This window comes from Mesorhizobium sp. WSM4906 (assembly GCF_029674625.1).
In the GTDB taxonomy this organism is placed as follows: domain Bacteria; phylum Pseudomonadota; class Alphaproteobacteria; order Rhizobiales; family Rhizobiaceae; genus Mesorhizobium.
On the sequence record NZ_CP121355.1, the window covers coordinates 1,294,585 to 1,755,957 of the forward strand.

The following is a 461,373-nucleotide window of genomic DNA, read 5'->3' on the forward strand; positions in this document are numbered from 1 at the left end:
AGATTCTCATCAATGCGATGAAAGGCGGGACGCTTTCTTATCAGGGCCGCCACTTTGAGTTGAAAGATGTTCCGCTGACGTTGAGACCTCACCAATATCCCCGTCCGCCGACATGGATCGCCACCAATCGACCCGAGCCGGCTAGCTGGGCCGCTGCGAATGGGGCAAACATCGCCTGCGTCGGACCTTCCACTTCTGTTCGCAGCGTTACCGACGCGTTCCGCGCCGCCCGAATTCACGATGCTGACATTGGCCAGCAAGCGCCATTTCTTGGATTGCTCCGAATGGTGGTGATAGGGCGTTCTGAAACAGATGCGTATTTGCTCGCAGCACCTGCCTATGAACGATGGCTCAATAGCTTCAAATTTCTATACGAACTAAATGCCATTTCCACTCCACCAAACTTGCCTTTGAACTTCGATGCAGCAATTGAAAGTGAATTGTGCGTCGTGGGAACGGCAGATTCTGTCCGAAAAGCTCTCCTTGATCAGCTGGAAGAGGCAGGTGCTAATTATCTTCTGTGTCAACTGGCATTTGGGGATTTGCCGCTGGATGCCTCACTATACACCGCATCGGCCATTGGATCCGAAATCATGGCTCGAGTTGCCGCATCGTGAATCCGTCGTGTGATTGGAGGAGCAGCGGCAGCGCTGCTCCTCATTGCGAAACGGTTGTGGGGGCCGGACTCCTGTGTCAGGTGTAAACCATTGGAGCACGTCCTATCTGATCCAGGTCATATCCTGCGGCTTTGAAGTAGTTGGCACATTCGGCTGGGGTGAAGAGGTCGACGACCGCGCCGAGGCGTCCTGACCTTGCCCCTCTGATCTAATCCGGTTTGAAGTTCGTTCTGGCCCATCCAGAGGACCAGGACATGAAACGCAGCCGCTTCTCTGAAGAGCAGATCATCGGAATTTTGAAGAAACACGAGGCCGGGGTATCGGTTGGCGATCTGTGCCGCAAGCACGGGGTCAGCGACGCCTCGATCTACAATTGGAAGGCCCGCTTCGGCGGGATGGATGTCACCGAGGCTCGGCGACCTGAAGGCGCTGGAGGACGAGAACACGCGCCTGAAGCGGCTTTTGGCCGACGCCATGCTCGACAATGCCGCGTTGAAGGACCTTGTGGGAAAGAAATGGTGACGCCCGCCGCCAAGCGGAAAGCTGTCGCTCGCCTGAAGGAAGGCTTCGGGATGAGCGAACGGCGGGCGTGTAAAGCCATCGGCTGTTGCCGCATGACGGTTCGCTACCAGACCAGCAGGCCGGACGACCGCGAGGTTCGCGAGCGGATGAAGGCCGATCGCGCAGGAGCGTCGCCGGTTCGGCTACCGGCGTCTTCTCGTGATGCTGAGGCGGGAGGGCCTGGTCGTGAACCACAAGAAGCTGTTCCGGCTCTATCGGGAGGAGAAGCTCGCCGTCGCCGCCGTGGCGGCCGCAAGCGGGCGATCGGGACCAGGGCGCCGATGCTGGTGCCGCTGAGGCCCGACGAGCGCTGGTCGCTCGACTTCGTATCGGACCAGCTCACCGACGGGCGCCGCTTCCGCATCCTGGCCGTCGTCGACGACTGCACGAGAGAGTGCCTCGCACTCATCGTTGATACGTCTCTCTCGGGCATGCGGGTTGCCCGCGAATTGGACGGCTCATCACCGAGCGGGGCCGGCCCAGGATGATCGTCAGCGACAATGGCAGCGAGTTCACCTCGAACGCCATCCTCTCCTGGGCGGATCAGAACCGCGTCGAATGGCATTACATTGCGCCCGGCAAGCCGATGCAGAATGGCTTCATCGAGAGCTTCAACGGCCGACTGCGCGATGAACTGCTCAACGAGACGCTGTTCACCTCGCTGGCTCAGGCGCGCGTAGCCATCGCCCTGTGGCACGCCGACTACAACACCGCGCGGCCGCACTCCCCCCTGGCAGACCCCGGCCAAGTTCGCCAGCACCTTCAATCCGCGACGGTCGCTCGCGCTGCGCTATGCCAAAGGCTCCGCGCCAGCGCCCGTCGCTTCACCCGCCCAGCAGGGCACAACCCACGCCGGAAACGAACTCAAAACTGCTGGGGCAACGTCAGTCCCATAGAGCCTTGATGGTTATCTCGGCCTTTGCTCGCAGCAGCGCCTTAGGTTGGGCGAAGGCGTTCTCAATCGGATTGAAGTCGGGACTGTAGGGCGGCAGTTAGAGCAGGCTCGCCTGCGGCCTCAATCGCGCCGCGCAGGGTTCTCCAGGCGGATGTCGCCAATGTCAAATTTGCTGGCATCCATGTCGCCCTCGCCAACCGCACAAGCGAAGGCCAGAAAGCCAACATGTGTTCTGCGGCTTAATTAAGAGTCAGCCGATGTCGGCCGAACATCACCTTGTCTCGAAGTCGACGATCGGACAGCAGGTTGCGAAAGTTGGCGCGATGCGAAACAAACTGCTGAAGCGCTCAACTTTTATTGATCACGCGTGTTGGACGCGACGCACTCCCGTTCCAATCGGGCTGAGCGCAAATTCTCCCGGTTCACAAAACTGAGTCGCTGGAGTAGTGGGGGCGCAGAGAAATCTCCGGTCGCAGCCTTACCCGGTCAAAACAAGGATACCAATGATGAAGACTCTCGCCGTCTGCTCTGGCGGATTGGACTCCGTTTCCCTTGCTCACATGGTGGCAGCGGAGCACGAACTCACCGGCCTTCTATCTTTCGACTATGGCCAACGGCACAGGAAGGAATTGGGCTTCGCCGCTCTTTGCGCGCAGCGACTGAAGGTCCCGCACCAGATCATCGACATCGGCGAAATTGGCCGTGGCCTTTCCGGCTCAGCGCTGACTAGCAGTATCGACGTGCCGGACGGCCACTACGCCGAAGACACGATGAAGATTACGGTGGTGCCGAACCGCAATGCCATCATGTTGGCAATCGCCTTCGGTCTCGCCGCCGCCCACAGCGCCGAAGCGGTGGCGGCGGCCGTGCATGGTGGGGACCATTTCATCTATCCCGATTGCCGTCCGGCCTTCATTGAAGCTTTCCAGACAATGCAAGACCGCGCGCTCGACGGCTATGCGCAGATACGCCTCTATGCACCGTATGTGAATCTCGGAAAAGCTGACATTGTTGCGGATGGCGCAAGATACGGCACCCCGTTTGCTGAGACCTGGTCCTGTTACAAGGGCGGCGTGCGTCACTGCGGACGATGCGGGACCTGCGTCGAGCGGCGCGAAGCGTTCCATCTCGCCGGGCACGCTGATCCCACCGACTACGAGGACGCCGATTTCTGGCTTGAGGCGCTGCGCAGGAGGCGCGCGTAATGTTCCACATCAGCAAGGAATTCCACTTCTCGGCCTCGCATCAGCTCACCTCCTTGCCTCCCAACCATCAATGCGCGCGCCTGCACGGGCATAACTATGTCGTCGTAGTGGAGCTGTCGGCCAAGGAACTGGACGCCCACGGCTTCGTGCGCGACTATCACGATCTGGCGCCGCTCAAACGCTACATTGACGAGAGCTTCGACCATCGGCACCTCAACGACGTGCTGGGACATGAGAAGGTCACGGCGGAATGCCTGGCCAGACATTTCTATGAATGGTGCAAGGCACGTCTGCCGCAGACCGCGGCCGTGCGCGTTAGCGAAACACCGAAAACTTGGGCGGAATACCGTCCGTGACCGACATGCATCCCGCAATCCGTGTGAGCGAGATATTCGGGCCGACTATCCAGGGCGAGGGCGTGCTCATCGGCTTGCCGACGGTGTTCATCAGAACCGGCGGATGTGATTATCGCTGTTCATGGTGCGACAGCCTTCACGCGGTGGACAATCAGTATCGCCATGAATGGCTACCGATGCCGATCGATGCCGTGTGGCAAACCGTCCATGCGCTTTCCGGCGGCAGGCCGGTTATGGTCTCCTTGTCAGGCGGCAACCCGGCCATTCAGCCGTTCGGTCCCCTCATAGAACGAGGCCATCGCGAGGGCTATCGTTTTGCACTGGAAACGCAGGGTTCCGTGGTGAGGGAGTGGTTTGCGGATCTTGACGTGCTGACCCTTAGCCCAAAGCCGCCGTCCAGCGAGATGACGACCCGTTGGGCTGCGTTTGATGCATGCCTCGAAGCGGCGCAAGAGAAGCCGCAAATCGTGCTCAAGCTCGTCGTTTTCGACGAGAGTGACTATGCCTACGCCAAAGAAGTCGCGGCGAGATATCCGCACCTTCCGATCTATCTGCAACCCGGCAATCACACGCCGCCGCTCCCTGGCAGTGAAGACGCCTCTGTCGACTTGGACGGAATAATGATGCGAATGGAATGGCTTGTCGAAAGGGTGACTAGCGACAGGTGGTTCGAAGCCCGCGTGTTGCCGCAGCTGCACGTTCTGCTTTGGGGTAACAAGAGGGCGGTCTAGTCTGTGGCTTGCGTCGCACCGGAAGGCCGGGCTCCAACGGCTTGGCAGGCTCTCTTCGCGTGCCGAGTACAGCCGAGCTTTGTTCGCGTCAGCGGTCTCGCGATTGTGCGGCTGGAAACCGCCCGGACACCCCGCTGCCGGCGTGTGTCACCTTGACTCCGATGAGCTGTCGTCACGCAAAGTTGAAATCCGCAAGAACTGGCCTTCTCGCCCCACCTGCTCCGTCGCAAGCACGTCATCCCCTCATCCTTGTCCAGCTCTTATCGATGTATCTCATTGTCCGGCCTGACGCACGACTGTCAGCATGGGAATGCATCCATTGCGCAAATGCCTTCCATAAAGAAGATCGATTTCCTCATTGGCCCAACGTGAAATATAGCAACGTTTTCGTGGCGTGGGTCGGCTGCGTCGGGAGTAGCGATGAAAACGTATTGGGGTCGCCTGCGTCTCCTTGGGCAGCGAGTGTAAAGTATAGCGATGCGGCCTCCGGCGCGAACGGCAGCCGCGCAGTGATCACCTTCGCCTGTGCCTTTGCGGCGGGGGTCAAGCGCTGGTCTGCTAAAATTTTTTATCGTTTAGCTGGTTGAAACTGCCCCCGTTGCGGGCTGCAGAAGCCGGCCAGCCGAGAAACGGCAGCCGCACTTATGAAAGCACGCCAAGGCGTGCGGGCATCTATCAGTTGCAAAGGACAATACTGGCCGCGCCGATTGGCCATCACGCGTCCATTAGGGCAGCCACCAACATCAGTTCGCAAGAGGAGCAAAAGTAATATGTATCGTCGTCACCTGATCAAAGGGTTGGTTGCGCTCGGCGCATGCCGGATTTGCGTTCAAGCCGCCCAAGCGACCAGTGCCCATTGGGGGTACACCGGTCCGGTCGGACCGGAGCACTGGGCTGATCTGGATAAGGAAAATTTCGTATGCTCTGCCGGCACGCAGCAATCGCCGATCAATATCAACAGCGCGGTCAAGGCGGATATCCCGCATATCGCCATCGGCTGGCACAAGGGCGGCGGCAATATGGTGAACAACGGCCACACCATTCAAATCAATATGCCACAAGGCAGCACGCTGACCCGCGGCGATCGTGTCTACGAACTGGTACAGTTCCATTTCCATGCGCCAAGCGAACATCACGTGGCGGGCAAGAGCTTCCCGATGGAGGTGCATTTCGTTCACAAGGACACGCAAAGTGGTACTCTGGGCGTGCTGGGCGTCTTTTTAACGCCCGGCGCGACAAATGCCAGCTTTGCTGCCCTTGCTGCGGCCTTTCCCGAACTGCCGAATGGGGAGGTGACGATCGACGAGGTGAATCCCAACTGGCTTCTGCCAGCCTCGCTTGGCTATTGGACTTATGAGGGCTCACTGACGACGCCGCCGTGCACCGAAAACGTCGAGTGGATGGTGGCGATGGAACCGGTTGACGTTGATCCGGCAGACATCCAGCGATTTGCCTCACTCTACCCGTCGAACGCGCGCCCTATTCATTCACCCAATCGACGCTTCATCCTGCGCCAGAGTTGAGCGCCGCCCCAGCGGTTCCGCACGGTCCAACATTCTTGGCACAAGTTGGCGCGAAGCCTCCTCTTCCGGTCTGGCGGTCTGACGGCGCTCCCCAAGCTGGCTAGTCTAAATGATAGGGATTCGGTGCCGACACCACTCGTCCCAAATACGTCGCGGCGAGGTTTGTCTGCAACCCGGCAATCACACGCCGCCCCGCCGTGGTAATGAAGACGTCTCTGTCGAGTCCGACGGAATATGATGCGCATGGAACCGCTGGTAGAAAAGGTGACCAGCGACAGGTGGTTCGAAGCCCGCGTCTTGCCGCAGCTGCACGTTCTACTCTGGGGTAACAAGAGGGTAGTGTATACCTTCTCCTAGCTTCGCCGCCAACTACTCGGTTTTCCGAATTGCTCTCTATATTCTTGAAGACGATGCGTTCGTTAAAGACATGTGCTGCGCACCTGGTGTAAAAGCTGCTCTCATCATGCAGAGGTCAAGCCAGTCGGGCTCATCCGAGGCTATGGCCGTGAGCACTGTTCAGTTCGGCAGAGAGGGCGCTTTTGTACACACTTTGCGATCGTGGCGGCCCCGTGGGCAGATCTGCAAGCTGCCGCGACACTAACCTCTCGAAGCCCGCCCGCCCGCCTTTCGTGCAGCTTCCTCTGAACAAAACCACCGCTCGCCCTTCAATAGGTTGATGCGTGTCTCCCAGTAAGATTCCTGTCCAAGAACGTGATAATCTTCTTGCCAGTGTTGTAGCTGATGTTGCCCTTGATGCCGCAGCCTACCGCGGCGGGACCAAACTCAATGGCAAGCAGGCCGGCTAGGATCGTGCAGCCAGTCGCGAGCCTCGCCCACAACGGGGTCTCACGCGCATGAGGGCGCCGACCATGGGTTCGGCGGTTCATACGCGTATAACACGTATCTTTCTGAAAAAATCAATGCTCTCGGCTAAGCTACTGAATTATTTGGCTTCCATATAGCGCGTCGGCGGAACCAACTTGTAGACGGGCTATGAAAGGTTAAGCGCGGATGTCTATCGGCCGCCGGCGTTCCCGCTCTGTAAGCCTGCCTGAACTACCCGCGCCGCGGTCAAGCCCCAGGCTCCTGCTCATCCAGCGACCGCCCGATCAATGGCAGGCTGGAAAGACAAGAGCCGATGTCTTCCGATGGTCTCGCCATCAGCTTTGGGCTAACTTCCCCATTCTCCCGCTTCGAGCTCGACACACGGCGGTTTGGATGGCGCACGACAATCTGTGTCGGCTTTGTCGTGTCCGTGACAGACGCCTGAAAGGCCCGTTCGCGCGTTTTGCCGCCGTCTAAGCGGCTGGAATTTAATGACAAAGTTTCTTCTGGGATCGGCCGATCACGCTGGTACGCTTTTTGCGATGCTTGGTGTGAGGCGGCACGAGCTGCCTATCGGCACTTGTGTCGCGGGCAGTCGCGATAATTAGAACGAAGGAAGGAAAGCTATTATGTCAGGTCTGCGTCAGATCGCCTTTTACGGAAAAGGCGGCATCGGCAAGTCCACCACGTCCCAAAATACGCTCGCTGCCCTTGTCGACCTCGGGCAGAGAATCCTCATCGTAGGATGCGACCCCAAAGCCGATTCCACACGCTTGATCCTGAATTCGAAAGCTCAGGATACCGTCCTGGATCTCGCCGCACAGGAAGGCTCGGTGGAAGACCTCGAACTCCAGGACGTGCTCAAGGTGGGCTACAGAGGCATCAAGTGCGTGGAGTCCGGCGGCCCCGAGCCGGGTGTCGGTTGCGCCGGCCGCGGCGTCATCACCTCGATCAATTTCCTCGAGGAGAATGGCGCTTATGACGATGTCGATTATGTCTCCTATGACGTCCTCGGCGACGTGGTATGCGGCGGCTTCGCCATGCCGATCCGCGAAGGCAAGGCCCAGGAGATCTATATCGTCATGTCCGGCGAGATGATGGCGCTCTATGCCGCCAACAACATCGCCAAGGGCATCCTCAAATATGCCCATTCGGGCGGTGTGCGGCTGGGCGGGCTGATCTGCAATGAACGTCAAACCGACCGCGAACTCGATCTGGCCGAAGCACTGGCTGGCCGATTGAATTCCAAGCTCATCCACTTCGTGCCCCGCGACAACATCGTCCAACATGCCGAACTCAGGAAGATGTCGGTGATCCAGTACGCGCCGGACTCAAAGCAGGCAGGGGAATACCGCGCTCTGGCCGAGAAGATCCACGCCAATTCGGGCCAGGGTACGATCCCGACGCCGATCACCATGGAGGAGCTGGAGGAGATGCTGCTCGACTTCGGCATCATGAAGACCGACGAGCAGATGCTTGCCGAGCTTCACTCCAAGGAAGCGGCGAAGGCGGCGGCCCAGTAGTGACATTAGCGCTGCCATGAATCGGCGCGCCTTGCAGAGAACGGCGCCTATTCTTTGAGGCGTCACCCAACCTTGAAAGGGGGACTCATGAGCCGGGAATACGAGAATGACGGTGCTCTTCATGCGAAGCTTATCGAAGAGGTGCTGTCGCATTATCCCGACAAGGCGGCGAAGCGCCGCAAGAAGCACCTCAACGTCGCAAAGAGCGGCAACGAGGCTGGCGGGGAAAGCGAGGTCCTTTCCGAATGCGACGTCAAATCGAACATCAAGTCCATTCCCGGGGTGATGACGATTCGCGGCTGTGCATATGCTGGTTCGAAAGGCGTGGTGTGGGGGCCAGTCAAGGATATGGTCCATATCTCGCACGGCCCGGTCGGCTGCGGCCAATATTCTTGGTCGCAGCGCCGCAACTACTACGTCGGTACAACGGGCGTCGACACGTTCGGGACAATGCAGTTCACCTCCGATTTCCAGGAGAAGGACATCGTCTTCGGCGGCGACAAGAAGCTGGAACAGATCATTGACGAGATTGAAGTCTTGTTTCCGCTCAACAACGGCATCACCGTGCAGTCCGAATGCCCTATCGGCCTGATTGGCGATGACACCGAGGCCGTTTCTCGCAAAAAGACCAAGGAGTATGACAAGACGATCGTGCCGGTACGCTGCGAGGGCTTCCGCGGCGTCTCGCAGTCGCTTGGCCACCACATCGCCAATGATGCAATCCGGGATTGGGTCTTCGACAAAAAGGATGTCAAGTTCGAGGCCGGCCCCTACGACGTCAACGTCATCGGCGACTACAATATCGGCGGCGATGCCTGGGCCTCGCGCATACTGCTTGAGGAGATAGGGCTGCGCGTGGTTGGCAACTGGTCGGGTGACGCCACACTCGCAGAGATCGAGCGCGCCCCGAAGGCTAAGCTCAATCTTATCCACTGCTACCGGTCGATGAATTACATCTGTCGGCATATGGAGGAAAAGTATGGCGTCGCCTGGATGGAGTACAATTTCTTCGGTCCCTCCCAGATCGAAGCCTCTCTGCGCAACATAGCCAAGCATTTTGGGCCGGAAATCGAGGAGAAGACCGAAAAGGTCATTGCCAAGTACAGGCCGCTTGTTGATGCGGTCATCGCCAAGTACCTGTCGCGCCTGGAAGGAAATACCGTGATGCTCTATGTCGGCGGCCTGCGCCCCCGCCACGTCGTCACGGCCTACGAGGACCTCGGCATGGTCATCGTGGGCACCGGCTATGAATTCGCCCACAGCGACGACTATCAGCGCACCGGCCACTACGTGAAGAACGGCACGCTGATCTACGATGACGTGACCGGCTATGAGTTGGAGAAATTCATCGAAGGGATTCGCCCAAATCTGGTCGGCTCGGGAATCAAAGAAAAATACCCGGTGCAGAAGATGGGCATACCGTTCCGCCAGATGCATTCCTGGGATTATTCAGGCCCGTATCACGGCTACGACGGCTTTGCCATTTTCGCACGTGATGTGGATCTCGCCATTAACAACCCGGTCTGGGACCTATTCCACGCGCCTTGGAAAAGAAGCCGGGGCGATGAGCGGGCGATGGCTGCCGAATAAACATTTGCTTCAGCCCCAGTCTCCCACTGAGACGGTGAACTCCCGCGGCCTCTGATCCGCCGGAGCCTGGAACGTCTTGACGTCCTGAGCTGCCGTCCCGCGCAGCCAGATGCAAAAGAGGTAATCATCATGCCGCAGTCGGCTGAAAAAATTCTCGATCACGCTCCCCTGTTCCGCGAGCCGGAATACAGAAAGATGCTCGCTGAGAAGAAGCTAAACTTCGAATGTCCGCACCCCGATGAAATCGTTTCCGATCAGCGCGATTTCACCCAGACGTGGGAATACCGCGAAAAGAACCTCGCCCGCAAAGCGCTTGTCGTGAACCCGGCCAAGGCCTGCCAGCCGCTGGGTGCGGTATTCGCTGCCGCCGGCTTCGAGCGAACCATGTCCTTCGTCCACGGCAGCCAAGGTTGCGTCGCCTATTACCGCTCGCACCTGTCGCGCCATTTCAAGGAGCCTGCCGCGGCGGTCTCCTCCTCAATGACCGAGGATGCGGCGGTGTTTGGCGGCCTGAAGAACATGGTCGACGGGCTCGCCAACACCTACCAGCTCTACGACCCCAAGATGATTGCCGTGTCGACGACCTGTATGGCAGAGGTCATTGGCGACGACCTGCACAGCTTCATCCAGAACGCCAAGGACGAAGATTCAGTCCCGCGCGACTTCGACGTGCCCTTTGCCCACACCCCGGCCTTCGTTGGCAGTCATGTCGACGGCTATGACAACATGGTCAAAGGCATTTTGGAGCACTTCTGGAAAGGTCAGGAGCGTACGCAAATCGAAGGAACCATCAACATCATTCCGGGCTTCGACGGCTTCTGCGTCGGCAACAACCGGGAGCTCAAGCGCCTGCTCGATGTAATGGGCGTGTCCTATACATTGATCCAGGATGCCTCTGACCAGTTCGATACGCCTTCGGACGGTGAATACCGCATGTATGACGGGGGCACGAAGATCAACGAGGTGAAGAAGGCCCTCAACGCCGAGGCAACGCTTTCGCTGCAGCATCACAACACCCGAAAGACACTGGGCTATTGCGAGGAGGTCGGGCAGGCGACGGCCTCGTTCCACTATCCGCTCGGCGTTCAGGCGACGGACGAATTCCTGATGGAGGTCGCGGCGATTTCCGGCAAGGAGATTCCCGAGGCAATTCGCCTCGAGCGCGGCCGACTGGTAGACGCCATGGCGGACAGCCAATCCTGGCTGCATGGTAAGAAATACGCCATCTACGGTGATCCCGACTTCGTTCACGCAATGGCCCGCTTTGTCATGGAGACCGGCGGCGAGCCAACCCATTGCCTCGCCACCAATGGCACCTCGGCATGGGAAGCCGATTTGAAGAAGCTGCTAGCATCCTCGCCTTTCGGCAAGGCTGCCCAGGTTTGGGCGGGCAAGGACCTGTGGGCGCTGCGCTCGCTGCTCTTTACCGAGCCGGTGGACCTTTTGATCGGCAATTCCTACGGCAAGTACCTGGAGCGCGACACCGGAACGCCGCTGATCCGGCTGATGTTTCCGATCTTCGATCGGCACCATCATCACCGCTTTGCGCTCTTTGGCTACCAGGGCGCGTTGCGCGTGCTGACGACGATCCTCGACAAGATCTTCGACAAACTCGATCGCGAGACGAGCGAGACGGGTGTGACGGATTATTCCTATGACCTCACGCGCTAAGAGCCGTGGCCGGCTTTTCGCCGAGGCCATTCCTTGCCCAATGGACTGGGGAGGCTGAGCGATGTCCTCCCTCAGCGCCAAAATCAAGGACGCCTTCGATGAGCCCGCCTGCGATAAGAACCGTGGCAAAGATGCCAAGGCGCGCAAGGAGGGCTGCTCGAAGTCGCTGACACCAGGGGCGGCAGCCGGCGGCTGCGCCTTTGACGGAGCCAAGATCGTCCTGCAGCCGATCACCGACGTTGCGCATCTGGTCCATGCGCCGCTCGCCTGCGAGGGCAATTCTTGGGACAACCGTGGTGCGGTTTCGTCAGGGCCGACCTTGTGGCGGACAAGCTTCACGACCGACCTCACCGAACTCGACCTGGTGATGGGGCAGGGCGAGCGGAAACTCTTCAAGGCGATCCGCGAGATCAAGCACACATACGCGCCGCCGGCGATCTTCGTCTACTCAACTTGCGTAACGGCGCTGATCGGTGACGACATCGAGGCCGTGTGCAAACGCGCCACGGAAAAGTTCGGTTTGGCCGTGGTGCCGATCAATGCGCCTGGCCTGGCAGGCTCCAAGAACCTCGGCAACAAGCTCGCCGCCGAGGCGTTGCTCGATCATGTCATCGGCACGGTCGAACCCGACGACCCCGGGCCCTACGACATCAACATCCTTGGCGAATTCAACCTCTCGGGCGAATTCTGGCTTGTAAAGCCGCTCCTCGATCGGCTCGGCATCCGGGTGCGCGCCTGCATTCCCGGCGATGCGCGTTACCGCGACATTGCTTCCGCGCACCGCGCCCGGGCGGCAATGATCGTGTGCTCGACCGCGCTGATCAGTCTTGCCCGCAAGATGGAGGAGCGCTGGGACATCCCGTTCTTCGAGGGCTCCTTCTATGGCATCTCCGACACATCGCAAGCTCTTCGCAACCTTGTCAGGCTGCTGGTGAGGAAGGGCGCCGATCCGGAGATCCTCGAGCGCACGGAGACGCTGATCGCGCAGCAGGAGGCGATCGCGTGGAAGAAACTCGAATCCTACCGGCAAAGGCTCCAAGGCAAGCGCGTGCTGCTCAACACAGGCGGTGTGAAGTCCTGGTCGGTTGTCCGTGCGCTGATGGAGATCGGAATCGAGATCGTCGGCACCTCGGTCAAGAAATCTACGGTGCAGGACAAGGAGCGCATCAAACAAGTTCTCAAGCACGACAAGCATATGTTCGAATACATGGCTGCGCGCGAGCTGTACGCCATGCTCTCTGAACACAGGGCCGATATCATGCTGTCGGGCGGTCGCACGCAATTCATTGCGCTCAAGGCCAAGACGCCCTGGCTCGATATCAACCAGGAGCGCCAGCACCCTTATGCCGGCTATGCCGGCATGGTGGAACTCGTACGCCAGATCGACCTCGCCATTCACAATCCGGTCTGGTCTCAGGTGCGCCAGCCGGCCCCGTGGGATTGCCAGCCTGATCTAAAAGACGAACTGCCATGCACGAAGAAGGAGTCCGGGCACCTGTTCGATGAATTCGCCGGCGCGACGGCACACGAGTTCAGCGAGTGTTGAGGCGACCGATGGCCCGCATCCTTCCCCAGACCAAATCCGCGGCGGTGAACCCGCTGAAGTCGTCGCAGCCGCTGGGTGCCGCCTTTGCCTTTCTTGGGGTCGACGGCGCGATGCCGCTGTTCCACGGCAGCCAGGGATGCACAAGCTTCGCGCTCGTGCTCTTCGTACGGCACTTCAAAGAAACGATTCCATTGCAGACAACAGCGATGGATGAGGTGGCGACCATCCTCGGCGCTGCCGACCATCTTGAAGAAGCCATCCTCAACCTCAAGAACCGCACGAAGCCAAAGCTGATCGGGGTGTGCACGACCGCGCTGGTGGAGACGCGTGGCGAAGATTGCGCGAGTGATATTGCGAACATCAAGCTGAAGCACACGCAAGAGCTTGCGGGTACGGAGGTCGTGCTGGCCAACACGCCGGATTTTGACGGCGCGATCGAAGAGGGCTGGGCCAAGGCAGTCACCGCAATGATCAAAGGGATTACAGGCTCGGGCGAACGTGCGCGGCAGCCGAAGAAGATCGCGATCCTGCCCGGATGCAACCTCACTGTCGCCGACATCGAGCATATGCGTGACATGGTTGAAAGCTTTGGGCTCAAGCCGGTTATTCTGCCCGACATTTCAGGCTCGCTCGACGGTACGGTTCCTGACCGCTGGGTAGCGACCACATACGGCGGCACCAGCGTCGAAGACATTCGCGAGTTGGGCACGGCCATGCAATGCATCGCCATCGGTGAGCACATGCGCCGCCCGGCGAAAGCGCTGCACGGGTTGACCGGCGTGCCTTACGTGTTGTTCCAGTCACTGACTGGGCTGCAGGACACGGACCGCTTCGTGTCGCTGCTGTCTGCGATTTCGGGCGCGGCGGTACCGGCCCGCGTGCGCCGGCGCCGGGCGCAATTGCAGGACGCGATGCTCGACGGACATTTCCATTTCGGCGGCAAGAAAATTGCCATCGCTGCCGAACCAGACCAGCTGTTCCAACTTGCGACCTTCTTTGCTGGCCTCGGCTCCGAGATAGCCGCGGCCGTCACAACGACCGACAGGTCTAAAATTCTCGAGAAAGTCCCGGCGGTTTCGGTTCAGATCGGCGATCTCGGCGATCTGGAAAGTCTTGCCGTCGGTGCTGACCTGCTTGTCACGCATTCGCACGGGCGCCAAGCATCGGAGCGGCTCCGAATTCCGCTCATGCGCATCGGGTTCCCGGTCTTCGATCGACTAGGCAGCCAGCACAAGCTCGCAATTCTCTATCAGGGCACCCGCGACATGATCTTCGAGGTCGCCAGCATCTTCCAGGCCAACCAACACGCGCCCACTCCTGAGGCGCTTGATCCACTCCGTAATCGAGAAATATCACGATGAACGCTGTTCGCCGCCTCTCGCTGGTCAGTAGTGAGGTTTTCGCCCCGATGCCTGAACGACGTAAGGGCGCATTGCGCGTTGCGATCGCCACTCAGGACATGCAGGACCTCAACGCCCATTTCGGGTCGGCCAGGCGCTTTGCTGTCTACGACGTGACGCGCGAGGAATGGAATCTCGTAGAAGCCGTGGCCTTCGATGACGTGTCCGATGAAAGCGGGGAGCATCGGGCCGAGCGCGATGATCGCATCACGCCAAAGGTGGATGCGCTCAAGGGCTGTCAGATCCTGTTTTGTCTGGCAATTGGCGGCCCTTCGGCAGCCAAGCTTGTCGCGGCAAAAATCCACCCGATCAAAGTGGCGGAGCCCCAATCGATCCCACAGGTGCTCTTGCGCACGCAGATGATGCTCAGGACGTGTCCTCCGCCTTGGCTGCGCAAGGTGCTGGCGCGAGCGGGCATTGCCGAAAAGAAACCGTCCTTCGAGGACGAGGACTGAAAAGAGGAGGACGCCAATGCCTGACCCCGCAATCCCCCCAGCTGTCGCCGAAGACGAGGCGGCTCTTTGCACCCCGTTCGTCAAATGCCTCGTGCGGCTGATCCGTTCTCAGGATTCCTATGGCTCGTGGGAACGCAAAGCGGACGCTGAGCTGCTGGGCGACTTCATCATTACCAAGGAACAGCGCCGAGGGATCCCAATCATCGGAGATCCCGATCCCGACGTGCTGTGGAGGCTCGACAAGTACTACGCCGCCATCGGGCTTGCGATCGAGGAGCGCTGCGGCCTTATGGCATCGCCGATGATCCAGGTGAGCCATGAGGGTTTTGGTCGGGTGCTTTTCACGACCGGACGGCTGGTCGTTTTGTCCAAAACGCTGCGCGATGTCCACCGGTTTGGCTTCGAGACGCTCCTGAAGCTCGCCACGGCCGGTACGAAGCTGGTCGACGATGCGATTTCAGTCATCGAAACCTTTCCCCACGTGGCGCTGGCATGATGGGCGCGATTTTCGAGAAAGGCCATCATGACGGACCCGAGAAACTATGTTGGCCAGTCCCCTCGATCCAGGGACTCGAGGCCGACCAGGTTGTTGGGGTATCGCCGATGAAGAAGCCGCTGGTCCTGATCTGCTCGCAAGATGCCGAGTTCTATCTGCTCTACAGCCACATACTGGAGGTTGACGGTTTCAGCAGTGAGACGGCAGACGGCGCGAAGGCTGCGCTGGCCTTGGCCGAACAACGGGAGCTTCAGGCCGTAGTGCTGGATTGCGACCCAGCCAGCATAAACGGGTCCGCAATTTGCGCCCACCTCAAGCGGGAACCGCGCACCACCGACCTGCCTATCATCGCCCTGATCGCGCCTGGCGCCGAGCACCAGCACCTCGATCTCTTGAAGGCAGGCGTTGAGAGCTTTGTGCGGCCGGTGGCTCCGGCCAAGCTGCTCGACTGCCTGCGGGCGAGGCTCGGGCTGACCAAGCGTGGTCCGAACGGGGTTGAAAACGACAGTTGGATTTGTTGTGGAGGCCTGGAGATGAAGCTCGATGCCCATCGGGTTCGCGGTAATGGCCACGACATCCATCTCGGACGGATCGATTTCAACGTGCTGCGGCTTATGATTGAGGCCCCCGGCAAGGTCTTCAGCCGGGACGAGCTTATCGGGGCGGCCTGGCTGCCCAACATTCATGTCGGTGCACGCACCGTCGATGTCCATATCAGCCGAATCAGGAGGGCGCTGAAAACGGCCTTGCCCGGCAGCGTCATTCGCACCGTCAGGTCGGCCGGCTACTCGCTCGAGAAGCCGGACGACTGAAATCGGTGATCGAACGTGGTGCCGCTCTCTCTTCCTCCTGAGAGCGGTGTTGCCGCTTTGAGGCGCTCCTAACGAAGACCAGGAGAAGCAGGCAAATGGAATTTAAAAGCATATTCAGTGTGACGGGTGCTGATCATTCTGATGAGGACCTCACAACAGCTGCCGGACTGTGTGCCGAGGTCGGCGCGCACCTATCGGTACTCATTATACCGCCTCCATTGCTCTTGATGTCGTCTCCGCCCCCCGAATGGAATACAGGACGTGCACAGGCAATTGCAGTACCGAACTATCGATTTCAGCAAATCGAGAAATTTTCACAGGACGTGACCAGAATGGAAAGACGGTCCGCGGATATCCTCAAAAGGCTGAAAGCTATGTCGCTTTCCTGTGACGTTGACACCGACTATTGCGATCCGGCTAGCCTCGGTGAAGTGGCACGACAGCGGGCGCTCTGCGCTGACCTGACGATCGTTGGAGGAGACCTCCTCAACGATGAGACTCTCGGACCTCCTGTTGTCAACGGCTGCTTGTTCGATAGCGGAAAGCCGGTGCTCATCGTGCCGAAGGGCGTTAAGGCGACGCTGTCGCCTCGACGCGTGCTGGTCGGCTGGGATTCGCGTGTAGAGGCCTCGCGTGCGGTTCGGGAAGCTCTTAGTATCCTATCCGCTGCCAAGGAAGTCTGTGTCGCTATGGTCGATCCAAAGGCGCAAAACAACGGGAAAGGCGCGCAGTCTGGAGCTGACATCGCTGCCTATCTTACTCGGCACGGTGCTCGGGTCTCCGTTGACCTGCTTAAGAGCGCCGGCAAATCGGCGGGCACAGTGCTGACCCAGCACGCGAACGACATCTGTGCTGACATGATGGTTATGGGTGCTTATGGCAGCCGTGGGCTGCGTGAGCGGATTTTCGGCGGTCCGCCGAGCTGGAGCTTTGGGAAGACCACATTGCCGCTGTTTTTGGCTCGCTGATCAGCTCCGTAGGAACACCGATCAGGTCGTAGGACCGCCAACCAGTCCGAAGTCGTCGTCGGTTACCGGTCGGATTGCGGAGACATGGCTGGATCCGCGAACATCTTGCGACGCTTGTCAGAGCCAAACCGGACGCCTCGACTGCTTCACGACGCTCTCGTGAACCAACTCGTGCGAGATCGTCCGCAACGGGCAGTAAAGACGAACGGCTGCAGCAGACCGCAGCCAAGCCACAGGGCGGGTGTACCAGGAGACCCCGCCTCGTGCGCGAACCCTGTTGGAAGGCCCCTTATCAGTACCCGGACGCGCGTCAAATCGGCGGCTGTCCCTGTCAGCCTGCGGTGTGCAAGGGCCGCTGCCGCGGAGCTTCCCCTGCCCGATCGTCGGGCGTGCGACAATGTCGGATTCCAGACGAGCTGGAACTGCGCGAACTCGTTGGTTTGACAGGTCTTTATCCGGCACGCCGCATGCATGGGAGTCTCCGAAAGCATTAAGAGCCGTTATCCATGGTTACGCCCCTCGAAAGAAAGAGCCGCTTCCGTCGTGGCAGGGAAACAGCCACTCCTGGGGTGGAGGCCGGCGCTAGAAGCCGCCGTAAGATCCGGAAGAGCCGCGCGACAGCATCACACACTTTCCTTCTGCTCTTGGGTTCGGATCACGCCGCGCCGCTGTCGATGCCGCCGACATTGAGCCCAAGACCTGGAAGGCGGCACACGCTTTTGCTGTCCTCTCAGTCGGGACCGCGGCTCAAGCATGCCTGTGAGGTTCGCATTGCTCAATGCCCGGCAATCGACGTCAACATGCCGCTGAGTTGGAAAACACTCCTAGAGGAGTAAGGATAAGTGGACCTCTTTTGTATTGGTGTGGGTGCTGGACCATCTAATTTGAGCCTTGCGTGTCAGATACAGGAAGAGATTGCGCAAGGGGCACTGTTCCTGGACCGGGAGGTCGATTTCCGAGGACATCCAGGCAGCGCTTTCGATTGCGCGGAGCTCCAGGTCGGCCACTTCCAGGATCTGGTTACTCTGGTCAATCCGCGATCAGCCTACACATTCGTAAACTACCTCCACGAGAACGGGCGTCTTTACAATTTCCTCAATGCGCAATTTCACGGGGTGCTTAGAGCCGAGTTCGCCCAATATCTCAACTGGGCGTTCCAGAAGAATCCGCTTGTCCGTGGCGGCGAGGCCGTTCGCGAAATCCGCTTTGACGGCGAGTTTCGCGTGCGGACGGACAACGCGGTCCTTGATGCAAGAAACCTCGTCATCGACATAGGCAAGCAGGCGCAAATTCCGCCTCAGTTTCATGGCTGGACTGGACCCAACCTGTTCCACTCATCTGAGTTGGCCCACATCAATCCTGAGGTGCAAAAAAAGCATGTCTGCGTTGTTGGCGGCGGACAGTCGGGAGCCGAGCTGCTACTGCACCTTGTCGGCCGGCCGAAAGAACGGCGGCCCGCGGCGATCACATGGGTCTTGACGCGCGAGATGCCTTTCGACGACCACGCGTTCACAAACGGGCTGTTCACGCCATGCTTCTCGGATCGTTTTGCTGCGATGAGCGAGGTGCATCGACAGCTGTTCCTGCGGCGTTTCGCGCTTGCCTCCGAGGGCATTTCAGAAAGCAAGTTGCGCGCGGTCTATCAGGCGCTCTACCACCACGCCTTTCTCGAGCCACACCAATGCGAGATCACATTGCGGCCAAGTTGCAACGTGTCGCGCTGCATCAATGCCGGAGCAGGGCACAGGCTCACGCTGCAACGCGGCTTGGACAACATCGGAGAAGTAACCGCCGATATCGTCATCCTGGCCACCGGGTACGAGAAACCGCTGCCGGGTTTCCTAGAACCGATCGCAGATCGCCTCGAACAGATCGGCAATGAGCTCGCCATCGGCGAGGATTTTTCGGTGTACTGGGACGGACCGCGAGACCGACGCCTTTTCGTTCAGAACGCCTGCCTTGGACAGCGCGGGCTGGCTGATCCGAACTTTGGGCTGCTGGCCTGGCGAGCGCGCCGCATCCTTGACAGCCTTCTGCGGCGCGCGCCATGCGCCAATCCCGAGCATCTAGGGTTCATCAACCGTCCCTTGACGGAGTGCTGGCCCGACCTCGGAGTCGAACAAATGGGCAGCGGGATATGATTCGTCGATATTGATGATCGGCGGTGGCATTCAGGAAAGATTTCCGCCTCTGGCGGCAAAAGCGGGACGAGCAATATTCCTACGGCGTCAGATCGCTCTGCTCGCGCTTGAGCAAGGTAGCGTCGCGCGACTCCTGCTTGGCGTGAAACAGCAAAGGGCATTCAATCACGATGCAGCTTTACGTGCTGTCGGGCTCAACGCCACGTGGATCGAGCCCAACGCCGCCGTTGGCAACCGCGACGCGAATTATGACGCCGGGCCACATGCGGCGGTGGCTGCAAGGGTACCGAGCCTCTCCCGCACTTTCGACCCCATCGCCGAAGTGCGACTACTCCAGGACGCCGAAGCCGGTCTTATCGCCAGCGGGCCAGCCAAACTCTCACCTTCCTAAACGGCAGCCGCTAAGGTGAGCCGTCGAAAGCCGACATTCAGGTTAACGTCAGCTGGCCGTGTTAGGGCTCGCTTATTCAAGGCGGTACCGGCGCTTGCCGAAGCTAAGAAGGGTTGGCATGCCCTTTGCCGTGCTTGATGTGCGGCAACACGGTGAGAGCTCCGCTGAAGCAAGCGAGAGGGAGCAATGCCCTCGAGACCGTGTCCGATTTTGACTGGAAAATATTCCGCGACAAAAGAGACGAAAGGTGTGGAATGACTTTGGACACCAAGATGGAACTGCGTATGGGGTCCCCGGCTCCTGCGCTGAAAGTGGAGAACTGGCTGCGTGGCGAGCCCCTCACGAGCCTTCGGCCCGGCAAGGTCTACCTCGTTGAATTTTGGGCGACTTGGTGCCGACCATGTGTCCACGCCATGCCCCATTTGATCGAACTGCAGGAGAAATATAAAGACAGCGGATTTGAGATTATCGGAGTCGCAGCTTGCGAAAAGGCTGCAACCGCGGACGAAGCGCGGACCAACGTGGATGCCTGGCTGACCGAGAAGTTCCCGAATCTGAATTATCGGACAGCGTTCGATTGCACTGGCGAAATGAAAAAGCTCTGGCTGGAACCCAGCTCTTCGTTCGGGATTCCCACCTCGTTCGTGGTCGACCGCGACGGCCACATCGCTTATATCGGCCACCCGGCACCTCTCGATGACGTTTTGCCGAAAGTCCTTAACGGCAGCTGGCGCAGCAGCTATGAAGCGAAAGCCGTCGATGCAAAGCGAATCTCGCGTGTGCGCGAATCGTCGCTGAGTCAGCCGATATACGCCAAACTTGGGCCGGCGATGCAGGACGAGGATTGGGCAGCGGCACTATTGGCCATCGAAGAAGGCCTCGCCGTGATGCCAGACTCTTTTGATTTTCGGCGGGTTCATGCGGATATTCTGCTTCACAAGCTGCGCGACATCAAAACCGGCTTGCCGCTTATGCGCGAATTGGTCGAGGACGCGATCAACAAAAAGTTCGAAGCGATGTCTTGGGTGGTGATGGCGCTGAACCAACTCTTCCATCCCACGATCGACAACTCCCATCTTCCGCATGATGATCGCTTTGCGATGGGCAAGGAGCTCTCCGAACAGATCCTGGAACTTAATCCTCCGCAAGGCGATGGAGACTTTAAATTCGGGTGTTACTTTCCGGTCGCTCAGTATTATTACGAGAGCGGCAACAAGGACCGGGCGATCGAGTTGATCGAGGTGGCAATCAAATCGCTGGACCATTCGGAGCCAGTGCCGGACCAAACCAAACAGCGCTACCTCACCTCGTTGCTCCAAGCCCTGGCCAACTACACGGGTGAGCCTGCCTGTCACGCGGGTCTCTGTGTGGCTCCGCAAAACAAGACTTCCGAAACTCAAAACGCTGTCACTTCCTGAGCAAGGATCGCGAAGGGCATGACAATTGGAATTGAACACCGGCAAATCCGCCCGCCCAGGCGCACTTCGCAGCAATAACGTCGATGCCGCAAAAGTGCGCGGCTTGCGGCAGGTGGAATTTCCATTGCGTTTACCTCGGGTCGAACCGCGGCGCAGGCGTTCGCGCCGCGGTGAAAGGTCTCGCATTGGTGGACGTGCTCGAGGTCGGCCACGGGACACTGTTGCGTGGGATCGGCTCGCCCAAGCCATTCCCCGCCCACGCAAGCGCCCGAACCACACATCGCAGAAAAAGAGATCGTCCTTCAAGAGGAGTACTGAAATTGGGGAAAAGCGAAATTCCTCATGAACCGGTTGGCCCTGCTGTCCACGGGGACGACGAGGCCCTTGCTTCCCCGTTCGTCAAATGCCTCCTGCGGCTCATTCGTACTCAGGATTCCTTCGGCTTATGGGAAGGCCATTCGGATGCCGAGCTGCTGGCCGAGTTCATCATCACCAAGCAACAGCAACGTGCGGTACCCTTTGGCGGCGATCCCGATCCTGACGCGCTGTGGAGGCTCGACATGTTTTACACCGCCGTAGCGCTTGCGATCGAGGAGCGCTCCGGCGTGTCGACGTCGCCGACAATAGAAATGAAACCCGTGGGGGCTTCCGGCGGTTGGGCGTTCTGTCGAGACGTCCACCGGTTCGGCTTCGAGACTTTCCGCAAACTTGCTGAGGCCGGTACGAAACTGGTCGACGATGCGACTGCAGCCATTGAAGCCTAGCCCGAGATGGAGCGCATCAAGAAACCATTGTTCCAGGAAGGATCTATGTCAGACCTAGATAGGATGAGGAAAAAAGTCTGAAAGCTCCAGTTGCGTGCAGCTATTGCCAAGATGGCATTGCAGGACCTCGTCGAGGGTCTGCCGGGCAAGTGGGCCGACATACAGGAAGTCGCCGAGAAAACCCAAGCCGTTTATGCCGAGTTGGATGTTGCCAAGAGAGAACTCGCTTCAATGAAGAATTTAGGATGATGCGCACATTCACCACCCGTGACGGCTCCATTTGGATGCCGCCGTACCTGACCTCCATCGATAGCAAATCTGCATCGGCTGCTGCCGTTGTTTCAAGGTCTGCTCGCGCGATGTCATGCATCTTCACGGCGTTGATGATGCGGGTGAAATCCTCGCCCCTGCGATGACGAGGACGACGATTTCGACGGCAAGCTCAATCGCATGATCATGGTTGTCGATGATGCCGGCCGCTGCATAGGCTGCGGAGCCTGCGGCCGCGTCTGCCCCAAGAACTGCCAGACGCATGTTCCGGCCGACGAGCTCGCAACATGATCTGGCGAAAACCAGGGGAGCGGCGTGCACTTCATCTTTTTGTCGGCTCGTGGGGCTGGTCCTGTGCAGCAATGCGTCGATGGTTTACTTCGCTTTGGATTCGCTCCGTGTGGCAGTCGTCACGACGCTGGCCTGTTCGCTGCTGCTTCAGGCCGGCTACTTCGGCCGCGTGCTCTTTCTGATCTGGCAGTCCTCTAGCCGCGCTCGTGGAACTCGCCACAGGGGCCAGCATGCCGATGGTTACAGGAAAGCTCGGGTACCAGTCGTCTGACTCTGATCAACTGCGGAATGCAATTTTCAGCTGTGTCCCGGCTTGGTCGAATGCCCAGCATGTGCTGCTGCTTTGATGCGCGGATGACAGGATCAGTGCTCAGACCCACACCAATTTTGGTCACCCTCTGATGACTGAGCTGATCGTATAGGGAATCTGTGTTCGGCTAACACGCGACCATACCCCTGGGCTGACCGGTGCGTAGCAGGTTCAGGTACTTTTTTGCTGGAGATAGCATGCTGGAAAAATTCGAACGTTATCCGCTCACCTTTGGACCCACGCCGATCGAGAGGCTCGACCGCCTCGGCAAGCATCTGGGCGACAAGGTGGAAATCTACGTCAAACGCGAGGACTGCAACTCCGGTCTCGCGTTCGGCGGAAACAAGCTGCGCAAGCTCGAATACATTGTGCCCGACGCGATCGCGTCAGATGCCGATACGCTCGTCACAATCGGTGGCGTGCAGTCCAACCATACGCGCATGGTCGCTGCGGTCGCCGCCAAGATCGGCATGAAATGCCTCCTGGTCCAGGAGAGCTGGGTCCCACATGATGATGCTGTCTACGACCGGGTCGGCAATATCCTCTTGAGCCGCATCATGGGGGCAGAGGTGCGCCTGGTTGACGAGGGCTTTGACATCGGCATCCGCCGCAGCTGGGAAAAGGCACTTTATGAAGTCAAGGCAAGGGGCGGCAGGCCATATGCGATACCTGCCGGCGCCTCTGTCCACAAATACGGCGGCCTGGGCTATGTGGGGTTCGCTGAGGAGGTGCGTGCCCAGGAAGAGCAGCTTGGGTTTGCCTTCGACTATATCGTCGTCTGTACGGTGACTGGTTCAACCCACGGCGGCATGCTCGTCGGGTTCGCCAAGGATGGTCGACAGCGCAACGTGATCGGTATCGATGCCTCCGCCATGCCCGCCAAGACCAAGGCGCAGGTGCTTGGCATCGCCCAAAATACAGCGAAGCTCGTCCACCTCGGAGCGGAAATTGTCGAGGCAGACGTGGTGTTGTTCATGGACTACGCGTACCCGGGTTATGGCGTTCCATCGGAGGAAACCAAAGAGGCAATCCGTTTGTGCGCGCGGCTCGAGGGCATGATTACGGACCCCGTTTACGAGGGCAAATCGATGCAAGGGATGATCGACCTCGTCCAGAGGGGCTTCTTTCCACAGGGATCGAGGGTCCTCTACGCACATCTAGGCGGCGCACCGGCGATCAACGGGTACGGCTACACCTTTCGCAACGGCTGACGTTCGGCAGTCTGCGATTCCGCGGTCGCGCTCGAACGTGGGTAGGTAGCGTCGTTCGAGCGCTTGGCTGGAGAAGTGGAGGCAGCGACGGGCATCCACTAATTGGTACCATTACGTGCTGTCGGTGCTCAACGCCACGCGCATTGAGCGCATGCCGCCGTTGGCAACCGCGAGGCGAATTTTGACTCCGGGGCAAGAATCCACACGCGGCGGTGGCGGCACGAGGACCAAGCCGGCGAGTTCGCGCTTTCGAACTGGCGCCAAACTGCCACTGCTCGAGGGCCGAGGCCAGTCTAATCACAGGCGAGCCGTCCAAGCTCTCAAGAGTGATAGGGCGAAACCCGACAGCGGCAGAAGACATGTCGGGTTCACGACAATCGGCCGCATTTGGCCTCGTGGAGAATTTCAAAGCATTTCCCGCCGCTTACCGGAGCTGAGGGAATTGGCACCTCCGTTGCAGCTTGATGTGCGGCAACACGGTGAGAGCTTCGCTGAAGCAAGCCAGAGGGAGCGATGCCCTCGAGACCGTGTCCGATTTTGACTGGAAAATATTCCGCGACAAAAGAGACGAAAGGTGTGGAATGACTTTGGACACCAAGATGGAACTGCGTATGGGGTCCCCGGCTCCTGCGATCAAAGTGGAGAACTGGCTGCGTGGCGAGCCCCTCACGAACTTTCGGCCCGGCAAGGTCTACCTCGTTGAGTTTTGGGCGACTTGGTGCGGACCATGTGTCGACGCCATGCCCCATTTGATCGAACTGCAGGAGAAATATGAAGGCAGCGGATTTGAGGCGGTCGGAGTTGCCGCCTGCGAACAGGGTCCTACCGCAGACGAGGCGCGGACCAACGTGGATGCCTGGCTGACCGAGGAGTTCCCGAATCTGAATTATCGTATCGGGTTCGATTACATTGGCGAAATGAACAAGCTCTGGATGGATCCCAGCTCTTCGATTGGGATTCCCACCTCGTTCGTGGTCGACCGCGACGGCCACATCGCTTTTATCGGCCACCCGGCGGAACTCGATGACGTTTTGCCGAAAGTCCTTAACGGCAGCTGGCGCAGCAGCTATGAAGCGAAAGCCGCCGATGCAAAGCGCATCGCGCATAACCAACTTGCAGCGCGCGAAATGTCGCTTACCGGGCCGATATACGCCAAACTTGAGCCGGCGATGCAGGCCGAGGATTGGACGGCGGCGCTCTTGGCCATCGAAGAAGGCCTCGCCTTGATGCCAGACTCTTGTGAGTTCCGGCAGATTCATGCGGATCTTCTGCTTCACAAGCTGCGCGACATCAAGACCGGCATGCCGGTCATGCGAGAATTGGTCGAGGACGCGATCGACAAAACGTCCGACGCGGTGTCGTGGATGGCCTTGGCCCTCAACCAACTCTTCGATCCCACGATGGACAATTCCCATCTTCCGCGCGCGGAGCGCTTTGCGATGGGCAACGAGCTCTCGGAACAGATACTGGCACTCAATCCCCCGAACGGCGATGGCCCGTTTAAATACCTCCGGTACCTCCCGGTAGCTCAGTATTATTACGAGAGCGGCAACAAAGATCGCGCAATCGAGTTGATCGAGGTGGCACTGAAATCGGTGGACCGGCTGGGGCCAATTCCGGACCACACCAAACAGTACTATCTTACCCCATTGCTCGAAGCACTGGCCAACTACACGGGTGAGCCTGCCTGTCACGCGGATCTTTGTGTGGCTCCGCAAAAGAAGGCACCCGAAACTCAAAACGAAGTCACTTCCTGAGCAAGAATCGCGAAGGGACTGACAATTGGAATTGAACACTGGCCAATCCGCCCATCGAAGCTCTCTTCGCAGCAAGTATGTCGATGCAGCAGGGCGGCGGCTTGCGGAAGGTTGGATTTCAATTGCGTTGACCACCGGTCGGATCGCGGCGCAGACGATGTGCGCCGCGAATTCGCGCCGCAGGTCTCGCACTCGTGGACATGTCGAGGTCGGCCACGGGGCACTCTTGGGGTTGGCCCGCCCAAGCCATTCGTCGGCCACGCAAGCGGACCCGGAGTGGGCATCGCAGGAAAAGGAAATCGTACCTCGAAGACGAAGACTGAAATGACGAACAACGAAATTCCTCCGGTTGGCCCTGCTGTCAACAATGACGACGAGGCCCTTGCTTCCCCGTTCGTCAAATGCCTCCTGCGGCTCATTCGTACTCAGGATTCCTTCGGCTTATGGGAAGGCCATTCGGATGCCGAGCTGCTGGCCGAGTTCATCATCACCAAGCAACAGCAACGTGCGGTACCCTTTGGCGGCGATCCCGATCCTGACGCGCTGTGGAGGCTCGACATGTTTACACCGCCGTAGCGCTTGCGATCGAGGAGCGCTCCGGCGTGTCGACGTCGCCAATAATTGGAATGAAGCCCCTGCGGGCTTCCAGCGGTTGGGCGTTCTGTCGAGACGTCCACCGGTTCGGCTTCGAGACTTTCCGCAAACTTGCTGAGGCCGGTACGAAACTGGTCGACGATGCGACTGCAGCCATTGAAGCCTAGCCCGAGATGGAGCGCATCAACAAAACCATTGTTCCAGGAAGGATCTATGTCAGACCTAGATAAGATGAGGAAGAAAGTCCGAAAGCTCCAGTTGCGTGCAGCTATTGCCAAGATGGCATTGCAGGACCTTGTCGAGGGTCTGCCGGGCAAGTGGGCCGACATACAGGAAGTCGCCGAGAAAACCCAAGCCGTTTATGCCGAGTTGGATGTTGCCAAGAGAGAACTCGCTTCAATGAAGAATTTAGGATGATGCGCACATTCACCACCCGTGACGGCTCCATTTGGATGCCGTCGTACCTGACCTCCATCGATAGCAAGACCTGCATCGGCTGCTGCCGTTGTTTCAAGGTCTGCTCGCGCGATGTCATGCATCTTCACGGCGTTGATGATGCGGGTGAAATCCTCGGCCCCTGCGATGACGAGGACGACGATTTCGACGGCAAGCTCAATCGCATGATCATGGTTGTCGATGATGCCGGCCGCTGCATAGGCTGCGGAGCCTGCGGCCGCGTCTGCCCCAAGAACTGCCAGACGCATGTTGCGGCCGACGAGCTCGCAACATGATCTGGCGAAAACCAGGAGAACGGCGTTGCACTTCATCTTTTTGTCGGCTCGTGGGGCTGGTCCTGTGCAGCAATGCGTCGATGGTTTACTTCGCTTTGGATTCGATCCGTGTGGCAGTCGTCACGACGCTGGCCTGTTCGCTGCTGCTTCAGGCCTGCTATTTCGGCTGCGTGCTCTTTTTCGCGGACGTCGATGATCTGTAGAACTGTTCATTCGCTCCGCAGAGGGCCGGCGAATCCAATCTCTTCCTAAGCCCGTTGGCCGTAATCGAAAGACACGGGGCCGGCGAGTTCGTGCTCAGCTGCCACTGTGCTAGCAAGGGAACGGAATCCAATCCCGGAGCAGATGGCCAGAGTTGAGCGAAGACTGCGGTCGGAGCTCCTGCGCTTCCGGGTCTCCAAGGGGACGACTTTGCGAACCGAAGGGACTTTGAACCGTTGACGTGGCCAGCGTGCGGTAGGTTGGGCCAGCGACAGGGATCCCGGCCGGCCGGGAAGCACCGCCCTCTCAATGTGCGTTGACTTCGCTTCCTTTGGCGAAATGTGGGTAACGGCGAGGGCCGCACTCTTCCCGGGCCGTCGACATTCCCGCCCTTTTGGTGCGTGCGCCGTTAGGCGCGACAATTCGGTGCCCGCGTGTAACTGCGCGCATTCGCCGAAGCTTAGACGTGGTGCATTCCCGCTCGCCCGTTTGGCGGACAGTTCCGGCCGTGCTGGTTTTGCCGCCTAACGCCCGCCGCTCGTCACTGCCACACCCCTCTCCGGCAACGGCTCGGCGCATCGCGCAAGCCGGTTTAGCGATCAGGCCAGGCCCTTCGCGAGTTCCAACGCCTGCCGTTCGAAGAGGCGGCGGTAAATGCCACCATCGAGATTGATCAGGGCGGCATGATCGCCGTCCTCCATGATGCGGCCACGGTCGAAGACGAGCAGCCGATCGAGCGAGCGGACCGTCGACAGCCGGTGTGCGATGACGAGTGTGGTTCGGCCCACCATCAACCGATCCACCGCTTGTTGAATGAGCACCTCGGATTCCGAATCGAGGCTCGATGTGGCCTCGTCCAGAATAAGGATCGGCGCGTTCGCGAGGAAGGCGCGCGCGATCGCCACGCGCTGGCGCTCGCCGCCGGAGAGCTTCAAACCCCTTTCGCCGACCAATGTCCCATAGCCCTTCGGCAGGGGCGCGATGAATTCGTGGGCACTTGCCAGTCGTGCCGCTTGCTCGATCTCGGCCTGGCTCGCGCCAGGCCGGCCATAGGCGATGTTCTCGGCAAGCGACCTGTGAAACAGGATCGGCTCCTGCTGCACGATCGCGATCTGCGAACGAAGGGACTCTTGGGTCACCTCCGAGACGTCCTGACCGTCTATCAGGATCCGGCCGCCGCTCAGGTCGTAGAGTCTCTGGATCAGCTTCACGAATGTTGTCTTGCCGGAACCGGAGGGTCCAACCAACCCAACCCTTTCGCCAGCTTCAATCGACAGCGAACATTCGCTATAGAGCGGCAGGGGATGGTTGGCGTAGCGGAAGTGGACGTTCTCGAAATCGATACGGCCGTTCGTGATCCGGATCGGCTTGGCCTCTGGACGATCGGCAACATCCACCTGCTGATTGTGGATGGCCACCAGTTCTTCCATATCATTAACCGAGTGCTGCACGTTGCGGACATGCATGCCGGCATCACGCAGATAGCCCTGCAGGACGATGAAGGACGTGAGAACATATGCTATCTCGCCCGGCGTTGCCTGTCCATGCGACCACAGAAGCAGGGCATATCCGACCACCGCCACCCTGAGCGCAACCAAAGTTACGCCTTGGGTTGAGCCGATGATCGTTCCGCGCACCCAGCTCCGGCGCGCGCGGTGCCGCCATTTCGTCATGATATTTGCAAGCCGCTCGTCTTCGCGAACCTCTGCGCCGAAGCCCTTGACCACAGCGTTGCAACTGACCGCGTCCGCAAGCGCGCCGCTGAGCCTTGTGTCCCATCGGTTGGCAAGGCTCGCCGCTGGCGCGACATAGCCGAGCGACAGCGAAATCGAAAACGCAAGGTAGACGAGAGAGCCGCAAGCAAAGATCACGCCCATGACCGGCCAGTGCCAGCCGAGCAGCACCGTCGAGCCGATCAAGATGACAAACGACGGGAGCAGCGTGACGAGTATCGTGCTGTTGAGGAGGTCGAGCGCCCACATGCCGCGCGTTATCTTGCGCACTGTCGAGCCGGCGAAGCTGTTTGCATGCCAGTCTGTCGAAAAGCGCTGCACATGATGGAACGCTTCGGTCGCGACGTCGGAAATCATTTTCAACACCAGGTCGCTCAGGCCAATGAAGGCGACGTGGCGCATGGCAATGCCACCGAGTGCCAATGCAATCGGTACAGAGAATGCTGCAACAGCTGAATCCGAAGCTGGTGCTGCCGCATTAGCAGCACGAGAAACAGCGTCGATGAGTCGGCCAGAATAGAGCGGCATCAACACGTCAGCCAGCGTGGAGGCGAGCATCGCGGTCATGATGATCGCGAGCCGGGCCGGCTGCCTGTTCCAGAGGCGAACAGTGAAGGCGAAAACGTCGCGACAAGTGGCGCCGCGCCCATGGACGGGGAAACGTCTCATAGTTTCCAAGCGGGCGCATCAACACGCTCGGTCCCAAAGACGATAAAAGACAAAACTGGAATTTCGACCTCCCCCATAACAGCATCAATTTTGGCGGGCAGCTCTTGCCGCCTCACGACGGTGAGTTCAAAAGTCGTGCCAACTGAGCGGGAACATCCGAAGGACAAATTCAGCAGGTTACCGAGCCTGGAGAAAGTCAGCCGCCATCCAGTCGATACGATTGCTACGGCTGCTCAACTCGGGAGATTGGAAAAGAAGGTCGATGTATCGATTGAATTTTGAGCTTGTTCTTGCCTCGATCAAATAAGTACAGTTGCAATGCAGCTTTCTCAGGCCCGGCACTTAGGTGCTGATTTCAAAAGCGCGCCGCGAATACTTTCCTGCCCATATTCCGTCAATCGAATGCTCGACTGTCGGATTGTGCGCTCCCCGACACAGTGCTGTCGGTTCGCCTCCTGGGTACCTCCCCCGTCGATTGACGACCTGAAGGAGAAGCTTCGCTCGCAAGCTGGCACGACTCTTGAGGGTACTCCAGGTGGCGGAAGGAACTCCGGCTCGAGTCCCGTTGACTTCGGATGTTGCGAGGCTGGGTTGGAGCAAACTGTGCACCAATGAGAACGCAATGAAGGAGACATCATGGAACTCCGGCGGATTGCGGTGGAGTTAGACCTATTCCTCAAGATGACTGATGATGTCGCTCAATCCGAACAGTTGTTCGAACTGTTGTCTGCGTTTGCGCTGAATTTCGATTGCCCGTGGATTGCCTATGGGCCGCTCGCATCAGAGAGGGCTTTCAAGCCGAACCGGGAGGGTTCTGTGGTGATGTGGAATTATCCTGCTGAATGGCAGGAGCGCTACTCGAGAATGGGCTATGCCAAAATAGACCCCCTCATCAAGAAAGGTCGAAAGGAGGCGGGACCCTTTCGATGGAGCGAGGTGTATACTGATGAAAACATAACTGAAGATGGACGCCGCGTCTTGGACGAAGCAGCAACATTCGGCTTGAGGTCAGGCGTTACCGTCCCATTACATGGCCCTGGTGGCAGCTTTAGGTTTGTGAGTTTTGCTCAATCCTCGGACTGCGAATTGCAGAATAGAGCGATCACCTACCTGCAAATGGCCGCGCTGCGGTTTCATCGGATGGTTACGAAGTTCGACACTACGACTGCGTCGGAACGAGCTCATAACCTGTCTCCGAGAGAAATAGAGTGCATTGATTTGGTGTCACAAGGAAAATCATCTTGGGAAATAGGAACTATTTTAGGCAGATCACGAAATACGATAGATTTCCATTTAAAAAATGTAATGCGGAAGTTGGATGCGACCAGCAGAACGGTAGCTGTTGTAAAAGCTTTGAACCTTGGGATTATCCAACCGCCGTAGGTGCGCAGCTAGTTCTCCGCCCGTAGTAGCGCGCGTGATAGCCGAGACGCTCCGGCGTGCGCTCGCTCTTCGAAGCACCCAGCGCCTCGTCCATCTCGGCCTCGAGCACCTCCTGCATCACGGCGCGAATCACCTCGTGCAATCCATCCGGCTTCGAAAGCAAAATGTCGTTGACGCTGCTACGGCGGATTTATCTTCAGGCTTGGTCCTGGTGGCGATGCTGAGTTCGCTTCGCTGAGATTGGGCGGTCATGACAGGGTGGTGTTCAATGTCACCGATTCCTGGAAGAAATTACCATCCGTATTAAGCGACTGACGATGAGTGATGTGTGTCCAAAATCTGACAGCTGTCAGAAAACATTTCGGGTTCAATACAGCGGAGCGTCTTAGCCCTGTCGGGCTTTTCGAAGCCTATCTCGCAGTAACTGCGCGCCAGGCGCACTAGCTCGGCCTTTGCTGGTCGATGTGCGGCAATATAGTGTGAGGGCTGACCCGCATGAGAACACGGAACTCGCTCGATGAAGGATGATCGACGGCATCCAGAAAGCTTCTCTCCGGCGGGTTCGAGGGTGCTGCGCGCGCATCTCGGCGACGGGCCAGCGACCAACGGTTGAGGCTACATCTCCGGAGCGAGTGATGCCTCGAAAGATGCAATGCTGTCTCTGGTCCGACGCGCTGGAAGTTTGTGAAGGGTCGGCCCGGCAAATCGGTGAACCGGGCGGCTTAGGCTGCCAAAAAGGGTAGATGTCTGCGTTGCCTCGGTAGATCAGCAGGCGGTATCAGAAAGCCAAAGGCACACGCACACCATCGTGGCGCTTCGCAGGAAGTAGATGGGAGTAATCACCAGTGATTTTACCGGAACTTCGCTCAGCAAACACAGCCGGCAGGGTTTTGGAGATAACGACGACCACGGGATGCGTCGTAGGATGTTCATATTGTCCCCAGGACAAGTTCGCGGTCCGGCAAAGAAAAGTGTCTCATGCGAGTCATCTGGATCTTGAAGATTTCAAGCGGTGTCTGGCCCGCGTACCGACTTCCGTCGACATTGGTTTTGCGGGATACTCCGAACCTTGGCTCAATCCGGACTGTACCGAAATGGTGGAGCACGCCTTCGCCAAAGGCCATGGCATCAGGATTTTTACGACGCTGGTGGGAATGAACGGGCAGGACCTGCAGCGATTGCAAGCCTTGCGCTTGGGCGTATTCGTGGTCCATGTTTTCGATGACGGCACCTACATGAACAGCCGCCTGGTCGGAGACAAGTATCGCGATCTGGTTCGTCAACTCGTCGACGCGGACATCCCCTTGATCCGATTCGTGGCCTTGGGCGAGCCCCACCCAGATATAGCCGACATTATTCCTACCGAAGCCCTGATAAAAGCGCGGCCGGTGAGCAGTAGGGGTGGAAGCGTCGACCCTAAGATCGTTGCACCACGTCAGCCAGTGGTCGGAGCCCTAACCTGCGTGGACGCACGACAGTATCGGAATGTTCTTCTTCCAAACGGCGACGTTACCCTGTGCTCTATGGATTTTGAACGGCGTCACGTATTGGGCAACCTTCTATATGAGGGTTACTCCGCTCTGTTTGAAAAGCCAGTTTTTCGCGAAATCGTCGACCGCATGAATGGAGCAGATGGTTTTCTGCTTTGCAGGATGTGTGAATTCGCCGACCCAAACGACCGGACCTGAGTGCATGCCGGCCGAGAGGGCGTGCCTGGCAGTGCGGATGGCCCCACGACAGATGCACCTGCCCGCGACGCCATCGTGTTTTCACGTTACGCCAGTATGTTCCTGTAGGCGCGGCAGTGGGCCTCGAGCATTTCGGAGACGAGCTCATCGAAAGGTCTTCGCCTTCCAACCGAGCTTGTCGGCCTGCCTAGCTTGAGGTAACGCCGATCACAGGTCAACCATCGGTCGGATGGAAACAGTGTTAGTCGATCCCGATCAGAGCTTGATTGCTTACTCACGGCTCACCTCGTCAACGCCTTCACCCTCCCGGACGATCTCCTTTTCGACTCGCCTGAAGGCAGCAGCCCAGCTGCGGCCGGGGATGGTTGCCGTCGCGGTAGTGGACGTTCTCGAAACCGATGCGGCCCTTCGCCAGCGCGTCTCCCGGTTGCTTCCGCCTGGCCTACGAACGGGCTTTCCGTCAAGGGGGTCCACGGCGGCCCCGCCCTCTTGATCCGGCGGCTCGGGCCAGTCATCGCGCAAGAGATCGGAATCCGCATTCTTCTCAAAGAGAGCGTGGCTTTCGCTGTGTCATCGGTCATCAAATAGTTTCTTGAATCAGGTTGGTGTCCGCAGCCCGAGGTTGAACGGCGAATATTGATGACCGCCGCGAAGCCGCTCGCTCGCTACGGCGCTATTGAGGAGCGCGCTCGCGAGCGGCTTCGCTACCGCCGAGCGACACAACCTCTGGCGACGCGACCCTGCTGATCTCCTTGGACTCATTCATTTGTCCGGAGCGCTATGGGCAGCGAAGGGTGGGTACGTCAACTACCTGATGCCATAGTAGCGATGCTTTCGCGGAAGCTTTAGAAGCCATCCTGTTGCAGCACATTCGAAAGCATCCGAATGGAGGGCAACGCAACCCAACAATATTTGATGAGGATGCCGGCATCACCAGACCAAACCCAGACCAAACAAAGCTGCCTCCGGCATTCTGCTTCAACGTTAAGCGACGAACATCTGCCGCAAACCACTAGCCATTAAACAGCTCTCTTCTTTGAAAGACTATGTGCAGAGGACTTGATATGGACACCGACGCTTTCACGGCTCATGAATCTAACGTTCGTCGTTATTGCCGGGCGTTCCCCACCGTCTTTACGAAGGCCCTTGGGGCGACGATCTGGGACGAGACGGGTAAGCCCTTTATCGATTTCCTGGTGGGTTCCGGCGCACTCAACTACGGGCACAACAATCCGGATATTATGGCGCCAGCGATTGAATATCTCGTCGGTGAGAACATTCTTCTGTCGCTTGATATGCATACGGCGGCAAAGCGTGACTTCATTGAAGGGTTCGTCGATTGGATCCTGAAACCCAGAGGCCTTTCGTACAAGATTCAGTTTCCCGGGCCGACCGGCACGAACGCCAACGAAGCGGCGCTGGCGCTGGCGCGAAAATACACCGGCCGCTCGAGCGTCATGGCCTTTACGAATGCGTTCCACGGCATGTCGCTCGGCTCTCTAGCGGTGTCGGGCTCGGCCTCAACCAGGGAACTGGGAGGCGTCGCTCGCCACGATGTGATCCGTGTTCCCTATGACGGCTATCCGAGCCAAGCTTTCGATTCCGCCAGTTACATCGACAGCGTTTTGAGCGACCCGGGGAGCGGCATAGAAAAGCCTGCCGCAATCATTCTGGAGACCATCCAGGCCGAAGGCGGCATGAACGCCGCATCCGCAGCTTGGCTCACGGAAATTCAGCGCATTTGCCGTACGCACGGCATTGTTTTTATCGTCGACGATATTCAGGCGGGTGCGGGCCGAACTGGCGATTTCTTCTCATTCGAGTCCGCGAAAATCGAACCGGATATTGTGTGTCTTTCCAAGTCCCTAAGCGGTTCAGGTAGTCCGTTGTCCATCGTTCTGATTCGACCCGACTTGGACATATGGAAGCCCGGAGAACATAGCGGGACCTTCAGAGGCAACAATTTCGCCTTCGTGACGGCAGGAGCCATGTGCAAGATGTGGTCGGATAGGAAATTTACTGCAGGTGTCGAGCGGACAGCCGTCAGGCTGCAAACGCACCTCGATCGCCTGGTTGCGAAATTTCCAAGATACATCGAACAGAAGCGCGGCCGCGGTCTGATGGCCGGCCTGAAATGCCGTTCACCGGCAGTTGTCGGCCGCGTGCACGATGTCGCATTCGAAAATGGCCTTCTTATCGAATCCTCGGGGCCAAATCGCGACGTTATCAAAGTCCTCCCACCGATAACCATCACCGATGCCGAACTCGATCGTGGCATCACCATCCTTGAACACGCACTACAGGAGCAAGACAATGCCTAGTCAGATATCTCAAGTGCCAGCCATCTCGCCGGTTTCGATCAAAGAACGGACCGGGTCGATCAACACGGCGGAGATCATCTCGGTCCTGAAAGGTGAGCTCACCGCTCTGCACATCAAGCAAGCTTTCAGCACCGAAGTAGCCGAGGAGATCACTACGAACTTTATTGGAAGCTCTGGTCTCAGAGAGCGTAAAGATGGTGTGCCCGGACAATATGTCGGCGCATCTCACTACAGGAAGGATGCAGCCACCTATTTCGCAGACGCCGAAAACGCGCGGCCGTACGTCGATGCCCTTTTTAAGAATTTGGTTGACCCGGTTCGAGCAGTATTCAGGGCGTTGAAGCGAGAGCTTCACAACCAGGGAATCGAATTGCGGCTAGCCCGTTCCGAACACGGCCAGGCCAATGTTTGTCGCGGCCTCAGTTGGTCGGGCACAGGCACATTTTCCTTGGATCCCCACGACGACGTCGCTCAAGTCTTACGTGCTGGCGATGATTACGAGCTTTCTGCGGTGGCGCACAATACGGTCGCAGCGCTCAACCTCTATCCCAGCATGCCTGAGGAAGGCGGCAATCTGAAGCTCTGGAGCCACAAGCCGACGGTTGCGGACCGGATATCGCAAGGTGTGGAGACCACTGGATATCCCTATTCGGCAGCCTATCTGGAAGCCGTCCCTTGCCGCGAGTTCGAGCTCAAAACCGGGGATATCGCCCTAATCGATGGCGGCTTCGTTCACGGGGTTACCGGTCAATTAGGCGACGGAAAGCGTCGCCTAGTGCTGAATTGCTTTTTCGGATTTGCGCGGCCTGATCTTGTTCTCTGGTGGACGTGACGTTGGACCTCGCAGCGATCGACTGGCTTGGGCCGTGAGTTGGCGTGGCCAGGCGTGTGACTGCTCATGCTGCCGTCATACAAGCCGAACCTCGAACCGATTGAAATGGCCTTCGCCAGACAGTTTGGGCTGATGCCTTTGCAGGCTACAATTCAGGACTCGCCCTATGAAGAAGCAGTTTACTCCTACAAACGATGTAAGCCTCGCGATCTTTGATCGTCTTGAGTCTGAGGTGCGGAGCTACGTCCGTGCGTTCCCAGTTCTGTTCGATCGAGGCGTCGGCACTGCCCTCATAGCTACAGACGGTCGGGAATACATCGACTTCTTGGGAGGCGCGGGAGCCTTGAATTACGGGCACAACAACCCAGCCTTCACGCGGGCGTTGTTGGACTACATTGCGCGCGACGGAATTGTGCACGGGCTCGACCTTGCTACGACCGCCAAGAAGGCCTTCATCGAAGCTTTTGAGCAGTTTATTTTGAAGCCCCGCGGTCTGTCTTATAAATTGCAATTTACTGGCCCCACAGGTACGAACGCGGTCGAGGCGGCTCTGAAGCTAGCTCGCCAAGTGACCGGCAGGTCAAACATCGTTTCGTTTACGAACTCGTTTCACGGAGTCAGCGCTGGGGCGTTGGCGGCAACCGGAAACACGAAGTTCCGAGATGCTGTCGGCTTTCCCCTCGCGCACGTGACATCGTTGCCGTACGAGGGCTATCTCGGCGCTTCAGACACGATCGAGTATTTCGAGAAGCTTCTCGATGATCCTAGCAGTGGTCTCGGCAAACCCGCTGCGGTGATCCTAGAAGCAGTGCAGGGCGAAGGCGGTGTCAATGCTGCTACCGTTGAATGGCTGCAACGGCTGCGTGATCTGACCTCTCGGCACGAGATCCTGATGATCCTCGATGATATTCAGGCTGGTGTCGGTCGCACAGGGAAATTCTTCAGTTTCGAGGCGGCTGAGATCGTGCCGGACATCGTTACCCTGTCAAAGTCGTTGTCTGCAATTGGAACGCCTATGGCCCTTGTCCTCATGAAGCCTGAACTTGATGTCTGGACGCCGGGTGCGCACACCGGCACGTTCAGGGGCAACAACTATGCTTTCGTCACTGCTCGTGCGGCCCTTGAGACTTACTGGTCCGACTCCAAGTTTGAAGATGAGATTGCTCGCAAATCAGCCATCTTGGCTCAAGAACTCAAGTCGATCGCAGACGACTTCCCCAGCCTTGCTCTGAATGTCCGAGGCCGCGGCTTGATGTATGGACTCGTATCACCAAAGCACCACTCATTGCCGGGGCTCATTTCCCGGGAAGCTTTTCGTCGCGGCTTGGTGATCGAGATCGCTGGCTCGTATGGTGAGGTGCTCAAGTTCATGACAGCCCTTACCATAACCGAGGCTGAACTGCGCCGTGGTCTGTCGATCGTACGCGACAGCATTGGCGCGGTGCAGGACAGCATTTCAGCGGAGTAGGCATTCACTCAGTCCCCCCTACCCAGTCTGGGCTTATCAAGCAAAGGAAATTCCGCTTTAGACGTATGCGATTGTATGGAGACGGACAGCAAAAATGGACACTCGGAGAGCTCAAACAATGGACACCGACCGCTTGACGTGATCGAACGACAGTACGGCATGTGCAAATCAATACACACTTCTTGCTCGTTGCAAGATGAAGGACGACGTCCAGGGCCGGTGAAACCGGTATTCTAATATATTATATAAGTAAGATGGTAATATTGCTGGTTTATCACGAGCGAAGACGAACGGTACACAACACATTAGAAATTAACTTGTATAAGAGGTCCGGTATTTCTTATCCTTTCTGATGAAAAATAGAACGGATTTTGTGCGACGTCGAAGTTTGGCGAGACGAGTGTAAGGCGCGTTCGCGAACCTTACACCGTTACGTTCTGAAGGAGTTGAGATCGTGAGTGATATGACAGCCCGAGACGATGAGATAAGCCTAGCCGAACGCGTAACGCAGCATTTGAAACCGCATTTATGGGCAAAGGCCAACCGGCTCCTTATCCGTAAAGCAATCAGCGAATTTGCACACGAGTTGCTAATTGCTCCTCGACTCCAGCGAATGGAAGGCGACTGGGGGAAGTATGTGCTGGAAAGCGAGACCCCTGGGTTGGAGTATTGGTTCCAGGCTCGGCGCCTCCTGCTAGATCACTGGCAAGTGGACGCCGGCTCTCTGGAGAAAAGGATTGAGGGCAGGCCGGCCCCCCTGGATGCGCTTGATTTTGTTATTGAGTTCAGCCGCCATCTTGGCATAAAGGAAGAGATGATGCCGGTTTACCTGCAGGAGATCAGCAGCACGCTGTATGGCAGCGCGTACAAGCAGGCCAAAACAGAGATATCCGCCGCAGAACTGGCTTTTGCCGATTACCAGATCGTTGAGGCTGGCATGACGGAGGGCCACCCGACCTTTATCGCGAATAACGGTCGCATTGGCTTTGACGCGCTCGACTATAGTCGCTATGCGCCGGAGGTGGGCAGTTCGATAAGACTCATATGGCTGGCCGTCCATAAAGAAATGGCAACGTTTAAGTCCATTTCAACGCTCGACTACGACCTTCTCATGCACGAGGAACTCGGTCGACAGGCGCTGGAACAGTTCGACGCAGCGTTGCGTCAAAAGGGACTAAACTCGACCGATTACATCTATATGCCAGCGCATCCTTGGCAATGGTTCAATCGGCTCTCAACTATCTTCGCGGCGGATATCGCCAACCGGCACATTGTCTGCCTAGGCCAGGGGAAGGACATATATCATGCCCAGCAATCGATCCGCACACTTTTCAATATAAGCGATCCGCATAAACGGTACGTGAAAACGGCGCTGTCGATACTTAACATGGGGTTTATGCGCGGCTTGTCACCGACACACATGCTGGCGACGCCCGCCATCAACGAATGGTTGAAGAATTTGCTCGACAGTGACTCCTATTTAGCCGCCAACGGCTTCAGCATCCTTCGCGAGGTCGCGACGATTGGCTATCGCAATCGTTGTTTCAACACCGCCCTCAAGAAGGACTCCCCTTACAAGCAGATGCTTTCTGCGCTGTGGAGGGAAAGCCCCCTTCGGCAGTTGAAAGAAGGGGAACGTCTGATGACAATGGCGTCGCTGCTTCATGTCGATTACAATGGTGAAGCACTCGTGACAGCCCTCATCAATGCCTCGGGGTTAGACGCCGCCGCTTGGCTACGCCGCTATTTTGAATCTTATCTGGCGCCGCTTCTCCACTGCTTTTATGCTTACGATCTAGCGTTTATGGCACATGGAGAAAATATAATTCTAGTTATGAAAGATCACGCTCCGACGCGAGTTATCATGAAAGACATTGGCGAGGAGCTTCGTATTCTAGGCGGAGATCTCAACGTGCCGGAGGAGATTAAGAGGATCTGCATTCAAGTAAATCGCGACATGAAGCACGACTTCATTTTCACCGACGTTTTCGACTGCTTCTTTCGTTACTTGGCTGTAACACTCGAAGAACATCTTGATTTTCCGTCGACACACTTCTGGCAGCTCGTAAGCGAGTCCATCCTTGGCTACCAGACGAAACATCCGGAATATGACGAAAAATACAGGCAGCATGACCTATTCGCTCCAGAATTTCTGCGACGATGTATGAATCGACTGCAGATACAAAAAAACCAGCAAATGGTGGACTTCGGTGATCCGGGAGAATACCTGCACACCGTCGGCACGCTGAAGAACCCACTGGCGGGCATTCGCAAAGTGACCAGTGCAGGTTAAGCTTGAAGGAGGCGCGTATTTTAAATGAACAATGTAGTTAGCCGGTTTTGGGCCAATACCATACCCCCCCCTTGGGGTAAGCAACCCCTTGCGTAAACGCCGCCGCAGCATGTTGCGCGTATCAGGCGCCCGCTCACCAGCGCGTCGCCTGCTTCCATTCTGAAAGGAGGCGCCTAATTTTTTTATCGCCTTCGGGCCGGCTTTCCAGGTGCCGTCAACACTGACACGGTTAGGCGCCCAAAGCTTGATTTGTGTAGACCTCGCTACCTTAAGCATAAACCTCGTCGAACGCCTTCAATCAAGCACTGCGGCCTTGACGCTCATGCTAGGAGATCATGGCCGCGTTGGAGGTAAGTGCGGCTCTAACTTATGGCTAGAAGGGAGCTTCTCATGTACATTCTAGAAACGCCGCGCCTAATCCTAAGGCCACCGTCGCATAGCGACGAGCTTCTTCTACATGAGCTTCATAGCGATCCATTTGTGGTAAATGCCATGTGGGATGGAGTCTATCCGACCCGAGAGCAATCGAAAGCTAAACTACAACAGTTCATCCATCATTGGCAGAGCAATGGTTTCGGCTTATGGATGGTGTTCGTAAAAGGCGAAGGCCAAGTCGGAAAATTCGCAGGCTACTGTGGATTGATGTACAGTGGCCCGTATCTGCCCGAAGATCCCACTAATGTGGAAACCGTATCGTGCCTCCACCTTGCGTCTTCCGGTAAGGGGATCGCCGCAGAGGCCGGCAGGGCAGCGATCCAGTTTGCTTTCGAGAACCTAACGCTCGAGAAGGTCACTTCATTCATTCGCCCAACGAACACGCGTTCGCTTCGGAAAGCACCGAAAGTAGGCCTTCGCTATGTAAGAGACCGGGTCTACAATAACGTAGTTATGCGATATTTTGAAGTGACAGTCTTGACTGCTGTAAAAATCGAAAAAGTCGTCGTTATCTCTTGTTAGTATCATTGTTTCTCGGAAGACGGTGATGCAAGAAACCGTAGGCGAGCGCTGCTCTCGCCCTACGAACTTGCAATCATTCACACCGACGCACCGGCGTGTCCGGAGATGCATGTGCCCTGGAATTGAGAGCTTGTCGGTTCAGAGATAGTTCAGATGGGTCGCTCGGTCTCGCTTCGGGCATGCCCTCGACCGATTTGGCGATCAAATCGCTCCGTTACAGACGGCATGATGTGGAGCTGCCGCGCCGTAAGTGACCATATCTCAGGCGGTAGGAGGAGCGCTTTGCTGAAGAAGCCCATCACACTTGGTACCTTGATGGGGAGTTGCGTGGTTTTCGATTATATCGTCGTGGGTGGTGGCTCCTCTGGATGCGTGATGGCGAGCAGGCTCTCCGCCTATGGCGCTCGCGTGCTGCTCATTGAAGCTGGCCCTGATACGCCGCCGAATGCCATTCCTGACGACATCCAGGATGGCGACCCAACGCGTGCTTACCTTAATCCCGGTTATCGATGGCAGTCACTCCACGCGACAACGGTGCGAGGTGGCCGCAAGCCTGTCCATTACGAACAGGCGCGCGTCATGGGTGGCGGCTCCAGCATCAATGCCCAAGTCGCCAACCGCGGCGGGCCCGGAGATTACGATGAGTGGGCCTCAAGCGGTGCAACGGGCTGGGGTTGGGAAGACGTGCTGCCCTACTTCCGTCGTCTAGAATGCGATTTGGATTTCGGCGGGGAATTTCATGGCACGAACGGCCCCTTGCCAATCAAACGTGTGCGCCAATCAGACTGGTCGGGCTTCATCCGGGCAATCTCCGATGCTTACGATGCTTTGGGGCTTCATTTCAGGCCAGACTTCAATGGTGCATTCGGTGATGGCTATTCAGTTGTCCCATTGACCAACCGCAATGGTCATCGGGTCTCCTCCGCGATGGCGTACTTACCCGAAACCGTCCGCTCTCGCCGCAATCTAACGATTTTATCCGAAACGACAGTTGCGCGGCTGACCTTTTTGGGAACAACGGTAACGGGGGTCGAGACGGAGAACAAATCGGGCGTGCAATCGTATAGCGCTTCTTGCGTTATCCTGTGCGCAGGAGCACTCCATTCACCCGCCATATTGATGCGCTCCGGGATCGGCCCCGCGAAGGAATTAGTACAATTCGGAATCCCTATCGTTGCAGATTTGAAAGGTGTGGGCCAGAATCTTCAGGAACACCCCACGATTTGCGTTTCGGCCTATTTGAAGCCGGCCGATCGCTTGTCACCCGGCGTGAGCGAATATATTCAGATGCACGCCCGCTACTCGTCGGGTTACGAAGGCTGCCCGTCGACCGATATGGCAATATCGACTGTTGCCAAATCATCCTGGCACCCGCTGGGGAGGCGCCTCGGCACTCTCGCCGTGTGGGTCAATCGCAGCTACTCGACGGGAACTGTGGCGCTCAAGGGTAGTTCGCATAAAATAGAGCCGGAGGTCGATTTCAACTGGTTGAGCGACAAGCGGGACGCCGAGCGCCTCAAGCAGGGCTTTCGCTTCATAGTCCGCCTGCTGCAGCAAGATTCGCTGTCCTCTGTGGCGCTGGACCCGTTTCCGTCAGCGTTGAATGCGCGAGCGAAGCTGGTGAGCAAGGTCACAAGCACAAACTATGCACTCACGTCATTTCTGGCGCTGCTCATGGACGCGTCGCCGCGGCTGCGCCGTGGGCTGATTAGGCGCGTCATAACGGATGGGGATAGCATTTCCGATCTCGTCAACGACGAGAAACATCTGGATCGGTATATTCGCCAGAACGTCATCCCAAGTTGGCATCCGACGTCGACCTGCAGGATGGGGGCAGCCGCGGATCCTGGCGCTGTGACCGATCCGTCGGGACGCGTTCATGGTATTTTGGGTTTGAGGATCGCCGACGCTTCCGTCATGCCATTTTGCCCTCGGGCGAACACAAACATTCCGACGATTATGGTGGCTGAGAAATTGGCCGACACAACCTTGAGAGACGGCAGACGGAGCTAAATCGCTGCCTGCTTTGCTGCTCGGCTAGTCGTCTCGTCGAGACGGCGGATAACGTCGACAAGCGCTTCCTCAGCTCATGTGCTCCTTGGTGCCGCCAGGCAGAACGCCGAACCCGATGTAGATGGCTTTTTTGCGAACGAAGTCTTCGTCCCTGAGCTTGACCGCTCGACCCGGATAGCGTCGAAAAAGACTATGGGATAGGAAAATTTCGAGCGGTCGGTTTCTGCCATTCGGCCATCGTCCGGGACGGCGTGTGTGATGGACGAGCTCAGGTAGCTGGCGATACCTCGCGTCATAGAGCTCTTCGAGATGGCCGATCCTGCCATGAAACCCGGAGGTCGGCGCTGGTCTGGATTGAGCCTGGAAGTCATAAAGCAATTCAGAATTGTAAATCGCTCTTAGTATCTTGGCCGTGATAATGTTAAACTAACCGCGACGGATGTAACAATATATACAACTATATTAACATACAAATCGTTGTTATCTTCACCAGGAAGCGCTAGAGATCAATTGCTAAGACGGAATCACCGCCCAGCCATCGGCTTAGCCTTAGAATGGGACATCATGTCGACTTTCGTTATTATTGGAAGAGACGGCGCGTTGCCCACATCCAAGGAACTGTCGACTTTGAGAGCCGCGGCAAACACTAATCAACTTAAGCGCCCAAAAAGGGGATTGACTATGACCACGCTGCCGAAAATTTCACTTTCGAAATTGAGAGACGATGCAACGCGACGTGACGAGCGCCAGCGCCTGCAAATGGCATGCCAGGAATACGGGTTCTTCTACCTTGTCGAGCACGGCATCCCCGGGGAACAGATCGCGCAAGCCATTGAGGCTTCCCGGCGATTCTTCGCATTGCCACAGTCGGTTAAGGAACGCTACGGGCACGCCTTTCAGGACGTGTACCCCACTGCCGCCCGTGGATACAGTCCTTTACACGGCGAAATGCTACATCCTGAGGCCGGCTTCGATCCAAAGGAGGTATTCGACCTCGGAATTGAGAACGAAGGCGACCGGCGTCCGTTCTCCGGCCGCACGCGCCTTCCGGATGAAGCCTTGGCTCCTGGCTTCGCAAGAAACCTGCTTGCTTTGCAGGCTACCGTGCTCGCCGGGATTGTCCCCCAGATCGGGGATGCGCTGGCGGACCTGATAGGTATGGAAGAGGCATGGTTCCAACGCCATTTCAGCACGCCGACGCTTGGGCAACGCGTGATACGGTATCCAGCTCGCGGCGGCACTTGCGCAAAGCACACGGATCATGGCTTCTTCACGCTGCTGCTGCAAGAGGAACTCCCCCTGCGTTCCTTGCAGGTGTGGTTCCGCGGTCGATGGATGCCGGTGCCGAGCCTGCCCGATAGTCTCGTAGTCAATCTGGGCGACCTCCTTCAGGTCTTGAGCGACGGCCGCTTCAAGAGTACGCCCCACCAGGTCGTGCATAGTGGTCCGACTGATCGAATTTCGCTGCCCTTCTTTATTTATCCCGAGATCGACGCTCGCCTGACTTCGCGACAAGGGCAGCAAGTTAGTGTTGTAGAAATGATGCTGCGCAACGTTGAGTCAATATGGGTGACTGGGAATGGCGCCGGACGCGCGCGCGAACTGCAATGATTGTCTGCTTTTCTAAAGCATGCGCAATTATGGCGCCGACGCGGTGCAGATCTCCGTGGTAAGCTGGAAGAACTCTCGCATCCGCTAGATTGTCCCGCCGTCGCGCGTGTAGCGCGGCGGTCGGAAGCCCGCTTCGGGATGAATGCACCTATGGTGTCAGATTGTTTGCATCGTGTGGTCGCAGGGAAAGATCGCACTAGATCTGCACCGCTGTCGCAAACGTGCTGCGGGAAAACCTGAGGGAACTTGATCCCATGATAACGCTCGCCCAACTCGCGCTTGACGTATCGCGAACCGAGCTCCCGGGAACCAGTTCCAGCGCGACCACGACGCCGTCACAGGCGGAAAGATCTTATAACACCCGGCGGTCGCGTGCTGCACGTCTTGCGGGCCGGTGGCAGTTATCGCAAGCCGTCAACCTTTCAGGCCGAACACCTCGCGCCCTGGAGCCCATTCTCAGCCGGAGCCCGCCCCTCATGGAGATTCGTCTCGCAGGCACTGCCGACCGCGATGCATGGCGGTCCCTTTGGTACGCATATTGCGCCGACCAAGGTCTCAATTCATCAGAACAGGCGACAGATAGGATCTGGCGGCGCATCGAGCGCCCAGACGAACCGATTAACGCGCTGATCGCGGTCTCAGCAACTGGCGTTACCATAGGTTTTGCTACCTTTGTCATTCACCCGTATACTCTTAGCGATCGTCCGGTCTGTTTTCTCGCAGATCTCTATGTCGACGAGTCTTCGCGGCGCCAGGGGATTGGCCAAGCCATGCTCACGAATCTGGCCTCCTACGGTCGCGACCAAGGCTGGCTGAGAATCTATTGGAATACGGACAGATCAAATTATCATGCGCGGGCGCTCTATGACAAGATCGGTAAATTGAGTCCATACCTTACCTACTACTATGACCTGTAGACTTGCTCTGAGGTCGTAACGAAAGCGCATTGACCTGCCCCAGTCTTTTAAACAGTGGCGAGTAGACTAGAGGTGCAGCCATTTATGTTGCGCACATGGGCTTGCAGCGGAATGTATTTTCGGCGCGATGATCCATTGATCAGGCAAGGACCGTGTTCGAGGTAAACTCCGTGCGGTGGTCTGCGACGATCATGCCGGGCTTGCCGCGCTGGGCGATCAGGTCGTCAGTTCGCGAGCAACGCGGCGACCAGAGATCTGTGTCCGGAATCGCGTAAGGCATTCGCGCGTCACGTCGTCGACGAGTTGATCGGCCGCAGGAGAACTGGTCGTACAGCGACCAGCGTGCGTTCGGCTTCGCCTCGACACGGATCGGCCCCGCATGCCGACCGCCGCTCGCCGTCCGCACTTCAACAAGGTAGGCGACATCTCGTCGACCGGCAAGATCTATTCCGGACGTCCGCGCTGTCGTTATGACAAGCCATATTCTAATTTAGATCTCAAAAATCTTCCGGGGAGCAGTGGTCAGTACCTCGACGCCGGAGTCTGTGACACGGAACGTTTCGCTGATGACGTATCCAAAATCCTCCTCGATCCAATTACCTAACATCAGGTGAAAGGTCATGTTTGGTAGCAACTCTGTCATATCGCCATCCTTAAGGCTTGCGGTCGGCTCCAACCAACCAATGCCGTGTGCATAGCCGCAACGCGTCTCCTTTTTGAGGCCCCGCTTCTCGATGCTGCGATTGAAGGCGTTGGCAACATCGCTGCAAGTCGCTCCTGGCCGTATCGCATCAAGAGCGACCTCAAGGCCGGCGACTTGGATCTCATGCACGCGACGTAGACGATCGGAGGGTGAGCCGATCGTGTAAGTGCGCATAAGCCCAGCACAGTAACCATATCGCGCACCGCCGATTTCGAGATTCACCTGCGATCCATAGCGAAAAACGTCCTCGCTCCACGGAATGTGGCACGTTCCCGTTCGCGGTGATGAACACAAACTTATTCCCTCGATCCCGCTTCCTGGCTTACCGTTTGCGCCGCGCACCAACGTTGCCACAATTTCCGCGCACGCGTCTGCTTCACGCACCCCGGGGCGTATTACCTCAGCAGCGCGTCGAATCGCGGCGTCTGAGATTGCCGCCGCCTCCCGCATTACAGCTATCTCGAGATCTGACTTGATGAGCCTTTTCCAAGTGACCGCCTTAGTAGCATCGACGATCGTGGCACCAGGCAGGCGCATCCTAAACTTTTTCGCCGATTGCGATGGAAGGCAGCATAGCTCGATTCCTATGCCTCGACTCGCGAGGCCGACGTCCTCCAAGTAATCGACTACCGCGTCATAGCCATCCTTGTCAGGATTTCCAATATACGCTTCGGGGTATGCGACGATTTTGTCGCGCTCCATAAAACATTGATGAATGGCTGCCGGCGCATCACAGCGGCGCAGAATGAACGTCGGTTCCTCTTCTCGTATCGAAACCACAACGGCCTGAGGAACATAGGCTGATAGCGCGGTGTACCCCGTGAGATAGGTAATGTTATGTTGGTCGGAAACGACGAGCGCGTCGATATCGCACCGACCCATTTCGAACTTCACCGAGCCGAGCCGGCGAAGGTATTCACTTCTAGGGAATGCCTGGGGTCCCTTGGATATATTCATAAGTTTGAACTCCAGCTATGCTTTTGACAACAAGGCGAGCTATTGCGGGTAAGAGTTCTTATGCTGGCGACGGATCACCTCTCAGTTGGGGGGGAGTCGTGGGGCTGCAGATCGCTCCTGTTCGCCCGACGGCGGTGTGATAGACCAAGCGATTAAGTCGACAGCTCGTTGGAGTATCGCTTCGGTCTGAGCAAGGCTGGGTGAAACGGCGACGACATGTCCTATCCAGTCTCGAAAATCGCCTTTCCTGAAGATCGGCGCGTTGGGTTCAACATACAATTTGATTTCAGCGACACCTGGTACCGCGATCGCCTGACTGCCGCCATCGATCCAATCGAGGGTGCCGTCGCAATCAGCAACTAGGAACCGCGCGGCTGCGGTCTGCAAATGCCTTCTGCGCAAATCCCATTCCTCGCCGACGACAAGCTTGATGTGCTCGGTGACCAGATCGACACCGCTCGCCAGTTGGACCAGTTCAGGCTCAAGCGCACCAGCAAGACGCGGATTCACTTCGATTACAACCGGGCCATGATTAGTCAACCGGAGCTCGATGTTCGTTGGCCCCCAATTAAGGCCAAGAGCTTGCAAGCACCTCAGCGAAACATCAACGATACGGTCATGATCGTCTTCCGCAAGCGGGGCCGGGAAGGTCGTTTCACGGAAGACGAAATGCGGTGGGGGGCCGAAATCAACGGCGACAATCCCAATAACCTCATTGCCCATTATCTCCACGCTATAAAAAGGGCCGCGCGCGAATTCCTCAACCAATATCCTCGGCGAAGACGGCCAGATGTGCTTCCCACCCAACAGATAGGTCGTGTGGTCAGCTAACTCATCGGCGTTGCGGCACAATCGGACACCGATGCTACCGCTGCCGATTGCCGGCTTAACAATTACGGGAAAGCCGATCTCCGCGACAGCGCTTTCTACTTCTGCCACATTCAGCGCCATGCGATAAGCGGGTATCGGAACTCCGGCTTCCGCAAGTAGCTGGCGCTGAGAGAATTTGTCACAGCATCGTTCAATCAATTCGGGGTTGGGTCCCGGTAAGTCGAAATGCCGACATAGTTTGCCAACGGTTGCATAGACCGACTCGTCGATGCCCGAGAAGCCCGTGATACCAGCGATGTCATTGGTCTCACGCAGCCTGGAACATTCGCGAATCAAGGTATCAAGATTGGTTGTATCGACACGGATTGCCTCGCTTCTTTCCGCCGCAAGATACTCGTACTGTGTTGGATCAACTGATAGTGTAATTGGATGAAAGCCAAGACGCCGGGCCGCGTGGATGTATCGTATTCCATTACCTCTTGCATGGCCTTCAACCAGGATGAGAGCTTTCCTTGACATTGGCTGTTCTCCACTCTGCGTTTTTGTCGATAGGTCGTTTTGCCATCGTGGACCTCAGACTTAAAGACAACGATCCAAGGCCAAACATTCCGTGAAATTGGTCGCCTCTACCCGCAGCCGCTGGCTGAAGCTGAAGTTGCCTTTGGCGCAGCAAAATCGTCTTCCCAGATCTGGGCAGAACCGATTGGGCTTGATGGCAACTGACCGAATAGTGGCCGAGTGGGATAATGCACTGTATCGCGTACCAGAGTACTGGGGACGAGTACGCCCTTGACCGGGACCCGGCGCCACGAGCTGTCACCGAAAGGCCCTACTAGGGAGTGAGTTTTAGCGCGTTATCGCCGGGAGAGCCCTCGCGAATCGAGAACGTTATCCTTCCATCGTCGTCTATTGCACCCTCGTAGAACATGTGGTCGCAGATAGAATTATCCCGGTGGAAAGTCAGCACTCGCGGCTTGATCTCCACCATCTGATGCTCCTCGATGTATGCGGAGGAGCAAACGATTATTTCGTCCCCGACCTGACAGGTGCGAGCAGCGGCTCCGTTCAGCACGCAGCAACGAGAACCCCGCTCTCCATAAATCACGTAAGTGCTGATTCGAGCGCCCGATGATTTATTCCAGATTTCAACGAATTCCATTGGAAGGATGCCGGCTTCGTCGCAGTGATCTGGATCCAAAGTTATTGAGCCCCGGTAGTTCAAATTCGCGTCGGTCACAGTTATTCCATGAAGCTTGGCGGCAACAAATTTTCTCATCTACATTTCCTCTCGGCGGTGGGACACTGCGTCGACAAGCGATTGCTGTGTCTTGGTTTCAGGATGGATGGATGGACGTTCTGCGATTTGTCGTATTGTGGTTCTTAGGACAAAATTGATTACTCTGGCGTGGCCAGCACGAGACAGTCAGGCGAAGGCTGGTTGTGGTGGGCGGAGGCATTGCCGGCCGGCTGTCCCCCATTGGTAATGCCATCCGATACAGTTCCGACATGTTCCGTTCCTTTAATTAGTTGTGATTTCAGGTGACTGTGCCAATCGGCCCGTTCAACTGGATCGCACACAAAGTTGCAAACCTCGTGCCAAACTGGCTAATCAGGCCGGAAACAGAAATGCGTGATCTCTTTCAGCTATTTAGGTGAGCAGACCACGGATCGGATCAAGAAGGCACGTCGCGGACGCGACAAAATGTTGAGTGTAGGACGGGTTGAGGTGGCGCCCTTCTGCTGGTGGTCGTGCGGCCGATCTGGGCATCGTTGACTTCTGGCGGCGGGGATGTCGAGGACGCTCGGGTATTGGCTGTTCGGATCTTAGACGCGTGCAGCCTCATGCCTCGAATGCGGCCGTTTTACTTGTCCCAGTCGAGGCCTGCCTAAATGTTTGATCTCAGGTTTTGATGGGGCATCCTTATCTTCCGAATCAAAGGATGCACTATGGGCCAGGTTCTTCATGGGAGCGCCACGACGACAGAGGCGGTCCGTCGGGCGCCCGCTGATCAAGGGTTTGTTTTCAGCGATGGGATGGTCGCGGGGCTTACGCTCCTAAGGACGACCTTAAGAGCCCAGCCTCGCTACCGTGCCATGATCGCGCAAGGCGGCCCTCGCCGGAGGCGTACCCGAGGATCGCCCCTGACCAACAAGGAAAAGCCGGATCGACGCGGTCATGTATCCTCTAAGAGTTGTCATGACGCTTACCTCCTTCAGGTTGTGTGCGTCAAGTTCTGCAAAATGGGGCGGCCACGATGCTGGTCATGCGGCTTGGCGTAGAGCGAGCTTCTTGTGCTCGCGCAGATCGTCCATGTTGATGTAGCGGTTGGCCTCCATCCAGTTCTCGTTGGTCTCGCAGCCAGCGCCCTGACGAGGCGCAGGCAGCTTTCATTGGGGAAGATGCGCATGACATTGGTGCGCCGGCGGATTTCCTCATTGTGCCGTTCAAGCATGTTGGTGCTCTTGAGATGCTTGTGATGCTGGCGCGGCAGGCAAAAGAAGGTCAGCGTGCGCTCGATGGTCTCCTCCACCCAACTCGTCAGTCGCGGATAGCGGCCCGACCATTTGGACAGCCATGCGGCGAGATCGGCCTTGGCCTCGGCGAGATCGCGCCGGTCATTAGAGCCAGCGCAAGTCCTGCAGGCAGTCGGCGCCGTGCTTTCTCGGCAGGTGATCGAGCGCGTTCCTGAGGAAGTGGACGTAGCAGCGCTGCCAGGCGGCTTCGGGGATCACCTCGCCGATCGCCGCGACCAGGCCGGCATGATTGGCGGAGACAACCAGCTCGACGCCCTTGGGGCTGCGCGCCTTCAGCGCGACGAGGAAATCCCTCCAGGCCGAGCGGCTTTCGCGATTGGCCATCTCGACGGCCAGGATCTGGCGCCGGCCGTCCCAGTCGATGCCGACAGCGATCAGCACCGCCTGGCTCATGACGACGCCGGCCTCACGCACCTTCTCTTAGCGCGCATCGAGGATGAGGTAAGGAAACGGCTCTTGAAGGGGGCGCCTGGCAAAGGCAGCGAGGCTCTCGTCCAGCCGCTTGTTGATGGCCGAGATCGACGAGGCCGAGAACGCATGGCCGCACAGCTCTTCCGTGATCGCCTTGACCTTGCGGGTCGACACGCCCTGCACATACATCTCCGCAAGCGTCGCCACCAAGGCCCGCTCCGAACGCTGGTAACGCTCGAGAAGCTCGGTCGAGAAGCGGCCGGCCCGGTCCTGCGGAACCCGCAGCTCAAGCTTGCCGACCCGCGTGACAAGGGTGCGGCCGTAATAACCCGAGCGGTAGCCGAGCCGCTCAGGTGTGCGCTCGCTCTTCGAAGCCCCCAGCGCCTCGTCCATCTCGGCCTCGAGTACCTCCTGCATCACCGCACGGATCACTTCGTGAAGTCCGTCCGGGTCCGAAAGCAGAATGTCTTTGATGGCAGCGCTGCCGGTCTTACTTTCAATCTTGGTCATGGTGGCGTTCCTTCGCGGGAATCGGTGACGTGAACAATCACCAGCCTGCCATGACCGCCCTCTCTCAGCGAATTTGCAGAACTGTCAGCACACACCCTCCTTCATCACAAACCCAACCGAACAACTGGGCAGGTGTTCCAAAAAACGCCGAGTTCCAATAAGGACTCAGGTCCTGGTCCGCTATTGTCACCCCTTCCAAGTCGATGTGTTCGTCACAAATCTTGCGCAATTGAGAAAGGTCGCCCGGGCGTACAACTCTGATTTCCACAGTATTCTCCTGCTTCTCGTTCCGGCACACGTCAGGGGATTTGCTTGCGCAGTTGCCTGATGTGGCAGGTGAGCCAGCCCGCATATTGGCCGTCGTATTGTGGGCCGCGACGCTCACATGTGCGCACCCGATGAAGTGTAGATGTGTTTGTTTCAGGCAATGAGGCGCGTCTTGTGAGCACCGCCACGGTGGACCTGAAATCGCCTCACAGACGCTTGCCCACTGAACACGTCCCCGCCATGACCGGGGACGTGTTAAGGCACATTGCCTTCAGCCTCTGCAGAGGTCAGCGGTCTTGCTGCCGTCCGCAGGTTGTCTTTGCCGTAGCCGTATTTGCCGAATACTGCCATCATTTCGCCAGAGCCAACATAGTCCTGCATACGGCATTGAACGCGTCGACCGCAGCCTGCTCGTTGAGCTCGAAGGCGATAGCAGGATAGTTGGCTGGCGCGATGAACGAATCGGCCAGCTCAAGGCTGTGGTCCTTCTTAACAAGTCCAGTCGCTGTAAAGTAGTCGAGGGCACCGGCGGCGGCGCGACAGCCTGTCCGCCGGCGGTCCGGCGACCTGCATGATTTTGTCGTCGGCGATGCCTGACTTTTTCGCGTCCTGGACCGCGGTGTAGCCTGTATCACTGACGAAGGTGAGTCCCTTGTCACGCACATCCTCATAAGAATGCAGCCCTTCCGGGTTGCCCTTAGGCACCAGCAGTGCGCCTCTCTCCGTAGCGATCGGTTCGCTGAACAGCACGTTGCGGCAGCGCTCCGGCTTGATCCACATGCCGGCCGTGATGAAGTCGAAGCGGCTAGCCTGCAGGCCGGGGACAAGTGAGCCCCATTCGGTTACGACCGGCTCGATTCTATTCTCGTGTTTTTGCGCGACGCACGCAAATGCCAGACAATCCGATCCCCAAATTAATTCCCAGCACCGCAGGTTATTTGGTGTCCGCTTTTTCAACGAGACGCTCCATGAGCGTGCTGTAGGCGACAAAACCGGTGTGAGACCAGAAGGTCTTGCGGCCAGGATTGGTCTCCAGCACGTCGAGGAAAATCCTTGATTTGTTGTGGAAACGAGACCGAATAAGCAGCTCAAGGGTCCTGCAGCCAATCTCCGAACGTCGGTGTTGGCAGCTGACGTAGAATTGCCTCAAAAAGACGCGTTGCCCACTCGGCTCCGCATTGTCTGGCTCCAAACGATGAGTGGCGAGGCCCACAATCTCGCCGTTCTGGCTGAAGAGGTCGACCATCCAAATTTCGCGATTCACCAACTGAATAAACCGCTCCTTGAGTTCTGAAACCGTCATCGGGGTTTCGATGCTTCTCGGCCTCGATCAACTCGCGGTTCAACATTGCCAACTTGTCGAAATCTTCGGCGGCAGCTCTGCGAATCTCAATTGTCTCTGAAGCACTGTGATCCTCTCCTGACCCATGCGACCCACGCAGCGGGCTAGGCAATGCGCTCCTACATGTCCGTGGTGGGTAAAGCCCGTCCGCAGCCAAAAATCCTATGATTAGAGTTGTTCTCGATGACCTCCGATACGGATTCTCTCGCCGGGCTTATTTCGATTTGGTCGAGGTCATTGAATCCTGCATCGCCCGACAGCCGCGCCGTCGGTAGGGATCAGCAAGCGTTCAATTTCCAGATGGTGGCTGCGAGAGGCGGATACCAACGTTTCTCGTCTGAACGTAGCCGTCCAGCGCTTCCTGACCCTTCTCCCTGCCGTAGCCGGACTGGTTTATCCCACCGAACGGTGTTTCCACCCCGCCCACATACCACCCATTCACGTACACTTGACCGGCCCAAAGGCGGTCGGCGGTCCAGAGGGCCCGGTCAATATCCCGCGTGAACACGCCCGCTGCCAGACCGTGAACGGTGTCGTTCGCGAGATTGACGGCCATTCCCGGATTATCGAACGTGGTAACGGCAAGAACAGGACCGAATACTTCTTGCTGGAAGAGATTGCTGTCTCGCGCGACATCGGCAAACACCGTGGCCGCCATAAAGTAACCGCTCCGCTCCGAAAGCGCAGTCCCGCCGGTTACGAGTCGCGCGCCCTGCGAGAGGGCCGTCTGGCAGGCCCGCTCAACTCCTTGTCGTTGGTTTCGGGAGATCAACGGGGTGATGTCGCAGTTTTCGCGTCCTGGACCGACCGACAGTCCTTCGACGCAGACCCTCACTCTTTCCACCAGTTTGTCTGCAATAGAACGTTCCACAATAAGACGTGTAAGGTTGTTGCAATTCTGGCCTGCATTCAGAAAGGTCCCGACGCGTACCGCTTCCACAACGCAGTCGAGGTCGGCATCGGAATACACAACTGCAGCCGACTTTCCGCCCAGTTCCATTATGCAGGGCACGATCCGATCCGCTGCCGTCTTGAGCACCGTCCGCCCAGTAGTAATCGAGCCCGTGAAGACGATGTGGCGAACGTCGGGATGTTCGATCAGCGCCTGGCCTGCCGTTTGGCCGTATCCAGTGAGCACGTTGACCGCTCCGGCAGGCAGCCCCGCTGTCTCACAGGCACGCGCAAGTTCAACTCCGGAAAGGGGAGCTAGTTCCGGCGACTTCACCACGACTGAGTTGCCGGTTGCGATGGCGCAGGCCAGCGAGCGGGCCGTCAGTTCAAGTGGACCATTCCACGGAACGATCTGGGCGGACACGCCGAAGGGACTTCTGACTGTGTAGTTGACCAGGTTGGCCCCGCGCGGGATCGAGCGCCCTTCAAGTTTGTCGGCCAAGCCACCATAGTATCGCAGGTATCTGATGGCGGTCTGAACCTCGCCATCGGCAAGTTCCAATGCCTTCCCCGTCTCCGCGCAGTTAATGGCTGCGATCTCGTCGAAACGCGCTTCAAGGGCGTCGGCAACGCGAAACAACATGCGACCGCGATCATACGGATGCATGTCTATCAGCACGCGGTCGCGAAAAACGCGGTGAGCAGCAGTAACGGCAAGCTCGATGTCTTGGGGTCCTGCTTCAGCTACGACAGCAATCGTTTCGGCGCTCGCCGGGTCATCGACCTCGATGCGTGTGCCGGACACAGAATCCCGCCACTCGCCATCGATATAATTTTTGACTACGTCGTTGCTGGCCATCCAGTCCTCTTTCTTATCGCTCGATTTTCTTCGAATTGGCGCAGCGACAGTGGTCGGCGCCGCAGGAAGAACGGCAACCGTGGTATCGGTCCGGCAGTGAAAGCCCTAGTCTGCCGTTCAGCCGCTCCGAGTTCGCCCACTGCCACATGCCACGGAACGGCCTTCCCGTTCCGTGACTGCGAGCGGCCCGATTTTGGACCTGCTAGTGGCCCGGTGCTTTGTCGGCTAGCGAGCCGCGCCTCCACCGTCGAGGGTAGTCGCTACTGCGCCAATGCTGTCGCGAATGATGGACAGACCACGCCGAAGGTCAGCCTCGGCGATGGTGAGGGCAGTCATGAACTTAAGCACCTCACCGTATGAGCCGGCGATCTCGATCACCAAGCCCCGACGAAAAGCCTCCTGGGAGACCAGACCTGGCAAGGAGTGGTGCTTCGGTGAAACGAGTCCGTACATCAGACCGCGGCCTCGCACGCTCAGGCCGAGGGTGGGGAATTCCTCGGTAATCGCGTTGAGTTCTTGGACCAAGATCGCAGACTTGCGAGCGATCTCATCCTCGAACTTGGAGTCGGACCAGTAAGCTTCGAGGGCCGCACGAGCAGTGACGAAAGCATAGTTGTTGCCTCTGAAGGTCCCGGTGTGTGCGCCCGGGGCCCAGACATCAAGTTCAGGCTTGATGAGAATAAGGGCCATTGGGGTTCCGATCGCCGACAAAGATTTGGACAGGGTAACGATGTCCGGCACAATTGCAGCCGCTTCGAAACTGAAGAAACTGCCCGCGCGACCGACCCCGGCCTGGATGTCATCGAGGATCATCAAGATTCCGTGCCGCGACGTTAGCTCGCGCAGCCGTTGCAGCCAAGTAACGCTCGCAGCATTGATGCCGCCTTCACCTTGGATCCCTTCCAGGATCACCGCGGCAGGTTTGTCGAGGCCACTGTTGGGGTCATTGAGAAGCTTTTCGAAGTAATCGATTGTGTCAACTGACGCCCCCAGGTAGCCTTCGTATGGCAACGATGTCACATGGGCGAGGGGAAACCCGGCAGCGGCCCGGTGCTCCTTGTTTCCCATCGCTGCCAATGCTCCAGCGCTTTCCCCATGGAACGAGTTGGTAAACGAGACGATGTTCGATCTCCCGGTCACCTGGCGAGCCAGTTTTAGACTCGCTTCGACCGCGTTCGTACCTGTGGGGCCGGGAAACTGTAATTTGTATGTCAGACCACGAGGCTTGAGAATGTATCGCTCGAAAGCTTCGATGAAGGCTTTCTTGGCCGTCGTGGCAAGGTCCAGCCCATGCACAATTCCGTCGCGCTCGATATAATCCAGCAGCGCCTTCTTGATGACGGGGTTGTTGTGCCCATAATTCAAAACGCCTGCACCGGCGAAAAAGTCGAGATATTCCCGACCGTCTGCAGCGATGAGAGTGGTCCCGACTCCGCGATCGAATAGGGCGGGGAAGGCGCGGACGTAGCTGCGCACCTCAGACTCCAGGCGATTGAAAACCGCGAGACCTGCATCCATTTCAGGTGCGAATTGCTTGCTCATAGGCGAACTCCTCAATCTGAAGCCTGCAAAGCCAGGCCTCTTCTGCTTTATGAAGTGGCGTGTAGGTGCCGTTGTGAGACAATAGCGCGCTACATTGGGCGCCTTGCGCAAATTCTGAGCGGCGGGATGCAGTAATTATGCGAAATTGCCGGCAGGTTGCATAAGGCCGGCGGTTTGTGTGGCTGCGGTGACGATTTTTCCCAACCACCTCAAGACGGCTGCATTTGATGCAGCAACCGGGGCAGGCGAACCTAGCGCTCGATTCCCTATACACAGATGAGACTCTTGGCAGCGTGAGCCAACGAATGGAAGCCGAAGCGCGGAAATAGAGGTCCCCCCTATCATCATCGTCCAGTCGGCTTAGCGTTTAAGTTCCGAGACGTTTCCTCGGCCGAACTGGGCGCAAGGCCTCGGCTTTTGACCGTCGGCTGCCATTGTCAGTTGGGCGATGGTGGACAGCACTCTTCGGCCAATGGCTATAACTGACGTCGAGGACGATAGCCGACTTTGGTCCCATGCCTGGCCTGATCGTTTGGGCTTCCGTCTGCGCGGGGTTGAGGCTACAGTCGAGTGCATATCGCAGTTTTTCTGCGCAAATTGCAGCTATTCCGGAGAATGACCATGGAATTGGATCGGATAGATCTGAAAATCTTAAGCGCTGTTCAGCGCAACAATCGCCAAACAACGGAAGAATTGGGCCAACTGGCCGGTATATCGCCCACGGCCTGTCAGCGGCGATTGAAGCAGTTGCGACAAATTGGCGTAATTGAGGCTGATGTTGCAATCGTGTCGCCTGAGGCGGTGGGCAGGTCCCTGATGATGCTGGTCTTGGTCGACATTGAGCGCTATCGTTCCGACGTCATCGATCGCTTCAAGCAGTCTCTACAGAAGGCGCCTGAAGTAATGAGCGCGTATGCGGTCACCGGTAACGCCGATTTCGTTCTCCTTCTCTCCGTGCGTGACTTGGCAGAGTACGACGCATTCTCGAGGCGTTTCTTCTTTGATAGCCCGGCTGTTAGAAATTACAGCACGATGATTGTGATGGATCGCACGAAGGTAACCTTGGCGGTGCCAATCGATGTATAGAACGCGCAATCTTACGCGCATTCAACAACTGGTTGATCCGATTCACCGATGACTGGCGCAAGGGTCAGCCGCCTTGCCCGCCGGCCATGATTGGGACGGGAGTTTTCGTACCGCTAAAGCGGCGATGGAGCGCAAGGCGAAGCATCATTCTGCTCCTTACAACGGCCTCGTCAGCGCGATGCTGCAAAAGCACTTCTGGACCTACCGGGCTGCATTCTGATGTATCTCGCGATAGGTTTGTCCCCTTCAGTCGCGATGCGCTTTGTCCACTTAAGTCACGACGCTCCGGCATCGCCTTCAGCCCTGATGGACTGCTGGCAAGGTCATGTTTAAACGTTCCGCCCCGTTGGGAGGCCGCCATAATGCGAATCTCTTAAGAATGCGCTGATTTCCTGCGTCCTGCAAGATAATTGCGCGTTTTTGCTTGCTCGCCGTCTGCTAGATTTTTGCCCGACTCAGACATTTGCGAGTTTGCGTGGTTTTCGATTATATCGTCGTGGGTGGTGGCTCCTCTGGATGCGTGATGGCGAGCAGGCTCTCCGCCTATGGCGCTCGCGTGCTGCTCATTGAAGCTGGCCCTGATACGCCGCCGAATGCCATTCCTGACGACATCCAGGATGGCGACCCAACGCGTGCTTACCTTAATCCCGGTTATCGATGGCAGTCACTCCACGCGACAACGGTGCGAGGTGGCCGCAAGCCTGTCCATTACGAACAGGCGCGCGTCATGGGTGGCGGCTCCAGCATCAATGCCCAAGTCGCCAACCGCGGCGGGCCCGGAGATTACGATGAGTGGGCCTCAAGCGGTGCAACGGGCTGGGGTTGGGAAGACGTGCTGCCCTACTTCCGTCGTCTAGAATGCGATTTGGATTTCGGCGGGGAATTTCATGGCACGAACGGCCCCTTGCCAATCAAACGTGTGCGCCAATCAGACTGGTCGGGCTTCATCCGGGCAATCTCCGATGCTTACGATGCTTTGGGGCTTCATTTCAGGCCAGACTTCAATGGTGCATTCGGTGATGGCTATTCAGTTGTCCCATTGACCAACCGCAATGGTCATCGGGTCTCCTCCGCGATGGCGTACTTACCCGAAACCGTCCGCTCTCGCCGCAATCTAACGATTTTATCCGAAACGACAGTTGCGCGGCTGACCTTTTTGGGAACAACGGTAACGGGGGTCGAGACGGAGAACAAATCGGGCGTGCAATCGTATAGCGCTTCTTGCGTTATCCTGTGCGCAGGAGCACTCCATTCACCCGCCATATTGATGCGCTCCGGGATCGGCCCCGCGAAGGAATTAGTACAATTCGGAATCCCTATCGTTGCAGATTTGAAAGGTGTGGGCCAGAATCTTCAGGAACACCCCACGATTTGCGTTTCGGCCTATTTGAAGCCGGCCGATCGCTTGTCACCCGGCGTGAGCGAATATATTCAGATGCACGCCCGCTACTCGTCGGGTTACGAAGGCTGCCCGTCGACCGATATGGCAATATCGACTGTTGCCAAATCATCCTGGCACCCGCTGGGGAGGCGCCTCGGCACTCTCGCCGTGTGGGTCAATCGCAGCTACTCGACGGGAACTGTGGCGCTCAAGGGTAGTTCGCATAAAATAGAGCCGGAGGTCGATTTCAACTGGTTGAGCGACAAGCGGGACGCCGAGCGCCTCAAGCAGGGCTTTCGCTTCATAGTCCGCCTGCTGCAGCAAGATTCGCTGTCCTCTGTGGCGCTGGACCCGTTTCCGTCAGCGTTGAATGCGCGAGCGAAGCTGGTGAGCAAGGTCACAAGCACAAACTATGCACTCACGTCATTTCTGGCGCTGCTCATGGACGCGTCGCCGCGGCTGCGCCGTGGGCTGATTAGGCGCGTCATAACGGATGGGGATAGCATTTCCGATCTCGTCAACGACGAGAAACATCTGGATCGGTATATTCGCCAGAACGTCATCCCAAGTTGGCATCCGACGTCGACCTGCAGGATGGGGGCAGCCGCGGATCCTGGCGCTGTGACCGATCCGTCGGGACGCGTTCATGGTATTTTGGGTTTGAGGATCGCCGACGCTTCCGTCATGCCATTTTGCCCTCGGGCGAACACAAACATTCCGACGATTATGGTGGCTGAGAAATTGGCCGACACAACCTTGAGAGACGGCAGACGGAGCTAGGCCAGGCGGCATGTACATTCTGCCGGAGCGCTGCCGCAATGTGGTGTTCACCGAGCCGCTTGCTAAGTTCACCGAAGCCCTGCTCATGCCGAATGGCAATCCCAAAAGACCAGCACTCCTTTGACGATATTCGTGATAAGGGCCTAACGCTGGTCACCACCGCCGGTTCCGACACGGTCACGACCGCCAAAGACGCGGGCATTCCGGAGGATCGTGTCATGCAGGTCGCCGGCCAGGCCGAATTCTTGCAGGCAGTGAAGGTCGGCCGCGCGGCGGCGGGGTCGCTAAACTACTTCACGGTAAGGAGCTCGCTGACAAGGTCGACAGCGTTGAAATGGCAGATCCGTTCACCCCGCCGGCTGGGAAGGCCGGCTACCCAAGTCTCGCCTTCCTGCCCAATCAGCAGGCGGTCGATGCCTTCAACGAGGTATTGAATACTTATATCGGCTCCGACCAAATGATGCAGTCGGTCAAAATACGGCTACACCAAAATCAATCTGCCGGACGGCACCAAGACCGGCGACCTGTGCAAGGGTTGAAATCTTGCGGGGAATGCCACCCATGCACCTAAAAGGCTCCCGGCCGCAGTGGCTGGGCGACGACAGAGCAAAGTGACAAGACGCGAGGCTCCGGGGTGCCGATTTCCGGTATTCAGACGAGATAGTTCGGCAACGTGGCATGTGAGGCTGCTACGCTCAGGAGTGAGCAATGGCAGTCCATCTCGCATGTCGCAATGCCGACCTGATGCCCCTCCTTTTGCCGAGGAACCGATGATCACCAAGCATCGCGTATCGGTTGATGGTGTCGAGACATCGTACTGCGAGAACGGAGCTGGTAGGCCGATTGTTTTCCTGCAGGGGGCGGGCTTCCGTGCAGAGGCTAAGAGTTCCTTTGTTCGGCAGCTGAACGGGCTATCCGATCAATTTACGGTAGTAGCGATTGATCAACTCCATTTTGGGGGAACGGATTATCCTGCTGACTGCAAATACATTAACCGGCTCGGTCGTGTGAATCATGTAATTAGCTTCCTCCAACAACTGGGTTTGAAGCAGATCACGCTAGTCGGCCATTCAGAAGGATCATTCGTCGACGCGCGGGTCGCGATCGTGCGTCCCGATCTTGTTTCTAAGCTTGTCCTGCTGACCGCTAACTCCGTGTCGCCGGCGTTCGGAGATGACCGTGACGAAGCTTGGCTGGAGGCCTGCCGGCAGGCTTACGGCTGTTCCGGCCCGATGCCGAGCGAAGAGGAATACATCACCGCACGGCGGAAAAGCTGCCGCGCCCACGGGCAGGATGTGGAATGCGCCGAGCGAGAAGCCTATCGGCGGGCCGCGGCTCGGGGACAATGGGAGATCTGGCAGAGATTGCCGGAAGACGAGACAAACCTGCATCGTTATCCACTGCTGCAGCAGAAGTATATCTTCCCCTACCTTGATCAGCTTCAGGCCCAGACGTTGATCATCTGGTCCAAGAACGACCCTACCGCGACGCCGGAGCAAGGGATCAACCTGGCGAAGCTGATCAGGAATTCAGATTTCCATCTGCTCAATAATGCCGGCGATTCCGTCCAGGTTGATCCGGAGCGAAGCCGTGAACAGACTCATCCGTCAATGGCACGAATGATCAACTGTGACGGGAACAATGCTCGGGCCAGCGTCTCCGAGGCGAATCTCTCAGCGGCGTGTCGCATACGACGAACTTGTGCCCTGCCATGGCAACAAGGGCATAGCCCAGGCGGTGGCGCCCATCCAACCGGGCAGGGCAGGAGTCATGCAAGACGTGGTGTGCCTCAGTTGGCCATACCACAGCTCGCGATTGTTCACTTCCAACGAACCACGGGGATGACGGAAATGTGCGTATGCACCCAAAAATCACCGAATTTCTGCGAATAACTTGCATTTCTCGCACAAAGCACCACAGCTGCGCTGCTACGCTCACGAAGCATGCACAAGTGGCGTAGCAAAGGATCGACTGGAGGAATCTATACCTAAGTGGGGACCCTGCAGCTCACACGATGATGGGAACCGCCGGACTACAAGCTCAACAAATGATGCAATGGTCTTTTCCCGAGGCATATCGGGAGACCATCGGCGATGCGAAAACGGAGGACTAACCAGTGGTCAAGTGGAAACTCGACGAATGCTTTAAGGCTGCAATCTTGAAGAGGATTGCCGCGCTCGGCCTGGCGGCGATGACAATCTCGTCCTTTGCCGGTTCGGCCTCGGCGGAGTCGCTGCTCGATAAGATTAAGAACGGAGAAACGATCCGTCTTGGCTTCACCAATGAGCCTCCCAGTGCCTATCCTGGTGCGAACAACGAGCCGCTTGGCCTGGTCAATGTGATGACACTGGACGTTCTGAGAAAGATGGGAACGACCAAAATCGAGCCGGTCGTAACCGATTGGGGTTCCCTTGTCCCGGGCCTCCAGGCTGGTCGCTTTGACATCATCACGGGCGGCATGTGGATTAAGCCGGAGCGGTGCCGCAACGTCCTGTTCAGCGAACCGATCGCATCGAGCAATGATTCGATGATCGTGCCGAAGGGCAATCCGGAAGCGCTGCATTCCCTCCATGACGCTCAGAAGAAGGGGCTTACCCTGGCCATCATGACGGGTACCACCGCAGTCGAGCAGGCGAAGAAATTAGGTTTCCCTGACGACAAGGTTATGCAGGTCGCCGGACCGCCCGAGGTCGTACAGGCTGTAAAGGCCGGCCGCGCCGCTGCCGGCTCGCTCTATAGTCTGAACGCGACGACTCTTGCCGAGCAGGATCCCAGCATTGAGGTGGCTGACCCGTATACCCCGCCGGGACCGAATGAACATCCCGCCATAGCCTTCCCGCTCAGCGAACAGGCTGCGGTAGACGCGTTCAATGCTGTGTTGAAAGACTATATTGGCTCTGACGAAATGATGGCCGCGGTCGGCAAATATGGTTACACCAAACGCGATCTCCCGGATGGCAGCAAGACCGCTGATCTTTGCAAGGGCTGAAGCTATGCGTCTGACCGCTCCCCGGCCCTTGGCCGGTAGGCGGTCAGTGGGGAGGGCATATGAGTAAGGTCGATCTCAGCTTTATCTTTGCCGTGCTCACCAAGGGCGTCATGACTACGGTCATCGTCACTCTTGGCGCCTGCGTCGTAGCGATCGTCCTTGGGCTTTTCGTGGGCCTGACCCGAGTCTCTCCCCGTCGGCAGTTGCGCTGGTTCAGTATCGCCTACATCGAATTCTTCCGCGGGACGTCCATGCTGGTTCAGCTCTACTGGTGGTTCTTTGTATTGCCGATTTTCGGTATTTTCCTGTCGCCGTGGACTGTCGGAATTTTGGGGATCGGAATGAATGCCTCTGGCTACGCAGCCGAGTATGTCCGCGCCGCCATTCAGGCCGTTGATAGGGGCCAGTATGAGGCATCTACAGCGCTCAATTTTTCGCGGCTCACCATGATGCGGCGTATTATCCTCCCACAGGCAATGCGCGCCATGCTGCCGACCTGGGGTAACATGCTCATCGATGTGCTTAAGGGTAGCTCGCTCGTCTTCTTCATCACCATTCCCGAATTTACTAGCGCCGCCAAGCAGGCGGCCGACGCAACTGGCGATTATATGCTGTTCTTTGCGGTTGCACTATTCGGTTATTACATCATCGCGCGCGCCCTCATCACTCCTTTCGTGCGCTGGCTGGAACGCCGCGTCTCGCGCGGTTTCGTTCGGGAGCAGGTGGCTTGAAGATCTGGGATTGGTCTTACGTATGGGAGGCTTTCCCATATCTCTATCAGGGAGCGATCGTCACCATTGAGGCTACGCTGCTCGGGTTTGCGATCGCGCTGATATTGGGTCTTGTCTTCGCGATGATTCGCCAGTCGCCAAACCGCTACGTCTCGACCACCATGGCGGAGATCGTGGAGTTTATCCGTTCAACGCCCTTGCTGCTGCAGTTGTTCTTTGTCTATTTCGTTGGTCCGCAGATCGGAATCTTCATTCCTGCCTGGACGGCGGGAGTTGGCGTGCTGGGGATCCACTATGCAGCCTATTGTTCCGAAGTCTTCCGCGGCGGCATCGAGAATGTGGATGGCGGCCAGTGGGAGGCCTGTACGGCACTAAACCTTTCGCGAACGCGGACCTGGCGAACAATCATTCTGCCGCAGGCGATCCCGCCCATGGTGCCAGCTCTGGGCAATTACTTCATCGGCATGTTCAAGGACACGCCGGTCCTGGCGGCAATCTCGATCTTCGAGATGCTGCAGCAGGCGAAAAATTTCGGGGGCAATAACTATCGATACATAGAAGCGATCACTATGTGCGGCTTCTTCTACTACGTGTTCAGCTTGGTTGCTTCCGCTATCGTGCAGTCGGTCCGCGTCTGGCTCAACCGCCGCTACCATCTGCAATAGGGAGGCCTTATACTATGAGCGAATTTGTGCTTCGCTTCGAGGACGATCTCACGAAGCGCCCTAGGGCATCAGCCAGGCGGGACGAGCTTGACCTCGATATCAGGCGCAGCGAAAAAGTCATGAACGAACCCATAGTTCGCTTCGAGAACGTCACAAAGCGCTACGGCGCGTTGACGGTGCTGGACGAACTCAATCTCGAGATCGCACGCAACGAGAAGGTGTCCATCATTGGTCCGTCCGGCTCGGGCAAGACCACCGTTCTGCGCATGCTGATGACGCTTGAGCACATCAACGGGGGGGTGATATGGGTCGACGGTGAACCGTTGACGCATACGCAGAAGAACGGCCAAATAGTGCCGGCGAGCGAGCGTCATCTCCGTCGCGTGCGTGCCAAGATCGGTATGGTGTTCCAGCACTTTAACCTGTTCCCGCATATGACTGCTCTGCAGAACTGCATGGAGGCGCCGATCTCCGTCCTTGGGCTCTCGAAGAAGGAGGCGGAGGCCCGAGCGGCAGAGCTGCTCGACTTGGTGGGCCTCGGCGACAAGAAGAACCATTTCCCGATCCAGCTTTCCGGGGGCCAGAAGCAACGCGTGGCGATCGCTCGGGCGTTGGCCATGCGGCCCAAGGTGATGCTGTTTGACGAGGTGACATCAGCGCTTGACCCGGAACTGGTTGGAGAGGTGCTCAACGTCATCCGCAAGCTCAGCGCCGAACATGACCTCACAATGCTGATGGTCACGCACCAGATGGGCTTTGCCAAGGAGTTCTCCGATCGCGTGTGCTTCTTTTCTGGCGGTAAGATTGTCGAGCAAGGCCCGCCCAGCCAGCTTTTAGGCAATCCGCAAAACGAGCGAACGCAGCAGTTTCTCAATGCGGTGCTGGAGACGAGGTGAGTTGCGGGTTGTGCCGCTAGTTGAGTTATCCCGTGGGTGGCTTCCGGGCAGGAACTGGTCCGTTCGGAGCAGGCTGCCCTGCGACGAACCTACGCGCGGTTTTTCAGGGCCGGGTTGATGTCGAGGTTACTGCCCCAGTTCATTCAGGACTGCATAACTAGGATCGTCCGGTCCAAGCCCCAGATTGGTCGAGTTAGGTAAATAGCGCTGCCCGTTCGGCAGTTGCGAGCTTGAAGATCTGATGTGCGTTCAATCTGCCATTCAGGGCATCTGGGCTCTGGAAAGTGCCCTAACACGATTGTCTGACGGCGGACGCAAACCCGGTATCCTACAGGCCCGGGGAGGGTCGCACAAGCGTTCTGCGGTTTCCCAGTTTTTACGGCTTTCATGCGAATGCACCAAAACAATGCCGACTTACTGCGCCTGGAAAGGCATGTTTCTCTGAAACAGCCGTTTCGACGCTGTTAAATTCGTGCATTCAGAGAGAACCTGTATCGCGCAGGTGATGGGCATTTGCTGCCGAAATCACCATCTTAGCTGCTTCCAGAAGAAGGATGCTTCCGTGACAACTCAACAAAGGGCCCTCGGAATTATTGGGCTGGAGATCGGACTTCCGCCTCGTGAATTTCCGCCACCGCAACCGGAGTCGGTCTTCAACCCGGCAACTTTCGACTTCCCAATTATAATAGAGACCGCGGCCGGGGCTTTGGAGGAGAGGGTCATTCCCGGTGATGCTTCTCTCGAGCCGGCCTACATTGCAGCTGCCAGGCGGTTGGTCGAGCGCGGAGCAGTCGCGATAACCGGGGACTGCGGGTTCAGTATCCGGTACCAGGCTGCAGTGGCCGCGTCTGTCGAAGTCCCGGTGGCCATGTCGAGCCTGCTACTGGCGCCCACGCTACTCCGGCAGCTTCCAGCTGACGCAAAGCTCGCCGTTGTGGCCGCAGACTCAAGACACTGCGGCAAAGAGCTGCTGGGCATAGATTCATCCGCAGAGGCAAGAGTAGTCATCGGCGGCATTGAAGGTGACGCGTGGCCGGCTGGTGTTGTTGAAATGGAGTCGGAGGTTGCAGCCTGTGTCGCGCGACTTGGCGCCGCACATCCGGGGATTGCCGCCCTCCTATTTGAATGTACATTGTTCCCGATGGTGACGTCAGCAATCCGTCGTAGGACAGGACTGCCCATCTATGACGCCGCGACCCTTTATCGGATGACATTCGCGTCCGTGGCTTGACCGCTTGGAGGCCACTATCCCAAAATATGAGCTCATGTCTGGTATGAGTTGCGGCTCGTTATTGTAACACACGTCCGCATCTTGTCGAATACTCTGTCGAGACTGGATCCTCGATTTCCGAGGTCAGGACGCGGTGCCTGAGATGCAGGTTGGATTTTTGGAACTCGTGCTGGTCGACCGTGATCCAGACGCTAAGCGGCGACCGACTTCGGCCGGAGTTGAAGCAGGGCGATCAAGGGCCACAAAAATCACTTCAGCCACCTGAGCAGGAGGGAGAAGTTGTATCCGGCGGCGGCCAGGACGGCGTTGAGGGCGTCGCCCTGCTGGCCGGCGAGGTAGTTGCGGCCCATGCGGTGTTCGTTCTTGATGTGGCCGATATGACGCTTGCCAGCGTGTGGCCGTCATAGGGATTGCCGGGCAGCGCTTTTGCATGCAGGGCGAACTGGCCGCCCTTGGAGCGCTTCAGCGTGGTGGCCACCGACACCTTCACACCGAACTCGTAGGGCATATGCGCCTTGCCCTTGCCAATGCATTCCACCTCGTGCGCGTGCAGGCTGTAGATCTTGCGGCCGCGCTGGCGCTGGCGTTGCTAGAGAACGGTGGCGGCCTGGTAGAACGGCCATTTGAAGAGCGCGTCCAGCCCCGCATCGCCGGCGATCTGGCGAGAAATGTCGCGAATGGTCCGGCCGAGATAGGTCTTGAGCCTGCGCAGCGCCTTGTTGGCCCGCTTGAACTGCTTGGCGTGGGCATAGCGCTGGTGGCTGATCAGCGCCAGCTGATAGCTCTGGCGCAAATGGAGCTCCTTCCCTCTTGGCCAGCCGCACCAGCCGTTCGCGCGCCCGGTTGATGAGCTTGGCGTCGGTCGGGAACATGACGTTCTTCGGCTGCACGGTTGTGTCGACGATCACCTGGCGCGTGTCGGCCGGCTTCATCGCCCCGGTCTTGACCGCAAGGCTGAGGCTCTCCTGCAACAGCGCCACGATCCGCTCCTCGCCCATGCGGCTGCGCCAGCGCGTCATCGACGAGAGGTCGAACGGCAGCGTATGGCAAAAGAACGTCTCGCCGGTGAGATACTGGAAGTAAGGGTTCTCCACCCAGCGCTCGCACAGCACCTCATCCGACAGGTTGAAGGTGTGCTTGAGGATCGCCAGCCCCGCCATCAGCCGGGTCGGCAGCGGCGGCATGCCGGGGCCGTCCGAATAGACGGCGCCGAAACGCTCCTCCAGCACCGGCCGGTCGATCGCCTGCTTCATGTTGATGATCTGATCGAGCCTGGAGCGGAACAGGTCCTGCTCTCCCGTCTCGCGTGGCTTGGACATTCGCCGTCCCCTCGATTCGCCGCCGCCGAACCGAGTGAATCACGCTCCGCAGCACAAGGGAATCGCAAAACCGAATTGCAGGAAAACAGCGTCCAAATACCGCTAATCCTGCAATTCAAAAGACGCTATCCGCCTCAATCAAAAGGCCAGATCAATGGCTTGCGGATAGTTCACGGTCGACGAGCTGGCGGCCACGCATCAGGCTGGAGATCCATCAGCGTTTACATCGTTTTTCAACGGGCGGCTCAAGCTCCGTGTTGTTGCGCGGCGCGCAGCTTGTCGAACGCCTCTTAGACCGTCGTGTGCCGGAAGAGGATATCCTCTGGAATTTCGGCATCGACATTCCGACATCACACATCCGTGATAAAGGCGTTTGCGGCTCGACGGGACCCTCCAACCCGAGGTCGCGAACAGAACCTGAATGACTGCCTCGTTTGCTATATGCGAATTGTCCGTGGGCGCCGCCAGGAGCTGGAACCGGCCAATCGACTTTAATTCTGGCTAGCTGTGCCCAGAATCGAGAAAAACGCCGGATTCATGCAGGCACAGCGGCCAATTTGCAGGAACCACCCCCCTGGGCACTGCTACTTATCTGGAATGAGGGGACTGTGGAGCTTCCGTCAAAAGGAAGCCAGATGTTCCGGGTTGAGGCCGTAGATCATCGTGGTCGTGTGAACATGAAGTGATGATAAAGCCGGCAAACAGGGAGGATAAAATGAGCCAATACTCATATAATCGTCGTGCGCTTATGAAGGCAATGCTGGCGATTTCGGCGACCCCTTGGGGGATTAACTCGAGGGCGTTCGCCTCGTCGTGCGACGATCGCATCCTGCGAATCGGCGGACTGGGTGGAGGCCCTGATTCGATGAACCCCTTCGCCACTTGGGGCTCCTTTTGGCCCTTGGCTATTTGCTATGATTTCTTGGTCTGCATAGACGCCCAGCGATACGACGATCGAAAGGGCTTTGCCCAATCTTGGTCCGTCGCCGACGACAACCTCACTTGGACCTTCAAGATCTGGCCCGGCATGAAGTGGTCGGACGGCCAGCCTGCTACCGCTAGGGACGCGGCGTTCACTTATAGTTATTTGCACGATTCCATAGGCAAGCCCGACGAGCTAAACGTCGGGTGGAACAGCACCAGCGGTCTTGAGAACGTCGAGTCCATCAAAGCGTTCGACGACGAGACTTTGCAGATCGTGACCAAGTTCCCCGCGACCTGGCCAATAGACAATATCATAATGATCGTTCCCGAGCACATTTGGAAGGACATCAGCTATGCTGACGCACGCGTAACCTTCCGCAACGATCCGCCTTTGGTGGGTACGGGACCTATGATCGTTTCGGAGTTTCACCAGGGCCAGTTTACACGCCTGACGCCGAACCCCTATTTCCGTACGGGGAAGCCCCAAATCGCGGGGGTGATCCTGCGGTCCTTCGATGCCGCCGATCCGATTGCGCAAGGTCTTAAGAGCGGGGAACTCGATTATGGCAACTACCTGACGTCCGCCCAGTGGGCTGATCTCTCGAAGGATCCCGACATTGTAGTCGGTGAATCCCGCATAGCTCAGAAAACCTATCTCGCCTTCAACACCGCTTCGGGAGATGGCGCAGGTAGCACCAAGGCTCTGCAGGATCCGGCGTTTCGCGATGCGCTCGGCTACGCGATCGATCAGAAGGCCATCGTCGATCGAGCCATGCGCGGACACGCCGACCCTGGTGTCGGACTCGCAATGCCGGTGGCGGCCGATTACTATTCAGATCTGAACGACATCAGGCGCCACTTCGATCTCGCCGAAGCCAACCGCCGGCTTGACGCCGCAGGGTACCGGGACACGAACGGCGATGGCATTCGGGAGGACAAGGACGGGAAGAGTTTCCAGCTAGAGCTGGTGTCTGGACCTTCAGCAAATATAGAGATGCCGGTCGCGGCAGTGCAGTTTATCGCTGGCTGGTTGGAGCAAATCGGTATCCCTGTATCGGTGACTCGGCTCGACTCCGGTGCGCTGAGCGCCCGCGCCGCAGCTCCGGCGAAAGGCGGCGGAGGGTGGGATCTGCTCATTTCCGATACCTGGCAAGGCCCAACACCTAAAGACCTGCTCATCTTCGGCAGCAGCAATTCCATCGGCATCAAGAACAAGGCGTACTGGACGAATGCGGAGTTCGACAAACTGTTCGCGGAGGTGCAGGTCACCGTTGACCTCAAGAAAAACCAAAAGCTGGTCGACCAGGCAGCGCGACTAATTTATACTGAAGCGCCTTACATCGTACTATGTTACCCCACCCTGCTCGAAGCCCACCGGAGGGATTGCTTCGAGGGTTGGGGAAAGCAAGGCATCATGTCGATGGACAGCTACTTCCCATTCGATCGCTTGAAGCCGGTGCCCGCGCCGTGAACGGAGGGGGAGGGAGCCGTCACATCCTGCGCATCATCGTCAGGGCCTCTATAACCCTCCTGATGGTGGCAGTCCTGAACTTCATCCTATTCCGAGTTATTCCAGGTGACCCTGCATCTCTTTTGCTTGGCGGGGCGCGCGTCAGCGTCACCGCCGAGCAGATTGAGGCGCAGAACCAACGTTGGGGCCTTGACCGGCCGCTGTTCCCGGACCAGGCGGTCGACTACCTGTCGGCAACACTCCGCGGCGATTTCGGCTACAGCTTCAAGTTCAGGGGCAGGCATGTCGCAGACCTGATAGCGGAACGCCTGCCGGACACCATAGTCCTAGTCGGGGTTGCTCAGATAATGGCAATCGTTATTGGGGTGATGCTTGGGATCTACGCAGGCTGGCGCCGGGGAGGAGCCGGCGACCGTATCGCAACCGGAGCCTCTCTGGCGCTCTATTCTACGCCGGCTTTCTGGCTCGGCATGATCCTGGTGGTAATCTTCAGCACGGCATTGGGTTGGCTCCCGGGCTATGGTGCATACTCGCCCGGCCTGATCACGGGCTCTCTTGGTTCGTTCCTCGACTACCTGCAACATCTCACGCTTCCCGCCACTGCGGTGGCGCTTGGGCTAATCGGCCAGTACGTCGTCGTCGCTCGTGCCGCAATGAGTGACGTACTCACCGAGGATTACATGGTAACCGCACGGGCGAAAGGGCTGACCAACGGTCAAATGCTGATGCGTCATGCATTTCGCAATGCAATGCTACCGGTCGTGACCTTGATCACCCTCAATATTGGCTATGTGGTCGCCGGGGCCATCACTGTCGAAGCCGTTTTCGCCTGGCCGGGTATCGGCGGGCTGACGGTGGAAGCACTCAACGCACGGGACTACCCAGTCCTTCAAGGCATATTCCTGTTGCTTGGCGTTTCAATTGTTCTCGCAAACCTCGTAGCCGATCTTGCCTACAGCCTTCTAGATCCGAGGGTCCGACAATGAGCGACAATATTGTTCGATATTGCCCGCGAGGCCGGGCGCGCGCAATAAAAGGCTTTCTGCGTCAATTTCTCAGCTATGGCGGTGCTCAGGTGGGCCTCGTATGTCTGGTATTCTTTCTTGTTGTGGGAGCGGTCCCCAATATTCTGGCGGGACCGCTCCAGACTGCGATCAATGCAACTGGCGATTTCCTCGCACCCCCATCAGGCGAGCATCTGCTCGGCACGGACGAAATCGGGCGGGACGTGCTCAATCTGGTCCTCCATGGTGCCCGGATCTCGCTTACGATTGCGCTACTCGCGACTGTGATCAGCCTCGTCGTTGGGACTACAATCGGTACGACCGCTGGCTACTATGGTGGCAGGGTCGACGTCTGGCTGATGCGCTTGACAGACTTCTTTTTTGTCATGCCGTCCTTCGTGCTGGCGCTGGTCATTACACCCGTGGTTCTCGAGGTGATGGGGCGCGGTGGAGAAATCCTGGGCTTCCGTCCTTCTCTTTTCGTGATCATTGTCGTTATAGGCATGACAAGCTGGTCCTTTGTTGCACGTATCGTCCGGAGTCAGACACTGTCGCTTAAGGAGCGACCATTCATTGATCGTGCGCGCGTTGCGGGTAGCAGTAATTTCGGCATCATGGTGCGGCACATCCTCCCCAATCTCGTGCCGCAAATCGCAGCCAATGGTGCGCTGGTGGTCGCCAGCGCAATCTATGTCGAGACATCGCTCTCATTCCTTGGACTCGGGGACCCGTTGCAGCCTTCATGGGGCACTTTGCTTTCGCTCGCTCAGCGCGCCGGCGCGGCCAGTGCTGGAGCCTGGTGGTACCTCGGCGCCCCAGGACTGTGCGTACTCACGGTTTCGCTTAGCTTCGTCCTGATTGGCAGTGCCCTTGACGACACGTTCAATCCACGGCGGAGGGTGATCCCATGACCAGCTCCTCCCAGGACAAAACACCGCTTCTGGAAATAGACCGGCTCTCTGTCGATTATGGGCTCAAGGGCGTTTCATTGCGAGCAATCGACGGCGTAAGCTTCGCGCTCCGAGCCGGAGAGGCCGTGGGCCTCGTCGGAGAATCGGGCAGTGGCAAGACCACGACCGCGATGGCGATCGCTGGTCTACTATCACCCAACGCGCGGGTCAGCGGCGGCCAAGTGCGCTATCGTGGCAACCGACTGCCGATCGACGATGATGCGGCGATGCGGCCACATCGCTGGAGCGAAACGTCCGTTGTCTTCCAGGGCGCGATGAACGCACTTAATCCTGTTCACCGCATTATCAAGCAGATCGCCGAGCCATGCATGCTGAAGCTCGGCATGTCGCGGGGCGAGGCGACCAAGCGGGGAAGTGAGTTGCTTCAACTGGTCGGCATCCCGGCGGATCGTGGTTCCGCCTACCCTCACGAGTTGTCGGGCGGAATGCGACAAAGGGTGATGATTGCCATGGCGCTCGCGTGTCGACCTTCGATTATCATTGGTGACGAGCCCACCACAGCGCTCGACGTCATCACTCAGGCTCAGATCCTTAACCTGCTAGGCGACTTGCGATCGCAGTTGAGCCTCGCCCTGATTTTGATCACCCACGACCTTTCTGTGGTGGCTAAGTGTTGTGATCGCGTAATGATCATGTACGCGGGCCGCATCGTCGAGGATGGCACTGTCGCCGAGATTTTCGCCCAGCCCAAACATCCCTACACCCGACAGCTGATCGAATCGATCCCGAACCCAGCGAGCGGCAAAAAGATGATCCGGCCAATACCGGGTGATCCTCCCAACTTGGTGAATCGACCCTCGGGCTGCGCTTTCCATCCGCGTTGCCCGTCGGTCATGGGGGGGTGCGCGACCGAAGTCCCCAGCCTCAATAAGTTCGGGCGGGGACGTGTCGCCTGTCACCTTCACCGGTCCTTGACGCAAGAAGACAAGGTCGCTGTTCATGCCTGACACTGCCGGCATCCTGCGTCTCGAGAGCCTGCAAGTTCATTTTCCTATCCAGGGCGGTCTGTTCGACCGTGTCCTGGGCCGATCTGTCGGCGCCATGCGCGCGGTAGACGGGATCGACCTCAACGTCGGGCGGGGCGAGATCGTCGCCCTGGTCGGCGAATCGGGAAGCGGCAAGACCACTGTGGGCCGCGTCATCACCAAGCTTGCCAAGCCGACTGGCGGCAGAATGCTGTTCGAAGGCCGCGACATGAGGTCGGTAGAGGGCTTCTCGGCTCTACGTCCGTACCGGCGTCGCGTGCAAATGATCTTCCAGGACGCTTATCAGGCCCTCAATCCGCGACACACCGTGTTCGACATCGTGGCGGAGCCGTTGCAGTCCCTGCGGCTGGTCGGTAACGCCACTCAACTCGCCGACCGGGTGAGTGAAGCGCTTGCGGCCGCTGGGCTCAATCCTCCCGGCGATTTCTTCGCCCGCTTCCCGCACGAGCTATCCGGCGGGCAGCGCCAGCGCGTCGTGATTGCAGGAGCGCTTGCCGTCCGGCCGGAACTCATCGTTGCTGATGAACCTGTATCGATGCTCGATGTCTCGATACGCGCTCAGATTCTTCAGGTCCTGGTTGACTTGCGCGACAGGCACAACATGGCGCTGCTGTTCATCACCCACGATTTGCCCCTTGCCTGGCTGATCGCCGACCGGATTGCGGTCTTGTATCTTGGAAAATTGGTCGAGATTGGTAGCGCCGACGAGATCACATTCAACCCTCGCCATCCGTATACCGTCGCCTTGCGCAACGCCACACCGCAGATTGGCGGCAACGCAGGTCGCGCCGAGTTGCCGGCCCTGCAGGGCGAGGTTCCAAGTGCCGCGCGCGTGCCGAAGGGCTGCCGTTTCCATCCTCGTTGCCCGCTTGCCTTCGACCGTTGCAAAGCTGAGGAGCCGCCGGCGATCGAAGTTGGACCACAGCACCTGTCAGCCTGCTGGCTCGCTAAGTGAAAGGCATGCAATCAGCGCCACCCCAATGAGCGTATTCCATCTGGTATTGCACAGGCAGGTGGGCTGGAACACCACCATGCAGATAGAATGCTGAGACCCGTCGAAATTGGCCACTCCATCTTGAATCAGTCTCAATGTCTGGGAGGCACTCTGAAGTGTGTAATGAACTAGGCCCGATTAAACCGCCAACGCCGCGATACGAAGTGGTTTTGCAGACCGGCTTGCGCGTTCCAATGCGGGACGGCGTTGAGCTCGCCACGGACCTGTATCGGCCTATTGGTTACACTGGGGAACTCGGGTCAATCCTTATCCGAACTCCATACGGTAAGACGCCCTATCGCTGTCCGGTTGAGCCTCGCCACAAAGTGGCAAGAATGTTTGCTGGACAAGGGTTCGCTGTACTTGTGCAGGAGCGTCGTGGCGTCTTCGATTCCGGCGGCGTATACGCTAGGGAACATATAGGGGACGACGGTTATGACACGCTGTCCTGGATTTCGCAGCAGCCATGGTCGAATGGACGCGTGGGCACATATGGGTGCTCGGCGCTTGGTATCGCGCAGGTTTTGCTGGCGCAGTTGTGCCATCCAGCCCACCGATGCGCAATTGCGCAGGGATCGGGCGGCGCGAACGGCTCTGCCGGAGGGCGATATCGCAACGGGGATCTCCGTCTCGGCGGTGCGGTGGAGGTTGCCGCGTTTGTCCCCTGGTTCCACCAAACCGCAGCGAAGGACCGGTCCCGAGTGCAACCGAAAAGCGATGAGGAGTATCAGCGGGCTTTCGCGTCGCTGCCGCTCGTCAACATGCTTAAGAGCCTTGGGGGACCGCCGACTGACTGGGAGGACTGGGTCTCGCGTGACCCAGGCGATCCCTGGGGGGATCGGAATGGGATGCTTAGCGAGGACTCGACCATCGACGTCCCAGCCCTGTTCGTGAACTCGTGGTACGACGTGGGGGCTGCCGACGCGCTTCACCAGCAGCGCGTTTTTAGTGCTCGCGGATTGAGCCCGGCGGCACGCGATCACCAACATATCATTCTGTCGCCAGCCACGCATTGTGGCACCGAGAGTCTCAAAGCCCCGACGGTTATCGGCGAGCGCGAGCTGGGCGACGCGCGCCTGGATTGCTGGCAGATCTACCTGGACTGGTTCGACTGCTGGCTGAACGACAAGCCCGACCGGATCGAGGGAATGCCCCGCGTCCAGTACTACGTGATGGGTCGCAACGAGTGGCGTGCCGCGTCAGAATGGCCCCCTCTTGGTGTGGAACTGCAGCACTGGTTCCTCCGCAGCGGCGGGAATGCCGCGACCCGTCTAGGCGACGGGACTCTTGATGTAGAGCCTCCGAGTGCCGACGAGCCGGCTGACACGTTTACCTACGACCCTGGGGATCCGGCGCCGTTCTTGGGGATGGACGGCGGGAAGTCAAGTGGAACTACTATAGGACCCCGCGATTACCAGGACGTCCAGCTTCGTCCAGACGTCCTCTGCTTCACTTCACCGCCCCTCACAGAGGGCATGGAGGTTACCGGATTTGTCCGGGCGGTCCTCTTCGTCTCTTCTTCGGCCCCGGACACGGACTTCGTGGCCAGACTGTTGGACGTACATCCCGATGGCCGTGCGATTGACGTGGTGGACGGGATACTGCGCGTCCGCTATCGCGAGGGCTTTGATCGGGCTGTTTTCATGGAACCGAGCGTTATATGCAAAATCGAGATTGATCTCGACGCCACAAGTAATTGGTTTCCGGCCGGCCATCAAATTCGCCTGGAAATCACTAGTTCGGCCTTCCCGCGGTTCGACCGCAACCTGAATACGGGAGGTAACAACTGGGACGAAACTGAATGGGTAGTGGCTCGGAACACGATTCATCACTGCGAGCAGTTCCCCTCCCACGTACTGCTTCCTGTGATGACAGCGATGGGGTCCCATGCCGGCAAGGCGAATTTGAACAGCTTGCCGCCTGGCTAGCCTACCTCCACTATTTCAAACAAACGGTGATAACAAGCTGCGATCGGTCGGGGAGCCCGTCGCTTCTCACATCAAGCAGCTTGCCCCATCGGCCCGCGTCAATCAGCATGGAATGGGGGTCCATGGATCGGCACATAATGGCGGTGAGACTCACAATTGATGTTTTGCACAGCGGCGTAGGCGCGCTGTCACATTGATTTAAGCAATAGGGAAATTGGGGTGGCAACGCGCCATCATTGAGTGCCGGACCTGCTAGAGAAGCACGGTTGAGTTTCTTTTCAAACAACTTAGCAACGGCACAGAGTTCATCGTTGTACTGTGAATGCGACGAACACACCACCGTGCAGATAGAATGCTGAGACCCGTCGAAATTGGCCACTCCATCTTGAATCAGTCTCAATGTCTGGGAGGCACTCTGAAGTGTGTAATGAACTAGGCCCGATTAAACCGCCAACGCCGCGATACGAAGTGGTTTTGCAGACCGGCTTGCGCGTTCCAATGCGGGACGGCGTTGAGCTCGCCACGGACCTGTATCGGCCTATTGGTTACACTGGGGAACTCGGGTCAATCCTTATCCGAACTCAATACGGTAAGACGCCCTATCGCTGTCCGGTTGAGCCTCGCCACAAAGTGGCAAGAATGTTTGCTGGACAAGGCTTCGCCGTACTTGTGCAGGAGCTTCGTGGAGTCTTCGATTCCGGCGGCGTATTCACCCTCATGGAGAATGAAAGGGACGACGGTTATGACACGCTGTCCTGGATTTCGCAGCAGCCATGGTCGAATGGACGCGTGGGCACATATGGGTGCTCGGCGCTTGGTATCGCGCAGGTTTTGCTGGCGCAGTTGTGCCATCCAGCCCACCGATGCGCAATTGCGCAGGGATCGGGCGGCGCGAACGGCTCTGCCGGAGGGCGATATCGCAACGGGGATCTCCGTCTCGGCGGTGCGGTGGAGGTTGCCGCGTTTGTCCCCTGGTTCCACCAAACCGCAGCGAAGGACCGGTCCCGAGTGCAACCGAAAAGCGATGAGGAGTATCAGCGGGCTTTCGCGTCGCTGCCGCTCGTCAACATGCTTAAGAGCCTTGGGGGACCGCCGACTGACTGGGAGGACTGGGTCTCGCGTGACCCAGGCGATCCCTGGGGGGATCGGAATGGGATGCTTAGCGAGGACTCGACCATCGACGTCCCAGCCCTGTTCGTGAACTCGTGGTACGACGTGGGGGCTGCCGACGCGCTTCACCAGCAGCGCGTTTTTAGTGCTCGCGGATTGAGCCCGGCGGCACGCGATCACCAACATATCATTCTGTCGCCAGCCACGCATTGTGGCACCGAGAGTCTCAAAGCCCCGACGGTTATCGGCGAGCGCGAGCTGGGCGACGCGCGCCTGGATTGCTGGCAGATCTACCTGGACTGGTTCGACTGCTGGCTGAACGACAAGCCCGACCGGATCGAGGGAATGCCCCGCGTCCAGTACTACGTGATGGGTCGCAACGAGTGGCGTGCCGCGTCAGAATGGCCCCCTCTTGGTGTGGAACTGCAGCACTGGTTCCTCCGCAGCGGCGGGAATGCCGCGACCCGTCTAGGCGACGGGACTCTTGATGTAGAGCCTCCGAGTGCCGACGAGCCGGCTGACACGTTTACCTACGACCCTGGGGATCCGGCGCCGTTCTTGGGGATGGACGGCGGGAAGTCAAGTGGAACTACTATAGGACCCCGCGATTACCAGGACGTCCAGCTTCGTCCAGACGTCCTCTGCTTCACTTCACCGCCCCTCACAGAGGGCATGGAGGTTACCGGATTTGTCCGGGCGGTCCTCTTCGTCTCTTCTTCGGCCCCGGACACGGACTTCGTGGCCAGACTGTTGGACGTACATCCCGATGGCCGTGCGATTGACGTGGTGGACGGGATACTGCGCGTCCGCTATCGCGAGGGCTTTGATCGGGCTGTTTTCATGGAACCGAGCGTTATATGCAAAATCGAGATTGATCTCGACGCCACAAGTAATTGGTTTCCGGCCGGCCATCAAATTCGCCTGGAAATCACTAGTTCGGCCTTCCCGCGGTTCGACCGCAACCTGAATACGGGAGGTAACAACTGGGACGAAACTGAATGGGTAGTGGCTCGGAACACGATTCATCACTGCGAGCAGTTCCCCTCCCACGTACTGCTTCCTGTGATGACAGCGATGGGGTCCCATGCCGGCAAGGCGAATTTGAACAGCATCGCTAGGTGTTTAGATTGTGGTATTCGGCTTTGCCCCCCGCCTTGAACGGGTTGTTTTGAAGTGCTGCGCTTCGAGATGATGACAAAACGTGGTCTGTGTGAACAGCCACAAGCATCAGGAAAGGAAGCGCAGCATGAAAAATTATGCCGGACTGGACGTCTCCGTGAAAGAGACCACCGTTTGCATCGTGAGAAGGGCGCCGAATTTGCCGAGAGATGAAGGTTGCTAGTCATCCGGACGATCTTGCTGACGCATTGAAGAACCCCGCATGGAATCTCGCCCGGATCAGGCTTGAAGCCGGCCCCTTATCCCAATGGTTGGTCTGGCGGCAGCCGGACTACGTGACCTGTATCGAGCCCCGTCATTCCAAGGCGTTCTCAAGGCACAGGTCAACAAGACCGACCGCAACCATGCTCGCGGCATCGCGCAGATATGCGGGTTAACCTGTTCCGGCCCGTGCATGTCAAGAGTAAGCGGTATTCTCGGGCCACGGCCTTGAGCTCGAGCTTGTTGATGTAGACCCAAGGCAGGAGATCGTCGATCTGGCTGTTGGGGTGGCCGTTGACGATCCTGGTGAGGACATCGGCGAGATAAGCCGAGCGGTTCGACACCATTGAGCTTGCAGGTTTCGATCAGCGAGGCGATGACTGCCCAGTGTTCGGCGCCGCCGTCAGAGCCTGCGAAGAGCGCGTTCTTGCGGTTGAGCGCGAAGACTGATTCATTATGCACCCCCTCTTCAAATGGCGGGAAACAGCGATTTCTGATTATCGTCGTTGATGATACGCGGAGATTTGCGCGCCAAATCGGCCTTGATCCGTTCATCTTCAAGGTCGCTGGCGCGGATCTGGTAGGGCGCGCCGCGCATGACCTGCTCGGCTGGTAATATGCCGTCCCTGACGAACCGGCGGATTTTGACGTGCGACACGCCAAGCTTCGCGGCCGCGTCCGACATGGTAAGCCACTCGCCGTTCTTGTCGGAAGACCGATAGCCGCTGATCTTGTGCACCGTGCGCAGGGATTGGACGCGTCGCGCCGTCCAGGTCTTTCCCTGACCCGTCTTCATGCCCATGCGGTTGAGTGTGGCGGCGATTTCGGCATCCGACCATCGCGTTGCCATGGATCGCATGACCGCCAGAGCCTCCTCAGGCGTACTCTGGCCATGCTCTCCGGATTTGGACTTGCGAACCCTTACCTGGGAATGCTGGCCCCCATGCCAATGGATGGTCAGGATCACATCGCGCGCGTCGTCATCGACGTCCGCCACAATGTCCTTGATGAGCGCGCGCAGCAGTTGCTGACGGAACCGCATATCGACACCCGGCGCATTCCAGGCGGCTTCGAGATCCTGGGCGAGGCCGGTGAAGTCAGGGATCGCGTCGACAGGCTCCATACGCTGGACTTCACTGAGCCGGGCCTCGCAGGTCTCCACGCGCCTGAGCCTAGCTTCCCAGTTCCTCTCGAGCTGGGCCGCTATAAGCCGGTTCTCCGGGTCGCAGGCGGCGTAGCGGCGCTCGGCGAGCGATGCCTCATAGCGTGCCTGCTGCAGGTCCATCTCGATCATCTGCCGCCGCCTGGCTTCGCTCTCCAGCTGCATCTGTTCAGCCTCCAACGCCGCCTCGATCGCCATCGGCGCAACCGCCTCCAAGGCTTCGCGGGCCACCGCCGCATCGGTGCGAAAGCCGTTGAACGACATGCATCGCGCCTGCGCCATCATGGTGTTCTCGCAACGATAGACCGGGTAACCTTGGCCACGTCCGGCATACGTGACAACCAGTCTTCGCCCGCATCGACCACAGGAGAGAAGACCCGGGAGCAACGCGCGACCGCCGCGGCCCGACTTGACGCCGCCGGCTTTGCCATAGGCGTTGGCGGCGAGAAGTTCCTGGTTCCGTTCGTACTCGCTCCATCCGATATAGCCTTCGTGATGCTCCTTGAGCACCACCGCCCAATCGCTGGCCGGCTTGTAATGACCATAGCTCTTGCGGACGCGGCCATCCACGATCTCGGTGCGCTTCTCGCTCTTACCATAGACATAAGCGCCGGCGTAGAACGGGTTCTTCAGGACGGAGATCACGTTGCGGTAGCGGACCGGAACCCAGGCGAAGGACACCATCTTCTTGCCGTCGGAGGGTCTGGGGAAATGCACGCCATCGTCGATCATCGAGATCAGGACCTGGCGGGCACTGCCGAGTTCGCGGAAACGCGCGAATATCAGGCGAATGGTCTCCTGCAGGCGTATATCGGGATCGAACCCGAGACCGTAATCCCGGTGCCAGACGTAGCCGAAGGGCACAGAGATGCGCAGTTCGCCGCGCTGTGCCTTGGCGCGGTCAGCTTCGTACATGCGAGCACGCAGCACCCCGAGTTCGAACTCGCTTATGCTCCCCTTCATGCCGAGCAGCAGGCGATCGTTCGGCAGTCCCGGATCGTAGACTCCGTCCAGATCGATCACCCGTGCATCGACTTCGCCGCACAACTCGAGCAGCCGATGCCAGTCCGGTCCGTTGCGAGACAGGCGGGACGCCTCCAGGCAAAGCACAGCGCCCACATGACCGGTGCACAGATCGTCGACCAGGCGTTCGAAACCGGGACGTTCCACAGCTCCACTTGCGGTGCGTCCCAAGTCCTCGTCGATCACCTCAACCTTGCGGAATCCCCAGCGCCGCGCGACGTCGACCAGCTCATATTGCCGACGCTGGCTCTCAAGATTGAGCTGCACTTGCGCCTGCGTGGACTGACGTACATAGACAACGGCCTTGCGCTTGAGGATGGTGGCCGGAATCAGATTACGGCTCGTCATCGCGGCTCTCCTCCGTCACGATACCGGCGGCGGCCATCAGCACATTGGCGAGCCGGGCGATCACGATCGTTCGTTGCGCTGCGCTCAGCCCGACTAGCTTGTGCGAGTCGAGCGCATGCTGAGCTGGCGAACGATCACGAGAGATCGTGTCGGTGGCGGCAAGGTTCTCATTTTGAGTCTCCCCGATGATGAAACCATCCGGAGAGCCTCGCCGGAAACGGCGCTGGATCAAGAGCTTGTTCAGTTCAAGCAGTGCAGCAAGCGACGCGCGCGGGGAGCCCAGATCCATTGCTGCGCACGGGACTTCGACCTCCTGCCCAACATGGGCAGAATGACCCCGAGATTGCGATCGGACGGATCGAGCGTTCGACGGTGTTGCTGTCGATCTCGATGCGGCCGTCGTCAAGGAAGTGCGAGAGGCCTTCCCAGCGTGAGAGCGTGTAGCGGATTGCCTCTGCGAGCTTGGTCTTCTGACTGATCAGGCCGAGCTTCTCACGCAGCCAGGGTTCGAGATCGGCGACGATGGCGCGGCTTTTGTCCTGACGCATCGCGCGGCGCTCGTTGGCCGATCGGCCACGGATGTCATCCTCGATCTTGTAGAGTTCGGCGATCCGTCTCAGCGCGTCACTGGCGATCGGCGCGGGACCGGCTGCTGCCAGTTCATAAAAGCGCCGACGGACATGCGCCCAGCAGAAGGCGAGCGTGACGCCGCTTTTGTCGGCCAGCACGCGATAGCCGCCATAGCCGTCGACCTGCAAGATTCCGGTGAAGCCTGCGAGATGAGCGATCGGACGCTCGGCCTTTCGGTCCGGCGCATAGACATAGGCGACGCCCGGCGGGTCGCTCCCCTCCCATCGTCGGTCATCGCGGGCATAGGCCCAGAGTTGACCTGTCTTAGTCTTGCCGCGGCCGGGATCGAGCACCGGCGCGGTCGTCTCGTCGGCGAAGAGTTTTGCCGAGGACTTCAGCTTGCCAAGCAGCCGCTCATGCACCGGACGCAGGTGCCAGGCGGCGCGGCCGACCCAGTCGGCGAGCGTAGAGCGATCGAGATTGATACCCTGCCGGGCGTAGATTTGCGCCTGACGATAGAGCGGAAGGTGATCGGCATATTTTGAGACCAGCACCTGGGCGACCGTTGCCTCGGTCGGAAGACCACCCTCGATCAGCCGGGCCGGCGCCGGAAGCCTGAACCACGACGTCCTCGCAGGCGCGGCAGGCATATTTGGGCCGGCGCACGACGATTACACGCAGCTGCGCCGGAACGATGTCGAGCCGCTCGCTCACGTCCTCGCCGATCCGATGCAAGCCATTGCGGCAGCATGGGCAGGCATGGTCCTCGATGTCGACGACCATCTCCACGCGCGGCAGATGGGGTGGCAGCGCGCCCCGGTTGGCCCGGCGCCTCGTGGCCTTTGCTTGCCGCTCGGCGGGAGCAGATTGCTCCTTCTCTTCCTCACCGGCGGCCTCGATCTGCTCCGCCTCTTCGAGCCCCAGCAGCAATTGATCCTCGGGGAGCGTCTCGGCACGCCGGCCGAAGCGGTGACGCTGCAATTCCTTGATGATCTGAATCAGACGGGCATTCTCGACGTCGTGCGCCAGGACCATCGCCTTCAGCGCGTCCGGATCGTCGGGAAGCTGGTCAGCCGTCATCGCCATGAACGGATCAGACCATATTCGCCGACAGCCCGCGACAGCGGAATCTAGGCTGATTCACTTCGTCGCGGGTCAGCCCGCCTGGGCTGGCACGCGGGTCCGGCGCGCCTCATGGACTCGCCGCCAGTCGAGACCTTCGAGTAGCGCCGAGAGCTGCGCGGCCGTCAGCCGCATCATGCCGTCATGCACTTTCGGCCAGCGGAACTCCCCATCCTCCAAACGCTTAGCAGGCAAACCCCGGTGCCATCCCAGAAGATCAGCTTGATCCGGTCAGTCCGCTTCGCCCGGAAGACGTAGACGGCCCCGCTGAACGGATCGGCCCCCATTGTCTCTCGCACCAGCGCCGCCAATCCCTCCGCACCCTTGCGGAAGTCGACGGGCTTCGTCGCCACCATGACCTTGACCGCACCCGTCGGCCCGATCACGACGTCGCCTTCAGCGCGCGGATCACTGCGGCCACCGTCTTGGTATCGGCGCCCCGGCCGACGCGCATCGCGATGCCGTCGATCTCAAGCTCGATCATGCCGGCATCTCGGGTGGCTTGCCGTTTCCGCTGCTTCGGTGAACGGCTGGCTGCAGGTTCCGCCGCCGCCACAACCGCCGGCACAAAGGCAGGAGAATCTTGCTGCACCGAAGCGGCCTGTTTGCGCGCTTCGCGGCGCCAGGCGAAGACCTGCTGCGGCCTGAGACCATAACGGCGGGCGACCTCGGAAATGATCGCATTCGGCTCCAGCGTCTCTGCGATGATCCGCGCCTTGTCATCCACCGACCAGTGACGCCGACCGCCGGCACCGTTGATCACCTCGAAACGCCGAAGCTGCCGCTCCGGGTCAAGCGTAAGGTCAAGTCCAGACACAAGCCGATCTCCGATCCCAATACAGGATCGGCAACCTCACAGATCGCGACCACTCCCGAAAGGTGGTCCGGAAACACCGCTCTGATGTCCGCTGTCAAGGTTTGGAACGCATGAGGTCGCCCGATCCGAGGAACGGCTGCTCATTCTGATGATCGCGCATGGGTGGGGAGGCGGAACTGAAGGACGTCGGTGATCAAGCTCTGATGCGCGGGTTGGCTACCGCATTCCCGATTGTGCGTCCGGGGCTGTTCCTATCTTACTGCGGGCGTCGGTCGATTTGCCGGCCACAAAGCGTCTGACGGGCATTCCCCTGCCGTGGTCCCGCCTCCGCCCATGCGCGATATGTGCGCCATCGCGGCGAGCGATCAGGTGACGCGCGCCTCCCTTGCGACTGCCCACATAAAGCCGACCAGTTCACGGGCGATCGCGGTGCAGACGACCGTTGTCCGTTTGCCCCGAGCGCTCAGCATGCGGTAGCGGGCTGTCAGGCGGGACTGCGCCTTCCAGGCGATCTCACGCACCTTCGGTGACGCCTGCTCCAACCGGTATAGCTTCGCCTTCCCGACCTTGGGCGGATGTCGATAGGTCCAGGCGCTCTCGACCAACATGTGGCGAACCCGACCGTTGCCTGCCTTTGTGATGCCGCCGCGCCGGACTGTCTCCCCGGTTGAGCGCTCGCCGGGGACCCGACCGAGATATCCCATGAGCTGGCGTGGGCTTTCGAACCGGCTGGCGTCGCCGACTTCGGTGACGAACGTCACGGCGACAATTAGGTCTACCCCACGCAATGTCTGAAGCGCCCACACGATCGGTGCCAGCGACCAGGCCGGGACGAACTCTTCGATCACACGCTCCAGCCGCTCGACCCGCTCTTTCGAGACGCGCACCGCCTCGACCATCTCCTGGAGTGCGATCTGATGCGCGGGATGATCGAACCTTGTTCCTGAAGCCAGCGTAGATAGCGCATCGTCCAGCTCTTCTTTCGCGGATAGCTACGGCCGTGCTTGAGCATGAATGCGCTCACCTGCTGGCGATGGACCCGCAGCGTCTCGACCGCGCCCGCCCGCGCGCGAACAAGATCCCGTATGGACTCGTGCCCTTCATCGGGAACCCACACCGCGGTCAGCTCGCCGGCGCGCAATAGTCGGGCAAGGGAAATGGCGTCTCGACGGTTCGTCTTCACCCGATCGCCGGGCTTCCTTGGTATCAATGATGGTGCAACCACGGTGCACTCGTGCCCGAGCGACCGGATCAGGCGATAAAGGCCGTACCCGGTCGGCCCAGCCTCATAGCAGAAATGCACGTAATCAAAGCGGCTGGCGATCCGGCCTATGACCCGCCGCATGCTGGTCGCCGACGCGTCGACCTCACCGAAGAACCGAACCTCTCCTTCCCGGCCTGCCTCCGCAATCGCAATAGCGTTCTTAAGCTTCGCAACATCGATTCCGACAAATGCTTCTCTATAATCCGCCACGGCTCGTCCTCCTGTGGTGAGGATCGGCTCGGCCCGTCCGAGCAACCCTCGGACGCGCAGTGTAGGGCGAGCCACCTCATCGGCAGAGGCGGACATACGGTCTTACTGTCAAGACGCTGACGACCCAGAATCGCCGGGCGCTGCTGACGGCCCTCAAGTCGCTTCAGGAAAAGGCCATCGCCATCGAGAACGACATCCGTGGCCTGTTTCGTAACTTCGGTCTCAAAGTTGGCATTGTCGACGGCCGGCAAATTCGCGGATCGCATCCGGGACCCTTCCGGTGACATTCCGGAACTCGAGACATCATGGAGACGTTGCTCACCGCCCGTCGGAAACTTTGCGAGCAGTTCACGGTGCTACACGAAAGACTGTTGTCGATCGTGAGGGGTGACACGGTTTGCAGGCGGTTGATGACCGTGCTGGGCGTCGGCCCTATCGTTGCACTGGGTTTCAACGCCACGGTCGATATTCCTGCCCCCTTCAGGAATTCGAAGGACGTGGGGCCGTATCTCGGTTTGACGCCGCGGTTACATCAATCAGGCTAGGATAATCGCGTCGGCAGGTCAGCCTAGGAAGCTTGAATGGGATTGACTTCAACACGCCGAATAGACAAGTCCAGGCATTTGGTGGAGCGGATTGAGAGTGAAGCGCTCGGGCTGGGAAGCCCATGCCTTGCAGATGAACTCGTAGGGTGAGACCTTTGAGGGCCTTCAGCCTGCGGCCGAAATTTGTAGGCCGCAACAAAGTCGGCAAGATGCCGACGCAGTTGGTCATGATCGTCGTAGTGGAAACGCTTGCCCGTCGCGTCCTTGATGGTGCGGTTCATTCGCTCGACCTAGCCGGTGGTCCAAGTATGCTTTGGCTTCGTGGTTCGAAGCACAGCGCGACGATGCGGCCCCCGAACGTGCTTGCGGGCTTCCTGGCGCCGCGACGAGCGCTTGCAGGCGCTGACGGTCGCTGGCCAAAACGGTGAAGGGGGATGCTATTGCGCATGCATCTAACTCGCACGCCAAACCGCAAAACGGAATCCCGAAATCGGACTCTTTTGATCCGATCAATCCACTATGAGACGCCGATTCCGAAATAGCGGGTGTGGGCGACATTGAGGATGCGATTGATCAAGCTTACGAAGCTGTGTCCGCCGGCCGTTGCAGCTGTGCCATAACTGGAGTGTATACCAAGGGCCGGCACCGAGTTCATCTCTAGGACAAACGGTTGGCCTGAGCGATCGATCCGGAAATCGACGCGGGCATAGTCCCGGCAGTGGCAGGCACGGAAGGTCGCAACCGAAATATCCCGTAACATCGTCTCAAGCCCGCTCTCGATTTTCGCCGGGCAAATCTTGGGCACCGCTGCGGCCGCCACGTACTTCGCATCCCAATTCATAACACGCGTTTCGCGGTCACCGAAGTCCTGCTCCACTAGAGGCAAAACTTCGGGCTCCCCGTTTCCGAGCAACGCAACGCAGATTTCCCGCCCCTCGATGTATTCCTCCACTAGCGCATCCTGAGCATGCTGCGTGACGATCACTTCGACGGCCTGCCGCAACTTAGAGTGTTCATGTATGATCTGCAATCCGAAGCTGCAGTCCTCCTCCCGCGGCTTCACTACCACTGGGAATCTCAGGTCGCCGGTGTTCTCGGTGCCGCGACGCATCACGCGAAAGTTCGGAGTCGGCACGCCCTGATCGCGGATGAGCATTTTGGTAATGACTTTGTCTCCCGTCAGCCCAATCCCGAAGGGGCTACATCCAGTGTATGGAACACCGGCCATCTCAAGCATGGCAGGAACATGAGTGTAACGCTTTTCGCCCTGAATTCCCTCCGCCAAGTTGAAGACCATTCCCGAGGGGCGACCTTGCGGATCAGGTGGCATGAACCGCTCGAGACTGGCGAGCAGTCCTTTATCGCCTTCACACACTACCGTCTCGTGGCCGCCCTCTTGAAGTGCCGCCACCACATCTTCCAACGTGCCGCTATGCGGCCAAGGCTGCGGCGGCTGCGGACAAGGCTGACCGAACCGGTTAATCACACCGTTGAAATCACTGTTCGTTACGATGGCTACTCGCATGAGCTATCTCCTTTGACGTTTGTCTGCTGTCACGAAACCAATGAAAACTGGATGGAGGCCAACCGCTATATCAACATTGACGACCTGCACGAGTACAAGAGGCTCGAAGCACCATGGCTGACCCTTTTCACAACCCCCTCCACAAACATAGGTCCACCACCCGGTTCCCTCTCCGGTTCCCGACCCTTTCCGCTGGCGGTGCTCTTTTTGCCCAAGTAGCTCGAAAGACGGCGAGTTGGGTTGCGGTACCATCAATAAAGCCTTATGCAGGGTTTATGCCAAAACAGATGATAACCGGCGGATGAGAGCGCTCCGACGCGAAATGATCGCTTCAAAAACCGTGCCAACCTCGCAAAATGCACGTCGGCCAGTGCTTTGAGTTTGATATCAAACTTACGGTCATATCAGGTACTAAACTGGCCCGCACAACCACTATGTCGCAGGCGCGACAAAATCCGACAGAGATCGTATCCCAGGGGACGAGCGGCGACCCATCCGCAGTCTTTTGACGCTCGCCGGTCCCTTACATCGAGCCCTGGCGTCCAGAATTGAAGTTGGGCGAAGGCGATCCGCATAATCGTATGCCCGGCCTGGCCGGCTTCAACGTGCGAGCGCTGCAGCAGTTTCAACAATGATGGCGAGTCGGCATAAATCTTCTTGAGAGGCTGGCGCTTAATCCCGGAACAAACGCGGCAATCAGCACTTCGCCTTGCTCATTTCGATGACGGCCATAGTGTTATTGCGCGCTTCAAAAGCTGGACAGCGATTCCGCTAATTCCCGGACAGCGTTTTCACAAAAGTCCGACAGTTCGTCGAGGTTGGTCCTCGGCAGCCTGGTTGCTGTAGGGCTGATTGATTTCGGTGTTCTCGGAGTCGGTCAAGAGGGCCGAGGCTTTTTTCTTCGGATGCTCTCGCCCTGAAGGGCGATGCGGTGTGCATTGTGCACGAGCGGTCGTGTATAGCGTCGGCGACCGTGCTGTCGTTAATAAGGTCGTGCCAGCTTGCCACGGGGACCTGGGCGGTGATCAGGGTGGATTTTCTCTGATAGCGCTCCTCGACGATTTTCGAAGAGGTGGAAGCGCTGCTGATCGGAGAGAGCATGGTTGCCGAAGTCGTCGTGGATGAGCCAAGTGGACACGGGTGAGCTTGTCGATGAGGCGGGGAAAGGAACCATCGATGCGTCGCTCTCGAACAGGATAACAGTGCGGCTTCGGAAAAGTCCGGACAGGCTTTCCGGTAATCTCAATGATGAGATCCGCGCCCGCCGTTCCAAAAAAAGGTTCGGCACGAAGCCCGCATTTTTTGCACTGGGCTTACGGCGTGCTGATCCACTGTTTCGTCATTACTATTCCCGAGCCTTGCAACCGAGCCGGAAGCGTCAGGCGAATGCAGGATTCCTGCGCTCGTAGAGCGTCCCAGCTTGGTCAGCACAACCTGACGATACGCGCCATCTTGGCGGCAAAGGCATTTGACGCAGCTGAATTGTCACGATCAGACGGCAGTTGGATCCTCATTGGATGGCCAGTGTTGCAAAAATCACAGGCTGGAGATCGGACTTGCGCCCTGGTGAATTTCCGCCACCGCATCGGGGTCGGTCTTCAACCCGGCAACTTCGACTTCCCAATTATAATAGAGACCGCGGCCGGGGCTTTGGCGGAGAGGGTCAGTCCTGGCGATGCCTCTCTCGAGCCGGCCTACATTGCAGCTGCCAGGCGGTTGGTTGAGCGCGGAGCCGTCGCGATAACCAGGGACTGCGGCTTCAGTATCTGGTGCCAGGCTGCACTGGCCACGTCTGTCAAACTTCCCGTGGCCATGTCGAGCCTGCTACTGGCGCCCACGCTCCTCCGGCAGCTTCCGGCCGGCGCAAAGCTCGCCGTCTGGCCGCAGACTCAAGACACTGCGGCGAAGAGCTGCTGGGCATGGATTCATCCGCAGGGGCAAGAGTAGCCATCGGCGGCATCGAAGGTAATACGCGGCCGGCTAGTGTTACCGAAATGGAGTCCCCGGGTTGCAGTCTGTGTCGCGACTTCGCGCCGCACATCCCAAGATTGACGCACTCCTATTTGAATGTACATTGTCCCCGATGGTGACGTCAGCAATCCGTCGTAGGACAGGACTGCCCATCTATGACGCCGCGCCCCTTTATCGAATGACATTCGCGTCCGTGGCTTGACCGCTTGGAGGCCGTCAGGTGCTTGAGCGCGGCAGTCTCAAGTTTTAAGGGGTGGCAGCGTGGAATCTGCTCCTCGCGAAAGAAGGAAGCCCCAGGCGACTTTCGATCGTATATGCCGCGGCTAGGACGGAGGTGTCGGAATAGCGCGCGCCGACCAGTTGTAGCCCGACGGGCAGCCCTTGATCATCCAGGCCCGATGGAATCGATGCTGCTGGTTGCTGGGTCAAGTTGAAAGGGTAGGTGAAGGGCGTCCAGTCCACCCACCCCTTGTAACTATCATCCGGCACATTTCGCCCGACGGGGAACGGCGCGATAGGCATCGTCGGTGTGACCAAGAGATCGTAATTTTCGTGGAACTTCGCCATCAGAGCGGAGAGCTCGAACCGCATCGCCTCAGCTTCCTGAAATTCGGTAAGGGTGATCTTCAGCCCGCGTTCGGCACCTTCCAGAAAGCCAGGATCTAGTAATTGTCTTTGCTGTTTGTTCATTCGTGACACAATACGGGCGGCGCCAGCGAACCAGAATGTAGAAAACACCTCCACCGGATCCGCAAATCCCGGATTGACTTCGGCCACCTCGGCCCCAAGAGCTCGAAGCTGGTCGATCGCATTATCGGTAACGTTTTGGATATCTCGCGCCACCTTGACATAGCCGAGGTTCCGACTGTAGCCGATCCGCAGGCCCCTGATGGTGGTCTTTGCTGGATCGGGGTCGAGACCTAGGTACGCCGGACCCGCATAGCCATCGCGAGCGTCCTTTCGTGCAATCACATTCATCATCAGGATCGCATCCGCAACGGTGCGGGTCACCGGCCCCAAATGAGACAGCGTTGTCATGGCGCTAGCTGGCCATTGCGGAACGATGCCGAAGGTTGGCTTGAAGCCGAAGGTCCCCGTGAAGCTCGCCGGTATCCGGATTGATCCCCCGCCGTCGCTACCCTGATGAAGAAAGCCAAGGTTGAGCGCAGCCGCAACTGCCGCCCCTCCCGACGACCCGCCTGGTGTCAGGTCAGGATTCCAGGGATTGCGGGTGATCCCGTAGACCGGGCTGTCTGTTACCCCTTTCCAGCCAAATTCTGGAGTGGTTGTCTTGCCCAGGATAACGCCACCGGTCTCACGGATACGGGCTGGAACAGGGGCGTCTTCAGTCCAGGGTCCCTCGGTGCTGCCGGACAATGAGCCACGTCTTGTCGGCCAGCCTCGTGTCAAGGTGAGGTCTTTGATGGTGGCCGGAATGCCATCTAGTACTCCGGCTGGTTCCCCCTTCATCCATCGACCCTCCGAGGCCCGGGCAGCAGACCTGGCCCCTTCGTGGTCGACGAGGCAAAATGCGTTCAGCGCCGGGTTGTTGGCGTCGATGCGGCTGAGACAGTCATCGACGACTTCAACAGGCGAGAGCTGCCGCCTTCGGTAGAGTTCCAGGCATTCGCACGCCGACAGACCCTCAAGAGATGTTGGCACGGATGAACGAGTTTTCATTTTACGAGGTCCGCTACATTCAAGCCTGGCATAAGACGGCAGTTATTCATTCGTTCTGCGGCCCTTGTCAGACCGATCATCAAGACGTCGGACGGGATCCCAACGTGTTCTCTACGAGCTTGATCCAGTACGATGTTCCATAAGGAATCGCCTCGTCGTTGAAATTGTAGGCAGGGTGATGCAGGCCGGCGCTGTCACCGTTCCCGCACCAGACGAAAGCACCCGGCCGCGCCTGCGCCAGGAAGGAGAAATCTTCCCCCCCCATTACCGGTGGCGTCTCGAGCACATTGTTTTCACCGGCCACGCCCTTGGCCGCGCTTCTCGCAAGGTCGGTCTGCTGGACCTCATTGAAGAGAATTGCGTCGAAGCTCTGAAATTTAATATCTATCTTCGCGCCGGTTATCTGGGCGATGCCGGCGACCACTTCGCCCACCCGCTCCTTCACGAACTTGCGCACCTCCGGCTTTAGCGTCCGCATGGTGCCCACCAACTCCGCTGTTTGCGGAACGACGGGGACTAGTCTCTGCCCGGACTGGAACTGGTGGAACGAAATTCCTGCCGAGTCGACAGGGTCAATGTTCTGAGCCAGGATATGCTGCAGGGCCGTCACAAGCTGAGCGCCGACCAGAATCGGATCGATGCATTCATGAGGCCTTCCAGGGTGCCCCCCTCGCCCTTCAATGCTAATTTCTATGCTATCAGTTGCCGCCATCACTGGACCTTGCCGGATTCCGAAGACACCTACCGGCAAGCCCGGACGATTGTGCATTCCGTAGATGTGCTCGATGCCGAACCGCTCCATCAAACCGTCATCTAGCATGGCAACGGCGCCGGTACCGATCTCCTCGGCAGGTTGGAAGATCATGACCGCCGTTCCAGCGAAATTCCGAGTATCGGCAAGATAGCGCGCGGCACCCAACAGCATCGCGGTGTGGCCGTCATGCCCACACGCATGCATCAAGCCCTTGTTCTTGGACGCATAGGGCAGATCGGTCGCTTCGTTGATCGGCAGCGCATCCATGTCAGCGCGCAATCCGATAACCTTTGGGTTACCGTCGCTCACGACGCCGTTGCCCTTGATGACGCCAACGACGCCGGTTTTGCCGATGCCGGTCGCGACGGCGTCGCAGCCGAATTCGCGCAGGCGCTCGGCGACAAATGCCGAAGTACGGGGGATGTCGAAGCCCAGTTCGGGATGTGCATGGATGTCCCGGCGCCAAGCCACTATCTCGGGGAGAAACTCTGCGACGCTATTGAGAATTGCCACGGGGACTTTCCTTTCTTGCCGGTTGCAGGCGAATTTCACGCTTTGTCCTTGCGAGAGCCGGGAGACCCGTTTCCGCGCTGCCGGGAGCACAGCATCCTCTGTGCGACGTAGGCACCCCAGCTATTCCGCCGACTGAAGCCGCTCCAATTAGCCGGGGACCGACAATCCTGAATTCCGCTCCGCCCAGAATGTAGCAAGTGCCAAAGAGCTTGGTTGCGCGAAGGGCGCCTTGGTCCCGCAGAATATCATCGTTTTTTGGTCATTGGCGCATAACACCTGCAGGCTGAGAGGAGGTGCCCTGGTATATATGCGGGACCATTCAAAATAGGACAGCCGACATTCAGAAGTGCGGGACAACTGCGACCCGCGGAAGGCGCGTGGTGGTTGCCTGGGCGGGCTCTTTTGAAGGCTACTCTTCAGCAATTGGCAGAGCAAACGACGCCTTGATCCGATCCATTACAACGATTGTCTTGAACCCCTTTACTTCAAGATGTTCGTAAAAAAAACGACGGGTAAACGCCTCGTACTCGGCCATGTCCTGAGCAGAGACCGTAATAATAAAATCCGCTTCACCCGTAACGTAGTAAGCGTTCATGATCTCAGGCGTCCGCCGAATTGCCTGCTTGAAACGATCGATGATATCGGCGCGATCGCGCTCGAGAGTGATGGATACCAGCAGGAGCAGGGGCCGACCGACGGCTTCCGGTGAAACTATGGCAACGTCCGCTTCGATGACGCCAGCGTCTCGAAGTCGCTTTAATCTCCGCTGACAAGCGGTAGCCGATAGTCCGGCAAGTTCGCCCAATTCCTCTGTCGTAAGGCGATTGTTGCGCTGCACGACGTTGAGAATCTTCCGGTCAATTCGATCCAGATCCATTCACAATCTCTGCTCATGATGATATCGGCCAATGCCAAGGCCGCCAGTCCGTACGTCCAAAATGTAGCAAGTGCCAAACGCCCTCTCGGCGCTAAAGTCGGTCCAAGTCGCAGAAAATCGGCGTTTCTTTCGCCATCTGCGCACAATACCGGCATAGTATAACTATCTGAGGGGTGCCGCTGAATCGATGGGCGTTGCTGGTGAGCAGTTGCGGGCCAGCGCAAGAACGGCAGATTCGATCGGGTGGGGGCGATCCCCGGTCGAAAAGATCCTACCGATCTCGTTGCTCAGGCGCAGAAAACATGAGTTGCAGCACGCTCGCATCAGTTCGAGGCAAGCGTGTTAGGGAGCGACATCACCAAGGGTGTCGGCGTTGCAGCATAAATCGGAGACCATGAGAGTCAGGCTATGAACCGGCCCCGGCTTTCGGATGCCTTACGGCCCTCGCGCGTCGGCCGCGAGTGAACTATGATCCGCATGGGTGTGGGGCTGGAGGAGAAGGTCGTCGGCTCAGTCAGGCTAACGTCGCTCCAAGCACTGGTAAGAAGCCCTATCCGCGGTCTGAGAATTACCCAAATTGATCTCTCGTGAGGCAGTTGTTGCAGCTGCATTCCGTCGAGACGCTTCAGTGATCCGCGAGAATGGCTCGCGATCTCTGCGTGAATCGCGGTTTGGCGCAGGAATGCGGCGTGGGAGACCGAATGTTAGACCAAAGTCGGCACGAGCACCGTGTAAAATGGGCAGGTCAGCGCAGACCAGTCTGGCGGCATTCTTACCCTTGCCGGAACGATCGCCTGAACAAGGTAGCTCAACCGCCGTCCGCACTCCCAGGAGAGAAAGCCATATGCTTCCCTTGGACATCCTCCGAAAGGAGTTTCCAGCCACAGCAAACGCCATCTACATGGATGTCGCGAACCAGGGCCTCATATCAAGCACAACATTGGCTTCAATCGAGCCTCATTTGAACAATCGGCTGCATGGCCTAAACGACGAAGAAAGAATGCTCGAACACGTCGAGCGTACTCGCGCTAGGTTCGCACAATTTATCAATTCAGATCACGATGAAATTGCAATTACCAAGAATGCATCGGAAGGCATCAACATCATCGCTAATGCGATCGATTGGAGAGATGGAGACAACGTCGTTCTATGCCCAAAATTGGAACACGCAAATAATATCTTGCCATGGATTCAGATCAGAGACCGCTACAATGTCGAGTTGCGAGTCGTAGAGCCGGATAACGGCTCAATTCCCCCTGATGCATTCGTAAAGGCGATTGATTCTCATACCCGCGTTGTTGCCTTGGCGACGGTGACGATGGTTCCGGGGTTTCGGACCGTCATGGAGCAGATATCCGAAGCCTGTAGGCACTACGGTGCATTTCTTTTGGCGGACGCGACGCAATCTGTTGGGATACTCCACACCGACGTCAATCGACTTGGCGTAGACGGTGTAGCAGTGTCCACTGTGAAGGGTTTGATGGGTCTTTATGGATCGGGTTTTTTATATTGCCGTAAAGAATGGGCCGATCGGCTGAGCCCGGCCTATCTTGCGCGCTTCAGCGTAGATTTCGGAAACGCGCCAGAATCAGCTCCGGTACCTAGTTTTGTAAAGTTGCGCTCTGGCGCGCCCCGCTTTGATATCGGGCATTACAACTTCCCTGGCATGTTGGCTGCATATGCATCAATGGGCCAGCTACTTGATATCGGAACCGAGGCGATCGACCAGAGCGTTACCTCACTCGCAAAACGTATGGCCACTGGTCTCTTAGATATCGGGCTTCCGGTCTGCGGCGGGCCACCAGGCGCTCACACTGGAAGTATCGTAGCCGTTGGCGATTCCAGCGATCTTGTTGAAGGGCGCCCAGTCGACGCCCGCATTCGGTCGCTTCACGAGCATTTCACGAAGAACGGGGTAATCGTCTCAATACGCAGAGGCATGCTCCGGTTTTCCCTGCATCTTTACAACACCGCCGATGAAGTCGATCGCGTAATCAATCTGGCCAAGAGCTGGTCGAAGTAAGAGCGACACGGCTAGTTCATGCACACAGGAGAGTACATGTCGACCCAGAGCGCCGAGACTATCGGACTTCTCCAAGATCTTATAAAGATCGAGAGCATCAATCCATCGCTGTCGCCAAAAGGTAGTGGAGAGCAAGGTGTAGCCAAGTTCCTCGAGGGTTTTTGCAAGGAGCGGAAGCTGGCTTACGGGATACAGGAGGTGGCCGATGGTCGCTCGAATTTCCTGACCTGGGTACCTGGGAAAGAACCCGATAGGCGTATTCTATTCATTGCTCATATGGATACCGTTCCTATCGATAGGTGGGAATCAGATCCATTCTCGGGTGAGCAACGGGACGGGCGAATATATGGGCGAGGTAGCTGCGACACAAAAGGCTCACTTGCAGCTATGTTGATTGCGCTTAGCTCACTTGGTGAACGGCAGCCCCGGGCCACGGTTGTTGTGGCAGCCAGCATTGACGAAGAGTACCGCAAACTTGGCGCCCGCGCTATAGCCGATTCCGGTGTCGCTTATGAGGGTGCGGTAGTCGGTGAACCCACCGAATTAGAGCTCGTTGTAGCTCACATGGGTTCTGTCCGCTGGCAAATCGAGGTTCAGGGTGTACCGGCTCATACGTCGAAGCCTCATCTCGGAGTGAACGCGATCACGGGCATGGCCAAGGTGGTATTGGCACTTGATGAGCACCATCGATCCCTTGTGTCTCGGGCGCAGCACCCATTGGTAGGGTCATCACAGCTGACCGTGAGCCTCATCGAAGGAGGTTTGGAACTTACCACTGTACCGCCGGTATGCCGTATCTGGGTCGATCGGCGTCTCATACCCGGGGAGCGGCCGCAGGACGCGTTGGCGGAGGTAGAAAGCATACTGGAAGGCCTTCGCCAGGGCGAAGACAAGATCAATGTTCGGTCATTGCTTCCCGCATTGGAAGACCCGCCTCCAATCAGTTCCGGGTCGAGCAAAATTGCAGCAGTCGCAGGAGCGGCTTGTGCCCACGTCGCGGGGACCGGAGAGCAGAAGGGAGCCACCGGCGGCTCGGATGCAAATCAGCTGTCATTGGCTGGGATCCCGTGTGTGATTATCGGACCCGGGCGTACTGCCCAAGCCCATACGAACAACGAGTTCGTTGAAATCGATCAACTGACCAAGGCTGCTGATTTGTACCAGAGAATCATGCTCACATATTAGGAGTGGCCGGCCTGATGGGGGTGCTCAAACCCCGTCCATTGGGCCGCGGACGCCCCGGATGCTGCATGAGCGTGGCGGCCGCAACGTCCCGATCTTCGCTGGTCTCGTCGGCGCTTCCCACGTAGATCTTGCCGCCCGTGCTTGAAATTCTGTTGCGACAGGCAGAGTGCGTCTTCACCATAGGGAGGGCATGATCTTCCACCGGAGACGCAGAGCCACCGAAAATTTGGCGCTCATATGCGGATAACGTACGGCAAGTGCCTAGGAAATGCAGATTTTCCGCGACAAGAAGAAATCCTCGGGGAAAACAGCCTCTTGTGACGTGATACGAAGAGAAAGTATGCGGACAGGACGAATGCCTGATCCGTTCGAGGAATGCCTGTTTTGAAGGACTCGACGAGATGAAATATGAGAAGCCATTTCCGCCCGAGGAGTTTCGGCGTCGTGTTCATGACGTGAAGCAGCGGATGGAGCGAGCGGGGCTGGACTTGCTGATCTGCCAGGATCCCGCGAATATGTATTGGCTTACCGGCTTTGACGGCTATTCGTTCTACGTGCCTCAGGTGGTCTTAGTGCATCTCCAGTCGGACATGCCCCTCTGGTTCGGACGTTTCGTCGATGTAAATTCCGCTTATATAACGACGGATCTGCCTAGAGAAAATATAAGCTCATTTTCCGATCATAGACTTCAACATCCAGAATTACATCCATTTGACGATCTTTGCGAGCTTATCAATTCGCGCGGCTGGGGATCTGATCGAATCGGTGTCGAGCTTAACGCCCACTTCTATACTGCCCGAGCACATCAACATCTCGTCAAAGGCCTTCCGAATGCAAAATTCTCTGATAGCCGCGAATTAGTCAATTGGGCACGGCTTATAAAATCTGACCTTGAACTAGTCTACATGAGAGAAGCGGGCCACCTTGCAACGCATACGATGCAGACGGCAATCGCTAACCTAAGGCCTGGAGTGCCGCAACATGAGGTCGTCGCGGAGGTGTACCGGGCCCAGACACGAGGGGTGGACGGTAAATATGGCGACTCTAGCGGTCCTCCTCTTATCCAGACTAGCGAACAAACGAACGCTCCGCACCTCAGTTGGACCGAGGAGCCCTTGCCGACCTCTGGCCTGGTTCTCATGGAGTTCGGCGCCACCCGACGCCGCTACTGTGCGCCGCTGTGCCGCACCGTCCACATCGGAAAGCCACCCGCAGAGGTCTCGCGTCTTGCTGAGGTTATAGTGGAAGGCGGGGATGCTGTGCTCGAGATGGCAAAGCCTGGTACCGTCGTTGAGGAGCTTAATGCGGTGTGGCAAGATATCCTCAAGCGGAACGGGTATATCAAGATAGGCCGCTCCGGCTATTCAATCGGACTCAACTTCCCGCCGGAATGGGGCGAACGCACGGTTAGTATTCGCGCGGGCGACAAGACCATCCTACAACCAGGAATGTGCTTCCATTTTCAGTCGGGGGTTAGGCTCGAAGGGTTCGGCGCCGCCATCTCTGAATCATTTATTGTAACCGAAAGGGGCGGTGAGCGATTGGCAGATGTTGATCGCCGCTTGATCGTCGTGGACTAGGTGATTTGGATGTGACCCAAATCGTTTTGCGATCTCACTGGGTCCGTTCGAAGCCGGTTGAAATTTGTTTCTGCGGCGAGCGGATGAACGGATCTAGCTTAAGGACGGCGCTGTCTGAGAGGTGCGGCATGCCCAACCTCTGGGACAGGAGAATCTCGCCTAGCACATGAGTTCTCTGCATCAGCGGAGATTAAGATCCGTAGGCCGAAATGAGCCACCTGTGACGCGAGCGCGGCGTGAACGTTGCCCCATTCTACAAATGCGCGGATGACGCAAGAGGACTTAGCTTTTGAGGAGCATTGAGGACGAGTTTACGCGCGCCTGAAGCGGGCTCTTGCCAACCCTGCGCGCCGGTGGGAACGCGAGTATGGTCCGCCCCGTCCGTGCAACACGTCGCGACATCAGCACACGTTGTTCCCGATAGATGGCTCGGCAGCGAAGCTCGCCTTTTGCCCGGGGCTCGCTTCATCCTTTTCTGCTGTTTCGTGCGACTTCACCACTTCACCAAGTGAATGTCTGGGTTATCGCGGGGACCTCAATTTCGGGACCCCAAGACCTCCTTCCGAATGAAGTCGTCCGCGATGCCATCGTGTCTGAAGCGGTCGCGGTCACCCTGCACAGTGCCGGACGAAAGTAGCCTTGCGGCGAGTTCCGTCTAAGATTCGAGGCGGTTGCGCCTGCGTCAGTGCGCCTGATCGGTGTCGGTCGAGAACTTAATGCCACGAGGCCAGATCGGGAACTCGGGATCGGGAGATCGGCGCTGGAACCAACTACTTTCCGCGCCGCCGGCGACCAGCGCGACCTTCGCTCGCGGTCGCTAAGCCTCCTGGCAAGTGAAGTTGTGAGCCGTGTCCAATTCTACGCGAATTGGCTGCTGTTTGCAGGAATGCAGCTAAAGGGGCATCAACTGCGCTGCCGATCGGCGCTGTGGCAGCAATAACCTAAAGGCATCAGCATACCATTGGAGTCTTAGATGAGGGGTACGTCAATCACGGCATTACGCAGGCTCAAACGGCCAGACCTTTTGCGTGGTGATGCGTATCTGAACGGCGCCTGGCTCTCCAAATCAGATACTCTTGCCGTGTTTGATCCTGCCAGCGGTGACGAGATCGCTCAAGTTGCGGCTTGCGCAGACGCCGACGTTGACGACGCGGTCCATTGCGCAAGAGCAGCGTTCCTCAAGTGGCGCGACATGCTTCCGTTACAGCGTGGTGCATATCTGCGGAAATGGGCGGCAGGCATGCGGGAGAGCGCCGAAGACCTGGCTGTCATCATAACGGCCGAGCAAGGAAAACCGATTGCTGAAGCCCGCGGCGAAGTTTCATACGCTGCCGGCTTTTTAGATTGGTTTGCAGGGGAAGGGGAGCGGGCTTACGGCGAAACGATTCCCAGCCATCTCCCCGCAAGCAGGCTGGCCGTGCATTTGCAGCCGATCGGGGTGACTGTCGCCATTACGCCATGGAACTTCCCAGCGGCAATGATCACCAGAAAGGCTGGAGCTGCACTGGCCGCTGGCTGCACAATGATTGTAAAGCCGGCACCCGAAACGCCACTGTCGGCCCTCGCGCTTGCCCGCCTTGCCGGGGATGCTGGCATTCCGCCCGGCGTGTTTCAGGTGATCACGGGCGAAGCTCCGCCACTTGCCAAACGGCTGTTGTTGCATACCCACGTGCGTGCGTTCTCTTTTACGGGCTCCACCGAGGTCGGCAGAATCCTTCTCGAGCAATCCGCGAAGACAGTGAAGAAAGTCTCGCTCGAACTTGGCGGCAATGCTCCTTTCATCCTTTTCGGCGATGCGCCGATCAACGCTGCGGTCGCCGGTTGCATGGCAGCCAAGTTCGCGACATCCGGTCAGGACTGTCTCGCGGCAAACCGGATTTATGTGCAGCGAGAGATTTACGAGCATTTTACGGAAAAATTTGCCGAGGCCACCAGTAAACTAAAGGTCGGGCACGGATTGGAGCCAGGTGTCGACATCGGTCCGATGACAAAGACGTCTGGTGCTGACAAATGCAGGCACCAGGTTTCTGAGGCTCTAGCAGCCGGGGCTCGAATGGTAGCAGGCGCACAGCACAATTCGCTTGGCGGGAACTTCGTCACGCCGGCCGTGCTTGCTAATGTGACCGATGACATGGTGATTGCGAAGGACGAAACGTTTGGACCTGTCGCTGCAATCCTGCCCTTCGACGACGAACGGGAGGTGGTCGCGCGAGCCAACAATTCCGAGATGGGACTTGCGGCCTACGTCTATACCCAAGATCTCAACCGAGCCATGCGGCTCTCCGACCGGCTCGAATATGGCATGGTTGCCGTGAATACTCCAAAATTTACGGGGCCGGGCATTCCGTTCGGCGGCTGGAAACAATCCGGCCTTGGTCGCGAGGGCTCAAGGCACGGTCTTATCGAATATCTCGAACCCAAATACCTCTGCATCGGCAACATCGCGGCCTGAAAGGAAGCATTCAATGACCATCAACATCAAAGAGATCACCGAAAAGGACCGCAACTCGGTCTTGCATCCTTTCACTCAGCTTAAAGATTTCGCCACTGGCAAGCTCGGCGACCCAACGATCGTGGTGACAGGGAAGGGGATCCGCATCCAGGACGCGCATGGCAACCAATTTATCGATGGCTTTGCCGGCCTATACTGCGTCAATGTCGGGTATGGCCGCACGGAAGTCGCCGATGCGATCTCGCGTCAGGCCTATCGCTTGGCGTATTACCACTCCTATGCGGCGCACACGACCGACGAGCTTGCGATCCTCTCCGATCGCCTTGTGAAGATGGCGCCGGGCAAGATGAGCAAGGTGTTCTATGGCATGTCCGGCTCGGATGCGAACGAGACCCAGGCCAAGCTTGTTTGGTACTACAACAACCTGCGTGGCAAGCCGACCAAAAAGAAGATCATCTCCCGTGAACGCGGCTATCACGGCTGCAGCGTCGTGTCGGGCTCGATGACGGGCATGAGCTTTTATCACGACCACATGGACCTGCCACTTCCGCAGATTGTTCACACGGGTGTTCCACATCATTACTGGGGCGCAACCCCGGGCGAAACCGAGCGCGAATTCTCCGCTCGCCGCGCCGCCGAGCTTGATCAGTTGATCGAGCGGCTCGGCCCGGACAACGTCGGCGCCTTCATTGGCGAGCCCGTCCTCGGCACAGGTGGTATCACGCCTCCGCCGGAAGGCTATTGGGAAGCGGTACAGACGGTCCTCAAAAAACATGATGTGCTGCTGATTGCCGATGAAGTGATCACAGGGTTCGGCCGCACCGGTTCCATGTTCGGCTCACAGCACTATGGCATCGAGCCAGACCTCATCACGATCGCTAAAGGTTTGACGTCGGCCTACTTCCCGCTTTCAGCGGCAATCGTCGGTGAGAAGGTGTATAAAGTCCTGGAGGATGGAGCCGACAAGGTCGGGGCATTCTCGCACGGCTACACCTACTCTGGTCATCCGATCGGCGCCGCCGCGGCCAACGCGGTCCTCGATATTGTCGAGAAAGAAGACCTCCCCGGCAATGCGCGTGACGTCGGCGCGTTTTTCCAGGCGCAGTTGCAGGAGAGGTTCGCGCAGTTGCCGATCGTCGGCGAAGTGCGGGGCGTCGGTCTTATGGGCGCAATCGAGTTCGTTGCCGATCGCGACAATCGGAAGCGTTTCGATCCGGCGCTCAAGGTAGGTGCGCGAATCTCGAAGGCCGCCCGTGACCGTGGTCTTATCGCTCGGGCCATGCCGCACGGGGACATTTTGGGCTTTGCTCCGCCGCTGGTTACAACCAAAGCTGAGGCGGAGGAGATTGTTGCAATCGCAGAAAGCGCCGTGCGCTCGGTTATGGATGAGCTTGTTCGCGAGAGTGAGAAAATCTGAATGAGTTGGGCCATCTTGTCGTAATCAAGGCGCAAACTCAAGCGACGGCCTGATCGGCTTGCGGGGCTGCCAGCTGAGCTGGTGCCGCGTTCCGCTCATTGAGTTTTCGGCGGAATTCAATGCAGACACTGCTCAGGAGGAACTGGTGGCCAATTCGACCGCACTCAATCCCTGGGAATGGCCTGAAAGCCATTGGCGGCGGCGCATCAACAAAGTCAGAGCGGGCAAGGCACTAAGACCAATGTGGCCCGGCGGTAAACGCTGTGCCTTCGCCATCTCGTTCGACGTCGATCATGAGTCGAACGAATTGCGCAGGGGAGGGCGATCGCTAAGCAGATTATCCTGGGGTCAGTACGGGAGCCGACGAGGGATGCCTCGGGCTTTGGAACTCTTGAGAAAGTACGACGTTCCGGCGAGTTTTTTCGTTCCCGCTGTGATCGCTCAGTTGTATCCAGACGAGCAACGCGCAGTTGTCGATGAAGGCCATGAAATTGGCATGCACGGCTGGATACACGAGCTAAACTCGGAACTGAGCGCAGAGAGCGAGCGCTCTTTAATGATGAGGAGTGCCGACACTCTTGAAAAAATCACTTCCAAACGCCCGACGGGAATTCGAACGCCTTCCTGGGATTTTTCCGACGCAACTCTACGGATCATACGTGAAACCGGATTGACATACGACTCATCCCTTATGGCCGATGATAGTTGCTATGAGCTGCTGGAAGACGAGGAACCCACGGGAGTGATTGAAATACCGGTCGAATGGATTCGAGACGATGCCACTTATCTTTGGATGAGTCCCGATGGGTCTTCACGGCCAGATTTATCAGTCGACGACGTGCTTTCTGTATTTATTCGGGAGTTCGAAGGGGCCTATCAAGATGCCGATTTATTTCAGCTGACTCTGCATCCACACGTCATTGGATATCGCTCACGGATCTGGATCGTAGAAGAATTAATTCGACGCGCCAAAGCAAAGGGTGACGTTTGGTTCGCCACACATCATCAGGTCGCCGAGCGTGCGTCCTCATGTCTCTGAAAACTCTCAGACAGGAACGCCGGTAGAGTGCGGTGTTCTTGGGGCGGCGCAAGCCGTCCTGCGCCTCGACCGTTGCGGCGGTCACCAATGGATTTGGAATGACGCGGATCATCCGCTGTCCGGTATTCGCTTTCAGAGCGGGTACAGTGGGAGTTCTTATCTTGGAGGAGGACTACAATCTTGATTGACACGACCTTTGCCGGAAAAACGGTGCTGATTACCGGCGGGTGGCGCGCTTGGCCCGGCCAGTGCCAAACTGCTGGCGGCGGGTGGAGCGGATTTGGTGTTGGCTGACCTGTCGCAAGAGGCTCTGGACCAAACTCTGGCCGCCTGTCCTGGTGCCCGTTGAGTTGTCTGCGACGTGACCGATCCGGCGATGCTGGAAGGGCTGGTCGACCTCGCCCGCGAGAGCTTTGGCCGGCCGGTTGAGGGCTTGGTCGCGGCCGCTGGCATTACGGTGCGATGAAGCGGCTGATAGACGTGAAGGGTACGAAGCCATGTTCAGCTTCAACGTCGGGGCCATTTGGCGAATCTGCAAGCTGCATCCCGCAGATGCGCGAGCTTGGCCGCGGATCGGTGGTGCTCTTCAGCTCGACTGCTGGTCTGCAGGCCTCGAAGGACGTGCCGATCTATTCGGTGACCAAGGCGGCGGTTGTGATGATGACTCGCACGCTGGCGCTGAACCACGCGGCAGAAATATCCGCGCAAACTGTGTCTGCCCCGGAACCATCGCCAGCCGTTGGCCGAGGCCGGCGTCGCCTTCGCCCGGGGAGAAGCGGCACAGGTCGAGCGCCGGACGAAGATCATCGCTGCGCATCCGATGGGCCGAATGGGGTTGCCGTCCGAGGTGGCGACAGCTGTCGGCTATCTGCTGGACGATGCGGCGGGCTTCACCATCGGCGCCGCGCTTACGGTCGACGGAGGCAGCCTTGCCTAAGCTCCGGTCAGAAACACTGTCGTCGTCACCGGCGCGGCGCGCGGGATCGGTGCCGCAACAGCGGCGTGGCTTGGCTCGGAAGAGGCGTGGGTGTTGCTAGTGGATGTTCTGGATAAAGTGCACGACACAGCTGCGGGCCTTGGCCAGACGGCGCTCGTCTGCGATCTGGCCATGCCCGACGCCGCAGGGCGGGTTCTGGCCGCCTTGGATGCCGCAAGGATCGAGACGCTCGACGTCCTCGTGAACAATGCCGGCATTGGCGGTTCGAAGTCGCTCGCCGATACTGACGATGCCTTTTGTTCCCGCTGATCGATATCAACTTGCGTGCAGTCATCAGCCTGACCCGCGAGTTGCGGCCGCGGATGCGCCAGCCGGGCGGGCGGATCATTAATGTCAGCTCGATCCTCGGGCTTACGGGCTATCCCGGAACGGTAGGCTATTCGGTGGCCAAGGCCGGGATCGCGTATCTCACGCTCCAGCAGGCCGGCGAGCAGGGCCTGTAGGGTATAACCGTGAATGCGGTGGCGCCCGGCGTGGTCCCCACCGACATGACTCGAGCGCTGCACGTACGCAGCTACCAACGCCTGATGGTCGCGCCAATCCGCTCGAGCGCGTCTCCTCGCCGGAGGAGCAGGCGGCGGTGATCGCCTTCCTGCTTCGGACGACGCGTTCTACGTCTCGGGCGCAGTGATCCCCGTCGACGGCGGCTCCCGCCTGTCACAGTAGAGAAGAATAGCGCAATTTAAGCCTATACACAGGATGGCCCTGCAATTCCCGGATGCAGACCGACTCTGCCGGTAACCGGTTCCGGTGGTCGATCCTGTTAGCGGCGCCATTACCCGGCGCACATTTGATCGCGGTGGTGGGCAAGTTGAATTTACCCTTCGCGCGCTTCCCAGCGATCAATATGGCAGTGTCGTACTGCTCGGTCATTGTCGCAACGGTCGCGTTCAGCGTCGGCGCGAACCACAGCGCCTTGGCCACACCAGGTTGTAGCAGACGGATCGCCTCAGTGACCCGCCGAAGAAGCTGAGGCCGTCAATCCAGTCGGGCAGCTTTTGAGTCAGAGTTGGCAAAGGCTGCTCGAACTGAACGACTGTTGAGGAAAGCCTTTGCAGGCGCGGCGGGCGCGAGCACCGCGGGGAGCCGCAAAAAGGCACGCGGAGAGCTCTGCTGAGGCTGCAGTCAACTCAGCGTCCTTGGGAGCATATTGAAGTAGTATTTGCCCATCTCTCCCTGTTATGGCGATTTGAGAAGCAAAAAGCCCGTTCAGCGTTTAGCTTGGAGAATGTGCCCACTGCACTGCTCGCCCGCGAATCACCGATATTATGCAGATTTAGGAGCTCGACGCCGATCTCCTGCATTTGTTGGCGAGGATTGCTGGAAGAGTACCCATTCAATGCACTAAAATCCTGGAGTGGTCTGATCCTCATATTGTAAGTGTAGGCTGGCCTGATGCGGCTGGTTCCAAGTCTTCACAAAGGTTCCAACTACGCCTCCTCCCAAGGCGCATCGGCCCGGCAGCGAGTTCAATCTCCTGCCGGGCGTTGTAACTATTTGCGCACATTGGCCGATTCGGACCTTCAACGGGTTGGGCGGCTGCTGGCTGTCGGAGCAATGTAAAACTGGCTCATAGGCAAGAGTTAGATTGATGAGCAGTCTTGCGGACCAAGTCGCCGATCCAAATTCGCCAGGAGCATTTGCGCCCCTCAGAAATCCGAGCTTTCGTTCAATCTGGTTCGCCACGCAGGTCAGCTCGCTCGGCTGGTTGATGCAGACTGTTGCCATCAGCTGGCTGATGGCTACGATTTCGACTTCCGATCTGATGGTCGCGCTGGTTCAGGCTTCTTCAAACCTGCCAGCGTTCATCTTATCCGTCTTCGCCGGGGCCTTGGCTGATAATTTCAGCCGGCGCCGGGTCATGTTCGCCGGCCGGTGCCTTATGGTATTGGCATCTGCGATGCTGACGGCTTTTGTGGTGCTGGGCTTTGTCGATCCGTGGATGATCCTCGGCTTCAGCTTCTTGATCGCATGCGGCGGCGCTCTCCACGATCCAGCCTGGCAGGCCTCGGTTGGCGATATGGTGAACCGACGCGACGTTCCCGCCGCCGTCACGCTCCTCTCCGTTGGCTTCAACACTGTTCGGACCGTAGGCCCGGCGCTCGGTGGCATAGTAGTTGCCTCTTTTGGGCTGATGACGGCTTTCGCCGTAACCAGTCTTACCTATCTGGTCCCTTTGGTAACCATATGGCGCTGCAAGTGGATGGTTCGCTCATCACCTCTCCCACGTGAGTCGATGAGGACGGCGATCTATGACGGGCTACGCTTCACGGCGATGTCGTCGGAGATTAAGACGGCGATCACTCGCGGAACCCTCTTTGGTCTGGCGAGCATCGCCATTCTCGCGCTGCTGCCGCTGGTTGTCCGCGACCAGCTGGGAGGCGGACCGCTCGCCTATGGCACGCTCATGGCCGGATTCGGGACAGGCGCCGTCTTCGCCGGCATCTCGAACAGCGTGTTCAGACGGAGCTTGTCACAAGAGCGGCTGATGACGCTCGCATGCGTCGCCTGCGCGGCATGCTCCCTTTCGCTTGCGCTGACTTCTTCGATTGCAGTGGCGGCAATTGCACTCGCCATGGGTGGCGCGGGCTGGGTCACCGCCTGGTCCGGGGTCGGCGTGACCGTGCAACTGGCAAGCCCGCGCTGGGTCGTGGGGCGCACCATCTCGATTTACTATGCATTGATCGATGGCGGCATCGCAGCGGGCAGTTGGGTGTGGGGCACGGTGGCCCAGAACCATTCACTGACCTTGGCACTGGAGGGCTCCGCTGGAGCCCTTCTGCTGGTCGCCGCCACGGGCCTCCTGTTTCCCCTTCGCGAGCGCCGCGAATCCGATCCAGATGCTTTGGAGGACTTCGACGCACCGGCAGTCGCCCTCAATCTCAAGCCAAGAAGCGGTCCCATCGTGGTCAAAGTCGAGTACCTAGTGCCCGAGGAAAATCGCGAAGCATTCCTGGAACTCATGCGGGCGCGCCGGCATGTGCACAGTCGCGTCGGCGCTCGTCATTGGACTCTCCAGCGCAACCTTCAGGAGCCTATGCAATGGATAGAGACATTCCGCACGCCGACCTGGACCGACTACCTTCGCCTGAACCATCGTCTCACGGAAGCAGACAAGGAATTGGGTAAACAAGTGCTGAAATTGCATGCAGGACAGCTTCCGCCTAAAATCATGCTTTTTATCGAGCGACCAACAAGCTCGGCCCTAAAGTCCGATGAATCAGCACGTTATTTTCTCCGACACTGACTCTTCGAGGTTAACCCCTTGTATCTGCACGCAGAGGACTTTGTGCGATGGAAGCGACTGAGCCTCGAACCGGATGGCCATCCGGTTCGAAGCAAGGCGAAGTCGCCCGACACCCTCCGGCCACAACCGTGGGTGAGCCTGGGATCTTCGCCTTCGTCACGTACGACCGAATAGTCGCTTGGCTCCAATCGCACGCACAAGGCAGGTTACCGTGAACAAGACTATCTGTGGAGTGGATGTTTCGAAAGACTGGCTCGATACCCATGTCGTGCCGAGCGGAGCGGCGGGCCGCTTTCGCAACGATGCGGCAGGCATAGCCGAGCTTGCTGCCTGGTGTTAGGTCAATGGTGTCGAGCTCGTCGTCATGGAGGCCAGTGGCGGCTACGAACGGCTTCCCTTCCTGCTGTCGTGGGAGTTGGGAGTAGCCTGCGGCATGGCCAATGCGAGGAGCGTACGCTGATTCGCCGAGGCGATGGGCTTCCTGGAGAAGACCGACAGGATCGACGCCGCCGTCATCGCCCGCTATAGCGAGGTCAAACGGCTGCAGCCGACGCTGCCGCCGAGCGCGGCCCAGCAGCGGCTCAAGGCGCTGGTCGCCCGGCTTTCCCAGGTAACCGCCGATCTCACCGTCCAGAAGCAGCGCAAGAGCGCTGCCACTGATGCCGATACCATTGCCTGCGTATTCCGATGAAGCCGGCCACCGATTCCGATTTGAAGCCGGCCAGTCATTCCGATTTCATTCCGGCCAGCATTCCGATTTGAAGGCGGCCATTTTTCGGTCTGATCCTGGGTCTCGTTGATGTTTGGGTTGGGTTTTGTTTCAGGTCAAGCTGACGGATAAGCCCGAAAGCGGCACCATGCAAGAATACAATAGGTCCACCGGTTCCATTCTCGCAATACAAAGTCGCGACGGCCCCAATCAATATGCAATGTTCGGTGATCATTGTTTCCTCAGCAAAAGCGAGCCAGATCGGTCTGCATTATGCATATGGGAAGCGAGGCTTCTGGTATTTACTTCATAAGCGTAGCAGCGTCTACAGGCCTTTTGCGCCAATTGCCCCCTAGCCGAACGCAGGAATTCGGCGTAGGCGCCCCAGTTCTTCAACCGCGAATTTGCAGGAAATTCCTAAACAAGCGCGGTGACCGTCTAGTGCATCAAGTTACGCGCGGAGCATCCTCCCCAATGCCTGCATCTGCGGCCTTCTAATCCGATCAATGTGGTCGCAAGCGGGGTGCGACCCGAAGCGCGCAATCACCATCTCCGCCTTTGGCGCTATGTACAGGTTCTGGCCGTAAAGGCCCCGACCTTCAATAGCATCAAGCTCGTCGTGTGATACCCACCATTGGCTTCGGTATGTATAGCCGAATGGGAGGTCCGGCTTGGCGGGGTGGTCGAGATCTTGAAGGTCGTAGACAACACTCGCGGGAACCAGTTGCTTGCCATTACACGAGCCTTCACATCGCATCAGCTCGCCGAAACGCGCCAAGTCGCGCAACGTCACATTGAGTCCGCTATGCGCCCTCGGCATACCGTTTGTCGGGTCGATCTCGACATAGGCGTCTTCTTCGCAGCCCAGTGGCAACCATAAGCGCTCCTCCAACAGTTGTGCGAACGACCGGCCCGTTGCGCGCGACATAACCCAAGCCATAACATTGGTATCGACGCCTTTGTAGACAAATTTGCCGTGCGCCCCTTCCTTTCGTATGGTACGCAGGTATTCGCATCTATATGACTTGTCTACACTTGTGTAATCTTCAGTAAAAGCAACGTTAGTTTGCATGTCCATGACTTGGCGGAGCGTTGCATCTTCCCACCCTGTACCTCGTAATTCCGGCACAAACTGCGATATTGTCTTCCTGTCGTCGAGAATGCCCTCATGCACCAACGCCGCGGCTAGGGTGCCCGCATACGATTTGGTGATTGACTGACACGAATGTTGTACGTGCGGCGCGAGTGCGCCGAAGTATCGTTCGTATATGATCCGCCCCCGATGCAGGACCAAAATGCCGTCGGTGTAGGTGTCGAATAGCGCCTCCTCGAACCGGTTGGTGCGGTCGTCCATGTCGACGAACGTGAGCCCATCGATTTCGGTAGACCTGTTGCTGCACTCAAGCTGCGACGGTCCGCCCCGCCCTCGCCACACTTGGACTGTGGGCCGCAGCTCACGCATATGCGATAGCGACCAGCGAAGCTGAGGAAAGGTCCAAACAGTTTCATTCTCGAATGTTACACGCTTGTCTGGCGGCGGCGGCGCACCGCGCATCCAGCCAAATTCGCGAGGATCCGATGCACGGCCGTCCAGGTATTGCTGTCCGTCGAATTCGAGTACGCTCTCCGACGCGTTACCGACGGTTTGCCGTTGTTTGAATTCTGTCATACATGGGATCCAATTTCATGCCTAGGCGCCCCCGGCGCCAGCTGGCTATCGAGAGTTGCGACCCAACCTCGGGAGTTCGGACTGGACTAAATCACAACATGTTATGATCATAGCAGCGGCAGGCGCGCATTCTATGCGAAATGTCCTCGACAACGCAGCAAATCAGCGTTGTATTGCGGCCGGCGCATACTTGCGGCCCCGCTCTCGCGTGGCAAGTAGGACCTAACTTGCCGAACGCTTCCAGCTACAAGAGGCATGAGCCATCATGCGCAGTATGCCGAGTACATCTCGATTAAACCGGGTCCGAACGGGTTGACAATTGTAACGCGTCTCCGCTGTCCGAGCTACGATGAGTCAAAAATTCTCTGGTCTATCAACGATGTTGACCCAGAGGGATACGTGCGAACTCGCAAGGCAAGAAATCGCGAAATGGCATGGGCGACTCTGCATGTTGGCGACGCGATAGTGGATAACGCCGTCGCCTTCGTAGGTGGGCTCGGCTTGAGTCGTCGCATGCGACGTCTCGAAGCAACCGCCCTGGTCAATAGCGACGTCGACCAGCTCCGAGCCCTTCTTCATGCCGGACATCATTTCGCGGGTGACGAGCTTTGGCGCGGCAGCACCGGCGATCAGCACGGCCCCGACCACGATGTCGGCAGAGAAGCATTCTTCCTCGAGCGCCCCGACGGTTGAGTAGCGGGTGCGCACACGGCCGGCGAAGAGGTCGTCGAGATTAGGGAGGTCGAGATTAGGGAGGTCGAGATTAGGGAGAGAGAGGGGCTTGGACCGCAGTTCCCACGTGACCAGAGTCAGCCCTGCAAGGTGTAATTCAACGCGCCAGTCCAGTTTAGATCCTTCCAAACAAGACGTCTTGTGGCGATGCAATCTGCAGCCTTCGGAGTCCAGCGAGTTGGCGAGTTCGCCGACCTCTCTGAGGCCAGGGTATCCGTGCTTTGTGAAATCGCCAGAGCGATCCGGCGAAAGCCAAGGGTAGTTCGCAGGAAACCTGCATCATCGAACTCGATTTCGCTGAATGCCAACAATGCAGAGCGATAAGGTGTCGTTCGTTAAATGACGGACCGGGATGGGTCCAATCAGCAGGGAGCAATGGCGCACCGCTAAGACACTCCTCTCGGTGGCGACGAAGGTAGCTTTCAAGAAAATAAGAACGAGAAAAAAGGGAACTATAGATGAACAATCATGTAACGACGGTCGTAGTTGCAGTCTCCATGGCGGTTGCGTCGATGTCTTTGTCAGCCAAGGCTTGCGCCGGCGAAGTCCTTGATCGTGTGCTCGCGGCACAGACATTGACGGTAGCGGTCGGGTCCGACTGGGGAGCCTTGTCTCACTTGAACGACCAACATGAACTCGACGGTGATGATGTAGAGGTCGCGAAGGGCATTGCGGACTACTTGGGCGTGAAGATCAAATTCGTGACCCCGGGCTGGGATATCATTCAGGCAGGCCAGTGGGGGGGGCGTTGGGACATGGCCATGGGTCAAATGACGCCGACCAACGATCGCGCCAAAAAATTCGCCTTCCCGGCCATGTACTTCTACGAAGGCGAAGTCGCTGTCGTTCACAAGGATAGCAAAGCGACGAAGCCTTCCGACCTGGAGGGCAAGATCGTCGGCGTCCGAGCGGGAACTCTTGGCGATTTGTATGCCAATCACAAGCTCACACCGGCATGGATCGGCGCTAAGCCAATACAATATCAATTTACAGCGGGCCAAGTGAAGGCTTATCCAAGTGCTAACTCTCTTACGCTTGACGACCTGCGCCTCGGCGATGGTGTTCGTCTCGATGGCGTCATTACTGAAGGAACGACGGCGGCTGCGGCAATCAAATCTGGCTATCCATTGAAGGTTATTGGCGATCCCTTATTCTACGCCCCGGGCGCTGTCACAATCGAGCGTGGCGATAAGGAGTTTATCGACAAGGTCGCTGCCGCGGTCAAGAAGATGAAGGATGACGGCACTCTTGCTAAACTCTCGGTCAAGTGGTTCGGGGGGGATTTCAGCGTCGATAAATAACATGACACAATCGTGGGCGTCCCCTTCCCGGGGGCGCCTCTTCTTAGGAAGAAAATGCTTATGCTTTACCACGATACAGTTGAATCTGAGGTGCTCGTCCACAAGCCATGGTTTATCGGCTGCATATTTGCAATTGTGCTCGCGGTTTTTCTTATCTTCAACGTAGCGGGCACCACGATGGGCGAACTCCTACGGCCCGTGATTGGCGATCACGCACAAGTGAAGTTTTACAGTCGCATTGCGATCGCTTTTGTAATTGCCGCAATGTTCTGCCTCAACCTCGTGCTGATTGGTTTTGTCCCGCTCAAAATCCAAATCGGGATCGTATGGTTTGAGTTGGTGCTACTGTTCCTTTCGCTCTTCGCGGCATTTGACTTAAGCATGCCATTTATTTGGGCAAACCTGCCATTTCTAATTACGCAGGGGGTAGTTACTACAGTTTACGTATCAGCGATGTCACTGCTATTTGCGTCGGCTATCGCAATAATCGGCGCGATTGCGAAACTGTCAAGCAACGGCATGGCTTACGCGATAGTCAGCTTCTACACTTCATGCTTCCGGGGTCTGCCGCTTCTCATGCAGGTTTATCTGATCTACATGGGCTTGCCCCAGGTAGGTTACGTTATTAATGCCGTGCCTGCAGGCGTGTTGGCGCTTTCGCTATGCAGTGGTGCCTACATGACGGAGATCTTCCGTTCGGGCATAGCCAGCATCGATCGCGGCCAGTGGGAGGCATCCCGGTCATTAGGTTTCGGCTTTGCGCTCACAATGCGCAGAATCATTCTGCCGCAAGCGCTTCCGGTTATCATTCCCCCGATGGGAAACACGTTCATCTCAATGCTCAAAGACAGCTCTCTCGTTTCGGTTCTTGGCGTTTGGGAGCTGACGTATCTAGCTCACTCACTCGGCCAGCCAACCTTCCATACTATGGAGATGCTAGTAACAGCGGCAATGATTTATTGGATTTTATCCGCCTGCCTGGAACTGGTCCAATCCCGGATCGAGGACCATTTTGCCAGAAGTAAGAAGCGATGATCGTGAATTCATTGGTCAAGCTAAAAAAGACGTCTAAGTTGGTTCGGCCATTTTCAAGGCACTTACAGATGCGCCAATGAACAAGAGAGATGCAATATTGAGCGACGAAGTCATCGAAGCTAAGAATGTATCCAAATGGTATGGTGCCTTCAGAGCACTAACTGACATCAACCTAACCGTCCGCAAGGGCGAACGTATCGTCATCTGTGGGCCCTCAGGCTCGGGAAAGTCGACGCTGATCCGTTGCGTCAATCGGCTCGAAGCGCACCAGGATGGCGAGATTACCGTCACTGGGATTAGGTTACATAACAAAATGCGCAACGTAGCTGAAGTTCGCAAAAGCGTCGGCATGGTTTTTCAGCACTTTAATCTTTTCCCGCACATGACCGTGCTGATGAACTGTATGGCGGCGCCGATGTGGATAAAGGGCGTTCCAGAGGGTGAGGCTAGAAAGATCGCGCTTAAATTCCTAGAGCGCGTGCGCATTCCCGAACAGGCGAACAAATATCCGGCTCAGCTCTCCGGGGGACAGCAGCAGCGCGTCGCAATTGCCCGGTCCCTCTGTATGGAGCCTGCAGTCATGCTCTTCGATGAGCCGACCTCCTCGCTCGATCCAGAGATGGTCGCTGAAGTGCTCGAGACTGTGACCGGACTCGCACGCGACGGCATGACCATGGTATGCGTCACCCACGAGATGGGCTTTGCGCGCGCCGTGGCCGATCGAGTAATCTTCATGGATCGAGGTGAGATCGTCGAAGAGGGTACACCGCACGACTTCTTCAGAAACCCGCAGCACGAAAGAACGAAATTGTTTCTCAGCCAGATCTTGTCGCATTGAGGGAGCCATCCTTCAACGAGGCCGTTCGACCGAGTTACTGTGTATCGAATGCGTTGCCTCAGGCCAGCGAGACAACATGTGCGGATATTGTATTCGTACGTATTGGCTGACATACATCAGAGCGTTCTCGGCAAGCGCCTCGTTCCCGGAAGCGCGAGAGTAGGATCCCGCTGAGCTTGTGCGCAGCCCACCGTGCCAGTTCGCGTCCAGGCGCGCTGAGGATTGGCTCGCCACACATGATCAGGTTGCAAGAGTGCGGCCTCAACCCTCTGCCCGCAACCGACCACAATCTGCAGACGTCGTCCTCTGGCAGATTCCCGACCATCTTTGGGTGAACCAAACGGATCAACACATGTTAAAGAACATAACCTTCGACCGCCACAGCTCCGACAAGCTTAAGAGTGAGGTCACGATCGACATTGATAAATGGGGGGTTCCTCATATCAAGGCTCAGAACTTGCACGACCTATTTTTCGCGCAGGGTTGGAATGCAGCTCGAGACCGCCTCTGGCAAATTGATATTGCGCGCAAACGAGGTCTCGGTCTCCTGTCACGAGACTTTGGCCCCGGATATTTGGAGCAGGATCGGGCGGCGCGTCTCTTTTTATTTCGCGGAGCCATGAGTGCAGAATGGCAGGCGTACGGCCCGGATTCCGAAGAGATATGCTCAGCGTTTGCCGAGGGGATCAATTCCTACGTAGACAGTTGCCATGACGGTTTGATTGCCTTGCCACCCGAGTTTGGCCTCCTCGGTCACACTCCCGACTATTGGAAACCCGAAGACGTCGTTCGCGTGCGAACGCACTCACTAACCCGAAATGCGATTTCGGAGCTTCTGCGCTGCAGGGTGATGGCATTGGCAGGTGTGGAACGAGGTACCCGCCTCGACAGGTTGAGACAAGAATTGTCACCTCCGATAGCGCCACGACCAGCGGAGGGCCTTGACCTCGCCTTTATGACAGATCGAGTACTGCAGGATTTTCGCTTGGCAATCTGTCCCGTCTCATTCTCGAGGGAAAGACTTGCAGCAAGTCTTCAGGAAGCTGACCGTTGGACCCGCGTAACACCGAGTGATGAGATCATGCAGACGGTGTTCCAAGAGGGCTCAAACAACTGGGCCATATCCGCAACAAAAACCACAACGGAGCGACCAATCCTTGCTCTAGACCCGCATCGCAAGCACGTCCTTCCGTCCATCAGGTATCTTGTACACCTGAGTATGCCCGGGCTCGATGTAATTGGCGCTGGAGAGCCTATGATCCCAGGAATCTCCATGGGTCACAACGGGACAGCCGCCTTTGGTCTGACTATTTTCGGCGCTGACCAAGAAGATATTTATGTTTACGAAACCAAGAGTGAGGGAAATAAATACTTATATAAAGGGGCCTGGGAGCAGGTGAAGACTATACACGAGAAAATTCCAGTTCGCGCCCACACCGACCAGGAGGTAAAGCTTCAGTTCACACGCCATGGACCCATTTTAAACCAAAATGCTGAAAAAGACCGCGCCTTCGCACTGAGAACCGTATGGATGGATCCCGGCATGGCACCTTACATGGCCAGCTTGGCCGTAATGCGCTCTAAGACATTTTCAGAATACACCTCCAGTCTAGCAAACTGGGGTTGTCCTTCAGTTAATCACATCTATGCGGACACGTCGAATGTAATTGCGTGGAAACCGTCAGGTGCGGCTCCGGTCCGAAGAAATTGGGACGGCCTGCTTCCGGTTCCAGGAGACGGTCGGTTCGAATGGGAAGGGTATTTGTCACCGGACGATGGGCCGTTCGAGATGAACCCCGCCAAAGGTTTTGTCGCCACTGCCAACGCAATGAATGTTCCGGAGGAATGGAGTAGATCGCATCCTGCTTTTGGCTACGAGTGGTCTGACAGCAGCAGACATGATACCCTTCATACAACTCTCTCACGATCAGAGAAGATCTCGTTGCGGGACTGCATGTCGCTGCAATGTTCGGTGTATTCGCCGATAGCAGTTCGTATTCTTGCGAAACTAGACACTCTTCTCGGTTCGGTTGCAAACATGCCTGCGTTGCACTTATTTTCTAACTGGGACCGGCATTTGGATGCGAGTTCGCCAGCCGCCGCGTTCTTTGAGATTTGGCTTAGCAAACACCTTGGCCCGACAGTAGCTCGCTTAGAAAGCGCTGACGATGAAGTGTTGGCACTGCTCGTGCCTTTACAGCCTTCGGCCATAGCCTCTTGGCTCGAACAGGCAGAGCCTAGTGAAAAGTTGAAGCATTCCATAATGGAATCCCTAACTTCTGCCTGGAGTGAATGCATATGTCGATTTGGCGACGATTCTGCCTCATGGGCATGGGGCAGTATACATAAGCTTGATTTGCGCCACCCTCTGCAGGCACTGACGTCTGAACAATGGTCGTTGGGCGCCATAGCCCTCGGCGGAAGTAGCTCAACGCTCAATTTTTCGAGTTACCGAAGCGGCCAATTCTCTGTTTCAGAAGGACCGTCAGTGCGGATAATCATGGACGTTGGGTCATGGGATGACAGTCTCTTTATTAACAATCCAGGTCAGTCGGGTGTTCCGATCTCAAGTCATTATCGTGACCTCAATCACGATTGGCAACGGGGCGAATACAAGCCCTTGTTATATTCAGAGGAGTCCATACGGAGGGAGCTCGAACATAGGGTCGTCCTGTCTCCCGCTGACTGTTGAGGATGCGACAGTATAGGCCGCTTACCATTGTAGCAGGAACATATCGGTCGAACTCACCTGGCGGCAAGGTGAGGATCGACACTTTAGCGCCCGCCGGCCGACTTTGATATTGACAGCGGAACGCCCGGCCGGAATCTGGATGCGCTTGTGGGGCAATGATCCCGCTGGTGTGCGGCGACCACCCCTGATCGTCACGAGCAGGGCCGTCGCGGCCTCCAATAATGTTGCAGGAGACTTAGAAGCGGGATGTCCCGCATTGGCAATTGCTCTGCCTTGGGGCCATAGGGAAGAGGGGTAAGGTGCTGGCCCGACCACCGGAGAGCGCGTCTGTTACTACAAGGCTCGATCGCGGCCGCATCACGGCCCTCGGCGGCTGCCGATAACGCGCGCTTCGGGCGCTACCAGTACGCATTGGCGATAATCGCATCTGCTGTAGGAGAGCACTTGATTCGAGACTGACAGTGCGACGGTCAACAGGGTTCGCTATCATTGTCGAGCCGAGTTCAAGAATGGACACATACCTCAGGGAGGACCTTTCAGGGGGCAGACCATTGTCTGTCTCCTCATCCGAGAAACAAGCTAACCTCGCAGAGAGTGGCATCAGGGCAACACGTCATTGTCCTTCGATGCGACTGAATATCGACGACTTCAACGCGGCTTGCCGCCTTCGCGTATAGCCGCAGGACCTTGAATGCCGGGAACCAGCCGAGAAATGTTGGCGGTGGGTGAGCGCCTTTCATTTTTCAAGTCCGCTACATTCTGTCTGTCATATACCCGAAGGCGGCGATGCTTGTTGCCCGCCCGATGTGGTTAGCAGTTGACGTGCCTTCTTATGTATCTTCATTCAGCCTGCGGTGGCACGCTGGCCGTTTCGTTGAATGGCGGGGGAAAAAAGGCGTTGATGACTCAGGCTTGCGTGGAGCACTCGTGGGGCGCTCGATTGACAATGTTATTCGTGGAGAATGCTTTCCTTTGTGGAGGAGGATGATTCTCTCGTCCAGTTCCTTGTCGGCCTCGGTAAGGCGATGATTCAGGCGAAGGTAGTCGGTCCAGGTCGGCGTACGGAATGTCTCCGTCCATAGCACAGGCTCCTGAAGGTTGCGCTGGAGAGTCCAGTGCCGAGCACCAACGCGACTCTGTACATGCCGGCACCCGCGCATGGCGAGGAATTCTTCTAGATTTTCCACGAGTATGAGGTACTCGACTTTGACCACGATGGGGCCGCTTCTCGGCTTGAGACTGAGGGCGACTGCCGGCGCGTCGAATTCCTCCAAAGGGTCGGGCTCGGCCTCGCGACCCTCGCGAAGGGGAAACAGGACGCCGCTCGCAATGGAAGAGGCAGTGCCAGAAAAAGGGAGCACGCCGCACAGGCGACGCATGCCAGCGTCATTAGTTGCTCTTCTGACAAGCTCCGTCTTAATAGGCTGTTGGCGACGCCAGCCATGACGGCGCCTGTGCCGAAGCCGGCGATGATGGTGCCATAGGCGAGCGGTCCTTCGCCCAGCTGATCGCGGACAACCAATGGCAGCAGTGCGAGTATGGCGATGCCCGACAGGCCAAAGAAGGTTCCGCGGGCGATCGCCGTCTTGATTTCCGATGACATCGCTGTGAAGCGCAGCCTGTCATAGATGGCCGTCCTCATTGACTCACGTGGGAGAAGTGAGGAGCGAACCTTCCATTTGCATCGCCATATGGTGACCAAAGGGATCATATAGGTGAGTGTAAACATAGCGAAAGCCGTCATAAGTCCGAACGACGCAATCATGATGCCGCGAGCGCCGGTCCCACGGTCCGTGCAGTGTTGAAGCCAATGGAGAGGAGGGTGACGGCAGCGGGAACTTCGCGTCGGTCCACAATATCGCCAACAGAAGCCTGCCAGGCGGTATCGTTGAGCGCGGCACCACTTGCGATCAAGAAGCTGAAGCCGAAGATCATCCACGGGGCGATAAAGCCCAGCACCACTGAAGCCGTAGCATCGCGGATGCTATTACCATTAGGCATCGGCCGGCGAACATGACTCTTCGACGGCTGAAGTTGTCGGCGAGAACCCCTAGCGAAAATGGACAAAATGAAAGCGGGCAGGTTAGACGAAGCCTGCTCGAGCGCAACCATCAGATCGGAGGTCGGAACCGTTGCCATTAGCCAGCTGATAGCAACGGTCTGCATCAGCCAGCCAAGGGAAGAGACTTGAGAGGCTAAACCAGATTGAGCGAAATGTCGTATTCCTGAGCGGCGCAAACGTCTTCGGCGAAACTACATCCGCATCTGCGCCCGCCGCTTTGCTCATTGCTCCGACCGATTCGGTTCCGCCAAGCTTAACCACTTCGCGCGACACGATCCTCTTACACGTCGGATGCGCCAAATGCAGTCTTTGTATTAGTGTCATCTGGTAGCGAGATGCGGAGGTGGCGGCGGAGAGCCGTCGCTGGTGTCGCAGCGGCCTTACATCAGTGCAAACATGCTGTTGCGTGGCGCCGGCACAGTTCCCCCGGCGTCGGCGGCTTCGCCGGCAAGAATGCGAAGGCGCGCCGACTCGCTGCCAAGCTCAAGGTCGTCAGCATGGTTCTTCTGGCCGAGGCTGACGAGCTTGCCGAGCAACTCGGCGCCTTTGTCGGCGATCCTCTGGCGAGAACAAAGCTGTCGGAGACCAGCGTTGCCTGCATTGAGCGGCCGATGAAGGCACTATGCGCATCTCGCTGCGAGATGCAGCCGATATAAAAACAGCATTTGACGCTAGCCGCCAGGAAAGGGGATTGTCACCCCGCATGAGCCGGCGAAGCTTTTGTTCAATTTCGAACATGGACGCGATCGCGCGTTTTGCGCAACCAAACCACGACACACTGATTGAGGTGAGATATGGCGACGACACGCTCCGCAATTCCTCTGACTGGTGTACCGTTTCCGATATCAGAGTATGAGCGCCGGCAAAACAATGTGCTGGATGCGGTTGCTACGGCAGGCTTGGACGCAATCGTAGTAACGGCGCACGGCCACTTGAAGTATCTCAGCGGCTACGATGGGAGCGGTGGATATTTCGCGCCTTTCCCTCTTATTCTGATGCCGGGTCGGGTCCCGATATTTGTTGTCCGAGAATATGACGAGCAGGCAGTACGTTCATATAGCTGCATCGAGGAAATTGAAACCTATACACATCAGCCTGATTTTGGCAGGGTCTGCGCCGATGTATTGCGTCGACTCGGACTGGACAATAAGCGAGTCGGTTTCGAGCTTGGCTGCTGGAATCTCGCGCCCGCCGACGTGCGCGCAGTCCAAGACCAGCTCCCGGATCTGAAGATTACTGACGTCACCCGACTGGTCTCGTCAGTGTCAGCAGTGAAAGGAGAACTTGAGTTGGCGTGTATGCGCGATGCTGTTCGACTCACTGACGTGGCAATTCGAACCTTTCAGCAATCGCTTCGTCCCGGCATTACGGAGATCGAAATGGCAGCGGCCCTAGCTGCGGCGGTAACAAACGACCCCAGCAACGCCGCTGGGGATATCGGGCTTGCGCCGGGTACCATTTTGTTTGGAGAGCGAGTGAAGTTGCCCCATGCGCCAGCGACCCATCATCCTCTCAGCAACAACGAACCTGCCTTTCTGGAGATAGGGGCTTCGAAACACGGGTATACAGTGGGAATGGTTCGATGCGCAGTCCTTGGCAAACATCCCGAAACCGAATCTTTGCACGGCTTGGCTGAAGAGGTCATTGCGGCCCTTGTCTCCTCGATTCGACCAGGTGCTACGCCGGCGGACGTTCACGCTGCTGGGGGCGAGGTGTTGAAGCGATCTGGACGCAAGGGCGTCTTCCGCCAACGAACAGGATACCAAACTGGCATCAATTGGACTGAGCGCGGCGACCTAAGCCTGGAGCCCGATGTAAATGAACCACTCCGAGCTGGCATGACCCTGCACATGCCAAACATTTTGTGCAGCGAAAGTGGCTACCTATTTGGTGCCGGCGCACACGTGCTCGTGACAGAGCGCGGCGCGGAACTCCTGAGCGAAATCCCGCCAACACTTTATCGGGCGTGATGCTAGGCGGCGTGGACAAATTTGAGCCAGTATCTGGCGGTGGCTAGGTAGACCATTCCGAGGAAGCTATTGGCCAATTGATCGTAGCGGGTGGCAATGGCCCGGTTGATTTTGAGGTGGCCGAACATGCGCTCGATTCGGTTCCGCTGCTTGTAGAGCGCCCGGTCATACTCGATCTTCACGCGGCGGTTTGATCGGCCGGGTATGACGGGTTTAATCTTCCGCTCGGCGAGATCGGCGCGAATGGTATCGGCATCGTAGCCCTTGTCCGCAAGGAAGGCGTCCGGTGCACGAGTCCCCCTTTTCCGCCCGCTGCCGAGACATGGGCGCGAACTGTGGTGCTGTCGATGCTGTAGTGGCCGCTGTCCGCCATGACCTCGGCGAGCATTACCGCCACGGTCTCCCAGACCCCGGCCTCGCTCCAGCGTCGGAACCGACGATAGATGGTGTTCCAACTGCCGTATTTGGGCGGGACATCCCGCCATGGAGCGCCGCAGCGGAGCCGCCAGAGAATGCCGTTGATGATCGAACGATTCTGCTTGGGAGGTCTACCTCGGCCGCGTTTGTCAGGGTCGATGGGCAGCAAGCCCTTGAGAACACGCCATTCTGCTTCGGTGAGATCGCCCCTGCTCAAACCTGCCTCCAAAAAGCAGCCTTGAATCAATCCTCTTGGGCTACGTCAATCGCATCGACGTCCGAAATTCCGTAAGGCGGATATACTATTCCGCCAAGGTGATGGACAGTTCGAGAGGGCTGTCGCTATCCGCGAAAAATCGGCTGCCATCCTCAAACTCGATCACCACCTCTCCATCGCGGTGGCGCATGACACGGCGAACAACCTTGCCAATCAGCATCGACGTAGCTCGTTCGCTCTCTTCTTCCAGTGTCATTCCCAATGCTAACAACCCGATCGCAGGAAAGCGACCCTGCTAACATCGAATTTGTCCACGCCGCCTAGGGTCTGCGGTTTGCGGATTGAGTGGCAAAGCGCATGCAGTCCTGGAAAGTAGGTCGTGGGAGGGGGAGGAGTGTCGCGATGGTGACAGCTCTTCCTACTCAGACCTTTGCCATTGGCCGTTGCCAGCAGAGCCAGAGTTTATGATTGCCAGCACTTCGCAGCTGGTCCTCTAAGGCCGAAGCTTATCCATTTGAGGGCAAACGGCTTGTTATCGGGTCGCAGTCGCCGGCGCCAACACCGAGGCCTGAACGCGGGGCTATCTCGGTTCTAGATGGTTACGATATCCAAACTGCATTTGACGAAAACACCGGTGGCATCGATCATTAATTACGCACCGGCGCCTGATCCAAATTACTCAAATGCGGGAACGTGCCTATGGTTGGCGTTGACAGGTTCAAGGAGATCGAGATCGAAGCGATGACTTGGCGCCGGTACCTGCACGAGAATCCGGAGCTTGACTATCGGGTGAATGACACAGCGGCATTTGTGGCGGAAAAGCTGGCTTCCTTCGGGATTAACCACATCGAGTGCAGGATAGCTGAAACCGGCGTGGTTGCGTTGATCCAAGGTCAACTCGGAGATGGGCCCACTATCGGGTTGCGGGCCGACATGGACGCTCTGCCTATACTCGAAGCTTCAGGCAAACCTTGGACGTCGAAAAGGTCCGGACAGATGCACGCGTGTGGTCACGACGGGCATACTGCAATGCTCCTTGGCGCCGCGAAATACCTCGCCGCGACCCGGAACTTCAAAGGGTCCGTTGCCCTGATCTTCCAACCTGCCGAGGAAGATGGCCGCGGCGGCCAAAGAATGGTCCAGGAGGGGATCATGGACCGTTTCGGGATATCTCAGGTCTTTGGCATGCACAATTGGCCAGGCATGGAGGTTGGTGCGTTCGGCATTTGCGAAGGTTCGATTTTTGCCGCGCTCGACGAGTTCGATATTGTGGTCAAAGGCAGAGGGGGTCACGCGGCCGCTCCCCATCTGACAATTGACCCCGTCGTTGTTGCAGCTCAGATCATTTTAGGCTTGCAGACACTAGTCTCACGCAACACGGACCCCACCGAGTCCCTGGTGATCTCCGTCACAAAGCTGAACGCCGGACAAGCTTACAACATCATTCCCGAACGCGCGGAGATTGCCGGAACAGTCAGGACACTGTCACCGATTTTGCGCGACTTCGCTGAAAAACAGATTGAGGCGTGCGCGGAAAATATTGCACGCGCTTCCGGGGCGAAGGTCGAGTTTCAGCATCGCCGCCTGGAGCCCCTCACTGTCAATCATCCCGATCAAACGCGTCGGGCAACAGAGGTGGCGCGTGCTCTGGTCGGCCATTCATCGGTGAACCCCAAAGTCAAACCTAGTTTGGGGTCAGAGGACTTCGCGTACATGCTAGAGGCGCGGCCGGGGGCATGTATACTGCTTGGAAATGGATCGACTGCTGCTCTCCATAATCCAACCTACGACTTTAACGATGAAGCACTGCCATACGGCATTGGATACTGGGTCAACTTGGCCGAGGCTGCTCTAGCACCATGACATTGTCCAAGCAAAACAACCTTGGCTAATCAAGGCTGAGATCACAAGAAGAGGGTAACGACATGAAATACGAAATAAATCGCCGACGATTGCTGCAGGCGACATCGACCGCCATGGCGGCTGGCGCTCTGTCTTCAATTGCGGGCCGCGTTGCGGCCCAAACACCCAACCAGATCAACGTAGTGCTAGGCGGCGGCGATTGGGGAAAGGCTAACATTGAGGCTTACGCTAAGCCATTTGAAGCTGAGACCGGTATCAAGGTCAACCCAATCACCGACGACATGGGTATGGGACAGGTCGAGTTGATGGTAAAATCGGGCAATGTCACGGTAGATGTCGGGGCGCTTACGCAAGGGTCCGGCTTGGTCGCAGCTAAGAAAGGAATTCTTGAAGAAATTGATTACTCCTTGTTCAGGAAAGAAGAGCTAGACGGAATTTATGAATTTGCCAAGCAACCGTTTGGCGTGGCAAATTTGATTTACTCATATAATATGGTATATAGCACAGACGTATTCCCAGCTGATAAACCCCGGCCGACAAACTGGGCTGAATTCTGGGATGCTGATAAGTTTCCCGGCGTTCGCACCTTGGTGTCCGGCCAGTTTGGTTCAGAAGGACCCTGGGAAGAGGCCCTGTTAGCGGACGGTGTATCTCCCGATAAGCTCTACCCGATGGATATCGACCGGGTGTTTGCCAGTTTGGACAAAATAAAGCCGCACATCCGTAAGTGGTGGAGCAGCGGATCAGAGATTCAACAGATGTTGCATGATAAGGTCGTTGACATCGCTCAATCGTATGACGGAAGAGCTCTACTGTTGATCGATCAGGGCGCCGCGACGGAGATCAATCGAAACCAGGCGAAGCTGCAGTGGGATTATTGGGTCATTCCAAAGGGTTCACCCAACGCGAAGGCTGCGCAGAAGTTTATCGAATTCGCCACTCGCGCGGAACGTCAGGCAGCATTTTGCCAATTGTTTCCTGAGGGACCAAGCAACGGCAATGCGTTCAAACTTCTTCCCGAGAAAGTTGCGCGCAAGCTCCCTACCCACCCAGATTACATCAAGAGCAGCGTTTCCATCAACGGCAAATGGTACAATGAGGTAGGCCCCAGCGGTGTTTCCAACACTGAGATGCTTATCCAGCGGTGGAATGAGTGGATCCTGCAGTAGGGTTGGTTGAAGTGCGAAAGTCCGGTCGGGGTAACTCCATACCGGGCTAAAGTCGAAACTGATGCTGAAAATGTGACGGGGAGCGGGGTAGCCCACTAGCCTCTCCGCTCACGGCATCGGGTACGACGGCAGAAGGTACGGCAAATGCCTGCTAATGCACGCCAGCGATGGTGGAGGAGCCACAGTGAACATGCACGCAATGAATACCGCCCCCCGTTCGGAAGTTGACGCTGCAGATGTGAACCAATCGGTGCCACAAATTCAGTTCAGCAGTGTTACCAAGATGTACGGGAGTGTTCCGGCGGTCAGGGATCTGTCGCTGACCGTGCGTCGCGGCGAGTTCTTGACGATTCTCGGCCCGAGCGGCTCGGGTAAGACCACTACCCTGATGCTCTTGGCCGGCTTTGAGGCCCCGAGTTCGGGTGATATTATGATCGCCGGCCATTCAGTGGCTTCGGTCCCGTCCTACCGGCGCGATCAAGGAATTGTGTTCCAGAGCTATGCGCTGTTCCCGCATCTCACAGTGGCTCGAAACCTGGAATTCCCTCTCGAAATGCGGGGCATGGCTCCCGATCAGAGGAAGGTTCGGGTAGCCCGTATGCTTGAGCGCGTGCATCTAGGGGAATTCGGCGGTCGCATGCCATCCCAATTGAGTGGCGGTCAGCAGCAGCGCGTGGCGCTAGCCCGCGCGCTGATTGCCGATCCACCCTTCCTATTACTTGATGAACCGCTTGGCGCACTCGACCGTAACCTGCGTGAGCAGATGCAGATCGAGATGAAGAGCTTGCACAAGGAGTTCGGTATCACGACGGTGTGCGTTACGCATGACCAGGAGGAGGCGCTTACTCTGTCAGACCGGATTGTTGTAATGCGCGCAGGACGTGTCGAGCAAATCGATACACCAGAGGCCCTCTATGATCGGCCATCATCGTGCTTTGTCGCTAAATTTCTGGGTGAGGCGAACATTCTCGAGGATGCCTTGTTGCTGGCCAGAGGGGGCAACGCGCCGCAAATCGGCACCGTTGCGATGATAAGGCCAGAGCGCATCAGTGTACTTCCGAAGACTGCGGAGTGGGCTCAAACGGACCAGCGGCAATATGTTGCCGGTGCGGTCGACGATATGATTTTTGCCGGCCCTCTGCGAAAATACCATGTTCGCGTTGGCAACAATGTTCTCATCGTCCGGGAACATGTCGCGGCAGACCAACCTGTTTTCCAGCCAGGCGAGGAGGTTTGCCTCACGTGGCTGCGGTCAGACATTCGCTTCGTTTCGCCATAAGCGATTGATAAGGGATATCCATGAAGCTTTTGCGCAGAATGGCCAAGGTGCCACTTGGGTTAACCGCGCCCGCGTTCGCGCTTTTGCTTGTGGTTTTCGGTGCCCCTATAACCTTGCTTTTCCTAAGCAGTGTCAATGCCCCCGATTTCTCGTTCCAATACTACGGAGCGTTTTTCGCCCAGCCAGCTAATGTGCGGGTGCTCTTTCAAACGATAGAAATAAGTCTGGTCGCAACTGCCATCTGCTTAATCGTAGGCTATCCAACCGCGTATCTGATCGTCACGGCATCCAAGACTCTGCGCATGACGCTCATCGCTCTCGTGATCATCCCCTATTTGACCAGTGGGCTGGCGCGTACCTACGCATGGATTGTTATTCTTGGGGATCGCGGGGTCATCAACAACATCTTGCTGGACGTCGGATTGATCGATCGACCTCTGCAACTCATCTATAACCGAACCGCGGTCTATATTGGCATGGTCCACATCATGCTGCCGATGATGATACTTCCCTTGGTTAGTGCGATGATGGGGATCGATCGGTCCTTGATGGCTGCTGCACGCAGTATGGGAGCGGGACCTTTCACCGCTTTCAGGCGTGTATTTCTCCCCCTTAGCATTCCAGGCGCACGGAGTGGCTCGCTCCTAGTTTTTGTGTTCTGCCTAGGATTCTATATCACGCCGGCGGCACTTGGGGGATTGCGCGATGCCATGCTTTCAACCTTCATTGCGGCCGAGGTGAATAGCTCGTTCGATATTCCGCGCATTGCCGCTGCGTCCTTCATCCTTCTCGGGTTTGCCATTGTGGTGCTTTCCATGGTCGGGCTTGACCTCTCCGGCAAACAAGAGCAAAGCCAAACTCGAGCTCCGAAGGGCTCGATGTCCCGACTACCCATTGTTCTTGTTATCAAACGAAACTTCAGCGAAATTCTGCGTCCCTATCGTGTCAAACGGTGGACGGGACGGCGCTACGTGCCTGGGGCGGAAAGGCGATGGCCTAAAGTCGTCGCGATCGTTTTTATCGTTTTGGTGATGGCCTTTCTTTTATTCCCAGGGATAATCGTTGTCATCATGTCGTTCAGTTCCGGGGCATTTTTGCAATTTCCGCCTTCGGGCCTGTCGCTTCAATGGTATCGCTCGTTTTTCGGCGATGCATCTTGGAGCGGAGCAGCTTGGACCAGCGTCGAGATTGGTGTCGAGGTAGCTGTTATTTCTACTCTATTGGGAACACTTGCTGCTTTCGGATTGAGCCGAATAAGCGCAAGACTTCGCGGCGTGCTGACAATGATCATAATCACGCCTATCACCTTTCCAGTTATCGTGGTCGGTATCGCGACTTATCTGGGTCTCATCCAGATTGGTCTAATCGGCACAAAGGGTGGTATCGCCCTCGCTCACAGTATCGGCGCTGTTGGAATTGTGGTGGTGATCGTTTCTGCGACGTTGGCCAACTTCGATCGGACGTTAGAGCAGGCGGCCAAGAGTATGCGTGCCGGACCACTGCAAACGTTTTTTCGCGTAACACTGCCGTTAATCAGGCCGGGAGTGATCGGCGGCGCCATGTTCGCATTCCTCCAGTCATTCGATGAAGCGGTCATAACGTCTTTGGTCGGCGGTCTGTCGGTGCGGACGTTGCCCTTGAAGATGCTGGAGAATATCCGCCACCAAATCGACCCGACGATTGCTGCAGTCGCTTCTCTTTTGATGCTTCTGCCTTTAATCTGGATGCTTGTCCTCTATGCCGTCTGGTGGCGTTCTCGACCGAGCATGCAGCGAACATTACAGGAAGCCGCTGCCTAACTGGCGTGGCAGATCCACTTCCTGATGATGCGTCCGACCTATTCCTACGGACTGGCGACAAGCATCTGTTCGGGGCTTCAACGGGCGGATAAAATGGCCACCTGGTCCAAAACGGAAACCAGTAAAGCTCTTGCAATTATCATCTGGCACATGCGGATCAAGGATTCGGACTATGTCTGGGATCGGCCGGCCTTGCTCGCCAGCAAGCTCAGACCTGCCGATCCTCTTGCTGCGCGCCAGGATGGAATTCGAGGTCAACGGCGCTGACCGGATCGCACAGATCCTTCGCCCGTCTGAACAACGAACAGCTAGCCAACGTCAACCGGCTGATCGCGCGATTTCTGAAATCGGCTACCCACCGCGACTTTGACCTTCCTCCTCCCTTAGTGCACCGGGATCAAGGTGACGAACCAAGGGACAGGTCAGCAGAGCGAGCCCTGGTCATCTGAAAACGCGATGGTGCCGTCTCGGACATTATATTGGCGAAGTGGTGACCGCGTGTGCATAGTTCCAGGCGAAAAAAATAGCCGTGTACAAGACCATATGCCCGGTCAAAGTCGCCAGATCACCCGCAATAGGTTAAGCAATGAACGAAGCACCACATCTTACGTTTGATCTCGATGCGCATGGCGTGAGCAGAGGACACCTCGTTGTGCCGGGAGGCGCCGACCATGAAGAGTTCTCGCTTCCGGTTTTTAGTCTTAATAAGGGCGATGGACCGCGCCTTCTTATCACCGGTGGGAATCATGGCAATGAAATGGAGGGGCCATTAGTCGCGCGGCGGCTTATCGAGTGGCTGCCACAAGCGCAAACCAGTGGTAGGATCATCGTGCTGCCAGTGCTTAATCCATTGGCAGTTCAAGCATGGAGCCGCAATACTCCGCTTGATGGTTTGAATCTGAACCGCGTGTTTCCGGGCCGTGCCGACGGGTCTGTTACGGAACGAATCGCGGATGCGGTTTCACGCGTATTGTTGCCAAATGCCGACATCGTTTTCGATCTGCACAGCTTCGGCCCAACGTGGGATTTTCCCCCGGCGGTCATCACGCATCCAATTGCTGATGCGGATCTCATGGCTAAGACGCTCGCAATGGCAGCGGCATTTAAGCTGCCCGTAACATTGCTCTGGCAACATGACGACACGGCTGGGATGTTCGACAGTTGGGCACATAGCCTAGGGAAGGTATTCGTTTGCGCGGAATTCGGCGGTGGTACGGTTAGCGCAGAAGCTCTAGCGATTTATGAAGCTGGAGTTCGCAACGCGCTCGTTATGCTTGGACTCGTCGAAGGAAAAGTCGAGGACGTGTCTTTCCGTAACAAAAGGTCCAGTCAGACCCTTGAGACGCTGATATCAGACGAGTTGAAATCGCCCGCGCAGGGTATCTTCGAACCTCGCTGCTCTGTGTTGGATGAAGTGAGGTCGGGAGATCTTATAGGTATCCTACACTCTATGGATTCTGTTTCCGCTCCGTCCATTGACATCCGAGCGCCTGGGCCATCAATCGTCCTAGCCATAGGATCGGGCGCGCATGTCGACCGCAATGAAGGGGTAGCCATCCTTGCGCGGCCGCTGCATAACTAGAGGTACAGATTAGCCGCGCCTTGGCCAGCTGTAGTAACTCCGGTATGAAGGCACTGGCCTCGACTGGAGCTTATAGGCCAGCTCCTCGGATCGATCAGCGGCTGATCCTGTCTTCCAAAATCATGCCAAAAAGATTGCTTGATCCTTGATCGCTTGGTTTATACTAACCATGGTTGAAAGTGGCGGTCCGAGATGGGAGCTGGCCGGACGGATTGATCGCCTAGCTTCTGTTATGGAAGCAGGGGCGACGATCCGGCGCACCGCGACCAAGAGGGGAGGCGGACGGTGCCGTCCCCGCTGACGCCCGTAAAACAACTTTATCGTATCTTAAAACGAGATGGGCACGTTCGGGGCTTTATATTGGCAAAACCGATTCCGAACGGGGCATAACTTAGGACAGAGCGCGCAAATCCGGCCGCAGCTCATAGCTTGGCCAAACTCGAGTATAATTCAGTGCAGATCAAAGACGTCATTCTCACGCCCGGCAACGGCGCCTTCTTTTATGACGATCAAGCTGCCATTAGGGCAGGGGTTGGCCAGGACGGTTTTGTTTACGTCGGCGAGCCATTGACGCCCGGCTTCCGTGATATCCGTGTTCCGGCAGCTTGCTTAAGCGTCGGGCTTGTCCTGGAAGACGATATGGTCGCCTGGGGCGATATGATGGGAGTGCAATACTCAGGGGCTGGCGGGCGTGACCCCCTGTTTGACGTCGGAGCCATCATGGATCTCACGTCACGTGTTGTTGTCCCGCGGCTCTTAAACATTGATGCGTCCAGCTTTTTGACAGCCTGCTCCAGTGTCTTCGATCTCCATACTGGGAAACGACTCCCACTATGCATCGAATATGGGGTCAGCCAAGCCCTTTTAAGCGCTGCTGCCCATGCTGCGCGTCGTACCATGGCGGAGGTGGTTTGTTCGGAATTTTGCCTATCCATGCCGCATCGTCGTGTCCCAATTTATTGCCAGAGCGGTGATGCGCGCGAAATCAATGTCGATAAAATGATCCTGAAGGGGGTGGATGTGATCCCGCATGGCCTCATCAACTCGCGTAGCAAATTCGGCGTTGGGGGAGAAACCTTTCTGGATTTCGTCAAATGGGTGGCGCACCGCGTCAAGCAAATCGGCCAACCAGACTATTCTCCGGTGCTGCATTTCGATGTGTACGGCTGGATCGGTATGGAGATCGGGCTCGACGTCCAGCGCATCGCCGACTTCATCAGTAAGGTTGCTGACGCGGTTCCGGAGTTCACGGTGAATATCGAATCGCCAGCCGACTTCGGGTCTACGCCGGCGCAGGTCGAAAATTACGGGCAGATCGTCGGCATTCTGAATGCGCGCGCGTCACGTGCGCGCATCGTTGTCGATGAACGCTGCAACACCTTAGAGGATGTGCGTCTGTTTGCGGAGGCTAAGGCGACCCATCTCGTGCAGATCAAGACGCCGGACGTGGGCTCGATCGCCGACAGCGCCCGTGCGGTGCTTCTGTGCAAAGAGAACAACGTGGACGCCTATGTGGGAGGCAGCTGCAGCGAGACGGATCTCTCCGCGCGAGCGACGGTTCACATTTCGGTGGCAACACAGGCGGACATGATGCTCGCGAAGCCTGGCATGGGCATCGACGAAGGTCTTTCCATTGTAGGCAACGAACAAAATCGGTTGCTCGCCATGCTTGATCGGCGTCGGGCACAAAACCTGAAAGCCGCGTAGGAAGCGCCCTGATGCTAAACAGTCTCAAGGACATCACGGTTGTGGCGGTCGAACAGGCCGTTGCAGCTCCCTACGCATCGTCTCGCCTTGCTGACGCAGGCGCCCGGGTGATCAAGGTCGAAAGGCCCGAAGGGGACTTTGCCCGAAACTACGACAAGCTGGTGCGGGGGCAGAGCGCGTACTTCGTCTGGCTCAACCGGGGTAAGGAGTCGGTCTGTCTAGACCTGAGGTTGGAGGCGGATCGCGCCGTCCTCGACACGCTCATTGCCAGTGCTGATGTCTTCATCCAGAATCTAAAGCCGGGCAGCATAGAAAAACTGGGGTTCGCGTCCGCTGATCTGCGTCGACGATATCCGCGGCTGATCACCTGCGACATTTCTGGTTTCGGGGAGTCAGGGCCGTATTCCCATTTGAAGGCCTACGATCTGATCGTCCAGGCCGAAACAGGTCTATGCGCTATCACCGGCAACCAACAGGGGCCTGCGCGTGTAGGGGTCTCGGTTTGCGATATCTCGGCGGGCATGACAGCGCACAGCGCCATTCTTCAGGCACTGTACCACCGCGAGGTCACCGGCGAAGGGACCAGCATCCAGGTGTCACTGTTTGATGCCGTCGCCGACTGGATGAACGTGCCGGTTTTGCAAAATGATTACAGCGGCTACCAGACGGTACGCGCAGGCGTGAAACACCCGTCGCTCGCGCCGTATGGTGCCTATCGCTGTGCCGACGGCAAAGAGGTCATCTTTTCGGTTCAGAATGACCGCGAATGGGTGAATTTCTGCGAGAAATTCCTGAAGCAGTCCGGGCTCACACGCGCACCTGGTTTTGCTGACAATATGGAGCGCCTCGCTCATCGTGCGCAACTTGATGAGATCATTGAACAGCGGTTTTTTGAACTATCCTGCCACGATGCGATGCAGGAGCTCGAGGCGGCCGGCCTGGCATATGGCCGACTGAACGAAGTGGTGGATGTTTCAAAGCATCCACACATTCGCAGGGTGCAGGTTGGAACACCCGATGGAGCCGTCGAGACGATAGCGCCGGCGGCGATTTTCAACTCGGAGCTCCCCTCGCTTCGCCCAGTCCCGGCTCTTGGCTCTCATACCGAGGCTGTCCGCGAGGAGGTGCGGGCGCTTTTGCGCGAAAGAGCCGCGTCAGCGTGAGCGCGCGTTTCAGTAAGGTGAGACTGCTCGCGGTTTACAAAATGCCTGTGTACCTCGGATCATTTCAGCGCACCGGCCGCCTAGAAAGCTCACTGGCAGCGCCCGCGCTAAAATCGGCCGCAAAGGCGTCTCCATGATCAAGGACACCTTTGCGGCCGTTGAAGGCGCGATGTCTGTACCGCGCTGGAGATCCCTGCTCTTCGTTCCTGTTCACGTTCCGCGCTTTGTAGAGACGGCCCATGAGCGGGGCGCAGATGGCGTCATTCTCGACCTGGAGGATTCCGTGCCCCAGGATCGGAAAGGAGAGTCACGGCAGCAGCTTCCTGAATGCGTGGCAGAGGTGGGCCGGAAAGGCGCATCTGTTTTGGTCCGCGTGAATCATGGTCTGCGCGCCTTGGCGGCCGATCTCGATGCAGCCGTGATGGCGGGTGTTGACGCACTGGTTCTTCCGAAGACGGATTCGGCAGAGTGGGTTATAGAGATCGCGAATGCGGTTTCGGAACTAGAACGTGAAAGAAATCTTCCGCAGGGAGGCATCCGGTTCCTTGCCCAGATTGAGACCCCGGGCGCCTTGCAAAGGCTTGCGGCCATTGCGTCGGCGCATCCAAGGATGGTCGCAATGGCGCTTGGCCCTGAAGACTTCAGCGCCGCTGTTGGCGGCGCCCCAGGATTCGACCTTCTTTTGACGCCGAACCTTTCTGTTCTGTTTGCCGCCCGCGCGGCCGGCTTGCTCCCGCTGGGCTTCATAGGAAGCATCGGCGAGTTCTCGGACACGCATAAACTTCGTGAGGCCGCGGTGCGGGCGCGGCGGCTTGGCTTTGCCGGAGCTTTGGCGATCCATCCGACACAGGTGGCCATATTCAATGAGGCTTTCTCGCCAAGCGCCCAGGAGCTCGAGTGGGCCCATAAAGTTGTCGCGGCGGCAAATGATGCCGCCACGCGTGGACTGTCCGCATTCTCGTTGAATGGCAAAATGATAGATCCGCCAGTGGTGCGGCGCGCCCACGAGATCCTGATTCTTGTGGGCAACAACTGACTGGCCTGTTATCAGCGGCTGAACAGGAGCGAATGGCACTACACCGCGCCGGGCAAGCCGATGCAAAATGGCTACGCGATTCCCTCAACGGCCGAATGCGAGACGAGCTGTTGAACGATGGCCTGTTCTTCGGCCTCGACCACGCCCGCAGTGCCACTGCCGAATGGAGGCAGGACCTAAATCCTGTTCATAACACTCATCTGTCTATGTCATTTGAGTGAATAGGTTTTGCTGATCTGGATGCGATCCCATGGGGTATTTTGGGTTTTGCCGCGCGCGATGAACGATGCGCTGAGCCGCCGGTTCGTCAAGCGTTGATCGGCTGAAGACCCATGGACCGTCCGGCAGAGGATGAACGCCTTCGATCGACGCGAGTCCACCGAAGGCGATGCAACGCGGCTCGCCATTGTCAAGCAGACCACGCCAGCAGGAATAGCGCGGAATGTTGTGCTTGGTTCCCGTGTAGCGGACCGTCAGCTCGCGGCCGCAGCGCCGGCAGCGGACAAGGTCGGCGAGCAGAGCGTCGCCATGCTTGGGCGCCCCGTGATGCCGGCTCGTGGGCACGTGGTCGCTCACCATCTTGCGGATCGCTTCCGCCTTTCCCAGCCGACGTAGCCTTCGTGTGCACCCGGAATCAGCGCCAGCATCTCGCGCCTTACGGCGGCTGCGCGAGCGAATGGCGGCATCTGCGCGGTCTGCGCGTCGTGCGGGTTGGAGAAGATCGAACTGATATGTCGTAGGCTGGCGCGGTATGGACCTCTCCCCGGTTCGCTTCGTGAGGACCCGATGCTGCGCCCGAATCCTCCAATTGCGATGGGGTGTGGGAATTGGCCGTCGGGTCCTGCAGCAGTGTCACCAAGACGCCAAGCGTTCTGGGATCGATATGTGGGGCAGGGCAATGCGCCACGCGGTGCAGACCGCGATCAAACATCCAGGCCGGAACTTCCAGCCACCGATCGGAGGCGTGGCGGGAGAGACTGCAGCGGAAAACCTCCCGGTCGGCGTTCTCGATCACCTCATGAACGTGAACACAACGCCCGGCCCAAGGATGCCACGGATAAAGAAACTTGCGTTCCTCGGTCCTGTGGGTGTTCTTTCCTGGTGTTGTTCAACACCGTGAGGCCGCATTCCTCGCTCGCTATTTGACCCCGGCGGTCTTCGCCGGAACCCTCGCCGCAACCGGCTCCGACGCTGCACTCAATGAAGGCTTCGCGCCTCCGCCCGTTGCTCAAACCGCGCCATAACAGAAACGGCCGAGGCTAATCGCCACTGGTTGAAAGTTCAGTGGCAGGTCAGAGGGTCTGGCTCGACGGCCTTAGCTTCAGGCTATCCGGCCAATCCCGGCGATCACCCAGCGACACGATGACTGACCAGTGCTCAGCGCCACCGCCGGAGCTGCAAAAAGAGTTGCGTATGATTGAGCGTTCGACCACGTTGCTGTCGATCTTGATATGGCCTCGTCCAGGATGCGCGAGAGGCGCTTCCCAGCGCGAGAGCGTGTAGGGGATCGCCGCTGTGAGCTTGGTCTTCTGACTGATTTGGCCGAGCTTCTCTAGCCGCCCTGGGTCCAGTGCCGTGATGGTTGAGCACTTTTTGCCTGCGTGCAGCAAGGCCTCGTTGGCCTCGGCTACGGATGTCATCCTCGATCTTTTAGAGTTCGCGGATCCTTCTTAGCGCCTCGATCGGGCGCGGCATGGCAGAAGGCGAGCGTGAAGCCGCTTTTCGTCGGCCAGCAAGCGATGGCCCGCTATAGCCGTCGACCTGCAAGTTCCGGTAGAGAGCCTGCGAGATGAGCGATCGCACGCTGGGCCTTTTCGGTCCGGCGCATAGACATAAGACGCCCGGCGGTCCGCTCCCTCCCTAATCAGTCATCGCGGGCATAAATCCAGAGTAGGCCTGTCTTCGTCTTGCCGACCCCGGAACGAGCACCGGCGCGGTCGTCGCACGTCGGCGAAGAGTTTTGGCGAGGACTTCGGTTTTGCTAAAGCAACCGTTCATGGACCAGACGTAGGTGCCAGTCCGGCGCGGCCGACTACCGGCGCTGCCAGCAGCCTGGGCAAGCGAACCAAATTGTAGCCCGCCAAGTTATGCCGCGCCCGCGGTGGCACATCCTCGCAGCTTGACCTTGGCCATGCCGTCTGAGGTCTTGACTGACCGAACCCTCCTCTGACCCCTTAGGGCAGTGCTGACTGAGATCATAGCCCGGATGGCGCTTCGTGCGGTCATCGATCGCTATACGCGAGGCTTGTTGCTTTCTGCTCAAATGGGCGTTGAAGGCAACGCGCGGCGTGATCTTGCTCTTTGCAGGTCCTTGACTGGCGCGTCCTAGGCTTCGCCAGCGCCAGTCGATGCGCCGTCGCGGCGTCTGCGGTCCAACATAGCGAGAGCGGCATCACGCTCGCCTGTGCCAGGCCTGGGTATGAAACTTTCCAGTCAAGCCGGATTGGCCAGCACCTGGGTGCATAACCAACCTGTTGTCGCGGCTTCATTAGCATGAGGTGCCCGGAAACGAAGATACGTATGGACCCCGCCCCGCTTTCCAATTGAGCCTAGGGGCTGCTGATTCCTTCTTCGCCAAGGGTCGTGAACGGCGTGATCGACCAATGGATTAGGTTGATGGGACGATGAGTGTCGCCTCGGTCGAGCAATGGTGGATGAAACTGCGATGACATGTCCGATAGGATCTCTGTAATCGCCCTGCCTGACGCCCTGCCTTCAGGTTTTCGACATAAAATTTCACCTCGGTCACACCTGATCTTAATGTCGCCAGCGATCTAATCCAGTGTGCCAGGAATGAGGTACCGTACGGCCGCACTGCGAGAATGCCTTCTTCGCAAATCCCAGTCCTCGCCGTGACTGCTAGGTGCAATACTGCAAGCCAGCTGAACCAATTGAGGATCTGTCCCCTCATCGAGGCGCGGATTGACTTGGATGACGACGGGTCCAGGCTTCGTCCACGGAGTTCAATGTTCGTTGGCCCAGCTGAGGCCGTGAGCTTGCAAGCAATTCTGTGACACGTTGACGATACGATCATGCTCGTCATTAGTCAGCAGGGTTGGTTGGACAATTCACCTCTCGGAAGAGGAAATGGGGTGGCCGGCCGAAGTCCGCCAGCGGCAATAGCAATGACCTCCTTTCCCATCTTGTTAGCGCCGCTGGTTGCAATGGCGCTTGGTACTGAAGACTTCAGTGCAGCTGTTGGCGGTGCCCCAGAACTCGACCTGCTTTTGACGCCGAACCTTTCCGTTCTGTTCCCCATGCGGCAGTCTCGGCTCGATAGGAAGCATCGGCGATTCTTAGACAATGATAACTTCGTGGGGCCGCAGGCGATCCATTTAAACATCGATGGGGCTTTTCACCAAGCGCACAAGAACTCGAGGGACCCGTCGTGTCCTCGCGGCGAAAAAGATGCGACGGCGCAAGGCAAAGGCGCGTTCACATTGGACGGGAAGATGGTCGATCTACCGGTTATTCGAAGGGTCCGAGAAATCATCTCCATGGATCAGGGCGCCGAGTTGGCCGGTTGAAGCCTCGGCGGGTTGGGTCCATTCTGGACACATAGGTTACGGTTTTGGTCAAACCACACTGAGATGACACGACAGTTAGGCGTCATGTCGCTCTGCAATTATTGCTGTCGCGCCATCACATTTCGAGATAGATTACATCATTGCAGTCCGCCCTCGGAAGAGTACCCGTGGAAATCAGGCAGTTAAGATACTTTGTTGGCGTGGTCGAAGCAGGCAGTTTCACGAAGGCCGCTGGCTTTCTGAATGTCGCCCAGAGTGCGCTGAGTCTGCATGTGCGCCAATTGGAGGAAGGCTTCGGCACTCAGCTGCTGATACGCGACAGGACCGGCGTGAGCGTGACGGCGTCAGGAGCCAAACTCCTGGAGCGGGCGCGGGCGATTCTCAAAGAAATTCGAATTACCGAGGTGGAATTGACCAACACAGCCGCTTCCCCCGCCGGGGAGGTGACTATTGGCATTCCGTCTGGAGCTGCTCGCGTCCTGAGCGGTCCGCTGCTTGAGACGGTAAGACACGAACTGCCCAAGGTGTCCCTCAAGATGGTCGAGGGTATGACGGGACCGCTAGAGGAATGGATGGCGGCTGGACGCTTCAATCTGGCGGTTCTGTACCGCACTGCGGACAGTGTGGGGCGAATGACTGTGCTAGCGCGCGAAGACCTTTGTCTGGTGGTTCCGTCCGGCGAGCCACCGTTTGAAGATGCGATATCTCTGGCCGACCTGCATGCATTCCCCCTGGCGGTTCCCATGCGCAACAACAATGTCAGGCGTTCGGTGGCTGATGTCGTCGCACAACACGGTTGCGCGATGGACGTCAAGTTTGAAGTGGACTCGCTCTCAACGATCATCAACATGGTCGTAGAGGGAAAAGCGCATTCTATTCTCGCCCCGTCTGCCGTTCAGAAAGAAGCCTCTCAAGGGCTGGTCCGGACGGTCAAGATAGTCGATCCGGTAATTACCCGCTCCGTGGTGCTTGCTGTAAATCCCAAAGATGAGCGTTCTGCGGCCGTTTCTGCGGTCCGCAAGCTCATTCCGAAGGTCGCCAGAGAATTGATTGAGAGCCGGGGCTGGGTAGCATCGGCTCCTGACGCGACCTGAGAACCATCGATCTGTAAACAACGGCATGACTTCCTTCCTGTCGGAACAGATCGATCTGGATTCCAGATGGATTTAGGCACTAATCGATATTTGACCCGCTGCGACCATCGCGATGAAACTGGCTCAAGCGAGCTCAGCGGCTTCGAAAATTGAAACGGCGCTCGCATGGCCAGAATCACAAGTGGAGCCCGCGATGTCCCACGCCAGGAGCTACGAGCTCTTCATTAATGGCAAATGGCGAGCCGGTGGTAGCCGAGCCACTTTGCCGGTGATCAACCCGGCGACGGAGAAGGTATTTGCCTCAGTGGCCTCGGCTACGGTTCCAGACTTGGATGAAGCTCTTGCTTCGGCAGAACGCAGCCGCAAGGCGTGGTCCTCACGCCCCGCCAAAGAGCGTGGCGAGATCCTCGTCTCTGCCGCCAGCAATCTGGCTGAGAAAGCTGGCGCCGCAGCCAGGGACCTGTCGTCCGAACAGGGAAAGACGATTGCCGAAGCAACAGGAGAGTACGCGCGCGCAGTCGAAACGCTGGAATGGAATGGCCGGCATGCCGATGAGTTGTCGACCCCGATTCCGTTGGGTCCGAACAGGATGATCGTCCCGGAGGCCCTCGGTGTCGTCGCTGCCTTTACGCCGTGGAACTATCCAGCCGTTCTCATCGCCCGCAAGCTCGCCCCCGCGCTGGCGGCAGGCTGCCCGGTGATCCTCAAAGGGGCCGAAGAGACGCCAAGCGTGGCTGTCCATGTCGTGGAATCTTTGCGTCAAGCAGGGATACCGGAAGGCGTGGTCAACCTGGTGTTCGGTGTTCCTGTGCATATATCACGGCATCTGCTCAGTTCGCCAATTGTCAAAGTCTTGACGTTCACGGGGTCGACCGCTGTTGGGAAACAGCTGGCCACACTGGCCGCGAATAATCTGCAGCGCTGCATCCTTGAGCTCGGTGGACATTCCCCGGTTATTGTGTGCGAAGATGCCGACCTGGCAACGGCGATACCGGCTATTTCGGAATACAAATTCGAGTGCGCGGGCCAGAGTTGTAATGCGCCCAGCAGGATTCTTGTCGCCCGATCCCGCTATGAGGAATTCCTGTTCCGGATGACGGAGGCGGTCCGAAAAATCAGGATCGGTCCACCGGATGACCCTGCAACGCAGATGGGTCCCATGGCAAACGCGCGGCGAATCGAGGCCATGCAACGCCTGACCAAAGATGCGGTAGAGGGCGGCGCCCAAATCGAGACCGGTGGCATCCCCCTTGACCGACCGGGGTTTTACTGGCCGCCAACCATCCTGACTGGCGTACCGAAGGAAGCGAGAGTGCTTCATGAAGAGCCGTTCGGACCAATTCTCACCGTGGCTCCTTTCGATACGATCGAAGAGGCGATCGATGAAGCCAACGCCACGGAGTACGGTCTGGCCGCCTACTTGTTTACTGGCGCGGCCGATACGCAACAGAGGCTTGTGGGCGGTCTTTCTGCGGGCGCTGTTAGTGTGAATTACCTGAAAGGGGTTTCCGCTGATGCCCCTTATGGAGGAGTCAAACAAAGCGGCTATGGATATGAAGGCGGCGAGCAGGGGGTGCGAAGCTTCCAGATTCTGAAAATGGTCAATGGCCTCGGTTCATTTGGATAAAATCCGGTGGGAAACAGAACACGGACCATGGCCGGTAGCGACATCACAAGGAGCGTCGCCGACGCCCTTCAGTACATCTCGTACTATCATCCTCCAGATTATATCCGGTCTCTTTCTCACGCATACACGCGAGAACAGAGCCCGTCGGCGAAGAATGCCATAGGTCAGATTCTGCTGAACTCCCGCATGGCGGCCTTTGGGCGGCGCCCGATTTGTCAGGACACCGGACTTGTGGTTGTCTTCGCAAAGGTCGGCATGGATGCCCGCATTAAGTCAACAGCCAGTTTCGCGGATCTTGTGAATGAGGGCGTACGTCAAGCCTATCTCGATCCGGACAATCCCCTTCGGGCATCGATCGTTGCGGATCCCCTCGCTAGACGGGTCAACACCCGCGACAACACACCGGCAGTTGTCCATGTCGACCTGGTGCAAGGTAACCAGATTGAGATCACCATCGCCGCGAAAGGCGGCGGGTCGGAGAACAAGGCACGTTTTACCACCCTCAATCCCACCGCCTCCGTTTCCGACTGGGTGGTCAATACCGTTTCGACCCTTGGCAGCGGGTGGTGTCCACCTGGACTGATCTCTGTCGGCATCGGTGGTAGCGCTGAAAAGGCGATGCTGCTGGCCAAGGAGGCCATGAACGAGCCCATAGATATGGCGGAACTGATCGCAAGGGGGGCGTCAAGCGCAGAAGAGGGGCTGCGGATTGAGCTTTATGAGCGGATCAACGCGCTTGGTATCGGCGCCCAAGGCCTTGGTGGTCTGACGACAGTCGTTGACGTCAAGGTTGCGACCTATCCTACTCATGCAGCGTCCAAGCCTGTGGCGCTCATCCCGCAATGCGCCGCCAACCGGCACCTGAAGTTTACTTTGGACGGCTCTGGACCCATCAGCCTCCAGCCGCCCGATTTGCGCGAATGGCCCGACATCGGAGCCGACGAATTGAACCCAGCCGGCGTCCGGCGGGTCAATTTAGATACGCTTACGAAGGAAGAGACGGCATCGTGGCGCTGCGGTGAAACGCTCCTGCTTTCTGGAAAGATGCTGACGGGCCGTGACGCTGCCCACAAACGAATGGTCGAACTGATTGATGCCGGCAAGCCGCTCCCAGTCGATCTGAGGGGCCGCGTGATCTACTACGTCGGTCCCGTCCGGGCAGTGAGGAATGAAGTCGTTGGACCCGCCGGTCCAACAACCTCCAGCCGCTTGGACGATTTTACGGACAAGGTGCTCGCCGAAACCGGCCTTTTCGCGATGGTGGGCAAAGCGGAGAGGGGACCGGCGGCCATCGCGTCGATTGTAAGACACAGAACGCCATACCTTGCTGCAGTGGGTGGCGCTGCGTACCTGATTTCAAAGTCGATTAAGGCGGCGCGGATTGTCGCCTTTGAAGACCTGGGCATGGAAGCCATCTATGAATTCGATGTGCAGGACATGCCCGTCGTCATGGCTGTCGATGTTGAGGGAAACTCCATTCACAATTCCGGGCCTCTTGAGTGGCGTAAGCGTATGGCAGCCGACAGCATCGCACGCAACATCGGTGTTTGAGTCTTTCCGGTTGGGCGATTTCGGCCAGACCCGAGCGCCAAATTATCGGGCAAGCCATAAGACGAGCGGCATTTGCGGTGCCCTGCGCCTCGGCGAGCCGGCCAAGCAAGGCCTTCAATTCACCCTAATAGTTGAATGTGCGAGTGAATACTGCATTGAGTATGCCGTCCATGCGATCGAGGGTCGAATGCAGTCGCGCGTCTATCAAGTACGGCAGCGAGATTCAAGAAAATCGGTTATCTATTTATCATGGTCTCCGCCGCCGCCGACTATTCTCTCCAGCTGCACCATTGCCCCGTTGGGCGTTGGGGCGATAGCCAAATTACTTCTGCAGCTTTTCTCAGCGGATCGCTCACCCTCAGCTGATTTTCGTACCCCATTCTGGCACATCTCGGGCCTGGAACGGATGCCTTCCACTGCTACATTCGCTCGTTTCAATTGATGATAGAATTGATCGGCACACAACGCGATGTCATCGCTGAGAGCATAGGTTATGAAGTCGAAACCCGATCCCGTGCAACTCGACAGTTGGGACCTGCGGATCCTCTCCGAAATTCAGGCAGACGGTCGGATTTCAAAAAGTGAGCTTGCAAAACGAGTTCATCTTTCGGCGTCCGCCTGTTCGGAGCGGCTCCGAGCACTCAAGGCCGCGGGGATTATTGAGGGATTTTATGCGCGGCTGAGTCCTGCCCTCATCGGCGGCATGATCTTTGTGATGGTGGAGGTCGTGCTGGATCGTCATCGTCTTGAGGACCAACGACACTTCGAAACTGCTATCCAAGACATTCCGGAAATCCTGGACTGCTGGGCAATTGGGGGGCGCGTGGATTATCTGATGCGGGTCGCATCTCGTTCTATGGCCGCCTATCAGGATTTCATGGAGGGACTGCTGCAGGCAGGCTTGGGGATTGATCAATACTATAGCCTTGTCGTCACGAAACCAGTGAAGTCCAATTCACCGATACCTTTGTCCGCCCTGAGGCAACGGTAACCCAAAAGCTAAGTTTCAACGGCGTTTGGCACGGATCCCGTAGATTCGTCGGCAAAAGGCACCCATTCCGACGAAACTCAAGGGACATTTGCGGTATACTAATTGCTGGAAAAAGGTGGCCGAGCGCTATCCGCCAGTTGATCGCGAGCAAGGACGATGCGCTTGAGCAATCTGGAACCGATCTATTCCAGGAGAGGATCGAAGCAGCCATCGGACGCACTTGCCCAGCACGGTTACGGCGAGAAGCCAAACCGGATCGTGCCTGGTTGAGGAGGCGTCCATATCTAAGATGCGAAGTGCCGAAAAATGCCTCTACCGCTACTTCAAGGGGGGAACTTTCGCCCTGGATTGGCGATCAGTGGCGATTGAGCTTAGTCGCGGTCAGCGCATCCGTGTAGGGGGCGAAATCTACAGCGAGGGTTTGGCAAGCCGACGGGTAGCGGGAGTGCAAGCTGGCCCGCTCGGCCTTGGCGACCAACCCGGCCCTCGACGCCTGCGGACATTCGGAGATCGCGTTTTTACGTCCTAAGTTCGTTGCTGTTCGAGATTAGGAGATCGTCTGTCCTGTTTGACATTGCTGGTCTCCGCAGCCTTCTAAGCGAGGAGCATGGCTGTGCCGGGATCGCGTAGGTGGGTGACAAGGCCGGTCACTCCTGCCACCCGACGTGGTCTTTGAGAAGGTGGAGGTTGCGCTACCGGCTGGAGAGCATGGTGCCAGTTTTCACAAGACAAGGGTCGCTTAATCGAATGGGCGTCAAGTTCATAGATTGCGAACAGATCATGGGGGGATTTGAATAGTGCTACTGACCGAGGCAGAGCTGAAAAGAGTTGCGAATGCCAGTCGAGGACATAGAGCCGCATCGATCGTTCTAAAGGAAGAGACGGCCGCAGCTACAGCCAGATCGTCATTCGACGTTTTTCTGTCACATTCTTTCAAGGACGCAGAGATCGTTCTCGGTGTGAAGCGAATTTTCGAGGAGCTTGGGTTCACTGCTTACGTAGATTGGGTCGAAGATTCACAACTGGACCGCACAAAAGTCTCCTCGGCCACCGCCGAGTTGCTGCGGACCCGTATGAGGCAGTCAAAGACGCTAATCTATGTGCATTCAAACAATTCTCCAGGATCCAGATGGATGCCTTGGGAGCTTGGCTTTTTCGATGGGTTTCGGACCGCGGTAGCGGTTCTGCCCGTGGCAAAAAATTCTTCGGAAACATTCTCCGGGCAAGAATTTTTGGGCCTATACCCTTACATTGATGGGACAGGACCTGCATTCCTGTTTATGAACAGAGGGACCGCGCCTCGCTCAAGAATAGGCTCTGTAAGCTCGACTGCTAACCTCACGTTTGCCAAATCCTGGCTTAAAGAATTTACCGCCACAAAATAGACTGGTGTGCTTCAAAAATGAAATATCCTGGACTCTATAATAGCGCCGACGTGGCATCCAACGAGCAGCAGGCGACGTTTCTGCGCCTGATCCGGGCAGAGTACGTTCTTCTTTTTTTAGCGTCGGTGCTCTCTTTGGACTTGTCGCCATCAAAAGCCTATTTCGGTGTCTATGCTGCGGTATTTCTTTGCTCAATGGGAGTCCTCATTTTCCGGTCGGTCACAAAGCCCGAGCAGGTCTGGTATCAGGCTCGAGCTCTGGCAGAGTCGGTGAAGACATTGACTTGGCGCTTCGCGATGCGAGCACAGCCGTTCGATGACGCGCGCGCCGCTGACGCCAGAGCTGATTTTCGAAAGCTCATGGAAGGTATCCTTGATAGCAATCGTCACCTTGGTAGCGCGTTGAGCGGCACCGATTCAGCATCCCCCCAAACAACCGACCAGATGATGTCGATAAGGGACTCCCCGCTAAAAGAAAGAAAAGACCTATATCTGCAGAGACGAATCTGCGACCAACGGAAGTGGTACGAGAAGAAGGCGCGCTCGAACAAGAGGTCCGCGAAAGTCTGGATGGGCCTTGGTATTTTTGCATACGCTCTGGGATTCTCGTTCATCGTAGTACGCATCGCTGACCCCGCGATGCCAGGCTGGCCGACCGAGCCGCTAATTGTCATCGCCGCCTCCCTTATTGGGTGGACCCAGATCAAGAAATTTAACGAATTGGCATCGGCTTACACGTTGACAGCTCACGAGATCGGCTTGACTGCCGACCTTATTACGGACGCCAACTCGGATGAGGCATTCTCCGCCGCGGTGAACGAAGCCGAACTGGCTTTCTCACGGGAGCACACCCAGTGGGTTGCTCGTCAAAACAACTAAGAGACAACAATGGCATACAGCGATCCGACCTATGTAATATTTGACGGCGATGAAGACGCTTGGGCATACCGCTTTATGAAAGGGTGGAACGCCAGCGAGAATGTGAGTTTTGAATTCGCGAACGCTCACGATCTGGACAATATGACGAGCCGAGCACAGGACGAAGATTATGTTAAACGCAATCTTCGCAACAGAATGAATGGATCGAGCCAGGTACTTGTCCTGATCGGTGAGAAGACGAAAAACCTTTTTCGCTTCGTGCGCTGGGAAATGGAATTGGCTCTTGATCTAGGTCTGCCGATAATCGCAGCAAACCTTAACGGCTCGCGGCAACAAGATGTGAGCTGTCCGCCTATCATCAGGGACAAATGTGTTGTGCACGTGCCGTTCAAGATGAAGGCCATCAAGCACGCGCTAGCCAATTGGCCGAGCGAATTTCATCGGCTTTCAAACGCTCAGCGTGGCGATGGCGCCAGGAGCTATGGCGAAAGCACCTATCGCGATCTCGGCTTATAATCGCCACCTAAAAGCACTTAGCCGCCCAAACATCCTCGCCATCCGCTGGCGGCGACTAGCCTTAGCAACGTCCGCCAGCGTGTTCCGAGCTTGCCGAGCGATGATAAGAAGAGCACGACGTCCGATTTGCTGAGTTTGGCTGAAAGCTGCAGGTCATGTGCAACCTATTAGAGGAGCCCCGCTCGAAGCGTCGGATCGTCAGACAAGATCATGTCGCGCGAGGGCGCTGGTTTCGCGAGGAAAAGGAGCGGCTGTTCGATGTTTGAGGCTTGATCCAGCGTTTCGAGACTGCACGAGCGGCCAGCATTGATGGAGGCAGCTTTTCAGGCCGCGCAATTCTGTCGGCTCGCCCCCTCCTGCGAGCCGCAGCTCGGCTCGCCCTGCGCAGCAACCACGAATTTGCGATCGCAAGAAAGGCAACACGCTGACGATAGAACTTGGCGGCGCTGGTCGGCTGCGAATCAAGATGTCAATGGCAAGGAGCTCTCGCCGCGCGTCTTTGCCGGGCCGAACCTTCTGGCTATGCTCCTTCGAGAAGTCTGCCGAGCACCAGCCGCCGCACCGCCAAAGCTATCAATATGCGCGAGGGCACGACCTCAGCCTCTCAGCGCTGGCCAACCAGGTTGGAGCCTGTGCCGCGGCACGGAACCCGCTGCCTGCTGATCGAGGCGAATGTGCTTTGCCCCTGATCACCTCATTACCACCCTTGGGAAGGGCAAGACCGATCCGGACCGTCAGAATGTAAGGGATGACCGGCAGTTCGGCGGAACATGGCCGCCGGCGCTCTATCGTGCCTCGCGCGGCCGGCGGGAACAGCGTCCCGAGCGCTATTCATCCGTCAATATCGCCCGCTAATCGGGCACTATGCTGGGCGCATGCGCGTCGTAAGCTGTTCGTGTTTGCAGGACGCGCCCCCGACCCTCGGCTAAGGCGAAGGTGACGCCTTAGTTTTCACGGCAATTCGGGCCGATCCCGCGAATTTCACGGCGAATAACCTGCATTCCCGAGAAACTCAAGGGACGTTTCCGGTATGCTATTTGCTAAACAGGTGGCTGGCCGAGTGCCCTCCGCCAATTTATCGCGAGGAGAGGGACATGCGCTTGAGCAATCTGGGAACCGAGCAACTCCGGGAGAAGGATAGAAGCTTCGTCTTCCATCCTTCTACGCATCTGGCCAAGCACAGCCGAGGCGAAACGCCAAATAGGATTATGGCCGGTGCGGAAGGCGTCTATATCTGGGACACCGAAGGCCGAAGGAGCCTCGACGGTTTCGGAGGACTCTACTGCGTCAACATGGGATATGGATGCACGGAGATCGCCGAGGCCATTGCCAGGCAAGCACACGAATTGCCGTTCGCGCACGTCTATGCCAGCCAAGGTACGGAGCCGGTCGCCCTGTTGGCAGAGGCCGTGGTCGAGTATTTCGGTCAGAACATGCGAAGGGTCTATTTCGGCCTCTCCGGTTCCGATGCCAACGAAACCAACATCAAGCTGGTCTGGTACTATAATAACATTCTTGGCCGGCCCGAAAAGAAAAAGATCATCTCGCGAAATCGCGGCTATCACGGGTCTGGATTGGTCACGGGTAGCCTAACTGGCCTTCCCTTCTTTCACAATTTCTTCGACCTGCCTCTGGATTTGGTGCGCCATACAACCACGCCGCACTATTACCGCCAGGCGCGTGTCGAGGAGAGCGAGGAAGCGTTCTCCCGGCGCTGTGCCGATGAGCTTGAAGCCTTGATCCTGGCCGAAGGACCGGAAACGGTTGCAGCTTTTATCGGAGAGCCGGTACTTGGGACAGGAGGTATTGTGCCGCCCCCCAAAGGGTACTGGACGTCCATTCAAGCGGTGCTCGACAAATACGATATCCTTCTAATCGCGGATGAAGTGGTCTGTGGCTTCGCGCGAACCGGCGAGAAGTTCGGTTCCCACCTGTATAACATGCGTCCGGATTTCGTGACCATCGCAAAGGGTTTGAGTTCCGCCTACCTCCCCATCTCCGGGTCAATCATTGGCGACCGTGTCTGGTCGGTTTTGGAACAAGGAACTGAGAAGCACGGCGCACTCGGCCACGGCTGGACATATTCGGGGCACACGCTTTGTGCCGCAGCCGCGCTCGCCAATATTCGACTGCTTAAAGAAAAAAATATTCTGGAGCATGTCCGCGATGTTGGACCGTATTGGCAAGACCGGATGAAGGCCGAGCTGGCGGGACATCCCATCGTTGGTGAAGTTCGCGGAGTGGGTATCCTGTCGGCCGTAGAGATGATGCGGGACCCAAAACAAAGGATACCATTCGAACCCGACCTTCAGGTCGGGGTGCGCACTGCAGCTGCTCTGTTTGAGAATGGTGTCATCGGACGGGCCATGCCGCATGGCGACATCCTCGGTTATGCCCCCCCCCTGATCATTACCCGAAAAGAGATCGACATCATTGTCGACGCGACGGTAAAGTCGGTCGATACCACCTATCGCGCGCTGAAGGCCGAGGGTGCCGTATGATTTTGCGATCGCGAAGGAGCGAGTCCGGAGGCAGGCATGTCCCTGCGCGCTACTGCGCCGAGCAGACCCAAAACTGTTGAATTCCAGATATCTGATCTTGAGCATGCTCCGGGCTATTTCAGTCACGATTTGTAACCGAATCAGTTCTGCCGCCGCTGTCCTGTTGCCCAACGACCAGGACCTCTGTGCGGCGCGCCCTGCGGGTGTACCTCCCCGCCGGCAGGGCGCCCTTTTTGACCCACGTAATCAGTATCATTATGGCCCGTGCGGGATCGAGGGTCTGGTAAAGGTCATCTGCACGTTCCGATGCAGATTGAGCTTAGACGTGCCCTTTACATCATTGCAGCGGGCCATAATCATTGCGGTGAATTTTATCACGTCAGGTATATAGAAGGACGATACTCACACGCCACCCCGTTCACAAGGAAAGGCATTTTAATATTGTTGAGACGATTTGCCTATCAAAGAAAAGAAAGCATCGCAACACTTCTTTGCGGATCACGGCGCCCCGGGTGGGGGATGAGCGGCTATCCGAATTGTTATGCTAATGCCGACCCAAATTCCTGCAAAAGCTGGGGTCAATGATGGCTTTTGGTCAGCGCAGGATGATTTCTCCTGATTTGGTCGGTGCAGGGGCGGTCATGATTTAATGCATGGAGATTCTCTGATTGAGCTGTTGAGATCATGAGGCGTCTGCCAGACGCCCATCGGGTGAGCCCAGCATGATTGGGATGACCGACGAAGATCGAAAGTGTGGCAGCATTCTGGAGCCCGGTCAGCCCAGCGACGCCCGCGAATTCAATCACGTTTGTCGGGACATACACGACGCAGCCGGAAGGCGTGCAGAAAGAGGAAGAATCGAGCGCGACGATGACGAGGCACATGCCACTTGTTTTCGAGACATTCCTTGAAAGACTGTCACAGAGTATCGATGAGGCAGATTTCCGGGATGCCATGGCTGAGGCGGCCGGACGACTTGACCTAATCTTCTTTGCCTACCTCTCCTTGCCAGCACGGCCTTCCGGCAAACCGAGGTTAATTTCAAACTATCCACCCCGCTGGACCAGACAGTATCTGGAAAATCAGTATGAGAAACTCGATCCTGTGGTCTTGCGTGCTCGAAATGGCGGCTGCCCGTTTCACTGGGGATCGAATTTGGGAGGCGATAAAATGTCGCCGGCTCAACAGCAGCTATTCGATGAGGCGGCTCAATTCAGCATCTGCTGCGGTTTGACGATCCCAATTGTCGATCTCCGCGGCCGCATCGCTGCGGTTACTTTTGCCGCCGATGAGCCTCGTCCAGTATTTCTTCGGGTCGCTGAGCGGTACGAACAAGCTCTTCAACTGATGGCGGCCTGCTTTCATCGTTGCGTTCGCCGCAAATTGCCGAGCGATCGAACAGTGGATGGGGTTTCGCTGACATCCCGCGAATATGAGTGCCTGAGGTGGGCAGCGCGGGGTAATTCAGCCTGGGTGACCGGCCGCATCTTGGGTATCAAGCCACGCACGATCGCTTTTCATTTGGACAATGCCAAGAAGAAGCTAGGCGTGCGAACCCAAAATCAGGCTATAGCCCTTTTGGGGTCCGAAGGGTCCTCAATTGTCTGAGAAGCTTTTTGATCCCCTTGTGCTCGGGCCATTCGATCGCGCGCTTTGTATCGAGCGTTGACTGGATGCCGAGATCTTCTGTTCCGCCGGCTCGGGCGATGCAGCCGTATTCTTCCAGTCCGCGCCGGTGATCATAGTCTATGGGTGCTCGAGCGGGTGTGTCGTCGCTGACGAGCTAGTTGTGGAGCCTCAACAGGTTGTCCTCGGTTAGAGCGAGGCGACTGATAGGTGTTTTGGACTTTAGGCTCCCGTGGGGACGGTGCCAATTGTATCTGTGCAGCCAGACCGGCAACTCTGCGGCGCGGTGATCTGAAGTCGGATAAGCGATGGCATAAGCCCATTCGCGCAGTGCTGTCTGGATGAAGCGCTCGGCCTTGCCATTGGTCTTGGGTGTATAGGGTCTTGTCCTGACGTGCTTGAGGCCGAGATCGCGGCAGGCCTTGGCGAAGGCCTTTGATCTGTAGCAGGAGCCGTTGTCGGTCATGACGCGGGCTATCGTGACGCCGAGGCTGGCGTAGTAGGCCACCGCCGCCTTGAGGAAGGCGATGGCGCTTTCTTTTTTCTCGTCGGGCAGGATCTGCGAGAAGGCGATGCGGGAGGCGTCGTCGATGCAGACATGGACGAACTCCCAACTGCTGCCGCGCGAGCTGGCATTGCCGGTGCGCTTGCCGGTAATGCGATGACCGATGCGCTCGAAACGACCGAGCTTCTTGATATCGATATGGATCATCTCGCCAGGATGCTCGCGCTCGTAGCGTCGGATCGGCTCGGCCGGTTCGATATCCCGCAACCGCGACAGTCCGGCACGCTTGAGAACCCGGCTAACGGTGGCGGGCGAGACGCCGACCTCATGGGCGATGTGCTTGCCGGTCCAACGTTGCCGCCGCAGCGCCATGATGCGCTCGGCGATCAACGCAGCGGTGGCCTGCGGCATATTGGCGGGCCGCGAGGAACGGTCGATCATGCCGGCCCGCCCTTCGGACTTGTAGCGCTCGACCCAGCGCGCCACGATCTTGGCCGACACGCCGTAGACACGCGCCGCATGGGCTTTGGAGAAAGCGCCTTCTATCACCGACAGCGCCATCTCCTCTCGACGCAGCGGTGTGAGACGGGCATTCTTATGGATGTTCATTCGGACCCTCCGGTGAGTGCTGAAGCTTGGTAACTCCAGTCTCCCCGGTCCGGTCCGAATGGACAACCTCCCGAAAGCTCACAGCTAGTCGTGCGGTTATATAGTTTCCGAGGATGGCCCGCTTGCATACCTGCCTGCCGGTAATCTCTAACCCTTGACTTAGGGCGATGGCTATCGGTTATGCGGCTTGAAAGCGAAGAGGTGGACCCTTCGTCGAGCGCCGGTACGATATGGAGTGCTGCTCCGGGCTAATACCCATCCAGACAGAGCGGAACCTTCTATCACGTCAGACGCTCGGACAGTTGCCAAACCCCGATTTCCTGGGAACTGAATTGTGCTCGCCACCGGGTCCATTTTGCCGGCGCGTCTGTGGTGCAGGCCCCGATCAGCCTGACCAATGGCACAGGAACGCTTCTATGACCGAGCACTGCGAATTTGTCAGCTGGCGAACAATTCCTTGTAGCCGCTCGTCACCATCCAGTTCGCACGGTCGAGATGACTACGAAGCGCCTTCCTGGCGCGCTCCGGTTCAAGTGCCGGATCAATGCCGAGGATCAGTTGGGCCATTTCCTCTTCGGGCGCCTCATCGGCTGAGGCGTCCAGGAGCCTCATATAGATGGTAAAGTGCGCCCTGTCGTAGGCGGTAAGACGGTCAGACCAAGGGACTTCGTCGAGCAGTGTTGAGCTTTGAGTCCTATCTGTTCCCGTTGATTGATTCATGTCTGCCGCGAACCTCGCATGTTGATCGCTGGATCCAAGGCAGAATATCCCAAAATGGGATAATCCGAAACGGGGATTAGTCGCTGAGCCGGTCTCTACCTGCCGGTTCACCTAAATGCCCAAATCTCTTCGATCTCCCCGCCACCAGCGGTTTCTGGCCCAGTTGATCTCACTGCGCAATGTCAAAGGGCTGACGCAGGCGCAGGTGGCTGAGAAGCTTGGTCGTCCGCAATCTTTCGTGGCGAAATATGAGGGTGGCGAACGGCGTCTCGATGTCATTGAGTTTCTCGACGTAACTGCGGCCCTCGATGCTGATCCGTGTGAGATTCTGTTGAGCCTGCGCACGTAGTGGGCGCCCGCGCCCATCACCGCGCGTGCCGTGTGCCGGTGGGTCGAGCCCCGATTTTCTTGGCTCTGGCGTCTCGACCATTCCGCTGCGCCTCCTAGCGCGTCGTTAGACTCTCGCAATTCGCTCTGTTTTGTGCCTTTCTCAGCAGGTGGCGCCGCATCCTTCTAGGCCCGCCGCGGCGTCCCGCAACCCTTAGCCAGCTGTGAGCTTTCAGTAGGTTGTCCATCCGGCCCTTCGGATGCGGTGCGGCTCAGACGGCGGACCCGTTCCTGTCATGATTCGCCGCCGCACCCATTCCTGGGAAGCAGCCATTGGCGAGCGGAGGACAAAATGATGAGACAGCGAAGCGCTGGGCCATCCGCGCTGTGGTGATACGTCGATGCATGGCGGTTGCGCGACTTCGTTGCTTGAAGCGAAGCGACCGCACCGCCCATTTCGTCAACTGGCGAACAAATCCTTGTAGCCGCTCGTCACCACCCAGTTTGCACGGTCGAGATGACTGCGAAGAACGTTGCGTGCGCGCTCAGGTTCGCGTGCCGGATCAATGCCGAGGATCACTTTGGCCATTTCCTCTTCAGTGGCGTTGTCGGCCGAGGCGTCCAGGAGCCTCATATAGGTTGTAAAGTGGTCCTTGTCGTAGGCTGTAATGCGGTCCGACCAGGGGACCTCGTCGGCGAACGGCGTGTTCGATCTGGGCTGCAACATCGCTAATTCTATCTCCGGCCAATGGACCCGCGAAGCCCTGTGCCTGCTAAATGTGGATTACATATTATAGTTGATAAACTCAAGCCGCCTGATCCGCTGGCTTGCGTGCATGGATATGCGCAAGTTGGTCGGACGGAATGTGCAGAGGATCAGGCAAAGGAAGCGCCTGACGCAGGAGCAGCTTGCGGAGATTTCCGGGTTCAGTCAGCAGTACATCAGCGGCTTGGAGAAAGGCCGAAGAAATCCGACAATTATCACGATCTATGAACTGGCATTGGCCCTCGGCGTCAGCCACATGGATCTGGTTCGGCCCGACAAACAGGCATGATACACCCGCCCTCCAAGTAGCTGGCCGCCTGATGGCGCGCGCCGGGTGCTCGTGAACCCAGGCTTTTCTTAGGGTCCCCCGGCAGCCCCTGCCATTTGGCTCGCCCTGGCCCGGCGCACCCTATTGGACAGTCGGCCGCTGCGGTTTTTGTCAGCCTTTCCTGGGGCGGTCGGCATTGCCTTTTAGGCCCGCCGCGGCCTCCCGCAACCTTCGCTCTCGCTTCAGGTCCTTCTCTTGGTTACGATCCTTCGGATGCGGTTCGCCTCTTTCAGCGGGCCTAATCGCTTTCTGCCGCCCACCCCACGGGGACAGCCACGCGAGACTAGTATGGAGCGTTGCGGTTAGCGCACGAACAGCAAAGGAACTGAAAAAACAGGCAACTGTCGAAGCATGGCTGAACCAGCCATCGTGTCGGCATCTTGGAGCCGCGTGTTCGCCTTGAGGCCCTGCCGGTAGGATCCCTGCAGTTGAAGTCATTGTCGGCATTCTGACAACAATGGACATGAACCGCCGAACTATCAAGGCGACCAGGTTGTTGTCTAGCAATGGTTTTCCGAATCGGCACGGCACTTGCGTTACCAAAAACAAGTACGCCGCGGCACGGATCGCCCAAGAGGCTGAACGACCTGATCTGTTTGACCCTCGCAGCAGGGGTGGATGGCTAACACAAAGGAAACTTTGAAGGTGGACGTTTTCGAAAGTTCTCCAATACCTGTCAGGAAAACACGGACGCCATCTTTCTCGGTGGATCTAGCCTTGCTGGGAGTCGCATTCGTTTGGGGGGCGAGCTATCCGGTCGGGAAAGGCGCACTGTTCTACGCGCCGGTTTCGATACTTGTTCTTTATCGCTTCCTGATTACTACGATCATTACGGCAGTGGCTGCAAGACATGAGATCGCATTGGTCTCCTGGGGCGATTTCATCCGCGGCTTCGCATTGGGAACAATACTTTTTTGCATCTTTATTGCTGAAACTTACGGCGTTGCATCGACAAGCGCAATGAACACGGCCTTGATCATATCGCTTTGTGTGATTTTCACGCCGAGCATCGACTATGGGCTATCACGGCGACTTCCACCTACGGGCATTTTGGCAAGTGCTGCCATAGCGTGCATCGGTGTCGGCATTCTCACTGGCGGGATCAGCAGGTTCAGCCCGGGTGACGCGCTTGTCTTGGGGGCCGCGATTCTGCGAGCGGTTATGGTCGTTTCCACCAAACGCCTTCTGGCCGGCCGGCAGATTTCATCTGCAGCCCTGACGGCCATCCAAGGATCGACGGTGGCAACACTTACTTTCGTTTTGGCCGTCGCTCAGTTCGGAATTTCAGGCCTTGTTGTGAGGGCCACCCTTCAGTTTTGGGGCGCTGTTGCCTTCCTTGCACTCTTCTGCACCCTCGCTGCATTCTACATTCAAAATGCCGCAGTGAGAAAATCCACACCGACACGGGTTGGCTTCTTGATGGGAACAGAACCTTTTTTTGGTTTCGTTCTAGCGCACCTTCTTCTGAATGAGCCTTTGACAGTACCGAGCTTGATAGGCGCAGGCCTCGTCCTCGCTGCGACGTTTGCTGGCATCTGGTTTGAGAGCAGGACATCCAAATGAACCCCATCTTGGCTTCCACCAAACCCGCCATCGGCGGCATTTCGAGTTTTGAAGATCTGGAGGCTTTTCCGGACCGAACCGCACCAGTTGCAACCATGTTCAGCGGCGGTCTCGACAGCACCTATCTTCTCTACAAGCTGCAAAGCCTTGGCTTTGCGAACATTGAAGCTGTCGCAGCGGATGTCGGAACGCGCATCGATCAGCCTTTGTTGGAACGGACGGCAGCCATGTTCGGCGCGCGCTTTGTCTGCCTCGAAGGGCGGGATGCCTTTGTCGAACAAGGCGTGAAATCAGCCATTCGAGCCCACGCCAAGTACCTTGGCATCTATCCGTTGAGCAGTTCGTTGAGCCGTCCCATAATCGCATCTTTGGTTGTTAATCATGCTAGGTCAATCAACTCACGGCTGGTTCTTCATACAGCAAACCTTTCTCAAAACAGTCTTCCGCGCCTTAACAATAGCATTAAGCGCTCAGGATTTTCCGGCAACTTCGGCAGTCCGTATGAATGCTCTGTGATATCCCGACAACAGAAGACCTCCGACCTGTCCAAGTGTGGAGCGACTTTTGTGGCGGACCGCACGTGGAGCGCGGACGAAAACCTCTGGTGTCGGGAATTCGAGTCGGGGCCTTTGGAAGATCCCGAGAACTTTTCCATCCCCGAGGAGGCATTTGCTTGGACGCGCCACATTCCCGCAGAGCAGCCGGTAGAGATCAAACTCGGGTTTGCAGACGGAAGTCTCGTGTCAATTGATGACCGTGATGTTGCATTGGTCGACGCAATCCCGTTCCTGAATAACACGGTCGGCAAATTCGGGCACGGCCGCTTTGTCGGGCTTGAACACATCACAACCGGCCAAAAGGTTCTCGAAGTCCGCGAGGCCCCTGCCGCGGCCATTATCTTCGACGCGCTGCGTCACCTCGAAACCGCTTCTCTTGACGTGGCATCAATCGTTTTGAAGCAAGGGCTTGAGCAAGCCTGGTCCCAAGAGGCGGTTTCAGGTGCATGGGGCAGTACTATTCACCAGATGTGCGAACGGGCCATTGCATCCGCCCTCGAGGGCGTTAGCGGGAGCGTCAGCTACATAGTCGATCACACACGCTTTTTACCTCGGTCGATCCGAGCCAGGACGCCGAGATACATTAGGGACCGCGACCTTTGGGAATACCAAGCCGCAACCCACATAGCGTTGTCCAAAGCGTTCCGTCCTCGCCAAGTCACCAAAAGGGAGACACCCGTGGAAAACAACGCACCCCAGGCGCCGGCCAACCTCAGTCAACAATGCACTGACGGTCTGGTGACAAATGGATGGTGGTTTTCAAAAGGCGAGCGCGCCGAAGCCTGCTTTGGCATCGAAATTGATGCAGCCTGGAAGAACTTTGCTGACCATTGGAATCGACTTCTTCTCGATGAATACATGCGTGACGGCGGAACATATCGTTACCGGCGCTATAGCGCTTTTGAATATGACGCGACTGACGGAATCTTTAGGCTCCTACCCCACGCCCCCTACGAACAATCAAAAAGTGTCAATCATCTGAATGGCGGCTTCAAGCGCCACTTCGAGCCCCTTGAAAACTCCTTTATAGACCATCCCGTCTTAGAAAAGATTCTGACAGGTTTCTGCAGAATTCTATGTGAAGCCGCCCGACATGATCGTTGGAATATCAAGATCCATCCCTACCGGATTGTCGCGCGCGATGGTGTAAATGGCAAACCGGCACCCGAGGGCCTTCACCAGGACGGGGTGGACTTCATTGCTTGCTATATGATTGGGCGGGTCAACGTCACCGGCGGCATGAGCATGATCACCGACGCCTCAAAGGAGTTCCTCGGCGAGGTCGAAATGAACTCCCCGAATGATTTTGTGATCTGCAACGACCGCGAAACCTTTCACGATGTATCGTCGATTGTGGCCGAAAACCTGAAAATGCCGTACGCTTATCGCGACGTCCTTGTGATCGCCTTCGAGAAATTATAACGCCCAGCGCGCCGAGAGCATTTTCAACAAGGTTCAATACTGCTTGGTATCCTCTCGGGTGTTCCTGGTGCGGGAACAATGCAGGATTAATTTCTTGCATCTAAACACCTAGATAGCAGTTTCGCCTCTCTGGTATGATGGTTTTTGGCCTCGCGGATCTCGCGTAATACGAATGACCGTGGACACCCCCGATCTTCGCAAGAAAGTGAGAAATTATCCTCATGCTGTCCGACGAGGTGGTCTGCGGCTTCGGAGGCACCGGGAACTGGTTTGGTAGCCAGACATTTGGGATGGAACCGGACATGCTCTCGATCGCCGGGGGGCTTTCATCCGGTCACCTGCCCATTGGCGGCGTCATTATCTCGACAAGATTTATCAATGCGCCGCTGACGAGGCCCACAAGGTCGGCGTGTTCGGTCACGGTTTCACCTACTCCGGTCATCCGGTGATAGCGGCCGTCGCCGCCGAGGCGATCAGGATCTACAGCGAGATCGATTTCGTGACCCAGGCGCGTCGTCTCGGCGATCACTTGCATGGAGCCCTCGCGGACGCGCTCGGCGACCATCCGCTTGTCGGTGAAGCCCGCGGCCGCGGCTTCATCGCGGGGGTTCAGATCGTCGAGGATCGTGCGCCCGTCGCGTCTTCGCGCCCGAGCTGAGGATCGGCGATGTCGAGCGGCGGTGCCGCGAGCACGGCGTCATGATCCGCAATATGGGAGAAGTGCTTGGAATCTGTCCGCCCTATATAATCACCGAAAGCGAGATCGACCCCTTGGTTGACGGCATTCGTTCTGCACTCGACGGCGCCGCTGCTGCGAATTCCCGGGTCGGTCGGGTGGCATGAGTTCCAGCATTAAGACCGACTGCTTCACTTCAGTGGATATTATCGAGCAAACGCTCACCCGAGGGGTGCACTTCATCCGTGTCCGGTACAAAACGTCACCCATGTCTCAGGTCGGGCACGCCGCTCGCCAACGACACCGAGTTCGGCCTCGCGGCCTACTTCTACACCGGCGATCTCGGTCGCGCCTTCCGCGTGATGGAAGGACTGAAGTACCGGCGTCAATGAAGGCCTGATCACCACGCCGGAGGTGCCGTTCCGCGGCGTCAAGGAATCGGGCCTCGGCAAGGAAGGCGGCCTCCAGGGCATCGTGGATTATCTCGACACCAAACATGTCTGCATCGGCGGTCTCGGCGTCTAGTGGTTCCCGCCTGACATAGGAGTCCAATCAGAGATTCCCTTTCTGGCCTGCGCGTGCGAGTCTGGCGCATGCGCACAGGAAGATCGTTCACCGTTTCGTCGGCCGATCGCGTCCGTCTGACGGCGCTGATCAGGGATCGCAACGCCCCGCAAAAGCATGTCTGGCGCGCCGAGATAGTGCTTTTGCCCGCCGACGGCGTCGGCACCGGCGAGGTCATGCGCCGCATCGGCAAGTCGAAGACCGACGTCTGGCGCTGGCAGGAGCGCTTTGCCGCGGAAGGCTGTGACGGGCTGCTGCGCGACAAGACGCGACAGTGGCGCATTCCGCCGCTCGGTCCCGATGTCGGCGAGCGCGTCGTGGCACTGACGCTTGCCGATCCGCCGGGCGAGAGGACCCACTGGACCGCCGACATGATGGCGCAAGCCGCCGCAATCAGCGCCAGCGCCGTCAGGCGCATCTGGAAGGCGCATGGTCTCGCACCCCACCGCTGGCGCCAGGTTCAAGCTCTCCAATGATCCGAAGTTCGTCGACAAGTTGCGCGCCGTCGTCGGCCTCTATCTCGATGCGCCGGCCCATGCCATCGTTCTGTCGGTCGATGAAAAGAGCCAGATCCGGCGCTCGACCGCACCCACCCGGCCTGCCGATGAAGAAGGGGCGGCTCGGTACGATGAGGCACGACTACAAGCGCAACGGCACCACCACCCTGTTCGCCGCCCTCAACGTCCACTATTGTCCCGTTGACGAGAATATCATCTTAGTTGCTTGTAAAAATTTGTTCTCCACTTCCGTCTCCATCGTATCTCAGTCAACGCGATGGAGCAGGAAATGACTACAAACATTGTGAAACTGGAAGAAGGCAGGGCAATCGGCTCTAATCGTGACGTGCCGCTGTCAGATCATGAGGCGGAAGCCCTAGGGCATCTTGCGGTGGCGCTGAGTGGCATTTCGACGACCATTCGGTCCGCCGCCTACAAACACGCGCTAAACTCTAGTCACGCGATGAAGCCCCTAAAGGAGACGGAGGACGCGCTTACCGACTACGACGCCTTGGCGAGGGCGGCGGGCCGAAAGCAGCCGAAAGCGGCGGAGGAGGACGACAGGAAGGGGGACGCCCTAGCGAGAGAGGCCGCCGCACAGGTCAGCAGGGTCGATCAGACCCGATCTTCCCGCTGGAGCAGACCGCGAAGGGTACCGGTGGCATCAACGGACTACGTTCGGCAGGTGGTCATGGCAGATAGTCAGCTTGGAGCAGTGTCGGCACTGGTAAACGCGCGGCGAGTGGCTCCAGAACGCTTCCATGCTTCTGTTCCCAGTGTAGATAATAATCCGGATGCTCCGCTTCTGACCTCTTTTTCGGACTATCTGAGCAGGGTGTGCGGACTGGAGTCAAAGTCCCGCGAAGGCGTTCTCCTGGGCAGCCGCCGCTTTCTGGATTGGTTCCATCACCACCATTCCCGGCCAAGCCCTCGGCGCGTTGACGGCTGAGCATGTCCTTGCCGCTGTCGAACATCGGCTGTCACTATCGGCGACCTCCGGTACCCGCACCGGCAGCAACTTCTCACATCGTATTGGGCTGGCCACCACGACCAGAATCTCGCGCGCGTCGTCCCCAGGACGCCCCACTGGCGTTTGGCTCATCTAACCCTCGAACTCGGCTACGGCCCGTCGACGGTCTTCTTCACATGGGTCGGATTCGACGAAATGGACGAGGTCACAGGCGACGGCCATGCTGAACTGCTCGACGACGGCTCCATCGACATCACCTTCTATCACAACGGCGACGAGGCAATCCTCAAGGCCAAACGGGACACTTCTTCAACGGCCTGCTAGGAGATCCGTGTTCGCCTTGCGCTGACAAAGAAGCTCACACATGACGTCCGGGAGACGATGCTGGCAAATGGTCTGGCTGAAGCATTCCACCCACAATACCAAAGCCCGTCCCGATCCAAAGCGCTTCTAAGCACTCCACCTCAGGCGCAAGGCCGGTTGGCCAGTGCATCTTCTTGGTCCGCCGGAAGAGAACCCCGCCCGACAATAGCTTCATGAGGTCTTGCGCTGCAGTGTCGACCGTAAAAAAGGGCGCGCGAGGCGCCCTTCATTTAAACCGGCAGTCGGGAAGCAGACTTCACTCTGATATTCAAAAGCGGTAGGTGACACCTGCGCCTATCAGCCAGGGATCGAGCTCCGCCTTCCCCGTCAGCTTCGCGCCGGTCACCGTGACGTCGAAGTCCGGCTTCAGGAAAAGCTTCTTCACGTCGAAGTTGAGGCCCCAGTGCTGGTCCACCATGTAGTCGAATCCGACCTGCAGCGCCGTGCCGAACGTGTTCTTCACCTTGAGAGCATCAGCGCTGCCAGTGTCCTGGTTGTAGAAGATCGTGTAGTTCACGCCGGCGCCGACATAAGGCTTGAACGCGCCGAGATCGGTAAAATGGTACTGCAACGTGAGTGTCGGCGGCAGCAGCCAAACTTTGCCGATGTTGCCCAACCCTCCGATCGTCCCTTGGCCCGCGATGTTGGCATAAGTGGTACCGAGTATGAGTTCGGCGGCGATGTTGTCGGTGAAGAAATACGAGATATCGAGTTCCGGCGTCACCGTGTCCGAATACGAAAGACCGGAGCCGGGAAGCGTATCAACGTAGCCCAGATCTTTCGTAACGACGCCCAACGCCCGCAGGCGGACCTGCCAAGGGATTGGCGCTTCGGTGACCGAGGCTCCCGTCTCCGCCAGGACGGTCTCTGCTTGCGCAGGCTCCGCGGCGACGGCCTGCTGTCCCACCATGATCAGGGCCACCGCCGCTGCTGTTGCCCGCGCTACGCCCATTCGCGTTCTCGCCATGAGATTCACTCCTTGATGTTCAGAAAGGATGCACTGCACTATTTCGTCTCCTGCTCGAATGAATTGTTGATGGACCTCAAATGCCCCTCTTGCGTTGCAACGCGTTCCGCCGTCTCCGGAGGGTGATCGTTGAAGCCGATTGCGCTGCGGAGAAAATTGGTGCCTAGACTGATGAATGCGGCTTGCTCCCGATTGTCCTCGCCGCAGCCGTGCCCGCCTGCGCTGGCCTCGTAGAAGTAAGCGGGATAGCCAAGAGCCTGCAGTTTTGCGGCCATCTTGCGCGCATGGCCCGGATGGACGCGGTCGTCGCGTTTCGTGGTGGCGATCAGGATAGGCGGATAGGGCTGTCCCGGCGCTGCGGCGTGATAGGCGGAGATTTCCTTCAGGAAAGCCCAATCGTGAACCTTGTCCGGATCGCCATATTCGTCGATCCAGCTCGCGCCCGCCAAGAGCTTGGTGTAGCGACGCATGTCGATAAGCGGTGCTGTGCAGAACAGAGCCCCGAAATGCTCAGGATAGCGGGTCAGCATGTTTGCGATCAGCAGGCCGCCATTTGAGCCACCCTCGGCGGCAATCCGCCTCGGCAGGGTGATGCCCCTTCGCACGAGGTCGGAGGCAACGGCGGCGAAATCGTCGTGGGCGAGACGCTTGCCCTCCCTGCGCCCGGCTTCGTGCCAGCGGGTGCCGAACTCGCCGCCGCCGCGGATGTTCGCCTCGACACACGTGCCACCGCGCTCGAGCCACAGCTTGCCCAGCGGGGAGTTGTAGTAGGGCAGGAATGATACGCCGAACCCGCCATAAGCGGAAAGGTGAATCGGAGCATCTCCGTTCCCGTTCGCCGGACCAACCTGCGTATAGGGGATCAGCTCATGATCGATAGAGACTGCCTCGTGGCGCGTGACCACCAGTCCGGATGCATCGAAATTCTCCGGGCTGCGCTTCAGGATTGCTGAAGCGCTGAGAGACGGCGCGGCATTCAGATCGAACAGCAAGAGCTGCGGCGGCGTGATCGGATCCTGAGCACAGATCAGGACCTCTCCATTGGTCTCGTGAACTGCCGCATCGAATGACCAGACGTCGACAGTACCTTCGGCGGGCAGGGTGTTCAGGACTCGGCGCGTCCATTCCTGGTGGCCGGGAGTGAACATCTCGAAACGCGGTGCGAGATTGACGAGGTAAGAGATAATGAGCTTCCCGTCATTCCAGAAGAATGACTGCATGGAGCGCCTTTCCCCTGGTTGAAACAGGGTCTCAAAACGGCGTCCGCCGGCGAGGAAAGTGGAAAGCGAGATGACGATCAGCGCGTCGGCGGGATGGGTGGTGCCTCCCACCGTCCAGGGCTTGCGCGGCCTTACCGCCAGCCAGTCGCCGAAGACCCGCCACGACGCGTCGCGAGGAAGATCGATCTGCCTCCTCGGCCCGCTCCTATCGCCGATCCAGCTGATCTTCTCGAAGAAGGCCGGCTGCTCGATGAACCAAAGGCGCTCGCTGCGGCCGGTGCGGTCCGAATGACCAGACACTTGGAAGCTTTCGAACCCGGCCTCGAAGATTGCCGGCGTGGTGAGGGGATCCGCGTCACGCTTCCACAGTCGAACTGTGCGCGCATAGCCGGAGCGGGTGGCCATGCCATTACCAAGCGCACTGGAAAGCAGAAGCGTGTCAGGGTCCAGCCAATTAACGTAGCCTTTGGCCTCGGGGAGGTTGAAGCCGTCGGCGACAAAGCTCAGAGAAATCAGGTCGAATTCGCGATGCACGACCGCGTCGCTGCCGCCGCGCGACAGGCGCAGAACGGCTCTTTCCCGTCTCTCCGGCTCGATGGACGCGCCGTCCCAGATCCAGTCCTCTCCGTCGCTAGCCGCGAGAGCATCCAGATCGAGCAGTAGCTCCCATTGGGGATCCGCCTTCATGTAGGCGGCAAGGGTGGTCCGGCGCCACAGTCCGCGTGGATTACCGTCATCTCGCCAGTAATTGTAGAGGTACTGACTACGGCGCGCGATCAGGGGAAGATTGTCGCGATTGTCGAAAATGGCTGTCAGAGCCGCGCGGTCGCGCTCGAACTGCGTTCCACCGAAGTGCTTCAGAGTCCTTGCCGATTGGCCGGCGGCCCAGGCAAGTGCCCGCTCGCCCTCTACATCTTCAAGCCAGACATAGGGATCGTCGTCGGGAGCATCAAGCGTTGGACGGACATCAAATGCGTTCATGTCCGGACAGCCTTCAGAAAGAAGGGATAGAGGCTTCCGTCGGCTCGGGAACGCTCAGTGTCGGTAGCGGCGCCCACATGTTCGAAAAGCGTGATCATTGATGAGTTCTTCCAGTCGGTGCGGCATCGCAGTGCTTTTGCGCATAGGGCCGCAACCTTCGTGCCAACTGGGAAAATCGTTTCGGAACAATGCGATCGCTCTGGAAGCGTTGTGTCACATGTCCGACATCGTCGAGAATCCGACAACGAGTGCTCCTCCTAATCACCGGATCAACCTCCGGCGCCAGTCGTGGACACTGTGCAGAACTCGAGAAGTGAAGCTCATTGGAGTGAACCTGGTTGACGCCCAACATCTTCGCTCTGGAGCGCTTCACGCACACGGATTCATGGCAGACACCATGATGCGATCGATGCTGTTAGAGACCAAGCTGGCTGCGCCTGTGAGTTTCAGCCGCCAGCTGGAAGCAGCGGAGTTCTGAGGAGAAGGGTGGGGGGCCCAAGCCCTGCCGCAATCTTGGCCTGCACCGTCCCCTTGATTGTTGTGGGTCAACGTCTGCCTGCCCGCTGAATTTGGCACGCCTTACACCTACGTCACGACCAAGACCTTCCTGTTGCACTTCGGCCTCGACACACTGCGGGATTTGCCCGATTTCGAGGCGATTGAGGTTGCCGCGCTGCTCAGCAAGGAGAAGCTGCTGGCGGGCGATACTCCCATCGGGCTGGTGAGTGGTGGAGGAGGTGAGGAGCGACACTCCAAGGCCAGGACGGGCTAGCGCAGCAGATACATGGAAGTAATCGCTTGATATGAGCGGTTGAGAGTCGAATCAGGGAACTATGCGATCACTATCGATAAGAGGTGGCAATATCGATCGTGATTGTATCGGGCCACTCTACGGCGAAGGAGGCGGCAACTTGTGTCTCCGACCCGAAACGATTACCTTGCGGCCATTATGAGCAAGCATTTGGCATCCGTCTTGACGACGTGAACGCGCCCTGCAGCGTACAGCTGGACGACGCGGCGCTGGCCGATTGCTTTGCGGATCTCGATTTGGCCAAGCAGCATCCCGCTCATGTCAGCGCCTTTCTCGGCGAGGTCCCTCTCGCCCAGCAAGTCGAGTTCGCAACCGCGCACCACATTCGCGGTCGACGAGATGAAGGCTTTTGCCGCCAAGTTCTCTGCCTGGTCCGGCGAAAGCTATCCGCTCGCCGCATAATGGCTGGACATGATAGCCGACGCCCGTCCCGAATGGCGGCGGCTTTTTCGTATTATATCGACCTGATCGACAAGATGCGGCGGAACAGGGGTCCACGTGCGATGCGGCCAAAGCGGATCCAGCTCTCGAGCGCGACTACGGGGTAGGTGTGGTCGCTGGAGCCGCGGCCGACCTCGACCTCGCGCCAGCCGGTCTTGCCGCGCAGGGTGACCAGCAGCCCTTGCCGTCAAAAATCTCGATCCAGCTGGCGCCATCGCTGTTGTCGTCGCGCATGACGTCGAGACCGACGATCTCGGAGCGCCGCAGGCCGCCGCCACAGCCCAGGAGCAAAATAGCGCGGTCGCGCAGGCCCTGAGGTCGTGGCCGAGCGTGGCGATCATCGCCAGCAGATCGTCGCCAGGACCGCCTCTTTCTGCCGCGGTGGCTTTGCGTGCTTGCGGCGAATGCCGGCAAGAACCTTATAGATATGCCGCTCCGCGCGGTCCAACGGCCGGCCGCGCTGGGTAAAGTTCCAGGCGAGGCCGGAAAGCCGCCGCTCGATGGTCGCAAACTAAAGGGCAGGGGCGCCACGCTTCGGATCGCCGGCGGCGGTGCCCGAGGCACAGGCGCTGATATTGAGCCTGATCACCTTCGAGCCCGGAGGCAGGGGATCGAAGCCAGCGCGCCGGCACCAGGAGGAAAAATGCCGCCAATCCTTGGGGTAGGCGTCGCGCGTGTTCTCCGAGGTGGCGTTGTAGCCCCTCGCGGTCTCGACCAGTTCCTGGACATGCGCCGGGACTCTTTGAGCCGGGTCTCCATCTCCTTGTAGAGCTTGTCAAGCTCGCCATCGACTGGCTTCAGGTCGTCGATTGAACATTGCGTCATCATAGGCTTTGTGCCTTGTTGTAGCAGGCATCGTCCGTTCGCGCGGCGGACACAGACATCACCGTCGCTGAGCCGAGAACGACGGTAAAAGAAAATGCACTCACTGACTTCATAACCAATCTCTTTTGCGGGTGATTTAGAAACGGACGCCGAGCTTGGCGCTGAACCCGTGTGTCTGGGCATCCGAGGCGATCTGTCCCTGATAGGCGATGCCGAACGTCGCGTTCTCGGTGATGTTTACGTCAAGCCCAGCTTCGAGCAGAGCTGCGTTCTTTGCGATCGGCACGCCCTTGATGGCGAAGGAGGAACCGCCAGCAAAGGCAAGAGCGGTATCCGGCCTGACGTCGCCGAAGGCGTGGCGCCAGCCAAGACCGCCGCGCGCGGTAGCAGTCACGGTGCCGAGGGTCAGTACCGTCGACGCACGCAGACCTAGCGTGGTAAACGCCGTGTCGCTCGAGCGATCCCCGCTCGACAAGGCGGCTGCGCCGCCATTCTCGGTGAAGCCATCGGCGTCAAAATTCACATAAGCGAGATTAGCGTAGGGCTCGAAGGAAGCCGAAGCCGTATTGATACGGTAGCCGAGCTCGCCAAAGGCCTGGAACGTGCCGGCGTCGTAATCGGCCGAAAGGCTGTCGGCGAAGCCTGGAAAGACCACGGACCTGCCGGTCTCGATGCTGTGCCAGGTATAGGCAAGGCCGGAACGAAAACCGAGATTGCCGTTCTGCGTGCCGGCAAAAAGACCGAGATGGTAATTCTCGCTCGAGCCCGACGACGCGCGATCGTCCGCCTCCAAGGAGGTATGGCTGTAGCCGCTGATGAGGCCGAGCCGCCAGCTTTCGCCGACAGCCGCGTCACCGCCAGCCAGAAAGCCGCCTGTCGAGTGATCGAGACCGGCGGCATTGCCGTCGCTGTCGAGATGACCCCAGGCGCCGAAGCCACGGCCCCATACGGCGAAATTCTCACTCGTTGCCGGGGCCAGTTCCAGACCACCCAGCCCATAAGTCATCACCGGAACGCTGGAGGCACCGACGCCGTCGAACGCCGCACGGATCCGTTCGCTCGCGGCATCGCGTACAGAATGACTGTCCTCGATGAGGCCGCTATGAATGGAAGCATGAACCTCGCCTGATAGCATATCGAAAGCGTTGCGGGCTTCCGGCGCCGTCAGGAACAGGATGTTGTCCTGGATCGGATTACCGCTTCCAAGCGCCTGAGCCGCTGCGGCGACCGAGCGTTGATTGAAGGTGCTGGCTACATCGGCAAACGCCGTCGATGTGCGGCTGATATCGAGATAGACATTGTTGGCATCGTAGACGAGCTGGAAATCGACGAAGGGCGTCGCGTCTGTCGCCAGAGCCCCCGTCAGCCCGCCATAGGTGCCGCTTACGCCGCCTGCTGCGGAGAGCAGAGTATATCGGGCATCGACCGATAGCGTTCCCTGCCGCAGCAGCTCGATCTGCGCGCCGCTGTCGATCGCCGCTGCTCCGCCAACATCGATGAGATCGGACGACCTTGCGAGGTCGACCTGATAGATCGATCCGGACTGCTGCGCGAAATCGCCCGTGACAGTCAGTGTGGTGACGATCCTGCTCGGATCGGTCGCACTGCCAGGAGCGACCGTGCCGCCCTCGGAAATGGTGACCGCACCGTAGGTGCCGCCGCCTGCGACGACACCGCCGCTGTTTGCGATAGCCGTGCCCCCGATCTGCCCGTCATTCCCGAGAAAGCCGGACGTGGTCGCATCATGGGAAAGCACACCTGTATCGGCAAGCAGCAATCCCGCGCCGGAACCGACCGTCGTCATGCCGGAAAAATTGTTCTTTCCGCTCAGCGTTTGCACGCCACCGGCAACGAATAGTTTGCCGCCCATATTATTGTTATCAACGTCGAGGTCGTTGATGCTGCCGGCGAACGTGTCGTTCGAATCCGTTAGCACCAGGGTACGCTTGCCCAGTTCGACCGTTCCGCTGCCACTCAGGCTACGAATACGGGCATCGTTGTAGGCGTCGGAGATTCCCCAATAGTCGCTGCCATTTCCATGTTCGGAGATATCGAACGTGCCGTCTGCAACGACTTTCGCTGACCGTTGGATGTTGCCGAGCCCCGCAAGCGAGAGATAGGCATCCTGAGCAATATTCGTCTCGCCGGTGTAGGTGTTGACATTCGTCATCCGGACCACCGTCTTTGTATCAAGCGTCAGCGATCCGGAGCCGGAGACGACACCCGCTATGCCGAACCCGCCCTCATTCCCCATGCTCGTCGTGATCCTGCTCAGACCGGTCCCTTCGGGTGCGGATGAATCGGTAGAGAAGTTGCTGGCAGTGACGAAATGTGACGTATAAGCGGTATACTTCTTCTCCAGATCGAAAATGACCGATCTGTTTTTGAAGAAGTCAAGACCGGCAACAAAACTGGTCTGGTCATTGGGTTGTTCCGTCGTGCCGCTGGTGTAGGTGAAGTCGATATTGTCCAGCCTTACCGGATCGCCATCCGTTCCTGCGATTGTAACGCTCGGGATGTTGCCCGATGCGCTTACGATCTCGCGTTGCTCATTTCTCCGAACATTTTTAAGTTTGACGCCCGCATCCTGAAATTGCTTCAGCATCGCATCACTGATCTCCAGACTGCCACCGCCCGGTGTGCCGGTGTCGAGCAATACCGCGGTCTTGTTGGGGTCGGTGATTGGTGGGGCTCCATCCTTAACCGTGTACTGCAGATTGTAGCTGCCTTCGTATTCGGTCGAGGCATTGGCGCCAGAGCCAGGAAAATTCTGATAAGAATCCTGATCTTTTTCCTCGGGTTCTCCCCATGGCATGGCATTAGTATATTGGGCCCGGAGGCTTGGATTGAGGTTGACAATCGTGCAGGGGGAACAGCCAGGCGTTTGGTCGCTCTCGGAATCCGGATTCACATTGGCGGAGACCACGTAGCCAGACCTGGTGACACTGCCCATCATGCCCCAGACACTTGTCTTGCCAAGAAAATCGCCGGCCCCGAATGTACCTGCGAAATCGCCGCCTTCGTCTGCCATCTTGCCAGCGGTCATTTTCGCCCGCTGCTCCTTATCGGCGTGATAAGGTTCTTGGAGATCCTGACCATACATATCTTTAAGTCCATCCGTCACGGATCCCGGCGTGCACTTAAGATTGTTGTCCTTGCAATACGCATGGGTATAGACAAAATCGAGAATGCGAGCAGCCCGGTATTTCTTATCGCTTACAGACGGCCCGTCGATTGTTATCTTTTGATCTGGATCGACATATGTAAATTTATCAATTTCCACGTTCTGAAGCTTATTACCATACGTTCCGTCCCCGTACGTATATACGTAAGGCGTGTCGGCAATCGGGCGGACCCCGGTCACCTCTGACCCGATCTGCGTGTTGAGCTGGTCCGAGCCCGTGTCGAATACGTATCGCTGCGCGTTGCCATTGTTGATCTTGGCCCAGATGCCCAGGCGGTCATGGCCTTCCCCGACATACTCCAGCGGGATCGAAATCGGGTCGTCGGCCAACGCTTCTCCAGTTGGAAATGCTACCAGACCCACCCCGAGAGACACAGCCGGCAGGAATACCGTCGTCATCGCGGTGGTTGCCGCCAGAAAGTTCTTTGTCCTGAAACAAGCCTGCATACCTGGTCCTCGAAAAAGTCTCGCAAACTGATTGTTCATTGGAACGGCCTCCTGAATTGTTTAACGAGACCCTTTATGGCGGCCCTGGCTGACAACAGCCTGAAAGCTGCAAGCGGCCTGCGAGAATGGGGCGATCCTGAATGACGACAGGTGCTGTCAACAATGGATGAGTGCTCGGCCTGAAAGCTGAGCACGCTTTATGCTCAGGCTGCTGACAAGGCCAAAGCAGCGTAAGTGCGGAGTGAAATCCAAGGTCCACATGGGTCGTCGCGCTTCCCGTGCGCCTGGGAAGGCGCCGGCCCGGCCAAGCTTTCCCAGATCGTCCGGATGGCGCACAAGATACCGGTTCAGGTCGATCGAGATGGAGGCCGAGGCGTATGCCAAGGCGGTCGACTGCCTGACGAAAGATCAGAATGCGTCGCTGGCGCTCTACGATTTCCGCCGGCAGCGAGCTCAGCTCCTGCCGGGCATCCGTGTTTACTGGCGACGAGACACAAGATGTGCCCAAATTGCCACCAGACCGTCACCTGCGATGAGTTTCGGCAACTGATTTTGTCCTTTCAATCGTCGCCACTTCCTGGCCGCGGCCAACATGGGCCACTCGAAGGCAGCAGACTGGCGGCTATATGGACGGGCTGTGAGCCCGCACCGGAGACATTGGCGAAATCTACGATCTCTATAGCAACGTCAAGGAGAAGCGCGAGGTGTTGCAGATGTGGTCAAATCACATCGAATGGCTGATCAAGCAGGCTGCGGATGACGCTCTGGCGGCGTAGCTGCTGGCATGGGCGGAAGATGCGGCGCAACAATCGTCAGAGCCTCATCGAATTGGAGATCATGCTTGACCAGCAAATGCGCGGCCAATGCTTCGATGGCTGACCAGTGATCGAGTACTAGCCGGGCCGTGCGATCTTCGATCCGCCTCCAACGGGGGCGGCGCGGCATCAGGAACCGCAACTCACCATAGATTCGCTTGGCATCCGCGTAGTCGCTGCTCCCCTCATTCCCATCGGACGCATTCATCGCCATATCGCGCGGGTCCAGATAGCCTTCGAATGCGGATTCTGCAAAAGGACCTGCCAGACACGCAACTATCTCTTGGATCGCTTCATCGCGTTGGAAATGTCGATCCATATCGTTCTCGAAAATCGGCTTTAGCTCCGAGGTGAATCCTTGCGCTGAATAGAAAACCGTGCCTTCGACAAAACCACCGCACTCTCCGTCACCGGCGTCGGGGTAAATACTAACACTTGAGAAAGCAGGGAGTTCACGGTCGTCGTCGAACATCTGACGGTGCAAAACGATGGCGGCCACCGCGTGCCCGGCTTCGTGATGCGCCACAGACGGGAGAAGATATTGGGAGGCTACATTCATGCGGTGCGGCTCTCAGATCTAGTTTCCATCCAAGCCCTGATATCGGATTCAAGCCATGCGACTCGGCCGGGGGAGATGCGACGCCGCTTAGGGAACAGGCCTGCCTTCAGAGTCGCGCGGTCGCGCTCGAACTGCGTTCCACTGAAGTGCTTCAGGGTCTTTGCCGACTGGCCGGCGGCCCAGGCAAGTGCCCGCTCGCCTTCCACATCTTCAAGCCAAAGATAGAGATCGTCGTCGGGAGCATCCAGCGTTGGACGGACATCAAATGCGTTCATGTCCGGACAGCCTTCAGAAAGAAGGGATAGAGGCTTCCGTTTGATCGGGAACGCTTAGTGTTGGTAGCGGCGCCCACATGTTCGAAAAGCGTGATCATTGATGAGTTCTTCCAGTCGGTGCGGCATCGCAGTGCTTTTGCGCATAGGACCGCAATTGTCGTGCCAACTGGGAAAATCGTTTCGGAACAACGTGATCGCTCTGGCAGCGTTGTGTCAGATGTCCGACATCGTCGAGAATCCGACAACGAGTGCTCCTCCTAATCACCGGATCAACCTCCGGCGCCAGTCGGTGACACCGCATTCCTCTGTCTTTCCAGGAGACGGCGTGGACATCAATGCCGTTCCTCACCGAACCCGCCTCCTAGCCCTTCGCCCATACGTCACGGCCGCCCCCCGGTTTGGCTTCAACCTGAAGGATTACGGCGTCCTCTTCGCAGAGAAGATCGGGTTGTTCGTGGCGCGCGCAGCGGAGCCCAAGGAGCTTTTCTGGGTTGCGGATACTGGCATGTCGATATTACGACCGTGTGTCCTTCGACAAGCTTGGTGGCTTCTTCAACCAGAATCTCGCCGCGGAGATCGAATCGTTATCTGCGCCGCAAAGTGCGGCCGGTGAGCGGCGTGGCCCTGCGTTCCAGTTGGCCACGGTCCTCGCTGGGACGAGCAAGTAAATGGCTTGCGCAGCAACGGTGCGATCACACCTGGAGCACGGCGTCATCAGGAAAGCGCCATCCTTGTGCGCCCACGACACCCTGGTCGCCATCGGCCGCATCGCGGGGGGGCACTGTGGGCGATAACCATTCATTGATCTGGGCGATTGAGGGTTCTGCCGGGGCGCTATTGCTGCTCGGTAGGGCTGCGGGCTGGCGAGTCTACCAAGGCGAGCAACGACAGGCGAGACGGCAGACATTACGTGACGGAACTTGATATTGCAGTGCAGCAAGCGTAGAGCACCGCGCGCTTATCGGAGTGTCGTCCATGGCCCTTACCAATGCTGGTAACGAGGCAGAACCTGTCGAACAATCGAGCCATTCTGAGGTCGAGCAGCACAGCACCAAGGCGCTGATGTTGGGCGCACTAGGTGTCGTTTATGGCGATATAGGCACCAGCCCGATCTATGCATTTCGCGAGGCGTTGCATGCATCAGCGGGTGGCAACGTCGCCAGCCGTGGCGACATCCTCGGCGTACTCTCGCTGATCATCTGGTCCCTGACGATCACCGTGACGATCAAATACATCATGTTCGTGCTCCGCGCCGACAATCGAGGCGAGGGCGGAGTGCTGTCGCTTATGGCGCTGGCGCGCAACAGTTTCCCGACCTGCTCTGCGGTGATCCTCGGCATCGGCATCGGCATCGGCATCGTCGGCGCGGCGCTTTTTTTTGGCGACGCCGTCATTACGCCGGCAATCTCGGTACTGTCGGCGGTCGAAGGTATGAATGTCGTCACGCCGACGTTCCAGCCCTATGTGGTGCCGCTGACACTGGCCATCCTGGCGATCGTGTTTGCGGTACAGCGGTTTGGCACCGGCGGCGTAGGATTGGTGTTCGGACCCGTTACCGCGCTGTGGTTCCTGGCCATCGGCCTTTCCGGGCTCAACCACATCATGGACGACCCGGAAATCCTGCTGGCAATCAGCCCGCATTACATCGTGTCGTTCCTGGTCAACTCGCCTGACGTCGCCTTCGTTACGGTTGGTGCAGTCTTCCTCGCCGTCACCGGAGCCGAGGCGCTCTACGCCGACCTCGGCCATTTCGGCCGCAAGCCGATCGTGCTCGCCTGGCTGGCGATCGTGTTCCCTTGTCTGTTGCTCAATTATGTCGGGCAAGGCGCCTTCGTGCTGGCAAATGGCGGCGTTGTCGGTCATCCGTTCTTCGAGATGAACCAGGGCTGGACGCTTATTCCGATGGTCGTGCTTGCCACGGCGGCGACCGTGATCGCCTGCCAGGCGGTGATCTCCGGCGCCTTTTCGCTGACCAGGCAAGCGGTACAGCTCAACATGCTGCCGCGTTTCGTCATCCAGCACACGTCGGAAAAACAGTCGGGCCAGATCTATCTGCCGCGCATCAACCTGATGCTGGCGCTGGTGGTGATGCTGCTGGTGGTCGGCTTCGGCGAATCCAGCCGGCTGGCCTCGGCCTACGGTATTTCGGTGACCGGCAATATGCTGGTGACGAACATACTGCTTTTTGTTGTGATGACGCGCATCTGGAAATGGCCGCTCGGCGTCGCGATAGCCTTAATGGCGGTGTTCGTCTTCATCGATACCGGCTTCTTTGCAGCTAACATCGTCAAGGTATTCGAAGGCGGCTGGGCCTCGCTTGCCATTGCCGCAGTGATCGTGATGACCATGTGGACTTGGATAAGAGGCAGCAGGTATCTATTTGACAAGACGCGCAGGAACCAGATTCCGCTCGATTTCCTTGCGGGCAATCTGTTGAAGAAGAAACCGCAGCTGGTGTCCGGTACGGCCGTGTTCCTGACCAGCGATCCCGCCAGTGCGCCGACCGCGTTGATGCACAGCCTGAAGCACTACAAGGCGCTGCACGAACAGAACGTCATCCTCTCTGTGGTGACGGCGCAGCAGCCCGTGGTGCCCGACAGCGAGCGGATCAAGATGGAAACGATCAATGAGCTGTTCATGCGGGTGACACTGACCTTCGGCTACATGGAACAGCCTAACATCCCGCGTGCGCTGGCGATCTGCCGCAAGCAGGGTTGGAAGTTCGACATCATGACGACGTCCTTCTTCCTGTCGCGTCGCTCGCTCAAGGCGTCACCCAACTCCGGCATGCCGGTGTGGCAGGACAAGCTGTTCATCGGCTTGGCGCGCACGGCCGCCGACGCGACGGAGTATTTCCAGATCCCGACCGGACGTGTGGTCGAGATCGGAACGCAAGTGGCCGTTTAGGTATGCCCGGTTAAGCAGAATCAATTGGCATTTCGCGAGCCGGTGAATGCCTGACCGGGCGGAGGCCACGATGCTTGCGCCAAACTGGGGTCCGGTTCCAGGCCTGAAGCTTCCGGCCCCGAAAGCCGTCCTTTACGCCTGCGATCATTTCCGTTCCGCATTGTCTTGCCGACCCACCAGTCGAGATGCGCTGAAACGACCTCGCCGGGCAGCAACTTATCATTTGAACCTAATCGATGTGCCGCAAGTCCGACCTTCATTCTTCAGTTCACAGGCTAGCGTTGCCAAAATCGGCGTGCCGCCTAACCGGCGCCGCACCGTGACCTGTCAGGATGCTATGCAGGCGCGAGGCAGAAGCTGGCTCGAGGCCGCCGGCCTGGTGCTGGTCCGGCAGCGGCCGGGCTCGGCCAAAGGCTTCATGTTCCTCTGGAGGATGAGACGGGTGCGGCAAACGTCGTCGTCTGGGTCAAGATCTCTCGAGAAATTCCGGCGCGTGCTTCTTGCTTCGGCCATGCTCGGCGTCCGCGGACGCATCCGACGGAAGAGGAGGTGGTGCACCTCGTCGCCCACGAGCTGACCGATCTGTCGGCCGGGCTGGCCAGCGTGGGAAACCGCAAGACGCCGTTTCCGTTGCCGCACGGCCGAGGGACGAGGCTCATCACGGCGGATCGGGCATCGATCCGCGCGGCATGCCGAAGGGGCGCGACATCGTCGATGCAGTATGACCATATCGACCCTATCAAGTTCAAGACGCGTAACTTCCGGTAGCGCTTCCGGAGGCCACTTCAGCAGCATGTTGTGCACACTTTTGTCGGACCCTGTTAACTGCCGATTGGCAGCAGGTCACCCCGTGCCGGATCCCAAATGTCGTCGCTCTCAAGCGCAACGACTGCCCGCACCCTTTTTAAGTCAGCGAGCACCTCCACCGCCGGACGCCGCCCCGTTTCCTGAGCCGCGGCGTAACGGGTGTATTTGTGACTGTCCGGCTCAAACCACTTCAACGATTCCAAAGTAGCCATGGCATCGCCCTTGCGGCTGCGCGTGATGCGAATGATCGTGATCCCATCCTAAGCGCTCGCGTCGAATGGAGACACGCTGCCAACGCTTCATCTGCTCTACCCCATCTTTGTTCCAAGGCGGTCGGATCATCTCAATGAGCCCTGCCTCGGGGTGGCCAAAGCATGCATATTTATCGTTCGGCCCCGCATCGAATTATCATCTGCGATGTGGGACTCGATCTTGGGTTGGCGACGGCTTCGCTCCGGGAGTAGACGTCGGACCACTGATAAGTGCCGGACCTTCTCCACAATTTCTCGGCGGACTCATCGTGAACGCTCGATTGGACGTAAATGCGGTTCGCGGAAACGCAGGTCTGGCCGGCATTGCGGAACTTCGCCTGGACCGCACCGTCAACAGCACCGTCAATGTCGGCATCATCGAAGATGATGAAAGGTGCATTGCCGCCGGTTTCAAGGCTGACCTTCTTGATCTGGTCAGAGCACTGACGCATCAGCAGCCGTCCGACCTCGTTCGAACCGGTAAAGCTGATCTTTGGAATTGGTGCAGAGTTCACGGCCCACGCGATCACCTTCGGACGCATAGATCAGGTTGACCACGCCATCGGGAAAGCCGGCCTGATGGCGAGAGCAAACATTGCACCTAGCCACGCCACGATAAGATCGAGCGCGGCTTCGTTGCGTGCGGGTCTGTGGTCAGTGGAGGGCGGAGGAAAAGCGCTCGGCGTGCTCGCCCTCGCGATACCACTGGTTCGCGCCGGCAAGCGCCAGTTTCTGAGGCAAATCGCCGAACAGCTGGTAGAGCCTTACTCTCAGGGCTTGGCATCTATGTCGCCTACGACCGCCACATGCAGCCCGTCGCGTGCGAAAGCGGCTTTGTGGAAGGCGCTTAGATCGGAGGGCGTTACGCTAGTCAGCCTCCCTTGGGCGGTCTCGAATACGGATGCGTGCGTAGATTCCGCGCCGCCAGGCCAGCTCGGCGATCGCATGAGGTTCGCGCTCATTGGCAATGATTTCGGAGAGAAGCTGGGCGCGTATGCGGTCGAAAAGTGCTGGTGTAGCCGGATGCGGGTCCCGCCGCCGAGAATGTCGGCCAGCAGTCGAGCGCCGCGGCCCCGCACCAGGGACCGCCCATGAATGACTCATGCGAGGCGTCTCAAGGCTGTCCGCGATCCAGCGCCAGATCTCCGCCTCGCCCGAGACGCGCAGAGCTGGCCGGTTGTGCAGGAGCCGTCGGCAATATCCGCCTTCCTCGTTCGGATGGGTAACGCTTGCGATACGGAGTCTTGACTTTGGCAGTCGCTCTGTGACATTACCTATATAAAGTTCGAAAGAAGGCGATATGGATCATGCATAGGTCACAGAGACCCGAATGAAGGCAACGTATAAACGCACCTATTCGCGCTACGCGATGGAAGCGCTTGGCCTTTTCGGTAAGACCATCCGGCTTGGCCGGATGCAGCACCGGTTAACCGCACAGGAGTTAGCCGAGAGAATCGGTGTTTCACGCAGCACCCTGCAGCGCATCGAGAAGGGCGATCCCAAAGTCGAAATCGGACTGATGTTCGAAGCTGCTGCCATTGTCGGTGTGAAGCTGTTCGATGCCGACGGCAATGGCATCACAGCCCTCACAGGCCGCATGGACGATCGCATCGCGCTGCTGCCGAAGCACGTCTACAAGGCCGGCAAGCAGATCGTCGATGAGTTCTAAGGTCCCCAAGTACGACGAAGCCTATGTCTGGGTCTGGCTGCCGGGCGAGACCGCGCCGGTTGTCGCCGGGCGGCTATATGCCCATGACGGACTCGTCAGCTTCAACTATGGCAGGAGCTTTCGTGAACTGGGAAGCGCGATCCCGCTTTATCTCCCGGAACTGCCCCTGAAGGCAGGCGAATTGCCTTTGCTTCCTGGCCTAACCATGCCGGGATGCATCCGCGATGCTGCCCCTGATGCCTGGGGACGACGGGTTATCCTAAACCGCAAATTCGGTGTGAAGGGCGATGAAATCGCGCGGCTCGATATTTCAGAACTGACGTTCTTGCTGGAATCAGGCTCGGACCGCATCGGCGCGCTCGATTTTCAGTTTTCGCCAATGCATTACGAGCCGCGCGCACTGGCCAATGCCACTCTCGAAGAGCTTGTCCAATCGGCGGAGCGGGTAGAGAAAGGTATTCCGCTCACCCCCGAATTAGATCAGGCGCTGCATCACGGCAGCTCGATCGGCGGCGCAAGGCCAAAGGCGCTGATCGAGGGTGACGCCGTCAAGCATGTCGCGAAATTTTCCTCGTCTGCCGACCTTTACAGCGTCGTCAAAGGAGAATTCATAGCCATGCGGCTTGCCGCCTTGTGCGGCATCAGAGCGGCATCCGTCTCGCTCGTTCGCGCCGCAGGCAACGACGTGTTGCTCGTCGAGCGATTCGACCGGATCAAGGTCACGGGCGGCTGGCAACGCAAATCCATGGTCTCAGCGCTGACGATGCTCGCGCTCGATGAGATGATGGCGCGTTACGCCAGCTACCAGGATTTGGCGGAGATCATTCGCCACCGATTCACCGCGCCGTCGGAAACTCTGCGCGAGTTGTTCAGCCGCATTGTCTTCAACATACTTTGCGGCAACACCGACGATCATGCCCGCAACCATGCGGCATTCTGGGACGGCGCTAAGCTCACCCTCACGCCTGCGTACGATATTTGTCCGCAGGCCCGCAGTGGCCAGGAGGCCAGCCAGGCCATGCTCATCAGCGGCAATAACCGCATGAGCCGGATAGCGTCCTGCCTTGAAGCGGCGCATCACTTCCTGCTCAGCGCGCCGGAAGCTCTTGCGATTGTTGAAGGCCAGCTCCGATGCATTGCGGAGAATTGGCCGCGTGTCAGCGAGGAAGCTACGCTATCCGGCACAGATCGCAATCTGTTCTGGGGCCGACAGTTCCTCAATCCCTACGCTTTTACGGCGCTGGAAGGAAGCGCCGACGTTCTCCGCGCTCTGGCTGACGAACTACGCAACAGTGTTCACGCCTGATCCGGCGCTGGATTTCGGACAAGCTCGGCAAGCGCAAGACGCCCACAATATCGACAACCCTTGCCGTGCCAGGACGAAGATTGAACAAACGGCTCTTCAACAGTGACAACGTGCACTGCGGAGAGATGTGGAGCTGACACCGCAAAAGCCCAAGACGCGCGACTTCCCGCGATACAACTCCACATAACTGAGCGTCTACAAGCGGTGCAGCCAGCCAAACATCCAGCCATCAAAGCGATGATCGTCTGATCTTTTGCCGATGACATCACGTCGGGGAAGCCTTGTTCGAGCGCTTGCCGCTTCATATCGATACCGGCCTGGGCGTAGCGCATCGTTAGTTCAGCCCGAGTGGCCTGGCCATCGACTGATGGTGGCGATGTCAACACCCGCCTTGACGAGGTGGATGGCCGTCGTGTCCCGCAAAGGGCGATGATGGATGCTTTTTTCCGCCATGGTGGTTCCTTCGCCCGCAGCCATGTGTGCGCAGCAAGTATGGAACACCGAACCGGGTGAGCAGTGTGGGGCGGTCGTTGCTTTGCTCGGCGGGACAGGGCGATACCAGACGAAGGTCACAATCGAAGATTCAGGATCCCTGAACTCGTGCATCCGTATTGAACATCAGCGAAAACAGAGCGTAATCCCGCTGTCCAGAAGGCGTGCGGCGGACGATACGCGCCAGGACGCTCTTGATTTCCGGGCTCATCGAGATATTCGACAGGTGCCACCCACGCGCCCTCTTGAAGGGAAGTGTCACCACCAGTTGCAGCGTATCCTAATATTCGGGGTGCTCCGAAATCAGGAACCGCGCAAAGGCATGCATCGCCGCCAGCCTTGCATTGCGGGTCGCAACTGCCACGCTCGACCTCAAGTGATGTGAGAAAGCTGCCCATCCTGTCGGTATTGATGTCGGAGACCGCTTCTTCTTTCAAGAATATCTTCCCGCTCTCCCGCGGCATGAGCCCGTGGCATGCTTCGGCCCAATGCTGTGGATTGATGTTTCTTCATGCCACAACCTCGCTGACGAGACCGCCGAAAGCCCCTTCAAAGCGGTCGGTGGCGATCTCTCGCAGCTTTGGAAGGTAGTGCATTGATTTTTCGTGGAATGGGGACCCTGTTTAAAGGGTGATTTTCGTCCAAACGGGACCCCTTAACGATGGGGTCATCAAGATGCCTCCGGCTTGATCGGAGGCATTTGTGTTTTGGATGTTGGTTTTAGAGACGATTGCAAAGATACGTCGGCTGTCGCTGGTCCAGGGGAAGTCGATCAAAGCGATCTGCCGTGAGCTGAAGATCTCGCGCAAGGTGGTGCGCAAGGTCCTGCGTTCTGAGGAGACGCAGTTCCGCTACGAGCGCAAGCACCAGCCCTATCCCCGCATGGGAGCTCGGCGTGAGACGCGGGACCGGCTGCTGTCGGCGAATGCGGCCAAGCCGCAGCGGGAGCGGCTGCCGGTCGCTTCGACGGCTTCCATTGCATTCCCCCGTCGGTGTCGAAGACCTGCACGGTGCGCTTCGACAACAACAAATACTCGGTGCTGTCGAGTGCCGTCGGTCGGCCCATCGAGATCCATGCTTATGTCGATCGGATCGCATCCGCCAGAGGATGGCGTGGTCGTGGGAGAACACGTTCGCTCCTTTGGCCGCAACGAGGTCGCCTACGATCCCTGGCACACGGCGCGCGCCGTTCCTTGGCTGGGTCGTGCGGTCGGCAATGGAGAAGGTGCGGCGCAGCTCAAGGCGGTTGATGACGTCGACCGGCAGATGGTGTTGATCCTCACCTGGGTGCTGACCGACGGATTGAGCGCGGTCGAGGCCGCCTGTCAGGAAGCCATCGAGCACGGTGCATCGTCGGCGCCGGTGATCCTCAACATCCTGGCCCGCAGCCGCGATCCGGCGCCGGGCACGATCCTTTCCATTCCCCAAGCGCTGAAGCTAGCTCACGAGCGGTCGCCGACTGCACCCGCTATGACAGTCTCAGGAGGACAAACAGCCATGGAACGCACCGAGGTACTGGAACTGATGGGAGCGCTGAAGCTCTACGGAATGCGCAGAGCCTATGACGAGATCATGGGCGCGTCGCCATCAAGCGACGGCACGAGCCGCCCAGGATTGTCGGTGATCTCTTGCAGGCCGAGATATCGGAGAAGCAGGCCCGCTCCATCAAATACCAGTTCGCTGTCGCCAAGTTGCCGCTGGCCAAGGACATCGACGACTTCGACTTCGCCGACACGCCGGTCACCCCCTGATGCGCGATCTCGCCCGGCCGCGCCTTCGTCGCCGATCAGCGCAACATCGTCCTGGTCGGCCGCCTTCACGGGTCACCCAACTCGCGCGGAAGGTCGACCGCATTGCGACGGGCGCGTGTCGACTTCCCAACAATGTCAGACAGGAGACGCAACGCTATCGGAGCGATCGCATTGCCCGAAACGATTTTCCCAGTTGGCACGACAATTGCGGTCCTATGCGCAAAAGCAAACTAGACCTGAGAGCCGCACCGCATGAATGTAGCCTCCCAATATCTGCCGCTTGTGGCGCATCACGAAGCCGGGCACGCGGTGGCCGCCATCGTTTTGCACCGTCAGACGTTCGACGACGACCGTGAACTCCCTGCTTTCTCAAGTGTTAGTATTTACCCCGACGTCGGTGACGGAGAGTGCGGTGGTGTTGTCGAAGGCGCGGGTTTTTATTCAGCGCAAGGATTCACCTCGAAGCGAAAGCCGATTTTCGAGGACGATATGGATCGATGTTTGGAACGCGATGATGCGATCCGGGAGATAGTTGCGTGTCTGGCAGGTCCTTTTGCAGAATCCGCATTCGAAGGCTATCTGGACCCGCGCGATATGGCGATGAATGCGTCCGATGGGAATGAGGGGAGCAGCGACTACGCGGATGCCAAGCGAATCTATGGTGAGTTGCGGTTCCTGATGCCGCGCCGCCCCGATTGGGGGCGGATCGAAGATTGCACGGCCCGGCTAGTACTCGATCACTGGTCGGCCATCGAAGCATTGGCCGCGCATTTGCTGGTCAAGCATGCTCTCCAATTCGATGAGGCTCTGACGATTGTTGCGCCGCATCTTCCGCCCATGCCAGCAGCTACGCCGCCAGAGCGTCATCCGCAGCCTGCTTGATCAGCCATTCGATGTGATTTGACCACATCTGCAACACCTCGCGCTTCTCCTTGACGTTGCTATAGAGATTGTAGATTTCGCCAATGTCTGTCAAGGACGCCGCCTTGTGATTCAGTATGTGCTCGATGACGTGTGGCAATACCTGCCGCCTGCCGAGATTTGTCGCGAGCGTCCTGCGCAGATCGTGAAGGGTCCAGTTCTCCAAAGCCACCCCGTCAGTATTGACCTTGCCGTCTAGAGCCTTCTTGCCCTTCGCGTAGCCTGAGAAGTGGCTTCTTTCGTTGCCCCTCGCAGGGAAAAAAACGTGTCATTGGTCTTCGGTACCGTCTGGGGGACCGACACCGCCAGTGTGGACAGCGGAATAAGCGTAGGCTCTTCGTTCTTCGTGCGGTCACCCGATAGTTCCATGTTCCGGCTTCAAGGTTGAGGACCAACGCATCGCGGCAACTTCCGTACGCCTCTGTCCGGTCAGAATGAGCAGCTTGACGATGGAGCCGAACGAATAGCCGATATCGCCCGGTTCGGGCTCACAGCCCGTTCATATAGCCGCCAGTTCGGCATCGTTCACCACTCGCTTGCGCTTGACGATCGGGGCCGGATCCGGATTTTCCAATCCCTCGCGGGGAAACCGCGGATGAGCCGTTGCGGCGGTTTGCGACACCAGTTGAAAAATGCCCGCATACACCAGAAGGCCGTGTTAGCCGCTTGCGGGTGACCCCCGGCGACGATCTTCTTGGTGATGTTAGCAATGTCGGTGTCGATCACATGGTGGATAGAGCGACTCCCGAGGGCAGGCACAAGATACCGGTTCAGGCTGGCCTCGACCAGTGCGGTGTTTTGAGGGTCGTTACTCGGCGGCCTGGAGGTGACCGCCATCGCCGTCCTCGGTATCGTCAGCGCTGATATGCGCCTGATCGGCAAGGAAGGCTGGCAGTTCCGATGGAGCTATGCTGGAATTTGGGTGACGAGGCTGATCAAGCGGCGCTCTGCGGCTTCGTTTCGATGACCTGGATTCCGTCCAGGAACCTGGCACCTGCGATGAGTTTCGGCAACTGATTTTGTCCTTTCAATCGTCGCCACTTCCTGGCCGCGGCCAACAGCTTGAAGACCATCAGCTGGGCGGTTTTCGAGGATAGCGAGCCCTTGGTACGCACCGTGCGATAGCGAACGGTTGCAAAGACGCTTTCGATGGGATTGGACGTTCGCAGATGATCCCAGTGTTGGGCGGGGAAATCGTAGAGCGCCAGCGACGCAATATGATCTTTCGTCAGGCAGTCGACCGCCTTGGCATACGCCTCGGCCTCCATCTCGATCGCATGCGCAAGCAATTTGCGCGCGCCGCTGCGAAGTACATCCGTCAGGGTATCATCGATTTCGTCGGGCTGACGAAGGCGAACAATGTGTTGATAGTCTCGTTCATGGCGTATCACTCTCCTTGAGAGGTACTGGCAGGCTTCATCACCCGCCTCGATACGCCGCTCTCCTCAAGCCGCCATCATCCAGTTTCCGCCATGGCTCCCCCTGATTGATCCGCTTCACCTGTGCAACTGCACAGGCTGCCCTAGCGGGGAGATTGGCCTCCAATGGCGAAAGCTTGCCGCAGGAGACCCTCCGATGACCGTGCCTATGGCGCCGCCGCTACGACAACTTGCCGACAAGCAGCGTGCGATCCACTGCCGCGCTACTGCGCCTTCAAGGGACGTCTGGATCGCGACGCAGGAGCCGATGACCGTTACGGGATCAATTCCAGGTCGCGCTGGCCGTCGCTGTGCCAGTTCGACGGTCTGGTGGCAATTTGGGCACATCTTCTGTCGCCGACAGTGGCGATGGCTGACGCTTCAACGAAACGGGGTCTTCGACGTCTGCTGCCTTCGCCGATGCTTTGCGAAGTGGCATAATGTTTCGACGCACGCAGGCGCGGGCAGGGGATGTCAGTCATGAATCTCCTGACTGGCGCGGATCAGGCCGATTGGCGGGATGAAAGATCATACGACTACACCGCTGGCCTGACGCTGCGGGAGTGGGCTTGGGAGTTCTTACGCCGCAATCCAGCGTTCCAGCGCGATCTGACCGCTGCGCGCCAGCATTGCAAGACTTGGTCTCTCCAATCCTTTCTCGATATGGTCGCGTCGGCCGGCGACCTGTCACGCTGGGGTGTTCTGTTTCGCGGAGTCTTGTGGCCGCGCTTCGGTCGTATTCTGGTGTCCGCTCTGGTGCGTCCATGTGCTGCCGGTCATTGCGGAACGGTTGCCTGCCTCGTCGCCGACACCGCCGTTCGAACTCTCGGCATTGCCCTGTCGTGCAATCGTCCTGCTGGCGCCCGACAAGAGCCAGCATGTTCTTCTTCGCAATGCGGACCACGCGCTGCAGCTCGCCGTCTCGGGCGCGAATATCCTCCACCCTGTTTGCCTGCATACGCAAGCCATCTGGCCCGCGGTGCTTTTAAAGCATCGACTGAGGGGACTGGAGTGCCTCAATGCTCTCAGTCTAGGGCAACAGTTGCCCCCCCGCTTGTTTGCGCCGGAAAAGCGCGGCGTTCGTTTGTCCTTCGTTCTTCGTGCGCTCGACGGTTCGCTCGCCGGAGCACCTCATCGCGAGCTCGCCGAAGTTCTCATCGGTCAACGGCGCGTCCATGCCGACTGGGCGGATCCTCGCGATCATCTGCGCGACCGCATCCGTCGGGCCGTCTCGCGTGGCCGCGCGCTCATGAATGGTGGCTACAGAGATTTCCTAATTTGAAAAGCGACAGTCCGCGCTGTGCGTCGGTGGATGAACGTTCGCTCGCAGCTGTACCCGTCACCAACAGTTCGCCCGCCGACAGGACTGCATGGCGCCTTGCAAGTGCGCTCTGGTCTAGCTTGTCGATGCCGAAATGAGATGGGCGAGGGTGCCAAGGCGGTGGTTCATTAGGGCCGGCCTCGACCTGGACGCACATCATTGGTCGGAAAGCGGCGTGCACCGCAATGTCGCCATAGCAGCCAAGATCCTTTGAGGCCGGACCTGCAGTCCTGTTGGACCGGCGGGTGCAACAATATGGAGGGATCTGAGGCCTCACACCGTTCCCTGGTCGACAGCTCGGTCAACATAGCACCCACCGCTTGATTATGGAAATGGTGTGCCTGGAGTGCAGCGAGTAGCGGCTTGCTGCGCACTGTCCTAAGAATAGCAGTCATGACCCGTCTGGGGTTCTGCAACACGACGATTCAACCGCTTGGGCATTGTCGCATATCCCACAATGTAGAATGCGCAACAGGGCAAAAGCTGATCCATCGGCGGTTTATCAATGCTTTTTGGCTTGGCACGGCACATGCAACGCAATCGGCAAAAGGCGCACGAACTGAGTGGCCCATCGGCCCTAGGAGCGCTGACTTATGCCCTCCCAAGGCATGTCCGGCCCGACAGCGAGCTCAGTCTCCTGCCGGGCATCCGTGTTTCAGGTCAACGGCGTTTGGAACTTCCAATTAGGTGGCGGCATTGACCGCAGGCCGCCCCCCGGTGGGGCGGAGAGACAGTGCAGCAGGTTTCAAATCCCGCCCATGCAAAGATATTTCATTTCCAGATAGTCCTCGAGGCCATGACGGGAACCCTCCCGCCCGATGCCGGATTGTTTGATCCCGCCAAACGGTGCCGCCTCCGAGGACATGCGTCCCGTGTTGATGCCAACCATGCCATATTCCAGAGCCTCTGCCACACGCCAGACCCGCTTCAGGTTTGAGGCATAGAAGTATGCGGCGAGGCCGTATATCGTGTCATTGGCCTCGCGCACGACCTGATCCGCATCGTTGAAGCGAATGATCGGCGCGAGCGGCCCGAATGTCTCCTCTTGCGCGACTGCCATGACGCTGGAAATCTCGGTGAGGACCGTGGGTTCGAAAAACGTGCCATTCTTGCCGATACGCTGGCCCCCGCATCGTATTGTGCCGCCTTTCGCAATGGCATCTGCGACGTGAGACTCGATCTTGGCCAGAGCATGCTTGTCGATGAGCGGTCCGATGTCCACTCCGGCATCGAATCCGTCGCCAACCGACAAGTGCCGGATTCTTTCCACGAATTTCTTGACGAACTCATCGTGAACGCTCGATTGGACGTAAATGCGGTTCGCGGAAACGCAGGTCTGGCCGGCATTGCGGAACTTCGCCTGGACCGCACCGTCAACAGCACCGTCAATGTCGGCATCATCGAAGATGATGAAAGGTGCATTGCCGCCGAGTTCAAGGCTGACCTTCTTGATCTGGTCAGAGCACTGACGCATCAGCAGCCGTCCGACCTCGGTCGAACCGGTGAAGCTGATCTTTCGAATCTTGGAATTGGTGCAGAGTTCACGGCCCACGCGATCACCTTCGGACGCATAGATCAGGTTGACCACGCCATCGGGAAAGCCGGCCTGATGGGCGAGGGCGAACATTGCGCCAGCCACGAGCGGCGTCTGTTCAGCGGGCTTGAGCACGATTGTGCAGCCCGCAGCCAAGGCCGGCGAGATTTTGCGCGCCACCATGGAGGCCGGGAAATTCCATGGCGTGATCGTGCCAACAACGCCGATGGGCTGCTTGATCACTAGCATTCGGCGGTCTGTCGAGGGTGCCGAGATCGTCTCGCCATAGACGCGATTGGCCTCCTCGGCATACCATTGCAGATACGCCGCCGCATGCGATACCTCTGAAATGGCTTCGGCAAGCGGCTTGCCCATTTCCGCAGTCAGAATCGCGGCGAGATCGCCTGCATGGTCGATGATCAGCTGATGCCATCGCCAAAGAACGTCGCTACGTTCTCGGGCCGTCAACGCGGCCCATCCCGACTGCGCAACATAGGCCTTGTCTACCGCAGCACGTGTCTCCTCCACGCCCATATCGGGAAGCTCTGCCAAAACTTCGCCGGTCGACGGATTGACGACCTCGAACGTCTTATTGCCAACTGGTCTGCCGAGTGCCGGCAGGCGGTCGATGGCTCCAAACAGGTGCGGGGATTTCAGACGGCGGATCATCGGCAGGCACAGGGGCAATACCGGATTCCTCCTCAACGCAGCGAACATCCAGGTCGACAGGCCGTCAGTGTGTATTCTGCACCAGTGGGTTCGTCGTAGGGCCTCGGCAAAGCAGCTGGTAGACCACGCTAGCCCGATGAAAAGACAGCAGTTTCGTTAGTTTGAGTGCCCGCGGTTCATCAATTGATGGATTAAGCAGTCGGATGTTTGCTTCATCCACCATGCCTGCTGGTGGCATGCGACTGAATTCTGCAAAAAGGCGGCATACATGCTGAGGAGCGCCATTTCGGCGAGAGGCCGCCGGACCGCCAATGCCGCGCAAGGTCGGCGAAAACGACTCCGCGCGTCTGCATGATCTGCTTGGCCCACGGGCCTCCACATTCGCTCTTCCCACGAGAAGCCCCGATGAAGAAGGAAGGTGAGATGAGTTTCTTTACTCATCCTTGCCGCCCAGCGGCGGGCCGACCACCAAAATGGCGGGCTCGGCCGAAAGCAGCTTTTTGGCCGCCGCCTTGACCTGTTTGAGCGTCACCCGACCGATGCTGCGGGCGCGACGCTGGTTGTAGTCGACGTCGGCCTTGTGAATCTGCAAATCCAGGAGCCGGTCTGCAATCGAGCGGGTCGAGCCCAGTTGGTCGATGGCATAGGCGCCGATCAGGTGCTTCTTCGACGCCTTGAGCTCGGCCCCGGTCGGTCCTTGCTGCGCCATCTGCTTTACCACATCTCGCACGATGCTCAGTGTTTGGGCAGCGCAGTCCGAGCGTGTCTCTGTCGTAACCAGAAGCGAGTCAAGGGTTAGTTCAGAGCTGACGTGATAGGCAAGGCCGCGTTTTTGACGTACCTCCTCGTAAAGGCGGGAAGTCAAGTATGAGCCGCCAAGGATGTCGTTCAGCAGCACGGCCGCGTAGAAATCCGGCGCGCTAGGCTTCACGCCAGGCCAGGCCAACGTCAGCGAAGTCTGCGGCAGGTCGTAGTTCTCCTCCACCAGTTGACCGAGTTTCGGCGCGACATCGTAGACGGGGACGAGGGTTTGTTGCTCAGGCAAATCACCAAACAGCTGGTCAAGCCTTTCCCTCAACGTGTTCGCGTCAATGTCACCCACCACGGCAATATGGAGCCCGTCGCGAGCGAAAATGGCCTGGTGGAAGGCGCGGAGGTCGGACGGCGTGATGCCGGGCAGGCTCTCTTTTGTGCCTTCTCCCAGCCTTGAACAAGGATGCGCGCCATAGATCGCGCGCAGCCATTTGCGCTGAGCGATGGCGTTAGGGTCTCGCTCGCTGCCGACGATGCGGGAGACAATCTCGGCGCGGACGCGATCGATCGGCCCCTGCTCGAAGCGCGGCGCGTTCAGCGCGAGCCGAAGCAGGCCGAACGCCGCGTCCTGCTTTTTGGAAAGCATGCACATCGATCCGTAGATGTCGTCGCTTTGCGCGTCCAAACTCATTTCGGCGCCGGCATGGTCGAGCTTCACCTGGAAGGCACCGCTGTCGTAATGGCCAGCGCCTTCGATGAACAGGCCGGCCATCAGTTTGGCCATCCCCTCCTTCCCGACCGGGTCCTGCTTGGTGCCGCCCTTGAAGGCAAAGCCGATGTTGACGATTTCCACTGTGTGGTCCTCCACCAGCCAGGCGATGATGCCCTTTTCGGACTTCACCTCCTGGATGTTCATCGCAGCATGGGGCCGAGCGCCGAGCGTCATCTCTTGATTCTCCGTCTTGGGCAAGAGATAGCCCGTGGTCGAACGGTCGAACGCGAGATAGCGGGCGGCAACTGCTTTGATTTGCTCGGGGGTAACCTTGCGGATGCGATTCGGCCGTTCCTCGACATCCTTCACGGTACCGCCGGTGGCCAGCGTCGAGCCGTAGATGCTGGCGAGCCAGTCCAGGTTGTCTTCCGCAAAGATCATATTGAGCAAATAGTGGTCCTTGGCCTTGCCTAGTTCCTCGTTGCTGACACCATCCTCGGCAATGCGGGCAACTTCGGCAGCGGCCGCCGCTTCGAGATCAGCCAGCTTGGCATCGCCGCGCGGTGCGCCATAGATGGCGAACTTGGTGTCGTCGAGCATAGTGCCCTGGAAATAGACGCGGGCGCTGGAAGCGATACCTTGCTGGACAGCGAGCGCCTGGTAGAGCCGGCCGCGGTTACCGCCGCCGAGAATTTCGGCCAGCAGGTCGAGCGCTTCGGCCTCGCCCGGCTTGGCGGTGTGGTAGGACGGCACCACCCACTGCGTCGAAAAACTGGGCACGCTGACGCGGGCGTCTGAGAGCGTGACGGTGCGCCTGGTGTTCTGCTCGGGCTCAACCGGCCGGATGCGCGGCGGCAGGTCAGGTCCGCGCGCCACCTTGCCATAGGTCTTTTCGGCCAGCGCCCGCACCGTGTCCGGTTCGACATCGCCGGCCACGATCAGCACGGAGTTGTTGGGCCAGTAGTACTTTTCATAGAAGACGGTGGCGTCGACGCGGTTCAGCTGCTCGATCTCCTGCATCCAGCCGATGATCGGGATGCGATAGGGGTGGTTCTGCCACAGCGTCGCGTCGATCTCCTCATGGAGAACGTCCTGCGGGTTGGTGTCGGTGCTTGAGCGGCGCTCCTCGATGACCACATCGCGCTCGGTCTTGACGACATCGTCGGTCAGGATGAGGTTTCGCATTCGGTCGGCCTCGAAGCTCATCATCAGCTCGAGCGCCGACGGCGCCACTGTCTGATAGAAGGCGGTGTAGTCGGAGGAGGTGAAGGCGTTGTTGGAGCCGCCGATCTCGAACACTGCGCGGTCGAATTCGCCGCCCGCATGGTTGGTCGTCGCCTTGAACATCAGATGCTCGAAGAAATGGGCGATGCCGGATTTGCCCGGCGGCTCGTCGGCGCTGCCGATCTTGTACCACACCATGTGGGTGACGATCGGCGCCCGGTGGTTGGGAATGACGACCACCTCCATGCCGTTGTCGAGCACGAAATCCCTCGCCTTGCCGTCCTCCCATGCGACGGGGATCGGAGCCGGCCCCGCGCCGACCAACTCGGACGCAACGGACGTCCTGCGAAGCCCATGAGTGCGGGGCTTGCTTGGTAGTTCTGGTAGGGAGAGTGGGGTTATGGGCTGCGTTCCTGGCAAAGTGATCTGTTCCTCATTTTGAAGGATCTATGTCTCCCGAACGCCTATTGGGAGAAAGTGGATCGGCACGCGACGCCGAGCCACATGAGCCGTCAGCGTGTTGCTGGGCCTGACGCGAGCCTCATCTTTGGATGCGTCCGGGAAACTTTCGGCATGGTGAGGCCATGGGAAGTCTGCTCGTTATCCATTGGGTGTTTGCGGATACCTGAGCATGCCCCGTGCCAAGTAAGAAAGCCCCGATTCGCAAGGTTTGATCCAACCTTGATACTTGCGATATCCGACATTGTCGGGCATCCGACAGAAAGCGCCTTTCGCCGGCGCGCCGGCTATGACGCTCGCCTCCTCCGGCGTGACGACGATCCTTTGGCGGGCGCCGCGCACACCGATCTGCCCGCCTATCAGCACCGCGACATCGAAGGACAGCGCGATCGTGACTGGATGGGTCTTACGCAAACATGCAGCAGTGCCACCGCGATCAGGACTTCATCCGCCCCACAAAGACCCGAGCGCGAGGGACGACGTGTAAGGCAACATGTCATCCTCGATAATGATGCCGCGCATAAAGAGGTAAGGTCCCTCGTCGTACCGGCGAGCCCCTTCGCTGGGTCTCGCGAGGGTCTGGTTTGCGAACGTCGACCGACAGCATCACGGCATGGGCGGCCCCATCGGTAGGCAAGCATTGACCGTGCCATCAGCGTTGAGGCAGCGCAGAGCCCAATTTCCCGGTGCCAGCCGGTACGTTGGAGCTTCAACTGTGGCCAGCCAAGCGGGCCGAGGCCGTGAAACTCCTGATACCCTGGACCGTCCGGATTGCAACGCACGACGCCTTGGTCTCGCGCCAACGTCCATTGACGCTCAGCGAAGCATCATGCGGACGAGCTGGGAAAGCTTGGCCGGGCCGGCGCCTTCCCAGGCGCATGGGACGCGCGACGACCCATGTGGACCTTGGATTTCACTACGCACTTACGCTGCTTTGGCCTTGTCAGCAGCCTGAGCATAAAGCGTGCTCAGCTTTCAGGGCGAGCCTCTTTCATGTTGATAGCATCTGTCGTCATTCAGGATCGCCCCATTTTCGCATGCCGCTTGCAGCTTTCAGACTGTTGTCAGCCAGGGCCGCCATAAAGGGTCTCGTTTAACGCATTCGGGAGGCTTCATCACTCGACCACATTAATTTCGGGCCGTTCGCCGGCGCTCCGAATGGCACTTAACACCAGATCCTCTCCAAACCCGTGATGATCCAAGAGGAAAACGAAAAATCCCTAAATCATAAAAAAGCACCGATACGGTCGGCTCCAGGCTGATGAAATTGCGGTCTCACTGGCCACGCACGATACTTGCGATGGCGATGGCCATTGCAAAGGCCGGTCAAGCACCCAAGACGCTGACAAGCACGCCTCCGACCAAAGCTCGATCGTTGGCAGCCTTTCTAGCCGTATACTTGGGGCATTTTGGGACGGCGATCCGGACGCCGATTAAAACCTGCCGGTCGTCTAAATGGAATGGTTGGTCCGGGTCCTTACTGGACCTGCGCCAACCCGATCGGGCCGGCGCACAGGGGCACCCAGACAATTGGACACGTCGCCTTTGCGCGGCGGCTTGCACTTTCTCGGATGGCCTTTTTTCTCCCCGGGCGAAATCGAGCGAGCGGTGAGGCGGAGCCTTCGATTTTGCCGATCATGTCGTGTCGCTTCGATCGAACTGCTCAGACGATGATAGCGGCATTGATTGCCGCGGCCGAAATGCGTTGTGTGAAGTACGATTTCTACGCCGTATACATACTGCCGTACAGTTCGCCCTGTCAGCAGCCTTGCCAGCAATCCGCCCTGTGTCCAACTGTCGTCGAATTCACCGGTGTCATTGAGGAATTCGTATGATCGCCTCGAAACCATCATTGCGACCGCGGGCGGGCGACGCAAGCTCTAGACTGCCACCGATCCGCTGGATAACCATGTTAGCGATATGTAGACCAAGGCCTGAGCCCGCAGCAGGAGTAGCACCACGACTAAATCGCTTTGTAAGCCCTTCGAGGTCGGGGAGGGGCACCACCGGTCCGGCGTTTGCAATAGCGATGGTTCCATCAGTTTGGACGGAAACTGTTGTCGGAACAGTGGGCAGTCCATGTATCAGCGCATTCTCGATCAGGTTACGAAGGAGGATCCCAAACGCATCGACATCCACTTTGCGCATCAAAGTGGGGCAGCCGTCGACGTTAAGATGCAGGCGTCCGGCATATTGCGGCTTTTTCCTCAGGTCATCGATTTCCAGCCGAACCGATCGGACAAGATCGATCGCGTGATCCGCCATGCCAACCCCCGATTCGGCTTGAGCGAGCTGAAGCACTTTTTCGACAAGGCGGCCAAGGCTCGACAGCGCTTGCTCGATGCCGCGCGCACGCATTTTGGCCGACCCATTGGGAAGCTCGGCCACTAATCTCTGCATCTGAGCGATTGAACCTGCGATCGGCGTGCGCAGTTCATGCGCACTGTTTGCGGCGAACTCGCGTTCGGCCTCGAGAGCCGCCCGCAGACGATCGAGAAGCCGATTGACGGATGCCGCGATTGGAGCCAACTCTGCCGGGAAATCGCCCAAGTCCATTGGTGACAGATTGCCGCCGTCGCGCGATCCGATCTGCTGTCGCAGTACCTCGATTGGCCGCAGCGAGCGCCGGATCACGATCCACCAAACAGCTAAGCTAAAGGGCAGGAGCACGAGTGTCGGAAGGAAGACAAAAAGTGCGCCCTTCGCGATTGTGGTACGGCGGCCATCAAGCGGTTCGGCCAACTGATGATACACGCCGTCTTGGATCTCCTCTGTGTAGACGCGGTAATCAGCGTTTCGCCAAAAGCCGTTACTCAGGGGAGCATCAGGGAAGGGCTGCTGACCCTCTTCCGGTTCAGAAATAAGCACTACCCCGTACTTATTAATAACCTGCTCACGATAGGTCCAGTACTTTTCATAAGTTGGCAAGTGGTTATTGTATTGATCAACGTGTTTTCCATTCAAGACCTTGATCAGCTCTGGTTCTCTGTACTCTGCGCTCCCCTGGAGCAAGTCATCCGAACTTTCGTTTACATTATTGCAAAAAATGAACGCAGCAATGGTTGGGGCGGCGATCCAAACCAGGAGCGTTGCCCCGCCTAACCACGATATCAGCTTTCTCGTCATGCTGTTCGAGTTCGTCATGTGACCACGAGCCTGTATCCGGAGCCACGCACGGTTGCTATTCTATCCCCGCCGATCTTCTTGCGGAGCCGGCTGACATAAACCTCCACTGTGTTGCTCTCGAACTCCGAATTGAATGAATAAAGCGCGTGCTCGATCCTCCCCTTTGAAACGACCGAACCGGGCCGGCGTAGAAGGCAGTCGAGCACCGCCCATTCGCGTCCAGACAGGTGGACCTCCTGCCCGTCGCGGAAGAGGCGTCGCTCGGCTGCCTGTATGGAAAGCGTCCCAACCGAAAATTGCGGCTCCGGAAAATGCCCTTGGCGACGTGCCACTGCACGGATGCGTGCCGAGAGTTCCCCCAGATCGAACGGCTTGACCAAATAGTCGTCGGCGCCAGCGTTGAGCCCCTCGATGCGATGCGAAATCCGATCGCGGGCTGTCAGAATGATGACCGGCGTTGTATCAAGCCCCTTGATCAGCTCCCGCAGATAGTCGATGCCATTGCCGTCCGGCAGGTGAACGTCGAGCAAAATAACGTCGTAGCCGGCCACAGCTGCATGACCGCGCGCTCCGGACAGGCCCTCGGCCCAGTCGACCGCGTGGCCACCAGCCACCAAATGATCGTGCACAGCACTTCTAAGGTCGTCGTCGTCTTCAATGAGCAGTATTCGCATCAGGCTGCCGAGCTCCGGTATGAGGGCAAGGCTCCTGCCTTATTGATCGAAGCTGACAGTAGGCTGAACCGGCGCCAGCGAATATCTGGGGGCTTTCAGGCTGCTGTCAGCTACAATTGCAAGAAAGGGGTCGTTAACAAAGCCAAACGAAGAGGCCTTATGAAACCCCTCCTGATCTCGGCACTTTTGCTCAATGTGACCACCGGCGGCTGTACACTGGTTGGCGGGCAATTCGACGTGGCGGTCAACGAATGGCAGCCGCGCCACGCGTCAATGTCCAGGCTTGAAACTGACAGGTGTCTTAAATACGAGGGCACCGTAGCGGGTGCCTCCAGTTATCGAACAGTGCCTAGCAGGTCAGAAGTGCACTTTGACCATAGGGGTCGTCCGTATTTTCGGCGCTCGCGAACAGAGTCGACGGTCAATCGATGCGCCACTGCCAGAGTCTGGAACGGTCAAGTGTTTGTTATCCCCCGTCCGGGCCATATTCTCTGCCGAGGACCAAGAAGGCCCTATTTTCGGTGCCCACGAACAGAGCCAACGGTCAATCGATGCGCCACTGCCAGGGTCTGGAACGGTCAAGTGTTTGTGATCCCCTGTCCCGGCCGTGTTCTCTGCCGAACTCGCCCTTGTAGTCGGCACACCAAAGATCGTTAGGGCGACAGCCGTTTGAAAGTGGTGTCCCCGTCGCCCTGTTGCGCCTGCGCTTGCGGCGCTCGACCATGCCGTGGCGGTCGAGCACGGCATGCACGGCCGAGATCGCGGGCCGGTGCACATCCGGATACAGCCGGGCCAGCCGCTCGCGTATCTTCGGCGCACCCCATGTCGGCTTGTCTTGCTTGAGGCGCACAATCAGCTTCTCGATTTGAAACGGAAGCTGATTGGCGTGGCGATAGGGCCGCCGCGATCGGTCCGTCAGCCCTCCAGGCCGCTGTCGTTGTAGCGCGTGAGGATCTTGTAGCCGGTCTTGCGCGAGATATCGAACTCCCGGCAAAGCACCGCCATCTTCTCGCGTCCAGCAGCCGGGCGACGAACTTCAGCCGCTCTTCCATGACGTTACACTCCTTCCAAGGCACCTTGCTCTCCTTGCAAAGGGCCGAAAGTGTAACCCATCTATCCGGAATGAACTGTCACCCATCTCTCGGGAAGGAAAGTCATGGCCAAGGCAACTGGAAGCCGAATTTTCTTTTAGAGTATGAATCAGCGCCGTCTGCCGAAAAGCGCGTCCACGATCTTCCCTTTTGAAACGACCGTGCAGGGCTGGGGCAGACGGTAGTCGAGCACCGCCCATCCGCGTCAAGTCAGGTAGACCTCCTGCCCGTCGCGGAAGAGGCGTCGCTCGGCTGCCTGTATGGAAAGCGTCCCAACCGAAAATTGCGGCTCCGGAAAATGCCCATGGCGACGTGCCACTGCATGGATACGCGCTGAGAGTTCCCCCAGATCGAACGGCTTGACCAAATAGTCGTCGGCTCCAGCGTTGAAGCCCTCGATGCGATGCGAAATCCGATCGCAGGCTGTCAGAATGATGACCGGTGCCGATTCAAGTTCCTTGATCAGCTCCCGCAGATAGTCGATCCCATTGCCGTCCGGCAGGTGAACGTCGAGCAAAATAAGGTCGTAGCCGACCACAGCTGCATAATCGCGCGCTTCGGACAGGTTCTTGGCCCAGTCGACCGCGTGGCCACCAGCCACCAAATGATCGTGCATAGCACTTCCAAGGTCCTTATCGTCTTCAGTGAGCAGTATTCGCATCATGCTGCCGAGCTCCGGTATGAGGGCAAGGCTCCCATCTTATTGGTCGAAGCTGACAATAGGCTGAACCGGCGGCAGCGAATTATTTGGGGAGCTTTCAGGCTGCTGTCAGCTACAACTTGCAAGAAAGGGGTCGTTAACAAAGCCAAACGAAGAGCCCCTATGAAACCCGTCCTGAACTCGGCACTTTTGCTCAATGTGACCCCCGGCGGCTGCATCAGCAAATTGATTTGGGAAACAGGCGCGCCGGTTCTAATGACCGACGCAGGCCGAGGTCTGGAGCTGGACCAGCGAACGGCGTCTTCGGTTTTTCAGGCAACAGCCACATGGAAGAATATGATTGGCTCGACCATGCGCCGAGCTTTGTCGAACGGATTGGTCGCGGGCGCACTACCACAGATTATGGCAGGTTTACGCCCTGGCCTTGACACCCGGGGTGATCGTCACCGGCGGAGCCGCGGCGTACTGATCGGATATCTAACGTCGCTGAGTCTCTCGTCGGTGCAGTGGATCTCTCGGCTTAGCCATCATGCAAAAAACGACGGTTCCGCGACACCACTTTTCAGGTCCGTGACACAGGCTTTGTGAGCCGATCTGTTGTTCTTACCCCAGGCTAATGGCTGAACAGCTCTGTCGCCGGCTCGATGCGCCAGATGGCGCGATGTTTTGAACCCTTTCACGAGGCGACGGCAGCAGCCGACCGGCTCTCCTATCGCGGCTCCCGCGATCCACACACCCAACAAGGGAATCTACCATGGTAATGAAGGCACCGGTTGCCGACGCTAGGAATGGGTCGGTAGTAGATCGGCTGGTCGGCATCGACCTCGCTCGGGGCCTGGCTGTCTTCGGGATGTATGCCGCCCATCTCGGTCCCGACCCCGGCGAAGGAGGACTAGTCGGGTTTCTGATGGAACTAACCCATGGGCGGCCGTCGGCCCTGTTTGCCGTATTGGCCGGTTTTTCAATCCTCCTGATTACAGGTCGCAAGGCGCCGAAGTCGGGGATAGCCGGTAGACAGGCCATCGCCAGAGTCGCAATTCGTGCCCTTGTTTTGCTCGCGCTTGGCTCAATCCTGGGCTGCCTCGGTACCCAGGTCGAAGTCATCCTAGAATACTACGGAATTTGCTTCTTGTTGGTATTGCCGCTCCATCGGCTCAGCGCATATCAGCTGGGCTTGATCGCTGCCGCTACGGCATTAGTTCTCCCGCAAGTCCGTTCCTCCCTTCTGTCGGTTGCCCCCAACCTCCTCGACCCGGTCTTCAACCTCATGGTCAACGGCTACTATCCCGCGGTGACCTGGGTTCCTTTCCTCATCGCTGGCATGGCCATCGCGCGCCTTAATCTTAATACGCTAGCAGCGCATTGGCGCCTTGGTCTGGCGGGGGTCGCGCTGGCCGTGTTGGGCCATGGGGGATCCTTGCTCGCGCTGAGTTCCCGCGCTTTGACTGAAACCTCCTTGTGGTGGTCTGACGTTGACGGCGCTTTTGAGCCTTCCAAGTCGTCATTTATAGTCAAGTCGTCATGGATAGCCGCACCTCATAGCGAAACGACGCTTTCGATCGTGGGCAGCACCGGTTGCGCAATGATCATCTTGGCGGCTTGCATGCTCGCTGTGGATGCGCTCCCGCGTCTGCGAAAGCTGGTCTGGCCAATAATCGCAGTCGGCTCGATGTCTTTGACGGCCTATGTGCTGCACATTGCGGGAATAGCCTATCTTATGAAGATAAACATTTTCAAAGACGAGAGCCTGTCCACGCTCTTTGGCTTCGTTGTGGTTATCAGCACTTTTGCGGTGCTTTGGCTGCGCATCTTCCAGCGAGGACCGATGGAAGTGCTGATGGGTAGGGTCGCAGATCTCGCGCGTCACATCCGCTGAGCACCGCCGCGCCCCGGCCTCCCGATCACATTACGGACAAGGTGGGGCTTTGTCCAAAGCTTGTTCGCGGCAGGGGAGGGTACTTCCTCCCAGCCTGCCGCCTTGTTGATGGAAGCTAAAACGGTCGCGCAGGCGCTAGAGTTGCATCGGCATAATCAGCTTAAACTCGCGAAGTTAAACCCGCGGTTGGTCTATCTCGGCCCGCCTCACCTGAAAGGCTAAGGTATCCGTTTCGGTCAAGGGTTTTAGGGGCCATTTTCGCTGCGCCTTGAGGAGAGCGTTTGCTAGGATGAGGAGCTTTCGCAACAAGATGATGACCTTTGCGGGTTTGCCTGCCGCCTTTAGCGCCTGGTATTTTGCCTTGAGGTCGGGGTTGAAGCGCAGGGCGAAGGGCCGGGCATGTAGAGGGCCTGGCGAACATTGGCCCGGCCGCCCCGGATGAAGGCGCGGCCGCTCCATTTTGCCGAGGCCGGCGAGGCTTGCGGCCTTTGGTTCCGAGTTCCGGCATGTCGATGGTGAGTGTGCAGGCGGTGGCATCCGATGCGCCATATGCTGGTCAGGATTTCGCGGCGCTGGACAGCGTCGGGATCGGCTTTCATGAGGGTAAGCATCGTCTGATCGATATCGCTGAGTTCACGTGGATCTGCTTCCAGCCACTCGTTGTTGTGGCGCCTGAGCAAGGCAAGCGGTCAAGGTCTGGCTCTGGTGCTGGCTGCGGTGCGATCCCCGCACGGGCCAGGTGCCGATCGTGTCGACGATCCACCTCGCCGCGACCAGAGAGCTGCTACTCTCTTCCGCTGTTCATTCTGGCCTCTTCGCAATGAATGTCATAAAATCACCTGTCGCAATTAATGGTTTTTGATTTGGCTCCTACAGCTGGCAGATATCGCCGAGAGTTCCGCAGAGAGCGTCGAAAGTTTTGGCCGCCTTCTTCCGCAGCCGCGCCTTGAGTTTTGAGCAGACCTGTCTTGATCGGGTTGAGATCGGGCGAGCATGGCGGCAGGATCAGGAGCCAGTGCCCCTTTGGCCAACCAGTGGGCGGCGCGTACCTTGCCGACAATCTGGGGTTCCGAACCCGACAGTTGGTTTTCAACCCGACAGTGGCCCGCCTCAGAGCAGGCTACCGCCCTTCGGAGCAGGCAGAAGCTAATCGAGGTTCGCGGGTTCCGGTTTGAATGTGCAGGTCGCTGCGCGCCTGATCTTTCGGTCTGGCGGCACATGACAAAAACTCTCATTTTGGCCGACGATACCCGGTCAGGAGCGGGTATCGCAGTCGAGAAGCGACCCGAGCACGTCCACAAGATGTGCCGAGTTTGCAAGGTGTGTCATTGTTTCTGTCAACGTTCGAGCGACAGCGCACGACGAAACGTCTGGCATACGCCTCGTCTGGCACGCGCCTCGCATATGTTGCAGTTGCTGCTGGAGATCAGGCGATCGAGTGGGCCTTGCAATTTTCCGATTTTGATGCGCCTAAAGTCTCGTGTACAAATCAGGCTGGCGTGAATGGCCTGCCTAAGTTGCGACTTATTACAAAGGAATGGATATGGCGACTGGAACGGTGAAGTGGTTCAACAGCACGAAGGGTTTTGGTTTTATTCAGCCTGACAACGGCGGTCAGGATGTCTTTGTCCACATTTCCGCTGTTGAACGAGCGGGCCTGTCGACCCTTAATGAGGGCCAGAAGATCAACTACGAGGTGGAACAGGATCGCCGCACGGGAAAGTCCTCTGCAGGCAGCCTCAGCAAGGCTGGCTAACGGTCCGGGAAAGCCTTGGCAAGGTTCGTCATCGCCGGAACGCATTGACGGCTCGAAACCCGGGCCGGAGCATGCAAGTTAATGCCGCGGCAGGGATTGCTGGAGCCATCATGAATTACTCTGGAAATGAGGCTCTTGGACGGGAAAGGCGGGGCTCATCCCCGCCCTTTGATTCCGCGCAGATTGGGCCAACGGCTGCTGCGCGTCCGAACGACTGTTGATACGGATTTAGGCTGCGACCTTCTTGCGGGTCCGTTTCGCCGGCGCCGTGGCTGGGGCTTCCGGCTCTTTCGGTTTGCGGCCGAGTCCCATGGTCTTGGCCAAGGCGGAGCGCGCAGCGGCGTAATTCGGCGCCACCATGGGATAATCCGACGGCAGACCCCATTTGGCGCGATATTCGTCTGGGGTCAGACCATAGTGCGTCGCCAGATGGCGCTTTAGCGATTTGAATTTCTTGCCGTCTTCAAGGCTAATGATGTAGTCCGGTTCGATCGACTTTTTGATCGGGACAGCAGGTTTTTTTACAGGCACAGGCTCTTCTGCCGGTATGAGTCCAGCCGTGCCGTTTAGAGCCCCGTGCACTTGGGCGATCAGGGCAGGAAGCTCCCCCGCCGGGACGGGGTTGTTGGAGACGTAGGCTGATACAACATCGGCAGTGAGCTCGATGAGGATGTCGGTCTTGTGGGGTTCTTCTGTCATAAACTTCTCCGGGCAGCTTGAAACACAGTTGGGCGAAGTGTCGCTTCATAGTGGCGGTTGCCGCTGAAAGCAAATGGATCGACGGGTGCGCTGCTCCTCCACCATTGAAGTCTCGGCGACGCATCCCGTCATCGTCCATCGCTAAAGGCAGCGTATTGAATTATGGGAGCGGTCGCGCCCGCCCCACCATAGCGATACAGCAAGACAATCAAAAAAGCCGGTCTTTGCTTGGCCCCAAATCTTTTCTCCTTTCGTGAACGCTGAGCTGCCAAGCTGCTACAGTTCACCTCGCGGGGCAACCGTGCACAACACAGGAGTTGCCCGAGCGATACATTCTTCACTTGCCGCTTATCAGCGCTGGTGATTGCACTTTGCAGCCTGCCTCCGGACCCGCAGCGCTCACGCTGTTGGTTTTGCGCCTGCAGGCGTCGGAAGTCGGATCGCCGCAGCTAATTTCCTCAGGCGGACGAATTCAACAAATCGATTGTTTGGATCGAAGGCATCCACACCATCGATGCCTCTAGAATATGATCCAGCTACAATCACCGTGCTGTAATGGCAGGGACGGCCAGCACAAGCGCGACACGATCCGGCGGGTCCATCGCTGCGTTACGTATTCATGGCTACTGCATCGGGCGCTCGGTCGACCGCCTTAAGCCAGGTCGCCGCATTGCGAGACGGTGACCGGCGAGGGAGAGGGCGCTCTGGCAACGAAGCGAGGCGGGTGGCCTTGCGGGTGGCCGCGTGATGTCATCCGGCTCTCCTGCCGATCTCTGCCGGCCAGATCTGGAGCAACTGTTTTGCATAGATATGGCTCTCTTCAGGGGGCCATCTATGATGGGAGCCGAGCGCGTGTTCGAGCCGGGGAACAGGCTGCGCATGCACTGTGCCCACCTATTGCGATCGTGCTAACCTTGGTTGTTCGGACTTGCCGTTAAAGGCAAGCGACAGATTGAAGTTATGCTGCACCATCTGATTGCCTGGCTCGTTTTCGAGAGCTCGCCGATACAGGGCCTGTGCCGCGTCATGCCGCCCCTCAATGTCCAAAATCACGCCCTTCGCATTCAATGCACGTACGTTTCCTGGGGCTGCAACCAAGACGCTGTCGAGCACCTCAACCGCTTCGTGCGGGCGCTTCTGGCCCACCAAGGCATTTGTAAGTCGTATCGCCGCATCAACATTGTCCGGGTGCTGCTTCACCTCATCCCGCAAAGCCCGCTCTTGAACATCCTGACCAACTTCGCGCAAAATGCGTTCGCGCATAGCCGGATCGATTTGATCGGCGCTGAGCAACTCGGGGGAAGATGTCTCCTGCACGGAAAGAGCCGGCTTTTGCCAGCTGGCGCAACCGCCCAAAGGCAGAATGGCGAGTACGGCAAAAAGAAGTGAGTTCCGGCGCAGAAACATAGGCGATGGAGAAACTGTATTACTATTCATGTTATCTCTCAGTTATCGGGGAGGCGCGTGGCGTTCAGTTAGGAAAGGTGGGACTACTCTAACAATCCGCTGTTCGATCCGTGCGGGAGTGTGACGGATCCTGCGGGGCGAATTGTAAAGTCGGAGGCGAGGTCTTGATAAGACAGCACGGCGAGATCAACCCCGTTTCGCGTCAGAAAGCCGCGGACGAAACGTCGGACATCCATCGACGTCAACAGAATAGGGCGGGTTTGACCCGGTTCTGCGTTCGAAAGGACCTGACGTATCTGTGATAGCATCGCTTCGCTTTGCCGATCCTCCAGTGCGAGATAGGGGCCTGCATCCGAATCTCGAACCGCGCCACGCATCACATCCTCGCTCTCGCGCTCGACGACCAGGGCGGACACGATGCCCTCCGTGTTGGCATGGCGGTGGCAGATCTGTCGCTTCAAACCAGAACGGACATATTCCGTCAGCAGGGCAACGTTCTGCTCACGCTCGCTCCATTCGGCCAATGCCTCCAACACGAGACGGGTGTGGCGGATTGGGATACCTTCCTCCAGGAGGCGGCGCAGAACATCGGCAATCCGAGGAATCGGCGTCGTGCGTAGCACCTCTTTCACAAGCTCAGAATATTCCTGCTCCATTCGGCCCAGGAAATGTCGGGTCTCTTGGATGCCCACCAATCGCGGTGCGTAGCGGGTCAACGCTGCATGGACGCGCAAGGCGAGGAGTTCGCCGGGAGCCCTATGCTCCGTGCCGGCGCCCGTAAGGGCCTTTGCAGGGGTATGTTCAACCGGGAGTCTGTCCGTTTTCGGCTCACGTCTAAGGGGGACACCGCTCGAGTCGACGTGCGCTACATCGGCTCGGAGCGCCATCTGGTTTGGATCTAAGGCGTCCTGTTCGACTGGCACGCCCTCGACATCAATTCGGAATTGCGATTCAGGCAGCTGCTCGTCAACCAAGACAGGGATGCGAGGAACGATAATGCCCAGATCGGCTGTGACCAGGAGCGAAACGCGCCCAATATGTTTTTGCAATTCGGCTTGATCGACCGCCTGCATAAGATCTGGCGCTAGAAAAAATGCGATCGGGAATTCCTTCGCAGGCGCGGCTTGCTTAGGCTCCGCTGCAGTTCCACCTTTCGCATCGGCAGTGCCGGCGCCCAGCACATCAGCCTTGACAATGCTTACCGCAGCGAACACTGCGGCCAGCATCAGAAAGACGGGGAGGGGAAACCCAGGAACGAACCCCATTACAACCAGGACGCCGGCCGCCAGTCGCAAGGCTCGAGTGCTGGCCGTGAGCTGACTGACCATTTCTGTACCGAGGTTGATCCTCGCCGTCCCAGTCACACGGGTGACGATGGTCGCCGCAGTAATGGAGAGCAGAAGGGCCGGAATCTGCGATATCAATGCATCGCCTATCGTCAGCAGAGTGTAGTGATGCAGTACCTCGCCGAAGGACATGCCCTTGGAGAGCAGGCCGATCGAAATTCCACCCAGCATGTTGATGCAGATAACCACCAGCCCGGCGATGGAATCGCCCTTCACAAATTTCATCGCGCCGTCCATCGCGCCATAGAGTTGGCTTTCCTTCTCCAATTCGGCGCGCCGCCGGCGGGATTCGTTGGCATCGATGTGGCCGTTGCGTAGCTCTGCGTCGACCGCCATTTGCTTGCCCGGCAGAGCATCCAGCGTGAAACGCGCCGCCACTTCTGCCACCCGTTCGGCACCCTTCGCGAGGACCATGAATTGCACCATGGTGACGACCAGAAATATGACGAAACCCACCACGATATTGCCTGAAATGACGAAATCGCCAAAAGTATGAATAATGCTGCCGGCCTCCCCCTCGGCCAGGATCAGTCGCGTCGTTGCGACCGTGAGCGCGAGACGGAATACAGTGGAAATCAAAATAACGCCGGGCAAAGAGGAAAAATCAAGTGGAGTACTGACATACAGGGCAACCATCATCAGCAGTATGGCCAACCCCATATTGAATCCTATCAGGGCGTCGACCACCACGACCGGGATAGGCATGACCATCATCGCGACAGCCAGAAGCAGCATCAACGCAACCATTAAATCCGGGCTGGCCGGCGCACGCTTGATGAAGTCACGCAGGACGTTGGCCATCGAGACACCTTTGCAATCGGTTGAGACTTACTCTGCTGTTACGCCATGAAACGTGGCTTTCGAACTCCGAAGGCGCCTCAGCCTTGGCCAGCGCGTGACCCTGCATGAGAGCCACAAGCAGGCGCGAAATGGCTGGGCAGCAAATGTTTCCAACGCAGCCAGCTTGTCAGCACCGAGCGCGACAGGATGTTTGGCTGGCCATAGAGTGCTGCTTGATGGGGCCTGCGAGCTTTCAATATTGGAGAGCAGCAATGCGGCCATTCCTGCTCAGCAGCACACGGCTGTCCTCAATACGTTCGACCACCCATCCATCAGCCAAAATGGCGCCGACAAAATACTTCTCGCTGTCGATGACAATATATGGTTGGACCCCATGCCACACAGCTTCGACCGCGATTGCGGATGGCGCCTTCTCCTCTTTGATGAGCACTCCGTTCACCAGTGTTAGAGTACCCTTGGTGCGACGATCGAACGATTGCTGAAGCTTCTGCCAACTGATGACCGATTCAGACGTGACGGTGCCTTCGGCGGTCACAACACCCTTTGCCGACCCAATCTTGACGTCGAGAAGACCCGCTCGATCGACTTCCTCCTGCAGCTCTTGGGCCGCTGCCTCCGTAAGTTCATTGTCAGCGCGGTGACTGATCGTTCTGGACGCGACTTCAGCCCGAAGTGAATTGGGGCTCGATCCACTTGCATTGCCAAGATAGGAGATCGTGCCTGAAAGCGCGCCGATCCCGAGTGAGCTGATTATGACCATGGCGAGCACACCGATCGGTAGGCGCGGTATGCCGGTCGAACCAGGCGGCTCTGCATCCTGCACGGACAAAGCAATGGACATCTCGCCTACGAGCAGGACGACAGGAAGGGGCACAACAACGGACTGGCCTGCGGCGATATTCCGGTTGCCCTCGATACTGAGTCCGGGTGCAAGCGCCTCCAGTTCGATCGACTTGCCAAGAAGAGTTACACGAAGGTGATGCGGTGCCAGTCCCTGCTCGACAAAGACCAAATCGGCATCGAAGCCGCTGCCGATTAAACACTTTTGAAGATCCGTCTTGCCGGTCAGACCGCAATAGTGCCCCGAACGCACTTCGAAACGGAGGGAAACGGCGTCATCCACAGAGCATCTCTCAAACAGGATAGAAGCCGCATGGCAATTGCCATGCGGCTCATTTCGGGACTACGTCGCGTCAATAAGGAGACGCGCTAGGGGGCAGTCTAAAACCCGCTTCCGACATTACGAAACGCGTTCGTCGGCGGCCTTCTTGATGGTCTGGAGATTGGTCGTTAGAGTGCGCAACTGGACACTCCTTTTCGTCGCCTCCAAGCTAACATTGGTTAGTTCCTGCACTTGCGCCTGAAAAGCAGTAGCATCAGCTCCGCTTGTATTGCCGGGAGTGCCACTGTTAGTTTTATCGGTATTGCCGGCGCTACTGGTATTGGTATTGCCTGATTTTTTATTATTATCAACTGCAGCCATGATCATTCCTTTTTCTGTTGGAGTTGTGCCGTCAATAACGGCCTGTATGACCTCACGCCGGATTTCCCGCGTCAGGCATCTTCTGTGTCATCCAAAGCTTCATCGGCCTCAGCCATCGCATCGTTCGCGAATTGGAACGCGAACGATCGCAGGATACTTTGGAAGGCTTCACTTTGTGCTGCAGACTGTGAGTTGTCTTGAAGTTGATCATTTGAAACGGTCCGGTTATCCGCCCGATCGTTCCCGCCAGCTGCCTTGCCATCATTCCCACCAGCTGGCTTGCCATCATTGCCATCAGCCGGCTTGCCATCACCAGAATGCTCGGATTTCGAATCCCCATGGCCCTTTCGGATCAAGGAAGTCCCGAGGTTGCCAACTCCACTCCCAATTGCTGCTATCATCAGGTACTCCGGCATTTGCCATTGGCGGCGACGTGTTAAAGGTTAGCCTCGATCAAGCTAAGGGCGGGAGCTTTCGAGAACCTGACGGCTTTTGACAAAAACCGGCCAGCGCAAAAACGTATGCTCTGCAGGATGTTGCTCTCGCATCGAACAGTCGACCACGATCTCGGCTGTTCGGCCAATCCCGCCGTCCACGCATGCCGCGACCGAATGGCAGCCGCAGCAGCTCGTTTGCATCCTCGATGCTGTGGTGTCGAACAGGAGACACGGTCCACGTGCTGCATGACCGCAATGACCGTATTCTTGCTGGCTCCACGGGCGCACGCAACGAGCAGGAACTCGGTCTTTGCATCACCATTCTCTCGCCTGCACATCACGGCCCGGCGCGGTGAGCTCATTGGCTTCGAGAAGGTCGGCGACCGTACGAACATGGGATGGTCTGCCGGCTTTGGGAGGCCGGTGCGGATCCTCTTCTCACCATATCGAAAGCTTGAAGCGGTCGGATTTTCTTGCCCTGTTCGTGAGAACTCCCATCGTCAGCTAATCGTCAGCCAAGCGGTCTATCTAGGCCGGCCGTGCCTGACCTTCGGATCCAAAGGTCCCGTCTCGACACTTTTTGTAACTATAGATCGAAATGGTCCGCGTGATACGCAACGCACACGCTTCTCTGAAGCAAATGTGTGACTTTGTCGGTGGCGAACGAGAGGAGTGACGCATCAATAAAATCGTCAGGCACGTGTCTAGGAAGGGGAGCTAGCCGAGTTGGTCTGATTTCATTCGCTGTTCCTGGAAATCGGCGGACTGAAGCGCTGATAATCTCAGGACATCGATGGCAACGTTGCGAAAGTCCTGTGAGCTCGGGCCAATCTTGGCCTGCTACTGAGAAGCACTTTGGCGGGAACATTACGCCGTCGCGGGTCTGGCTGACCGTGACGTTAACCGAAAGATGCCGCTGGTCTCGTCAGCCGCCAGCACAATAGCAGCACATTCTCGCCTACTACGGAGACGCAATATGAAGGGCATTGGCCGACCACGGAAATCGCAGGCTGAAACTGGAGCCAGCCGCGCGGGGCGGGCGAGCAGTTCCCTTTCGCAATCAAGTCTTGCTGCGGGAGAAGGTGGACAGTCATTCGATTCCGTTGTGGAGCAGATGCGCTCTGGGGACGCCGATAGGAGGCCCTCCTCCCTTCCAGTTGCGCGCGGTCCAGGCGATGCCCGCGAAAGTCTGCCAGGCGCCTCGATTGGCGAAGATCAAATCCTGAACACACCGCCACGTGGAGCCGCTGCGCCACCACGCGGAACCGTAGCGCCACGTGGCGCAGCCGCAAGGCGGCGCGGTTCTCCCTCCATGTCTGAGGGCGAAGCCATGGCGCCGGTCGGTAGCCAACTATCAACCGCGCAGGTGGAAGGCACCAGCTCATCGTCAAATAAAGATATCAGTCCGACACAGCTCAGAATGAACAGTCTTGTTCAACAACTGACTGATTGCGAGGCTGCGGCCAGGAAAACCGACGTCCCCGAGGAGGCGGTGGAGCTGATCAGTGGGGTCGTCGATGCAGCCTCAGCAATTCTGGAGTACCGCGCTAGCCTGCCTGCGGCTGAGGCGCAGACAATTATGCCAGACGACAAGGTGCGTAGATGTTGCCAGATCGTGTGCGACGCCGCGAATGAAGTAGACAAACTTGGCCTGTCGACGATCACGAAATTGGACAAAAAGACCAAGAAAGCGGCAGGTATGGTCGATAAACTCTACTCCTACTCCCAGGCGGACCGGCAGGAGCTGTTGATTTTAAATGTGGAGAACCACCATACGGCGGCAATTAAGTGGTGGGAAAAAAAGGCATGGCGCTCCGAACGGCAGCGATCCGCCTGCGCTGCCACCGCTAGCCTATCCAGTGGAACGCCCGTGATGCGGGAAGCCGAGCGGTGCGCACTGCGGCTGCGTGCCGGCTCGGTACTGAGTGTCAGGATCTGGCTGGTCCGTGAGCGGATCGGTCTTGCGCGGGCCAAGATTGAACTGCGGGCGAGCAGGTTCGAGCCAGATTTGAAGGAACTCCTCGTCGGTCGAAATGGAGTGGTGCAGCTGATGGCAAGCGCCGCTCAAGAAGCTCTTCGCGCCCTCTCTTTGGCGAAGGGCATAATGGATGATGGCAAAACACTCAACGCTCATGATTGCGCGGTTGTAGAAAAAATCATGGAGCGGCTTTCGGATTTTGGATTGGCGTTGCACGAGGTGCATACCAAGCTAAGCCATACCTACCCAGATGCCGGCCTCCCATTGAAACTGTTCGAACGGATCGTGGACGATGCATGGATCACTGCGCACGATGCCATGCACTTGTTGAACCTGCAGTCTCCGCCGTCAGCCATCATGGCGCCACAGGCCCAGGCGGGCGCTGCGATGCCGGCCAGGGCAGGCGCTGCGATACCGGCTGACACTGCTGGTACGGCTGCAGTGTCAGAAGGCACTACAGCGCGAAGGAAAGGGAAGTCAAAGCATAAGTCGGCAGCTCGCGCCGGGACTTCTGCCGCCGGGCAGCCATCAACACCAGTCGCTGCGAACGCCGGCACAGTGCCAGCAGCCAAGGTTCTCGCGCGCTCGGATCAAGTTGCGAGTACACAGGTGAGAGCGCAAGAGGTGGCTGCGAGTTCGTCGGGGGCAGGCTCGACAATCGGGGGCGCCGCGTTGTCAATGGAGGTATTGACGGAGCGGCTCAAACGATTGGACGAACTTTTGCAGTTCGATCTGGCCGGTCAGCAAAGCGTCGTCTCCCAAGTGCGCCAGATGAAGCCTGAGGAGGCCGGTAAGGTCGTGGACGATGTGGCCCAGTACCTGCGAGCCCAGGCCATTGAGATGCAAACCTGTCTCGCCGGGTTGCAGGGGCGTAATGTACGCCTGCTACTCACCTCCACCCAGCTACCCAAAGTGCACGAACGCACAGACCAGCTCAAAGGGTTGCTGAACATGGTGCTGGGACAGGCCAACGCATTGAATGAAGGAAAAGCCGGCATTACGACTGATTGCATGAAGACCTACGCATTTCCGGCGCAAAAATACCTGGAACATTTGTGCAATGCCGACGAATTGATGCCGCCGGAGGCACCGGTCGCGCTGCGTGGCGAGCCAGGAAAGCTGTTTGAGATGAAGCTGCAGCCCAAGATGCTGGTCAATGGTGCGATGCCGAGCCCGATGTGGGTGCACATCCACACGAGTCGCCCCGTCATGGCCAGAAACTTGGAAGGGCTGGCTGATTCCGAATTCACCGCTTGCCACGTTAAATCCAACGAACAGCGCGGCTACAATCGAGAGCGAGAGGAAGCCGATGCTAGGTCCGGTCGCGAGAAGGTCATAATTCATCGCGGCAAACTCACCCCCGCTTTCTGTAAGTCCTTGTTGACCTCAGGGCTTGGCCGCCAACCACGCCATTCGCGTGCCGAGCTCCCGTCGGCGCAGGCTGCATGACAGGGCACTCAGAATGCGGCCGGCCACGCTGTGAGTCAGCGAGCATTTCTCCTGGCCAAACCGCGAATGCCGCTGCGCGAGTTGCGGTCCGGCGATTGGAGTCGATCGGCTACCGTCAGGGCCGATTTGCGATGTCGCGTTACCGGCTGTTGACGTGGCGGCGTATCTTGCCTCCCATCCAACTTATCGCCGAGATCGCGCCGCCAAGATCGAGGCGGAAGGTCTTCCTGCGAGCGCGGAGCAGGCATAGCCGATCCGATCGGGATCGGCGCATCGCAACGACCCAACGGTGTGGTGGAGAAAATTGGATTCGGGAGAGCTCGGTTCCAAGAGGCGGAGTTCCGGCCCGAATACAATCCGCTCGCAAGCACCCACGATGCGCATCCGCAGTTTATTGTCTGGGAGATGGGCTGGATTGCTCGGCGGCGCTGGCGCTAAGGCGGGGCTGTCGCCGGACAATTAGCATTCACTGCCAACAGCCTTGCAACCGTCACCAGTTGCAAGGCTCGGCGGCGGGTCGACAAATCACATGAAATCGTCGTCGGACCCGCTATCGCTGCTGTCGCTATCCTCGGTTTTGTGGAGATAGAGTGGAGGTTTGCCTGCACGCTGCCACTCACCGGCACTGTTCTTCGTCCATTTGTCGGGATGCTGCGTAGGGTCAAGCACCAGGTCGCCATGATCCACTTCAACAAACCCCATCGTCTGCGCGCGCGCTTGTGCTTCCGGATTAGCCGCACGCCAATTCAGCAACGGTCGGTCGCCGTCTATCCGAAGTTGATGCTCCAGCAGAATATCGCCCGCATTTTCGACGAGCGGATGGGCGACTTGAAGATCCACTATGGAAGTGACCTCAGTTCGACCAGGAAATTGTTCCCGCCAACTTTCCGATTCGAACTCGTTCATGCTGAATCCGCCTTCCATTCTCAGCAGTCCGGCACTCCGGTCTCCCAATTGGTAACTGAAATATCGCGCGTGCTCCGTATCTCGACGGATGCCATATTGCTGAGCAACGTCCGCGGTGCGCCTGGCTCGTGACGATACGAACTCCGAATACTCTTGAGGATTGTCGGCGATGTGCGTGATTTCATCACCATGAAATTGCCTCACCTGTCTCCTGAAGGAAGTCCTGTTGATCTCCACCACAGGAGGTCGGGAATTGAGGGAGTATGCTTGGGGAGCCGCCGATGATGAGGCGCCGCTACCTTCCGATCCGGATAAGTGCATTCGGGCAAATGTGTCCGCGAACCCTTCGCTTCCTGCATCCGATTGCTCGCCGGCATTATGCGCGCGGTAACTATCGGATGAGCCACCAATTCGACCATACATGACGATTCGTACTCCTATGTTTCGCAACCGAGCTCAAGTTAGCACGGCTGTTCAACATAGGGCGCTTAGTTGACGACTAGCTGACGAGGGCATTCCAACGGCTGCACCAATCAAATCCGCACTGCCGGCCTCAAAACCTCGGACTGCGCCACGCACCGGCCAGCAGAGGCTGCAAGGTCATGCCCGGAGGACTTGCCGTAGTTGCTGGGTGGCAGATCCGAGGGGAGTGATTGCCCCAGGCCCGCGGTTGCGCGGTTGGCCTGACAGAGACACTGGGGCACGGATGGCCAGCCGACATTTGCCACTAGCATGGAGCCAGGTCAGTTTTGAACTGGGCAGTCGTGGACTTCCATGACTAGGCCAAGCCTGCGGCAAAGAATGCTTTCGCGACAGGCTGGAAATATTGCATAGGAACCGCGTGGCCGAGTTTTGTAGTGCCTATCAGCTGACGCGCTAAGACATGGTCATGGACGATCGTCAGGCGTAGTGCCCGCGCCTCGCTCAACACATGTGAAACGCGCTCACCTTCGGCACGGCAAACTAAGAACGGCACCCCGGTTTCACCGCGAACGTAACGCAGACCGATCAGGACCGCCCTTCCTGTTAAGACCAGCGTGGCGCGATGCACGCCAAGCGCAGGCTCGTCGGCCGCCTCCTCGCGGATGCGACGCTGTTCACCTTTCAACTCTGGCGCTCCTTGCTGATCCTTCGACTCGCGCGTCACTTCGGTATTGGTCATGCGCATTTCGCGCAGATACAACGCGCGCTGGAGCAGAAGATCGATCAGTCCGCCGACCAGCAGTGCGCCGGCGCCAATTCCCATCAGCAATTTTGTCTCCATAAAGATGAGGCCAACACAGCCCATGCCGCAGATCGGCAGAGGGACCATTGTCTTCCACATCCCGAGAAGGACAATGGAAAAGGTTGCGCTGAGAACCAATACCTTGAACATGGTCTTGCAGACTTCGACCATGGAACGAGCAGACCCCAAGCGCTTCAGCCCTTCAAAGGGGTCAATTTTCTTAAAGCTGAGCTTCATCGGCTCCAGAGAGAAGACAAATCCACCATTGGCTAGCAGGCTGGCCAAAATCACCGCGGCGACAAGGGTTCCAAGCAGCGGGCCAACAGCCGCGACTGTGAGTTGGACGAGCACAACCAATGCCTGCGGCACCGCGGTATCGAAAGGTAGGCTCTGCAACTTGGTGGCTAATAGGAGCGCTTCCCGGCATTTGTCCTCGATCACGCTGCCTCTTAGCCAAAGGTAGCCGAGCCCAGCGCAAGTCCCGACCGCGCGGACGAAATCGGAGCTACGTGGCAGCTGTCCTTTTTTGCGCGCTTCACTTAACTTCTTCGGGCTGGCGGCGTGTGTCTTCTCTTCACTTGTGTCGCTCATGGCAGCAATTTGTCGAACCACTCCAGCACGCCGTTGGCACGTGTGACCTCCAGTTTCATGCTCTCCACCAGATAGGCAGCGTAGGTGACCATGAGAACTGGAAAGACAATGTTCTTGATTGCCGGAGACAGTTGGCTCGCCTTAAATTGCGGGGCAAAGCGACGCAGCAGCATCATCGATATATCAATCAGTATCAGGAAGAACACGACAGGCCCCGAAACCAATAATGCCGTGCGCATTATGCTGTCGAGAAGCCCCAACAACTCCATTGCTCCTGGCCCGCTCAGTGTCGGGTGAAACTGATACACCGGCCAGATCAAGTAGCTGCGGTACAGGACACTGATCAAAGTTTCCAGGCCTCCTGATCCGACGAATATGGCAATCGCAGTGATCCCCAGAAAAACGCCCATCGCGGAAGCCTGACTGTTCGTCGCGGGATCGGCCGAAGCGGTCGGGCTGCTGATGCCGCGTTGGTTGTCGATAAGCTCCCCGGCAGCCTGAAGGCCCCAAAGCGGAATGCCAAGAAAAGTGCCAAGGAGTACACCGACAAAAACTTCCTTGAATCCGAGCAGGGTTAGCTGGATCAGGCGCGTATCAGGATCCAGCGCCGGCAATCCGCCGCTGACGTGTGCCAGGCATGGTAGTGCGAAGCCAACAGCCAAACAGCCCCGGATCAGCCCACTGATCTGCGAGCGTGTGAATACGGGAAAGATCAGCATGATGCCCATCGCGCGGGCTGCCCCAAGACCTGCCGCAACGACGAGTTCGAAAGCCGTCTGGATCAGAATTTGAATATCGGCCGATGGCGCGTCCATGGGGCGGACTAGTAGCTAAGTGTCATTGCGGGAAACTCGGTGAAGATCTGATCGGCTAGCTCTATGAGCGGGGCGCTTAGCACAGGAGCAAACAGCCCAATCACCGCGACAACGACCAGAAGCTTCACGGTGAGCGGCAAGCTTTCATCCTGGATCTGCGTCGCCGCCTGGAGGATGCCGATGACGAGGCCGACAACCACTGATGCAATGAGCGGCGGTAGAATCCAGATCATGAAAACCACCAGTGATTGGCTCATAAGAGTAATGATGCTGGATTCAGTGATGATCAGCCTCCCGGTAACGTATAACTCAGCACAAGCCCATGCATCAATTTTGACCAACCATCAATGGCAACAAACAAGAAGATCTTGAACGGAACAGATATAACAGTTGGTGAGACCATCGACATACCCATTGCCATCAAGATAGTTGTCACTATCAGATCTATAACAATAAAAGGCAGATAAAGTAGAAATCCTATCTCAAATCCGCGCTTCAATTCTGATAGCAAGAAAGATGGTACAAGTATTGCAAAGTCATCAGGCGTGGCTGCAGCGTGCATTTCCTCTGGCCAGACCTTTTCTGTCGAAGATAGGAAAAATCGCCGCTGCTCTTCATTTGTGAATTTCTTGAGATGCTCGCGCAAGGGCTCACTTCCGGCTTTAGCGGCGCTTACCCAGTCGTCGAATGTCTGATAGTGGAGCTTGGGATCCGACATGCGGTCATAGGTCTGCTCAGCAACGGGCGCACTAACGAACATAGTGAGGATCATCGCCGCGGCGTACAGCACCACATTGGGTGGTATGGTCTGGGTCCCGAGCGCATTGCGGACGAGGAAAAGAACAATTGATACCTTTACAAAGGCCGTTGTCGTGGCAACTGCTAAAACCAGCAGACCGAGTCCGGCGGTAACCGCAAGAAGCGCCAGGATTGTCGGCTGAGCTTCACTCATTGCATGCAAACCCGCCACGGAGCCTGATGCCCAGCTCTTCTCCGATGCGGACAATGTCGCCACGCCCGATACGCTGACCATTGGCCACTATGTCGACCGGGCCGTCGATCGGCCATCCAAGTTCAAAAATATGCCCTTCGCCGGCACTTCTTAATTCCCCAAGAGAAATAGGCCAGCGGCCGCATTCAAAGACAAGCACGATCTCGACATCGTCGAGATCCTTAGTAAGCTCCAGTTGCGATCCGGGTTGTGTCATATGCGCACTCTCCAAAGGACACGGTCGCGGGCGGAAAGGCCCCCGCAAGATTAATTCATCGCCGTCAAGATCCGCCTCGGCGCACAACTGGCCGACAGCTAGGGTGATCTGGCCGCGGCCGAACGGCGCAATATCGGGCAACAATGCATCACCGACACATGCGCTTCGAAGAAGCGCCGCAGGAAGGCGAAGCGTGCCGACCTCTCCTGCAACAATGAGCGGGAGCTCTGGAGGCAGCCCGCCCAGCTGCCGCGGCAACTGGGCAAGCAGTTCGCCTAGCGCGCGAAACGCAGGCGGTACTAAGCCGTCAAGTGGCGTGAACAGGAATAGACGGCCCTTGCCCTTGACCGCGCCGAAAATGATGTCGAGTTCAAGATGAGGAGCCAGCATCGTGGCTTCGCATACCCGCACGAGTTGCACGTTCAGACGCGTCGTCTCCTCCAGTCGAGTGACAAGCGGCTCCAGAGCGAGTTCGAGAATTAGCGAAGCAGTTGGCTCGGAAGGGAAGGCCAAGCCGTTCTGCACTGTCGTGATGAACTCCTCTACGAGCGGGCGCGACAGTGACAAGATGACCGTTTCGGCTCCCACTCTCCAGACGCAGTCAAGCATCGGAATGGCAGCAGGTTCCTGCTGCCAGACAAGCCCTGCCGTTCGCACCGATAGCGGCACCTCGTTGATCCGGCTTTGAAACGGCGTGCGCGGCGCTGCTGTATCATTGAGCCACGAGACAACCGTGTGGGACAGTTTCAGAACTGGTTCGAACATGGCGGGTGTGACCGCAGCGCCTATCAAAGACTGCACGGTCGTGTCATTCGGACGACCTCTTGCGACCGTCGGATCCGGTTGCGCGGCATTTAGGCAAGCGACCCCCTCGCATATTTCAGCAGTATCTCATCGTCGGCCTCGATCTCGGCTGCGGCCTCCGAATGAGTCTCGACGGCGCGCCGCACGTCGTCCTCGATTTGTTGCCATTTGTCCCTTGCCGCCGAACATATGACCCATAGCTCCCTCGTCCTGGACGCCGCCATCTCAGCCTCCTCTTGAGCGATTTGGGTATCATCAAGCATCTGCCGTCTGGAATTGATCTCAGCGGCAAGTTGTTCAGTGTGAAGGCGGTGACGGTCGAGCGCTGCGCTAGACAAGTTGTCGAGTGACATCAGATGCTGATAGAGCGCTGCTTCTTTTCTTGAACAATGTTGCTGTATCATTGCAAGCTCCCTAGAGGCATTTTGTACGGCTGAGGCGGCCACATCGCGCTGGGCTTCCTTCTTGGACAGCTCGCCAAGGGCACGACGCTCTTGCATTTCCTTCAGAAGCCGTATACTCGAAGACTGAATCCAGTTTACGCGGTCAGACGCGACATCCATGCGACCGTCTCCTCGAAATCTGACGCGTCATCTTCGCTCTGGCGCAGAAACTCCCTCAGTTCGTCGATTGACGCGACAGCCCGGTCAGTCAGGGGATCTCCACCTGGCTTGTATTCGCCAACATTGATCAAGAACTCGGTCTCGGCATAGCGCGACAGGAGCTCGCGGAAAATGGATGCTGCCTTGCGATGTGTCCCCGAAACGACTGCATCCATGACGCGGCTGCGACTCTGCAGCACATCAATAGCGGGGAAATGCGATCGCGCCGCAATAGCGCGTGAGAGGATGACATGGCCATCGAGAATACCACGCGATTCCTCGGCGATTGGATCACCCGTGCCATCACCCTCTACAAGCACCGTATAGAAGGCCGTGATTGAGCCCCGCTCACCCATGCCGGCGCGCTCGAGCAGGCCTGGCAGCATGCCAAAAACGGAAGGAGGAAAGCCCCGTCGCGTCGGCGGCTCACCCGCAGCAAGGCCTATTTCGCGCATAGCGCGGCAGAAGCGCGTCAGCGAATCCAGCATGAGAGCAACGCGTAGGCCTTGATCGCGGAAATATTCCGCGAGCGCAGTCGCCATTGGAGCGCATTGCGCACGCTCTACCGCCGAGCGGTCGGATGTTTCAACCACGACGACCGTACGGAGAAGGCCCTCTTCACCAAGATTCCTTTCGATGAATTCACGAACTTCCCGTCCACGTTCGCCTATGAGCGCCACTATGACGACGTCAGCGGCGGCACCCTTTACGATCTGTGACAACAGCGTCGACTTGCCACCACCTGGCTCGCCATAAATCCCGATCCGCTGGCCCTCGCCGCACGTCAGCAGACCATCGAGGACACGGACCCCAAGCGGGAATGGCCGCTCAATCATGCGCCTCGTCATCGGATTGGGGGCTCTGCCATGCAGGGGCCGAGTTTCGACGGTCTTGATTTCGCCTTTGCCGTCCAATGGGCGGCAACGACTGTCGATCACGCGACCGAGCAAATCGCCGCCGACGGGCACCTCACGCATTCGGCCAGTGGCCACGACCTCTGCGCGGCTGGATAGGCCCACCAAGTCCCCGATCGGTGTCAGCAATACACCATCACCCGACAGGCCGATCACCTCGGCCTCGAGCGACAGCCCGGTTCGCGGGTCCTCTAGGAGGCAAAGTTCCCCAATACGAGTGTCTGGCAAGACGGCATGAACCAGTGTGCCGATAGCCCGCGTGATCCGACCGCGCACCGCACGCGTGTCAATTCGCTTGGCCGCAGCCCTCAAAGACGAGATTGCTGGAACGAGAGCTCGAGTGTGGGCGTCAGCGTTATGTTCTGGGACGGGCTTTCTCATAGCTCGCCTTTCTCACAGAGCGTCCCGAAACCAAGGCGCAGCGCGCGCATCTGGGCGTCAAGTCCAAGGTCAACATTGCCGTACTCGCTCCACAGCACGCAGCGTTGCGGCGACAATGTCGGGTCGGGCTCGATCCGCACCCTTGGTCGACCATCCTGGCCGTCGCATCGAGCAAACTCTCGTGCAAGCATGTCGACTTGCATGGGAGAAACATGAAGGCAAACGTCGGCGCCGCTGTATTGACACTCTATGGCGTGACGAACAGCCCTCACCAATAGCTCGCCCGGATCGAAAGCGCCGATAAGATCGCTCAATATTTCCATCACGAGCTGCGGCAATTCCTGCTCCAGAGCCGCCTTTCGTCGCGCGATTTCGGAGATTGTCTCCGCAATCAACCCTGCCATCTCCTCGGTGCCTGCATTCGAGCCCTCCATGTGGCCGCGCGCCCACGCCCGCTGGTAAACCGCGCGTGCCCAGTTTCGAACGCGCTGCCGATGCCGTTCTGCCGCGGCAAGGGCTTGCGCGGCGCTGTGCCAGGTTTCGAGCTCGCTCGCGGGTATCAGTGGTCCGACTGGACGCATCTGCGGCGCTATTGGCCCCTCGGAAAGTTCGACTGTCATTTCACCGGGGTCTCTGTCTCAAAATGAGCTACTACAAGTGAAAGCAATTGGCCGGCGGCGGTCCAATGCTCATGTGCTGGAGTCTCCGCGGCAGTCCCCTCGGGCAATCGAAGAAGCACGCGGTTACGCTCGGTCGCTGAACTGTCCTGGAGCCAAGCTCCAAGACATGCGTGTCCATCGTATTCGATTTGCTGAGCGAGTTTTTCTGGGTCCGAGATCAGTCTTTTGTCAACAGCATGCAGCAGGTGTCGGATTCCGAATGCGTGTGCATCCACGCCGATGCGTTTAACAAGGATGGCAAGCTCAGGCTGAGAGACAAACGCGACCAGCGAACGGGCATGCCAGATACTACCAGCAAGAAGGGTCGCTCGATATGGATCATGCCCGCGTAGAAGGTCCGGCCTGCAGCCGATGTGGTTCAGATCCACGTCATCGTTGCCCAGCAATTCTGCCAGCCTTGGATGCAGTCTGGAACACTTCTGCAACTTCACTAACGTTTCGGCCGATAACGCTGGATCAAGACGCGCCGCAAGACGGGTTGGATGGGCCGAAGCCGCAAGCTCGCTCGCGCCCGGAAAGTGCGGACCATCAGGTCGGGCGGTCTGTATAGGCATTGGCAATGAGATGTCACCCACGTCCAATTGCAGGCATTCTTTTGCGAATGGCCTCGACAGCAGAAGCATCCCGGCGCCCCTCGACCTTGGAAACGCCGGTTGATTGCTTGCGCCGACGCGTAACAACGCCGATCAAGAGATAACAGGCCACGGCGAATACGGCTGCGGCAAAACCTGTTACGGTCGCCAGAAGTGGCGCAGGAAGAGGTAGTGATGCTTGTGGCAAAACAGCAGTCGGATCGGGCCGTTGCTCGTGTGCGGAACGTTCTACCGGCACCAAAACCACTTCCACCTTATCGTAGGACAGGCCTTCGATGCTGTCGGCTACAAGCATCTTTATCTTTGGCAGCAGAGCCGCGACATTTGTTTTTGCGTCGTGCCTGATAAACACCGAGGCCGAGGATGGCGTGGCACCGGCTCGCACAAGGTCGTTATGCGGCAGCACGACGTGAACACGTACAGAAAAAACGCCATCGATATCGCTGATCGTCCGCGACAACTCTTCGCTCAGGGCATACACGTAACGGGCACGCTCTTCGGTCGGCGAGGCAATCAGGCCTGATCCTTGGAATATCTCACCGAGGTTCTTGAAGGATTGGCGCGGCAGCCCCTTGGCGTTCAGAAGGTTGATTGAGAAGGCGAGCAGCTTTTCGTCAACCTGGATCGTGCTGGTTCCATCCTTGGCGACCACCCGGATCGCGGCGACCCCGTTGTCTTCAAGAAGTGCGAGCATTTCATTTGCCTCACGCTCTTGCAATTGCGTGTAGAGGTCGGCTTTGCAAGCAGTGAGGGCGACGAGAACTGGCAGCATGACAAGTCTAACCGACCGCCACCCTGACAGGCCACGCATGATTTCGCCCTCGGCCAAGCCAATCATGCGCGCGGTTCAGCCTTCCTTCAAAAGTTTATTCACGGATGATGTGACGCCGCTGACGCCTTTGGAGATAAGCGCCACCTGGGTGACGCCGTTGTAAACATCCCGAAGACCAGCCATCATCGTTTCGAAGTCTTGCCCTTGTTGGGGAATGCCCGAGATTCCGGTTCCCGCCTCACCTGGAACGGGAAGCTTCTGCGCCGGTCCCGGTAGAGCGCCCTTCGAAAGGGCTATGTCATGGTCGAGCGCGGGGAAGGAAACAGTGTTGTGTGGATATAGGGAGGAAATCGTCTGCAACACGCGATCGCCCATGCCGCTCGTCGGCGCAGCCGCGCGCTGAACATCCATCGCCGCAGCAACTGGCGCCGCACTCGCTGGCCCCGCGGCGGCATCGTTTTTCAGCGAGTCGGCTGCATGCCCTAAGGCGCGCTCAAACTGGGCCTGCTCGACAATCGACGGTGATCCGACCCTGGGGAGGCCAGCCGTTAGAGTGGCAGAGATCGACGTGACAGGCATCATCATGTAAGGACTCGGTTGCTCTCTCTGACCGGGCGAGCCCCGCCCATTCATCACCCGGTGTCGGCGCAACACTCCTAGGGGGGCAAGCTGACAACAAGCTGACTAACGGCGGCGTCATTTCGACAATCTAAAATCTCTTCGGCAATTTAGTCACTTGTGATGATTTCAGCGTTTGGTTTATCAGTGCGACATGCCGAGAACGCTTATCCAACCCGTCACCCTGCATGTTTTGAGACTTCTTTGTGCCGGGTTTTTTCTGTCCACCGGGATTCACCCGGCGCATGCAGTCCCGCTGTCCCTTCCGGCGACACCCTATAGATACACGGTTCTGGATCAGGAGCTCGCTGCAGCGTTGCAGGAATTCGGCAACAACCTGAATATCAGGGTCAACATCAGTCCTGCGGTGAAGGGGCGAATTCGCGGACGTATGCCTGATTTGCCACCGCGCGCGTTCCTCGACCGCTTGACGAACCTTTACGGTCTACAATGGTACTATGACGGCCTTGTGCTCTATGTGTCTGCTGCACAAGAATCGCAAACTCGAATGCTTTTGATGACGTCGATTCGCTTCGATGCGTTCAAGGGGGCTCTCGACAAGCTTGATATCTCCGACGAGCGCTATGTGGTCAAACCCGTGCCAGGCAATGGCCTCGTCTTCGTTTCCGGTCCACCGCGCTTCGTCGCACTCGTGGAGCAGACCTTTAACGGCTTGGTGGCGCAGGCGCAGGCGCAGACTCACATAGCGGCAACGCCAAAGGAATCAGTGCTGATCTTGTTTCGCGGCTCCTCCACTACGGTCGTTCGCGACGGACGACCGGATGCTTCTTATTCTTCTGACATCCCACAACAGGATAGCGTTGGCGGGAAGCCTGAGCTGGGCAAGAAATGAACATTGAGGATTTCCCGCAGCTCTGAAGAACATGACTGCGGCTACCCCTTTGTGAACTCTTCGCAAACTCGTCAGTTTCTCGAAAGCTAATCCGCTCATGATGAGTCCCGGCAGCTCTCGCGGTGACTCCGGCCATTGTGTTGGACCGAACCTTGGAGCCGGCCCGGAACACAGCAATTGAAGGCAGGGCAGGCGCATTCGTGACCTGCCGACGCTTGGAATTGTCGAATTTTGTGAAACGCAAGGGATCTTCTGTCGGGGTCTCTTGTGGGGATTTCAACGTCACGTCTGAGGATGCATAATGTCGGCCAGTAATCTTTCAACTTTCTACCGCTCAAATTCGCTACAGTCCGCAAGGGGTTGGCCGGGCCTGAAAGTTTCCCATTTTGCGACCCAGCATCAGCAAAGTGCATCGTGCTTCGAAGCGATGCTGTCCACTTGTGTGCTGGCAGACAAGCCCGGCTCTTTCGCGCAAGGGGATCTGCCAGCGTCGAATCTTGATTCGACAATGGATAAATTGCGGCAGGACCCTTTGGGCCATCTGGCACCGGATGTCTTGACATTGAATGGCTTGGAGCAACACCCACTGGATCTGCTGCCGCCAAATATGAGGGCGGCTCTCAAGGAGGACCAATCGCAACGCTCCAAGGCGACTGAAGCCCAACATCTGCTCGGCGTCACTCCGAAGATCGAGCCGGCTCCCAGGCCGAGCCCCGGAATCACGTGGAACGGTGGGTCGCTGACCACGGCTGAGTTGCAGATTGTTGCGGTACTCAACCGTCACAAGGACCAATGCCCGCTTACTTGGAAGTCGTTGACCGACAAAGCCAATGATCCCTCTACGCCACCGGATCTGAAAGCGGCGATCCAGGGACTGCAGCAGGATTCGGGACTTTTTTATGCGATTGGCTCGCAGGGCGACGGCCGCTGTGGAGGCAAGATCAACGCCAAGGACTTGGCCGGATTTTCAAACCACCACCCACAAGTTGCTGCATTTCAGGAAGCCCAAGCGCGAAGCTACGAGCAGAACTACATACCATCCGACGGCAGCGGAGGTTTGCAGCCTTCGGTCATGACCTTGAGCGATGCCTTGCGGGAGTTTTACCGGTACTCCGAAAATCTGTCCAAGGACCTGAGTCTGGATGAGTTCAAGAAAATGGTCGGCGGCGAATCGAAAAACGGCAAATTTCCGCCCCAGGTCATTGCGGCGGCGCAATATTTCCTCGATCACCCCGATGCTTGGAACCAGTTGTGCGGTGGCTCGAAAGGGAAGATGCACAAAGAGGATTTCCTGCAAGTCGCCTCATCGTCGATGAGCCTCACGCAAACTGAGCTGAATACGGTCGAGATGATCAAGGACCATCAGGACACGTTCTTTGGAAGCGGTGTTCTGACTCGCGACAAACTGGCGAAAATGAAAGACGACAAGAGCCTTGATCCGAAAGTGCGGGAAGCAGCCTCTCAGCTCCTTTCAGATCCTCTTTTGTTTGGCCTCCTGAACAATTCGATCACGGGCTATAAGACCCATCATAAATTCTTCGACTTTGGCGGCGGGCATACGGTTGATTCCGGCAATATCAGCAAAAAAGACTTTGCCCATTTTTGCACAAACATGTCGTCTGCGAACCGCAACGTTCAGCAGCCAATCACCCACGGCGCCCAAACCGCAGAAGAGCAGAATGCCGTCGCGGACATGAAGATGGGCCTGATGGACCAGCCTGACATTAAGTCAGCCAAAAAGAACGGCGGGGCCGTCATGCACGTCGTCGACTCCGTGCTCAAAATCGAGACGAAAGTGCTCGACTTGGCGGCAACGGCGGTGGGACTGCTCAGCTTCATTCCGGGCCTCGGACAAGTAGCCGATCTTGCCTCGATGGTTCTCGAGGCTGAGTCGCAAGCAGCCAATCTCCTGCGTACGGCCATTAACGGAGGCGATATGAAGCGAGCGCTGGAGGAAGCTGGCCTCAATATGGCCGCGCAGGCGATCGGCCTTATCGCAGGCCCCGAGGTCAAGCTGGCCATTCGAAATGGGCTCGTAAAGCACCTGATGGAAGAGGCCTTGGCGGCAGGCATTGATCTTTCGGTCTCGACGGCGCAGGACTACGCAGAAGGCTATGTGAATAACCTCAAAGCGCGCCTTGCAGGCGGCCCTGAGCAAAGCCTAGGCCTTCCGAGCATGCCATCATTCCAGAGTGTGGCAAGCAATGTGCCCTTCGTCGGCATTGCCTTATCCTAGCCGTCGCCTTGCGCGGAAGCTTTGGCTCGCGCGCTGACATAAGGGTCATTGTGGCACAAGCAGGGGTTCATCCGCATCAACGCAAGCGGTGTTCCTGACGCCATCTGGATCGGACTGTGAGGGGGATGTCCGAAGTCTGTGAAGACTTCGGTATATGACGACTTCAGAGTTACGCTGAGCCCAGCCATCTCGAGCCGGTGCGCCGGGTCGAGGTTTTCACGGGCGCCGGCCGGTAGCGGGAATGGTCTCCGGAAGGCACGGCGCGGATGGTGGCGGAGCGGCGCAGCCGAAGGAACGGCTGTCGCGCGCCCAGGGCGGCCTCCCGAACAGCAGACGATGATCTCCTGCCTTGGGCCTATATCCTCGTGCCACGCTCAAGGCAGTCGGCTGAAAACAGCGCTGATTTAAAACAGCATTATCCTGCACTGCACCCTCGATCCTTGCGCTCACCGATCGCTCGTCGACACGCACGCGGTCAAGTCGTTATCGGCGCTATGCCGATGGGCTTCGAGAGCAAGGTGGACGCTGAGCGGTGCGTCAGCCTCAGGGCGCGGCTGGCCAGCTTTGGGTCTCACGCTCTATGACGGCAACACCCGGCTGATCCACTTGGCCTGTTCGCGGGCTCCCGGCAGCGGCGCGGAAGCCACGGTCCGCCTTCCTCGGCTTCAGGCCAAAGATACCGCAGCATGCTCCAGAGCTATGTCTGCCGCCTTCGCCCCATCGTCGCTGGTCATGTGGAAAGGACAAGCAGGCTACGCACCCTATAATCCCGTCGGGCAGGATTCGACAGTCGACGGCGAGACATTCGCCAAACCTCCCCCTTGATTCTCAGCAACGTTAAAAAAAATTCACATAATGTTCGTGAGTGTAGTCTCCTGTCAGGTGGTACATTAGCCCCAATATCTGGCGTCTTAGTCGTAGAAAGGACTGTGATCTATCTTCCATTAGCATCCATACCAGCGGATTTACAGCAAATGACGAGAGAGGTCTCATGCGGATTGATGGGGATAGAAGGGCTAGCGGCTTGCTGCATCCCGTCCGGGTTGATGCTAACCAATGTTGACACTGGTAAATCGCCTAAGGACGGCAGCGCATCTTGATCGCCTTCGAATCCTGGGCCTTTGCGCGCATGCGGATCTAACCGTCGGCGAGCTGGCCGATATTACCGGTCTGCCTCGCGAGCAGGTTCGACGCCACGTTCGGCGGCTGGTCAGAGCCAACTTTCTTTGCTGCAACGAACAACGTCCGCAGTCTTCGTACCATATGCAAGCAGGAGGCAAGGATGGCGAGCTGGCTCAATTGGTGGTCGATCTCCTGCCCCACGATGATGGCCATCATAAAAGAGACCTACAACGCCTGGAAGCAATACAAGACGCGCGGTTGAAGGGACCGCCTGCTTGATCGTGAAATAGATCAGTCCAAATGGAGCGCGACTACCATGGATAACTCCGCCGGCGGCGCCATCGCGCAGCCCGACACTTACGGGCGGCCTCACTTAGCCGCCGTCGACTCCCGCGTTCACGAACTGCTTCTAAGACAGGAGCGTCAGGAGCGGACAACTCTCAAACTGATCGCCTCCGAGAACTTTGCCTCCTCGGCGGTGTTGGAAGCGACCGGGTCGATTTTCACCAACAAGTATGCCGAGGGATACCCCGGTGCGCGCTACTACGCCGGAAACGAGATCGTCGATGAGCTTGAGACCCTCGCGATCGAGCGCCTGAAAGCGCTATTTGGCAGTGAACATGCCAACGTCCAGCCTTATTCAGGCTCGCCAGCCAACCAGGCTGTCTATCGCGCGCTTTTGAGCCCCCGTGACAAAGTCATGGGCTTGCCTTTACCCGAAGGCGGCCATCTGACTCACGGTTGGTCCGTCAATTTTTCCGGCAGCGATTATCAGCGCGTCCCGTACAGGCTGCACGAAAAGACACAGCAAATTGACTATGACCACTTGCGCGAGACCGCCAAGCGGGAACGCCCGAAGCTAATTTGGGTCGGCGGAACTGCTTATCCGCGTATTTTTGACTACGCGGCAATGGCCGAAATTGCTTCGGAGGTGAACTCGTATCTGGTGGCTGACATCGCCCACATCTGCGGCCTGGTTGTCGCAGGAGTGCATCCGAACCCCGTGTCCCATTGCGATGTGGTCACCAGCACCTCTCACAAGTCGATCCGCGGTCCCCGGGGTGGCTTCATTTTATCAAGGAATGAAGACCGTTATCAGCCCCTCCATCATCCGAAGAGCAAACACAATCTGGCCAAACGTATAGACCGCGCCGTGTTCCCTCTTCTGCAAGGCGGACCGCATATGAATACTATCGCCGCGCTTGCCGTCGCTTTGCAGGAAGCAGCGAACTCGTCCTTTCGTGTCTACGGTCAGCAGATCGTCCACAACGCCAAGGCTCTGGCCCAGGCACTTCTGGAGCGAGGTTATGAACTCGTCACCGGGGGCACTGACAATCACATGCTGATCCTTGATCTTCGGGACCGGTCGCTGTCAGGCAAAGCCTATGCGGAGCGCTTATCGCGTGCAGGCATCATTGCGAATTTCAATATGGTCCCGGGCGACCGGCGGCATCCGGCGCTGACAAGCGGCATCCGCTTAGGGACACCAGCGGTGACGTCCATGGGCATGCGCGAAACGGAGATGGTGCAGATCGCCGCTTTCATCGACTCGGTCTGCCGCCAGCCCGATGACCAGGAAGTTCATGCGAGCGTACGAAGAGACGTTGCCGACTTCTGCACTGCGTTCGATGTTCCCGGCATCCCCGACCGATAAGCCACCCCAATCCAGAAACTCCTCACTAACTCCAGCACTTGAAGCGAGGGCATTTTTATGACCAGGCAGTTCGTGTTCTCTTCCGAATCCGTCGGCGCGGGACACCCCGATAAGATGGCAGACAACATCTCCGATGCCATTCTCGATGCGGTCCTGCGCACCGATCCGAAGGCGCGCGTCGCCTGTGAAGTGTTGGTGAAGACGGGGATGGTCGTTGTGGCTGGCGAGATCACCAGCCATGCCCACATCGATTACAGCCAAGTCGCCCGCGATACGATACTCGATATTGGCTACGACGATGATGCGATTGGCTTTGATGGTCGACGTTGCGCCGTCGTTCTGGCCCTCACCGAGCAGTCGCCCGACATAAGCCAGGGCGTTGATGAAGGACGAGGGCAGGATCTCGGGCAAGGGGCAGGGGATCAGGGCATCATGTTTGGATTCGCATGCAACGAGACGGATACATTGATGCCCCTGCCGATCCAACTCGCTCACCATTTGACGAAAAGACAGGCCGAGGTCCGGAAAGCGGGACAGCTTGGCTGGCTGCGTCCGGACGTGAAATCTCAAGTGTCGGTACGCTACGAAGGGCTCCGCCCGGTGGCGCTGGATACCATAGTCCTGTCAACGCAGCATGACGAAGCGGTCTCACAAGCCACGGTCCGCGAAGGCGTCATTGAGGAGATCATAAAACCGGTCCTGCCGGCCCACCTGGATACTTCGGGGATCAGATTTCTGGTCAACCCAACAGGGCGGTTCGTGGTCGGTGGGCCTGCCGGCGACTGCGGCCTCACAGGACGGAAGATCATCGTCGATTCCTACGGTGGGACCGGGCGTCACGGCGGCGGTGCCTTTTCGGGCAAGGACCCATCCAAGGTTGACCGCTCGGCGGCCTATGCCGCCCGGTATGTCGCGAAGAACATCGTTGCCAGCGGCCTTGCGGAGGTCTGCGAGGTTCAGCTTGCCTACGCGATCGGCGTGGCCAGTCCGGTTTCTGTCATGGTCAATACCTTCGGAACCGCAAGGATCGAGGAAAAAAGGATCGAGCGCCTTGTTCTCGAGGTTTTCAATCTCCGACCGAAAGGCATCATCAAGATGCTTGATCTCTTACGGCCGATATACCGCAAGACGGCGACATACGGACACTTCGGGCGTGAAGAGCCTGAGTTCACTTGGGAGAAGACGGACAAAGCTGACGATTTGCTGCGTGAAGCCGGACCGGCAGCTGCGTGAGGGCGGCTGGATCAAGCGCATGCGGCAACCCATTTCAACTCGCGAGACCACGCCCGGCCGGCGTGGCAAGAAGCCGGCTCGGGTTTTGGCGGAGATTTTGATGCCGGATTATGACGTGCTTTGCATCGGCAATGCCATTGTCGACATCATCGCCCAGTGCGACGAGGAATTCCTCGAGACCAACGGCATCATCAAGGGCGCGATGAACCTCATCGACACACAACGCGCCGAACTGCTCTACAGCCGCATGGGCCCGGCGATCGAAGCGTCCGGCGGCAGCGCCGGCAACACGGCGGCCGGCGTCGCCAGCTTTGGCGGCCGCGCGGCCTTCTTCGGCAAGGTCTCCAACGATGCGCTGGGCGAAATCTACGCCCACGACATCCATGCGCAGGGCGTCGCCTTCGGCACCACGCCGCTCAAGGGTGAGCCGCCGACGGCGCGCTCGATGATCTTCGTCACGCCCGACGGCGAGCGCTCGATGAACACCTATCTCGGCGCCTGCGTCGAGCTTGGCCCTGAGGATGTCGAAGCCGACAAGGCGTCCGGCGCCAAGGTCACCTATTTCGAAGGCTATCTGTGGGACCCGCCGCGCGCCAAGGAGGCAATCCGCCAGACGGCGAAGCTGGCGCACGCGGCAGGCCGAGAAGTGTCGATGACGCTGTCGGATTCGTTCTGCGTCGACCGCTACCGCGACGAATTCCTCGACCTGGTGCGCTCGGGCACGGTCGACATCGTCTTTGCCAACAGCCACGAGATCAAGTCGCTCTACCAGACATCGTCGTTCGACGAGGCGCTGGCCCAGATCCGCAAGGATTGCCGGATCGCCGCCGTCACCCGCTCGGAAAAAGGCTCGGTGATCGTGCGCGGCGACGAGACCGTGGTGATCAAGGCGACCGCCATCAAGGAACTGGTCGACACGACGGGCGCCGGCGATCTCTATGCCGCCGGCTTCCTGCATGGCTACACGCAAGGCCGCGACCTGCAGACTTGCGGCGACCTTGGCTCACTGGCAGCCGGATTGGTGATCCAGCAGATCGGCCCCAGGCCCCGTCAGAATTTGCGCCGCGAGGCTGAGCAGGCGGGGCTGACCATTCCGGACGTTCAAACGAGTTAGTGGCCTACCTTCCCGTTGTGCAGGCTATCTCGCCAGAAGCGCAATCACGGAATAGGGAAATCCTGATGTCGAACATGATGAAGGCGCTTGTGAAGGCCAAGGCCGAACCGGGCATCTGGATGGAAGAGGTGCCGGTGCCGGAAATCGGCCCCAACGACGTGCTGATCAAGATCAAGAAGACGGCGATCTGCGGCACCGACGTGCACATCTACAATTGGGACCAGTGGGCGCAGAAGACGGTGCCGGTGCCGATGGTGACGGGCCATGAATTCGTCGGCACCGTTGCCGATTTCGGCGCAGCGGTCACCGAATACAAGGTCGGCCAGCGTGTATCGGGCGAAGGCCACATCGTCTGCGGCCATTGCCGCAACTGTCGCGCCGGGCGAGGGCATCTGTGCCGCAACACGCTCGGCGTCGGCGTCAACCGTCCAGGCGCCTTCGGCGAGTATCTGGCGATCCCGCAGCACAATGTCGTGCCGATCCCCGACGATGTGCCCGATGAGATTGCCGCGATCTTCGATCCCTTGGGCAATGCCGTCCACACCGCATTGTCCTTCGATCTGGTCGGCGAGGACGTGCTGGTGACTGGCGCCGGGCCGATCGGCATCATGGGCGCGCTCGTCGCCCAATGCGTCGGCGCGCGCAAAGTGGTCATCACTGACATCAACCCGGTGCGGCTGGCGCTAGCCAAGAAACTCGGCGTCCAGCATGTCGTCGACGCCTCGAAGGAGAAGCTGCGCGACGTCATGCCGGTGCTCGGCATGACCGAGGGGTTCGACGTCGGCCTCGAAATGTCAGGCGCCGCCCCCGCTTTCCGCGACATGATCGACACCATGAACAATGGCGGCAAGATCGCCATTCTGGGCATCGCGCCGACCGGCTTCGAGATCGACTGGAACAAGGTCATCTTCAAGATGCTGCATCTCAAAGGCATCTACGGCCGCGAGATGTTCGAAACCTGGTACAAGATGATCGCGCTTGTGCAGGGTCCGCTGGATGTCTCCGGCCTGATCACCCACCGCATCGGCATCGACGATTTTCAGATCGGTTTCGATGCGATGAAGAGCGGCAGTTCCGGCAAGGTGGTGATGGACTGGTAGGGATTGCCTTGGCCGCTATTCAGGAAAAGCTGACGACAGCACCTCTGGTCCGCCGGACATTTTCCAACTAGGGGAACATGGCTGGGTGGAGAGCTATGGCTCCGCTACGTGCGCTCGCTAATCATATACGGCGACGTATCGCGGCCCACCCGGTGACGGTCGATGGGGCAATTCGCTTCAGTCGATGACGGAAACCCGGTGAACCGATGCTGAGGCCCCGACGCGATCGTCTATTTCCTATGATCTGCGATTGAGGTCGAGGTGTTGCCGCTTTCAGCGGGTAAGATGCGATAGACGACTTCCGGTACCCTTCCGGTCAGCGAAAAGGAAGGCAACGAGCCGCATTGCCTCAAGCAAAATGTTACCAATAGTGTCCTGTTCCAAAGGGGATGGACAGGTCGTGCCATTCCGGTTCGGGGGAAGGATGGCGCGGCTCAGCATGGCGACACGGTGAAGCGGCGATCGTGGAGCTTTATTGCGGCGTTGACAAGCGGCGCATTCTGGATGAGTTCGAGGCGGTAACCGGCTATTATTCGCAAGCGCGCGATCCGTCTTATGAACCGTCGTGAGCAGAGGCCGTCTGCGGGCAAGAGCCGCAGCCGCTGTTACGGCAGCGATGTCCGCGACGCGCTCATCGTGTTGTGGGAGGATTCGGAGCGGCTGGGTCCGCATCGACGCTCGCGGCGGCCAGCGCCGCCGGGCAGGAATGAGTTCGCAGTTCGCCGCTCGGTGCCAGCCCGCACCTTCGGCGATTGGAAAGATCCGCCGCCCGGCTTTGTTGAGCGCATTCGGGCACGTCTTCGTCAGGGAGCTTCGTGCAGACGATGGTGCTGACCGGATTGCCGCCGGCTGGACCGATTGCATTCCGCTCCGCACGCGCGACAGCGGCAATGTGATCATGGCGATCAAGCAGGCCCGCTCCCGGTTTCGCTGACCCTGTGCTGCTGTTTGCCGGCATCCGCCCGCACAGGAAGAGCTTGTAAAAGTGCGGAAATCGAGGAGCCGTTGGTCGTCGATCTTCAGCCTGAACGCGGTCGTTTGCTGGTGCCGCAAATCGGCTGTTGCATGTACATCCCTGTCAGACGTCAGTTTTCCTCGCCTATTTTGGTGTCGAGCGCGAAGTGCTCCAACCAGATTGCAAGGCTTTTTGGAAATGAGAGCGGCTTTGCGCAGGGCGCTCCGTTGTTGAGCATTCAAGCTACCAAGCCAATGACGCGCAGGTTCCACCAGGCTCGCCAGCCTTGAAGGACAGCGAAAAAAGCAGAGCACGACAGACACAACAGTGCATCAGGACGCCGCAGTCGTTGAAGATGGTGCGCTGCATCCATACCGTGGATGCATTCGATCCAAATAATCGATTTGTTCAATCAGTTTCTCGAAAGCTAACCCTACCCTCTGTGGGAATCGGGCTCTGAGCCGCGACGCTGCCTTGCGAGCGCAGGGGCTGCACGTAGGAGAGATGATGCAACGAGAAATCGCACGCGGGTTGCTGGCCTCGTGGGTTCGCCGACCGGCGTATTTGAGCCCGTCAGTTGGTCCTCACCCGCGCCTATTGCCACCGAGCGACTTGCATGTCCCTCCGACTCGGACCAGTTCCGAGAGCTGCGACGAGTTGCGCGCCGTGTGCTCCGATCAGATGGCCGCCGGTGACGCGTTCGATGGGCCGTCCCTCTTCGAGAGGAGATGAAATGCGAACGCTGCTCGTGGATCATCATGCGGATCTTGCGCGCGCCATGCGACTTGCGCTCGGGGATGGCGGCTTCGTCGTTGATGTCGTTGGTACTCTGGAACTGGCTTCGAGTGCATTTTCTTGCGCCAGCTATGAAATTCTCCTGCTGGAATTGGCTCTGCCAGATGGCGATGGCTTGGGTTGGCTGAGGCAGTTGAGGACCCACGGGCATTCAGTTCCTGCCGTCATTATGAGCAGCCTTAACGATCTCGATAAGCGAATTGCGATCTTCAACGGTGGTGCGGACGACTTTCTGCTCAAACCCATCTCTACCGATGAGCTTATTGCCAGAATGAGAGCCATTCTGCGCCGGGCGACACAGATGACCGACCTGAGGCTCGTATTTGGCAATCTCGACTTTGATCCGGTCGCCCGCCAGGTTTTCGTTGATGGGCACCCAATGATGATCGCACGTCGCGAACTCTGTGTTCTAGAGCACCTGCTTAACCGGGCAGGCCGCATCGTGCCCCGTGCGCAATTGGAAGATCACCTCTATTCATTCAACGACGACGTGTCTGCCAACGCGCTTGAAGTCGGAATTTATCGTTTACGGGGACATCTGACCAGATCAGGTGCAACGCCACGGATCAAGACCATCCGAGGCATTGGTTACATCCTAGAATTGACTGACGCCTCGTCCGCATAGTTTGTCGAATCGAAAGAAGATCTATTTTGCTGATCCTTCAACATCCTTGCGCTGCGCTCAATTGGCGGGCGATCGCCAACAAGGTTACAAGACCTGCAGTGCCCCGTTACCTGGGCCATCTCCTCTGCGCGCTTATTGTGACTTTCCCACTTGGTGTCGCGGCGCAAAACAAGCAGGACAAAGGCCCGCCGCATGCGGCTTCGAATAGCATCAACGCCACGCTGACCCTTTCCTCTTCGCTCGGGGAGACCGTTCATCTGCCCGGGCCAGCCACGACCATCTTTGTTGCTGACCCCACGATCGCGGATTTTCAGGCGCCATCGAGCAAAACAATCTTCGTCTTTGGCAAGAAATCGGGGCGGACCAGCCTATTCGCCTTGGATGGCAATGGCGAGCCTCTCGCCGAATTGCGTATCGTTGTCACGCAACCGATCGGGGATTTACGCGCCATGTTGCGGGAGCAGGTCGGCGACTATCCCATCCGCGTCAACTATACGCCGCGCGGCGCAATCCTTAGCGGGACGGCGCCCGACGCAGAGGTCGCCGACACCGCAAAAAGAGTCACTGAGCAATATCTGGGCGACGGAGCGCAAGTCGTCAACAACATCAAGGTCGCTGGATCCCTGCAAGTTAACCTCAGCGTGCGCGTAGCCGAAGTCTCACGCAGCGCCATGAAGTCACTCGGCGTCAACTTGTCCGCCTTCGGTCAAATCGGCAATTTCAAAGTGGGCGTTCTAAGCGGAAGCGCTGCAAGCGCTGGGTCTGGTTCAACCCAGGGTGGCGGTACAGCAGAAATCGGATTCGACAACGGTGCCGTCAACGTCAGCGCGGTTCTCGACGCGCTCGCCAAGGAGCATATAGCTTCCGTCCTGGCTGAGCCGAACCTCACCGCTATGTCGGGTGAAAAGGCCAGCTTTCTCGCGGGCGGCGAATTTCCCATTCCTGTCCTGCAGGAAAACAGGCAGGTATCGGTTGAATTCCGTCACTTCGGCGTCAGTCTGGAATTTGTGCCGACAGTTCTCAGCAACAATCAAATCAACATTCACGTAACGCCCGAAGTCAGTGAACTGTCGACGCAAGGTGCCGTGCAAATCAACGGAATTTCCGTGCCGGCAGTTTCCACGCGCCGAGCCGATACGGTCGTCGAACTCGCCAGCGGCCAGAGCTTCGCAATCGGCGGTCTAATCAGGCGGAACGTCAACAATGATGTCAGGGCCTTTCCCTGGCTCGGAGAACTGGCGATCCTGGGACCGCTTTTTCGCTCGACCTCGTTTCAAAAAGAGGAGTCAGAACTGGTCATTCTAGTTACGCCTTACATTGTAAGACCAGGCTCCAACCCAAACCAGATGAGCGCACCGACCGAGCGGGCGGCACCGGCTTTGAACGGAGGGGGCGCTCCGACGAATTCCGTGACAAGTCCCCCGCGAGACCGCGCTGCTATCCGTGCGGGCGCGCCAAGCGCCCAGGGCGGTCTCGGCTTCATCATCGAATAGTGTCATCCAAAGATGTTGCGTTTTATAATCCTCTTTGTCGCTCTGGCACCAAGCGTAAGTGGCTGCACAAGCACTACGCCAGTTGATGTCGAACCATCGGCACCAATGCTTGTCCGAGAGGAGACCACCGTCCTGACGTTGCAAAGCCTGCGCGCTTCCGAACGGCAGCGTTTGCGTGTTTTCCTAGACAAGGCCAGTCGCGGCCGGTTCGATGCCATCCACCTCCTCATCAGCGGTTCGCCCCAGCTCAGCGCAGGGGTAGCCCATCAGGCCAGGCAGTTGGCAATCGAAGAAGACAACATTCAATTGCGCGATCAACACGACGCCGGCTCAGTGCGAATTGAGGCGATTGTCTATCACGCCCGTCCGCCGGTCTGTCCCTCATATGGTGCCTTACCCAATGAAGAATCCTTCAAACAGCCGCTTGGTTGTTCGACAGGACATAACCTGGCCGTGATGGTCAACGATCCGCGCGATCTGCTCGACAATCAGGCCGTCAAGGCCGGCGATGGCGATCGTGCTTCTGTACCAGTTGCAACTTACAGAACATTCGGGACGGATAAAGGTGGCTGATACCGCCCTTATCTCGGCAGCACTCCTACCGGAGATTGAAAGCTTCCAATCGCGTCCTGATCTAAAATAAAAGGAACCGCTGGATGCAATATAGGCGCTATATCGAGGGCCTTAGGGCCGTTGCTGTACTTCCGGTCGTACTCTTTCATTTCGGAATTTCGGCGATCCCGGGTGGCTTTAGCGGGGTCGATATCTTCTTCGTCATCTCCGGCTACCTAACCAGCGGAAGCCTCCTGGATGACCTTGAACGCGGCCAATTTTCCATCGTCAACTTCTACTGGCGCCGTGCCCGGCGCATTCTGCCGGCGCTCGTCTTTGTGATGCTTCTCACCTGCATTGCGGCATTGTTCATTCTTCTGCCACCGGATCTGCGCGGATTCAGTCTTAGCATCATAGCTACCTCGACCTTCTGGTCGAACGTTTTCTTCTGGAAAACGTCAAGTTACTTCTCTATCGATGCCGCGCTTCTACCACTGTTGCACACTTGGCCGCTTTCCGTAGCGGAGCAGTACTACATCTTCGCACCAATCCTGATGTTCCTAATCTATCGCTACATCGGGAAGCGCTGGCTGACGACACTTCTTCCGATAATTCTCTGCAGCTTCGTAGTGGCGGTGATGGCGACATCGCTGGCACCCACCGCCGGATTCTATCTGCTGCCGACCCGAATCTGGGAACTCATGTTGGGCGCCCTGCTCATGCTCAAATGCCCCTCGCCGCTGGGCAACCGACTCCTGATGGAGTCGGTGGGGGTGGCCGGATTTGGCCTTCTCGCCATCGGGTTCTTCGCGATTTCGGCGAGTGATCCGTTCCCAGGCTACAACGCCTTGTATCCATGCATCGGAACGGCCCTTCTGATCTATGTTGGCCAAAATACCCCCTCGACGGTCGCCACCCGCATGCTCGAAGTCAGGCCGCTGGTCTGGATTGGGCTCATCTCGTATTCGTTGTATCTTGTTCACTGGCCTCTCAATGCGTTCGCGCACTATCTTTCGTTCCAAAAACTCGATCCGTTGATGACCGGTGCGATGTTGGTGGCAAGCCTCGCATTGGCTGCATTCTCCTGGAAGTTTGTAGAGCAGCCGTTTCGACAGAAGAGGGCCTTCACCTCCCCGGGGCCTATCTTCGCCTTTTCAGCGCTCGCGATCGTTGTCCTTTGTGCCGGCGGAGCGGCGGGGGCGCTCGGCAACGGCTTTCCGCAACGGTTTCCGGACTATGTCCAGCGGCGCATTTCCGTCGGGGACTGGAGGAATGGCATCTGTTTCAACGAGGGCACCAGCCGGATCGAAAGCTGGAATATGGAGGATTGCACGCGCACCAGCGGTTTTCCAACAACGGTTTTTTTGTGGGGCGACTCCTTCGCCGCGCACTATGTTTCCGGCTTGGGTGCTAACATAAATCGATTGCAGGCGAACATCGTTGAATATACGTACGCCAGCTGCGCGCCGATACTCTATTACTACCCGTACGATCGTCTTGATTGTGTCCGGTTCAATCGCAAGGCCTTGGACGTCATCTTGGAAGCGGACATCAAGACGGTTATCCTCAGCGGTAGATGGAGTGACTATGAGGTCAGAGGTTTCGACGGTCTTCAGCAAACAATCGCTACGCTTCGTGCCCTGGGCGTGCGCGTGTTTGTCATCGGCCAGTCTCCGCAGTTCCCAACTGACGTCCGGAAAATTGCGTTCTTCGCCAAGCGCCAAAATCTGGACGATACGTCCTGGCCGATCGCGATGGACCCCGACGTCAACGAACGTGTGCGCTCATTTACCAAAGGCGCCACATTCATCGATCCGCTGAAATTCCTGTGCAGCGCAGGACGCTGCGCCTATTTCGATAGAGGAGAGTTTTTATATTTCGACTATGGTCATTTCTCTTCAGCCGGCGCCACACTGGCAATCTCGAAATACTGGCCGGCTTTTGGCAAGGACAATGCTCTTCCTAAGACGAAGTAGCGGCTCAGCGGCTGACAAGCACCAGTACGGGTCCCAGTGATAGCTCCTGCTTCCGCAGCAGCCGCGACGATGGAGCTGTTCAGGTTTAAGGCCCCCCGATAGTGACCTAGGTGTGGAGCTTCAACAGGTTGTCCTCGATCAGGGCGAGGCGACTGATAGGCGTTTTTGACTTTAGGCTGCCATGTGGACGATGCCAATTGTATCTGTGCAGCCAGACAGGCAGTTCGGCGGCACGATGATCGGATGTCGGATAGGCAATGGCGTAGGCCCATTCGCGCAGTGCTGTCTGGATGAAGCGCTCGGCCTTGCCATTGGTCTTGGGCGTATAGGGTCTTGTCGTGACGTGCTTGAGGCCGAGATCGCGGCAGGCCTTGGCGAAGGCCTTTGATCTGTAGCAGGAGCCGTTGTCGGTCATGACGCGGGCTATCGTGACGCCGAGGCTGGCGTAATAGGCGACCGCGGCCTTGAGGAAGGCGATGGCGCACTCCTTTTTCTCGTCGGGCAGGATTTGCGAGAAGGCGATGCGGGACGCGTCGTCGATGCAGACATGGACGAACTCCCAGCCGGCGCCGCGCGACTTGCCCTTTTGCGGATCGCCGGTGATACGATGGCCGACTTGGCTGAAGCGGCCGAGCTTCTTGATGTCGATATGGATCATCTCGCCGGGATGCTCCCGCTCGTAGCGCCGGACCGGTTCGGCCGGCTCGATATCCCTGAGCCGCGACAGCCCGGCACGCTTGAGAACCCGGCTGACGGTGGCGGGCGAGACGCCGACCTCATGGGCGATGTGCTTGCCGGTCAGCCGCTGGCGACGCAAGGCTGCGATGCGCTCGGCCACGGACTGTTCGGTCAGGCTCGGCATGACGGTGGGCCGCGACGAGCGGTCGACCATGCCGGCCCGCCCTTTGGTCTTATAGCGCTCGACCCAGCGCGCCACGATCTTGGCCGACACGCCATAGACGCGCGCCGCATGGGCTTTGGAAAAAGCGCCTTCTATCACCGATAACGCCATCTCCTCTCGACGCAGCGGTGTGAGACGGGCATTCTTGTGGATGTTCATTCGGACCCTCCGATGGATGCTGAAGCGTGGTAACTCCAGTCTCCTCGGTCCGGTCCGAATGGACAACCTCTCGAAAGCTCACACCTAGGATGGGTGCTGCCACGCGGCTCGGACTCAGCGTGCATTATCACGTAAATGTTGAGAGAATGAATGGCGCCGCGAAGGGCAATTCCAGCCGTCCAAAGCGACAGGCGTGTCGCGGCCTCGACATTGCAGTGGCGCTTACCTAACACGGCCTCACACTGCCCTCTAAACGGCCCCGAATTTGAACTGACGGCCCCTGGCCGGTTCATCGGGCAGGTCAAGGGCTAGGTGTAGTACACAGGGCTCATAACTTTCAGTTTCTAGTTGGTACGATGGGCCGTGGACGGTCGATGCAGACTTCAAGATGGCGAACGAAGCTCTCCATGCGTGCGTTGTCGAGGCAAGTGCCTTTGCCATGCTCGCGACTGGAGAGATTTCAAAATGAGCCTTGTAAGCGGAGAATGCCGCCGACGCTGTTCGGCTTGCTCGTGCCCTTGACGGCGGTAGGCTCGGCAGGGCCGAGGCCAGAGTTGCCGTAGTGGTCGTAATCGACCTCGGCTGTGACCGTGAAGCCGGGAACGACCATGTAGGCGACGTTTGCAGCCACACCAGCATCCTTGAGCTGATCACCCGAGACCTGAAGGTTGAACGAAGTTTTCTCGTCAAACTCGTAGGTGGCGCCCGCCCAGAAAGCCCACTGGCCGTTCCAGATTTTGTACGAGCCGCGCCCATGATTGGCAATTGCGCCGTTTGAGTCCTCGTTGAGACTGGCATTGGAACCGTAGCCGAAGAGTCCAAACAGCGACAGCTGGTTTGTGACAGCGACGTCGACGCGGATCTTGCCGGCAAAAGCTTCGTAATTGCTGTCATAAGCCGCGACGCCGATGATCGAGCCCCAGCCTTGCGTGTATTTCAAGCCGGCGACAACGTGCGGAATATAGCTGTCGATAGTACCGGCTGAGCCCGATCCTTGTTCGAGCGAAATCACAGTCGAAATGCCGTTGCCGGCGTCGAAGTGGTACTGAGCCACGTTGGTGTCGAAGCCGGCCGACGGAACGAGCATACTATCGAGAACGTTGCCAGCGTAGCTTGCAAACGTATCGAAGGCCGACCCCTCCTTGCCAACTCGCAGGCCTCCCAGCTCGACCCAGGCAGAAGCCAGTGCGAGGCCGCTGTTGAAATCATAGTTCTGAGGACTGTCATGCGAGTTAGCGCTGTTGCCAAAATTCACCTGGGTTTCGGTATAGGTCGTCAACGCGCCGAGCTCGGTCTGCTGGCCGGTCCAAGTTTTGAACGTGAAGCGTGTGCTGTTTCGCCAAGTGCCTTGGTCCTCGCCAGTTCTCACGTCCGAGGTTCTTGCGCTGTCATACGATCGGACGTCACCCAGGCCGATATCGTAACGGACATAGCCGCCGATGCGCAGGCAGGTCTCGGTGTTGGGAATATAGGAATATCCCGAGCCGAGGACGTCGCAGATCTTGATGTACTCGGCCGGTTCCCGCTCGGCGCCAGCTGCTCGACCGACGGAAATGGTCATCAGAGCAGTTAAGCCGAGAAGAGGACTCTTGATGTACATGTCTAGATCTCCATGAAGGAATAAAAAGGATAGAGGCGAAAGAGCAAGCTTTTCCTCTAAATTTTGTGCGTGTTGTCTCCAATATGTGGACGCCAAAGCGCTTGACACGAGAGGTGAGCCAGCGTAAAAGCCACATGTACTTATAATAGTGTTTTCTGCTAGGAGATTCATTATCGTTTACATGTGAAACACTCCGGTCGGACCGCTGCAGCTCTCCGAATAGAGCAGCAAGCGACATGCCAACCTGAAGCGTAGATGCGGCCGACACCAAAATCGGGCCGACGCGCCTTCGTCTCGCTGGAATCACTTTTTTTGAGGGTCACTGCGAAAAGAAATGTGCGACACGGTTCGCCATGTTCGATATGTGACAGTCTCGTTTAACAGCGACGGCTTCCCGTCTGACCGCAACGGAGGCCGCGCCATCCGCTACCGAGAAGGATCACTGCGCGTACGCTCCGCAAGGGCTGCGCCAGGAACAGAGGGCGTGCACGTCCGAGGCGTCGCATGGTGGCCGCAGCACCTTTTCGCCGCTGTAAGTTCGCCGTGCAGGTACATTGCGCGGCCGGAAGCGAGAGGGAGCGCACCCTGAAACGGCTGCCTACGGCTCGCCTCGAGTAATTGGCGATGAACAGTATTCTCGAGAACTTAGTCTCGACGGAAAGAGCAACGAAAGGAAGCCGCTTGGACGAGCACGATCCGAAGGAAGAACCGATCGAGACCATTTTCCGCAACGGCACAATCACTGCCGTGGGTATCCTGCTTGCCTTTTCCCTCGGCTTCCTCACTCATTGGGCCGCGAACCCCTTGCCATGGCAACTCTACGATCTGTTCGCCGTAGTGCCGATCCTGCTCGGCATCGCACTGCAGATGAGAGCGCTGTCCATGCTGCTCGACATGAGTTCCTTGCGGCGCCCCATCTACGAACGCGCCAATCGCATTTTCATGGTCGGCCTCATCCAGACCGCGTGTGGCGTCGGCATGGCCATCTTGGTCGATCTTTTCGGGATATCGGTAGGGGGCACGCTGCCCGGCGCTTGACGACAAGCCACACCGCTCTTCGCTCGAAGCGACGTCAAGCCGGGGAACCTTGTGCACCCCCTAGCGGCGTCCTCCTTTCATCAAATGAGCCGACGTCAGCTTTAGAGCGTCTCGGTGGCTAAAGCCGGTATGGTTTTTCGGCCGGCAGGGAAGGCCGCTGGCTGGACCTGGATGGCGTCTGAACGAGGCTTGACAGGTCCGTTGCGTCGGACATGAATTTCGCATTGCAAAGTTCTTCCGCAGACGCCTCAAGCACACTGCACTGGCGTCACGTACTCAGACGTTGAATGCGGCACCGCACCATCACCTCAGGCGCAACCATGGCACGCGCGCTCCCCGGCGTGGTTGACCCCATCCTGTCCAAACGAGACTGCGACATAAGCGGGACGCACTGACTTAGGTCAGAGACCAGGACGAGCGCGCAACGAAAGAATGATGGATGAGCGACGTGGGATGACAGCTCCTTGCACACCTCAATCCTGACAAAGTACCGGGACCCCCGGCCGCCTTGGTATACCATCTATCCGACTGTGCCAGACTTCTCTGCGGCAGTTGGTGCTGACGATTATGAGGAATGGCTGGGGGGCCTCCCGGCCGACGAATCGGTGTCGCTCTATTTCCACATTCCGTTTTGCCGATCCATGTGCTGGTATTGCGGCTTCCCTACCGCGGTCATCCGTCGCAACGGCCCGATCCTTAATTATTTAGCGGTGCTGCGTCAGGAGATCAGTTTGGTGTCGGAGCAAGTGCGGCAAGGGCTGCCGGTGAGCGATGTGCATTTCGGCGGCGGAACGCCTCACCTTATCGGGCCAGCCGAGCACTTGGCGCTGATGGAATTTCTACGCCGCCACTTCGCTTTCAGCAAAACTGCTGCGATCGCCGTGGAGATCGATCCCCGAACGTTCACACCGGAAATGGCCGAAGCCCTGGCAGCTAACGGTGTCAACCGCGCGAGCATCGGATGCAGAGCTTTGATCCCGATGTGCAAAGGCGATCAATCGGATCCAGAGTAAGGTGCAGACGGCCGCTGCAGTCCAAAATCTCCGCCGGCATGGCGTTGGCCATATCAACTTCGACCTCATCTTCGGTCTACCGAAACAGACTGTGCAGTCCTGCATCCAGACCGCGATGGCTGCGGTCGCCATGCGCCCCAACCGGCTTGCGGTGTTCGGATACGCGCATATTCCTTCCGTGATAAAGAATCAGCGCCTAATCGAGCAGGCAGGTCTACCGGACGGCGATCTTCGCGCCGAACAGGCTGCAACTGTCGCCGAGACACTGGTTGGCGCTGGCTACCGGGAGATCGGGCTCGATCATTTCGCTCCGCCGGACGACGAACTTGCGCTAGCGCCAGAAGACCGGGCGCCTACGGCGTAATTCGCTGGGATACTCGGCCGATACTTGCAAAACGTGATCGGCTTCGGCGCGTCGGCTATTGGCCGAGTCCGCGAGGGGTATGTTCAGAACGAAGTAACACGGGATTCTTACGCCCGGCACATCGCAAGTGGACGTCTGGCGACATCAAAGGGTCACCGTCTGACCGACGATGACCGGGTGCGCGCAGCGATCATCGAGCGACTGATGTGCGATTTGGAGGCCGACGTGCCGACCATCTGTGCCGCCCACGAAATCGAACCAGCTCGTTTTCTCGATTCAGTTGAGAGTTTGGTGACGCTGGCTGAGGAGGGGATCCTGGACGTCGAAAACGGCTTCATCCGCGTGCGGCCGGAGCACCGCTTTGTTGTTCGCGCCGTTGCTGCTGCATTCGATGCTTTTCTCGCGAATCGATGAGTTGAGGCCACGACGCCGAAAGGCATCAGACCTTGTTTGGCGCTCGTCGGCATGGGCTCTCGCAGAAGACTCCGCAAGCGTATGCAGGGGACTTCCACTTGACGCCGCGTTCACCATCATCTCGCCTGGGTGCGCGCGAAAGCGCACAACCCGGAGCACGCTGCTCTCGGTGTGAGGCTGTGCTCTGCAAAGCACCGGTGATCCACCCTGTCCCTGGACAGCAGCTTGATGGCGTCATCTTGGAGGACGAGAAAAGATTGTCGAGGTACGGGTACGAATTGCCTCGGTCGTCCGTTCAATCGAAAGCACTGTCTGCGGAGGCACCTCTCCTTCATGCAGTGACAGGAGATGCTGGGCGACTTCCTTATCTGCTGCGGTGAGTCGATGATTTAGGCGGAGAAAGTCCATCCAGGTGGGGGTGCGGAATGTCTCCGTCCAAAGTGACGGTGTTTGCAGATTTCGCTGGAGCGTCCAGTTTCGTGCACCGGCACGGCTCTGGACGTGTCGCCGCGTGCGCATGGAGCCCAGAAAGGCCTCGATATTTTCCTCCGATATCAAATACTCGACCTTGGCCACGATAGGGCCACTTCTGGGTTTCAGATCGAGAGCCACGTCCGGCGGATGAAAAACTGAACTTTCTTGATCGGTTTCTTCCCAGGGACGGACCGGCAACACGATCCCCGCTGCTGCAACCAGCAACAGAGCGCCTGCGGCGCCCTCCAATGCTGAGGTCAAGGAATAGTTTTGCGCGACAGAACCCCAGATCCAGCTGCCAGCAGCCATACCGCCTGCGCTCAAGGCGTAGTAAATGGAGAGCGTGCGGCCTACAACCCACCTTGGGCTTGCCAACTGCACCGACACGTCAATGCCCGTCCAGGTGATAAGCCAACCCGCTCCGCCGAGCGCCAGCGAAATGGCCGCCACAGGAAGCGACGATGTAAGGGCAAGGGAGAGGCAACAGACTGCACAAGCCACAGAGGCGAAGGCCACCAGCCTGTTTTGAGACGTGACCTTCCTCAAGAAGCCGTTGCCCATACCCGCGATGAAAGCACCCATGCCGAAGCCGGCCAATAAGATACCGTAGACAATTGGCCCACTCTTCAACTGATCCCGGACGACGAGGGGGAGCAACGCCAGAATGGAGATGCTTGCCAACCCGAAAAGAGCGGCTCGGGCGGTCGCTGCCCTGATCTCCAAAGACATCGCCGTAAAGCGCACTCCGTCATGAATTGCCGTCGTCATTCTCTCACGAGGGAGAGGCGAAGAGCGGACCTCCCATTTGGTGCGCCATATCGCGCTTATGGGCGCCAGATCACTCACCGCAGCCAAGGCGAAAGCGGCCAGCGGCCCAAAGACGGCCAGGATCACGCCCCCCAAGGCTGGACCAACGCTGCGCACAATGTTGTATCCGACGGACATAAGCGTCACTGCGGCCGGAATGTCGCGTTTGTGAAGGATATCGCCGACCGAAGCGTGCCAAGCCGGATCATTCAAGGCAAAGCCGCAGCCGGCCAGGAAACCTAACCCGAGAATCAGCCAAGGACTGACAAATCCCAGACCCACAGAAATCATCAGCGTCGTCGACGCCGATGCTATCAGGCAGTGTCCCGCAAACATCACCCACCGGCGGCTGAAGTTGTCGGCAATGGCTCCGGCGAAAACTGAGAGGAAGAACACCGGCAATGTGGATGCGGCCTGGACGAGTGCCACCATGAGGTCGGACGCTGAAATCGTTGCCATAAGCCAACTGATGGCGACCGTTTGCACTAGCCAACCGAGGCTGGAAATCTGGGTGGCCGCCCAAATTGAGCGAAACACCTTGTTTCGAAATGGGGCGAGCGTCTTTGAAACGGGCGGTTGGGGATTTTCGCTCTGCATGAGGTATTGCTGGCCTTCGATGAGCGCTGCGATTTGAGCAAGCGGGTCGATACTTAGACATCGCGGAGCACCGCACGGACCCCAGCTCTATGGAGCTTGCCGGCGACTATTTGCGTATTGAGCCATTCTCATAGTCTCATTCATGAGCAGTCCTGTGCGCAAGCATTGCTTTGCTAAATTCCCACCACAAGCGCGCCGCCGCTGAGACCCGCACCCGCTGCCGCCAAGAGGACTTTCTCGCCAGGCCGAAACGGCTGCGCCCGATGGGCCAGCGACAATGAGAGCGGGATCGTCGCGGCGGAAGAGTTGCCATATTCGGCGATCGTCTTGACGATCGAGTGATCAGCGATGCCGAGGTTCCTGCCGACCGCGTCGAAAATGCGCGCATTGGCCTGATGCGGCACGAAACGATCGAGGTCTTGCGGCCTCAGTCGGGCAGCAGTGAGCGCATCTCTCGAGCAGGCGGTCATCATCTCCACGGCCTTGCTGAATACTTCACGGCCGTCAGTGATCGTCATCCGTGTCTGCGCGAGGTCGAGGTCGGCATGGAACGGAGTGTTGCTTCCCCCGGCGGGAATCTGGATTAGCCCGTAGCGCGAGCCGTCGGAATCCACCGAAGCGCCGAGAATGCCTCGATCCGGGTCATCGCAAGGACTGATCACCATGGCGCCGGCGGCATCGGCAAACAGCACGGCGCTGGCGCGCTCGGCCAAATTGATGCGGTGGCTGAGGATGTTGGCGGCGATGACAAGGCTCGCTTTGCCGTGCAGGCGGGTGAACCCGTCGGCGAACATCAGCGCATAGATGAAGCCGGCGCAGGCGCCGGTCAGGTCGATCGCTCCGGCGCGGCCTAGCCCCAGCCGATGTGCGACCAGCGGCGCGCTTGGCGGCAGAAGGTGATCGGGCGTCGACGTGGCGAGCAAGAGTAGACCGACGTCGCCGCGGTCGATACCGGCATTGGTCAGCGCCATGTCGCCGGCAGAGGCGGCAAGGCCCGACAGCGTGTCTTCGTCTGTTGCCCAGAAGCGCGAGCGAATTCCGGTGCGCCGCTCGATCCAGCCGGGCTCAAGCCCGAGCCGGTCTTCGATTTCCGGGTTCTCGACCTTGCGCGTCGGCGCATGATGGCCGAAGCCGAGAACGCGCGACGATAGGTTCATGGCCGCGAGCCGAAGCGTTCGCCGGCCTCCTCTATCGCGTCATAGAGCCCGTCCAATTCGTCGCTGGTGATGCAATAGGGCGGCAGAAGATAGAGGACATTGCCGAGCGGGCGCACCAACAGGCCGCGCTCAAGGAAAAAAGCGCGCAGTTTTGGCCCGATCTCGGCCAGATAACCGGCTGAGCCGGTGCGTAGGTCGAGTGCCGCGATGGTGCCGGTTGTCCGGCAGTCGGTGAAATATGGATTGTCCCGGAAGCGTTGCAGCCCCGCGGCCTGCCTCGCGCTCAAGACCGCGATCCGCTCGGCCACCGGCTCGTCACGCCAGATCTCGACATTGGCAAGTGCTGCCGCGCAGGCGATCGGATTGGCGGTGTAGGAGCTCGAATGGAAAAACGTCTTCTTGCGATCCTCCGAAAAGTGAGCGTGGAAGATGGCATCGGTGGCGATCGTGGCGGCCAGCGGGATGGTACCACCGGTCAGACCTTTCGAGGTGCACAAGATGTCGGGCGAGACGGACGCCTGTTCGCAGGCAAACATGGTTCCGGTGCGCCCCCAGCCGGTCATCACTTCATCGGCGATCACGAGCGTGCCGGAGGCTTCGGCGATCCTCTTCAATTCGGCAAGAACCCAGGCCGGATACATCAGCATGCCGCCGGCGCCAAGCACCAGCGGCTCGACGATCAGCGCGGCTGCGCGCCGGTCGCGGCTAACGGCCTCGAACCGATCCAGCGTTTCCTGCTCGCGCCCGGCGGCCGGGAAGGGGATGGTGTCGACCTCGAACAGCAAAGGCTCATAGGCGGCGTTGAAGACGCCACGGGCGCCGACGCTCATCGTGCCGATGGTGTCGCCATGATAGCTGTGCTCCATGACGGCGATGCGCGAACGCGACGCGCCGATGTTACGGAAATAGCCGAGCGCCATCTTCAGCGCGACTTCGACTGAGGTCGAGCCACTGTCGGAATAGAACACCCGGTGGAGGCCGGCGGGTGCGATGCCTACAAGCGCCTCGGCCAGCCGTTCGGCCGGCTCGTGGGTGAAGCCCGCGAAGATGATCTGGTCGAGGCTCGAGGCGGTCGTCTCGATGGCCTTCATGATGCGGGGGTGGCGATGGCCATGGGTGACGACCCACCAGGAAGAAATCGCATCGAGGATGCGGAAGCCGTCGGCCTTGTGGAGATAGGCGCCTTCAGTCAGCACGATTTCAGGGAGCGAGGGCTCTAGCGCGTGCTGCGTGAACGGATGCCAGACTCGAGACTCCGCCATCAGTCGCCTCCGGCAATCATGGCCAGGTCGAAGCCGGAAATCATTGCATCTCTCAACGTTTCACCCGTCAGCGGACCGAGGTGCGGCAGCCTGCCCAGCTGCGGCACGCCGCCGAATTCCACGATTGTCCTTTGTGTATCGGCCACCTCTTCGCCAATGAAGGCAATGCCGATGAGCGGGATGGAGCGGGCTCTCAGGGCCTCGATCGACAACAGCGTATGATTGATGGTGCCAAGCGCGGTGCGGGCGCACAGTATGACCGGCAGCCGCCATTGTTCGAATATGTCAATGAACCTTGTCTGTCGATTGAGCGGCACCATCAGCCCGCCGGCGCCTTCGATGACGAGCGGTGTCGGCAGGACCGGAAATGAAAGATCGTCGGCCTCGATCGCGACGCCGTCGATTTCGGCTGATCGATGCGGCGACAGCGGCATCGTCAGTCGATAGACTTCGGGCAGCACGCGTCCGTCGGGCAAGCCGGAAAGCCGGGCGACGACCTCGCTGTCGGTCTCCTCGTTGAGGCCCGATTGCACCGGCTTCCAGTAGAAGCCGTCGAGCAGCCCGGCAAGTCCGGCCGAAAACACTGTCTTGCCAATTCCAGTGTCTGTTCCGGTGACGACGATGCGTTTGGTCATGCTGTGGCCAACACTCCGACGAGAGCCTCGACCATGGCGGAAATGTCGGCTTCGTCGACGTTGAGAGTCAGCGAAATGCGCAGGCGCGACGTACCCTCAGGCACTGTCGGCGGGCGAATGCCGCGTATGTCGAAGCCGCGTGCCTGCAGTCCTGCCGCCACCGCCATGGTGCGGCTGTTATCGCCGATCACAAGCGGCTGGATCTGCGAGCCGCTGGGCATCACGCCGCAGCGTTCGGCCAATTGCCGGCTCGCGAAAGCGACACGCTCGTGCAACTGAGCACGACGCATAGGCTCGTCAGACAGAATAGTCAGCGCCTCACGTGCCGCGACTGCCATCAGCGGCGATGGTGCGGTCGCATAGATGAATGGCCGGCACCGGTTGATAAGATAGTCGCACAGTGTTCGCGGTCCGGTAACGAGCGCGCCGGATGCGCCAAGCGCCTTGCCGCATGTGTGGAGCGTGACGATGTTGTCGCGGCCTTCATACGCGGCGGCCAGTCCCCGGCCGTCCGGTCCCCAGACGCCGGTGGCATGCGCTTCATCGACGACGATGAATGCCTGGTACCGATCAGCCAGCGCGACCAGGCTCTCCATCGGCGCACGGTCGCCATCCATGCTGTAAAGGCTTTCGAAGGCGATCCACACCCGCCCCATGCCGCCTTCGGCGCGCCAGCGGGTGATTGCGTCCTCGACAGCGTCGACGTCGTTGTGCGCGGCCAGCTTGAACTCAGCGCGCCCGGCCTGGGCACCCTCATGCATGCTGGCATGAGCGAGCTCGTCGAGGACCAGCAGGTCGCCTTTCTGCGGCAGGGCCGTCAGCAGAGCGAAGTTGGCGATATAGCCGCTGCCGAAGAACAGTGCACGCTCGGCTCCGAAAAATGCCGCTGCGTCCGCCTCCAGTTGCTCATGTTCCGGTGCATTGCCGCGCAACAGCCGCGATCCGGTGGCGCCCACTGGCGTGCCCCGCGCAATCGCCGTCGAAACCGCATCGCCCAGTCTTTTGGAGGCGGCAAGTCCGATATAGTCGTTCGACGAGAAGTCGAGCCCGGCGCGCGGTGCGAGCGTCCGCAACCGGTCCTTGCGCCCCAGTCCCCGCAAGGTTGCGTCATAGCGGGCAAGAATTGCCTCCTTCATTGCGTGGCGAGTTCCATAGGCTCAATGCCGAGGCGCCGGAACAGAAGGGTATCCTTGTCCTCGCCGGGATTTCCCGCCGTCAGCAGCGTGTCGCCGACAAAGATCGAATTGGCGCCGGCAAAGAAGCACAGCGCCTGCGTTTCGTCGCTCATCGCCGTCCTGCCGGCGGACAGCCTTACATAGGATTTCGGCATCATCACCCGCGCGAGCGCAACGATGCGGACGAAATCGATCGGATCGATGGCGTCGGCCGCGGCAAGCGGCGTGCCTTCGATGGGAATAAGCATGTTGATCGGCACGCTTTCCGGCGGCTCGGGCAGGTTCGCGAGCGTGACCAGCATGTCGATGCGATCGGTCTTTTCTTCTCCCATCCCGACAATGCCGCCGCAGCAGACTTTCATCCCAACCGCGCGCACGTGCCCAAGCGTTTTCAGCCGGTCGGCAAAAGTCCTGGTTGAAATAACCTCGCCATAGTAGCGCTCAGAGGTATCGATGTTGTGGTTATAGTAGTCGAGACCGGCCTGCTTCAGGCGAGCAGCTTGCTCAAGATCGAGCATGCCGAGCGTCATGCAGGTCTCCATGCCGAGGGCCTTGACGCCCTCAATCATGGCGACCACAACGTCCATGTCGCGCTCCTTGGGACTTCGCCACGCCGCGCCCATGCAATAGCGCGTTGCGCCGCCATCACGCGCCTTGGCCGCTTCGTCGATGACATGCTTGACGTCCACCAGCTTCGACGCCTTCACACCGGTTTCGTAATGCGCAGACTGGCTGCAATAGCCGCAATCTTCGGGGCACCCGCCGGTCTTGATGCTAAGGAGCCGCGACAGCTGCACTCGGTTTCGATCGAAGTTCTGGCGGTGGATCGTCTGAGCCAGGAACAGCAGATCGTTGAATGGCATGCCGTAGATGGCCTCGGCCTCTTTGCGGTTCCATCGCGGAGGCGTTCCGTCGACCGATTGCATGGTCTGGTTCACGTCGAACTCCGAGTTCATTCCAATCGTCATCGTCAAACCTTTGTTTGCTAGTCCGGTACGCCTTCTTGGCTTTGGGGCGCACTCGCTAAAGGCGAGCTGCGGCACGTCTTTCCAGCACCTCCTACGCCTGCCGAGCTGATGTTGCTCCTCACGCCGTAATCCTCAGTTCAAGTGCTTGCAGATGTTCTGGTGGTCCGGCATGTCCAGGCCGATGTCGAGGATCGGGGCGCTGTGCGTCAGCCAACCCATGGAGATGAGATCGACACCGGTCGCCGCAATCGCCGCCGCCGTTTTCGGCATCACCCGACCGGACGCCTCGGTGATCGTACGGCCATCCACTATAGAAACCGCGCGGGCAAGATCCTCGACCGACATATTGTCGAGCAGCACCGCGTCAACACCAATCGCGAGCGCTGCATCGAGCTGCTTCAGCGTGTCGACCTCGACCTCGACCTTCACCATATGCCCTGCTGCGGCGCGCGCCCGCTCTATTGCTGTGCGCATATCGCCGGCGATCGCGATGTGGTTGTCCTTTATGAGCACGCCGTCATCGAGGCCGAACCGGTGATTGGCACCGCCGCCGACGCGCACGGCGTATTTCTCCAATGCCCGCAGCCCGGGCGTCGTCTTTCGCGTCGATACAATCCTCGCCTTGTGACCGCGCACGGCCTCAACCATGGCCGCTGTGGCAGTGGCAATGCCGCTCAGCCGGCATAAGAAATTGAGGGCCGTGCGTTCGGCCGTGAGCAGGCCTCGTGCGGGTCCGGACAATCTTGCAATGGTTTCCCCGGCCCCAACCTCGCTGCCATCAGGGCGCCAGATCTGGATGTTGATCGCCGGTTCCACGAGAAGGAAGGCATACGAGACCAGATCGAGCCCGGCAACGACGCCCGCCTGCCTCGCTTTGAGCACCAACGTGGCAGTGCAATCATACGGGATAACCGCATCGGTGGTCAGGTCGCCGGATCTGCCCAGGTCTTCGAGGAGCGCAACGCGCACAATCGGTTCGATCAGGGTCGCGGGGAGGGGGGAGAATGAAGTCATATCAAGTGCTCCGTATGGTAGCCCGGCAATCGAGTGCGGCCGCGGCCCGCATTGCGCTGTGCAGTGTCAGCCGTGATGGGCGCACGTTGGCATCGTGGAGCGGGAAATCGGACCGACAGTGCGCGCCTCGACTCTCTTCCCGCCTCAGGGCCGCCGCGGCGATCATCAGTGAGACCAAAGCCGGACCAGAGGCAGCGACACTATTGGCTGCGATCGGCAGCAGGGTCGCCACCGCTTCGCGCATTGCCTCGCCGTCGCGGATGATACCCAGGGCGGCGGAGACAATCGGGCGGACCACGGAAGCGTCTGGTCGTGGAGGGACGAATGTGGAGCATCTGCGCGGTCGCCGGGTATACGACGTGCCGGCAACGCTTTCGGCAACCCAGCTCGCGGTGACCGCCGCTTCGGTGAGCGAGTTGCTGGCCAGGCGGTTGGCGCCGTGCAGGCCGGTACAGGCCACCTCACCGCAGGCCCACAATCCCTCGATGGAGCTGCGGCCGGCGCTGTCTACGGCGACGCCGCCCATGTGATAATGTGCCGCCGGGCGCACCGGGATCAGGTCGGTCGCTGGGTCGATTCCTGCGCTCCGGCACAATTCGGCGATGCCTGGAAAACGCTTGCCAAATCTCGGGCCGAGACTTTGCCGTGCGTCCAGGAATACGCGGCGTCCAACGGCAAGCTGGTGCCAAATGGCGCGCGCTACGACGTCGCGAGGCGCAAGTTCACCGCCAGGTGTGTCGGCGAGGAAGCGCTCTCCTCGCTCATCGATGAGCACCGCGCCTTCGCCACGCACGGCTTCGCTCACCAGCGGCATCGGCCGGCGCGGACCGTCGAGCGCAGTTGGATGGAACTGTATGAATTCCAAGTCGGCGAGTTCCGCCCCCGCCCATGCGGCGAGCGCCAGCCCGTGACCCCATGAGCCAGCGGGGTTTGTCGTGTCGCAAAACAGCCCGCCGACGCCGCCGGTCGCCAGCACCGCGCGACGCGTGGGCAGAGCGAGCGCGCCGGCTCGTCCTGCTGCGACCACGGCGATGACCGACCCGTCCTGCACGACCAGCCGGCGGACCTCCACATTTTCGATAATGGTGATCGAGGCTGTACGCCGAACCGCGGCGACGAGCGCGCGCACCAACTCGCGACCGGTGGCGTCGCCGGCTGCATGCACAATCCGCCGTCGCGAGTGTGCCGCCTCGAGCCCAAGTCGCAACGCGCGGTCAGGGTGCTGGTCGAAGTCGACGCCGAACCTTTGGATCGTCCTAATCGCTTCGGGTGCAGCTCGTACCACTCGCCGCACCGTGGCCTCATCGCAGAGTCCGTCGCCGGCAGCTATCGTGTCGCAAAGGTGAAAATCTGGGCCGTCGTCGCCCCCGAGACTTGCCGCAAGACCGCCCTGGGCAAGTTCACTGCAGGCTCCGGTTCCAAGCGGCGCGTTGGTCAAAAGCACGACCGGTTCCGGCGCCAGATGAAGCGCCGTCATCAGGCCGGCAATGCCGCCGCCGATGACGACCGGCGCCCCCGCGATTTCGCGAACCTCCAGACTCATAGGGAAAGCATGCGCTCGACCGCGCGGCGGGCGGGGCCGGCAATTTCGGGATCAATCCGGACCTCATGCCGGTTCTGCTCGAGTGCGGCGCGAATGTTGGCCAGGTTGATGCGCTTCATGTGCGGGCACAGATTGCATGGGCGAACGAACTCGACGTCGGGATGCGCGACCGCGACGTTGTCGCTCATCGAACATTCGGTCAGAAGGACGACACGCTTCGGTTTCTCACGCTCGACATAATCCGACATCGCCGCGGTCGAGCCGGAGAACTCCGCCTCCGCGACAACGTCTGGTGGGCATTCTGGATGGGCCAGCACGATGACGCCTGGATGGGCATCGCGCAGTTCCCGGATGTCTGCTGCGGTGAAGCGCTCATGCACCTCGCAATGGCCTTTCCAGGCGATGATCTCGACGTCTGTATCGGCTGCCACGTTCCTCGCCAGATATTCGTCCGGGAGCATCAGCACACGCGCCACGCCAAGCGATTCCACCACCGCCTTGGCGTTGCCGGACGTGCAGCAGATGTCGGACTCCGCTTTTACGGCGGCGGAAGTGTTGACGTAAGTAACAACGGGGACCCCCGGATACCGCAGCCGCATTAGCCGCACGTCGTTTGCCGTGATCGATTCGGCCAGCGAGCAGCCGGCGCGGAGATCCGGGATGAGCACGGTCTTGTTCGGATTGAGCAGTTTTGCCGTCTCGGCCATGAAATGAACGCCGGCAACCACGATGATGTCGGCGTCGACCGTCACCGCCTTGTGGGCCAACGCCAGGCTGTCGCCGACGATGTCTGCCACGCAATGAAAAATTTCGGGCGTCTGGTAATTGTGCGCCAGCACCACCGCATTGCGCTCACGCTTCAGCGCTAAGATGGCTTCAATATCGCCGGCGAACGCGGGCCATTCAACGGGTGGGATCACCCGCCGGACACGCTCATACAAGGACGCAGCCATAGGTAACGCCCCAGTCATTGGCGCCTCGATTATATTCGGTTTGACAATAAGGGAATATATCTACCTTGACTATAAGTATGTCAAGCCCGCGCCAGCGGTAATTTTGTCCCGGCGATAGCCCTGTCGTCGAGGACGGCATGCCGGAAGCGATAAAGCTTCGCCGGTCGGCCGCCCGTGTCGAGGGAGGTCTCCCCGGTCTCCTCAACAAGTTCCTGCTGCTCGACCAATCTCCGGAAGTTCGGCTTGTTGATCAGCCTGCCAGCCAAAGCTTCCACGGTTCGCTGCAGTTGCAGCAGCGTGAAGGAAGGCCGCATAAGCTCGAACACGACCGGCCGGTATTTGATCTTCGAACGCAGCCGCGCGATCCCGGTTGCCAGAATACGACGGTGGTCAGCGACCATTGGTTTGCCAGCCGCGGCCGCAATCGCGTCCCTGCCGCCACCGGCCTCCTCAATCAGAGCAGCTTCATAGAGCAACTCGTAGCGTTGGAGCGTGAGTTCCTCGTTCCAATGGCGGTCGTCGAAGCCGAAGGCTATCGCAGCGCGCTGCCGGCGCTCGCGTTGAGTGGTCGGCTCGCTGGCGCCGCCGGCCCACTCAATCAGGCGGGGCCGCAATCTATCGAGCAGCACAGGCGGCGTGCCGAAGCGGTGGTCCTCCCAGGGAAAATATTCGTACCAACTTTGCCAGCCGCACGCGGCCGAGTTCGTTGCCTGTTCCTTCCTGGTCAATGCGAGATAGCTGATTGAGATGACGCGCTGGTGGCGCTCAGTGCCGATGCGATCGCGATCGGCGAAGGTGTAGAGTTGCTCGATGTATCCAAGTGCATGGCCGGTCTGCTGCTCCACCCACCCCCTCAAACCCGACTGCAGTGATCGATGCTCAAGGGCAAAAGGTCCAGAAGGGAGGGTGTCCGCATGACCGACTGTGAGGACACAGGGCTCACTGTCGTTTACGGCGACCACGACGGCAGTCAGGTCCACTTTGGCTTCGTCAGCTTTGACGGCGGCTTTGCCTTTCTTGGTTCTTCTTGTCTGAGGATCCATGTTTGCGAAAGCGGGTTGGCCCAACGGAGCGCCTTAATCGATTGAATGTAACCTTGGAAGCCAGCACGTCAACACCGGAGTACTCAAGCGCTGTTTTTAGCTCTTCGCAGTCGCACAAAAATATGCCAAACGCGACACCCGCTGTTGGTAACGTAAGGGAAGGGGCCTCGGTTGAGCGCGGCTGGTGAGATAAAAGGGATGACTCCTCCAGATATTCGATCGCGAAAAGGCCAGACGCCACTTGTATGCTTGACGGCCTACACCACGCCGGTCGCGAGGCTGCTCGATCGCCACTGCGACATCGTTCTTGTCGGCGACAGCGTCGGCATGGTGCTGCACGGCCTGTCGTCGACGCTGGGGGTCACGCTCGACATGATGATCATGCACGGACAGGCCGTTCGCCGCGGCCTTGAACACGCGCTGATGGTCGTCGACCTGCCCTTCGGTTCCTACGAGGAAAGCCCAGAGCACGCTTTCGGCAACGCTGCGCGCGTGATGGGTGAGACCGGTTGTTCAGCGGTAAAGATCGAGGGCGGCGAGACCATCGCGGAAACCATCCGCTTCCTTACCGCGCGCGGCGTACCTGTCATGGCCCATGTGGGCCTGACGCCGCAGGCGGTAAACACGTTTGGAGGCTATCGTGTGCAGGGCCGGGGAGCCGATGCAGAGCGGATCAGGCGCGACGCCAGGGCGGTAACTGAAGCTGGCGCCTTCTCCTTGGTGCTGGAAAAGATACCGGAGCAGCTTGCACGGCAGATAACCGCCGATATCGACATACCCACCATCGGCATCGGTGCCTCGCCAGCTTGCGACGGCCAGATTCTGGTGAGCCACGATATGCTCGGGCTCTTCACCTCATTTCGGCCGAAGTTCGTCAAACGCTATGCCGAGCTCGGTGAGCAGGCTGAGGCGGCAATCGCCGCTTACGCCACCGATATGCGGAACCGGCACTTTCCGGCGGTCGAACATCTCTATGTCAACGCCTTGAAGGCCGGTGACTTCACATGAGCGTGCCGATCGCTCGAACCGTGAGCGAGCTGCGCGGCGTCGTTGCGCAATGGCGTCGCTCGGGTGCCACGATCGGTATTGTGCCGACCATGGGAGCCTTGCACGACGGGCATCTGAGCCTCGTGCGGAAGGCGCTCGAAAGGGCCGAGCGGGTGATCGTGACGCTGTTCGTAAACCCCAAGCAGTTCAACAGCCCCGCCGACCTGATTGCCTACCCTCGGACGGAAAGCGACGATGCTGCCAAGCTCGCTCTGCTGGGCACGCATCTGCTCTATGTGCCGGACACAGAGGAAATGTACCAGGTGGGCTTCGCCACGGCCGTTTCAGTGTCCGGCATCAGCGAATGCCTTTGCGGCGCATTCCGGCTCGGCCATTTCAATGGCGTGGCGACGGTCGTGGCCAAGCTCTTCCTGCAGGCCGGCGCTGACTTCGCCTTTTTTGGCGAAAAGGATTTTCAGCAACTTCAGCTTGTCAGGCGCTTGGTCCGGGATCTCGACATTCCGATCACTATTGTGCCCTGTCCGACAGTCCGCGAAGCCGATGGTCTTGCGCTATCGTCGCGTAACGTGCGGCTCTCCCCAGCCCAACGCGCCATTGCCCCAAAACTAGCATCGGTCCTGCTCGATACGGCCGAGCGGCTTGCACGCGGCTCCCCCATCCTGCCTACGCTTGATGAAGCGCGTGCAGCAATTCTGGCTGCCGGCTATCGCGAGCTCGAATACCTGGAGCTTCGCGGAGAAACAGACCTGCAATCGTTAGCAAGCCTTGACCGACCGGCACGCTTGCTTGCTGCGGCTTGGCTTGGCGACACGCGGCTCATCGATAACGTCGCAATATCACCCATCGGTAGTTGGTCAGGTGGGCGGAGCTCTCTCCAATCGGAAGCAGCACAGCAATTGCGGTGATGACGGCGGCGCGTCGTATGCCCTGCAGGGACAGGCCATCATTTAGAACCACGTCTCCGTCGGCTTCCAGCAACCTCCGCGAGGTACGCTAAGCGCAGATGCATCGCGTATTTGAAACCTTGGTCGAGCAACTCTCTGCAAGCGTCGATGCCGTCGATCTCCATGAGGCAATGGCGTCCGCCGCAGCCGGGTTCGACTTTCCGCTCTTCGCTTATTTCACCTACCCATCCGCTTCCGGCGACAGGCCGCGATTGATCTCGAATTATCCATCATCATGGACATCACATTACCTGCAACAGCGCTACCACAGCGTGGATCCCGTGATCCTGCGGGGACTGCGGGGCTGGGATACCTTCGACTGGGGTGTGGACCGCGATCACCGTTATTTGCCGACCTCTCAGCAGGAAGTCCTGGAAAAAGCAGCTGAGTTCGGCATTCGCGGCGGACTGACCATGTCGATGCATGATCATCGCGGCCGGTTCGCCGCACTGACCTTCGCCTCCAACGAGGCGCATCCGCCATTTCTGAGGTCGCTGACGCGCTACGAAAAAGCAATGCAACTGGTTGCGATCAACGTTCATATCCATGCCCGGCGCAGGCTCGCCGAAGATTGCGTGGTAGATGGCATAATGCTCACCCGGCGGGAGTTCGAGTGCCTGAAATGGGCGGCGTGCGGCAAGTCGGCCTGGGATATCAGCCAGATTCTCGGTGTCTCGAAACGCACCGTGACCTTCCATCAGGAAAACGCCAAGGCGAAGCTTGGCGTGCGAACCATCAACCAGGCCGTAGTGCGGATGGCTGCTCGGGCGAGATCCTGATCCTCTCCAAGTCTAGCTGTAAAGGTCTACAGGCTGCATTCATGACGGCTTTGCCCTTCGATTGCGTGGACACATCCCGCACGGAGACGACAATGATGCAGCTGATAACACCCGACTGCTACGCCGAGTTTGCGAGCGAACTCAAGGAAATGCACGGACTTAGGTATCGGGTTTTCAAGAAGCGGCTCGATTGGGAAGTGCAGACCGAAGGCGAAATGGAAACGGACTCGTTTGACAGCCTGAACCCCGTCTACCTGCTTCTCAAGGGGTCCGATTGGCGAACTTGCGGCTGCGTCCGCCTTTTGCCGACCACCGGACCGACAATGTTGCGCGATACGTTTCCGACGCTGCTGGATGAGATGGTGGTCCCTGCGAGTGCCGATATCTGGGAGAGTAGTCGTTTCGCGCTCGATCTCCCTGCGACAGCGCCGAAGGCAGCTGGCGGCCTGGCCCAAGCAACCTACGAGCTCTTCGCGGGGATCATCGAATTCGGCTTGGCCAACAATCTCTCCGGGATCGTAACGGTGACAGATACGCGCATCGAAAGGATCCTTCGTCTCGCGACCTGGCCGTTGTCACGTATCGGACAGCCCAAGCAGGTCGGCAACACCGAGGCAGTCGCCGGCTTCCTCGATATTTCCTACGCCAGTCTCTTGCGCATCCGCTGGAGGGGACGCCTCAACGGGCCGGTGTTGTGGCAACCAGTTCTCATCCAATCGGCATAGCGCCTGCGGATGCTCAGCCGTGACTTGAGTTAAGTCTGCTCACGGCCGCCACCGCCGCCGTGAGGGTGAGCGGACCCGCCCCACGAGCTTTCGACTGTTCCGGTCGATTGGCTCGCGCGGCCGGACTTTGGATTTCCGTAGGCGCAACCCGCAGTCCAGCGTGAGCACGCCAAAATGGCGCCCCTCCGCTTCGTCCAAAGAAGCCAACGTGGCTTCTGAGGTCGTCTTAGAATATTGGACCGGCCGCCGTGAGCGATCGCAACCTCAAAGCTTTGCCGGTATGCCGGTTTGGCCGGACCGTCGGCCAGTCGGAGCAGTCCCCCGATAAGGACCCGAGCTGACGCGCGGTCCAACAGCGCCCGAGCCTATGCTTTGTGCATTACCGTTCGGTTGGCCATGTCGTCCAAGACCGCATGAAGAAGGCTTCCAACCTCCTGCGCAGCGAGCTCTGGCGCAATTCCTACATCGGACAATTGAATGAGCATTTTCTTGGCGGCACAGCGCCAGAACGCGCTCGCCGCCTCGCCGTTCTTGGTCTCGAGGGCCTGGGCGATACTTTCGACCAATATACGTCGCCGATGCAGCGGAAATACGCAAATGTTTGATTCATGCATCAATCACCTCACAGATTCAGTTCCACAAAGAAAAACACCGGCGTCTTCAAAAGAGCCCCGCTAGCGCGGTGACGGTTCGCGGCGACATGACGAGTTCCACTTCCCCATCGACAAGCCATTGGGAGATGAGCCGCCGGACCGCATATCCGGGACCGCACATAAGGTGAACCACCATTGCTCATCCGGCTGCATTTTCCTGGGCCGTTCGACGAGGCGTTCCAGCCGAATTGACGTCCAATGACTTGATCTCTGAAAGGGCAGGGCGGTACGAATCACCCGACTGTTCCGCTGCTTACATTCCTGCGAGCTTGTGTATGAACGATTAAAGCGTGCCCGAGCCGTTCTTGGTGGCCGCCGCAGAAGGGAATCATGTCATCCGCTGCCTATCGTAGGCGGCGCGACTTCTAGCATGACTGCACTGCCCCGACAGGGCTTTGCAATCGCGCGTTTCGAAGCCTATGCTTTGGCATCGGCCGGCATTTACTTCGGTGCAGCCGACAGTAAGACGTACGCGCTCTTGCCCCGTTGGAAGAGAGCCTTGCCCGATCCCTCTTTCGCGACCAGGTGCTGAAGCCCTCACCCCGCAGGACTTCGCGCTTTTGCGACCATCGCTGCATCACGTCGAACCGGGCATCAAGGACAAGTTGGAGGTCGCGCATCAGCCGATCAAGAACGTATATTTTCCCGAGAGGGGCATCGCGTCGGTGGTCGCCACCATGACCGGCGGGCGGCAAGGTGAAGTCGGCATTGTCGGCTATGACGGGATGAAAGGAATTGCCGTCATTCTCGGAAAGGAAAGCACTACCTGGCGCCTGCCGGTTGAAAACCTTCGCCCTGCGATTAGCCCGTCGCTTCGCACCTCAGTGCTGGACTATGCCCACGCGTTCCTCGTCCAATCATGCCGGACGGCACTGGTCAATGGCCACTCCAAGGTCGAAGAACGGCTGGCCCGCTGGCAGCTGATGGTCCACGACCGTGCGGAAGGAGATAAGATCCTCCCGACGCATGAATTTCTGGCGACCATGCTCGCGCCCACCGCCCGGGGTCACCACGGCCCTGCAAATGCTTGAGTATCGAGGACTGGTGCACGCCAAGCGCGGCGAGATCACGATCATCGACCGTGCCGGATTGATAAAGCTCACACATGGCGCTTATGACAAGGAGGAGCAGCGTTATTTCGGCCTGGCCGCTGCCTGAAGCATGTCGGTTGAAACGGGTTCAGCCGACGTCTCCTTGCCCCTCACCAGGTCGCCCAAAAGCATCAGCGGTTTTGAACGAATCGCAGCGATTGTCCGCAATCGGACATAGGCTTGAAGGCGGTCGAATTCGTGCCATAAGTCGGGTTGGTCAGGGTTCAGGGAGGAATTCGTCATGACCAATTCGTTTCACACCGTCACCGTCGAAAAAGCCGCAGAAGCCTATGTCCTTTCCAGGGGAAGGGTCCGCTTTCTCTCCATGGCGCAGGCGATCCGCGCCATCCGAACACTAATGCCGGCATGCAAGGCCACCGACCGCGAGTTGGAGGAACTGTTGGCGGCCGCTTCCTTCGTTCATGGCGTGCCCGTCGCCTTCGACACAAAAACAGCCGATGGTGTAGAACCACGGCTGCATTCCTAAGAGGGCATGCCGCGCCATGCAGACTGTCAGAGGGCATTCGTCAGATGGTAGTCCGCTAACTTAACTGCAGAGTCTAAAGGACGTGTTCCAGCATTGCGAACTCACCGATCGCTTTGTTGCCAAAGCTGCCAGCAAGCGATCGCCTCATCCAGCCGTTTGCACCATCTCATCACAGACATCATCGCGATGCTACCTGTCCAGCATATGTCCAGCATTTCGCAAGGCGGCCAGAAGGAGCCTCGCATAGCCTGTGACATCGATCTGGGCCTGCATCGAAAGGGGCATGCTGGTCCAGTTCTCCAACGGTGCAATGAAAGGTGAGAAGGTGCCATTGACAAGGCAACAACAGCTAACAAGGCCCTCTCGGTCCAATGCCACCACACCGATCTTGTCGCCTGGATATCCAATGGCTGCGACTCGCTGGACCTCCAGGTCACCGTCCACCCGCACGTCAAAAAGAAGGCTACCACGGCTCCTCGTGGCTATCTCAGCCGCCTTCTCATCAAAGCTTGAAGAGAGCAAGCGGACGCTTTCCACCGCCATCTGGAAAATCACCAAATCCAGTTCATTCACGGCCATATGGGCATTTCCGCGCAACGGGTGGTGATTGCAATGACACATACTGCTTGTTCACAGATGTCGGTCACGAACGATCATTCGTCGGGTTCCGGTTCCGACCAACGGTGTCGCCACCTGATCGTGCTGCGGTTCGAACCTTCCGAACGCGAGCCGAGCGCGCTATGAGGTTGGAGTCTAGGTCTCGGACCCTGCCTCGCGGCCTGCTCATCTTTGGCAGACCCGTTGCAACGCCGCCGCGATGGCGCAAACGCCAGATGACGCTGATCCATCGCTTGATCGTGAACTGAGCTTCTGAACACCATTGGGACAGCAGGGTGGAAGGGCTTGACCAACGCTGCCCCCGTTTTCCAAGAGGACCCGTCCTCGATTGAATCTTTCGAGCCCCGTGCAGCGCGCAGCCAAATGATGACCATCTGGACCCAGCTCGCAGACCGCAAGGCAAAGAGGGAACCTTCCAGGCAGCCAAGCTGCGTCGACGCAAAGAGCGGCCTTTGGAGTTCCCAGAATCGACCCTTCCATAGTTGCGACAGGCAACCACTGCACGAGTGTGGGAGAGCGAATCGCAAGCATTGCGTGAGGTCCTGCGCGTTTTCCCCTCTTGCTATTTGGCACATCGTTTGCGCCGAAGTGGGCGCAGCGTTCGACCGGAGCACTGCATGGGAGAGGGAGGAGCCCCACCCCGATCCGGTCAAGGAGAGAGACGGTGTTGGTTCCAAGAGTTCCCCGCGCGATCTTAGCGCCCCGCAAGCGCCATTTTGCCCGGACCTACGTGCAGGTACTTGCCGCCATAATCCTGGGTGCCGCAATCGGCTATTTCCATTTGGAGACCGGCCACAGCCTGAAGCCGCTCTGCGATGCCTTCGTCGATGTCGTCAAGATAATCACCGTACCTGTCATCTTCCTGACAATGGCGACCGGCATTGCCGGCATGAGCGATCTGCAGAAGGTCGGCCGAGTTGCCGCCAAGGCGATGGTTTATTTCCTTACCTTCTCGACGCTAGCACTCCTTGTCGGGCTGATTGTCGCGAATATCGTTCAGCCTGGCGCCGGCCTCAACATCGATCCGGCCTCGCTCGATGTCGAAGCCGTTAAGGGCTATGTGGCCACGGCTCACGAGCAGTCCGTGACCAGCTTCCTGATGAACATCATCCCGTCAACGATTGCCAGTGCCTTCGCGGAAGGCGACATCCTGCAAGTCTTGTTCCTCTCGGTCCTGTTCCTCTCGATCCTGTTCGGCGCGGTCTGCCGCTACAACGGCCGCTCGCTCTTCTCTCTCGTCCGATACATCAAGGACGAGCTGCTGCTCGCAATGTCCTCCTCAGAGGCCGCGCTGGCCTCGCTCATGGAGAAGATGGAAAAGGCCGGCGCCACGCATTCGGTCGTGGGTCTCATTCCATTCAATCTGGACGGCACGAATATGATGCTCGCCGCCCTTTTCATCGCCCAAGCGACGAAAACTGATCTCCCGATCGGCTGCCGGATCCTCATGCTGTTTGTCGCATTGTTCCCTTCGAACGGAACAACCCGCATTACCGGTGCAGGCCTCGTCACAATGGCTGCAACGCTCTTTCTTGTTCCGGCCGCACCGGTCACCTCCGTGGGGCTTATTCTTGGCGTCGATCAGCTTATGTCCGAATGCCACGCGCTGACGGTTTTTCTCCGCAGCGTAGCGGCAACGCTGGCTGTCACCCGGTCCGGGGCGAGCGGGATAAACGACGATTCGGGGAGCGCCTCACTAGCGGACCGTTCAGCGCTCTGGCGGTGGACGGTCAAGTCGCCCGGCGTGGTGAACACAATTCCCCGTGCGAACGACGCTCAGCTATTGGGGTGGACCCGATGGCGCAAAGCCGTATTTGAGAAACCGCCAGATCGCACCGGCACCTGTGCGCCTGTAGCAACTGCGGGGCACGATCAAAACTGACCCATTTTACACCAAAAAGGCGGCCGTTGCTGCCACGCCGTCCATGGATTGGAGACTCATGTCTAAGCCGACTGCCATCACTGTCGCAGCTCTTCTTTTACTCCTCGCCTTGCTGGCGAGCCAATATAGCGCGAACCTGCACCGGCAGGCGTGGTCGACCGACAGGCAAAAGTGGAGCGGCGCATTCGACAACGATCTCCTTCGCCAATCGCCGGCAACCCGCAAGGCGATGCCGTTCTGGTCATATTCAATGACTACCACAACTGTCCGCATTGCAGACTGGCTGATATCAACTACCAAAAAGCCTTCAAGCATGAGCCCAATCTGAAGCTTGTGATCAAACAGTTCCCGGTCCTGGGACCGGATTCCCAATTCCCAGCCTTCGCCGCACTCGCCTCGAGAAAACAGGGAAAGTTCGACGAATTCCACCGCGCCCTTATGATTTCCCCCAGTTGAAGGGTCACTCTCAAGATCGCAGCGCGTGTAGGCCTTGACGTTGAGCAGCTCAAGCGGGAATGCAAGATCCGGCCATCGCAGATGAAATGCGCGCGTCCGCGCACTCGCGAAAGGTCTGCACTTAGACGGTACGCCCGCGTTGGTGGTCGGCGATATAGTGGTCGCCGACCTTGTGGACATGGCCAGCTTGCAACGCTTGCATCGCCGATGCGCGCTCAAAGCGTGCTGGCTCTCGTGCGGGGCAGCATCTGTAGACCGGCCACGCTGTTGTTGCCGGAGCGTGCCGTTTGTGGCAGCTGGCTTTGCTGTCGCTCCTCGTAATCTTGTTGCGGTCATCCAGCTGCCGTGGGCGCCAACAACAATCCTGAGCGCCCGCGCCTGAAGTCGCTGGCCGGGTGCTCGTGAACCGAGCCCGCTTTTCTTCGGCAAGCTCAGGCGGTCTTGGCCCTGCGGCATCGCCCCCTGGCGCGGGGCAGCCTTCGGCTGCTGACGGTCGCCGGCCTGTCGGCCGGCGTCTTTCTATTGTGGCCTTCCCCCTGGCGCAGGGTGGGCAGCACTCCCTTCTAGGCCCGCCGCGGCGTCCCGCAACCCTTCGCTTGTCGCTTTCGGGTCCTCCACTCCGTTCCGGTCCTGCTGATGCAGTCCGCCTCCGACGGCGGGCCTTTCCGGTCGCTTTTGCCGCCCACCCCGCTTCCGGGGAGGGCGCGCGATTGTAGAGCGGAGGACATCACGATGCGTGCAAACAACAAACGTTGCGGCAGCCGACAGGCTGGCGCAGACAGCGGCGGGCGCACCGGCGCCAGCCTTTATCAGGAAATCACCGACCGCATCATTGCCGAACTGGAGCGCGGCACCGTGCCATGGGTCAAGCCGTGGGGCAGGGCAAGGACAGGCCTCGGCCTGCCGCGGAATGCGGCCACCCAGCGCCGATATTCCGGCATCAATATCCTGATCCTGTGGGGCGCGGTCATCGAGCGCGGTTTCCCCAGCCAGAACTGGCTCACCTTCCGGCAGGCGCTTTCGCTTGGCGGCAATGTCAGGAAGGGCGAGCACGGCACCACCATCGTTCACGCTGACCGCTTTGTTCCCAAGAACGAAAAGCAACGCGCCGACACCGATGGCGACGAACCGCAGGCGGTGCCCTTCCTGAAGCGCTTCACCGTCTTCAATGTCGCGCAGTGCGATAATCTGCCCGAACATCTTTACGCCGCCGGCGAGCCTCTGCCTGAGCGCGAGATGGTCCCGCAGGCCGAGGCGCTCATTCATGCAACCGGCGCTGATTTTCGCGTCGGCGGCGAGCGCGCCTTCTACATGCCCGGCAGCGACACCATACAGGTGCCGCCGCAGCCGGCTTTCTTCCACCAGATCGACTATTACCGGACCTGCTTTCACGAGCTTGGCCACTGGACCGGCCACCCGAGGCGACTCGCGCGCGACCTGTCCGGCTCCTTCGGGTCCAACACCTATGCGCGCGAGGAACTGGTCGCCGAAATCGCATCAGCCTTCATCTGCAGCAGTCTCGGCATCGAGCCGACCGTGCGCCATGCCGACTACATCGGCTCATGGCTGACGGTTTTGCGCGAGGACAACCGCGCCATCTTCCGCGCCGCAAGCCATGCCTCGAAAGCCGCCGATTTCCTGCTTGGCCGCAATGTCGATGTCGAAGGCGAGGCACATGCCGAAACCGCCTATGGGAGCGCGCAATCCTCACACGCGACCGCCTTGCGCCTCTGATGACGCAAAGCCGCGCGCAACCAACTCGACAGTTCTTTTGAGGTTGCCCTAACGCCGATGGCCGGCGTTGGCGTCGATCGTTCATCGGACCGAGGTTCGCAAAAAAAGAGGGCGGCATTGATGCCGCCCTCTCGTTGCGAAAGCTGCCAGAGCTGGATTAGAAATCCATGCCGCCCATGCCGCCCATGCCGCCGCCGCCCATGCCGCCAGGCATGCCGCCGCCAGCCGACTCCTTCTTCGGAGCCTCCGCGATCATGGCTTCGGTGGTGACCAGCAGGCCGGCGACCGAGGCCGCGTCCTGAAGAGCCGTACGGACAACCTTGACCGGATCGACGATACCCATGGCGATCATGTCGCCATACTCGCCGGTCTGGGCGTTGTAGCCGAAGGTCGCGCCCTTGTTCTCAAGGATCTTGCCGGCAACGATCGATGCTTCCGCACCGGCGTTGGCCGCGATCTGGCGGGCCGGAGCCTGCAGCGCACGACGCACGATGTTGATGCCGGCGGCCTGGTCGGCATTGACGCCGGTGGCCTTGATGTTGGCCGAAGCGCGCAGCAGCGCGACGCCACCACCAGCAACGATGCCTTCTTCGACGGCCGCGCGGGTCGCGTTGAGGGCGTCATCGACGCGGTCCTTCTTTTCCTTGACTTCGACTTCCGTCGCACCGCCGACGCGGATCACCGCAACGCCGCCGGCGAGCTTCGCCAGACGTTCCTGCAGCTTCTCCTTGTCGTAGTCCGAAGTGGTCTTTTCGATCTGCTGCTTGATCTGGGCAACGCGGCCCTGGATCTCGGCCTTCTTGCCGGCGCCGTCGACGATGGTGGTGTTCTCCTTGGAGATCGACACCTTCTTGGCGCGGCCGAGCATGTTGAGGCCGACGTTCTCGAGCTTGATGCCGAGGTCTTCCGAGATGACCTGGCCACCGGTGAGGATGGCGATGTCTTCCAGCATGGCCTTGCGGCGATCACCGAAGCCCGGCGCCTTGACGGCGGCGATCTTCAGGCCGCCACGCAGCTTGTTGACGACCAGCGTGGCCAGAGCCTCGCCTTCGACGTCTTCCGAGATGATGAGCAGCGGCTTCGAGGTCTGCACGACGGCTTCGAGAACCGGCAGCATGGCCTGGAGGTTGGACAGCTTCTTCTCGTGCAGGAGGATGTAGACGTCCTCGAGTTCGGCAACCATCTTGTCGGCGTTGGTGACGAAGTAGGGCGAGAGGTAGCCGCGGTCGAACTGCATGCCTTCGACGACTTCGAGTTCGGTCTCGGCGGTCTTGGCTTCCTCAACCGTGATGACGCCTTCGTTGCCGACCTTCTGCATCGCTTCGGCGATCATCTTGCCGACCGAAGCATCGCCGTTGCCGGCGATGGTGCCGACCTGGGCAACCTCTTCGGAGGTCTTGATCTTCTTGGCGTTCTTGATCAGGGTCGCAACGACGTCGGTTACCGCGAGGTCGATGCCGCGCTTCAGGTCCATCGGGTTCATGCCGGCGGCAACGGCCTTGTGGCCTTCCTGGACGATCGACTGCGCCAGAACGGTCGCGGTCGTGGTGCCGTCGCCAGCGATGTCGTTGGTCTTCGAAGCAACTTCGCGGACCATCTGCGCGCCCATGTTTTCGAACTTGTCCTCAAGCTCGATTTCCTTGGCGACGGTGACGCCGTCCTTGGTGATGCGCGGGGCGCCGAACGACTTGTCGATGACCACGTTGCGGCCCTTGGGGCCGAGCGTGACCTTCACCGCGTCAGCGAGGATGTTGACACCGCGCAGCATGCGCTCGCGGGCATCGCGGGAGAATTTTACGTCTTTGGCAGCCATTTTTAGCTCCTGGCAGGGGCTTCAATCGAGCCCGGGAATTCAGTTGACGAAAGGGCCTGATATGAGCCGATGATGCCCATGATGTCGGATTCCTTCATGATCAGAAGGTCTTCGCCATTGAGCTTGACTTCCGTGCCCGACCACTTGCTGAACAGGATGCGGTCGCCGGCCTTGACGTCCAGCGGGACCAGCTTGCCAGCTTCGTCACGAGCGCCGAAGCCGACAGCGATGATCTCGCCTTCCTGCGGCTTTTCCTTTGCCGTGTCGGGGATGATGATCCCGCCAGCGGTCTTGGATTCGGATTCGACCCGGCGAACGACCACGCGGTCATGCAGCGGGCGGAACTTCGACTTTGCCATTTTCGGATTTTTCCCTGGTGCGCTGTTGAGGGGTTTTTGTTAGCACTCGCGATGGACGAGTGCTAACGCGATAGTGAGGTAGGCTGTAAGCGGGCACTCGTCAAGACGGACGAGGGCAGGCGAGGAGCTCTGGCCCCCTCCCCGGTGGAACCCAACGCATACGCGGCATCCGCGTTGATGGCTGCGAGCCCCACATTTCCATTGAATTCGGCGTCATGACGCCAACTTGCTCGCGCCGCTTCCAAGTCGTCAGTCGTGCTGCCGTCAGCACGAACATAGGGCTGCGCTTCACTTCCCGTCGAAGCCGCGGCAAGCAGCGTCGCCGTCAGCACGCTCCTTTGCAGATGCTTGCCAAAGGTGGACAGTGAGCGCACCTGCGCCGGGCTGTTGGTGCGAACGTAAGACGTCATTGACAACTCCTTTTTGCAAGTCGAGCCCCTTCTCCACCTTCGGCCGCCGTCGACGCGAAGAAGTCCGCATCGCGTTGAAGACGAGCTGCGAAAAAGAGAAAGATGTGTTTGATGGCTGCGGCCCCAACGGTGCCTTCAGATTTGAGATCACTTCCGCCGCGAGCGGCTGAAGCTCCTCGCAACGTCAAATCGAATCTGCTGCCAAGCCTCCAGGAAAGGAGAGCATTGCTCATCTCGCGCTTGTGCATGCAGTCAACCTTCGATCCGTGTTGCCACATCAAGAGCAAATGCCGTGCCAAAGCTCACTGGGAAGTGAACGCATGGCTCTCCCTGAAAACCTCACAAATCCAGCATGGTCAATTGTGCGGAACCCGACATGCGTCTTCTGCCACTGTCAGCTTTCGGACAGGCATGACGCGTTTCGCGCCGACCACCGGTCGATCGGTTTTGGGGCCGGTCTGTTCGCCTCATAAGAGCGCGTTACATTGCGTAGCGGTTTCCCGAGCGCCGCCACATGACACTGGACCTGCAGGTAGCACCGGCTTCTCATCCAGCCTTACTTTGGCCCCCTCGCGTATCAAATTCCCGCTGGCGAGCCCTGCTTTCATAGATCGCACCATGCCGGATGTCTGCTCTGGCGCCCGACCCGCTGGCACGATCTCGATCCGGCATAAGGGCGCAGCATCTTTGCAGGCCGTTTCATCCCGGCGTCCTGCTTGGCTGACAGACCGCACTTGGCGAGCGGTCTCCATGCTCTCTCCAAGGACCATCCCTGCGGCTGGCTTGTCGACCTATGGGCGGGTCCGGCCGCCCGAAACCCTCGCGCCATCAGCTTTTTTCCCCGCCGCCTGCGGCGGCTTCCTCGCGCCGCTTCGCTCACAAAAAAGCTGCCCGCTCGGGTCCTTCACTGTCGCTGCGGCCCTGTCGGATTCAGGCGGTCCTGACGCGCCCATTACGGTGCGCCATCGCAGGGGATGGTCCCCGGCGAAACCACAAAAGGAGACTTCGAAATGACCGCGATCGGTTACGTCAACAAGCAGGAAAACGGCGCCTACAAGGGCCAGTTCAAGACGCTCAGCGTCCGCGCCGACATCGATATCGTCCCCAACCAGGCCAAGAGCGCCGATAACCATCCCGACTTCCGGGTGCTTACGCAAGGGGTCGAAGTCGGCGCTGGCTGGATCCGCACCGGCGAGACTTCCGGCAAGGATTATGTGAGCCTGTCGATTGCAGCGCCGGAGTTCGGACCGCGCAAGCTCTACGCCAATCTCGGCCGAGCCGCCGGCCAGGACGATCACGACACCTACGCCATCATCTGGAACCCGGCCGACTGACCGGCCGAGATAAGAGCCTCGCGCCGCAGCCCCGGCGCGGGGCTCATTCCCAGGAGTTCCACCCAAACCCCGTCCGCCCTAAAGGGCGGCGAAAACTCTCCCCCGACTCTTCGCCCGTCCCCGAGACGATCTCCCTCGCCCATCCTCGCCCTCGCTTGTCCGAAGCGAAACGAGGATCATCATGGACGACGAAAACGAACGCGCGGCCCGCGCGAAAAAGGGCAGCCCGTTTCTCAGCACAGCCCAAGCCGCCTTCTATATCGGGCTCTCCCAGCGCACGCTCGAAAAGATGCGGCTCAAGGGCGGCGGCCCGAAATTCCGCAAGCACGGCCGCTATGTCCGCTATCACATCGACGAACTCGACCATTGGTCGAAAGGACACCCGCAGCACTCCATCGCCGGCGATGGCAAGGCCGGTTCCGGCCAGGGCGGCACGGGAGGCCGTTCATGAGGCGGCGCCCTTCCATCCATCTGATCGGCAGCCGCCTGAGGCGTGTTCGAGCCCGTAAGACGGTCGCCTTGGCCGCGGCCGGTCTCGGTCTTTTGGGCTTCACGGCGCTGGGAAAGCCCGCCCCTTGGCTGGTCTGGAACGCCTCGGCCAGCGCGCCGATCGGCCTTTACCGCATCGCTGCGGGAGCGCTGGCGCGTGGCGATCTCGTGCTCGTGCGCCCGCCTGAATACGCGGCGTATCTCGCCGCCGAGCGCAGCTATCTGCCTCGCAATGTGCCGCTGGCAAAACGTCTTGCAGCGCTGCCGGACGATAATGTCTGCGCCTTCAATGACGCCATCATCATCGGCGGCGACATCGTCGCGCGCCGGCTCAAAATCGACGCCGAAGGCCGACCTTTGCCATGGTGGAACGGCTGCCGAGCGCTCGGGGATAACGAGGTTTTCCTGCTCGGCAGCGACAAAAACCGCTCCTTCGACAGCCGCTATTTCGGGCCTGTTCCCACTCAAAATGTCATCGGGAGGCTCGTACCACTATGGACCGAGTGACCCTCCTCTTGTTGGGCATGATCGCCATTGCGCCATGCGCCTGTTCCGCCTCGACCGGCGCTGAGCCGGTCGCCATCTCCCAAAGTCCGCAGCTGCGAAAGTGGCAGACGTTGGTATCGGAAGCAAGCCGGCGCTTCCATATTCCCCAAGCCTGGATCTATGCCGTCATGGCTGCCGAAAGCGGCGGCAAGACAATGCGCGGCGGCCGCCCCATCACCTCCCCCGCTGGCGCCATGGGCCTCATGCAGGTGATGCCCGGCACCTATGAAGAGATGCGGGTCGAACACGGCCTTGGGCCTAACCCCCACGATCCGCGCGACAATATCCTGGCCGGCACGGCCTATCTCAGTGCCATGTATGACCGCTTCGGATTTCCTGGCCTGTTTGGCGCCTACAATGCCGGTCCCGAGCGCTACGACGAGCATTTGAAGCGTGGCAAACCGCTGCCAGAAGAGACCGTCGAGTACCTCGACCAACTCAAGGCGGCCGGAGTTTCGGCGGCCGACATCGAGGCGTTCGAAAGCCAATCTGTCGCTCCAAAGGCGCAAATCGCTCCTCTCGGACGGTCGCTGTTCTTCATTCATGACGGTGTTCACTCAGGCGTGCGAAACGGCGATCTCTTCGTGCCGCTCGGCAAGGACGGCGCGCAGCCGAAGGAGCCGGTGCGTTAGCCATGGCGGACGGGGGCGCGTCTGGCGGGGCTGGGCGCGGAAGGCAAGATAAAGGTACCGCCTCCAGGAGGCGGTTAAATCTTTGTCTGCACATCGTTTTTCCGGGAGGCTGCCGCCGGTGCCAAGAGGGTTTGACGTGTAAGTGTCTGATTTTGCTTGATATGTCTGGGAGGCTCGCATTAAGGATGACGAGTTCAGGCCGAAGCTCGGCAAAATCGGGTCGCGCGGCTCGAAGGCCGGCAAACGCTATGCCGGCCAGGTTCGTGCGGCGATCAACCGGGCTGGCGGCCGGCCGCAACGCGGTGGTCGCTTCACAGGAAGCCGGACAGGGCGCGGCGGGGCGGCCGCCGCACTGCTGAAATCGCGCGACCGGTATGCCGCCTTCCGCCAGCGCCGGGTGATCGTCAAGGCGCGGGTCGTCAAGCTCGCCGGCAAGGGCGCGGACGGGGCGCGTGCCCATCTACGCTATCTTCAGCGCGACGGGGTCACCCGCGAAGGTGAACCTGGCGAGCTCTACGGCGCCGACAGCGGCCGCGTCGACGGCAAGGCGTTCATCGATCGCGCGGACGGCGACCGCCATCAGTTCCGCTTCATCGTCGCTGCCGAAGACGGCATCGAGTACGACGACCTCAAGGCGCTGACGCGGCGGCTCATGGCGCAGATGCAGGAAGACCTCGGCACGAAGCTCGACTGGGTCGCGGTCGATCATTTCAACACCGGCCACCCGCACAGCCACATCATCGTCCGTGGCAGGGACGACCGTGGCGAGAACCTGGTCATCGCGCGCGAATATATCTCATCTGGCATCCGCGAGCGGGCGGCCGAGCTGGTCAGCCTCGATCTCGGTCCGCGAACCGACCGCGAGATTGAGCTTCGCCTGCGCCGGGAAATGGAGCAGGAACGCTTCACCAGCATCGACCGTCGGCTGCTCAGCATGCGTGATGATGACGGCCTGGTCTCGCCGGGCGGTCCCGACGCCATTCGCCAGACGCTGCACCAGGGACGGCTGCGCAAGCTCGAGCGGATGGGTCTGGCCGCGGAGGTCGGCGCTGGCTCCTGGCGCCTCGACGATGAGCTCGAAGCCACGCTGCGCCGCACCGGCGAACGCGGCGACATCATCAAGACCATGCACCGCGAACTGACCGGCAAGGGGCTTGCCCGCAGGGCCGCCGACTGGGTGATCCACGATCGATCCGGCGAGCCCGTCCAGTCTCTCGTCGGTCGCGTTGTCGCGCGTGGACTGGCCGACGAGATCAATGACCGCCATTACATGATCGTCGACGCCGTCGACGGTAAGAGCCATTGGATCAACATCGGTAGAGGCGAGGCGATGGAAACGATGCCTAATGGCTGCATCGTGCGTGTCGCGCCAAGGAACACCGAGCCGAGGCAGGTCGATCGTACCATCGCCGAAATCGCCGCCGCGCATGGCGGCCGTTACGACGTCGATATGCACCTGAAGCATGACCCATCCGCCACCGAGAGCTTTGCGCGAACGCATGTGCGGCGGCTGGAGGCGATCCGCCGCGCGACCGGCGGCGTTGAGCGAGAGCCGAACGGCACCTGGCTCATCGCGCCGGACCATCTCGATCGCGTCGCGAATTATGAGGGCCAGCGGGCCAGGGCCGAGCCTGTCGTTGCCGACAAGCTCTCCTCAATGGCGCTGGAGCGACAGGTCAGCTTCAACGGCGCCACCTGGCTCGACCGGGAGCTGGTTGCCGATAGACCCGAGCCTTTGCACGGATCCGGCTTCGGCCGCGACGTGAGAGAGGCGCAAGCTCGCCGGCGGCAGTGGCTGATCGCGCAAGGCCTCGCGCATAAAGAACAGGATGGGATCGTCTATCGAGCCAACATGCTTTCGATCCTGCGCCAGCGAGAACTGAACCGTGTTGCTGGCCAACTGTCGGAGGAACTTGGCCTGCCCTATGCCGAAGCGCGATTCGGAGGACGAGTAGAGGGTACGCTCCGCCGCTCCGTCGAGCTTGCCAGCGGAAAATATGCCGTCGTTGAAAAGTCGCGCGAGTTCACGCTGGTGCCATGGCGGCCGGTGCTTGAGCGCCATGTGGGCAAGGAGGTCTCCGGTGTCGTGAGTGGGGAGGGGATTTCATGGACCGTCGGCCGGCAAAGGAGCGGACCTGGTGTTTCGTGAGATGGTGTACAGCTTTTTAGCCAGCGGCGCGGGCAGCCATGCGAGCCCGCGTAGACCTTATGGCCGCACGCCCGCAATCGGTCGCATGGACCTGCCAGGCGGGGCGGCTTTGGAGCGTTCGGACCCGACACGCTGCGTGAGTGGCCAGACTTCGAGCGCTCGAAGATGCGGACTGTTGTCTGCTGGCCGGCGTTATTCCGGCTGGCCTATGACCGCGGCGCAACAGTTCACCGCTGAAGTTGCCACGGGCGAACATCGACAAGAGAAAAAACACCATTGCGCGTTACAAATCGCCGTTGAAAGCGTTTAGGTTGCATGCGCTTCGCCAAGTAAACGGATACCCCAGAAGAGAGCCATGACCACGGCCCGCCATATCGTGACGCTGCTTAAAAGCCACATTGCCGGCGACGAGGATCGTTTCCTCTCTATCGCGATGCAGCTTGCTGCGCATGAGGCACGTCAAGGCCATGGCAAGCTTGCTCAGGAGCTCAAGGATCTGGTCGACGCAGCCAAGAGCAGGGACGCCCGGATTGCCAAGAGCAGTCGGCCGGTTCCCCTTTTTCAGCCAAAGGGCGAACTCGCAGGCCTCCTGCATGTGCGCTATCCGGACCTGCGACTGACGGACATGATTTTGCCGGACAGTCTGCGCTCGCGCCTGCACCGCGTGCTGGGAGAGCAGCGCCAACAAGCAAGCTTGCGCGAGCACGGGCTTGTTCCCCGTCGCAAACTGCTTCTGGTCGGCCCGCCAGGATCAGGCAAGACGATGACCGCATCGGCATTGGCCGGGGAGCTTCATCTGCCCCTTTTCATGATCGTCCTCGATGGTTTGATCACCAAGTTCATGGGAGAGACTGCCGGAAAGCTGCGGCTTGTTTTTGATGCAATGCAGGCGACGCGGGGCGTCTACTTCTTTGACGAATTCGATGCCATCGGCGCGCGTCGAGGCGAACGCCAGGATGTTGGCGAGATTCGGCGCGTGCTGAATTCGTTTCTGCAGTTTCTCGAGCAAGACGACAGCCACAGCCTGATTATTGCGGCAACAAATCATCCCGAGCTGCTCGACAGAGCTTTGTTCCGCCGTTTCGACGATGTCATCGAATACGCCGTGCCCGATCGGCCGATTATCGAGGCGCTGCTTCGGGCTCGACTCGACCGCTTCGACACCAGAGGGCTTGCCTGGAACGAGGCGATCTCTCAGGCAGAGAGACTGTCGCAGGCCGAGATCACCCGCGCGGCCGACGACGCTGCAAAAACCATCATATTGCGGGGGGGGAAGCGGATCACCTCGGAAGCGCTCATCGACGCTCTGAAGGAACGCCGGCAGGCTTCGCTGTCTGAGTAGCGACAGCACAGATCATAATGGCAGACGATTTTCCGCGCGACCGCGCCCATATCCACCTTCGCAACAACGGCATTCGGGAAGCCTATCGGCGGCCCAACCAACTTATACATGCACCGCCGCTGCCGGCGCGTGATCGGGCGTCGCATGCTGCGGCCTTGACGCAATCCATCGAACAAGCGGTCGAAAGTGCACGCCAGCAGATTGCGGCGCGTGACCCCCAGCTGTCGGTCGGCACGCCTGGCTTTTACCTCGAGATCGATCTGCCCATGTCCGGACGGGCGGCCCTCGACCAGTTGGCCGATCGTCGCCAGCACATGGAGCTGGTCGCCGTCCATGAGCCAACTCAACCCGGTGCTCCCATCACAGCGTCGGTGTTCCTGCCGCAAAGCGCGCAAGCCTATTATTTGCGGAAAGTCGAGGCGTATCGAGACGTTGACACTGACCGCGGCAGACCGCGCAACGAGCCGCTCGTCTCCCGCATGGAGACAGTCAGGCTGGCGACTGCACGATCGTTGTTTACCGACCACGACGACCTCTTCCCCCAGGCCGCTGACGAGCAGGTGTGGTGGGAAGTCTGGCTGCGCGACGGTCGCCGCGAGAACTTCGAGCACATTGCCGAAGCCCTGAACATCACTTTGCGCACGCATGCGGTCAGGTTTCCGGAGCGGGTGGTCATGCTGGCACTCGCCAGCACGGCAATGCTCGACCGCATGATTGCGCACAGCGATGTCGTCGCCGAGCTGCGGCGCGCGAAGGATACGCCGTCCTTCTTCATGGGCCTTGGCGGCGCGGAGCAAAGGGACTGGAGCGACGAGCTTCTCGGGCGCGTCAGACCGCCTCAATCCGATATTGCGGTCTGCATTCTCGACAGCGGCGTACGTCGCACCCACCCGTTGATCGAACCCGCACTTGCCGTTGAAGACTGGCACACCGTCAAACCGGCATGGGGCAGCGACGACACACCTGCGTGGAGCGGCCACGGGACGCGAATGGCAGGTGTCGGCCTGTACGGTGATCTGGTCCCGCTCCTGGTCGGAGGCGATCCAGTTCCATTGCCCTTTCGGCTGGAGAGTGTCCGTATCCTTCCGCCAGAAGACGAGGCAAACGATCCAGAACTCTATGGCTCGATCACCGCGGAAGCGATCGCCCGCGCCGAGGTGCAGGCGCCGGAGCGCCGCCGCGCGATCGCAATGGCTGTGACAAGCGCCAGTCCGGCGCGTGGAAGGCCCACATCGTGGTCTGCCGCTATCGACCAACTCTGTTTCGAAGAGGAGCAGCGACGCTTGATCGTTCTCTCTGCCGGCAACATCGGCGATGACCTCATGCCGGCCGAGCATTTGACGCGCAACGATCTGGAAGCAGTCGATGATCCTTCTCAGGCCTGGAATGCGCTGACGGTCGGCGCTTTCACAGAAAAGGTCGATATCATTGACACCGACTTTGCGGGCTACGCTCCGATCGCGCCGGTCGGCGAGCTCTCGCCGCGCAGTCGCACTTCGGTCGTTTGGGACAGGCAGTGGCCGGTGAAGCCCGAGGTCGTCTTCGAAGGCGGCAATCTCGCCCATGACGGTGTGTTGCCTGGCGAGCCGATCGACGATCTGCAGATATTGACCACTTTCTATCGACCCGAACTGCGCCACTTCACCACCCTCGGAGATACGAGCGCGGCAACGGCCCATGCCGCACGGATGGCGGGACTAATTCTATCAGCGCGCCCCGAGCTGTGGCCTGAAACGGTTCGCGCCCTGATCGTCCACTCGGCCGAATGGACTCCGGCGATGCGCGCACGCATCGATGCGTGCAACGGAGCGAAGGGCGAGATCCAGGCGCTCGTGCGGCGCTATGGTTACGGCGTGCCAGATCTTGGGCGCGCGCTTCTGTCAACGGTGAACGACCTCACGCTTATCGTTGAAGATGAGCTTCAGCCTTTCCAGCGCGAGGGCGGCGCGGCTGCCAAAACGCGTGACATGAAGCTGCATCGCCTGCCTTGGCCGAAGGAGCAGCTCGCGGCGCTCGGCGCTGCCCAGGTCGAGCTCCGCGTCACGCTGTCCTATTTCATCGAACCCAACCCCGGTGAACGCGGATGGACCCGCCGGCATCGTTACGCGTCCCATGGTCTTCGGTTCAGAGTAAAGTCAGCGACCGAGACAGTCGACGAATTCCGAGCCCGCATCAATCAGGCCGCTCGGGACGAGGAGGAAGGGGCGCCTGCTGGAGGCGGAGAAGAGTGGCTGCTCGGCACCTTCCGCGATCGCGGCTCGTTGCACGCCGATTTCTGGTCGGGCAGCGCCGCCGATCTCGCCGAGCGTGATGCGATCGGCGTGTTCCCGGTCGGGGGCTGGTGGAAGGAGAAGCCTTACCTGGAACGCGTCGACGCTCTGGCTCGGTACGCCCTGATTGTGACGATGCGGGCGCCTGGGGTCGATGTTGACATCTTCACACCCGTCGAAGCAGCCCTGACTGTCGAGACGTCGGTCGAGACCTGATGCAGCACTGTCCAAATCGGCCAACAACGGAGGTTTGACCAGCCTCTGGTGCCATGGCGGCTGGTGCTGGATCATCACGTCGGCAACAGGGATCATGCGCGGAGGACGATAGGCCGGCAAAGGAGCGGGCCAAGCGTGTGATAATGGCGCCCATGGTCACGCCCACAAGCCGCGCCCCCTGCGTCTACGGAGAGGTGCGCGTCTGTTTAGGCGGCCGAGACATCGCTTACCTGATCAACGCGCTCGCCGTATTTGCGCCTGTAAGCGGCAATGAAATCGTCGTCGCTACAGATGCAGCGGCCGCTGGAGTCCTTGGCCTTCGGATCGTGCAAGTGAGAGCCAAGGGGGCGCAGAAGATTCACCCGAGTGCTCGTCGTCGGGCTCATGGGAAACCCCGCACTATGTTTGACCAAATCCGCGGCAAGCATAATCCCGGCAAGCACCGACTGAAAGGCCATCGGAACCACAGTTCGAACGCGGCGACTTCCTTCGCTAAGCTGGAACACCAGACCGCCGCAGATAGCCTGCTGATAAAAGGAGCGCAGGGGCTGGCCGACAAACGGGGCTAGCGGTTCAAACGGCACAGCCATCGCTGTAGCCACGCGAACTACAAAGTCGTTGGGAACTCCGGCATTGGTCTGCAGGAGCGTTTTCACCTGCTCGTGTGCTTCCGGTATTCCGAGTTCCTCGGCAATCAGCTGGTGCTCGTCCTTGGATTTTCCGGATGGCAGGTACATGCAACAAAGGCAAGCCTGGCCGTCATCGAAACCATGCCGGGAGATACCGAGATCGTGCTCCTGCGTCCAAGCGTTTGCGATCCATCGCGGCAGTGCACCTTGGACAGCCAGACGGTCGGCGGCGGTGTCAAGCGCCACACCCACTTGGTCGAAGACCCAATTGCCCCGGCGCGCAACATATTCTGCCCACGTCAGAGGGTGCGCCTCGACCTCAAGGGCAGTCGATCTAAGGGCGGTGGCTGCAAGAACCGCTTTGGACATACCAATCTCCGCCTGGCCAGCCAATGCGTAGCGCTGCAGGTTTGAGAGTTCGATCGCTTCGTGATCGATTACATGCAGACGACCTTTGAGATCGGGTTGTCTCGCTAGCGCCCAAAGCGAGCCATGGCCTATCGCACCGAGCCCAACGAGGTGGGTTTCGCCAAGGTCGACTGGGAAGTCGATCGGGCCAGGCTCTCCGGCTTTGGTCTTGTCGTAGCTGCATAGCGAGAGGTCGATGGTTTCGTCCAACTCGGCGCCGGTCAACTGGGCAGCGAAGATAGTTCGAAAGACGTTGGCGGCGCCGAAGCAACTGGCGGCGCCAGCTCCATAAGGCAGCAGACTTGGGCCAGAGCCCACCGGGTCCGTACGCGACAGCTTTGCCGCCCAACCGTCCGATCCCACGAAAAAGATCGGGCACCGGAGTGATGGGCGCGTTACCCCTGCAACGACGCAGACGGTGGCAGACTTGCCGGAACGCCGGATGCCGACTTTTGGATTGATCGACTTTGCCAAGCGCTCCAGCGCTTGGGCTTGAGAGCTCGCCGCGCTGTCCAGCGGGAGTATCGCCAGAACCGGGTAGAGCCTAGCGAGCAATCTCACCGCAAGATCTAGTGTCGCCTGGCCTTCGGCGCAGGAAGCGGCCTGATGGTCGAAGGCGACTGCCACGACCTGCTTTTCAAGAGCTGCTTTGAAGTCTCCCAGATGAAAATCGGCCAGGACCTGAGATGCCGCCGTGGCGGCGCGATCGATGAAGTTAGCGAATGCCATTGTTCAACTCGATATCATGATCATTCGCGACAGTGCCGCGGGAGGGAGCGCATTCCATTTGGCCTTTTCGTCAAGCCGATAGGCGGCGACCCGAGCAAAATCGAAAGGCTCGCGGGCGAAATTCGGCACTACCAGCGACAGACACCCAACCGTGGTAGCAACCGCATAAGCGTCGTCCGTCGTCGAATGGTAGGCGCGGCCCGGATGGCTGTGAATCTGGGCCAAGAGTTTCAGGCCGCTTTTGTAGAGCCAGACATTGAGCCGGTGCAGTTCTTCGGCCGCAACGATCACGCAAACGCCATCGTTTGTCCGAATGTGACGCTGCGCCGGGATAACCGTCTCTGTTACGGCAAAGTGCCGCTCTTGCTGAACGCCGACCCAGAGCGCCATCCCCTCATTGCCCTCGCGACCAACTGAGCGCAGATGCCCATGCGTGGTCGAGATGCAGCCGCGCGGGAGAGTCACGATCGTTACATCTCTCAAACCAGTCATTCTTGTATCGCCTGAGGGGATACCACCATTCCTACGATTGTCGGTTGGAGTTGAATCTGCAACTGCTCTATAGGAACGATTCCGTACTTGATGATCTTGTCCAGGATGAAGGCCAAACAGCCTTCGCCAGAACCCCGATGAAGCAGCCATGGATCACCTGAATGGGCTGGATTGTCGTGGTATTCCCGGACGCCCGCCATGCACAGGAATGGTTCGTCCTCGGGACTGTTGGCCTGGATGAAGTCCGTCAGCGGCACGGCGTTCTGCTGGATGAGAGCTCCTATCATCTCCGGCGGCGTTCCGGGCAGCGGCGGACGTCTAAGCATTTTCAGGTATAGATCTTTCCGGGCAATCGGATGACGCGTAAACGGATCGACGAAGACCACGGACGGTGGTCTTAAGTCGTAGTCGGTGAAGTCGACCTCGCTCGCTGCGCTGACCACCCGTGGCTTTAACTTGGGGCTGGCGAAAATGAAGAAAGCGCGCGGAAAGGTCGCCTCGATCAAGAAGCAGCCCTGAGCCCGATAGACATCAGCATATGGCCGGAACCGGCCGATCTCCCGATCAAACTTCGCTCGGGAGACCTCCGGATCCACACTTTGGTGTTTAGGCACCTGCGACGCCCGCCTTCAGGCTGAGGAACAGGGTCACAGTATTCGGGAAACCGAAGTCGCCAAGCTTCTTGTCGACATCGAGCAAGTTGCCGGCCTCATCCTTGAATTCCCAATTCTCGGCTGGTTGGGCGACATTCTGCGTGTTCTCAAGGGCTTTGGTACGAATGACGTGAAGCGGCTGGTTGGGATTGGCTTCGACCTGCGTGGGCTGGCCGTTCACCACCACCGTGATCTCGATCTTGCCCGGTCCGCCGCCGTGATTATCGCCCTTACCCGAATCCTTCGACATTGTCCTACTCCTGTGGCTTGCCAACCGCCCCACGCCCTGGCGCCCACCTGCGAGTGAGACCGGCGGTCTTCAATCGTTCACCCGGCGCCACGGCCGCGAGTACGCGAAAGACAGGGGATAAGCTACCGAATCGGTGCTTGCCTTCTTTTATGGGTGACTTGAGCCGCAAGTAAATGGTCTCAAATTGCTCCTCACAACTATAATCGATTAGAGCAATGCAAAAATATTGGCGACACGCCTATTCATCTGCTCTCTCACTCGCCTGCTCCGTGCTTGGCAAGGGGAGCTTTGACTGCGTCACGCGTCCCCCAAGCAGCCGATTGCGCCGGCAGCGCCGTAGGAACCGTCGTTCAGAGTCTTCACCACTCAAGCAGCCGCATGGATGCAGCCGACGCTCGTCTCCACAAACAGCGCAAGTGGTGCCTTGTTGGATAAGGTCGCCTCGTCCCTGGTGCAGCATCTGTCGGAACGGGTCCGCTGCGAGACCATGCCTCATCATCGCGCATGCGCAGCAGCCGGCGGTCGATGCTCGTAAGGCGTTCTGCTCATTTCGTGGCGAAGGCGCTGCTCGACTCGCGGACATATGCGGGCACCGAGGCGGAGGCTGACCAGTCGGCGCCGCGTTCGCGGATGTCGCTTGCAATGTGCTCGCGTGCGTTTGCCGCCGGCGACCTTGCCGTCCTCGCCTGCTATGGCGAGCCGGCGCAAGCGGATTGCTCGATACTGCCGGCGAGGCTGCGGGCCGGTCCTAACGGCCGTTCACAAGAGCTTGCATCAGCAACTGGCAATCGGATCGATAACTTCGCGATCGCCGTTATGGCGCGGAGATGCGGTCTCGCCGGGTTGTGGCTGGCGCTTCGTTGTGGGCGGCGCGTCGTAGCCGAGGGAGCAGGGGCGGCGCCATGATCCAGACCGAACGCGCGCTGCAGCAGGTGCTTGAGTGGGGGCGTGCCCTGACCGGTTTCGCGGATGAGCATGCTGAGGAAGCGGTAAGGGGCGGCCAGTATATCCTGCAACGCATTCACCCGAGCCTGCGCGACACCAGCGCCCGCACCGGCCGCGATCCGCAGGACGAAACGCTGATCGTGGCGTTCTATCGCGAACTGGCGCTGCTGTTCTGGCTAGACGATTGCAACGACGTTGGCCTGATCGCGCCGGAGCAGCTCGCCGCCCTGGAGCAGGCGCTGGGGCACGGCGTACCGTGCGTGCTCTCCGGATTCGAGGGCTGCGCTCAGCTGCGCGCTTCGCTGGCTGCGCTCGCTTACGATCGTCACGACTATGCTCGGCTTCTCGACTATACCCGGTGCTACTGCGCGGCGCTGCGCGCCGGACACGCGCAGGCGGCAGGGGCGCGACGCTGGTCTTACGCCGAGTACCTGCACAACGGCATCGATTCGATCGCTTACGGGACCGTGTTCTGTTGCCTGTCGCTGCTGTGGGGGCTGGACATGGCGACCTTGCGCGCGCGTCCAGCGTTTCGCCAGGTCCTGCGGCTCATCTCAGTGATAGGGCGCCTGCAGAACGATCTGCATGGACGCGACAAGGACAGGTCGGCCGGCGATAACGCGGCGATCCTGCTTCTGCAGCGCTATCCGGCTATGCCTGTGGTTGAGTTCCTCAACGACGAGTTGGCCGGCCATACGCGCATGCTGCACCGGGTGATGGCGGAAGAATGCTTTCCCGCGCCGTGGGGACCGTTGATCGAGGCGATGGCGGCGATCCGCGCGCAGTACTACCAGACTTCGACCAGCCGCTATCGCAGCGACGCTGCAGGGGGAGGCCAGCGTGCGTCGGCCTGGACGCGCCGGAGGCGGCGGCTTGGGCGCGCTGCCGTCGGTTCGATCCGACGCAACGCCGTCGCCCGCTGCTACGGATGGAGCGAGCATGAGCGACACCGCCCTGAGCCGGGGAAGGACGAACATCTGGACATCGTGCTGGATCGGCGAACGGCGCCGGCCACGGTGGCCGCTGGCTGGGAGTACATCCATCTCGAACACTGCGCACTGCCCGAGTTGGACCTGACGCAGATCGACCTGCGCGCCTCGCTGCTGGGCAAGGCTATGCGCGCGCCGCTGCTGATCAGCTCTATGGCCGGCGGCATGCCACGGGCCGAGGCCATCAACCGGCATTTGAGCGAGGCAGCGCAAGCCTTGGGGATCGCCATGTGCGGTTCGCAGCGTGTGAGCCTGCAATCCCGCAACTCCCAGGGGCTAACGCGCGCGCTGCGCCGCCTGGCGCCAGACATTCCCTTGCTGGCCAATATCGGCGCCGCGCAACTGCGGGAGGCCGACGGCCTGGACCTGGCGCGTCGCGCGGTGGACGCGCTGGAGGCCGATGGGCTCATCGTCCATCTCAATCCGCTGCAGGAAGCGGTACAGCCGGAGGGCGACCGCGAACTGGCGCGGCGTCCTGGCGCTGATCGCTGGCGCCGCGCGCATCGTGGGCGTGCCGATGGTGGCCAAGGAAGTGGGGGCGGGCCTGTCCGCCTCGGTGCCTGTGCGCTCGTCGAGGCGGGCGTGGCGGTAATCGATGTCGCCGGCGCCGGCGGCACCAGTTGGGCCGCAGTGGAGGGCGAGCGCGCCCGCAATGCCGCCGACCGTGCAGTGGCGATGTCATTCGCCGATTGGGGGATTCCACCCTGACCAGCGTGCAGGCGGTGCGTCGGGCGCTGCCAACGGTGAAGCTGATCGCGTCGGGCGGGATCCGCGATGGCGTCGACGTGGCCAAGGCCATCCGCCTGGGCGCGGACATCGCCGGGCAGGCGGCCAGCGTGCTGGGCGCGGCGACAGTGTCCACCGGGGCCGTTGTCGCGCATTTCGAGATCGTCATCCGCCAGTTGGCCGTCGCCTGCTTCTGCACGGGCTCGGCTGATCTGGCGGCGTTGCGTCAGGCGCGCTTGTTGCCCTCGTCGCATTTGTCCGCCGGTTGATGTCGGCGTCGTCCGCACGCTAACAGCAGGCTGCTGAAATACCTACGCCAAAGACAGACTATTGATCCCCCTGGCGAGACGGCTCGATTGACGGGAGCGATGTGTTCATGGAGCAGCTGTTCACGATGAAGCGGTTGGAAGATTTCGTTCCAGCCGGTCATCCTGGTGCCCGCACCGGCTGATGATCAATGGAGCGCTGGTGCGGCTAGACGGCATCCTTTCCGGCATGTACGCCTGCAGTGCCAAAGGCGGTCGCCCCAGCGTTGCGCCGGAGAAATTGCTGCGGGCCGTGTGTTGCAGGTGTTCTACAGCGTCCGTCGGAATTGATGCAGCAGGTGCTGCTGTGGCAAGGCCAAGACCCGGGAATGCCGTCAGCTTTGATCAGGCGCTTCGGGCCGTCGGAAACGCGCGAAGAGTCCGGCTTTCGAAAAAGGCCGAACGCCTCAGATAAAGCCAGAACTCCTTGGGTCACCATCAAACCAATTTGACGCCCCGGGACAATTTCGTCCGGCATTGTCCGGTGTGCGACGATGTTGGGGATGCGACATAGGCGGATTGCCGTGTATTTAAACCGCTTTTCCTTTGGCACGCATATTGCGCCCTATCGGTAAACCTCGTCATGGGCCGGCGGCAATCGCTCGGAGATTGTCGAAATAGCACAATGATTTCTGCCGGGGTGACATCCGGCCCGACTAGAGCAGGACCTTTCAGATGATGCAGAAAAGCAAGCGGCCATACTCGCGGGGAAATAGTCGCGTCAGGGCTGCATGGACGCTCTTTCCTGGTTGTTTCGGCGGCGGACGCCAACTCTTCAATCGGCACCCGAACCAGTGCCTGGATGTCCAAGGAGCGCCCCTGTTGCGCGTGCCTGGCTGCACCCGCGTGCTGGCTCTCCTCCAAGGCGACGCTTCGGCGCTGCTGCAGACCGGCGACGAGAACCCAACTTCAAAATTAGCATTCCGAAAACCGAAAGAAGTGAACAGGTATGTCCAGGATCGGCGCTTTGACGCGCGCCGCATGGCGATCGGCAACTCAGACGCTGGCCAAGGGTTCGAAAAGTTTACACCCGACGCTAGCGCCGGCCGATTTCAAGCGCGCACTTACGATCAACGATCGATATGGCGGGCTCACTGTCAATGTCCCCAAAATGCCTTTCTGGCTGACCGGGGGTGAAGCCTTCGTCTACCGCCGGACTAGCCACGGCGAGCAGCAGTTCATGCAGGTCGATGCTGCCACGGGTTTCAAGCGGCCCGCTTTCGATCAGGCGCGTCTGGCGGCAGCGCTAAACAAGGTGAGCCATGAGAGCTATCAAGCCGGCAATCTTCCGTTCGACCGTTTCGAACTGAGTGAGGATGGTCGCAGGCTCGACTTCCAGATTGAAGACACCCGGTGGAGCTGCGACCTTGCAAGCTATGACTGTACCAGCACCACATTCGATGCAAGGAAAGGGGACCGTAGGGAGCTCAGCCACCGCTACACGCCGCCAGCGGAGAACAACCCCGACAAGAGCAACGCGTCGCCCGACGGCAAATGGATCGCCTATATCAAGAACTGCAACGTTTTCCTGCGCAGCGAGGACGGATTGCAGGATGTTCCTCTGAGCCGGGACGGAGCCGAAGGCAATTGCTACGTCTTTTCGACGCTGAGCTGGTCGCCGGACTCGCGCCACCTCGCCGCTTACCTTGTTCGCCCCGGCTATAGGCGAGAGGTCCGCTACCTCAATTCTTCGACGGACCAGTTGGAGCGGGAATATTCAACAAAATTCTATCCCAGGCCGGGCGATGTCCTTCCGCTGCCCCAGCCAGTCCTGTTCGACATTGCCGGCCGGCGCCAGATCGTGATTGACGGTGCCCTCTTCTCGAACGTCTTCGAACTTTCCCCTCTCCGGTGGTGGGCGGACAGCCGCGGCTTCACTTTCGAATATAACCAGCGCGGGCATCAGCTTTATCGCCTGGTCGAGGTAGACGCCGCCTCGGGCCGCGGGCGCTCCCTGATCGATGAGACCAGCGAGACATTCGTTGATTATTTGCCGCTGGGGCATGGCCAGGAGGATGCCGGAAAAATCTTCCGTTACGATGTCGATGACGGGAAGGAGATCATCTGGGCATCAGAGCGCGACGGGTATGAGCATTTGTATCTTTTCAACGGCCGGACAGGCGCGCTCGAAAACCAGATCACGCGAGGTGAGTGGGTCGTCCGGAGGGTCAACCATGTCGATCCGGTCAAGCGTCAGATCTGGTTCGAGGCGAGCGGGATGAACTCGCAGGAGGACCCCTATTGGGTCCATGCTTACCGCATCGGCTTTGACGGCAAGGGACTGACTGCACTGACGCCCGAACCGGCCAACCACCATATCGAGTTCTCGCCTGACAGGCGCTATTATGTCGATCTCTGGTCACGCATCGATCTGCCCCCGCGCATGGCACTCTACCGCGCCAGCGACAATGCCAAGCTCCAGCAGATCGAGACGGCCGACATTTCTGAGCTCGTCGCCGCAGGCTGGCAGCCGCCGCTCAGTTTCCATTCCAAGGGGCGCGACGGCAAAACTGACATCTGGGGCGTGCTCCACCTGCCAGCCAACTTCGACCCGACGAAGAAATACCCGGTTGTGGAGAATATCTATGCTGGACCCCACGGCTCCTTCGTCCCAAAATCCTTCTCGCGGTGGACAGAGCCGCTCACGCAGCTGGGCTTCGTCGTTGCTCAGATCGACGGCATGGGCACCAACAACCGCTCCCGCGCCTTCCATGATGTTGCTTGGAAGAATCTGAAGGACGCAGGATTTCCCGATCGCATTCTGTGGCACAAGGCGGCGGCCGCGCAATATCCATGGTACGACATATCCAACGTCGGCATTTTTGGCGCATCCGCCGGCGGCCAGAGTGCAGTCAGCGCGCTGCTCTTTCACCCCGATTTCTACAAGGTCGCCGTCGCCAAAAACGGCTGCTTCGACAACAGGATAGACAAGACCTGGTGGAACGAACTTTGGATGGGGTGGCCGGTCGGCATTGAATATTCGCAATCCTCCGCCGTTGACAATGCTCACAGGCTGCAGGGCAAGCTGATGATCGCGGTCGGCGAAATGGATGATAATGTCGATCCGTTTTGCTCGTTCCAGCTTGCCGATCGACTCATCAAGGCAGGAAAAGATTTTGACATGGTCTACGTTCCTGGTGCCAATCACCATACTCTAGGCACCTACACCGAGCGCAAACTCCTAGACTTCTTCGTTCGCAACATTCTCGGTCAGACCCCGCCCGACTGGAACACCAAACCGATCGAGCTGGAATAGCTTGTGGCTCTTGCAATTGTTAGCTCGCCTTATCAGCTGTAATCAGGGCGAGGCGCGAGCAAATCTGCACCGAAGGACGATCGTGGAGTCTAGGACTTGCGCTGCGTATTGAGGATCGGCTCGCCGCGACGTTGGTCTGAGCAAACTGCTTGATAGGCACGCCTGCAGACCGCGTGTGTGCGATTGCAAGATCCCCTATCAGCCTGGTGTGAAGCGTTCAGGGGAAAAGCCGCACCCAACGCCGCTTCCGCTCGCCGTAACGCTACGGCGGTGCGGCCCACCGATCCGCTCGACGAGCATTGGAACACATAGGTCCCCGAACGGACGATTGCCTTGGCAATAGAAGACCCTCGTCGGTCATCGCCGCTGTGGGTGGCAGCCCGTCGGTCTGGAGCTGCCACGATTCTCATCCTCGCGTCACATATGAGCTGAAGCTTTCCGGATCGGGTATCCAATCGGCATCCAGTTGCTCGGCGATATGGTTGAATTCTGCCCTCAGGACAAGAGTGAGTAGAGCAGCCCCGCTACGAAAATCCCATCCTGGTTCGTTTGACGCATCGACTATTCAGATTGATTGGCGTGATACCCGGCGCGGCCGCAACACGCGAGGCCGTCAACCGCTGAGCAGAAAACCAGCCTTCGCCTTCCGCGGCGGCGGACCTCGTCAGCCTCTCGAAAGCTTGCCTGAGTAGGTTGCTCATGTGATCTGTGGAAGTGAGGATAGCGTGCACCCGTACAAACTAGACATTCATCGTGGCAGCTTGGCTGCAGGTGCAGCACGCCGTACCGCACGAGCAAGCGGACAGGCCGGCCAAGCCGGTTTTGAGCAGCACTTGGGCGAACTGCAGGCGGCGGACGAGTTGATGGGTGCGCTAGGCGAGGAGGTCCTCGTCAATGGCTCGCATGGTAAAGGTGAGTTGAGACCAACGAAGAGGCAGAGGATCCAAAGCAATCTGCAGCATGCTGTCACTGAGCGGCAACCAGGTGAGGTTGGCAACTCAGGCGCTCGCGTGATGATGCAACTCCCCACCGATCAGGTGGGTACATCGGAACGGGAGGCGCAACTTGTGATGCAGGGGGACGAGCACGAATACACCCCAGCACCGCATCTCGACGGGTCGATGCCCTCGACAGTGCAGCCGGATCGTCCAATTGTGGTCCCCGACGGTGCCGACAAGCGTCCTGTTTATTCCAACGATGCCACCGCCATCGAAGGGCTGAAGTCAGCACTCCTTGCGGGTAAAGCCAGGCCGGACACGGTCACTCGCAGCACAAATTCTCTTTTCGGCTTTAGTCGTTGGCTCTTTCAAAACAACAAGCCAGGGCTTGCTGCTCGGCTTTACCATCCGTCGCTGAGCCAGGATCTCGAGGAGTACGAGAGTAGGGGTGGTTCCTCCACCGTGGCTGGCGCACTGCGTCAATTGATGAAGTCGATGGGCGGAGCCGGCCCGATTGTGGGTCGCGCTGTCCTGAACCCCCATCCTGACGACGCCGCGCTCACCAGACATTTCAGATCCGCGAGCGGCTACGCAACTGCTCTTAACCATTTCAGTCATTACCTACGTCAAAATGACAAGCTCGGAATTGCGGGTCGCATTTACGATAAATCGCTGGATAAAGATGTTGAGAGCTACAAGGCCGCCTCCTCTAATGGTGGAGCTCCGATCGAATCTGCGCTGGTTTATCTCCGCAAGAACCCGCCGCGCGTTATACTCGGGAATCATCTGGAAAACGCGGTCAGCATGGAGGCTCGTCCCCGTGGCGACGCTGCTCAGCATACCGCACCACAGCAGGGATTCGATTGGCCAGAGGAGCTCCTGCCGGTAGGTTATAAGGAGGGCACCGATCTACCATTGTCTCTCGCCCCAACCGCGCACCAACACCAAGCGCCCGACTTTGGAGAGGCCGTCCCTCACTTGAACTGGCGCCACGGCGACCAGGGCGCCCCGGAGGAGCTGGTAGCTGCACGGGACAGGAGCAGCCCGCTGCCAAGCGAGGCGGTGCCACATAAATCTGGACGGGGACTCGCTACGCAGCCCAGATTGTGGGCGGAGAAATCCGCCTCGCCAGAGCTCTTTCGACGGCGGGCGGAGCAGGCTCTGCCGGCGTCCGCCAGAGGTGTGGAGACATCCTCCGCGGTTGATGAAGCCGCGCAGGCCGCTCGCCAAGCTTTGGCTTGGTTGCAGCAGGAGATGGAGGGGATCGAACCGATGCAGGATCCTCATGAGGTGGCTACACCGGAATGTGAGGCGCAGCTCGTCAGGCAGAGGGATGAGCACGAATCCACCCCAGCACCGCATCCCGGAGGTGGTGGGTCGATGCCCTCGACAGTGCAGCCGGATCGTCCAATTGTAGTCCCCGACGGTGCCGACAAGCGTCCTGTCTATTCCAACGATGCGACCGCTATCGAAGGGCTGAGGGCAGCATTCCACGCGGGTAAGGCCAAAGCGAACACGGTCACTTACAATGTAAATTCTCTTTTCGGCTTTAGTCGGTGGCTCCTTCAAAACAACAAGCCAGGGTTTGCTGCTCGGCTTTACCATTCGTCGCTGGATCAGGATCTCAAGGAGTACGAGAGTACGGGTGGTTCCTCCACCGTGGCTGGCGCACTGCGTTACCTCAAGAAGTCGACAGGCGGAGCCCCGATTATGGCTCGCCCTGTCGTGATCCCCTATCCTGACGATGCCGAGCTCATTAGAAATTACAGAGCCGCTTCGACCAAGGAGTACCTGGCAGCGCCTGCGACCGGACGGAATCCAGATACCGTGGGCGGCTATACAAATTTTCTTAGACATTTTAGTCAGTACCTGCGTCAAAATAACAAGCTTGGGATTGCGGCTCGGATTCACGACAAATCGCTGGATAAAGATGTTGAGAGCTTCAAGGCTGTCTCCTATGGTAATAGGCTAAGTATCAGTTCTGCATTGGCTCACCTCCGGGATATCCTGCCGCGCATTGTGCTCGGGCGCGAAACTGTCCTTTCTGCTCATCCGGCAGACGCAGTCACCAGGCGCGTTGGGGCCGCTGCTGAAGCTGGGCCAGCGGCACCGGCAAGAGCTCCCCAACCCGCCTCGCCAGCAACCGCTAGGCTGCCAGGCACCTACCGCGGCCTTCCACTGGTTGATGTGACCACACTGACTACCAGTTCCTCTGGGGCTCAGATCGGGGCGCTCGATCCGACAGCCCCGTCCAACGTTGCAACGGGGCGGGTGCTCGGCGCCGCCGAATGGCTGAGCGACGCCCATATCCAGAGAGATTACAATTTGCTGGAGGGGCAACTGCAGGGGATCAATCCGGCGCTCGCTGCCCGGACTCGGCTGGTGGATCCTTCCGTATCCCATCTACTGCGACACACGTCGCCGCAAGACGCTCGAGGCATATTGCAGTCCATCTATAATCAAAACAACGCCACAGCCGACTTCCTGTTCTTGCCAGTGAATAATGGCACGGCTACTAGCCCCGGCACCCATTGGTCGCTGCTGCTCGTTGATCGCCGCGACCCGGAAAGGCGGTTCGCCTATCACTACGACTCCCTCCAGCGAGAGGGATATAACGACGTGCCTGCAAAACAGCTCGCAGGACTGCTGAATGCCACCTTGGCGCCAGCCCCCATGGCCAGACAGACGAACCATTATGATTGCGGCGTATTTGTCCTGGAGGGCACGTGGGCGCTGGTTGAACGATTGGTGAAAGGGCAGCGGCCAGACCACGAGCCGCTGCCCCTCGACAACCTCGTTGCCGATCGGCAGGCGCTGCAAGACCGGCTAAGGAGGCGCTTGCCGCACGAGGAAGAGCCGCGGCAGCTGCTGGAGGATGAACCCGCCTCCCCACCGATGATGGCATTCGAGCCAGGGGAACTGCGGCAACTGTTGGAAGACGAGCCTGCCTCCCCACCAATGATGGCGTTCGAGCCAGGGGAACTGCGGCAACTGTTGGAGGACGAACCTGCCTCCCCACCAATGATGGCGTTCGAGCCAGGGGAACTGCGGCAACTGTTGGAGGACGAGCCTGCCTCCCCACCAATGATGGCGTTCGAGCCAGGGGAACTGCGGCAGCTGTTGGAGGATGAACCCGCTTCCCCACCGATGATGGCGTTCGAGCCAGGGGAACTGCGGCAACTGTTGGAGGATGAACCCGCTTCCCCACCGATGATGGCGTTCGAGCCAGGGGAACTGCGGCAACTGTTGGAAGACGAGCCTGCCTCCACTTGGGCACAAATCAATTCGACCCCACATGCGCGAGCGGACGGTGTTCATCAGCCAGCCCAGGCGCCGTGGCTCCCTGAACGCAGAAGATAACTTTGCGGAGGAGCGGTCACGCAACTGTCGGCGGCGCCGGGCCTCAGGGTGAATGGAAAGGATGGAGTGGCGGATGGTGTCGCGTGAAGGCGCAACACGCGTGCTGACCGACCTGCATACGTAGGAAGTCGTTCATTGCTCCCAAATCGTATGTGAGGAACATTCCTGTCCCGGCTGCGCCGCGCGATGCTAGGTCGCGTTGTTCAGCGGGCCAAGCCGATGACACCTACGAAGCTACTGATCGGGCAGATCGCCGTTGTGTGCGCAATTGTCATTATCGGCGTATGGACGGCAACCCAATGGTGCGCTCAAATGCTGACCTACCAGACGCCTCTCGGCGCACCATGGTTTCTCTTCGCCGGCTGGCCAATCTACAAGCCGTGGAAGCTGTTTGAATGGTGGTTCCACTTCGATGCTTATGCGCCGGAGGTCTTCGACAAAGCCGGTACGCTTGCAGGCGCCAGCGGATTCCTGGGTTGTGCCGCCGCAATCGCTGGCTCGCTTTTGCGCGCGCGACAGCGCGGGTCGGTTACGACCTATGGGTCTTCACGGTGGGCCACGACTCATGAGGTCGAGACGGCAGGGTTGTTACGGCCGGCGGGCGTTTTCCTCGGTAGGCTGAACGATCGCTATCTGCGCCATGACGGCCCGGAGCACGTCATGGCATTTGCGCCGACGCGTTCGGGCAAGGGCGTGGGGCTGGTTGTTCCAACGCTACTTTCCTGGACCGGGTCTGCCATCATTCATGATATAAAAGGCGAAAATTGGCAGTTGACCTCCGGCTGGCGGTCGAAATTCTCGTACTGCCTTCTGTTCAATCCGACCGACCCGAGATCGGCACGCTACAACCCGCTGCTGGAGGTGCGCAAAGGCCCAGATGAGATCCGGGACGTTCAAAACATCGCCGACATCCTCGTCGATCCCGAGGGCGCGCTGGAGCGACGGAACCACTGGGAGAAGACCAGCCATTCACTCCTAGTTGGCGCCATTTTGCACGTGCTCTACGCTGAAGAGGACAAGACGCTGGCCCGCGTCGCCACCTTCCTGTCGGACCCGCAACGCTCGTTTGCCGCAACGCTACGGCGGATGATGACGACAAACCATCTCGGGACGGGGCATAACCCTCAGGTCCATCCCGTAGTGGCCTCGGCGGCTCGCGAACTCCTGAACAAGTCGGAAAACGAGCGCTCAGGCGTCCTCTCGACCGCCATGTCCTTTCTCGGGCTTTATCGTGATCCAACGGTCGCGGCGGCCACTTCGTCCTGCGACTGGCGCATCGCTGACCTAGTGGATGGAGAGCGACCGCTGTCGCTCTATCTGGTCGTGCCGCCTTCGGATATCTCGCGCACCAAGCCTTTTGTGCGACTGATCTTGAACCAGATCGGCAGGCGGTTGACGGAGCGTCTGGAGGGGGACCCGAAGAAGAGCCGTAAGCATCAGCTGCTCATGATGCTGGACGAGTTTCCGGCGCTCGGTCGCCTCGACTTCTTCGAAACGGCGCTCGCCTTCATGGCAGGTTATGGCATTCGCTCCTATCTGATCGCACAATCTTTGAACCAGGTTTCAAAGGCCTATGGCGAGAACAATGCTATTCTCGACAATTGCCACGTGCGAATTGCCTTTTCCTCCAATGACGAACGCACGGCCAAGCGCATCTCGGATGCCCTCGGCACCGCAACCGAACTTAGGTCGATGCGCAACTATGCGGGCCATCGGCTTGCGCCCTGGCTTTCACATGTCATGGTGAGCCGCCAGGAAACCGCGCGCCCGCTCCTGACGCCAGGCGAGGTGATGCAATTGCCGCCGTCAGACGAATTGGTCCTGGTTTCTGGGTTGCCGCCGATCCGCGCCAAGAAGCTGCGCTATTATCAGGATCAGAATTTCACAGATCGGGTGCTGCCTGCGCCGGTGCTGCACGACGGACCCTATGCGGACTGCCCTGCATCACGCCCGGACGGCTGGACTGGACAAGTGTGCAGCGTCGATAGCCGACTTGCTGCGGACGAGGAAAGCGCCGACGCGCCAGTTGAAGACGAGGGAGGCGTTCAGCAGCAACGCCATCCAAGCCTGCCCGAAGAAGACGTTGTTGTCTCTCAAGAGCCCGATCAGGCCGATCTGTACAAGCCCGCAGACGATGACAGCGAAGCGCTCGCGGACAAGCGTGTCATGGATCGGATTTCCACTGCGGCCCGCGTCTACGGTATCAACGAGGGCAGGGGCGACGATGTCATTCCCGGCTTCTGAAGTCCGCTGAGTTGCAGAGCGCACCTCAGCGTAGATAACGGCCATAAGCAATTTTGAGCGTCTGGCCGATGCTTCTCCCGTCGCCGGCGCAACGCCGGGCCGTCGGAACGATCCGCATGAAGCCGCACCGCATTCGCCATCAGTTTCTGCTTGAGCCGGAGCTCAGCGAGAAACTGGACAACCTCAGTCGCGATCCGTCAACGACCAAATCAGCGATCGTGGGGAAGGCGATCGAGGCGTTCATCGAGCGGCGTGGCGAGAGCGAGTTCGATCGGCGCTACGGCGTAAGGCTTGACCGGCTCTCCCGCGATCTTGCCCACGTCAGGCGCGATTCCGAGGTGATCCTGGAGAGCCTGGCGCTCTTCATCCGCTTTTCGATCACCCTTCACGCCCACACGCCGGTCCCGGATCGGGCAACGCAGGCTATTGCCCAAGAGCGTTTCGAGAAATTCGTTGAGAAGGTCGGCCGCCAGATCGCTTCCGGCAAAAAGTCGCTTAGCAAAGACAATGGTGGGGGAGGGGAAGGATGAGCTCTCATCCCGAGGCCGACCACCGGCGGCGTGTCATGCTGCGCACCGCCATGGGTCCGGCAATCACCGAAGCCCTGGCCGATCCGTCCGTCATCGAGGTGATGGTCAATCCCGACGGCGCGCTGCGACTCGACCGGTTAGGCGAAGGTCGGGTCGATACCGACGTTCACATGCACCCGTCCGAGGCAGAACGTATCATCCGCCTGGTTGCTTCGCACGTGCGCGCCGAGGCGCACGCCGACAACCCGATCGTCAGTGCCGAATTGCCGTCTGGCGAACGCTTCGAAGGCCTGCTGCCACCTGTGGTGTTGGCGCCATGTTTTGCCATCCGCAAGCCCGCCGCGAAAGTCTACACCCTGGCCGACTATGTTGCCGAACGCATCATGCTGCCGCTGCAGGCCGATGCGCTGAAAAAGGCCGTCCGCGAGCGGCGCAACATGCTGATCGCCGGCGGCACTTCCTCGGGGAAGACAACACTCGCCAACGCTCTGCTGGCTGAAGTCGCCGAATGCGACGATCGGGTGATCCTGATCGAGGACACACGCGAACTGCAGTGCGCGGCCAGGGACTGCGTTGCCCTGAGAACAAGGCGGGGCTCGGTCACCCTTGCCGATCTCGTGCGCTCGACGCTGAGGCTCAGGCCGGACCGCATCATCGTGGGCGAGGTGAGGGGCGCGGAAGCGCTCGACATGCTGAAGGCATGGAACACCGGGCACCCAGGCGGCATCGCTACCGTACACGCCAATTCCGCGCGCTCGGCTCTCTATCGCATTGAGCAACTCGCCCAGGAAGCGGTGGTCACCGTTCCCCGCCGGCTCATCGCTGAGGCGATAGATCTGATCGTCTTCATAGCGGGACGCGGCTCGTCGCGCCACATCGACGCAATCGCCGAGGTCACCGGTCTCGACGGCAGCGGCGATTACGCCGTTGCCCCGCTCACGCTTTCGCAACTCCAGCAGCTTTGAAAGGCCTTCCTCATGCGCAAGAAGCTTCGCTTTCTTTCGTCCACAGCGCTCGCGTTTCTTATCACGGCCCCGGTTTATGCCGCCGGCTCCGGCATGCCGTGGGAGCAGCCGCTGCAGCAGATCCTGGAGTCCGTGCAGGGACCGGTCGCCAAGATCGTTGCGGTGATCATCATTATCACCACCGGCCTGACGCTTGCCTTCGGCGACACCGCCGGTGGTTTTCGGCGCCTGATTCAGATCGTCTTCGGTCTGTCGATCGCCTTCGCGGCATCGAGCTTCTTCCTCTCCTTCTTCTCCTTCGGTGGTGGGGCGCTCGTCTGATGGCCGCCGGGGAGCAGCATATCGAGGGCTTCGCAGTACCGGTCCACCGGGCGCTGACCGAGCCGATCCTGCTCGGCGGGGCTCCGCGCGCGGTGGCGATCCTCAACGGTACAGTGGCCGCGGCCATTGGCTTCGGCTTGCAGCAATGGATTGCTGGTCTGGTGCTTTGGATCGCAGGCCACTCGTTAGCGGTGTTTGCCGCAAGACGCGATCCGGACTTCGCCAGCGTGCTTGTGCGCCACCTACGTCTGAAGGGGTGGCTTGCATGCTGAACCTTTCGGAATATCGAAGCAAAGCCGACCGGCTTGCCGACCATCTACCCTGGGCTGCCTTGGTGGCGCCCGGCATCGTGCTCAACAAGGACGGCAGCTTTCAGCGGACGTTGCGGTTCCGCGGCCCGGATCTCGAAAGTGCGACGGAGGCTGAACTCGTCGGCATTTGCGCCCGGGCGAACAATGCTCTCAGACGCCTTGGCTCTGGCTGGGCATTGTTCTTTGAGGCCGAGCGCACAGAAGCGCTGGGCTATCCGAACTCGCATTTTCCTGACGCCGCGTCGTGGCTGGTCGACGAAGAACGCCGCGCTGCTTTCGAGGGGAAGGTAGCGCACTACGAGAGCCGCTATCATCTGACCTTGGTGTTTATGCCACCGCCGGACGCCCAGGCGCGCGCAGAAAGCACGCTCGTCGACTCTCATTATTCCCGAGGAGAAAGAGACTGGCGCCAGGATCTGGCGAGGTTCCGTGACGAGACCAACCGCGTGCTCGATCTCTTCTCGGGTTTCATGTCCGAAGTACGCGTCCTCGATGATGCTCAGACGTTGACCTACCTCCACGGCACGATTTCGCCTCGTCGCCATCCTATCATGGCCCCGGAAACGCCGATATATCTGGATGCAATCCTGGTCGATGCGCCGCTTACCGGTGGCCTGGAGCCGATGCTGGGTGAGCAGCATCTTCGCACACTGACCATCCTCGGCTTTCCGAACCTCACCCGGCCCGGAATCCTCGATACCCTCAATCATCAGGATTTCGCCTATCGCTGGATGACGCGCTTCATTCCGCTCGAGAAAACGGAAGCCACGAAGACGCTGACGCGATTGCGCCGGCAGTGGTTTGCCAAGCGCAAATCGATCGTGGCAATCCTACGCGAGGTCATTACCAACGAGCCGGTCCCGCTTGTCGATAGCGATGCCGACAACAAGGCGCTCGATGCCGACGAAGCCCTTCAGGCATTGGGCGGTGATCATGTGAGTTTCGGCTATCTCACCACCACCGTGACGGTGTGGGGCGAGGATCGCCAAGCCGCTGCAGAGAAGCTTCGCGCGGTCGAGCGCATCATCAATGGGCTCGGCTTCACCACGATCCGAGAAGGCGTCAATGCGGTCGAGGCTTGGCTCGGCTCATTGCCTGGCCATGTCTACGCTAACGTTCGCCAACCGCTCGTTCATACATTGAACCTTGCCCATCTCATGCCGCTGTCGTCGGTTTGGGCCGGTCCTGCGACAAACGAGCATCTCGCGAAAGTCACCCAAACCGAAGCGCCACCGCTTTTCGTTGCCGAGACCAGTGGGTCGACACCGTTTCGGCTTTCCACCCACGTCGAAGATGTCGGCCACATGCTGGTTGTTGGTCCGACCGGCGCCGGCAAGTCGGTTCTGCTTGCTCTGATTGCTCTGCAGTTCAGGCGCTACGCCGGCGCCCAGGTTTATGTCTTCGACAAAGGCAATTCGGCCCGTGCTGCAACACTTGCCATGGGTGGAGAACACCACGCGCTAGGAGCGGACGGTTCCCTTGCCTTTCAGCCACTGCGCAGCATCAACGACCAGGCTAGCCGAAGCTGGGCGGCCGAATGGATCGCCAGCCTTGTTGCCCACGAGAACGTCACCGTCACGCCGGAGGTGAAGGAGGCTATTTGGTCAGCGCTGGCCAGCCTTGCCACCGCGCCGGCGCAGGAACGCACACTGACCGGTCTTTCGGTCCTGCTTCAATCCAATGCGCTGAAGACCGCATTGATGCCCTACACGCTCGACGGTCCCTTCGGCCGCCTGCTCGATGCCGATCATGATGGGCTGGCCTTGTCGGATGTGCAGTGTTTCGAGACCGAGGAGTTAATGCACAGCCAAAGCGCTTTGCTGCCGGTGCTTACCTATCTGTTCCAGCGACTTGAGGAACGGTTCGACGGACGGCCCACGCTGATCATGCTCGACGAGGCGTGGGTCTATCTCGACAATCCGCTGTTCGCCGCCCGCATCCGCGAATGGCTGAAGGTGCTGCGAAAGAAGAACGTGTCGGTTGTCTTCGCTACGCAGTCGCTGGCTGATATCGCGGGCTCTGGCATAGCGCCGGCAATCATCGAAAGCTGCCCGCAGCGCATTTTCCTTCCCAATGATCGTGCCGTGGAACCCCAGGCGCGCACAGCCTACGAGCGCTTCGGTTTAAGCGAGCGGCAGATCGAATTGATCGCCCGCGCCACGCCGAAGCGTCAGTATTATCTGCAATCGCGCCGCGGCAACCGTCTGTTCGAGCTCGAGCTTGGCCCCATCGCTCTTGCGCTTTGCGGTGCTTCCGATCCGGCCACGCAGACTCTGATCGACAGGATCATGTCCGAAGACGGGCAAGGCAGCTTTGCCTCGCAGTTCCTGATCGCGCGCGGCCTCGATTGGGCCGGCGAACTTCTCAAGCAATTCCCTCAACCAGACAAGGAGCAATTCTCATGATGCGGCGACGCCTTCTCTCCGGCCTGATCACCGTTTCCCTGATCGCCAAGCCTATGGCCGACTATGTGCAGCCCGCCTACGCCCTTATCGTGTTCGATCCGTCCAATTATGCGCAGAACGTGCTGACGGCCGCGCGCGCATTGGAGCAGATCAACAACCAGATCCAGTCGCTGCAGAATCAGGCGACCATGCTGCAGAACATGGCGCGCAATCTTCAGCGTCTGGATTTCTCTTCCGTTGGCCAACTCACCGGTTCGCTCCATCGCATCGACGGCTTGATGGACCAGGCGAGTGGCCTCAGCTTTGATCTGGGCAAGCTTCAAGACCAGTGGCGCAGCCAATATCCGGAAAGCTACGACGCCACGATCAAAGTCAGCGATGTGGCGAGTGCTGCGCGGGAGCGTTGGCAAACCGCCATGCAGGCGTTCCGCCAGACCATGGGTGTCCAGTCGCAAATCGTCGAGAACGTCCGCGCCGACGGCGATCTGCTCGCCGATCTCGTCAACCGCAGCCAAGGGGCGGCCGGTGCGCTTCAGGCAAGCCAGGCCACCAACCAGCTGATGGCGCTTTCGACAAAACAGCAGATGCAGATCCAGACGCTGCTCGCAACGCAGTTTCGAGCTGAGGCCGAGGATGCCGCCCGCAAGGCCCAGTCAGACGAAGCCGCCCGCGAGATGACGAAGCGATTCTTGGGTACCGGCTCGGCTTATCCCGGCAATTAATCACGAGTTCATCACGACGAGAAAGGCAGCGGCATGAACGACCTTGGCGTCATCGATCGCTTCATGGAGACCTTCATCCGCTACATCGACAGCGGGTTCGGTCTGCTATCGGGCGACCTCGCCTTCCTCACTACCATTCTGATCGGCATTGACATCACACTTGCCGGCCTGGCGTGGGCGCTCGGCGACGAAACCAGCGTTCTCGGCCGGCTTGTCCGCAAGGTGCTCTATGTTGGCGTCTTCGCCTTCATTCTGAACAATTTCAAGAACCTCGCCGATATCGTTTATCGTTCTTTTGCCGGTCTCGGGATTAAGGCGTCGGCCGGCAATCTGTCGGCAGACAATCTCTTGCGCCCGGGCCGCATTGCCGCGACCGGTTTCGAAGGTGCTTGGCCAATGCTTGACCAAGCCAGTCAGCTCCTGGGCTTCCCGGAAATCTTCGGCAACGCACTGACCATCTTCGTGCTGCTGATGGCCTGGTTCCTGGTCATCATCGCCTTCTTCATCCTTTCCATCCAGCTTTTCATCACCATCCTTGAGTTCAAGCTCACCACGCTGGCAGGTTTTGTTTTGGTTCCATTCGCACTTTGGAACCGTTCAGCGTTCCTGGCCGAACGCGTGCTCGGCCATGTTATCTCGTCAGGCATCAAGGTGATGGTGCTCGCCGTCATTGTCGGTATCGGCTCCACGCTCTTCGGGGAGTTCGCTTCCGCATTGCAAGGCAAGGAGCCGGATCTTGCCGGTGCCATGTCCCAGGTACTGGGCGCACTGGCATTGCTTGGCCTTGGCATTTTTGGGCCGGGGATCGCGTCGGGTCTTGTCTCAGGCGCACCGCAGCTTGGGGCGGGCGCCGCCCTCGGCACGACCGCGGCGGCAGCGGGTGTATCACTCGTTGCTGGAGGCACAGCATTTGCTGGCGCGCGTATGGCAACCAGCGGCGGTGTCGCCGCCATCCGAGCCGGCACAACAATGGGATCGGCTGCTTCCACGTCATGGCAGATCGGGCGCGCAACCTCGCCCGACGCTGGCCTCTCCGGTGTGGCTGCTGGAATGCATGGTGTAACCAGTGCAGCTGGCGGCGCCGCTATACGCATAGCGCGATCCGCCACTGCAAGTGTTGGGCGCAACGCCGATGCCGGGCGCGATGCCGCGTGGACCGCGACCGGCGGCACGCCGACAGCGCCAATGACCGAACGCTCTGCCGGTTCGGCCACTGTTTCGGCGCCGACGTGGGCAAGGCGCCTACGTTCTGAACAGACCGCCCGTGCAAATCGCCACGCTGCCATGCAAGCTGTCCGAGACGGAGACCGGCCGGGAGGCAGCGCCACCCCCTCTCTCAACGACAAGGATGACTAGATGCTCTTCAAGCGACCCGTGCACCGTTACGGCAAAACACCCGAACCGGTCACGCCGTATCAAAAAGCCGCCCAGCTGTGGGACGAGCGCATCGGCTCATCTCGACTGCAGGCCAGGAACTGGCGGATCATGGCCCTTGGCTGCCTGGCCTTGGCGACCGGGCTTTCCGGCGGACTCGTATGGCAGTCGATGCAAAGCCGTGTCGTGCCTTATGTCGTCGAGGTCGATGGCTTCGGCGAGACGCGCGCCGTCGCGCCGGCGATCCGGAATTATGAGCCCTCGGATGCTCAGATCGCCTGGCATCTCGGCCGCTTCATCCAGAATGTCCGTTCCGTTTCCACCGATCCGGTTTTGGTACGGCAGAACTGGTTGGCAGCGTACGACTTTGCTAGCGATCGCGCAGCGCTCTTCCTCAACGAATACGCCAAGGCGAACGACCCCTTCGGTCAGATCGGAACGCGCAGTGTTTCGGTACAGGTCACCAGCGTGGTCAGAGCCTCCGAAAGTTCATTCCAGGTCAAATGGACCGAGCAGGTGTTTGAGCGCGGAAGCCTTGCCAGCACGATGCGCTGGACTGCGATCCTCACGATCGTGATTCGCTCGCCAAGCAATACGGATCAGCTGCGCAAGAATCCGCTCGGCGTCTTCATCAATGCCATTGACTGGTCACGCGAGCTCGACAGCGCCGTCCCAACCCCCCTTTCTCCGACGGAGTCCACCAATGAAAGGTAAAATGTCACCGATTCGTGCCGTGCTGATCCTATCGGTGTCGGCAGCGGTCGTTTCCGCTTGTGCATCGAAGAAGGTGCCGCCGCCTGAGATTTCCTATGACGCTGCCGACTTCAAACCGGCCGCGATCGAAAAGGCGCCGGAGAGGCCGATTAGAATTGTCGAGGTGCCAAAACCACTGCCGCTGCCTGGCCAAATGCAGCCCGAGCCCGGCAAGGCCGAGGACAAGCGCCCCCCTGAAGAACGCGTCGCTGATGCCAACAAAGCCGCGACCCAGCAACCCACCAAGTACGGGTATGTTAATGCCGTGCAAGTCTACCCCTTCACCGATGGCGCGCTTTATCAACTCTATGCCGCGCCGGAGCGCGTGACCGACATCGCTCTGCAGCCGGGCGAGAAACTAACCGCCGTGTCGGCTGGCGACACCGTGCGCTGGGTCATTGGCGATACCGCAAGCGGCACCGGTGACAATCAGCGCACCCATGTTCTGGTAAAACCCTTCGCGCCGGGTCTTGCCACCAATGTCGTCATTACGACGGACCGGCGGACCTATCATTTGCAGCTTCAAAGCACCGAGAAGACCGCAATGGCGGCAATCTCCTGGACCTACAGCCAAGACCAGATCATCGCGCTTCGCCAGCGCAATGCTCAAGCCGAGGCAGTTACACCGGTCGCGTCGAATATCGCGCTCGAAAACCTTCGCTTTCGCTACTCAATCAGTGGCGACACACCGCCCTGGAGACCGACGCGAGCCTTCGACGACGGCAGCAAGGTCTATATTGAGTTCCCTCGTCGCATAGATCAGGGCGAGGCGCCACCACTCTTCATCGTCGGCGCAGATGGGAGCAGCGAGCTCGTCAACTATCGCGTGCGCGGCAACTATTACATCGTCGATCGGCTCTTCGCCGCGGCCGAACTTCGCCTCGGCACCAAGCGGCAGCAGGTGATCCGCATCAGCAGGATTGACGGCAGGCAACCGCAACGGCGGATCTCGCTCTTTCGCGGCAGCCGGCGAGGTGAGGACTCATGATCGAAAATTCCCGCTCTGGCATCCCGCCGAAACTGGATCCCGAGGAACTGCAGCTTCGGGCCTCTCCCCGCCGCGTGGTGCGGTTCAGGCGCGGTGTGATCATCGCGATCGCAGCGCTCGGATCCGGCGCTGTCTTCGGCGTTACCATGATCGCCCTCCAGGGGCCGGCCCTTCGCATCAGGGATCAGGCGGAAGATCTCTACAACACTGAGCGCAAACCAACCGCCGAGGGGCTCGATACGCTTCCCCATGACTATTCCGGCATGAAGCCGAAGCCTCCCGTCCTTGGGCTACCTTTGCCGGGCGACCTCGGCCGCCCCATCCTCGAGCGGCAGCGCCAGCTCGGCATCGTGCCGGGCCAAGACATCTCGGCCGAGGAGCAGCGTCTAGCGCAGCAGGCGATCGAAGCGCGTGAATCGCGGGTGCTTTTCCGCGTCGAAAATCGAGCTCAAAAGACAGATGTCGGAGAGAGCGTGCAAACTGCTCAGCATCCATTTGAGGCGCTTCCCCAATCCGAAGCAGGACGCGCGTCAGCCTCGGTGGCGGCGGCGGAAGGCGACCAGAACAATCAGCAGCGAAAGCTTGATTTTCTCAGCCAGCGGAGCACTGGCGGGATCTACAATCCGCATGCGCTGCAGACGCCGATCTCGCCATATCAACTGATGGCTGGCAGCGTGATTGCCGCCAGCCTGATCACCGGCATCAATTCCGATTTGCCGGGCCTTGTCGTCGCGCAAGTCACCGAAAATGTGCACGACACGGTCACGGGCAACATATTGCTGATTCCGCAGGGCTCACGTCTTATCGGCGTCTACGACAGCGTCGTCGCGTTCGGGCAAAAGCGAGCGCTGCTGGTCTGGCAGCGCATTCTGCTGCCCGACGGCTCGTCGGCCGAAATCGACAATCTGCCCGCGAGCGACACCGCCGGCTACGCAGGGCTGGAAGACGAAGTCGATTTCCACACTTGGCAGATGATCAAGGGAGTGGCGCTTGCCACATTGCTCGGTGTCGGCACAGAATTCAGCCTCGGCGAAAACGAGAGCGATCTGGTCAAGGCGATCCGGGAATCAGCCCAGCAGAACGCCAGTCGAGCCGGCCAGCGCATCACCGAAAAAAACCTCAATATCCAGCCCACCATCGTCGTCCGCCCAGGTTGGCCACTGCGCGTCATCGTGCACAAGGACATCGTGCTGCGGCCATACGCCAGTTGAGCAGGAGTTATCATGGCTGACCTGAAACTTGGAAAACTTCCGGACCGAACAGCTTCGAAGATCACCATTACCGTCAGCGCGGAGCTGAGCCAAACACTCAAGGAGTATGCTGCACTTTACCGTCAGACCTATGGTCAGTCTGAAACCGTGGCAGAACTCATCCCTTTCATGCTGGCGGCGTTTCTGGAAGGCGACCGAGCCTTTGCCAAGGCCAGAAAGGAACGTCTGCCGACGGAGCTTGCCGGAAAATCGTGACTCCTCCGCTAGGGCAGCTGGAACATTGCCTAGCTGTCGCGACCTACCTGCTCCTCGCGAAGCATAGGATCAAACACCTTGGAATGCAGGTATGCGCAAGAGATGATGTGGAAGGAGATACCGCGCAACAGCCTAAGTTTGCATTTTCGATTTGGTCGGCCGTGAACTATCCGCAAGCCATTGATCTGGCCTGTTGATTGAGGCGGATAGCGGCTTTGGAATTGCAGGATTAGCGGTATTTGGACGCTGTTTTCCTGCAATTCGGTTTTGCGATTCCCTTGTGGCGCGGAGCGTGATTCACTCGGTTCGGCGGCGGCGAATCGAGGGGACAGCGAATGTCCAGGCCACGCGAGAAGCGCGAGACGGGAGAGCAGGACCTGTTCCGCTCCCGGCTCGACCAAATCATCAACATGAAGCACGAGCTGGTGCGGCTGGCGCAGGCGATCGACTGGCCGGTGCTGGAGGAGCGTTTCGGCGCCGTCTATTCGGACGGCCCCGGCATGCCGCCGCTGCCGACCCGGCTGATGGCGGGGCTGGCGATCCTCAAGCACACCTTCAACCTGTCGGATGAGGTGCTGTGCGAGCGCTGGGTGGAGAACCCTTATTTCCAGTATCTCACCGGCGAGACGTTCTTTTGCCATACGCTGCCGTTCGACCGCTCCTCGATGACGCGTTGGCGCAGCCGTATGGGCGAGGAGCGGATTATGGTGCTGTTGCAGGAGAGCCTCAGCCTCGCGGTCAAGACCGGGGCGATGAAACCGGCCGACACGCGCCAGGTGATCGTCGACACCACCGTGCAGCCGAAGAACGTCATGTTCCCGACCGACGCCAAGCTCATCCATCGGGCACGCGAACGGCTGGTGCGGCTGGCCAAGAGGACGGGTCTCCATTTGCGCCAGAGTTATGTGCGGGTCGGCAAGCTGGCGCTGATCAGCCACCAGCGCTATGCCCACGCCAAGCAGTTCAAGCGGGCCAACAAGGCGCTACGCAAGCTCAAGACCTATCTCGGCCGGACCATTCGCGACATTGGTCGCCAGATCGCCGGCGATCAGGGGCTGGACGCGCTGTTCAAATGGCCGCTCTACCAGGCCGCCACCGTTCTCGAGCAACGCCAGCGCCAGCGCGGCCGCAAGATCTACAGCCTGCACGCACACGAGGTGGAATGCATCGGCAAGGGCAAGGCGCATGCGCCCTACGAGTTCGGGGTGAAGGTGTCGGTGGCCACCACGCTGAAGCGCTCCAGGGGCGGCCAGTTCGCCCTGCATGCAAAAGCACTGCCCGGCAATCCCTATGACGGCCACACGCTGGCAAGCGTCATCCCCGACATGGAAAAGACCATCGGCAACGAGATCGGCCGCATCCTCGCCGACGCCGGCTATCGCGGCCACAACGCACCGCAGAGCCACAAGCTCAGGGTCTTCACCGCGGGCCAGAAACGCCGCGTCACCCCAGCCATCAAGCGCCAGATGCGACGGCGGTCGGCGGTCGAGCCCGTCATCGGCCACATCAAGAGCGAACACAGAATGGGCCGCAACTACCTCGCCGGCCAGCAGGGCGACACCCTCAACGCCATCCTGGCCGCCGCCGGCTACAACTTCTCCCTCCTGCTCAGGTGGCTGAAGGGGTTTTTGTCGCTCTTGATTGCCCTGCTTCAAATCCGGCCGAAGCCGGTCGCCGCTTAGGGCTCGGATTGTTCACGGTCGACGATTTGATGCGGTAGTCGCCTATGAGCGGTCAAAACGAACGCAGCTGGTTCGCCGATCGACCAAACGGCGAGCGCACTGTGCTTTGCTCAGACCGCCACCGAGTGCCTCGCCGTTCCCCCTTTGAAATATGTATCGAACTTGGCCGCGATGGTTCGAATGAAGGGGCGACTTTCAGTCCGTACGAGGAAACTGTCACCATCGAATTCAAGCGCTCGGGCAGGATCGTGGAGTGCGATGGACCTCGAGCGATGAAGGAGCTGCTCGCCGGCTTTGCCGAACCGCTCCACCAGGTCGACTGCCGAGAAGGCAAAATCACACATCAGCCGCTCGATGATCCAGCCACGGACGCGATCGTCGTCGGAAAGGGCAACGCCGCGGACGGCAGCCAACCCGCCATCCGCAACCATGCGCCCGTACCCGGCAGTCGAAGCCATGTTCTGCACGTAGCCTTGGCGAAAACGACCGATGGACGAAGGGCCAAGTCCGATCAGTGTCGGGCAGCGATCCTCAGTGTAGCCCTGAAAATTGCGATGCAAAACCCCTGCGCGGGCCGCTATGGCCAGCGCATCGTCGGGCTTCGCGAAATGATCGAGTCCTATTGCCTCATATCCCTTGGCGACAATTGCCCGCGCCGCGAGTTGAGATTGGGCGAAACGCTCAGTGGGACTCGGCAGCCATGCCTCGTCGATCATCGTCTGATGCTTCTTGAACCAGGGCACATGTGCGTAGCCGAACAGGGCCATCCGGTCTGGCTCCAAGGTCAGTGCCTGCGCCACCGTGGAACAGATCGTCTCGCGTGTCTGATTCGGGAGCCCGTAGAGCAGGTCCAGATTGACCGATTCGACGCCCCGCGAACGAACCCCGTCGACGACTGCCTTGGTCTGCAAAAAACTCTGCTCACGATTAATTGCTTTTTGCACTTGCGGATCGAAATCCTGCACGCCGAGGCTCGCCCGCGTTACGCCGATTTGAGCAAGTGCATCAAGGCGCGCCTTGTCCATGTCGTTGGTTTCGATTTCGATGCTGACCGTAGCATCCGGGAGAAGGTCGAAGCTGTCCCGCAAGGCCGCTCCAAGAGCAACCATATCATCGGGCCTCAGAATAGTTGGCGAACCGCCACCGAAGTGGATTGCACGGACATGTGCCTTGCCGCTCACCAGACCGGCAATCGTGACGATTTCGGCATTCAGCGAGCGCAGATAAGCGGCCACCGGCTCATATTGGTGCGTCTGCTTGGTGTGGCAGGCGCAGAACCAGCAGAGCTTGTCGCAGTAAGGAATGTGCAGGTACAGCGAGATTTCGTCGCCGCTTTCCAGCGTCTCCAACCAGCCACGGTAAATGGCAGCATCGATCCCCGAATGGAAATGCGGCGCCGTCGGATAGCTGGTGTAGCGTGGGACGTTCTCGCTGAGTTTGACAGCTATTTCCGATTGCATCTCGCGTTCACCGTGTTGCCCGCCGGAACACTGCACGCATCGCTGAAGCAGACCCTGATCTCGATCAGCCGCGCTCATGGACAAACCGCCGCAGGATTTCTCTACCCTGGATGGGTATCCTGCCGGCAGTTAGGATCGGGTAAGGCGAACGCATGACCTTTCGGCAAGACATTCATAGTTCCGGCATTCCTGTTCTTTGCTTCCCTTGCGAGGCACGGCGTCGCGGTGTCTGCGGTGCGCTCGATCCAGACAATTTGGTTGGGCTCGCCAAGACTTGCTCGCGTCGCCGGATCGAGTCAGGAATGGAGTTGACCGGCGAGGCACAGAACGTCGACAGCTACTCCAACGTGCTTTCAGGCGTGGTAAAGCTATCAAAGAGCCTGTCGGATGGGCGCCAGCAGATCGTCGGTCTCCAGTTTGCACCGGATTTTCTGGGACGTCCTTTCAAGGAGGAAAGCTCGATCAATGCGGAAGCGGCAACAGCAGTCACGCTGTGTTCGTTTCCGCGAGCGGCCGTCGAACGGATGATGAAGGCGTCACGGGAATTCGAGCATCGCCTGCTCAAACAGACGCTGAATGAACTCGATGAGGCGCGCGAGTGGATGGTGACGCTGGGGCGCAAGACAGCTCCGGAAAAGGTGGCGACTTTTCTCCTCATGATGGCCCGGAATATCGATTCCAGTCTCGATGCGGCTTCCGGGTCGGCCTCCTTCGATCTGCCGCTGACGCGTGCCGAAATGTCTGATTTCCTTGGAATCACCAGCGAGACCGTGAGCCGCCAACTGACGCGATTGCGGGCTGACGGGGTGATTCGGATTGAGAACGCACGCCATGTGACGGTGGACAGCATAAGCCGTCTGGAGAAGCGCTGTGGCGGCGGACGCGAGCGGCCCTAAGCGGCGAGGCCATGTCGCATGACTCCGGGGCGGGCCGTGTTTGCCTTTTAATGCGATGTCGCCGCGCCTTCGACGAAGCGGCGTCACGGTTGTCGAGACAAACAGCTTTCGGGCTTTGATAGGAACGTGACCAATCGCCAGGTGTGTTTCGGCACATACCGGCGAAGCATGGTCCTTAATCTGCCACGGCTCGGCGGAACGATCGCGTTCGTTTCCAATGGGATCCGAACAACGTTTGGCAGGGCATCGGCAATAGCATCCAACGCGCGCAGAGCCTCAGCTTTCGCCTCAGCGATCGCGTCTGCGCCCGCCCAACCCAGGGAACGCCTTCCATGAGGGAGTGAGCCCGCGCTGCGTTCCTCGTTCATTCGCCACCTGCTGATTGCGCCGCACAAAATCGTGCGGCCTGACATAGATCAGGGCGAGGGGGCGGCGGCTGCGCGATTAGTGCGCTGCGGATTTGGCATCCACCAGATTCGAGATCGGGATCTGCAATGAAATTCGGCACAGAGATCGTCCTTCTAAGCGTGTTCGCTTTTGCGGCCCTGGTGGCCGCCGGCTTCGGCGTGGATGAACCTTTCCGCCGACACATGTGGGTGTTGTTCTTCGCAGTGGCTGGTTTCACTGCGATCCTGTTGCGCAACACGGAGTTCAGGCCAGCAGCTCCGATTGACCCATCCGCTTACATGGATGGTCCGATCCGCTACGGCGCGATCGCCACCGTGTTCTGGGGTGTCGTCGGCATGCTGGTCGGCGTGGTGATCGCGCTGCAGCTCGCCTACCCCGATCTCAACATCCAGCCCTGGTTCAATTTCGGTCGTTTGCGGCCGTTGCACACATCCGGTGTCGTTTTCGCCTTCGGCGGCAACGCGCTGCTTTGCACGTCTCTGTATGTCGTGCAGCGCACCTGCCGCGCGCGCCTCTTCGGCCGTGATCTCGCCTGGTTCGTCTTCTGGGGCTACCAGCTGTTCATCGTCATGGCCGCGACCGGCTACCTGCTCGGCATCACCGAGGGCCGCGAGTACGCCGAACCCGAATGGTATGTGGATGTCTGGCTGACCATCGTCTGGGTCGCCTACCTCATTCTGTTCCTTGGCACGATCCTGAAGCGCAAGGAACCGCATATCTACGTGGCCAACTGGTTCTACCTGTCGTTCATCGTGACCATCGCGATGCTGCATGTGGTCAACAACCTGTCCATACCAGTCTCGTTCCCGGGCTCCAAGAGCTACTCCGCCTTTTCAGGGGTCCAGGACGCCTTGACGCAATGGTGGTACGGCCACAACGCGGTCGGCTTCTTTCTCACCGCCGGCTTCCTCGGCATGATGTATTATTTCGTGCCCAAGCAGGCGAACCGGCCAGTCTATTCGTACCGGCTGTCGATCGTCCATTTCTGGGCTATCATCTTTCTCTACATCTGGGCCGGGCCGCATCACCTGCACTACACCGCCTTGCCCGATTGGGCGCAGACGCTCGGCATGGTGTTCTCGATCATGCTGTGGATGCCGTCCTGGGGCGGCATGATCAACGGCCTGATGACGCTGTCCGGCGCCTGGGACAAGCTGCGCACCGATCCGATCATCCGCATGATGGTGATGGCCGTCGCCTTCTATGGCATGTCGACCTTCGAAGGCCCCATCATGGCGATCCGGGCGGTCAATTCGCTGTCGCATTATACCGACTGGACCATCGGGCACGTCCATTCGGGTGCGCTCGGCTGGGTCGGCATGATCTCGTTCGGCGCGATCTACTACATGGTCCCGAAGCTCTGGAACCGTCAACGGCTCTACTCGCTGAGGCTCGTCACCTGGCACTTCTGGCTGGCGACACTCGGGATCGTCGTCTACGCCGCGGTGATGTGGGTGTCCGGCATCATGCAGGGCCTGATGTGGCGCGAATATGGCGAGCAGGGCTTCCTGGTCTACTCCTTCGCCGAAACCGTCGCCGCCATGCACCCCTACTATGTCCTGCGCGCCATCGGCGGCGCCATGTACCTCTCCGGCGCCCTGATCATGGCCTGGAACATCACCAGGACCATCCTCGGCCACCAGCGCGAGGAGGAGCCGATGCCGAGCCCCGTCGCCATCCGACCTGCGCGATCAGGAGCCAGGTAATGGGCTTGATGGACAAACACGCAATCATCGAGAAGAACGCCACGCTTCTTCTCGTTGGCTCGCTGCTCGTGGTGACGGTCGGCGGCATCGTCGAGATCGCGCCTCTCTTCTATCTCGACAACACGATCGAGAAGGTGGAAGGCATGCGCCCCTATTCGCCGCTCGAACTTGTCGGGCGCAACATCTATATGCGCGAGGGCTGCTACCTCTGTCATAGCCAGATGATCAGGCCGTTCCGCGACGAAGTTGAGCGCTATGGCCACTACAGCCTGGCTGCCGAGTCCATGTACGATCACCCCTTCCAGTGGGGATCGAAGCGCACCGGGCCGGATCTCGCCAGAGTTGGCGACCGCTACTCGAATGCATGGCATGTCGCGCATCTTACCGACCCGCGCTCGGTGGTGCCGGAATCGATCATGCCGAGCTATGGGTTCCTGAAAGACACGCCGATCGACGTGAAGGATTTCTCGACGCATCTGGTCGCCAACAGGCTTGTAGCCGTCCCTTACACCGATGACATGATCGCCCACGCCAATGCGGATCTGGCGGCGCAGGCCGATCCCAATGCCGACACATCAGGCCTTGAGGCGCGTTACCCAAAAGCCAAGATCGGCGACTTCGACGGCAACCCGCAACAGGTCACCGAAATGGATGCCCTGCTCGCCTACCTGCAGATGCTTGGCACACTGGTCGACTTCAAAAATTACGACGAAGCCGCCGGCTACCGCTGAGGAGAACGCTGATGACCTACAATTTGATGCGGGCGTTTGCCGACAGCTGGGGCCTGGTTGCGATGGCGCTGTTCTTCGTGGGGTGCATCGCCTTTGCCCTACGCCCCGGCAGCCGAAGGCTGGCCGACGAAGCGGCCCGCATTCCGCTCGAGGACGAGTGATCATGAGCGACGAGCATATCGATGAAATCTCTGGCGTCTCGACCACCGGCCACGAATGGGATGGTATCCGGGAGCTGAACAACCCGCTTCCCAGATGGTGGGTTATCACTTTTTACGTCACCATTGTCTGGGCGATAGGCTACACCATTGCCTATCCAGCATGGCCTCTGTTGCACTCGGCGACAACGGGTGTGCTCGGCTATTCCAGCCGCAACGAGGTCAGGAACGAGCTGACCGCGGCTGAGGCCGCCAAGGGCAAATATATCTCGGCGGTGGAGTCCAAGAGCGTCTCGGAAATCGCCGCGGACGACGGCCTGCGCGAATTCGCAATCGCCGCCGGTGGCGCCGCTTTCAAGGTCAATTGCGTACAATGTCATGGCTCCGGCGCCCAGGGTTCCAAGGGCTTTCCCAATCTCAACGACGACGACTGGCTGTGGGGCGGCAAGGCCGAGCAGATCCAGCAGACGATTACGCACGGCATCCGCTTCGCATCCGATCCGGACACGCGCCTGTCGGAAATGCCGGCCTTCGGCGACATCATTACCGCCGACCAGATCGCACAAGTCAGCGCCTACGTGGCCAGCCTTTCCGGCAAGGTCCGCGATGCAAGTCTGATCCAACCCGGCGCCAAGGTCTTTGCCGAGAATTGCGTGGCCTGTCACGGCGACAATGCAAAAGGCAACAGGGAATTCGGCGCCCCCGACCTGACCGATGCGATCTGGCTCTATGGATCCGGTGAGACAGCCATCGCCGCACAGGTCCGTGCGCCAAAACAGGGCGTCATGCCGGCCTGGGTTGGCCGTCTCGGCGAGATCAAGGTCAAGGAACTTGCAGTTTATGTCCATTCGCTTGGCGGCGGAGAATAGGAATGGAAGGTCCTATTCTTCGGTCCCCCCTGCCAAGCGGACGAGGCCCGGCGTGAGCCGGGCCTCGACACCATCCCTAATGCGATCTGCACAACCCGGCAAGGCTATCCTACGGCGAGGCTTTACGACAGGTGCCCCTGACATTGGCTGGGAAAGTGGAGTTGCACATGCGTGACAAGACGCAGTTGACAGGGCTCGAAACAGAAACTGTCAATTCCGCCAAAACCCGCAAGCCGCTTTATGCCGCGCGTCAAAAGATCTTTCCGAAGCGCGCCTCGGGCAACTTTCGTCGCTTCAAATGGCTGGTGATGACGATCACACTTGGCATCTATTACCTGGCTGCGTGGCTGCCTTGGGCTCGCGGTCCATTTGCCCCGGACCAGGCAGTCCTGCTCGATCTCGCGAACCGGCGCTTCTACTTCTTCTTCATCGAGATATGGCCCCAGGAATTCTTCTATGTGGCCGGCCTCCTGGTCATGGCGGGCGTCGGTCTTTTCCTGATCACCTCGACTGTCGGCCGTGCCTGGTGCGGCTATGCATGCCCTCAGACGGTGTGGGTCGATCTGTTCCTCGTCGTCGAACGTGCGATAGAGGGCGACCGTAACGCTCGCATGAAACTCGATGCAGGCCCCTGGACCGCCCGCAAGCTGATGCTGCGCTTATCGAAGCACGCCGTCTGGCTGGTCATCGGTGCGGCGACCGGCGGCGCCTGGATTTTCTATTTTGCCGATGCGCCGACGCTGGTTGGCGAACTCTTCACCGGCACCGCGCCACCCGTCGCCTACATCACTGTCGCCGTGCTGACGGCTACCACCTACACGTTCGGCGGTCTGATGCGCGAGCAGGTCTGCACCTACATGTGCCCATGGCCGCGCATCCAGGCAGCGATGCTCGACGAAAGTTCTCTCACCGTCACCTACAATGACTGGCGCGGCGAACCGCGTTCTCGCCACGCCAAGAAGGTCCTTGCCGCAGGGCTGCCGGTCGGTGACTGCGTCGACTGCAATGCCTGCGTCGCGGTCTGCCCGATGGGGATCGACATCCGCGATGGCCAGCAGATGGAATGCATCACCTGCGCGCTGTGCATAGACGCCTGCGACGGGGTCATGGACAAGCTCGGCAAGGAGCGCGGGCTGATCTCCTATGCGACACTGTCCGACTACAACGCCAACATGATGCTGGCGACCGCGGGCGGCTCCAGTTCAGTCAACCCGTCGCAGGTCAGGACCGCTGATGGCCTGTTCTCCGACAAGGTGGCGCATTTCCATATCCGCAAGATCTTTCGGCCACGCACCTACGTCTACATGGGTATCTGGTCGCTGATCGGCCTGGGTCTGCTCTATTCGCTGCTGACGCGCGATCGGCTCGAAGTCAACGTGCTGCATGATCGCAATCCGCAATTTGTCACGCTGTCCGACGGCTCGATCCGCAACGGCTACACCGTCAAGCTGCTCAACATGATCCCCGAGCCAAGGACGATCGTTGTCGCGATTCAAGGCTTGCAGGGCGCCGAGATGAGCGTGGTCGGCGACGACATCCCGGAAGGCCGTTCTTTTGCCATTCCGGTCGAACCCGACCGCCTGAAAATGCTGAAGGTCTTCGTGCGCCAGCCGGCGGATCAAATCCAGGGCACAGCGCAGACCTTCAAGTTCCGTGTCGAGGACAAGGCGAGCTTCGAGGCGGACGAATACACCGCCACCTTCAACGCGCCGGAGACTGCCAGATGACCGCTAACGCTGAAAAACCCCGCGTATTCACCGGCAGGCACATGCTGGCCATCATCCTAGCCTTTTTCGGGGTGGTCATCGCGGTCAATCTGACGATGGCAACGCTCGCCAACACGAGCTGGACCGGCCTTGTCGTCGAAAACACCTATGTGGCGAGCCAGCAGTTCAACAAGAAGGCCGAGGAGGGGCGGGCGCAGGCAGCGCTCGGCTGGACCGGCAAGCTGACCATCGCATGGGGCGAGGTCCGCTATAGCCTTACCGACGCCGTCGGCAAGCCGATTGCCTTGCATGGCGTCAAGGTGCTGTTTCGCCATCCCGCCTACGAGAAAGAGGACAAGGCGGTCAACCTCGCCCTCGCCTCCGGCCAGGAATTCGCAGCCCAGCACATGCCGAAGGATGGCGTCTGGATCGTCGAAGTCGACGCTGACGCCGGTCTGGCCGAGCCCTACCGCGAAGTCCGCAGGATCATGATTTCCCATGGAGCGCTGAAATGAGTTGTTGTGCACCGGGCGCCGAAATGGCGCTTGATCTGGGCAGCACCACGTCGGTCCTGCCGTCTAGTCAAGAGATCAGGCTGGCGAGCCGATCGCTTGGAGATGATCTCCGCCAAACCGATCTTTCGGTGCCGAGCGTTCATTGCGCAGCTTGTATCCAGACGATCGAGACGGCGTTGGGAACGCTCGATCGCGTCGAGAGCGCCCGCGTCAACCTGTCGACGAAACGGGTCTCGGTCCGCTGGCGTGGCGACGAGGTTCCACCGTTCGTCGCCGCGCTTGGACGGCTCGGCTACCAGGCGCATCTCTTCGCCCCCGAGATTGATGAAAAGGACAGGACGCTTTCGGAGTTGATCCGCGCCGTCGCGGTTGCCGGGTTCGCGGCGGGCAATATCATGCTGCTTTCGGTCTCTGTCTGGTCCGGGGCCGAAGGGGCTACCCGCGACCTGTTTCACTGGGTCTCCGCATTGATCGCCATCCCAGCGCTCGCCTTCGCCGGCGGCATCTTCTTCCGCTCGGCCTGGAATGCACTGCGCCACGGCCGCATGAACATGGACGTGCCGATCGCGGTCGGAGTGTCGCTCGCTTACGCCATGAGCCTCTATGAGACGATCAACCATGGCGACCACGCCTATTTCGACGCGTCGGTTTCGCTGCTTTTTTTCCTTTTGATCGGCAGGACGCTGGATCACGTGATGCGCGAACGTGCCCGCACCGCGGTGAAAGGCCTGTCGCAGCTGGCCGCACGCGGCGCCATGGTGCTGCGCGGCGATGGCGCGCGCGACTATCTGCCGGTTGGCGAGATCGAACCGGGGATGCAGCTGCTGATCGCGGCCGGTGAAAGGATCCCCGTCGACGGCAAGATCATCCACGGAGCGTCTGATCTCGACTGCTCGCTGGCCTCAGGCGAAAGCGCGCCGAAAAACGTGGCGCCGGGCGAAGCCGTGCAGGCCGGCGTGCTCAATCTTACCGGCCCGCTGACGATCGAGGCGACCGCCGCCGCGAAGGATTCGTTCCTCGCCGAAATGGTTCGGCTGATGGAAGCCGCAGAGGGCGGTCGCGCGCACTATCGCCGCATCGCTGATCGCGTGTCGGCACTCTACGCGCCCGTGGTTCATCTCACCGCCTTCGTGACATTCCTGGGTTGGATGGCGGCGACGGGCGACTGGCACCGGGCGATGACGATCGCCATTGCCGTTCTGATCATCACCTGCCCGTGCGCGCTCGGCCTCGCCGTACCGATCGTTCAGGTGGTCGCCGCGCGGCGTCTGTTCGAGAACGGCATCATGGTCAAGGACGGTTCGGCCATGGAGCGCCTGGCGACGATTGATAACGCAGTGTTCGACAAGACCGGAACGCTCACGCTCGGACAACCCCGGCTCCTCAATGCATCGTCGATCGATCCGGCCATGCTGGCAATCGCGGCAGACATGGCCGCGCACTCGCGTCACCCGTTTTCAAAGGCCATAACCGGCTTTGCCGCTCCTGGCGGGCAACACAAATTCGATGCCGTCACAGAGCATCCGGGGTTCGGGATCGAAGCCACTGTCGCCGGAAGCATCTGGCGGCTGGGTCGACGCGGATGGGCTGGATGGAAGGCCCGGACCGGTGGTGAAGGCAACCATGGCTATGGCGGAACGGTGCTGACAAAAGACGGGTTCATTGTCGCGACCTTCGATTTCGAGGATGCGCTGCGCGCCGACGCGGCGGCGGCGATCAAGCGATTGAACGATACTGGGGTGTCGATGCAAATGCTGTCGGGCGATACCGCAGGTGCCTGCGGTGAAGTTGCAAGAATGCTGGGTGTCGAGGACTTCGTTCCGTGCCTGCTGCCGTCGGGCAAGGTCGAGCGCATCGAGACCCTGGCGAAAGACGGACACAAGGTTCTGATGGTTGGCGACGGCCTCAACGACACGCCGGCGCTGAGCGCGGCGCATGTCTCGATCGCTCCGGCCACCGCCGCCGACATTGGCCGCAATGCCGCCGACTTCGTATTCCTGCGCGAAAGCCTTCTGGCAGTGCCTCTCGCGCTGGACGTCTCGCGCAAGGCGGGACACCTGATCCGCCAGAACATCGCGATTGCGATCGTCTACAATGCCGTCGCCGTGCCGATCGCCATCCTGGGCCACGCCACGCCTTTGTTAGCGGCGATTGCCATGTCTGCCTCATCGGTGCTTGTTATTGGAAACGCATTGCGCTTGCACGGCTTCGGGGCGAATGCGACGCTGCAAGTTATTCAAAAAGTCGGACGCTCCGCAGTCAGCTATTCGGCATAATCCTCGTGACGACGTTGCTCTATCTCATACCAGTGGCCCTTTTTCTGGGTGCACTGGGTGTGTCCGGCTTCGTCTGGGCATTGCGAAGCGGTCAATACGAAGATCTCGACGGAGCCGCCGAGCGGATACTAATTGATCGGGACGACAAACCGGAACGCTGATTTCAATCCGCTGTGCATAAGATGCGCGGATCGCGCTCGTCAGTCGAGCCGGCTCGGTCGGGAACAAGCTGTCCATGCTCCATGCTCCATGCTCCATGCTCCATGCTCCATGACCATCTTGACCTAAGCTGCACACTACATTTGTGAAAAGCCTCTGTCGTGCGAAGGACTGCCTCCCATTGCACCCAGTATGAGGCGTGTGATGCCACGAGAGTACCTCGCGTGGCCGGACGAGAGCTTGGCAATGTGCGCACGGGTTCCAAAGTGGAACGTCACGGTCGATCACCTGACCGTGAACCGCCAGTGCCGATTGGTCATGTCTGGCTGATCCAGATCAGGGTCATACTCATCGGCGTGGTCTATTGACCAGTCTTCGACGGAGAAATGCATGACTTACGGAAAGATTGGTCGTCATTATCAGCACCTTCACGGTTCTGGGTTTTCTGTCGTGTGGTCGGCCATGCCTTGTGCTTACGGCGCAGCCATTAGCTGACCGGCGTCGTGTGTATCTCGCTTGCTGGCTGACCATCCGCGTGGCTTGCGCGGACAGGGGGCCGATCAACAGCTTTCGCCTTTGATGGGTTGTGTGCGTCGTTGCCGATCCATCCCGATTCCCGGCCCGCGCCTTGAGGCTATGCGACGGTACCGGAACCCAGCGCACGTCACGCGGTTCCGCGCGCGTGGTGTCCGCTCGTCACGACGATGAACGAACAAGCGGCTGGAGTACCATGAACACCGTACACATCATCGACTGCCACAATGCAAATGACTACTTCGCCGACAGGCAAGAGGGACCGATCGTGCAGCACTTGTTAAAGGCTGTCAACATCCGCGCGGAGCTCCAAATGGCGTTGAACCGAACGAAATTTGGTGAGGCTGTAGTACGAGCGATGGAGGCGGAGTGCGACGTGCTTCACATCGCCGGGCACGGCAATGGTGACGGGATCGCTTCGTCCAGTGGGCGAAGTGGCCTTCTTTGGGCTGACTTCGTAAAAATGTTCCAGGGCTCGCATCCAGCGCCGAAGATCCTCGTGATGTCAACGTGCTGCGGAGCATCATCGGGGTTGGGACGTGCGTTTTCGAAATCGATCAACCGTCCGAAGTTGATCATTGGTTCGAGTGACGCGCGCTATTTCGACGACTATGTCGCCGCGTGGGCTTTGCTCTATCGGCGACTGAATTGCAAGGACATCGACATCGAAGCCATGCAGCAGGTTCTTGATGAGATATGCGCGGTCGTGGATAAAAGTTTCCGCTACCTTGGCTGGGATGACGAGAGAGAGCGCTACGTTCGATACCCTCACCCTCGCAAGAGAGCCCGCTTCGACGTCGTGGAGCGTGAGTAGTATGCGCAAGGGTTCCAGGTGGAATGTGGCGATCGATGCGGCGCGGCCGTCGCTGACCAGCGTCGCGAGTGTCTCGCTTGCTGGCGGCGATCTGCGCGGCTGCGCGGCGAAAGGGCGGGATCGGTTAGCCGCATCCACCTCTGAGCGCTTTGAGTGCTTCGTTGCCGATCGATGCGAATCTCCCGGCCCAGCGCCTTTAGGCAATGCGGCGGGCACGGAGCTCATGTCACTCGGCTCAGTTCCACCGTTACACGAGGATAGGCGACCGGATGGCGGCACGCTGATGGGCTCTGACGATAATTTTGACATCGTTGTCGTTGGAGCCGGCCCGGTCGGCCTTTCGTTCGCTGCGTCGCTTGCCCAAAGCGAACTCAAGGTGGCAGTTGTTGAACAGAACACATTCGATAGTCTGGCGAATCCGGCTTTCGATGGTCGCGAAATCGCGCTGACCAACGCTTCGATCAGAACCCTTCGCGAGCTCGGCGCCTGGGATGTCATCCCGGCTTCGGACAAATCAGCACTTCAAGGCGCGCGCGTGCTCAACGGCTCGAGCGCATTCGCTCTTCGTTTCGATCCTCCCAGCAACTCTGGAGAACCGCTGGGGGTTTTGGTTCCAAATTGCCGGATCCGCGAGGCGCTGTTCAAAATCGTCCGCTTGCAGGATCGCGCCCGGCTGTTGTGCGGCCACTCGGTCGTCGATGCAACAAACAGCCAAGAAGGAGCAGTCGTAACGCTCTCTAATGGCGCGCGTTTAACTGCTCGGCTGGTTGTTGCCGCGGATTCGCGTTTGTCCGCCACGCGTGATCTGCTAGGCATCGGCGCCGATATCAACCGGCTTGGCCACTCGATGCTGATTTGCCGAGTGAGGCACGAGCGCGCCCACCACCAGATCGCCATCGAATGGTTCGATCACCATCAGACGATAGCGATATTGCCCCTCGCGGAGGGCATGTCGTCGCTGCTGCTCACATTGCGCTCAAACGAGGCCTATAGACTGCTTGCCTTCGATGATGATTTGTTCCTGTCGGAGTTGACGAAACGGTGTCGAGGGCGCCTTGGAAAAATGACCTTGGCAAGCAAGCGCCACACCTATCCGCTGGTCACGACCTGGGCGCACAAATTCCGGGCGCCGAGCGCCGCACTCATCGGCGACGCTGCCATCGGCATGCACCCGGTGACCGCTCACGGATTCAACATCGGTCTCAGCAGCCAGAAGCAACTCGCCCGTGGAATCATGACTGCGTGCCGCGACGGCCGCAATGTTGGCGACCCCGACATGCTGCATATATACGAAAGGCGGCTGCGCCTGTCGGCGGCGCCGCTCTACCATGCAACGAACATATTGGTTGGACTCTACTCCAGAGACCACCTGGCGGCACGGCTTGCAAGGCATCTGGGGCTTCGCTTTGCCCAACATGTTCCCCTTGTCCGGCATGGGATTTCGGCGGAGCTCCAGCGGTGATACTGCACCAGCAGTCGCATTTTTGCGCGTGCTGGGCGAGCGATGAGAGAGTGCATGATGCACCGGAGTAATCCTGCTCCCCGACGCTGATCTCCGATTGAAGAATTAACCCGTCCTTCAGGGGGGCTGCATAGGCTGCGGACAAGCAGGAGTAAGCAAGCTGACCCGTCCAGCCTTGGAAAAAGAAGATCCGCTGGAGGCGAGAATCCTTCAGGACCAGCTCGCTGATCTGAGGGCAGGCCTTTTCGTCTCAATGCCGATAAGCATTGTGCTGTCCGGGCTGATTTTGACCGTGCAGGCCCTTTCCGGGAACGGTCTTGCTGGCGCGGCCTGGTTTTCGGTCGTTAATGCGATAAATGCCGCCCGCCTTGCACTCGCCCGTCATCAGCTGAAGGAACCCGGAGTCCAGGATGATCTGACACGGGTTTGGCTGCGGCTTCGCTGGTTTGGCAGGCTTGCTCTTCTGGCGGGATTCACCTGGTCATTCCTTGCCGTCCTAACGGCTGGATACACGACGTCTCAAGCATCGCTGCATCTAATAATTCTGGCGGGCATTTCAGCTGGCGCGGTCACGTACGGCAGCTCATATGCTGCGGCAGCGATATGCTTCATCACACCGCCACTCCTCATTGCCGCCGCATGTTTGCTGACGAAGGGAGCCCCGGAAAACTACATTCTGGCTTTTGCCGTCCTGCTTTTCGAGGGCGGCCTGGTTCGATCCTCGTTCGTTGGACAAGCGCGCTTCCGTGACGCGAGCCGCCTGAGACATCAAGCCGAGCGGCTTGCCGCGGAAATGGAGCGCAATTCCAGGGAGGACCATCTTACCGCGCTCCTCAACAGGCGGGGCCTCGAACATGCAATCGATCAGTTTGAGAACACCGATGGACCCTTTGTGGCCATGCTGATTGATCTGGACGGGTTCAAATCTGTCAACGATACCTACGGTCACAGAACGGGTGACGAGCTGCTTGCCAGGATCGCCCGCCGAATAGAGGAAGAAGCACCGGAGGGCTCAACGCTCGCCCGCATCGGTGGGGATGAATTCGTGCTGGTTTTTTCTTCGCGAAAGAATTCTCCTTCTCCCACCAATCTCGCGTCCAATCTCATAGCCAAGCTTGCTCGCCCCTATCCTGGGATCGCATCAGTCCGCATTGGAGCGTCTATAGGAATCTACTTGGCTGAAAACCCCGGACTAACGGAAATGTTGTTGCGGGCCGACATCGCCCTTTACACAGCTAAGCGCCGCGGCAGGAATGAATTTTGTCTGTTCGATGCCGAGCTAGCCCGGGAGTTGCAACGCCGCCAGTCAATCGAACGCGATCTTCATTCGGCGATAACGATGAGAAGCTTGGTCGCTTGGTTTCAGCCAATCGTAAGACTCGAAACTGAAGCCGTCGTCAGTTTTGAAGCCTTGCTAAGATGGTCTCACCCGCTTCACGGTCCCATTTCTCCGCCCGAGATCATGACAGCGGCACGCGAAACTGGAATGCTTCAGCTGCTAACTCAAACGGTATTCGCCGACTGTTGCGCTCTTATCGAGGGCTTGGTCAAAGCTGACCGTCGTGATGTTCGTGTGGCGATGAATGTTTCACCGTGCGAGTTGGAAGCTGGCGATATTGACGAGATGATTCTTAATGGTCTGGCGGCAAAAGACCTCCCTGCAACGATGTTCGACATCGAGATTACCGAAGAAGCCCCAGTGGATCCGGACAGAGTGGATGAAAAGCTCGCCCGGCTTTCACATGCTGGCATTTCTATCGCGCTCGATGACTTCGGCACCGGTTTTTCGACGTTGGCATCGCTCAAGGACAGTCGGATCAGGAAGGTGAAAATAGATCAGGGCTTCGTTCGCGGCTTAGCCAAGTCCCGGGAGAATCGGCTGCTTGTCAAAGCGGTGATTGATCTTGGTAGGACGCTCGGGATCGAGGTCATGGCCGAGGGCGTTGAAACAGAGGCAGATCGGCAAACTCTGTACAAGCTTGGCTGCAGAACCGCGCAGGGCTTCCTGTTCTCTAAGGCAGTGCCTCTCCATTTGGCACTTGATTCGGTAGTAAAAGAGCACGCGAAGGAGTTGTGACCGGCCTCTCCGTCCGTGCTGCTCGCGGAACTTTCATGTGGGGTGGACCTGACGCGCGAAAGCCGTTTCGGACGGTAGAGTTATTACGGGGGCGAAACTGAGCACGTGGTTTGGATAGCAGCAATCCGGTCCACCGGCGCACATGCAGCGGCTTCATACAAGCGTTCAAGTTGCGAGATGAGCTTGAGTGAACGACGTCGGAGAATTGCGTCCTTTGGACGCTGGTTTCGCGGTTCCCGTAGGATTCGATTACGGGAAGCGTTCTTGGCTGCTTCTCGGCTCAGCGCTCATCGGGATGAACAACGTACCCGCGGTCAAGGTCTTCGCGACCTCAACCCAGTCACCATCCCGCAACAGCAGCGGTCGGGTCCTGATCAAGCGCTCAGCCTCAGCACAGGTGCTGGAGCAACGGTAGAGCGCGGAAAACGTGTATCGGAATGCGCTGGCTCACCATAGGAAGCTGCCACGGCATGTCGAATGTCCCCAGGGGGCGGACCGTTCCCTTGCATTTGTCTCGATGACGGGCTCTCAAAGCTAAAGCCAAGAGAGCTTTATAAAAATCGCACCCGATCGGCTGCGCAACGACGACCAGCTGAGGCCCGATCGGGTGCTAAGGTCGTGCCAAAAAAGGCGCGTCACTGTCGCATTTCTAGCCGGCTTGCGATCGGACGTCATCTCTTGGCGATCGCTGCCCCTTCTCTCAAATGCGCTTAGCGGCGCCGATGGCGAATAGCGCAAGCTTTTCCACCCGTTTCTACTCCACTACCGAGACTCGTCACCAACCTCCTTTTATTCGCTTCCATATGGCCCATCCTGTCTCCAATCGAGGAGGAGCGCGAACATGGGCCAAGCCGTAGAACGTCTCAGTCTCGGGAATTCTTCTGCTCGCCAAACTGCCGTTGTCGCCGGCACCATATTTGGCAGGGTGACAGTGCACGACAAGATATCAGGCGTTCTTGTCTGGGCTGAACTATGCTTGCAAGCCATAACCCAAAAATCGCCGATCCCTTTGAATTCGAGCCGGATGAATGGGTGTTTCAAAATTTTTGGCGGTTTTAGGCAGAACCCTCCGATGGCCCGCGTACCGGTCAAGCTTCGTGAGCACTTTAGGTTCGTCGATCAGGCATAGGTTTCTTTCCCATGCCACATGCTGGCCGTTTGCCTAGTTCGGAAGCCCTCGAGAGGCGTTGCTCGTCTTGGTATGGCGTCGCCCCTTTTTCCGATCCATCGGCCACGGAGCTAGAATGGTGTCTAGCTGTTGCCGCCTACTTGGTCATCCGGCATGGAGATGCCTATATACCGACCTTCGAAAGGCTGGAATACGAGGTCGAACAAATGCGGCGGAAGCTCGGAAATCGCGAGCGAGCGCAGCGCGTGCTGGCCACGCTCAACCTAAATGGCTCGGACAGCTGGAGCCGTGAGGTTGGTTCTCAAGGCCTGGATGGCGCCGCAATCACATTCGCCCGGGCGGGGTAAAAGCGATTTTTTGGAGCCACTCGCGCTTTTGCGCTAACGAAGGTCCCGCGCCGTATTTGGGCCGGATCCATTTGTGGCCCATCAGAGAAGCAATTACCTTCTCCGGCGCCTCAACTGCCGTCAGCCGGTCCTCGAAAGTGTGTCGCAGGCTATAAAGACTATGCTCGGAAGTCGGCAGAAGTTCCTTGCTGGCGAGCACCTTGTTGACGAGCGCTGAAAGTGACGCGGCCTTGTCGCGATAACGAGGAAAGCCGTCCGGATGGAGCTTGATGGCTGCAAGTGCGCCGCCAACCAAGGGAATGTCACGGGCTGAATGACCGGTCTTCAAGCGACGGCCATTGGGGCGCACCCGCACATGCGGGATTTCTCGATCGAGGTGGATTGTTTCGGTGGTGAGGTTTGCCGCTTCAGAAAGCCTGAGTCCGGTATCGGCAATCACATAGATTAGATGGCGGGCTTCGTCATTGAGTCCGTCGAGCGCGCCTTCAGCGAGTATCTTCTCCTGAATGAACTCCGCTGTGAACGCAGCGCGTTGCCCGGGGACGGCGCCGGAAAGACGCAGGTTTCGAAAAACCGGCTCCAGCTTGAGCTGGTGAGTCAGATCGACGACGCGCAGCATTTTCGAAACATGGCCGATGTCCTTGTTGGCCGTACCGATATCAAGTCCATCCTCAACGATCCGCTTTTGCCACCACTCGCGGAACGCGATTGCGTCGTCCCGAGTGAGGCTTGCGATCTCCTTGTCGCCAATGACTCCAACCAGATTGGCAACTGCGCGCTTTTTGGGGTTACGCCATTTCTTGATTTGGTTGGGCGACATGGTCAGCAAGTTCTGTTGCTCGATCGTCTCGAATTCCTTGATAAGACCGCTCAGGCGGACCGCTGGCCGCTTCTCCCCACCCATGACGGCCGAGACGTCCTGCGCGTCCTCGATCGATTTTTTGTCGAGGAGCAGCTTGATACGGGCCATGAGTTCGTCGAGCGGCCCCGCTGCTAGTTCCTCGTTAGTGCGATAGGCCAATCCAAATGACCGCGCGCGCTTCCTCGCGGCTTCGAAACGCAGCCCCGCCTCGGCGGATTGGCCTTCCCGCAGTCTACGCCAATACGCCTCCAGCCCCGCGCCGAGGCTTTGCACTGCATCTCGCGCCCGTACACCGCGGGGATCGTCAGCCACGGCGACGCCCGTGGAAATGCGTACTAGGCAGCGGCGATCAAACGCCGCGAATTCCTTCGGCACCCTGCGGACGAGATACCAGATGCCTTCACGTTTATGCGGCTTTGGCGCTGCGGAACGTCGCATTATCTTTCTCTAATGTTACACAGTTTGTTACACAGTCTAAGATATGTTTCGCTTCGTGCTGGTCAAGCGCAACAAGGAAGCTTTTGAAAGGAAAGGATTTTTATGGAAGCTAAATGGCGGAGAGGGAGGGATTCGAACCCCCGATACCCTTGCGAGTATGCCGCATTTCGAGTGCGGTGCATTCGACCACTCTGCCACCTCTCCGCGAGGTCATGGTCGGCCGTTGCCGGCGCGGCGCACTAGATAACGGCTGGCTGCCGCAGTTACAAGGCCTTATTCGACCGATTTCCCGCTTCTTGGAAAAGCGTCGGCGAGGCGACGACGATCTTCGCCGGCAACGCGGCTCGCGGCATTCTCCGAGGGCAGGGTCCGCTTGCCTTGACTCTTTCGCAACCTTCGGTTAGGGACAGCCCGCATTCGGCGTGGGGCCTTCTCCGCGCCGCTTGTTTTTTGAACCCGCAGACTGACAAAAAGACGGCCGAGCCGCTTCAAGCGGCTCATCAAGGCCGACCGAACAGCGAAAGGCAAAAAATGTTCGCAGTCATCAAAACGGGCGGCAAGCAGTATCGCGTCGCCGCCAACGATCTGTTGAAGATCGAGAAAGTCGAAGCCAAGGTCGGCGAGATCGTCGAGATCGGCAATGTGCTCGCGCATGGCGAGGGCGAGAACGTGACGTTCGGCGCGCCGTTCGTCGATGGCGCCATGGTCACGGCGGAAGTCGTCGAGCAGGGCAAGAACCGCACCGTCATCGCTTTCAAGAAGCGCCGCCGCCAGAATTCGCGCCGCCGGATCGGCCATCGCCAGCTTTTGACCACCGTCAGGATCTCCGAGATCCTGCTGGGCGGCGCCAAGCCGGCCAAGAAGGCCGCCGCGAAAGCCGAGGCCAAGGCGCCGGAGGCCAAGGCCGAGGTCGCCGCCGAGGCGAAGGCAGAGGCCGCGCCGAAGGAGGCCAAGGCCAAGAAGGAAGCCAAGGCCGAGGCTTCGAGCGAAGAGGCCAAGGCCGCGCCGCTGTTCAAGGCGCCGAAGGGCGAGCCGGACGACCTCACGGTCATCAAGGGCATCGGCCCGGTCGCGGCGAAGGACCTCGCCGAACAGGGCATCGTCACCTTCGCGCAGCTCGCCAAGCTCACCGACAAGGATGTCGCCAAGATCGACGAGCACATGCCGTTCAGCGCCGACCAGATCAAGGACTGGCGCGAGCAGGCCAAGGAACTGGCGAAGAAGTAAGACGAGCGAAGAAAGTTAAGACGGGCCGGCGACAATCATCGCCGGTACGCACTTGAAACGGAACGCGAACGCGTTCATAAGACCATTCAAGCGCCTCACGGCGCATCGGAGTTAGTTAGATGGCACACAAGAAAGCTGGCGGTTCGTCGCGCAACGGTCGCGACTCGCACTCCAAGCGGCTCGGCGTGAAGAAGTTCGGCGGCGAAGCAGTCGTTGCCGGCAACATCATCATTCGTCAGCGCGGCACGCAATGGCATCCGGGCACCAACGTTGGCATGGGCACGGACCACACCCTTTTCGCACTCGAAGCAGGCGCAGTCGCCTTCAACAAGAAAGCCAACGGCCGAACCTACGTGTCGGTAAACCCGATTACCAAAGCAGCGGAGTAGCCGGTTCCGCACCATAACACCGGCGCCCATCTCGGGAACCGGTGTCTGGCCAGGCCAGGAAAAGGATCAGGAGAGATGGGCTTCCATCTCTCCTTTTTTCATTTTTCTTTGCCCTGGAGGACTAAAATGGTTGCCGAAGCGGAAGACACCGAAGACGAAAGTTACGCGATCGATTGCCCGGTGCTCGCCACCGAGCGCTTGGTCATGCGCGCCCCGCGCGAGAGCGATCTCGAACAACTCGTTGCCTTGGCCGACAACCGACATGTCGCGGAAATGCTGGCCCGCATGCCGCATCCCTACGGCGAAGCCGAAGCCAGAGCCTTCCTCGCCATGGCGGCCTCCCGCCGCGCCGGCATCGTCTATGCGCTGACGCTTGCCGGCACCGGCACCTTCGTCGGCTGTGCGGGGCTCAACATCACCGATCGCGGGCTGGAGCTCGGCTACTGGATCGGCGAACCCTACTGGAAGCGCGGCTATGCGACGGAGGCTGCGCATGCGCTGGTCGACCTCGCCTTCCAGAAGACCTCGATCCAGGTGCTGCATGCCTCGACCAGGGTCATCAATCCGGCCTCGCGCCGCGTCATCCACAAGTGCGGCTTCCAGTATGCCGGCCAGGGCATGCTGAACTCGATCGTCGCCGGCCAGGTGCCGGTCGAGCGCTACCGACTGGATCGGAAGACGTGGACCAGCCTGCGCAACTGGGTACACTTCTAGCTCAGCTCGACCCAGACCGGCAGGTGATCCGATCCACGCGCCTGCCGGTCGACCCACAGGCGCTTCAGCGAGCCCGCGAGCGAGGCGCTGGTGAAGACATAGTCGATGCATTTGTGGCGGCCGGTATCGTCGGGCTGCTTGGGGTCGATCCAGGTGACGAGATCGGAAACGTCAAGGCGCTGGGCGACGTCGACGGCGAGGTCGGCGGTGAGCGGCATGCCGAATTCATGGTCCGGGCGTCCGGCGAGTTCGATATATTCGGGCGATCCGGGCAGCATGTTGAAATCGCCCATGACGACGAAAGCCTCCGGATAAGGCAGGTCCGGCAATCCGATCTCGGGAATGCCGGAAAGCCCGCCGCCTTCCAGCGCATAGTTGAGCAGGCGCTGGCGCAGGAAACGGATCTGGCCCTGGCGCTCGACGGGGCTGCGATGGTCGAGATGGGTGGAGTAGAAGCGGATGAAACCCAGCGGCGTCTCGATCAGCGCCTCGAGCGCGCCGCGCTGGAAGTTCATCCGCTCGAGGCTGCGGCTGCGCGGCAAGAGGAGATTGCGTGACAGATGAATGGGTGTCTTCGACAGCACCATGTTGCCGAGCTGGAAGGTCCGGGTGACGGCGCGGCCGGCATCCAGGCGCGAGCCGATATTGACCTCGAAATTGCTGCCATAGGCAACGAAATAGTCCGGCAGCGCCTCGCCGATCTCGGCCACCATGTCGCGGTCGCCGTTTCGCGGATTGTTGCGAGTCACCTCCTGCAGGGCGATGACATCGGCGCCGCGCACGGCGTCGGTGATGCGGCCGACATCGTATTGGCCGTCGAGGCCGATACCGTACTGGATGTTGTAGGTGACGAGCTGCATTCCGCTACTCCAACACTGACCCGGGGCGGCGAAAACCGGAAACGATCGCCGCGCGGAATTATTCCCAATCGGGCAGTGCCGGGATGTTCGCCGCGTGCCCAAAAGCGCGTGTCAGCGCTTTCGTCGCAAAACAGCCTCGCCCTTGGCCCCGCCTTGGTTTAGAGCAATCGCGCAAAGCAATCAGCAGAAACCTCGAAAATCCGATGAAATTCCTCGACCAGGCCAAAGTTTACATCCGTTCCGGCGACGGCGGCGCCGGTTCGGTGTCGTTCCGGCGCGAGAAATTCATCGAGTTCGGCGGCCCGGACGGCGGCGACGGCGGCCGCGGCGGCGATGTCTGGGCGGAAGCGGTCGATGGGCTGAACACGCTGATCGACTACCGCTACCAGCAGCATTTCAAGGCCAAGACCGGCATGCACGGCATGGGCCGCAACATGACCGGCGCCAAGGGCGCCGACGTGACACTGAAGGTGCCGGCCGGCACCCAGGTCTTTGCCGAGGACAACGAGACGCTGATCTGCGACCTGACAGAGGTCGGCCAGCGCTTCCTGCTCGCCAAGGGTGGCAATGGCGGCTTCGGCAACCAGCATTTCAAGACCTCGACCAACCAGGCGCCGCGCCGCGCCAATCCGGGCCAGCCGGGCGAGGAATTGAGCATCTGGCTGCGGCTCAAGCTGATCGCGGATGCCGGCCTCGTCGGCCTGCCCAATGCCGGCAAGTCGACCTTCCTCGCAGCCGTCACCGCCGCCAAGCCGAAGATCGCCGACTACCCTTTCACGACGCTCTATCCCGGCCTCGGCGTCGCCCGCATCGATGGCCGCGAATTCGTGCTGGCCGATATTCCAGGCCTGATCGAGGGCGCGCATGAAGGCGTCGGCATCGGCGACCGCTTCCTCGGCCATGTCGAGCGCACGCGCGTGCTGCTGCATCTGGTCTCGGCGCTGGAGGAGAATCCTGGGAAGGCGTACAAGGTCGTGCGCGCCGAGCTCGAAGCCTATGGCCATGGGCTGGCCGAGAAGGCCGAGATCGTCGCGCTCAGCCAGGTCGACATCCTCGACGCGGACGCCCGCAAGAAGAAGGCGGCGTCGCTGAAGCGCGCCGCCGGCCGCGCGCCGATGCTGTTGTCGGCCGTCACCGGCGAAGGCGTCGAGGCCGTTCTGCGCGCCCTGATGACGGTGGTCGCCGAGGCCCGCGACGCCGTCCCCGCTCCTGTCGACACGCGCTGGCAGCAAAACCCATGAAATCGCTGAAAACATACCGGCGCATCACCGTGAAGATCGGCTCGGCGCTGCTTGTCGACCGCGCGAGCGGCTTGAAGCGCGACTGGCTGACCTCTTTGGCCGACGACATCGCGGCGCTCGCCGAAGCCGGCGCGGAGGTGCTCGTCGTCTCGTCGGGCGCCATCGCGCTCGGTCGCACCATTCTCGACTTGGGAAAAAGGGCGCTGAAGCTCGAGGAGAGCCAGGCCGCTGCCGCCGTCGGCCAGATCGCGCTCGCCGGCGCCTGGTCGGACGCGCTCGGTAAGAACGGGCTGAAATCGGGCCAGATCCTTCTGACCCTCGGCGATACCGAGGAGCGCCGCCGCTACCTCAATGCGCGCGCGACGATCTCGACCTTGCTCAAGATGAAGGCGGTGCCGGTCATCAACGAGAACGACACGGTGGCGACCTCGGAAATCCGCTACGGCGACAACGACCGGCTGGCGGCCCGCGTGGCGACCATGATGGGCGCCGATCTTCTGGTGCTGCTCTCCGACATCGACGGGCTCTACACCGCGCCGCCGGCCAAGGACCCGCAGGCGAAGTTCATCCCGGTGGTCGACCGCATCACCCCCGATATCGAGGCGATGGCAGGTGCCGCCGCTTCCGAACTGTCGCGCGGCGGCATGCGGACAAAGCTGGACGCCGGCAAGATCGCCAACGCCGCCGGCACGGCGATGATCATCACCTCCGGCACGCGGCTGTCGCCGCTGATGGCGATCGAGCGCGGCGAGCGCGCGACCTTCTTCCGTCCGAGCGCCAACCCGGTGAAGGGCTACAAGACCTGGATCGCCGGCCAGCTCGAGCCGGCCGGGCGGCTCACCGTCGATGCCGGCGCGGTCGGCGCGCTGAAATCGGGCAAGTCGCTGCTGCCGGCGGGCGTGAAGCTCGTCAGCGGCAATTTCTCGCGCGGCGACACGGTGGCGATCCTGTCGCCCGAGGGCCGGGAGATCGCGCGCGGGCTGGTTGCCTATGATGCCGCCGATGCCGTAAGGATCGCGGGTTTGAAAACGGCCGAGATCGAAACCGTGCTCGGCTACGAGGCGCGCTCGGCGATGATCCATCGCGACGACCTTGTGGTAAGTGTCGCCGGCGACCAAGTATTGGCCAGCGATTAGAGCAATTCCAGGAAAAGTGTGACGCGGTTTTCCATCCGGAATTGCGATAAAAGGAAGACCCAGCGGAGGATGAACCATGCTGAAGCTGCATGAAAAATCCGGGGAAGACACGGCAGCGCTGATGGCCGCCATCGGCCGCCGCGCCCGCACTGCTGCCCGACCGCTGGCGGTCGCCACCACCAAAGCCAAGAACGACGCCTTGGCCGCCATGGCCGACGCCATCCTGAGCAACGAGCAGGCGATCCTCGAGGCCAACGCCGTCGACATGTCGAACGGCGAGGAAGTCGGGCTTTCGGCGTCCTTCATGGATAGGCTGAAGCTGACGCCGTCGCGCATCAAGGCGATGGCCGACGGCATTCGTGAGATCGCCGCGCTCAAGGATCCGGTCGGCGACGTCATCGCCGAATGGGACCGGCCGAACGGGCTCCACATCGAGCGCGTGCGCACGCCGCTCGGCGTCATCGGCGTCATCTATGAAAGCCGCCCGAACGTGACCGCCGATGCCGGCGCGCTTTGTCTCAAGGCCGGCAATCCGGTGATCCTGCGCGGCGGCTCGGATTCGATCAATTCGTCCTCCGCGATCCATGCCTGCATGGTCGAAGGGCTGAAAGCCGCCGGCCTGCCGCAAGATGCCATCCAGCTGGTGCCGACCACCGACCGCGCCGCCGTCGGCGAGATGCTCAAAGGTCTCGGCGGCAATCTCGACGTCATCATCCCGCGCGGCGGCAAAAGCCTGGTCGGGCGCGTGCAGAGCGAGGCGCGGGTGCCGGTGTTCGCCCATCTCGAAGGCATCTGCCATCTCTATATCGACCGCTCGGCCAAGCTCGACATGGCAGTGAGGATCGCCGTCAACGCCAAGATGCGGCGCACAGGCGTGTGCGGCGCGGCTGAGACGCTGCTGGTCGACCGCGCGGCGGCCTCCACCCATCTGGTGCCGATCCTCGAAGCGCTGCGCGCGGCGGGCTGCGAGATCCACGCCGATGCCGGGGTGATGAAGGCGTTCGCGGATGCCAGCCCGGCGACCGATGCCGACTGGGTGACGGAGTATCTCGACGCCATCATCGCGGTGAAGCTGGTCGACGGCGTCGCCGGCGCGATCGAGCATATCGAGACCTTCTCCTCGCATCACACCGAGGCGATCGTCGCCGAGGATGCGCAAGCGGTCGAAAGATTCTTCAACGAGATCGACTCTGCGATCCTCCTGCACAACGCCTCGACGCAGTTCGCCGATGGCGGCGAGTTCGGCATGGGCGCCGAGATTGGCATCGCCACCGGCAAGATGCATGCGCGCGGACCGGTCGGCGTCGAGCAGCTGACCTCGTTCAAGTACCGCGTGCGCGGGTCGGGACAGGTGAGGCCTTGACGTTTTTCGCCGCTAGGATCTGAGGGTGCCGCGCCCAGCCACCCCCCTCTGTCCTGCCGGACATCTCCCCCTCAAGGGGGGAGATCAGCTGTCATTTGGGGTTTCGCAAATTGCCGACGTCGCAAGATTTGAGCCTGCGATCGAGCTGCTAATCTCCCCCCTTGAGGGGGAGATGCCCGGCAGGGCAGAGGGGGGCGCCTAGCACCATGCTTTCCCAGCCCGAGCACCCCGTCCCCGCGCCTTACCTTCGCATGCCGCATGCCGGCAGGGGGCTGGCCGTCGGCCTGTTCGGCGGCTCGTTCAACCCGCCGCATGCCGGTCACGCGCTGGTCGCCGAGATCGCGCTGAGACGGCTGGCGCTCGACCAGCTGTGGTGGATCGTGACCCCCGGCAATCCGCTGAAAAGCGCACATGAGCTGGCGCCGCTCGCCCAACGCATCGTGCTGTCGGAAAAGATCGCCAGGAATCCGAAGATCAAGGTCACCGCCTTCGAGGCGGCGCATCATGTCCGCTACACCGCCGACACGCTGGCGCTGATCAAGGCGCGCAATCCGGGTGTCGACTTCGTCTGGATCATGGGCGCGGATAGCTTGCGCGATTTCCATCGCTGGCAGCGCTGGCGCGAGATCGTGCTCACCTTCCCGATCGCGGTCATCGACCGTCCGGGCGCCACGCTCTCCTTCCTATCGTCGGTCGTCGCCAAGACCTTCGACTACGCCCGCATCGACGAAGGCGACGCGCCGCTGCTTGCCCGCATGCGGGCGCCGGCCTGGACCTTCATCCACGGTCCGCGCTCGTCGCTCTCCTCCACCGCGATCCGCAACGCGGGGAAGGGTTGAGCGCTTTTACCTTCTCCCCTTAGGGGAGAAGGTGTCGCCGAAGGCGACGGATGAGGGGTGTTCCAGGGAACGCCAGCGTCTCACTCCGATGGAGCACCCCTCATCCGTCTTGCCGCTTCGCGGCAATCCACCTTCTCCCACAAGGGGAGAAGGGAAGTTTGGCCATGTCGCTTTTACGGCTGCTTTTCGCCCGCGGGCGGGCGATGCTGCAAAGCCATGCTGGAGAAGAGCCGCATCACGACCGATCCGGGCGCGCAATCGGCGCCGCTGATCGCCATTGCCAGCGTCATCGTGTCGATGGCGCTGATCGCGATCGGCAATGGGCTGATGTTCGCCTTCATTCCCGTGCGGCTCGGCGCCGATGGCTTCGATCCGACCTGGGCCGGATTGATCGTCACCGGCCTTTCGGCCGGCGGGCTTGCCGGCTGCATCCTGACCGGTCCATTGGTGCGCCGGGTCGGTCATGCCCGCGCGTTCATGGTGCTTTCGGCGCTGATAGCGCTCTCCAACGTCGCGATCGGCGCTGGACCGATCCCGTTGCTCTGGATCGCGGCGCGGGCGCTCTATGGCTTTGCCATCTGCGGCCTCTTCATCGTCGCGCAGAGCTGGCTCAACGATGCCTTGCCGAACGCCATACGCGGCCGGGTGATGGCGGTGTTCTATGTCGCCTATATCGGCGGATTGGGCGTCGGCTATGCGACGCTCGCCACGATCGACATCCACACGGCGGCCGCGCCGCTGATCGGCATCGCCTTCACCGCTTTGTCCATCCTGCCGGTGGGCATGACGCGGCTTGCCCAGCCGCCCGCGCCGCAGGCGGCTTCGGTGGCGCTCGGCCAGGCCTGGAAGATCTCGCCGGTCGGCGTCGTCGGCATGCTCGCCGTCGGCGGCCTGTCGATGATCATTTCCGGTTTCGCGCCGATCCACGCCACCGCCAAGGGCTACAGCCAGGCGGATGTGGCGCTGCTGTTGTCGGCGATGCCGGTCGGCACGCTGATCCTCCAGATTCCGCTCGGCTGGCTCTCCGACCGCACCGACCGGCGCTATGTGCTGTCGGGCGCGGCGGCGCTCGCGGTGGTGGCGAGCCTGCTCGCCATCGCCTTCGACGGCGGTGCGCTGATGGCGCTGGTGGTGATCTATCTCATCTGGGACGGCGCATCGGAATCGATCTATTCGCTCTCCAGCGCGCATGCCGCCGACCGCGCCAGGAAGGACGAGCTGCTGGCGCTGTCGAGCTCGCTGCTCTTTGCCTGGTCGCTGTCCGGCTTCATCGTGCCCGGCATCGTCACGGCGCTTTCAGCCGTCTTCGGCACCGAGACCTTCATCTATGTCGGCATCTTCATCGCTTCGGCGTTCTGCCTGTTCGTGCTGTGGCGGGTGTTTGCGGCGCGACCGACGCCTGCCGCCGCAACCGGCAGCTTCGCGCCGATGTCGGCGCAGACGCCCCTGCCGGTGGAACTCGCCTTCGCGCCGGACGAGCCCACAAAGCCGGCCAAGGACTGAATTGCTCTACTGCTTGCGAGCCTCCGCAGCCGGCAGTTCGGGCGGCGGCAGCGGAATCGAAATGCCCTCGTTGTCGAAGGCCTGCTTGGCGCGCTTGGTCATGTCGGCCTGGGTGGCGAAATAGTCGGCCGCCGTCGTCCAGTAGCGCAGGGTGAGCGAAACCGTGCTCTCGCCGAGGTCCGCCACGAAGGCGATCGGCGCGGGCTCTCGCCTGATGCGCTTCTCGGCGCCGGCGATGCCAAGCAGCGTCTTCTGCCCGCGGTCGATGTCGTTCCACGAGCCGATGTTGAGCGTGATGTCGGTGCGGCGCACGCCGTTGCGGGTGAAGTTGCGCACCGGCTGGTTCCACAGCGTCTGGTTGGGCGCCAGTATGTACACGCCGTCGACCGTGCGCAGCGTGGTGGCGAACAGGCCGATCTCCTCGATCGTGCCGGCGATCGGGCCGACCTCGACATTTTCGCCGATGCGGAAAGGCCGCAGCGCTAGAAGCATGATGCCGGCGGCGATGTTCTGCAGCGTGCCCTGCAACGCCAGTCCGATGGCCAGGCCGACGGCGCCGATGGCGGCAATGATGGAGGCCGTCTGCACGCCGAACTGGCCGAGCACCATGATGACGACAAGGACGAGGATCGCGTAGCGTACGATCTTCGAGAAGAAATGGCGCAAGGTCGCGTCGAAGCCGTGGATGTGGCCGAGGCCGGCGAAGATCGAGCGCTCGGCAAGGCCGGCGACGAAGTAGCCGGCAATCAGAAGGATGATGGCGCCGATCGCCGAGAAGGAATAGGAGACGATCAGCGTTGAGAGCTGCGCAAGCCCGGCCTGGATGGTGATGAGGGCGCTTTGCGGATCGGTTGGCATGGTTGGGATCCCCTTTGTCCGGTGAGCCGATAACCCGTGCCGTGAGCATCAGTTCCCATCTTTTCCGGCTTGCCGCCGAGCCATCCGGACGACCATCACGCGCCGGCCGTGGGGCGGTCGTCTTGAAACTGCAACGGAACTCTGCCTATCTAAGTGGTGTCACCTGATTTGCGGGGTGATTTGGTTGTTCTTATTGGGAAAGGAAACACACTGAGAACAGCACTGCGGAAGAAGGCCGATATCGTGCCTTCGCCGGCCGGGATCAGCGGAAACGATGCTGCCTCCCTCGCCATCAACACAGTCCTTGCCAGTCTGGAAGACTCCAAGGCCGAAAACATCGTCTCAATCGACATCCAGGGTAAATCGAGCCTCGCCGACTATATGGTCGTCGCGTCGGGCCGATCGCACCGTCATGTCTCGGCTGTCGCCGATCACCTCCTCAAGGCGCTCAAGGATGCCGGTCTCGGCATGGCGCGCGTCGAGGGGCTGGGCAGCGCCGACTGGGTCCTGATCGATTCGGGCGACATCATCGTCCACGTCTTCCGCCCCGAAGTCCGCGAATTCTACAATCTCGAAAAGATGTGGCAGGCGCCGGACCTCGAGGAAGAGACCTTGCACTGAGCCGTATCGCGTGCCGTGACCGTTCCGGTCCGGCGCCGATCAAGGCTCGCCGAGGCGAGGATGAAGATCACCGTCCATGCCGTGGGCCGGATGAAGACCGGCCCCGAGAGAGAGCTCGCCGACCGCTATTTCGAGCGCTTCGCCAAGAGCGGATCTGCGGTCGGGCTGGAATTTGCCGGCATCGTCGAAATCCCCGAGAGCCGCGGACAGAGCGCCGACGAGCGCCGCCGCGAGGAGGGCCAGAAGCTGCAGGGTCAGCTGCAGCAGGGCACCGTGCTCATCCTGCTCGACGAACGCGGCAAGGCGCTTTCCTCCGAGGATCTGGCGGCCCGCATCGGCCAGTTGCGCGACGGCGGTCGCAAGGCGTTGGTCATCGCGATCGGCGGCGCCGACGGCCATGACAAATCCTTGCGCGAAGAGGCCGATCTGGTGGTGTCGTTCGGGGCGCTAACCTGGCCGCATCAGCTGGTGCGCGTCATGCTGGGCGAGCAGCTCTACCGGATCGCCACTATCCTGTCCGGACATCCCTATCACCGCTCGTGAGTCGTGGTCAGAGGGCTGGAGGAGGGGCTGGACGAGGGGTCGCCAGGAACAATCTCGGCTGGTGTAGCAAATATTGACAATATTTGCGACGCCTTCCATAATTTGGAGGGAAGCAAAGGATCGGTTCATGGCCGCAGATAACAGCATTCATGTCCGCGTCGGTGGTCAACTCCAGGCTCATCTGCAACAGCAGATTGGCGAGAATGGCCTTTATGAAAACGCCAGCGAATATATCCGTGCCCTGATCCGCCGCGATCTGCAGACGCGCAACGAAGCGTGGGACTGGCTGAAAAGGCAGCTTGAGCCGGGTCTGAGGGCCGAGGAGAGCGAATTCCGGGCCGTATCGGCCCAGGATGTTGTTCGGCGCAATCAAGGCCGACGCCTCTAAGCGTGGCAGGGTACCTGTTCTACCCGCCAGCGGACGCAGCGCAGGACCACATCTGGAGCGATACCGTTGAGAAATGGGGCGAAGCCCAGGCCATTCGCTATATCGCGGACTTGCATCAGCACTTGCAAACCCTTTCCGAAGTACCTGCCCTCTGGCGAAAGCTTCCAGGCAATCTGGCAATTCCGGCCGATTTGAAGATGGACGCCTATTTCAATCACTACGGACGTCACTACGTGTTCTTTCGCAAGCTTTCCGGCGACCGGATCGGCGTCATAAGCATCCTGCATGATCGGATGGACGTGCCTGTACGCTTGGCCGAGGATCTGCGGACCTTGGAAGCGCGATCGGGAGACAGCTAGATCAGGATGAGGTTTCGTTGAATCGTCATCCTGATCTAACTCCTTTTCTGGAGCATGATCTTTTCCGAAAACCGGTTCCCACTTTTCGGAATGATGCTTTGGTTCTCCGGATTTCCGCCTCAATGACCCGACATCACGGTTGATGCGGGTGCTTCCAACATGGTTGATGGTTCGTTAACGAAGCGGTGGATAGACTCGAGGCCTGATGTCTGAAGGCTGGAATTCGAGAACGCGCGCCTGGCGCAGCCGCTGCGGCTTGACACTTGTCGCCGCGCTGGTTGCGTTCGGGCCGGCCATGGCCGCGGAAAACACGCTCGACGTCGCGCCGGATCCCGACCAGAGCCGAGCCGAATACGAGCAGGTTTCCAGGGAAATCACCTTGTCGTCGGAGCGGCTGGCCAAGCTTGCCGCCGACGTCGCGACGGTCAAGAAGGACCATGCCTCGATCAGCGCGGCGCTCATCCAATCGGCCATGACCGAGCAGAAGCTCGGCCAGGACATCGAGGATATCGGCGCCAAGCTCGAAGGGCTGAAGACCGAGGAAGAGAAGCTGCACGCCTCGTTGGTGGCGCGCCGCGACGTGCTTGCCGAAGTGCTTGGCGCGCTGCAGCGCATGGGGCTCAACCCGCCGCCGGCGATCCTGGTCAAGCCGGAGGACGCGCTGTCGTCGGTGCGCAGCGCCATCCTGCTCGGCGCCGTGGTGCCGGAACTGCGCCAGCAGACCGACAGGCTGATGGCCGACCTCAAGGAGCAGACCCGGGTGACGGCGTCGATCGAGGCCGAGCGGGCGCGGCTCACCGCCGCGGTCACCGAACAGACGGCGGAAAAGAAGAGGCTCACCATGCTGCTCGAGGCCAAGCAGAAGCTGCAGGCCGATACCGAAGCGGCTTTGACCGCCGAGCAGCAGCGCTCGCAGCAGCTGGCGGCCAGGGCCAGCAGCCTCAAGGACCTCATCGCCTCGCTCGAGGCCGACAAGGCGCGAAAGGCGGCAGACCAGGCCAAGGCGGGCGAGCAGAAATCGGCAGATGGCGACACGACGGCGTCCACGACCGAGCCCGCCGATCCGCCGGTGCCGGAGGGCAACCGCTTGACCGCTTCCGCCCCGTTCGCGGCGCTGCAGGGCCAGATCGCGCTGCCGGTCATCGGCAAGATCAAACGGCGCTTCGGGACCGACGACGGCAACGGCGCAATGATGCAGGGCGACATGGTTGCGACACAATCGGGAGCCATCGTCACCGCGCCGGCGGATGGAAACGTGCTTTATGCGGGGCCGTTTCGCTCCTATGGTCAACTCTTGATCCTCAATGCGGGCGATGGGTATCATGTCGTCCTGGCGGGGATGAGCAGAATCAGCGTCGCGACCGGACAGTCGGTGCTCGCAGGAGAGCCGATCGGCGCGATGGGAGAGGCCCGGGTGGCAAGCACCTCGGCCTCGCAGAATGGAAATGCGACGCCGGAGCTCTATGTGGAGTTCCGCAAGGATGGAAAACCCGTCGATCCGAACCCTTGGTGGGCGGAGCGATTTTCTGGAAGGACGTGAAATGATGCGGAAATTGTCGCTTCTGTTTGCCGGCGCGCTGATGGGCGCATCGGCAATGAGCCTGGTCTACGGCGCACCCGGCTCGGCGGCGAACGCTGCGGGCTCCGAAACCTACAAGCAGCTGGCGATCTTCGGCGACATCTTCGAGCGCGTGCGCGCGCAATATGTAACGCCGCCGGATGACAAGTCGCTGGTCGAGAACGCCATCAACGGCATGCTTGCCTCGCTCGACCCGCACTCGTCCTACATGAATGCGGAGCAGGCGCAGGATATGCGCGTGCAGACCAAGGGCGAGTTCGGCGGCCTCGGCATCGAGGTCACGATGGAGAACGATCTCGTCAAGGTGATCACGCCGATCGACGACACGCCGGCCGCCAAGGCGGGCGTGCTTGCCGGCGACTACATCGCCAAGATCGACGGCGAGGAGGTGCGCGGCCTGACCCTCAACGACGCCGTCGAGAAAATGCGCGGCCCGGTCAACACGCCGATCAAGCTCACGATCCTGCGCCAGGGTGCGGACAAGCCGATCGAGCTGACGGTGGTGCGCGACATCATCAAGGTCAAGGCGGTGAAGTACCGGGTCGAGAACGACGTCGGCTACATGAAGATCACCTCCTTCACCGAGAAGACCTATGACGATCTCGAGAACGCCATCGAGAACATCAAGAAGCAGGTGCCGAACGACAAGCTGAAGGGCTATGTGCTCGACCTGCGCCTCAATCCGGGCGGCCTGCTCGACCAGGCGGTGAGCGTGTCGGATGCCTTCCTGAAGCGCGGCGAGATCGTTTCGACCCGCGGGCGCGACCCGAAGGACGTCACCCGCTTCGACGCCAAGCCGAAGCAGAACGACGACATCAACGGCAAGCCGCTGATCGTGCTGGTCAATGGCGGCTCGGCGAGCGCGTCCGAGATCGTCGCCGGCGCGCTGCAGGATCTGCGCCGCGCCACCGTCGTCGGCACTCAGTCCTTCGGCAAGGGCTCGGTGCAGACCATCATCCCGCTCGGCGAGAACGGCGCGCTGAGGCTCACCACGGCGCTCTATTACACGCCGTCCGGCAAGTCGATCCAGGGCAAGGGCATCACGCCGGACGTCAAGGTCGAGCAGCCGCTGCCGCCGGACCTGCAGGGCAGGGATCTGACCCGCGGCGAATCGGACCTCAAGGGCCACATCAAGGGCGCCGACGAGAGCGCCACCGGCTCGGGTTCGGCCGCCTATGTGCCGCCGGAACCGAAGGACGACCTGCAGCTGATCTATGCCGAGCAGCTGCTGCGCGGCCAAAAGACCGATCCGTCGTTCCCGCCGAACCCGGACAAGGCCGTTTTGAACCAGTAAAGGCGTGTCGGCCGGGGCAAGCCTCTGGCCGACCGACCGAAGCGATGCAATGCTGCCGGGACCCGCGAGGTTCCGGCAGTTTGATTCGGGGACAAGTCGATTCGCGAACGGGCGCCGGGGGGCGCCGAAGGTTTTGAATTTCGCACGTGACCGCTGACGATCCGATCGGCTGGATCACGGGCTTGGGGATGCGGCTTGGCTGACATCGGCAAGGACATCGAACGCCCGCTCGGACAGACGCTCCGGGCTCAGCGCCCTGCTTCGCGCCGCATCAGCGCCGGCATGCTCGGCGCGGCGGTCGTCGTCCTCGGAGTGATCGGCATTTCCGGTGCGATCGCATTGCGTGAGAAACCTTTCCGCAAGCCGGACGAGATGGCCGTTTCGACGCCGAAGGTGACCGCGGCGCCAACCCCTGCGCCGGCACCGGCGCCGACGCCGGCTGAAGTGGCGACGGCGAACCCCGGCGCGAGCACGCCGATGAAGAGCGGGGGCCCGCAGATCATCCACGTACAGACCGAAGAGGGCGACGGCCCGCCCAAAGCGGGTATCGTCATCCGCGATCCTTCGGCGCTTGGGCAGAATCTCAAGGTCGCGCACATCCCGGACAGGGCGCTGATCGAGGCCAGCGACAGCGGACCGCTGCCGATCCGTTCCGCCGACGGCAGGCGGCCGTTCGACGTCTATGCGCGGCCGTGGTCCGGCGCGCGCGGCGCGCGCGTGGCGATCGTCATCGGCGGGCTCGCCGTCTCGCAGACCGGCACGCAGGCGGCGATCGCCAAATTGCCGGCCGAGGTGACGCTGGCCTTCGCGCCGCAGGGCAACAGCATCGACCGCTGGATGAAGGCGGCACGCCAAAGCGGACATGAGATCGTCATGCAGATACCGCTCGAGCCGTTCGACTATCCAAACGTCAATCCGGGGCGCAATACGCTGACGGTCTCGGCGAGCCAGGACGAGAACCTGAAGAGCCTGCACTGGGCGCTGTCCAGAACGACCAACTACACCGGCGTCATGAACTATATGGGCGCGCGGTTTTCCGCCGACGCAAGCGCGATGGGACCCTTCATGGCCGAACTCGGCAAGCGCGGCCTTGCCTATGTCGACGACGGCTCGTCGGCGCGGAGCCTGGCGCCCGACCTTGCTCTGAAGGACGGCGTGCCATTCGTGGCCGGCGACATGGCCATCGACGCGGTGCAGGATCGCGGCGAGATCCTGAAGAAGCTGGACAGCCTCGAGGCGACCGCGCGGGCCAAGGGCACGGCCGTCGGCATCGGCTCGGCCTTCGATATCACCGTCGACACGGTGACGTCCTGGGCCGCCGAGGCGAAGAAGCGCGGCATCGAGATCGTGCCGATCTCGGCTGTCGCCATCGATCCGCAAAAAGGCTAGTCATCGGCTTCTCGCCGATACTGGAATCCGGAAATGTCCAAGAAGATGATCGACCCCGAGACACTGCCTTATCGCCCTTGCGTCGGACTGATGATCCTCAACCGCGTCGGGCTGGTCTGGGTCGGCCATCGCATCGCCGAGCCGGACAGCGAGTTTTCCGGCACGACGAAACTCTGGCAGATGCCGCAGGGCGGCATCGACGATGGCGAAGAGCCGCTCAACGCGGCGGAGCGGGAGCTTTACGAGGAAACCGGCATGCGCAGCGTGTCGCTGCTGGCCGAGGCGCCGCACTGGATCAATTACGATCTGCCGCCGCATCTGGTCGGGGTCGCCTTCAAGGGGCGCTACCGCGGCCAGACGCAGAAATGGTTCGCCTACCGCTTCGAAGGCGACGAGAGCGAGATCCGGATCAATCCACCGCCGGGTGGCCACAAGGCCGAATTCGATCAATGGTCATGGCGGCCGATGCAGGAGCTGCCCGGCCTGATCGTGCCGTTCAAGCGCCAGGTCTATGAACAGGTTGTGGGGGCTTTCGAGCATCTGGCCGGTTAACTGCAAGCGTCGTGTGCCGCGGGCGTGTTGGGGTCTTGCGAGCGGATTCGGTTGAGCAATAGTTCGCACCGTTCGGAATCATGCTCTATTGATGCTGATGCGCTTCAAGCAAGAGGCAGGCATGAATGACACATGGCAGGCGCACTTTAGCGGGACGTCGGCGCCGCCCCTCACCTGCCTGCCGGCATCCTCTCCCCGTATAGTGACGGGGAGAGGGGCGGTCTCATCGCCGGTTTCGCCAATTGCCAGCGTTGCAGGAAGGGCGCCGAGGTTGCGGCAAGCCCCTTCTCCCCGTCACTATACGGGGAGAAGTGCCCGGCAGGGCGATGAGGGGCGGCGCCGACGTCGGCAACCGGTCGGTTCCGCAACGAGTGCAGACCGTCTTTGTCCTGAGCGATTGCCCTGATGAACGACACCAAGGCGTCTTTGCCGCAAACGACCGCCACCGGCGGCTCGATGGTGAGCGAGCCAGCCGCCGGCGCGATCCTGACCATCGATCTCGGCGCCGTCCGCGAGAACTACCGGCGGCTCAAGGCGCGGCTGGCGGGCGTGCGCTGCGCCGGTGTGCTCAAGGCCGACGGCTATGGTCTCGGCGCCGCGCAGGTGGCGTCGGCGCTGATGAAGGAAGGCTGCGACATCTTCTTCGTCGCGCTGCTCGGCGAAGGCATCGCCTTGCGCAAGGCGCTTGGGCCAGGACATGACATCTTTGTCCTGAATGGTCTGCCGCCGGAGTCGGAATCGGAAGCACTCGCGGCCGGACTTCATCCCGTCATCAACAGCGCCGCTCAGTTGAAGGCGTGGCGCGAAACGGCACGAGCCACCGGCCGAAAGCTGGCGGCCGCGGTCCAGGTTGACAGCGGCATGTCGCGGCTCGGCATGCCTCCGGCCGAAGTCGCCGCGCTCGCCAAGGATGCTTTCGACGGCATCGATATCCGGTTCGCAATGAGCCATCTCGCCTGCGCCGACGAGCCGCGCAATCCCGCCAACGAAGCACAACGGCTGGCGTTCGAGCGGCTGCGCGGGATGTTGCCCAGGGCCCCGGCCTCGCTCGCCAACTCGTCCGGCATTTTCCTCGGGGCCTCCTACCACTACGATCTCGCTCGTCCGGGCGCCGCGCTCTACGGCATCAACCCGACGCCGAGCGAAGCCAATCCGATGCTGCCGGTGGTGCGGCTGCAGGCGAAGGTGGCGCAGACGCGCAGCGTCGAAGACGGCGCCGGCATCGGCTACGGCCACACTTACCATGCGCGCGGACCGCTCAGGCTGGCGACGATCTCGCTCGGCTATGCCGATGGCTGGCACCGGCGCGCCGCTTCGGCCGCCTGGTTCGAGGGCGTGCGGCTGCCTTTCGTCGGGCGGGTATCGATGGATTCGATCATCCTCGATATTTCGGCGCTTCCGGCCGGCAGGCTGGGCGAGGGCGACCTCGTCGAGCTCATCGGCCCGTCGCAAAGCGTCGACGCCGCCGCCGCACATGCCGGCACCATCGGCTACGAGGTGCTGACCAGCCTGGGCGCGCGCTTTCACCGCCGCTATATCGGCGCATGACCGCGCTTGGCGGACGCAACAAAATCCGGCAGACAGATGAAAGGGCCAGCGCCGTCAGGCGTTCGGTCGGCTTTGAGGGAGCATAGAATGAAAATCCTGGTGATGGGCGGCGGCGTGATCGGGGTCACCACCGCCTACTTCCTTGCAGAGGCCGGCCATGAAGTCACGTTGATAGACCGGCAGCAGGGGCCTGCGCTGGAAACCAGCTTCGCCAATGCCGGCGAAGTGTCGCCCGGCTATGCCTCGCCTTGGGCCGGACCCGGCATCCCGGTGAAAGCGGTCAAATGGCTCTTGATGAAATACGGTCCGCTGGTGGTCCGTCCCGCCTTCGATCCGCATATGTGGACGTGGCTCCTCAAGATGCTGCGCAACTGCACGGCCGAGCGCTATGCGCTCAACAAGTCGCGCATGGTGCCAGTCGCCGAATACAGCCGCGACACGCTGAAGGCACTGCGTGCCGCGACCGGCATCAGCTATGACGAGCGGTCCAAGGGCACGCTGCAGCTGTTCCGCAAGCAGAAGCAGCTCGACGGCACCGGCGGCGACGTCGAGGTGCTGAAGAAATATGGCGTTCCCTACGAGATCCTCGATCGGGACGGCTGCATCGCGGCCGAGCCGGCGCTGGCTGGCGTGCGGGAAAAATTCGTCGGCGGGCTGAGATTGCCCGGCGATGAAACCGGCGACTGCAAGATGTTCACCGAGAAGCTCGCCAAACTCTGCGTCGCCCGCGGCGTCACCTTCGAATACGCCACGACGATCCGGCGCGTCGTCAGGAACCGCAACCGCGTCGTCCAGGTCGGCACCGACAAGGGCTGGCGGACGGCGGATGCCTATGTGATGGCGCTGGGCAGCTATTCGGCTCCCTTCATGCGCAAGATGAAGCGGCCGATACCGGTCTATCCGGTCAAGGGCTATTCCATCACCGTGCCGATCACGAATGCGGAAGCAGCGCCGGTGTCGACCGTCATGGACGAGACCTACAAGGTGGCGATCACCAGGCTCGGCGACCGCATCCGCGTCGGCGGCACCGCGGAGATTTCGGGCTTCGACCTGCGCCTGCATGAATCGCGCCGCCGCACGCTCGAGCATTCCGTAGGCGACCTGTTTCCGGGCGGCGGCGACCTCAAGGCCGCGACCTTCTGGTGCGGCTTGCGGCCGATGACGCCGGACGGGCCGCCGCTGGTCGGCCAGAGCGAGCTGTCCAACCTCTATCTCAACACCGGTCACGGCACGCTGGGCTGGACCATGGCCTGCGGCTCGGCCAAGGTGCTTTCCGACATCATGTCCAACCGGGTGCCGGAGATCAACGCGCTCGACCTCAGCCCGGACCGATACGTCAAGGCGTAGAGCGGTTGGCGCAATTCCGGGCGGAAAACCGCTCACACTTTTCCTGGAATTGCTCTGAAGCGCGTCGCGACAAAAAGGGATTGAGACGAGGCAGTTTAAGCTCTCGAAGTACCGGTCGTGCTATCGTCGCCTACGGCGGGAGGCGTTTTTGATGCGGCCAATTCTTTTGATTGCAGCGACCGGATATCTGGTCTGCGCCTCGGCGGCGCTTGCCGCGGACAAGACCGTTCACGACAAGGAGCATGGCTTTTCGCTGACCTATCCCGAGGGATGGACGAGCGAGGCCCCGTCCGGTAACTCCATACGGCTCAGGATCCGATCCGGGGAAGGCCTGGTCTGCCGGGTGTCGGAGAATCCCTACGACCCGTCCAATCCGGACAATCCGCCCGATCCCAAGGCTTTCATCGAGAAGGACTGGTCGCCGAGCGACTGGCAGACGATGATCGGCGTCGCCTTTGGCTCGGCCAGCTTCAGCAAGGACAGGCTTGCTCGATTTCCGGACGGCTACCCCGTGCGGATAGCAGATATGGATTTCTACTATTTCGATGACAATGTCAGCTTCCACGGTCATTCCAGCATTGCGCTTACGCTGCGTCGCGCGCATTTCGGCTTCGTGAACTGCGGGATCACGGGCGACGACGCCGAAGAGGCGGCGCGGAAGTGGGCGCCGGTGGCGGAAGAGGCCGAAAAGGTGGTGAGCTCGTTCGTGCTCGACGCGGATTAGTTCCTCAACGCCGGGATTTGAAAGGTTGCAGGCCTCTGCGGGCAAGATTTTCACCATCCATTTCGGTGAAATCAGCGCAGGCGTTGGGGATTGGCTGAAGCCTCCCAACGAGGTCGGACCGTCTCGGCCAATGTTCAAGGCATAGCAGCTGTCAACGCGAACATAGCCGACCGGTCGACGTTTCTGTGCCGGGGAACGTTTCGCTTAAGCGGTCACAGCTAGATAATGTTCTAGACAAAAAGCCCGCGTTCCCGCTCGACGGCCTTGGTGATGAAATTGGCGACGAGCTGGACGCGGCGCAGCGGCCTCACCGATTCGTGATAGACCAGCCAATAGGCGCGGCGGATGGGCGCGACGATGTCGACCGGCACCAGCTCGGGCATCGAGCGGGCGACGAAAGTGTGCAGGATGCCGATACCCGCGCCGGAGCGCACCGCTTCCGCCTGGCCGAGCGCCGAGGAGATGGCGAAGCTCGAGCGCCAGTCCGGGCTGAACTCGGCGGCGTAGTCGAGCGAGGGACTGACGATGAGGTCGGGAACGTAGCCGATCAGCGTGTGCCGGCCGAGCTCGGCTGCCATCCTGGGCAGGCCATTCGCCTCGGCATAGGCGCGGGAGGCGAATAGCCCGAGCGTATAGTCGACCAGCTTTCCCGCCACCAATCGTCCCTCGGTCGGCCGCTCGACGGTGATGGCGATGTCGGCCTCGCGCCGCGACAGCGAGAAGGAACGCGGCACCGGCACCAGCTGGATGGTGAGCTCGCGGTGCAAAGCTGTGATCTCGCCCAGGCGCTTGGCGAGGAAAGCGACGCCGAAACCGTCGGGCGCGCCGATGCGCACCGTGCCGGAGACGTCGTCGCCCTCGCCGGCGATGGTCGAGCGCGCGGCGATCATGTCGCCCTCCATGCGTTCGGCGATGTCGAGGAAGCGCTCGCCGGCCGGTGTCAGCTCGCTGCCGGTGGTCAGGCGACGGAAGAGCTTCGTGCGCAGCGCTTCCTCGAGCGCCGCGATGCGACGCGAGACGGTGGCATGGTTGAGCTCCAGGCGTTTTGCCGCGCCGAGGATCTGCCCGGCGCGCGCCACGGCGAGGAAGATGCGCACGTCATCCCAGTTCATGGGGATGACCTTGATGATAACGGTCAAAGCCGCGTTCCTTCGCGCCCCCCTCTGTCCTGCCGGACATCTCCCCCACAAGGGGGGAGATCGGCAGCTCCGCCGCCGGCTCATCTGTTTCGACGTTGGTAGTTGGCGAAGGCAAAAATGAGAGCGCAATCTCCCCCCAAGCGGGGGAGATGTCCGACAGCACAGAGGGGGGCGCGACGAAGCTCAACGTAAGCGATCCTATCGACGGCAGACGCATCTCACCATTTGCGGCAATTAATGCACAGCTTCGTGCCGCTGTCTATTTTCCGCACAACGGTTGCGATCTTCCTCGCGTTGCCATCGCCGGCGCAAAGGCGGACAATGCCTCATCACCAAACAGGGAGAGAAACCATGATCGAATACGGTCATTTCATCGGCGGCAAGCGTGTCGCCGGCACCAGCGGCCGCAAGCAGGATGTCATGCAGCCGATGGACGGCTCCGTCCGCGCCACGGTGGCGCTGGCCTCGGCGCAGGAACTGCGCGCCGCGGTCGAGAACGCCAAGGCCGCGCAGGTCAAGTGGGGCGCCACCAACCCGCAGCGCCGCGTGCGCGTGCTGATGAAGTTTCTCGAGCTGGTCCAGCGCGACTATGAAGAGCTGGCCGATATCCTGGCGCGCGAGCACGGCAAGACGATCGCCGACGCGCGCGGCGACATCCAGCGCGGCCTCGAGGTGGTCGAGGTCTGCATCGGCGCGCCGCACATGATGAAGGGCGAGTTCACCGACGGCGCCGGCCCCGGCATCGACACCTATTCGATGCGTCAGCCGCTCGGCGTCGTCGCCGGCATCACGCCGTTCAACTTCCCGGCGATGATCCCGCTGTGGAAGATCGCGCCGGCGATCGCCTGCGGCAACGCCTTCATCCTGAAGCCGTCGGAACGCGATCCGGGCGTGCCGATCCGCATCGCCGAGCTGTTCATCGAGGCCGGCCTGCCGGAAGGCGTGCTGAACGTCGTCAACGGCGACAAGGAGGTGGTAGACGCCATCCTCGACGATCCGGACATCAAGGCCATCGGCTTCGTCGGCTCGACGCCGATCGCCCAGTACATCTATGCGCGCGGCTGCGCGGCGGGAAAACGCGTGCAATGCTTCGGCGGCGCCAAGAACCACATGATCATCATGCCCGACGCCGACATGGACCAGACCGTCGACGCCCTCATCGGCGCCGGATACGGCTCGGCCGGCGAGCGCTGCATGGCGATTTCGGTGGCCGTGCCGGTCGGCAACGACACCGCCAACCGGCTGATGGAGAAGCTGGTGCCGCGCGTCGAAAGCCTGAAGGTCGGTCCGTCGACGGATTCTTCCGCCGATTTCGGCCCGCTGGTAACGGCGCAGGCACTGGAGCGCGTGAAGGGTTACGTCGATCTCGGGGTCAAGGAAGGCGCCAAGCTCGTCGTCGACGGCCGCGGCTTCAAGATGCAGGGCTACGAGAGCGGCTACTATATGGGTGGCTGCCTGTTCGACAACGTGACGCCGGACATGCGCATCTACAAGGAAGAGATTTTCGGGCCGGTGCTGTCCGTGGTGCGCGCGCCGACCTACGAGAACGCCATCAAGCTCGCCAACGACCACGAGATGGGCAACGGCGTCGCCATCTTCACCCGCGACGGCGACGCCGCGCGTGACTTCGCTTCCAGGGTCCAGGTCGGCATGGTCGGCGTCAACGTGCCGATCCCGGTGCCGATCGCCTATTACACCTTCGGCGGCTGGAAGGCCTCGTCCTTCGGCGACCTCAACCAGCACGGGCCTGACGCGTTCCGCTTCTATACCAAGACCAAGACGGTCACCTCGCGCTGGCCGTCGGGCATCAAGGATGGCGCTGAATTCGTCATTCCGACGATGAACTAGCCCGACGGTTTCCTTGTTTGCGCGTCCTCGCCGCGTCGCGGCTGCGGGCGCGCGGCAAGGCATCAAGGACGGCGCTGAATTCGTCATTCCGACGATGAACTAGCCCGACGGTTTCCTTGTTTGCGCGTCCTCGCCGCGTTGCGGCTGCGGGCGCGCGGCAAGGCATTAAGGATGGCGCTGAGTTCGTCATCCCGACGATGAACCAGCCCGACGGTTTCCTTGTTAGCGCGTCCTCGCCGCCTTGCGGCTGCGGGCGCGCGGCAAGGCATCAAGGATGGCGCTGAATTCGTCATTCCGACGACCAACCGACCTGAGAAAGCCAACAAAGAAGAAAGCGTGGCGCCGGCCGCGCTTTCTTTTTGGGCTTATGGAGGGAGGCTCGTTGGCCTTCACCTCATTCATATTGCAGGCAAGCTTGTCACGCTGCCCGGTGCACGTCTCGACAAAGCGCAATGCAGCTTGAAGTAAATGACTTTCGACGCGACACGCGCCGAGCGCATCTGCACGTCCTAATAATTCCGCCGCTGTGTGATGGAACCAACAGGCGGCCATCCGCCTTAGCCTGTATTCCTGCGATGCGTGCAGGCTAATCAACAGCGCCGGTTGCTGCCGGGGTTCTCGTCTGGCGCGAGGAGGTGTCAGATGACACGATTTCTTTTGGCGACGACGTTCCTTGCTGCGGCTGCGGTGGCCGGCGGGATCGTCCAGGCCAATGCGGCCGCGCAATGCGCACCGCGCGCCGACATCATCAAGGCGCTCGGCGACAAGTTCCACGAAAGCGAAGCAGGGCGCGGGCTGATCAATCCGAACGTCGTGCTCGAGATCTTCGTCTCCGACCAGGGCAGCTGGACCGTCCTTGCCTCCGACACCAAAGGGCAAAGCTGCATCCTTTCCGTCGGCGAAGGCTGGGACAGTCCTTCGATCAAGGCTGCCTTGCCGGGCGCCTGAACAGCCAGGCGGCCTGGCTAAAGCACCCCAACGGCTCTTGAGCGAACATCGGCCGAGGCGCTCCCAACGCCTGCTTGTTTACGAGGCCGGGGTTCACCATATCGAATCCAGGGAGGCATAATCTCCCTGCGACAGACCGGAAACCAGAAGGAGTGACGCGATGAAGACGTCCAATCCGGCCTGGAGCGTTCCGGCACACTGAGGCGGCCGAATGTGCCTCCCTTGCCGGAATGCGAAGGCAAAGGAGGTGCCCTATGGCACGCATTTTTTCGTATCGATGGATGAAGCCGGCGGCCATCGGCTCCGTGATGATGCTGTCGTCATTCCCCGCGCAATCGCAAGTCATCTGCGGCGGCCATGACTATCTGGTCTCGAGACTGACGGCGGCATTCGAGGAGAAACGGCTCGGCTACGGCGTGGCCGGAGAAGCCGCCATCTTCGAGGTCTTTGTGTCGGCAAGCGGAACCTGGACCATCCTGATGACCGACGTCAAAGGCCAAAGCTGCATCCTGGCGGCGGGCGACGGATGGGAAGACACACTGGCCACCGCAGTCAGGCAGCCGGGCGGTTGAAACGCCTGGGCAAGTGAAGACCTGCCGGCTCAACGCGTCGCGGCCACCTCGGCGTGGCCGCGCAGCAGCGTCATCAGCTTCTTGGCATCCTTGGCGGCGGCTTCCTCGTCGCCGTCCAGGATCGAGCGGATCAACGCGACATGATGCTCGGCCGACTCGGCAAGGCCAGTATCCGCCTTATAACGGAACCAGAAGCGGCGGCTGTGCGTCTGCAGGGGGGCGGCGACGCGCGCCGCGAAGGGGTTGTCGGCCGCGATCGCCAGGGCTTCGTCGAGCGCCTTGTCGGCCTGGATGAAGGCAAGCACGTTGCCGGAGATCACCGCCTTCTGCATGGCCAGCGCCGCATCGTGAAACAGGTCCGCGGCCTCGCGGGTGACGAAGCGGGCGGCGGAGCGGGCAAGCACCACCTCGATGCCGCGCCTGGCGTCGATGACGCGCAGCCAGTCGCCGGGGTGAAGCGGCGCCACCGCGATGCCGGCGCGCGGCCTGACGTCGAGCAAGCCCTCCCAGGCCAGCCTCTGGATCGCCTCGCGCACCGGGGTGCGGCCGAGGCCCAGCCGCTCGATTAGCGCGCCCTCGGTAACGAAGCTCGCCGGCGCCAGTTCGAGGGTCACGATCATTTGCTCCAGCACGCGATAGGCTTTGGTCGCGACCGGCTCGAAGGCCGGGTTCGTCTCGATGGACATCAGTGGGGATATCAAAGGCAGGCTCCTGATATATTTTTTATATATCATAGCGGATTCAGCGTTGACAGGCCAGTTCTTAATAAATATACGGCTGATATATCAGATGGAGATCAGCCATGTGGGCCGGAGTTTTCCCCGCAGTCACGACCAAATTCACCGCCGACGACCGCCTCGACCATGCCGAGATGGAACGCTGCTACGGATTGCAGATGGAGGCCGGCTGCGACGGCATCATCGTCTGCGGCTCGCTCGGCGAAGGGCCGATGCTGTCGCATGACGAGAAGATCGAGGTGCTGAAGACGGCGCAGAAGGTCGCCGGCAACAAGCCGGTGCTTCTGACCGTCAACGAGCCCGGCACGCGCGAAGCGGCAAGCATCGCGCGCCGCGCCGCCAGGGAGGGTGCCAATGGCCTTATGGTAGTGCCGAGCCCGATCTACCACACCGACCGCCAAGAGACGGTCGCCGCTCTTCGCGCCGTCGCGGAAGCCGGTGACCTGCCGGTCATGATCTACTCCAACCGGCTCGCCTATCGCGTCGACGTCACCGTCGACCTGATGGAGGAGCTCGCCTCCGACAAGCGTTTCGTCGCCATCAAGGAATCGTCCGACGACATCCGTCGCTCGACCGAAATCATCAACAGCCTCGGCGACCGCTACGATCTCTTCACCGGCGTCGACAACCTCGCCTTCGAGGCGCTGTCGGTCGGCGCGATCGGCTGGGTGGCCGGCCTGGTCACCGCCTTCCCACGCGAGACCGTGGCCATCTACCAACTGATGAGAAAGGGCCGCCGCGAGGAAGCGCTGAAGATCTACCGCTGGTTCCGGCCGCTGCTCGACCTCGATGTCTCGACCTATCTGGTCCAAAACATCAAGCTTGCTGAAGTGCTGGCGATCGATACCAATGACCGCGTTCGCATGCCGCGCCGGCCGCTGTCGGGCGAGCGCCGCAAGGCGGTGGAAAAGATCGTCAGGGATGCGCTGGCCGTGCGCCCGGTACTGCCGGCCTTTTGAAGGTGAAAATGTTGCAGGGCGCGGAGCGAGGCGAAGACATGCGGCGCGGCATGCAGCCATGACAAGCGATATTTCGATCGACATCGCCGTCATCGGCGGCGGCATCATCGGCATCTGCGCGGCGGCGCTGCTCACCGAGGCGGGCCGCGGCGTCACCGTCTTCGACCGCACCGGCATCTGCGAGGAGACGAGCTCGGGCAACGCCGCCGCCTTCGCCTTCTCCGACGTGCTGCCGCTGGCGCATAAGGGCATGATCAGGCAGTTGCCGAAATGGCTTGCCGATCCGCTCGGGCCTCTGACCATTCCGCCCGCCTATCTGCCCAAACTCCTGCCTTGGCTATTCCGCTTCTGGCGCGCCGGTGCCGGCAAGCATTACGAAGCGAGCCTCGCGGCGCAGGTCGGCATGATGAAGCTCGCCGAGGCCGAATGGATGGGCCTGCTCGACCGCTCCAGCACGAAGCCGATGCTGCGCGAGGAGGGCTCGCTCGAACTCTACGAAAGCGAGGCGGAGTTCCGCGCCTCATTGTCTGGTTGGGCGGCTCGCGAGCGCTTCGGCATCGGCTTCCACCATGTCGAGGGCGAGGAGATGGCGGCTCTGCAGCCCGGCCTGTCATCGCGCTTCGTCAAGGGCACCTTCGTGCCGAGTTGGAAGACGGTCGCCGATCCGCAGCTGCTCGGCAAGGCGGTTTGGGCCTATGCGGAGCGGCTCGGCGCCCGCTTCGAGCATGGGCGCATCGATCGCGTCGAAGCCGGCGCGGATGGCGCCACGATCGTGCTTGCCGACGGCACGAGGCGGAAGGCGAGGCGACTCGTCATTGCGGCCGGCGCGTGGTCGCATCTGCTGGCCAGGAATCTCGGCGACCGCATCCCGCTGGAGACCGAGCGCGGCTACAACACGACGCTGCCGGTGTCAGCCTTCGACGTGAAGCGGCAATTGATCTTTTCCGGGCACGGCTTCGTCATCACGCCGCTGCAAACGGGCCTGCGCGTCGGCGGCGCCGTCGAGCTCGGCGGCATCGAGCGGCCGCCGAACTACGCGCGCTCGAAGGCGATGCTGGAAAAAGCACGACGCTTCCTGCCGGGACTCGATCCGTCGGGCGGGCGCGAGTGGATGGGATTCCGACCGTCGCTGCCGGATTCGCTGCCGGTGATCGGCGCGGCGCAGGTGCCGAGCATATTTTATGCTTTCGGTCACGGCCATCTCGGCCTGACCCAGGCTGCTGCGACCGGCCGCTTGATCCGCGATCTCGTTCTCGGGCAGGCTCCATCGCTCGATCTCGCCCCTTTCCGCCCGCAACGGTTCTGAAAGTCCTTTTGTTTTGACGCAATTTCGGACGGAAAACCGCTTCACACTTTTCCTGAAATTGCTCTAGGAAGCATCATGGCTAAGAAATCCTTCTTCTGCATCGACGGCCACACCTGCGGCAACCCGGTGCGGCTGGTCGCCGGCGGCGGGCCGCTGCTCCAGGGCGCGACGATGATGGAGCGGCGCGCGCATTTTCTTGCCGAGTATGACTGGATCCGCACCGGGCTGATGTTCGAGCCGCGCGGCCATGACGTGATGTCGGGCTCGATCCTCTATCCGCCGACGCGCGAGGACTGCGATATCGCGATCCTGTTCATCGAGACCTCGGGCTGCCTGCCGATGTGCGGCCACGGCACGATCGGCACCGTCACGATGGCGATCGAGCACGGTCTGGTGAAGCCGAAGACGCCGGGTGTGCTCAGGCTCGACACGCCGGCCGGCCTCGTCATCGCCGAATACAGCCAAGTCGGCGAATATGTCGAGGAAGTGCGCATCACCAACGTGCCGTCCTTCCTCTATGCCGAAGGACTGACGGTCGAATGCCCGGTGCTTGGCGAGATCAGCGTCGACGTCGCCTATGGCGGCAATTTCTACGCCATCGTCGAACCGCAGAAGAACTATCGCGACATGGCCGATCATTCGGCCGGCGATCTCATCGCCTGGAGCCCGGTGGTGCGCCAGCGGCTCAACGAGAAATACTCATTCGTGCATCCGGAGAATCCCGGCATCAACCGGCTGTCGCACATGCTGTGGACCGGCAAGCCGAGAGATGCCGAGGCCGATGCGCGCAACGCCGTCTTCTATGGCGACAAGGCGATCGACCGCTCGCCTTGCGGCACCGGAACCTCGGCGCGCATGGCACAGCTCCACGCCAAGGGCAAGCTCAAGGCCGGCGACAGTTTCGTGCATGAATCGATCATCGGCTCGCTGTTCAAGGGCAGGGTCGAAAAAGAGGTCAGCGTGGCCGGCAAACCGGCGATCATCCCCTCGATCGGCGGCTGGGCGCGCATGACGGGACTGAACACCATCTTCATCGATGACCGCGATCCGTTCGCGCATGGATTCGTCGTCAAATAATCGCATCCGGTCGAGGCGTCAGGCCGCCTTGCCGCCCGTCGAAACCTGATCGCGAAACCAGTCGGCAAATGTGATCTCGGCCGCCGAGGGCTGCGCCGACATGGTGAGATAGTAGCCTTTGTCCTCGTCGGTCGCGATGTCGGAGACGACAACGAGATCGCCGCGCCGCAATTCCTCGCGAAAGACTTCGATCGGGCAGAGGGCGACGCCGTGGCCGGCGATGACGGCCGTCGCCAGTATGTTGAAATCAGCAAAGACGGGCCCGTTGCCGACATCGGCACCGGCCATGCCGGCCTGCGAGAACCAATCGCGCCAGCCCTGCCGAGTTTCGTCATGCAAAAGGTCGGCCGCGGCAATGTCCGCCGGCGCTCCGAGCTGGCCTTTGCGAGCCAGGTAGTGCGGGCTGCAGGCGGGTTTGCTGATGCGGGAAAAGAGCTTGAGGCTGGTGGCCCTCGGAGACGGATCCGCGCCGAGAGTGATCAGGACGTCGTTGTCGTCATCGAGCCGATCCTCGGCCTTCGCATAGGCGACGCGGATCGCAATCTCGGGGTGACGGGCAGTAAAGTCCGACAGGCGCGGGACCAGCCAACGGCTGGCAATGGAAGGGATACAGCCCACCGATAGCGACGCTGCGACGGCGTTCCTGCGGATACGCCGGCAGGCGATCGCCAGATCGGAGAGCGCCGCGCTCGCCGACGCCTGCAAGGCCAGCCCTGCGTCGGTCAAGCGCACCTTGCGGGCATCGCGATGAAACAGCGCCACGCCGAGCCATTCCTCCAAGCGCCTTATCTGGTGGCTGATGGCAGGGTGGGTGACGTGAAGCTCCTCACCGGCGGCGGAAAAGCTGAGGTGGCGGGCGGTCGCTTCAAAAGCCCGGATTGCATTCAGCGGCAGATAATCCATCTGTAAGAATCTCTAACAGGTAGCGCTAAAATCCATCATTTGAAGCGCGGCCCATATTGCGCCATTGATCCTGCCGCAGCTTGAACTTCTATCCGAGATGGTCAGAGAAGTCGATCAATCCTGCCGATCAGGAAGCGCCAACGCTTCCAGCCCACTGCGATTGGAAAGGCTCCCATGTTTACCCGGCAACTGGCAGATGTAGAAAAAACTGACTTCTTCGTTGACTGGGGCAATGGCACCAGCCACCGGTTGCTGACGCGGCATGACGGCATGGGGTTCACGGTCTGCCACACCGTCGTGCGCGCAGGCAGTGAATCGCGCCTGCAGTACCGGCGTCACCTGGAGGCCTGCTACTGCATCTCGGGCAGCGGCGAGGTCGAGGACATGGCCGGCAGCGTCCATCGCATCGAGCCGGGCACGATCTATGTGCTTGATGCCCACGACGACCATTTCCTGCGCGCCGACAGCACCGGCGACATGGTTCTGGTCAGCGTCTTCAATCCGCCGCTCAACGGAACGGAGAGGCATGTCCTCAACGGAGACGGAGGCTCTGCTTACTGAGCGCAGAACCATGGTCTGCCGGTCAAGCATTGCCCCGCAGAGCCGGAAGACAAGAGGCCCTATTGTGGCCGGCGAAGGGCTGCGCCTGGCGATGCAGGAATTGAAGCTCGCCTGTTCGCCGAACGACGTCGAGGTGTTGACCGGCCCCATCTCCCGAATGCCGCCATTCCCTGAAGTCGTGTCCGCGCTCGGGCTACTGAAAGCGCAAGGATTCAAGCTCTGCATCATTTCCAACACCGATGACGACATCATCGCCGGCAATGTCGCGCAGCTCGGCGGCCACATCGACCGCGTCATTACCGCGCAGCAGGCCGGCGCCTACAAGCCGGCCCGGCAGATCTTCGATTTCGCCCACGATGCGCTCGGTGTCGGCGCGGCGATATCGTGCATATCTGCGCCAGCCCGCATCACGATCTCGCTGCCGCCCGCGATCTCGGATTCCGATGCATCTGGATCGACAGGGGGACCGGCCGCAAACCGCTGCCCGACTACGCCCCGAACGCGGTTTTTCCGACGCTCGACCGCGTGCCGCCTTTTCTCGCGTCGACCATCTGAACTGAGGAGGCCGGCGGTGTCGCCTCGCTGTCGCATGACTGTCACACCTCGCGGAATCCTGACCCAGCGGAAGGGGCGGGATCGCTAAACCGACCGCGTTTGTCGACGCAAGGAATCGTCTCATCAACTTATTTTGACGGAGATTTCTTCGAAACGGCGCGCATGATACGGCTGAATCGTCAAAGACATTGCGTTGTGCCAATGATAGGGTCCGCGATAGTCCAGGGGCCGGGTGCGAAAAAACGGGCAATCGGGCGGCGTGCTTCCAAACCACGCCCGGCGATTGAAAAATCACGTTGCAATCCGGGCTCGAAACTTTACGACTAGGGGAAATACGAAAAGGGGTGCGACCGGGACACGGGCGACATTCCAGGGGAGCCGCATAAATATGCAGTACTTCGTCCAGCAGCTTATCAATGGGCTGACGCTGGGATCTATCTATGGGCTGATCGCGATCGGCTACACGATGGTCTACGGCATCATCGGCATGATCAATTTCGCCCATGGCGACATCTTCATGGTCGGCGCCTTCACGGCCCTCATCGTCTTCCTCATCCTCGGCGCGATGTTCTATTCCGTGCCTGTGGTGGTGGCGCTTCTGATCATGATGATCGTCGGCATGCTGCTCACCAGCCTCTACAACTGGACGATCGAGAAGGTGGCCTACCGGCCGCTGCGCGGATCGTTCCGGCTGGCGCCGCTGATCACTGCCATCGGCATGTCGATCGCGCTGTCCAACTTCGTGCAGGTCACGCAGGGTCCGCGCAACAAGCCGATCCCGCCGCTGGTCAGCCAGGTCTACACGGTCGACGGCATCAGCGTCTCGCTGAAGCAGATCATCATCGTTCTGGTGACGGCGGTGCTGCTGGTCATCTTCTGGTATCTCGTCAACAGGACGGCGCTGGGGCGGGCGCAGCGCGCCTGCGAGCAGGACCGCAAGATGGCGGCGCTGCTTGGCGTCGACGTCGACCGCACTATCTCCATCACCTTCATCATGGGCGCGGCGCTTGCCGCGGTCGCGGGCACGCTGTTCCTGATGTATTACGGCGTCGTGGTGTTTTCCGACGGCTTCGTGCCGGGCGTGAAGGCTTTTACCGCGGCGGTGCTCGGCGGCATCGGCTCGCTGCCGGGCGCGGTGCTCGGCGGGCTTTTGATCGGCTTCATCGAGAGCATGTGGTCGGCCTATTTCTCGATCGACTACAAGGACGTCGCAGCCTTCTCGATCCTGGCGATCGTGCTCATCTTCCTGCCCTCCGGCATCCTGGGCCGGCCTGAAGTCGAAAAGGTCTGATCCTCATGGCCGTTACCGTATCTCCGGAGCGCGACGTCGTCGTCCCTCCCATCCAACGCGCATTCCGCGAAGCGCTCTATGCCGGCGCGATTGCGCTCGGCTTGTTCGTGCTGTTCATCGGTCTCAGGACCGATCAGAACATCAACAACGAACTGATCCTGGTGCAGCGCTGGGGCCTGCTTGCCCTGGTGGTCGTCGCCGTTGCTGTCGGCCGCTTCCTCTATATCGCCTATGCGGTCCCGGCGATCGAGCGGTCCAGGGCAGAAAAGGCCAAGGCGCCCGCGGTGGCCGTGGCGGAACCGGGTTTTGTGCGGCGCAACTTCAACAAGATCGGCGCCACGGTGCTGATCGCCTATCCAATCGTGATGGTCATGGCGTTCGGCTTTCAGGGCTCGCTGAAATGGGTCGACAATTTCGGCATCCAGATCTTGATCTATGTGATGCTGGCCTGGGGCCTCAACATCGTCGTCGGGCTGGCCGGCCTGCTCGATCTCGGTTACGTCGCCTTCTATGCCGTCGGCGCCTATGCCTATGCGCTGCTAGGCACGCATTTCGGCCTGTCGTTCTGGATCCTGCTGCCGGCCGCCGGCTGCATGGCCGCCTTCTGGGGCGTGATGCTCGGCTTCCCGGTGCTGCGACTGCGCGGCGACTATCTGGCGATCGTCACGCTCGCCTTCGGCGAGATCATCCGCCTGGTGCTCATCAACTGGCGCGAGGTGACCAACGGCTCGGCCGGCATCTCCGGCATCCCGAAGGTTTCCTTCTTCGGGCTCATGTCGTTCAACGTCTCGGACCCGAACTACATCGCCAAGGTGCTGCACATCACCCAGTCGGGCGCCTACTACAAAATATTCCTCTACTACCTGATCCTGGCGCTCTGCTTCCTAACCGCCTTCGTCACCATTAGGCTGCGCCGCCTGCCGGTCGGGCGCGCCTGGGAAGCGCTGCGCGAGGATGAGATCGCCTGCCGCTCGCTCGGCATCAACACCACCACCACCAAGCTGACGGCATTCGCCACCGGCGCCATGTTCGGCGGCTTCGCCGGCTCGTTCTTCGCCGCCCGGCAAGGCTTCGTCAGCCCCGAATCCTTCGTCTTCCTGGAATCGGCAATCGTCCTCGCCATAGTCGTGCTCGGCGGTATGGGCTCACTGGGCGGCATCGCGGTGGCGGCTCTGGTGATGATCGGCGGCACCGAAATCCTGCGCGAGCTCGATTTCCTCAAGCGTGTGTTCGGTCCCGACTTCACGCCGGAACTCTACCGCATGCTTTTGTTCGGCATGGCCATGGTCATCGTCATGTTGTGGAAGCCGCGCGGCTTCGTCGGCAGTCGTGAGCCGACCGCCTTCCTCAAGCAGCGGAGAGCTGTCTCAGGCTCCTTCACCAAGGAGGGCCACGGCTAATGAACGCGCAAGCTTCCCAGAGCGATTTCATCCTGCAGGTCGAACACCTGTCGATGAAGTTCGGCGGCCTTGTCGCCATCGGCGACCTGTCCTTCCAGGCCAGGCGCGGCGAGATCACCGCGCTGATCGGGCCGAACGGCGCCGGCAAGACGACGGTGTTCAACTGCATCACCGGCTTCTACAAACCCACCGAGGGCATGATCACGCTGAACAAACGTGACGGCTCGACCTATCTGCTCGAGCGCCTGCCCAACCACGAGATTCCGGCGCGTGCCAATGTCGCACGAACCTTCCAGAACATCCGCCTGTTCTCGGGCATGACGCTGCTCGAAAACCTTTTGGTCGCCCAGCACAACAAGCTGATGAAGGCCTCGGGCTACACCTTGCTCGGCCTGTTCGGCGTCCCGAGCTATCGCCAGGCCTCGGCCGAATCGATCGATCTCGCAAGGCACTGGCTGGAGAAGGCCGACCTCGTCGACCGCGCCGACGATCCGGCCGGCGACCTGCCCTATGGCGCGCAGCGGCGGCTGGAGATCGCGCGCGCCATGTGCACCGGCCCTGAGCTTCTGTGCCTCGACGAGCCGGCCGCCGGCCTCAATCCGAAGGAATCGGCCTCGCTCAATGAGCTCCTGATGGACATCAAGGACAACACCGGCACCTCGATCCTGCTCATCGAGCACGACATGTCGGTGGTCATGCAGATCTCCGACCATGTCGTGGTGCTCGAATATGGCCGCAAGATCTCCGACGGCAACCCGCAGTCGGTGCGCACCGATCCGCGCGTCATTGCTGCCTATCTCGGCGTCGACGACGAGGAAGTGCAAGAAGTGCTTACCGAGGTCGGCGACGAGGATGTGATCGAACAGCTCGATACCGGCCCCGACTCCGCGCATGGTCCGGGCAATTCCTCTTCGATGATGGCCGGGCCGGTTTCCGATACCGTCGAACACGGGGACGAAGGCGAGCGAGTCACGGTGTCGAAGGGCGCGTCGAAAGCGGCTCAAGTCGACGCGCGCTCCGCGTCGGTCGCCAGCAAGCCTGTCGCCCCGGCGTCGACGAAGTCCACTGCGGCAGCCAAACCGGCCGCGAAGTCGGGCACGGCGAAGGCCGCGCCGAAGAAAGCGGCCGCCAAGGCGCCGGCGGCGAAGACCGCAGGTATTTCAAACCGTCTCGATGCACCACGCGGCGGCAAGGCCGACAGCCTGATCCGCATCAAGGGCATCGGCCCGGTCAACGAGAGGAAGCTGAACGAGCACGGCATCTTCCATTTCGACCAGATCGCAGCCTGGAAGAAGGCCGACATCGAAGCCGCCGAAGCCTATCTCGCCTTCGACGGGCGCATAGCGCGCGAGGACTGGATCGGCCAGGCGAAGCTGCTTGCGAAGGAAGTGGCGGCCAAGCCCGCGGCGGGCAAGCGTGGAGGGCGTAAATAATGGCCGGCACAACGCTGCTCGATATCAAGGGCGTGCAGACCTATTACGGCAACATCCGTGCGCTGAACGGCGTCGACGTCACCGTCAACCAGGGTGAGATCGTGGCGCTGATCGGCGCCAACGGCGCCGGCAAGTCGACGCTGATGATGACCATTTTTGGAGCACCACGCGCTCGCGCCGGCACCATCACCTTTGCCGGCACCAACATCACCCAGATGCCGACGCACGAGATTGCCAGGCTGCGCATCGCCCAGTCGCCGGAGGGACGCCGCATTTTCCCGCGCATGACGGTGATGGAAAACCTGCAGATGGGCGCCAGCATCGATAACCTCAGGCATTTCGACGAGGATGCCGAGAAGGTGTTCGCACTGTTCCCGCGGCTCAAGGAGCGCATCAACCAGCGCGGCGGTACGCTGTCGGGCGGCGAGCAGCAGATGCTGTCGATCGGACGCGCGCTGATGGGGAGGCCGAAGCTGCTTCTGCTGGACGAGCCGTCGCTTGGGCTCGCGCCTCTGATCGTCAAGCAAATCTTCGATGCCATTCGCGAGCTCAACAGGTCACAGGGGTTGACCGTGTTCCTGGTCGAGCAGAACGCCTTCGGCGCGCTCAAGCTCGCCAATCGCGGCTACGTCATGGTCAACGGCAATGTGACCATGAGCGGCACCGGCAAGGAGCTGCTCGCCAATCCGGAAGTGCGCGCCGCCTATCTCGAAGGCGGGCATCACTAAGAGAGGTCTTCATCATCATGGGTATTCTCTACGAAGAAGCCTCGATCTGGCATTTTCTGTTCGTCACCTGGCTGCTCGGCGGCGGGGCGGCTTGGATGACCGGCAAAGCCGTGGCCCAGACCTGGGGCACCCACGTCCGCCTGTTTCTTTACATGCTTGGCCTCGGCATCGGGGTAAGGTTCATCCATCATGCGCTGTTCGACGGCACGATGTTCTCGCTGCACTATTATATCGTCGATACCATCGTGCTGATGGTGCTGGGCTTCCTCGGCTATCAATACACGCGTACCAACCAGATGGTCACACAATATAACTGGCTCTACGAAAGAGCTTCCTTATTGAGCTGGAAGCCGAAGGGTTGAGGTTCATGATTAACGTCGTTCAGGGGAATGAATCGACGTGACAAGTGCCTGAAAATCGGCATTCTATGCTTTCTGCGATAAGGGTGGGCATCGCATGAAAGTATCATCCACGCCCACTCCGTAAATGGGAGCGTTTCAATGAAAAAATCACTCTTGTCCGCCGTGGCGCTGACCGCGTTCATCGCGTTCAGCGGCAGCGCGTGGGCCGACATCCTGATCGGCGTCGCCGGTCCGATCACCGGTCCGAACGCCGCCTTCGGCGCGCAGCTGCAGAAGGGCGCGGAACAGGCGGTCGCCGACATCAACGCGGCGGGCGGCATCAATGGCCAACAGCTCAAGCTCGAGATCGGCGACGACGTCTCCGACCCCAAGCAGGGCATTTCGGTCGCCAACAAGTTCGTCGCTGACGGCGTCAAGTTCGTCGACGGCCACTTCAACTCGGGCGTGACCATTCCCGCGTCGGAAGTCTATGCCGAGAACGGCATCCTCGTCATGACGCCGGCCGCGACCAATCCGAAGCTCACCGAGCGCGGCCTGTGGAACACCTTCCGTACCTGCGGTCGTGACGACCAGCAGGGCAAGGTGGCCGGCGACTACATCGCCAAGAACTTCAAGGACGCCAAGATCGCCATCATCCACGACAAGACGCCTTACGGCCAGGGCCTCGCGGACGAGACCAAGAAGAACCTGAACGCCGGCGGCATCAAGGAAGTGATGTATGAAGGCGTGAACGTCGGTGACAAGGACTTCTCGGCCCTGATCGCCAAGATGAAGGAAAACGGCGTCACCCTGATCTACTGGGGCGGCCTGCATACCGAAGCCGGCCTGATCATCCGCCAGTCGGCCGACCAGGGCCTGAAGGCGCCGCTGTTCTCGGGCGACGGCATCGTCTCCAACGAGCTGGCCTCGATCGCCGGCGACGCCGTTGCCGGTACGCTCAACACCTTCGCTCCGGATCCGCGCAAGAATCCGGCCGCCAAGGAAGTGGTGGAGAAGTTCCGCGCCGCCGGCTTCGAGCCGGAAGCCTACACGCTCTACTCCTATGCCGCGATCCAGATCATCTCTCAGGCCATCGCCAAGGTCGGCTCGGCCGACGACGCGCAGAAGGTTGCCGACGTGATCAAGTCCGGCGGTCCGTGGAAGACGGCGATCGGCGAGATCGGCTACGACTCCAAGGGCGACATCACCCGTCCGGACTATGTCATCTACGAATGGAAGAAGGGCGAGGACGGCAAGTACAGCTACTTCGAGAAATAAGCCGGCAAATAGCAGCCGACTTTTCGAGATGCCCGGCGCTCTGCGCCGGGCATTTTTATTGGCGGCTGCGTTCTCACCGCCCGGCCGAGCCGACCCTCATGAGCGTGCCCGCAAATCGTTCCTTGAACCGCAGGACGGGAGATAAGCGGCGGTTTGGCGCAAACGAACGATTTAAATCGTTTTAGGTGTCGCGCGATTTTGTTTGCGCTGCAGCATTTTCACGCTAATCATTGCTGCTTTCATCTCACCTTCCGCTGCTGGAGCCCAGTCCTTGGCAATCACGAAGATCCTCGTCGCCAACCGGTCCGAAATCGCCATCCGCGTCTTTCGCGCGGCTAACGAGCTCGGCCTCAAAACCGTGGCGATCTGGGCGGAAGAGGACAAATATTCGCTGCACCGCTTCAAGGCCGACGAGAGCTATCAGGTCGGGCGGGGACCGCATCTCAACAAGGACATGGGGCCGATCGAAAGCTATCTTTCGATCGACGAGGTGATCCGCGTCGCCAAGCTGTCGGGCGCCGATGCCATCCATCCAGGCTACGGCCTGTTGTCGGAGAGCCCGGAATTCGCCGAGGCCTGCGCAGCCGCCGGCATCACCTTCATCGGGCCGAAGCCGGAGACGATGCGCCGGCTCGGCAACAAGGTCGCCGCGCGCAACCTGGCGATCGAGGTCGACGTGCCGGTGGTGCCCGCCACCGATCCGCTGCCCGACGACATGGAAGCGGTGAAGAAGCTCGCCGCGGGAATCGGCTATCCGGTGATGCTGAAGGCCTCGTGGGGCGGCGGCGGCCGCGGCATGCGCGCCATCCGCGCGGAAGCCGACCTTGCGCGCGAAGTTATGGAGGGCAAGCGCGAGGCCAAGGCCGCCTTCGGCAAGGACGAGGTCTATCTCGAGAAGCTGATCGAGCGCGCCCGCCATGTCGAGGTGCAGGTGCTTGGCGACACACACGGCAATGCCGTGCATCTGTTCGAGCGCGACTGCTCGATCCAGCGCCGCAACCAGAAGGTCGTCGAGCGCGCGCCGGCTCCCTACCTCAGCGACCAGTTGCGCCAGGAGCTCTGCGGCTACGCTTTGAAGATCGCGCGCGAGACGAACTACATCGGCGCCGGCACCGTCGAGTTCCTGCAGGACGCCGACACCGGCAAATTCTACTTCATCGAAGTCAACCCGCGCATCCAGGTCGAGCACACGGTCACCGAAATGGTGACCGGCATCGACATCGTGAAGGCGCAGATCCACATCCTCGACGGCTTCGCCATCGGCACGCCGGAATCCGGCGTCCCGGCGCAGAAGGACATCAGGCTCAACGGCCACGCGCTGCAGTGCCGCATCACCACAGAGGACCCGGAGCAGAATTTCATTCCGGACTATGGCCGCATCACCGCCTATCGCGGCGCCACCGGCTTCGGCATCCGCCTCGACGGCGGCACCGCCTATTCCGGCGCGGTCATCACTCGTTTCTACGACCCGCTGCTCGAAAAGGTGACGGCATGGGCTCCCACGCCGGCCGAGACGATCGCGCGCATGAACCGGGCGCTGCGTGAATTCCGCATCCGCGGCGTGGCGACCAACCTCACTTTCCTCGAAGCGATCATCAATCACCCGAGCTTCGCCGACAATTCCTACACCACCAAGTTCATCGACACGACGCCGGAGCTGTTCCAGCAGGTGAAGCGGCAAGACCGTGCCACCAAGCTGCTCAACTACCTCGCCGACGTCAGCGTCAACGGCCATCCGGAGACGCGCGGCCGGCCGATGCCCAAGGCCGATGCGGCGGCACCGGTCGTGCCCTATCTCAACGGCAAGGTGCCGGATGGCAGCAAGCAGCGGTTCGATGCGCTCGGGCCTGAGAAGTTCGCGGCCTGGATGCGCGAGCAGAACCAGGTACTGGTCACGGACACGACGATGCGCGACGGCCACCAGTCGCTGCTCGCCACCCGCATGCGCACCTATGACATCGCCGGCATCGCCGGCACCTATGCGCGGGCGCTGCCGCAGCTGCTGTCGCTGGAATGCTGGGGCGGTGCGACCTTCGACGTTGCCATGCGCTTCCTCACCGAGGATCCGTGGGAGCGGCTGTCACGGGTGCGCGAAGCAGCCCCCAACCTTCTGCTGCAGATGCTTTTGCGCGGCGCCAACGGTGTCGGATACACCAACTATCCCGACAACGTCGTGCAGCACTTCGTCAAACAGGCGGCTGCCGGCGGCGTCGACCTGTTCCGCGTCTTCGACTGCCTGAACTGGGTGGAGAACATGCGCGTCGCCATGGACGCGGTGGGCGCCGAGGGCAGGCTGATCGAAGCCGCGATGTGCTATACCGGCGACATCCTCGATCCGGCGCGCGCAAAGTATGACCTCAAATACTATGTCGGGCTGGCGAAGGAACTGGAAGCGGCCGGCGCGCATATCATCGCCGTCAAGGACATGGCCGGTCTCTTGAAGCCGTCGGCGGCGCGGGTGCTGTTCAAGGCGCTGCGCGAGGAGACCGACCTGCCGATCCATTTCCACACGCATGACACGTCCGGTCTGTCGGCGGCGACGGTGCTGGCGGCGGTCGAAACCGGCGTCGACGCCATCGACGCGGCGATGGATTCCTTGTCCGGCAACACCTCGCAGCCCTGCCTCGGCTCGATCGTCGAGGCGCTCAAGGGCACCGAGCGCGACCCCGGCCTCGATCCGCAGTGGATCCGCCACGTTTCCTTCTACTGGGAAGCGGTGCGCAACCAGTACGCCGCCTTCGAAAGCGACCTCAAGGGGCCGGCCTCGGAAGTCTATCTGCACGAAATGCCGGGCGGCCAGTTCACCAATCTCAAGGAGCAGGCGCGCTCTCTTGGACTGAAAACGCGCTGGCACGAAGTGGCGCAGGCCTATCACGACGTCAACCTGATGTTCGGCGACATCGTCAAGGTGACGCCGTCGTCGAAAGTGGTCGGCGACATGGCGCTGATGATGGTGAGCCAGGACCTCACCGTCGCCGATGTCGAGAACCCGGCCAAGGACATCGCCTTCCCGGACTCGGTCGTGTCGATGCTGCGCGGCGATCTCGGCCAGTCGCCCGGCGGCTGGCCGCAGGCGCTGCAGAAGAAGGCGCTGAAGGGCGAGAAGCCGATCACGGTCAGGCCGGGCTCGCTGCTCAAGCCGGCTAACCTCAAGGCCAGCCGCAAGGAAATCGAGGAAAAGCTCGAGCGCAAGCTCAACGAGTTCGAGTTCGCCTCCTGGCTGATGTATCCGAAGGTCTTCACCGACTTTGCCGCCGCGCAGGAAACCTATGGCCCGGTGAGCGTGCTGCCGACGCCGACCTATTTCTACGGCATGAAGTCGGAAGACGAGATCTTCGTCGACATCGAGAAGGGCAAGACCTTGGTGGTGCGCTGCCAGGCATTCGGCGACGTCGACGAAAAGGGCATGGTCACCGTGTTCTTCGAGCTCAACGGCCAGCCGCGCCGCGTCAAGGTGCCCGACCGCGCGCATGGCGCCTCGGCCGCCAAGGCGCGGCGCAAGGCGGAGCCGGGCAACGAGGCGCATATCGGCGCGCCGATGCCGGGCGTGGTCTCTGCGCTTGCCGTGACTGCCGGCCAGGCGGTCAAGGCGGGCGACGTGCTCTTGTCGATCGAGGCGATGAAGATGGAGACGGCGCTGCACGCCGAGCGCGACGGCGTGGTCGCCGAGGTGCTGGTCAAGGCGGGCGACCAGATCGATGCCAAGGATCTGCTGATCGCCTTCGGATAGGTGTGTTGATATTCAGGTGAAACCGGCGTGCAAACGCCGTCTTCCTGCGCTTCCGGTGCTACGCGTTGGCTCGTCGCCATTTGCCGGGATCGAGCGTCCTCGGCTGGCAGCAACCCTTCATGCCGCAGCGATAATGTCTTGACCCGCCGCGCCTGCTCGGGCATCGAACCCGCTCCAATTTTGCCGGGGCGGGAATCGCCGTGGCGCAAAAAAACGCGGAGAGAAAAATGGCCGACGAGATCACCGAGACCAGCCAGACTGTAGCCGCCGGCCAGCTGCGCGCCATCATCGAGCGCATCGAGCGGCTCGAGGAAGAGAAGAAGACGATTTCAGACGACATCAAGGACGTCTATGCCGAGGCCAAGGGCACCGGCTTCGACACCAAGGCGATCCGCACCATCATCAGGCTGCGCAAGAAGGACCAGGCCGAGCGCCAGGAGGAGGAGTCCATCCTGGATCTCTACAAGGCCGCTCTCGGCATGGTCTGAGGTTCATGGCCGGGAGCCGGCCATGAGTGAGTTCGACTTCGGCGGCCATCGCGCTTCGGAGTTCCGCCATCGCGGCTTCTGGGCGCTGTTCGCCGAGCGTCATCCGGAAGAAAGGTCCCGGCTGGCAAGGCGAGGACCCTGGTTCTGGCAGCGCGGGCTGCCGGAATTCGCTCTGGTGCTTTCCATGTATGTCGCACCCAGCGAGAACGTGGTCGGCGTCTTCTTCGGCCGCAACGAGAAGCTCGGCGCGACGGAAGTCTGGACGCGGCTGAAGCCGTTCCAGCCGGCGATCGAGGCGCGGCTGAAGCTCCGGCCGGAGCAGAGCGCGCAGAACCTCGGCATCAATTCGCAGTGGCGGGTCAACTGCTTCGCCGAGGACAACTGGCCGGCCATGGCCGACTGGCTGGTGACGGAATGCTCGCGCTTCGAGCAGGCTATCGTCGCGGTTCTTGGCGACGAAGCCCGGTCGTAGAGCCACCGCTTCGCCGAGGCTCAACCCGCTCGTGACTGGTTGCGGCCGATTTCTTCGAGATGCTGCTGCAGCGCCATGCGGTCGAGCGAATTTATCGGCAGGTTTACGAACAGGCCGATGCGGTTGGCCATCATGCGGAAGGCATCGGCAAAGGCCAGATGCTGCTCGGCGTCCTTTCCGGCGGCCTTGGCCGGATCCGGCACCGCCCAAAGCGCCGTCATCGGATGACCGGGCCAGACCGGACAGCTTTCGTTCGCCGCGCTGTCGCAGACGGTGAAGATGAAGTTCATCTCCGGTGCGCCCGGCCCCGAAAACTCGTCCCAGCTCTTCGAGCGGGCGAAGGCCGTATCGTAGTTCAGGCTCTCCAGCAGCTGAAGCGTGTATGGGTTGACGGTGCCGCTGGGGTTCGCGCCGGCCGAATAGGCCTTGAAACGGCCGGCTCCGAGCCGGTTGAGAATGGCCTCGCCCATGATCGAGCGGGCCGAGTTGGCGTTGCAGAGAAAAAGAACGTTGTAGACTTGACCGCTCATTTCGAACCCCTCTGTGTTGCGTGTGCAAATGACAGAACACGATGTGGGTCACGGCTTCGTGATGATACGTGTTTTGGCAGTCAGTTTCTGTTTCGTCTGCGCCGGATATTGCGACATGCGGGTTCGAAACTTTCGTGTGGTTCCATGAGGCTCGATTGATGGGCAAGCCTGAGCTCGAAGGCGCCGCGCCGGCGAAGACCGACCGCGAGGCGGCGGGCTTCCTGCGCATGCGCTGGCAAGGTCAAGCACCGCTCGACCGGCTGTTCTGGCGCGACATGCTGCTTGCCGGCACGGCGATCAACATCGCCTCGTCGGGGGCGGCGCTCGTCCTGCTCGGGCTGAAGCTGCCGCTCTGGCTGGTTCTAACAGCGCATTTCCTCCCCGTTCCCTGCAACATCTTCCTCAGCCTTGCCGTCTGGCGGACGGCGGAACGGACCGGCGGGTGCAAGGCCCAACTGATGATGCTGGGCTCGGCGCTCTGGCTGATCGCGACTGTCGTCGTGTAAGTAGGGACGGAAAAGGGCGGCCGAAGCCGCCCTTTTGGAGTGTTGGTCAGGGCGCCGGTCAGGCCGACGGCTCGAAGCGCAACGCCACCCCATTGATGCAGTAGCGCAAGCCGGTCGGCGGCGGGCCGTCCTCGAAGACGTGGCCGAGATGGCTGCCGCAGCGCGAGCAGTGGCATTCGGTGCGGACCATGCCGTAGCTGCGGTCGACGGTGGTCTCGATCGAACCCGGGACGGGGTCGTTGAAGCTCGGCCAGCCGGTTCCGCTCTCGAACTTCAGCTTGGATTCGAACAGCGGCTGGTCGCAGCCGACGCAGAAGAAAGTGCCGGCGCGCTTCTCGTAAAGCAGAGCGCAGCTGCCGGGGCGCTCGGTGCCGTGGTTGCGCATGACGGCGTACTGCTCCGGCGTCAGCCGGGCGCGCCACTCGGCGTCGGTGCGGGTGACGGGATAGGCGTGGGTGTCCATGAAATCTCCTCGGCCTTGGCGGCTCGTTGTTGGTTGGCAGCCTGTATTCGCACGAACATAGGCATTTGTTACAACTATATTCAGGTGAGGCCGGCCTGCAAATGGCGGCCTCCTGCGCTTCCGGTGCTCACGTACTTCAAGTACGCTCCGCTCCGGTTCTCGGAGGCCACCATTTTCGACTCGGCCTGACCTGAATTTTGGCGGCCGAGCCTGCCGATCAATGCTTGCGCGAAAGCTGTTTCGTTGCCGCCTCGAGCCCGGCGAGCGTGAGCGGGAACATGCGGCCGCCGAAGATGTCGCTGATCATGGCGATGGAATGGGTGTAGCGCCAGTTCTTCTCGGCTTCCGGGTTCAGCCAGACGGCATTCGGCCATTGCTGCAAAAGTCGCGCGAGCCAAACGCCGCCTGCTTCCGGGTTCCAGTGCTCGACGGAGCCGCCGGGATGCGCGATCTCGTAAGGGCTCATCGAGGCGTCGCCGACGACGATCACCTTGTAGTCCGGCCCATATTTGTGGAGCAGGTCGAAGGTCTGGATCGTCTCGGCGAGCCGCCGTCGATTGTCCTTCCAGACGCGCTCGTAAAGGCAGTTGTGGAAGTAGAAATATTCGAGCTGGCGAAATTCTGCGCGGGCGGCCGAGAACAATTCCTCGACGCTTTTGATGTGATCGTCCATCGAGCCGCCGACGTCGAAGAACATCAACAGCTTCACCGCGTTGCGGCGCTCGGGTCGCGTCTTGACGTCGAGATAGCCATGCTCGGCGGTGGCATGAATCGTGCCGGGCAGGTCGAACTCTTCCGCGGCGCCCTCGCGCACCCAACGACGCAGGCGCTTCAGCGCCACCTTGATGTTGCGGGTGCCGAGCTCGACCGCGTCATCGAAGTTCTTGAACTCGCGCTTGTCCCATACCTTTACCGCACGGCGATGCCGGCTTTCGTGCTGCCCGATGCGCACGCCTTCCGGGTTGTAGCCATAGGCGCCGAAGGGCGAGGTGCCGCCGGTGCCGATCCATTTCGATCCGCCTTGATGCCGGCCCTTCTGTTCCTCCAGACGCTGTTTCAGCGTCTCCATCAGCTTGTCGAAGCCGCCCAGCGCCTCGACCAGTTTTTTCTCCTCGTCGGTCAGATGCTTTTCGGCCAGCCGGCGCAGCCATTCCTCGGGGATATTGGCGACGTCGACGGCATCCGGTCCGGCAAGCGCCTCGACGCCCTTGAAGACATGCGCGAAGACCTGGTCGAAGCGGTCGATGTGGCGTTCGTCCTTCACCAGGGCCGAGCGAGCGAGGTAGTAGAAACCCTCGACGTCATAGTCGACCAATCCCGCTTCCAGGCCTTCCAGCAGCGACAGATATTCCCTGAGCGAAACGGGAACCCGCGCGGCCTTCAGTTCCAGGAAGAAGGGGATGAACATGGCTGGGATGTTATCTGTGCCCCTCGATCTTTTCTCGTGCGGCGCTTGCGATGAAGGCAGAGCGTGTCAGACCCCGGCGGCTCGCTTCGGCGTCAATCGCCGCGAGCAGGCCCGCGTCCAACGACAGATTTGCACGTACTGGTCGGCCGGAATCGATCAGCAGCGGGATCATGACGGCGGATTCACCCGCAGCGCTATCGATCTCACCTGATCGAAGCAACTCGGCCACAGTTCGCACTTGGGGCAGCGGGAGGTGCTTTGCCAACCGGGTTTCAGCCCATTCGCGAACCGCCGACGTTGCATCGGCAATAGCCTCCTCGGGGCTGGCGCCGCCACCGTGGCAACCTGGGAGGTCGGGGACCCGAATTCCCCAGACATCGTCCGCGCCGTCCAGAACTCCGACAAAGTGCATCATGTGGTCAAGCCTCAAATCCATCCGGCAAGCTTGGCGATCGAGCGCGCAACACCTGGAGATTGCTCGCGGTGCCGTGGCACGATGATCGTCACATCCGGCTTATCCGGGTGCTCGTATTTGTCGTGCTTGCCGCCGCCGCTATTCGTCCAGCCGTCGCGCATCAGCCTCGCAATGATCTTGCGCGTATTGGCTTCAATCAGCGGCATGATCGTCTTTCAATGTGCAATATATTGCGCAATGAGAGCAGTATCAACCTCCTCTTCACAAAAGATCGTATTCGATGAAGCCCGTCCGCCTTGCCACATGATCATAGAGCCGGCGCGCGGTGGCGTTGGCCTCGTGCGTCATCCAGTAGACGTTCCTCACGCCGATCTTGCCGGCCTCCTGTTGCACGGCTCTGATCAAGGCAGCGCCGATGCCCTTGCCGCGCACATCGGGGTCGGCGAACAGGTCCTGCAGATAGCAGTTGTTGACCTCAGACCAGCAGGAGCGGTGATAGAGATAGTGCGTCAGGCCCACGGCCTTGCCGTCGAGCGTGGCGATGAACCCTTTCGGCTCGAACTCGCCTGGCGTGAAGAGGCGTTTCCAAGTGACGTCGTAAACCGCGTCCGGCAGCTTGGTCTCATAAAAGGTGAGGTATGCGGTCCACAGGCGGCGCCAGTCGGCGTGATCGGACTGGGCGAGCGGGCGGACGGTGATCTGGGACATTTCATTCTCCTCCGAAGCCTGAACCCCGCAATGGAATCAGGGCCAGGAGACTCCTTTGCCCTATCCTGGCGGCAAATTGTACTCGCGAAACGCGGCGGCGAGCATGTTGAGCGCCTCTCGCGCCCGCGGCGCCAGGGCGTGCGAATGCAAGACGATCTCGGAAGACGGAATTGGCGGCAGGCCCAGCTTGCGGCCGACATCGACCAGGCCGTGAGGAACGACGCGATGGGCAAGCGCGGCAACGGCAAAACCCGCGGACACCGCGATGTTGACGGCTTTGCCGCCGCCGCCCAGGAAAGCCTCGTCCCAGGCGATACCTGCCCTGTCCAGCGCCTCGATCGCTCTCAGACGATCCGGACAGGTGCATGCGGTGCTCAACAGCGCCAGGCGCAGCGGCGTCCCGCGCCGCCATTCGAATGTGGGCGCGGCGAACCAGCCATATTGCGTGCGCGAGAGCGTCTTGCCCCGGCGGTCGCTTTCGCGGTGGACGATTACCGCATCCAGCTCGCCGCGATCGAAGGCTTCCTCCAGCAGAGAGGAGGTCTCGATCCTCATGCTGAGCGCGAGCGACGGATCATGCGCGTGAAGCTGCGCCAGAAGCACGGAAAGCTCCGGTCCGGCGACGTGGTCGACAAAGCCGAGCGCAAGGCGGCACGGTGCGGTGGAAAACTCGGCCATGGCACGCTCATGAGCGGCGAGGAACTCGCGCGCCGCAGGCAGGAAGACGGCTCCCCTTGCCGAAAGGCTCACGCGACGCGGGGTTCGCTCGATCAAACGCGCGCCCAGCTTCTCCTCCAGCCGGCGCAGCTTGACGCTGATCGTCGCCTGTGTGCTGCCGAGCGCGGCGGCCGCGCGCGTGAAGCTCTGCAAGTCGGCCACCATCACGAAGGTCCGCACGGCATCGACGTCAAGGCTGGTCATTGGTGCATTCCATTTTGTCATTTCTGAAATAGTTACGCATAGCCTTTTTTTATGGTCAAGCCTCCTCTATGTCCTCGGCGACCGCCGTTGAAGTGGTGCCCATCCCTCAAGGCTCAGACTGAAAGTGATCGACATGACGTTTCATCGAAACACCATCGCGCTTACGGGCGTTTGCCTTGCCTCGCTGCTGTTCGGCCTCGAAATCTCCAGCGTGCCGGTGATCCTCCCGAAGCTGGAAAGCGTGCTTGCGGCCAGTTTCAAGGACCTGCAATGGATCATGAACGCCTACACCATTGCCTGCACGACCGTCCTCATGGCAACGGGAACGGTGGCCGACCGTTTCGGGCGCAAACGGGTGATGGTGACCACCACTGTCGCCTTCGGGCTCGCCTCGCTGCTCTGCGGCCTTGCGCCGAGCGCACCGCTCTTGATCGTCGCGCGCTTCCTGCAAGGCCTCGCCGGCGGAGCGATGCTGACCTGCAGCGTCGCGGTGCTGTCGCATCAGTTCCAGGACGGCCGCGAACGCGGCAAGGCGTTCGTCGCTTGGAGCGTCGTCTCGGGCATCGGCCTCGGCTTCGGGCCCGCGATCGGCGGATTGATCGTCGCGCTGTCGAACTGGCAGTGGGTGTTCCTGATCCACGTGCCGCTCGCGGTCCTCGCTTTGGCCTTCATCGGCGCCGGGGTCACGGAATCGCGCGACCGCAATGCCCAGAAGCTCGATTGGGCCGGCATGCTGACGCTCTCGCTCGCGGTATTCGGTTTCTCCTATCTGATCACCCAAGGGGCAGAGCTCGGCTTGGGTGTTCGTATCGGCGTAACGGCCGCGGCGGCCGTCTCCTTCATCGCGTTCCTCGTCGCGGAGAGGATCAGTTCCTATCCGATGTTCGATTTCTCCGTGTTCCGCATCCGCCAGTTCTCGGGCGCGATCATGGGCGCCATCGGCATGAATTTCAGCTATTGGCCGTTCATCATCTACCTGCCGATCTATTTCTCGGGCGTTCTCGGCTACGACAGCACCACGACCGGCCTGCTGCTGCTCGCCTACACGCTCCCTTTCATGCTGATGCCGCCGATCGCCGAGCGTCTGCGCGCCCGCTATCAGGCTCGGGTCGCGGTCCCGCTTGGGCTGCTGACATTGGGGATCGGCTTCATCGCCATGCGGATAGGATCCGGGCTCGAAGGGGCCAACTGGCTGACCATGCTGCCCGGCACGCTGATCGCCGGCATAGGCATCGGCCTGACCAATTCGCCGACCACCCATACCACGACCGGATCGGTGTCGCCCGATCGCGCGGGCATGGCGTCGGGCATCGACATCAGCGCTCGCCTGATCACTTTAGCCATCAACATCGCCGTGCTCGGGCAACTGCTGACGCAAGGCATCGTTTCCCATCTGCGCGCCGCATTCGGAGCCGCCATCGATGGGAATGAACTGCGCTTGCTGGCGGAAAGGATTGCCGGAGGCAATCTCGATGGTCTGACGCAAGCCTCGCCGGAACTCGCTGCTCTCGATCCGACCGGCGCGATCGTTCACGCCGCCTTGGTCAACGGCTTTGGCTGGGTCATGCTCTATAGCGGAATCGGCGTGCTTCTGCTGTCGGTCATCGGCTTCGTCATCTTCGGCCCGGGCAGCTCCCTCTCAGCAGGAAAGAGCTCGGCCCGGAGCACGGCGGAGGCCTAAAGCGCGTCGCGATCTTTCAGATTCGCTCCCCACTTTCGGGAGACATGCTTTAGGCGCCAGATGCGAGAACCGCGCTTCATCCCTGCCGCCTGGCCATGAAGGCCAGGCGCTCGAACAGATGCACGTCCTGCTCGTTCTTCAGCAGCGCGCCATGCAGTTTCGGCAGCGCGTTCTTGGGGTCGGCGCGCAGATCTTCCGGCGCGATGTCGTCGGCGACCAGCAGACGGATCCAGTCGAGCGCCTCGGAGGTCGACGGCTTCTTCTTCAGCCCCGGCACTTCGCGGATCTCGTAGAACTGGGTGAGCGCGGCCCGCACCAGGTTCTGCTTGATGCCAGGATAGTGCACGTCGACGATCCGGTGCAGCGTCTCGATGTCGGGGAAGCGGATATAATGGAAGAAGCAGCGGCGCAGGAAGGCGTCCGGCAATTCCTTCTCGTTGTTCGAGGTGATGATGACGATCGGTCGAAATTCGGCACGGATGGTCTCGCCGGTCTCGTAGACGAAGAACTCCATCCGATCGAGCTCCTGCAGCAGATCGTTGGGGAACTCGATGTCGGCCTTGTCGATCTCGTCGATCAAAAGCACGACCTTCTTCGGCGCCGCGAAGGCGTCCCAGAGCTTTCCGCGCTTGATGTAGTTCCTGATGTCGCTGAAACGGTCGTCGCCGAGCTGGCTGTCGCGCAGCCGCGAGACCGCGTCATACTCGTAGAGGCCCTGCTGCGCCTTGGTGGTCGACTTGACGTTCCATTCGATGAAATCGAGATCGAGCGCCGCCGCCACCTGGCGGGCGAGTTCCGTCTTGCCGGTACCCGGCTCGCCCTTGACCAGCAACGGTCGCTCCAGCGCGATCGCAGCGTTGACCGCCACCATCAGATCCTTGTCGGCGACATAGGCCGCGGTGCCTTCGAAGCGCATTTTTTCTCCTGATCGTTCGGCCGCGACCGTAAGGACGCCGCCCGGCCTGTGCAAGGCATAGCAACGCCGCAAGGTGCCTGACGCAAATTTTGCCGGCGTTCGGCCGGCTATCCTTCTGGCGCTCGGCCAGCCGTCGGCCTATATTGGCGCCGGCGGTCTGCGCTTCCCGGCAGGAGAAACTTATCCCCGGGGCCTTATCGATCCTTAGGGAGCTGTCCCTGGGAAGACCCGTGGGTTTTCTCACACGGCGCCCACCTACTTTGTAGGCACCCGGGATCGACCTCTCCACCGGTTGTGTGGATCGTCACTCTCCCGATTTCGGCTACGGCATGCGCACATTTCCAATCGGCCGGTCTTTGGCGATGGCGGGCGTAGCAGCTTGGCACATGCATTGTCCAACGCAGCGCTGGTCGACCCCCACTCCGTCTCGGCTTCGCCGAGCCACCTCTCCCCCGATCGACGGGGTAGAGGAAGGGCGCCAGGCTTTTTGCCGCCAGCGCTCGTCCAGCAGCGCTCCCTTCCTTTCCCTCCGGAGAGGGAAGGTGGCGCTGCGAAGCAGCGACGGATTGGGGGAACCACACGGCAATCAAGCCTCGGCCGGATCAGTCACGCCAGTCACAGAAGATGTGCATAGTAGCCCGATCTCGGGAGACTTGCGCCTGCTCTCTGTTTTGACACAATTCCGGTCGGAATAGCGCTGCGCACTTTCCTGGAATTACGCTAGAAAACGTCGTTCCTGCAACGCCGTCCAAGCTCGATCTTTTCTAGCGTCCGCCTATGACCTCATCCAAAGACCTGAAAAAACAGCTTCGCAAGGACGCGCTGGCGCGCCGCGATGCGCTCGATGAATTCTGGCGGGTGGAGATCGCTCTCGAAATGGCCGAGACCGCGAAGGCCGAGATCGCCGTCGAGCCGGGCCAAATCGTCTCCGGCTTCTGGCCGATGCGCTCCGAGGTCGACGTGCGGCCGCTGATGTTCGTGCTGCGCGAAAAGGGAGCCAGGCTCTGCCTGCCGGCGATCCTCGACAAGACCACGATCGTGTTCCGCGAGCTGGTGCACGGCGCGCCGATGGTCGAGATGGGCTTCGGCACGGTCGGGCCGCATGAGGAGGCCGAAGTGCTCGACCCCTCGCTGATGCTGGTGCCGCTTGCCGCCTTCGACGCGCGCGGCCACCGCATCGGCTACGGCGCCGGCTATTACGACCGGGCGATCGCCAGGCTGGCCGACAAGGGGCTGACGCCCCGGCTGATCGGCATCGCCTTCGACTGTCAGGAAGTTGCGATGGTGCCGGAAGAGAACCACGACGTGATCATCCCGGAAATACTCACCGAGAGCGGGTTGCGCCGGTTCGCGCCTCGATTGTAGAAAAGCGTTTGAGAAACGCATGATCTTTTGCGGAAAGTCATGCAGCTTTTGCTTGTCGGACTTTCGGCGCAGGATCGTATGAGACTTCTCTTCCTCGGCGACATGGTCGGAAAAACTGGACGCACGGCGGTGTGGGAACAGCTGCCGGGCTTGATCTCCGACTTCAAGCTCGACTTCGTCATCGTCAATGGCGAGAACGCCGCCGGCGGTTTCGGCATCACCGAAGAGATCTTTCGCGAGACGCTGGCGGCGGGCGCCGACGTCGTCACCACCGGCAACCATGTCTGGGACCAGCGCGACGCGCTGATCTTCGCGCCGCGCGAGGAGCGCTTCCTGCGCCCCTCCAATTTCCCCAAGGGCACGCCGGGGCGCGGCTCGGGCGTCTATATCGCCAGGAACGGCGCGCGGGTGCTGGTCGCCAACATCATGGGGCGCGTCTTCATGCATCCCGAGCTCGACGATCCGTTCCAGGCCGGCGAGCGCGAGCTTTCCGCCTGTCCGCTCGGCGAGCAGGCGGATGCGGCGGTCATCGATTTCCACGCCGAGGCGACGTCGGAAAAGATGTGTTTCGCGCATTTCGTCGACGGCCGCGCCAGCCTGGTGGTCGGCACGCACACGCACCAGCCGACCGCCGATCATCAGATCCTCAATGGCGGCACCGCCTATATCTCGGATGCCGGCATGTGCGGCGACTACGATTCCTCGCTCGGCATGGACAAGGAAGAGCCGCTCAATCGCTTCCTTTCGAAAGTGCCGAAGGGCCGGTTCGAGGCGGCGAGCGGGCCGGCGACGCTCTGCGGCATCGGCGTCGAGATCTCCGACCGCACGGGTCTTGCCGAGAAGATCGCGCCGTTTCGTCGCGGTCCGCGGCTGGAGGAAACGGCGCCGTCCTTCTGGTCGTGACATTGATATGAGGACCTCAAGCACCTAACTCCCGCGGAACTCGCCGAAAACCTGCTTCAGATCGTAGAGGGGACGACCTCCATGCAGCTTGTCGAATTCCTGGCGCCGCACTTCGCCTTCGTTTCCGATCCAACCGCGTGGGTCGCGCTGCTGACGCTGGTGGTGCTGGAGGTGGTGCTCGGCATCGACAATCTGATCTTCATCTCGATCCTCACCAACAAGCTGCCGGAAGCGCAGCGCGCCCGCGCGCGCAGGCTGGGCATCTCGGCGGCGCTGGTGATGCGCCTCATCCTGCTCGCCACCATCTCGATCATCGTGCAACTGACGACGCCAGTGTTCACGGCGTTCGGGCACGGCTTTTCCTGGCGCGACCTGATCCTGATCGCCGGCGGCCTGTTCCTGGTCTGGAAGGCGACCAAGGAAATCCACCACACGGTCGACCCGCAGGATCATCAGGATACGATGGTTGGGGGTGCGCTGCAGATGAGCCTTGCCGGCGCGATCTTCCAGATCCTTTTGCTCGACCTCGTCTTCTCGATCGATTCCATCATCACTGCCGTCGGCATGACCGACGAGATCGCCATCATGTATATCGCGGTGATCGTGGCGGTGAGCGCGATGATGCTGGCGGCCGGACCGCTTGCCAGTTTCATCGCCAGGAACCCCAGCATCGTCATGCTGGCGCTCGGCTTCCTGCTGATGATCGGCATGACGCTGATTGCCGACGGCATGGGCTATCATGTGCCCAAGGGCTACATCTACGCCGCCATGGGATTTTCCGCCTTGGTCGAAGGCCTCAACATGCTGGCGCGGCACCGCAAGAAGCAGAGGTCGGGCAGCGGGCACTGATGCTGGCACACCTTCGTCATTTCTAGGGCGGAGCGACGCGAAGCGGAGCGCAGACTCTAGAATCCATGCCTTTACCCACGCCGAATAATGCGGCGGAGCAGAATTGTGTTACGGCTGAAGGTCAGCTGTCGGATTTTTTGGCGTTTCATCTCGAGACGCGGCGAAACGTCGGCGTCACGGCATGGATGCTAGGGTCTGCGCGCGTCGCTTCGCTCCTTGCTCCGCCCTAGCATGACGAATTCATTTTAGGCCCTTGGGATGGCGGTCGCCGATCAGGCCGAGCATCAGCCCCTGTTCCAGCCACGCCTTGGCGCCGGCCAGCACCAGCGAGAAGCCACCGGTCGAGCCGATCGCCTGCTGCACCTGCTGGTCGCCGGAGCCCGCGAAGCCGAAATTGCTAACTTCGAGAAAGGTCGTGTCGCCGGGCATCTGGGTGAAAGTCCAGACGACGGTGGTCGGCGGCTCGCTCCATTGCATGACGATCTTTTCGTTGGGGACGATCTCGCTCACCTCCACGGTCGTCGAGACACCGTACATGCGCCACTCCCATTGAACCGTCTTGCCCGCGCCCAGCCGGCCGCTGGAATGGGTGAACCAGAACTTCGTGGTGATCGTCGGATCGACAATCGCCGCGAAAACGTCGGCGACGGGCCGGCGGATCAGCATGCCGGCTTCGGCGATGGGGCTCTCTTTGAGTTCCATGGCGTTCTCCCAATTTCGCATCAGGGCAGGTTGATCTGCCAGGAAACGCCGAAGCGGTCGTTGAGCCAGGCGAAACGGCGGCTGAAGCCGTAATTGCCGGGCGGCATCAGGAATCCGCCGTCCTTGGCCAGCGCTTCGACGATGCGCTCCAGTTCCTCTTCGGAGGAACAGTCGACGAAGAACGAGACCGATGGCGTGAAGGTGAAGGCGTGATGCACCGGGCTATTGAAGATCATGACCTCCGTGCCGCCGATCGATGCGCGCGCCAGCTTGACGGTTCCCTCGGGCCCGTCCTCGCCTGGACCGTAGCGCGTGATGTCGACGACGCGGCTCTGCGGAATGGTCTCGCAATAGAAGGCCATGGCCTCCTCGGCCTTAGCTTCGAACATCAGGAACGGCGTTACCTTCACGGCAGTCCTCCCGTGGCTCGGTTCTTGCGGCTCAGATGTTGGTCTCGTTGGCCGGCTCGCCCTTCATCTCGGCGCGATAGTAGCCGTCGCGCAGGTTGATGCCGTATTCGAGATAGGCCTTCATGCAGGCCAGCATCTGCGACCAGCCCTCGCAATTGAGGTAGGACTTCTTCAGGCCGACCTCGCCTTCGCGCCAGCCGGCTTCGGCGATGGTGACGAAGGTGCCGCCGTCGTCGAGCGGCTCGAAATTCATCTCGATGCGGGTCTTGTAGGCTGGCTTGCCTTCGGCGTCGGTCGCATCCCAGCGCAGCACGATGCGTTTGTCCTTGGTCACCTCGTCGACCTCGACCGGAACCGTCTTCCACCAGGTCACGGTGGTGCCGGCTACCAATGGGGCGGAGGCGCCGCCGATGGTGGTGAAATAGCCGCTGAGCTTCGTCGGATTGACGACCGCGTCGAAGACCTCGGCGACCGGTTTGCCGATGCGCCCGGAAATCCTGAATCCAAGAGACATATCCACAGCTCCTTCCTTGATCGCCCAAACGATATGTTATAGAAATATAACGTGTCAAGCCAAACCGCAGACGACCATGTTTTCAAGGCCTTGGCGCATCCGCGCCGGCGCGAGCTGCTGGACCGGCTGAAGGATCAGCCGCAGACCACCGGCGCGCTCTGCGAGGCTTTCCCGGACATGGACCGCTGCACGGTGATGATGCATCTCAAGGTGCTCGAAGAGGCCGATCTGGTCGTGGCGAAGCGCGAGGGGCGCGAGCGCTGGAACCATCTCAACGCGCTGCCGATCAAGCAGATCCACGACCGCTGGATCAGCCAGTATGCCAGCCACGCCATCAGCATCCTCGACCGGCTCAAGTCGGACTTGGAGGGATGACGCAGTCCTCACGTGACCGGCTTCGGCGCCGGCTCAACGGCGCGGCTGGACGAATTGAGCCGATTTATCTATAAGCCGGCCATTCCGACAGAGAGCGCCGCGTGCCTTCGCAGGCATAGCTCAGACGTTCTGAAAATTTGAATTCGAGCATTTTGCCGATGCCGGGCGATCGCGCCCGGCCGAAAAATGCTCTAGCCGAACACGACAGGGGTGCCATGGCTGGCCATTCGCAATTCAAGAACATCATGCACCGCAAGGGCCGGCAGGACGCGGTGCGGTCGAAAATGTTTTCCAAGCTGGCGCGCGAAATCACCGTCGCGGCCAAGACCGGCACGCCGGACCCGGCGATGAACCCGCGGCTGCGCCTTGCGGTGCAGAACGCCAAGGCGGTCTCGATGCCGAAGGACAACATCCAGCGCGCCATCAACAAGGCCTCCGCCGGCGACGCCGAAAACTACGAAGCGGTGCGCTATGAGGGCTACGGCCCCGGCGGCGTGGCGCTGATCGTCGAAGTGCTGACCGACAATCGCAACCGCTCGGCGTCCAACGTGCGCGCCGCCTTCACCAAGGCCGGCGGAGCTCTCGGCGAAACCGGCTCGGTGTCCTTCATGTGGGACCGCATCGGCGAGATCTACTATCCGGCTTCGGCCGGCAGCGCCGACAAGGTCATGGAAGCGGCGATCGAGGCCGGCGCCGACGACGTCGAGTCCGACGAAGAAGGCCACACCATCTATTGCAGCTTCGAAAATCTCGGCGACGTGTCGAAGTCGCTGGAAGCCGCGCTCGGCGAGGCGGAATCGGTGAAGCCGATCTGGCGGCCGCAGAACAACGTCCCGGTCGACGAAGAGCGGGCGCAATCGCTGATGAAGCTGGTCGCCACCCTCGAGGACGATGACGACGTGCAGAGCGTCTACGCCAATTTCGAGGTCGACGACGAGACGATGGCCAAGCTCAGCGCGGCTTGAGTCGGCCACGCGATCCAATATGAGCGAGAAGCCGCTTCCGACCATCCGCATCACCTACTGCACGCAATGCCTGTGGCTGTTGCGTGCCGGCTGGATGGCGCAGGAATTGCTGTCGACCTTCGGCACGGATCTTGGCGAGGTGACGCTGGTGCCAGGCACCGGCGGCATCTTCACCATCACCTGCGACGATCAGCTTATCTGGGAACGCAAGCGCGACGGCGGCTTTCCGGATGCAGCAAAGCTGAAGCAACTGGTGCGAGACGTCATCGACCCGGACCGCGACCTCGGTCATGCGGACCGCAAAACGCACAAGAAGACAGACCCCGCCTGAGGCGGGGTCTTTTGCATTGCGGAATACTGTCTTCAGATCAGCGCCAAGATGAAGCAGGCCATCGCGACGATGGCAGTGACGGTGCGGACATGGTTCCACATCACCCATTGGCTCAGATGTTTCGCCCACACGGCGGCGCCGTTGGCGCTCTCCGGATCGACCGCAGCGAGCGCATCGTTGAGAGGCACGTTGAAGACCATGGTCACGATCGGGTTGCCGACAAGATAGATCACGGCGCCGGCAAGCAACCAGTACGAACCAGGCTGGCTCCAGCCCATAATGGCGGCGGCGATAAGCACCAGACAGATCAGGCCGGTGCCGAACAGCGCCGTCATGAAAGTCGGCGTGATCACCGTGACGTTGATCGAATTCATCGCCGCGATGCCGCTTGGCACGGGCAGCCGGGCAAGCGCCGCCATGACGAAATTCGAGAATGCGAAGAAGACGCCGCCGACAACGCCGGAGCCGATCGCGGCAATGAAGGTGAGGGTGGGAAGAAATTTCATCATGTCGGTTGCTCCAGATTTGTCGACGATAAAACATGAGTAACTCTCACATTTGCAAAACGTGATAAACCCTCATATCTTGCGAGTCAAGCCAGTTTCGAAAAACCGCCCCGGAGTGAGTCATGGATGACAAAGTCGCCGCGAAGACCGATCAGGGTGCCATCGCTTCGCCGCGCCGGTCGCCGAGCCAGCAGCGCAGCCGCGAGCGGGTCGAGCGCATGCTTGCCGCCGCCTCGGCGCTGATCGCCGAGCAAGGCAGCGACGCCATGCGCATGGGTGAGGTGGCGGAAAGGGCAGGTGTCTCGATCGGCTCGCTCTACCAGTTCTTTCCGGACAAGCGGGCGATCGTCTGGGCGCTTGCCGAGCGCTACACCGCCGAAAGCCAGGCCTGCATTGCGGCGGCGCTGAAGGATGTCGGCGACGCCGAAGGGCTCGGCCAAGCGTTTTCGGAACTGGTCGACATCTACTACCGCCTGTTCCTGGCCGAGCCGGTGATGCGCGACATCTGGTCGGGCACACAGGCCGACAAGGCGCTGCGCGAGCTCGAGCTCGCCGACAGCCGCGCCAATGCCGAATTTTTGGTGGCGGTGCTGAAGCGGCTCAGGCCCGATGCCGATCCGGTCGAGCTGGAGACGACCGCGTTCCTCGTCTGGCAAACGGGCGAAACCGCCATGCGGCTGGCGATCTCCGTCGATCGGGAAGAAGGCGACAGACTGGTCGCGGCGTACAAGCGCATGGCGTTGAGGGAGCTGGTGGGCGAGTAGGGATTACGCGATTGGCGAAACCGCTGGCGAGAGCGCCCTCACCCCGTAAACGGGAGAAGGAAAAACCGGCAACAAAAAACCCGCCTCGAGGCGGGTTTTTGATCTGCGACAAAGCGCGGAGAAACTTAGAGGCCGAAACCTTCGAAGCGCTTCTTGAACTTGGACAGGCGGCCGCCGCGGTCGAGCAGGGTCTGCTGGCCGCCGGTCCAGGCCGGATGCGTGGTCGGGTCGATGTCGAGGTTCATCGTGTCACCTTCCTTGCCCCAGGTCGAACGGGTCAGGTATTCGGTGCCATCGGTCATGACGACCTTGATGGTGTGGTAGTCGGGATGGATATCGGCCTTCATTGTCGTGTTTCCTGGCTGCCGGCGCTGGTGACGGGCCTATGGCCTGCGTCGATGCGCCCCCTTTCAAAACTCGAAGCCGCAGCTAATGAAAAGCCACGGCTTCTAAAACGGTCGGCGAGCCTATACATCAGCCGGAATTGAATCACAAGGCCGCGGCAAGCGCATATATTGAAGCGATGGCCGGCAAGCGGCCAGAGGAAACGCTCATGGCGGATATCGGTGTCAGTGGAGACGCGCGCAGGCGCTCGATCCGGCCGCTCAGAAGCCTTTTTCCCTACATCACCCGCTACCGGAAACTGGCGGTCGGCGCGATCATCTCGCTGATCGTGGCGGCGGCGACGACGCTGGCGCTGCCGATGGCCGTGCGGCGCATGATCGATCACGGCTTCCAGGCGGCCGGCTCCACCTTCATCGCCGAGTATTTCGCCGCGCTGGTTCTGATGGCGGCGCTGCTCGCGGCAGCCTCGGCCAGTCGCTACTATTTCGTCATCACGCTCGGCGAGCGCGTCGTCGCCGACATCCGCCGCGACGTCTTTTCGCATGTCACGACGCTCTCGCCGGCCTTTTTCGATCGCGCGCAGTCGGGCGAGATCGTGTCGCGGCTTGCCGCCGACACCACGCAGGTGAAATCGGCGGTCGGCGCCACCGCCTCCGTCGCGCTGCGCAACCTCATCCTCGGCCTTGGCGCCGTGGCGATGATGGTCTTCACCAGCCCAAAACTCTCCGGCCTCGTCATCGCCGCCATTCCGCTGATCGTGCTGCCGCTGGTCGCCTTCGGCCGCTCAGTGCGGCGCAAGTCGCGCCTGGCGCAGGATACGCTGGCCGAAGCCACCGCCTATGCCAGCGAGCAAATCGGCGCCGTGCGCACGCTGCAGGCCTTCACCAACGAGAAGCTGGTCACCGGGCGCTTCTCGGCCGCCGTGGAGGCTGCCTTCGAGGCGGCGCGCACCTCGGTCTTCGCGCGCTCCTTCCTAACCTTCTTCGCCATCTTCATGATCTTTTCCTCGGTGGTGGCGGTGCTCTGGTTCGGCTCGCGCGACGTGCTTGCCGGCACGATGTCGGCCGGCACGCTCGGCCAGTTCCTGCTCTATTCGGTGTTCGCCGCCGGCGCGCTCGGCGCGCTGTCGGAGGTTTGGAGCGAGCTGTCGCAGGCGGCGGGCGCCGCCGAGCGGCTGACCGAGATCCTGGCCGAGAAACCTGCCATCCAGTCGCCCGTCGATCCGCTGCCGTTGCCGGCCAAGGCCAAGGGCGCGATAAGCTTCGACGACGTCTCCTTCTCCTATCCGGCGCGGCCGGACCGCGCCGCGGTGCATGGCCTGAGCTTCCAGGTCAAGCCGGGCGAGACGGTGGCGATCGTCGGGCCGTCGGGCGCGGGAAAGAGCACGGTCTTCTCTCTGATCCTGCGCTTCTACGATCCCGAAAGCGGCCGCATCGTCATCGACGGCGTCAACGTGCGCGAGGCCGATCCGGCAGCCATGCGCGAGCGTATCGCCATCGTGCCGCAGGACGTCACCATCTTCGCGGCAAGTGCTGGCGACAATATCGGCTTCGGCCGGCCGGGCGCCGGCGAGGCCGAGATCGAGGCGGCGGCAAAGGCCGCCCTTGCCGACGAATTCATCGGCAAGCTCGAAAAGGGCTACGACAGCCAGGTCGGCGAGCGCGGCGTGACCTTGTCGGGCGGCCAGCGCCAGCGCATCGCGATCGCCCGCGCCATCCTGCGCGACGCGCCGATCCTCCTGCTCGACGAGGCGACCTCGGCGCTCGACGCCGAAAGCGAGACGCTGGTGCAGATGGCGCTCGAGCGGCTGATGCGCGGCCGCACCACCATCGTCATCGCCCATCGGCTGGCGACGGTGCTCAAGGCCGATCGGATCCTCGTCATGGAAGGCGGACGCATCGTCGAGGAAGGCACGCACCAAAGCCTCGTCGCCAAGGGCGGCACCTATGCGCGGCTCGCCAAGCTGCAGTTCGAGACCGGGGCCAGCGCCTTCCGGGGCGCGGCGGAGTAGCCACGCCCAAAGTCGCCGCATGCAAGCCGGTGCGCGTCAGTCGCCGTAGCGCTTGCGCAGGTGCTCGGTGAAGTAGGCGGCGTTGAGCCGCTCGCCGGTGGCGCGCTCGAGCAGCTCCGGCGTCGACCAGCGCGAGCCATGCGACCAGATCCTGTCCCGCCGCCACTCGTTGATCGCGCTGAAGTCGCCTTTGGCGAGATCCTGGTCCGCGGACGGGTGCTGCCTGGTCAGGGCCGCCCATTGCTGCGCCGCCATCATGGCACCAAGCGTGTAGGACGGGAAATAGCCGAAGGCTGCACTAGGCCAGTGGACGTCCTGCATCGGTCCGTCGGCCGGGTTGTCGATGGTCGACAGGCCGAGATAGTCGCGCATCTTGGCGTCCCATGCCTCGGGCAGGTCGACGGCTTCCAACCGGCCGGAAACAAGCTCCTGCTCGAGCTCGTAGCGCAGGATGACATGCAGCGGATAGGTGACCTCGTCGGCATCGACGCGGATCAGGCCGCGTTCGACATGGTGGACATGCGGCAGGATGTCGTCGAGGGACCAGGCTTCACCGAGATGTTTTTCGACCTCCGGCAAGGCCCAGCGCCAGAAGGCCGGGTTGCGGCCGATCTGCTTTTCGACGAACAGGCTCTGGCTCTCGTGCACGGCCATGCCGCGCGCCTTGCCGAGCGGCCAGTGCGACCAGGTCTTCGGCAGGTTCTGCTCGTAGAGGGCGTGGCCGGTCTCGTGCAGCACACCCATCAGCGCCGACAGGAAATCCGAGGTCTTATAGCGGGTGGTGATGCGCACATCGGTCGGCACGCCGCCGCAGAAGGGATGGTGCGACACCGACAGCGAGCCGTGGGTCAGGTCGAAGCCGACCGCCGCCATCATGGCAAGGCCGAGCTCGCGCTGCCGGTCGACAGCGTAGCTGCCGGAGAGCGGTTTTAGCGGATGCTTCGCCAACCGCGCGTCCTGCACGGCCAGCGCATGCGGCAGGAAATCCTTGAGGAAGGCCTTCAGCTCGGCAAACACCGGCGTGATGTCGGCGGCGCGATTGCCGGGGTCGTACTGCTCCATCAGCGCATCATAGGGGGCGAGGCCGAGCGCGTCGGCGCGCAGCGCCGCCTCTTCCCGCACCAGCGCCACCACCCCTTCCAGCGCCGGCAGAAAGCCCGCCCAATCGTTCTTGGCGCGCAGGTCGCGCCAGAGCTGCTCGGAGCGCATGCGCGCCGTCGTCTGGCGCTCGACGAATTCGACCGGCAGGCAGGTGAGATTGGTGTATTGCCGGCGCAGTTCCCGGACTGCCGCCTGCTGCTCGTCGTTCAGCGGCTCGGCTTCGGCGGCGGCGATCCAGTCGCCGATCTCCGGCGCGGTCGCCTGGGCGTGCAGCATGCCGGCCAGCACCGACGTCGCCTCGGCGCGCTTCTCGCCGCCGCCGACCGCCATATGGGTCGCCTCGTCGGCGCCGAGGATGGCCAGCGCATGCTCCAGCGCTTCGAGCTTGTGGCCGAGTTGATCGAGTTTTTGGAAGGACATGATGGATTCCGGCTCAAATTGGCTGGCGCGAAAAGATACCAACGCATCGAGCTTGGCAACCCTGATCGGTCGGCGGCAGAGCCGCCGGTCTTGCCTCGGGACGGCGCTGCGTGATCAATGCCGGGAACAAACGACTGGAGAGGACAATGGCCGGCAATATACTGACCGGGCTGGTGGCGCTGATCCACTGCTATATCGTCTATCTGGAGATGATGCTGTGGGACACGCCACGCGGCCACAAGGCGTTCAAGCTGACGCCTGAATTCGCCAGCGCATCCAAGGTGCTCGCCGCCAATCAGGGGCTCTACAACGGCTTTCTCGCGGCGGGCCTGATCTGGGGGCTCTATCTCGGCGCCGACGGATTGCAGATCAAGATATTCTTCCTGCTTTGCGTCGCCATTGCCGGCCTCTACGGGGCGGCGACCGTCGGCCGGAAGATCCTGTTCATCCAGACGGTGCCGGCGGTGCTTGCCATCATGGCGCTTTGGCTCGGCCTCTGATCAACTAAGGACGTGAGCGAAAAGGGCGCCCTCGGGCTAGAGCGCGTCGCCCTGAAACGGATTCAGGCGACGCGCTTCAAATCTTGTTTTGATGCATGTCGTCCGCCCAAGACCGCTGCGCGCTTTTGGGCGGACATGCATTGCAGCATCTCTCCAAGAGATATGCGCAACGGCCCCAGGGCGCCGAAAGACGCGCGGGGCCGTTGCGACAAAGTTCCTGCAATGGACGGGTTCACCCGTTCGGATAATATCCGGCGTCCGCGCCGTCGCCGATGAGCGGGCTGCTGCCGGTGGCGTTGCGCAGGCTCTGGCTCACGTCATCGAGTTGCGCCACCAGTTGCTGGTACTGTGTGGCCGGTATCGCGCCATGTCCCGCGGCAGCCTCTCTTTGGGCGACGCGGCTGATGTGAGCAGCACGCATATGAAGGCTGCGCGCCTCTGCCGGCTTGATCTTGTCCATCTGCCGCGCCGCCGTGATGCCTTGATCCACACTCTGCGCCTGGTCGATCAGGCCTGCCGTGCGCGGGGTGTAGAAGCCGGCCGATGCGGCGTAGGCGCCGGCAAACGGAACGGCGGCGAGAAGCGCGGCGAGCGCCGCGGTCCTGGGTATCTTGAAAGAGCGCATGGCTGCGTCTCCCTCTAGCTGGGGAAGGCAGCGCCGGAACAGCCTGCCTTCCGACCCGGGCCGTCCGGTTCCGTCGCGTCGCGATGTGGGAGGCACCGCCGGCGGTCCCCGGCCCATGTGGATTACCTAGGCACGGCACCCCGCCAAGTGGAATTAAAAAACGGTAATGTTTCGCGGCCTTGTCACGCGTTCGTCGGGCCCTAAAAACGCGGCTGCAGGATCAAGCCGCACGCGCGGAAGGGCTTCCGGCAACCGCTCAGCGTTCGGTGAGCTTCAGCTCGATACGGCGATTCTTGCTGCGTGCCTCGTCCGTATCGGAGGGATCAAGCGGCTGGAATTCGCCGAAGCCGGCGGCGACCAGCCGGTTGGCCGGCACGCCGTTCTCGATCAGGAACTTCACCACCGAGGTCGCGCGCGCCGTCGAGAGCTCCCAGTTATCGTGGTAGCGGCCGGTGCCGGACAGCGGCTTGTTGTCGGTATGGCCGTCGACGCGCAGCACCCAGCTGATCTCGGGCGGGATTTCCTTCTGCAGTTCGATGATGGCGTCGGCGAGCTTCTTCATCTCGACCTTGCCGGCATCGTTGATCACGTCGGAGCCGGTGGGAAACAGCACCTCCGACTGGAAGACGAAGCGGTCGCCGACGATGCGGATGTTCTCGCGGTCGGCGAGGATCTCGCGCAGCCGGCCGAAGAAATCGGAGCGGTAACGGTTGAGTTCCTGGACACGCTGCGCAAGCGCCACGTTCAGGCGGCGGCCGAGATCGGCGATCTTGGTGTTGGATTCGCGGTCGCGCTGCTCGGAGACGTTGAGTGCGTCCTCGAGCGCCGCGATCTGCTTGCGAAGTGCTGCGATCTGCTGGTTGAGGATCTCGACTTGGCTCAGCGCCTGCTGGCTGATCTGGCGCTGGTTGCTGAGCTCGCCGGACAATGCTTCCGCGCGCTTGTTGGCGGCGTCACCGGCGCCGGCGCCTTGGTCCAGCAATTGCTGAAGCCGGCTCTTTTCGGCTTCCGCCGCCGACAGCGAGGCCTGCAGGTTGGCGAGCGTGTCTTCCTTGTCCTGGCTGTTCGAGCGCTCCAGCGCGAGCAGCTGCGTCAGCTCGTTGATCTGCGAGTTGAGGCGGTTGAGCACCGTGTCCTTGCCGGAAATCTCGCGACTGAGCAGGAACTGCGCCAGCACGAACACCGTGAGCAGGAACATGATCGCCAGCAGCAGCGTCGACAGCGCGTCGACGAAACCCGGCCAATAGTCGATGCGGCGATCGGCGCGCCGTCTTGCCAGCGCCACGTCAGTGGACCCCTTGCTTCTTCAGCGCGTCGGCGATCTTTTCCAGCGTGTTACGCATGGCCTTCTGCTCGTCGGACTGCGCCTCGACCCAGTCGCGCATGATCTGCTGCTCGGAGCGCATGTTCTTGACCAGGCCGGAAATGCCGTCGGCGAGGTTGGCCATGGCGGTGGCGACGCGCGGGTTGGAGCCGCCGCCGTTCTCCTGCAGGCTGCGCAGCCTTTCCGACAGCAGCCTGATTTCTTCCGACGGCTCGGCGCGGGCCTGATCGGAGACGACGATGTCGGACGACAGGTCGGTGACCGAGGACAGCCAGTTCTCGAGCTCGGTGTAGAAGCGGGTCTGAGCGCGGCCGGCCTGCAGGTCGAGGAAGCCGAGCACCAGCGAGCCGGAGAGGCCGAACAACGAGGACGAGAAGGCCGTGCCCATGCCCGCAAGCGGCGCCGACAAGCCCTGCTTCAGCGCATCGAGCACGGCGGCGGCGTCGCCGCTGCCGGGATCGAGCGCTTCGATGGTTTCGCGGATCGAGGCAATTGTGTTGAGCAGGCCCCAGAAGGTGCCGAGCAGGCCGAGGAACACCAACAGGCCGACGAGATAGCGCGAGGTGTCGCGGCTTTCGTCGAGGCGGGTGGCGATGGAATCGAGCATGGTGCGCATCGAGCTCGTCGAGAAGGCGATCGTCGACGAGCGGCCGATCATCGCTTTCATCGGCGCCAAAAGCACCGGCTCGGTGGTCTCGGAGCCGGCGCGGAAAGAATTGACCCAGCGCACTTCACGGAACAGCCGGCCGACCTGGACGAAGGCAAGCAGAATGCCGACGGCAAGCACGCCGATGATCAGGCCGTTGAGGCCGGGATTGCTGGAGAAGGCGGTCGAGATCTGGCGGGTGAGGATGGCGGCGATGAAGGCGACGATGATCAGGAAGATCACCATGGTGAGCAGGAAGACCTGCGGGCTCGATAGCTTGTGCGGATCGTAGACCAGGACATCCGAGCGCCTGCCGAAGGATCTGAGAAAAGCCATCCGTGCCCCGTTTCCGATGCCACCGCCGCGAATTTGCCGCGACTCTAAACGGAATTGTGACCAAATTGAATGGCGCTTGGCAATATCGCCGTCGCCGCCTCGTTTTGGCGCAATTCCGGACGGAAGGCCACGGCGAACGCGCCGGACCTAACCGCTTCACGCTTTTCCTGGAATTGCTCTTGGTCTCAGAACCGGCTGATGACCAGGCAGTCGACCATGGCGGCCAGATGCAGCCCGGCGCCAGTGACGACGAAGCCGTGCCAGACGGCATTGTGGAAGCGCAGGCCCTTCCAGGCGAAGAAGATGACGCCCAGGGAATAGACGATGCCGCCGGCGACCAGCAGCACGATGGAGGCTGTCGGCAGCGTTGCGACCAGCGGCCCGGCGAGCACGACGCCGCTCCAGCCGATGGCGAGATAGAAGACGATCGCCAGCCGGTCGTAGCGGCCGGGCAGGAACATCTTGATCGCGATGCCCATCGCCGCCGCGGCCCAGACAACGACGATCATCGGAAGGGCCAGCGACGAGGCTTTGAGCTGGGCGAGGAAGGGCGTGTAGGTGGCGGCGATCAAAAGATAGATCGCCGCGTGATCGAAGCGGCGCAATATCCATTTCGCCGGCCACGATATCGGCCACAGATTGTAGGCGAGCGACACCGAGAGCACGGTGAGCAGGGACACCACGTAGAAGATCGCGGCGACATATTCCCCAGGACCTGAGTGAAAGGCGGCTAAAGCCAGGAAGGCTGAGCCGGCGGCGATCGCCAGCACGATGCCGACGGCATGGACGATGCCGTCGGCGATCATCTCGGCGCGCGAGTAGTGCCAGCGGCCCACGAAGGGGATTTCGATCTGGGTTTGTGGCCGCGCGTCGTTCATGAATGATCCCGGAGCCCCTCATCTGGGCGATCGCGGATCAGTATTTCAAGGTTCGGTGGCGGTTTTGCGACTACTGCGCCGCGCGTCGTTTCGACGCGCAAAGGACGCTGTAGCACCTGATTTCGAACGCAGGCGCTTCGCCGCGCAGCGCCTTTCGCCACCCGTCAACGGGACGGGAGCGGCTTCTTCACCGTCTTGAGCAGAGCGCGCTGGATGAGCTCGTTGCCGGCGACGATTCCGCCGGTGTCGAGCATGTCCTGTCCGCCGTCCATGTCGGAGACGAACCCGCCTGCCTCGCGCACCAGCAGCATGCCGGCGGCAATGTCCCAGGACGAGAGGCCGGTCTCCCAGAAGCCGTCCATGCGGCCGGCCGCGACATAGGCGAGGTCGAGCGCGGCCGAGCCGAGCCGGCGGACGCCGGAGACTTCGGCCATGACGTTGCGCAGCTCAATCAGGAAATTGCCGTGCTGGCCGCGCCCGAGATGCGGCACGCCGCAGCCGATCACGGCATCGGTGAGCTTGGCGCGCCCGGCGACGCGCAGCCGGCGGTCGTTCATGAAGGCGCCGCAGCCGCGCTCGGCGGTATAGAGCTCGTCCATCGCCGGATTGTAGACGACGCCGGCGACGATCTGGCCCTGGCGCTCCAGCGCGATCGACACCGAGAAAAGCGGGATGCCGTGCAGGAAATTGGTGGTGCCGTCGAGCGGGTCGACGATCCAGCGATGCTGGCCGTCCTCGCCTTCGACGGCGCCGCGCTCCTCCATCAGGAAGGCATAGCCCGGCCTCGCTTTGGACAGCTCGGCAAAGACGATCTCTTCCGCCTTGCGGTCGGCCTGGCTGACATAGTCGCCCGGTCCCTTCATCGAGACCTGCAGGTTCTGCACCTCGCCGAAATCGCGCGACAGGGACCGGCCGGCCTTCATCGCGGCCTGGACCATGACATTGAGGAGAGCGGAACGCGCCATTCTTTATCTTCCTGTATTGACCGTTTTACTCTGCGCGGCGCACGTAAGTGATTTCGTTGGTGTCGACGATGATGCGCTCGCCGGCCGAGATGAAAGGCGGCACCAGCACGCGGACGCCGTTTTCCAGCACCGCCGGCTTGTAGGAGGAGGCAGCCGTCTGGCCCTTCACCACCGGGTCGGCTTCGGTGATGGTCAGCGTCACCTGGTCGGGTAGCGAGATGCCGATCGGCCGTTCCTCATAGAGCTGCACCGTCACCATCATTCCGTCCTGCAGGAAGGCGGCACGCTCGCCGACGAAATCCTTCGCCAGTTCGAGCTGCTCGTAGCTCTCGGTGTCCATGAACACCAGCGCCTCGCCCTGCTCGTAGAGAAAGGAGAAATCCTTCAGATCGAGCCGGATCTGCTCGACGGTCTCGGCCGAGCGGAAGCGCTCGTTGAGCTTGGTGCCGTTGATCAGGTTCTTCAGCTCGACCTGGTTGTAGGCGCCGCCCTTGCCCGGCTTGACGGTGTTGGTCTTGACCGCGACCCACAGGCCGCCATCGTGCTCGATGACATAGCCGGGACGGATTTCGCTGCCACTGATCTTGGCCATGATGAACTGATCCGGAATGAGATTTTTTCGCGCGGAGCGCGCTTTGGCGCCTCCAAGACCACAAATCGTCCGGAGAGGCAAGGGAGAGCGGAAAGCAGGGGCACGGAGCCGGCCGCGGCGATGAAGGCCTCAGGGGAGCCGGTTCGCCTTCTGCAGCGCCTGCTTGGTCTGACCGTCGTCGAGGCCTTGCAGGAAATCGTCCATCTCAGGGTCGATCAGCCCGGCGCGGCGGGCGACGATATACCAGGCGCCGGCCAGGATCAGGTCAGGGTCGGTACCGATGCCGCCCATGTAGAGCTTGGCGAGGCGGTTCTGGGCTGCGACGTTGCCGCCCTCGGCCGCGCGCTTCATCCAGGCAAAGCCCGACTTCAGGTCGCGCTCGCCGCCGCGCCCCCGGATCATCCAGGCGGCGAGATCAAGTTGCGCGGTGTCGTAGTTCTGCCGAGCGGCCTGAGCCAAAAGGATGCGTGCCTTCGCGTCGTCGCGCGGTTTGCCGCCGGCGCCGTTGGCGTAGATTTGCGCCATCGCATATTCGGCGTCGGCAAGGCCGGTGCTGGCGGCGCGCTCATAATAGACGGCGGCCTTGGCGATGCCGGCATCGCCCGGATCCTGCTGGATGAGCAATTGCGCGAAGTTGAACTGCGCCAGGCGGTTGCCTGCTTCGGCGGCGGCCTGCATCAGCGCATAGGCTTCCTTGACGTCCTTCTTCACATAGCGGCCGTCGAGAAGCATCAGCGCATATTGGAACTGCGCCTCCGGCACGCCCCGCTCGGCGGCAAGCCCATACCATTTCGCGGCCTCGGCGGCGTTGAGCGGCACGCCCAGCCCGCGCGACAGGATTTCGGCGACCAGCGTCTGGGCCGCGGGGTCGCCGTTCTTGGCCCGGACCATGGCGAGGTTGTAAGCGGTCTTGTAGAGCCCGCGCTGGAAGGCGCCGTAGGCGGCATCCGGCGGCTTGGCGCCGAAGCGATCGGGATTGACGCTGTCGGCCGACGGCGGTTGAAGCGTCGCCGGCTGCGGCAGCGGCGTTTCGATCGGCCTGCCGGTATGGGTCGTATTCGGCGCGCTTGTATTGGGCACGCCTATGTCAGGGGCGCCCGCATTGGGAGCGCCTGCACCGGGAGCGCCTGAACTGGGAGCGCTTGTATTCGGCGCGCCCGTGTCCGGTTTGCTTGCCTGCGGCGTGCTCGTGTCGGGTCTGGGCTGCGGCACCGGCACGGTCTCGGCGCCTGCCGCCGCGGCCGCCTGGACCGTCAGCGCGGCAGCCAAAGCCGCGAAGGGAAGCCGGGACCAGCGCACGTCAATCCTCGAAGCGCGGCGCGGTTTCGTCGAGCAGTGCGTTGGCGGCGGCGACCGCCGCGCGCGGATCGAGCCCATCGGCAAAGACGGCGCTGGAGAGCGCCACGAACTCGGCCCCGGTGGCCGCTACCGTTTCCACCGAGGCGAGCTCGGACCCCGCCATCACGATGCAGGGGATCTGGATCATCTGCGCCCACCATTCGCCGAGCGAAAGGTTGCGCGGATGCGGCTGCGGCTTGTTGTCATAACCGAAACGGCCGAAGAACATGTAGTCGGGCCGCTCCTCGCCGAGCTCCAGCGCCTCGTCGCGGGTCTTGGCGCCGCCGGCGCCGACCATCATCTTTTCCGCCAAGCGCTCGATCGTCTCGGCGAGCTCCCGGCGGTTTGTCTCGACATGGATGCCATCGGCGTGAACGCGGCCGGCGATGCGGCTGTCGCCGGCGATGATGACGGCGATGCCGGCACCTTGCGCGACCGGCACGATCTTCTCGGCGAAGGCCTGGAAGGTGGCATCGTCCATGCCATTGTCGGGCAGGATCAGCGAGGCGATATCGCCGCCGTCGAAGGCCGCGCAGACGTGCTCGGCCGTCGCGAGCGGCGGCGCGATCAGCACGATACGGCAGCGGTTGGGCGGCGTTAAATCGTTCATCGGTCTTCGATCCCGGTTTTCGCCTATGCCGGGCGAAGATGGTTGCATTGCGGCATAAAGCAATGCGTCCGGCTTGAACAGGAGGCGCGCAACGATAGCCGCCGAAATGCGTCAACGCGGCAGAGGCTCGCGCCAATTTTCGGGACCGGCGGACGGGCTGCCGACAATCTCGGCCCACTGCAGGCAGGACACCCACTGTTTCAGATGTAACCGAATTTCTCGGTCGCGAAATCACCCTGCAACGGCGCTCTTCGACGATGTGCGTGTCGTCGAACCAAATTTGCAGGAGATGATCATGGAAACGACAATCCGCGAAAGGCGCGCTGCGGTCGCGGCGGAGCTTCCTTCAGCCGTCCCGCTGATGGCGCTTTCGACCGGCTTCTGGGCCTTCAAGACTCTGGCTGCCGCGCACGAGTTGGACCTCTTCAGCCGCCTTGCGGGCGGCGCCGGCATCACGGTCTCCGGGCTGGCGGAAGCGCTCGGTCTCAACCCACGCCCGGCCGAGATGCTGTTGACCGGCTGCGCTGCACTCGGGCTTCTGGAGAAAACGGACGGCCGTTATCGCAATACGCCCTTGAGCGAAGCCTATCTCGTGCGCGGGAAGCCGTATTACTTCGGCGGCTTCGTGCAGATGGCCGACAAGCGGCTCTACGAAGGCTGGGGCAAACTTGCCGAAGCGCTGCGCACGAACCGGCCAACCACATGGGACCCGGCGGTGCAATCTTCGGCTTTCGAGGGCGAGGATCCGACGATGCTGGCGACCTTCTGGGAGGCGATGCATTCGCTCTCCACGATGACGGCGCGCAAGCTCGGCGAAGCGGCGGATTTCGGACATTTCCGCCGCCTCCTGGACATCGGCGGCGGATCGGGCGCGTACGACATCGAGCTTTGCAAACAATATGGGGCGCTGCGTGCGACCGTGCTTGACCTGCCGCATGTGGCCGCGATCGCTGCAGGAAAGATCGCCGAGGCCGGCTTGACCGACCGGATCGATACCATCGGCGGCAATTTCTTCGAACACCTCCCGACGGATCACGACGTGCATCTCCTGTCGATGATCATGCACGATTGGGACGAGGCGAAGGACCGCGCCCTGCTGCGCCGGTCCTTCGAGGCTTTGCCAAGCGGCGGCGCTGTCGTCATCAGCGAGCTTCTCGTCAATGACGAAAAGACCGGGCCGGCTCCGGCGGCGCTGATGAGCCTCAACATGCTGATCGAGACGGAAGGGCGAAACTACACGCCGGCGGAATATTCGGCGTGGCTCGAGGAAGCCGGATTCCGGAACATCGAGACGGTCTGGTTCGACGCGCCGGCCGCGAACGGCGCCGTGATCGGCCGCAAGCCGTAAGGTGCAAATTTGACAGGCGCCCTGCAGCTCAAATGTAACACTTGGACGATGTGCGAGGTCGGACAAACCGAGAAGAGACATGGAGGATGTGATGTTTCGAGTGTCAATTCGTCTTGCATTCTTGACCGCGCTGGCAGCCGACCTGTCACCGCTCACGGCCGTGGCCGACGATGCACAGGTCGAGCGCGGCAAGTATCTCGTCACAATGAGCGGGTGTAACGATTGTCATACGCCCGGGTACTTCCTTGGAAAGCCCGACATGTCGCGCTTTCTCGGCGGCTCGGATGTGGGCTTTGAGATTCCTGGTCTCGGGGTCTTTGTCGGCCCCAACATCACGCCCGATGAGGAAACCGGCATCGGCAGCTGGAAAGCGGAGGAGATCGTCGCCGCACTCCAAACCGGAGTACGCCCGGACGGCCGCAGACTGGCGCCGATCATGCCTTGGCATGCTTTTGCGCATTTGACGGAAAATGATGCCATGGCGATCAGAGCATTCCTTCAGAGCTTGAAGCCGGTCAAAAATAAGGTGCCTGGCCCGTTCGCGCCCGGGGAAAAAGTGTCGAGTTTCATGTTGCGGATCATGCCGCCAGGTGAGACCGCTGCTGGGGTGCCGAAGTAGATCCGGTCATATCAGACCGAAATTTGGTGCATAGGAGCTGAAACGGCCGATGTTCCTGCTGGTTCAGGCCCGGCGATGAGAGGTCGGCATCGCCTGTGGTGCGTCAAAGATCCAGCTTGTAGCCGATGTGGCTCGCCTTGAAGCCGAGCCGTTCGTAGAAGCGATGGGCGTCGAGCCGGCTCTTGTTGGTCGTCAGTTGGACGACCCTGCAGCCGCGTTCGCGGCATTTCTCGATCGCCCATTCCAGCAGGCGCTGCCCGAGCCTTTCGCCGCGTCGGTTCGCCGAGACGCGCACCGCCTCGATCTGGCCGCGCCAGGCGCCCTGCGACGACAGCCCGGCGAGAAAGCTGATCTGCAGCGTGCCGACGACATCGGCGCCGTCCGTCATCACCGCGAGCAGCTGGTTCGGGTCGCTGTCGACCGCCGCGAAGGCGTCCAGATAGGCTTGCGCCAAGGGCATGCCGGTGTCCTCGCGGTCGCGGCCAAGCATGTCATCGGCAAGCAAGGCGACGATCGCCGGGAGATCGGCTTGCTGCGCGCGGCGGATCTGGACTTCGCTCATCGTCAAACCTCGTGCTGGGCCGGCGACCTTATGCACGGCTCCGAGCTTCCCGCAAACCGGAAGGACCGGGTTACGGACAGTTGATCGTGCTGATCGGCTGCCGCGGGGCGCATCGGCTATCGCGATCTCTCGCATTGTGGTCTATTGCGGTCTCCCGCCATCTTCCAGCCGCCCTCGTCTCCGGTCATCCCATGTCAGGCCTGCTCAGCGATCCCTGGTTCTATGCCGCCGCCATTCCGGCGGTCATCCTCGTCGGCCTGTCGAAGGGCGGCTTCGGCGGCGCCGTGGGTTTCGTCGGCGTGCCTTTGATGGCGTTGACCATGCCGCCGGTGCAGGCCGCGGCCATCCTATTGCCGATCCTTTGCCTGATGGACGTCGTCTCGGTATGGACATGGTGGGGCGTCTACGACCGCAAGATGCTGGTCGACATGATGCCGGGCGCCGTCATCGGCATCGGCGTCGGCTGGCTGACGGCGGCCCTGGTCACCGAGGAGATGGTGCGGCTGATCGTCGGCACGGTCGCGCTGATCTTCGTCCTGCGCTGGCTCTATATGCAGTTCCGCCATGGCGCCGATCACGCGGCCGAGCCGAACCGGATCGCCGCGGCCTTCTGGGGCACCGTCGCCGGCTTCACCAGCTTCGTCGCTCATGTCGGCGGTCCGCCCTTCCAGGTCTATGCGCTGCCGATTCGGCTCGATCCGAAGGTGCTGTCGGGGACGGCGGCGATCTTCTTCGCCGCCACCAACGCGCTGAAGCTCATTCCTTATTTCGCGCTCGGCCAGTTCGACAGCACCAACCTCATCGCCTCTTTTGTGCTGATGCCGCTGGCGCCGCTCTCGACGGTCGCCGGTGCCTGGCTGGTGCGCCGCATGCGCCCCGAGGTGTTTTATCCGTTCACCTATGCGACGGTGGCCGTGGTGGCGGTCAAGCTGCTCTGGGACGGTATCGCCGGCCTGATGTGAGATGGACGGGGCGGCTGATCAGCCGCCCCGCCAAAGCCGTCTCAAGCGGCGCTCGGTACCAATTGGCGGCTGCCGCCAAGGGCGAGCGCCGCGCCGGCCGCTACCACCACCGCCATGCCGGCGAGGATGCCGATGTCGTGGAGCGTAGGCTTCAGCACCATGTCGGCGATGATCACCAGCATCACCGCATAGTCGAAACGCGCCCAGCTCATCATGCGCTGGCCGATGGCGAGAACCGCCGGCGTCACGCCTTCCTTGGCGACCATGGCGCCCATCCGCTCGCCGGTCGGCTTGAAGACCAGCATGCCGATCGAAAAGGTCGTGGCGTAGCCGGCAAGGCCGATGATGATCCACAGATCGGAAAAGCCGACCCAGAAGCCGCACATGACGAGGCCGAAGATCAAGGTGAGCATCGACATCGGCGCGAAGAAGCGGCCGCCGAGCTCGCCGCTGGCCCGCATCGCCTGCAGCTTGTCCTCGGTGTTGCCGGCGCGCTCGGCAAGCATGCCGAGCAGGAACAGGACGAAACCGCCGCCGACCCACAAAATGGCCGAGACGACGTGGAGGAATTTGACGATCGAGTACCAGTCCATGATGCGCTCCTGGATGTCTTTCTTGATTTGCGACGGCATCGGTTTTGCGCGGCCGTCGAGAGGAGCGCGGGTTTTGCGCGGGGCGTGTTTCGGAACGATGTCGCGAAAGACAGACATCTGTTTCATCCGGAACTTGGAGCGGCCGCGACATCATCCGGAAACATCGCTGGGGCATCGACGCCGAGACCGGCGCGGAATCGCCTGACGATCGATCCGGTTCAGCACCGCAACAGCCATTGGAGAGGATCAATGCAAGGGGTAGCCCGAAACTTCTTTACGCTCGCCATCATCTATTCGCTTTGCGGAATGGCGCTTGGCATCCACATGGCGATCAGCCAGGACCATGGCCAGATGCCGACCCATGCTCACACGATGGTGGCCGGCTGGCTGATGTCGGCAGTGTTCGCGTTCTTCTACCACCTGTTTCCGGCCGTCGCGCATAAGAGGCTCGCGGCGATCCATTTCTGGCTGACCGCGATCAGCGGCATCGGCCTGCTCGTCGGCCTTTACACCCTGCTTGCCGGCAATCCGGCGATCGAACCGCTGCTCGGCATATCCTCGCTCGCGTTCTACGCCGGCATGCTGCTGTTCGCCTTCATCGCGTTGCCCGCGATCTGGAGAAGCTGAGGGGCCTGGTCCCCGGGGCGTCCCGTTCCGGCACAGGAGCGTCCGTTCGGTCAAAAAATCCGTCCGGCGTTAAGGCTTCATTAAGCTTTACAGGCGTTTACTGAGACCATCCAGTTTTTCTGGATTCTTACCGAGTGGTTGGAGCCACTTTGTTTGACGCCTCCCTGTTAAACTCCTGAGAGCCGCCTTATCCGCGGCTCTTTTTTTGTCCGCCGGTGGCCGGCGGGGCGCGGTCCGGCGTTAACCGTTTGTTAAACATGCGCTTGCCTTCACGGGCATCGAAGCGCATTTTCAAGCCTCAGTCGTTTAAGGGTGCAGGACGTATCGGCAAGGATGCCGAATCGGCTTGCGGCAGTGCAGGGGCGTATCGATGACCGAGCCTTCGAAGGGCAGCGCGAAAACCATAAAGCTCGCGGAACGCCGGGTTTTCTCCCAATCCTTCAAGCCGCTTTACCAGGAGGGCATGGGCCTGGTCGAACAGGCGGCCGAATATCTCGACGGCAAGGGCAGGCTCGAAGCCAAGAAGCTGTCGCGCACGGCCGCAACGCTCTATGCGGCCGAATCGATGCGTCTCACCACAAGGCTGATGCAGGTCGCATCCTGGCTGCTTCTGCAGCGGGCGGCGAATTCGGGCGAGATGACCCGCGACCAGGTCGCCTCGGAGAAATCCAAGGTGCGGCTCGACACCGCTTCGGCGCATGACGAGGCGCTGGGCTGGAACGAGCTGCCCAAGGAATTCTTGGACCTGGTAAGCCGGTCGCTGCGTCTGCAGGCGCTGGTAAAGCGCATGGACGAGGAGATCTATGGCGGCGCCATGAACGACACGCCGGCCGCGGGCCGCCGCGCCAACCCCGTCTCCGATCAGATCAGTCTGCTCAACACGGCCTTCGCCCGCGGCTGACAAGGCAGTTCCGCGCCGACGAGCGCTTGGCAAGATCGTTTCTGGTTTGTTCACAATTCGCTGGCATCGCCCTACGCCGAGGTTAGACTTGGCGCATGGGGGAAGCGATTCGCATCATCGGCATCGATCCGGGACTGAGGCGCACCGGCTGGGGCATCGTCGAAAGCCTCGGCAATTCCCTGCGCTTCGTCGCATCCGGCACCGTGCGCTCCGACGACAAGGCGCCGCTCGCGACAAGGCTCTGCCAGTTGCATGACGGGCTGGCCGAGGTGCTGCATCAGGCCATGCCGCACGAGGCCGCGGTCGAGCAGACCTTCGTCAACAAGGATGCGACGGCGACGCTGAAGCTCGGCCAGGCGCGCGGCATCGCCATGCTGGTGCCGGCGCGCGCTGGGCTGGTGGTTGCCGAATATGCCCCTAATGCGGTGAAGAAGGCGGTGATCGGCGTCGGCCACGGCGAAAAGAAGCAGATCCACATGATGGTCAAGGTGCTGATGCCGAAGGCCGTCTTCGAAACCGACGACGCAGCCGACGCGCTGGCAATAGCCATCTGCCATGCTCACCACCGCCAGAGCGCGGCCTATAGGATGGCGGCTCTCGCTGGATAGGGTGTTCTTGACTTGTTCTCGTCAGCGTAGTAAGTAATACCTAAGAGGTATTACCATGCGTGTGACCACCAAGGGACAAGTCACAATTCCGAAGCAGATCAGGGATCACCTGGGTATTGGCCCTGGCTCCGAAGTGGAATTCGTCGCCACGGACGACGGGGCCCGACTCGTCGCCGTCAATGAAAACCTGTCCGAAGAGGAAGCCTCCCGCAAATTCAGGGAGGTTCTCGATAGAATGGAAGGGACCCTGGATCTGGGCGGTATGACGGCCGACGAATACATGGAATGGTTGAGGGGTCCGCGTGAAAATCTCGACGTTGGTTGACACCAATGTGCTGATCGATGTCTGGGGGCCAGGCGGACCCTCGACGGAATGGTCGGCCAAGGCCATCGCCTCCTGTCGGCGCGAGGGAGCATTGGTGGTCAACACGATCGTCTGGTCCGAGCTTGCCCCGCTGATCACGACGGAGGCGCAGCTTAAAAGAGCGACCGACATGCTTGAGATCGACCGCGAGCCTGTATCGTGGGAAGCGGCTTTTGCGGCCGGTGTCGCGCATTTCCGTTACCGCCGCGCAGGCGGTGTTCGGGAAAGGACGCTGCCCGACTTTTTCATTGGTGCTCATGCGGCTGTTGCCGGGCACCGTCTTTTGACACGCGACCCCGCTCGTTACCGCAGCTATTTTCCTGACCTCGAAATCATCTCTCCGGAAACGCATCCATGAAAGCCAGGACATGATCGGCAAGCTGAAAGGCACGCTGAATGAGATCGACGAGGACTCCTGCCTCGTCGACGTTCATGGCGTCGGCTATGTCGCCCATTGCTCGGCGCGCACGCTGGCATCGCTACCGCCGCCCGGCGAGGCCGTGGTGCTGTTCATCGAGACCTATGTGCGCGAGGACATGATCCGGCTCTACGGTTTCCAGACCGCGCTGGAGCGCGAATGGTTCCGCCTCCTGATGAACAATGTGCAGGGTGTCGGCGCCAAGGTGGCGCTGGCGGTGCTGTCGACGCTGGCGCCCGCCGACCTCGCCAACGCGATCGCGCTGCGCGACATCGCCATGGTCTCGCGCGCGCCGGGCGTCGGCAAGAAGGTGGCCGAGCGCATCGTGACTGAGCTGAAGAACAAGGCGCCGGCCTATGCCGGCTCCGCCAACGGCACGATCGCTCTCAAGCAGGAGCTTGGCGAGGGCGTCGCGGCAGCGCCAATCACCGATGCGGTCTCGGCGCTGGTCAATCTCGGCTATTCGCGCGACATCGCTGCCAATGCCGTGGCCGCGGCGCTGAAGTCGGCCGGCGAGGGGGCGGACGCCTCGAAGCTGATCCGCTTCGGATTGAAGGAACTGGCGCGGTGAGGGAGCGCTTGTTCCGCCAGCGGCCATATGCAAGGAAGGCGGCATGAACCTTTCGCCCCGCCTCATTGCCCCGGACAAGCGCGGCGAGGATGCCGACCAGACCCTGCGGCCGCAGTCGCTCGACGAATTCGTCGGCCAGGCGGCGGTGCGCGCCAATCTCAAAGTCTTCGTCGATGCCGCCAAGAGCCGGGGCGAGGCGCTCGACCATGTGCTGTTCGTTGGCCCACCGGGGCTCGGCAAGACGACGCTGGCGCAGATCATGGCGCGCGAGCTCGGCGTCAATTTCCGCTCGACCTCGGGTCCGGTCATCGCCAAGGCCGGGGATCTCGCGGCGCTGCTCACCAATCTCGAGGAGCGCGACGTGCTCTTCATCGACGAGATCCATCGGCTCAACCCGGCGGTGGAGGAAATCCTCTATCCGGCGATGGAGGATTTCCAGCTCGACCTGATCATCGGCGAAGGGCCTGCCGCGCGCTCGGTCAAGATCGACCTCGCCCGCTTCACGCTGGTCGCCGCGACGACCCGGCTCGGCCTTTTGACCAACCCGCTGCGCGATCGTTTCGGCATCCCGGTCAGGCTCAATTTCTACACGGTCGAGGAACTCGAGCAGATCGTGCGCCGCGGTGCCCGGATCCTCTCGATGCCGCTCGGCGACGATGGCGCGCTGGAGATCGCGCGCCGCGCCCGCGGCACGCCGCGCATTGCCGGACGGCTCCTGCGCCGGGTGCGCGATTTCGCCTCCGTCGCCGGAAACGGCCATGTCGACAGACGCATCGCCGACGAGGCGCTGACCAGGCTCGAGGTCGACGGGCTCGGGCTCGACGCGCTCGATCGCCGGTATCTTTCGATGATCGCCCGCAACTTCGGCGGCGGGCCGGTCGGCATCGAGACGATCGCCGCCGGGCTCTCCGAGCCGCGCGACGCCATCGAGGACATCATCGAGCCCTATCTCATCCAGCAGGGCTTCATCCAGCGAACGCCGCGCGGCCGCGTGCTGACCGCCAATGCCTGGCGGCATCTCGGCCTCGAAGCACCCAGGGACCTCGCGCAGCAGCAGATCAGCCTGTTCCAGGAAGAGTAACGGAATTTTGTCCGGCCGCGACGCCCGAAGGGACTTGTCTGCGCGAAAACTGCTCGCCTCGGCCAAGCTGAAGGCGCAATCGCCGGCTCTAACGCCACTCCGGTTCAACGGAACGGGCACCGCCAATCGATGATCACCAGACGTGGCTTCCTGCGGCTTGTCGGCGGCTCGTTCCTGTCGATGGTGTCGCTCAGCGCCTATGCGGTCGGCATCGAGCCGATGCTGCTTACGCATGTGAAACGCTACGCCCTGACACCGCCGCACTGGCCGGCGGGGCTCAAGCTTCGCGTCGTGGCGTTGGCCGACATCCACGCCTGCCGACCCTGGATGACGCCGGAGCGGATCGCCGCGCTCGCGGCGGAGGCCAATGCGCTGCAGCCCGATCTCATCGTTCTGCTTGGCGACTATACGGCCGGAACCCGCCTGGTGACGGGGTGGGTTCGAGTTGCGGAATGGGCCGAGGCTCTGTCCGGGCTCGAGGCGCCACTCGGCGTGTTCTCAATCCTCGGCAATCATGACTGGTGGACGGATGTCCGGGCGCAACGCGCGGAGGCCGGTCCAACGCAGTCGCGCCAGGCGCTCGAACATGTCGGCATTCCCGTGCTGGAGAACGATGTCGTGCGGCTGGAGAAAGACGGGCAGGGCTTTTGGATCGCGGGGCTCGCCGATCAGCTTGCGTTGCTGCCGAACAAGGCCAAGGCCCGCCACAGCTTCCAAGGCTTCGACGATCTCGATGGCACCTTGGCCAAGGTGGGAAACAGCGAGCCGATCATACTGCTTGCGCACGAACCCGACATTTTCACCAAGGTGCCGTGGCGGGTTTCGCTGACGCTGTCGGGCCACACCCATGGCGGGCAGGTGCGGCTGTTCGGCTATTCGCCGGTCGTGCCCTCCGCCTATGGCAACCGCTTCGCCTACGGCCATGTCGTGGAAAACGATCGCAACCTGATCGTGTCGGGCGGGCTCGGCTTCAGCATCATGCCGGTCCGTTTCGGCGTGCGGCCGGAGATCCTGCAGATCGATTTGGGTTAGTGCCAGGTTTTCGCAATTCCGGGCGGAAAACCGCCGCGCATTTTTCCTGGAATTGCTCAGCGAAGCGACCTGATCGCGTCCATCACGTTGGGCTCGGCCTTGTCGCCGTCGAAGGCGTCGACGATGCCGAAGGCGCCGCCATAGCCCCATACCGACCAGGAAAAGCCATGCGCCTCGGCGCGCGCGATCATGTCCCTGACATAGGCGGCGCGATATTCGGCGGGCATCACATAGGCGTTGCCGTATTCCCGGCGGATCATGCCGAACTCGCCGAGCGTGATGTCTTGCGGCTTGACGCCGTTGGCTTTCGCCCAGTCCTCGACGATCTTGAAGGGCGCGTCCATCACGCCGATGAGCTTGTCGGGTGTGTCCATGCTGGCGACCTGCTCGTCGAGATAGGCAAGCATGCCGCTGCGGCGCGTCCATGGCGCCTCGGCTCTGATCCTGTCGCGGATCGTCTCCAGCGCCACGTCGAGCCGGGCGCGCGGCACCGCGGTCATCGGATAGGGCAGGCCGGTGACATAGCGGATGAAGTCGCCGGCCCAGGTCGCGCCTTGATGCGTCAAAAGAAACGGATCGTAGGAATGGAACGCCCAGATGATGTTGTCGTCGGGAATCGCCTTCGGATCGATCTTCGCCAGCGAAGCCGCGTTCGAGTAGCAGCCGCCGGTGAGGACGAGCGTCAGCCTGGTGGCGGAAGAGCGCGCGGCCGCGAACAATTTCTTCTGGCGGTCCGGCCACAGATTGGTGCCGTTGTCGTCGCAATCGACGATCGGCTCGTTCATCGGTTCGAAGGCAAGCTGGCTTGGGTCTTCTCCCGATAGCGTATGCGCCATCTTGCGCACGACCTCGACATAGGCGTCGAAGGTCGCGGGATCGTCCATCACCTCGCTCATGCCGATCTTGCGGTTGCCGCCGGCCGGGATGAGATGCAGGTCGACGATCACTTTCAGCCCGGCGCGGTTGATCATGCGCGCCGAATCCAGCACGCTGGCGTAGAGGTCGTCGCGCAGCGAAAGCGTCTCGTCGGACAGGAAGGGCGAGGGGTCGACCGGCATGCGCAGGAAATCGAAACCGGCATCCTTCAGCGCCTTGAGGTCATCCGCTTTCAGGAACTTGCGCCATTCCGGATAGGGCAGGATGGCGCTCGGGTCGTTCCATTTCTCCTCGCCGGTCCAGGTCGTCCACTGGTCGAGGTTGAGACCGCGCTTCATAGAAAACGTCGCCGCCTCGGCGGGCATGGCCAGGGTGGCAAGCGCCAGCAGGACCGCCATCAAGGTCTTGATCATCGCGCCCAACAGTGCCATCCGGTTCCCGCGCCATGCGCGCCGCCCTGAGCCGCCAAGCAGTCCGGGATGGGCGCGCGAACGAACAGGTGCCCGTTCGGGCCTGAAAAGGAAAGCGCGATGGACGATCATGGTGAATCGGCGGCGCTCTGCGCCGGCCTTTCAGGGGCGCTGACGGAATCCGGCCATCGCCTGATGGCCCGGGTCTACTATGCCGACACCGACTTCTCCGGCGTCGTCTACCATGCGCGCTACCTCGAGTTCCTCGAAAGGGGCCGTTCGGACTATCTCAGGCTTGCCGGCGTCCATCACACCGAGCTTTTGGACGGCAAGCATGGCGAACGCATCGTCTGGGTGGTGCGGCGCATGGAGATCGACTTCCGCTCGCCGGCCCGCATGGACGACATCCTCACCATCGATACGCGCACCGAGGACGTTTCCGGAGCCCGCATCTTCATGGCGCAGCAGCTGAAGCGCGGCGACGAGGTGCTGGTCGAGGCGAAGGTCGAAGCGGCGATCATCGGCGAGAACGGCCGACCGCGCAGATTTCCGAAGGAATGGATCGCCGCCTTCATGCCGAAGGCGAGCGATTGACGTCGCCTCGCGCCGGCTTCGCCTTGGGGCATAGCCAGCCGCGTCCAGGCATGGCGCCGGCCGGTCAGGCGCGGCAATGCGCCGCGCTTCATATCCTAACCCATCCTTAACCATAACCGTTCATGAAGGAATTGGTGAAGTTTGGCGCAATTCGTGCGCCTTCCTTTCACCAATATTTGCCCTGAAAAGGCCGCGAAACGGTGCATTCGGGGCTTGTCCCGCAAGCTTCAAGCTTCGCGCGATCGGACCAAAGGGATGCCCATGGGCCAGCCGCCAGCGATGCCCGGAAAAATCTTAAGGACGTAGCCATGGAAAACATCGCACTCGCCGACCCGGGCGCGCATTTGTCGATATGGGCCCTGTTCATGCAGGCCAGTTGGGTGGTCAAGCTGGTCATGATCGGCTTGCTCTGCGCCTCGATCTGGACCTGGGCAATCATCATCGACAAGCTCGTCGCCTACAGCCGCATGCGGCTGGCGCTCAACCGCTTCGAACAGGTGTTCTGGTCGGGACAGTCGCTCGAAGAGCTCTATCGCACGCTCGCCGATCGCAAGACCACCGGCATGGGCGCGATCTTCGTCGCCGCCATGCGCGAATGGAAGAAGAGCTTCGAGAAGGGCGCGAAGTCGCCGCTGGCGCTGCAAACCCGCATCGACAAGGCGATGGACCTGGCGCTGACCCGCGAAATGGAAAGGCTGGAGGGCCGGCTCGGCTTCCTCGCCACGACGGGCTCGGCCGCGCCCTTCATCGGCCTGTTCGGCACCGTCATCGGCATCATGACCTCGTTCCAGGCGATCGCAGCTTCGAAGAACACCAGCCTGTCGGTCGTGGCGCCCGGTATCGCCGAGGCGCTGCTGGCGACGGCCATCGGCCTGCTCGCGGCCATTCCCGCCGTCATCGCCTACAACAAGCTGTCATCGGATGCGAACAAGCTGGCGGTGCGCATGGAAGGGTTCTCGGACGAGTTCTCCGCCATACTCTCGCGCCAAATCGATGAAAAAGTCGCGCAGAAGGCCTGAGGAACGATCATGGGGATGTCTACTGCTAGCGCAGGTGGCATAGGGCGAGGCGGACGCGGCCACAGGCGGCGCGGACGCCATCATGGCCTGATGTCGGAAATCAACGTCACGCCGATGGTCGACGTGATGCTGGTGCTTTTGATCATCTTCATGGTCGCGGCGCCGCTGTTGACCGTCGGCGTTCCGATCGACCTGCCCGACACGCAGGCCAAGGCGCTGAATGTCGACACGCAGCCGATCACCGTGTCGATCAACGCGACCGGCCAGATCTACCTGCAGGAAACCGAGATCCCGATCGAGGAACTGGTGGCGAAGCTGCAGGCGATCTCGAAGACCGGCTACGACGAGCGCATCTTCATCCGCGGCGACAAGTCGACGGACTACGGCACCGCAATGAAGGTCATGGCCCGCATTTCGGCGGCCGGCTACAAGAACATCGGCCTGGTTTCGCTGCAGGAACAGGACCAATAGACACGAAGATGAGGACCGGCCTCACCACATCGGTCATCTTGCATGCCGTGGCGCTGGCCTTCGGGCTGTTCACGCTGTCCTCGCCGCCCGCCATGCCGGCCGCCGACGTAGAGTCGGTGGCGGTCGACATCGTGCCGATGGAAGCTGTCGCGCAGACGCTGCAGGGCGACAAGAAAGCGGTCATGCATGAGAAGCCGGCGCCGCTGCCGACCAAGCGCCCCGACATCGTCCCCGACGCCCAGAAGGTCGGCGAGAACACCGTCGACACCGAGAAACCGGTGACGGACGAAGCCAAGCCGAAGCCGGTCGAGAAGACGTCCGCACCGCCGCCGGCGCCGACGCCGACCGAGAAGCCGGCCGCCGAGGACGTGCCCAAGCCGCAGGAGAAGCCGAAGCCGGTGCCGGCGACCGAAGTGGCGCCGACGCCCGCGCCGAAGGAAGAGGTCAAGCCCGAGCCGGTCAAGCAGACGGATCCCAAGCCGGCACCGGCCAAGGAACCCACGCCTTCGCCGCCGAAGGACACGACCGCCGCCATCCAGAAGGAAGAGGTGAAGCCCGACGCCGTCGCCGAGGCGATCGCCAAGGAACAGCCGACCGAGGAGGCCAAGCTTCCGGATTCCGCCCCGGCGCCCGAGGCGCGGCCGAAGCCGCAGCCCGCTCCCGCCGAGAGCGCCAAGGCGCCGGAGCGCAAGGACGCGGAAAAGCCGGTCAAGGAGGCCTCCTCCAAACCGAAGTCGGATGAGAAGCAATTCAACGCCGACGAGATTTCCGCGCTGCTCGACAAGCAGAAGCCGTCCGGCGGCGGCGCCAAGCGCTCGACACAGCAGTCATCGCTCGGCGGCGAAAAGGACCAAGGGCAGAAGCTCTCCAAGTCGGAGCAGGGGGCCTTGGAATCTCAGCTCGGCGGCTGCTGGACATTGCCTGTCGGATTGGAAGGTTCGGAGAACTTCGTCGTCGTGGTCCGGTTTAATCTCGACACCAACGGCAAGCTCGACGGCCGGCCATCGGTCGAAAAGTCGAGCGGCAACCGGCAGTTCGACGAAAGCGCCGTTCGCGCGGTTCAAAAATGCGACGTGGCCGGCCTGCAGGTTCCCGCCGGCAAGCAGGACATCTGGAACGACATCCGGGTCACGTTCGATCCACGGGAGATGCTCGGCCTCTAGGCCTTGCGTCCGAACCATCAAGAAGAGAAGCGAGAAGACATGAGATCTTTCCTCAAGCCGCTCCTGACGATTGCAGCCATGGCGCTGGGCATGACGGCCGCCGCCACCTTGCCGGCCTGGGCCCTCGTCGAGCTCAACGTCAACAAGGGCAATGTCGAGCCGCTGCCGATCGCCATCACGGATTTCCAGTCCAACGATGCGCTGGGAGCCCAGATCACGGAAATCGTCACCGCCGACCTGAAGCGCTCCGGCCTGTTCGCGCCGATCGACAAGAGCGCCTTCATCGAGAAGATCTCTGGCCCGGACGCCACGCCGCGCTTCGACGACTGGAAGGTGATCAATGCGCAGGCGCTGGTCACCGGCAGCGTCGGCAAGGAGGCTGACGGCCGCATCCGTGCCCAATACCGGCTTTGGGACACTTTTGCCGGCCAGCAGATGGCCGGCGAACAGTTCTTCGCCAATGACGCCAACACTAGGCGGGTCGCCCATATCATCGCCGACGCGATCTATGAGCGGTTGACCGGCGAAAAGGGCTATTTCGACACGCGCGTCGTCTTCGTCGACGAATCCGGCGCCAAGAACGCGCGCAAGAAGCGTCTCGCCATCATGGACCAGGACGGCGCCAACGTGCGCTACCTGTCGGACGGCCGCTCCATCGTGCTGACGCCGCGCTTCTCGCCGAACCGGCAGGAAATCACCTACATGTCCTATGAGAGCGGGCAGCCGAAGGTCTATCTGCTGCAGATCGAGACCGGGCAGCGCGAGCTGGTCGGCAACTTCCCCGGCATGACGTTCGCGCCGCGCTTCTCACCGGACGGCCAGAAGGTGATCATGAGCCTGCTGCGCGACGACGGCAACTCCAACATCTTCGCCATGGATCTGAGAAGCCGCACGACGACGCGGCTCACCAATTCGGTCGCCATCGACACCTCGCCGTCCTATTCGCCGGACGGCTCGCAGATCGTCTTCACCTCCGACCGCGGCGGCGGCAGCGGCCGGTCGCAGATCTACGTCATGGGCGCGGACGGCTCCAACCCGCACCGCATCTCGTTCGGCGACGGCGTCTATTCCACGCCGGTATGGTCGCCGCGCGGCGATCTCATCGCCTTCACCAAGCAGAGCGGCGGCGAGTTCCAGATCGGCGTCATGAAGACCGACGGTTCGGGTGAGCGCATCCTTTCCTCCGGCTTCCAGCAGGAAGGGCCGACCTGGGCGCCGAACGGCCGCGTGCTGATGTTCTTCCGCGACTCGGCCGGCGGGCCGAAGCTGGTCACGGTCGATCTCACCGGCCGCAACGAACAGCAGATCCCGACGTCGAACTTCGCCTCGGATCCGGCGTGGTCGCCGCTGCTGGAGTGAGGGGGAATAGGGAATTGAAGAAATGAGGAATTGAAGAATTGAAGAATGGAGAAAGAAGGCAGCTACATTAAGCGCGCTAGGGATTTGGAGGTCTACAGGCGCGCGTATGCGCTTTCCCTCGAGGTTCATAGGGCCACGCTTGCATTCCCGAGAATGGAACAATACGCACTGGCCGACCAAATGCGTCGATCCAGCAAGGCCATCTGCGCCAATCTAGCTGAAGGCTTCGCTAAGCAGACCCATTCCAGGCCCGAGTTCGCGCGTTTCATTTCGATGGCTATGGGATCGTGCAGCGAAGTAGAAACGTGGATTTCTTATGCGTTCGACCTCGGCTACATCACACAAGCGCAACGCGACGAATGGCTGCGATCCTATGTCCACATCTATGGAATGCTGGTGAATCTGAGGGAGAGATTGAGGTGACGTTTTTCCTCAATTCTTCAATTCCTCAATTCTTCAATTCCCCTTTTTTCACAGCCCCGTCCCGTTTTGGCCAAATTTCCGCCTACGGTGCGCGCGCATCGTGGCGCCGCCAAAAAACGGCCGAGGACGGCGGCCGAAACCAAATATTAACCGTGTTTCTTGAATGCCGGTTAACCCAAACGTGGTTACTGGGTGATCAACGAAATCACTCGAATGCTAAGGAGAGGGCGGCATGGGCCGTATCGCAGCACTTACCAGAAATCCGGCTATGATCGCGTTGGTGGCGGCTCTCGCCATCACCGGTTGCGCCTCGAAGAAGACCCCGAACAGCGCGGCCGATCTCGGCCTGAACGGCGCCGGCGCCGCTACGCCAGGCTCCGCGCAGGACTTCACCGTCAATATCGGCGACCGCATCTTCTTCGACACCGACTCCTCATCGATCCGTGCCGACGCACAGACGACGCTGTCGCGCCAGGCGCAGTGGCTCAATCAGTACAGGCAGTATGCTATCGTCATCGAAGGCCATGCCGACGAGCGCGGCACGCGCGAATACAATCTGGCGCTGGGCGCCCGCCGCGCCGCCGCGACCCGCGACTTCCTGGTCTCCAAGGGCGTTGCGGCCAACCGCCTGAAGACGATCTCCTACGGCAAGGAACGCCCGGTCGCCGTCTGCGACGATATCTCCTGCTGGTCGCAGAATCGCCGCGCCGTTACCACGCTCTCCGGCGCCGGTTCCTGAGGCTCAGTCGGGCGGCAAAAATACAACATCGCGAAACGATAAGGCGGCCTCAGGGCCGCCTTTTTCATATGCGACAGCCTGAAACAAAATTTGGCCGAAGTCTCGCGTCCTGCTATGAGCGCGAGGGCGCTTCCTCCCATCCCGATTGGAAAGGCGCATCAGGCCAACAGATTTCACGGCGAGAGACATAATGCATTTCAGAACGGTCCTGAGCGGCACGCTTGCGCTGCTGCTTGTATCAAGCATTCCAGGCGTCGCCGCCCCGGCGCAATCCTCCGACAGCGGGTTCACCTTTCACCTGCCGACACTCGGCATCTTCGGCGACAAGAAAAAGCCCGAGCAAGCACAGATGGCGCAGCAGGACGGCGCCGGCATGACCGGCCTGGAAGATCAGCTGCGTCAGATGAACGGCAAGATCGAGGAGCTCAATTTCCAGATCCTGCAAATGCAGGAGCAGATGCGCAAGCAGCAGGAAGACAACGAGTTCCGCTTCCAGCAGCTCGAAGGCGGCTCTCAAGGCGCGAAGCCAACCGGCCAGAAGAAATCCGAGGCCGCACCCCAGGACGGCAACACCGGCAACGGCAACACGAATATGGGCGACGCCGGTACCGGCGACAGCGGCGTCGCCGAAGCCCCGGCGACGCAAGCTCCGGCCGATACGAGCGCGCAGGGCAGCAGCGGCAAGAGCGTCGGCGAGGTCATCGTCGAGTCGCAAACCGGCGACCCGGGCAAGGTGATCACCGGCGCGCCGCCGAAGACCTTCGGCACCATCACGGTCGACAAGAACGGCAATGTCGTCAACGCCGAATCCGACCCGCAGGCGGGCTCGCAGGCGCAGGCTCCGGCAGCCACGGCAAACGCGCCTTCCGCGGAAACCGGCACCATGAGCGGCAAGGGCAAGTCCAGCGGTACGGTGATGGCGTCGCTGCCCTCGACCAACGATCCGGACGAGCTCTACCGCAACTCCTATCAGTTCATCCTGTCGGGCGACTATCCCACCGCCGAGCAGGGTTTCCGCGATCATATCTCCCGCTTCCCCAAGGATGCCAAGGCGGCGGATGCGCATTACTGGCTGGGCGAATCCCTGCTTGGCCAGCAGAAATACCGCGACGCGGCGGAGGTCTTCCTTGGCGCCAGCAAGGAGTATCCGAAGGCCAAGAAGGCGCCCGACATGCTGCTCAAGCTCGGCGTGTCGCTGGTCGGCCTCAAGCAGAACGACGTGGCCTGCGCCACCTTCAACGAGATCGGCAAACGCTATCCGGATGTTTCCGGCACGCTCAAGGAGCGCATCAAGCAGGAGAAGGCATTGGCGTCGTGCTAGCAGTTCTCCTGCACGTCCCAAACTCGGGACCGGTTCTGGGCGACATGCACTGATGCTCGATATCGAGCCTGACCTTTCGGACCGCCTTTTCTCAGACTTCGACCTTTCCAACGGCGCCGTTGCAGCCGTGTCCGGCGGCAGCGACTCGACCGCCCTTCTCCTTCTCCTCAAGCACCATCTCGAGCGAACCCTGCCTGCGGCAAAGCTGCTGGCGGTGACGATCGATCACGCGTTGAGACCAAATTCGGCAGCGGAAGCGCAAGCCGTGGCCCGGCTCTGCGCCGAGCACGGGATCGCGCATCGCACACTCGTCTGGTCCGGCCGCAAGCCGTCGTCCGGCCTGCCCGCCGCCGCGCGCGAGGCGCGCTACCGACTGCTGGCGGAGGCGGCCGAAGCGGAAGGCATCCGCGTGGTGGTAACCGGCCACACCGCCGACGACCAGGCAGAGACCGTGCTGATGCGGCAAGTTCGCGATCGAGGGACGCACGACGACCGCGGCCTCGCCGGCATGGCGCCCGCCACGCTTTACGGCTGGCGCACATGGATCGCCCGCCCGCTGCTCGGCACGCGTCGCGCGGCATTGCGCGAGATGCTGAAGCGCCGCGGCGTCGGCTGGACCGAGGATCCGACCAATGTCGACCAGCGTTTCGAGCGGCCGCGCATGCGCGTCTCGCTTGCAGGCAGCGATGGCGAGGCGCGCTTTACGCAGGCGATCGCAAAGGCCGGGCAGGCAGCCGCCGAACGCGCGGAACTCGGCCGCCGCGCGGCCGTGCTGATCGGGGCCTTTGCCAGCAGACCGGCTTCAGGGCTCATCCGTCTCGACCGCGCTTTCGCCGATGGCGAAGACAGCGAAGCGGCCCGTTATGCGCTGCGCATCCTGCTCGCCACGGTCGGCGGCGTCTCGTTCCTCGCCGACGAGGCGCGTTGCCGGGCGCTTTTCGAGCGTCTGCGGTCCGGGATGCTTTGCGCCACATTGTCGCGGACGGTGGTCGATGCGCGCCGGACCGGCATTTTCCTTCACCGTGAGGCGCGCAATCTGCCCACCACTATTCCTGCGGAGGACCAGATCCTCTGGGACGGCCGGCGCAGAATCACATTGAGCGACAGACCGGACGGGTTGGTGATCGCGCCCGTGGGGGCCGTCGCTGCCAGACGATCCGCCCCGGAAGGCGGCGTTCCGGCAAGCCTGCTGCGCAGGGCGCTGGCCGCCGAACCCGCGCTTTGGTGCGACGGCGAACGCCTTGATTCCGCTGGCGGCGGTATCGCGCCGCCGCCGATGGCAATCGTCCCCGTGGCGTCGCCTTTCGCCAGCTTCCTGCCGTCCTTCGATCTCAAGCCCGCCGCGGCGGTCGCCAAGCTCATCGGCGCGCTGCCGCTGCCGCCATTGCCTTTTCGCGGCCATGATCGCGATGGAGCATGGGCGAAAGCTTAACCGAGGCATGCTGTTATGCTTGGCAAGGGGAGGCGCTCTCCCTATGTTAGGCCCAAGCTTCCTTCACCATCGTGGGTCCGCATGCGGACGCCAACAGGACAATAGATGAATCCGAATTATCGCAACCTCGCGCTCTGGGCGATCATAGCGGTCCTGCTCATCGCCCTGTTCAATCTTTTCCAGACGCCGCAGACGCGCGGCGCCTCCAGCGAGATTGCCTATTCGCAGTTCCTGCAGGATGTCTCGTCCGGCCGGGTCAAGAGCGTGACCATCGCCGGCGCCCGCATCTCGGGCAACTACACCGACAATGCCAACGGCTTCCAGACCTACTCGCCCGGCGATCCGTCGCTGGTCTCGAGGCTGCAGGACAAGAACGTCACCATCAACGCGCGGCCTGAAACCGACGGTTCCAACTCGCTGTTCGGCTATCTGATCTCGTGGCTGCCGATGATCCTGATCCTCGGCGTGTGGATTTTCTTCATGCGCCAGATGCAGTCCGGCTCCGGAAGAGCGATGGGCTTCGGCAAGTCGAAGGCCAAGCTGCTGACAGAGGCGCACGGCCGCGTCACCTTCCAGGACGTCGCCGGCGTCGACGAGGCCAAGGAGGATCTCGAGGAGATCGTCGAGTTCCTGCGCGATCCGCAGAAGTTCCAGCGGCTCGGCGGCAAGATCCCGCGCGGCGTGCTGCTGGTCGGCCCGCCCGGCACCGGCAAGACGCTGCTCGCCCGCTCGGTCGCCGGCGAAGCCAACGTGCCGTTCTTCACCATCTCCGGCTCGGATTTCGTCGAGATGTTCGTCGGCGTCGGCGCATCCCGTGTGCGCGACATGTTCGACCAGGCCAAGAAGAATGCGCCCTGCATCATCTTCATCGACGAAATCGACGCGGTCGGCCGCCATCGCGGCGCCGGCCTCGGCGGCGGCAATGACGAGCGCGAGCAGACGCTGAACCAGCTGCTGGTCGAGATGGACGGCTTCGAGTCCAACGAAAGCATCATCCTGATCGCCGCGACCAACCGGCCCGACGTGCTCGACCCGGCGTTGCTCAGGCCAGGCCGCTTCGACCGCCAGGTCGTGGTGCCGAATCCCGACATCGTCGGCCGGGAGAAGATTCTCAAGGTGCATGTGCGCAATGTTCCGCTGGCGCCCAACGTCGATCTCAAGGTCATCGCGCGCGGCACGCCGGGCTTCTCTGGCGCCGACCTGATGAACCTCGTCAACGAATCCGCGCTGATGGCGGCGCGCCGCAACAAGCGGCTCGTCACCATGGCCGAGTTCGAGGACGCCAAGGACAAGATCATGATGGGCGCCGAGCGCCGCTCGTCGGCGATGACACAGGCCGAGAAGGAGCTGACCGCCTATCACGAGGCCGGCCACGCCATCCTGGCGCTCAACGTGCCGACGGCCGATCCGCTGCACAAGGCGACCATCATCCCGCGCGGCCGCGCGCTGGGCATGGTCATGCAACTGCCGGAAGGCGACCGCTACTCGATGAGCTACAAATACATGATCTCCAGGCTGGCGATCATGATGGGCGGCCGCGTCGCCGAGGAGTTCAAGTTCGGCAAGGAGAACATTACCTCCGGTGCCTCCTCCGACATCGAGCAGGCGACCAAGCTGGCGCGCGCCATGGTCACGCGCTGGGGGTTCTCCGACAAGCTCGGCCATGTCGCCTATGGCGACAACCAGGAAGAGGTCTTCCTCGGCCATTCGGTGGCGCGCCAGCAGAACATCTCGGAAGAGACGGCGCAGATCATCGACGCCGAGGTGCGCCGACTGATCGACGACGCCTACTCCACCGCCAAGACCGTGCTCACCAAGAAGAAGAAGGACTGGATCGCGCTCGCCGAAGGACTGCTCGAATACGAGACGCTGACCGGCGACGAGATCAAGCAGCTGATCGCCGGCCACAAGCCCGCCCGCGACCTTGGCGACGACACCCCGCCCAGCCGCGGCTCGGCCGTGCCGAAGGCCGGCACCGGCGGCCGCCGCAAGAAAGGCCCAGAGCCCGAAGGCGGCATGGAGCCGCAGCCCTCAAGCTGAGGTGGTGCGAAAGACTGATCGAGAAACGCCGCGGCTTGGTTCGCGGCGTTTTTGTTTGGGAATTGGAGACAAGGCAAGGCTTCCCTCGTCCCGGCGCCCAGATATCGCCCGACAGCGGATCCTCGGACACGCCCGAGGATGATGGCTCAACGTCTGCGGGGAAAACGGTGAACTGCTTTATCCGCCGTATTCGATTTTTATGATTCAGCTTTCAGCCGCGCATTGCAGAGGCTGTAGTAGCCGCCGCCCTTCTGGATCCAGCGAAGGCCGTTCAACGTACCCGCCTCCTTGTTGTTGTGGTAACCCTGCAGGCAGGTCTTCATCCGGGCCTTCGCGGGCGTTTCCGTCTTGAACTCGGCGGCGAGGGTGGTCGGGAATGTCACGCCCGCTGGCGCTACAGTGGGGGCGACCGCCGCGCTGGTGTCCTTTTTCTGCTGCTCCGCGGTTTTGACCGAATCCGCGCTGACATTCTCCGCGGCGGACGTCGCGCATTTCTCCTTGCGGAAAGCGGCCCAGTCCATGCCGTTCAGAGTGCCGCCTTCCTTGGCTGCCCGATAGGTCTCGCCGCATTCCTTCATCGTCAGTGCGCTCGCAGGTGAGGCGCTCCAAGCGACCAGTGCCGTCACAGCCAACGCCGCCAATTTCAAACTGAACATTGAGACCCTCCTGATTGACAATAGGTTCGACGCCCTTTTGTATACTGTTTGTTCCCTATGCGTTCAACCAGAATTTTTACCAACTACGGACAAGCGCGGCGGTGGGCAGTGTGGGCGAATCGATGATGCCGACAATCCTGCGATATGCAGATGCGAGCGGGGCCGCGGGCGTCTTCGCGCCCAACAAAAAGCCCGCGCATCTTGCGATGCGCGGGCCTTTTCTCTTCGAATAATCTAGGCGATCAGCTCTTCAGCTTGGCGTTGCAGAGGCTGTAGAAGCCGCCGCCCTTCTGGATCCACTTCAGGCCGTTCAGCGTGTTGGCGTCCTTGTTGGCGTAGTATTGCTCGAGGCAGGTGTGCATGCGGCCCTTGGCCGGGGTCTCGGTGGCGAATTTCGGCGAGATGGCGGTCGGGAAGGTCACGCCCTTCGGCGCAGCGGCGGTCGGCTTCGCCGGCTCCTTGGTGAAGGTCGCCTCGGTCGGAGCGGGCACGGTATCGTCGTCGGCGGCGCCGGCGCCGCATTCGGCCTTGCGGAAGTCGTTCCACTTCATGCCGTTCAGCTTGTTGGCGGTCTTCGCTGCCTGATACTTGGTGCTGCATTCGGCCATGCTCAGGCCCTTGCCGCCGTCGGCTGCCGCCGCCGTCGAGCTCGCGGTCTTGGCAGGCTTCGTGTCGGTCGCCGCCGCAGTGGCGCCGGCCGTGCATTCGGTCTTGCGGAAGTCGTTCCACTTCATGCCGTTCAACGTGCCGGCGGCCTTCGCGGCCTGGTACTTGGCGCTGCATTCCTTGGCGGTCAGGCCCTTGGTCGAGCTGTCGGTGGCCGCGGCGGCGGTGTCCTTAGCCTTCTTGGCAGGCTTGGTCTCGGCCGCCTTGGTGTCGGTCGTCGCTTTCGCGTCGGTCGCAGCGGAAGCGTCGCTGCCGCACTGCGCCTTGCGGAACTGGTTCCAGGTCTGGCCGGCGAGCGTTCCGGCGTCCTTGGCCGCGTTGTACTTGGTGCTGCACTCGGCCATGGTCAGCGCGTTGGCCGGCGCCGCCACGAAAAAGGCTGCGACGGCGAGGCCCGTCAATGTTGCAAGTCTATGAATAAGCATGGCGTTTCTCCCTTGCTGCCGCCAGATGGTGTCCCTATACCAAATCAATAGCTCTCAACTTCAGACTGCGCCAGATGCTTCCAGCGCGGATGCCCTCACAAAGTGTGTTGCTCCCGATAAGGTGATGAATTGCTTGCGGCTGGTCGCGCAAACAAGGTTTTTCCAAGCCGCATCCGGCGGAAAAGCTCGCCTCGGCTGGTATATTGCCGCTACAGTGAGAGGTCGTGGTAGGCTGTCGAATCACTTGAACCGCCCGCGACAATCATTTTCTAAGGAATGGTAATATATAATCACGAAATGTGATGATCGGATGCGGCCCAATTGTGGCAATACGGGCGGCTGAAACCGACGGGGACATTGGCAGGCATGGCAGGGCAGTATTTCGGCACCGACGGCATCCGCGGACGCGCCAACAAGTTTCCGATGACGGCCGAGGTCGCCATGAGGGTCGGGATGGCCGCCGGGCTTTCGTTCCAGCGCGGCAATCATCGGCACCGCGTCGTGCTCGGCAAGGACACACGGCTTTCCGGCTACATGATCGAGAATGCGATGGTGTCGGGCCTGTGCGCCGCCGGCATGGACGTGTTCCTGCTCGGGCCCATTCCGACACCGGCGGTCGCCATGCTGGTGCGCTCGCTGCGCGCCGACATCGGCGTGATGATCTCGGCCTCGCACAACCCCTATTACGACAACGGCATCAAGCTGTTCGGCCCCGATGGCTACAAGCTCTCCGACGAGATCGAGGAGCGCATCGAAGGCATGCTCGACAAGGACATCGACCTGGCGCTTGCCGATTCCGACGGGCTGGGTCGCGCCAAGCGCGTCGATGGCGTGCATGACCGCTACATCGAATTCGCCAAGCGCACGCTGCCGCGCTCGATGTCGCTTTCCGGGCTTCGTATCGTCGTCGATTGCGCGAACGGCGCCTCCTACAAGGTGGCGCCGGAGGCGCTGTGGGAGCTCGGCGCCGAAGTGGTCGCCATCAATGTCGAGCCGAACGGCTTCAACATCAACAAGGAGTGCGGCTCGACCCATCCGGCCGGCCTGCAGAAGAAGGTGCACGAGGTGCGTGCCGACATCGGCATCGCGCTCGACGGCGACGCCGACCGCGTGGTCATAGTCGACGAGAACGGCGCCATCGTCGATGGCGACCAGATCATGGCGCTGATCGCCGAGTCCTGGCACCAGAGCGGGCGGCTGGCCGGCGGCGGCATCGTCTCGACCGTGATGTCCAATCTCGGCCTCGAACGGTTCCTCGGCGACATGAACCTGCAGCTGCACCGCACCAAGGTCGGCGACCGCTATGTCGTCGAGCATATGCGCGCGCACGGCCTCAATGTCGGCGGCGAGCAGTCCGGCCATATCGTGCTCTCCGATTTCTCGACCACCGGCGACGGTCTGGTTTCGGCGCTGCAGGTGCTGGCCTGCATCAAGCGGCAGAACCGGCCGGTCAGCGAGCTGTCGAAGAAGTTCGAGCCGGTGCCGCAGCTTCTCAAGAACGTCCGCATCTCCGGCGGCAAACCGCTGGAGGAGGCACCGGTCAAGGCGGCCATCGAAGAGGCGCGCAACCGTCTCGGCAAGTCCGGCCGCCTCGTCATCCGGCCCTCCGGCACCGAGCCGCTCATCCGCGTCATGGCTGAAGGCGACGATCCGCAACTGGTCGAGACCGTCGTCAACGACATCGTCGGCATCATCTCGGAAACCCGCAGCGCTGCCTGACAGCCGCCGCGAACCGAGCCTGGCCGCGTCTCCAGCCCGCCTCCGGCGGGCTTTTTCGCGCCCCGCCCGCACAACGGCATTCCCTCTAAAATTGTATGGATTCGTGGTTAATCGGTACGGTTAAACGGCTTTTAACCTTTGCAATTCATTATCCACGCCGAGGTTCAACCTCGGGCGGTGTCGTCCCGAGGCTTCTTAGGGGTGACAGCATGTTGAATTCAGCAAGAATGGCATTTTTTGCCGCGCTGCTCGCGGGGGTAGCCGGACCGGCGCTCGCCGCCGATCTCGCGGAACCACCACCGGTCGAGGAGGCGCCGCCGCCAGTCGTCGAGGCTCAGCCGGTTGACGTCGGTGGCTGGTACATCCGCGGCGACATCGACTACCACAAGTCGACCTTGCGTGGCATCGACTACATTACATACGGCCCGCCGCCCGGCACCAACGATTTCGATTTCGGCAAGCTCAAGGGCGGCTTTTCGCTCGGCGGCGGCGTCGGCTACAAGGTCAACGATTACTTCCGTACCGATCTGACCGCCGACTACTGGTTCAAGTCGAACTTCAACGGCCAGACCTCGGACCTCACCACGACATCGACCGAGGTGTCGAGGATGAGCGCCCTGCTGCTGCTGGCCAATGCCTATGTCGATATCGGCACCTATCACGGCATCACGCCTTACGTCGGCGCCGGCATCGGCGGCGCGCACATCAAGTGGGACACGGTCCACGATCCGAACACCACCGAGACCAATCCGGGGTCGTCCAACTGGCGCTTCGCCTACGCGCTCATGGCCGGCGCCTCCTACTGCCTGACCGACAAGCTCATCCTCGACGCAGGCTACCGCTTCACCCATATCCAGGGCGGGCGCATGTTCGAGTTCGATGCGAGCAGCTCCGGGCCGGGGTTCGACCACGGCATCAACACGCATGAGGTGCGCGGAGGCCTGCGCTACCAGTTCGGCGGCAACAACGGCTGCGCCGCACCGGTGGTGGCCTACCAGCCGGAGCCGGAGCCGATCTACACCAAGTAATCGCTTCGAAGGTCCTGAAATTCGTCAACCGCCCGGCAAAATGCCGGGCGGTTTCGTTTTGTGCGCGGCTGGTTAAATCACATCGAAATCAATTCGGTAACCGCCTGTTATCCTTAACCGGCACTTAACCACTATGGTTAACAATACTCCTTGAAACGGCAGCTGTGCTCGCGTTCGCGACTGGCGCCAACTTCAGGAGCCGGGGACCATGACATCAAAATCGCGTATCGCACTGGCGCTCGCCGCAATCGTGCTGATGCCGGCGACACAGGCGGTGTCGGCCGACTACGACCCGCCGATCTATGTCGACCAGGCGCCGGACTATCAGCCGGTCGAGGTCGGCTCAGGCTGGTACCTGCGCGGCGATGTCGGCTACGCCTTCAGCCATCCTTACGACAACGAGGAAACTGCGGCGGGCTTCACATCCAAGAACAGCCTGTTCGATGGCAGCATTGGCATGGGCTACCATTTCAACGACTATCTGCGCGGCGATTTGAATTTCGGCATTCTGCCCTCCAACAGATTCGGCGACAACTTCGTCACCACTTGCGACGGCTCGATCACCACGACGATCTCGGACGTCAACACGGGCACCGTCGTCAATCAAACCACCGCCCCGGCTTCGGCGCCTTGCAGAGGCTCCAACCTGGCCAACAACAAAGCCTACAGCCTGATGGCGAACGGCTATGTCGATCTCGGCACATATGTCGGTCTGACGCCGTATATCGGCGCGGGCCTTGGTGTGGTCTATAGCAAATACAGCAGGGCGATCGGCAAGCGTGACTGCGTCGAGACGACATCGACCACGACCGCTGGCGGGTTCCAGACCGTCGATCAATTCAACTGCGACGATCCCGCCGGCTACGATGGCGCGGTGACTTCAAAGGCCAGCTACGATTTCGCCTATTCGCTCGCCGCCGGTTTGTCCTACCAGGTCACCAAGAATGTCTCCGTCGACCTCGGTTACGAGTATTTCGCGGTGCCCAGTGCGAAGTATGTCGCCTATGACGGCGGAGCCTTCAATATCCACAAGGGCGTCGACTATCAGAGCGTCAAACTCGGGCTGCGCTACGATCTCTGGTAAAACCGCGTCTTCTCATATGCGGACGGCGGATCCTGCGCTCCGCCGTTTTCGTTTTCGCCTTGTGATGAAAAACCTGACATATGTCCCGCCAGCGACAAAAACTTTGCTCTTGACGCCGGAAGGCTGAAAGCATATCGCCGTCCGTGGGCCACCCCTCCCCAACGAGGGGCCACTATCTGGAAGGATAGACCACAATGACGACGCTTACCAAGCCCGGACTCCGTCCGGCAAATCCCAATTTCTCCTCAGGTCCCTGCGCAAAACGCCCCGGCTGGTCGGCCGAGGCGCTGAAAGCCGCTGCGCTCGGACGTTCCCATCGCGCCAAGATCGGCAAGGCGAAGCTCGAACAGGCGATCGAGCTGACGCGCGAGATCCTCAAGGTTCCCGCCAACTATCGCATCGGCATCGTGCCGGCGTCCGATACCGGCGCGGTGGAGATGGCGCTGTGGTCGCTGCTCGGCGAGCGAGGCGTCGACATGGTCGCCTGGGAAAGTTTCGGTTCCGGCTGGGTGACCGATGTCGTCAAGCAGCTCAGGCTCGCCGACGTGCGCAAGTTCGAGGCCGGCTACGGTGTGTTGCCGGACCTGACGCAGATCGATTTCGACCGCGACGTGGTCTTCACCTGGAACGGCACGACTTCCGGCGTGCGCGTGCCGAACGGCGATTTCATTCCGGCCGCGCGCCGCGGCCTGACTATTTGCGACGCGACTTCGGCCGCCTTCGCCCAGAGGCTCGACTTCGAAAAACTCGATGTCGTGACCTTCTCCTGGCAGAAGGTGCTGGGCGGCGAGGGCGCGCACGGCATGCTGATCCTCAGCCCACGCGCCGTCGAGCGGCTGGAAACCTACAAGCCGGCCTGGCCGCTGCCGAAGATCTTCCGCCTGACCTCGGGCGGCAAGCTGATCGAGGGCATCTTCAAGGGCGAGACCATCAACACGCCGTCGATGCTGTGCGTCGAGGACTATCTCGATGCCCTTCAATGGGCGAAGTCGATCGGCGGCCTGGAAACGCTCATTGCCCGCGCCGACGCCAATGCCGCGGTGCTCGACCGGTTCGTGGACAAGTCATCGTGGCTCGGCCATCTGGCCGTCGATCCGGCGACGCGCTCGAACACCTCGGTCTGCCTCTCCTTCACCGACGTGCAAGTGGCGGGGCTCGACGCCGACGGTCAGGCGGCGTTCGCCAAGGGCATCGTCTCGGCGCTCGACAAGGAAGGTGTCGCCTATGACATCGGCTCCTATCGCGACGCGCCGCCCGGCTTGCGCATCTGGTGCGGCGCGACCGTCGAGACCTCCGATCTCGAAGCGCTGCTGCCATGGCTCGACTGGGCCTTTGCCTCGCAGAAGGCGTCGCTCAAAGCAGCGGCCTGAAATTCGTGGCGGCCTGTGGGCCGCCACCATTTCCCAACACGCTCAATTCCCTTCAAGGAGGCCGTTATGGCGCCCCGCGTTCTCGTATCGGATAAACTTTCAACGACCGCCGTGCAGATTTTCAAGGATCGCGGCATCGAGGTCGACTACTTGCCCGATCTCGGCAAGGACAAGGAAAAGCTGCTCGAAGTGATCGGCCAGTATGACGGCCTCGCCATCCGCTCGGCGACCAAGGTCACCGAGAAGCTGATCAATGCCGCCACCAGGCTGAAGGTCGTCGGCCGTGCCGGCATCGGCGTCGATAATGTCGACATCCCCGCGGCGAGCCGCAGGGGCATCATCGTGATGAACACGCCCTTCGGCAACTCGATCACCACGGCAGAGCACGCCGTGGCGATGATCTTCGCGCTGGCGCGCCAGATCCCGGAGGCCAACGCCTCGACCCATGCCGGCAAGTGGGAGAAGAACCGCTTCATGGGTATCGAGATCACCGGCAAGACGCTGGGCGTGATCGGCTGCGGCAATATCGGCTCGATCGTCGCGACGCGCGGTGTCGGCCTGAAGATGCATGTGATTGCCTTCGATCCGTTCCTGTCGGACAGCCGCGCCGAAGAGCTCGGTGTCGAGAAGGTCGAGCTCGACGATCTCTTCGCCCGCGCCGACTTCATCACCTTGCACACGCCGCTGACCGACAAGACGCGCAACATCATCGACGCGGCCGCGATCGCCAAGATGAAGGACGGCGTGCGCATCATCAATTGCGCGCGCGGCGGGCTGGTCGTCGAGGCCGACCTGGTCGCGGCGCTGAAGAGCGGCAAGGTTGCCGGCGCCGGCGTCGACGTCTTCGAGGTGGAGCCGGCCGAGCAGAACGCACTGTTCGGCCTGGAGAATGTCGTAGCCACCCCGCATCTCGGCGCCTCGACCACCGAGGCGCAGGAGAACGTCGCCCTTCAGGTCGCCGAGCAGATGTCCGACTACCTGATCAAGGGCGCCGTCTCCAATGCCATCAACATGCCCTCGATCACCGCCGAGGAAGCGCCGAGGCTGAAACCCTTCGTCAAGCTCGCCGAGGTGCTCGGCGCCTTTGTCGGCCAGGTCACCGAGGATCCGATCAAGGAGGTCGAGATCCTGTTCGACGGCTCGACCGCGACGATGAACACGCGAGCGCTGGTGAGTGCCGCTCTTGCCGGCCTGATCCGGCCGCAGGTCTCGGACGTCAACATGGTGTCGGCGCCGATCATGGTGAAGGAGCGCGGCATCATCGTTGCCGAGGTCAAGCGCGACAAATCGGGCGTCTTCGACGGCTATATCAAGCTCACCGTCACCACCGAGCACATGACGCGTTCGATCGCCGGCACCTGTTTCTCCGACCACAAGCCGCGCTTCATCCAGATCAAGGGCATCAACCTCGACGCCGAGGTCGGCCAGCACATGCTCTACACGACCAATGCGGACGCGCCCGGCATCATCGGCCTGCTCGGCACCGTCTGCGGCGAGAACGGCGTCAACATCGCCAACTTCCAGCTCGGCCGCAACCGGCCGGGCGGCGATGCGATCGCGCTGCTCTATCTCGACGCGCCTTTCCCGGAAAGCGTGCTGGACCAGCTGCGGGCGCACAAATCGATCGACTCGGCCAAGCGGCTGCACTTCGACGTCGGCAGCGATTGACAAGTCATCAAAAAAGGGCCCCGCATGCCGCGGCATAAGGGGCCCTACTCTTAAAGCGCGTCGCGCCGAAACGGATTCAGGCGGCGCGCTTTAAGCCCTTGTTTTGATGCATGTCGTTGTCCCAGAGCCGCGCACACTCCGGGCGACATGCATTAAGGCAACACCTGACCGGCAAGGGGAGCCGGGGTGCGTTCTCGCATCGCCATCGTCAATCACTGCCTTGCGTATCCAGCAGCGGCTGCCGCGATGCCTGCAGAATTGCCCTTCTGCCGCTGTATTCGGCGAGCGCGATGCCTCCGAGCACGAGCGCGAGTGCAAGTCCCTGATAGAGCTCGAACTGTTCGCCGACGATCAGCACCGAAAGCAGCGTGCCGAAGATCGGCACCAGATTGATGAACAGCCCAGCGCGATTGGCGCCGATCAGTTCATTGCCCCGGATGTAGAAGATCTGCGAGACGACGGACGCGCCGAGCGCGGTGTAGAACGCGACCGCCCATCCTCGCGCGTCCGGGACGATGACCCGGCCGGCCGCCACTTCCCAGACAAAGAAGGGCAACGAGGTCAAAAGCGCGGCGAACGACAAAGCCAGCATGAAGCCTTGCCAGCGAATGGCCGGCTTCAGACGCAGCCCCACCGAATAGAGGCTGTAGCAGAGCACCGCGACCAGCATGATCGCATCGCCGAAATTGAGATCGAGCTTCAGCAACTGGCTGAGATCGCCATGGCTGGCGGTGAGGGCGACGCCGACGATGGTCAGCGCCACGCCGACGATTTGCAGGCGCTGCACATGCAGGCGGAACAGCACGAAGTTGGCAAGGATGATGACGATCGGTATGGCGGCCTGCTCGATCGAGACATTGATGGCGGTCGTGTAGTTGAGCGCCGTGTAGAAGATGACGTTGAAGATCGTGAAGCCGCAGGCGCCGAGTCCGGCGAGCAGCAGCCAATGCCGGCGCAGCTCGGGCCAGTCCTCGCGAAACGCCCGCCAGCCGACGGGCAGCATGATCAGAACCGCCAACACCCAGCGCAGGAAAACCAATGTCATCGGCGACACATGGCCGACGGCAAGCTTGCCGGCCACGGAATTGCCGCCCCATAGCAGCATGGTGGAGAGAAGGAACAGATAGGCAGCTCGATGCATCGCTCAATCCGGCGCGGAGTCTGTTCGAAGATCAAAGCCGACCTATTGCGATGACCGCGGCAAGTAAATGCTGCGAAAGCCAGAATTTGTTGTGCCTGGACCAGGATGGCGATTTCTTTGAATCATCATCCTGGTCCCGCACTTGATTGCAGCATGATCTCTTTTCGAAACCTGTTCCCACTTTTCGCTTACGCGGTCCTTCGGTTCGGGACCATGGGGTTTCGGCGGCAAAGAAAGGGTCGCATCGGCCTGAACATGAGTCTATAGAGGCCTGTCGTTTCAAGCCGCCAAGGCGGCATCTCAAGGGAAAAGAACATGGCCAATGTGGTGGTCGTCGGCTCGCAGTGGGGCGACGAAGGCAAGGGCAAGATCGTCGACTGGCTGTCGGAACGTGCCGACGTGGTCGTGCGCTTCCAGGGCGGCCACAATGCAGGTCATACGCTGGTCGTCGACGGCAAGGTCTACAAGCTGTCGCTCCTGCCGTCCGGCGTGGTCAGGCAAGGCAAGCTGTCGATCATCGGCAACGGCGTGGTCTTCGATCCGCATGCCTTCGTCGCGGAAGTGGCGAAGCTCAGGGAGCAGGGCGTGGACGTTACGCCGGAGCGCCTGAAAATAGCCGAAAACACCGCGCTTATCCTGTCGTTGCACCGGGAACTGGACGGATTCCGCGAAGACGCCGCCTCCAATTCCGGAACCAAGATTGGCACGACCCGCCGCGGCATCGGCCCCGCCTACGAGGACAAGGTAGGCCGGCGCGCGGTGCGGGTGATGGATTTGGCGGATTTGGAGACACTCCCCCTGAAGGTCGACCGGCTGCTCACGCACCACAATGCGCTGCGCCGAGGGCTCGGCCATGCCGAGGCGACGCATGAGGCGATCATGCAGGAGCTGACCTCTGTTGCCGGCGAGATCCTGCCTTACATGGACCGCGTCTGGAAAGTGCTCGACGACAAGCGGCGCGCGGGCGAGCGCATCCTGTTCGAGGGCGCGCAAGGCACGCTGCTCGACATCGACCACGGCACCTACCCTTTCGTCACCTCGTCCAACACGGTGGCGGGACAGGCGGCCGCAGGCTCCGGCACCGGCCCCGGCGCCATCGGCTATGTGCTCGGCATCACCAAGGCCTATACGACGCGTGTCGGCGAAGGTCCGTTCCCGACCGAACAGAAGAACGAGATCGGCGAGTTCCTCGGCACGCGCGGCCACGAGTTCGGCGTCGTCACCGGCCGCAAGCGCCGCTGCGGCTGGTTCGACGCCGTGCTGGTGCGCCAGGCCGTCGCCGTCAACGGCATCAAGGGCATCGCTCTCACCAAGCTCGACGTGCTCGACGGGCTGGACGAGATCAAGGTCTGCACCGGCTATCGCCTCGATGGCGAGCCGATCGACTACCTGCCGGCCAGCCAGGGCGCCCAGGCGCGCGTCGAGCCGGTCTATGAGACGCTCGAAGGCTGGAAGGGAACGACGGCCGGCGCCAGGAGCTGGAACGATCTGCCGGCGCAAGCGGTCAAATATGTCCGCTATATCGAAGAGCTGATCGGCGCCCCGGTTGCGCTGCTTTCCACCAGCCCAGAGCGGGACGACACGATACTTGTGACCGACCCGTTTCAAGACTAGTTTCACAGCCCTTCCCGGCGCTACGACTGATTTGCAGGCCGGGGAAAGAATGCAGGTCCGACTGACGCATGGCAGATTTCGTTGGTGTTCTGAAAAAGCAGCTTGAGAAGCACGGCGAGCCCTCGTCCGAGCTGCGCAAGCGGATTTACGAGAATGCGCGTGCGGCACTGGCGAAGAAGCTCGCCGACTATTCTCCGCCTTTGTCCGCCGAGGTCGTCAGCAAGCAGAAGCGCTCGCTGGAAGATGCCATTTCCAGCGTCGAGCGGGAGTACGCCAAGCCTGCTCCGGCGCCCAAGCCGGCTCCAGCAGAAGATCCGCTGGCGGAACTCGAACACATCTTCTCATCGATCGACCGCAACAAGAACCAAACGAGCCACGTCCGGCAACCGGCGGTGACGAAGCTCGAGCCTGCTAGGCCCGAGCCTGCCAAACCCGAGCCCTTCAAGCCGGCGCCGGCGCCCGTCAAGACGGAACCAAGCTGGCAGAGCGCCCCAAAGATGGAGCCAAGCTGGCAAGGCGCGACGAAGACCGAGCCCGCAGGCTGGCACAAAGTGCCTGCGGCACCGCCGCAAATGCCCTCGCCGCGCGAGGACGATGTCAACCTGCCCGGCATGAATGCCGCCGAGCCGGACGACGGCAGCGATGTCTTCGCCAATGACGAACAGCCGGCGGCGGACACGTTTCAGCGGCTGCGGCCGCCGCGCAAGCGCAGCTATGGCGGGTTGATCGCGACGGTCATTGCGCTTCTGGTGCTAGCCGGCGGCGGTTACGGGGTCTGGCTGAACAAGGATGCGTTCAGCACGATGCTCGGCCTGAAAGGCGGCGGCAGCAAGACGGTCTCGACCGAGCCTCTGGTCAAGCCTGCCCCGGCAAAGCCGGCGCCCGAGACGGCGGCCGCGCCTGCCGCCGGGGGCGCCAACGCAGCCGCTCCCAGCGAGCCGGCCGAAGCAAAGTTCACCCAGCGCCTGACCCCTGAGGGCAAGGAGACCGATCCCGGCCCGGCCGGCGGGCAGAGCACCATCGGCGAGGGCGAATCCGTCGCAGCGCTGACCACGCCGCCGCCGGCAGCGCCTGCGACGACGAACCCGCCTGCCGCCGCCGGCACGCCGCCGGTTGCGCAAACGCCGGGCGCGACCCCGGCTGCCGCCGGAGCGACGCCGCCGTCGCCTGCCGGCGCTGCCGCCAATCCGCCTGCGCCGGCTACCGGGACCCCGTCCGCGGCGATCACTCCGCCTGCGGCTGGCGCGACGCCACCCGCGTCGGGAACCACGCCCGCGCCGGCGACGGCCGAGGCGACCGTGCCGGTCGGCCAGAAGGCGATCTTCTATGAGGAGCGCACCAGCACGCAGCAAGGCACCGCCGAGCCCGGCAGCATCGTATGGTCGCTGGTGCAGGAATCGCCAGGCGGCGACCTGCCGCCCGAGCCGGCGATTCGCGCCGAGGCGACAATTCCCGGCAAGGACATCCAGCTGCGCATGACCATCCGGCGCAACACCGACCAGACCCTGCCGGCCAGCCATATCATCGAGATGATTTTCCTGACGCCGGAAGGGTTCGACGGCGGCGGCGTCGACAACATACTGCGCATAGCCATGAAGAGCTCGGAACAGGATGCCGGCAGCCCGCTGATCGGCATCCCGGCCAAGATCGCCGACGGCTTCTTCCTCGTCGCGCTCAACGACACCAAGGCCGACGAGGACGCCAATTTGACACTGCTCAGGGGACAGGACTGGATCGACGTGCCGGTGGTCTACAAGACCGGACGGCGTGCGCTGCTCACCATGGAAAAGGGCATCCCCGGCGAGAAGGTCTTCGACGAGGCGCTGAAGGCCTGGGCCACGAAGACTTCGGGATGAGGAACAGCGGCGGTGTCGCTCAGAAGCCTTGAAACAGCATGTCGAGCGCGGCGACGATCTCGTCGTGATGGTTCGTGAGATTGGTTCTGTTCTCAGTGAGCTCCGTCACGGCCACGGTGGCGATCAGATGGGTGGCCATGATCAGTTTCCGCCCATTGATTTCGAAGACCGGGTGTAGCTTTCGCATTGGCGGAGGCGCCGATGAGAGTGGCAGAAGCGGAACGACCACTCTTGTCTTGAAGTTGTCGAGCAGATCGGACTGAACATCGAGAAGGTAGCCGCCTTCTATGCCACTGGCGGCGAAGACGTCATAGCGCGCCATCAGAACTGCCGATATTCTTTGAGCGGAATGCCATGCTTCTCGACATAGTCATTCCAGGAGTCCATCGTGGCGCGGTTTTCAAGCTTCCAAAGTCGCGTTTTCTCGGCAGCTACCGCTTCGGCAATGCCGGCCTCAGCGGCTCGCGAGACATTCACGTTGAGTCCCTTTGCTTCCGTCATGAGCTGTGAATCGATCGACAGATTTGCCGGCTGACGGACCGCGTTTGCAGCAATCTTGCGCATAATGGCCTCCGCAACATGCGTATACTATATGCGCATTTCCTTGTTGCGACAACGAGCAGGTGCTGGTCGGGGCTCAACCCTCCACCTCCTCGCGCAGCATCTCCAGCTCCAGCCATTCTTCCTCGAGTGCCGCCAGCGTCGTGCGCTCCTTGTCGAGCGCTGCAATGGTCTTCTGGAACGAGACCGGGTCACGCTCGTAGAAGGACGGATCGGCGATGTTGTTCTCCAGCCGCGAGATCGAGGCGGCGACCGCCTCGATCTTCTTCGGCAGGGATTCCAGCGCGAATTTCTGCTTGAACGAGAGTTTGTTCGCCGGGCCCTTCGGAGCGGCTTGCTCGGCCTTTGTCCCAGCGCCTGCGTCAGCGGCTTCGGCCTTCGGCCTCGCCTTGCCATCCTCGAGCTTCGAGCCGCCGCGCTGCGCCAGCATGTCGGAATAGCCGCCGGCATATTCGATCCAACGCCCGCCGCCGTCCGGCGCGATCACGCTGGTGATGGTGCGGTCGAGGAAATCGCGGTCGTGGCTTACCAGGATCACCGTCCCGGCAAAGCCGGCGACCAGTTCCTGCAGCAGCTCAAGCGTCTCCATGTCGAGGTCGTTGGTCGGCTCGTCGAGCACCAGAAGATTCGCCGGCCGCGCCAGCACCCGGGCCAGCAGCAGGCGCGCGCGCTCACCGCCCGAAAGCTCCCGCACCGGCGTGCGAGCCTGCTCCGGCTTGAACAGAAAATCCTTCATGTAGGAGACGACGTGGCGCTGCTCGCCGTTGACCACAAGGTTCTCGCCGCGTCCGTCGGTCAGGTAGTGCGCCAGCGTCTCCTGCGGGTCGACGGCCTCGCGCTTCTGGTCGAGCGTCGCGATCTCCAGATTGACGCCGCGCCGCACCGAGCCATCGTCCGGCGTCAGCTCGCCGGTCAGCATTTTCAGAAGAGTCGTCTTGCCGGCGCCGTTCGGTCCGACCAGGCCGACACGATCGCCGCGCTGGATGCGGGTCGAGAACCCCTTGACCACGGTCAAGTCGCCAAAGCTCTTGTCGATCCCCTTGGCCTCGATCACCAGCTTGCCGGATTCGGCGGCGTCGCTCGCCACCATGGTCGCCGTGCCCTCGGCGCCGCGATGGCTGCGAAAGCGCTGGCGCATGGCCTGCAGCTCGCCGAGGCGGCGCATATTGCGCTTGCGCCTGGCAGTTACGCCATAGCGCAGCCAGTGCTCCTCGCGCACGATCTGGCGGCCGAGCTTGTGCTGCTCGCGCTCCTCCTCTTCCAGCACCTGGTCGCGCCATTCCTCGAAATGCGCGAAGCCTTTGTCCAGCCGCCGGGTCTGGCCGCGGTCGAGCCAGACCGTAGCGCGCGAGACGCGCTCGAGAAAGCGGCGATCGTGCGAGATCAGGATCACGGCCGAAGAGGTGCGCGCAAGCTCCTCTTCCAGCCATTCGATGACCGACAGGTCGAGGTGGTTGGTCGGCTCGTCGAGCAGCAGGATGTCGGGTTCGGGCGCCATGACGCGGGCAAGCGCGGCCCGGCGCGCTTCGCCGCCGGAAAGGTCGCTCGGCCGTTCCTCGCCGGTGAGGCCGAGATGGTCCATCAAATAGGTGGCGCGATGCGGGTCGTCGGCCGGCCCGAGACCAGCCTCGACATAGGCGCGCACGCTGGCGAAGCCATCCATATCGGGCATCTGCGGCAAATAGCGGACCGTCGCCGATGGCTGGCGGAACACCTCGCCGTCCTGTGGCTCGACCAGCCCGGCGGCGATCTTGAGCAGCGTCGACTTGCCCGAACCGTTGCGGCCGACAAGCGCGATCTTCTCGCCGGCGGAAGCGCTCAGCGACGCGCCGTCGAGCAGCGGCGTGCCGCCAAAGGTCAATTTTATGCCGTCGAGATTGAGAAGAGGCGGAGCCATGTCAGCTTTCGGCAAGAGGATAGGGGTGGGCGAGCAGCAGCGCCCGGCCACTCTCGAGCGCGATCTCGAGCCGGCCCTTGACTTCGTTCGATATAGTGAGCGAGGAGCCGAACGCCACCTCGACACGGTCGAGCGGCCATTTGGCGCCGGAGACCGTCAGGCCGGCGAGTTCGGAGAAGCCGAGCACCGAGAACAGCGTTCCGTCGGCGTAATCGAAGGCGGCTTTGCCCGGCAGGATGGGAACGCCCTCCTGAGCGCCGCTGGTCAGCAGTACCGTCGTGCCCGCCTCGGCCAGCCGATACCCAAGCGCCTGATGCAGGAAGGCATGGTCGGCGCGCTTGCCGCCGAAGGCGCCGGCCAGCACCAGGCTGGTGGCGCCGCGCGCGAGCGCCTCGGCGATGGCGAGCTCGCCGTCGGTCATGTCCTTTTCGGCCGGAAAGATCTTGCGCGGCACGGCGGCGAGATCCTCCGGCAGGTTCGGCGGCACCGAGTCGAAGTCGCCGACCCATAGCTCCGGTACGAGGCCCAGCATGCGGGCATGACCGATGCCGGCGTCGGCGGCGATGACGCGGGAGCCTTCGATCTGGCGATCGAGCCGAGGCGTGCGGACGAGCTCGCCGCCAAGCAGGATGGTGAATGTTCCCATGGGCGTCGCCCTTACCAGCCCCGCCCGCGAAACGGAAGCCAGGCGCATCCAAACGGATAGCGCTGCGTTCCGAAGTCATCGGATGCCCGGCAAACTTCCGCTTGCGCGCCGCATCGGCCGGGCCTATGTCTCGAAACGCTCTAACGGGGTGCCGGACGCTGACTTCGCGAACCGGCTGAGAGGCGACAATGCCAACCCGCCGAACCTGATCCGGTTTGTACCGGCGGAGGGATTAGACGTTTCGGACCATCCGACGCCTCAATTCCTTGTCACGCGAACGAAGGAGGCGCCGATGCGCTCACTATTGTCCCAGCTTATCCTCGCAACAGGCCTCGTTTCGCTTTTGGCAGCCGCCGGGCCTGCCGAGGCGAAGGACAAGCTCACCGTCTATACCTATGAAAGCTTCACCGCCGACTGGGGTCCGGGACCCGCGGTGAAGAAGGAATTCGAGGCCGAATGCGGCTGCGATCTCGAATTCGTCTCGGTCGCCGACGGCGTGGCGCTGCTCAACCGCGTCAAGCTGGAGGGCGCCGGCACCAAGGCTGACGTCGTGCTCGGCCTCGACACCAACCTGACCGCAGACGCCAAGGCAAGCGGCCTTTTCGCGCCGCATGGCGCCGTTGCAGATTTGAATGTGCCCGGAGGCTGGAAGGACGACACGTTCGTGCCCTTCGACTACGGCTATTTCGCCGTCGTCTACGACACCGAGAAGCTGAAGACCCCGCCGAAAAGCCTGAAGGAGCTGGTCGAGGGTGGTGCCGCCGACAAGATCGTCATCCAGGATCCGCGCACCTCGACGCCGGGCCTCGGCCTGCTGCTCTGGGTGAAGTCGGTCTATGGCGACAAGGCGCCGGAGGCCTGGGCCAAGCTCAAATCCAGGGTGCTCACGGTGACGCCGGGCTGGAGCGAGGCCTACGGCCTGTTCACCAAGGGTGAGGCGCCGATGGTGCTGTCCTACACCACCTCGCCAGCCTACCACATGGTGGCGGAGAACACCGAACGCTACCAGGCCGCGTCCTTCGAGGAGGGCGAGTATCTGCAGATCGAGGTCGCCGGCATCACCACGACCGGCGCGAAGAACCCGCTGGCGGAAAAGTTCATCGCCTTCATGACCGGACCGAAATTCCAGGACGTCATCCCGGAGACCAACTGGATGTTCCCGGCCGGCAAGACCGACAAGCCGCTCAACCCGGCCTTCGACAAACTGGTGAAGCCGACCAAGACCCTGCTGTTCAGCCCGGAAGAGGTCGCGGCAAACCGCAAGGCCTGGGTGGACGAATGGCTGGCGGCGATGAGCAAGTAGCCGGCTTTGGCTATCTATCGAAGATGATCGCTCTACGGCGCCCCCCTCTGTCCTGCCGGACATCTCCCCCACTTGGGGGGAGATTGGCTGTCATTGGCGATTTCGCCAATTGGCAACGTTGCAGGAATGAGCAGGGTGCCGACGCTGCTGATCTCCCCCCTTGTGGGGGAGATGTCCGGCAGGACAGAGGGGGGCGCGAAGGAACGCGGCGTTCGTTAGCTCGAATCCCAATGGTGCAGCGTGCAATCTTCGCCGCGCCCTGACTCCCGCGTCACCGCCGGCATCATCGCCCTTGCGGCAATCGCCGTGCTCATCGGCGGCGCCTTCGTCGGGCTCATCCTCGAAGGCGCGCGCGACCCGTCCGGCGCTCTCGTCGCCTTCGACGGCTATCTCCTCCGTGTCGCCCGCTTCACGCTTTGGCAGGCGCTGCTTTCGACATTGCTGTCGGTCGCGCCGGCGCTGCTGGTGGCGCGTGCCTTGTCCCGGCACCCGGAGTTTCCCGGCCGTCGGCTGATCCTGCAGCTCTTCGCCGTGCCGCTGGCGCTGCCGGCCATCGTTGCCGCGCTCGGCGTGTTGGCGCTCTACGGCCATGCCGGCTATTTTGCCGGCGCTCTCGGCAGCCTTGGCGGCAGCGAATGGCCGGGCATCTACGGCTTGTCCGGCATTCTGATCGCGCATGTCTTCTTCAATTTGCCCTTGGCCACGCGTCTGTTCCTGGAGGCGCTCGGCACGGTGCCCGCCGACCAGTGGCGGCTGGCGAGCCAGCTCGGCATGGGGGCATGGCCGGCGTTGCGGCTGATCGAATGGCCGGCGCTGCGCGCCGCACTGCCGGGCGTCGCCGGACTGGTGTTCATGCTCTGCATCACTTCCTTCACCATCGTGCTGACGCTGGGCGGCGGGCCGGCCGCCACGACGCTGGAGGTCGCGATCTACCAGGCGCTGCGTTTCGATTTCGATCCGGCTAGGGCCGTGGTGCTGACGCTGCTGCAGATCGGTCTGACCTTCGTCGTGGTCACGGCACTGATGCGGCTTGGCGCCAATACGGTCGGCGACGCCAATCTGCCGGTGGCGCCACGCCGCTATCTTTCGGCGGGCAAGGCTGAAACGATGGTGAACGCCGGTCTGATCGCACTTACCTTGCTGTTCGTCGCCGGGCCGATGGCGGCGACCGTGCTGGCCGGCCTGGAGGCCGATCTCGGACGGCTGGCCGGCGAGGAGGCCGTGCGCCGTGCGACGCTCACCAGCGCCGCGCTGTCTTTCCTCTCGGCGCTGCTTTCGGTGGCGCTGTCGCTCTCGCTCATCGCGGCCCGGCGCGCGCTGGCCTTGCGGCGCCGCGCGGGCGGCGCCATGTCGCTGCTCGAACATGCCACCGATACCGGCGCCGGTTTCGTGCTCGTCGTGCCGCCGATCGTGGTCGGCGCGGGCTGGTTCCTGGCCTTGCGCGGCGTCACGGATGTCTTCGCCGTCGCGCCCGTCATGGTCGTCGCCGTCAATGCGGTGATGGCGATGCCCTTCGCCATCCGCGCCGTTCGCCCGGCCTATGACGCGGCGAGCGAGCGTCACGAGCGGCTCTGCCTGGCGCTCGGCATTTGCGGCTGGAACCGGCTGCGCCTGGTCGACTGGCCGTCGCTCCGGCGGCCTTTGGCCACCGGCTTTGCCTTCGCCATGGCGCTGTCGCTTGGCGATCTCGGCGTCATCGCGCTGTTCGGCAGCGATTCGGTGCAGACCTTGCCCTATCTCTTGCTCGCGCGCATGGGCAGCTACCGGACCGCCGACGCCGCGGGGCTTGCCTTGCTGCTCGGCCTCGTTTGTCTGATGCTGGTTGTCGCCGCCGACTGGCTCGGGCGGGAAGCAAAGGCATGACGACGAACAATGGCATAGCGACGGAGACGGCACTGGCCGTCACGCTGGACGATGTTTCGTTCAGCTATGGCGAGGCATCGTTCCGCTTCGATGCCGAATTCGCCGCCGGCAAGATCACCGCCATCATGGGGCCGAGCGGTTCAGGCAAGTCGACGCTGCTCAATCTGGTCGCCGGCTTCGAGCTGCCCGGCGCCGGCAAGGTGCTGATCGGCGGGATCGATGTCGGCGATGCGCCGCCTTCGGCGCGGCCGGTATCGATGGTGTTCCAGGAAAACAATCTGTTTGCCCATCTTTCGGTCGAGGGCAATGTCGGGCTCGGCCGCTCGCCGTCGCTCGACCTCACTGTCGCCGACCGCCACACGGTCGCGGAAGCGCTGGCGCGGGTTGGCCTTGCCGGCAAGGAGAAGCGGCTGCCGCGCGAGCTTTCCGGCGGCGAGCGGCAGCGCGTCGCGCTGGCAAGGGTGCTCCTACGCGATCGTCCGGTCCTTCTGCTCGACGAGCCCTTCGCTTCGCTCGGTCCGGCGCTGCGCGACGACATGCTCGATCTCGTGGCCGGTATCCACGCCGAACGGCAGATGACCGTGCTTTTCGTCACGCACCAGCCGGAAGATGCCCGCCGCATCGGCGAGAACATGGCGTTTCTGGACGAAGGCATGATCGCCGCGACCGGGCCGGCCGCGGATTTCTTCGACCGCTCTGGTCCGGACGCCTTCCGGCGCTATATCGGCGATCAAGGCGGCAGCGTTGCCGTATCACAACATATTGCCCGGAAGCGGACATAATTTACGCCCAAACCGGCAACGGGTGATCCGGCGTTTGCTTGCCTTGTCCGGGGGAGTGTGGCTAGGTCCGGCCATGCTGGTCCGGGTGGGCCGTGATTTGCCGAAAGATTTCGAAAGGAAGCCGATCTGACGACCGGCGCGGAGAAAGTATGGATGAAGCCGCTGACGCGATTCTTTGCGTTGGCGGGCTTTGCCGTGGCGCTGGCGAGCTGCCAGATGTTCACGCCGCCCGACGTCCAGGAATCCGGCTTCCAGCCCTCGGACAAGCCGATCACGGTCGACAACGTCGTCGCCAACGCCAAGCTCGCCGACATGGCGAAGGCGCAGCATCCGCGGATTCTCGCCACCTATGGCGGCGAATATTCCGATCCGAAGCTCGAGCGCATGGTGGCCAAGGTCGTCGGCAACCTGACCGTGGTGTCGGCCAACCCGACCCAGACCTATCGCATCACCATCCTCAATTCGCCCAACGTCAACGCCTTCGCGCTGCCCGGCGGCTACCTCTACGTGACGCGTGGACTGCTGGCTCTGGCCAACGACTCCTCCGAGCTTGCCGCCGTCATCGCGCATGAGATGGGCCACGTCACCGCGAATCACGGGTTGCAGCGGCAGCAGCTCGAGGCCGAGGAAGGGCTGGCGACCAAGGTCGTTTCCGATGTGCTCGGCGACAGCCCGACCGCCAAGGCAGCACTCATCCGCGGCAAGCTGAGGCTGGCGCAGTTCTCGCGCAACCAGGAACTGCAGGCCGACGCCATCGGCATCAAGTCGATCGGCGAGGCGGGCTACGATCCGTATGCGGCCGGCCGCTTCCTGCAGTCGATGTCGGCCTATACCGATTTCCGCTCGGTCAGCGGCGCCACCGATGCCAGCCTCGACTTCCTGGCCACGCACCCCAACACGCCGCAGCGCATCGAGCTGGCGCAGCGCCTTGCCCGCAACTTCGGCCCGCCCGGCGTCGGCACGCGCGATCGCGATGCCTTTCTCGCCGGCATAGACGGCCTGCTCTACGGCGACACGCCGGAAGAGGGCTACGTGCGCGGCCAGACCTTCATGCATCCCGGCCTCGGCGTCTCGTTCGCGGTGCCGGACGGTTTCGTCATCGACAATTCGGCGGCCGCCGTCACTGCGACCGGACCCGGCGACATCGCCATCCGCTTCGATGGCGTGGCGATCGACAAATCGGTGTCGCTGACGGATTACATCCGCAGCGGCTGGGTCGCCGGGCTGGACGACGCCAGCGTGCGCCAGGAGACGGTCAACGGCAACGAGGCAGCGATGGCGCATGCCAGCGCGCAAGGGTGGCAGTTCGATATCGCGGTGATCCGCGCCGGCGGGCAGGTCTACCGGCTGCTGACCGCAGCACCCTCGGCCAGCGCCGCGCTGGAGCCGGTCGCGCGTTCGGTCAGCGGTTCCTTCCGCACGCTGAGCGCGGCCGAGAAGGCGGCGCTGAAGCCGCTGCATATCCGGGTGGTCACCGTGCAGCCGGGCCAGAACATGGGCACGCTCGCGGCGCAAATGGTCGGCGTCGACCGCAAGCTCGACCTGTTCCGCGTGCTGAACGCGATGTCGCCGGGCGCAACGGTGTCGGCCGGCGACAAGGTCAAGATCGTCACCGACAAATAGCTTCCGCCAGGAAACGGCTCGGTCTGTCTATTCGGTTGCCCGCGCACGCCGTTGTTGCTGCATCCGTCAGAACAACCCAGTGCTGTCGGAACCGACGGTGCTGCCGGTATCAGAGACGCTGCCGGTGCTGCCCGTGTCGGTGGGGCCGGTGGTGTCTGTGTCGGCGGAGCCTGTGTCGGTAGTGCCAGTGCTGCCCTCAGTGGTGCTGCCTTCAGAGCTGCCACTGCCGCCGCCTTTGGGCTCGGGATGATCGCCGCTACTGCCGCGCCAGGGCGCCGGCCCGGTGTCGTTCTGTATTGGCTTGAGCGGTGTCTCGAAGACCTCCGGCGGCGTCGTTGGCGTCGGTGTGGGGACCAGCTTTATCTTCGTGACTATTTTTCGCACGACCTTGGGCTTGCACACCGCGACCGGCAAGGCGCTGCGGGCGGGAAGACCGAGAATGCTCATGGAATACACGCCTTGCCGATCGATGCCGGCTTTGAGGAAAGCCAAGGCGCGGGCCGGATCGGCGGGCACCCCGTTGCGGCCTTCCTGGAAGATCACCGCGAGATCGTTCATGGCGTTGATGTGCCCCATAGCCGCCGCCTTGAGCAGCAGGTCCAATCCCTTGCCGGTATCGGGCTGGACACCGATACCGTTGAACAGGGCGCGTCCCCACGCGGCCATGGCGTAGGGGTCGCCCTTGTCTGACGCTTGCGAATAGAGGCTGCTGGCCTTCGTCGGATCGACGGCGGTCCCTGTTCCGGACGCCGCGATGTCGCCGAGCTCGAAAACGGCCCGGACATGCCCTTTGTCGGCAGCCTCCTGGATGGCTTTCCTGGCCTCGTCGACCTTGCCGGACGCCAGCAGCGCCCGCCCGAGCTCGTAGCGGAAACGGGTGACACCGGGATAGGTCTTCACCGCGGTCTCGCAGGCTTCGACGGCCCCGCCGCCGATCTCATTCGGCTGCCGGCCGGGGGCGACGCCTTGCAGGTCGAGCGGCGCGCCCGCCGCCTGATCGCAGGGGTCGACACTTGGCGACAGCTTCATCGTCGCCCGCTTGGACGCCTTGCCAGCACTGATCTGAAAGCCGACCTCGACGGGAGCCGCCGAGCCGATCTGGGGCTCGTAGCGCAAATGGTCGATATCATCGGCCATCAGGCTTGATTCGGGAGACAAGGTCCGGTCCGGCAGCGACAGCGTGCCCGTTGCCGGATAGCTTGCGAGCTTCAGGCTGACCGCCGGGTCGTTGGTTGGGAAATCCAGCTTCAGAGGCACCGGGCCGACACCGACCGGGATGCTGACGCCGTGGTTGTCGATGGCTTCGGCGGCGCCGGTGATATGGAGCCCGCGCTCCGACGCCGGCTGCGGCTGCTCGACCATGACCTGCTGACCCTCGGGCTCATCGTGGCGCATCAGCACCACCTCGTCGACCAGCGAGGAATTCTCCCACGGAACCTGCTTGCCATTGGTCGCTTTCACGACGTCCCGGCGAACGGCCGCCATGACCGTGCGTATCTCCTGGTTGGGCGCCAGCGCGCGGCGGGAGAAGGCGGACGAGAATGGACTGAGGGCACCAGTGCCGTCATAGGCGACGGCGCCCGGCTCGGTGGCGAAGGCAATCAGCGTGTTCAGCGAGCTTTTCACCTGCGCAAGGCCTGTCTCACCGGAGACAATCAATTGGTCGCGCAGCCAGTAATCCTTGCGCGGGAACGGATTGTTGCGGCAGGCATCGAGGATGATTACCTGGATCTTCGACTTCGAGCGCAGTTGCTGCAGCACGTCGTCGAGCTTGATCGCCTGGACTTCGATGTCGGCCGCATCCTTCAGCGAGGCATCTACGGGTATGAGAAAATTCTCGCCGCCGATCTGAAAGCCGTGGCCGGAATAATAGACGACCGCCAAATCCGCGCCGTCAACCGCAGCGAGATAGTTGCGGAACTTCTCCTCGAACTGGAGCTTGGTCACGTCCTTGGCAACGAACACATTGAAGCCAGCCAGCCGCAATGTCTTGGAGACATTCTCGGCGTCCGTGTCCGGATTCTTGAGGGCCGGAATAGTGCGATATTCGGAATTGCCGATCACAAGGGCAACCCTGCGATCGGCATGAGCCTCGAGCGTCGTGAAGCCCACGAGGATCAAGGCTGCAAGGAAGGCGCAGCATCGCAGCATGGCAAGTCCCCCATCCGCTATGGTCTGTCGGATTCACAAAAGACCAGTTGCGGCGCGCGGGTCTGTTAAAGAATTCACAATACGCTGATATGGAAAAGAAGAAAGGCTGTTGTGATATGACCTATTTTTATTAGATATCTATTTTACACCAGCAACTTAAAGTTGCCCTCAGGCTGCTTCCGCCAGGAATTCGGGGTTCTGTTTGACCAGTGCAGCCCTCAGTTTCTCCATGGCGCGCGCTTCGATCTGGCGGACGCGTTCCTTGGAGATGCCGAGCGCCTCGCCGAGCGATTCCAGGGTGGCGCCGTCGTCGCTCAGCCGGCGTTCCTCGATGATCCGGAGCTCGCGCGCATTGAGTGCGCCGAGCGCGCTCTTCAGCCAGATCGCGCGGCGCTCGACATCGATCGTTTCGCCCACCACCTCGTCGGGAAGCGGGTCCTCCGAGACCAGGAAATCCATGCGTTCGGCGGCGCCGTTCTCGTCGGCTAATGGCGTGTTGAGGGAACTGTCGGGGGCTGAAAGGCGCGAATCCATCATCGCCACATCGGCTTCGGGCACGCCGAGCGCCGCCGAGACCTCGCGATAGAGCGAGGCATTGGAGATCGGCTCGGCGCCATTGGCGAGCCGGGCGCGCAACCGTCTCAGATTGAAGAACAGCGCCTTCTGCGCCGAGCTGGTGCCGCCGCGCACGATCGACCAGTTGCGCAGGATATAGTCCTGCATCGAAGCGCGGATCCACCAGGTGGCGTAGGTCGAGAAGCGCACCTCGCGGGCGGGCTCGAAGCGGGCCGCGGCTTCCAGGAGACCGACATGGCCTTCCTGGATCAGGTCGCCGAGCGGCAGGCCGTAGTGGCGGAATTTCGACGCCATGGAAATCACCAGGCGCATATGGGCGACGGTGATCAGATGCAGCGCGTCCTGATCGTTCTTTTCCTTCCAGCGTATGGCCAGGAGATGTTCCTCGTCGCGCTCGAGATAGGGAGCCTTCATTGCCGCCCGGACCAATGTCCGTCCTGCCACGTCCTCGATCATGCCGGCTCCTTTTGGCGGTCGTTACGCTGATGACGGTTGAAAAGACGCTGCCGCGCCCTACAACAGCCTGCAACGTGTCAGGCGCATGGAAGGTTCCGTGGCGGCAGAGGCGCACATGCAGTGCGCCGGGTGCCGTTTTGTTGTCGACCCGGGACGCTTGCTTGCCGTGATTTGCATTGATTTTGAGGATCAGATTTCTGGCTGGGCCAATTTTTGAAATCTGGTTCCTTATTCCGCGGACATCTATCTGTCAGTTTGCGGCTCTCACAATGCGCCGGGGCACCGGTCAAAACGGGATCACAGAAAAATGAAATGGCTCAAATCGCTCCTCGTCGCCGGAACGCTGCAGATTCTGGCGGTCACAGCCGGTCACGCCGGCGCCAATCTCGACCAGATCAAGCAGGCGGGGGTCATCAAGGTCGGCACGGAAGGCACCTACGCGCCGTTCACCTATCATGACGGGGCCGGAGCGCTGGTCGGCTTCGATGTCGAGATCGCCAAGGCGATCGCCGAGAAGCTCGGGGTCAAGGCCCAGTTCCTCGAAGGCAAGTGGGACGGCCTGATCGCCGGCCTCGACGCCAACCGCTACGACGCCGTCATCAACGAGGTCGGCATCACCGATGCACGCAAGGCCAAGTATGATTTCTCCGATCCCTACATCGCGTCCAAGGCGGTTTTGATCGTTCGCGGCGACGACAGCGAGATCAAGTCCTTCGCCGATCTCAAGGGCAAGAAGGCCGCGCAGTCGCTGACCTCGAATTTCGGCAAGCTCGCCGAGAAGAACGGCGCCGAGCTGGTCGGCACCGACGGCTTCGACCAGTCGATCCAGCTGCTGCTCACCGGCCGCGCCGACGCCACCATCAACGACAGCCTGTCCTTTCTCGACTTCAAGAAGCACAAGCCGGACGCCAATGTGAAGATCGCCGCGCAGGAAGAGAACGCCGACTATTCCGGCGTCATCGTGCGCAAGGGCGATCCGGAACTGGTCGCGGCGATCAACAAGGCGCTGGCAGACATCAAAGCCGACGGCACCTACAAGAAGATCGCCGACACCTATTTTGGCCAGGACGTCTCGCAGTAAGCTTAGTCCTCCTTTTGCCTGAGTTCCGGCGGGCCGTCTTTGACGGCCCGCCGGCTTTTGCATGATAGTCGTTCGGCAATGCCGGCCAGAGGTGGTCGCGGCATCCGGAAAGGAGAAGGCTCCGTGCCGCACTGGTTGCAACTGATGCTGGAATCGCTGCCGACGCTGCTGTGGGCGGCGCTGATCTTCACCGTGCCGCTGACATTGCTGTCCTTCGCCTTCGGGCTCCTCGCCGGGCTGGTCACGGCACTGATCCGGCTGTTCGGCCCGAAGCCGCTGGTCGCGCTCGTTCGTTTCTACGTGTGGATATTTCGCGGCACGCCGCTGCTCGTGCAGCTCTTCCTGATCTTCTACGGCCTGCCGTCGGTCGGCATCCTGCTCGATGCCTTTCCCGCCGCGCTGATCGGCTTCACGCTCAACATCGGCGCCTACACGTCGGAGATCATCCGCGCCGTCATCGGTTCGGTGCCGAAGGGGCAGTGGGAGGCCTCCTATTCGATAGGCATGACCTGGAGCCAGGCGATGCGGCGCACGATCCTTCCGCAGGCTGGCCGTGTCGCCGTGCCGCCGCTTTCCAACACCTTCATCTCCCTGGTCAAGGATACCTCGCTTGCGGCGGCGATAACGGTGCCCGAGATGTTCCAGGCAGCGCAGCGCATCGTCGCCACCACCTACGAGCCGCTGATCCTCTATGTCGAGGCGGCGGCACTGTACCTGGCAATGAGCTCGGTGCTGTCGGCACTGCAGGCGCGGCTGGAGGTGCGGCTCAACCGTTATGGCGGCTTCCTGGAGGCCAATGCATGATCGGCCTCACCAATATCGACAAGCGCTTCGGCGACAATCTTGTGCTCAAGGGCGTCACCGTCAATCTGGACGAAGGCAGCGTCACGGCACTGGTCGGCCCTTCGGGCGGGGGAAAAAGCACGCTTTTGCGCTGCATCAACCTGTTGGAGGTGCCGACCTCCGGCATCTTGCGCATCGGCGACGAGACGCTGGAATTCCGGCCTGGCGGCAAGGTGCCGGCGGCGGATGTGCAGCGCGTTCGCCTGCAGACGGGCATGGTGTTCCAGAACTTCCAGCTCTTTCCGCACCGCACCGCGATCGAGAATGTCATGGAAGGGTTGGTGACGGTGCTGAAATGGCCGGCCGACCGGGCTCGCGAGCGAGCGATGGCGCTGCTCGAGAAGGTCGGCATGGCGCACAAGGCCGATGCCTGGCCGGCAACATTGTCAGGCGGCCAGCAGCAGCGTGTGGCGATCGCCCGGGCCTTGGCGCCGTCGCCGCGCGTGCTGCTTTGCGACGAGCCGACCTCGGCGCTCGATCCGGAACTGGCGCAGGAGGTGGTCGACGTGCTGGGTCAGCTCGCCCGCGAGGGCACGACCATGGTGATGGCCACGCACGACCTCAGGCTCGCCTCCAAGATCGCGCAAGAGGTGGTGTTCCTCGATGCCGGCTCAATTGTGGAGAAGGGCCCGGCCGCGGTCGTCTTCGACAATCCCGAGCGCGAGCGGACCAAGCGCTTCATCGCCTCGCTGCGGCAGGAGGAAGCGCAGAGGGAAGCTGAGGGCGAGGGATCAGGTACGATTTCTTCGTAGGTCTGCGCCGCCCCTCATTGCCCTGCCGGGCATTTCTCCCCGTATAGTGACGGGGAGAAAGACGCTTTCATTAGTGATTTCGCCAATCTTCACCGTTGCAAGATGAGCACCAGCGTTGCGCCATCTCCCTTCTCCCCGTCACTATACGGGGAGAAGGTGCCGGCAGGCGGATGAGGGGCGGCGCCGACTTTGCCAGCATTGCCCGCAACAAAAAACCCGGCGCGAGGCCGGGTTTTTCGTAACTTAAGGGCGAAAAAGCTCAGGCAGCTTCTTCCTGCTCGGCTTCCTCGTTGTCGGCCTTGGCGCCGCGCTTCGGACCCTTGTTGAGGTTGACCTCGATGAGGCGGACAGCCTCGGTCTCCGACATGCGGTTGACGGCCGCGATCTCGCGAGCCATGCGGTCGAGCGCGGCTTCATAGAGCTGGCGCTCGGAATAGGACTGCTCCGGCTGATTGTCGGCGCGGTAGAGATCGCGCACCACTTCCGAGATCGAGATCAGGTCGCCGGAATTGATCTTGGCGTCATATTCCTGCGCGCGGCGCGACCACATGGTGCGCTTGATGCGGGCGCGGCCCTGCACGACCTTCAGCGCGCGATCGACATAATCCTCTTCCGACAGCTTGCGCATGCCGATCGAGGTCGCCTTGGCGACCGGCACCTTGAGCCGCATCTTGTCCTTCTGGAAATCGATGACGAACAGTTCCAGCTTGTGACCCGCGACTTCCTGCTCGTCTATCGCCACGATCTGGCCGACGCCATGCGCCGGATAGACGATGAACTCGCCGGTCTTGAACCCGTGGCGGGCTGCGGTGGACTTCTTCTGCGGGGTTATAGTTGCCATTACGCCCTGAACTCCTTAGTTGTGTCACCGGCATCATGCCGGCCAAACCCGTGCGATCGGCGAAAGCCGACCGTTAGCCGCGCAACATGATGACCCACCGGATAAGCCGAGGCCGGCTAACCGCACGAATGCGACCGCCTGCCCCAGATCGCTCTGGTCCGGATTGAGAAGCTCACCTTTCAGTGATTTGGGGCGTTAGCGCCATAAATCGACGTTGTGTCACCGGCATGTTCCGCTCATGTAACACAAAAAGTCGGAAGAATCAAGGTTTTGCTGCGTCCGCTAACGCCAAGCGCCATCGCTGCCTGTCAAGACAGCAATTGTATCGGCCCCGTTACGTCGCGTCATGCCGACTTGGCCGATCCGGCTGTCAGTCGCCTTCGCCAGGCTCCGGCGAGAAATATTTCTCGAACTTTCCGGCCTCGCCGTCGAAGGCTTTAGCATCCGCCGGCGGCTCTTTCTTGGCGGTGATGTTGGGCCATTTCTCGGCATATTCGGAATTGATCTGCAACCATTTGTCGAGCCCCGGCTCGGTGTCCGGCTTGATCGCGTCGGCCGGGCATTCCGGCTCGCAGACGCCGCAGTCGATGCACTCATCCGGGTGGATGACCAGCATGTTCTCGCCTTCGTAGAAACAGTCGACCGGACAGACCTCGATGCAGTCCATGTATTTGCATTTTATGCAATTGTCGGTCACGACATAGGTCATTGCAGGCTCCGGGACGTCCCTTTTTTGCTGGGCTTTTCAAGGTGAGGTAACGCCTTTGCCCGCCGCTGGCAAGGGTAGGGCTTGCTGCCTGAGCCGGCGCTGCGGAATGGAATTCCATACGGGTGCCGCGACGAAGTCAGGTTGTATCTTCAGTCGTCGCCGAGCAGCCGGTCGGTCTGCCGCCGCTCCCGCTTGGTCGGGCGGCCGCTGCCGGCCTCGCGCAACCCCGGAATGGCGTCGGGAACGGCCCCGCCCCTTGGCGTCGGCGCCGGCGACATGTCCTCGTAGAGCAGGCGCGCCTCATCGGCAGGACCACGCCGAATTCCGCAGTCGAGCACTTTCCAGACCAGGATCCGGCCCTCGAGCGTGATGGTCAGCACGTCGCCGGCCTTGACCAGATCGGAGGCCTGCGCTGCTTTGTCGCGATTTATACGAACGCGCCCGGCAACAACGAGCTTTGCCGCCAGCGACCGTGATTTCACCGCGCGTGAGAAGAACAGCCATTTGTCGATGCGCTGGCGGCCTTCTCCAACCATCGCTGCTAGCTTTGTTGGAGCATGATCTTATCCGAAAACCGGTTCCCACTTTTCGCTGACGCGGTCCTTCGGTTCGGGATCATGCTCTAGCCTATTTCTTCAGCTGGTCGCGCAGGGCGGCGAGCTTGGCGAAGGGCGAATCCGGATCGAAGCGCTGCGGGCGCTCCTCGCGCGGCTTGCCTTGGAAGGCCGGCTTGCCGGCGGAAGCATTGCCCTTGCCGTCCTGCCTGTTGCCCTTCCAGTCCTGCCTACCCTCACGGCGATCGGGACGCTCGCCCTGCGGCCGGCCTTCGCGCCTTTCGCCGCCTTCGCGTTCCGGCCTCGGCTTGAACTTCGAGCGGTCGAAGCGCGGTTTGCCGGCACCGTCGCGCTGATCGCGGCGGCCCTCATGGGCCGGCCGATCTCCGGGCTCGCCACTCGCGGCGCCCGCCTGACCCTCACGCGCGGCCTGCCCGCCGCGCTGGCGGTTGTCGCGACGGCCGTCATGGCGATGGCGCGGCCGCTGATGATCGAAACGTGCCTGCCGCCACAGCAGGATCGGCTTCGGCTCTTCCTGCTCGGCCGCCGCTTCGGCAGGGGCGTTACCCTCCCCCTCGCGGGGAGGGTCGGCGCGCAGCGCCGGGGCGGGGGGAGCGCCGGTGCTGTTGGCACTGCCCGCATCGTCGGCGCCGTCACCCCCACCCGCGTCGCTTGGCGCCGCGACCTCCCCCATCGAGGGGGAGGTGGGCGCCTCGGCGCCTGCTTCAGCTGCTTGGGCAGAGGTTTCCGCTTGTTCTTCCACAGCGACTGGTTCTTCAGCGGCCGCGCCAGCGTCCGGTTCAGCGGCAATTTCGGCGGAAGCCGGCGCGCCAGTCCCCAGACCTTCGTCGAGCGGCGCGGCCGCGCCGTCGTCGGCCGGCGCCTCAGCCGCCTGCGCGGCGCGCGCGGCCTCTTCCGCCGCAAGCTTAGCCGCAGCGGCCTCGCGGGCGGCGGTGTCCAGCGCGTCCAGCTTCGCCTTCACCTCGGCGGCAGGCTTCGGTTCGGAACGATAGCCGAGGCCCTTGAGGATCTCTTCCATGTCGTCGGCGGTGGCGCCGAGGATCGACATCATCGGCGGCGTCACCATGAAGGCGTGGCCGTCATAGGCGCCGTCGGGCCGCTGGCCGAGGCCGGGCTTCCAGTTGGTCGCCGGGCGGATGAGGTCGGCCAGCCGCTCGAGAATATCGACGCGCACGGCGCGGCGGCCGAGATTGCGATAGCCGGCGAGCTTGTAGAAGGTCTTGTCGAAGGCCGGGTCGATGACCACCGAGGTGCGGCCCGACGCCAGCGCGTGGACGACATCGCCGAGGCCCGGCTTGTCCTTGCCGTCGTTCTGCAGCGCCCAGAGCAGCGTGACCAGCCCGGCCGGCGCGGGCTTGATCAGCGCCGGCACGAAGACGTGATAGGCGCCGAAGCGCACGCCGAGGCGACGCAGCGCCGCGCGGCCTTCCTGGTCGAGAGATTTCATTTCCTCGGCGATGTCGCGGCGGTTGATAAGGCCGAAATGCTCGACGAGCTGGAAGGCGATGCCGCGCGCGATGCCGGTGATCTGCTCGGCATTCTTCAGATCGACGAGGGGCTTCAGCAGCGTTTCGATCTGGAAATTGACGAAACGCTCGGCGCGCGCCGCGACCTTGTCGCGGGCAGGCCCGGTGAGCTGCTCGTCGGCAAGCAGCACAAGCCGAGGCTTCAGCGCCTCGTCGCCGGTGACCAGCGTGCCGATCGGCGCGCCGATCCAGCGCAATATACCGTCCGAGCCCAATGCCAGATCGCCGTTGGCGCAGGCGGCAAAACGCTCGGCGCGCGCCTCGAATTCGGCCGCGAGCGCCTTCTGGGCAGCGGTGCGCACCGCCTTGGCATCCTCGCCGCCGGCGCTCTGGTCGGCGGTGAAGCGGAATCCCTGCAGCTCGCCGACGTGATGGCCTTCGACGAGGACGGTTCCGGTTGGGCTGATTTCAGCTTCAGGCATGGTATTTTCTCTAAGGCGCCGCATGAGGACGGAAGTCCTGCGGTCTACGAAGCGTTTCGTCAACCGCTCATGCAGCGCATCCGACAATCTGTCTTCGATTTCGCGCGTCTTTTCCTGCCAGTGTAGCTGATCGGCCAGCCAGCCCGGTCGGTTGGAGACGAAGGTCCAGGTGCGGATCTGGGCGATCCGGTGCGACAGCGTGTCGATATCGCCGTCCGTCGTGTCGGCTCGCCGCACCTGCTCGGCCATGTAATTCTCGTCGACATGGCCATGGCGCGCAAGATCCATATAGATCGAGGCGATCAGGTCGGCGTGCTGGGCGGGCGCGATCTTGCGGTAGTCCGGCAGCGCGCAAGCTTCCCAGAGCAGCGCCACGCGGTTCCTGCCGGTGGCGAGCGCCCTGATGTCGGCGTCGCGCGACAGATGGTCGAGCGCCTGGGCGTCCACTGCCGGCAGCGCGCGCGTCAATCCTTCGACCGGCGCGTTGGTCTCGGTCGAGCGCTTCAAGGCATCGAGGCTGGTAAAATCGAAATCGGCCGTGCGCCATTGCAGCACCTTCACGGGATCGAAATCGTGTCCTTCGATCTTCTTGACCAGATCCTCGTCGAACGGATCGACCTGGCCGGTGACGCCGAAGGTGCCGTCGCGCACATGCCGTCCGGCGCGGCCGGCGATCTGGCCGAGCTCGGCGGCGGTGAGGTTGCGGTACTGGTAGCCGTCGAACTTGCGGTTCTGGGCGAAGGCGACGTGCTCGAGGTCGAGGTTCAGCCCCATGCCGATGGCGTCGGTGGCGACGAGATAGTCGACGTCGCCGGACTGGAATATCTCCACCTGGGCATTTCGGGTGCGGGGGCTGAGCGCGCCGAGCACGACGGCGGCACCGCCCTGCTGGCGGCGGATCAGCTCGGCGATGGCATAGACCTCGTCCGCCGAGAAGGCGACGATCGCCGTGCGGCGCGGCAGGCGGGTGAGCTTCTTGGAGCCGGCATAGGCAAGGTGCGACAGCCGCGGCCGCGTCACCACCGAGACGCCCTTCAGCAGTCGCTGCAGGATGCCGTGCATGGTGGCGGCGCCCAGAAGCAGCGTCTCCTGGCGGCCGCGCAGATGCAGGATGCGGTCGGTGAAGATGTGGCCGCGCTCGAGGTCGCCGGCGAGCTGCACCTCGTCGATGGCGACGAAGGCGGCATCGGTCTCGCGCGGCATCGCTTCGACCGTGCAGACCGAATATTTCGCGCCCACCGGAACGATCTTCTCCTCGCCCGTGATCAGCGCCACCTTGTTGGCGCCGACCTTTTCGCAGACGCGGGCATAGACCTCGCGGGCAAGAAGCCTCAGCGGCAAGCCGATGATGCCGGTCTCGTGCGCCACCATGCGCTCGATGGCGAGATGGGTCTTGCCGGTGTTGGTGGGACCCAGCACGGCCGTCACGTCACGGCCCGAAAGGATCAGCGGCTGGGTGTGTGTCGGCTGGATATTCATCGGCTCGGAAATTTGAGTCTTTCTGCCGCTCGTTGTCGGATACGCAGCGGTGCCGCCGCATGTGACAGGCGACACATAGGGATTTCAGACGCGAAGCGAAAGCGGAATGTTCCCTCAAAAGAGAGGCGCGCCCACCGGCAAGGTCAAAATCCGCCGTCGATTAACCGGTGGAACGAGTCTGGAACGAATCGGCGACGAATCACTGACTCGTTCTGATTCAGGTTTTGTTCACTGCTACATGTGGATTTTTTGACGACGAGTCTCACCACATGCTGAATCCGGAAACTGGCCCGTTTCATGCTTGGCCAGGGTAGGCTCCGGAGGGCCGTTAACTTTTGCCGGTGAACGATCATGGCCGGCTCGAGCGCAGCCGCCAAGATTATGAAATGGTTGATCTTTCCTAATCGCCGTTAATCTTTTCGGCGCCGTTTCGGGCTCCGCGCGTTAACTTTCCGGCCAAAGCCGGAACGAATCGGCGACGAATCAGCGATCTACAAATTTTCCCGGTTTGTTCACCCCAAGATATGGTGTTGTCCACAGCTTGCGCACCGAAAATTCACAGCTTGCGAACGGGGTTTCGCACAAGGAACGCCGAGGCCGTTAACTTTTGCGTGCCGTATCGAGGCATGCGCGGTGGAGGCGCCGACAAAAACAGGCGGTCCGGCTGTTCCGGACCACCTGCCGCCGCCGTCAAAAGACCTCAGGCGAAATACTGACCGCCATTGGCGGTGATCGTCGAGCCGGTGATGAAGCCGGCCTCGTCGGACGCCAGGAAGACGACGCAGCGCGCGATCTCTTCCGGCTCGCCGAGACGGCCGACCGGAATCTGGGCGATGATCGATTCCCGCACTTTTTCCGGCACTGCCATGACCATGTCGGTGGCGATGTAGCCGGGGCAGACGACGTTGACGGTGATGCCCGCGCGAGCCCCCTCTTGAGCCAGCGCCTTGGTGAAGCCGATGTCGCCGGCTTTCGAGGCCGAGTAGTTGACCTGGCCCATCTGGCCCTTCTGGCCGTTGATAGAAGAAATGGTGATGACGCGGCCGAACTTGCGGTCGCGCATGCCGTTCCACAGCGGATGCGTCATGTTGAAGACGCCGGAAAGGTTGGTGTCGATGACCTCCTTCCACTGCTCGCGCGTCATCTTGTGGAACATGGTGTCGCGGGTGATGCCGGCATTGTTGACCAGCACCGAGACCGGGCCGAGATCGGCCTCGACCTGGGCGATGCCTGCGGCGCAGGCGTCGTAGTCGGCGACCGACCATTTGTAGACGGGGATGCCCGTCTCGGCCTTGAATTTTTGGGCCGCTTCGTCGTTGCCGGCATAGTTCGCGGCGACCGAATAGCCGGCATTCTTCAAGGCCACCGATATCGCCGCACCGATGCCGCGCGATCCGCCCGTGACGATTGCTACTTTGCTCATGTGGTCCTCCCTTTAAAATCGTCTGAGCGAATAGGGAGTAGCGAATAGCGAGTAGGGATTTATGTCCCGCCGCGCCGACGCCCGTTCTTCCCTATTCGCTACTCCCTATTCGCTATTGGCTTTCTCAGAGCGCTTCCACGCACATGGCGACGCCCATGCCGCCGCCGATGCAAAGCGTCGCGAGACCCTTCTTGGCACTTCTGCGGCGCATCTCATGGACCAGCGTGTTGAAGATGCGGGCACCCGAAGCGCCGATCGGATGGCCGATGGCGATGGCGCCGCCATTGACGTTGACGATCGAGGGATCCCAGCCCAAGCCCTTGTTGACGGCGCAGGCCTGCGCGGCGAAGGCCTCGTTGGCCTCCACGAGGTCGAGGTCCTTGACCGACCAGCCGGCCTTCTCCAGCGCCCGCTTCGAGGCCGGGATCGGGCCGGTTCCCATGATTGCCGGATCGACGCCAGCGGTCGCCCAGGAGGCGATGCGGACCAGCGGGGTGATGCCGCGCCGGGCAGCCTCGGCCTCCGTCATCAGCAGCGCGCCGGCGGCGCCGTCATTGATGCCGGAAGCGTTGGCGGCGGTGACGGTGCCTTCCTTGTCGAAGGCCGGCTTCAGCTTGGTCATTGCATCCAGCGTCGCGCCGTGGCGGATATATTCGTCCTGGTCGACGACGGTGTCGCCCTTCTTGCCCTTGACAGTGAAGGCGACGATCTCGTCCTTGAACTTGCCGGCCTTCTGCGCGGCTTCGGCCTTGTTCTGCGAGGCAAGCGCGAACTCATCCTGGTCCTCGCGGGTGATCTGGAACTGACGGGCGACGTTCTCGGCGGTGTTGCCCATGTGGTAGCCGTTGAAGGCATCCCACAGGCCGTCCTTGATCATGGTGTCGATCATCTTGTAGTCGCCCATCTTGACGCCGGCGCGCAGGTGCTGGGCGTGCGGCGACAGCGACATCGATTCCTGGCCGCCGGCGACGATCACCTTGGCATCGCCGGTGGCGATCTGCTGCATGCCGAGCGCGATCGCCCTGAGGCCTGAACCGCAAACCTGATTGAGGCCCCAGGCCGTGGTCTCCTTGGGCAGGCCGGCGATGATCGAGGCCTGGCGAGCCGGGTTCTGGCCTTGAGCGGCGGTCAGCACCTGGCCCAGGATGACCTCGTCGACTTCCGCCGCCTCGACGCCGGCCCGCGCTAGCAATTCCTTGATGACCACGGCGCCGAGCTCATGCGCCGGCGTTGCGGCGAAACTGCCGTTGAAGGAGCCGACCGCGGTGCGGGCGGCGCTGGCGACGACGATTGAATTGGAAGCGGCCATTTTCTTCTCCAGACTTCGAGGTGTCGTGTTTTGGGCTATCTTTGAAGACTTTTCTTGCCCGTTCAATGACCTGAGTCAAACCGGAAATGGGCATGGCCGCCATGCGCGGCAAGCAAGTCGGGCGCTTATCGTGACGGCGCAGCCGTCGCCGCGCGGCACAATTTCATCCGTCCATTCCGCACTAAATGATGCCGCACTGCACAAAGCACTTGGAATTGTGACGCTTTTGCGCATATCCTCGACAAATGGCGCAATCGTTACCGGCCGCTTACTCTGAACGCGCCGGTATCCTGGGGAGGATACGGATGGCCGCAAAAGACGACCCGATCGTCATCAAGAAATATGCCAACCGCCGGCTCTACAACACCGGCACCAGCACCTATGTGACGCTCGAGGATCTGGCCGAGATGGTCAAGAAGGGCGAGGAGTTCACCGTGCAGGACGCCAAGACCGGCGACGACATCACGCATCCGGTGCTGACCCAGATCATCTTCGAGCTGGAGAACAAGGATGGGCAGAACATGCTGCCGATCCCGTTCCTGCGCCAGCTGATCTCGTTCTATGGCGACCAGATGCAGATGATCGTGCCGAGCTTCCTCGAACAGTCGATGATCGCTTTCTCCAAGGAGCAGGAGCGCTTCCGCGAGCAGATGAAGGGCGCCTTCGGCAAGACGCCGATCGACATGATGAAGACGCCGATGAAGGCGCTGGAGGAGCAGACGCGCCGGAACGTCGAGATGTTCCAGAACGCAATGCGCATGTTCACGCCGTTCCCGTCGGCGGGGACCAGTTCCTCCGCCCCAGCCGAGCCGCCGAAGAAGGAAGAAAAGTCCGACGATCTGCAGGAATTGAAGGCGCAGATCGCCGCCATGCAGCGCAAGCTCGACACGATGTCCTGACGGGTTGTGCGCTTGGTGGCGATAGCTAACGTCTGAGATAGGCGGAAACACCCATCCCTTCGTCATCCTCGGGCTTGACCCAAGGATCCATGCCGTGACCGATGGCGTGGGGCGCACCAGTGCAGAATTCTGTAACCGTTGCAACGTCTTAGCGTCACGGCATGGATCCTAGGGTCTGCGCGCGTCGCTTCGCTCCTTGCTCCGCCCTAGGATGACGGGGTGAGAGCCGCTTCGGCTAATCTCAAACGGTTGCTCCAAGCCGTCGGTCCCTCTCGACCGGCCCGTCGTAACGCGCTCGCGGCCTGATCGGCCTGTTGCTCGTCGCCTGCTCGATTGCGTGCGCCGTCCAGCCGACGCTGCGGCCGAGCGCGAACAGGCGGAAGGGCGCATCGGCAGGGAGATGCAGACTCCTCGTCAGTGCGGCAAGCGCGAAATCGACATTCGGATGCTGGCCGGTGGCGGCAAGCACCGCGTCGCGCAAGCGCAGCAAGCCGTCGTCGATCGTGACATCAGGGAGCAAGGCCTCCGCGCGCGGATCGCCTTCGGGATAGAGCTGGTGGCCGAAGCCGGGCAGTGGCCGATCGTGGGCGAGCCAGCGCGCGACCGCTTCGTTCGTCCCCAACCGTTCGGCATCCTCGGCGAGGTTCAGGGCAGCCGCGCCGGCCCCGCCATGGCGCGGACCGGTGAGCGTTGCGAGGCCGGCAAGCAGGCAGGCCGCGATCGGCGCTCCGGTGGAGGCGGCGACGCGCGCGGCGAAGGTCGAGGCGTTGAGCTCGTGATCGGCGAGCAGCACCAGCGCCTTGCGGATGAGATCGGCGCCGGCGGCGTCGACCGACCAGCCACGCGCCAGCCTTTCATGCACCGGCTCCGCCCCCGGACTTGAGCCGAGGGATGTTGCAAGCACGCTCGTGGCGCTGGCGCCGTCCTGCTGCAGCATGGCCGGCCTGCGACCAAGCGAAGGCCAGCCGGCGGCTGCAAGCGCCGAGAGCCTCGCAAAAGCCGTCGGAGTGCCGCTCTCGCGAACCGTCGAAGGGGTCAGCGACGCGAAAGACACCGGGGCGCCGGACGCCCAAAGCAGCCCTGCCGTCTCCTCCAGCGTCGCCGTCGCCGCAAGTGCTGCGGCATCCTTGCCGCGATAGACGAGGCGGCCATGCAGCACAGTCGAGATGGCGGTGGCGATCGCCGGCTCGCCCCAGGCGATGGCGCTTTCGGCGATCGCCTGCGGGCTGCGTCCGCGTGCCCGGCGGGTGGCAATCGCCGCGATGTCGTCGGCGCGATACTGGCTGCGGCGCGGGTCGGCCCCATCCGGCCGCATGCCGATGCGGCCGCGGCTGACATAGGCATAGAGCGTCTGCGGCCGGACGTTGAGCCGCGCCAGCGCTTCCTCCCGCGTCAGCCACTCGGACATGCCCAAACCTTACATTGATTCAGTTGATCAAGATTGATGCGTTGATTGAGCAGCATTAATTGCGTTGCACGAAAGGTCAAGGAGACAGTCATGGCGAACGGGCTCGATGATGTGGTTGCGGCGGACACGGTGCTTTCCGATGTCGACGGCGCGGGCGGCCATCTCACCATCCGAGGCCACTCGTTGGCGGAACTCGCCGGCCGTTGGCGCTTCGGCCAGGTGGTCCATCTGCTGTTCGACGGCTTTTTCGATGAGCTTCCCGGCGATAGCGAACTGGAGCAGGCGATCGGCAAAGCGCGCGTCGAGGTGTTCGAACGGCTGCAGCCGATACTTGGCCAGCTCGCGCCGCTCGATATCTACAGCGCCGTGCGTGCCGGCATAGCGCTTTTGCCGGACGGCGAGGCGCTTGCCGACGCGCTCAGGCTGATCGCGGCGCCGGCGGTGCTGACGCCAGCCTTGCTGCGGCTCGGTCGCGGCGAGAAGCCTCTTCCTCCGGATGCAAGCGCCGATCATGCCTCCGATATGCTGAGAATGCTCGGCGGCACCGCATCGCCGGCGCTTGCCAAGGCGCTCGACACCTATCTGGTGACGGTCTGCGATCACGGGCTCAATGCCTCTACCTTCGCGACGCGCGTCGTGGCGTCGACGCAGGCAGGCTTGACCTCGGCGATCCTGGCCGGGCTCGGCGCGCTCAAGGGACCGCTGCATGGCGGCGCGCCGGGACCGGTGATCGAGATGCTCGACGCGATCGAGGCGAGCGGCGACGCCGCAGCCTGGCTGCGCGACGAGATCGCGCGCGGCGGACGGATCATGGGCTTCGGACATCGCATCTACCGCGTACGCGATCCGCGCGCCGACGTGCTGAAGGCGGTCGTGCGTCAACTCGGTTCCAGCAATCAGACCGGCAGCAGGCTGGCCTTCGCCGAAAGGGTGGAACAGGCGGCGCTCGACGTGCTCAGGGTCGCCAAGCCGCAGCGTTCGATCCAGACCAATGTCGAATTCTACACGGCATTGCTGCTCGAAGCGGCGGGCTTCCCCAAGGAAGCGTTCTCCAACGTCTTTGCCGCCGGCCGCGTCGCCGGCTGGATCGCGCACACACGCGAGCAGCAGGCGACCGGACGGCTGATCCGGCCGCAGTCGCGCTATGTCGGGCCGGTACCCGATCTGGTGGCTTGAGTTCGGTTCCTCGCCCCAGGTAGGGGATGCATATATCTTGTGTGACTGGCGTGACTGATCAGGCTGAGGCTTGATTGCCAGGTGGTTCCCCCAATCCGTCGCTGCTTCGCAGCGCCACCTTTCCCCCCTCCGGAGGGAAAGGAAGGGAGCCTTGCTGGACGAGCGTTGACGGCAAGAAGCTTGGCGCCTTCCTCTCCCCCGTCGATCGGGGGAGAGGTGTCGAGCGAAGCTCGACGGAGTGGGGGTCGACCAGCGCTACTTAGACAATCCATGCGCCAAGCTGCCATGCACGCTATCGCCAAAGACCAGCCGCTTGGAAATGCGTGTGCAGCTGTAGCCACTTCCCGGGGCGAGGAAAGAACCCACAGATGACGGAAACTTCAACCGATCACGCTTGTGTGTTCGTGTTCTTGCCTTGGTTCGCCCCTATATGCTGCACTGCAACATTAGCTGGTGGCCAACTGCCTCGCACCATGACGCAGGGGCAAGCTGGCGCATCGAGACGAGGAACGGCATGGCGAAGAACGGCAAGGCGGAGGACCAGAAGAAGATCAACGTCGCGCTCCAGGGCGGCGGTTCGCACGGCGCCTTCTCCTGGGGCGTGCTCGATCGCCTGCTCGAGGACGGGCGGCTGGAGATCGCGGCGGTGTCCGGCACCAGCGCCGGCGCCATGAACGCGGTGGCGCTGGCCGACGGCTTCGTGCGCGGCGGCGTCGAGGGCGCGCGCAGGAAGCTCGACGATTTCTGGCGCGCCGTGGCCTCGAAGGGCCGCTTCAGCCCAGTGCAGCGCATGCCGTGGGACGTGGTGTGGGGCAACTGGTCGATCGAGAACACGCCCGGCTATTTCTTCTTCGACACCATGTCGCGGGTCTTCTCGCCCTACGTCGCCAACCCGCTCGGCCTCAACCCGCTGCGCGACGTGGTCGAGAAACAAATCGACTTCGGCAATGTGCGCGCCTGCAAGTCGATGGAGCTGTTCATCTCGGCGACCAATGTCGAGACCGGACAACTGCGCGTCTTCTCGGATGGCGAGATCGACCTCGACACGGTGATGGCCTCCGCCTGCCTGCCGCAACTGTTCCGTGCCGTCGAGATCAAGGGCGTGCCCTATTGGGATGGCGGCTATGGCGGCAATCCGGCGCTCTATCCCTTCTTCAAGACGGCGGCGACCGAGGACGTGCTGCTCGTGCAGATCAATCCGGTGGTGCGCGAGGGCACGCCGAAGAGCGCCAACGAGATCCAGAACCGCATCGACGAGATCACCTTCAACGCCGGACTCCTGCGCGAATTCCGCTCGATCGCTTTCGTCAAGGAACTGATCGCGGCAGGCCGGCTGCCGCATGGCGAGTACCGCGACATCCGCATGCACCGGATCGATGCCGACGAGGCCTTCAAAGACCTCTCGGCATCGTCCAAGGTCAATGCCGAATGGGCCTTCCTCGCCTACCTGCGCGACCTCGGCCGAAGCGCGGCCAGCGACTGGCTGGAGGAGAACTACGACGCCGTCGGCAAGCACGCGACGCTCGACCTGTCGGGCGAGCTCGACGACGGCTTCAAGCCGATGCGCGGCCCGGCGCCTGGTCGAAGGGTCAAGGAATTCCTCGCCGCGCATATGAAGCCGGAGGCGACGCGCCGCCGGGCGTAGATCGCTTCCAAACTCCTCCTGAACGTTCGTTCGTGCCGAAGCATTCCCTTGCGGAAGCGGCGACGCGCTGGATTCACCCGCGACGGGCGAGTAGTTTACCTCGACGTAAACGGAGGTGGCGATGCTGCAGACCAGACAGATCGGGGTCAGGTTTGAAGCGCAGTGCAGGGCTTTCGAGAAGGAGCCCTTCCCGAGCCTCGATATGCGCAAGGACCGGCTGAAGCGCCTTCTGGCGCTGACCGACAAGCACGAGGCCGAGATCTGCGCGGCTATCGACAGCGATTTTTCCGGACGGTCAGCTCAGGAAACGCGGCTCGCGGAGCTGTTCGTCGTTCGCGCCGGCATCAGGCACGCCATCCGGCATCTGCGCGGCTGGATGCGCGAGCGGCGCGTCGCCACCGGCCTGCCGTTCCTGCCCGGCCGCAACCGCCTTCTACCGCAACCTTTGGGCGTCGTCGGTATCGTCTCGCCGTGGAATTATCCGTTCCAGCTCGCCATCGCGCCGGCGACCGCCGCTCTGGCCGCCGGCAACCGAGTGCTGCTCAAGCCCTCCGAGCTGACGCCGAAGTTTTCCGACCTGCTTGCCCGATTGGTCGAAGAGCATTTTTCTCCCGACGAGATGAGCGTGGTGGTCGGCGATGCCGACGTCGGCAAGACATTCGTGTCGATGCCCTTCGACCATCTCCTGTTCACCGGCTCCACCGCCGTCGGCCGCCAGGTGGCGCTGGCCGCGGCCGCCAATCTGACGCCAGTGACGCTCGAGCTCGGCGGCAAGTCGCCGGCGATCTTCGACGCGTCCTGCGACCTCGACGCGGCCGTCGCGAGCGTCGCCTATGGCAAGCTCTTGAATGCCGGCCAGACCTGCATCGCGCCGGACTATCTGATGGTCCCGCAAGGGCAAGGTGCAGCGATTGCCGCGAAACTCGCCGCCGCGATGGCGCGGCTCTATCCGCGCCTTCGCGACAATCCCGATTACACGGCGATCGTCAGCGACGGGCACCACCGGCGCCTGAGCGAGATGATCGCGGAGGCGTGCGAAGCTGGCGCCGATGTCACCGAGGTCAACCCGGCCAATGAAAAGCTTGGCGTGGGCGACCGCAAGATGGCGCCCGTCCTGGTCAGGAATGCCGCCGAGAACCTGCGGCTGATGCGCGAGGAAATCTTCGGGCCGGTGCTGCCGATCCTCGAATACGGTACGGTCGATGACGCCATCGAGCATGTGAACCGCGGCGAGCGTCCGCTTGCGCTTTATTGGTTCGGCAAGGACAGCGCCAATCGCCAAAGGATGATGCGGGAAACCGTCGCCGGCGGCGTGACAGTCAACGACTGCATGATGCACCTGGTGCAGGAGCGGCAGCCATTCGGCGGCGTCGGCGAGAGCGGCATGGGAGCCTATCACGGCGAATGGGGTTTTCGGACCTTCAGCAAGGAAAAGCCGATCTTCGTCCAGTCCAGGCTCAGCGCCGGCGGCCTGCTCAGGCCACCCTATGGCAGGACGTTCGAGCGGCTGTTCCGGTTGCTGAACCTGATCGGCTGACAGCATTTATTTTCGGAGTGGGCGCGTCCTTTGCGCGTCTCGTGCCAATGCAGCAAGTCATGGCGCGAAAAAATTCCGCATCATGCTGACGCCTACTGCCATTAGGTGTTCGAGCACGCGAAAAATCTGCCTGGACTGGGAAAAGCCGGCCAGTCGAGTGTCGAAAACTGGAAAAAAGCCTATCCGCCACGGCTGGGGGCGCAATGATGCTGCAATTTTTGTCACTATATTGCGCCGCAACTTTGAGGTAGAAGCGCGCTTCGCCGATCACGGCAAATTGAAGACGGCTTTGCGCGCACCCATATCGGCCGCGCGCCCGGGAGTCGAAGGCGCCGACCTCGCCAAGCCTGCAACGGAAAAATGACGATGCCGAAAATCAGGTTTCACAAGCTTGCAGCCATTGCTGTGCTCATCGGATTCGCTGCCTGGATGGCAACGGGCGAGTTCTCGTCCGTGGGCAGTGCCGCCGACCACCAGAAGGCGGGAGAAGCAGGCAAGGCCGCCCAACCCGGGGCCGACAAGCCGAAGATGGCGGAGGCCGAGCCGAAGGCCGCGCCACGCACCGTCGCGGTGGTGACGCCGCCGCGCAAGACCTATGCGCGCGCCATCCGCATTTCCGGGCTGACCGAGGCCGACAAGCGGGCGGTGCTCGCCACGCGCGTCGGCGGCGTCATCGACAAGCTGCCGGTCAAGCAGGGCGATCACGTCAAGACGGGCGACCTGGTGCTGATGCTCGCTGCCGAGGAGAAGATCTCGAACGTCGACAACGCCAGGCAGCTCCTGGCGCAGCGCAAGGCCGAGCTCGATGCCGCCGAGCGGCTGGCCAAGACCGGCAATTTGCCCAAGCTGCAGCTCGACACCGCTCGCTCGAACCTGACGGCGGCGCAGTCGATGCTGGAGACGGCGCAGGCCGAACTCGACCGCAACGAAGTGAAGGCGCCGTTCGACGGCGTCATCGACCGCGTGCCGGTCGAGCTCGGCAGCTCGGTCATGCAGGGCGGCGAGGTGGCCACGATCCTCAAGCTCGACCCGGTGATCGCGCGCGGCGAGATCAGTGAGCGCGACCTGCGCTACATCAAGATCGGCGACGAGGCCAATGTGCGCCTGGTCAACGACCAGAAGGTCACCGGCACGGTGCGCTATATCAGCCGCGATGCCTCATCGCAGACCCGCACCTTTCGTGTGGAGGTGGCCATTCCCAATGCGGATGGCTCGATCCCCGCCGGCATGACGGCCGAGATCACGCTCAGCGCAGAGCCGACCGATGCGGTGCTCTTGCCGCGTTCGGTGGTCACCCTGGGCGACAAGGGCGATCTCGGCATCCGCGCCGTCGGCAAGGACGGCAAGGTCGCGTTCTTCCCGATCGACCTCGTCGACGACACCCCGACGGGACTGGTGCTCGGCGGCATCCCGCAGGACGCCCGCATCATCGTCGCCGGCCAGGAGCTGGTGAAGGAGGGCGATCCGGTGAAGCCCGTCGAGGCCGACCAGGCGACCATCAACAAGCTGATCAGCGAAGCCGCCGCCGGCACGCAGTAGCGCGACCGCGCGGCGCCGGCTCGACCGGCACCGCGCTGGCCCATGCCGCAGCTCCCCAGGAAACAGCAGGCATAAGTCATGGACATCGTCAGACTCGCCATTCACAACGCCCGGCTCACAATATCCGCGTTGATGTTCCTGCTCGTCGCGGGTTGGGTCGCCTATCAGTCGACGCCGAAGGAAGCGGAGCCGGATGTTCCGATTCCGATGATGTATGTCAGCCTGGTCTACCAGGGCATCTCGCCGGAGGATTCGGAGCGGCTGTTGCTGCGGCCGATGGAAACCAAGCTGAAGAGCCTCAAGGGGCTCAAGGAAATGCGTTCCGCCGCTTTCCAGGGCGGCGGCTACGTGCTGGTCGAATTCCAGCCGCAGACCAATCTGGCCACGGCGCTGCAGGATACGCGCAGCAAAGTGCAGGACGCCAAGGCCGACCTGCCGCAGGCGGCCGAGGAGCCGACCGTCACTGAGGTCAATGTCTCCGAATTCCCGGTTCTGGTCGTGACGCTCTCGGGCGATGTGCCCGAGCGCGTGCTGACTGCCGCGGCGCGCGAATTGCGTGACCGCATCGAGGAGGTGCCCGGCGTGCTCGAAGGCTCGCTGCAGGGCTCCCGCGACGATCTCGTGGAGGTCGTCGTGGACCCGGTGAAACTTTCCTCCTATGGGCTGCAGCTCGACCAGGTGATGCAAGGCGTCGGCGCCTCCAACAGCCTTGTCGCCGCCGGCAATCTCGAAGGCTCCGAAGGCAAATACGCGGTCAAGGTGCCGTCGCTGATCGAGACGCCGGAGGATGTCGCCAATCTGCCGGTCGTCGCCACACCGAATGCCGTGGTCCAGGCCAAGGACATCGCCACCATCCGCTCGACCTTCAAGGATGCGGAGACGGTCACCCGGCTCGACGGCAAGCCGGCCATCGCCATCGAGGTGAAGAAGCGCATCGGCGCCAACCTGATCGACACGCTGAACCATGTCAGGGAGGTGTCGGACAATTTCATCAAGACGATGCCGGAAGGCATGCATGTTACCTACACGCAGGACAAGTCCGTCTTCGTCAACCAGCTGCTCGGCGACCTGCAGAACCACGTGATGATCGCGGTGATCCTGGTGTTCATCGTCATCCTCTACGCGCTGTCGGGACGCGCCTCGCTGCTGATCGGCCTCGCCATTCCCTCATCCTTCCTGATCGGCATCCTTCTGCTCGCGATGATGGGCTACACGATCAACATGATCGTGCTGTTCAGCCTCATCCTGGCGGTCGGCATGCTGGTGGACGATGCCATCATCGTCACCGAATTCGCGGAACGGCGTATGAGCGAAGGCATGCCGAAGGCGGACGCCTTCGCTTTAGCCGCCAAGCGCATGGCCGGTCCGGTGATCGCGGCGACGATGACGCGCATCGCCGCCTTCTCGCCACTGCTCTTCTGGCCCGGCATCATCGGCGACTTCATGAAATACATGCCGATCACGCTGATCGTGACGCTGTCGGCCTCGATGCTCTATGCGCTGGTCTTCGCGCCGACGCTGGGCGCCATCTTCGCCAAGGCGCCGGCGCATCACGAGGACGATCATCGTGACGGCTGGTATATGGCCGTGGTCAAGCAGGCGGTGCGCTTTCCGATCACCGTCATCCTGCTCACCGTCGGCCTGCTGGTGGGAGTCGGTTTCGCCTATTCGAAATACGGCGCCGGCGTCGAGTTCTTCCCAAGCGTCGAGCCGGATTACGGCCTGCTCTACGTGCATGCCCGCGGCAATCTCTCGCTGGCCGAAATGGATGCCGCGACCAAGACGGCGGAAAACCGGCTGCTCGGCTGGCCGGGCGTGAAATCGGTCTATACGCGCGTCGGCAAGACGCAAGGCGGCGGCCAGGACATACCGGAGGACGTCGTCGGCGTGATCCAGTACGAGTTCGTCGACTGGCGCGAGCGCAAGTCCGCCAACCAGATCCTCGACGACCTGCGTGCCGTGATGGCCGGCATTCCAGGCGTCGATGTCGAGGTGCGCGTTCCGGAAGCCGGACCGCCGACCGGCAAGCCGATCCAGATCAGGCTCTCGGCCGCCGACCCGGCCGGGCTCGACGACAAGGCGCGCGCGGTGGCGGCGCGCATCGCCAAGATACCCAACGTCATCGATATTTCGGACGGCCTGCCGCCGCCCGGCGTCGACTGGGCGCTCGAGGTCGACCGCGCCAAGGCGGCGCAGTACGGCATCAGCCCGACCTCGGTGGGCACGGTGGTGCAGCTGGTGACGAACGGTCTCAAGCTGTCGGAATACCGGCCGGCCGGCGCCGACGACGCGGTCGACATCCGGCTGCGCCTGCCCGAAGACCGGCGCACGCTGTCGACGCTCGACGAGCTCAGGGTTCAGACCTCGCAGGGGTCGGTGCCGATCTCGAACTTCGTGGTGCGGAAACCCGAGCCAACTGTCGGCATCCTCAACCGCATCGACGGCGCGCGCACCGTGGTGGTGCAAGCCAATGTCAGCGCTGGCGCGCAGGTGGCGGCCGTACAGGCAGAAGTCACCAAGGCCGTCGCCGATATGAATCTCGGCAGCGGCATCCGCTGGAAGCTCGCCGGATCCAACGAGGACAGCGCGGAAGCCAGCGCCTTCCTCGGCAAGGCCTTCGGCGCCGCGATCTTCCTGATCTTCCTGGTGCTCTTGGCGCAGTTCAACAAGTTCACCAGCGTTTGGCTTGTCTTGTCCTGCGTGGTCATGGCGACGATCGGCGTGTTCCTCGGATTGCTGCTGACGGGCGAGGCCTTCGGCATCGTCATGTCGGGCATCGGTGTCATCGCGCTGGCCGGCGTGGTGGTGAACAACAACATCGTTCTCATCGACACCTATGACCGTCTGCGCGAGGAAGGCTGGGACAAGATGGACGCGGTGCTGCAGACCTGCCGCGAGCGCGCGCGGCCGGTGGTGCTCACGGCGGTTTCGGCCATCCTCGGCGTGCTGCCGATCGCCTTCGGCCTCGGCCTCGAGATCTTCCATCACGAGACGACGATCAACGCGCCGTCGACGCAATGGTGGATTTCGCTGTCCTCGGCGATCGTCTTCGGCCTGTCCTTCGCCACCATCCTGACGCTGGTGGTGACGCCGTCGATGCTGATGGTGTTCACCCGCGCCAAGGTGAAGCCCGGCGCGCGGCGCAGCTTGTTCAGCCGGCTGTTCCGCCGCAGCAAGGGCGAGGTGTCGGCCGAAGAGCCAGCCGCGGAGGCCGACGAGCCGGCGATCGCCTTCCCCAAAGCCGCGGAATAGCGCGCTTTTCGAAGCCCGATGACAAAAGCCGCCCGGGAACAACCGGGCGGCTTTTTCATTGTCCTCTTATATTCAACCATACGGCGAGGGCTTTTCATGACGATCAGCACGCTTCTCATCATCATCCTGATTCTGATCTTGATCGGCGCGGTCCCGGCTTGGCCATATTCGCGCGCCTGGGGCTATGGCCCGTCGGGAATCGTCGGCGTTCTTTTGATCGTTCTGCTGATCCTGTTGCTAATGGGTCGGATTTGATCGATTTACGGCCGGGCTTCCCGCAGCCCGGCCGCTTCGTTTGCAGGATGTTCCTTGCTTTGATCAGGCGGCCTGACGCGAGGATGCGACGGCGATGCCGATATCCTGCATGGCTTGCGCCACCGCCTGGTCGAGCGGGGTGTGTGGAATCTCGCCGATGACCTCTTCGAGCCGCGCCGAGCTCAGCCGGTGCGCCTCGAAGCGCAGATAGGACATCGACACGATCTCGCGCCACATGGCCGCGAACGGGCTGCCGGCGCGCAGCACCCACCAGGGCATGAAGGTGAGCTTCAGCTTGCGGCCGAGCGCCCTCTCGGCCGCAGCCTTGATATCGAGGTCGGTGACGGCGTGGCCCGGGAAGTTCAGCGCCTCGTAGAAACCGAGCTTGTCGAGATTGCGCGCCAGCCCGACAAAGGCGACCGCAAAGTCCGGCAGATAGGCCCATTCGTGCACGAGGTCGGCCGGACCGGGAGCGGTGTAGACGCCCTTTTCCATCTTGGCGGCGACGACGAGGTCGAACCAGGAACCGCTGCCGGTGCCGCCGAAGAAGTCGCCGGCCCTCAGAAGAATGGTGCGCACGCGGCCGGCATCGGCCTCGCGGCGGAACAGCTCTTCCATGGCGCAGCGGATGCGGCCCTTCTCGGTGGTCGGATGGAACGGCGTTTCCTCGGTGATCACCCGCGGCATCGGCGAGCCGTAATTGTAGACGGTGCCGGGGAAAAGATGCAGCGCGTTGTTCGCATGACAGGCTGCCATGACGTTCTCGGCCATCGGCAGGCACTTGCCCCAGTCGGTGTAGATCGGGTTCAGGCCGTTGAAGATGATGTCGACGCCTTGCGTTGCGCGGATCAGCGACTGGCGGTCCAGCGCGTCGCCGGCGACAGCGGTTGCGCCCTTGAGCTCGGCCGGCACCTTGCCGGTGCGGGTGACGGTGCGGACGTCGAAACCGGCGTCGATGAAGACCTTGGCGACTACGCGGCCGAGCCGGCCATTGGCGCCGAGAATTGCGATCTTGGTCATTGTTCGTCTCCGTTGCTTGCGTTTGCCCCGCTAATCTGATGCCTTCATCATTGAATGAAAATTGACTGGGATCGGCGATCTGTTATTCAGAAATGAATGACGGAATTCGACTGGAACCTGATCAAGAGCTTCGTCGCGGTTGCCGAGACCGGGAGCCTTTCGGCCGCCGCTCGCAGGCTGGAGGCCAGCCAGCCGACGCTCGGCCGTCACATCGCCGAGCTGGAGCAGGCGCTGGGCGTGACGCTGTTCCGGCGCGGCCGGCGCGGCTACGAGCTGACGGAAGCCGGCAGCACGCTCTATGAGCGCGGACGGGCGGTCAGCGAGCAGGCCAACGCCTTCTCGCTGCTGGCGCTGGGATCGGTCGAGGCGATCGAGGGCACGGTGCGCATCGCCGCCTCGGAGGTAGTCGCGGCCTGCGTGCTGCCGGAAATGACGGCGCGCCTTGGCGAGGAGGAGCCGGGCATCGAGGTCGAGGTCGTCGCCTCGAACCAGGTCGAGAACCTGCTGCGGCGCGATGCCGACATCGCCATCCGCATGGTCAGACCGGCGCAGAACGAATTGGTGGCGCGCAAGGTCACCGACATTCCGCTCTGCCTGTGCGCGGCGAAATCCTATCTCGACCGGCGCGGCCGCCCGGCAAAGCCTGGGGACCTCGTCGACCATTCACTGGTCGGCTTCGACCGCAGCGACGAGATCATCCGCGGCTTTACCGCCTACGGCATTCCGGTCGGCCGCAGCCATTTCCGCTTCAGGACCGACAATCAGATCGTCCTTTGGGAGGCTGTGCGGGCAGGAAACGGCATCGGCATCGGCCAGGAGCCGCTGGCGAATCGCAATCCGGACCTGGAAAAGCTGCTGTCGGACGTGCCCTTGCCGACCCTGCCGGTGTGGCTTGCCATGCATCGCGACGTGCGCACCAGCATGCGCATCCGCCGGGTGGCGGATTTCCTGCACGAGGAGCTGAAGCGCTACTCGGCCGGCGCCGGCTAGAGCATGATGCCGAAAAGTGTGAAGCGGTTTTCGGACGACATCATGCTCTACTTCTCTGATCCTAGAGCCGGATGATTTCAGGTCGATCCGACCTGAAATCATCCGGCTCGGGCGCGAATTCGGCGCGGTGAGCGAGGCTCGCCATCAGCAGCACGATGACCAGCAAGCCGGAGAGCGCGATGAAGATCGGGCCGAAGCTCGCCCGCTCGGCGACGAAGCCGATCGCCGAGGGCGCCACCAGGATGCCTGAATAGCCCATCGTGGTGACCACGCTCATGCCGGTGCCAGACGACATGCCTTCCTGGTTGCCGCCGGCCGAAAACAGGATCGGCACCATGTTGGCGATGCCGAAGCCGCAGAAGGCGAAAGCGGCAATGGCAAGATAAGGCGAGGGCGAGAGGCCGGCCACGAACATGCCGGTGGCGGCGACAAGCGCCGAGCCGCGGAGCGTCGCCACCGCGCCGAAGCGGTTGCGCACGCCGTCGCCCAGGAAGCGCATGAGCGCCATGACGCCGGAGAAGGCGGCGTAGGCGAGGCCGGCAACGGCAAGGTCGGCGCCGAGCTCCTGATGGAGGTAGAGCGCCGCCCAGTCGAGCACCGCGCCTTCGGAGACCATGGTGAGCAGCGCCATCAGCCCGACCAGATAGACGATTGTGCGCCTCGGCAGGGTGAATTTCTGGTGTTCGGCGACCTGCGGTCTGTCCTCGGCGACAAGATAGCGAATGGCGAAGGCGACGAGGACCAAGGCAATCGCCGTCACGGCGATCGCGTGCGCGAGATGACCGTAACTCTGGATGGTGTAGCCGCCAAGCGCGCCGCCGGCGAAGCCGCCGAGACTCCAGAAGCCATGCGAGGACGACATGATGGCGCGGGAGAGTCTTCTTTCCACCACCACGGCGTTGGAGTTCATGGCGACATCCATACCGCCGATCGAGCCGCCGAAGATGAGCATGGCGATGGCCGCAAGCGACACGTCGGGGGCAAGCGCGACGACCAGCAGACCGAAGCTGCCGCAGAGGGCGAACCAGCGCAGCACAGCGCGCGAGCCATGCCTGGAAATGAGGTGGCCGCACCAGGTCATGGCCATCACCGCGCCGACGCCGAACAGCAGGATCAGCAGGCCGAGCGTGAATTTCGAGATGTCCAGCCGGGTGAGGAAAACCGGGATCTGCGGCGCCCAACTGCCAGTCAAAAAACCGTTGGCCAGGAATATGCCGGCAACGGCCCAGCGGCCGCGCGTCGCGGCTGGCATCGTGGTCTGCAGGCTCATGCTTTGAAATCCGCCATGCAAAGGGTTCGCGTGGCAAATTAGATCGATTCAATTTGCAATCAAGAACCGCGGTGGGGAAGTGCTTGGACCAAGGAGCGACCGGGGGGCCGGCGTTGTTCATGGCGGGCTGCTGCTTTGGCGATTAGCCGAGACGCCTCTCCCGTCGTCATCCACGGGCGGAGCAAGGAGCGAAGCGACGCGCGCAGACCCGAGGATCCATTCCGTGACTTAGGAGCGCTGCTGCGATGCAGAAAGTCCTCCGGGGTCGCGCCGTTACGATTGTTCTGGACCGAAGCATTCTTCGGCAGGCGTCACGGAATGGATTCTAGGGTCCGCGCCGCGTCGCTTCGCTCCTTGCTTCGCCCTAGAATGATGGGTGGACGGCCCCTTGCGGCATCGAATGTGCCAAACTGGTCGTGTTGGAACCCAGCGGAGGAGACCGTCCGTCATGCAAGCTATCAGATTTGGAATCGATTTGGCCAAGAACGTGTTTCAGGTGCACGGCGTGGATGCAGCCGGGCAGGTGGTGGTGCAGCGCCAGCTGCGGCGCGCGCAGGTGGAGAAGTTCTTCGCCGCGCAGCCGCCGGCGCTGATCGGCATGGAGGCGTGCGGCTCGGCCCATCATTGGGCCCGCACGCTGAGCGCGCTCGGCCACGAGGTCAAGCTGATGCCGCCGGCCTATGTGAAGCCCTATGTTGCGCGCAACAAGAACGATGCCCGCGATGCGCAAGGCTGTTGCGAGGCGGTGAGCCGGCCCGACATGCGCTTCGTGCCGATCAAGACGGTCGAACAGCAATGGGCCCGAGCGCTGCATCGCACACGTGACCTTCTGGTGCGCCAGCGCACGCAACTGGCCAACGCCATGCGTGGGCAGCTCTATGAGATGGGTCTGATAGGTGCCAAGGGGGCCGCAGGCATCGAGGCCCTGCTGCAGCGCATCGAGGCAGCCGATGAAGCCATTCCCGCGGCGCTGTTGATCTGTCTGGCGCCTCTGGCCGGGCAATGGCGGGCGCTGGATGGCGAGATCGGCAAGCTGGACAAGCAGATCCTGGCTCAGGTCAGGCAGCAGCGAGCGGCCTTGCGGCTGACGACGATCCCGAGCGTCGGCCCGATCATCGCGCATGCAGCCGTCGCCACCATCGGCGATGGCCGCCAGTTCGCTTCGGCCAGGGACTTCGCCGCCTGGCTGGGCCTGACCCGCAAGAGCCATGACACCGGCGGCAAGCACAGCTTGACGGGCCATATCAGCCGCGCCGGCGACAGGGACCTGCGAAGGCTGCTCATTCTGGGCGCCAGTTCCTGGTTGCGCCAGGTCAGGGCCAAACCCGACAAGGGCTCACCCTGGGTTCGCGGCCTGCTGGCCAGGCGGCCGGTCAAGGTCGCCGTCGTCGCCCAGGCGGCCAAGACCGCCCGCATCATCTGGGCAATGCTGCAATCGGGACAGGAATACAGGGCGCCGACTGCGGCATAAACGCAAATCGAGGCCCTCAACAAGCGTAAGGAGCAAAAAGCAGCACGGCAAAATGGTCAGGACCTGGGTCGAGACACTCCGCCTTCGTCATCGCGATACAAAGCGCGCTAGAATGATTGGAACTCGATCCGCGTAACCCTTGCGGGCCAGCGGTCTTCGAAATCGACCGCACTAAAGGCCGAATACATGACCGCTCCAGACCTGCGCCGTCGTTGCCATTTTGCCTCTTGCCCAAAAGGGGCCGTCCATACATGACGAAGCCGTGGGCCGCTTGGAGCGTTCAGTGATCCTTCGGCCGCCTTGCCTCGAACTCGGCCTTCTTGGCCTCGGAGGCCTCGGTCTGATTGAGCGCCTGCCATTCGGCATAGGGCATGCCGTAAATGATCTCGCGCGACTCATCCTTCGACAACGTCACACCGTCCGCCTCGGCGGCCTCGCGATACCAGTTCGACAGGCAGTTGCGGCAGAAGCCGGCGAGGTTCATCAGGTCGATGTTCTGGACGTCGCCGCGCTCGCGCAGGTGCCCGACCAGCCGGCGAAAGGCGGCGGCTTCGAAATCGCGTTTCTGCTCGTTGCTGAGTTCGGCCATTTGATGGAACTCCGTGGGGCTTGAAGCGCGTCGCAATCCTTCAGATTCGCTCCATGCGCTTTAGGTTTTCGATTTTACGCATGTCTCCCGAAACCGGTTCCCACTTTCGGGAGACATGCGTCGAGGCCCGTCACACCGGGCCGGTGCGCGAGCCGAACATCTTCACGTCGTGTATATCGGAACGGCGGTCGATGGCGTCAACGATCGGGGCCAACCGCTCCGCCCATGCAACGGCGCCGGCGCGATCGGCGATCAGGTCCTGGCGGATCTCGATCAGCGCATGGGCATAACCGTTGACGATGGCGTGCCGGAACATGGTGTCGCCGCGCAGCGCGCCGTCATAGGGCTCGTTGTCGCCGACGACGAGCGCCTTGTCCTCGGCCAGCATGTCGATCAGCGGCCGCGCCGCGCGGTCGTCGCGGTCCCACAGGATGCCGACATGCCATGGGCGAATGAAGCCTTGCATGCGAGGGGTGAAGGAATGCACCGAGAAGATGAACGGCGCTTTGCCGGAGGCATGCGCCACCGAGGAAATCATCGCGCCGACGGCGTCGTGATAAGGCCGGTAGAAGCGGTCGAGCCTTTTCTCCCGCTCCTCGGCGGCCATCGGATAATTCCCTGTGACGATGGTGCCGTCATAAAGCTGGCGGATCAGCGTCGGGTCGTCCTCGCCGCGGTTGGGGTCGATCAGAAGCCGCGAGAAGCCGGCAAGCATGGCCGGCGCGTCGAGCGCCGCCGCCAGCTCGCGCGTCACCGTCTCGACGCCGATGTCATAGGCGATGTGGCGCTCGAACTCCGCCGCCGGCAGGCCGAGGCTGCCATATTCGTCCGGTACATCCCGGCGGGCGTGATCGGCCAGAAGCACGATGCCTTTCTTGCGATCGCCTTCGACGATGTCGAAAGGCGCGAAAACTGTGGATCGGGTCATCGGCTGAAAAACGGTCTGTTCGCGGGCTTCCAGGCGGGGTGGTATCGTCATTCCACGAAGAGGACTGAGGCGCAATGCCGTTGTTTGGCCACGGTTTCTGCAAAAGAATCCCTGATGGGACGACTTACCGCGCGCTGAACCCTTCTAAATCGATTGGAATTGAACAAAACGGCGCGTTGACATGCGCCCGGAGTTTGCTGAAAAGGGGCTTCGAGAGATGCAGATGTGGTTCGCGAAGGGATTTGGAATGGGTTTCGCCGGCAGGCCGCGCAAGCGCCTGACCCTGCCGCTCCTGATCTTTGGCGCAGGCCTCGGCGCGCTTTGCGCGACCTCGTCGGCGCGCGCCGACTTCCGCGTCTGCAACGCGACACAGAATCTGGTGGGCGTCGGAATCGGCTATCGGGCGAAGGCCGGCTGGATCACCGAGGGCTGGTGGCACATCGAAGGGTCGACCTGCAAGACGCTGATCGAGGGGCCTCTGTCATCAAGGTTTTACTATCTTTATGCAGAAGACGCCGAGCGTGGCGGGCGTTGGGACGGCCCGATCAACATGTGCGTGGCCGAAAAAGAGTTCAAGATCGCCGGCGTGAATGATTGCGTCGCCCGGGGCTTTCAGCGCGCCGGATTTCAGGAATATGACACGGGCGAGCAGGCAAGCTGGATGGTCCAGCTGACCGACGAGCCCGCAACGGGAGGCGCGCCAGCGGCCCCCGCTCCGGGAACAAACAATCAATGAGACGTAACCGCAAGGTCAAGATCCTCGCCACCATCGGTCCGGCTTCCTCGTCCGAGGAGATGCTCAAGAGGCTGTTCGAAGCGGGCGCCGATGTCTTCCGCATCAATATGAGCCACACCGACCACGAGCTGATGCGCACGCTCGTCGGCCGCATCCGCGCCGTCGAGGCGGCCGTCGGCCGGCCGATCGGCATTCTCGCCGATTTGCAGGGACCGAAGCTCAGGGTCGGCAAGTTCGCCAACGGCAAGGAAGCGCTGACCGTCGGCCAGACCTTCACGCTCGACGACAATCCGGAACCCGGCACGTCCAGCCGTGTCTACCTGCCGCATCCGGAAATCCTGAGCTCGGTCGAAGCCGGTCATCGTCTTTTGATCGACGACGGCAAGCTGGAGCTCAGGGCGGTGAAGAGCGACGGCAAGTCGATCGTCTGCACGGTCGTCGCCGGCACCTCGATCTCCGACAAGAAGGGCGTCAGCCTGCCCGACACCGACCTGCCGGTCGGCGCGCTGACCGAGAAGGATCGCGCCGATCTCGACGCGGTGCTCGCGGCCAGCGTCGACTGGGTGGCGTTGTCCTTCGTGCAGCGGCCCGAGGATCTG

Annotated in this window: 380 protein-coding genes, 1 tRNA gene, 1 other RNA gene, 41 pseudogenes and 1 riboswitch (2 of these 424 cut by a window edge); of the genes and pseudogenes, 273 read left to right on the forward strand and 150 right to left on the reverse strand. The window is 60.5% G+C overall.

All coding sequences use genetic code 11. The features are described from left to right. Together QAZ22_RS06125 and QAZ22_RS06130 are read left to right on the forward strand one after the other, a co-directional pair. A protein-coding gene (locus QAZ22_RS06125; protein ID WP_063169375.1) for an LLM class flavin-dependent oxidoreductase crosses the window boundary here: on the forward strand, nucleotides 1-617 show its 3' portion. It extends 418 nt beyond the left edge of the window; 617 of the gene's 1,035 nt are visible here — the last part of the coding sequence; the start codon falls outside the window, past its left edge; its stop codon occupies nucleotides 615-617. A 254-nt stretch (nucleotides 618-871) separates the two neighbouring features. Continuing rightward, nucleotides 872-2,074 (forward strand): annotated as a pseudogene (locus QAZ22_RS06130) (IS3 family transposase). On the opposite strand, the pseudogene QAZ22_RS06135 reads toward QAZ22_RS06130, so the two are convergent. Next, a pseudogene (locus tag QAZ22_RS06135) lies at nucleotides 2,069-2,210 on the reverse strand (transposase); the annotation flags it as partial. The pseudogenes QAZ22_RS06130 and QAZ22_RS06135 sit on opposite strands and share 6 nt — an antisense overlap. 369 nt (nucleotides 2,211-2,579) lie before the next feature. On the opposite strand from QAZ22_RS06135, the gene queC reads away from it, so the two are divergent. From queC to QAZ22_RS06270, 27 genes and pseudogenes are all read left to right on the forward strand, one after another. After that, nucleotides 2,580-3,278, forward strand: a complete 699-nt coding sequence (gene queC, locus QAZ22_RS06140) for a 7-cyano-7-deazaguanine synthase QueC (RefSeq protein ID WP_063170389.1) — start codon at nucleotides 2,580-2,582, stop codon at nucleotides 3,276-3,278. After that, complete coding sequence (queD, locus tag QAZ22_RS06145; RefSeq protein WP_063169374.1) at nucleotides 3,278-3,634, forward strand: 6-carboxytetrahydropterin synthase QueD; 357 nt, start codon at nucleotides 3,278-3,280, stop codon at nucleotides 3,632-3,634. The genes queC and queD overlap by 1 nt, the downstream gene beginning before the upstream one ends. Before the next feature lie 5 nt (nucleotides 3,635-3,639). Continuing rightward, nucleotides 3,640-4,365 carry a 7-carboxy-7-deazaguanine synthase QueE gene (gene queE / locus QAZ22_RS06150; RefSeq protein ID WP_164548811.1) on the forward strand — a complete coding sequence of 242 codons (726 nt, stop codon included), beginning with the start codon at nucleotides 3,640-3,642 and terminating at the stop codon, nucleotides 4,363-4,365. A 770-nt stretch (nucleotides 4,366-5,135) separates the two neighbouring features. After that, on the forward strand, nucleotides 5,136-5,888 hold the full coding sequence (locus tag QAZ22_RS06155) for a carbonic anhydrase (RefSeq protein WP_063169372.1): 753 nt from the start codon (nucleotides 5,136-5,138) through the stop codon (nucleotides 5,886-5,888). Nucleotides 5,889-6,048: 160 nt separating this feature from the next. Then, a pseudogene (locus QAZ22_RS06160) lies at nucleotides 6,049-6,245 on the forward strand (7-carboxy-7-deazaguanine synthase QueE); the annotation flags it as partial. A 1,097-nt stretch (nucleotides 6,246-7,342) separates the two neighbouring features. Next, a complete protein-coding gene (gene nifH / locus QAZ22_RS06165) occupies nucleotides 7,343-8,236 on the forward strand; it encodes a nitrogenase iron protein (protein ID WP_024505261.1) in 894 nt (297 codons plus the stop codon). An 87-nt stretch (nucleotides 8,237-8,323) separates the two neighbouring features. Further along, on the forward strand, nucleotides 8,324-9,826 hold the full coding sequence (nifD, locus tag QAZ22_RS06170) for a nitrogenase molybdenum-iron protein alpha chain (protein ID WP_024505262.1): 1,503 nt from the start codon (nucleotides 8,324-8,326) through the stop codon (nucleotides 9,824-9,826). Nucleotides 9,827-9,955: 129 nt separating this feature from the next. Continuing rightward, a complete protein-coding gene (gene nifK / locus QAZ22_RS06175; protein ID WP_024505263.1) occupies nucleotides 9,956-11,497 on the forward strand; it encodes a nitrogenase molybdenum-iron protein subunit beta in 1,542 nt (513 codons plus the stop codon). A 61-nt stretch (nucleotides 11,498-11,558) separates the two neighbouring features. Continuing rightward, nucleotides 11,559-13,043: a nitrogenase iron-molybdenum cofactor biosynthesis protein NifE gene (nifE, locus tag QAZ22_RS06180; protein ID WP_024505264.1), complete on the forward strand. Its 1,485-nt coding sequence runs from the start codon at nucleotides 11,559-11,561 to the stop codon at nucleotides 13,041-13,043. Between the two features lie 8 nt (nucleotides 13,044-13,051). After that, nucleotides 13,052-14,404 carry a nitrogenase iron-molybdenum cofactor biosynthesis protein NifN gene (nifN, locus tag QAZ22_RS06185; protein WP_024505265.1) on the forward strand — a complete coding sequence of 451 codons (1,353 nt, stop codon included), beginning with the start codon at nucleotides 13,052-13,054 and terminating at the stop codon, nucleotides 14,402-14,404. Continuing rightward, nucleotides 14,401-14,898 (forward strand): nitrogen fixation protein NifX, encoded by a 498-nt coding sequence (gene nifX / locus QAZ22_RS06190; RefSeq protein WP_063169371.1) that lies wholly within the window; start codon nucleotides 14,401-14,403, stop codon nucleotides 14,896-14,898. Before nifN ends, nifX begins: the two co-directional genes overlap by 4 nt. Nucleotides 14,899-14,914: 16 nt before the next feature. Then, complete coding sequence (locus QAZ22_RS06195; protein WP_024505267.1) at nucleotides 14,915-15,394, forward strand: NifX-associated nitrogen fixation protein; 480 nt, start codon at nucleotides 14,915-14,917, stop codon at nucleotides 15,392-15,394. A gap of 107 nt (nucleotides 15,395-15,501) precedes the next feature. Further along, nucleotides 15,502-16,206 carry a response regulator transcription factor gene (locus QAZ22_RS06200; RefSeq protein WP_224571202.1) on the forward strand — a complete coding sequence of 235 codons (705 nt, stop codon included), beginning with the start codon at nucleotides 15,502-15,504 and terminating at the stop codon, nucleotides 16,204-16,206. 95 nt (nucleotides 16,207-16,301) lie between these two features. Beyond that, nucleotides 16,302-17,174, forward strand: coding sequence for a universal stress protein (locus QAZ22_RS06205; RefSeq protein WP_063169369.1), 873 nt, complete (start codon nucleotides 16,302-16,304; stop codon nucleotides 17,172-17,174). An 842-nt stretch (nucleotides 17,175-18,016) separates the two neighbouring features. Continuing rightward, nucleotides 18,017-19,315, forward strand: coding sequence for a SidA/IucD/PvdA family monooxygenase (locus QAZ22_RS06210; protein ID WP_063169368.1), 1,299 nt, complete (start codon nucleotides 18,017-18,019; stop codon nucleotides 19,313-19,315). Nucleotides 19,316-19,325: 10 nt separating this feature from the next. Continuing rightward, nucleotides 19,326-19,706 (forward strand): hypothetical protein, encoded by a 381-nt coding sequence (locus QAZ22_RS06215; RefSeq protein WP_126080606.1) that lies wholly within the window; start codon nucleotides 19,326-19,328, stop codon nucleotides 19,704-19,706. Between the two features lie 254 nt (nucleotides 19,707-19,960). Beyond that, nucleotides 19,961-21,124, forward strand: coding sequence for a TlpA disulfide reductase family protein (locus QAZ22_RS06220; protein ID WP_245438181.1), 1,164 nt, complete (start codon nucleotides 19,961-19,963; stop codon nucleotides 21,122-21,124). A gap of 320 nt (nucleotides 21,125-21,444) precedes the next feature. Next, nucleotides 21,445-21,888 carry a DUF269 domain-containing protein gene (locus QAZ22_RS06225; RefSeq protein WP_224571203.1) on the forward strand — a complete coding sequence of 148 codons (444 nt, stop codon included), beginning with the start codon at nucleotides 21,445-21,447 and terminating at the stop codon, nucleotides 21,886-21,888. 90 nt (nucleotides 21,889-21,978) lie between these two features. Continuing rightward, on the forward strand, nucleotides 21,979-22,137 hold the full coding sequence (locus QAZ22_RS06230) for a CCE_0567 family metalloprotein (RefSeq protein ID WP_224571204.1): 159 nt from the start codon (nucleotides 21,979-21,981) through the stop codon (nucleotides 22,135-22,137). After that, nucleotides 22,134-22,449 (forward strand): annotated as a pseudogene (gene fdxB, locus QAZ22_RS06235) (ferredoxin III, nif-specific). The gene QAZ22_RS06230 and the pseudogene fdxB (QAZ22_RS06235) overlap by 4 nt, the downstream one beginning before the upstream one ends. Before the next feature lie 79 nt (nucleotides 22,450-22,528). Continuing rightward, nucleotides 22,529-22,720: an exopolysaccharide production repressor protein gene (locus QAZ22_RS06240; protein WP_127230899.1), complete on the forward strand. Its 192-nt coding sequence runs from the start codon at nucleotides 22,529-22,531 to the stop codon at nucleotides 22,718-22,720. A gap of 236 nt (nucleotides 22,721-22,956) precedes the next feature. Continuing rightward, nucleotides 22,957-23,970 (forward strand): 1-aminocyclopropane-1-carboxylate deaminase, encoded by a 1,014-nt coding sequence (locus tag QAZ22_RS06245; RefSeq protein ID WP_024505903.1) that lies wholly within the window; start codon nucleotides 22,957-22,959, stop codon nucleotides 23,968-23,970. 599 nt (nucleotides 23,971-24,569) lie between these two features. After that, complete coding sequence (locus QAZ22_RS06250; protein WP_063170386.1) at nucleotides 24,570-25,727, forward strand: TlpA disulfide reductase family protein; 1,158 nt, start codon at nucleotides 24,570-24,572, stop codon at nucleotides 25,725-25,727. A gap of 324 nt (nucleotides 25,728-26,051) precedes the next feature. Next, nucleotides 26,052-26,488: pseudogene (locus QAZ22_RS06255) on the forward strand (DUF269 domain-containing protein). A gap of 46 nt (nucleotides 26,489-26,534) precedes the next feature. Then, the gene (locus QAZ22_RS06260) at nucleotides 26,535-26,738 is read left to right on the forward strand and encodes a CCE_0567 family metalloprotein (protein WP_063169367.1); all 204 of its coding nucleotides are present in this window, start codon (nucleotides 26,535-26,537) and stop codon (nucleotides 26,736-26,738) included. After that, nucleotides 26,735-27,052, forward strand: coding sequence for a ferredoxin III, nif-specific (fdxB, locus tag QAZ22_RS06265; protein WP_174800308.1), 318 nt, complete (start codon nucleotides 26,735-26,737; stop codon nucleotides 27,050-27,052). The genes QAZ22_RS06260 and fdxB (QAZ22_RS06265) overlap by 4 nt, the downstream gene beginning before the upstream one ends. Beyond that, complete coding sequence (locus QAZ22_RS06270) at nucleotides 27,049-27,255, forward strand: exopolysaccharide production repressor protein (protein ID WP_082826584.1); 207 nt, start codon at nucleotides 27,049-27,051, stop codon at nucleotides 27,253-27,255. The genes fdxB (QAZ22_RS06265) and QAZ22_RS06270 overlap by 4 nt, the downstream gene beginning before the upstream one ends. Before the next feature lie 597 nt (nucleotides 27,256-27,852). Here the strand turns inward: QAZ22_RS06270 and QAZ22_RS06275 are convergent. Next, a complete protein-coding gene (locus QAZ22_RS06275; RefSeq protein ID WP_063169366.1) occupies nucleotides 27,853-29,655 on the reverse strand; it encodes an ABC transporter ATP-binding protein in 1,803 nt (600 codons plus the stop codon). Between QAZ22_RS06275 and QAZ22_RS06280 the strand changes: the two genes are divergently transcribed. Beyond that, on the forward strand, nucleotides 29,635-29,937 hold the full coding sequence (locus QAZ22_RS06280) for a hypothetical protein (protein ID WP_127262113.1): 303 nt from the start codon (nucleotides 29,635-29,637) through the stop codon (nucleotides 29,935-29,937). The two genes, QAZ22_RS06275 and QAZ22_RS06280, sit on opposite strands and share 21 nt — an antisense overlap. Nucleotides 29,938-30,291: 354 nt before the next feature. Then, a complete protein-coding gene (locus tag QAZ22_RS06285) occupies nucleotides 30,292-31,038 on the forward strand; it encodes a LuxR family transcriptional regulator (protein WP_063169365.1) in 747 nt (248 codons plus the stop codon). A gap of 16 nt (nucleotides 31,039-31,054) precedes the next feature. Here the strand turns inward: QAZ22_RS06285 and QAZ22_RS06290 are convergent. Beyond that, a pseudogene (locus QAZ22_RS06290) lies at nucleotides 31,055-31,290 on the reverse strand (transposase); the annotation flags it as partial. 719 nt (nucleotides 31,291-32,009) lie between these two features. On the opposite strand from QAZ22_RS06290, the gene QAZ22_RS06295 reads away from it, so the two are divergent. From QAZ22_RS06295 to QAZ22_RS06325, 7 genes are all read left to right on the forward strand, one after another. Beyond that, nucleotides 32,010-32,726 (forward strand): SPASM domain-containing protein, encoded by a 717-nt coding sequence (locus QAZ22_RS06295; RefSeq protein ID WP_224571099.1) that lies wholly within the window; start codon nucleotides 32,010-32,012, stop codon nucleotides 32,724-32,726. Between the two features lie 1,064 nt (nucleotides 32,727-33,790). Beyond that, a complete protein-coding gene (gene ectB / locus QAZ22_RS06300; RefSeq protein ID WP_063169362.1) occupies nucleotides 33,791-35,047 on the forward strand; it encodes a diaminobutyrate--2-oxoglutarate transaminase in 1,257 nt (418 codons plus the stop codon). After that, nucleotides 35,040-35,879 (forward strand): hypothetical protein, encoded by an 840-nt coding sequence (locus tag QAZ22_RS06305; RefSeq protein WP_063169361.1) that lies wholly within the window; start codon nucleotides 35,040-35,042, stop codon nucleotides 35,877-35,879. Before ectB (QAZ22_RS06300) ends, QAZ22_RS06305 begins: the two co-directional genes overlap by 8 nt. A gap of 166 nt (nucleotides 35,880-36,045) precedes the next feature. Continuing rightward, nucleotides 36,046-37,347 (forward strand): diaminobutyrate--2-oxoglutarate transaminase, encoded by a 1,302-nt coding sequence (gene ectB / locus QAZ22_RS06310; RefSeq protein WP_063169360.1) that lies wholly within the window; start codon nucleotides 36,046-36,048, stop codon nucleotides 37,345-37,347. Nucleotides 37,348-37,810: 463 nt separating this feature from the next. Then, a complete protein-coding gene (locus QAZ22_RS06315; protein ID WP_063169359.1) occupies nucleotides 37,811-39,640 on the forward strand; it encodes an IucA/IucC family siderophore biosynthesis protein in 1,830 nt (609 codons plus the stop codon). 390 nt (nucleotides 39,641-40,030) lie between these two features. Further along, nucleotides 40,031-40,597 carry a GNAT family N-acetyltransferase gene (locus tag QAZ22_RS06320; protein WP_158515808.1) on the forward strand — a complete coding sequence of 189 codons (567 nt, stop codon included), beginning with the start codon at nucleotides 40,031-40,033 and terminating at the stop codon, nucleotides 40,595-40,597. Nucleotides 40,598-40,879: 282 nt separating this feature from the next. Continuing rightward, a complete protein-coding gene (locus QAZ22_RS06325; RefSeq protein ID WP_224571100.1) occupies nucleotides 40,880-42,610 on the forward strand; it encodes a GMC family oxidoreductase N-terminal domain-containing protein in 1,731 nt (576 codons plus the stop codon). 81 nt (nucleotides 42,611-42,691) lie between these two features. Here QAZ22_RS06325 and QAZ22_RS06330 read toward each other — a convergent pair. After that, nucleotides 42,692-42,835, reverse strand: a pseudogene (locus tag QAZ22_RS06330) (transposase); the annotation flags it as partial. A 456-nt stretch (nucleotides 42,836-43,291) separates the two neighbouring features. On the opposite strand from QAZ22_RS06330, the gene QAZ22_RS06335 reads away from it, so the two are divergent. Together QAZ22_RS06335 and QAZ22_RS06340 are read left to right on the forward strand one after the other, a co-directional pair. Next, on the forward strand, nucleotides 43,292-44,221 hold the full coding sequence (locus tag QAZ22_RS06335) for a 2-oxoglutarate and iron-dependent oxygenase domain-containing protein (RefSeq protein WP_063170383.1): 930 nt from the start codon (nucleotides 43,292-43,294) through the stop codon (nucleotides 44,219-44,221). Between the two features lie 476 nt (nucleotides 44,222-44,697). Next, nucleotides 44,698-45,138 (forward strand): GNAT family N-acetyltransferase, encoded by a 441-nt coding sequence (locus QAZ22_RS06340; protein ID WP_158515807.1) that lies wholly within the window; start codon nucleotides 44,698-44,700, stop codon nucleotides 45,136-45,138. A gap of 142 nt (nucleotides 45,139-45,280) precedes the next feature. Here the strand turns inward: QAZ22_RS06340 and QAZ22_RS06345 are convergent. From QAZ22_RS06345 to ectB (QAZ22_RS06385), 9 genes and pseudogenes are all read right to left on the reverse strand, one after another. After that, nucleotides 45,281-45,511: pseudogene (locus tag QAZ22_RS06345) on the reverse strand (IS3 family transposase); the annotation flags it as partial. 117 nt (nucleotides 45,512-45,628) lie between these two features. Then, complete coding sequence (locus QAZ22_RS06350) at nucleotides 45,629-46,798, reverse strand: Xaa-Pro peptidase family protein (protein WP_063169356.1); 1,170 nt, start codon at nucleotides 46,796-46,798, stop codon at nucleotides 45,629-45,631. An 81-nt stretch (nucleotides 46,799-46,879) separates the two neighbouring features. Further along, complete coding sequence (locus QAZ22_RS06355; RefSeq protein WP_082826583.1) at nucleotides 46,880-48,148, reverse strand: acetyl-CoA carboxylase biotin carboxylase subunit family protein; 1,269 nt, start codon at nucleotides 48,146-48,148, stop codon at nucleotides 46,880-46,882. 313 nt (nucleotides 48,149-48,461) lie between these two features. Beyond that, complete coding sequence (gene panD / locus QAZ22_RS06360) at nucleotides 48,462-48,905, reverse strand: aspartate 1-decarboxylase (protein ID WP_063169354.1); 444 nt, start codon at nucleotides 48,903-48,905, stop codon at nucleotides 48,462-48,464. A 986-nt stretch (nucleotides 48,906-49,891) separates the two neighbouring features. Further along, nucleotides 49,892-51,085: pseudogene (locus QAZ22_RS06365) on the reverse strand (IS256 family transposase). A 756-nt stretch (nucleotides 51,086-51,841) separates the two neighbouring features. Continuing rightward, on the reverse strand, nucleotides 51,842-52,309 hold the full coding sequence (locus QAZ22_RS06370; protein ID WP_224571101.1) for a transporter substrate-binding domain-containing protein: 468 nt from the start codon (nucleotides 52,307-52,309) through the stop codon (nucleotides 51,842-51,844). Then, a complete protein-coding gene (locus QAZ22_RS06375; RefSeq protein ID WP_063169352.1) occupies nucleotides 52,287-52,655 on the reverse strand; it encodes a GNAT family N-acetyltransferase in 369 nt (122 codons plus the stop codon). Before QAZ22_RS06375 ends, QAZ22_RS06370 begins: the two co-directional genes overlap by 23 nt. A gap of 328 nt (nucleotides 52,656-52,983) precedes the next feature. Continuing rightward, on the reverse strand, nucleotides 52,984-54,444 hold the full coding sequence (locus tag QAZ22_RS06380; protein WP_063169351.1) for an aldehyde dehydrogenase family protein: 1,461 nt from the start codon (nucleotides 54,442-54,444) through the stop codon (nucleotides 52,984-52,986). A gap of 225 nt (nucleotides 54,445-54,669) precedes the next feature. After that, nucleotides 54,670-55,986, reverse strand: coding sequence for a diaminobutyrate--2-oxoglutarate transaminase (gene ectB / locus QAZ22_RS06385; protein WP_063169350.1), 1,317 nt, complete (start codon nucleotides 55,984-55,986; stop codon nucleotides 54,670-54,672). A gap of 621 nt (nucleotides 55,987-56,607) precedes the next feature. Here ectB (QAZ22_RS06385) and QAZ22_RS06390 point away from each other — a divergent pair. The 8 genes from QAZ22_RS06390 (at nucleotide 56,608) to QAZ22_RS06425 (ending at nucleotide 65,745) form a co-directional block, all read left to right on the forward strand. Continuing rightward, on the forward strand, nucleotides 56,608-57,072 hold the full coding sequence (locus QAZ22_RS06390) for an Lrp/AsnC family transcriptional regulator (protein WP_063169349.1): 465 nt from the start codon (nucleotides 56,608-56,610) through the stop codon (nucleotides 57,070-57,072). A 523-nt stretch (nucleotides 57,073-57,595) separates the two neighbouring features. Next, nucleotides 57,596-59,233 carry a GMC family oxidoreductase gene (locus tag QAZ22_RS06395; RefSeq protein WP_244514238.1) on the forward strand — a complete coding sequence of 546 codons (1,638 nt, stop codon included), beginning with the start codon at nucleotides 57,596-57,598 and terminating at the stop codon, nucleotides 59,231-59,233. A 770-nt stretch (nucleotides 59,234-60,003) separates the two neighbouring features. Continuing rightward, nucleotides 60,004-61,125: an alpha/beta hydrolase gene (locus tag QAZ22_RS06400; RefSeq protein ID WP_063169347.1), complete on the forward strand. Its 1,122-nt coding sequence runs from the start codon at nucleotides 60,004-60,006 to the stop codon at nucleotides 61,123-61,125. 224 nt (nucleotides 61,126-61,349) lie between these two features. After that, a complete protein-coding gene (gene ehuB, locus QAZ22_RS06405) occupies nucleotides 61,350-62,222 on the forward strand; it encodes an ectoine/hydroxyectoine ABC transporter substrate-binding protein EhuB (RefSeq protein ID WP_082826582.1) in 873 nt (290 codons plus the stop codon). Between the two features lie 59 nt (nucleotides 62,223-62,281). Further along, nucleotides 62,282-62,953: an ectoine/hydroxyectoine ABC transporter permease subunit EhuC gene (ehuC, locus tag QAZ22_RS06410; protein WP_063169346.1), complete on the forward strand. Its 672-nt coding sequence runs from the start codon at nucleotides 62,282-62,284 to the stop codon at nucleotides 62,951-62,953. Beyond that, nucleotides 62,950-63,618, forward strand: a complete 669-nt coding sequence (gene ehuD / locus QAZ22_RS06415) for an ectoine/hydroxyectoine ABC transporter permease subunit EhuD (RefSeq protein ID WP_063169345.1) — start codon at nucleotides 62,950-62,952, stop codon at nucleotides 63,616-63,618. Before ehuC ends, ehuD begins: the two co-directional genes overlap by 4 nt. A 119-nt stretch (nucleotides 63,619-63,737) precedes the next feature. After that, nucleotides 63,738-64,514, forward strand: a complete 777-nt coding sequence (gene ehuA / locus QAZ22_RS06420; RefSeq protein ID WP_063170381.1) for an ectoine/hydroxyectoine ABC transporter ATP-binding protein EhuA — start codon at nucleotides 63,738-63,740, stop codon at nucleotides 64,512-64,514. 562 nt (nucleotides 64,515-65,076) lie between these two features. Continuing rightward, nucleotides 65,077-65,745, forward strand: coding sequence for a hypothetical protein (locus QAZ22_RS06425; RefSeq protein ID WP_176477193.1), 669 nt, complete (start codon nucleotides 65,077-65,079; stop codon nucleotides 65,743-65,745). A 248-nt stretch (nucleotides 65,746-65,993) separates the two neighbouring features. Here the strand turns inward: QAZ22_RS06425 and QAZ22_RS06430 are convergent. Further along, nucleotides 65,994-67,064 (reverse strand): annotated as a pseudogene (locus QAZ22_RS06430) (IS5 family transposase). 715 nt (nucleotides 67,065-67,779) lie between these two features. Here QAZ22_RS06430 and QAZ22_RS06435 point away from each other — a divergent pair. The 8 genes and pseudogenes from QAZ22_RS06435 to QAZ22_RS06470 form a co-directional block, all read left to right on the forward strand. Beyond that, the gene (locus QAZ22_RS06435; protein WP_063170379.1) at nucleotides 67,780-69,459 is read left to right on the forward strand and encodes an ABC transporter substrate-binding protein; all 1,680 of its coding nucleotides are present in this window, start codon (nucleotides 67,780-67,782) and stop codon (nucleotides 69,457-69,459) included. A gap of 62 nt (nucleotides 69,460-69,521) precedes the next feature. Then, a complete protein-coding gene (locus QAZ22_RS06440; RefSeq protein WP_176477192.1) occupies nucleotides 69,522-70,445 on the forward strand; it encodes an ABC transporter permease in 924 nt (307 codons plus the stop codon). Next, on the forward strand, nucleotides 70,442-71,374 hold the full coding sequence (locus QAZ22_RS06445) for an ABC transporter permease (RefSeq protein WP_063169343.1): 933 nt from the start codon (nucleotides 70,442-70,444) through the stop codon (nucleotides 71,372-71,374). Before QAZ22_RS06440 ends, QAZ22_RS06445 begins: the two co-directional genes overlap by 4 nt. Beyond that, nucleotides 71,371-72,381, forward strand: a complete 1,011-nt coding sequence (locus QAZ22_RS06450; RefSeq protein WP_063169342.1) for an ABC transporter ATP-binding protein — start codon at nucleotides 71,371-71,373, stop codon at nucleotides 72,379-72,381. The genes QAZ22_RS06445 and QAZ22_RS06450 overlap by 4 nt, the downstream gene beginning before the upstream one ends. Further along, the gene (locus QAZ22_RS06455) at nucleotides 72,374-73,375 is read left to right on the forward strand and encodes an ABC transporter ATP-binding protein (protein WP_063169341.1); all 1,002 of its coding nucleotides are present in this window, start codon (nucleotides 72,374-72,376) and stop codon (nucleotides 73,373-73,375) included. The genes QAZ22_RS06450 and QAZ22_RS06455 overlap by 8 nt, the downstream gene beginning before the upstream one ends. A 233-nt stretch (nucleotides 73,376-73,608) precedes the next feature. After that, the gene (locus tag QAZ22_RS06460) at nucleotides 73,609-75,342 is read left to right on the forward strand and encodes a CocE/NonD family hydrolase (protein ID WP_244514363.1); all 1,734 of its coding nucleotides are present in this window, start codon (nucleotides 73,609-73,611) and stop codon (nucleotides 75,340-75,342) included. Nucleotides 75,343-75,840: 498 nt separating this feature from the next. Then, nucleotides 75,841-77,610, forward strand: coding sequence for a CocE/NonD family hydrolase (locus QAZ22_RS06465; protein ID WP_063169339.1), 1,770 nt, complete (start codon nucleotides 75,841-75,843; stop codon nucleotides 77,608-77,610). Nucleotides 77,611-77,698: 88 nt separating this feature from the next. Further along, nucleotides 77,699-78,036 (forward strand): annotated as a pseudogene (locus QAZ22_RS06470) (IS110 family transposase); the annotation flags it as partial. Between the two features lie 44 nt (nucleotides 78,037-78,080). On the opposite strand, the pseudogene QAZ22_RS06475 reads toward QAZ22_RS06470, so the two are convergent. The 7 genes and pseudogenes from QAZ22_RS06475 to QAZ22_RS06505 all read right to left on the reverse strand — a co-directional run. Then, a pseudogene (locus QAZ22_RS06475) lies at nucleotides 78,081-78,273 on the reverse strand (transposase domain-containing protein); the annotation flags it as partial. A 28-nt stretch (nucleotides 78,274-78,301) separates the two neighbouring features. Then, nucleotides 78,302-80,365 carry a recombinase family protein gene (locus tag QAZ22_RS06480; RefSeq protein WP_063169338.1) on the reverse strand — a complete coding sequence of 688 codons (2,064 nt, stop codon included), beginning with the start codon at nucleotides 80,363-80,365 and terminating at the stop codon, nucleotides 78,302-78,304. Further along, complete coding sequence (locus QAZ22_RS06485; RefSeq protein ID WP_063169337.1) at nucleotides 80,352-80,654, reverse strand: hypothetical protein; 303 nt, start codon at nucleotides 80,652-80,654, stop codon at nucleotides 80,352-80,354. The genes QAZ22_RS06480 and QAZ22_RS06485 overlap by 14 nt, the downstream gene beginning before the upstream one ends. 49 nt (nucleotides 80,655-80,703) lie before the next feature. After that, nucleotides 80,704-82,021: pseudogene (locus QAZ22_RS06490) on the reverse strand (IS66 family transposase); the annotation flags it as partial. Between the two features lie 69 nt (nucleotides 82,022-82,090). After that, nucleotides 82,091-82,443: pseudogene (gene tnpB, locus QAZ22_RS06495) on the reverse strand (IS66 family insertion sequence element accessory protein TnpB). Further along, nucleotides 82,440-82,820: a transposase gene (locus tag QAZ22_RS06500; RefSeq protein WP_199489649.1), complete on the reverse strand. Its 381-nt coding sequence runs from the start codon at nucleotides 82,818-82,820 to the stop codon at nucleotides 82,440-82,442. Before QAZ22_RS06500 ends, tnpB begins: the two are co-directional and overlap by 4 nt. A gap of 419 nt (nucleotides 82,821-83,239) precedes the next feature. Continuing rightward, a pseudogene (locus tag QAZ22_RS06505) lies at nucleotides 83,240-84,444 on the reverse strand (IS110 family transposase). Nucleotides 84,445-84,758: 314 nt separating this feature from the next. Between QAZ22_RS06505 and QAZ22_RS06510 the strand changes: the two are divergent. After that, nucleotides 84,759-84,893 carry an IS110 family transposase gene (locus QAZ22_RS06510; RefSeq protein WP_224570036.1) on the forward strand — a complete coding sequence of 45 codons (135 nt, stop codon included), beginning with the start codon at nucleotides 84,759-84,761 and terminating at the stop codon, nucleotides 84,891-84,893. Nucleotides 84,894-84,941: 48 nt separating this feature from the next. Here QAZ22_RS06510 and QAZ22_RS06515 read toward each other — a convergent pair. The 3 genes and pseudogenes from QAZ22_RS06515 to QAZ22_RS06525 all read right to left on the reverse strand — a co-directional run. Then, a pseudogene (locus QAZ22_RS06515) lies at nucleotides 84,942-85,222 on the reverse strand (integrase core domain-containing protein); the annotation flags it as partial. A 188-nt stretch (nucleotides 85,223-85,410) separates the two neighbouring features. Continuing rightward, nucleotides 85,411-86,418, reverse strand: a complete 1,008-nt coding sequence (locus tag QAZ22_RS06520; protein WP_063169333.1) for an ATP-grasp domain-containing protein — start codon at nucleotides 86,416-86,418, stop codon at nucleotides 85,411-85,413. A gap of 771 nt (nucleotides 86,419-87,189) precedes the next feature. Next, a complete protein-coding gene (locus QAZ22_RS06525) occupies nucleotides 87,190-87,519 on the reverse strand; it encodes an ATP-binding protein (RefSeq protein ID WP_272482847.1) in 330 nt (109 codons plus the stop codon). A gap of 2 nt (nucleotides 87,520-87,521) precedes the next feature. On the opposite strand from QAZ22_RS06525, the gene QAZ22_RS06530 reads away from it, so the two are divergent. Beyond that, nucleotides 87,522-87,827 carry a hypothetical protein gene (locus QAZ22_RS06530; protein ID WP_164548505.1) on the forward strand — a complete coding sequence of 102 codons (306 nt, stop codon included), beginning with the start codon at nucleotides 87,522-87,524 and terminating at the stop codon, nucleotides 87,825-87,827. An 808-nt stretch (nucleotides 87,828-88,635) separates the two neighbouring features. On the opposite strand, the gene QAZ22_RS06535 is transcribed toward QAZ22_RS06530, so the two are convergent. From QAZ22_RS06535 to QAZ22_RS06545, 3 genes are all read right to left on the reverse strand, one after another. Then, nucleotides 88,636-90,069 carry an amidase gene (locus tag QAZ22_RS06535; protein ID WP_063169332.1) on the reverse strand — a complete coding sequence of 478 codons (1,434 nt, stop codon included), beginning with the start codon at nucleotides 90,067-90,069 and terminating at the stop codon, nucleotides 88,636-88,638. 79 nt (nucleotides 90,070-90,148) lie between these two features. Continuing rightward, a complete protein-coding gene (locus tag QAZ22_RS06540; RefSeq protein WP_063169331.1) occupies nucleotides 90,149-91,336 on the reverse strand; it encodes a M20 aminoacylase family protein in 1,188 nt (395 codons plus the stop codon). Between the two features lie 409 nt (nucleotides 91,337-91,745). After that, the gene (locus QAZ22_RS06545; protein WP_063169330.1) at nucleotides 91,746-92,213 is read right to left on the reverse strand and encodes an Lrp/AsnC family transcriptional regulator; all 468 of its coding nucleotides are present in this window, start codon (nucleotides 92,211-92,213) and stop codon (nucleotides 91,746-91,748) included. 844 nt (nucleotides 92,214-93,057) lie between these two features. On the opposite strand from QAZ22_RS06545, the gene QAZ22_RS06550 reads away from it, so the two are divergent. From QAZ22_RS06550 to QAZ22_RS06590, 9 genes are all read left to right on the forward strand, one after another. Continuing rightward, a complete protein-coding gene (locus tag QAZ22_RS06550) occupies nucleotides 93,058-94,236 on the forward strand; it encodes an aminotransferase class V-fold PLP-dependent enzyme (protein ID WP_063169329.1) in 1,179 nt (392 codons plus the stop codon). 36 nt (nucleotides 94,237-94,272) lie between these two features. Further along, the gene (locus tag QAZ22_RS06555) at nucleotides 94,273-95,421 is read left to right on the forward strand and encodes a M20 family metallopeptidase (protein WP_063169328.1); all 1,149 of its coding nucleotides are present in this window, start codon (nucleotides 94,273-94,275) and stop codon (nucleotides 95,419-95,421) included. Nucleotides 95,422-95,822: 401 nt separating this feature from the next. Continuing rightward, nucleotides 95,823-97,001, forward strand: coding sequence for a Xaa-Pro peptidase family protein (locus QAZ22_RS06560; RefSeq protein WP_063169327.1), 1,179 nt, complete (start codon nucleotides 95,823-95,825; stop codon nucleotides 96,999-97,001). 973 nt (nucleotides 97,002-97,974) lie between these two features. Continuing rightward, on the forward strand, nucleotides 97,975-99,453 hold the full coding sequence (locus tag QAZ22_RS06565; protein ID WP_063169326.1) for an NAD-dependent succinate-semialdehyde dehydrogenase: 1,479 nt from the start codon (nucleotides 97,975-97,977) through the stop codon (nucleotides 99,451-99,453). A gap of 13 nt (nucleotides 99,454-99,466) precedes the next feature. Further along, nucleotides 99,467-100,870: an aspartate aminotransferase family protein gene (locus tag QAZ22_RS06570; protein WP_063169325.1), complete on the forward strand. Its 1,404-nt coding sequence runs from the start codon at nucleotides 99,467-99,469 to the stop codon at nucleotides 100,868-100,870. 145 nt (nucleotides 100,871-101,015) lie between these two features. Further along, complete coding sequence (locus QAZ22_RS06575) at nucleotides 101,016-101,909, forward strand: polysaccharide deacetylase (RefSeq protein WP_224570030.1); 894 nt, start codon at nucleotides 101,016-101,018, stop codon at nucleotides 101,907-101,909. Between the two features lie 739 nt (nucleotides 101,910-102,648). Then, nucleotides 102,649-102,846, forward strand: a complete 198-nt coding sequence (locus tag QAZ22_RS06580) for an SDR family oxidoreductase (protein WP_063169323.1) — start codon at nucleotides 102,649-102,651, stop codon at nucleotides 102,844-102,846. A gap of 45 nt (nucleotides 102,847-102,891) precedes the next feature. Beyond that, nucleotides 102,892-103,155, forward strand: a complete 264-nt coding sequence (locus tag QAZ22_RS06585; RefSeq protein WP_199489661.1) for an SDR family oxidoreductase — start codon at nucleotides 102,892-102,894, stop codon at nucleotides 103,153-103,155. After that, nucleotides 103,143-103,349 carry an SDR family oxidoreductase gene (locus tag QAZ22_RS06590; protein ID WP_199489648.1) on the forward strand — a complete coding sequence of 69 codons (207 nt, stop codon included), beginning with the start codon at nucleotides 103,143-103,145 and terminating at the stop codon, nucleotides 103,347-103,349. Before QAZ22_RS06585 ends, QAZ22_RS06590 begins: the two co-directional genes overlap by 13 nt. 400 nt (nucleotides 103,350-103,749) lie before the next feature. On the opposite strand, the pseudogene QAZ22_RS06595 reads toward QAZ22_RS06590, so the two are convergent. After that, a pseudogene (locus QAZ22_RS06595) lies at nucleotides 103,750-103,916 on the reverse strand (IS21 family transposase); the annotation flags it as partial. Nucleotides 103,917-104,497: 581 nt separating this feature from the next. Between QAZ22_RS06595 and QAZ22_RS06600 the strand changes: the two are divergent. After that, nucleotides 104,498-106,153, forward strand: coding sequence for an MFS transporter (locus tag QAZ22_RS06600; RefSeq protein ID WP_063169321.1), 1,656 nt, complete (start codon nucleotides 104,498-104,500; stop codon nucleotides 106,151-106,153). Between the two features lie 268 nt (nucleotides 106,154-106,421). Further along, nucleotides 106,422-106,769: pseudogene (locus QAZ22_RS06605) on the forward strand (transposase); the annotation flags it as partial. 544 nt (nucleotides 106,770-107,313) lie between these two features. On the opposite strand, the gene QAZ22_RS06610 reads toward QAZ22_RS06605, so the two are convergent. Together QAZ22_RS06610 and QAZ22_RS06615 are read right to left on the reverse strand one after the other, a co-directional pair. Continuing rightward, the gene (locus QAZ22_RS06610) at nucleotides 107,314-108,531 is read right to left on the reverse strand and encodes a serine hydrolase (RefSeq protein WP_063169320.1); all 1,218 of its coding nucleotides are present in this window, start codon (nucleotides 108,529-108,531) and stop codon (nucleotides 107,314-107,316) included. 447 nt (nucleotides 108,532-108,978) lie between these two features. Then, nucleotides 108,979-109,263 (reverse strand): annotated as a pseudogene (locus QAZ22_RS06615) (alanine dehydrogenase); the annotation flags it as partial. Nucleotides 109,264-109,721: 458 nt separating this feature from the next. On the opposite strand from QAZ22_RS06615, the gene QAZ22_RS06620 reads away from it, so the two are divergent. From QAZ22_RS06620 to QAZ22_RS06635, 4 genes are all read left to right on the forward strand, one after another. Continuing rightward, a complete protein-coding gene (locus QAZ22_RS06620) occupies nucleotides 109,722-110,564 on the forward strand; it encodes a transporter substrate-binding domain-containing protein (RefSeq protein ID WP_063169318.1) in 843 nt (280 codons plus the stop codon). A gap of 60 nt (nucleotides 110,565-110,624) precedes the next feature. After that, nucleotides 110,625-111,599 carry an amino acid ABC transporter permease gene (locus QAZ22_RS06625; protein WP_063170377.1) on the forward strand — a complete coding sequence of 325 codons (975 nt, stop codon included), beginning with the start codon at nucleotides 110,625-110,627 and terminating at the stop codon, nucleotides 111,597-111,599. Between the two features lie 94 nt (nucleotides 111,600-111,693). Continuing rightward, entirely contained in the window at nucleotides 111,694-112,437 is a 744-nt protein-coding gene (locus QAZ22_RS06630; RefSeq protein ID WP_135921822.1) for an amino acid ABC transporter ATP-binding protein, read from the forward strand. A 352-nt stretch (nucleotides 112,438-112,789) separates the two neighbouring features. Next, entirely contained in the window at nucleotides 112,790-115,129 is a 2,340-nt protein-coding gene (locus tag QAZ22_RS06635) for a penicillin acylase family protein (protein ID WP_063170375.1), read from the forward strand. 830 nt (nucleotides 115,130-115,959) lie between these two features. Here QAZ22_RS06635 and QAZ22_RS06640 read toward each other — a convergent pair. Continuing rightward, a pseudogene (locus QAZ22_RS06640) lies at nucleotides 115,960-117,416 on the reverse strand (MFS transporter). 155 nt (nucleotides 117,417-117,571) lie between these two features. Next, nucleotides 117,572-117,727 (reverse strand): hypothetical protein, encoded by a 156-nt coding sequence (locus tag QAZ22_RS06645; protein ID WP_164548527.1) that lies wholly within the window; start codon nucleotides 117,725-117,727, stop codon nucleotides 117,572-117,574. Nucleotides 117,728-117,985: 258 nt separating this feature from the next. Here QAZ22_RS06645 and QAZ22_RS06650 point away from each other — a divergent pair, with 258 nt between their 5' ends. Continuing rightward, nucleotides 117,986-119,161, forward strand: coding sequence for a Xaa-Pro peptidase family protein (locus QAZ22_RS06650; protein WP_063169317.1), 1,176 nt, complete (start codon nucleotides 117,986-117,988; stop codon nucleotides 119,159-119,161). A gap of 2 nt (nucleotides 119,162-119,163) precedes the next feature. Here QAZ22_RS06650 and QAZ22_RS06655 read toward each other — a convergent pair. Next, nucleotides 119,164-119,795, reverse strand: a pseudogene (locus QAZ22_RS06655) (IS5 family transposase). Nucleotides 119,796-119,880: 85 nt separating this feature from the next. Further along, nucleotides 119,881-120,051 (reverse strand): hypothetical protein, encoded by a 171-nt coding sequence (locus tag QAZ22_RS06660; protein WP_164548526.1) that lies wholly within the window; start codon nucleotides 120,049-120,051, stop codon nucleotides 119,881-119,883. Nucleotides 120,052-120,494: 443 nt separating this feature from the next. On the opposite strand from QAZ22_RS06660, the gene QAZ22_RS06665 reads away from it, so the two are divergent. The 10 genes and pseudogenes from QAZ22_RS06665 to QAZ22_RS06710 all read left to right on the forward strand — a co-directional run. After that, nucleotides 120,495-121,658: a M20 aminoacylase family protein gene (locus QAZ22_RS06665; RefSeq protein WP_063169316.1), complete on the forward strand. Its 1,164-nt coding sequence runs from the start codon at nucleotides 120,495-120,497 to the stop codon at nucleotides 121,656-121,658. 62 nt (nucleotides 121,659-121,720) lie between these two features. After that, nucleotides 121,721-122,827: an ABC transporter substrate-binding protein gene (locus QAZ22_RS06670; RefSeq protein WP_063169315.1), complete on the forward strand. Its 1,107-nt coding sequence runs from the start codon at nucleotides 121,721-121,723 to the stop codon at nucleotides 122,825-122,827. A 190-nt stretch (nucleotides 122,828-123,017) separates the two neighbouring features. After that, nucleotides 123,018-124,106, forward strand: coding sequence for an ABC transporter ATP-binding protein (locus QAZ22_RS06675; protein WP_224570037.1), 1,089 nt, complete (start codon nucleotides 123,018-123,020; stop codon nucleotides 124,104-124,106). Between the two features lie 20 nt (nucleotides 124,107-124,126). Continuing rightward, the gene (locus QAZ22_RS06680; protein WP_063169314.1) at nucleotides 124,127-125,905 is read left to right on the forward strand and encodes an ABC transporter permease subunit; all 1,779 of its coding nucleotides are present in this window, start codon (nucleotides 124,127-124,129) and stop codon (nucleotides 125,903-125,905) included. Nucleotides 125,906-125,929: 24 nt separating this feature from the next. Then, nucleotides 125,930-126,172, forward strand: coding sequence for a hypothetical protein (locus QAZ22_RS06685; protein WP_127273917.1), 243 nt, complete (start codon nucleotides 125,930-125,932; stop codon nucleotides 126,170-126,172). A gap of 319 nt (nucleotides 126,173-126,491) precedes the next feature. Further along, nucleotides 126,492-127,487: a succinylglutamate desuccinylase/aspartoacylase family protein gene (locus QAZ22_RS06690; RefSeq protein WP_063169313.1), complete on the forward strand. Its 996-nt coding sequence runs from the start codon at nucleotides 126,492-126,494 to the stop codon at nucleotides 127,485-127,487. Nucleotides 127,488-127,940: 453 nt separating this feature from the next. Continuing rightward, nucleotides 127,941-129,194 carry a methylaspartate ammonia-lyase gene (locus QAZ22_RS06695; RefSeq protein ID WP_063170371.1) on the forward strand — a complete coding sequence of 418 codons (1,254 nt, stop codon included), beginning with the start codon at nucleotides 127,941-127,943 and terminating at the stop codon, nucleotides 129,192-129,194. A gap of 11 nt (nucleotides 129,195-129,205) precedes the next feature. Further along, on the forward strand, nucleotides 129,206-130,357 hold the full coding sequence (locus QAZ22_RS06700) for a CaiB/BaiF CoA-transferase family protein (protein WP_063169312.1): 1,152 nt from the start codon (nucleotides 129,206-129,208) through the stop codon (nucleotides 130,355-130,357). 133 nt (nucleotides 130,358-130,490) lie between these two features. After that, nucleotides 130,491-131,393 (forward strand): CoA ester lyase, encoded by a 903-nt coding sequence (locus tag QAZ22_RS06705; RefSeq protein ID WP_210326668.1) that lies wholly within the window; start codon nucleotides 130,491-130,493, stop codon nucleotides 131,391-131,393. Between the two features lie 24 nt (nucleotides 131,394-131,417). Further along, nucleotides 131,418-131,542: pseudogene (locus QAZ22_RS06710) on the forward strand (integrase core domain-containing protein); the annotation flags it as partial. Nucleotides 131,543-131,597: 55 nt separating this feature from the next. On the opposite strand, the gene QAZ22_RS06715 reads toward QAZ22_RS06710, so the two are convergent. Then, nucleotides 131,598-131,972: a zinc ribbon domain-containing protein gene (locus QAZ22_RS06715; RefSeq protein ID WP_063169311.1), complete on the reverse strand. Its 375-nt coding sequence runs from the start codon at nucleotides 131,970-131,972 to the stop codon at nucleotides 131,598-131,600. A gap of 713 nt (nucleotides 131,973-132,685) precedes the next feature. Further along, nucleotides 132,686-133,033 (reverse strand): transposase, encoded by a 348-nt coding sequence (locus QAZ22_RS06720; protein ID WP_063169310.1) that lies wholly within the window; start codon nucleotides 133,031-133,033, stop codon nucleotides 132,686-132,688. Between the two features lie 1,485 nt (nucleotides 133,034-134,518). On the opposite strand from QAZ22_RS06720, the gene QAZ22_RS06725 reads away from it, so the two are divergent. The 10 genes and pseudogenes from QAZ22_RS06725 (at nucleotide 134,519) to QAZ22_RS06770 (ending at nucleotide 147,071) form a co-directional block, all read left to right on the forward strand. Beyond that, a complete protein-coding gene (locus QAZ22_RS06725) occupies nucleotides 134,519-134,920 on the forward strand; it encodes a hypothetical protein (RefSeq protein WP_063169309.1) in 402 nt (133 codons plus the stop codon). A 167-nt stretch (nucleotides 134,921-135,087) separates the two neighbouring features. Next, a complete protein-coding gene (locus QAZ22_RS06730; protein ID WP_063169308.1) occupies nucleotides 135,088-136,014 on the forward strand; it encodes a LysR family transcriptional regulator in 927 nt (308 codons plus the stop codon). 193 nt (nucleotides 136,015-136,207) lie between these two features. Continuing rightward, nucleotides 136,208-137,641, forward strand: a complete 1,434-nt coding sequence (locus QAZ22_RS06735; protein WP_063170369.1) for an NAD-dependent succinate-semialdehyde dehydrogenase — start codon at nucleotides 136,208-136,210, stop codon at nucleotides 137,639-137,641. 27 nt (nucleotides 137,642-137,668) lie between these two features. Then, on the forward strand, nucleotides 137,669-139,192 hold the full coding sequence (locus QAZ22_RS06740) for a fumarate hydratase (protein WP_063169307.1): 1,524 nt from the start codon (nucleotides 137,669-137,671) through the stop codon (nucleotides 139,190-139,192). Between the two features lie 493 nt (nucleotides 139,193-139,685). Beyond that, nucleotides 139,686-140,183 carry an Lrp/AsnC family transcriptional regulator gene (locus QAZ22_RS06745; RefSeq protein ID WP_063169306.1) on the forward strand — a complete coding sequence of 166 codons (498 nt, stop codon included), beginning with the start codon at nucleotides 139,686-139,688 and terminating at the stop codon, nucleotides 140,181-140,183. 1,402 nt (nucleotides 140,184-141,585) lie between these two features. Continuing rightward, on the forward strand, nucleotides 141,586-142,446 hold the full coding sequence (locus tag QAZ22_RS06750) for a DUF4231 domain-containing protein (RefSeq protein ID WP_063169305.1): 861 nt from the start codon (nucleotides 141,586-141,588) through the stop codon (nucleotides 142,444-142,446). A gap of 9 nt (nucleotides 142,447-142,455) precedes the next feature. Then, nucleotides 142,456-142,962, forward strand: coding sequence for a TIR domain-containing protein (locus QAZ22_RS06755; RefSeq protein ID WP_063169304.1), 507 nt, complete (start codon nucleotides 142,456-142,458; stop codon nucleotides 142,960-142,962). Between the two features lie 483 nt (nucleotides 142,963-143,445). Further along, nucleotides 143,446-143,866 (forward strand): annotated as a pseudogene (locus QAZ22_RS06760) (transposase); the annotation flags it as partial. 190 nt (nucleotides 143,867-144,056) lie between these two features. Further along, nucleotides 144,057-145,463 carry an aminotransferase gene (locus tag QAZ22_RS06765; protein WP_063169303.1) on the forward strand — a complete coding sequence of 469 codons (1,407 nt, stop codon included), beginning with the start codon at nucleotides 144,057-144,059 and terminating at the stop codon, nucleotides 145,461-145,463. 870 nt (nucleotides 145,464-146,333) lie between these two features. Continuing rightward, nucleotides 146,334-147,071 (forward strand): LuxR family transcriptional regulator, encoded by a 738-nt coding sequence (locus QAZ22_RS06770; RefSeq protein WP_082826574.1) that lies wholly within the window; start codon nucleotides 146,334-146,336, stop codon nucleotides 147,069-147,071. A gap of 175 nt (nucleotides 147,072-147,246) precedes the next feature. Here QAZ22_RS06770 and QAZ22_RS06775 read toward each other — a convergent pair whose 3' ends face one another. Together QAZ22_RS06775 and QAZ22_RS06780 are read right to left on the reverse strand one after the other, a co-directional pair. Then, nucleotides 147,247-148,203 carry an IS481 family transposase gene (locus QAZ22_RS06775; protein ID WP_063169302.1) on the reverse strand — a complete coding sequence of 319 codons (957 nt, stop codon included), beginning with the start codon at nucleotides 148,201-148,203 and terminating at the stop codon, nucleotides 147,247-147,249. 438 nt (nucleotides 148,204-148,641) lie between these two features. Beyond that, nucleotides 148,642-148,923 (reverse strand): DUF2285 domain-containing protein, encoded by a 282-nt coding sequence (locus tag QAZ22_RS06780; protein ID WP_063169301.1) that lies wholly within the window; start codon nucleotides 148,921-148,923, stop codon nucleotides 148,642-148,644. A gap of 115 nt (nucleotides 148,924-149,038) precedes the next feature. Between QAZ22_RS06780 and QAZ22_RS06785 the strand changes: the two genes are divergently transcribed. Further along, nucleotides 149,039-149,272 carry a helix-turn-helix transcriptional regulator gene (locus QAZ22_RS06785; RefSeq protein ID WP_082826573.1) on the forward strand — a complete coding sequence of 78 codons (234 nt, stop codon included), beginning with the start codon at nucleotides 149,039-149,041 and terminating at the stop codon, nucleotides 149,270-149,272. Between the two features lie 438 nt (nucleotides 149,273-149,710). Here the strand turns inward: QAZ22_RS06785 and QAZ22_RS06790 are convergent, their stop codons facing one another. Then, entirely contained in the window at nucleotides 149,711-149,977 is a 267-nt protein-coding gene (locus QAZ22_RS06790; RefSeq protein WP_063169299.1) for a DUF2285 domain-containing protein, read from the reverse strand. Between the two features lie 109 nt (nucleotides 149,978-150,086). Between QAZ22_RS06790 and QAZ22_RS06795 the strand changes: the two genes are divergently transcribed. The 8 genes and pseudogenes from QAZ22_RS06795 to QAZ22_RS06830 all read left to right on the forward strand — a co-directional run bounded on the left by QAZ22_RS06795 (nucleotide 150,087) and on the right by QAZ22_RS06830 (nucleotide 156,917). After that, nucleotides 150,087-150,305 (forward strand): helix-turn-helix transcriptional regulator, encoded by a 219-nt coding sequence (locus QAZ22_RS06795; RefSeq protein WP_029354714.1) that lies wholly within the window; start codon nucleotides 150,087-150,089, stop codon nucleotides 150,303-150,305. Between the two features lie 657 nt (nucleotides 150,306-150,962). Beyond that, the gene (locus QAZ22_RS06800) at nucleotides 150,963-151,907 is read left to right on the forward strand and encodes a DMT family transporter (protein ID WP_082826572.1); all 945 of its coding nucleotides are present in this window, start codon (nucleotides 150,963-150,965) and stop codon (nucleotides 151,905-151,907) included. Continuing rightward, nucleotides 151,904-153,886, forward strand: coding sequence for an argininosuccinate synthase-related protein (locus QAZ22_RS06805; RefSeq protein ID WP_063169298.1), 1,983 nt, complete (start codon nucleotides 151,904-151,906; stop codon nucleotides 153,884-153,886). The genes QAZ22_RS06800 and QAZ22_RS06805 overlap by 4 nt, the downstream gene beginning before the upstream one ends. A 221-nt stretch (nucleotides 153,887-154,107) precedes the next feature. Beyond that, on the forward strand, nucleotides 154,108-154,335 hold the full coding sequence (locus tag QAZ22_RS06810) for an aminotransferase class III-fold pyridoxal phosphate-dependent enzyme (protein ID WP_263485461.1): 228 nt from the start codon (nucleotides 154,108-154,110) through the stop codon (nucleotides 154,333-154,335). Continuing rightward, complete coding sequence (locus QAZ22_RS06815; protein WP_063169297.1) at nucleotides 154,296-154,544, forward strand: aminotransferase class III-fold pyridoxal phosphate-dependent enzyme; 249 nt, start codon at nucleotides 154,296-154,298, stop codon at nucleotides 154,542-154,544. The genes QAZ22_RS06810 and QAZ22_RS06815 overlap by 40 nt, the downstream gene beginning before the upstream one ends. Before the next feature lie 308 nt (nucleotides 154,545-154,852). Beyond that, nucleotides 154,853-155,087 (forward strand): annotated as a pseudogene (locus tag QAZ22_RS06820) (aldehyde dehydrogenase family protein); the annotation flags it as partial. A 68-nt stretch (nucleotides 155,088-155,155) separates the two neighbouring features. Further along, nucleotides 155,156-155,811 (forward strand): annotated as a pseudogene (locus QAZ22_RS06825) (IS630 family transposase); the annotation flags it as partial. Nucleotides 155,812-156,788: 977 nt separating this feature from the next. Continuing rightward, on the forward strand, nucleotides 156,789-156,917 hold the full coding sequence (locus QAZ22_RS06830) for a hypothetical protein (RefSeq protein ID WP_263485462.1): 129 nt from the start codon (nucleotides 156,789-156,791) through the stop codon (nucleotides 156,915-156,917). A 307-nt stretch (nucleotides 156,918-157,224) separates the two neighbouring features. Here the strand turns inward: QAZ22_RS06830 and QAZ22_RS06835 are convergent, their stop codons facing one another. Both QAZ22_RS06835 and QAZ22_RS06840 read right to left on the reverse strand, forming a co-directional pair. After that, nucleotides 157,225-157,923 (reverse strand): OmpW family protein, encoded by a 699-nt coding sequence (locus tag QAZ22_RS06835; RefSeq protein ID WP_063169295.1) that lies wholly within the window; start codon nucleotides 157,921-157,923, stop codon nucleotides 157,225-157,227. 38 nt (nucleotides 157,924-157,961) lie between these two features. After that, nucleotides 157,962-160,124, reverse strand: a complete 2,163-nt coding sequence (locus QAZ22_RS06840; protein ID WP_082826571.1) for a prolyl oligopeptidase family serine peptidase — start codon at nucleotides 160,122-160,124, stop codon at nucleotides 157,962-157,964. A 217-nt stretch (nucleotides 160,125-160,341) separates the two neighbouring features. On the opposite strand from QAZ22_RS06840, the gene QAZ22_RS06845 reads away from it, so the two are divergent. After that, nucleotides 160,342-160,602 carry a hypothetical protein gene (locus tag QAZ22_RS06845; protein WP_095769041.1) on the forward strand — a complete coding sequence of 87 codons (261 nt, stop codon included), beginning with the start codon at nucleotides 160,342-160,344 and terminating at the stop codon, nucleotides 160,600-160,602. A 93-nt stretch (nucleotides 160,603-160,695) separates the two neighbouring features. Then, nucleotides 160,696-160,896: pseudogene (locus QAZ22_RS06850) on the forward strand (SMC-Scp complex subunit ScpB); the annotation flags it as partial. 161 nt (nucleotides 160,897-161,057) lie between these two features. Here the strand turns inward: QAZ22_RS06850 and QAZ22_RS06855 are convergent. From QAZ22_RS06855 to QAZ22_RS06875, 5 genes and pseudogenes are all read right to left on the reverse strand, one after another. After that, on the reverse strand, nucleotides 161,058-161,294 hold the full coding sequence (locus tag QAZ22_RS06855) for a hypothetical protein (RefSeq protein ID WP_063169293.1): 237 nt from the start codon (nucleotides 161,292-161,294) through the stop codon (nucleotides 161,058-161,060). 116 nt (nucleotides 161,295-161,410) lie between these two features. Then, nucleotides 161,411-162,094, reverse strand: a pseudogene (locus tag QAZ22_RS06860) (integrase); the annotation flags it as partial. Nucleotides 162,095-162,337: 243 nt separating this feature from the next. Further along, nucleotides 162,338-165,871, reverse strand: coding sequence for an autotransporter domain-containing protein (locus tag QAZ22_RS06865; RefSeq protein WP_082826570.1), 3,534 nt, complete (start codon nucleotides 165,869-165,871; stop codon nucleotides 162,338-162,340). Between the two features lie 702 nt (nucleotides 165,872-166,573). Then, a complete protein-coding gene (locus QAZ22_RS06870; protein WP_063169290.1) occupies nucleotides 166,574-167,206 on the reverse strand; it encodes a hypothetical protein in 633 nt (210 codons plus the stop codon). Continuing rightward, the gene (locus QAZ22_RS06875) at nucleotides 167,203-167,481 is read right to left on the reverse strand and encodes an AlpA family phage regulatory protein (RefSeq protein ID WP_063169289.1); all 279 of its coding nucleotides are present in this window, start codon (nucleotides 167,479-167,481) and stop codon (nucleotides 167,203-167,205) included. The genes QAZ22_RS06870 and QAZ22_RS06875 overlap by 4 nt, the downstream gene beginning before the upstream one ends. 975 nt (nucleotides 167,482-168,456) lie before the next feature. Here QAZ22_RS06875 and QAZ22_RS06880 point away from each other — a divergent pair. Further along, a complete protein-coding gene (locus tag QAZ22_RS06880) occupies nucleotides 168,457-170,388 on the forward strand; it encodes a potassium transporter Kup (RefSeq protein ID WP_063169287.1) in 1,932 nt (643 codons plus the stop codon). A gap of 307 nt (nucleotides 170,389-170,695) precedes the next feature. Next, nucleotides 170,696-171,156: pseudogene (locus tag QAZ22_RS06885) on the forward strand (OB-fold nucleic acid binding domain-containing protein); the annotation flags it as partial. A 512-nt stretch (nucleotides 171,157-171,668) separates the two neighbouring features. Here the strand turns inward: QAZ22_RS06885 and QAZ22_RS06890 are convergent. Then, nucleotides 171,669-172,165: pseudogene (locus QAZ22_RS06890) on the reverse strand (aldehyde dehydrogenase family protein); the annotation flags it as partial. A gap of 611 nt (nucleotides 172,166-172,776) precedes the next feature. On the opposite strand from QAZ22_RS06890, the gene QAZ22_RS06895 reads away from it, so the two are divergent. Together QAZ22_RS06895 and QAZ22_RS06900 are read left to right on the forward strand one after the other, a co-directional pair. Then, nucleotides 172,777-173,115 (forward strand): helix-turn-helix transcriptional regulator, encoded by a 339-nt coding sequence (locus QAZ22_RS06895; RefSeq protein WP_063169282.1) that lies wholly within the window; start codon nucleotides 172,777-172,779, stop codon nucleotides 173,113-173,115. Then, nucleotides 173,105-174,421 (forward strand): HipA domain-containing protein, encoded by a 1,317-nt coding sequence (locus tag QAZ22_RS06900; RefSeq protein ID WP_063169281.1) that lies wholly within the window; start codon nucleotides 173,105-173,107, stop codon nucleotides 174,419-174,421. Before QAZ22_RS06895 ends, QAZ22_RS06900 begins: the two co-directional genes overlap by 11 nt. A 569-nt stretch (nucleotides 174,422-174,990) precedes the next feature. Here QAZ22_RS06900 and QAZ22_RS06905 read toward each other — a convergent pair. Continuing rightward, nucleotides 174,991-175,350, reverse strand: coding sequence for a hypothetical protein (locus tag QAZ22_RS06905; RefSeq protein ID WP_126066776.1), 360 nt, complete (start codon nucleotides 175,348-175,350; stop codon nucleotides 174,991-174,993). A gap of 516 nt (nucleotides 175,351-175,866) precedes the next feature. On the opposite strand from QAZ22_RS06905, the pseudogene QAZ22_RS06910 reads away from it, so the two are divergent. The 3 genes and pseudogenes from QAZ22_RS06910 to QAZ22_RS06920 form a co-directional block, all read left to right on the forward strand. Continuing rightward, nucleotides 175,867-176,400: pseudogene (locus QAZ22_RS06910) on the forward strand (IS21 family transposase); the annotation flags it as partial. Between the two features lie 10 nt (nucleotides 176,401-176,410). Next, a pseudogene (locus QAZ22_RS06915) lies at nucleotides 176,411-176,724 on the forward strand (ATP-binding protein); the annotation flags it as partial. Nucleotides 176,725-176,916: 192 nt separating this feature from the next. Next, nucleotides 176,917-177,546, forward strand: a complete 630-nt coding sequence (locus QAZ22_RS06920) for a hypothetical protein (protein ID WP_063169279.1) — start codon at nucleotides 176,917-176,919, stop codon at nucleotides 177,544-177,546. Here the strand turns inward: QAZ22_RS06920 and QAZ22_RS06925 are convergent. Beyond that, complete coding sequence (locus QAZ22_RS06925) at nucleotides 177,512-177,751, reverse strand: tyrosine-type recombinase/integrase (RefSeq protein ID WP_063169278.1); 240 nt, start codon at nucleotides 177,749-177,751, stop codon at nucleotides 177,512-177,514. The two genes, QAZ22_RS06920 and QAZ22_RS06925, sit on opposite strands and share 35 nt — an antisense overlap. 769 nt (nucleotides 177,752-178,520) lie before the next feature. Further along, nucleotides 178,521-178,832 (reverse strand): annotated as a pseudogene (locus QAZ22_RS06930) (IS256 family transposase); the annotation flags it as partial. A 937-nt stretch (nucleotides 178,833-179,769) separates the two neighbouring features. On the opposite strand from QAZ22_RS06930, the gene QAZ22_RS06935 reads away from it, so the two are divergent. Next, nucleotides 179,770-180,285: a DUF2285 domain-containing protein gene (locus QAZ22_RS06935; protein WP_224570032.1), complete on the forward strand. Its 516-nt coding sequence runs from the start codon at nucleotides 179,770-179,772 to the stop codon at nucleotides 180,283-180,285. Between the two features lie 784 nt (nucleotides 180,286-181,069). Here the strand turns inward: QAZ22_RS06935 and QAZ22_RS06940 are convergent. The 7 genes and pseudogenes from QAZ22_RS06940 to QAZ22_RS06970 all read right to left on the reverse strand — a co-directional run bounded on the left by QAZ22_RS06940 (nucleotide 181,070) and on the right by QAZ22_RS06970 (nucleotide 191,230). Further along, the gene (locus QAZ22_RS06940) at nucleotides 181,070-182,545 is read right to left on the reverse strand and encodes an NAD-dependent succinate-semialdehyde dehydrogenase (RefSeq protein ID WP_095769043.1); all 1,476 of its coding nucleotides are present in this window, start codon (nucleotides 182,543-182,545) and stop codon (nucleotides 181,070-181,072) included. Between the two features lie 415 nt (nucleotides 182,546-182,960). Then, nucleotides 182,961-184,226 carry a pitrilysin family protein gene (locus tag QAZ22_RS06945; RefSeq protein ID WP_128311092.1) on the reverse strand — a complete coding sequence of 422 codons (1,266 nt, stop codon included), beginning with the start codon at nucleotides 184,224-184,226 and terminating at the stop codon, nucleotides 182,961-182,963. Between the two features lie 9 nt (nucleotides 184,227-184,235). Next, nucleotides 184,236-185,540: pseudogene (locus tag QAZ22_RS06950) on the reverse strand (pitrilysin family protein); the annotation flags it as partial. Between the two features lie 1,950 nt (nucleotides 185,541-187,490). Continuing rightward, a complete protein-coding gene (locus tag QAZ22_RS06955; RefSeq protein ID WP_063169275.1) occupies nucleotides 187,491-188,819 on the reverse strand; it encodes a HAMP domain-containing sensor histidine kinase in 1,329 nt (442 codons plus the stop codon). Then, nucleotides 188,816-189,475 (reverse strand): response regulator transcription factor, encoded by a 660-nt coding sequence (locus QAZ22_RS06960; RefSeq protein WP_024505389.1) that lies wholly within the window; start codon nucleotides 189,473-189,475, stop codon nucleotides 188,816-188,818. Before QAZ22_RS06960 ends, QAZ22_RS06955 begins: the two co-directional genes overlap by 4 nt. A 619-nt stretch (nucleotides 189,476-190,094) precedes the next feature. Continuing rightward, nucleotides 190,095-190,527, reverse strand: a pseudogene (locus QAZ22_RS06965) (helix-turn-helix domain-containing protein); the annotation flags it as partial. Nucleotides 190,528-190,771: 244 nt separating this feature from the next. Further along, the gene (locus tag QAZ22_RS06970; protein ID WP_224570033.1) at nucleotides 190,772-191,230 is read right to left on the reverse strand and encodes a response regulator transcription factor; all 459 of its coding nucleotides are present in this window, start codon (nucleotides 191,228-191,230) and stop codon (nucleotides 190,772-190,774) included. Between the two features lie 751 nt (nucleotides 191,231-191,981). On the opposite strand from QAZ22_RS06970, the gene QAZ22_RS06975 reads away from it, so the two are divergent. After that, on the forward strand, nucleotides 191,982-193,103 hold the full coding sequence (locus QAZ22_RS06975) for a DUF418 domain-containing protein (protein WP_063169274.1): 1,122 nt from the start codon (nucleotides 191,982-191,984) through the stop codon (nucleotides 193,101-193,103). A 1,543-nt stretch (nucleotides 193,104-194,646) separates the two neighbouring features. Beyond that, on the forward strand, nucleotides 194,647-194,859 hold the full coding sequence (locus tag QAZ22_RS06980; RefSeq protein WP_008874821.1) for a cold-shock protein: 213 nt from the start codon (nucleotides 194,647-194,649) through the stop codon (nucleotides 194,857-194,859). A 228-nt stretch (nucleotides 194,860-195,087) separates the two neighbouring features. Here QAZ22_RS06980 and QAZ22_RS06985 read toward each other — a convergent pair whose 3' ends face one another. From QAZ22_RS06985 to QAZ22_RS07010, 6 genes are all read right to left on the reverse strand, one after another. Next, complete coding sequence (locus QAZ22_RS06985; RefSeq protein ID WP_024505385.1) at nucleotides 195,088-195,558, reverse strand: MucR family transcriptional regulator; 471 nt, start codon at nucleotides 195,556-195,558, stop codon at nucleotides 195,088-195,090. Nucleotides 195,559-196,452: 894 nt separating this feature from the next. Beyond that, a complete protein-coding gene (locus tag QAZ22_RS06990; RefSeq protein ID WP_082826568.1) occupies nucleotides 196,453-196,995 on the reverse strand; it encodes a tetratricopeptide repeat protein in 543 nt (180 codons plus the stop codon). Between the two features lie 53 nt (nucleotides 196,996-197,048). Continuing rightward, on the reverse strand, nucleotides 197,049-199,112 hold the full coding sequence (gene sctV, locus QAZ22_RS06995; protein WP_063169272.1) for a type III secretion system export apparatus subunit SctV: 2,064 nt from the start codon (nucleotides 199,110-199,112) through the stop codon (nucleotides 197,049-197,051). A gap of 232 nt (nucleotides 199,113-199,344) precedes the next feature. Further along, nucleotides 199,345-200,235, reverse strand: coding sequence for a hypothetical protein (locus QAZ22_RS07000; RefSeq protein WP_024505382.1), 891 nt, complete (start codon nucleotides 200,233-200,235; stop codon nucleotides 199,345-199,347). Between the two features lie 117 nt (nucleotides 200,236-200,352). Beyond that, on the reverse strand, nucleotides 200,353-200,595 hold the full coding sequence (locus QAZ22_RS07005) for a nodulation protein NopA (RefSeq protein ID WP_224570034.1): 243 nt from the start codon (nucleotides 200,593-200,595) through the stop codon (nucleotides 200,353-200,355). A gap of 71 nt (nucleotides 200,596-200,666) precedes the next feature. After that, the gene (locus QAZ22_RS07010) at nucleotides 200,667-200,996 is read right to left on the reverse strand and encodes a hypothetical protein (protein ID WP_081714433.1); all 330 of its coding nucleotides are present in this window, start codon (nucleotides 200,994-200,996) and stop codon (nucleotides 200,667-200,669) included. 1,348 nt (nucleotides 200,997-202,344) lie between these two features. Here QAZ22_RS07010 and QAZ22_RS07015 point away from each other — a divergent pair. Continuing rightward, a complete protein-coding gene (locus QAZ22_RS07015; protein WP_224570035.1) occupies nucleotides 202,345-204,459 on the forward strand; it encodes a hypothetical protein in 2,115 nt (704 codons plus the stop codon). A 525-nt stretch (nucleotides 204,460-204,984) separates the two neighbouring features. On the opposite strand, the gene QAZ22_RS07020 is transcribed toward QAZ22_RS07015, so the two are convergent. From QAZ22_RS07020 to QAZ22_RS07075, 12 genes are all read right to left on the reverse strand, one after another. Then, nucleotides 204,985-205,788: a hypothetical protein gene (locus QAZ22_RS07020; protein ID WP_024505378.1), complete on the reverse strand. Its 804-nt coding sequence runs from the start codon at nucleotides 205,786-205,788 to the stop codon at nucleotides 204,985-204,987. Between the two features lie 355 nt (nucleotides 205,789-206,143). After that, nucleotides 206,144-207,181 carry an EscU/YscU/HrcU family type III secretion system export apparatus switch protein gene (locus QAZ22_RS07025; protein ID WP_024505377.1) on the reverse strand — a complete coding sequence of 346 codons (1,038 nt, stop codon included), beginning with the start codon at nucleotides 207,179-207,181 and terminating at the stop codon, nucleotides 206,144-206,146. After that, the gene (sctT, locus tag QAZ22_RS07030) at nucleotides 207,178-207,996 is read right to left on the reverse strand and encodes a type III secretion system export apparatus subunit SctT (protein ID WP_063169270.1); all 819 of its coding nucleotides are present in this window, start codon (nucleotides 207,994-207,996) and stop codon (nucleotides 207,178-207,180) included. Before sctT ends, QAZ22_RS07025 begins: the two co-directional genes overlap by 4 nt. An 8-nt stretch (nucleotides 207,997-208,004) precedes the next feature. Further along, entirely contained in the window at nucleotides 208,005-208,280 is a 276-nt protein-coding gene (locus tag QAZ22_RS07035; protein ID WP_024505375.1) for an EscS/YscS/HrcS family type III secretion system export apparatus protein, read from the reverse strand. A 2-nt stretch (nucleotides 208,281-208,282) separates the two neighbouring features. Then, nucleotides 208,283-208,948: a type III secretion system export apparatus subunit SctR gene (sctR, locus tag QAZ22_RS07040; RefSeq protein ID WP_029354851.1), complete on the reverse strand. Its 666-nt coding sequence runs from the start codon at nucleotides 208,946-208,948 to the stop codon at nucleotides 208,283-208,285. Continuing rightward, nucleotides 208,941-209,969, reverse strand: a complete 1,029-nt coding sequence (gene sctQ, locus QAZ22_RS07045; RefSeq protein ID WP_095769044.1) for a type III secretion system cytoplasmic ring protein SctQ — start codon at nucleotides 209,967-209,969, stop codon at nucleotides 208,941-208,943. Before sctQ ends, sctR begins: the two co-directional genes overlap by 8 nt. 89 nt (nucleotides 209,970-210,058) lie before the next feature. Further along, nucleotides 210,059-210,571, reverse strand: a complete 513-nt coding sequence (locus QAZ22_RS07050) for a hypothetical protein (protein WP_063169269.1) — start codon at nucleotides 210,569-210,571, stop codon at nucleotides 210,059-210,061. Then, nucleotides 210,547-211,905, reverse strand: a complete 1,359-nt coding sequence (gene sctN / locus QAZ22_RS07055; protein WP_063169268.1) for a type III secretion system ATPase SctN — start codon at nucleotides 211,903-211,905, stop codon at nucleotides 210,547-210,549. The genes QAZ22_RS07050 and sctN overlap by 25 nt, the downstream gene beginning before the upstream one ends. Further along, the gene (sctL, locus tag QAZ22_RS07060) at nucleotides 211,902-212,525 is read right to left on the reverse strand and encodes a type III secretion system stator protein SctL (protein WP_024505371.1); all 624 of its coding nucleotides are present in this window, start codon (nucleotides 212,523-212,525) and stop codon (nucleotides 211,902-211,904) included. The genes sctN and sctL overlap by 4 nt, the downstream gene beginning before the upstream one ends. Then, the gene (locus QAZ22_RS07065; protein ID WP_210326671.1) at nucleotides 212,522-213,208 is read right to left on the reverse strand and encodes a nodulation protein NolU; all 687 of its coding nucleotides are present in this window, start codon (nucleotides 213,206-213,208) and stop codon (nucleotides 212,522-212,524) included. The genes sctL and QAZ22_RS07065 overlap by 4 nt, the downstream gene beginning before the upstream one ends. Further along, on the reverse strand, nucleotides 213,153-214,016 hold the full coding sequence (gene sctJ, locus QAZ22_RS07070) for a type III secretion inner membrane ring lipoprotein SctJ (protein WP_024505369.1): 864 nt from the start codon (nucleotides 214,014-214,016) through the stop codon (nucleotides 213,153-213,155). Before sctJ ends, QAZ22_RS07065 begins: the two co-directional genes overlap by 56 nt. Nucleotides 214,017-214,025: 9 nt before the next feature. Further along, entirely contained in the window at nucleotides 214,026-214,535 is a 510-nt protein-coding gene (locus QAZ22_RS07075) for a nodulation protein NolB (RefSeq protein WP_024505368.1), read from the reverse strand. Nucleotides 214,536-214,722: 187 nt separating this feature from the next. Here QAZ22_RS07075 and QAZ22_RS07080 point away from each other — a divergent pair, with 187 nt between their 5' ends. The 12 genes and pseudogenes from QAZ22_RS07080 (at nucleotide 214,723) to QAZ22_RS07135 (ending at nucleotide 230,276) form a co-directional block, all read left to right on the forward strand. Then, the gene (locus QAZ22_RS07080; protein WP_024505367.1) at nucleotides 214,723-215,421 is read left to right on the forward strand and encodes a secretin N-terminal domain-containing protein; all 699 of its coding nucleotides are present in this window, start codon (nucleotides 214,723-214,725) and stop codon (nucleotides 215,419-215,421) included. A 301-nt stretch (nucleotides 215,422-215,722) separates the two neighbouring features. Continuing rightward, the gene (locus QAZ22_RS07085; protein ID WP_024505366.1) at nucleotides 215,723-217,657 is read left to right on the forward strand and encodes an HrpF/NolX family T3SS translocon protein; all 1,935 of its coding nucleotides are present in this window, start codon (nucleotides 215,723-215,725) and stop codon (nucleotides 217,655-217,657) included. Between the two features lie 1,056 nt (nucleotides 217,658-218,713). Further along, nucleotides 218,714-219,058 carry a helix-turn-helix domain-containing protein gene (locus QAZ22_RS07090; protein ID WP_082826567.1) on the forward strand — a complete coding sequence of 115 codons (345 nt, stop codon included), beginning with the start codon at nucleotides 218,714-218,716 and terminating at the stop codon, nucleotides 219,056-219,058. Nucleotides 219,059-219,095: 37 nt separating this feature from the next. Further along, entirely contained in the window at nucleotides 219,096-220,433 is a 1,338-nt protein-coding gene (glyA, locus tag QAZ22_RS07095; protein WP_063169266.1) for a serine hydroxymethyltransferase, read from the forward strand. Nucleotides 220,434-220,490: 57 nt separating this feature from the next. Continuing rightward, the gene (gene metK, locus QAZ22_RS07100; RefSeq protein WP_063169265.1) at nucleotides 220,491-221,666 is read left to right on the forward strand and encodes a methionine adenosyltransferase; all 1,176 of its coding nucleotides are present in this window, start codon (nucleotides 220,491-220,493) and stop codon (nucleotides 221,664-221,666) included. Nucleotides 221,667-221,766: 100 nt separating this feature from the next. Next, nucleotides 221,767-222,780 carry an adenosine kinase gene (locus QAZ22_RS07105; RefSeq protein ID WP_063170366.1) on the forward strand — a complete coding sequence of 338 codons (1,014 nt, stop codon included), beginning with the start codon at nucleotides 221,767-221,769 and terminating at the stop codon, nucleotides 222,778-222,780. A gap of 65 nt (nucleotides 222,781-222,845) precedes the next feature. Further along, nucleotides 222,846-223,880: an L-threonine 3-dehydrogenase gene (gene tdh, locus QAZ22_RS07110; protein ID WP_063169264.1), complete on the forward strand. Its 1,035-nt coding sequence runs from the start codon at nucleotides 222,846-222,848 to the stop codon at nucleotides 223,878-223,880. Nucleotides 223,881-224,594: 714 nt separating this feature from the next. Then, nucleotides 224,595-224,763, forward strand: a pseudogene (locus QAZ22_RS07115) (transposase); the annotation flags it as partial. Nucleotides 224,764-225,568: 805 nt separating this feature from the next. Then, a complete protein-coding gene (locus QAZ22_RS07120) occupies nucleotides 225,569-226,255 on the forward strand; it encodes a response regulator transcription factor (RefSeq protein WP_063169262.1) in 687 nt (228 codons plus the stop codon). Between the two features lie 71 nt (nucleotides 226,256-226,326). Next, nucleotides 226,327-227,748, forward strand: a complete 1,422-nt coding sequence (locus QAZ22_RS07125; RefSeq protein WP_063170365.1) for a type II and III secretion system protein family protein — start codon at nucleotides 226,327-226,329, stop codon at nucleotides 227,746-227,748. Between the two features lie 12 nt (nucleotides 227,749-227,760). Beyond that, entirely contained in the window at nucleotides 227,761-228,321 is a 561-nt protein-coding gene (locus tag QAZ22_RS07130) for a CpaD family pilus assembly lipoprotein (protein ID WP_063169261.1), read from the forward strand. A gap of 83 nt (nucleotides 228,322-228,404) precedes the next feature. Continuing rightward, nucleotides 228,405-230,276 (forward strand): acyltransferase family protein, encoded by a 1,872-nt coding sequence (locus QAZ22_RS07135; RefSeq protein WP_063169260.1) that lies wholly within the window; start codon nucleotides 228,405-228,407, stop codon nucleotides 230,274-230,276. A gap of 106 nt (nucleotides 230,277-230,382) precedes the next feature. Here the strand turns inward: QAZ22_RS07135 and QAZ22_RS07140 are convergent, their stop codons facing one another. Next, entirely contained in the window at nucleotides 230,383-231,336 is a 954-nt protein-coding gene (locus QAZ22_RS07140; protein ID WP_063169259.1) for an IS481 family transposase, read from the reverse strand. A 460-nt stretch (nucleotides 231,337-231,796) separates the two neighbouring features. Then, a complete protein-coding gene (locus tag QAZ22_RS07145; protein WP_063169258.1) occupies nucleotides 231,797-232,936 on the reverse strand; it encodes a porin in 1,140 nt (379 codons plus the stop codon). Between the two features lie 681 nt (nucleotides 232,937-233,617). Here QAZ22_RS07145 and QAZ22_RS07150 point away from each other — a divergent pair. Together QAZ22_RS07150 and hemN (QAZ22_RS07155) are read left to right on the forward strand one after the other, a co-directional pair. After that, nucleotides 233,618-233,974 carry a hypothetical protein gene (locus QAZ22_RS07150; RefSeq protein WP_024505577.1) on the forward strand — a complete coding sequence of 119 codons (357 nt, stop codon included), beginning with the start codon at nucleotides 233,618-233,620 and terminating at the stop codon, nucleotides 233,972-233,974. Nucleotides 233,975-234,438: 464 nt separating this feature from the next. Continuing rightward, a pseudogene (gene hemN / locus QAZ22_RS07155) lies at nucleotides 234,439-235,765 on the forward strand (oxygen-independent coproporphyrinogen III oxidase). 234 nt (nucleotides 235,766-235,999) lie between these two features. On the opposite strand, the gene QAZ22_RS07160 reads toward hemN (QAZ22_RS07155), so the two are convergent. From QAZ22_RS07160 to QAZ22_RS07205, 10 genes are all read right to left on the reverse strand, one after another. Next, a complete protein-coding gene (locus tag QAZ22_RS07160; protein WP_063169257.1) occupies nucleotides 236,000-237,643 on the reverse strand; it encodes an MFS transporter in 1,644 nt (547 codons plus the stop codon). 173 nt (nucleotides 237,644-237,816) lie between these two features. Continuing rightward, nucleotides 237,817-238,800, reverse strand: coding sequence for a beta-ketoacyl-ACP synthase III (locus tag QAZ22_RS07165; RefSeq protein ID WP_063169256.1), 984 nt, complete (start codon nucleotides 238,798-238,800; stop codon nucleotides 237,817-237,819). After that, nucleotides 238,797-240,062, reverse strand: a complete 1,266-nt coding sequence (locus QAZ22_RS07170) for an adenosylmethionine--8-amino-7-oxononanoate transaminase (protein WP_063169255.1) — start codon at nucleotides 240,060-240,062, stop codon at nucleotides 238,797-238,799. The genes QAZ22_RS07165 and QAZ22_RS07170 overlap by 4 nt, the downstream gene beginning before the upstream one ends. Beyond that, complete coding sequence (gene bioD, locus QAZ22_RS07175; RefSeq protein ID WP_063169254.1) at nucleotides 240,062-240,697, reverse strand: dethiobiotin synthase; 636 nt, start codon at nucleotides 240,695-240,697, stop codon at nucleotides 240,062-240,064. The genes QAZ22_RS07170 and bioD overlap by 1 nt, the downstream gene beginning before the upstream one ends. Next, nucleotides 240,694-241,833, reverse strand: a complete 1,140-nt coding sequence (locus QAZ22_RS07180) for an 8-amino-7-oxononanoate synthase (RefSeq protein ID WP_024505572.1) — start codon at nucleotides 241,831-241,833, stop codon at nucleotides 240,694-240,696. Before QAZ22_RS07180 ends, bioD begins: the two co-directional genes overlap by 4 nt. Continuing rightward, nucleotides 241,830-242,798 (reverse strand): biotin synthase BioB, encoded by a 969-nt coding sequence (gene bioB / locus QAZ22_RS07185; RefSeq protein WP_224570943.1) that lies wholly within the window; start codon nucleotides 242,796-242,798, stop codon nucleotides 241,830-241,832. Before bioB ends, QAZ22_RS07180 begins: the two co-directional genes overlap by 4 nt. A 174-nt stretch (nucleotides 242,799-242,972) precedes the next feature. After that, nucleotides 242,973-243,854, reverse strand: a complete 882-nt coding sequence (nadC, locus tag QAZ22_RS07190; protein ID WP_063169252.1) for a carboxylating nicotinate-nucleotide diphosphorylase — start codon at nucleotides 243,852-243,854, stop codon at nucleotides 242,973-242,975. 1 nt (nucleotide 243,855) lies between these two features. Then, on the reverse strand, nucleotides 243,856-245,397 hold the full coding sequence (locus tag QAZ22_RS07195; RefSeq protein ID WP_063169251.1) for an L-aspartate oxidase: 1,542 nt from the start codon (nucleotides 245,395-245,397) through the stop codon (nucleotides 243,856-243,858). Next, complete coding sequence (gene nadA / locus QAZ22_RS07200; RefSeq protein WP_063169250.1) at nucleotides 245,394-246,368, reverse strand: quinolinate synthase NadA; 975 nt, start codon at nucleotides 246,366-246,368, stop codon at nucleotides 245,394-245,396. Before nadA ends, QAZ22_RS07195 begins: the two co-directional genes overlap by 4 nt. 62 nt (nucleotides 246,369-246,430) lie before the next feature. Beyond that, entirely contained in the window at nucleotides 246,431-247,393 is a 963-nt protein-coding gene (locus QAZ22_RS07205) for a membrane protein (RefSeq protein ID WP_024505567.1), read from the reverse strand. A 171-nt stretch (nucleotides 247,394-247,564) separates the two neighbouring features. Here QAZ22_RS07205 and panB point away from each other — a divergent pair, with 171 nt between their 5' ends. The 4 genes from panB to QAZ22_RS07225 all read left to right on the forward strand — a co-directional run bounded on the left by panB (nucleotide 247,565) and on the right by QAZ22_RS07225 (nucleotide 250,849). Then, nucleotides 247,565-248,401, forward strand: a complete 837-nt coding sequence (gene panB, locus QAZ22_RS07210; protein WP_063169249.1) for a 3-methyl-2-oxobutanoate hydroxymethyltransferase — start codon at nucleotides 247,565-247,567, stop codon at nucleotides 248,399-248,401. Further along, nucleotides 248,398-249,306: a pantoate--beta-alanine ligase gene (gene panC / locus QAZ22_RS07215; protein WP_063169248.1), complete on the forward strand. Its 909-nt coding sequence runs from the start codon at nucleotides 248,398-248,400 to the stop codon at nucleotides 249,304-249,306. Before panB ends, panC begins: the two co-directional genes overlap by 4 nt. Before the next feature lie 98 nt (nucleotides 249,307-249,404). Then, nucleotides 249,405-250,124: a LuxR family transcriptional regulator gene (locus QAZ22_RS07220; protein WP_063169247.1), complete on the forward strand. Its 720-nt coding sequence runs from the start codon at nucleotides 249,405-249,407 to the stop codon at nucleotides 250,122-250,124. Nucleotides 250,125-250,216: 92 nt separating this feature from the next. After that, a complete protein-coding gene (locus QAZ22_RS07225) occupies nucleotides 250,217-250,849 on the forward strand; it encodes an acyl-homoserine-lactone synthase (RefSeq protein ID WP_063169246.1) in 633 nt (210 codons plus the stop codon). A gap of 365 nt (nucleotides 250,850-251,214) precedes the next feature. Here the strand turns inward: QAZ22_RS07225 and QAZ22_RS07230 are convergent, their stop codons facing one another. Continuing rightward, entirely contained in the window at nucleotides 251,215-251,463 is a 249-nt protein-coding gene (locus QAZ22_RS07230) for a DUF6074 family protein (RefSeq protein ID WP_063169245.1), read from the reverse strand. Nucleotides 251,464-252,062: 599 nt separating this feature from the next. Here QAZ22_RS07230 and QAZ22_RS07235 point away from each other — a divergent pair. From QAZ22_RS07235 to QAZ22_RS07245, 3 genes are all read left to right on the forward strand, one after another. Further along, on the forward strand, nucleotides 252,063-252,533 hold the full coding sequence (locus QAZ22_RS07235) for a hypothetical protein (protein WP_224570941.1): 471 nt from the start codon (nucleotides 252,063-252,065) through the stop codon (nucleotides 252,531-252,533). Beyond that, nucleotides 252,526-252,660, forward strand: coding sequence for a hypothetical protein (locus tag QAZ22_RS07240; protein ID WP_256754986.1), 135 nt, complete (start codon nucleotides 252,526-252,528; stop codon nucleotides 252,658-252,660). The genes QAZ22_RS07235 and QAZ22_RS07240 overlap by 8 nt, the downstream gene beginning before the upstream one ends. A 174-nt stretch (nucleotides 252,661-252,834) precedes the next feature. Beyond that, nucleotides 252,835-253,080 (forward strand): hypothetical protein, encoded by a 246-nt coding sequence (locus tag QAZ22_RS07245; protein ID WP_063169243.1) that lies wholly within the window; start codon nucleotides 252,835-252,837, stop codon nucleotides 253,078-253,080. A 189-nt stretch (nucleotides 253,081-253,269) separates the two neighbouring features. On the opposite strand, the gene QAZ22_RS07250 is transcribed toward QAZ22_RS07245, so the two are convergent. Further along, a complete protein-coding gene (locus QAZ22_RS07250) occupies nucleotides 253,270-253,659 on the reverse strand; it encodes a hypothetical protein (protein ID WP_024505560.1) in 390 nt (129 codons plus the stop codon). 706 nt (nucleotides 253,660-254,365) lie between these two features. Between QAZ22_RS07250 and QAZ22_RS07255 the strand changes: the two genes are divergently transcribed. The 3 genes from QAZ22_RS07255 (at nucleotide 254,366) to QAZ22_RS07265 (ending at nucleotide 257,770) form a co-directional block, all read left to right on the forward strand. Then, nucleotides 254,366-255,580 carry a cation:dicarboxylase symporter family transporter gene (locus tag QAZ22_RS07255; RefSeq protein WP_210326676.1) on the forward strand — a complete coding sequence of 405 codons (1,215 nt, stop codon included), beginning with the start codon at nucleotides 254,366-254,368 and terminating at the stop codon, nucleotides 255,578-255,580. A gap of 171 nt (nucleotides 255,581-255,751) precedes the next feature. Then, complete coding sequence (locus QAZ22_RS07260; protein WP_224570942.1) at nucleotides 255,752-256,036, forward strand: thioredoxin domain-containing protein; 285 nt, start codon at nucleotides 255,752-255,754, stop codon at nucleotides 256,034-256,036. A gap of 732 nt (nucleotides 256,037-256,768) precedes the next feature. Next, nucleotides 256,769-257,770 (forward strand): zincin-like metallopeptidase domain-containing protein, encoded by a 1,002-nt coding sequence (locus QAZ22_RS07265; protein WP_063169241.1) that lies wholly within the window; start codon nucleotides 256,769-256,771, stop codon nucleotides 257,768-257,770. Nucleotides 257,771-257,927: 157 nt separating this feature from the next. Here the strand turns inward: QAZ22_RS07265 and groL are convergent, their stop codons facing one another. The 3 genes and pseudogenes from groL to QAZ22_RS07280 all read right to left on the reverse strand — a co-directional run bounded on the left by groL (nucleotide 257,928) and on the right by QAZ22_RS07280 (nucleotide 260,352). Then, the gene (gene groL, locus QAZ22_RS07270; RefSeq protein ID WP_063169240.1) at nucleotides 257,928-259,583 is read right to left on the reverse strand and encodes a chaperonin GroEL; all 1,656 of its coding nucleotides are present in this window, start codon (nucleotides 259,581-259,583) and stop codon (nucleotides 257,928-257,930) included. A 65-nt stretch (nucleotides 259,584-259,648) separates the two neighbouring features. Continuing rightward, nucleotides 259,649-259,942, reverse strand: a pseudogene (groES, locus tag QAZ22_RS07275) (co-chaperone GroES); the annotation flags it as partial. Nucleotides 259,943-260,004: 62 nt separating this feature from the next. Then, nucleotides 260,005-260,352: a hypothetical protein gene (locus tag QAZ22_RS07280; protein WP_063169239.1), complete on the reverse strand. Its 348-nt coding sequence runs from the start codon at nucleotides 260,350-260,352 to the stop codon at nucleotides 260,005-260,007. Between the two features lie 1,010 nt (nucleotides 260,353-261,362). On the opposite strand from QAZ22_RS07280, the gene QAZ22_RS07285 reads away from it, so the two are divergent. The 7 genes from QAZ22_RS07285 (at nucleotide 261,363) to QAZ22_RS07315 (ending at nucleotide 269,330) form a co-directional block, all read left to right on the forward strand. After that, on the forward strand, nucleotides 261,363-261,686 hold the full coding sequence (locus QAZ22_RS07285) for a DUF736 domain-containing protein (protein ID WP_024505644.1): 324 nt from the start codon (nucleotides 261,363-261,365) through the stop codon (nucleotides 261,684-261,686). A 181-nt stretch (nucleotides 261,687-261,867) separates the two neighbouring features. Then, nucleotides 261,868-262,137 (forward strand): helix-turn-helix domain-containing protein, encoded by a 270-nt coding sequence (locus tag QAZ22_RS07290; protein ID WP_024505645.1) that lies wholly within the window; start codon nucleotides 261,868-261,870, stop codon nucleotides 262,135-262,137. Then, entirely contained in the window at nucleotides 262,134-262,682 is a 549-nt protein-coding gene (locus tag QAZ22_RS07295; RefSeq protein ID WP_024505646.1) for a S26 family signal peptidase, read from the forward strand. The genes QAZ22_RS07290 and QAZ22_RS07295 overlap by 4 nt, the downstream gene beginning before the upstream one ends. Further along, nucleotides 262,670-263,353 (forward strand): lytic transglycosylase domain-containing protein, encoded by a 684-nt coding sequence (locus QAZ22_RS07300; protein ID WP_024505647.1) that lies wholly within the window; start codon nucleotides 262,670-262,672, stop codon nucleotides 263,351-263,353. The genes QAZ22_RS07295 and QAZ22_RS07300 overlap by 13 nt, the downstream gene beginning before the upstream one ends. Nucleotides 263,354-263,531: 178 nt before the next feature. After that, nucleotides 263,532-265,502 carry a relaxase/mobilization nuclease RlxS gene (gene rlxS, locus QAZ22_RS07305; RefSeq protein ID WP_063169238.1) on the forward strand — a complete coding sequence of 657 codons (1,971 nt, stop codon included), beginning with the start codon at nucleotides 263,532-263,534 and terminating at the stop codon, nucleotides 265,500-265,502. 355 nt (nucleotides 265,503-265,857) lie between these two features. Then, nucleotides 265,858-266,844, forward strand: a complete 987-nt coding sequence (locus tag QAZ22_RS07310; RefSeq protein WP_024505649.1) for an ATP-binding protein — start codon at nucleotides 265,858-265,860, stop codon at nucleotides 266,842-266,844. A 17-nt stretch (nucleotides 266,845-266,861) separates the two neighbouring features. After that, the gene (locus QAZ22_RS07315) at nucleotides 266,862-269,330 is read left to right on the forward strand and encodes a S8 family peptidase (RefSeq protein ID WP_063169237.1); all 2,469 of its coding nucleotides are present in this window, start codon (nucleotides 266,862-266,864) and stop codon (nucleotides 269,328-269,330) included. 206 nt (nucleotides 269,331-269,536) lie between these two features. Here QAZ22_RS07315 and QAZ22_RS07320 read toward each other — a convergent pair whose 3' ends face one another. From QAZ22_RS07320 to QAZ22_RS07335, 4 genes are read right to left on the reverse strand one after another with little or no spacing between them, the layout of a single operon-like run. Continuing rightward, complete coding sequence (locus QAZ22_RS07320) at nucleotides 269,537-271,096, reverse strand: E2 ligase fold family C protein (protein ID WP_024505651.1); 1,560 nt, start codon at nucleotides 271,094-271,096, stop codon at nucleotides 269,537-269,539. A gap of 3 nt (nucleotides 271,097-271,099) precedes the next feature. Beyond that, complete coding sequence (locus tag QAZ22_RS07325; protein ID WP_024505652.1) at nucleotides 271,100-271,588, reverse strand: Mov34/MPN/PAD-1 family protein; 489 nt, start codon at nucleotides 271,586-271,588, stop codon at nucleotides 271,100-271,102. Continuing rightward, nucleotides 271,585-272,202: a putative metal-binding protein gene (locus QAZ22_RS07330; protein ID WP_024505653.1), complete on the reverse strand. Its 618-nt coding sequence runs from the start codon at nucleotides 272,200-272,202 to the stop codon at nucleotides 271,585-271,587. The genes QAZ22_RS07325 and QAZ22_RS07330 overlap by 4 nt, the downstream gene beginning before the upstream one ends. Beyond that, a complete protein-coding gene (locus QAZ22_RS07335; RefSeq protein WP_024505654.1) occupies nucleotides 272,195-272,491 on the reverse strand; it encodes a DUF2604 domain-containing protein in 297 nt (98 codons plus the stop codon). The genes QAZ22_RS07330 and QAZ22_RS07335 overlap by 8 nt, the downstream gene beginning before the upstream one ends. 902 nt (nucleotides 272,492-273,393) lie before the next feature. Between QAZ22_RS07335 and QAZ22_RS07340 the strand changes: the two are divergent. From QAZ22_RS07340 to QAZ22_RS07425, 18 genes and pseudogenes are all read left to right on the forward strand, one after another. Continuing rightward, nucleotides 273,394-274,287, forward strand: a pseudogene (locus QAZ22_RS07340) (hypothetical protein); the annotation flags it as partial. A gap of 88 nt (nucleotides 274,288-274,375) precedes the next feature. Further along, a pseudogene (gene fni, locus QAZ22_RS07345) lies at nucleotides 274,376-275,420 on the forward strand (type 2 isopentenyl-diphosphate Delta-isomerase). An 86-nt stretch (nucleotides 275,421-275,506) separates the two neighbouring features. Beyond that, nucleotides 275,507-275,738, forward strand: a pseudogene (locus QAZ22_RS07350) (IS5/IS1182 family transposase); the annotation flags it as partial. A gap of 667 nt (nucleotides 275,739-276,405) precedes the next feature. Beyond that, a complete protein-coding gene (locus QAZ22_RS07355; protein ID WP_063169235.1) occupies nucleotides 276,406-278,712 on the forward strand; it encodes a S9 family peptidase in 2,307 nt (768 codons plus the stop codon). Nucleotides 278,713-279,545: 833 nt separating this feature from the next. Then, on the forward strand, nucleotides 279,546-283,010 hold the full coding sequence (locus QAZ22_RS07360; protein ID WP_063169234.1) for a Ulp1 family isopeptidase: 3,465 nt from the start codon (nucleotides 279,546-279,548) through the stop codon (nucleotides 283,008-283,010). A gap of 219 nt (nucleotides 283,011-283,229) precedes the next feature. Continuing rightward, entirely contained in the window at nucleotides 283,230-285,254 is a 2,025-nt protein-coding gene (locus QAZ22_RS07365; protein ID WP_063169233.1) for a conjugal transfer protein TraG, read from the forward strand. Nucleotides 285,255-285,370: 116 nt separating this feature from the next. Continuing rightward, on the forward strand, nucleotides 285,371-285,784 hold the full coding sequence (locus tag QAZ22_RS07370) for a CopG family transcriptional regulator (protein ID WP_063170364.1): 414 nt from the start codon (nucleotides 285,371-285,373) through the stop codon (nucleotides 285,782-285,784). Continuing rightward, nucleotides 285,781-286,749 (forward strand): P-type conjugative transfer ATPase TrbB, encoded by a 969-nt coding sequence (gene trbB / locus QAZ22_RS07375; RefSeq protein WP_024502850.1) that lies wholly within the window; start codon nucleotides 285,781-285,783, stop codon nucleotides 286,747-286,749. The genes QAZ22_RS07370 and trbB overlap by 4 nt, the downstream gene beginning before the upstream one ends. A gap of 12 nt (nucleotides 286,750-286,761) precedes the next feature. Next, nucleotides 286,762-287,070 carry a TrbC/VirB2 family protein gene (locus QAZ22_RS07380; protein ID WP_024502851.1) on the forward strand — a complete coding sequence of 103 codons (309 nt, stop codon included), beginning with the start codon at nucleotides 286,762-286,764 and terminating at the stop codon, nucleotides 287,068-287,070. After that, nucleotides 287,070-287,342: a VirB3 family type IV secretion system protein gene (locus QAZ22_RS07385; protein WP_024502852.1), complete on the forward strand. Its 273-nt coding sequence runs from the start codon at nucleotides 287,070-287,072 to the stop codon at nucleotides 287,340-287,342. Before QAZ22_RS07380 ends, QAZ22_RS07385 begins: the two co-directional genes overlap by 1 nt. Next, the gene (gene trbE / locus QAZ22_RS07390; RefSeq protein ID WP_063169232.1) at nucleotides 287,336-289,786 is read left to right on the forward strand and encodes a conjugal transfer protein TrbE; all 2,451 of its coding nucleotides are present in this window, start codon (nucleotides 287,336-287,338) and stop codon (nucleotides 289,784-289,786) included. The genes QAZ22_RS07385 and trbE overlap by 7 nt, the downstream gene beginning before the upstream one ends. Beyond that, nucleotides 289,783-290,508, forward strand: a complete 726-nt coding sequence (gene trbJ, locus QAZ22_RS07395) for a P-type conjugative transfer protein TrbJ (RefSeq protein WP_024502854.1) — start codon at nucleotides 289,783-289,785, stop codon at nucleotides 290,506-290,508. Before trbE ends, trbJ begins: the two co-directional genes overlap by 4 nt. Before the next feature lie 33 nt (nucleotides 290,509-290,541). After that, nucleotides 290,542-291,864 (forward strand): P-type conjugative transfer protein TrbL, encoded by a 1,323-nt coding sequence (trbL, locus tag QAZ22_RS07400; protein ID WP_063169231.1) that lies wholly within the window; start codon nucleotides 290,542-290,544, stop codon nucleotides 291,862-291,864. Further along, on the forward strand, nucleotides 291,865-292,596 hold the full coding sequence (trbF, locus tag QAZ22_RS07405) for a conjugal transfer protein TrbF (protein WP_063169230.1): 732 nt from the start codon (nucleotides 291,865-291,867) through the stop codon (nucleotides 292,594-292,596). Nucleotide 292,597: 1 nt separating this feature from the next. Beyond that, a complete protein-coding gene (trbG, locus tag QAZ22_RS07410; RefSeq protein ID WP_164548809.1) occupies nucleotides 292,598-293,623 on the forward strand; it encodes a P-type conjugative transfer protein TrbG in 1,026 nt (341 codons plus the stop codon). Continuing rightward, nucleotides 293,620-294,834 carry a TrbI/VirB10 family protein gene (locus QAZ22_RS07415; RefSeq protein WP_063169228.1) on the forward strand — a complete coding sequence of 405 codons (1,215 nt, stop codon included), beginning with the start codon at nucleotides 293,620-293,622 and terminating at the stop codon, nucleotides 294,832-294,834. The genes trbG and QAZ22_RS07415 overlap by 4 nt, the downstream gene beginning before the upstream one ends. Before the next feature lie 12 nt (nucleotides 294,835-294,846). Continuing rightward, on the forward strand, nucleotides 294,847-295,089 hold the full coding sequence (locus QAZ22_RS07420) for a DUF2274 domain-containing protein (protein ID WP_024502859.1): 243 nt from the start codon (nucleotides 294,847-294,849) through the stop codon (nucleotides 295,087-295,089). Nucleotides 295,090-295,424: 335 nt separating this feature from the next. Beyond that, nucleotides 295,425-296,771, forward strand: a complete 1,347-nt coding sequence (locus QAZ22_RS07425) for an IS5 family transposase (protein WP_063169227.1) — start codon at nucleotides 295,425-295,427, stop codon at nucleotides 296,769-296,771. A 110-nt stretch (nucleotides 296,772-296,881) separates the two neighbouring features. Here the strand turns inward: QAZ22_RS07425 and hemN (QAZ22_RS07430) are convergent, their stop codons facing one another. Next, the gene (gene hemN, locus QAZ22_RS07430) at nucleotides 296,882-298,231 is read right to left on the reverse strand and encodes an oxygen-independent coproporphyrinogen III oxidase (RefSeq protein ID WP_063169226.1); all 1,350 of its coding nucleotides are present in this window, start codon (nucleotides 298,229-298,231) and stop codon (nucleotides 296,882-296,884) included. 152 nt (nucleotides 298,232-298,383) lie between these two features. On the opposite strand from hemN (QAZ22_RS07430), the gene QAZ22_RS07435 reads away from it, so the two are divergent. From QAZ22_RS07435 to QAZ22_RS07490, 12 genes are all read left to right on the forward strand, one after another. After that, complete coding sequence (locus tag QAZ22_RS07435) at nucleotides 298,384-299,127, forward strand: Crp/Fnr family transcriptional regulator (RefSeq protein ID WP_024502861.1); 744 nt, start codon at nucleotides 298,384-298,386, stop codon at nucleotides 299,125-299,127. Between the two features lie 494 nt (nucleotides 299,128-299,621). After that, complete coding sequence (gene ccoN / locus QAZ22_RS07440) at nucleotides 299,622-301,241, forward strand: cytochrome-c oxidase, cbb3-type subunit I (protein ID WP_063169225.1); 1,620 nt, start codon at nucleotides 299,622-299,624, stop codon at nucleotides 301,239-301,241. Beyond that, the gene (ccoO, locus tag QAZ22_RS07445) at nucleotides 301,241-301,972 is read left to right on the forward strand and encodes a cytochrome-c oxidase, cbb3-type subunit II (RefSeq protein ID WP_063169224.1); all 732 of its coding nucleotides are present in this window, start codon (nucleotides 301,241-301,243) and stop codon (nucleotides 301,970-301,972) included. Before ccoN ends, ccoO begins: the two co-directional genes overlap by 1 nt. A gap of 11 nt (nucleotides 301,973-301,983) precedes the next feature. Then, the gene (locus tag QAZ22_RS07450) at nucleotides 301,984-302,133 is read left to right on the forward strand and encodes a cbb3-type cytochrome c oxidase subunit 3 (RefSeq protein ID WP_024502864.1); all 150 of its coding nucleotides are present in this window, start codon (nucleotides 301,984-301,986) and stop codon (nucleotides 302,131-302,133) included. 2 nt (nucleotides 302,134-302,135) lie between these two features. Next, nucleotides 302,136-302,999 carry a cytochrome-c oxidase, cbb3-type subunit III gene (ccoP, locus tag QAZ22_RS07455; RefSeq protein WP_063169223.1) on the forward strand — a complete coding sequence of 288 codons (864 nt, stop codon included), beginning with the start codon at nucleotides 302,136-302,138 and terminating at the stop codon, nucleotides 302,997-302,999. 167 nt (nucleotides 303,000-303,166) lie between these two features. Then, on the forward strand, nucleotides 303,167-304,726 hold the full coding sequence (gene ccoG, locus QAZ22_RS07460; protein ID WP_063169222.1) for a cytochrome c oxidase accessory protein CcoG: 1,560 nt from the start codon (nucleotides 303,167-303,169) through the stop codon (nucleotides 304,724-304,726). Next, the gene (locus QAZ22_RS07465) at nucleotides 304,723-305,220 is read left to right on the forward strand and encodes a FixH family protein (RefSeq protein WP_063169221.1); all 498 of its coding nucleotides are present in this window, start codon (nucleotides 304,723-304,725) and stop codon (nucleotides 305,218-305,220) included. The genes ccoG and QAZ22_RS07465 overlap by 4 nt, the downstream gene beginning before the upstream one ends. Then, nucleotides 305,217-307,496 (forward strand): cation-translocating P-type ATPase, encoded by a 2,280-nt coding sequence (locus tag QAZ22_RS07470; protein WP_063169220.1) that lies wholly within the window; start codon nucleotides 305,217-305,219, stop codon nucleotides 307,494-307,496. Before QAZ22_RS07465 ends, QAZ22_RS07470 begins: the two co-directional genes overlap by 4 nt. A gap of 5 nt (nucleotides 307,497-307,501) precedes the next feature. Continuing rightward, nucleotides 307,502-307,657: a cbb3-type cytochrome oxidase assembly protein CcoS gene (ccoS, locus tag QAZ22_RS07475; RefSeq protein WP_081714250.1), complete on the forward strand. Its 156-nt coding sequence runs from the start codon at nucleotides 307,502-307,504 to the stop codon at nucleotides 307,655-307,657. 728 nt (nucleotides 307,658-308,385) lie between these two features. Then, a complete protein-coding gene (locus QAZ22_RS07480) occupies nucleotides 308,386-309,003 on the forward strand; it encodes a hypothetical protein (RefSeq protein WP_063169219.1) in 618 nt (205 codons plus the stop codon). A gap of 280 nt (nucleotides 309,004-309,283) precedes the next feature. Continuing rightward, nucleotides 309,284-310,465 (forward strand): 5-demethoxyubiquinol-8 5-hydroxylase UbiM, encoded by a 1,182-nt coding sequence (gene ubiM, locus QAZ22_RS07485; RefSeq protein ID WP_024502870.1) that lies wholly within the window; start codon nucleotides 309,284-309,286, stop codon nucleotides 310,463-310,465. 175 nt (nucleotides 310,466-310,640) lie between these two features. Further along, nucleotides 310,641-312,542 (forward strand): EAL domain-containing protein, encoded by a 1,902-nt coding sequence (locus tag QAZ22_RS07490; protein ID WP_082826564.1) that lies wholly within the window; start codon nucleotides 310,641-310,643, stop codon nucleotides 312,540-312,542. A gap of 1,453 nt (nucleotides 312,543-313,995) precedes the next feature. Here the strand turns inward: QAZ22_RS07490 and QAZ22_RS07495 are convergent. Together QAZ22_RS07495 and QAZ22_RS07500 are read right to left on the reverse strand one after the other, a co-directional pair. Beyond that, entirely contained in the window at nucleotides 313,996-315,318 is a 1,323-nt protein-coding gene (locus QAZ22_RS07495; protein ID WP_063169217.1) for an integrase, read from the reverse strand. A 114-nt stretch (nucleotides 315,319-315,432) separates the two neighbouring features. Then, nucleotides 315,433-315,522 (reverse strand) — tRNA-Ser (locus tag QAZ22_RS07500). A gap of 327 nt (nucleotides 315,523-315,849) precedes the next feature. On the opposite strand from QAZ22_RS07500, the gene rplU reads away from it, so the two are divergent. The 3 genes from rplU (at nucleotide 315,850) to QAZ22_RS07515 (ending at nucleotide 317,648) form a co-directional block, all read left to right on the forward strand. Next, nucleotides 315,850-316,545, forward strand: coding sequence for a 50S ribosomal protein L21 (rplU, locus tag QAZ22_RS07505; protein ID WP_278206053.1), 696 nt, complete (start codon nucleotides 315,850-315,852; stop codon nucleotides 316,543-316,545). A gap of 119 nt (nucleotides 316,546-316,664) precedes the next feature. Next, complete coding sequence (gene rpmA / locus QAZ22_RS07510; RefSeq protein WP_059189273.1) at nucleotides 316,665-316,934, forward strand: 50S ribosomal protein L27; 270 nt, start codon at nucleotides 316,665-316,667, stop codon at nucleotides 316,932-316,934. A gap of 126 nt (nucleotides 316,935-317,060) precedes the next feature. After that, a complete protein-coding gene (locus tag QAZ22_RS07515; RefSeq protein WP_278206054.1) occupies nucleotides 317,061-317,648 on the forward strand; it encodes a GNAT family protein in 588 nt (195 codons plus the stop codon). Here the strand turns inward: QAZ22_RS07515 and QAZ22_RS07520 are convergent. Continuing rightward, nucleotides 317,645-318,508, reverse strand: coding sequence for an endonuclease/exonuclease/phosphatase family protein (locus tag QAZ22_RS07520; RefSeq protein ID WP_278206055.1), 864 nt, complete (start codon nucleotides 318,506-318,508; stop codon nucleotides 317,645-317,647). The two genes, QAZ22_RS07515 and QAZ22_RS07520, sit on opposite strands and share 4 nt — an antisense overlap. Nucleotides 318,509-318,711: 203 nt before the next feature. Here QAZ22_RS07520 and obgE point away from each other — a divergent pair, with 203 nt between their 5' ends. The 5 genes from obgE (at nucleotide 318,712) to QAZ22_RS07545 (ending at nucleotide 324,590) form a co-directional block, all read left to right on the forward strand. Further along, on the forward strand, nucleotides 318,712-319,749 hold the full coding sequence (obgE, locus tag QAZ22_RS07525; RefSeq protein WP_278206056.1) for a GTPase ObgE: 1,038 nt from the start codon (nucleotides 318,712-318,714) through the stop codon (nucleotides 319,747-319,749). Continuing rightward, a complete protein-coding gene (gene proB / locus QAZ22_RS07530; RefSeq protein ID WP_278206057.1) occupies nucleotides 319,746-320,885 on the forward strand; it encodes a glutamate 5-kinase in 1,140 nt (379 codons plus the stop codon). Before obgE ends, proB begins: the two co-directional genes overlap by 4 nt. Before the next feature lie 76 nt (nucleotides 320,886-320,961). Next, the gene (locus tag QAZ22_RS07535; RefSeq protein WP_278206058.1) at nucleotides 320,962-322,248 is read left to right on the forward strand and encodes a glutamate-5-semialdehyde dehydrogenase; all 1,287 of its coding nucleotides are present in this window, start codon (nucleotides 320,962-320,964) and stop codon (nucleotides 322,246-322,248) included. Nucleotides 322,249-322,499: 251 nt separating this feature from the next. Next, nucleotides 322,500-323,087, forward strand: coding sequence for a nicotinate-nucleotide adenylyltransferase (locus QAZ22_RS07540; protein WP_278207792.1), 588 nt, complete (start codon nucleotides 322,500-322,502; stop codon nucleotides 323,085-323,087). A 216-nt stretch (nucleotides 323,088-323,303) separates the two neighbouring features. Then, nucleotides 323,304-324,590 carry an MFS transporter gene (locus tag QAZ22_RS07545; RefSeq protein WP_278206059.1) on the forward strand — a complete coding sequence of 429 codons (1,287 nt, stop codon included), beginning with the start codon at nucleotides 323,304-323,306 and terminating at the stop codon, nucleotides 324,588-324,590. A 6-nt stretch (nucleotides 324,591-324,596) separates the two neighbouring features. Here QAZ22_RS07545 and QAZ22_RS07550 read toward each other — a convergent pair whose 3' ends face one another. Then, nucleotides 324,597-325,448 carry a mechanosensitive ion channel domain-containing protein gene (locus tag QAZ22_RS07550; RefSeq protein WP_278206060.1) on the reverse strand — a complete coding sequence of 284 codons (852 nt, stop codon included), beginning with the start codon at nucleotides 325,446-325,448 and terminating at the stop codon, nucleotides 324,597-324,599. A 243-nt stretch (nucleotides 325,449-325,691) separates the two neighbouring features. Here QAZ22_RS07550 and rsfS point away from each other — a divergent pair, with 243 nt between their 5' ends. From rsfS to QAZ22_RS07605, 11 genes are all read left to right on the forward strand, one after another. Continuing rightward, nucleotides 325,692-326,069 (forward strand): ribosome silencing factor, encoded by a 378-nt coding sequence (gene rsfS, locus QAZ22_RS07555; RefSeq protein ID WP_278206061.1) that lies wholly within the window; start codon nucleotides 325,692-325,694, stop codon nucleotides 326,067-326,069. A gap of 60 nt (nucleotides 326,070-326,129) precedes the next feature. Continuing rightward, nucleotides 326,130-326,612: a 23S rRNA (pseudouridine(1915)-N(3))-methyltransferase RlmH gene (rlmH, locus tag QAZ22_RS07560; RefSeq protein ID WP_278206062.1), complete on the forward strand. Its 483-nt coding sequence runs from the start codon at nucleotides 326,130-326,132 to the stop codon at nucleotides 326,610-326,612. A gap of 127 nt (nucleotides 326,613-326,739) precedes the next feature. Further along, complete coding sequence (locus QAZ22_RS07565) at nucleotides 326,740-327,000, forward strand: transcriptional regulator (RefSeq protein WP_278206063.1); 261 nt, start codon at nucleotides 326,740-326,742, stop codon at nucleotides 326,998-327,000. 2 nt (nucleotides 327,001-327,002) lie between these two features. Further along, nucleotides 327,003-327,359: a type II toxin-antitoxin system RelE/ParE family toxin gene (locus QAZ22_RS07570; protein ID WP_278206064.1), complete on the forward strand. Its 357-nt coding sequence runs from the start codon at nucleotides 327,003-327,005 to the stop codon at nucleotides 327,357-327,359. A 205-nt stretch (nucleotides 327,360-327,564) separates the two neighbouring features. Beyond that, the gene (locus QAZ22_RS07575) at nucleotides 327,565-328,899 is read left to right on the forward strand and encodes a murein hydrolase activator EnvC (RefSeq protein WP_278206065.1); all 1,335 of its coding nucleotides are present in this window, start codon (nucleotides 327,565-327,567) and stop codon (nucleotides 328,897-328,899) included. Between the two features lies 1 nt (nucleotide 328,900). Then, complete coding sequence (locus tag QAZ22_RS07580; RefSeq protein ID WP_278077756.1) at nucleotides 328,901-330,232, forward strand: S41 family peptidase; 1,332 nt, start codon at nucleotides 328,901-328,903, stop codon at nucleotides 330,230-330,232. A gap of 195 nt (nucleotides 330,233-330,427) precedes the next feature. Beyond that, nucleotides 330,428-331,621, forward strand: coding sequence for a divergent polysaccharide deacetylase family protein (locus QAZ22_RS07585; protein WP_278206066.1), 1,194 nt, complete (start codon nucleotides 330,428-330,430; stop codon nucleotides 331,619-331,621). A 33-nt stretch (nucleotides 331,622-331,654) separates the two neighbouring features. After that, on the forward strand, nucleotides 331,655-332,173 hold the full coding sequence (locus tag QAZ22_RS07590) for an RNA pyrophosphohydrolase (RefSeq protein WP_278206067.1): 519 nt from the start codon (nucleotides 331,655-331,657) through the stop codon (nucleotides 332,171-332,173). A 405-nt stretch (nucleotides 332,174-332,578) separates the two neighbouring features. Then, nucleotides 332,579-333,721 carry an alanine racemase gene (gene alr / locus QAZ22_RS07595; protein WP_278206068.1) on the forward strand — a complete coding sequence of 381 codons (1,143 nt, stop codon included), beginning with the start codon at nucleotides 332,579-332,581 and terminating at the stop codon, nucleotides 333,719-333,721. A gap of 87 nt (nucleotides 333,722-333,808) precedes the next feature. Then, nucleotides 333,809-335,068, forward strand: coding sequence for a D-amino acid dehydrogenase (locus QAZ22_RS07600; protein WP_278206069.1), 1,260 nt, complete (start codon nucleotides 333,809-333,811; stop codon nucleotides 335,066-335,068). Nucleotides 335,069-335,219: 151 nt separating this feature from the next. Continuing rightward, a complete protein-coding gene (locus tag QAZ22_RS07605; protein ID WP_278206070.1) occupies nucleotides 335,220-335,792 on the forward strand; it encodes a hypothetical protein in 573 nt (190 codons plus the stop codon). Nucleotides 335,793-336,022: 230 nt separating this feature from the next. Here QAZ22_RS07605 and QAZ22_RS07610 read toward each other — a convergent pair whose 3' ends face one another. Then, the gene (locus QAZ22_RS07610) at nucleotides 336,023-336,904 is read right to left on the reverse strand and encodes a LysR family transcriptional regulator (protein ID WP_278207793.1); all 882 of its coding nucleotides are present in this window, start codon (nucleotides 336,902-336,904) and stop codon (nucleotides 336,023-336,025) included. 378 nt (nucleotides 336,905-337,282) lie between these two features. Between QAZ22_RS07610 and QAZ22_RS07615 the strand changes: the two genes are divergently transcribed. After that, nucleotides 337,283-338,779: a CoA-acylating methylmalonate-semialdehyde dehydrogenase gene (locus tag QAZ22_RS07615; RefSeq protein ID WP_278077762.1), complete on the forward strand. Its 1,497-nt coding sequence runs from the start codon at nucleotides 337,283-337,285 to the stop codon at nucleotides 338,777-338,779. Nucleotides 338,780-339,001: 222 nt separating this feature from the next. Here QAZ22_RS07615 and QAZ22_RS07620 read toward each other — a convergent pair whose 3' ends face one another. Next, nucleotides 339,002-339,373, reverse strand: coding sequence for a hypothetical protein (locus QAZ22_RS07620; protein WP_278206071.1), 372 nt, complete (start codon nucleotides 339,371-339,373; stop codon nucleotides 339,002-339,004). Between the two features lie 48 nt (nucleotides 339,374-339,421). Between QAZ22_RS07620 and QAZ22_RS07625 the strand changes: the two genes are divergently transcribed. Both QAZ22_RS07625 and QAZ22_RS07630 read left to right on the forward strand, forming a co-directional pair. Then, nucleotides 339,422-339,727 carry a hypothetical protein gene (locus QAZ22_RS07625; RefSeq protein WP_278206072.1) on the forward strand — a complete coding sequence of 102 codons (306 nt, stop codon included), beginning with the start codon at nucleotides 339,422-339,424 and terminating at the stop codon, nucleotides 339,725-339,727. A gap of 254 nt (nucleotides 339,728-339,981) precedes the next feature. Next, nucleotides 339,982-340,299 (forward strand): hypothetical protein, encoded by a 318-nt coding sequence (locus QAZ22_RS07630; protein ID WP_278206073.1) that lies wholly within the window; start codon nucleotides 339,982-339,984, stop codon nucleotides 340,297-340,299. Between the two features lie 29 nt (nucleotides 340,300-340,328). Here the strand turns inward: QAZ22_RS07630 and QAZ22_RS07635 are convergent, their stop codons facing one another. After that, nucleotides 340,329-340,985 (reverse strand): GntR family transcriptional regulator, encoded by a 657-nt coding sequence (locus QAZ22_RS07635; RefSeq protein WP_278206074.1) that lies wholly within the window; start codon nucleotides 340,983-340,985, stop codon nucleotides 340,329-340,331. 116 nt (nucleotides 340,986-341,101) lie between these two features. Here QAZ22_RS07635 and QAZ22_RS07640 point away from each other — a divergent pair, with 116 nt between their 5' ends. The 3 genes from QAZ22_RS07640 (at nucleotide 341,102) to QAZ22_RS07650 (ending at nucleotide 344,378) form a co-directional block, all read left to right on the forward strand. Next, the gene (locus QAZ22_RS07640) at nucleotides 341,102-341,995 is read left to right on the forward strand and encodes a dihydrodipicolinate synthase family protein (RefSeq protein ID WP_278206075.1); all 894 of its coding nucleotides are present in this window, start codon (nucleotides 341,102-341,104) and stop codon (nucleotides 341,993-341,995) included. Nucleotides 341,996-342,053: 58 nt separating this feature from the next. Further along, on the forward strand, nucleotides 342,054-343,301 hold the full coding sequence (locus QAZ22_RS07645) for an FAD-dependent oxidoreductase (RefSeq protein ID WP_278206076.1): 1,248 nt from the start codon (nucleotides 342,054-342,056) through the stop codon (nucleotides 343,299-343,301). Nucleotides 343,302-343,376: 75 nt separating this feature from the next. Further along, complete coding sequence (locus QAZ22_RS07650; protein ID WP_278206077.1) at nucleotides 343,377-344,378, forward strand: 4-hydroxyproline epimerase; 1,002 nt, start codon at nucleotides 343,377-343,379, stop codon at nucleotides 344,376-344,378. Between the two features lie 18 nt (nucleotides 344,379-344,396). Here the strand turns inward: QAZ22_RS07650 and QAZ22_RS07655 are convergent, their stop codons facing one another. Beyond that, nucleotides 344,397-345,281 (reverse strand): LysR substrate-binding domain-containing protein, encoded by an 885-nt coding sequence (locus tag QAZ22_RS07655; RefSeq protein ID WP_278206078.1) that lies wholly within the window; start codon nucleotides 345,279-345,281, stop codon nucleotides 344,397-344,399. 174 nt (nucleotides 345,282-345,455) lie between these two features. On the opposite strand from QAZ22_RS07655, the gene QAZ22_RS07660 reads away from it, so the two are divergent. From QAZ22_RS07660 to QAZ22_RS07710, 11 genes and pseudogenes are all read left to right on the forward strand, one after another. Beyond that, nucleotides 345,456-345,842, forward strand: coding sequence for an ectoine synthase (locus QAZ22_RS07660; RefSeq protein ID WP_278206079.1), 387 nt, complete (start codon nucleotides 345,456-345,458; stop codon nucleotides 345,840-345,842). Nucleotides 345,843-345,921: 79 nt separating this feature from the next. Further along, nucleotides 345,922-346,397, forward strand: a pseudogene (locus QAZ22_RS07665) (HAD hydrolase-like protein); the annotation flags it as partial. 388 nt (nucleotides 346,398-346,785) lie between these two features. After that, the gene (locus QAZ22_RS07670) at nucleotides 346,786-347,688 is read left to right on the forward strand and encodes a branched-chain amino acid ABC transporter permease LivH (RefSeq protein WP_278077770.1); all 903 of its coding nucleotides are present in this window, start codon (nucleotides 346,786-346,788) and stop codon (nucleotides 347,686-347,688) included. A gap of 5 nt (nucleotides 347,689-347,693) precedes the next feature. Further along, a complete protein-coding gene (gene livM / locus QAZ22_RS07675) occupies nucleotides 347,694-349,088 on the forward strand; it encodes a high-affinity branched-chain amino acid ABC transporter permease LivM (RefSeq protein ID WP_278206080.1) in 1,395 nt (464 codons plus the stop codon). After that, complete coding sequence (locus QAZ22_RS07680) at nucleotides 349,088-350,521, forward strand: ATP-binding cassette domain-containing protein (protein WP_278206081.1); 1,434 nt, start codon at nucleotides 349,088-349,090, stop codon at nucleotides 350,519-350,521. The genes livM and QAZ22_RS07680 overlap by 1 nt, the downstream gene beginning before the upstream one ends. Next, nucleotides 350,521-351,249 carry an ABC transporter ATP-binding protein gene (locus QAZ22_RS07685; RefSeq protein ID WP_278206082.1) on the forward strand — a complete coding sequence of 243 codons (729 nt, stop codon included), beginning with the start codon at nucleotides 350,521-350,523 and terminating at the stop codon, nucleotides 351,247-351,249. The genes QAZ22_RS07680 and QAZ22_RS07685 overlap by 1 nt, the downstream gene beginning before the upstream one ends. Before the next feature lie 14 nt (nucleotides 351,250-351,263). After that, nucleotides 351,264-351,611 (forward strand): DUF6867 family protein, encoded by a 348-nt coding sequence (locus QAZ22_RS07690; protein WP_278077797.1) that lies wholly within the window; start codon nucleotides 351,264-351,266, stop codon nucleotides 351,609-351,611. Between the two features lie 138 nt (nucleotides 351,612-351,749). Then, nucleotides 351,750-352,868 (forward strand): branched-chain amino acid ABC transporter substrate-binding protein, encoded by a 1,119-nt coding sequence (locus QAZ22_RS07695; protein WP_278206083.1) that lies wholly within the window; start codon nucleotides 351,750-351,752, stop codon nucleotides 352,866-352,868. A gap of 271 nt (nucleotides 352,869-353,139) precedes the next feature. Further along, nucleotides 353,140-356,598, forward strand: a complete 3,459-nt coding sequence (pyc, locus tag QAZ22_RS07700) for a pyruvate carboxylase (protein ID WP_278206084.1) — start codon at nucleotides 353,140-353,142, stop codon at nucleotides 356,596-356,598. A gap of 227 nt (nucleotides 356,599-356,825) precedes the next feature. Continuing rightward, nucleotides 356,826-357,086: a DUF2312 domain-containing protein gene (locus QAZ22_RS07705; protein ID WP_278077776.1), complete on the forward strand. Its 261-nt coding sequence runs from the start codon at nucleotides 356,826-356,828 to the stop codon at nucleotides 357,084-357,086. A gap of 22 nt (nucleotides 357,087-357,108) precedes the next feature. Further along, nucleotides 357,109-357,558 carry a hypothetical protein gene (locus tag QAZ22_RS07710; RefSeq protein ID WP_278206085.1) on the forward strand — a complete coding sequence of 150 codons (450 nt, stop codon included), beginning with the start codon at nucleotides 357,109-357,111 and terminating at the stop codon, nucleotides 357,556-357,558. A gap of 20 nt (nucleotides 357,559-357,578) precedes the next feature. On the opposite strand, the gene QAZ22_RS07715 is transcribed toward QAZ22_RS07710, so the two are convergent. Then, nucleotides 357,579-358,088, reverse strand: a complete 510-nt coding sequence (locus QAZ22_RS07715) for an arsenate reductase ArsC (protein ID WP_278206086.1) — start codon at nucleotides 358,086-358,088, stop codon at nucleotides 357,579-357,581. A 158-nt stretch (nucleotides 358,089-358,246) separates the two neighbouring features. Here QAZ22_RS07715 and QAZ22_RS07720 point away from each other — a divergent pair, with 158 nt between their 5' ends. Continuing rightward, nucleotides 358,247-358,594 carry a hypothetical protein gene (locus QAZ22_RS07720; RefSeq protein WP_278206087.1) on the forward strand — a complete coding sequence of 116 codons (348 nt, stop codon included), beginning with the start codon at nucleotides 358,247-358,249 and terminating at the stop codon, nucleotides 358,592-358,594. A 58-nt stretch (nucleotides 358,595-358,652) separates the two neighbouring features. Here the strand turns inward: QAZ22_RS07720 and msrB are convergent, their stop codons facing one another. The 6 genes from msrB to QAZ22_RS07750 all read right to left on the reverse strand — a co-directional run bounded on the left by msrB (nucleotide 358,653) and on the right by QAZ22_RS07750 (nucleotide 362,509). Next, on the reverse strand, nucleotides 358,653-359,057 hold the full coding sequence (gene msrB / locus QAZ22_RS07725) for a peptide-methionine (R)-S-oxide reductase MsrB (protein WP_126080718.1): 405 nt from the start codon (nucleotides 359,055-359,057) through the stop codon (nucleotides 358,653-358,655). Between the two features lie 217 nt (nucleotides 359,058-359,274). Next, complete coding sequence (locus QAZ22_RS07730; RefSeq protein WP_278206088.1) at nucleotides 359,275-360,465, reverse strand: VWA domain-containing protein; 1,191 nt, start codon at nucleotides 360,463-360,465, stop codon at nucleotides 359,275-359,277. A 10-nt stretch (nucleotides 360,466-360,475) separates the two neighbouring features. Next, entirely contained in the window at nucleotides 360,476-360,880 is a 405-nt protein-coding gene (locus QAZ22_RS07735; protein WP_278206089.1) for a type II toxin-antitoxin system HicB family antitoxin, read from the reverse strand. Between the two features lie 11 nt (nucleotides 360,881-360,891). Further along, entirely contained in the window at nucleotides 360,892-361,086 is a 195-nt protein-coding gene (locus tag QAZ22_RS07740; protein WP_278206090.1) for a type II toxin-antitoxin system HicA family toxin, read from the reverse strand. A 55-nt stretch (nucleotides 361,087-361,141) separates the two neighbouring features. Further along, nucleotides 361,142-361,588: a GNAT family N-acetyltransferase gene (locus QAZ22_RS07745; protein ID WP_278206091.1), complete on the reverse strand. Its 447-nt coding sequence runs from the start codon at nucleotides 361,586-361,588 to the stop codon at nucleotides 361,142-361,144. A 60-nt stretch (nucleotides 361,589-361,648) separates the two neighbouring features. Beyond that, nucleotides 361,649-362,509 carry a LysR family transcriptional regulator gene (locus QAZ22_RS07750; protein ID WP_278206092.1) on the reverse strand — a complete coding sequence of 287 codons (861 nt, stop codon included), beginning with the start codon at nucleotides 362,507-362,509 and terminating at the stop codon, nucleotides 361,649-361,651. Between the two features lie 133 nt (nucleotides 362,510-362,642). Here QAZ22_RS07750 and QAZ22_RS07755 point away from each other — a divergent pair, with 133 nt between their 5' ends. Further along, complete coding sequence (locus tag QAZ22_RS07755) at nucleotides 362,643-364,190, forward strand: MFS transporter (protein WP_278206093.1); 1,548 nt, start codon at nucleotides 362,643-362,645, stop codon at nucleotides 364,188-364,190. Between the two features lie 76 nt (nucleotides 364,191-364,266). On the opposite strand, the gene QAZ22_RS07760 is transcribed toward QAZ22_RS07755, so the two are convergent. Continuing rightward, on the reverse strand, nucleotides 364,267-365,106 hold the full coding sequence (locus QAZ22_RS07760; protein WP_278206094.1) for a MoxR family ATPase: 840 nt from the start codon (nucleotides 365,104-365,106) through the stop codon (nucleotides 364,267-364,269). 151 nt (nucleotides 365,107-365,257) lie between these two features. Between QAZ22_RS07760 and ssrS the strand changes: the two genes are divergently transcribed. From ssrS to QAZ22_RS07780, 4 genes are all read left to right on the forward strand, one after another. After that, nucleotides 365,258-365,413, forward strand: a non-coding RNA gene (gene ssrS, locus QAZ22_RS07765) — 6S RNA. A 470-nt stretch (nucleotides 365,414-365,883) separates the two neighbouring features. Next, complete coding sequence (locus QAZ22_RS07770; protein WP_278206095.1) at nucleotides 365,884-366,471, forward strand: 5-formyltetrahydrofolate cyclo-ligase; 588 nt, start codon at nucleotides 365,884-365,886, stop codon at nucleotides 366,469-366,471. 78 nt (nucleotides 366,472-366,549) lie between these two features. Then, nucleotides 366,550-367,374, forward strand: a complete 825-nt coding sequence (locus tag QAZ22_RS07775; protein WP_278206096.1) for a YmdB family metallophosphoesterase — start codon at nucleotides 366,550-366,552, stop codon at nucleotides 367,372-367,374. Nucleotides 367,375-367,455: 81 nt separating this feature from the next. Continuing rightward, nucleotides 367,456-368,223, forward strand: coding sequence for a TerC family protein (locus tag QAZ22_RS07780; protein ID WP_278206097.1), 768 nt, complete (start codon nucleotides 367,456-367,458; stop codon nucleotides 368,221-368,223). 240 nt (nucleotides 368,224-368,463) lie between these two features. On the opposite strand, the gene QAZ22_RS07785 is transcribed toward QAZ22_RS07780, so the two are convergent. The 3 genes from QAZ22_RS07785 to QAZ22_RS07795 are packed head-to-tail and all read right to left on the reverse strand — an operon-like array spanning nucleotide 368,464 to nucleotide 369,849. Further along, a complete protein-coding gene (locus tag QAZ22_RS07785) occupies nucleotides 368,464-368,925 on the reverse strand; it encodes an SRPBCC family protein (protein WP_278206098.1) in 462 nt (153 codons plus the stop codon). Between the two features lie 20 nt (nucleotides 368,926-368,945). After that, nucleotides 368,946-369,314: a VOC family protein gene (locus tag QAZ22_RS07790; RefSeq protein ID WP_278207794.1), complete on the reverse strand. Its 369-nt coding sequence runs from the start codon at nucleotides 369,312-369,314 to the stop codon at nucleotides 368,946-368,948. Nucleotides 369,315-369,366: 52 nt separating this feature from the next. Beyond that, nucleotides 369,367-369,849: an SRPBCC domain-containing protein gene (locus QAZ22_RS07795; RefSeq protein WP_278077793.1), complete on the reverse strand. Its 483-nt coding sequence runs from the start codon at nucleotides 369,847-369,849 to the stop codon at nucleotides 369,367-369,369. A 51-nt stretch (nucleotides 369,850-369,900) separates the two neighbouring features. On the opposite strand from QAZ22_RS07795, the gene QAZ22_RS07800 reads away from it, so the two are divergent. The 3 genes from QAZ22_RS07800 (at nucleotide 369,901) to QAZ22_RS07810 (ending at nucleotide 371,520) form a co-directional block, all read left to right on the forward strand. Continuing rightward, nucleotides 369,901-370,224 carry a helix-turn-helix domain-containing protein gene (locus QAZ22_RS07800; protein ID WP_278206099.1) on the forward strand — a complete coding sequence of 108 codons (324 nt, stop codon included), beginning with the start codon at nucleotides 369,901-369,903 and terminating at the stop codon, nucleotides 370,222-370,224. 215 nt (nucleotides 370,225-370,439) lie between these two features. Further along, nucleotides 370,440-371,189 (forward strand): YebC/PmpR family DNA-binding transcriptional regulator, encoded by a 750-nt coding sequence (locus QAZ22_RS07805; RefSeq protein WP_278077795.1) that lies wholly within the window; start codon nucleotides 370,440-370,442, stop codon nucleotides 371,187-371,189. A 19-nt stretch (nucleotides 371,190-371,208) separates the two neighbouring features. Further along, nucleotides 371,209-371,520 carry a SelT/SelW/SelH family protein gene (locus tag QAZ22_RS07810; protein ID WP_278206100.1) on the forward strand — a complete coding sequence of 104 codons (312 nt, stop codon included), beginning with the start codon at nucleotides 371,209-371,211 and terminating at the stop codon, nucleotides 371,518-371,520. Nucleotides 371,521-371,552: 32 nt separating this feature from the next. Here the strand turns inward: QAZ22_RS07810 and QAZ22_RS07815 are convergent, their stop codons facing one another. Continuing rightward, entirely contained in the window at nucleotides 371,553-372,029 is a 477-nt protein-coding gene (locus QAZ22_RS07815) for a DUF1772 domain-containing protein (protein ID WP_278206101.1), read from the reverse strand. Between the two features lie 119 nt (nucleotides 372,030-372,148). On the opposite strand from QAZ22_RS07815, the gene QAZ22_RS07820 reads away from it, so the two are divergent. Beyond that, nucleotides 372,149-372,790, forward strand: a complete 642-nt coding sequence (locus QAZ22_RS07820; protein ID WP_278206102.1) for a TetR/AcrR family transcriptional regulator — start codon at nucleotides 372,149-372,151, stop codon at nucleotides 372,788-372,790. Nucleotides 372,791-372,915: 125 nt separating this feature from the next. Here the strand turns inward: QAZ22_RS07820 and rpmE are convergent, their stop codons facing one another. Continuing rightward, nucleotides 372,916-373,137, reverse strand: a complete 222-nt coding sequence (gene rpmE, locus QAZ22_RS07825; protein ID WP_040974396.1) for a 50S ribosomal protein L31 — start codon at nucleotides 373,135-373,137, stop codon at nucleotides 372,916-372,918. Between the two features lie 206 nt (nucleotides 373,138-373,343). Between rpmE and QAZ22_RS07830 the strand changes: the two genes are divergently transcribed. Then, on the forward strand, nucleotides 373,344-375,146 hold the full coding sequence (locus tag QAZ22_RS07830) for an ABC transporter transmembrane domain-containing protein (RefSeq protein WP_278206103.1): 1,803 nt from the start codon (nucleotides 373,344-373,346) through the stop codon (nucleotides 375,144-375,146). Nucleotides 375,147-375,182: 36 nt separating this feature from the next. Here the strand turns inward: QAZ22_RS07830 and QAZ22_RS07835 are convergent, their stop codons facing one another. Then, nucleotides 375,183-376,667 carry a carboxypeptidase M32 gene (locus tag QAZ22_RS07835; protein WP_278206104.1) on the reverse strand — a complete coding sequence of 495 codons (1,485 nt, stop codon included), beginning with the start codon at nucleotides 376,665-376,667 and terminating at the stop codon, nucleotides 375,183-375,185. Nucleotides 376,668-376,813: 146 nt separating this feature from the next. Between QAZ22_RS07835 and QAZ22_RS07840 the strand changes: the two genes are divergently transcribed. After that, the gene (locus tag QAZ22_RS07840; protein WP_278206105.1) at nucleotides 376,814-377,167 is read left to right on the forward strand and encodes a DUF1304 domain-containing protein; all 354 of its coding nucleotides are present in this window, start codon (nucleotides 376,814-376,816) and stop codon (nucleotides 377,165-377,167) included. A gap of 232 nt (nucleotides 377,168-377,399) precedes the next feature. Here the strand turns inward: QAZ22_RS07840 and QAZ22_RS07845 are convergent, their stop codons facing one another. The 8 genes from QAZ22_RS07845 to QAZ22_RS07880 form a co-directional block, all read right to left on the reverse strand. After that, nucleotides 377,400-377,792, reverse strand: coding sequence for a hypothetical protein (locus QAZ22_RS07845; RefSeq protein WP_278206106.1), 393 nt, complete (start codon nucleotides 377,790-377,792; stop codon nucleotides 377,400-377,402). 256 nt (nucleotides 377,793-378,048) lie between these two features. Further along, nucleotides 378,049-379,077: a peptidoglycan -binding protein gene (locus QAZ22_RS07850; RefSeq protein WP_278076211.1), complete on the reverse strand. Its 1,029-nt coding sequence runs from the start codon at nucleotides 379,075-379,077 to the stop codon at nucleotides 378,049-378,051. Nucleotide 379,078: 1 nt separating this feature from the next. Then, nucleotides 379,079-380,098 (reverse strand): MotA/TolQ/ExbB proton channel family protein, encoded by a 1,020-nt coding sequence (locus QAZ22_RS07855; RefSeq protein WP_278076212.1) that lies wholly within the window; start codon nucleotides 380,096-380,098, stop codon nucleotides 379,079-379,081. Nucleotides 380,099-380,283: 185 nt separating this feature from the next. Further along, the gene (locus QAZ22_RS07860) at nucleotides 380,284-380,976 is read right to left on the reverse strand and encodes a hemolysin III family protein (protein ID WP_278206107.1); all 693 of its coding nucleotides are present in this window, start codon (nucleotides 380,974-380,976) and stop codon (nucleotides 380,284-380,286) included. A gap of 164 nt (nucleotides 380,977-381,140) precedes the next feature. After that, entirely contained in the window at nucleotides 381,141-381,941 is an 801-nt protein-coding gene (locus tag QAZ22_RS07865; RefSeq protein ID WP_278206108.1) for an inositol monophosphatase family protein, read from the reverse strand. A gap of 25 nt (nucleotides 381,942-381,966) precedes the next feature. Then, nucleotides 381,967-382,533 (reverse strand): elongation factor P, encoded by a 567-nt coding sequence (efp, locus tag QAZ22_RS07870; RefSeq protein WP_278206109.1) that lies wholly within the window; start codon nucleotides 382,531-382,533, stop codon nucleotides 381,967-381,969. Between the two features lie 129 nt (nucleotides 382,534-382,662). After that, nucleotides 382,663-383,832, reverse strand: coding sequence for a sel1 repeat family protein (locus tag QAZ22_RS07875; protein ID WP_278206110.1), 1,170 nt, complete (start codon nucleotides 383,830-383,832; stop codon nucleotides 382,663-382,665). 1 nt (nucleotide 383,833) lies between these two features. Further along, entirely contained in the window at nucleotides 383,834-384,481 is a 648-nt protein-coding gene (locus QAZ22_RS07880; RefSeq protein WP_278206111.1) for a thiamine phosphate synthase, read from the reverse strand. Nucleotides 384,482-384,776: 295 nt separating this feature from the next. Here QAZ22_RS07880 and QAZ22_RS07885 point away from each other — a divergent pair, with 295 nt between their 5' ends. Further along, the gene (locus tag QAZ22_RS07885; RefSeq protein ID WP_278206112.1) at nucleotides 384,777-385,829 is read left to right on the forward strand and encodes a methyltransferase; all 1,053 of its coding nucleotides are present in this window, start codon (nucleotides 384,777-384,779) and stop codon (nucleotides 385,827-385,829) included. Between the two features lie 91 nt (nucleotides 385,830-385,920). Further along, entirely contained in the window at nucleotides 385,921-386,448 is a 528-nt protein-coding gene (locus QAZ22_RS07890; RefSeq protein WP_278207795.1) for a cytochrome c, read from the forward strand. A gap of 103 nt (nucleotides 386,449-386,551) precedes the next feature. Here QAZ22_RS07890 and QAZ22_RS07895 read toward each other — a convergent pair whose 3' ends face one another. Beyond that, complete coding sequence (locus QAZ22_RS07895; RefSeq protein WP_278206113.1) at nucleotides 386,552-387,010, reverse strand: GNAT family N-acetyltransferase; 459 nt, start codon at nucleotides 387,008-387,010, stop codon at nucleotides 386,552-386,554. Nucleotides 387,011-387,201: 191 nt separating this feature from the next. On the opposite strand from QAZ22_RS07895, the gene QAZ22_RS07900 reads away from it, so the two are divergent. Continuing rightward, nucleotides 387,202-387,972, forward strand: a complete 771-nt coding sequence (locus QAZ22_RS07900) for a sulfite exporter TauE/SafE family protein (RefSeq protein ID WP_278206114.1) — start codon at nucleotides 387,202-387,204, stop codon at nucleotides 387,970-387,972. Between the two features lie 41 nt (nucleotides 387,973-388,013). On the opposite strand, the gene QAZ22_RS07905 is transcribed toward QAZ22_RS07900, so the two are convergent. Next, nucleotides 388,014-388,565: a DUF2269 family protein gene (locus QAZ22_RS07905; protein WP_347566947.1), complete on the reverse strand. Its 552-nt coding sequence runs from the start codon at nucleotides 388,563-388,565 to the stop codon at nucleotides 388,014-388,016. Between the two features lie 249 nt (nucleotides 388,566-388,814). Here QAZ22_RS07905 and QAZ22_RS07910 point away from each other — a divergent pair, with 249 nt between their 5' ends. The 8 genes from QAZ22_RS07910 to QAZ22_RS07945 all read left to right on the forward strand — a co-directional run bounded on the left by QAZ22_RS07910 (nucleotide 388,815) and on the right by QAZ22_RS07945 (nucleotide 394,167). Continuing rightward, the gene (locus QAZ22_RS07910; protein ID WP_278076222.1) at nucleotides 388,815-389,192 is read left to right on the forward strand and encodes a hypothetical protein; all 378 of its coding nucleotides are present in this window, start codon (nucleotides 388,815-388,817) and stop codon (nucleotides 389,190-389,192) included. Between the two features lie 370 nt (nucleotides 389,193-389,562). Continuing rightward, nucleotides 389,563-390,093, forward strand: a complete 531-nt coding sequence (locus tag QAZ22_RS07915) for a DUF1465 family protein (protein ID WP_278076223.1) — start codon at nucleotides 389,563-389,565, stop codon at nucleotides 390,091-390,093. A gap of 95 nt (nucleotides 390,094-390,188) precedes the next feature. Beyond that, entirely contained in the window at nucleotides 390,189-390,701 is a 513-nt protein-coding gene (gene ruvC / locus QAZ22_RS07920; protein ID WP_278206116.1) for a crossover junction endodeoxyribonuclease RuvC, read from the forward strand. 55 nt (nucleotides 390,702-390,756) lie between these two features. Continuing rightward, nucleotides 390,757-391,026, forward strand: a complete 270-nt coding sequence (locus QAZ22_RS07925) for an AbrB/MazE/SpoVT family DNA-binding domain-containing protein (RefSeq protein WP_278206117.1) — start codon at nucleotides 390,757-390,759, stop codon at nucleotides 391,024-391,026. After that, entirely contained in the window at nucleotides 391,004-391,423 is a 420-nt protein-coding gene (locus QAZ22_RS07930; protein ID WP_278206118.1) for a type II toxin-antitoxin system VapC family toxin, read from the forward strand. Before QAZ22_RS07925 ends, QAZ22_RS07930 begins: the two co-directional genes overlap by 23 nt. 10 nt (nucleotides 391,424-391,433) lie before the next feature. Further along, on the forward strand, nucleotides 391,434-392,054 hold the full coding sequence (gene ruvA / locus QAZ22_RS07935; RefSeq protein WP_278206119.1) for a Holliday junction branch migration protein RuvA: 621 nt from the start codon (nucleotides 391,434-391,436) through the stop codon (nucleotides 392,052-392,054). 43 nt (nucleotides 392,055-392,097) lie between these two features. Further along, a complete protein-coding gene (ruvB, locus tag QAZ22_RS07940; RefSeq protein ID WP_278206120.1) occupies nucleotides 392,098-393,135 on the forward strand; it encodes a Holliday junction branch migration DNA helicase RuvB in 1,038 nt (345 codons plus the stop codon). 129 nt (nucleotides 393,136-393,264) lie between these two features. Next, nucleotides 393,265-394,167 (forward strand): metallophosphoesterase, encoded by a 903-nt coding sequence (locus QAZ22_RS07945; RefSeq protein ID WP_278206121.1) that lies wholly within the window; start codon nucleotides 393,265-393,267, stop codon nucleotides 394,165-394,167. Between the two features lie 56 nt (nucleotides 394,168-394,223). On the opposite strand, the gene QAZ22_RS07950 is transcribed toward QAZ22_RS07945, so the two are convergent. Then, complete coding sequence (locus QAZ22_RS07950; RefSeq protein ID WP_278206122.1) at nucleotides 394,224-395,474, reverse strand: cellulase family glycosylhydrolase; 1,251 nt, start codon at nucleotides 395,472-395,474, stop codon at nucleotides 394,224-394,226. Nucleotides 395,475-395,573: 99 nt separating this feature from the next. Here QAZ22_RS07950 and ybgC point away from each other — a divergent pair, with 99 nt between their 5' ends. From ybgC to ftsH, 10 genes are all read left to right on the forward strand, one after another. Beyond that, the gene (gene ybgC, locus QAZ22_RS07955; RefSeq protein ID WP_278206123.1) at nucleotides 395,574-396,047 is read left to right on the forward strand and encodes a tol-pal system-associated acyl-CoA thioesterase; all 474 of its coding nucleotides are present in this window, start codon (nucleotides 395,574-395,576) and stop codon (nucleotides 396,045-396,047) included. 308 nt (nucleotides 396,048-396,355) lie between these two features. Then, nucleotides 396,356-397,066, forward strand: a complete 711-nt coding sequence (gene tolQ, locus QAZ22_RS07960) for a protein TolQ (protein WP_278076233.1) — start codon at nucleotides 396,356-396,358, stop codon at nucleotides 397,064-397,066. A 9-nt stretch (nucleotides 397,067-397,075) separates the two neighbouring features. Continuing rightward, entirely contained in the window at nucleotides 397,076-397,537 is a 462-nt protein-coding gene (gene tolR, locus QAZ22_RS07965) for a protein TolR (RefSeq protein WP_278076234.1), read from the forward strand. A gap of 8 nt (nucleotides 397,538-397,545) precedes the next feature. Continuing rightward, on the forward strand, nucleotides 397,546-398,700 hold the full coding sequence (locus QAZ22_RS07970) for a cell envelope integrity protein TolA (protein WP_278206124.1): 1,155 nt from the start codon (nucleotides 397,546-397,548) through the stop codon (nucleotides 398,698-398,700). A 78-nt stretch (nucleotides 398,701-398,778) separates the two neighbouring features. After that, on the forward strand, nucleotides 398,779-400,059 hold the full coding sequence (tolB, locus tag QAZ22_RS07975) for a Tol-Pal system beta propeller repeat protein TolB (protein ID WP_278076395.1): 1,281 nt from the start codon (nucleotides 398,779-398,781) through the stop codon (nucleotides 400,057-400,059). A 45-nt stretch (nucleotides 400,060-400,104) separates the two neighbouring features. After that, on the forward strand, nucleotides 400,105-400,482 hold the full coding sequence (locus QAZ22_RS07980) for a four helix bundle protein (RefSeq protein ID WP_278206125.1): 378 nt from the start codon (nucleotides 400,105-400,107) through the stop codon (nucleotides 400,480-400,482). A gap of 232 nt (nucleotides 400,483-400,714) precedes the next feature. Further along, on the forward strand, nucleotides 400,715-401,221 hold the full coding sequence (gene pal, locus QAZ22_RS07985; RefSeq protein WP_095804685.1) for a peptidoglycan-associated lipoprotein Pal: 507 nt from the start codon (nucleotides 400,715-400,717) through the stop codon (nucleotides 401,219-401,221). 190 nt (nucleotides 401,222-401,411) lie between these two features. Continuing rightward, nucleotides 401,412-402,542: a tol-pal system protein YbgF gene (gene ybgF, locus QAZ22_RS07990; RefSeq protein WP_278206126.1), complete on the forward strand. Its 1,131-nt coding sequence runs from the start codon at nucleotides 401,412-401,414 to the stop codon at nucleotides 402,540-402,542. 52 nt (nucleotides 402,543-402,594) lie between these two features. Then, nucleotides 402,595-403,974, forward strand: coding sequence for a tRNA lysidine(34) synthetase TilS (gene tilS, locus QAZ22_RS07995; protein WP_278206127.1), 1,380 nt, complete (start codon nucleotides 402,595-402,597; stop codon nucleotides 403,972-403,974). 105 nt (nucleotides 403,975-404,079) lie between these two features. Continuing rightward, nucleotides 404,080-406,014, forward strand: a complete 1,935-nt coding sequence (gene ftsH / locus QAZ22_RS08000; protein ID WP_278206128.1) for an ATP-dependent zinc metalloprotease FtsH — start codon at nucleotides 404,080-404,082, stop codon at nucleotides 406,012-406,014. Nucleotides 406,015-406,211: 197 nt separating this feature from the next. On the opposite strand, the gene QAZ22_RS08005 is transcribed toward ftsH, so the two are convergent. Together QAZ22_RS08005 and QAZ22_RS08010 are read right to left on the reverse strand one after the other, a co-directional pair. Continuing rightward, nucleotides 406,212-406,670, reverse strand: a complete 459-nt coding sequence (locus QAZ22_RS08005) for a hypothetical protein (protein ID WP_278206129.1) — start codon at nucleotides 406,668-406,670, stop codon at nucleotides 406,212-406,214. A gap of 242 nt (nucleotides 406,671-406,912) precedes the next feature. After that, nucleotides 406,913-407,761, reverse strand: a complete 849-nt coding sequence (locus QAZ22_RS08010) for a hypothetical protein (RefSeq protein ID WP_278206130.1) — start codon at nucleotides 407,759-407,761, stop codon at nucleotides 406,913-406,915. A 366-nt stretch (nucleotides 407,762-408,127) separates the two neighbouring features. On the opposite strand from QAZ22_RS08010, the gene glmM reads away from it, so the two are divergent. From glmM to serA, 5 genes are all read left to right on the forward strand, one after another. Further along, complete coding sequence (gene glmM, locus QAZ22_RS08015) at nucleotides 408,128-409,480, forward strand: phosphoglucosamine mutase (RefSeq protein WP_278206131.1); 1,353 nt, start codon at nucleotides 408,128-408,130, stop codon at nucleotides 409,478-409,480. Nucleotides 409,481-409,689: 209 nt separating this feature from the next. Next, nucleotides 409,690-410,508 carry an outer membrane protein gene (locus QAZ22_RS08020; RefSeq protein ID WP_278206132.1) on the forward strand — a complete coding sequence of 273 codons (819 nt, stop codon included), beginning with the start codon at nucleotides 409,690-409,692 and terminating at the stop codon, nucleotides 410,506-410,508. 208 nt (nucleotides 410,509-410,716) lie between these two features. Beyond that, nucleotides 410,717-411,592, forward strand: coding sequence for an outer membrane beta-barrel protein (locus QAZ22_RS08025; RefSeq protein WP_278206133.1), 876 nt, complete (start codon nucleotides 410,717-410,719; stop codon nucleotides 411,590-411,592). Between the two features lie 194 nt (nucleotides 411,593-411,786). Next, nucleotides 411,787-412,962, forward strand: a complete 1,176-nt coding sequence (locus QAZ22_RS08030) for a phosphoserine transaminase (protein WP_278206134.1) — start codon at nucleotides 411,787-411,789, stop codon at nucleotides 412,960-412,962. 66 nt (nucleotides 412,963-413,028) lie between these two features. Next, nucleotides 413,029-414,630, forward strand: a complete 1,602-nt coding sequence (gene serA, locus QAZ22_RS08035) for a phosphoglycerate dehydrogenase (protein WP_278206135.1) — start codon at nucleotides 413,029-413,031, stop codon at nucleotides 414,628-414,630. A gap of 208 nt (nucleotides 414,631-414,838) precedes the next feature. On the opposite strand, the gene QAZ22_RS08040 is transcribed toward serA, so the two are convergent. Further along, nucleotides 414,839-415,771, reverse strand: a complete 933-nt coding sequence (locus QAZ22_RS08040) for a DMT family transporter (protein ID WP_278206136.1) — start codon at nucleotides 415,769-415,771, stop codon at nucleotides 414,839-414,841. Between the two features lie 315 nt (nucleotides 415,772-416,086). Between QAZ22_RS08040 and QAZ22_RS08045 the strand changes: the two genes are divergently transcribed. Both QAZ22_RS08045 and QAZ22_RS08050 read left to right on the forward strand, forming a co-directional pair. After that, on the forward strand, nucleotides 416,087-417,385 hold the full coding sequence (locus tag QAZ22_RS08045) for an adenylosuccinate synthase (protein WP_278206137.1): 1,299 nt from the start codon (nucleotides 416,087-416,089) through the stop codon (nucleotides 417,383-417,385). 68 nt (nucleotides 417,386-417,453) lie between these two features. Continuing rightward, on the forward strand, nucleotides 417,454-419,241 hold the full coding sequence (locus QAZ22_RS08050) for a hypothetical protein (protein ID WP_278206138.1): 1,788 nt from the start codon (nucleotides 417,454-417,456) through the stop codon (nucleotides 419,239-419,241). Between the two features lie 19 nt (nucleotides 419,242-419,260). On the opposite strand, the gene QAZ22_RS08055 is transcribed toward QAZ22_RS08050, so the two are convergent. The 4 genes from QAZ22_RS08055 to QAZ22_RS08070 form a co-directional block, all read right to left on the reverse strand. Further along, a complete protein-coding gene (locus QAZ22_RS08055) occupies nucleotides 419,261-419,563 on the reverse strand; it encodes a CcdB family protein (RefSeq protein ID WP_278206139.1) in 303 nt (100 codons plus the stop codon). Next, complete coding sequence (locus QAZ22_RS08060; protein ID WP_278206140.1) at nucleotides 419,563-419,805, reverse strand: type II toxin-antitoxin system CcdA family antitoxin; 243 nt, start codon at nucleotides 419,803-419,805, stop codon at nucleotides 419,563-419,565. The genes QAZ22_RS08055 and QAZ22_RS08060 overlap by 1 nt, the downstream gene beginning before the upstream one ends. Before the next feature lie 73 nt (nucleotides 419,806-419,878). Further along, nucleotides 419,879-421,699 carry an ABC-F family ATP-binding cassette domain-containing protein gene (locus QAZ22_RS08065; RefSeq protein WP_278206141.1) on the reverse strand — a complete coding sequence of 607 codons (1,821 nt, stop codon included), beginning with the start codon at nucleotides 421,697-421,699 and terminating at the stop codon, nucleotides 419,879-419,881. Nucleotide 421,700: 1 nt separating this feature from the next. Then, complete coding sequence (locus QAZ22_RS08070; RefSeq protein WP_278206142.1) at nucleotides 421,701-422,345, reverse strand: thiamine diphosphokinase; 645 nt, start codon at nucleotides 422,343-422,345, stop codon at nucleotides 421,701-421,703. Between the two features lie 134 nt (nucleotides 422,346-422,479). Continuing rightward, nucleotides 422,480-422,594, forward strand: a riboswitch (TPP riboswitch). 43 nt (nucleotides 422,595-422,637) lie between these two features. Between QAZ22_RS08070 and thiB the strand changes: the two genes are divergently transcribed. The 4 genes from thiB to QAZ22_RS08090 all read left to right on the forward strand — a co-directional run bounded on the left by thiB (nucleotide 422,638) and on the right by QAZ22_RS08090 (nucleotide 427,916). After that, nucleotides 422,638-423,648: a thiamine ABC transporter substrate binding subunit gene (gene thiB / locus QAZ22_RS08075; protein ID WP_278206143.1), complete on the forward strand. Its 1,011-nt coding sequence runs from the start codon at nucleotides 422,638-422,640 to the stop codon at nucleotides 423,646-423,648. A 240-nt stretch (nucleotides 423,649-423,888) separates the two neighbouring features. Next, entirely contained in the window at nucleotides 423,889-425,511 is a 1,623-nt protein-coding gene (gene thiP / locus QAZ22_RS08080; RefSeq protein WP_278206144.1) for a thiamine/thiamine pyrophosphate ABC transporter permease, read from the forward strand. Next, nucleotides 425,508-426,293, forward strand: a complete 786-nt coding sequence (gene thiQ, locus QAZ22_RS08085; protein WP_278206145.1) for a thiamine ABC transporter ATP-binding protein — start codon at nucleotides 425,508-425,510, stop codon at nucleotides 426,291-426,293. The genes thiP and thiQ overlap by 4 nt, the downstream gene beginning before the upstream one ends. Before the next feature lie 153 nt (nucleotides 426,294-426,446). After that, nucleotides 426,447-427,916: a M48 family metalloprotease gene (locus QAZ22_RS08090; protein ID WP_278206146.1), complete on the forward strand. Its 1,470-nt coding sequence runs from the start codon at nucleotides 426,447-426,449 to the stop codon at nucleotides 427,914-427,916. Between the two features lie 66 nt (nucleotides 427,917-427,982). Here QAZ22_RS08090 and QAZ22_RS08095 read toward each other — a convergent pair whose 3' ends face one another. Beyond that, complete coding sequence (locus QAZ22_RS08095; RefSeq protein ID WP_278206147.1) at nucleotides 427,983-430,067, reverse strand: caspase family protein; 2,085 nt, start codon at nucleotides 430,065-430,067, stop codon at nucleotides 427,983-427,985. A gap of 168 nt (nucleotides 430,068-430,235) precedes the next feature. Then, complete coding sequence (locus tag QAZ22_RS08100; protein ID WP_278206148.1) at nucleotides 430,236-431,099, reverse strand: RNA polymerase factor sigma-32; 864 nt, start codon at nucleotides 431,097-431,099, stop codon at nucleotides 430,236-430,238. Between the two features lie 307 nt (nucleotides 431,100-431,406). Between QAZ22_RS08100 and QAZ22_RS08105 the strand changes: the two genes are divergently transcribed. The 3 genes from QAZ22_RS08105 (at nucleotide 431,407) to QAZ22_RS08115 (ending at nucleotide 433,775) form a co-directional block, all read left to right on the forward strand. Continuing rightward, nucleotides 431,407-432,180, forward strand: coding sequence for an amino acid ABC transporter substrate-binding protein (locus QAZ22_RS08105; RefSeq protein ID WP_278206149.1), 774 nt, complete (start codon nucleotides 431,407-431,409; stop codon nucleotides 432,178-432,180). A gap of 123 nt (nucleotides 432,181-432,303) precedes the next feature. Continuing rightward, nucleotides 432,304-432,984, forward strand: a complete 681-nt coding sequence (locus QAZ22_RS08110) for an ABC transporter permease subunit (protein WP_278076260.1) — start codon at nucleotides 432,304-432,306, stop codon at nucleotides 432,982-432,984. Then, nucleotides 432,981-433,775 (forward strand): amino acid ABC transporter ATP-binding protein, encoded by a 795-nt coding sequence (locus QAZ22_RS08115; RefSeq protein ID WP_278206150.1) that lies wholly within the window; start codon nucleotides 432,981-432,983, stop codon nucleotides 433,773-433,775. Before QAZ22_RS08110 ends, QAZ22_RS08115 begins: the two co-directional genes overlap by 4 nt. Before the next feature lie 259 nt (nucleotides 433,776-434,034). Here the strand turns inward: QAZ22_RS08115 and QAZ22_RS08120 are convergent, their stop codons facing one another. The 6 genes from QAZ22_RS08120 to QAZ22_RS08145 form a co-directional block, all read right to left on the reverse strand. After that, entirely contained in the window at nucleotides 434,035-434,616 is a 582-nt protein-coding gene (locus QAZ22_RS08120) for a CarD family transcriptional regulator (RefSeq protein ID WP_040974338.1), read from the reverse strand. Between the two features lie 370 nt (nucleotides 434,617-434,986). Then, entirely contained in the window at nucleotides 434,987-435,325 is a 339-nt protein-coding gene (fdxA, locus tag QAZ22_RS08125) for a ferredoxin FdxA (protein ID WP_278076262.1), read from the reverse strand. Between the two features lie 149 nt (nucleotides 435,326-435,474). Then, a complete protein-coding gene (locus tag QAZ22_RS08130) occupies nucleotides 435,475-435,861 on the reverse strand; it encodes an RNA-binding S4 domain-containing protein (protein ID WP_278206151.1) in 387 nt (128 codons plus the stop codon). Between the two features lie 91 nt (nucleotides 435,862-435,952). Further along, on the reverse strand, nucleotides 435,953-439,327 hold the full coding sequence (locus QAZ22_RS08135; RefSeq protein WP_278206152.1) for a helicase-related protein: 3,375 nt from the start codon (nucleotides 439,325-439,327) through the stop codon (nucleotides 435,953-435,955). 700 nt (nucleotides 439,328-440,027) lie between these two features. Continuing rightward, nucleotides 440,028-440,750, reverse strand: a complete 723-nt coding sequence (locus QAZ22_RS08140) for a beta-ketoacyl-ACP reductase (RefSeq protein ID WP_278206153.1) — start codon at nucleotides 440,748-440,750, stop codon at nucleotides 440,028-440,030. A 124-nt stretch (nucleotides 440,751-440,874) separates the two neighbouring features. Further along, on the reverse strand, nucleotides 440,875-442,059 hold the full coding sequence (locus QAZ22_RS08145) for an acetyl-CoA C-acetyltransferase (protein ID WP_278206154.1): 1,185 nt from the start codon (nucleotides 442,057-442,059) through the stop codon (nucleotides 440,875-440,877). Here QAZ22_RS08145 and QAZ22_RS08150 point away from each other — a divergent pair. Next, nucleotides 442,046-442,336 carry a hypothetical protein gene (locus tag QAZ22_RS08150; protein ID WP_278206155.1) on the forward strand — a complete coding sequence of 97 codons (291 nt, stop codon included), beginning with the start codon at nucleotides 442,046-442,048 and terminating at the stop codon, nucleotides 442,334-442,336. The genes QAZ22_RS08145 and QAZ22_RS08150 overlap by 14 nt on opposite strands. Before the next feature lie 28 nt (nucleotides 442,337-442,364). Beyond that, nucleotides 442,365-442,958 (forward strand): polyhydroxyalkanoate synthesis repressor PhaR, encoded by a 594-nt coding sequence (phaR, locus tag QAZ22_RS08155; protein WP_278076267.1) that lies wholly within the window; start codon nucleotides 442,365-442,367, stop codon nucleotides 442,956-442,958. Nucleotides 442,959-443,199: 241 nt separating this feature from the next. On the opposite strand, the gene QAZ22_RS08160 is transcribed toward phaR, so the two are convergent. After that, on the reverse strand, nucleotides 443,200-444,366 hold the full coding sequence (locus QAZ22_RS08160) for a citrate synthase (RefSeq protein ID WP_278206156.1): 1,167 nt from the start codon (nucleotides 444,364-444,366) through the stop codon (nucleotides 443,200-443,202). Between the two features lie 90 nt (nucleotides 444,367-444,456). Here QAZ22_RS08160 and QAZ22_RS08165 point away from each other — a divergent pair, with 90 nt between their 5' ends. The 7 genes from QAZ22_RS08165 (at nucleotide 444,457) to QAZ22_RS08195 (ending at nucleotide 453,770) form a co-directional block, all read left to right on the forward strand. Continuing rightward, nucleotides 444,457-445,542, forward strand: coding sequence for a citrate synthase/methylcitrate synthase (locus QAZ22_RS08165; RefSeq protein ID WP_278206157.1), 1,086 nt, complete (start codon nucleotides 444,457-444,459; stop codon nucleotides 445,540-445,542). Nucleotides 445,543-446,056: 514 nt separating this feature from the next. After that, on the forward strand, nucleotides 446,057-447,187 hold the full coding sequence (locus QAZ22_RS08170; protein WP_278206158.1) for a patatin-like phospholipase family protein: 1,131 nt from the start codon (nucleotides 446,057-446,059) through the stop codon (nucleotides 447,185-447,187). Nucleotides 447,188-447,308: 121 nt separating this feature from the next. Next, a complete protein-coding gene (locus QAZ22_RS08175; RefSeq protein ID WP_278206159.1) occupies nucleotides 447,309-448,724 on the forward strand; it encodes a coniferyl aldehyde dehydrogenase in 1,416 nt (471 codons plus the stop codon). Between the two features lie 82 nt (nucleotides 448,725-448,806). Then, nucleotides 448,807-449,088: a hypothetical protein gene (locus QAZ22_RS08180; RefSeq protein WP_278206160.1), complete on the forward strand. Its 282-nt coding sequence runs from the start codon at nucleotides 448,807-448,809 to the stop codon at nucleotides 449,086-449,088. Between the two features lie 2 nt (nucleotides 449,089-449,090). Next, the gene (locus tag QAZ22_RS08185) at nucleotides 449,091-450,263 is read left to right on the forward strand and encodes an efflux RND transporter periplasmic adaptor subunit (protein ID WP_278206161.1); all 1,173 of its coding nucleotides are present in this window, start codon (nucleotides 449,091-449,093) and stop codon (nucleotides 450,261-450,263) included. Nucleotides 450,264-450,341: 78 nt separating this feature from the next. Next, nucleotides 450,342-453,515: an efflux RND transporter permease subunit gene (locus QAZ22_RS08190; protein WP_278206162.1), complete on the forward strand. Its 3,174-nt coding sequence runs from the start codon at nucleotides 450,342-450,344 to the stop codon at nucleotides 453,513-453,515. A gap of 96 nt (nucleotides 453,516-453,611) precedes the next feature. Beyond that, nucleotides 453,612-453,770 carry a DUF3309 family protein gene (locus QAZ22_RS08195; RefSeq protein ID WP_071094864.1) on the forward strand — a complete coding sequence of 53 codons (159 nt, stop codon included), beginning with the start codon at nucleotides 453,612-453,614 and terminating at the stop codon, nucleotides 453,768-453,770. Nucleotides 453,771-453,833: 63 nt separating this feature from the next. Here the strand turns inward: QAZ22_RS08195 and QAZ22_RS08200 are convergent, their stop codons facing one another. Next, nucleotides 453,834-454,790: an SDR family oxidoreductase gene (locus tag QAZ22_RS08200; protein ID WP_278206163.1), complete on the reverse strand. Its 957-nt coding sequence runs from the start codon at nucleotides 454,788-454,790 to the stop codon at nucleotides 453,834-453,836. 96 nt (nucleotides 454,791-454,886) lie between these two features. Here QAZ22_RS08200 and QAZ22_RS08205 point away from each other — a divergent pair, with 96 nt between their 5' ends. Then, nucleotides 454,887-455,780, forward strand: coding sequence for a LysR family transcriptional regulator (locus QAZ22_RS08205; protein ID WP_278206164.1), 894 nt, complete (start codon nucleotides 454,887-454,889; stop codon nucleotides 455,778-455,780). Between the two features lie 61 nt (nucleotides 455,781-455,841). On the opposite strand, the gene QAZ22_RS08210 is transcribed toward QAZ22_RS08205, so the two are convergent. Beyond that, nucleotides 455,842-457,050, reverse strand: a complete 1,209-nt coding sequence (locus tag QAZ22_RS08210) for an MFS transporter (protein WP_278206165.1) — start codon at nucleotides 457,048-457,050, stop codon at nucleotides 455,842-455,844. A 448-nt stretch (nucleotides 457,051-457,498) separates the two neighbouring features. Between QAZ22_RS08210 and QAZ22_RS08215 the strand changes: the two genes are divergently transcribed. Next, nucleotides 457,499-458,521, forward strand: coding sequence for an IS110 family transposase (locus QAZ22_RS08215; protein ID WP_278201928.1), 1,023 nt, complete (start codon nucleotides 457,499-457,501; stop codon nucleotides 458,519-458,521). A gap of 280 nt (nucleotides 458,522-458,801) precedes the next feature. On the opposite strand, the gene QAZ22_RS08220 is transcribed toward QAZ22_RS08215, so the two are convergent. Together QAZ22_RS08220 and QAZ22_RS08225 are read right to left on the reverse strand one after the other, a co-directional pair. Then, nucleotides 458,802-459,110 (reverse strand): DUF1244 domain-containing protein, encoded by a 309-nt coding sequence (locus QAZ22_RS08220; protein ID WP_278206166.1) that lies wholly within the window; start codon nucleotides 459,108-459,110, stop codon nucleotides 458,802-458,804. Between the two features lie 130 nt (nucleotides 459,111-459,240). Next, nucleotides 459,241-460,038, reverse strand: coding sequence for an N-formylglutamate amidohydrolase (locus QAZ22_RS08225; RefSeq protein ID WP_278206167.1), 798 nt, complete (start codon nucleotides 460,036-460,038; stop codon nucleotides 459,241-459,243). A 223-nt stretch (nucleotides 460,039-460,261) separates the two neighbouring features. Between QAZ22_RS08225 and QAZ22_RS08230 the strand changes: the two genes are divergently transcribed. Both QAZ22_RS08230 and pyk read left to right on the forward strand, forming a co-directional pair. After that, nucleotides 460,262-460,774, forward strand: coding sequence for a DUF1036 domain-containing protein (locus QAZ22_RS08230; RefSeq protein WP_278207796.1), 513 nt, complete (start codon nucleotides 460,262-460,264; stop codon nucleotides 460,772-460,774). Further along, nucleotides 460,771-461,373: the 5' portion of a pyruvate kinase gene (gene pyk, locus QAZ22_RS08235; protein ID WP_278206168.1), read on the forward strand. 825 nt of this gene lie beyond the right edge of the window; 603 of the gene's 1,428 nt are visible here — the first part of the coding sequence; it begins with the start codon at nucleotides 460,771-460,773; the stop codon falls past the right edge of the window. The genes QAZ22_RS08230 and pyk overlap by 4 nt, the downstream gene beginning before the upstream one ends.

Excerpts from the sequence above, each read along its gene's own strand:
- QAZ22_RS07320 (WP_024505651.1), bottom strand. The coding sequence starts at position 271,096 with ATGGCATTCGCTAACTTCATCGATCGCGCCGCCACGGCGGCATCTCAG.
- QAZ22_RS07890 (WP_278207795.1), top strand. The coding sequence starts at position 385,921 with ATGTTTCGAGTGTCAATTCGTCTTGCATTCTTGACCGCGCTGGCAGCC.
- ehuA (WP_063170381.1), top strand. The coding sequence starts at position 63,738 with ATGAACGAACCCATAGTTCGCTTCGAGAACGTCACAAAGCGCTACGGC.
- tdh (WP_063169264.1), top strand. The coding sequence starts at position 222,846 with ATGTCGAACATGATGAAGGCGCTTGTGAAGGCCAAGGCCGAACCGGGC.
- QAZ22_RS06565 (WP_063169326.1), top strand. The coding sequence starts at position 97,975 with ATGAGGGGTACGTCAATCACGGCATTACGCAGGCTCAAACGGCCAGAC.
- QAZ22_RS08185 (WP_278206161.1), top strand. The coding sequence starts at position 449,091 with ATGCCGAAAATCAGGTTTCACAAGCTTGCAGCCATTGCTGTGCTCATC.
- QAZ22_RS07625 (WP_278206072.1), top strand. The coding sequence starts at position 339,422 with ATGACACGATTTCTTTTGGCGACGACGTTCCTTGCTGCGGCTGCGGTG.
- QAZ22_RS07840 (WP_278206105.1), top strand. The coding sequence starts at position 376,814 with ATGGCCGGCAATATACTGACCGGGCTGGTGGCGCTGATCCACTGCTAT.
- QAZ22_RS07720 (WP_278206087.1), top strand. The coding sequence starts at position 358,247 with ATGGGCAAGCCTGAGCTCGAAGGCGCCGCGCCGGCGAAGACCGACCGC.
- QAZ22_RS07760 (WP_278206094.1), bottom strand. The coding sequence starts at position 365,106 with ATGCGCTTCGAAGGCACCGCGGCCTATGTCGCCGACAAGGATCTGATG.
- QAZ22_RS07315 (WP_063169237.1), top strand. The coding sequence starts at position 266,862 with ATGGCAGACGATTTTCCGCGCGACCGCGCCCATATCCACCTTCGCAAC.
- QAZ22_RS06510 (WP_224570036.1), top strand. The coding sequence starts at position 84,759 with ATGACCGTGCTGGGCGTCGGCCCTATCGTTGCACTGGGTTTCAACGCC.
- QAZ22_RS06750 (WP_063169305.1), top strand. The coding sequence starts at position 141,586 with ATGAAATATCCTGGACTCTATAATAGCGCCGACGTGGCATCCAACGAG.
- QAZ22_RS08020 (WP_278206132.1), top strand. The coding sequence starts at position 409,690 with ATGTTGAATTCAGCAAGAATGGCATTTTTTGCCGCGCTGCTCGCGGGG.
- QAZ22_RS07080 (WP_024505367.1), top strand. The coding sequence starts at position 214,723 with ATGCCGAGAACGCTTATCCAACCCGTCACCCTGCATGTTTTGAGACTT.
- trbB (WP_024502850.1), top strand. The coding sequence starts at position 285,781 with ATGAGCTCTCATCCCGAGGCCGACCACCGGCGGCGTGTCATGCTGCGC.
- QAZ22_RS07090 (WP_082826567.1), top strand. The coding sequence starts at position 218,714 with ATGTTGACACTGGTAAATCGCCTAAGGACGGCAGCGCATCTTGATCGC.
- trbG (WP_164548809.1), top strand. The coding sequence starts at position 292,598 with ATGTCACCGATTCGTGCCGTGCTGATCCTATCGGTGTCGGCAGCGGTC.
- QAZ22_RS07640 (WP_278206075.1), top strand. The coding sequence starts at position 341,102 with ATGTGGGCCGGAGTTTTCCCCGCAGTCACGACCAAATTCACCGCCGAC.
- QAZ22_RS06620 (WP_063169318.1), top strand. The coding sequence starts at position 109,722 with ATGAACAATCATGTAACGACGGTCGTAGTTGCAGTCTCCATGGCGGTT.
- QAZ22_RS06450 (WP_063169342.1), top strand. The coding sequence starts at position 71,371 with ATGACCAGCTCCTCCCAGGACAAAACACCGCTTCTGGAAATAGACCGG.
- proB (WP_278206057.1), top strand. The coding sequence starts at position 319,746 with ATGAAATCGCTGAAAACATACCGGCGCATCACCGTGAAGATCGGCTCG.
- QAZ22_RS07225 (WP_063169246.1), top strand. The coding sequence starts at position 250,217 with ATGATGCAGCTGATAACACCCGACTGCTACGCCGAGTTTGCGAGCGAA.
- QAZ22_RS07755 (WP_278206093.1), top strand. The coding sequence starts at position 362,643 with ATGACGTTTCATCGAAACACCATCGCGCTTACGGGCGTTTGCCTTGCC.
- QAZ22_RS06955 (WP_063169275.1), bottom strand. The coding sequence starts at position 188,819 with ATGACGAACTCGAACAGCATGACGAGAAAGCTGATATCGTGGTTAGGC.
- QAZ22_RS06635 (WP_063170375.1), top strand. The coding sequence starts at position 112,790 with ATGTTAAAGAACATAACCTTCGACCGCCACAGCTCCGACAAGCTTAAG.
- trbL (WP_063169231.1), top strand. The coding sequence starts at position 290,542 with ATGAACGACCTTGGCGTCATCGATCGCTTCATGGAGACCTTCATCCGC.
- panD (WP_063169354.1), bottom strand. The coding sequence starts at position 48,905 with ATGAGAAAATTTGTTGCCGCCAAGCTTCATGGAATAACTGTGACCGAC.
- QAZ22_RS08195 (WP_071094864.1), top strand. The coding sequence starts at position 453,612 with ATGACGATCAGCACGCTTCTCATCATCATCCTGATTCTGATCTTGATC.
- QAZ22_RS07600 (WP_278206069.1), top strand. The coding sequence starts at position 333,809 with ATGAAAATCCTGGTGATGGGCGGCGGCGTGATCGGGGTCACCACCGCC.
- QAZ22_RS08040 (WP_278206136.1), bottom strand. The coding sequence starts at position 415,771 with ATGCATCGAGCTGCCTATCTGTTCCTTCTCTCCACCATGCTGCTATGG.
- QAZ22_RS06745 (WP_063169306.1), top strand. The coding sequence starts at position 139,686 with ATGAAGTCGAAACCCGATCCCGTGCAACTCGACAGTTGGGACCTGCGG.
- QAZ22_RS06740 (WP_063169307.1), top strand. The coding sequence starts at position 137,669 with ATGGCCGGTAGCGACATCACAAGGAGCGTCGCCGACGCCCTTCAGTAC.
- QAZ22_RS06390 (WP_063169349.1), top strand. The coding sequence starts at position 56,608 with ATGGAATTGGATCGGATAGATCTGAAAATCTTAAGCGCTGTTCAGCGC.
- QAZ22_RS06660 (WP_164548526.1), bottom strand. The coding sequence starts at position 120,051 with ATGACACTGGAAGAAGAGAGCGAACGAGCTACGTCGATGCTGATTGGC.
- QAZ22_RS06260 (WP_063169367.1), top strand. The coding sequence starts at position 26,535 with ATGTCAGACCTAGATAAGATGAGGAAGAAAGTCCGAAAGCTCCAGTTG.
- QAZ22_RS07980 (WP_278206125.1), top strand. The coding sequence starts at position 400,105 with ATGGAGAAAGAAGGCAGCTACATTAAGCGCGCTAGGGATTTGGAGGTC.
- QAZ22_RS07195 (WP_063169251.1), bottom strand. The coding sequence starts at position 245,397 with ATGAGTCTGGAGGTTCGCGAAATCGCGGGGGCGCCGGTCGTCATCGGC.
- metK (WP_063169265.1), top strand. The coding sequence starts at position 220,491 with ATGACCAGGCAGTTCGTGTTCTCTTCCGAATCCGTCGGCGCGGGACAC.
- QAZ22_RS07925 (WP_278206117.1), top strand. The coding sequence starts at position 390,757 with ATGCGTGTGACCACCAAGGGACAAGTCACAATTCCGAAGCAGATCAGG.
- QAZ22_RS06155 (WP_063169372.1), top strand. The coding sequence starts at position 5,136 with ATGTATCGTCGTCACCTGATCAAAGGGTTGGTTGCGCTCGGCGCATGC.
- QAZ22_RS08230 (WP_278207796.1), top strand. The coding sequence starts at position 460,262 with ATGTGGTTCGCGAAGGGATTTGGAATGGGTTTCGCCGGCAGGCCGCGC.
- QAZ22_RS06665 (WP_063169316.1), top strand. The coding sequence starts at position 120,495 with ATGGTTGGCGTTGACAGGTTCAAGGAGATCGAGATCGAAGCGATGACT.
- QAZ22_RS08045 (WP_278206137.1), top strand. The coding sequence starts at position 416,087 with ATGGCCAATGTGGTGGTCGTCGGCTCGCAGTGGGGCGACGAAGGCAAG.
- QAZ22_RS06400 (WP_063169347.1), top strand. The coding sequence starts at position 60,004 with ATGATCACCAAGCATCGCGTATCGGTTGATGGTGTCGAGACATCGTAC.
- QAZ22_RS08180 (WP_278206160.1), top strand. The coding sequence starts at position 448,807 with ATGCTGACGCCTACTGCCATTAGGTGTTCGAGCACGCGAAAAATCTGC.
- QAZ22_RS08055 (WP_278206139.1), bottom strand. The coding sequence starts at position 419,563 with ATGGCGCGCTATGACGTCTTCGCCGCCAGTGGCATAGAAGGCGGCTAC.
- QAZ22_RS06520 (WP_063169333.1), bottom strand. The coding sequence starts at position 86,418 with ATGCGAGTAGCCATCGTAACGAACAGTGATTTCAACGGTGTGATTAAC.
- QAZ22_RS06435 (WP_063170379.1), top strand. The coding sequence starts at position 67,780 with ATGAGCCAATACTCATATAATCGTCGTGCGCTTATGAAGGCAATGCTG.
- queC (WP_063170389.1), top strand. The coding sequence starts at position 2,580 with ATGAAGACTCTCGCCGTCTGCTCTGGCGGATTGGACTCCGTTTCCCTT.
- QAZ22_RS08225 (WP_278206167.1), bottom strand. The coding sequence starts at position 460,038 with ATGACCCGATCCACAGTTTTCGCGCCTTTCGACATCGTCGAAGGCGAT.
- QAZ22_RS07370 (WP_063170364.1), top strand. The coding sequence starts at position 285,371 with ATGAAGCCGCACCGCATTCGCCATCAGTTTCTGCTTGAGCCGGAGCTC.
- sctT (WP_063169270.1), bottom strand. The coding sequence starts at position 207,996 with ATGGACGCGCCATCGGCCGATATTCAAATTCTGATCCAGACGGCTTTC.
- QAZ22_RS06870 (WP_063169290.1), bottom strand. The coding sequence starts at position 167,206 with ATGAATGTAGCCTCCCAATATCTTCTCCCGTCTGTGGCGCATCACGAA.
- ybgC (WP_278206123.1), top strand. The coding sequence starts at position 395,574 with ATGGACGATCATGGTGAATCGGCGGCGCTCTGCGCCGGCCTTTCAGGG.
- QAZ22_RS06835 (WP_063169295.1), bottom strand. The coding sequence starts at position 157,923 with ATGGCGAGAACGCGAATGGGCGTAGCGCGGGCAACAGCAGCGGCGGTG.
- QAZ22_RS06205 (WP_063169369.1), top strand. The coding sequence starts at position 16,302 with ATGGAATTTAAAAGCATATTCAGTGTGACGGGTGCTGATCATTCTGAT.
- QAZ22_RS07470 (WP_063169220.1), top strand. The coding sequence starts at position 305,217 with ATGAGTTGTTGTGCACCGGGCGCCGAAATGGCGCTTGATCTGGGCAGC.
- QAZ22_RS06465 (WP_063169339.1), top strand. The coding sequence starts at position 75,841 with ATGCGGGACGGCGTTGAGCTCGCCACGGACCTGTATCGGCCTATTGGT.
- QAZ22_RS06675 (WP_224570037.1), top strand. The coding sequence starts at position 123,018 with ATGCACGCAATGAATACCGCCCCCCGTTCGGAAGTTGACGCTGCAGAT.
- trbF (WP_063169230.1), top strand. The coding sequence starts at position 291,865 with ATGCTCTTCAAGCGACCCGTGCACCGTTACGGCAAAACACCCGAACCG.
- QAZ22_RS06840 (WP_082826571.1), bottom strand. The coding sequence starts at position 160,124 with ATGAACGCATTTGATGTCCGTCCAACGCTTGATGCTCCCGACGACGAT.
- QAZ22_RS06350 (WP_063169356.1), bottom strand. The coding sequence starts at position 46,798 with ATGAATATATCCAAGGGACCCCAGGCATTCCCTAGAAGTGAATACCTT.
- rplU (WP_278206053.1), top strand. The coding sequence starts at position 315,850 with ATGTTCGCAGTCATCAAAACGGGCGGCAAGCAGTATCGCGTCGCCGCC.
- QAZ22_RS06195 (WP_024505267.1), top strand. The coding sequence starts at position 14,915 with ATGCCTGACCCCGCAATCCCCCCAGCTGTCGCCGAAGACGAGGCGGCT.
- QAZ22_RS07775 (WP_278206096.1), top strand. The coding sequence starts at position 366,550 with ATGAGACTTCTCTTCCTCGGCGACATGGTCGGAAAAACTGGACGCACG.
- phaR (WP_278076267.1), top strand. The coding sequence starts at position 442,365 with ATGGCCGCAAAAGACGACCCGATCGTCATCAAGAAATATGCCAACCGC.
- QAZ22_RS08205 (WP_278206164.1), top strand. The coding sequence starts at position 454,887 with ATGACGGAATTCGACTGGAACCTGATCAAGAGCTTCGTCGCGGTTGCC.
- QAZ22_RS06460 (WP_244514363.1), top strand. The coding sequence starts at position 73,609 with ATGCGGGACGGCGTTGAGCTCGCCACGGACCTGTATCGGCCTATTGGT.
- QAZ22_RS08065 (WP_278206141.1), bottom strand. The coding sequence starts at position 421,699 with ATGGCTCCGCCTCTTCTCAATCTCGACGGCATAAAATTGACCTTTGGC.
- queD (WP_063169374.1), top strand. The coding sequence starts at position 3,278 with ATGTTCCACATCAGCAAGGAATTCCACTTCTCGGCCTCGCATCAGCTC.
- QAZ22_RS06720 (WP_063169310.1), bottom strand. The coding sequence starts at position 133,033 with ATGACATCCGTAGCCGAGGCCAACGAGGCCTTGCTGCACGCAGGCAAA.
- QAZ22_RS08220 (WP_278206166.1), bottom strand. The coding sequence starts at position 459,110 with ATGGCCGAACTCAGCAACGAGCAGAAACGCGATTTCGAAGCCGCCGCC.
- QAZ22_RS07740 (WP_278206090.1), bottom strand. The coding sequence starts at position 361,086 with ATGCCGCTGATTGAAGCCAATACGCGCAAGATCATTGCGAGGCTGATG.
- QAZ22_RS07730 (WP_278206088.1), bottom strand. The coding sequence starts at position 360,465 with ATGTTCATCCCCTTCTTCCTGGAACTGAAGGCCGCGCGGGTTCCCGTT.
- QAZ22_RS07615 (WP_278077762.1), top strand. The coding sequence starts at position 337,283 with ATGATCGAATACGGTCATTTCATCGGCGGCAAGCGTGTCGCCGGCACC.
- QAZ22_RS07220 (WP_063169247.1), top strand. The coding sequence starts at position 249,405 with ATGCATCGCGTATTTGAAACCTTGGTCGAGCAACTCTCTGCAAGCGTC.
- ruvC (WP_278206116.1), top strand. The coding sequence starts at position 390,189 with ATGGGGGAAGCGATTCGCATCATCGGCATCGATCCGGGACTGAGGCGC.
- QAZ22_RS07835 (WP_278206104.1), bottom strand. The coding sequence starts at position 376,667 with ATGTCCTTCCAAAAACTCGATCAACTCGGCCACAAGCTCGAAGCGCTG.
- QAZ22_RS07365 (WP_063169233.1), top strand. The coding sequence starts at position 283,230 with ATGACACCTACGAAGCTACTGATCGGGCAGATCGCCGTTGTGTGCGCA.
- QAZ22_RS07325 (WP_024505652.1), bottom strand. The coding sequence starts at position 271,588 with ATGACTGGTTTGAGAGATGTAACGATCGTGACTCTCCCGCGCGGCTGC.
- QAZ22_RS07910 (WP_278076222.1), top strand. The coding sequence starts at position 388,815 with ATGCAAGGGGTAGCCCGAAACTTCTTTACGCTCGCCATCATCTATTCG.
- QAZ22_RS07660 (WP_278206079.1), top strand. The coding sequence starts at position 345,456 with ATGTTTACCCGGCAACTGGCAGATGTAGAAAAAACTGACTTCTTCGTT.
- QAZ22_RS06245 (WP_024505903.1), top strand. The coding sequence starts at position 22,957 with ATGCTGGAAAAATTCGAACGTTATCCGCTCACCTTTGGACCCACGCCG.
- QAZ22_RS06715 (WP_063169311.1), bottom strand. The coding sequence starts at position 131,972 with ATGGTGAGCGACCACGTGCCCACGAGCCGGCATCACGGGGCGCCCAAG.
- QAZ22_RS07580 (WP_278077756.1), top strand. The coding sequence starts at position 328,901 with ATGATGCGGAAATTGTCGCTTCTGTTTGCCGGCGCGCTGATGGGCGCA.
- QAZ22_RS07950 (WP_278206122.1), bottom strand. The coding sequence starts at position 395,474 with ATGGCACTGTTGGGCGCGATGATCAAGACCTTGATGGCGGTCCTGCTG.
- QAZ22_RS07715 (WP_278206086.1), bottom strand. The coding sequence starts at position 358,088 with ATGAGCGGTCAAGTCTACAACGTTCTTTTTCTCTGCAACGCCAACTCG.
- QAZ22_RS07230 (WP_063169245.1), bottom strand. The coding sequence starts at position 251,463 with ATGCATGAATCAAACATTTGCGTATTTCCGCTGCATCGGCGACGTATA.
- QAZ22_RS06685 (WP_127273917.1), top strand. The coding sequence starts at position 125,930 with ATGATGCGTCCGACCTATTCCTACGGACTGGCGACAAGCATCTGTTCG.
- QAZ22_RS07335 (WP_024505654.1), bottom strand. The coding sequence starts at position 272,491 with ATGTCGAAGGATTCGGGTAAGGGCGATAATCACGGCGGCGGACCGGGC.
- QAZ22_RS07750 (WP_278206092.1), bottom strand. The coding sequence starts at position 362,509 with ATGACCAGCCTTGACGTCGATGCCGTGCGGACCTTCGTGATGGTGGCC.
- QAZ22_RS08115 (WP_278206150.1), top strand. The coding sequence starts at position 432,981 with ATGATCGGCCTCACCAATATCGACAAGCGCTTCGGCGACAATCTTGTG.
- QAZ22_RS06240 (WP_127230899.1), top strand. The coding sequence starts at position 22,529 with ATGGTTTACTTCGCTTTGGATTCGCTCCGTGTGGCAGTCGTCACGACG.
- QAZ22_RS06550 (WP_063169329.1), top strand. The coding sequence starts at position 93,058 with ATGCTTCCCTTGGACATCCTCCGAAAGGAGTTTCCAGCCACAGCAAAC.
- QAZ22_RS06845 (WP_095769041.1), top strand. The coding sequence starts at position 160,342 with ATGTCCGACATCGTCGAGAATCCGACAACGAGTGCTCCTCCTAATCAC.
- ectB (WP_063169360.1), top strand. The coding sequence starts at position 36,046 with ATGAAGAAGCAGTTTACTCCTACAAACGATGTAAGCCTCGCGATCTTT.
- QAZ22_RS06560 (WP_063169327.1), top strand. The coding sequence starts at position 95,823 with ATGAAATATGAGAAGCCATTTCCGCCCGAGGAGTTTCGGCGTCGTGTT.
- QAZ22_RS06875 (WP_063169289.1), bottom strand. The coding sequence starts at position 167,481 with ATGAACGCATTTGATGTCCGTCCAACGCTGGATGCTCCCGACGACGAT.
- QAZ22_RS08070 (WP_278206142.1), bottom strand. The coding sequence starts at position 422,345 with ATGGGAACATTCACCATCCTGCTTGGCGGCGAGCTCGTCCGCACGCCT.
- QAZ22_RS06315 (WP_063169359.1), top strand. The coding sequence starts at position 37,811 with ATGACAGCCCGAGACGATGAGATAAGCCTAGCCGAACGCGTAACGCAG.
- QAZ22_RS07895 (WP_278206113.1), bottom strand. The coding sequence starts at position 387,010 with ATGAGCGAAGTCCAGATCCGCCGCGCGCAGCAAGCCGATCTCCCGGCG.
- QAZ22_RS08130 (WP_278206151.1), bottom strand. The coding sequence starts at position 435,861 with ATGGTTGGAGAAGGCCGCCAGCGCATCGACAAATGGCTGTTCTTCTCA.
- QAZ22_RS06895 (WP_063169282.1), top strand. The coding sequence starts at position 172,777 with ATGAAGGCAACGTATAAACGCACCTATTCGCGCTACGCGATGGAAGCG.
- obgE (WP_278206056.1), top strand. The coding sequence starts at position 318,712 with ATGAAATTCCTCGACCAGGCCAAAGTTTACATCCGTTCCGGCGACGGC.
- nifK (WP_024505263.1), top strand. The coding sequence starts at position 9,956 with ATGCCGCAGTCGGCTGAAAAAATTCTCGATCACGCTCCCCTGTTCCGC.
- QAZ22_RS06600 (WP_063169321.1), top strand. The coding sequence starts at position 104,498 with ATGAGCAGTCTTGCGGACCAAGTCGCCGATCCAAATTCGCCAGGAGCA.
- QAZ22_RS06275 (WP_063169366.1), bottom strand. The coding sequence starts at position 29,655 with ATGAGACGTTTCCCCGTCCATGGGCGCGGCGCCACTTGTCGCGACGTT.
- tolR (WP_278076234.1), top strand. The coding sequence starts at position 397,076 with ATGGGGATGTCTACTGCTAGCGCAGGTGGCATAGGGCGAGGCGGACGC.
- QAZ22_RS07970 (WP_278206124.1), top strand. The coding sequence starts at position 397,546 with ATGAGGACCGGCCTCACCACATCGGTCATCTTGCATGCCGTGGCGCTG.
- QAZ22_RS07550 (WP_278206060.1), bottom strand. The coding sequence starts at position 325,448 with ATGCCAACCGATCCGCAAAGCGCCCTCATCACCATCCAGGCCGGGCTT.
- QAZ22_RS06980 (WP_008874821.1), top strand. The coding sequence starts at position 194,647 with ATGGCGACTGGAACGGTGAAGTGGTTCAACAGCACGAAGGGTTTTGGT.
- QAZ22_RS07805 (WP_278077795.1), top strand. The coding sequence starts at position 370,440 with ATGGCTGGCCATTCGCAATTCAAGAACATCATGCACCGCAAGGGCCGG.
- QAZ22_RS07240 (WP_256754986.1), top strand. The coding sequence starts at position 252,526 with ATGCTTGAGTATCGAGGACTGGTGCACGCCAAGCGCGGCGAGATCACG.
- QAZ22_RS06865 (WP_082826570.1), bottom strand. The coding sequence starts at position 165,871 with ATGAACAATCAGTTTGCGAGACTTTTTCGAGGACCAGGTATGCAGGCT.
- QAZ22_RS07685 (WP_278206082.1), top strand. The coding sequence starts at position 350,521 with ATGGCCGGCACAACGCTGCTCGATATCAAGGGCGTGCAGACCTATTAC.
- QAZ22_RS06790 (WP_063169299.1), bottom strand. The coding sequence starts at position 149,977 with ATGTTGCAGCCCAGATCGAACACGCCGTTCGCCGACGAGGTCCCCTGG.
- QAZ22_RS07630 (WP_278206073.1), top strand. The coding sequence starts at position 339,982 with ATGGCACGCATTTTTTCGTATCGATGGATGAAGCCGGCGGCCATCGGC.
- QAZ22_RS06795 (WP_029354714.1), top strand. The coding sequence starts at position 150,087 with ATGGATATGCGCAAGTTGGTCGGACGGAATGTGCAGAGGATCAGGCAA.
- QAZ22_RS07245 (WP_063169243.1), top strand. The coding sequence starts at position 252,835 with ATGACCAATTCGTTTCACACCGTCACCGTCGAAAAAGCCGCAGAAGCC.
- QAZ22_RS08030 (WP_278206134.1), top strand. The coding sequence starts at position 411,787 with ATGACGACGCTTACCAAGCCCGGACTCCGTCCGGCAAATCCCAATTTC.
- nifH (WP_024505261.1), top strand. The coding sequence starts at position 7,343 with ATGTCAGGTCTGCGTCAGATCGCCTTTTACGGAAAAGGCGGCATCGGC.
- QAZ22_RS07050 (WP_063169269.1), bottom strand. The coding sequence starts at position 210,571 with ATGGATGTCGCGTCTGACCGCGTAAACTGGATTCAGTCTTCGAGTATA.
- QAZ22_RS08140 (WP_278206153.1), bottom strand. The coding sequence starts at position 440,750 with ATGAGCAAAGTAGCAATCGTCACGGGCGGATCGCGCGGCATCGGTGCG.
- QAZ22_RS07815 (WP_278206101.1), bottom strand. The coding sequence starts at position 372,029 with ATGATGAAATTTCTTCCCACCCTCACCTTCATTGCCGCGATCGGCTCC.
- panC (WP_063169248.1), top strand. The coding sequence starts at position 248,398 with ATGAGCGTGCCGATCGCTCGAACCGTGAGCGAGCTGCGCGGCGTCGTT.
- QAZ22_RS07025 (WP_024505377.1), bottom strand. The coding sequence starts at position 207,181 with ATGAGCGACACAAGTGAAGAGAAGACACACGCCGCCAGCCCGAAGAAG.
- QAZ22_RS06485 (WP_063169337.1), bottom strand. The coding sequence starts at position 80,654 with ATGGATCTGGGCTCCCCGCGCGCGTCGCTTGCTGCACTGCTTGAACTG.
- QAZ22_RS07075 (WP_024505368.1), bottom strand. The coding sequence starts at position 214,535 with ATGATGATGCCTGTCACGTCGATCTCTGCCACTCTAACGGCTGGCCTC.
- QAZ22_RS07810 (WP_278206100.1), top strand. The coding sequence starts at position 371,209 with ATGAGCGAGAAGCCGCTTCCGACCATCCGCATCACCTACTGCACGCAA.
- efp (WP_278206109.1), bottom strand. The coding sequence starts at position 382,533 with ATGGCCAAGATCAGTGGCAGCGAAATCCGTCCCGGCTATGTCATCGAG.
- nadA (WP_063169250.1), bottom strand. The coding sequence starts at position 246,368 with ATGACTGGGGCGTTACCTATGGCTGCGTCCTTGTATGAGCGTGTCCGG.
- QAZ22_RS06610 (WP_063169320.1), bottom strand. The coding sequence starts at position 108,531 with ATGACAGAATTCAAACAACGGCAAACCGTCGGTAACGCGTCGGAGAGC.
- QAZ22_RS06900 (WP_063169281.1), top strand. The coding sequence starts at position 173,105 with ATGAGTTCTAAGGTCCCCAAGTACGACGAAGCCTATGTCTGGGTCTGG.
- fdxA (WP_278076262.1), bottom strand. The coding sequence starts at position 435,325 with ATGACCTATGTCGTGACCGACAATTGCATAAAATGCAAATACATGGAC.
- QAZ22_RS07605 (WP_278206070.1), top strand. The coding sequence starts at position 335,220 with ATGCGGCCAATTCTTTTGATTGCAGCGACCGGATATCTGGTCTGCGCC.
- QAZ22_RS07520 (WP_278206055.1), bottom strand. The coding sequence starts at position 318,508 with ATGCAGCTCGTCACCTACAACATCCAGTACGGTATCGGCCTCGACGGC.
- QAZ22_RS07590 (WP_278206067.1), top strand. The coding sequence starts at position 331,655 with ATGTCCAAGAAGATGATCGACCCCGAGACACTGCCTTATCGCCCTTGC.
- QAZ22_RS06990 (WP_082826568.1), bottom strand. The coding sequence starts at position 196,995 with ATGAATAGTAATACAGTTTCTCCATCGCCTATGTTTCTGCGCCGGAAC.
- QAZ22_RS07705 (WP_278077776.1), top strand. The coding sequence starts at position 356,826 with ATGGCCGACGAGATCACCGAGACCAGCCAGACTGTAGCCGCCGGCCAG.
- QAZ22_RS06375 (WP_063169352.1), bottom strand. The coding sequence starts at position 52,655 with ATGACGGTTTCAGAACTCAAGGAGCGGTTTATTCAGTTGGTGAATCGC.
- QAZ22_RS06775 (WP_063169302.1), bottom strand. The coding sequence starts at position 148,203 with ATGAACATCCATAAGAATGCCCGTCTCACACCGCTGCGTCGAGAGGAG.
- QAZ22_RS06770 (WP_082826574.1), top strand. The coding sequence starts at position 146,334 with ATGACGAGGCACATGCCACTTGTTTTCGAGACATTCCTTGAAAGACTG.
- msrB (WP_126080718.1), bottom strand. The coding sequence starts at position 359,057 with ATGGACACCCACGCCTATCCCGTCACCCGCACCGACGCCGAGTGGCGC.
- QAZ22_RS07295 (WP_024505646.1), top strand. The coding sequence starts at position 262,134 with ATGAGGCGGCGCCCTTCCATCCATCTGATCGGCAGCCGCCTGAGGCGT.
- QAZ22_RS07680 (WP_278206081.1), top strand. The coding sequence starts at position 349,088 with ATGAACGCGCAAGCTTCCCAGAGCGATTTCATCCTGCAGGTCGAACAC.
- QAZ22_RS07015 (WP_224570035.1), top strand. The coding sequence starts at position 202,345 with ATGTCTGAGGGCGAAGCCATGGCGCCGGTCGGTAGCCAACTATCAACC.
- QAZ22_RS07250 (WP_024505560.1), bottom strand. The coding sequence starts at position 253,659 with ATGGCCGTGAATGAACTGGATTTGGTGATTTTCCAGATGGCGGTGGAA.
- livM (WP_278206080.1), top strand. The coding sequence starts at position 347,694 with ATGGCCGTTACCGTATCTCCGGAGCGCGACGTCGTCGTCCCTCCCATC.
- ftsH (WP_278206128.1), top strand. The coding sequence starts at position 404,080 with ATGAATCCGAATTATCGCAACCTCGCGCTCTGGGCGATCATAGCGGTC.
- QAZ22_RS07105 (WP_063170366.1), top strand. The coding sequence starts at position 221,767 with ATGCCGGATTATGACGTGCTTTGCATCGGCAATGCCATTGTCGACATC.
- ehuC (WP_063169346.1), top strand. The coding sequence starts at position 62,282 with ATGAGTAAGGTCGATCTCAGCTTTATCTTTGCCGTGCTCACCAAGGGC.
- QAZ22_RS07540 (WP_278207792.1), top strand. The coding sequence starts at position 322,500 with ATGCCGCATGCCGGCAGGGGGCTGGCCGTCGGCCTGTTCGGCGGCTCG.
- ruvA (WP_278206119.1), top strand. The coding sequence starts at position 391,434 with ATGATCGGCAAGCTGAAAGGCACGCTGAATGAGATCGACGAGGACTCC.
- QAZ22_RS06725 (WP_063169309.1), top strand. The coding sequence starts at position 134,519 with ATGACCTCCTTTCCCATCTTGTTAGCGCCGCTGGTTGCAATGGCGCTT.
- QAZ22_RS07695 (WP_278206083.1), top strand. The coding sequence starts at position 351,750 with ATGAAAAAATCACTCTTGTCCGCCGTGGCGCTGACCGCGTTCATCGCG.
- sctV (WP_063169272.1), bottom strand. The coding sequence starts at position 199,112 with ATGGCCAACGTCCTGCGTGACTTCATCAAGCGTGCGCCGGCCAGCCCG.
- QAZ22_RS07205 (WP_024505567.1), bottom strand. The coding sequence starts at position 247,393 with ATGGATCCTCAGACAAGAAGAACCAAGAAAGGCAAAGCCGCCGTCAAA.
- QAZ22_RS07795 (WP_278077793.1), bottom strand. The coding sequence starts at position 369,849 with ATGTCTCTTGGATTCAGGATTTCCGGGCGCATCGGCAAACCGGTCGCC.
- QAZ22_RS06765 (WP_063169303.1), top strand. The coding sequence starts at position 144,057 with ATGCGCTTGAGCAATCTGGGAACCGAGCAACTCCGGGAGAAGGATAGA.
- QAZ22_RS06805 (WP_063169298.1), top strand. The coding sequence starts at position 151,904 with ATGAACCCCATCTTGGCTTCCACCAAACCCGCCATCGGCGGCATTTCG.
- sctJ (WP_024505369.1), bottom strand. The coding sequence starts at position 214,016 with ATGATTGGCTTGGCCGAGGGCGAAATCATGCGTGGCCTGTCAGGGTGG.
- QAZ22_RS08120 (WP_040974338.1), bottom strand. The coding sequence starts at position 434,616 with ATGGCAACTATAACCCCGCAGAAGAAGTCCACCGCAGCCCGCCACGGG.
- QAZ22_RS07770 (WP_278206095.1), top strand. The coding sequence starts at position 365,884 with ATGACCTCATCCAAAGACCTGAAAAAACAGCTTCGCAAGGACGCGCTG.
- QAZ22_RS07290 (WP_024505645.1), top strand. The coding sequence starts at position 261,868 with ATGGACGACGAAAACGAACGCGCGGCCCGCGCGAAAAAGGGCAGCCCG.
- QAZ22_RS07865 (WP_278206108.1), bottom strand. The coding sequence starts at position 381,941 with ATGGCGCGTTCCGCTCTCCTCAATGTCATGGTCCAGGCCGCGATGAAG.
- QAZ22_RS07860 (WP_278206107.1), bottom strand. The coding sequence starts at position 380,976 with ATGAACGACGCGCGGCCACAAACCCAGATCGAAATCCCCTTCGTGGGC.
- QAZ22_RS06545 (WP_063169330.1), bottom strand. The coding sequence starts at position 92,213 with ATGGATCTGGATCGAATTGACCGGAAGATTCTCAACGTCGTGCAGCGC.
- QAZ22_RS07575 (WP_278206065.1), top strand. The coding sequence starts at position 327,565 with ATGTCTGAAGGCTGGAATTCGAGAACGCGCGCCTGGCGCAGCCGCTGC.
- QAZ22_RS06250 (WP_063170386.1), top strand. The coding sequence starts at position 24,570 with ATGGAACTGCGTATGGGGTCCCCGGCTCCTGCGATCAAAGTGGAGAAC.
- QAZ22_RS06570 (WP_063169325.1), top strand. The coding sequence starts at position 99,467 with ATGACCATCAACATCAAAGAGATCACCGAAAAGGACCGCAACTCGGTC.
- thiB (WP_278206143.1), top strand. The coding sequence starts at position 422,638 with ATGCGCTCACTATTGTCCCAGCTTATCCTCGCAACAGGCCTCGTTTCG.
- QAZ22_RS07380 (WP_024502851.1), top strand. The coding sequence starts at position 286,762 with ATGCGCAAGAAGCTTCGCTTTCTTTCGTCCACAGCGCTCGCGTTTCTT.
- QAZ22_RS07820 (WP_278206102.1), top strand. The coding sequence starts at position 372,149 with ATGGATGACAAAGTCGCCGCGAAGACCGATCAGGGTGCCATCGCTTCG.
- QAZ22_RS06690 (WP_063169313.1), top strand. The coding sequence starts at position 126,492 with ATGAACGAAGCACCACATCTTACGTTTGATCTCGATGCGCATGGCGTG.
- QAZ22_RS08100 (WP_278206148.1), bottom strand. The coding sequence starts at position 431,099 with ATGATCGAGGACGTGGCAGGACGGACATTGGTCCGGGCGGCAATGAAG.
- QAZ22_RS06880 (WP_063169287.1), top strand. The coding sequence starts at position 168,457 with ATGGCCCTTACCAATGCTGGTAACGAGGCAGAACCTGTCGAACAATCG.
- QAZ22_RS06555 (WP_063169328.1), top strand. The coding sequence starts at position 94,273 with ATGTCGACCCAGAGCGCCGAGACTATCGGACTTCTCCAAGATCTTATA.
- QAZ22_RS08025 (WP_278206133.1), top strand. The coding sequence starts at position 410,717 with ATGACATCAAAATCGCGTATCGCACTGGCGCTCGCCGCAATCGTGCTG.
- QAZ22_RS07425 (WP_063169227.1), top strand. The coding sequence starts at position 295,425 with ATGTCCAGGCCACGCGAGAAGCGCGAGACGGGAGAGCAGGACCTGTTC.
- QAZ22_RS06395 (WP_244514238.1), top strand. The coding sequence starts at position 57,596 with ATGGCGAGCAGGCTCTCCGCCTATGGCGCTCGCGTGCTGCTCATTGAA.
- QAZ22_RS07415 (WP_063169228.1), top strand. The coding sequence starts at position 293,620 with ATGATCGAAAATTCCCGCTCTGGCATCCCGCCGAAACTGGATCCCGAG.
- QAZ22_RS08210 (WP_278206165.1), bottom strand. The coding sequence starts at position 457,050 with ATGAGCCTGCAGACCACGATGCCAGCCGCGACGCGCGGCCGCTGGGCC.
- QAZ22_RS07285 (WP_024505644.1), top strand. The coding sequence starts at position 261,363 with ATGACCGCGATCGGTTACGTCAACAAGCAGGAAAACGGCGCCTACAAG.
- QAZ22_RS06200 (WP_224571202.1), top strand. The coding sequence starts at position 15,502 with ATGAAGAAGCCGCTGGTCCTGATCTGCTCGCAAGATGCCGAGTTCTAT.
- QAZ22_RS08060 (WP_278206140.1), bottom strand. The coding sequence starts at position 419,805 with ATGCGCAAGATTGCTGCAAACGCGGTCCGTCAGCCGGCAAATCTGTCG.
- QAZ22_RS07450 (WP_024502864.1), top strand. The coding sequence starts at position 301,984 with ATGACCTACAATTTGATGCGGGCGTTTGCCGACAGCTGGGGCCTGGTT.
- QAZ22_RS07495 (WP_063169217.1), bottom strand. The coding sequence starts at position 315,318 with ATGCGACGTTCCGCAGCGCCAAAGCCGCATAAACGTGAAGGCATCTGG.
- ccoN (WP_063169225.1), top strand. The coding sequence starts at position 299,622 with ATGAAATTCGGCACAGAGATCGTCCTTCTAAGCGTGTTCGCTTTTGCG.
- rpmE (WP_040974396.1), bottom strand. The coding sequence starts at position 373,137 with ATGAAGGCCGATATCCATCCCGACTACCACACCATCAAGGTCGTCATG.
- nifN (WP_024505265.1), top strand. The coding sequence starts at position 13,052 with ATGGCCCGCATCCTTCCCCAGACCAAATCCGCGGCGGTGAACCCGCTG.
- QAZ22_RS07710 (WP_278206085.1), top strand. The coding sequence starts at position 357,109 with ATGAGTGAGTTCGACTTCGGCGGCCATCGCGCTTCGGAGTTCCGCCAT.
- nifX (WP_063169371.1), top strand. The coding sequence starts at position 14,401 with ATGAACGCTGTTCGCCGCCTCTCGCTGGTCAGTAGTGAGGTTTTCGCC.
- QAZ22_RS06650 (WP_063169317.1), top strand. The coding sequence starts at position 117,986 with ATGGCGACGACACGCTCCGCAATTCCTCTGACTGGTGTACCGTTTCCG.
- QAZ22_RS06285 (WP_063169365.1), top strand. The coding sequence starts at position 30,292 with ATGGAACTCCGGCGGATTGCGGTGGAGTTAGACCTATTCCTCAAGATG.
- QAZ22_RS06270 (WP_082826584.1), top strand. The coding sequence starts at position 27,049 with ATGATCTGGCGAAAACCAGGAGAACGGCGTTGCACTTCATCTTTTTGT.
- QAZ22_RS08010 (WP_278206130.1), bottom strand. The coding sequence starts at position 407,761 with ATGCTTATTCATAGACTTGCAACATTGACGGGCCTCGCCGTCGCAGCC.
- QAZ22_RS06445 (WP_063169343.1), top strand. The coding sequence starts at position 70,442 with ATGAGCGACAATATTGTTCGATATTGCCCGCGAGGCCGGGCGCGCGCA.
- QAZ22_RS08145 (WP_278206154.1), bottom strand. The coding sequence starts at position 442,059 with ATGGCCGCTTCCAATTCAATCGTCGTCGCCAGCGCCGCCCGCACCGCG.
- QAZ22_RS06355 (WP_082826583.1), bottom strand. The coding sequence starts at position 48,148 with ATGTCAAGGAAAGCTCTCATCCTGGTTGAAGGCCATGCAAGAGGTAAT.
- QAZ22_RS06985 (WP_024505385.1), bottom strand. The coding sequence starts at position 195,558 with ATGACAGAAGAACCCCACAAGACCGACATCCTCATCGAGCTCACTGCC.
- QAZ22_RS07180 (WP_024505572.1), bottom strand. The coding sequence starts at position 241,833 with ATGAAGGAGGCAATTCTTGCCCGCTATGACGCAACCTTGCGGGGACTG.
- QAZ22_RS07265 (WP_063169241.1), top strand. The coding sequence starts at position 256,769 with ATGCGTGCAAACAACAAACGTTGCGGCAGCCGACAGGCTGGCGCAGAC.
- QAZ22_RS06975 (WP_063169274.1), top strand. The coding sequence starts at position 191,982 with ATGGTAATGAAGGCACCGGTTGCCGACGCTAGGAATGGGTCGGTAGTA.
- QAZ22_RS07735 (WP_278206089.1), bottom strand. The coding sequence starts at position 360,880 with ATGATGCACTTTGTCGGAGTTCTGGACGGCGCGGACGATGTCTGGGGA.
- bioB (WP_224570943.1), bottom strand. The coding sequence starts at position 242,798 with ATGCAATCGGTCGACGGAACGCCTCCGCGATGGAACCGCAAAGAGGCC.
- QAZ22_RS07915 (WP_278076223.1), top strand. The coding sequence starts at position 389,563 with ATGACCGAGCCTTCGAAGGGCAGCGCGAAAACCATAAAGCTCGCGGAA.
- ectB (WP_063169362.1), top strand. The coding sequence starts at position 33,791 with ATGGACACCGACGCTTTCACGGCTCATGAATCTAACGTTCGTCGTTAT.
- nifD (WP_024505262.1), top strand. The coding sequence starts at position 8,324 with ATGAGCCGGGAATACGAGAATGACGGTGCTCTTCATGCGAAGCTTATC.
- bioD (WP_063169254.1), bottom strand. The coding sequence starts at position 240,697 with ATGACCAAACGCATCGTCGTCACCGGAACAGACACTGGAATTGGCAAG.
- QAZ22_RS07085 (WP_024505366.1), top strand. The coding sequence starts at position 215,723 with ATGTCGGCCAGTAATCTTTCAACTTTCTACCGCTCAAATTCGCTACAG.
- QAZ22_RS08170 (WP_278206158.1), top strand. The coding sequence starts at position 446,057 with ATGGCGAAGAACGGCAAGGCGGAGGACCAGAAGAAGATCAACGTCGCG.
- QAZ22_RS08090 (WP_278206146.1), top strand. The coding sequence starts at position 426,447 with ATGAAGCCGCTGACGCGATTCTTTGCGTTGGCGGGCTTTGCCGTGGCG.
- QAZ22_RS07420 (WP_024502859.1), top strand. The coding sequence starts at position 294,847 with ATGGCTGACCTGAAACTTGGAAAACTTCCGGACCGAACAGCTTCGAAG.
- QAZ22_RS06920 (WP_063169279.1), top strand. The coding sequence starts at position 176,917 with ATGAATGTAGCCTCCCAATATCTGCCGCTTGTGGCGCATCACGAAGCC.
- QAZ22_RS06810 (WP_263485461.1), top strand. The coding sequence starts at position 154,108 with ATGCTGTCCGACGAGGTGGTCTGCGGCTTCGGAGGCACCGGGAACTGG.
- QAZ22_RS07635 (WP_278206074.1), bottom strand. The coding sequence starts at position 340,985 with ATGTCCATCGAGACGAACCCGGCCTTCGAGCCGGTCGCGACCAAAGCC.
- ccoG (WP_063169222.1), top strand. The coding sequence starts at position 303,167 with ATGCGTGACAAGACGCAGTTGACAGGGCTCGAAACAGAAACTGTCAAT.
- QAZ22_RS07645 (WP_278206076.1), top strand. The coding sequence starts at position 342,054 with ATGACAAGCGATATTTCGATCGACATCGCCGTCATCGGCGGCGGCATC.
- tilS (WP_278206127.1), top strand. The coding sequence starts at position 402,595 with ATGCTCGATATCGAGCCTGACCTTTCGGACCGCCTTTTCTCAGACTTC.
- QAZ22_RS07160 (WP_063169257.1), bottom strand. The coding sequence starts at position 237,643 with ATGCAGAGCGAAAATCCCCAACCGCCCGTTTCAAAGACGCTCGCCCCA.
- nadC (WP_063169252.1), bottom strand. The coding sequence starts at position 243,854 with ATGACTTCATTCTCCCCCCTCCCCGCGACCCTGATCGAACCGATTGTG.
- QAZ22_RS07020 (WP_024505378.1), bottom strand. The coding sequence starts at position 205,788 with ATGTATGGTCGAATTGGTGGCTCATCCGATAGTTACCGCGCGCATAAT.
- QAZ22_RS07355 (WP_063169235.1), top strand. The coding sequence starts at position 276,406 with ATGTCCAGGATCGGCGCTTTGACGCGCGCCGCATGGCGATCGGCAACT.
- QAZ22_RS06830 (WP_263485462.1), top strand. The coding sequence starts at position 156,789 with ATGGACGAGGTCACAGGCGACGGCCATGCTGAACTGCTCGACGACGGC.
- trbE (WP_063169232.1), top strand. The coding sequence starts at position 287,336 with ATGCTGAACCTTTCGGAATATCGAAGCAAAGCCGACCGGCTTGCCGAC.
- QAZ22_RS07170 (WP_063169255.1), bottom strand. The coding sequence starts at position 240,062 with ATGGCGGAGTCTCGAGTCTGGCATCCGTTCACGCAGCACGCGCTAGAG.
- QAZ22_RS06670 (WP_063169315.1), top strand. The coding sequence starts at position 121,721 with ATGAAATACGAAATAAATCGCCGACGATTGCTGCAGGCGACATCGACC.
- glmM (WP_278206131.1), top strand. The coding sequence starts at position 408,128 with ATGGCAGGGCAGTATTTCGGCACCGACGGCATCCGCGGACGCGCCAAC.
- QAZ22_RS06970 (WP_224570033.1), bottom strand. The coding sequence starts at position 191,230 with ATGATGCGAATACTGCTCACTGAAGACGATAAGGACCTTGGAAGTGCT.
- QAZ22_RS06335 (WP_063170383.1), top strand. The coding sequence starts at position 43,292 with ATGACCACGCTGCCGAAAATTTCACTTTCGAAATTGAGAGACGATGCA.
- QAZ22_RS08105 (WP_278206149.1), top strand. The coding sequence starts at position 431,407 with ATGAAATGGCTCAAATCGCTCCTCGTCGCCGGAACGCTGCAGATTCTG.
- ccoO (WP_063169224.1), top strand. The coding sequence starts at position 301,241 with ATGGGCTTGATGGACAAACACGCAATCATCGAGAAGAACGCCACGCTT.
- QAZ22_RS06680 (WP_063169314.1), top strand. The coding sequence starts at position 124,127 with ATGAAGCTTTTGCGCAGAATGGCCAAGGTGCCACTTGGGTTAACCGCG.
- QAZ22_RS06755 (WP_063169304.1), top strand. The coding sequence starts at position 142,456 with ATGGCATACAGCGATCCGACCTATGTAATATTTGACGGCGATGAAGAC.
- QAZ22_RS07830 (WP_278206103.1), top strand. The coding sequence starts at position 373,344 with ATGGCGGATATCGGTGTCAGTGGAGACGCGCGCAGGCGCTCGATCCGG.
- sctN (WP_063169268.1), bottom strand. The coding sequence starts at position 211,905 with ATGAGAAAGCCCGTCCCAGAACATAACGCTGACGCCCACACTCGAGCT.
- QAZ22_RS08215 (WP_278201928.1), top strand. The coding sequence starts at position 457,499 with ATGCAAGCTATCAGATTTGGAATCGATTTGGCCAAGAACGTGTTTCAG.
- QAZ22_RS07300 (WP_024505647.1), top strand. The coding sequence starts at position 262,670 with ATGGACCGAGTGACCCTCCTCTTGTTGGGCATGATCGCCATTGCGCCA.
- queE (WP_164548811.1), top strand. The coding sequence starts at position 3,640 with ATGCATCCCGCAATCCGTGTGAGCGAGATATTCGGGCCGACTATCCAG.
- alr (WP_278206068.1), top strand. The coding sequence starts at position 332,579 with ATGAACGACACCAAGGCGTCTTTGCCGCAAACGACCGCCACCGGCGGC.
- QAZ22_RS06220 (WP_245438181.1), top strand. The coding sequence starts at position 19,961 with ATGACTTTGGACACCAAGATGGAACTGCGTATGGGGTCCCCGGCTCCT.
- ruvB (WP_278206120.1), top strand. The coding sequence starts at position 392,098 with ATGAACCTTTCGCCCCGCCTCATTGCCCCGGACAAGCGCGGCGAGGAT.
- ccoP (WP_063169223.1), top strand. The coding sequence starts at position 302,136 with ATGAGCGACGAGCATATCGATGAAATCTCTGGCGTCTCGACCACCGGC.
- thiQ (WP_278206145.1), top strand. The coding sequence starts at position 425,508 with ATGACGACGAACAATGGCATAGCGACGGAGACGGCACTGGCCGTCACG.
- QAZ22_RS07610 (WP_278207793.1), bottom strand. The coding sequence starts at position 336,904 with ATGAACTGGGATGACGTGCGCATCTTCCTCGCCGTGGCGCGCGCCGGG.
- QAZ22_RS07165 (WP_063169256.1), bottom strand. The coding sequence starts at position 238,800 with ATGAACCTATCGTCGCGCGTTCTCGGCTTCGGCCATCATGCGCCGACG.
- QAZ22_RS07435 (WP_024502861.1), top strand. The coding sequence starts at position 298,384 with ATGACCTTTCGGCAAGACATTCATAGTTCCGGCATTCCTGTTCTTTGC.
- QAZ22_RS07065 (WP_210326671.1), bottom strand. The coding sequence starts at position 213,208 with ATGCTTCTGCTGTCGAGGCCATTCGCAAAAGAATGCCTGCAATTGGAC.
- QAZ22_RS06340 (WP_158515807.1), top strand. The coding sequence starts at position 44,698 with ATGGAGATTCGTCTCGCAGGCACTGCCGACCGCGATGCATGGCGGTCC.
- QAZ22_RS07385 (WP_024502852.1), top strand. The coding sequence starts at position 287,070 with ATGGCCGCCGGGGAGCAGCATATCGAGGGCTTCGCAGTACCGGTCCAC.
- QAZ22_RS07785 (WP_278206098.1), bottom strand. The coding sequence starts at position 368,925 with ATGGAACTCAAAGAGAGCCCCATCGCCGAAGCCGGCATGCTGATCCGC.
- QAZ22_RS08050 (WP_278206138.1), top strand. The coding sequence starts at position 417,454 with ATGGCAGATTTCGTTGGTGTTCTGAAAAAGCAGCTTGAGAAGCACGGC.
- QAZ22_RS06305 (WP_063169361.1), top strand. The coding sequence starts at position 35,040 with ATGCCTAGTCAGATATCTCAAGTGCCAGCCATCTCGCCGGTTTCGATC.
- QAZ22_RS07880 (WP_278206111.1), bottom strand. The coding sequence starts at position 384,481 with ATGAACGATTTAACGCCGCCCAACCGCTGCCGTATCGTGCTGATCGCG.
- sctL (WP_024505371.1), bottom strand. The coding sequence starts at position 212,525 with ATGACAGTCGAACTTTCCGAGGGGCCAATAGCGCCGCAGATGCGTCCA.
- QAZ22_RS07535 (WP_278206058.1), top strand. The coding sequence starts at position 320,962 with ATGCTGAAGCTGCATGAAAAATCCGGGGAAGACACGGCAGCGCTGATG.
- QAZ22_RS06700 (WP_063169312.1), top strand. The coding sequence starts at position 129,206 with ATGCTAAACAGTCTCAAGGACATCACGGTTGTGGCGGTCGAACAGGCC.
- QAZ22_RS08135 (WP_278206152.1), bottom strand. The coding sequence starts at position 439,327 with ATGAATATCCAGCCGACACACACCCAGCCGCTGATCCTTTCGGGCCGT.
- QAZ22_RS06280 (WP_127262113.1), top strand. The coding sequence starts at position 29,635 with ATGGACGGGGAAACGTCTCATAGTTTCCAAGCGGGCGCATCAACACGC.
- QAZ22_RS07745 (WP_278206091.1), bottom strand. The coding sequence starts at position 361,588 with ATGTCCCAGATCACCGTCCGCCCGCTCGCCCAGTCCGATCACGCCGAC.
- QAZ22_RS06625 (WP_063170377.1), top strand. The coding sequence starts at position 110,625 with ATGCTTTACCACGATACAGTTGAATCTGAGGTGCTCGTCCACAAGCCA.
- glyA (WP_063169266.1), top strand. The coding sequence starts at position 219,096 with ATGGATAACTCCGCCGGCGGCGCCATCGCGCAGCCCGACACTTACGGG.
- QAZ22_RS06735 (WP_063170369.1), top strand. The coding sequence starts at position 136,208 with ATGTCCCACGCCAGGAGCTACGAGCTCTTCATTAATGGCAAATGGCGA.
- QAZ22_RS06785 (WP_082826573.1), top strand. The coding sequence starts at position 149,039 with ATGCCCAAATCTCTTCGATCTCCCCGCCACCAGCGGTTTCTGGCCCAG.
- QAZ22_RS07515 (WP_278206054.1), top strand. The coding sequence starts at position 317,061 with ATGGTTGCCGAAGCGGAAGACACCGAAGACGAAAGTTACGCGATCGAT.
- QAZ22_RS07845 (WP_278206106.1), bottom strand. The coding sequence starts at position 377,792 with ATGCGCTCTTTCAAGATACCCAGGACCGCGGCGCTCGCCGCGCTTCTC.
- QAZ22_RS06960 (WP_024505389.1), bottom strand. The coding sequence starts at position 189,475 with ATGCGAATACTGCTCATTGAAGACGACGACGACCTTAGAAGTGCTGTG.
- rlmH (WP_278206062.1), top strand. The coding sequence starts at position 326,130 with ATGAAGATCACCGTCCATGCCGTGGGCCGGATGAAGACCGGCCCCGAG.
- QAZ22_RS06800 (WP_082826572.1), top strand. The coding sequence starts at position 150,963 with ATGGCTAACACAAAGGAAACTTTGAAGGTGGACGTTTTCGAAAGTTCT.
- QAZ22_RS06455 (WP_063169341.1), top strand. The coding sequence starts at position 72,374 with ATGCCTGACACTGCCGGCATCCTGCGTCTCGAGAGCCTGCAAGTTCAT.
- pal (WP_095804685.1), top strand. The coding sequence starts at position 400,715 with ATGGGCCGTATCGCAGCACTTACCAGAAATCCGGCTATGATCGCGTTG.
- ybgF (WP_278206126.1), top strand. The coding sequence starts at position 401,412 with ATGCATTTCAGAACGGTCCTGAGCGGCACGCTTGCGCTGCTGCTTGTA.
- QAZ22_RS07780 (WP_278206097.1), top strand. The coding sequence starts at position 367,456 with ATGCAGCTTGTCGAATTCCTGGCGCCGCACTTCGCCTTCGTTTCCGAT.
- nifE (WP_024505264.1), top strand. The coding sequence starts at position 11,559 with ATGTCCTCCCTCAGCGCCAAAATCAAGGACGCCTTCGATGAGCCCGCC.
- QAZ22_RS07790 (WP_278207794.1), bottom strand. The coding sequence starts at position 369,314 with ATGTTCGAAGCTAAGGCCGAGGAGGCCATGGCCTTCTATTGCGAGACC.
- tolQ (WP_278076233.1), top strand. The coding sequence starts at position 396,356 with ATGGAAAACATCGCACTCGCCGACCCGGGCGCGCATTTGTCGATATGG.
- tolB (WP_278076395.1), top strand. The coding sequence starts at position 398,779 with ATGGCGCTGGGCATGACGGCCGCCGCCACCTTGCCGGCCTGGGCCCTC.
- QAZ22_RS06320 (WP_158515808.1), top strand. The coding sequence starts at position 40,031 with ATGTACATTCTAGAAACGCCGCGCCTAATCCTAAGGCCACCGTCGCAT.
- QAZ22_RS06945 (WP_128311092.1), bottom strand. The coding sequence starts at position 184,226 with ATGACGCTCGGCGCTCGGCCCCATGCTGCGATGAACATCCAGGAGGTG.
- QAZ22_RS07130 (WP_063169261.1), top strand. The coding sequence starts at position 227,761 with ATGTTGCGTTTTATAATCCTCTTTGTCGCTCTGGCACCAAGCGTAAGT.
- QAZ22_RS07010 (WP_081714433.1), bottom strand. The coding sequence starts at position 200,996 with ATGATAGCAGCAATTGGGAGTGGAGTTGGCAACCTCGGGACTTCCTTG.
- rpmA (WP_059189273.1), top strand. The coding sequence starts at position 316,665 with ATGGCACACAAGAAAGCTGGCGGTTCGTCGCGCAACGGTCGCGACTCG.
- QAZ22_RS06480 (WP_063169338.1), bottom strand. The coding sequence starts at position 80,365 with ATGACGAGCCGTAATCTGATTCCGGCCACCATCCTCAAGCGCAAGGCC.
- QAZ22_RS08165 (WP_278206157.1), top strand. The coding sequence starts at position 444,457 with ATGGCGAACGGGCTCGATGATGTGGTTGCGGCGGACACGGTGCTTTCC.
- QAZ22_RS06780 (WP_063169301.1), bottom strand. The coding sequence starts at position 148,923 with ATGAATCAATCAACGGGAACAGATAGGACTCAAAGCTCAACACTGCTC.
- QAZ22_RS06440 (WP_176477192.1), top strand. The coding sequence starts at position 69,522 with ATGGTGGCAGTCCTGAACTTCATCCTATTCCGAGTTATTCCAGGTGAC.
- QAZ22_RS07280 (WP_063169239.1), bottom strand. The coding sequence starts at position 260,352 with ATGACGTCTTACGTTCGCACCAACAGCCCGGCGCAGGTGCGCTCACTG.
- QAZ22_RS07945 (WP_278206121.1), top strand. The coding sequence starts at position 393,265 with ATGATCACCAGACGTGGCTTCCTGCGGCTTGTCGGCGGCTCGTTCCTG.
- QAZ22_RS07565 (WP_278206063.1), top strand. The coding sequence starts at position 326,740 with ATGGCCGCAGATAACAGCATTCATGTCCGCGTCGGTGGTCAACTCCAG.
- QAZ22_RS06380 (WP_063169351.1), bottom strand. The coding sequence starts at position 54,444 with ATGGCCAGCAACGACGTAGTCAAAAATTATATCGATGGCGAGTGGCGG.
- QAZ22_RS07135 (WP_063169260.1), top strand. The coding sequence starts at position 228,405 with ATGCAATATAGGCGCTATATCGAGGGCCTTAGGGCCGTTGCTGTACTT.
- trbJ (WP_024502854.1), top strand. The coding sequence starts at position 289,783 with ATGATGCGGCGACGCCTTCTCTCCGGCCTGATCACCGTTTCCCTGATC.
- QAZ22_RS08200 (WP_278206163.1), bottom strand. The coding sequence starts at position 454,790 with ATGACCAAGATCGCAATTCTCGGCGCCAATGGCCGGCTCGGCCGCGTA.
- QAZ22_RS08175 (WP_278206159.1), top strand. The coding sequence starts at position 447,309 with ATGCTGCAGACCAGACAGATCGGGGTCAGGTTTGAAGCGCAGTGCAGG.
- QAZ22_RS07480 (WP_063169219.1), top strand. The coding sequence starts at position 308,386 with ATGAACACCGTACACATCATCGACTGCCACAATGCAAATGACTACTTC.
- QAZ22_RS08190 (WP_278206162.1), top strand. The coding sequence starts at position 450,342 with ATGGACATCGTCAGACTCGCCATTCACAACGCCCGGCTCACAATATCC.
- QAZ22_RS07885 (WP_278206112.1), top strand. The coding sequence starts at position 384,777 with ATGGAAACGACAATCCGCGAAAGGCGCGCTGCGGTCGCGGCGGAGCTT.
- sctR (WP_029354851.1), bottom strand. The coding sequence starts at position 208,948 with ATGAGTGAAGCTCAGCCGACAATCCTGGCGCTTCTTGCGGTTACCGCC.
- serA (WP_278206135.1), top strand. The coding sequence starts at position 413,029 with ATGGCGCCCCGCGTTCTCGTATCGGATAAACTTTCAACGACCGCCGTG.
- ectB (WP_063169350.1), bottom strand. The coding sequence starts at position 55,986 with ATGAGCAAGCAATTCGCACCTGAAATGGATGCAGGTCTCGCGGTTTTC.
- QAZ22_RS07005 (WP_224570034.1), bottom strand. The coding sequence starts at position 200,595 with ATGGCTGCAGTTGATAATAATAAAAAATCAGGCAATACCAATACCAGT.
- QAZ22_RS07905 (WP_347566947.1), bottom strand. The coding sequence starts at position 388,565 with ATGGACTGGTACTCGATCGTCAAATTCCTCCACGTCGTCTCGGCCATT.
- QAZ22_RS08005 (WP_278206129.1), bottom strand. The coding sequence starts at position 406,670 with ATGTTCAGTTTGAAATTGGCGGCGTTGGCTGTGACGGCACTGGTCGCT.
- QAZ22_RS07120 (WP_063169262.1), top strand. The coding sequence starts at position 225,569 with ATGCGAACGCTGCTCGTGGATCATCATGCGGATCTTGCGCGCGCCATG.
- QAZ22_RS07145 (WP_063169258.1), bottom strand. The coding sequence starts at position 232,936 with ATGTACATCAAGAGTCCTCTTCTCGGCTTAACTGCTCTGATGACCATT.
- QAZ22_RS07310 (WP_024505649.1), top strand. The coding sequence starts at position 265,858 with ATGACCACGGCCCGCCATATCGTGACGCTGCTTAAAAGCCACATTGCC.
- QAZ22_RS06535 (WP_063169332.1), bottom strand. The coding sequence starts at position 90,069 with ATGAAAACTCGTTCATCCGTGCCAACATCTCTTGAGGGTCTGTCGGCG.
- QAZ22_RS07140 (WP_063169259.1), bottom strand. The coding sequence starts at position 231,336 with ATGAACATCCACAAGAATGCCCGTCTCACACCGCTGCGTCGAGAGGAG.
- QAZ22_RS06525 (WP_272482847.1), bottom strand. The coding sequence starts at position 87,519 with ATGCTCTCTCCGATCAGCAGCGCTTCCACCTCTTCGAAAATCGTCGAG.
- QAZ22_RS06705 (WP_210326668.1), top strand. The coding sequence starts at position 130,491 with ATGATCAAGGACACCTTTGCGGCCGTTGAAGGCGCGATGTCTGTACCG.
- QAZ22_RS07545 (WP_278206059.1), top strand. The coding sequence starts at position 323,304 with ATGCTGGAGAAGAGCCGCATCACGACCGATCCGGGCGCGCAATCGGCG.
- QAZ22_RS07465 (WP_063169221.1), top strand. The coding sequence starts at position 304,723 with ATGACCGCTAACGCTGAAAAACCCCGCGTATTCACCGGCAGGCACATG.
- QAZ22_RS07900 (WP_278206114.1), top strand. The coding sequence starts at position 387,202 with ATGTCAGGCCTGCTCAGCGATCCCTGGTTCTATGCCGCCGCCATTCCG.
- QAZ22_RS08095 (WP_278206147.1), bottom strand. The coding sequence starts at position 430,067 with ATGCTGCGATGCTGCGCCTTCCTTGCAGCCTTGATCCTCGTGGGCTTC.
- QAZ22_RS08160 (WP_278206156.1), bottom strand. The coding sequence starts at position 444,366 with ATGTCCGAGTGGCTGACGCGGGAGGAAGCGCTGGCGCGGCTCAACGTC.
- QAZ22_RS07650 (WP_278206077.1), top strand. The coding sequence starts at position 343,377 with ATGGCTAAGAAATCCTTCTTCTGCATCGACGGCCACACCTGCGGCAAC.
- hemN (WP_063169226.1), bottom strand. The coding sequence starts at position 298,231 with ATGCAATCGGAAATAGCTGTCAAACTCAGCGAGAACGTCCCACGCTAC.
- groL (WP_063169240.1), bottom strand. The coding sequence starts at position 259,583 with ATGGCTGCCAAAGACGTAAAATTCTCCCGCGATGCCCGCGAGCGCATG.
- fdxB (WP_174800308.1), top strand. The coding sequence starts at position 26,735 with ATGATGCGCACATTCACCACCCGTGACGGCTCCATTTGGATGCCGTCG.
- QAZ22_RS07855 (WP_278076212.1), bottom strand. The coding sequence starts at position 380,098 with ATGGCTTTTCTCAGATCCTTCGGCAGGCGCTCGGATGTCCTGGTCTAC.
- sctQ (WP_095769044.1), bottom strand. The coding sequence starts at position 209,969 with ATGTTCGAACCAGTTCTGAAACTGTCCCACACGGTTGTCTCGTGGCTC.
- QAZ22_RS07655 (WP_278206078.1), bottom strand. The coding sequence starts at position 345,281 with ATGGATTATCTGCCGCTGAATGCAATCCGGGCTTTTGAAGCGACCGCC.
- QAZ22_RS07670 (WP_278077770.1), top strand. The coding sequence starts at position 346,786 with ATGCAGTACTTCGTCCAGCAGCTTATCAATGGGCTGACGCTGGGATCT.